The 461,373-nt window shown below is 64.2% G+C and carries 309 protein-coding genes, 1 tRNA gene and 8 pseudogenes (2 of these 318 cut by a window edge); 140 read left to right on the top strand and 178 right to left on the bottom strand.

What is annotated here, in order from left to right; genetic code table 11:
- Nucleotides 1-59: pseudogene (locus BUS42_RS46515) on the bottom strand (GxxExxY protein); its annotated part reaches 292 nt to the left of the window's first position; the annotation flags it as partial.
- Nucleotides 60-353: 294 nt separating this feature from the next.
- Between BUS42_RS46515 and BUS42_RS16975 the strand changes: the two are divergent.
- The 5 genes from BUS42_RS16975 (at nt 354) to BUS42_RS16955 (ending at nt 5,943) form a co-directional block, all read left to right on the top strand.
- Entirely contained in the window at nt 354-2,048 is a 1,695-nt protein-coding gene (locus BUS42_RS16975; RefSeq protein ID WP_074308147.1) for a sialate O-acetylesterase, read from the top strand.
- Nucleotides 2,049-2,104: 56 nt separating this feature from the next.
- Nucleotides 2,105-2,899: a ThuA domain-containing protein gene (locus BUS42_RS16970; protein WP_159452241.1), complete on the top strand. Its 795-nt coding sequence runs from the start codon at nt 2,105-2,107 to the stop codon at nt 2,897-2,899.
- Nucleotides 2,900-2,961: 62 nt separating this feature from the next.
- Nucleotides 2,962-3,312 carry a hypothetical protein gene (locus tag BUS42_RS16965; protein ID WP_254053564.1) on the top strand — a complete coding sequence of 117 codons (351 nt, stop codon included), beginning with the start codon at nt 2,962-2,964 and terminating at the stop codon, nt 3,310-3,312.
- 264 nt (nt 3,313-3,576) lie between these two features.
- Nucleotides 3,577-5,400, top strand: a complete 1,824-nt coding sequence (locus BUS42_RS16960; RefSeq protein ID WP_074308145.1) for a DUF8034 domain-containing protein — start codon at nt 3,577-3,579, stop codon at nt 5,398-5,400.
- Nucleotides 5,401-5,637: 237 nt separating this feature from the next.
- Nucleotides 5,638-5,943: a hypothetical protein gene (locus tag BUS42_RS16955; RefSeq protein ID WP_074308143.1), complete on the top strand. Its 306-nt coding sequence runs from the start codon at nt 5,638-5,640 to the stop codon at nt 5,941-5,943.
- A 184-nt stretch (nt 5,944-6,127) separates the two neighbouring features.
- On the opposite strand, the gene BUS42_RS16950 is transcribed toward BUS42_RS16955, so the two are convergent.
- Nucleotides 6,128-7,186 carry an isocitrate/isopropylmalate family dehydrogenase gene (locus BUS42_RS16950; RefSeq protein ID WP_074308141.1) on the bottom strand — a complete coding sequence of 353 codons (1,059 nt, stop codon included), beginning with the start codon at nt 7,184-7,186 and terminating at the stop codon, nt 6,128-6,130.
- A 374-nt stretch (nt 7,187-7,560) separates the two neighbouring features.
- Here BUS42_RS16950 and BUS42_RS16945 point away from each other — a divergent pair, with 374 nt between their 5' ends.
- The 4 genes from BUS42_RS16945 to BUS42_RS16930 all read left to right on the top strand — a co-directional run bounded on the left by BUS42_RS16945 (nt 7,561) and on the right by BUS42_RS16930 (nt 12,388).
- Entirely contained in the window at nt 7,561-8,139 is a 579-nt protein-coding gene (locus tag BUS42_RS16945; protein ID WP_074308139.1) for a hypothetical protein, read from the top strand.
- A gap of 182 nt (nt 8,140-8,321) precedes the next feature.
- Nucleotides 8,322-9,344 carry a diacylglycerol/lipid kinase family protein gene (locus BUS42_RS16940; RefSeq protein WP_074308137.1) on the top strand — a complete coding sequence of 341 codons (1,023 nt, stop codon included), beginning with the start codon at nt 8,322-8,324 and terminating at the stop codon, nt 9,342-9,344.
- A 139-nt stretch (nt 9,345-9,483) separates the two neighbouring features.
- Nucleotides 9,484-10,338 (top strand): 3-deoxy-8-phosphooctulonate synthase, encoded by an 855-nt coding sequence (gene kdsA / locus BUS42_RS16935; protein WP_074308135.1) that lies wholly within the window; start codon nt 9,484-9,486, stop codon nt 10,336-10,338.
- A 337-nt stretch (nt 10,339-10,675) separates the two neighbouring features.
- Complete coding sequence (locus BUS42_RS16930; protein ID WP_074308133.1) at nt 10,676-12,388, top strand: hypothetical protein; 1,713 nt, start codon at nt 10,676-10,678, stop codon at nt 12,386-12,388.
- Between the two features lie 71 nt (nt 12,389-12,459).
- Here BUS42_RS16930 and BUS42_RS16925 read toward each other — a convergent pair whose 3' ends face one another.
- From BUS42_RS16925 to BUS42_RS16875, 11 genes and pseudogenes are all read right to left on the bottom strand, one after another.
- The gene (locus BUS42_RS16925; RefSeq protein ID WP_074311156.1) at nt 12,460-13,779 is read right to left on the bottom strand and encodes a DUF3386 family protein; all 1,320 of its coding nucleotides are present in this window, start codon (nt 13,777-13,779) and stop codon (nt 12,460-12,462) included.
- Between the two features lie 100 nt (nt 13,780-13,879).
- Complete coding sequence (locus BUS42_RS16920; RefSeq protein WP_074308131.1) at nt 13,880-15,625, bottom strand: sensor histidine kinase; 1,746 nt, start codon at nt 15,623-15,625, stop codon at nt 13,880-13,882.
- On the bottom strand, nt 15,622-16,329 hold the full coding sequence (locus BUS42_RS16915) for a response regulator transcription factor (protein ID WP_074308130.1): 708 nt from the start codon (nt 16,327-16,329) through the stop codon (nt 15,622-15,624). Before BUS42_RS16915 ends, BUS42_RS16920 begins: the two co-directional genes overlap by 4 nt.
- A 3-nt stretch (nt 16,330-16,332) precedes the next feature.
- Complete coding sequence (locus BUS42_RS16910; RefSeq protein ID WP_074308127.1) at nt 16,333-17,454, bottom strand: vWA domain-containing protein; 1,122 nt, start codon at nt 17,452-17,454, stop codon at nt 16,333-16,335.
- Nucleotides 17,455-17,528: 74 nt separating this feature from the next.
- Nucleotides 17,529-18,986, bottom strand: coding sequence for a HEAT repeat domain-containing protein (locus BUS42_RS16905; protein WP_254053563.1), 1,458 nt, complete (start codon nt 18,984-18,986; stop codon nt 17,529-17,531).
- Nucleotides 18,875-19,639 carry a hypothetical protein gene (locus tag BUS42_RS45150; RefSeq protein WP_254053562.1) on the bottom strand — a complete coding sequence of 255 codons (765 nt, stop codon included), beginning with the start codon at nt 19,637-19,639 and terminating at the stop codon, nt 18,875-18,877. Before BUS42_RS45150 ends, BUS42_RS16905 begins: the two co-directional genes overlap by 112 nt.
- Nucleotides 19,640-19,677: 38 nt before the next feature.
- Nucleotides 19,678-20,175: pseudogene (locus BUS42_RS46510) on the bottom strand (GxxExxY protein); the annotation flags it as partial.
- Nucleotides 20,176-20,252: 77 nt separating this feature from the next.
- Nucleotides 20,253-22,004 carry an IS1634 family transposase gene (locus BUS42_RS16895; protein WP_083670021.1) on the bottom strand — a complete coding sequence of 584 codons (1,752 nt, stop codon included), beginning with the start codon at nt 22,002-22,004 and terminating at the stop codon, nt 20,253-20,255.
- Nucleotides 22,005-22,438: 434 nt separating this feature from the next.
- On the bottom strand, nt 22,439-22,582 hold the full coding sequence (locus BUS42_RS46505; RefSeq protein WP_083670259.1) for a GxxExxY protein: 144 nt from the start codon (nt 22,580-22,582) through the stop codon (nt 22,439-22,441).
- A 219-nt stretch (nt 22,583-22,801) separates the two neighbouring features.
- Entirely contained in the window at nt 22,802-24,196 is a 1,395-nt protein-coding gene (locus BUS42_RS16885) for a sialidase/neuraminidase family protein (protein ID WP_074308123.1), read from the bottom strand.
- A gap of 425 nt (nt 24,197-24,621) precedes the next feature.
- The gene (locus tag BUS42_RS16875; protein WP_083670257.1) at nt 24,622-25,479 is read right to left on the bottom strand and encodes a cation diffusion facilitator family transporter; all 858 of its coding nucleotides are present in this window, start codon (nt 25,477-25,479) and stop codon (nt 24,622-24,624) included.
- A 585-nt stretch (nt 25,480-26,064) separates the two neighbouring features.
- On the opposite strand from BUS42_RS16875, the gene BUS42_RS16870 reads away from it, so the two are divergent.
- Entirely contained in the window at nt 26,065-30,864 is a 4,800-nt protein-coding gene (locus tag BUS42_RS16870) for a DUF4082 domain-containing protein (RefSeq protein ID WP_143206354.1), read from the top strand.
- 167 nt (nt 30,865-31,031) lie between these two features.
- Complete coding sequence (locus tag BUS42_RS43675) at nt 31,032-31,196, top strand: hypothetical protein (protein WP_159452240.1); 165 nt, start codon at nt 31,032-31,034, stop codon at nt 31,194-31,196.
- Nucleotides 31,197-31,350: 154 nt separating this feature from the next.
- Here the strand turns inward: BUS42_RS43675 and BUS42_RS16865 are convergent, their stop codons facing one another.
- The 4 genes from BUS42_RS16865 to BUS42_RS16850 form a co-directional block, all read right to left on the bottom strand.
- On the bottom strand, nt 31,351-32,310 hold the full coding sequence (locus BUS42_RS16865) for a DUF1559 domain-containing protein (RefSeq protein WP_074308115.1): 960 nt from the start codon (nt 32,308-32,310) through the stop codon (nt 31,351-31,353).
- Between the two features lie 178 nt (nt 32,311-32,488).
- Nucleotides 32,489-32,929, bottom strand: a complete 441-nt coding sequence (locus tag BUS42_RS16860) for a hypothetical protein (protein ID WP_074308113.1) — start codon at nt 32,927-32,929, stop codon at nt 32,489-32,491.
- 645 nt (nt 32,930-33,574) lie between these two features.
- On the bottom strand, nt 33,575-36,529 hold the full coding sequence (locus tag BUS42_RS16855) for a hypothetical protein (protein WP_074308111.1): 2,955 nt from the start codon (nt 36,527-36,529) through the stop codon (nt 33,575-33,577).
- A 78-nt stretch (nt 36,530-36,607) separates the two neighbouring features.
- A complete protein-coding gene (locus tag BUS42_RS16850) occupies nt 36,608-37,210 on the bottom strand; it encodes a popeye domain-containing protein (protein WP_254053561.1) in 603 nt (200 codons plus the stop codon).
- A gap of 1,049 nt (nt 37,211-38,259) precedes the next feature.
- Between BUS42_RS16850 and BUS42_RS16840 the strand changes: the two genes are divergently transcribed.
- A complete protein-coding gene (locus BUS42_RS16840) occupies nt 38,260-39,663 on the top strand; it encodes a monooxygenase (protein WP_074308107.1) in 1,404 nt (467 codons plus the stop codon).
- 405 nt (nt 39,664-40,068) lie between these two features.
- Here the strand turns inward: BUS42_RS16840 and BUS42_RS16835 are convergent, their stop codons facing one another.
- The 4 genes from BUS42_RS16835 to BUS42_RS16820 all read right to left on the bottom strand — a co-directional run bounded on the left by BUS42_RS16835 (nt 40,069) and on the right by BUS42_RS16820 (nt 48,782).
- Nucleotides 40,069-41,271, bottom strand: coding sequence for a DUF1501 domain-containing protein (locus BUS42_RS16835; protein ID WP_074311152.1), 1,203 nt, complete (start codon nt 41,269-41,271; stop codon nt 40,069-40,071).
- A 64-nt stretch (nt 41,272-41,335) separates the two neighbouring features.
- A complete protein-coding gene (locus BUS42_RS16830) occupies nt 41,336-42,742 on the bottom strand; it encodes a DUF1800 domain-containing protein (protein WP_074308105.1) in 1,407 nt (468 codons plus the stop codon).
- Between the two features lie 12 nt (nt 42,743-42,754).
- Nucleotides 42,755-45,667, bottom strand: coding sequence for a sigma-70 family RNA polymerase sigma factor (locus tag BUS42_RS16825; RefSeq protein WP_074308103.1), 2,913 nt, complete (start codon nt 45,665-45,667; stop codon nt 42,755-42,757).
- Between the two features lie 214 nt (nt 45,668-45,881).
- The gene (locus BUS42_RS16820) at nt 45,882-48,782 is read right to left on the bottom strand and encodes a sigma-70 family RNA polymerase sigma factor (RefSeq protein ID WP_074308101.1); all 2,901 of its coding nucleotides are present in this window, start codon (nt 48,780-48,782) and stop codon (nt 45,882-45,884) included.
- A 357-nt stretch (nt 48,783-49,139) separates the two neighbouring features.
- Between BUS42_RS16820 and BUS42_RS16810 the strand changes: the two genes are divergently transcribed.
- Nucleotides 49,140-49,799: a zinc ribbon domain-containing protein gene (locus tag BUS42_RS16810; protein ID WP_074308097.1), complete on the top strand. Its 660-nt coding sequence runs from the start codon at nt 49,140-49,142 to the stop codon at nt 49,797-49,799.
- A gap of 64 nt (nt 49,800-49,863) precedes the next feature.
- Here the strand turns inward: BUS42_RS16810 and BUS42_RS16805 are convergent, their stop codons facing one another.
- The gene (locus tag BUS42_RS16805; protein ID WP_074308095.1) at nt 49,864-51,000 is read right to left on the bottom strand and encodes a TlpA family protein disulfide reductase; all 1,137 of its coding nucleotides are present in this window, start codon (nt 50,998-51,000) and stop codon (nt 49,864-49,866) included.
- 175 nt (nt 51,001-51,175) lie between these two features.
- Between BUS42_RS16805 and BUS42_RS16800 the strand changes: the two genes are divergently transcribed.
- Together BUS42_RS16800 and BUS42_RS16795 are read left to right on the top strand one after the other, a co-directional pair.
- Nucleotides 51,176-51,433 carry a hypothetical protein gene (locus tag BUS42_RS16800; RefSeq protein WP_074308093.1) on the top strand — a complete coding sequence of 86 codons (258 nt, stop codon included), beginning with the start codon at nt 51,176-51,178 and terminating at the stop codon, nt 51,431-51,433.
- Between the two features lie 3 nt (nt 51,434-51,436).
- Complete coding sequence (locus tag BUS42_RS16795; RefSeq protein ID WP_074308091.1) at nt 51,437-53,056, top strand: hypothetical protein; 1,620 nt, start codon at nt 51,437-51,439, stop codon at nt 53,054-53,056.
- Between the two features lie 321 nt (nt 53,057-53,377).
- Here BUS42_RS16795 and BUS42_RS16790 read toward each other — a convergent pair whose 3' ends face one another.
- Nucleotides 53,378-54,010: a TetR/AcrR family transcriptional regulator gene (locus tag BUS42_RS16790; protein ID WP_074308089.1), complete on the bottom strand. Its 633-nt coding sequence runs from the start codon at nt 54,008-54,010 to the stop codon at nt 53,378-53,380.
- Between the two features lie 213 nt (nt 54,011-54,223).
- Here BUS42_RS16790 and BUS42_RS16785 point away from each other — a divergent pair, with 213 nt between their 5' ends.
- Nucleotides 54,224-55,555 carry an efflux RND transporter periplasmic adaptor subunit gene (locus BUS42_RS16785; protein ID WP_074308087.1) on the top strand — a complete coding sequence of 444 codons (1,332 nt, stop codon included), beginning with the start codon at nt 54,224-54,226 and terminating at the stop codon, nt 55,553-55,555.
- A 16-nt stretch (nt 55,556-55,571) separates the two neighbouring features.
- A complete protein-coding gene (locus tag BUS42_RS16780; RefSeq protein WP_074308085.1) occupies nt 55,572-58,868 on the top strand; it encodes an efflux RND transporter permease subunit in 3,297 nt (1,098 codons plus the stop codon).
- A 377-nt stretch (nt 58,869-59,245) separates the two neighbouring features.
- Here the strand turns inward: BUS42_RS16780 and BUS42_RS16775 are convergent, their stop codons facing one another.
- On the bottom strand, nt 59,246-60,175 hold the full coding sequence (locus BUS42_RS16775; RefSeq protein ID WP_074308083.1) for a bifunctional helix-turn-helix transcriptional regulator/GNAT family N-acetyltransferase: 930 nt from the start codon (nt 60,173-60,175) through the stop codon (nt 59,246-59,248).
- A gap of 432 nt (nt 60,176-60,607) precedes the next feature.
- On the opposite strand from BUS42_RS16775, the gene BUS42_RS43670 reads away from it, so the two are divergent.
- From BUS42_RS43670 to BUS42_RS16740, 10 genes and pseudogenes are all read left to right on the top strand, one after another.
- Nucleotides 60,608-60,763: a hypothetical protein gene (locus BUS42_RS43670; protein WP_159452239.1), complete on the top strand. Its 156-nt coding sequence runs from the start codon at nt 60,608-60,610 to the stop codon at nt 60,761-60,763.
- Between the two features lie 154 nt (nt 60,764-60,917).
- On the top strand, nt 60,918-61,247 hold the full coding sequence (locus BUS42_RS16770) for a type II toxin-antitoxin system RelB/DinJ family antitoxin (RefSeq protein ID WP_216821043.1): 330 nt from the start codon (nt 60,918-60,920) through the stop codon (nt 61,245-61,247).
- 1 nt (nt 61,248) lies between these two features.
- Nucleotides 61,249-61,512, top strand: coding sequence for a type II toxin-antitoxin system RelE/ParE family toxin (locus BUS42_RS46500; RefSeq protein ID WP_216821042.1), 264 nt, complete (start codon nt 61,249-61,251; stop codon nt 61,510-61,512).
- Nucleotides 61,467-61,580 carry a type II toxin-antitoxin system YafQ family toxin gene (locus BUS42_RS46495; protein ID WP_410001686.1) on the top strand — a complete coding sequence of 38 codons (114 nt, stop codon included), beginning with the start codon at nt 61,467-61,469 and terminating at the stop codon, nt 61,578-61,580. The genes BUS42_RS46500 and BUS42_RS46495 overlap by 46 nt, the downstream gene beginning before the upstream one ends.
- Before the next feature lie 25 nt (nt 61,581-61,605).
- Nucleotides 61,606-62,028 (top strand): annotated as a pseudogene (locus BUS42_RS16760) (transposase); the annotation flags it as partial.
- A 319-nt stretch (nt 62,029-62,347) separates the two neighbouring features.
- Nucleotides 62,348-62,503, top strand: coding sequence for a hypothetical protein (locus BUS42_RS43665; protein ID WP_159452238.1), 156 nt, complete (start codon nt 62,348-62,350; stop codon nt 62,501-62,503).
- Between the two features lie 153 nt (nt 62,504-62,656).
- Nucleotides 62,657-62,986, top strand: coding sequence for a type II toxin-antitoxin system RelB/DinJ family antitoxin (locus BUS42_RS16755; RefSeq protein WP_216821040.1), 330 nt, complete (start codon nt 62,657-62,659; stop codon nt 62,984-62,986).
- A gap of 1 nt (nt 62,987) precedes the next feature.
- On the top strand, nt 62,988-63,320 hold the full coding sequence (locus BUS42_RS16750) for a type II toxin-antitoxin system YafQ family toxin (protein WP_216821039.1): 333 nt from the start codon (nt 62,988-62,990) through the stop codon (nt 63,318-63,320).
- 31 nt (nt 63,321-63,351) lie between these two features.
- Nucleotides 63,352-63,921: pseudogene (locus tag BUS42_RS16745) on the top strand (transposase); the annotation flags it as partial.
- A 989-nt stretch (nt 63,922-64,910) separates the two neighbouring features.
- Complete coding sequence (locus BUS42_RS16740) at nt 64,911-66,197, top strand: patatin-like phospholipase family protein (protein WP_074308081.1); 1,287 nt, start codon at nt 64,911-64,913, stop codon at nt 66,195-66,197.
- Nucleotides 66,198-66,532: 335 nt separating this feature from the next.
- Here the strand turns inward: BUS42_RS16740 and BUS42_RS16735 are convergent, their stop codons facing one another.
- Nucleotides 66,533-67,996: a BNR repeat-containing protein gene (locus tag BUS42_RS16735; protein ID WP_159452237.1), complete on the bottom strand. Its 1,464-nt coding sequence runs from the start codon at nt 67,994-67,996 to the stop codon at nt 66,533-66,535.
- Nucleotides 67,997-68,198: 202 nt separating this feature from the next.
- Here BUS42_RS16735 and BUS42_RS16730 point away from each other — a divergent pair, with 202 nt between their 5' ends.
- Nucleotides 68,199-68,399, top strand: coding sequence for a hypothetical protein (locus BUS42_RS16730; protein WP_074308077.1), 201 nt, complete (start codon nt 68,199-68,201; stop codon nt 68,397-68,399).
- Nucleotides 68,400-68,678: 279 nt separating this feature from the next.
- Here the strand turns inward: BUS42_RS16730 and BUS42_RS16725 are convergent, their stop codons facing one another.
- The gene (locus BUS42_RS16725) at nt 68,679-69,707 is read right to left on the bottom strand and encodes a transposase (protein WP_074308075.1); all 1,029 of its coding nucleotides are present in this window, start codon (nt 69,705-69,707) and stop codon (nt 68,679-68,681) included.
- A gap of 208 nt (nt 69,708-69,915) precedes the next feature.
- Entirely contained in the window at nt 69,916-70,848 is a 933-nt protein-coding gene (locus BUS42_RS16720; RefSeq protein WP_074308073.1) for a ferredoxin--NADP reductase, read from the bottom strand.
- A 1,038-nt stretch (nt 70,849-71,886) separates the two neighbouring features.
- Here BUS42_RS16720 and BUS42_RS16710 point away from each other — a divergent pair.
- The 6 genes from BUS42_RS16710 (at nt 71,887) to BUS42_RS16685 (ending at nt 80,301) form a co-directional block, all read left to right on the top strand.
- Nucleotides 71,887-72,627, top strand: a complete 741-nt coding sequence (locus BUS42_RS16710; protein WP_216821037.1) for an RNA polymerase sigma factor — start codon at nt 71,887-71,889, stop codon at nt 72,625-72,627.
- Between the two features lie 152 nt (nt 72,628-72,779).
- Nucleotides 72,780-75,308, top strand: a complete 2,529-nt coding sequence (locus tag BUS42_RS16705) for a protein kinase domain-containing protein (protein ID WP_074308071.1) — start codon at nt 72,780-72,782, stop codon at nt 75,306-75,308.
- A gap of 467 nt (nt 75,309-75,775) precedes the next feature.
- Nucleotides 75,776-76,795 carry a DUF1559 domain-containing protein gene (locus BUS42_RS16700; RefSeq protein ID WP_074308069.1) on the top strand — a complete coding sequence of 340 codons (1,020 nt, stop codon included), beginning with the start codon at nt 75,776-75,778 and terminating at the stop codon, nt 76,793-76,795.
- 135 nt (nt 76,796-76,930) lie between these two features.
- Nucleotides 76,931-77,410: a hypothetical protein gene (locus BUS42_RS16695; RefSeq protein WP_074311142.1), complete on the top strand. Its 480-nt coding sequence runs from the start codon at nt 76,931-76,933 to the stop codon at nt 77,408-77,410.
- 247 nt (nt 77,411-77,657) lie between these two features.
- Entirely contained in the window at nt 77,658-79,058 is a 1,401-nt protein-coding gene (locus BUS42_RS16690; RefSeq protein WP_074308067.1) for a cystathionine beta-synthase, read from the top strand.
- A gap of 85 nt (nt 79,059-79,143) precedes the next feature.
- Nucleotides 79,144-80,301: a cystathionine gamma-synthase gene (locus BUS42_RS16685; protein WP_074308065.1), complete on the top strand. Its 1,158-nt coding sequence runs from the start codon at nt 79,144-79,146 to the stop codon at nt 80,299-80,301.
- Nucleotides 80,302-80,337: 36 nt separating this feature from the next.
- Here BUS42_RS16685 and BUS42_RS16680 read toward each other — a convergent pair whose 3' ends face one another.
- A complete protein-coding gene (locus BUS42_RS16680; RefSeq protein ID WP_074308063.1) occupies nt 80,338-81,684 on the bottom strand; it encodes a tetratricopeptide repeat protein in 1,347 nt (448 codons plus the stop codon).
- Between the two features lie 579 nt (nt 81,685-82,263).
- On the opposite strand from BUS42_RS16680, the gene BUS42_RS16675 reads away from it, so the two are divergent.
- Nucleotides 82,264-82,674 (top strand): RrF2 family transcriptional regulator, encoded by a 411-nt coding sequence (locus BUS42_RS16675; protein ID WP_074308061.1) that lies wholly within the window; start codon nt 82,264-82,266, stop codon nt 82,672-82,674.
- A 74-nt stretch (nt 82,675-82,748) separates the two neighbouring features.
- On the opposite strand, the gene BUS42_RS16670 is transcribed toward BUS42_RS16675, so the two are convergent.
- Entirely contained in the window at nt 82,749-85,493 is a 2,745-nt protein-coding gene (locus tag BUS42_RS16670; protein WP_074308059.1) for a response regulator, read from the bottom strand.
- Nucleotides 85,494-85,873: 380 nt separating this feature from the next.
- Between BUS42_RS16670 and BUS42_RS16665 the strand changes: the two genes are divergently transcribed.
- The 3 genes from BUS42_RS16665 (at nt 85,874) to BUS42_RS16660 (ending at nt 89,189) form a co-directional block, all read left to right on the top strand.
- Nucleotides 85,874-87,310 carry a sigma-54-dependent transcriptional regulator gene (locus BUS42_RS16665; protein ID WP_074308057.1) on the top strand — a complete coding sequence of 479 codons (1,437 nt, stop codon included), beginning with the start codon at nt 85,874-85,876 and terminating at the stop codon, nt 87,308-87,310.
- 245 nt (nt 87,311-87,555) lie between these two features.
- A complete protein-coding gene (locus BUS42_RS43660) occupies nt 87,556-87,711 on the top strand; it encodes a hypothetical protein (protein WP_159452236.1) in 156 nt (51 codons plus the stop codon).
- Nucleotides 87,712-88,166: 455 nt separating this feature from the next.
- Nucleotides 88,167-89,189 carry a sigma-70 family RNA polymerase sigma factor gene (locus BUS42_RS16660; protein ID WP_074308055.1) on the top strand — a complete coding sequence of 341 codons (1,023 nt, stop codon included), beginning with the start codon at nt 88,167-88,169 and terminating at the stop codon, nt 89,187-89,189.
- An 82-nt stretch (nt 89,190-89,271) separates the two neighbouring features.
- On the opposite strand, the gene BUS42_RS16655 is transcribed toward BUS42_RS16660, so the two are convergent.
- Nucleotides 89,272-90,639 carry a transposase gene (locus BUS42_RS16655; protein ID WP_074304734.1) on the bottom strand — a complete coding sequence of 456 codons (1,368 nt, stop codon included), beginning with the start codon at nt 90,637-90,639 and terminating at the stop codon, nt 89,272-89,274.
- Between the two features lie 538 nt (nt 90,640-91,177).
- Between BUS42_RS16655 and BUS42_RS16650 the strand changes: the two genes are divergently transcribed.
- Nucleotides 91,178-91,429 carry a hypothetical protein gene (locus tag BUS42_RS16650; RefSeq protein ID WP_074308053.1) on the top strand — a complete coding sequence of 84 codons (252 nt, stop codon included), beginning with the start codon at nt 91,178-91,180 and terminating at the stop codon, nt 91,427-91,429.
- 149 nt (nt 91,430-91,578) lie between these two features.
- Here the strand turns inward: BUS42_RS16650 and BUS42_RS16645 are convergent, their stop codons facing one another.
- The 7 genes from BUS42_RS16645 to BUS42_RS16615 form a co-directional block, all read right to left on the bottom strand.
- Nucleotides 91,579-92,052, bottom strand: a complete 474-nt coding sequence (locus BUS42_RS16645) for a hypothetical protein (RefSeq protein WP_074308051.1) — start codon at nt 92,050-92,052, stop codon at nt 91,579-91,581.
- A 338-nt stretch (nt 92,053-92,390) separates the two neighbouring features.
- Complete coding sequence (locus BUS42_RS16640; RefSeq protein ID WP_074308049.1) at nt 92,391-93,800, bottom strand: DUF1501 domain-containing protein; 1,410 nt, start codon at nt 93,798-93,800, stop codon at nt 92,391-92,393.
- Between the two features lie 91 nt (nt 93,801-93,891).
- Nucleotides 93,892-96,573, bottom strand: coding sequence for a PSD1 and planctomycete cytochrome C domain-containing protein (locus BUS42_RS16635; RefSeq protein ID WP_074308047.1), 2,682 nt, complete (start codon nt 96,571-96,573; stop codon nt 93,892-93,894).
- 188 nt (nt 96,574-96,761) lie between these two features.
- Nucleotides 96,762-97,973: a DUF1559 domain-containing protein gene (locus tag BUS42_RS16630; protein WP_083670251.1), complete on the bottom strand. Its 1,212-nt coding sequence runs from the start codon at nt 97,971-97,973 to the stop codon at nt 96,762-96,764.
- A gap of 128 nt (nt 97,974-98,101) precedes the next feature.
- Nucleotides 98,102-98,287, bottom strand: a complete 186-nt coding sequence (locus tag BUS42_RS16625; protein ID WP_074308045.1) for a YezD family protein — start codon at nt 98,285-98,287, stop codon at nt 98,102-98,104.
- A gap of 297 nt (nt 98,288-98,584) precedes the next feature.
- A complete protein-coding gene (locus BUS42_RS16620) occupies nt 98,585-99,379 on the bottom strand; it encodes an SDR family NAD(P)-dependent oxidoreductase (RefSeq protein WP_074308043.1) in 795 nt (264 codons plus the stop codon).
- A 146-nt stretch (nt 99,380-99,525) separates the two neighbouring features.
- Nucleotides 99,526-100,140, bottom strand: coding sequence for an FMN-binding negative transcriptional regulator (locus BUS42_RS16615; RefSeq protein WP_074308041.1), 615 nt, complete (start codon nt 100,138-100,140; stop codon nt 99,526-99,528).
- Between the two features lie 178 nt (nt 100,141-100,318).
- On the opposite strand from BUS42_RS16615, the gene BUS42_RS16610 reads away from it, so the two are divergent.
- The 5 genes from BUS42_RS16610 to tnpA (BUS42_RS16585) all read left to right on the top strand — a co-directional run bounded on the left by BUS42_RS16610 (nt 100,319) and on the right by tnpA (BUS42_RS16585) (nt 102,795).
- Nucleotides 100,319-100,840, top strand: coding sequence for an HD domain-containing protein (locus tag BUS42_RS16610; protein WP_074308039.1), 522 nt, complete (start codon nt 100,319-100,321; stop codon nt 100,838-100,840).
- A gap of 579 nt (nt 100,841-101,419) precedes the next feature.
- Nucleotides 101,420-101,824 carry a hypothetical protein gene (locus tag BUS42_RS16600; RefSeq protein ID WP_074308036.1) on the top strand — a complete coding sequence of 135 codons (405 nt, stop codon included), beginning with the start codon at nt 101,420-101,422 and terminating at the stop codon, nt 101,822-101,824.
- Between the two features lie 226 nt (nt 101,825-102,050).
- Nucleotides 102,051-102,123 (top strand) — tRNA-Thr (locus BUS42_RS16595).
- 121 nt (nt 102,124-102,244) lie between these two features.
- Nucleotides 102,245-102,526: a hypothetical protein gene (locus tag BUS42_RS44355; RefSeq protein WP_074308034.1), complete on the top strand. Its 282-nt coding sequence runs from the start codon at nt 102,245-102,247 to the stop codon at nt 102,524-102,526.
- Nucleotides 102,484-102,795 carry an IS66 family insertion sequence element accessory protein TnpA gene (gene tnpA, locus BUS42_RS16585; RefSeq protein ID WP_074308032.1) on the top strand — a complete coding sequence of 104 codons (312 nt, stop codon included), beginning with the start codon at nt 102,484-102,486 and terminating at the stop codon, nt 102,793-102,795. The genes BUS42_RS44355 and tnpA (BUS42_RS16585) overlap by 43 nt, the downstream gene beginning before the upstream one ends.
- On the opposite strand, the gene BUS42_RS16580 is transcribed toward tnpA (BUS42_RS16585), so the two are convergent.
- From BUS42_RS16580 to BUS42_RS16515, 14 genes and pseudogenes are all read right to left on the bottom strand, one after another.
- Entirely contained in the window at nt 102,796-103,182 is a 387-nt protein-coding gene (locus tag BUS42_RS16580; protein WP_216821036.1) for a nuclear transport factor 2 family protein, read from the bottom strand. It lies immediately after the preceding gene.
- 109 nt (nt 103,183-103,291) lie between these two features.
- Complete coding sequence (locus tag BUS42_RS16575) at nt 103,292-104,113, bottom strand: isocitrate lyase/PEP mutase family protein (RefSeq protein WP_074308029.1); 822 nt, start codon at nt 104,111-104,113, stop codon at nt 103,292-103,294.
- A 66-nt stretch (nt 104,114-104,179) separates the two neighbouring features.
- The gene (locus BUS42_RS16570) at nt 104,180-104,569 is read right to left on the bottom strand and encodes a RidA family protein (protein ID WP_256386202.1); all 390 of its coding nucleotides are present in this window, start codon (nt 104,567-104,569) and stop codon (nt 104,180-104,182) included.
- A complete protein-coding gene (locus BUS42_RS46490) occupies nt 104,544-104,945 on the bottom strand; it encodes a RidA family protein (RefSeq protein ID WP_083670548.1) in 402 nt (133 codons plus the stop codon). Before BUS42_RS46490 ends, BUS42_RS16570 begins: the two co-directional genes overlap by 26 nt.
- Nucleotides 104,946-105,556: 611 nt before the next feature.
- The gene (locus BUS42_RS16560; RefSeq protein ID WP_074308025.1) at nt 105,557-106,069 is read right to left on the bottom strand and encodes an ECF-type sigma factor; all 513 of its coding nucleotides are present in this window, start codon (nt 106,067-106,069) and stop codon (nt 105,557-105,559) included.
- Between the two features lie 17 nt (nt 106,070-106,086).
- Nucleotides 106,087-107,982 carry a serine/threonine protein kinase gene (locus BUS42_RS16555; protein ID WP_074308024.1) on the bottom strand — a complete coding sequence of 632 codons (1,896 nt, stop codon included), beginning with the start codon at nt 107,980-107,982 and terminating at the stop codon, nt 106,087-106,089.
- A 24-nt stretch (nt 107,983-108,006) separates the two neighbouring features.
- Nucleotides 108,007-108,645: a recombinase family protein gene (locus BUS42_RS16550; protein WP_074308023.1), complete on the bottom strand. Its 639-nt coding sequence runs from the start codon at nt 108,643-108,645 to the stop codon at nt 108,007-108,009.
- 98 nt (nt 108,646-108,743) lie between these two features.
- A complete protein-coding gene (locus BUS42_RS41945) occupies nt 108,744-109,139 on the bottom strand; it encodes an IS66 family transposase (protein WP_254053756.1) in 396 nt (131 codons plus the stop codon).
- Nucleotides 109,140-109,176: 37 nt separating this feature from the next.
- Nucleotides 109,177-109,911 (bottom strand): annotated as a pseudogene (gene tnpC, locus BUS42_RS41940) (IS66 family transposase); the annotation flags it as partial.
- Between the two features lie 15 nt (nt 109,912-109,926).
- Nucleotides 109,927-110,316, bottom strand: coding sequence for an IS66 family transposase (locus tag BUS42_RS16535; RefSeq protein WP_143206351.1), 390 nt, complete (start codon nt 110,314-110,316; stop codon nt 109,927-109,929).
- Nucleotides 110,317-110,373: 57 nt separating this feature from the next.
- A complete protein-coding gene (gene tnpB, locus BUS42_RS16530) occupies nt 110,374-110,733 on the bottom strand; it encodes an IS66 family insertion sequence element accessory protein TnpB (RefSeq protein ID WP_074308020.1) in 360 nt (119 codons plus the stop codon).
- A pseudogene (tnpA, locus tag BUS42_RS16525) lies at nt 110,727-111,083 on the bottom strand (IS66 family insertion sequence element accessory protein TnpA); the annotation flags it as partial. The gene tnpB and the pseudogene tnpA (BUS42_RS16525), both read right to left, overlap by 7 nt.
- A 605-nt stretch (nt 111,084-111,688) precedes the next feature.
- The gene (locus tag BUS42_RS16520) at nt 111,689-115,879 is read right to left on the bottom strand and encodes a non-ribosomal peptide synthetase (RefSeq protein WP_074308014.1); all 4,191 of its coding nucleotides are present in this window, start codon (nt 115,877-115,879) and stop codon (nt 111,689-111,691) included.
- 15 nt (nt 115,880-115,894) lie between these two features.
- Nucleotides 115,895-122,566 carry a type I polyketide synthase gene (locus BUS42_RS16515; protein ID WP_074308013.1) on the bottom strand — a complete coding sequence of 2,224 codons (6,672 nt, stop codon included), beginning with the start codon at nt 122,564-122,566 and terminating at the stop codon, nt 115,895-115,897.
- A 487-nt stretch (nt 122,567-123,053) separates the two neighbouring features.
- Here BUS42_RS16515 and BUS42_RS16510 point away from each other — a divergent pair, with 487 nt between their 5' ends.
- Genes BUS42_RS16510 through BUS42_RS16500 form a run of 3 tightly spaced genes read left to right on the top strand, consistent with a single transcriptional unit; the run spans nt 123,054 to nt 125,992 of the window.
- The gene (locus BUS42_RS16510; RefSeq protein WP_074311136.1) at nt 123,054-124,178 is read left to right on the top strand and encodes an ABC transporter permease; all 1,125 of its coding nucleotides are present in this window, start codon (nt 123,054-123,056) and stop codon (nt 124,176-124,178) included.
- A 9-nt stretch (nt 124,179-124,187) separates the two neighbouring features.
- Nucleotides 124,188-124,925 (top strand): ABC transporter ATP-binding protein, encoded by a 738-nt coding sequence (locus BUS42_RS16505; protein ID WP_074308012.1) that lies wholly within the window; start codon nt 124,188-124,190, stop codon nt 124,923-124,925.
- Nucleotides 124,922-125,992 (top strand): HlyD family secretion protein, encoded by a 1,071-nt coding sequence (locus BUS42_RS16500; protein WP_074308010.1) that lies wholly within the window; start codon nt 124,922-124,924, stop codon nt 125,990-125,992. Before BUS42_RS16505 ends, BUS42_RS16500 begins: the two co-directional genes overlap by 4 nt.
- Nucleotides 125,993-126,352: 360 nt before the next feature.
- On the opposite strand, the gene BUS42_RS16495 is transcribed toward BUS42_RS16500, so the two are convergent.
- The gene (locus BUS42_RS16495; protein ID WP_159452235.1) at nt 126,353-126,868 is read right to left on the bottom strand and encodes a hypothetical protein; all 516 of its coding nucleotides are present in this window, start codon (nt 126,866-126,868) and stop codon (nt 126,353-126,355) included.
- Nucleotides 126,865-128,061: a hypothetical protein gene (locus tag BUS42_RS43655; RefSeq protein WP_074308007.1), complete on the bottom strand. Its 1,197-nt coding sequence runs from the start codon at nt 128,059-128,061 to the stop codon at nt 126,865-126,867. Before BUS42_RS43655 ends, BUS42_RS16495 begins: the two co-directional genes overlap by 4 nt.
- Nucleotides 128,062-128,246: 185 nt before the next feature.
- Here BUS42_RS43655 and BUS42_RS16485 point away from each other — a divergent pair, with 185 nt between their 5' ends.
- Nucleotides 128,247-128,582, top strand: a complete 336-nt coding sequence (locus BUS42_RS16485; protein ID WP_254053557.1) for a transporter — start codon at nt 128,247-128,249, stop codon at nt 128,580-128,582.
- Between the two features lie 88 nt (nt 128,583-128,670).
- Here the strand turns inward: BUS42_RS16485 and BUS42_RS16480 are convergent, their stop codons facing one another.
- Nucleotides 128,671-129,207, bottom strand: coding sequence for a glycine cleavage system transcriptional repressor (locus tag BUS42_RS16480; RefSeq protein ID WP_074308005.1), 537 nt, complete (start codon nt 129,205-129,207; stop codon nt 128,671-128,673).
- A gap of 366 nt (nt 129,208-129,573) precedes the next feature.
- On the opposite strand from BUS42_RS16480, the gene BUS42_RS16475 reads away from it, so the two are divergent.
- A complete protein-coding gene (locus BUS42_RS16475) occupies nt 129,574-130,017 on the top strand; it encodes a hypothetical protein (protein ID WP_074308003.1) in 444 nt (147 codons plus the stop codon).
- Between the two features lie 379 nt (nt 130,018-130,396).
- Nucleotides 130,397-131,242: an alpha/beta hydrolase family protein gene (locus BUS42_RS16470; protein WP_074308002.1), complete on the top strand. Its 846-nt coding sequence runs from the start codon at nt 130,397-130,399 to the stop codon at nt 131,240-131,242.
- 31 nt (nt 131,243-131,273) lie between these two features.
- Here BUS42_RS16470 and BUS42_RS16465 read toward each other — a convergent pair whose 3' ends face one another.
- The 4 genes from BUS42_RS16465 to BUS42_RS16450 form a co-directional block, all read right to left on the bottom strand.
- The gene (locus tag BUS42_RS16465) at nt 131,274-132,221 is read right to left on the bottom strand and encodes an extracellular catalytic domain type 1 short-chain-length polyhydroxyalkanoate depolymerase (RefSeq protein WP_074308000.1); all 948 of its coding nucleotides are present in this window, start codon (nt 132,219-132,221) and stop codon (nt 131,274-131,276) included.
- A gap of 92 nt (nt 132,222-132,313) precedes the next feature.
- Entirely contained in the window at nt 132,314-132,679 is a 366-nt protein-coding gene (locus BUS42_RS16460) for a DoxX family protein (RefSeq protein WP_074307999.1), read from the bottom strand.
- A gap of 33 nt (nt 132,680-132,712) precedes the next feature.
- Nucleotides 132,713-133,861 carry a glycosyltransferase family 4 protein gene (locus tag BUS42_RS16455; RefSeq protein ID WP_074307997.1) on the bottom strand — a complete coding sequence of 383 codons (1,149 nt, stop codon included), beginning with the start codon at nt 133,859-133,861 and terminating at the stop codon, nt 132,713-132,715.
- A 206-nt stretch (nt 133,862-134,067) separates the two neighbouring features.
- Nucleotides 134,068-134,841 carry a hypothetical protein gene (locus tag BUS42_RS16450; protein WP_074307996.1) on the bottom strand — a complete coding sequence of 258 codons (774 nt, stop codon included), beginning with the start codon at nt 134,839-134,841 and terminating at the stop codon, nt 134,068-134,070.
- 764 nt (nt 134,842-135,605) lie between these two features.
- On the opposite strand from BUS42_RS16450, the gene BUS42_RS16445 reads away from it, so the two are divergent.
- Nucleotides 135,606-135,821, top strand: a complete 216-nt coding sequence (locus BUS42_RS16445; RefSeq protein ID WP_074307994.1) for a hypothetical protein — start codon at nt 135,606-135,608, stop codon at nt 135,819-135,821.
- A 1,574-nt stretch (nt 135,822-137,395) separates the two neighbouring features.
- On the opposite strand, the gene BUS42_RS16435 is transcribed toward BUS42_RS16445, so the two are convergent.
- From BUS42_RS16435 to BUS42_RS16385, 11 genes are all read right to left on the bottom strand, one after another.
- Complete coding sequence (locus BUS42_RS16435; protein WP_074304409.1) at nt 137,396-138,787, bottom strand: IS701 family transposase; 1,392 nt, start codon at nt 138,785-138,787, stop codon at nt 137,396-137,398.
- A gap of 54 nt (nt 138,788-138,841) precedes the next feature.
- Nucleotides 138,842-140,278: a leucine-rich repeat domain-containing protein gene (locus tag BUS42_RS16430; protein ID WP_254053556.1), complete on the bottom strand. Its 1,437-nt coding sequence runs from the start codon at nt 140,276-140,278 to the stop codon at nt 138,842-138,844.
- 279 nt (nt 140,279-140,557) lie between these two features.
- Complete coding sequence (locus BUS42_RS16425; RefSeq protein WP_074307991.1) at nt 140,558-140,935, bottom strand: hypothetical protein; 378 nt, start codon at nt 140,933-140,935, stop codon at nt 140,558-140,560.
- Between the two features lie 358 nt (nt 140,936-141,293).
- The gene (locus tag BUS42_RS16420; protein ID WP_074307990.1) at nt 141,294-141,782 is read right to left on the bottom strand and encodes a hypothetical protein; all 489 of its coding nucleotides are present in this window, start codon (nt 141,780-141,782) and stop codon (nt 141,294-141,296) included.
- A 520-nt stretch (nt 141,783-142,302) separates the two neighbouring features.
- Nucleotides 142,303-142,611 (bottom strand): hypothetical protein, encoded by a 309-nt coding sequence (locus BUS42_RS16415; protein WP_143206348.1) that lies wholly within the window; start codon nt 142,609-142,611, stop codon nt 142,303-142,305.
- Between the two features lie 115 nt (nt 142,612-142,726).
- A complete protein-coding gene (locus tag BUS42_RS16410; RefSeq protein ID WP_074307987.1) occupies nt 142,727-143,182 on the bottom strand; it encodes a DUF6398 domain-containing protein in 456 nt (151 codons plus the stop codon).
- A gap of 17 nt (nt 143,183-143,199) precedes the next feature.
- A complete protein-coding gene (locus tag BUS42_RS16405; RefSeq protein WP_074307985.1) occupies nt 143,200-143,772 on the bottom strand; it encodes a hypothetical protein in 573 nt (190 codons plus the stop codon).
- A 286-nt stretch (nt 143,773-144,058) separates the two neighbouring features.
- Nucleotides 144,059-146,155 carry a squalene--hopene cyclase gene (gene shc / locus BUS42_RS16400; RefSeq protein ID WP_074307984.1) on the bottom strand — a complete coding sequence of 699 codons (2,097 nt, stop codon included), beginning with the start codon at nt 146,153-146,155 and terminating at the stop codon, nt 144,059-144,061.
- A gap of 66 nt (nt 146,156-146,221) precedes the next feature.
- Nucleotides 146,222-146,824 (bottom strand): TetR/AcrR family transcriptional regulator, encoded by a 603-nt coding sequence (locus BUS42_RS16395; RefSeq protein WP_074307982.1) that lies wholly within the window; start codon nt 146,822-146,824, stop codon nt 146,222-146,224.
- Between the two features lie 65 nt (nt 146,825-146,889).
- Nucleotides 146,890-150,132, bottom strand: a complete 3,243-nt coding sequence (locus BUS42_RS16390; RefSeq protein ID WP_074307980.1) for an efflux RND transporter permease subunit — start codon at nt 150,130-150,132, stop codon at nt 146,890-146,892.
- Nucleotides 150,133-150,197: 65 nt separating this feature from the next.
- A complete protein-coding gene (locus BUS42_RS16385; protein ID WP_074307979.1) occupies nt 150,198-151,577 on the bottom strand; it encodes an efflux RND transporter periplasmic adaptor subunit in 1,380 nt (459 codons plus the stop codon).
- A gap of 254 nt (nt 151,578-151,831) precedes the next feature.
- On the opposite strand from BUS42_RS16385, the gene BUS42_RS16380 reads away from it, so the two are divergent.
- The 9 genes from BUS42_RS16380 (at nt 151,832) to BUS42_RS16340 (ending at nt 159,722) form a co-directional block, all read left to right on the top strand.
- Nucleotides 151,832-152,413 (top strand): TetR/AcrR family transcriptional regulator, encoded by a 582-nt coding sequence (locus tag BUS42_RS16380; protein WP_074307977.1) that lies wholly within the window; start codon nt 151,832-151,834, stop codon nt 152,411-152,413.
- A gap of 308 nt (nt 152,414-152,721) precedes the next feature.
- Nucleotides 152,722-153,558, top strand: a complete 837-nt coding sequence (locus BUS42_RS16375) for a 3-keto-disaccharide hydrolase (protein WP_074307975.1) — start codon at nt 152,722-152,724, stop codon at nt 153,556-153,558.
- A gap of 26 nt (nt 153,559-153,584) precedes the next feature.
- Nucleotides 153,585-154,940, top strand: coding sequence for a hypothetical protein (locus BUS42_RS16370; RefSeq protein WP_074307974.1), 1,356 nt, complete (start codon nt 153,585-153,587; stop codon nt 154,938-154,940).
- Nucleotides 154,941-155,254: 314 nt separating this feature from the next.
- Entirely contained in the window at nt 155,255-155,734 is a 480-nt protein-coding gene (locus tag BUS42_RS16365) for a ferritin (RefSeq protein ID WP_074311134.1), read from the top strand.
- 355 nt (nt 155,735-156,089) lie between these two features.
- Nucleotides 156,090-156,446 (top strand): hypothetical protein, encoded by a 357-nt coding sequence (locus BUS42_RS16360; RefSeq protein ID WP_074307972.1) that lies wholly within the window; start codon nt 156,090-156,092, stop codon nt 156,444-156,446.
- A gap of 20 nt (nt 156,447-156,466) precedes the next feature.
- Nucleotides 156,467-157,198 (top strand): CDP-alcohol phosphatidyltransferase family protein, encoded by a 732-nt coding sequence (locus BUS42_RS16355; protein WP_074307971.1) that lies wholly within the window; start codon nt 156,467-156,469, stop codon nt 157,196-157,198.
- Nucleotides 157,195-158,202 carry a phosphatidate cytidylyltransferase gene (locus tag BUS42_RS16350; RefSeq protein WP_074307969.1) on the top strand — a complete coding sequence of 336 codons (1,008 nt, stop codon included), beginning with the start codon at nt 157,195-157,197 and terminating at the stop codon, nt 158,200-158,202. The genes BUS42_RS16355 and BUS42_RS16350 overlap by 4 nt, the downstream gene beginning before the upstream one ends.
- 4 nt (nt 158,203-158,206) lie before the next feature.
- Complete coding sequence (locus BUS42_RS16345) at nt 158,207-158,929, top strand: lysophospholipid acyltransferase family protein (RefSeq protein ID WP_074307967.1); 723 nt, start codon at nt 158,207-158,209, stop codon at nt 158,927-158,929.
- Between the two features lie 79 nt (nt 158,930-159,008).
- Entirely contained in the window at nt 159,009-159,722 is a 714-nt protein-coding gene (locus tag BUS42_RS16340; protein ID WP_074307965.1) for an MgtC/SapB family protein, read from the top strand.
- A gap of 1,132 nt (nt 159,723-160,854) precedes the next feature.
- Here the strand turns inward: BUS42_RS16340 and BUS42_RS16335 are convergent.
- Nucleotides 160,855-161,616: a Shedu immune nuclease family protein gene (locus BUS42_RS16335; protein WP_143206347.1), complete on the bottom strand. Its 762-nt coding sequence runs from the start codon at nt 161,614-161,616 to the stop codon at nt 160,855-160,857.
- A 181-nt stretch (nt 161,617-161,797) separates the two neighbouring features.
- Between BUS42_RS16335 and BUS42_RS44345 the strand changes: the two genes are divergently transcribed.
- Nucleotides 161,798-162,043 carry a hypothetical protein gene (locus BUS42_RS44345; protein ID WP_074306014.1) on the top strand — a complete coding sequence of 82 codons (246 nt, stop codon included), beginning with the start codon at nt 161,798-161,800 and terminating at the stop codon, nt 162,041-162,043.
- Entirely contained in the window at nt 162,040-163,005 is a 966-nt protein-coding gene (locus BUS42_RS16325; protein WP_074307961.1) for an ISAzo13 family transposase, read from the top strand. The genes BUS42_RS44345 and BUS42_RS16325 overlap by 4 nt, the downstream gene beginning before the upstream one ends.
- 21 nt (nt 163,006-163,026) lie before the next feature.
- Here the strand turns inward: BUS42_RS16325 and BUS42_RS16320 are convergent, their stop codons facing one another.
- Nucleotides 163,027-163,383, bottom strand: a complete 357-nt coding sequence (locus tag BUS42_RS16320; protein WP_074307959.1) for a hypothetical protein — start codon at nt 163,381-163,383, stop codon at nt 163,027-163,029.
- 297 nt (nt 163,384-163,680) lie between these two features.
- Here BUS42_RS16320 and BUS42_RS41935 point away from each other — a divergent pair, with 297 nt between their 5' ends.
- Both BUS42_RS41935 and BUS42_RS16310 read left to right on the top strand, forming a co-directional pair.
- Complete coding sequence (locus BUS42_RS41935; RefSeq protein ID WP_083670173.1) at nt 163,681-164,343, top strand: ISAzo13-like element transposase-related protein; 663 nt, start codon at nt 163,681-163,683, stop codon at nt 164,341-164,343.
- Nucleotides 164,285-164,908 (top strand): ISAzo13-like element transposase-related protein, encoded by a 624-nt coding sequence (locus tag BUS42_RS16310; protein WP_159452217.1) that lies wholly within the window; start codon nt 164,285-164,287, stop codon nt 164,906-164,908. The genes BUS42_RS41935 and BUS42_RS16310 overlap by 59 nt, the downstream gene beginning before the upstream one ends.
- A gap of 604 nt (nt 164,909-165,512) precedes the next feature.
- On the opposite strand, the gene iolE is transcribed toward BUS42_RS16310, so the two are convergent.
- From iolE to BUS42_RS16280, 6 genes are all read right to left on the bottom strand, one after another.
- Nucleotides 165,513-166,421 carry a myo-inosose-2 dehydratase gene (iolE, locus tag BUS42_RS16305; protein WP_159452234.1) on the bottom strand — a complete coding sequence of 303 codons (909 nt, stop codon included), beginning with the start codon at nt 166,419-166,421 and terminating at the stop codon, nt 165,513-165,515.
- A 129-nt stretch (nt 166,422-166,550) separates the two neighbouring features.
- Complete coding sequence (locus BUS42_RS16300; protein WP_074307955.1) at nt 166,551-168,260, bottom strand: GMC oxidoreductase; 1,710 nt, start codon at nt 168,258-168,260, stop codon at nt 166,551-166,553.
- Nucleotides 168,261-168,317: 57 nt separating this feature from the next.
- On the bottom strand, nt 168,318-169,178 hold the full coding sequence (locus BUS42_RS16295) for a sugar phosphate isomerase/epimerase family protein (protein WP_074307953.1): 861 nt from the start codon (nt 169,176-169,178) through the stop codon (nt 168,318-168,320).
- A 29-nt stretch (nt 169,179-169,207) separates the two neighbouring features.
- The gene (gene budA / locus BUS42_RS16290; RefSeq protein WP_074307952.1) at nt 169,208-169,876 is read right to left on the bottom strand and encodes an acetolactate decarboxylase; all 669 of its coding nucleotides are present in this window, start codon (nt 169,874-169,876) and stop codon (nt 169,208-169,210) included.
- Between the two features lie 109 nt (nt 169,877-169,985).
- Nucleotides 169,986-172,076: a galactose oxidase early set domain-containing protein gene (locus BUS42_RS16285; RefSeq protein WP_143206346.1), complete on the bottom strand. Its 2,091-nt coding sequence runs from the start codon at nt 172,074-172,076 to the stop codon at nt 169,986-169,988.
- A gap of 2 nt (nt 172,077-172,078) precedes the next feature.
- Nucleotides 172,079-174,754, bottom strand: a complete 2,676-nt coding sequence (locus BUS42_RS16280) for a glycoside hydrolase family 15 protein (protein ID WP_074307950.1) — start codon at nt 174,752-174,754, stop codon at nt 172,079-172,081.
- 1,025 nt (nt 174,755-175,779) lie between these two features.
- Here BUS42_RS16280 and BUS42_RS16275 point away from each other — a divergent pair.
- Together BUS42_RS16275 and BUS42_RS16270 are read left to right on the top strand one after the other, a co-directional pair.
- Entirely contained in the window at nt 175,780-176,355 is a 576-nt protein-coding gene (locus BUS42_RS16275) for a hypothetical protein (protein ID WP_074307948.1), read from the top strand.
- Between the two features lie 128 nt (nt 176,356-176,483).
- The gene (locus tag BUS42_RS16270) at nt 176,484-177,395 is read left to right on the top strand and encodes an SIMPL domain-containing protein (protein WP_074307946.1); all 912 of its coding nucleotides are present in this window, start codon (nt 176,484-176,486) and stop codon (nt 177,393-177,395) included.
- 252 nt (nt 177,396-177,647) lie between these two features.
- Here the strand turns inward: BUS42_RS16270 and BUS42_RS16265 are convergent, their stop codons facing one another.
- Nucleotides 177,648-183,443 (bottom strand): S8 family serine peptidase, encoded by a 5,796-nt coding sequence (locus tag BUS42_RS16265; RefSeq protein ID WP_074307944.1) that lies wholly within the window; start codon nt 183,441-183,443, stop codon nt 177,648-177,650.
- A gap of 852 nt (nt 183,444-184,295) precedes the next feature.
- On the opposite strand from BUS42_RS16265, the gene BUS42_RS16260 reads away from it, so the two are divergent.
- Nucleotides 184,296-186,929, top strand: coding sequence for an FG-GAP repeat domain-containing protein (locus tag BUS42_RS16260; RefSeq protein WP_074307942.1), 2,634 nt, complete (start codon nt 184,296-184,298; stop codon nt 186,927-186,929).
- A gap of 170 nt (nt 186,930-187,099) precedes the next feature.
- On the opposite strand, the gene BUS42_RS16255 is transcribed toward BUS42_RS16260, so the two are convergent.
- Entirely contained in the window at nt 187,100-187,369 is a 270-nt protein-coding gene (locus tag BUS42_RS16255; protein ID WP_074307940.1) for a hypothetical protein, read from the bottom strand.
- Between the two features lie 355 nt (nt 187,370-187,724).
- Between BUS42_RS16255 and BUS42_RS16250 the strand changes: the two genes are divergently transcribed.
- From BUS42_RS16250 to BUS42_RS16235, 4 genes are all read left to right on the top strand, one after another.
- Nucleotides 187,725-188,207, top strand: coding sequence for an Hcp family type VI secretion system effector (locus tag BUS42_RS16250; protein WP_074307938.1), 483 nt, complete (start codon nt 187,725-187,727; stop codon nt 188,205-188,207).
- Between the two features lie 366 nt (nt 188,208-188,573).
- Nucleotides 188,574-188,795, top strand: coding sequence for a hypothetical protein (locus BUS42_RS16245; protein ID WP_074307937.1), 222 nt, complete (start codon nt 188,574-188,576; stop codon nt 188,793-188,795).
- A gap of 419 nt (nt 188,796-189,214) precedes the next feature.
- Nucleotides 189,215-190,180: an amidohydrolase family protein gene (locus BUS42_RS16240; protein WP_074307935.1), complete on the top strand. Its 966-nt coding sequence runs from the start codon at nt 189,215-189,217 to the stop codon at nt 190,178-190,180.
- A 626-nt stretch (nt 190,181-190,806) separates the two neighbouring features.
- On the top strand, nt 190,807-194,271 hold the full coding sequence (locus BUS42_RS16235) for an MFS transporter (RefSeq protein WP_074307933.1): 3,465 nt from the start codon (nt 190,807-190,809) through the stop codon (nt 194,269-194,271).
- Between the two features lie 106 nt (nt 194,272-194,377).
- Here the strand turns inward: BUS42_RS16235 and BUS42_RS16230 are convergent, their stop codons facing one another.
- Nucleotides 194,378-194,836 carry a YaiI/YqxD family protein gene (locus BUS42_RS16230; protein ID WP_074307931.1) on the bottom strand — a complete coding sequence of 153 codons (459 nt, stop codon included), beginning with the start codon at nt 194,834-194,836 and terminating at the stop codon, nt 194,378-194,380.
- Nucleotides 194,837-195,545: 709 nt separating this feature from the next.
- On the opposite strand from BUS42_RS16230, the gene BUS42_RS16225 reads away from it, so the two are divergent.
- The 10 genes from BUS42_RS16225 to BUS42_RS16180 all read left to right on the top strand — a co-directional run bounded on the left by BUS42_RS16225 (nt 195,546) and on the right by BUS42_RS16180 (nt 209,589).
- Entirely contained in the window at nt 195,546-196,631 is a 1,086-nt protein-coding gene (locus BUS42_RS16225) for a DUF1559 domain-containing protein (protein WP_074311132.1), read from the top strand.
- Nucleotides 196,632-197,654: 1,023 nt separating this feature from the next.
- Nucleotides 197,655-198,737, top strand: coding sequence for a DUF1559 domain-containing protein (locus BUS42_RS16220; RefSeq protein WP_074307929.1), 1,083 nt, complete (start codon nt 197,655-197,657; stop codon nt 198,735-198,737).
- Nucleotides 198,738-198,780: 43 nt separating this feature from the next.
- Nucleotides 198,781-199,014, top strand: coding sequence for a hypothetical protein (locus BUS42_RS16215; protein ID WP_074307927.1), 234 nt, complete (start codon nt 198,781-198,783; stop codon nt 199,012-199,014).
- Between the two features lie 323 nt (nt 199,015-199,337).
- Nucleotides 199,338-201,008 (top strand): Kelch repeat-containing protein, encoded by a 1,671-nt coding sequence (locus BUS42_RS16210; RefSeq protein ID WP_074307925.1) that lies wholly within the window; start codon nt 199,338-199,340, stop codon nt 201,006-201,008.
- Between the two features lie 236 nt (nt 201,009-201,244).
- Nucleotides 201,245-201,478, top strand: coding sequence for a hypothetical protein (locus BUS42_RS16205; protein ID WP_074307923.1), 234 nt, complete (start codon nt 201,245-201,247; stop codon nt 201,476-201,478).
- Nucleotides 201,479-201,595: 117 nt separating this feature from the next.
- Complete coding sequence (locus BUS42_RS16200; RefSeq protein WP_074307922.1) at nt 201,596-203,260, top strand: FBX42 beta-propeller domain-containing protein; 1,665 nt, start codon at nt 201,596-201,598, stop codon at nt 203,258-203,260.
- 184 nt (nt 203,261-203,444) lie between these two features.
- Nucleotides 203,445-204,821, top strand: coding sequence for a DUF1501 domain-containing protein (locus BUS42_RS16195; RefSeq protein ID WP_074307920.1), 1,377 nt, complete (start codon nt 203,445-203,447; stop codon nt 204,819-204,821).
- Nucleotides 204,822-204,844: 23 nt separating this feature from the next.
- Nucleotides 204,845-205,768, top strand: a complete 924-nt coding sequence (locus BUS42_RS16190; RefSeq protein WP_074307918.1) for a TolB family protein — start codon at nt 204,845-204,847, stop codon at nt 205,766-205,768.
- Between the two features lie 147 nt (nt 205,769-205,915).
- Nucleotides 205,916-207,082, top strand: a complete 1,167-nt coding sequence (locus BUS42_RS16185; protein ID WP_074307916.1) for an alkaline phosphatase family protein — start codon at nt 205,916-205,918, stop codon at nt 207,080-207,082.
- A gap of 545 nt (nt 207,083-207,627) precedes the next feature.
- The gene (locus BUS42_RS16180) at nt 207,628-209,589 is read left to right on the top strand and encodes an acyltransferase family protein (protein WP_074307914.1); all 1,962 of its coding nucleotides are present in this window, start codon (nt 207,628-207,630) and stop codon (nt 209,587-209,589) included.
- A gap of 10 nt (nt 209,590-209,599) precedes the next feature.
- On the opposite strand, the gene BUS42_RS16175 is transcribed toward BUS42_RS16180, so the two are convergent.
- From BUS42_RS16175 to BUS42_RS16165, 3 genes are all read right to left on the bottom strand, one after another.
- The gene (locus BUS42_RS16175) at nt 209,600-210,544 is read right to left on the bottom strand and encodes a serine hydrolase (RefSeq protein WP_074307912.1); all 945 of its coding nucleotides are present in this window, start codon (nt 210,542-210,544) and stop codon (nt 209,600-209,602) included.
- Between the two features lie 206 nt (nt 210,545-210,750).
- Nucleotides 210,751-211,617, bottom strand: coding sequence for a dienelactone hydrolase family protein (locus tag BUS42_RS16170; protein WP_074307910.1), 867 nt, complete (start codon nt 211,615-211,617; stop codon nt 210,751-210,753).
- A 245-nt stretch (nt 211,618-211,862) separates the two neighbouring features.
- Complete coding sequence (locus BUS42_RS16165) at nt 211,863-214,139, bottom strand: CHASE3 domain-containing protein (RefSeq protein WP_074307908.1); 2,277 nt, start codon at nt 214,137-214,139, stop codon at nt 211,863-211,865.
- Nucleotides 214,140-214,722: 583 nt separating this feature from the next.
- Here BUS42_RS16165 and BUS42_RS16160 point away from each other — a divergent pair.
- From BUS42_RS16160 to BUS42_RS16145, 4 genes are all read left to right on the top strand, one after another.
- Nucleotides 214,723-215,673 carry an SMP-30/gluconolactonase/LRE family protein gene (locus BUS42_RS16160; RefSeq protein ID WP_254053555.1) on the top strand — a complete coding sequence of 317 codons (951 nt, stop codon included), beginning with the start codon at nt 214,723-214,725 and terminating at the stop codon, nt 215,671-215,673.
- 352 nt (nt 215,674-216,025) lie between these two features.
- A complete protein-coding gene (locus BUS42_RS16155; protein WP_074307904.1) occupies nt 216,026-218,686 on the top strand; it encodes an amidohydrolase family protein in 2,661 nt (886 codons plus the stop codon).
- A 49-nt stretch (nt 218,687-218,735) separates the two neighbouring features.
- Nucleotides 218,736-220,286: a sulfatase family protein gene (locus tag BUS42_RS16150; protein ID WP_074311130.1), complete on the top strand. Its 1,551-nt coding sequence runs from the start codon at nt 218,736-218,738 to the stop codon at nt 220,284-220,286.
- A gap of 200 nt (nt 220,287-220,486) precedes the next feature.
- Complete coding sequence (locus BUS42_RS16145) at nt 220,487-221,071, top strand: hypothetical protein (RefSeq protein WP_083670235.1); 585 nt, start codon at nt 220,487-220,489, stop codon at nt 221,069-221,071.
- Between the two features lie 151 nt (nt 221,072-221,222).
- On the opposite strand, the gene BUS42_RS16140 is transcribed toward BUS42_RS16145, so the two are convergent.
- The 5 genes and pseudogenes from BUS42_RS16140 to BUS42_RS16125 form a co-directional block, all read right to left on the bottom strand.
- Nucleotides 221,223-222,143, bottom strand: coding sequence for a reverse transcriptase domain-containing protein (locus BUS42_RS16140; RefSeq protein WP_254053554.1), 921 nt, complete (start codon nt 222,141-222,143; stop codon nt 221,223-221,225).
- Nucleotides 222,144-223,149: 1,006 nt separating this feature from the next.
- Nucleotides 223,150-224,559, bottom strand: coding sequence for a sulfatase family protein (locus BUS42_RS16135; RefSeq protein WP_074311126.1), 1,410 nt, complete (start codon nt 224,557-224,559; stop codon nt 223,150-223,152).
- 362 nt (nt 224,560-224,921) lie between these two features.
- Nucleotides 224,922-225,362 carry a WD40 repeat domain-containing protein gene (locus BUS42_RS16130; RefSeq protein ID WP_074307902.1) on the bottom strand — a complete coding sequence of 147 codons (441 nt, stop codon included), beginning with the start codon at nt 225,360-225,362 and terminating at the stop codon, nt 224,922-224,924.
- A gap of 6 nt (nt 225,363-225,368) precedes the next feature.
- Nucleotides 225,369-225,473: pseudogene (locus BUS42_RS46485) on the bottom strand (hypothetical protein); the annotation flags it as partial.
- A complete protein-coding gene (locus tag BUS42_RS16125; protein ID WP_074307900.1) occupies nt 225,470-225,994 on the bottom strand; it encodes a WD40 repeat domain-containing protein in 525 nt (174 codons plus the stop codon). The pseudogene BUS42_RS46485 and the gene BUS42_RS16125, both read right to left, overlap by 4 nt.
- A gap of 473 nt (nt 225,995-226,467) precedes the next feature.
- Here BUS42_RS16125 and BUS42_RS16120 point away from each other — a divergent pair, with 473 nt between their 5' ends.
- A complete protein-coding gene (locus tag BUS42_RS16120) occupies nt 226,468-227,661 on the top strand; it encodes a hypothetical protein (RefSeq protein ID WP_254053553.1) in 1,194 nt (397 codons plus the stop codon).
- Nucleotides 227,662-227,706: 45 nt separating this feature from the next.
- Here BUS42_RS16120 and BUS42_RS16115 read toward each other — a convergent pair whose 3' ends face one another.
- From BUS42_RS16115 to BUS42_RS16105, 3 genes are all read right to left on the bottom strand, one after another.
- The gene (locus BUS42_RS16115; RefSeq protein WP_074307896.1) at nt 227,707-229,155 is read right to left on the bottom strand and encodes a DUF1501 domain-containing protein; all 1,449 of its coding nucleotides are present in this window, start codon (nt 229,153-229,155) and stop codon (nt 227,707-227,709) included.
- A gap of 42 nt (nt 229,156-229,197) precedes the next feature.
- Nucleotides 229,198-232,419, bottom strand: a complete 3,222-nt coding sequence (locus tag BUS42_RS16110) for a DUF1553 domain-containing protein (protein WP_074307894.1) — start codon at nt 232,417-232,419, stop codon at nt 229,198-229,200.
- Between the two features lie 120 nt (nt 232,420-232,539).
- Complete coding sequence (locus BUS42_RS16105) at nt 232,540-233,502, bottom strand: hypothetical protein (protein WP_074307892.1); 963 nt, start codon at nt 233,500-233,502, stop codon at nt 232,540-232,542.
- A gap of 1,544 nt (nt 233,503-235,046) precedes the next feature.
- Here BUS42_RS16105 and BUS42_RS16090 point away from each other — a divergent pair.
- Entirely contained in the window at nt 235,047-236,579 is a 1,533-nt protein-coding gene (locus tag BUS42_RS16090) for an efflux RND transporter periplasmic adaptor subunit (RefSeq protein ID WP_254053552.1), read from the top strand.
- Nucleotides 236,509-239,744, top strand: a pseudogene (locus BUS42_RS16085) (efflux RND transporter permease subunit). The gene BUS42_RS16090 and the pseudogene BUS42_RS16085 overlap by 71 nt, the downstream one beginning before the upstream one ends.
- Before the next feature lie 83 nt (nt 239,745-239,827).
- On the opposite strand, the gene BUS42_RS16080 reads toward BUS42_RS16085, so the two are convergent.
- From BUS42_RS16080 to BUS42_RS16065, 4 genes are all read right to left on the bottom strand, one after another.
- Nucleotides 239,828-240,751 carry a ThuA domain-containing protein gene (locus BUS42_RS16080; RefSeq protein ID WP_074307886.1) on the bottom strand — a complete coding sequence of 308 codons (924 nt, stop codon included), beginning with the start codon at nt 240,749-240,751 and terminating at the stop codon, nt 239,828-239,830.
- 149 nt (nt 240,752-240,900) lie between these two features.
- Nucleotides 240,901-241,626 (bottom strand): hypothetical protein, encoded by a 726-nt coding sequence (locus BUS42_RS16075; RefSeq protein WP_074307884.1) that lies wholly within the window; start codon nt 241,624-241,626, stop codon nt 240,901-240,903.
- Between the two features lie 670 nt (nt 241,627-242,296).
- Nucleotides 242,297-243,337 carry a DUF1559 domain-containing protein gene (locus tag BUS42_RS16070; protein ID WP_074311122.1) on the bottom strand — a complete coding sequence of 347 codons (1,041 nt, stop codon included), beginning with the start codon at nt 243,335-243,337 and terminating at the stop codon, nt 242,297-242,299.
- A 763-nt stretch (nt 243,338-244,100) separates the two neighbouring features.
- On the bottom strand, nt 244,101-245,231 hold the full coding sequence (locus BUS42_RS16065; RefSeq protein ID WP_074307882.1) for a prenyltransferase/squalene oxidase repeat-containing protein: 1,131 nt from the start codon (nt 245,229-245,231) through the stop codon (nt 244,101-244,103).
- Nucleotides 245,232-245,409: 178 nt separating this feature from the next.
- Between BUS42_RS16065 and BUS42_RS16060 the strand changes: the two genes are divergently transcribed.
- Nucleotides 245,410-247,005: a sensor histidine kinase gene (locus BUS42_RS16060; protein WP_254053551.1), complete on the top strand. Its 1,596-nt coding sequence runs from the start codon at nt 245,410-245,412 to the stop codon at nt 247,003-247,005.
- Nucleotides 246,990-248,399 (top strand): sigma-54-dependent transcriptional regulator, encoded by a 1,410-nt coding sequence (locus BUS42_RS16055; RefSeq protein WP_074307881.1) that lies wholly within the window; start codon nt 246,990-246,992, stop codon nt 248,397-248,399. Before BUS42_RS16060 ends, BUS42_RS16055 begins: the two co-directional genes overlap by 16 nt.
- Before the next feature lie 467 nt (nt 248,400-248,866).
- Here the strand turns inward: BUS42_RS16055 and BUS42_RS16050 are convergent, their stop codons facing one another.
- The gene (locus BUS42_RS16050) at nt 248,867-249,796 is read right to left on the bottom strand and encodes a DNA adenine methylase (protein ID WP_074307879.1); all 930 of its coding nucleotides are present in this window, start codon (nt 249,794-249,796) and stop codon (nt 248,867-248,869) included.
- A gap of 1,496 nt (nt 249,797-251,292) precedes the next feature.
- Between BUS42_RS16050 and BUS42_RS16040 the strand changes: the two genes are divergently transcribed.
- Both BUS42_RS16040 and BUS42_RS16030 read left to right on the top strand, forming a co-directional pair.
- Nucleotides 251,293-252,483: a hypothetical protein gene (locus BUS42_RS16040; protein ID WP_074307875.1), complete on the top strand. Its 1,191-nt coding sequence runs from the start codon at nt 251,293-251,295 to the stop codon at nt 252,481-252,483.
- Between the two features lie 438 nt (nt 252,484-252,921).
- Nucleotides 252,922-253,362, top strand: coding sequence for a hypothetical protein (locus tag BUS42_RS16030; protein ID WP_074307871.1), 441 nt, complete (start codon nt 252,922-252,924; stop codon nt 253,360-253,362).
- 278 nt (nt 253,363-253,640) lie between these two features.
- Here BUS42_RS16030 and BUS42_RS16025 read toward each other — a convergent pair whose 3' ends face one another.
- The 8 genes from BUS42_RS16025 to BUS42_RS15990 all read right to left on the bottom strand — a co-directional run bounded on the left by BUS42_RS16025 (nt 253,641) and on the right by BUS42_RS15990 (nt 265,650).
- Nucleotides 253,641-256,661, bottom strand: a complete 3,021-nt coding sequence (locus BUS42_RS16025; RefSeq protein ID WP_074307869.1) for a hypothetical protein — start codon at nt 256,659-256,661, stop codon at nt 253,641-253,643.
- Between the two features lie 54 nt (nt 256,662-256,715).
- Nucleotides 256,716-257,279: a hypothetical protein gene (locus BUS42_RS16020; protein ID WP_074307867.1), complete on the bottom strand. Its 564-nt coding sequence runs from the start codon at nt 257,277-257,279 to the stop codon at nt 256,716-256,718.
- A gap of 40 nt (nt 257,280-257,319) precedes the next feature.
- The gene (hflK, locus tag BUS42_RS16015) at nt 257,320-258,279 is read right to left on the bottom strand and encodes an FtsH protease activity modulator HflK (RefSeq protein WP_074307865.1); all 960 of its coding nucleotides are present in this window, start codon (nt 258,277-258,279) and stop codon (nt 257,320-257,322) included.
- Nucleotides 258,276-259,280: a protease modulator HflC gene (hflC, locus tag BUS42_RS16010; protein WP_074307862.1), complete on the bottom strand. Its 1,005-nt coding sequence runs from the start codon at nt 259,278-259,280 to the stop codon at nt 258,276-258,278. The genes hflK and hflC overlap by 4 nt, the downstream gene beginning before the upstream one ends.
- Before the next feature lie 54 nt (nt 259,281-259,334).
- Nucleotides 259,335-259,886 (bottom strand): hypothetical protein, encoded by a 552-nt coding sequence (locus BUS42_RS16005; RefSeq protein ID WP_074307860.1) that lies wholly within the window; start codon nt 259,884-259,886, stop codon nt 259,335-259,337.
- 40 nt (nt 259,887-259,926) lie between these two features.
- Nucleotides 259,927-263,010, bottom strand: coding sequence for a cation-translocating P-type ATPase family protein (locus BUS42_RS16000; protein ID WP_143206344.1), 3,084 nt, complete (start codon nt 263,008-263,010; stop codon nt 259,927-259,929).
- A gap of 456 nt (nt 263,011-263,466) precedes the next feature.
- On the bottom strand, nt 263,467-263,973 hold the full coding sequence (locus BUS42_RS42770; RefSeq protein ID WP_074307856.1) for an ATP-binding protein: 507 nt from the start codon (nt 263,971-263,973) through the stop codon (nt 263,467-263,469).
- A 480-nt stretch (nt 263,974-264,453) separates the two neighbouring features.
- A complete protein-coding gene (locus BUS42_RS15990) occupies nt 264,454-265,650 on the bottom strand; it encodes an HNH endonuclease (RefSeq protein ID WP_074307854.1) in 1,197 nt (398 codons plus the stop codon).
- Between the two features lie 975 nt (nt 265,651-266,625).
- Here BUS42_RS15990 and BUS42_RS15980 point away from each other — a divergent pair.
- Nucleotides 266,626-268,413 (top strand): FAD-dependent oxidoreductase, encoded by a 1,788-nt coding sequence (locus BUS42_RS15980; RefSeq protein WP_074307851.1) that lies wholly within the window; start codon nt 266,626-266,628, stop codon nt 268,411-268,413.
- A 189-nt stretch (nt 268,414-268,602) separates the two neighbouring features.
- On the opposite strand, the gene BUS42_RS43650 is transcribed toward BUS42_RS15980, so the two are convergent.
- Nucleotides 268,603-268,779, bottom strand: a complete 177-nt coding sequence (locus BUS42_RS43650) for a hypothetical protein (RefSeq protein ID WP_159452233.1) — start codon at nt 268,777-268,779, stop codon at nt 268,603-268,605.
- Nucleotides 268,780-268,836: 57 nt separating this feature from the next.
- Nucleotides 268,837-269,850 (bottom strand): DUF1559 family PulG-like putative transporter, encoded by a 1,014-nt coding sequence (locus BUS42_RS15975; protein ID WP_074307849.1) that lies wholly within the window; start codon nt 269,848-269,850, stop codon nt 268,837-268,839.
- Between the two features lie 923 nt (nt 269,851-270,773).
- On the opposite strand from BUS42_RS15975, the gene BUS42_RS15970 reads away from it, so the two are divergent.
- The 7 genes from BUS42_RS15970 (at nt 270,774) to BUS42_RS15935 (ending at nt 276,215) form a co-directional block, all read left to right on the top strand.
- Nucleotides 270,774-271,604, top strand: coding sequence for a hypothetical protein (locus BUS42_RS15970; RefSeq protein ID WP_074307847.1), 831 nt, complete (start codon nt 270,774-270,776; stop codon nt 271,602-271,604).
- 203 nt (nt 271,605-271,807) lie between these two features.
- Nucleotides 271,808-272,164 carry an ArsR/SmtB family transcription factor gene (locus BUS42_RS15965; protein WP_074307845.1) on the top strand — a complete coding sequence of 119 codons (357 nt, stop codon included), beginning with the start codon at nt 271,808-271,810 and terminating at the stop codon, nt 272,162-272,164.
- Nucleotides 272,165-272,169: 5 nt separating this feature from the next.
- A complete protein-coding gene (locus tag BUS42_RS15960; RefSeq protein WP_254053550.1) occupies nt 272,170-272,607 on the top strand; it encodes an SRPBCC family protein in 438 nt (145 codons plus the stop codon).
- Nucleotides 272,608-272,731: 124 nt separating this feature from the next.
- Entirely contained in the window at nt 272,732-273,007 is a 276-nt protein-coding gene (locus BUS42_RS15955; RefSeq protein ID WP_143206343.1) for a hypothetical protein, read from the top strand.
- A 247-nt stretch (nt 273,008-273,254) separates the two neighbouring features.
- Entirely contained in the window at nt 273,255-274,229 is a 975-nt protein-coding gene (speB, locus tag BUS42_RS15950; protein WP_074307841.1) for an agmatinase, read from the top strand.
- Between the two features lie 154 nt (nt 274,230-274,383).
- On the top strand, nt 274,384-275,142 hold the full coding sequence (locus BUS42_RS15945; protein WP_074307839.1) for a hypothetical protein: 759 nt from the start codon (nt 274,384-274,386) through the stop codon (nt 275,140-275,142).
- Nucleotides 275,143-275,456: 314 nt separating this feature from the next.
- Nucleotides 275,457-276,215 (top strand): YIP1 family protein, encoded by a 759-nt coding sequence (locus BUS42_RS15935; protein WP_143206342.1) that lies wholly within the window; start codon nt 275,457-275,459, stop codon nt 276,213-276,215.
- A gap of 44 nt (nt 276,216-276,259) precedes the next feature.
- Here BUS42_RS15935 and BUS42_RS15930 read toward each other — a convergent pair whose 3' ends face one another.
- The 8 genes from BUS42_RS15930 to BUS42_RS15895 all read right to left on the bottom strand — a co-directional run bounded on the left by BUS42_RS15930 (nt 276,260) and on the right by BUS42_RS15895 (nt 284,238).
- Nucleotides 276,260-277,468: an NAD(P)/FAD-dependent oxidoreductase gene (locus tag BUS42_RS15930; RefSeq protein WP_074307834.1), complete on the bottom strand. Its 1,209-nt coding sequence runs from the start codon at nt 277,466-277,468 to the stop codon at nt 276,260-276,262.
- Nucleotides 277,469-277,525: 57 nt separating this feature from the next.
- Nucleotides 277,526-278,254: a methyltransferase domain-containing protein gene (locus tag BUS42_RS15925; RefSeq protein ID WP_074307832.1), complete on the bottom strand. Its 729-nt coding sequence runs from the start codon at nt 278,252-278,254 to the stop codon at nt 277,526-277,528.
- A gap of 328 nt (nt 278,255-278,582) precedes the next feature.
- Entirely contained in the window at nt 278,583-279,011 is a 429-nt protein-coding gene (locus tag BUS42_RS15920) for a Minf_1886 family protein (protein ID WP_254053549.1), read from the bottom strand.
- A gap of 36 nt (nt 279,012-279,047) precedes the next feature.
- Complete coding sequence (locus tag BUS42_RS15915) at nt 279,048-279,902, bottom strand: PSP1 domain-containing protein (protein WP_074307828.1); 855 nt, start codon at nt 279,900-279,902, stop codon at nt 279,048-279,050.
- A gap of 126 nt (nt 279,903-280,028) precedes the next feature.
- Nucleotides 280,029-281,045 (bottom strand): L-histidine N(alpha)-methyltransferase, encoded by a 1,017-nt coding sequence (gene egtD / locus BUS42_RS15910; protein WP_074307826.1) that lies wholly within the window; start codon nt 281,043-281,045, stop codon nt 280,029-280,031.
- 206 nt (nt 281,046-281,251) lie between these two features.
- Entirely contained in the window at nt 281,252-282,631 is a 1,380-nt protein-coding gene (locus tag BUS42_RS15905) for a 6-phosphofructokinase (protein ID WP_074311116.1), read from the bottom strand.
- Nucleotides 282,632-283,004: 373 nt separating this feature from the next.
- Complete coding sequence (locus BUS42_RS15900; RefSeq protein WP_074307824.1) at nt 283,005-283,244, bottom strand: RNA-binding S4 domain-containing protein; 240 nt, start codon at nt 283,242-283,244, stop codon at nt 283,005-283,007.
- Nucleotides 283,219-284,238: a CvpA family protein gene (locus BUS42_RS15895; RefSeq protein ID WP_074307822.1), complete on the bottom strand. Its 1,020-nt coding sequence runs from the start codon at nt 284,236-284,238 to the stop codon at nt 283,219-283,221. The genes BUS42_RS15900 and BUS42_RS15895 overlap by 26 nt, the downstream gene beginning before the upstream one ends.
- A gap of 311 nt (nt 284,239-284,549) precedes the next feature.
- Between BUS42_RS15895 and BUS42_RS15890 the strand changes: the two genes are divergently transcribed.
- Both BUS42_RS15890 and BUS42_RS15885 read left to right on the top strand, forming a co-directional pair.
- Nucleotides 284,550-285,476 (top strand): serine hydrolase, encoded by a 927-nt coding sequence (locus BUS42_RS15890; protein WP_074307820.1) that lies wholly within the window; start codon nt 284,550-284,552, stop codon nt 285,474-285,476.
- A 108-nt stretch (nt 285,477-285,584) separates the two neighbouring features.
- The gene (locus BUS42_RS15885) at nt 285,585-286,040 is read left to right on the top strand and encodes a hypothetical protein (RefSeq protein ID WP_074307818.1); all 456 of its coding nucleotides are present in this window, start codon (nt 285,585-285,587) and stop codon (nt 286,038-286,040) included.
- Here the strand turns inward: BUS42_RS15885 and BUS42_RS15880 are convergent.
- From BUS42_RS15880 to BUS42_RS15855, 5 genes are all read right to left on the bottom strand, one after another.
- Nucleotides 286,008-286,445, bottom strand: a complete 438-nt coding sequence (locus BUS42_RS15880; RefSeq protein WP_074307816.1) for an acyl-CoA thioesterase — start codon at nt 286,443-286,445, stop codon at nt 286,008-286,010. The genes BUS42_RS15885 and BUS42_RS15880 overlap by 33 nt on opposite strands.
- Before the next feature lie 95 nt (nt 286,446-286,540).
- Entirely contained in the window at nt 286,541-287,170 is a 630-nt protein-coding gene (locus tag BUS42_RS15875; protein WP_254053548.1) for a tyrosine-protein phosphatase, read from the bottom strand.
- Nucleotides 287,100-287,852, bottom strand: coding sequence for a fused DSP-PTPase phosphatase/NAD kinase-like protein (locus tag BUS42_RS45145; protein WP_143206341.1), 753 nt, complete (start codon nt 287,850-287,852; stop codon nt 287,100-287,102). The genes BUS42_RS15875 and BUS42_RS45145 overlap by 71 nt, the downstream gene beginning before the upstream one ends.
- A 160-nt stretch (nt 287,853-288,012) precedes the next feature.
- Nucleotides 288,013-288,675, bottom strand: a complete 663-nt coding sequence (locus BUS42_RS15865; RefSeq protein WP_254053547.1) for a hypothetical protein — start codon at nt 288,673-288,675, stop codon at nt 288,013-288,015.
- A 658-nt stretch (nt 288,676-289,333) separates the two neighbouring features.
- Nucleotides 289,334-289,687, bottom strand: coding sequence for a VOC family protein (locus tag BUS42_RS15855; protein ID WP_074307811.1), 354 nt, complete (start codon nt 289,685-289,687; stop codon nt 289,334-289,336).
- A gap of 1,103 nt (nt 289,688-290,790) precedes the next feature.
- Here BUS42_RS15855 and BUS42_RS15850 point away from each other — a divergent pair.
- Entirely contained in the window at nt 290,791-292,191 is a 1,401-nt protein-coding gene (locus BUS42_RS15850; RefSeq protein ID WP_254053546.1) for a coiled-coil domain-containing protein, read from the top strand.
- A gap of 20 nt (nt 292,192-292,211) precedes the next feature.
- On the opposite strand, the gene BUS42_RS15845 is transcribed toward BUS42_RS15850, so the two are convergent.
- Nucleotides 292,212-292,439, bottom strand: a complete 228-nt coding sequence (locus BUS42_RS15845; protein ID WP_074307806.1) for a Trm112 family protein — start codon at nt 292,437-292,439, stop codon at nt 292,212-292,214.
- Nucleotides 292,440-292,644: 205 nt separating this feature from the next.
- On the opposite strand from BUS42_RS15845, the gene BUS42_RS15840 reads away from it, so the two are divergent.
- A complete protein-coding gene (locus tag BUS42_RS15840) occupies nt 292,645-293,904 on the top strand; it encodes a beta-ketoacyl-[acyl-carrier-protein] synthase family protein (protein WP_254053755.1) in 1,260 nt (419 codons plus the stop codon).
- A 116-nt stretch (nt 293,905-294,020) separates the two neighbouring features.
- Here BUS42_RS15840 and BUS42_RS15835 read toward each other — a convergent pair whose 3' ends face one another.
- From BUS42_RS15835 to BUS42_RS15810, 6 genes are all read right to left on the bottom strand, one after another.
- Nucleotides 294,021-296,189 carry an ABC transporter permease gene (locus tag BUS42_RS15835; protein WP_074307802.1) on the bottom strand — a complete coding sequence of 723 codons (2,169 nt, stop codon included), beginning with the start codon at nt 296,187-296,189 and terminating at the stop codon, nt 294,021-294,023.
- A gap of 65 nt (nt 296,190-296,254) precedes the next feature.
- Nucleotides 296,255-297,550 carry an efflux RND transporter periplasmic adaptor subunit gene (locus BUS42_RS15830; protein ID WP_074307800.1) on the bottom strand — a complete coding sequence of 432 codons (1,296 nt, stop codon included), beginning with the start codon at nt 297,548-297,550 and terminating at the stop codon, nt 296,255-296,257.
- A gap of 122 nt (nt 297,551-297,672) precedes the next feature.
- Nucleotides 297,673-299,328 (bottom strand): cyclic peptide export ABC transporter, encoded by a 1,656-nt coding sequence (locus BUS42_RS15825; protein ID WP_074307798.1) that lies wholly within the window; start codon nt 299,326-299,328, stop codon nt 297,673-297,675.
- A gap of 178 nt (nt 299,329-299,506) precedes the next feature.
- A complete protein-coding gene (locus tag BUS42_RS15820) occupies nt 299,507-305,389 on the bottom strand; it encodes an amino acid adenylation domain-containing protein (RefSeq protein WP_083670233.1) in 5,883 nt (1,960 codons plus the stop codon).
- Nucleotides 305,390-305,752: 363 nt separating this feature from the next.
- Nucleotides 305,753-320,323, bottom strand: coding sequence for a hybrid non-ribosomal peptide synthetase/type I polyketide synthase (locus BUS42_RS15815; protein ID WP_074307796.1), 14,571 nt, complete (start codon nt 320,321-320,323; stop codon nt 305,753-305,755).
- Between the two features lie 107 nt (nt 320,324-320,430).
- Complete coding sequence (locus BUS42_RS15810) at nt 320,431-320,646, bottom strand: MbtH family protein (protein WP_074311111.1); 216 nt, start codon at nt 320,644-320,646, stop codon at nt 320,431-320,433.
- Nucleotides 320,647-321,812: 1,166 nt separating this feature from the next.
- Between BUS42_RS15810 and BUS42_RS42765 the strand changes: the two genes are divergently transcribed.
- Together BUS42_RS42765 and BUS42_RS15805 are read left to right on the top strand one after the other, a co-directional pair.
- A complete protein-coding gene (locus BUS42_RS42765) occupies nt 321,813-322,097 on the top strand; it encodes a hypothetical protein (RefSeq protein ID WP_143206340.1) in 285 nt (94 codons plus the stop codon).
- A gap of 157 nt (nt 322,098-322,254) precedes the next feature.
- Nucleotides 322,255-323,061, top strand: coding sequence for an FkbM family methyltransferase (locus tag BUS42_RS15805; RefSeq protein WP_254053544.1), 807 nt, complete (start codon nt 322,255-322,257; stop codon nt 323,059-323,061).
- Nucleotides 323,062-323,266: 205 nt separating this feature from the next.
- Here BUS42_RS15805 and BUS42_RS15800 read toward each other — a convergent pair whose 3' ends face one another.
- Complete coding sequence (locus BUS42_RS15800) at nt 323,267-324,763, bottom strand: hypothetical protein (RefSeq protein ID WP_074307792.1); 1,497 nt, start codon at nt 324,761-324,763, stop codon at nt 323,267-323,269.
- A 148-nt stretch (nt 324,764-324,911) separates the two neighbouring features.
- Complete coding sequence (locus tag BUS42_RS15795) at nt 324,912-328,301, bottom strand: serine/threonine-protein kinase (RefSeq protein ID WP_074307790.1); 3,390 nt, start codon at nt 328,299-328,301, stop codon at nt 324,912-324,914.
- Between the two features lie 351 nt (nt 328,302-328,652).
- On the opposite strand from BUS42_RS15795, the gene BUS42_RS15790 reads away from it, so the two are divergent.
- The 3 genes from BUS42_RS15790 (at nt 328,653) to BUS42_RS15780 (ending at nt 332,375) form a co-directional block, all read left to right on the top strand.
- The gene (locus tag BUS42_RS15790; RefSeq protein ID WP_074311110.1) at nt 328,653-329,258 is read left to right on the top strand and encodes an RNA polymerase sigma factor; all 606 of its coding nucleotides are present in this window, start codon (nt 328,653-328,655) and stop codon (nt 329,256-329,258) included.
- 346 nt (nt 329,259-329,604) lie between these two features.
- Nucleotides 329,605-331,179: an alpha-amylase family glycosyl hydrolase gene (locus BUS42_RS15785; protein WP_083670227.1), complete on the top strand. Its 1,575-nt coding sequence runs from the start codon at nt 329,605-329,607 to the stop codon at nt 331,177-331,179.
- Between the two features lie 161 nt (nt 331,180-331,340).
- A complete protein-coding gene (locus BUS42_RS15780; protein ID WP_074307788.1) occupies nt 331,341-332,375 on the top strand; it encodes a ThuA domain-containing protein in 1,035 nt (344 codons plus the stop codon).
- Nucleotides 332,376-332,493: 118 nt separating this feature from the next.
- Here BUS42_RS15780 and BUS42_RS15775 read toward each other — a convergent pair whose 3' ends face one another.
- Together BUS42_RS15775 and BUS42_RS15770 are read right to left on the bottom strand one after the other, a co-directional pair.
- Nucleotides 332,494-332,883: an ArsR/SmtB family transcription factor gene (locus tag BUS42_RS15775; RefSeq protein ID WP_074311108.1), complete on the bottom strand. Its 390-nt coding sequence runs from the start codon at nt 332,881-332,883 to the stop codon at nt 332,494-332,496.
- 331 nt (nt 332,884-333,214) lie between these two features.
- Nucleotides 333,215-333,625 (bottom strand): Dabb family protein, encoded by a 411-nt coding sequence (locus BUS42_RS15770; RefSeq protein ID WP_074307786.1) that lies wholly within the window; start codon nt 333,623-333,625, stop codon nt 333,215-333,217.
- A 352-nt stretch (nt 333,626-333,977) separates the two neighbouring features.
- Between BUS42_RS15770 and BUS42_RS15765 the strand changes: the two genes are divergently transcribed.
- From BUS42_RS15765 to BUS42_RS15750, 4 genes are all read left to right on the top strand, one after another.
- A complete protein-coding gene (locus tag BUS42_RS15765; RefSeq protein ID WP_254053542.1) occupies nt 333,978-334,322 on the top strand; it encodes a hypothetical protein in 345 nt (114 codons plus the stop codon).
- Between the two features lie 112 nt (nt 334,323-334,434).
- Nucleotides 334,435-335,607 (top strand): lactonase family protein, encoded by a 1,173-nt coding sequence (locus BUS42_RS15760; protein WP_074307782.1) that lies wholly within the window; start codon nt 334,435-334,437, stop codon nt 335,605-335,607.
- A gap of 152 nt (nt 335,608-335,759) precedes the next feature.
- On the top strand, nt 335,760-338,888 hold the full coding sequence (locus BUS42_RS15755) for a PVC-type heme-binding CxxCH protein (protein ID WP_074307780.1): 3,129 nt from the start codon (nt 335,760-335,762) through the stop codon (nt 338,886-338,888).
- A 205-nt stretch (nt 338,889-339,093) separates the two neighbouring features.
- Nucleotides 339,094-340,398 carry a sulfotransferase family protein gene (locus BUS42_RS15750; protein ID WP_074307778.1) on the top strand — a complete coding sequence of 435 codons (1,305 nt, stop codon included), beginning with the start codon at nt 339,094-339,096 and terminating at the stop codon, nt 340,396-340,398.
- 35 nt (nt 340,399-340,433) lie between these two features.
- On the opposite strand, the gene BUS42_RS15745 is transcribed toward BUS42_RS15750, so the two are convergent.
- From BUS42_RS15745 to BUS42_RS15735, 3 genes are read right to left on the bottom strand one after another with little or no spacing between them, the layout of a single operon-like run.
- Entirely contained in the window at nt 340,434-341,438 is a 1,005-nt protein-coding gene (locus BUS42_RS15745) for a WD40 repeat domain-containing protein (RefSeq protein WP_074307776.1), read from the bottom strand.
- A 43-nt stretch (nt 341,439-341,481) separates the two neighbouring features.
- Entirely contained in the window at nt 341,482-342,795 is a 1,314-nt protein-coding gene (locus BUS42_RS15740; RefSeq protein WP_074307774.1) for a DUF1501 domain-containing protein, read from the bottom strand.
- A gap of 57 nt (nt 342,796-342,852) precedes the next feature.
- Nucleotides 342,853-344,475: a DUF1549 domain-containing protein gene (locus BUS42_RS15735; RefSeq protein ID WP_074307773.1), complete on the bottom strand. Its 1,623-nt coding sequence runs from the start codon at nt 344,473-344,475 to the stop codon at nt 342,853-342,855.
- A 303-nt stretch (nt 344,476-344,778) separates the two neighbouring features.
- Here BUS42_RS15735 and BUS42_RS15730 point away from each other — a divergent pair, with 303 nt between their 5' ends.
- Both BUS42_RS15730 and BUS42_RS15725 read left to right on the top strand, forming a co-directional pair.
- The gene (locus BUS42_RS15730) at nt 344,779-346,092 is read left to right on the top strand and encodes a glucuronyl esterase domain-containing protein (protein ID WP_074307771.1); all 1,314 of its coding nucleotides are present in this window, start codon (nt 344,779-344,781) and stop codon (nt 346,090-346,092) included.
- 178 nt (nt 346,093-346,270) lie between these two features.
- On the top strand, nt 346,271-347,395 hold the full coding sequence (locus tag BUS42_RS15725; protein ID WP_074311107.1) for an acyltransferase family protein: 1,125 nt from the start codon (nt 346,271-346,273) through the stop codon (nt 347,393-347,395).
- 256 nt (nt 347,396-347,651) lie between these two features.
- Here BUS42_RS15725 and BUS42_RS15720 read toward each other — a convergent pair whose 3' ends face one another.
- The 9 genes from BUS42_RS15720 to BUS42_RS15680 form a co-directional block, all read right to left on the bottom strand.
- Nucleotides 347,652-349,265, bottom strand: coding sequence for a sulfite reductase subunit alpha (locus BUS42_RS15720; RefSeq protein ID WP_074307769.1), 1,614 nt, complete (start codon nt 349,263-349,265; stop codon nt 347,652-347,654).
- 15 nt (nt 349,266-349,280) lie between these two features.
- Nucleotides 349,281-351,149 (bottom strand): NirA family protein, encoded by a 1,869-nt coding sequence (locus BUS42_RS15715; RefSeq protein WP_074307766.1) that lies wholly within the window; start codon nt 351,147-351,149, stop codon nt 349,281-349,283.
- A gap of 105 nt (nt 351,150-351,254) precedes the next feature.
- On the bottom strand, nt 351,255-352,622 hold the full coding sequence (locus BUS42_RS15710) for a transposase (protein ID WP_074304734.1): 1,368 nt from the start codon (nt 352,620-352,622) through the stop codon (nt 351,255-351,257).
- A 280-nt stretch (nt 352,623-352,902) separates the two neighbouring features.
- The gene (locus BUS42_RS15705) at nt 352,903-354,276 is read right to left on the bottom strand and encodes a transposase (protein ID WP_074307590.1); all 1,374 of its coding nucleotides are present in this window, start codon (nt 354,274-354,276) and stop codon (nt 352,903-352,905) included.
- A 302-nt stretch (nt 354,277-354,578) separates the two neighbouring features.
- On the bottom strand, nt 354,579-355,952 hold the full coding sequence (locus tag BUS42_RS15700; RefSeq protein WP_074307764.1) for an MFS transporter: 1,374 nt from the start codon (nt 355,950-355,952) through the stop codon (nt 354,579-354,581).
- Nucleotides 355,953-356,019: 67 nt separating this feature from the next.
- A complete protein-coding gene (locus BUS42_RS15695) occupies nt 356,020-358,311 on the bottom strand; it encodes a molybdopterin oxidoreductase family protein (protein WP_074307762.1) in 2,292 nt (763 codons plus the stop codon).
- Nucleotides 358,308-359,894 (bottom strand): DmsC/YnfH family molybdoenzyme membrane anchor subunit, encoded by a 1,587-nt coding sequence (locus tag BUS42_RS15690; protein WP_074307761.1) that lies wholly within the window; start codon nt 359,892-359,894, stop codon nt 358,308-358,310. The genes BUS42_RS15695 and BUS42_RS15690 overlap by 4 nt, the downstream gene beginning before the upstream one ends.
- Nucleotides 359,895-360,404: 510 nt before the next feature.
- The gene (locus tag BUS42_RS15685) at nt 360,405-361,055 is read right to left on the bottom strand and encodes a response regulator transcription factor (RefSeq protein ID WP_074307759.1); all 651 of its coding nucleotides are present in this window, start codon (nt 361,053-361,055) and stop codon (nt 360,405-360,407) included.
- Nucleotides 361,027-362,556, bottom strand: a complete 1,530-nt coding sequence (locus BUS42_RS15680) for an ATP-binding protein (protein ID WP_074307758.1) — start codon at nt 362,554-362,556, stop codon at nt 361,027-361,029. The genes BUS42_RS15685 and BUS42_RS15680 overlap by 29 nt, the downstream gene beginning before the upstream one ends.
- Before the next feature lie 589 nt (nt 362,557-363,145).
- On the opposite strand from BUS42_RS15680, the gene ltrA reads away from it, so the two are divergent.
- Complete coding sequence (gene ltrA, locus BUS42_RS15675; protein ID WP_074307756.1) at nt 363,146-364,477, top strand: group II intron reverse transcriptase/maturase; 1,332 nt, start codon at nt 363,146-363,148, stop codon at nt 364,475-364,477.
- Nucleotides 364,478-364,913: 436 nt separating this feature from the next.
- Here the strand turns inward: ltrA and BUS42_RS15670 are convergent, their stop codons facing one another.
- Nucleotides 364,914-366,236, bottom strand: a complete 1,323-nt coding sequence (locus BUS42_RS15670; protein WP_074307754.1) for a Gfo/Idh/MocA family protein — start codon at nt 366,234-366,236, stop codon at nt 364,914-364,916.
- Between the two features lie 220 nt (nt 366,237-366,456).
- Here BUS42_RS15670 and BUS42_RS15665 point away from each other — a divergent pair, with 220 nt between their 5' ends.
- The gene (locus tag BUS42_RS15665; RefSeq protein WP_074307753.1) at nt 366,457-367,461 is read left to right on the top strand and encodes an alpha/beta hydrolase; all 1,005 of its coding nucleotides are present in this window, start codon (nt 366,457-366,459) and stop codon (nt 367,459-367,461) included.
- Nucleotides 367,462-367,521: 60 nt separating this feature from the next.
- Here the strand turns inward: BUS42_RS15665 and BUS42_RS15660 are convergent, their stop codons facing one another.
- The 3 genes from BUS42_RS15660 to BUS42_RS15650 all read right to left on the bottom strand — a co-directional run bounded on the left by BUS42_RS15660 (nt 367,522) and on the right by BUS42_RS15650 (nt 378,386).
- Entirely contained in the window at nt 367,522-371,448 is a 3,927-nt protein-coding gene (locus tag BUS42_RS15660; protein WP_074307751.1) for a HEAT repeat domain-containing protein, read from the bottom strand.
- A 631-nt stretch (nt 371,449-372,079) separates the two neighbouring features.
- Nucleotides 372,080-374,191: a HEAT repeat domain-containing protein gene (locus BUS42_RS15655; protein WP_074307749.1), complete on the bottom strand. Its 2,112-nt coding sequence runs from the start codon at nt 374,189-374,191 to the stop codon at nt 372,080-372,082.
- 361 nt (nt 374,192-374,552) lie between these two features.
- On the bottom strand, nt 374,553-378,386 hold the full coding sequence (locus BUS42_RS15650) for a beta strand repeat-containing protein (RefSeq protein ID WP_074307747.1): 3,834 nt from the start codon (nt 378,384-378,386) through the stop codon (nt 374,553-374,555).
- Between the two features lie 1,392 nt (nt 378,387-379,778).
- Between BUS42_RS15650 and BUS42_RS15640 the strand changes: the two genes are divergently transcribed.
- Nucleotides 379,779-380,168: a hypothetical protein gene (locus tag BUS42_RS15640; RefSeq protein ID WP_254053541.1), complete on the top strand. Its 390-nt coding sequence runs from the start codon at nt 379,779-379,781 to the stop codon at nt 380,166-380,168.
- Between the two features lie 326 nt (nt 380,169-380,494).
- Nucleotides 380,495-380,854: an STAS domain-containing protein gene (locus BUS42_RS15635; RefSeq protein ID WP_074307745.1), complete on the top strand. Its 360-nt coding sequence runs from the start codon at nt 380,495-380,497 to the stop codon at nt 380,852-380,854.
- Nucleotides 380,855-380,896: 42 nt separating this feature from the next.
- On the opposite strand, the gene BUS42_RS15630 is transcribed toward BUS42_RS15635, so the two are convergent.
- On the bottom strand, nt 380,897-382,513 hold the full coding sequence (locus tag BUS42_RS15630) for a tetratricopeptide repeat protein (protein ID WP_159452232.1): 1,617 nt from the start codon (nt 382,511-382,513) through the stop codon (nt 380,897-380,899).
- Nucleotides 382,510-382,791, bottom strand: coding sequence for a hypothetical protein (locus BUS42_RS15625; protein ID WP_074307743.1), 282 nt, complete (start codon nt 382,789-382,791; stop codon nt 382,510-382,512). The genes BUS42_RS15630 and BUS42_RS15625 overlap by 4 nt, the downstream gene beginning before the upstream one ends.
- A 125-nt stretch (nt 382,792-382,916) precedes the next feature.
- Here BUS42_RS15625 and BUS42_RS15620 point away from each other — a divergent pair, with 125 nt between their 5' ends.
- Nucleotides 382,917-384,008, top strand: coding sequence for a potassium channel family protein (locus BUS42_RS15620; RefSeq protein WP_074311103.1), 1,092 nt, complete (start codon nt 382,917-382,919; stop codon nt 384,006-384,008).
- Here the strand turns inward: BUS42_RS15620 and BUS42_RS15615 are convergent.
- Nucleotides 384,002-384,574, bottom strand: coding sequence for a thioredoxin family protein (locus BUS42_RS15615; protein WP_074307741.1), 573 nt, complete (start codon nt 384,572-384,574; stop codon nt 384,002-384,004). The genes BUS42_RS15620 and BUS42_RS15615 overlap by 7 nt on opposite strands.
- A gap of 453 nt (nt 384,575-385,027) precedes the next feature.
- Between BUS42_RS15615 and BUS42_RS15610 the strand changes: the two genes are divergently transcribed.
- Nucleotides 385,028-386,164: a hypothetical protein gene (locus BUS42_RS15610; protein WP_074307739.1), complete on the top strand. Its 1,137-nt coding sequence runs from the start codon at nt 385,028-385,030 to the stop codon at nt 386,162-386,164.
- Nucleotides 386,165-386,359: 195 nt separating this feature from the next.
- On the opposite strand, the gene BUS42_RS15605 is transcribed toward BUS42_RS15610, so the two are convergent.
- Entirely contained in the window at nt 386,360-387,805 is a 1,446-nt protein-coding gene (locus BUS42_RS15605; RefSeq protein ID WP_074307737.1) for a hypothetical protein, read from the bottom strand.
- A gap of 1,285 nt (nt 387,806-389,090) precedes the next feature.
- Nucleotides 389,091-389,684 (bottom strand): RNA polymerase sigma factor, encoded by a 594-nt coding sequence (locus BUS42_RS15595; protein WP_074307735.1) that lies wholly within the window; start codon nt 389,682-389,684, stop codon nt 389,091-389,093.
- A 569-nt stretch (nt 389,685-390,253) separates the two neighbouring features.
- On the opposite strand from BUS42_RS15595, the gene BUS42_RS15590 reads away from it, so the two are divergent.
- Nucleotides 390,254-391,675 (top strand): matrixin family metalloprotease, encoded by a 1,422-nt coding sequence (locus BUS42_RS15590; protein WP_254053540.1) that lies wholly within the window; start codon nt 390,254-390,256, stop codon nt 391,673-391,675.
- A gap of 109 nt (nt 391,676-391,784) precedes the next feature.
- Here the strand turns inward: BUS42_RS15590 and BUS42_RS15585 are convergent, their stop codons facing one another.
- The 8 genes from BUS42_RS15585 to BUS42_RS15550 all read right to left on the bottom strand — a co-directional run bounded on the left by BUS42_RS15585 (nt 391,785) and on the right by BUS42_RS15550 (nt 402,980).
- Nucleotides 391,785-393,731 carry a S9 family peptidase gene (locus BUS42_RS15585; protein ID WP_254053539.1) on the bottom strand — a complete coding sequence of 649 codons (1,947 nt, stop codon included), beginning with the start codon at nt 393,729-393,731 and terminating at the stop codon, nt 391,785-391,787.
- A gap of 380 nt (nt 393,732-394,111) precedes the next feature.
- Nucleotides 394,112-395,374 carry a hypothetical protein gene (locus tag BUS42_RS15580; protein ID WP_074307734.1) on the bottom strand — a complete coding sequence of 421 codons (1,263 nt, stop codon included), beginning with the start codon at nt 395,372-395,374 and terminating at the stop codon, nt 394,112-394,114.
- Nucleotides 395,375-395,568: 194 nt separating this feature from the next.
- The gene (locus BUS42_RS15575) at nt 395,569-396,903 is read right to left on the bottom strand and encodes a reverse transcriptase family protein (RefSeq protein WP_074307732.1); all 1,335 of its coding nucleotides are present in this window, start codon (nt 396,901-396,903) and stop codon (nt 395,569-395,571) included.
- 9 nt (nt 396,904-396,912) lie between these two features.
- A complete protein-coding gene (locus BUS42_RS15570) occupies nt 396,913-398,109 on the bottom strand; it encodes an RNA-guided endonuclease InsQ/TnpB family protein (protein WP_074307731.1) in 1,197 nt (398 codons plus the stop codon).
- Nucleotides 398,110-398,506: 397 nt separating this feature from the next.
- Nucleotides 398,507-399,316 (bottom strand): methyltransferase domain-containing protein, encoded by an 810-nt coding sequence (locus BUS42_RS15565; protein ID WP_074307728.1) that lies wholly within the window; start codon nt 399,314-399,316, stop codon nt 398,507-398,509.
- Between the two features lie 187 nt (nt 399,317-399,503).
- On the bottom strand, nt 399,504-400,394 hold the full coding sequence (locus BUS42_RS15560; protein WP_074307726.1) for a phosphotransferase: 891 nt from the start codon (nt 400,392-400,394) through the stop codon (nt 399,504-399,506).
- A 70-nt stretch (nt 400,395-400,464) separates the two neighbouring features.
- The gene (locus BUS42_RS15555) at nt 400,465-401,169 is read right to left on the bottom strand and encodes a 3-keto-disaccharide hydrolase (RefSeq protein ID WP_074307723.1); all 705 of its coding nucleotides are present in this window, start codon (nt 401,167-401,169) and stop codon (nt 400,465-400,467) included.
- A 479-nt stretch (nt 401,170-401,648) separates the two neighbouring features.
- Complete coding sequence (locus BUS42_RS15550; protein ID WP_074311098.1) at nt 401,649-402,980, bottom strand: Gfo/Idh/MocA family protein; 1,332 nt, start codon at nt 402,978-402,980, stop codon at nt 401,649-401,651.
- A gap of 368 nt (nt 402,981-403,348) precedes the next feature.
- On the opposite strand from BUS42_RS15550, the gene BUS42_RS15545 reads away from it, so the two are divergent.
- Entirely contained in the window at nt 403,349-408,346 is a 4,998-nt protein-coding gene (locus tag BUS42_RS15545) for a PVC-type heme-binding CxxCH protein (protein ID WP_074307721.1), read from the top strand.
- A gap of 139 nt (nt 408,347-408,485) precedes the next feature.
- Here BUS42_RS15545 and BUS42_RS15540 read toward each other — a convergent pair whose 3' ends face one another.
- Nucleotides 408,486-409,280, bottom strand: coding sequence for a lipase family protein (locus BUS42_RS15540; protein ID WP_074307719.1), 795 nt, complete (start codon nt 409,278-409,280; stop codon nt 408,486-408,488).
- Nucleotides 409,281-409,704: 424 nt separating this feature from the next.
- On the opposite strand from BUS42_RS15540, the gene BUS42_RS15535 reads away from it, so the two are divergent.
- Nucleotides 409,705-412,851 carry a PSD1 and planctomycete cytochrome C domain-containing protein gene (locus BUS42_RS15535; RefSeq protein ID WP_074307717.1) on the top strand — a complete coding sequence of 1,049 codons (3,147 nt, stop codon included), beginning with the start codon at nt 409,705-409,707 and terminating at the stop codon, nt 412,849-412,851.
- A 13-nt stretch (nt 412,852-412,864) separates the two neighbouring features.
- Nucleotides 412,865-414,313, top strand: a complete 1,449-nt coding sequence (locus tag BUS42_RS15530) for a DUF1501 domain-containing protein (protein ID WP_074307715.1) — start codon at nt 412,865-412,867, stop codon at nt 414,311-414,313.
- Nucleotides 414,314-414,400: 87 nt separating this feature from the next.
- On the opposite strand, the gene mscL is transcribed toward BUS42_RS15530, so the two are convergent.
- The 5 genes from mscL to BUS42_RS15505 all read right to left on the bottom strand — a co-directional run bounded on the left by mscL (nt 414,401) and on the right by BUS42_RS15505 (nt 417,556).
- Nucleotides 414,401-414,832 carry a large conductance mechanosensitive channel protein MscL gene (mscL, locus tag BUS42_RS15525; protein ID WP_074311096.1) on the bottom strand — a complete coding sequence of 144 codons (432 nt, stop codon included), beginning with the start codon at nt 414,830-414,832 and terminating at the stop codon, nt 414,401-414,403.
- A gap of 88 nt (nt 414,833-414,920) precedes the next feature.
- Nucleotides 414,921-415,808, bottom strand: coding sequence for a polyphosphate kinase 2 family protein (locus tag BUS42_RS15520; protein ID WP_074307713.1), 888 nt, complete (start codon nt 415,806-415,808; stop codon nt 414,921-414,923).
- A gap of 130 nt (nt 415,809-415,938) precedes the next feature.
- The gene (locus tag BUS42_RS15515) at nt 415,939-416,256 is read right to left on the bottom strand and encodes a thioredoxin family protein (protein WP_074307711.1); all 318 of its coding nucleotides are present in this window, start codon (nt 416,254-416,256) and stop codon (nt 415,939-415,941) included.
- A 145-nt stretch (nt 416,257-416,401) separates the two neighbouring features.
- Nucleotides 416,402-416,674: a transposase gene (locus BUS42_RS46480; RefSeq protein WP_410001713.1), complete on the bottom strand. Its 273-nt coding sequence runs from the start codon at nt 416,672-416,674 to the stop codon at nt 416,402-416,404.
- A 483-nt stretch (nt 416,675-417,157) separates the two neighbouring features.
- The gene (locus BUS42_RS15505) at nt 417,158-417,556 is read right to left on the bottom strand and encodes a polysaccharide biosynthesis C-terminal domain-containing protein (RefSeq protein WP_074307709.1); all 399 of its coding nucleotides are present in this window, start codon (nt 417,554-417,556) and stop codon (nt 417,158-417,160) included.
- A 153-nt stretch (nt 417,557-417,709) separates the two neighbouring features.
- Between BUS42_RS15505 and BUS42_RS15500 the strand changes: the two genes are divergently transcribed.
- The 3 genes from BUS42_RS15500 to BUS42_RS44340 all read left to right on the top strand — a co-directional run bounded on the left by BUS42_RS15500 (nt 417,710) and on the right by BUS42_RS44340 (nt 424,197).
- Nucleotides 417,710-418,018, top strand: a complete 309-nt coding sequence (locus tag BUS42_RS15500; RefSeq protein WP_074307708.1) for a putative quinol monooxygenase — start codon at nt 417,710-417,712, stop codon at nt 418,016-418,018.
- A 273-nt stretch (nt 418,019-418,291) separates the two neighbouring features.
- Nucleotides 418,292-419,656, top strand: a complete 1,365-nt coding sequence (locus BUS42_RS15495) for a Gfo/Idh/MocA family protein (RefSeq protein WP_074307706.1) — start codon at nt 418,292-418,294, stop codon at nt 419,654-419,656.
- A gap of 458 nt (nt 419,657-420,114) precedes the next feature.
- Nucleotides 420,115-424,197 carry a DUF885 family protein gene (locus tag BUS42_RS44340; protein WP_083670213.1) on the top strand — a complete coding sequence of 1,361 codons (4,083 nt, stop codon included), beginning with the start codon at nt 420,115-420,117 and terminating at the stop codon, nt 424,195-424,197.
- 228 nt (nt 424,198-424,425) lie between these two features.
- Here BUS42_RS44340 and BUS42_RS15480 read toward each other — a convergent pair whose 3' ends face one another.
- A complete protein-coding gene (locus BUS42_RS15480) occupies nt 424,426-426,003 on the bottom strand; it encodes a sialate O-acetylesterase (protein ID WP_074307703.1) in 1,578 nt (525 codons plus the stop codon).
- Between the two features lie 244 nt (nt 426,004-426,247).
- Here BUS42_RS15480 and BUS42_RS15475 point away from each other — a divergent pair, with 244 nt between their 5' ends.
- Nucleotides 426,248-427,018: an SDR family NAD(P)-dependent oxidoreductase gene (locus BUS42_RS15475; RefSeq protein WP_173878241.1), complete on the top strand. Its 771-nt coding sequence runs from the start codon at nt 426,248-426,250 to the stop codon at nt 427,016-427,018.
- 120 nt (nt 427,019-427,138) lie between these two features.
- Here BUS42_RS15475 and BUS42_RS15470 read toward each other — a convergent pair whose 3' ends face one another.
- From BUS42_RS15470 to BUS42_RS15460, 3 genes are all read right to left on the bottom strand, one after another.
- Nucleotides 427,139-429,265 (bottom strand): substrate-binding domain-containing protein, encoded by a 2,127-nt coding sequence (locus tag BUS42_RS15470; RefSeq protein WP_074307702.1) that lies wholly within the window; start codon nt 429,263-429,265, stop codon nt 427,139-427,141.
- Between the two features lie 367 nt (nt 429,266-429,632).
- Entirely contained in the window at nt 429,633-430,580 is a 948-nt protein-coding gene (locus BUS42_RS15465; protein ID WP_254053538.1) for an ABC transporter permease, read from the bottom strand.
- Nucleotides 430,577-432,130, bottom strand: a complete 1,554-nt coding sequence (locus BUS42_RS15460) for a sugar ABC transporter ATP-binding protein (protein WP_074307699.1) — start codon at nt 432,128-432,130, stop codon at nt 430,577-430,579. Before BUS42_RS15460 ends, BUS42_RS15465 begins: the two co-directional genes overlap by 4 nt.
- Nucleotides 432,131-432,635: 505 nt before the next feature.
- Between BUS42_RS15460 and BUS42_RS15455 the strand changes: the two genes are divergently transcribed.
- From BUS42_RS15455 to BUS42_RS15445, 3 genes are all read left to right on the top strand, one after another.
- A complete protein-coding gene (locus BUS42_RS15455; RefSeq protein WP_083670211.1) occupies nt 432,636-433,058 on the top strand; it encodes a TadE family protein in 423 nt (140 codons plus the stop codon).
- Between the two features lie 257 nt (nt 433,059-433,315).
- Nucleotides 433,316-434,506, top strand: coding sequence for a TadG family pilus assembly protein (locus tag BUS42_RS15450; protein ID WP_074307696.1), 1,191 nt, complete (start codon nt 433,316-433,318; stop codon nt 434,504-434,506).
- Nucleotides 434,507-434,544: 38 nt separating this feature from the next.
- On the top strand, nt 434,545-435,180 hold the full coding sequence (locus tag BUS42_RS15445; RefSeq protein ID WP_074307694.1) for a hypothetical protein: 636 nt from the start codon (nt 434,545-434,547) through the stop codon (nt 435,178-435,180).
- Between the two features lie 89 nt (nt 435,181-435,269).
- On the opposite strand, the gene BUS42_RS15440 is transcribed toward BUS42_RS15445, so the two are convergent.
- Nucleotides 435,270-436,541, bottom strand: a complete 1,272-nt coding sequence (locus BUS42_RS15440) for an L-rhamnose isomerase (RefSeq protein WP_074307692.1) — start codon at nt 436,539-436,541, stop codon at nt 435,270-435,272.
- 368 nt (nt 436,542-436,909) lie between these two features.
- Here BUS42_RS15440 and BUS42_RS15435 point away from each other — a divergent pair, with 368 nt between their 5' ends.
- The 7 genes from BUS42_RS15435 (at nt 436,910) to BUS42_RS15410 (ending at nt 448,628) form a co-directional block, all read left to right on the top strand.
- Nucleotides 436,910-438,226: a DUF559 domain-containing protein gene (locus BUS42_RS15435; protein ID WP_074307690.1), complete on the top strand. Its 1,317-nt coding sequence runs from the start codon at nt 436,910-436,912 to the stop codon at nt 438,224-438,226.
- Nucleotides 438,223-439,299, top strand: a complete 1,077-nt coding sequence (locus BUS42_RS15430; protein WP_074307687.1) for a hypothetical protein — start codon at nt 438,223-438,225, stop codon at nt 439,297-439,299. The genes BUS42_RS15435 and BUS42_RS15430 overlap by 4 nt, the downstream gene beginning before the upstream one ends.
- Before the next feature lie 21 nt (nt 439,300-439,320).
- Nucleotides 439,321-441,714, top strand: a complete 2,394-nt coding sequence (locus BUS42_RS15425; RefSeq protein ID WP_254053536.1) for an ATP-binding protein — start codon at nt 439,321-439,323, stop codon at nt 441,712-441,714.
- Nucleotides 441,618-442,571: an ATP-binding protein gene (locus tag BUS42_RS45140; RefSeq protein ID WP_254053535.1), complete on the top strand. Its 954-nt coding sequence runs from the start codon at nt 441,618-441,620 to the stop codon at nt 442,569-442,571. The genes BUS42_RS15425 and BUS42_RS45140 overlap by 97 nt, the downstream gene beginning before the upstream one ends.
- A 472-nt stretch (nt 442,572-443,043) precedes the next feature.
- A complete protein-coding gene (locus BUS42_RS15420; RefSeq protein ID WP_074307685.1) occupies nt 443,044-444,000 on the top strand; it encodes an IS110 family RNA-guided transposase in 957 nt (318 codons plus the stop codon).
- Nucleotides 444,001-444,145: 145 nt separating this feature from the next.
- Nucleotides 444,146-446,008 carry an ATP-binding protein gene (locus tag BUS42_RS15415; RefSeq protein WP_074307683.1) on the top strand — a complete coding sequence of 621 codons (1,863 nt, stop codon included), beginning with the start codon at nt 444,146-444,148 and terminating at the stop codon, nt 446,006-446,008.
- 40 nt (nt 446,009-446,048) lie between these two features.
- On the top strand, nt 446,049-448,628 hold the full coding sequence (locus tag BUS42_RS15410; RefSeq protein ID WP_074307681.1) for a tetratricopeptide repeat protein: 2,580 nt from the start codon (nt 446,049-446,051) through the stop codon (nt 448,626-448,628).
- A 24-nt stretch (nt 448,629-448,652) separates the two neighbouring features.
- Here BUS42_RS15410 and BUS42_RS42755 read toward each other — a convergent pair whose 3' ends face one another.
- On the bottom strand, nt 448,653-448,817 hold the full coding sequence (locus BUS42_RS42755; RefSeq protein ID WP_254053534.1) for a hypothetical protein: 165 nt from the start codon (nt 448,815-448,817) through the stop codon (nt 448,653-448,655).
- Nucleotides 448,818-449,495: 678 nt separating this feature from the next.
- Between BUS42_RS42755 and BUS42_RS15400 the strand changes: the two genes are divergently transcribed.
- The gene (locus BUS42_RS15400) at nt 449,496-451,190 is read left to right on the top strand and encodes a M36 family metallopeptidase (protein ID WP_074307676.1); all 1,695 of its coding nucleotides are present in this window, start codon (nt 449,496-449,498) and stop codon (nt 451,188-451,190) included.
- 855 nt (nt 451,191-452,045) lie between these two features.
- Here the strand turns inward: BUS42_RS15400 and BUS42_RS15395 are convergent.
- The 7 genes from BUS42_RS15395 to BUS42_RS15365 all read right to left on the bottom strand — a co-directional run.
- Complete coding sequence (locus BUS42_RS15395; RefSeq protein ID WP_074307674.1) at nt 452,046-453,356, bottom strand: class II aldolase/adducin family protein; 1,311 nt, start codon at nt 453,354-453,356, stop codon at nt 452,046-452,048.
- 150 nt (nt 453,357-453,506) lie between these two features.
- Nucleotides 453,507-454,853 carry a 3-keto-disaccharide hydrolase gene (locus BUS42_RS15390; protein WP_074307672.1) on the bottom strand — a complete coding sequence of 449 codons (1,347 nt, stop codon included), beginning with the start codon at nt 454,851-454,853 and terminating at the stop codon, nt 453,507-453,509.
- Between the two features lie 369 nt (nt 454,854-455,222).
- Nucleotides 455,223-456,227, bottom strand: a complete 1,005-nt coding sequence (locus BUS42_RS15385) for a DUF1559 domain-containing protein (RefSeq protein ID WP_074307671.1) — start codon at nt 456,225-456,227, stop codon at nt 455,223-455,225.
- A 352-nt stretch (nt 456,228-456,579) separates the two neighbouring features.
- Nucleotides 456,580-457,401 carry a DUF4198 domain-containing protein gene (locus tag BUS42_RS15380; RefSeq protein ID WP_074307670.1) on the bottom strand — a complete coding sequence of 274 codons (822 nt, stop codon included), beginning with the start codon at nt 457,399-457,401 and terminating at the stop codon, nt 456,580-456,582.
- A 253-nt stretch (nt 457,402-457,654) separates the two neighbouring features.
- Entirely contained in the window at nt 457,655-458,800 is a 1,146-nt protein-coding gene (locus tag BUS42_RS15375) for a tetratricopeptide repeat protein (protein WP_074307669.1), read from the bottom strand.
- A gap of 28 nt (nt 458,801-458,828) precedes the next feature.
- On the bottom strand, nt 458,829-460,220 hold the full coding sequence (locus BUS42_RS15370) for an ABC transporter permease (protein WP_216821034.1): 1,392 nt from the start codon (nt 460,218-460,220) through the stop codon (nt 458,829-458,831).
- 43 nt (nt 460,221-460,263) lie between these two features.
- On the bottom strand, nt 460,264-461,373 hold the 3' portion of the coding sequence (locus BUS42_RS15365; protein WP_074307665.1) for an ABC transporter permease. It continues 306 nt past the right edge of the window; 1,110 of the gene's 1,416 nt are visible here — the last part of the coding sequence; the start codon falls outside the window, past its right edge — the gene reads right to left on this strand; its stop codon occupies nt 460,264-460,266.

Genomic DNA, 461,373 nt, shown 5'->3' with positions numbered 1-461,373 from the left:
ACTCGATGAACCTCGATTGCCGATCCGATCACTCGACCCGTTAAATCTTGAACATTCAAGACTCTTCCCTCTCCTCTGTGCCTCCGTGTCTCCGTGGTTCATCCCATTTTCTTCGGCAACAGGAACATCCGGGCCCGGACACTACGCCCTGAGCCGAACCACACCCACAGATTCTGCTGAGGAGCCTTGGAATCAGGTACGGACCCTGGGCGCCACGGGCATCGTTGCGAATCCAGACTCTTTCCCCTCGTCGAATCCCGTCTTAGTATGGGGGCGCACGGCCGTTGCGCTATGCGCCTTCGCCCTTGACTCGGTTCGCGCAAACGGGATTCCGTTCAGGAGATCCGACCTTGATGACCTGCTCCGACTCTCCCCGCCCTCGACGCACCTCGCGTGCGCTGGCTTTGTTGCCAGTCCTCGGCCTCGCGCTGGTGTTGCCCTGGCCCGTCGCGTCCCTGGCGCAAGCCCAGGCGGTCGAGGGCAAGCCCGCGGAAACCTCCAAGGGCGAACCCGCCGCGAAGACTGCCCCTAGCGAGAACCTGAATCGAGACTCGGGGGCATTGGAATTCAAGCCGGACCTCGTCGTCAAGGGGCCGGTCGATTGGCAGGTCTACCAGCGCGGCGAGGATGGCTTCGCGGACATTCCGATCGTCCTGAGCGAAGACGTCTCCGCCGACTCGAATGTCAGCGTCACTCTCCACGGAATCAACCGGCCCTCCCAGGCCGTGGCCTACCGCGACGGCAAGCTCGTGAACGTCCCGGTCGGGGGGCCGTACCAGATCAATGTCACGGTCCAAGCGATGACCAGGCGGGAGTCCGACATAAAGCGAGGAATGACGACCGCTAAAGGGTTTACGATCAGCCGGGTCTATGTCGGCGACCTCTGGGTTTTGGCCGGTCAGTCGAACATGCAAGGGGTTGGCAACCTGACCGACGTGACCCCACCTTTGGACCGAGTCATGGCTCTGGGCATGGACGGCAAGTGGGTCAGGGCCGAGGAACCGCTCCATTGGCTGGTCGACTCCCCTGACCCGGTCCATTCAGGCAACCCGGATGACCGCGCAGCCCGTTCCAAGGCCGAGCACCAAAATCGGCCCAAGGGGGCCGGCCTCGGGCTGCCCTTCGGCGTCGCGCTGAGCGCCGCGACCAACGTGCCGGTCGGCCTGGTCGTTTGCGCCCATGGGGGCACGAGCATGGAGCAGTGGGACCCGGCCAAGAAGGACGAAGGAGGGAACAGCCTCTACGGCTCGATGCTCCGCCAGATCCAGCTTGCCGGCGGAAAGGTCCGGGGGATCCTCTGGTATCAGGGCGAGAGCGACGCCATGCAGCCGGCCGCCGCCAAGTTCGCCGACCGCTTCACCAAGTTCATCGGGGCCGTCCGCGCGGATCTCGGCCAGCCCGATCTGCCGTTCTATTACGTCCAGATCGGTCGGTTCGTCATCTCGATCGATCCCCAAGGGTGGAACATCGTGCGGGACGCCCAGCGCCTGATCCCCGACCAGGTCCCCGGCACCGCGGTCGTCACCGCAATCGACCTGGAACTCGACGACCTGATCCACGTCGGTACACCCGGACTGAAGCGGCTCGGCGCTCGGCTCGCCCGGATTGCCCAACGCGAGCTTTTCGGGCAAGTGGGCGGAACCACCCCGACCCTCGATCATGTGAGCAAGCGAGCCGGCAACACCCTCGTGCTCAAGTTCAAGGGAGTCAACCGGCCGGTTGTCAACCCCCGGACCATGGTGTTTCCAATCGCCGACGGCCGCCCCATGCCTCCTTCTTCGGTCACGGCACCGATCGAAGGTCTCCGGCCCGCGCGGCATATCGGTGGGTTCTCGATTCGCAAGGACGATGGGACCGAGATCCCCTTGATCTTCGATGCAGCCGTCGGTCCCTTGAAAGACACCGTGGTCCTCAAGCTCGAGGGCGCGATCCCCGCGGGAGCCCAACTCTGGTACGGCTACGGGCTCAATCCCTACTGCAACCTGGTCGACGCCCTCGACATGGCCGTGCCCGCGTTCGGCCCGATCGCGCTCGATGAAGTGAAGTGATCTCGATCCTGATGGGAATTCCGGTCCGGCCACGTTGCCCCAAAGGAACTCGCACCATGCCTCGCTTTTTGATCGCGCTCGCGGCCCTGGTGGCCGCCTCCGCGTCCTCGTCCTCCTCGGCCACTTTTGCCGCCGAGCCCGTCAAGGTCTTGATCATCACCGGCGATAACATCAAAAACCACGACTGGACCGGCACGACGGAGGCGCTCAAGGACTTGTTGTCGGAGGGGGGGCGATTCAAGGTCGACGTGACGCCGGCCCCGAGCAAGGATCTCACCGACGCGAACCTCGCCAAGTACGACGTGCTCGTGCTCAACTACAAGGAAACGCCGCAGGGGAGCGAGGAATCGCGCTGGTCGGACGCCAACAAGGCCGCATTCCTCAAGGCCGTCAAAGAGGGGGGCAAGGGCCTGGTTGTCCATCACTTCGCCTCGGCGGCGTTCACCAACCCAAACTGGAAAGAGTATGAACAGGCGATCGCGGGCGGTTGGCGCACCCAAGGGTATCACGGCCCCGCGCACGAGTTTTCCGTCAAGAAGACCGAGGTCAAGCACCCGGTCAGCGACGGCGCTCCGGCGAAGTTCGACCATGCCATCGACGAGTTGTACTCGGCCTCGCTGCGGACTCGCGGTAGCCTCGTCCTGGCCACGGCGTATTGCGACCCGACCAAGCCGCAAGGCACTGGGATTGATGAGCCCGTGATCTGGGTGAACCAGTACGGCAAGGGCCGCGTCTTCAATAACGTGCTTGGGCACGACACCAAAGCGATGTCGGACAAGAATTATCAGGAGTGGATGCGGAGAGGGATTGAGTGGGCGGCCACCGGTCAGGTGGACACCGCCTCGAAGTGAACTGAACTGAACTGAAGTCAGGTGCGGAAACCCCGCTCCACGCTCGTCGTTCCGCAGGGATAATGATGCTCCCCTCGGGCCAGCGCGATTACAGTGCGATCCGTCTGACCCGGCACGCCCTCGAACGGTTCCAGGAACGGTTCGGGGGCGATCCTGTCGATACCGAGTCGGCGCTGCGCGCGGCACTCGGCCGGACGCGCCGGCTCGGTCGGAACGCCGACAACGGGGCCGTCGCGGTGCTGGCGGTCTACCGCGGGCGTGCCTTGGTCGCCATCCTCCAGGACGCCTCTTGCCTGACCGTCCTGACCTGGCCCCAGTTCGTCCCCCGCCTGCAAGAATTCGGTCGCACCCGCGTCCCTCGCAAGTGGGGCCGCCTGCTCCGGCGCCTGGTCGATCCCGACCTGGGACCTTGAGCCTTGAGTCGACCTGCCGTTTCATCTCGCTTCCCGTGGCTTTTTTCCCTCGCCCGTAAACCGAGCCGCGCACGCAGCGGAGCGGAGTAAGCGATGGGGTTGCACGCGGCATCGCGGAACGTCAATCTGTGAACGCTGACTCCGCTCCGCTGCGTGCGCGGCTCGGTTCAAGCGAGGATCTTCGCCGAAGTCAATCACGAAAGCGGTTCGGCCATTCAGGCTGAGTCTGATGTGGAAAGTATGATAATAAGAAGTGAGGATGCGATGAGGGGTCGATTGGGCCGCGTGGTTTGGGGGCTGGCGGTTTGCCTTCTGCTTGCTTTGCCGCTTCGTGGGGCCGGCGGGGTCACGATCCGCGTTGCGTCGCCGATGACGCCTCCGGAATGGGCGCTTCTGGAACGAGAACTGTTCCGGGCCAACACGGCGGCCTGCGAGGAATTCTTCGCGAAATATTTTGATGACAATGGATACCTTGAATGCGTCGCACGCTGGGGGGGCGACGACGGTCCGGACGACGCGATCGAGAACTGCAACGACTGGCCGCATCTCCACGCCTTGGGAGCCCCTGATAAGGTGCTTCAAATGTACAAGAAGGCCTGGGAGGGGCACTTGCGGCAGTTCACCGAGGCCAGGACGAAGCAGGTTCCGCTCGCGGTCGACGGCATGTACTACAAAGAATTCCCGGTGATGTTCGACTGGCAGCATAATGCGGAAGGACTCTCCGTCTTCAATTTGCAGGGGCTCTCCGACCCTGGCGACGTGAAGTACGGGCATCGCGTGCGGCGGTTCGCCGGGTTCTACATGAACGAAGACCCCGGAGCGCCCAACTACGACCCGGAACAGAAGATCATCCGTAGCCTATTTAACGGGAGCCGCGGTCCTTTGCTCCGCAAGGCGACGGCCAGGGACTGGGCGGGTGACCCGATCGAGGTCGAGAGCCGGTTCAAGCTCGGCCATGGCGAGCGAAGTTATGACGAGATGCTCGCTCATTTTCAGGAGTACACCGACATTGTCGGCGACCACCCGCTCAACCTCCTGGCGACGAGCCTGGCGTTGAATGCCTATATGCTCACGCACGAGGAGAAGTACCAGCGGTGGTTGCTCGAGTATGTCGACGCCTGGGCCGGGCGAATGGAAGCCAACGGCGGCGTGATCCCGAGCAACATCGGCCTCGACGGCAGGATCGGCGGGGCGAGCGACGGCAAGTGGTACGGCGGAACCTATGGCTGGGCATTCACCGTCCGGGTTCCGCAAACCGGCCTGATGGATCACCGCAACCGGGTCCACTGGTCGTTTGTTGGATTCATGAATGCCTATTTGTTGACTGGTAATGACCGCTACCTCGACCTCTGGCGCAAGCAGGCCGACGTCATCAACGCCATGGGCAAGACGGTGGAGGGCAAGCTGTTGACCCCCCGGATGTACGGCGACGACGGCTGGTACGCCTTCGAGCCCGGTCCCTATCGGTTCAATGCTCTGGAGATCTACTACCTGTCGATGAAGCCTGCCGATCGGGCCGCCACGGCCGGCGACCCCTGGCTCAAATACCTCGACGGCGGAGACTCCGGCTACCCGGTCCGCGCCTTGCGTGGCGACCTGGCGCGGATCCGCCAGCGCGTCGAGGGAATGCGTCTCGACTCCACCTCGCCCGATACCCGGCTTGCCGACGACCCGATGGAGTACAACCCGGCGAGCGTGACCGCCTTGATCCAACTGATGCAAGGGGGACTGCACATCACCCGACGTGGCTCGGCCTTGCATTGCCGCCTACGTTATTTCGATCCGATCGCCCGACGCGCCGGGGTTCCCGAAGACGTCGCCGCTCTGGTCGAAGCCATGACGGGCGACAGCGTGACGCTCACACTCGTCAACACCAGCCAGGTCGCGGCGCGGACACTCGTCGTCCAGGCCGGGGCCTATGCCGAACACCAGTTCTTGTCCGTCTCGGAGCCAGGCGACACCGAGACCCCGATCAAGGACAGCCAATTTACCGTCCGACTTGCGCCTGGGGGCGGGACTCGACTCAAGATTGCGATGAACCGGTTCGTCAATCGGCCGACGTTGCTCGCCCCCTGGGATCGGCCCTAAAGTCTGTCAGGAAGGAGAGGGCCGAGGCGTCGCCGCATTTTACTTGTCGCCCCCAAAGGCGTTTACTGGAAAGGCTTTACTGACAGATGTACGGAGCGTGGAGGGCAAAGACCCCCGAAACGCTACATTTTTTGCTTGCGGCACCGAAAGCATGACCTAGAGTAACAGGTACGGCGCGATATGTCTCGGAGGATAATACCTGGGCAGGAGGTCCCCAGTCGGAAGGAGCGGTTCACAATGCGTAACCCATGGGCCCGGCGAGTTTCCGTCAGCTTGATCCTCGCCTTCCCGCTCCTGCTGAGTCTGGTTGCTACGCCGAGTCCGGTTTCCTTCGTCCGCGGAGTCGAGGGGGTCTTGCCGATTGTTGCGGTTGAGACCGTGCTGGTGGGGGGCCTGCTGGTGGCCCGCCGCGAACGGCGCCGGCTGTTGGTTGAACTCGAGGCCGCGCGGAACCTGCCGCGGCACATCTCCCGTCCCGCGGGAGCCTTGGTCAAGGCGAAGGCCGCCGCGTGGCGTTCCGTCTCCAGTTCGCCGGGCGTCTGACGGAGCGACTCTTCGGAGCGTTCACTCGCGGACCGGCCGTTGCCCGAATCGGGTCATACAACGCCATGCAAGCCAAGTGAGGCTGAGGCTACGGCACCACGATGAATTCAACCCTGAGCGGGCGGCCTTAACTCTTTTGAGTCGGCCGCCCGCTCAGGGTTCGTTGATTGGGGTTTGGCGTCGCTCAGGGCAGGGGGGTGGCGGGCAGTTCCTTCGCCTCGGCGAGCCGGCGTGTGACTTCGGCGGCGACGGCCGCTGTGAACGAGTCGGTCGATTCCTCGCCGCCCAGGTCACGGGTCCGAACTCCCTGGCGAAGGAGGTCGAGGGTGGTCGTTTTGACCGTGTGGCCGAGGTCGGTTTCGCCAAGCTGGTAGAGCAGCATCGAGAGGGCGAGGAAGATGGCCGTCGGGTTGGCCAGGTTCTTGCCGGCGATGTCGGGGGCGGTGCCGTGGGCGGCGTCGAACAGGGCGACCCGGACGACCGCGGCGGCGTCGAACGCGAGGTTGGCGCTGGCGCCGATGCCTAGTGAGCCGGCGAGTCCGCACGCCATGTCGGAGAGGAAGTCGCCATACTCGTTGAGAACGAGCACGATTTGAAACCGCTCGGGGGTCATGATGACCTTGCCGAGGAGGGCGTCGAAGAGCTCGCTATTGTGCGGGACCTCGGGAAACTGGGCGGCCACTTCCTTGGCGATGCTCTCGAACAGGCCGTCGGTCGCCTTCTGAATCGTATATTTCGAGGCGCTCGTGACGCGCTTGTTGCCGGTCCGTCGCGCCAGGGTGAACGCATAGCGGGCGGCTTCGCGGACCGGTCGCCGCTCGACAATCCGGAGGCTGACCGCGCCGTCGTCACCAATCATCCGGCCGGGGTCGTCGTAAGTGCCGCCGGTGGCGATCCGGACGATGTCGATGTCGAGCTCGCGACGGAAGTTGGTCGGCACGCCGGGGATGGTGTAAACCGGACGATGGATGACCGAAAGGTCGAGCCGCCGTCGGAGGATGGCGTTGGGGCTTTCCTCGGCCGTCACCGTGGGGTACTTCAAGGCCACTCGACTCGCCGTGACGGCCTCGACGGCTTTGTCGTAAATCTTGAGCCCCTGGGCTCTTCGGTTCTCCAAGGTCAGGTCGACCGGGACGAATTCAAGGCGGATCGGCAGCGCCTCAGCCAGCGTGTGAACGGCGCGTGACAGCTCCGGGCCGATCCCATCGCCCAGAAGTTCGGTGACCTGATACGTCGGACGCATGGTCGGCAAGGCCCTCTGAATAAAGATTCGATCCGGGTTTGGTACCACGGACCGGTTTGCCGCGTCTCTCCCTTGGGCTGTAAGGTTCTGATTGTAGGGAGTTGGCCTGAAGTGCGTCAAACGCGATGCAATCATTGAGGGTGGCAAAACAGTCGCAGACCTTGAGTTCGACGTGGTCGGCGGATGGATTGGATCTGAGAGACTTGGCAACTTGGAAAGACGGGGGGTATATTGGGGTATGTCGCGTCGATCGACTCGCGGCGCAACGGCTTCGATGCGTCACTTCCAAGTTTTTTGAAGACGGCCCCTGAGCCATCCGCGCGGCGTGAAACCATTTCGAGATTTCGACTCCGCGAAAAGGCAGGAGAGGTCCGATGTCCACAGCGGGGAAAGTCCTAGTCGTCCTGGTCTTACTGCTCCTGCCCGTCTGGATCATCCTGGTCTCGACGGTTGCCACTCTGAATATGGAGTGGACTCAGGCGCTGGCCAAGCAAACCACGCAGATCGCGACTCTCGAGGGCGATGTGGCCAAAAACACCCAGGCCATTGCGGATCTCCAAGCGAAGATCTCCCTGGAGCAGTTGACTTCGGAGGCCGAACAGACCGTCCTCCGCGCCAGGGTCGCGGACGTCGAGCGGGCCAAGGCCGAGGCGATCGAGATCCAGACGAGCGTCAAGGTTCAGCTCGCGACGCTCCAAAACGCGGTCGCCAAAGCTCAGGTCGCTCGCAAGGACCGCGACCAGGAGCAGCAGAACGAGACCGCGGGGCTGGCCGCGGCCCGAATGAGCGTCGACGAGCTCAAGGCCGCAAACACCGAGCTCTTGAACGAGCTCACGCAACTGCGCGATGAATTCAAGTCGCTGCTCGAGTCGAACAAGACCGTGGTCGAACGGATGCTCAAGAGCACCACGCGACGGACCGGACGACCTGCCTCGTTGGTCCGACCTCTTTGAACCGGCCTTGATTCAGAATCGCGGCCCGAACTTCCTTGGGTTTTGTGGGATGGCTTATACCGCCGCTCGCTTCGCTTCAAGGAAGTGGCCCGAGTTGACGCCGAGGGGGACCTGTGGCTAGCCTACAAGGTCCCTCATGGGCGTGATTTGTTTCAGCGAAGTCTGTTCGGGAAGGCGGCGGGATGACCGAGGGCGGCACGCCCGGACCTGAGAGCGAGCGCAATGGCAACGCTCGATCAGGTACGGTCCAGTTTCGTAGCGAGGCACCGGAATCGGCCCAACCCTGGGTCGGGATCGCGGCCAATCCCGGATCGGGGCGTGGCCGTGGTCGTCGCCAGGTCGAGCGGCTCCAGGCCGAGCTCGAGCGGCTGGGACTCAGCACCCGAGTGGCCTGGTCGCTGGAAGAGCGATCGACTTTGGTGGCGGAGTCGGCGGCTGACCCGGCGGGTTGCCGTTGCCTGGTTGCGGCGGGCGGCGACGGCACGGTGGCGGCCCTGGTCAACGAACATCCGACCGTGCCGATTACCGTCCTGCCCGCGGGGACGGAAAACCTGTTCGCCCGCCACTTTCGGCTCGATCGCAACCCCGCCCGGCTCGCCTCGATCATCGCGGCCGGATCGGTCGCCCAGCTCGACCTCGGGCTCACGACGACGCGGCGGTTTACCTTGATGGCGGGCATCGGTTTCGACGCCGATGTCGTCGCCCGGCACCACTCGACCCGAGTCGGGCGCGCGGGAGTGGCCCGGCCGACCCACCGTGCCGCCTACGTTGAGTCGGTGCTGCGGTCGAGCCTGGAGTATCGCTTCCCGCCGCTCACGTTGTCGATCACCGACCCGGGAGCGGAGGAGACCTTGGTCGGCGCGACCGCCTTCATCTTCAACCTCCCGCGCTACGCGCTCGGCCTTCCGTTCGCCCCCGCCGCCCGCGGCGATGATGGCTGGCTGGACCTGATCGTCTTTCGTAATGCCGGTCCACTCCAGTCGTTACGCTACTTGTGGATGGTCCTGCGCGGGATCCATCTTGACCGCGACGGGGTCGAACACCGTCGGGTCCGCCGCGTGGTCGTCACTTCAGCCGAGACGGTTCCGGTCCAGCTCGACGGCGACCCGGGGGGCTGCGTCTCGCCGGATGGCCATCCCGATGGCGACTGGACGGTCGAAGTGCTTCCCAACGCGATCGAGGTGCTCGTGCCCGACGGTGGTTGAGCCGAAGGGGAAAGGGGACCCGGTTCGGGTCGTCATCGGGGCTGGTGCGCGATAAGATCGGCCCGGACGCCGGTCGATTTGCGCCGCGCGTCGGAGGGACGATCGCCGTCCCTTCGCCCTAGCCCAGGGAGGGAGTGCCGTGGCCTCATTGAACCCCGTGTCGGTTGGTCAGGTCGAGATTGGTCGGGGCCGTCCCTTGGCCCTGATCTGTGGTCCCTGCGTGATGGAGCCGAACGACCTGACGCTGGTGATCGCGCGGCGGTTGGTCGAGGTCTGCGGCGCGTTGGGGGTCCCCTTGATCTTCAAGGCGTCGTTCGATAAGGCGAACCGGACCTCGAAGTCGAGCTACCGAGGCCCCGGAATCGACGAGGGGCTGAAGGTCTTCGAGCGGGTCAAGGCCGAGACGGGCCTGCCGGTGACGACTGACGTCCACGAGTCTCAACAGGCCGGGCCGATCGCCAAGGTGGTCGACCTGCTCCAGATTCCCGCCTTCCTGGCGCGGCAGACCGACCTGCTCGAGGCGGCGGCGGCGACCGGCCGGCCGATCAACGTCAAGAAGGGGCAGTTCATGGCCCCTTGGGACATGTCCAACGTCGTCGCCAAGATCACCTCCTTGAGCGATGCGGGCGTGCTCTTGACCGAACGCGGGACGACCTTTGGATATGGCCGGCTGGTCAACGACTTCCGGGCGATCCCGCAGATGCAAGCCACCGGCGCCCCGGTGGTCTTCGACGCCACTCACTCGGTGCAGTTGCCGAGCGCCGGGGGGGGCGGAACCGTGACTGCGGGCGAGCGCGCGATGGTGCCCTATCTGGCCAAGGCCGCCGTGGCCGCCGGGTGTGATGCCCTTTTCCTCGAGGTTCACCCCCGCCCCGACGAGGCGCTCTCGGACGGCCCGAACGCGCTGCGACTCGATGACCTGGCCGGTCTCCTGCGGACCTGCCTGCGAATTCGCGAGGCGATCGCGGACGACGAGTCCGTCGGGCTCGCCTGAAGGCCTGTTGACCCGACCGATGAGGCGGGGCGTTGCGCCTGGCCTCTTTTTTTCTCGCCGCCGTGGCCGAACCGTGGTCTGCTGGGCCACGTAGTCAGGGAAAATGGCCGGCGCGACCGGTATCGGTCTCGCCGCGCCCGCCGCTCATCCGCAACAATGGAGCGATGGGACAGTCTTGAGCGGGTTTCGGATCCTCGTCCTCTCCCTGATTGTCCGAGTTCCTTAGTTTTATACCGGATCAGTCGGTCGGTCGGTCACCAGGCCGGGCCGGGCTGTCGACTTCCGTCGAGCGACCGCCCCACGATCGAGTCTTGTCGACGGATCAGGAGTCATCCCCTTGAAGTGGCGTCTCAGTCTCCTGGCTGTCCTCATTTGCCTGGCCTCGATGTGGGCCGGATGCGACTACTCCAGCTCCGATTTACCGCCCGCCGCGACCAGTGCCATCAACACCGAGGGTGAGCAGGACGGCACGGCTTCGTCCGCGACTGCGGGCGATGCCGGCTTCAATGACATGAAGCCGACGATTCTTGAAAGCGTGATCAGCCTGATTCAGTCGGCGGCCCTGAAGCCCGGTGGCGATAATTTCAAGCTGGCCGTCCTCAAGTTGAACACCTATTTCGAGGACATTCCCCGGTCCCAATTTGCCTTGACGCCCGAGGTTCGCGGCTACCTGAAAGCGTCGAAGTTGCCCGAGCAGGTCATGGCGGGGTTTGAGCGAACCACGTTCGAGATGCCCGACTCGCGGCACCTTGAAGACTGCATGCTCTACCACGGGATCGCCACCCGGATCGGTGGCAATGGCGACGACTTGACCCGGGTGCGCCGCGTGTTCGATTGGATGATCCGCCAGGTCCAGCTCGCGCCGGCCGGTACGCTCGCCGCCCCGGGGCTCCCCCAGGCGCAGGTCCGCCCCTACGACATGCTGTTGCGCGGGATGGCGACCGAGGCGGACGGCGGCTGGTCCGAGCGGGGATGGCTGTTCATGTCTCTCTGCCGGCAGCTCGGGGTAGACGTCGCCGTCTTGACCTACCAGCCGAAAGACGCGAAGGAGCCGATCTCCTGGATCACCGCGGCCCTGATCGAAGGCAAGCTCTACCTCTTCGATCCCCGGCTCGGTATCGAGATCACTGGCCCCGACGGCAAAGGGGTGGCCACGCTCGATCAAGCCCTGGCCGACCCGGAGGTGCTCGGTCGGCTGAACGCTCCGGGCGCTCCGCCCTATCGCCCCACTCACGAGTTACTGGCGGCCGACACGACCAAGATCGGCGCCTTGATCGACTCGAGCCCGGGCTACTACGCACCGCGGATGCTCCTGTTGGAGAAGAGCCTGCCGGGCAAGTACCAGACGGTCCTCTACCGCGATCCGGTCGCTCAGAGCCAGGAATTCACCAAGGCTATCGGCACGCACGCGGGGGACGTTGCTCCTTGGCCCCTGCCGCTGATGGTCGAGACCATGCTGTTCACCAGCGGAGAATTCGTTCAGGCGACCCAGCACGCCCTCTTCCTGTTCCGGCCGGAGTTCCCCTTGCTCTACGCCCGGATCAAGCAACTCCGGGGTGAGCTGCCCGAGGCCGTGAGCGACTACATGACCTTCCGGTTTGCCGAGAAGCCGGTCCTGATGGATAAGAAAACGCCGATGCCTCAGGAGATTCAGGATGCGCTGAATATGTACTCCACTTATTTCCTGGGTCTGGCAAAACTGGAGCAAGAGGACCTCGGTCGGGATCAGAAGCACCTCGATCGGGCGGAACTGTTCTTCAAAGCCACCCTCAAGGTTCTCCCCGCCCCCGGTCCTCGGCAGCCTTATTACTACATGTTCCGATGGGGAGCGCAGAGCAACCTGGGGCGTTTGAACGAGGCCCAGGGCGATTTGGCGTCGGCTGTGGCCTATTACTCCGAGGCCGATGCGACCGCCCAACACCAAGGCAATCTGCTTCGGGCTCGCGACCTGGTCCTGAACGATCCGTTCGCTCCGCTACCAGACCCCTTGCCTTCGGCTCCGTCATCCACGCCGAATGCGCCGCCCGAATTTCTTAAGCGAACTGAGTGACGTCGACCACTGGGATGCCTTTCCCTGGGACCGCGGGCGGGGCCCTCGCGGTCCCAGGGAAATCGAATTCTTTAGTTTGCCTTCAGCAGCTCGTGCTCGGAAAGCGTGACGTGGCGGACCGAGAACCCGCCCCCTGACGCGAGGCTTGTTGTGTGCGAGACCGGTAAATCCCACGAGCCGATGCGCTGCCAGCGCTCCTGGACGGTTTCGACCCTTTCGAGGTTGCCGGTCGAGGCGTCCCAATGGTGGACGACGTAGCTGTGCGGCAGGAACTTGCCCTCGGCGTTCCGGTCGTTGTCGAGCACGGTGATGGTCATGTTTTTCGGCCCGATGCGCCGGTTGACCACCCGGATTTGCTGATCCTTGATGCGATAGCTTGACGCGAACCGGCCGCCGTCGAAGGTCAGGAGTCGGCCAAGCGGATGGTCTTCTCGATCGTCGGCGAAGCGGAGGACCGGCTTGTCCTCGGGGTCGGCCGCCTCGGCGCGGCGGTGCATGGCGAGCGATTCGAACTGCTCCTTGAGCCAAGGGCGGGCGACCGGGTCGTCGACTTTCAACTCGACCTTGCCATCAGCCAGGAACCGGACTGAGCCCGAATAAGGGCGTCCATTGGATTCGCCAGCCAGGTTGGCGGAGAAGCCGGGGAACTCGTTCCACTGCGCCCGCGCGGCCAGGGCCTGTTCGAAGAGGGAGACCGCCTCGGGGTCGGCCTGCCGGGAGCCGAGCGGCCAGGCAAACGCGAGCGTGGCGAACTCGCGGATCTCCTCATAGGACTTGCCTCCCGCCTCTCCCGAGCGCTGGATCGTGTCCCGCGCATAGATCGAATACGGGCCCGGGGCGGGGGGCGTCCAGACCGCTGTTCCGTCGGGGCCTGCTTTGGCTTCCGACTCGGTCAGGTCGGCATCCACCGCGTGGAAGACCACCCCCGGTACGGGCTTGCCCTGTTTGAGGAGGACCAGGTGAATCTTGTCCCCTTCGATTTGGCCCATGATTTCAAGGGGGATCATCTCCCCGCGTGCCGTCAACTGGTTGAGCGCCTCGGGGTCGCCCGCGATCGCCTTGGGGTAGTGGCGGAGCAAGAACGGAACTTCCTTGGGGCGGGCGAGCACCCCGTATTCGCACGACCCTACGACCGACAGCGTCTCCGCGTCGGGCAGGGGAGCGCGGAGCCGGTCGACCCCTTCGCGCACCTCGAGCGGCTTGAACGAACCGGGGGCCGTTTGCACCCACAGCTTCGTGCCGGCGATCTTGCTGACAAACGACGGGTCGCCCGCCTCCGCCTGCTCACTGAAGTAGACCTCAGCCGATCGCCCGGCCTCGGCCGCCGGGCCAATCCGGATGAACAGGAAGTGGGCACAAACCGTCATCACTAAAGGCGATAAGGTGAGCATTTGAATGACGTCCTCACTCTGCGAAACTGTCGCGGTCATCCCAAAGGGGCAAGTCTTCGTCAGCCTACCCGTCGGGACCGCGGCGGGCAACCGGCCGTCGTCAAGCCTCGATCGGGAGCGTGAGCACGAAGCTCACCCCGTCCGGGCCGTTGGCACCGAGCCGCAAGTCGCCCCCCAGGGCTCGCGCCAGGCGGCGGCTGAGGGCCAGTCCCAGGCCAACGCCAGGCGCGGAATGGGCGGCGTCGTGGGCCGATTTCGAGAACGGGCGGAAGAGGCGGCGGATCGCTCGGTCGGGCAGGCCCGGACCGTGGTCCCGGACTGAGACGGCGAGCCTCGCAGGCGCGACCGCGAATTCCAGCTCGATGCGCCGATCGTCCGCGCGATTGGCATACTTCGCGGTGTTGTCGACGAGGTTCGCCAGGATCTGCTCGACGAGCGAGACGTCGGTGCGGATCCGGACGTCGGGGAGTTCGTGACTCACCACGAACTCCATTCCGCCCCGATCGGCCTGGGCCGCCAGCGCCGGTTGAACGCGCGCGATCAGGTCCGCAACCTCGAGGAGATCGCGGCGGTCGATCGACCGTCCCCGCTCGATGCAGGCGAACGACAGGACGTTCTCCACGAGGTGGCCCAGCCGCTCGGACTCGTTGCGGAGGGTCTGCAGGTAGGACGCCTGCGTCTCGGGGTCACGAACCATCCCCTCCGCGAGCATCTCGGTGTAGAGCCGGAAGGTTGTCAGCGGCGTCCGCAGCTCGTGGGTCACGGCCGAGACGAAGGTTCCGCGCCGCTCGCTTAAAGAAAGGGCTCCACCGAGCAAAAGCGCGACGGCCCCCGCGGTGAGAATCAGGCAGGCCCAGGTGATCCCGAGCGAGAGGCGAACCGGTGACCACGAGGTCCGGACTTCCGCCTCAGCGGGTGGCATCACCAGCCGGGCGGGGAGCGCGGCGAGTCGGCGGGTTGGCGCTTGATCGTCGGCTTGCACCGGTTCGAGAGTCGCGTTTGGCACCAGATCGACGACGCTTGCCAGCAACTCGGCGCGGATCGCCTCCCAATCCAGCCAGCAGCCTTGAAGGAACGTCTTGGGGCCGACCCGGACCCGACGCCCTAAAATCAAGGACTCGCCGATCCAGGCGGCCTCCATCGGGGCTTGTGAGACCGGCTCACTGGTCGCGAGTAACCGCTCGGGAGCGACCGCTTGAGCCCTTGTTTTGTTTCGATAACGCATCATGTATTCGATCGATCCGCGCGACTGCTGGCCTGGGTCGGTCGCGGCCTGATCCGGAAACATGCCGAGGATATCCGTCGATTTGCGGGAGGGGGTTGCCTGCGGTTCGCAGCAGAGGTCCATCGCCGGCTCGCTCACCAAGCCTCGCAAGCGAGCGAACCGGTGGGCCGCGGCGTCCAGTTGACCGGGGGGGAGCAGCCGCGACTCGGCGAGGGCCCGCATGTTCCCTTCGGGGACTTGCGGGGAATTCAGGCGGCCATCGGGACCGAACTGGAAGTGCAGGCGGATCCGCGGTGAGGTGTAGGTCAGTAACGGGGAAGCGACCAGCACGTCCCCTTTATTCACGGCCTCGAGCATGTGCGTATAAGCACGTTCGGCGGGATAGAACGAGGTGTAGGTGAAATAGGGGCGCATCCCCTCTTCGGCGATGAGCGGCGCCAGCGCCGAATCCATCCGCCACAATGCGAGCTGCAAGTTCTCGTCGCGGGCCGCCTGGCGCCGGATCCGCGACTCGGCGCGTTCCAACTCGAGGGCCACCGCACTCACTCGGGTCATCGCCACGGCAGCCAGGGTGACGCAGAGGCCGAACGCGAGCCAGATCCAGCCGGGATGCTTCCTCATGGGGTTACGTCCCCGGCGCGGAGCATGTAGCCGAGTCCGCGCACCGTCAGGATAATCCGCGGCCGTTCGGAGTCGTCCCGCAGCTTCTCGCGGAGTCGGGCCACATGCATGTCGATCGTCCGGGTCGTGATTCCGGCCGGGTCGAGCCCCCAGACATTCGCGAGGATCTCCTCGCGAGAGATCACCCGTTCCGTGTGGCTGGCGAGGTAGAGGAGCAACTCGCTCTCTCGTTCGGAAAGGTCGCTGCGCCCGCCATCGTCGAACCGGACCTCACGCCGCTCGAGATCGGCCAGGCCCCCGAGGAACTCGACGTGGCGGACGCCTGGCGGCCGACCGGGCGATCGCCTCAGGACGGCCTCGACCCGCGCCAGCAACTCGCGAATGCTGAATGGCTTGGTAATATAATCATCGGACCCTGAAGACAGTCCTCGCACGCGGTCGTCTTCCGAAGCCCGGGCCGTCAGGACGATCACGGGCAGGTTCGGCCGGGCGAGCCGGACCTCGCGAAGGATATCGAGCCCATCGCGGCCGGGCAGGACGAGGTCGAGCAGGAGGAGATCGCAATCGGCAGCGAGCGCCGCGCGACAGCCCGCGAGACCGTCGCTCGCCTCCAGAGTGGCATATCCGGCGAACGCCAGGGCGTCGATCAGGCCCCGGCGGATCGCCGGATCATCCTCGATGACCAGGACTGTCTTGCCGTTCATGGTCTACTCGAACCGGATGTTGGCGCGGGCTGCTTGTTCGCGGACCGCCTTGAGGATCACCGTGTCGAGCGTCTCCTCACTCCCGGCCGCCTGTTTCTTTCGCTCGGCGGCCAGGAATGTCTCACGCTCCCGGTGCAGGGTGAGGATGCGTTTTTGGACCGTCTCGCGTTGGGCGGACTTGTCGTTGAGGCAGGCCAGACGTTCGGCCTTGCTGAGCTTGCGGAGGTCCGCCGGCAGGTCGTCGTCCTTCAGGTCATCGAGTTTGCATTTGCCGGTCTTGATCGCATCGATCAGGTCCCATGTATCGTTGCAGTAGACGTTCAAGGAACTCTTCGAGACCGCGCGCGAGGCGAGGACGCTGGGGGACACCGTGCTCGCGTTGGCGTCCTGAGCGGCCTGCCGCGCCTGGCCCTCGAAGCCCATCCTACCATAAGGGACATACGTCTTGTTCAAGTCGAGGCCCAGTCGCCTGATCTCGTCGTCCTGCGGGCAGGGGATCGCCACGACTTTGTGATTGTGGTCGATGCTCATATACCGGCCGTCGGCCAGCACGGCCCCGGCGCTCCAACCGGTCTGTTCGCCCTCCGAATTCGGGCCGCAGAAGATCGTGTTGACGATGATCCCTTTCTTGATCGCTCCGCGGCAGGCTCCATGGTAGTCAACGGACCCTTGGGTGAACGGCTCGTTGCCCGCGATGAAGATCGCCTTGTAGACTCCACTCGCCCGACTCCAGGTGAGCTGGCTGGTGGCATCGCGAATGACCTGCCCGCAGAACTCGCTGCCCCCTCGGGTCTTCAGGGCGAACAGCTTCTCCGAGACCGTGTCCAGGTCGTCGGTCAGGGGCACGACCATGCGGACGAAGCCTTCCTCGGCCGGCAGGTTATCGTTGCCGTACTCGTAAAGCGCGACTTCGATCGAAGCGGGCCGGCCATCGCGCTTTGCGTGAATGAACTCATTGACCACACTCCAGAGTTGACTCTTCGCCTGGTCGATCAGGCCGTCCATGCTGTTGCTCGTATCGAGCAGGAGGGCGATCTGGATCGCCGGCCCCTTCGCCTCCGCGGCGCCGAGCAGGCCGAGCCAGCCGGATACCGCAAATGCCGCGATCGTCAGGATGCGCTTCATGGGTCGTCACTCCTTGGGATTGAGTCATTATTTGTGGATGTGCAGACACGGTCCATTGAAAATGAAATGGGTCGTCATTTTGGGGTCAGCTTGACCTTGTGGGCTGCCAACAGTTCCTCGAGTCGAGGCATCAGCACGCTGCCTTCGAGGGCACCGTCCCGGGCCGCGACGGCGAGCGCCGATTCGAGCCGCGAGTCGTTCAGCGCGACCAGCGATTCCAGGGCCGCTCCCCGCACCGGTTGCGAGGCGTCAGGGTCGGCCACGAGCGCGGCGAGTCGGTCGCGGATCTCGTCGGACTTGGCGGCGGGGCCGGCCAGGAGTTTGCCGGCGGCGCGGGCGGCCGCGATGACAACCTCGTCGTTCCGGGACCCGAGGCTGTCGAGGACGAGCGGCAGCGCCTTGCCGATTTGCAGGTCGCCCAGCGCGATCAGGGCAGGGGCCACCAGCGGATTCCTCCGGTCGCCGGCCAGTTCCAGCAGCCGAGGTGCGATGTCGGCCTGGCCGAGCCGGCCCAGTGCCCGGATCGCGGCGGCGTTCCAGGCGAGGTCGTGGCTGCTCTCCCAGATCTTTCTGAGCTCGGGGACAGCCTTCGGCTCCTGGATCGCGGCCAGCGCCTCGACGGCCGCATCCTGGAGTTCCGGGGCCGACATATGCTCGATCGCGTACGGATAGCCACCGCGGAAGCCGTGGCGGCCGAGGAACTCGGCCATCACCAGCTTGCGGTGCAGGTCGGCCTCCTCCCCCAGGTGGGGCGAGAGGAGGCTTGCCGCATCGTTCGTGTCGATCCGTCGGAGCGCTTCGCTCGCTTGCCAGCGGACGTTTCCAAACCGCGGGTCGAGCAGGCCGCCCAGCGCGGGGCCGAGGCGGGGGTCGGCCACCTTGACGCAAGCGGTGGCGAAGGCGAGCCGTTCGCCTTGGTTCTCGATCCGAGCCGAGGCTTCGACGAGCGCTGGGGCGGCCACGTCGCGCGGCAGTTCACCGAGGAGGGTGAGCTCACTGCTCATTCCAAGTCCTGCGTCCGACTGACTGATGAGTCGCTTCAGAAGTCGACGCGCGGCCTCTTGGGGAGCGAGTACGCCAAGTGCCTGGCCCGCGGCCGCCTGGATCTCGGCGGGAGCGTCGAGCGGCAGTTGATCGAGGAACGTTCCCATGGCGTCACGCTGGTCGGCCCGGCCGCTCCGGCCGATGGCTCGCAGCCGCGCCCCGAGTTCGGCGAAGGTGGCCGCGGGGCGGTCGGCCCGGAGCCACTCCAAAGCTGGCTCGACGCGACGGGCCGATTCGCCCGCCGCGCCCAGCGCATGGAACAGGGCGACTCGCACGCTCAGGTCAGGCCCGGCGGTATCCAGCGCGGCGACGATGGACTTTACCGCCTGTTCACGCAACCCGCCTTGGTGGAGATAGTCGGCGTCGAGCAGCGCGGCTAGGGTCGTGGCCGTGACCTCGCGGACCTCGGGGGCGGGATCGCCCAGGAATCGCGAGACGATCCGAGTGGCGTCGGGGATCTGAGCCCCGAGCAGGGCCCGACGGCGCAACGAGAGGAGCAGGGGGTGGCGTCCCGGTCCTTGGCCTTGCCGAGGGCGCTGAGCAGGGTCGCCACCTTGACGGTGCGGTCGCGAGTCTGGGTCACCGCGAGGAGTGCCTCGACAGCGGGCAAGAGCGGGTCGGTCTGATCACGGAGGCGAGGGATCGACTGCTCGAGCGAACCGGCCGTGTTGCAGTTGAAGTATCCCGGCCCCTGGCGTCCCAGCAGGAGGAGCAGCAGCTGCCCGGGTTCGAGCCGACCGGCCCCCCCGGCAAACTGCTGGGTTCCCAGGTCCTGGCCGGTGAGCAACAGCGAGTCGCGAGCGAAGATTCCCTTGATCGTGCGAACCGGTTCGAACCGGAATTGCTGGGTGACGACCTCAGTCTTGCCGCCGTACACGACCTTGGACTCGGTCACCCCCACCAACCTCACGACCAGGATCAACTCGGCCCGCGCGATCGGATCCTCAAGGTCGAGGATCCCTTGCTTGACGGGCCGGCGGGCCGGCGCGGCGATCGCGGACTTGGGTTGCTCCTTGGCAGCGGCGGCCTCCTGAATCGCGAATCCGCGGTGCGATGCCGACGTGATGAGGAGCACGATGGTCGAGACCAAGGCCCCAAGTGTGGCAACCCCGGGGCCTCTTGAATGAGTCTTGGCCAACATCCCGATCTCCTTTGTATTGGGATTTGAGAATGGGTGCGTCAGCCCGTTCGGCCGCGCCACGGCCTCACGTGCTTCACGCGGTCCGCGCCTTCGTGGCGGGGATTGCGTCTCTGTAGATATCCTACGGGCGATTGGCCGATTCGAGTGTCACAGCTCTGTAACATCACCCTGTGACGAGCCACTCGACCAATTCGGCTTTGCGTTCGCAAACTTGAGTTTTTGGGCTCTTCCGCGGAATCAGTGGGTGGAGTGTATGGGAGGATGAACCACGGAGACACGGAGGCACAGGGAAGAGAAGAGAGGGGGGGGAGGAAAGCGTTGATCCAGAGGATCGTTCGTTTGATTCCCTCCTTCAAGACGGGGACGTTGAAGTTCAGGAGGAGGCCGAGGCGAATCTTGCTGAGTTTCAGGTACGTCAAGAGTTGCGCCTCGTGGATCGGGACCAGTCTTTCGACGGTTTTCAGCTCGATGACGAGGCATTTCGGGATGACGATATCCATGATGTAACCACAATCAAGCGGGACGTCCTTGTAATCGACAGGGAGCTTCTGCTACCTCCTACGTTCCGCACATCTCTGGTTCATTATCTCCGAATTTCCGGCGGCCTGCAATTTCAGCGATCGTAGGCCGTCGCCATGCCAAGCAGGTTCAGAATCTGGCGTTGCAACTTGGAGAGCTCGGTCGTGAATTCCACTGGCGCTTGCCCCTCCACGATCAGCTGATGACGCTGCACCTCCTCGAACAAATCAATCACCCGACGTGCCGTCGGGCGATGGCACGCTCGACCTTCCGGGTACAGAGGCACACTCTTCACACCATCGCGTTTCATCGCCGCACGCAGTTCCCGCTCCAGCAGCGCCTCGGTCAACAGGGCCAAGAAATAGACGCAAAGCAGCGACTGGATCCGCCCCACGTTCTGCAGGTACACGGGAGCCACTTCGAAGTCTGTCTTGAGTTGCGAAAACCGCTTCTCGATTACCGGCTGACGCTTGTATGCTAATAGCAATTCTTCCTCAGTAAGCAATAACTCGTTGGTGATTAGGGGAAAGACACCGTCGACGCACATTTCCGCCGCGAGAGCAACATGGTCGATGCGGTAAGTCAATGCGATGCGAACGGTCTCCTCTTTCACGTAGCGCGTCTTGTCGTTGGGACGGCCACGCCCCTCCTGACGGTAAGTTTCCTCCCGTTTTTCCACGACTTCGACTGTGATCCACCGGGCCAAGTCCCGCGGCTCCAGGATGGCCGCGACCGCCTCCTTGACCTTTCCGAGTTGGCGATAGCGGCTACGCGGCGAGCTGAGTTTTAACCGCAGTTCCGACAACGCCAGCAACGCACGCTCCACTTGCTGATGACGTGATGATGCGTCGACTTCCGCTTTCCGTGTGCTGTGACACCAGATCAGACGGTAGCCCTCGGCACTGAGGGTCGCCTGGTCGGCCACGCTGTAGCGTTCCAGGAGAACTCCCTTCTCATCCCGCTTCTCATGGATCGGCTTCCAGGTCACCTGGTCCTGGTACAACAACGCGCGGAATTCGCCATCTTCGGAGCGGGTACGAGGCAGGATGCTCAGGAATCGGCCGCCGTGCTGGTGCAGGTAAGCCATGTTCTCGGCGGTGGCGAGCTTGCAGTCGGCCACATAGAGAAAGTCCCGTCGCCCGGTCAACTGGCACAGCAGGTCCCAGGTGGCACGATGAGTGCGGTCGTCGGTGGTATTCCCGCTTTCGACGCGGAAGTGAACCGGTACGCCGCCATCGCGAGTGACGGTCAGGACGTAGAGCAGTTGTTTGAGGTCAGGGCGATGATCCTTGTTGTGCCCCCAGGTAATGGCCTGGGTCTTCTGGCCCCGCATCAGGTCCTCTTGGGCCGCCTCGCGATAGTCGCCGTGGAAGGTGATTGTGGTCGAGTCGTTATGGAGTTCGTCCAATGCGACGTTGAACTCCGCCACGGCATGGGTGGCGACGGCCAGGGTGAACGAGGGGACATTGGCGTCGAAGAGTCGGTCGAGACAACGTCCGACGCGGTCGTCGTTCCAGTGGGGCAGTTGGGCCGGGGTCAGAGCGAACCACTCGGCGGGGTGGCGACTCGCCCATTGGCCGACGCCATACATGGGTTCACGGGAGACGAGAAGGTTCTTGAGCAAGAGAAGGAGGCCGGTGGAGGTGGCGATCTTTTGGCGGGCATCCTCGGGGGGAAGGTATTGGCGGAGGAAGTCATCCAGTCGAAGTCGGCGGATGATCCGATCGAGGATGGGAAGGGCGCCGAGCCGGAAGGACTTGAGGGACTGACCGCCGGTGTGGGCCGCCTCGCCGGGACTGAGATCGGGAGCGGGATTCGACTGGCGCGGTCGTTTTTGTTCTGGCATGGACCATGGCCTCGAGAGGGATCAAATCGTCCTCGACATGCCCGCGATTGGCGACAGGCGTCGGGTTGTGATTCCCGTCGGCATGATTGTCCGAGAGTCGAGCGGGTCAAGGTGGAAAATTTTGTTGACTTGCAGAAATAATTACGCCTTGACGTAAGTCTAGGCCCGCAAGACTTACGTCAAAAGCGAATCCTCAAGTTTGACTCCGAAAGGAGGCAGGGAACGGTTGGGACATTGCCTTGCATGGGAAACAAGCGAAGAATCGATGGGGAACGATCACGATGGGTTGGCGGGACGAGGAGGCGTGATGTGAGCAAGTCAGTGGCGGAGATCATGGAAGGAGCGGGTCGCGGGAGCCAATACATCAGCGTATGCCAGAAATAGCAGGAGGTGAAAATTCCGAGAAATTGCAGGCGAGATGTGCGGAACGTATGCTACCTCTGGAACAAGATGTTGTTTTGCCGCAATTCATAACACGAAAATTCTTCGTACGCCGACTCCAGCAATCCCGGCGCGAGCACTCGATGAACCTCGATTGCCGATCCGATCACCCGACCCGTTAAATCCTGAACATTCAGGACTCTTCCCTCTCCTCTGTGCCTCCGTGTCTCCGTGGTTCATCCCATTTTCATCGGCAACAGGAACATCCGGGCCCGGACACTACGCCCTGAGCCGAACCACACCCACCGATTTTGCTGAGGAGCCAGTTTTGGGGGGCGGCTTAGCAGACGCTGCCATGGCGCGAAACCTGGTGGACCATGCCCACCCTACAAATTCAATTTGCTTAGAAATGTGATTTAATGCGAATTATGCTGTGGTGTCTTCCATTCGATCGTGGCGTGCCAGACTCTTCCGGGGATTTCCACGGGATGGGGGCTGAGGACGCTCCAGACGGCGTGGGCGGTGCCGGTTCCATCGTCGGTGATACAGGACTGATCATCGTCCGAGACCCGATCGAAGCCCGCGGGATTGATCAGCTCCGTGCCGACGTGGGGCACGCTTAACAGGAGCGGCTCCGACCAATGTCGACCATAATCCTTGGAACCGCGATAGTAGTTCCGCCAACGGTCGTTTTGACGTTCCATCCAGGTCAAATGAACCATCGGCCCCCAGGCGGCGATCGCGGGCATCCGGACCGCTTCGGGGTCGCGGGTCGAGAGCATGCTCGGATCGTCCCAGCGTGACCAGTTCATGCCGCGGCGGACGAGAAGCTCCTTCCCCAAGGCGGCGACGAATGCCACGTGGAGGTTCGCGTTCCCATCGACCGCGAGAACGGGAAAGCGCTCGCCGTTGAATGGATGATCGCGATCGGGCTGGAGGTTTCCCACGAGTTCCAATTCGGTCCATGTCTTGCCACGATCGGCCGTGGTGGAGACGACGCTCCGCGAGCCCTGTCCCTCCGCCACGCCACTGACCGCGAGTCTCCCCGCGTCGTCGGTCACGACCGCGAATGGAATGGTGTGGGGCAAACCGCCTGGTTCCGGGAGCCGCGACCAGTGACGTCCTCGGTCCTCGGAGTGGTAGATCCCGAGAGCATGGCGAAAGGCCGCCTTGAGCTTCTGTTTGAGGAGCGGGTCGTCACTATTGAGTGGCCTTTTTGGGTATTCGGCCGTTCGTTCGGAGATTGAGGCTGCGATCACCAGTCGCTTTCCGTTCGGGCTGATGCCCAGCACCGGGCGGTCGGCGCCTTCCGCCACCGTGATCGGCTGATGCCACGATTGGCCGGAGTCGACCGAACCGCGGAGGATCAGGGATCCGTCGGGGACGGTCGTGTGGACCAGAAAGAGGCGGCCGCGGCGATCGGTCTGGAGCCACGGATCGGCCATGAAGGCGGAATCCGCGGGCCAGTTCTCCAAAATCACCGGTTGTTGCCATGAGCGGCCACGGTCGTTCGAACACCATTGGATGAGACGGTGATTCATCGTCAGATCCAATGACTCGTGATCGATGACCACGACCCGGTGCTTGTGATCGGCGATCACGACCGGTTTGGCCGGAGTCTTCTGGGTGGCAGGCAATGGTCCCGAATCCATCAGGACCGGTCGCGCCTGCTCGGCGAATACCGGCGGTACGGGGAGAAGTTCCTGGTCACCCGGCGTTGAATCATCAACAGGCTTGTGATATGCGTTTAACAAGGTGCCAAAAAGGAAGATGATGCCGAGGATCCACGAGGTGCTACGAGATGTCGGCATGACGACCTCTTCACCGAGAGAATCAGGGTGGAGACGCGCTGGGCTTCGGTTGTGCGACAAGTGTAGCAGGAGGCGGCCTGCATGAGAAGTGGCCTGGAGGCCGGTCCGGGTTGGTCGCTTGGAGACGGATCGTTTCGGCACTTCTCTCGTGGCATCAAATGCTGTCTGGTGCGCGATTCAAGGCGGGAGCGGCACCGTCGCGGACGAAACGGTCGACCAAGGGCGGCGACGAAGGACTGGTCACGTCGGCCGCTGGAACTCCGCTCAGCAACCCCAGCCGGCACCTTGGAGTTGATGTGGACCGATGGATTCACGATCGCCCCGGTGATCTCAACGAGCTCCATCGTGTTCTCCCTTCCTCCGCGTGCGTCCGTCTCCCGGCCAAATAATCAAGAGATGTAAATTTCGTTGTGATCATGGCGAAGTCATTTTAGGGGTTCGTACGGCTCCATGTGTACGAGGACTCCGACGACATCGGGAAATGCGGAGCGGATGGCCCCTTTGACTTTACCGCTCAGGATATGGGCATCCCGGAGCGGGAGCGTCGGCTCGGCCTGCACATGGAGGTCGACGAAGTACTCGGTCCCGAGTCGTCGGACTCGGAGCTTCTCGATGGCTTGAACGCCGATGACACTTCGAGCCGCCGCGGCGATTTTTTCGGTGGGGAGTTCCTCCGGCATGCGGTCCATGAGGTCGCGGATTGCCGGTCGGAGGAGGAGCACGCCGTTGAAGGCGATGATGGCCGCCGCCACGAGGGCCGCCCAATCGTCGGCCGACTCCCAGCCGGGGCCGCCCCAGACGGCCACCGCGATGCCGATGAAGGCGGCGGCCGAGGTGAGCGCGTCGCTCCGATGGTGCCAGGCGTCGGCCTTGACGGCGGTACTCCCCGTCTCCTGGCCGATTTTGAACACCTTGCGGGAGAGGATCTCTTTGACGACGACCACCACGGCGATGACGGCCAAGGTGAATGGAGCGGGGGTATGATGCGGCGTGACAATCTCGCCGACCGCCGCGATCGCGATCCCGAGCGCCGCTCCGATCAACATGAGCGAGACCACCGCGGCGGCGAGGGTCTCGGCCTTGCCGTACCCATAGGGATAGTCCTCGTCGGGAGGTCGGGTGGTGATCCGGATCCCTCCCCAGACGATGAGCGAGGAGAAAATGTCCGCGGATGACTCGATAGCGTCGGCGACCAGGGCATAGGTGTGGCCGAGGATGCCGGCCGTGAGCTTGACGACGACCAAGGCCGCGTTGACCCCAAGACCCGTCAATGCCGCGTGCATTCCCCGCTCCGCTTGGCTCGGCGCTGGCTGGACCGGTGGTGTCGCTGGTTCGGTGGGTAATTTCATGCCCCCATTGCAACGCGGCGCGGGTCCTTTGGCCAGACCGACCCGAATTCTCGGAAGCCGGCCGCGTGCCGGCTTCCGCCGAAGAGTCGGCTGTGACTGAGATCTGCCAAGGGGTTACGCAGGCGGCCGGCTCATGGGGCGGTGCCAGGCCGACAGTACGTCTCCACGCCCTAGTTGAATCTGTCACGGAATAAAATGCGCAAACTCAATGAAAATTAAATTCATAAAAATTGCGTGTAATATGAGGTTTGAAGGCCAGGCATAAAACAGATGTGTGGAAAATTGGATTCAACTGAATTGGTCCTCTTGAAAACGGCGAGCGATCGCGACATATTGAATGACGTGCCGCCGGGACGATGAAGTCCGGCGTCATTCCACGTGGAAAGGCGGGGGACGGATCGACGAGGGATGGTTGAGGCCGATGGCAGGCCCGACGCGAACGGGGTTGAACCCGACATCTCTCGCAATGAGGCTCAGGCTCGACGTCGTTCATTTTTCGGAATCATCAGGAGATTGGCGATGATTTTCCGTGAGATGCCGCGCGCCCTTCGTTCGATCACGCGAGCCTCCCACAGGGCTCGCGGCGGCAGGGCTCGCTTGAAGTTGGAGGTCCTGGAAGATCGGACCTTGCTGGCCAGCAACCCGATCGTTGCTGAGAACATGCTGCCAGGCAGCCCCGCCAGTGAGTGGGACATCAGCGGCGCCGGCGATACGAGCCTCCAAGGGTTCGCCACGGATATTAGCGTGGATCAAGGGCAAACCGTCTCCTTCAAAATCGATGATACATCGCAGGCGTCCTATCATGTTGATATTTATCGGATGGGCTACTATGGGGGGCTCGGTGCCCGTAAGGTCGCCACGATTTCCTCGGCGTCGACTCAGAGACAGAACCAACCGTCTGGCCTGAGCGATCCCACAACCGGGTTGTTGGACTGCGGCAATTGGTCGGTGTCCGCGACCTGGGCGGTTCCGGCCAGCGCCACCTCGGGGATCTACTTCGCCAAGCTCATTCGCGACGACACTGGCGGGGCCAGCCACATCCCGTTCATCGTGAGGGACGATAGCGGTCACTCCGACGTGCTCTACCAGACCTCCGACACCACCTGGGAGGCGTACAATAACTACGGGGGGAACAGCCTCTATGAGGGTTCCTCAGACTTCGCCTCGCACGCCGTCAAGGTGAGCTACAATCGGCCGTGGAATACCCGGGCCGCCACCGGCGGCCTTGGCCAGACCAATTGGTTCTTCTGGGCCGAGTACCCGATGGTGCGCTGGATGGAGGAGAACGGCTACAACGTCAGTTACTTCACCGACGTGGACAGCGACCGACTGGGGTCCGATATCCTCCAGCACAAGGTCTTCATGTCGAGCGGCCACGACGAATACTGGTCCGGCGGGCAGCGGACCAACGTCGAGGCCGCGCGGGACGCGGGGGTGAACCTGGCCTTCTTCAGCGGCAACGAGGTGTTCTGGAAGACCCGCTGGGAGACGAGCATCGACGGCTCGGGCACCCCTTATCGCACCCTCGTTTGTTATAAAGAAACGCAGGCCAACGCCAAGATCGACCCGCTGGCGACCGTCTGGACGGGGACCTGGCGCGACCCGCGGTTCAGCCCGCCGGCGGACGGCGGGCGGCCGGAGAACAGCCTGACCGGCACCATCTTTACCGTCAACCGGGGGGCGGGGGGCGATTTTGGCACCGCCATCCAGGTTCCCGGGGCCGATAGCCAACTGCGGTTCTGGCGCAACACCAGCATCGCCACCCTCCAGCCCGGGCAGACCGCCACCCTGGCCAACGGCACGCTCGGCTACGAGTGGAATGAGGATCTCGACAACGGGTCGCGGCCGGCCGGGCTCATCGATCTCTCCTCCACCACCGAGGACGTCTCGCAGCGGATCGAGGATTACGGCAACACCTACGGGCCGGCGACCGCGACCCACAGCCTGACGCTCTACCGGGCGGCCAGCGGCGCCTTGGTCTTCGCGACCGGCACCGTGCAATGGTCGTTCGGCCTGGACGGCAACCACGACGGACCGTCCACCGTGCCCGATGTCCGGATGCAACAAGCCACCGTCAACCTGTTCGCCGACATGGGCGTCCAACCCGGCACGCTTCAGTCGGGGCTGGTGCCGGCCACCGCCTCGACCGATACGGCCCGCCCGACGTCGGTCATTACGAGCCTGGTCGCCGGCGCGATCCTCCAGGGCGGCACCCCGATCACGATCAGCGGCACAGCCACGGACGCGGGGGGCGGCATCGTCGCCGCCGTCGAGATCTCCACCGACGGCGGCCTCACCTGGCACCGGGCCACCGGCCGCAACTCCTGGACCTACACCTGGACACCGACCGCCAGCGGAGCCACCAGCATCCGGTCGCGGGCGGTCGATGACAGCGCCAACCAGGAGATCCCGACAGCGGGGGTCCCGGTCACTGTCACCGCGTCGGTCACGAGCTCACTCTGGAACGCCGCCGTAACGCCCACGGTTGCCTCCGACAGCGACAGGAGTGCCGTCGAACTCGGACTGAAGTTTACCAGCGATGTCGCCGGCTCGATCACCGGGGTTCGCTTCTACAAAGGACCGAGCAACAGCGGTACCCACGTCGCGCATCTCTGGACCGCCACCGGGACCCTGCTGGCGACGGCGACGTTCAGCAATGAGTCGGCCACGGGATGGCAGCAAGTCTCGTTCTCCAGTCCGGTCGCCATCACGGCCAATACCACCTATGTCGTTTCCTACTTTGCGCCCGTGGGCGGTTATGCCTCGGATAGTAATTACTTCTCGAATTCCGGATTCGACAACGCTCCCCTCCATTCGCCCTCGAGTGCGGCCGGCGGTGGCAACGGCGTCTACCACTACGGAAGCAGTGGCGGGTTCCCCACGAGCACGTTCAATGGGACCAATTACTGGGTGGATCCCCTCTTTACCGCCTCCGGAGCGGACACGACGCCGCCGACTGTCACCACCCAATCGCCGGCTGCCAACGCGTCCGGTGTGTCCACGGCCGCGACGATCACCGCAACCTTCAGCGAAGCGCTCCAGGCGGGGACGGTGGTGATGACTCTGACGGGCCCCGGGGGAGCCGTTTCGGGTTCGCTCGTCTACAACAGTGCGACGAACACGGCCACGTTCACGCCCGCGGCCGCGCTCGCGGCCCAAACGATCTACGTCGTCAACGTCAGTGGCGCCAAGGACATGGCGGGCAACGTGATGACGAGCGTCTCCTGGTCGTTCACCACCGCCGCCACTGTCACTGGCTCCACGATCTCGCTTTGGAACGCTGCCGTAACGCCCACGGTTGCCTCCGACAGCGATCGGAATGCCGTCGAGCTCGGACTGAAGTTTACCAGCGATGTCGCCGGCTCGATCACCGGGGTTCGCTTCTATAAAGGACCGAGCAACACTGGTATCCACGTCGCGCATCTCTGGACCGCCGCCGGGACCCTGCTGGCGACGGCGACGTTCAGCAATGAGTCGGCCACGGGATGGCAGCAAGTCTCGTTCTCCAGTCCGGTCACCATCACGGCCAATACCACCTATGTCGTTTCCTATTTCGCCCCCGTGGGTGGTTATGCCTCGGATAGTAATTACTTCTCGAATTCCGGATTCGACAACGCTCCCCTCCATTCGCCCTCGAGTGCGGCCGGCGGTGGCAACGGCGTCTACCACTACGGAAGCAGTGGCGGGTTCCCCACGAACACGTACAATGGGACCAATTACTGGGTGGATCCCCTCTTTACCGCCTCGGGAGCGGACACGACGCCGCCGACCGTCACCGCCCAGTCGCCGGCTGCCAACGCGTCCGGTGTGTCCACGGCCGCGACGATCACCGCAACCTTCAGCGAAGCGCTCCAGGCGGGGACGGTGGTGATGACTCTGACGGGGCCCGGGGGAGCCGTCTCGGGTTCACTCGTCTACAACAGTGCAACGAACACGGCCACGTTCACGCCCGCGGCCGCGCTGGCGGCCCAAACGATCTACGTCGTCAACGTCAGTGGCGCCAAGGACATGGCGGGCAACGTGATGACGAGCGTCTCCTGGTCGTTCACCACCGCTGCCGCGGGCACGACGTCCGGTCTCGTCGCCGCCTATAGCTTTAACGAGGGGACCGGCACGACCACCGCGGACATTTCCGGTCATGGCCTGACCGGCGTGCTCTCGAACGCGACCTGGACCACCGCCGGACGCTTCGGCGACGCGCTCTCATTCAACGGCACCAACGCGATGGTGACCGTGAATGATAATAATTTGCTGGATTTGACCAATGGAATGACCCTGGAGGCCTGGGTGAAGCCGGCGGCCCTGAACGGCTGGACCACCGCGATTCTCAAGGAACGGCCCGGCGGGCTGGCCTACTCCCTCTACGCTTCGGACAACACCGGTCGGCCGCCGGCCGGCTACATCGACAAGTCGGGGACAGACTACAGCGCGGTGGGGGCGTCGGCCCTGGCACTGAATACATGGACGTATCTGACCGCGACTTACGATGGCGCGGCGATGCGGTTTTACGTCAACGGGACATTGGTCCGGACCCGCGCGCTCACCGGGAACATCGTCACGTCGAACAACGCGTTGCGGATCGGCGGCAACGCGATCTGGGGCGAATACTTCAATGGCCTGATCGACGAGGTCCGGGTGTACAACCGGGCCCTGGCCTCGTCCGAGATCCAGACTGATATGAATACCCCGATTGGCGGTGGTACTGGCGCGCTGAGTGCGGTGGGAGCACCCACGGTCGCTTCGCCGGCTTCCACCCCGTTGACCCTTGCGGCGATGGCTCCCCTCGTGGTCGAGGCTGCGGCCCGCTGGCGGGCTTCATTGCCCGCCGGGACCAATTTGAGCGTGTTGGCGACCACCCCGATCGTGATCGCCGACCTTCCGGGGTCGCAATTGGGGTGGACGGGGGATGGGAAGATCTGGATCGACCAGGATGCGGCGGGGTATGGCTGGTTCGTGGACTCGACCCCGGGGGATGACAGCGAATTCCGCCTGGCCGGCGATCAGGGCGAGCAAGGGCGGATCGACCTGCTGACCGTTCTGGCGCACGAGATGGGACATCTTCTCGGATACGAGCATGAGGATGGAGGCGTCATGGCCGATTCCTTGGGCCCTGGGGTGCGGAGGCTTCCCGGGGCCCCACTCACCCATGATGATGCTCTGGCCTCTCTGACTCGGGTGGATCAGGAGCCTGACGTTCGGATCCCCGTGGACGATTCCACGCTCACTGAGGTTGCCTCGGAATGGATCCAGGCCCGCGTCAACCGCCCACGACTGGTTTCCTACCAGATTGCCCCGCTTCCTGCCCTCCGCCTTACCTAGCGGCTGGGCCGTGCTGGACCCGAATGGCCGCTTCCACACCCAGGGGTGGGCGTGAGCCCCCCCACCCTTGGGTGCTCGGGCAAAATGCACGTAATTTTGGGAAATTGGCGAATCGACTGTGGATCAGAAAAGGAATTCGGCGGACCTTTCTCTGTCTCAACCTCGGCATGGCATTCCTGGCGTTCTCCAGCTACGGCATCAGCGCCTGGATCCCCACGTTTCTGATCCGCAACCCTCACTGGTCCCTGGCGCAAGCCGGATTCACAATCAATCTGATCCACATGGTTTGCGGAACGTCGGGGATTGTGTGCGGCCGGCGGGGACGGTTCTGATCGCTGGGCGAACCGATGCGCGGGACCGTGGTGATCCGGCCGCAACCGGCCTTCGAATGGCAATGGGGTCGGGAGCTGACGCGATCGTCGGCTCCCGGCCCCATTTTTTCTGTGCCCAAATCGCCAGGGAAAGAATGGCGATTCAAGACTCCGTTCAGTATGCGTCGGCGCTGACGACTTCACCCCCCTGGGTGGAGCCGAGGGCTCGCCAGGTGGGAAGGCTGATCGTGTTCTTGATGAACTTCACGGTGCCGTCGCCCATCGCGGCGTTGACCCCGCCCGGATGGCGACTTCGGGACCCGAACATGTTCGGGCAGGCGGACGTCGACTGAATGCAGGGAGGGTTGTTCCCGGAAGGATACTTGCAGTAACCAATCGTGTAGATGCAGTCGGGGAGGGTACTGTTCGGTGCCAGGTAGGTCTCGAATCCCGAGGCATCGCCCCAGTGGGTGAACCCGCGCAGGTCGCTGCCCTGCGCCTGAAGCACCTCGGCGGCGATGATCGTATTGCTCGTGCCGTCGGTGAGGTCGCGAAGCCCGCGGGTGCCCCAGGCCGCCGTCGTCGACCCATTGTAAGGAGCGCCCGGAGGGTAAAGGTCACTGAACGGAGCGCCTGTGAACGCGAGGCCGTTCAGGGTCGTCGGCTGCGCGTTGCCGGTGTTACCGTAATTGAACGCATAGTTATGCGACTGAATGCCGCTGAACGGGGACTGGGGCGAGTCGCTCGGGCAGGTATACGCGTTGATTCGGTTCCGGGTCACGGTGAGGTTGCCCGCGCCACCATAACGGAACATGCCGGCTCCCACGTCGTTATCCGGGCCGGCGATGAAGTTCCATGAATTGTACATCGCGTTCTGTTCGAGGAACGGCAACACGAACACGGTCCAGGTCCCGAAGCAACACCCCTTTTTGCCGGGGGGTAGCGACATGTTCACGCTTTCGTAGTTCATGACGCCGAGGCCGAGTTGCTTGAGATTGTTGATGCACTGGGATCGGCGGGCCGCCTCGCGCGCCGCCTGGACGGCAGGGAGCAAAAGCGCGATCAAGACCGCGATGATCGCGATCACGACCAAGAGTTCGATCAGGGTGAATCCACGGCGATAGCGAGCTCTCATCAAATCACCTCGCAGATTAAGGGATCGGAAGAAAACGTGGCATTGCCTGAAATGGCGATTCCAGCTAAAACATGTTTACGTGATGATAGAATCGTCTGCCATTGGCAGACTCAGGTGCGTGGAGCCGATCCGAGTTGTCGAATGACCTTGGCGGGGGGGGCGATGACTAAGGAGAGCACTATTTCGACTTCAAAGAGAAGTCGAGCGGGGTCGCGTTGCTGGCTTCGATCTTGGCGGTCAAGGTGCTTGCCGAGTTGTACTTCGCAGGGATTGGGTCGGATTTGGGCGGCGTCGGCGCCCCAGGCGGGGGGAGCGGTTCGGCCGCGGCCGCCTCCGGTGCCGAGGAACTCGAGATGAGCACCTTGTAGTCGCCGGGAGTCGGACCCTGGAGCCGGTCAATCGCGTACTTGCCGTCGGCCACAGTGCCGCCCGTGGCGACTCCGGCAGCCCCCACCGGTTGAAATTGGATGAACCCATGAGGCAGAGGGCGGTCATCGAGCGTGACGGTCCCCGAGATCGCCTGACGCGGCAGGTCGTCGCTGCCCCCTCCGCCGCAGCCCCCGAGCAACGCAAGCAGGGCGCCCCCGGAAATCCTGGACAGTCTTCGGCTTATTCTCATGAATGATTTCCTTAGGAGAACCTGGCAATGATACCAGCCATGGAAGAATGGGCGCATAGCCGAATCGTTCGCAGAGAGTGACCCCGGCCGGGATATTTCTCGATGCGACACGATTCGCGAATTGACCTTGCTGTCTCTGAGTTATTCGGAGTTTAGAACGGACAAGTCCAACTTGCAAGTTGGTTTTAGCAATTGTTATGCCGTAAATGATGGAAATTATAATGTGTGATTTTGGACATGATTTCGGTTGAAGGGGCATGCGCCCGCGGATTGGGGGCACTCATGCCTTTCGCGGTCCAATGGCAGGGATCGGAGCCTTGGAACGAGGCCCGATCGGCATTATTTTGAGAAGCGGGTGCGCGAAGCCAAGCCCAACCATGGAGGGAGGCATGGCTCGCTGCGTTGGCCGTCGCGGTGCAGCGATCCATCACCCATCCATTCGTGTTGGCCCGCGGGCCAACACGAATGGATGGGTTTGGAGGTGAAGGCTTTCGTCTTAATGACTTGAGAGCGGACGGCTGGCTGATGCCTGACCCGCAATCATCAAGTCGATGGTCCTACTCAACTTCTCGGAACGAAGCGGAGCCGTCATTTGACGGTTGCGGGTGGGTTCGTGCCTTGCCAGCAAGCCCGTCCGCGTTGGGATCAAGGCTGTGGCTTGACCGTGCATCGGGCCGAGGTGATCGGCAGCTTCCAGTCTTCGATGGCCGTCCCTTTGAGGTTCAGTTGGCTGGTGAGGTGGTGCAGGCGGCGGGTCGCCGGGCCGTCGGGGGCGGTCTCGAACAGGTTGCGCAGGAAGTAGGGGGGGATGGCCTGATAGTAGAGCGTCGCCCGGACCTGGAGCCGGGACAGATCGATGGCACTCGGCAGTTCGATGCGGTAGGTCACCTCGTCGGAGCCGCTGCCGTCCTGGTAGCGTGGATCTTCCGAGGCGCCCGGGCCGGGGTGGGTGGCTTGCAGGTAACGGCCGGTCAGGGCAGGGCCCGGCCCCTCGCGTCGCCAACCGCGCGGCAGGAGGCGGTTGTCTTTGACGGTCTCACAGCTTCGGACAAAGCTGGTCGTGAACCCGCCCTTGGCGTCGCGGAGCAGGGTCTCATAGACCTGCACCTGATTGGGTGAAGTGATGATCTCGTGGTGCTGCTGAAACTGTTGGCGGCCAGTGCCTGGGTCGCGGGCAAAGAACTCGGTCGCCAGCGGCTGGCCATCCGCGCCGAGGAGCACGCCTTGGTCGTTGGTCTGGCCCGAGGCCCAGACGATCCGCTCGGGCCCGCGCGGCGGTTCCGCCGGTGCGACGATCGCGAGTTCCAGGAACGCGCGACGGAACCCGACGCCGCTCGGGAACCGATGGCCCACCTTGTTTGCGACGACGACCCGGGCCGTCAGTCGGTTCGGCCCTTGCCAGTCGGCGGTCACGGCAAGGGAGGCGACGTCGTCGCGGGCCGTCCGGGCGATGTGGTCGACCGCGTGGTCGATCCCTTGCTTCGAGCCCGTCATGTAGTCGGTCTTGGGGACCCCCAGGACGTCGTCGAACTGATTGAACATCTCGAGCAGGAACGCGTTCAAGCCCGAGAAATTGTGGCGGCGGAACCCGGTCTCGCGGGTGCGGACTTGCAGGCGGTCGCTCGCGACGAGGTTCTCGGCTTCGGGATAGGTGGTGTCCTGGATCACCGCGATCTTGGACCGGAGTTGTGCGAGGTCGATCCCGTGCGTTTCATCCTTCAAGCCGCGCGACATATGACAATCCTGGCACGACTTGGCCCGCGGGTTTTGCAGGTCGATCTCATTCTCGTATTCGCTGTTGAGCCACTCCAGATAGGTTGCCTGCTCGACGTGGTGGTGGAATTTCCGGAACTCGGGGACGACTTCGCCGCGGGTGAGTTCATCGCCCTGGTGACTCAGATCGGTGTGGTCGAGCGGTCGATCGACGTTCGGCAGGACGACCGTATGGCACGAGGCGCAGAGCTGCGACGACTTCAAAAAGGCGCTCTGCTTTGGCTTCAGGCCGGTCGCGTGCTCCATGGCGTAGGACGCGATCTCGTTGTCCTGGAACGGGCCGTAGATCTCCCCTTTTTTGCCGAGGTGATAATTGCCCGTGTTCGCCGTCTCGAGAAAGTATTGCAGGTAGGGGCGGTGGTCGGAGCTGGGCTGCGCGGGGGGCTGCATCCGGTGGCAGACCACGCAGCTCACGCCGTCGCGGGCCAGGGCGCCGTATTTCGCGTCGCCGTGGCCGGGGTGCCCGGCCGGGTCGGCGATCTCGTGAATGTGGTCGACCGAGAAGTTTGACGCGTCCGGGTGGTCGATGGCGAACTGCCGCTTACCCATTGACCCATGACAGCGCATGCAAGTGTCAGCCAACGTGGCGCAGAGTTTGCCCGCGCGGCTCGGGTCCGATTCGAATTGCTTGCAGAGCGCCTGGACCTCGCTCTCGATCTGGGCGAACACGATGGGGTCGCGGCCCGCCAGGCCCATCGGCGTCCAGCGCCACTCGCCATAGGGGGAGACGTCCCAGCCCTCGGCCCCGTACTCGACGTTGGTTCCGGTCGGGACGAACATCGTGGGCCCGAACGGGGCCAGGAGGCCCGCGTGGCAGCTCATGCATTGGTTCGCGGTGAGAAACTCCTGGCTCCGATCGCGGTTGGTGACCACCCAGTCGTGGGTGACCGGCGGCAAGACCGCGAGTTGCGCCCGTTCGACTGGCTTGATCGCGTCGAAGAAGCTCGGAAAGCCGGCCCCCGATTGGGGGTGGCCGAGTGCGCTCCGCGGGTCCGGGCCGAGGTTGGCGTCGGCCGTCGCCGCGGTTTTGACGACGGCCTCGGTCTTCGCTTCGTTGGCGCCTCGACGCCAGGAATCATCGGACTTGAAGGTGAGGGGCGTGCCCGGGAAGCCCTCGATATTCCGCAAGGCCGCGAAGGTGAACTCGTTCGCGGGGTGGGCGGGCTCGGCGCCTGGGGATTGGGTTGCGGCATGACAGCGGATGCAGGCCAGTCCGAACCCCGAGATCGGATCGGCGAACGGGTAGACGTGGTTGTCGACCACGCGCTGACCCTTGGCCGGATTGCTCCAGAACCAGCCGTCGTGAGAGCCGGCCGCGTCCTTGACCATCACGGTCCAGGACTCCAGGGAATACGGCAAGTCGCCCTCGAGCGTCGCCCGGTGGCGGATCGCGGGGGCGGGGTACTGCTCCTTGATGATCATCTCGCCGTCGGGGATCGTGCCCGCGCGACCGTTGAGCAGCCAGCGGATCACGCCCGGTGAGTAGTAGACCCGGACCGCCGGGTGCGTGCCGAACGAGCGGCCCTCGAGGTAAGGCCCGGTGTCACGCACGCTCTTATCCCGGCGCCAGCCCAGGGCCACGTATTGACGTTCGTTCAAGAACGTGAAGAGTTTTTCCTCGAACTGGGCGACGGAGACGCGGCTCGGGAGCGGCAAGTCGCTCGGTCGGCCGAGTTCGAGCGTCTGAGGATCAGGATTGCTCGGGACGAGAGCTCCCCCCGAGCGCGCGGTCATCCTGGGCAGAAATCCCCCACAGATAAGCAGCATGGCCAAGAACCCGATCGCGGTCGCTTGCCACCATCGTCTTCGCCAAAGGGGGACGTCCATGATCGCGCGCTCCTCTTGGTCTTCATGACCGTTCTTGGTGCCCGATGGCCGCCGCCTGTTCGGCGTCCGAGGCCGGCTTCATCCCGTCGCCGAACCTGACATGACTTCCCGCGCGGAGTCGGCCGAATTGCGTCCCCGATGGGCCTGGCGTCGCCGACCCCACCGGGCCGGTTTCCCCCTCCGAAGGGAATTCCACATTCTCCGCGTCAGCAGGTTCAGAAGTTCGCCGCGCGACAGGCCGGCGAAGGCCAGATCCCGCAGCACGCGTTCATCCTGGGTCAACTGTTGATGGCAGATTTGCTGGATATTTGCGAGCTTGCCCGGAGTCTCGTAGCTGACGTGAGTCAGCAAAGTGAGGAGCTCATCCCGCGAGAGGTCGTGAAACGCGGCCTCGCCGAGCCGCTCCTGCTCCTTGGTGAGCATCTGCTGACGCCGCTGGTGCATGAGGTTACGGATCTGATACCCGTTGATCGCCAGGAAGACCACGTGCCAGACCGAGGGGCCGTAGAGCGGCGTCGGCTGACAGGTAAAGAAGAGCAAGCCCAGCACCAACCCGCCGCAGGTCAGGGCACGTAGCCACAACATATCTCGACCCAGGTAGGAGAAGAGATACAGGATGTTCGCCAGGTGAATGCACGACTCGACCAAGTTGTTACCCTCGAAGTTGCAGTCACGGATCAAGGGCGGAGGAGCGTTCGACCGAAGCCGATGAGATCGACATGCGGGTGGACGAACACCCGCCGCTGCGCGCAGCCAATCCATCGCCCAGATAAACCATCGACCCGGCCGGCGGGCGGGTTCAACTTTCGAGCCCAGAGATCGACTCGCTCGTGTCACGAGGGTCGCAAATTCGGATTGATCGGCATGATCGCGTCGTTGCGGCTGGTCTTGTCCTAAGCCGTTAGGTGTGTTTTTTCCTCGATGTGGCGGCTCTCGGGTGGCCTGGGTGGCGCGTCAGTCCGTTGGGACCGCGGCCGCCTCGTCCGCGGTCCCAACGGGGGAGCGGTGCGTGGGGCGGTTCAGGCTTTCGCCGGAGAATGAGACTGAATGAGAATGTGACGGAATTGTAAATATTGTGAAGAATGGGATTCTGTGTGGCAGGTTGCGTGCAGCCGGGCGTGGAAGTGATCGGGCCGTGCCTGCTCAGATGGCTTTGCGGACCGTGCGGTCGATCGCCCTGAAAGTACTTGCAGGCGGAAAAGCGGCTTGCTATGATCCGCCTGAAGTGGAAGGCTCAGTCTTGCGTACAGGTTGATATGGAGCAGAGATTTTTGCCTGAAGTCCCGATCACCCGTGACGGCATGCTCCCATTTCCCCACAGCCTGACCGGATGCTTGCGGATTCAACCCGAGGGGGAAGCCTTGGGACGCGCATTGGAGCCGTTCGACGGTTCGTCGATGCCGGCGTCAACCCACTCCTAAGCCAATCGTTTCGACTCCATCGCTTTGCCTGCACGCGCCCTTTTTGTCATCAATCCAATGAATCCATCTCCTTGAATGGGAATTCGCTGGACTGAGGCTTGAGGATTGCGGACACTGTAGCCGACACTACCGGAGTATGACTGGCGGCTTTGGTTCGGACGTCGCGTCACCGAGAACCCAAACTCGGATTGCGGTGCCGATTCTTGGCATCTCGCTTGCTCATCATCTCGTCGATCAAGTCTTACGAATCTGGTTCCAACGCTAAGATCTCCGAGCGGCTCGCCGCCAGGAGGATCGCAGGTGGCAATTATGTTCGACTCCAGGGATGGCAGGGCGATCTGGCGGTTCCGCTGGCCGCGACGACTGGTCTTCATGATCTGGATGGCTTTGATTGGCACGTCTGTAGCCATCGGTGGGGGGCCGTTGCCGGCATCGGCGGCGGCCAAGAAGCTACCGACCTACAGCAGGGATGTGGCGCCGATCATCCAGAAGAAATGTCAGAATTGTCATCGCCGCCATCAGGTGGGGCCGTTCGCGCTGGAGACCTACGAGCAGGCTCGGAAGCGCGCCTCGGATATCGCGAGCGTGGTTTCGGATCGGCTGATGCCGCCCTGGAAGCCGGCCCCCGGGGTCGGCCCGAAGCTCAAGCACGACCAATCCCTCTCGCACGAGGAGATTGCCGTCCTCGAGGCGTGGGCCGTGGCGGGGGCTCCGGAGGGAGACCCGAAGCATCTGCCGCCGCCGGCCCAATTCACCGAGGGTTGGAAGCTCGGGCCGCCCGACCTCATCCTCGAGCCGACCGAGGACTTCAAGATTCGCCCCTCGTGCCCGGACACCTACCGCTGTTTCGTGCTCCCCACGAATCTGGCGAAGGACACCTACATCTCCGCGATCGACTTTCGGCCGGGGAATACGAAGGTTGTGCATCATATCAACGCCTTCCTCGACTCGAGCGGTGAAGCGCGGTTGAAGGACAAGGCCGAGCCGCGTGAAGGGTACACCTCGTTCGCGGGGCCGGGGATCGCGGTCTACGAGGATCTGAGCTTCTGGGCCGGTGGCCATGAGCCCAGTCATTTCCCCCCGGGCGTCGGCCAGCTTCTGCCTCGCCAGTCCGACGTGATCCTTCAGGTCCATTACCACGCCACGGGAAAATCGGAGGTCGATCGCACCCGCGTCGGCGTCTATTTCTCGCGTGAGCCGGTCAAGCAGGCGCTGCACTGGACGACGGTGTCGAACTCGAAATTCCAGGTCCCGGCGGGGGCTCCCAACTTCGAGGTCAAGGCGAACTGGTACGTCCCGACCGAACTCGAGGTCCTGGCTGTTTCGCCCCACATGCACTTGCTCGGTCGTGACATGCGGATGACGGCGACCTACCCGAACGGAACCAAGCAAGACCTGATTCACATCCCCGTCTGGGACCCTTCCTGGCAGAGCGCCTACTTTTTCCAGAAGCCGATCACGCTCCCGGGGGGCTCGCTCATCAACGTGACCGCTCACTTCGACAACTCCGGCCATTCGCGCAACCCCAATCAGCCCCCCAAGCGCGTGACCTGGGGCTACGGTGCGAATGAGGAGATGTGCGAAGGCTTCATCGCGGTCGTCAAGAAGGGGCAAGACCTGACCCTCCCCTGGGCCAAGGACGACCTCGCCGAGATCTTGAGCAGGCAACGCCTCAAAAATATGCTCAAGCAGGCGGCCAGGCAGGTGCGGTAAGGATTGATTTTCAACGAACCGCCATAAAGCGAGGAATCATCCTCGTTCCCACGGTCCTCCGTGGACTGCCGTTCCCGACGCTCCGCGTCGTCTGGCCCTCGCAAACCGAGGACGCAAGAGCGTCCCAGACGGCATTCCCACGGGGGACCGTGGGAACGAGTCGCGAGCGGCTTGCTGGCCCCGGATCGGGGCGTTGTTGATTTTCCGCGTTGGCGCGTGGGATTGGCTGCCCTCTGGCTTCGCTTGAGCGGCAGAAATTCATCCGCTTCGCGATTTGCTGATGCGTTGCGTATCCTGTCGCCGGTTTTATTGCAAGTCATAACAGTCATGCACGCATTTTGTCGCAGTCATTCAGGACTGCATATGTTTGTGTTTTAAAGATATCAACGTGGTTTGTCGCCGCTCTCAACCTTGAAGCAGCGGCAAGGGCGCGACGTTGTCCCCGAGCGCGGGATCGGCGGGAAGGCCGAGCCAGCCGGTTTGCACGGTGGCGTACACCCGGCGGAAGTCGACGGACATCTTGAGGTCGCCGGCCTCGAGGTCGAGCAAGCTTGGGTAGGGACCGGCCAGGCCGGGCCGGACCCCCGCGCCGGCGAGCAGGACCGGGCCGGCGGTGCCGTGGTCGGTGCCCGCCGACCCATTTTCCGCGACTCGGCGCCCGAACTCGCTGAACCCGAGGACCAGCACACGCTCGGCCAGGCCGGCCGCCGCCAGGTCGTCCAGGAACGCCTTCAGGGCGTCCGCCAGTGTATTAAGCAGGTCGGCATGCGAGAATAACTGGCTGGCATGAGTGTCGTAGCCCCCTTGCGTGGTGTAAAAGACGCGGGCCGCGTATCCCCCTTTGAGGAGCCGGGCGACGGTGCGGAGCCGCTCGGCTAGCGCAGTGGCCGGGTAGCTCGCCTCGGTTCCACGGTTGCGGATGAGTTCGTCCATTCGGTCGGCGGAGGCGTAGGCGTCGAGCGTGCTCCGGCGGACGAACGCGGTCAGGTCGTCCCCCGGTTCGGCAGCCAGGTCGGGCCGTTGGGCATCCATCGGAGCGTCCAGGGCGAGATCCTCGATTCGTTCGAGCGAGAGGGCGACCGCCCGGCGGCCCCGGAGGGCGGCCGGCGGAGTGCCCGAGCCGACGAACAGCGACTCCGCGCGGCGGCCCCCCCCGGCCGTGTCGAACCCGCGGCCGATCCAGCCCGGCCCGCCGTGCTCCTCGGGGTCGAGCCGGCCCGTCTGCCAGACCGCCATGCTCTGGAAATGCGACCGGCTCGGGTTCGGATACCCCACGCCCGGCACGATCGCCAGTCGACCCGTCTCGAGGAGTTTTCCCGCCTGCCGCAGCGCCGGGTGCAGGCCGAGATGATCGTTGATCTTGATCAGTTGATCCTTGGGCAACCGCAGCGCCTCGCGGTGCCGAGCGTAGCCATCATCGGCGAATGGGACAACCGTGTTGATCCCGTCGTTGCCGCCGTCGAGCTGGATCACGACGAGCACGCGGCCGTCGCGATCGGCCGTGGCGGCCCGCGCGGTCCGTGCGAGGAAACCGGGGACCGTGGGGGCCAGGGCGATCAATGACGAGCCGCGCAAGCCGGCCTTGAGGAAGTCGCGTCGCGAAGGCATGGGATCTCCTTTGATTCTTTGTTTCGTCGTTTCGAACGGGATGGTCCGCACGTCAATCGATCGATCAGCCGAGTTGGGCCTCGGGGCAGGACAGGATCAGGGCGACCGCGCGTCGCGCCGATTCCGGTCCCCAGGCGCTCGGGGGCCCGAGGCCCGCGGCGATCTGGTCGTGCCATTTCGCGCTGGGCTCGGCTCCAAACAGTCGTTTGGCGACGTGTGCGATCAAGGCGTCGCGCCCTTGTCCACGCCCGTCTCGTTCGGCCAGCGCCAGCACGTCGAGCGGCTGGGGGCGGCCGATCCCTCGGCCTTCGACCAGGGCCGAGGCGTAATTGGCCCGGCCGATCAGCGACCGCGACGTCAGCCAGGCCCGGCCCCCCGGCCAGCCGCCGACGTTGGGGGGATAGAAGAGGTCCTGGCCGAGCCGGGCTGCCCAGTCGGCCAGGACCAGGGTGCTCGGCGGCGGTTCGAGCAACTCCAAGGCACGGGTCGGCCCGACGACGAACTCGACCGGTCCCACGACGCGCGACCGCAAGTTCGCGGCGGCGAAGAAGAGGTCCGAACGCACGATCAAGGCGACGGCCCTGCCGATGTCGAGGTCGTGCTGGCGGAGGGCCGCGGCCAACTCTGAGATCGCCTCGTCGCCGATCGCATGCTCGCCGAAGAAGAGGCTGCAGAGCCGTCGCGCCAGGCGTGCGGACGTGGCCGGATGCGCGCGGAGCAGGCCGATCAGGTCATCCCCCGACCACCGCCCCGCGCGGCCGAGGATCGTCTTTTCCCCCTCGTCGTGCCGGCTTGCGACCTCGCGAAACTGGCCCTCGTTGACGGTCCATCCGGTCAAGGCGCGGGCGGCCTCTTGAACGTCGGGCTCGCCAAAGTGGCCGATGCCAAGCGTGAACAATTCCATGAGTTCGCGTGCGAGGTTTTCATTGGGGTGCCCCTTGCGGTTGGCCGACGCATCGAGCCAGGTCAGGAGTGCCGGGTCCTGGACAGCGGCGGTCAGCAACTCGCCGAACGGGGCGCGGGCGAGCCGGCGGAAGGTCTCGTTCTGGCGCCTCATGGACTCGAGGTTGTCGACCTTGAGATTGCTGGTGGCGAAATGGTCATGCCAGAGCAGCGTGAGCCGCTCGCCCAACGGGTCGGGGCCGAAGATCATTCGGAAGACCCACCACGCCTTGAGCCGCGCCGGGTCGTTGGAGGCGGCCGCGGCATCGGCGAGCAAGCGGGAGGTCGCCTCGAAGTCCTCGGGGCTGTCGCCATTGCGTGCCTGACCTGCGAGCACGCGATTGATGCTCGTCTCGGGGCCTTCCTTCATGTCGCGTTGGAGTACGTCCCAGGACGCCGCGAACCCAGCGCGGCGATGGAGGTGCGCGACCCGAGTGAGATCCCAGGGCTGGTCGGCGTCCGGGACGTAGGGAGTCCAGGCTGAGCCCCCTCCCGGGGGCGTGGCGAGCACGTCATTTGTAATGAGCATGTCGTTTCTCGGTTATTTTTCCCGGTCTTGAAACGTGATCGTCATGACTCCCAGGTCGTGGACTTCGCCTGGGGTGGTTGCCGCGACCTCGATCCTTTCCTTCGCCCGCTGATTTGGCGGGGCCTGGGCAATCGCTCGGTAGGTCAGGCCCGGGGCGAGTCCCTCGATCCGGAACCGACCATCGGCGTCGGTCCGGATCCTTCGGGGGAGGTGCTCGATCGTGCCGTCACCGATCCGCGCCTTGCCGACGACCTCGATTCTCAGCGTGAGATCAACGCGTGGGTTCCCGTCGGCATCGACGACTCGTCCGATGGTGGTGGCCGAGGGTGCCAACCGGATGCGGAGCGGCCCGGCCTCGTTGCCTCGCACGTCGATCCAGCCGGCCAGCTTGCGTCCTTCGTGGAGGAAGACGAGAGTTCGGGGGGACCAGATGATCTTATCGCCATCACCGGAACGGATCTGGCCAGTTTGTCCCTTCTCATCCCAGCTCTTGAGGCCCCTCACAAGGACCGTTGCGTCCTTCTGGGGTTGATAAGACCATCCGCCTAGGTATTCCAGGCCGTACGCCAAAACGCCCTTCAGCGGTTTGCCATCCGGATCGAGGAGGTCTGCCGCGAGCGTCAGTCCAGGTTCGAGCGGGATGTCGTAACGCTTCCGAGGGCCAGGACTCGAGACGTCGATCTCGACGACCGCCCCATAAAACCCCATGAGCTCGGGAATGTACTTTCCTTCGAGCGGTTTTTTGATCTCGGGATCCATTTGGGGAAAACCATTATCGATTGGTTCGACTGAGAGCAAGCCGCGTCCGGGAAGGGCGGCGATCTGGAAGTTCCCATCGGTGCCGGTTAAGGCTACGAAGTCATATCCGTCATTGGGGAGATGACGGAGACCGGGGGCCGCGCCGAGGTTCGGATTGTCGGTCGCAACGTGGTATCGAATCGCGGCCCGCACGGGAGCACCGGTCTTGATGTTGGTGATCCGGCCTTCGAGCAGGGTGCCCCGGACGAGCTCGATGTCGTGTTTGATGGTTCCCAGGCCGGGAGGGTCGTCGAGGGTGGAGCGGGTGGGCAGGTACGGCTCTATGCTGAGGGAGCGGGTGATCAACTCGTTGCCCGACCCGCGAGGCATGCCGTGGATCCGATAACGTCCTTGAGCGTCACTGGTCGAGTTCAGGATGGTGTGGTTGCCTTGCTTGGTGTCGGCAAAGGTGTAGCTACTGACCTTGGCTCCCGCGATCGGCTTACCGGTCTGCTTGTCGCGGACGACTCCTTCAATGGGCCGACTCGGGGAGGCGACGAGCCGAGGCGAAGCACCGTGGTAAGTGATTAAGCGGGAATCGACGAATCTTGGGTCAGTCAGCGTCTGGACTGGGTCGCAGCGGCGGGTTAGCACCTCGACTTCCATGATCCGGATGGTCGGCGCCTCGATCCGGAGTTCCGCAAGCCGCTCACGGCCGATCCCGGTCAACCGAAACCGACCCTGGGAGTCGGTCGTGGTCGAGGGGATCGCCCCGACCGCCCTGTCCGCTAGCGGGAACCGGATGTTGAGGTACTTGTATTGGGCTGCATAAAGCTCGGACTCCTTCGCTTTGATTGCGGCCAGCCAGGGGTCGAGGTTCTCCTTGAGCGATGACCAGAGCGATGTGGTCCGCACCGAAGCACCGGCCACCGGCCGCCCTTCCGTGTCGACCACCTGCCCTTCGATCGGCAGGTCCGCAGCCAGCCGGATCGTGAGGTCGCGGCCGGCGTCTGGCGTTTCGGAATCGGTCATTCCGATCCCAAAGCCCTGGGCCGCGGCCGTCACGCGGGCGTGGCGAGCGTAGATCGGGTCGTCGAACTGCGAGAGATCGACCGCGAACTCGAAGCGGCCGTCCGGTCCCGCGATCGCCTTTGGAGGAGAAGGCGCACGCTCGGTGACCATGTAGAGTTTCGCTCCGGGGAAGGGGTGGCCGTCCGGGGTGACGACTCGTCCCCGGTAATTCAGGACTTCGTCGTCAGGGGCTCGAACCGGGGTTGCGGCCGCTGGAATACGAGCAGGTGGGGTCGTCGCAATCGCCTGGCTCTGTTCGGGCGGTGGATTGTCGGCTTGGCCCAGTCCGGCCGCCAGCGTGGCACTCGCGACGCAGGCCGTCACTCCGACGGTCATTACGAGACTTGCAATCACCTTGATCCGAGCGAGCCGCATGCCCTTCAGCATTCCCGCGGCCAGGGCCGAGATCGTGCCGGTCGCGCCACCGTTCATGGCCAGTTCAGTCGCCGCCCTGATCGCGGCGAGGGGCATGGCCCCCTTGGCCGCACTCGAACCCAGCAAGATTCCGAGCGTGGCACCCGCCTCGGTCAGGCCGCGTCGGGTCAGTCGACCTCGGAGCTGCTCCCTTGCCTTGGCGAGCCGGCAGCGGAGCGTGGGCACCGTCCACTGGAGTTGCTGGGCCGCCTGTTCATAAGTCAATTCCTGGAGGTCGCAGAGCACGATCGGGGCGCGATGCCTGTCCGGCATCCGGTCGATCTCTTCGTGGAGCATGGGGATCCAGTCGCTCCAAGTCTCGTCGCGCTCGGGGCGAACGACGGCCGCCTCTTTCTCGCGACGGACCCGGGTGTCGGCGTTGGCGCGGAGGGCGATCCGATAGGCGACGCGATGGAGCCAGCCCCCCAGGGAGTCGTGGGCCCAGAGCGAGCCGGCCTTGCGGGCAAAGACGAGGAAGGTGGCCTGGAAGGCATCCTCGGCGGCATGTTCGTCCTTGAGGATGGCATGGCAGAGGGCCAGGACCATGGGGCCGTGTCGGGCGACGAGTGCCTCGAACGCCGCCTCATCGCGAGCGGTGACGAACCGGGCGAGGAGCTGGTCGTCGGGCAAGGCGGCGACGGCCCCTTCGTGGAACAGCCGGTGAATTTGCTGCAAGGCGGCGCCCAGTGCCATGCTCGCCATTGGTGATTGCCTCCGGATCGATTGCGTTCATCCACCAGAGATAAGGACCGGGGCCGGCCGATCGTCTCGACTTTCTCAAAAAAAAGGTGAGATTCCGAAGCGTCTCGTTTGCGGCTTGTCTCGATCTACTGGTCTGTCGTGATCGTTCGCTTGCACTTTTCCTGAAATCAGCGATTCCGAGGCGCTTCCGCGATCCCTGGACCCGAGCTTTGGGTTATTCAGGCTCCTCCAGCGATGACGGGACGGCTCGGACGTCGCCCAGGTCGCGGTTTTCGCCCGGTTTGATGATGAGGTCGCGGACGGCCCAGCCTATTCGCTTGGCTCGTTTTCCTTCGACTTCCAGGCTGTAAAGCAGGCCGGGGGCCAGTCCCTCGATCAGGAACCGGCCGTTGCCGTCTGGGACGATCCGCCCTGATGTGCCCGAGCCATTGCCCTGGAGTCGGCCGTGAGGGAGGTCTTTCTTGTGATTCCACGAGAAGACGAGTCGGAGGTCGGTACGGGGCAGGCCGTCGTCGTCGACGAGTCGTCCAGTGACCACGCCCCAGGGGGCCAGCCTGACAACGGGAGGGGGCGTCTCGTCCTCGCGGACCATGAGCCAGCCGGCCAGCTTCTTTTCGGCGTGGATGAACTGAAGGAATCGCGGCTTGCCGGGCCGCAGGCTGGACATTGTGAACTGGTCGGTCTTCAGAGGCGTGTGTTCCCAGTATTGCGCTTCATGGAGTCCGCTGATGAGGGCTCCCGGGAGAGGTTTGCCATCGGGATCGAGAACTGTGCCGCTCAGGTTTCGGCCACGGTCGAACACGAGGTCAACGGCCGCCGACTCGGCCCCCGGCGCTGGGGCGATCAGGGTGATTGCGTTGAAATTCGACGGTATGGCGTTGTAAGGGTGGGTGTCAAGGATGCCGTTGCCATCGTTGTCGGTTCCCAGGTCCAGCAGGTACTCATCCTCCAGAGCCTGTGCGGCGATCGCGCCCGATCCGGGCAGGGCGATGATCCGGAAGGTGCCGTCATCGTCGTTCAGGCTGCCCCCTAGATCGTGGGACCAGCGAAAGCCGGGCGCCTCGTCCAGATGGGGGTTGTCAGCGAAGACGAAGTACTCGACGCGTGCCTTGACCGGGCGGCCCGTCCGCTTGTCGGTGATCCGGCCGGTCACGCGAACTCCTCGCGTCAGCTCGATGTCGAGTTGCGCCGACTCGGCCCCGGCTTGTCCGCCAATGGTCTCAAGCGAGCGGAGGAAGGGCTGGCCGGAGCCAGGCAGGACGAGGACCTTCCCCTCCCGGCCCTTGGGCAGCCCTGTCAGGCGGTAGCGGCCCTGTTCGTCGGTTGTCGTTCGGACGTGATCGATCGGGTTGCTGCTGCCGTCGAGTTCCTCCTCGGCTTGAATGGTGACGCCGACCAGCGGTCGTCCGGTCCCCTTGTCGCGAACGGTTCCCTCGACCGGACGAGAGGGGCCGGCGACATGCTCGAACCGGTTCCCAACGTAGGTGACGTCCGCGGTGGCTCCCGGGCTGCGATAGCTCGGGACGCGGATTGTTTCCGCGCCCTTGGTCATGGCGTTGATGACAAATGACTCGATGGTTGGCCCTTCGATGACAAGGGTGGCGAGGCGCTCGCGGCCGATGCCGGTGATCCGAAATCGGCCGTCACTGTCGCTCACGACCGGTGCCACGATCGGCGACTCTTCCGGACGATACCAGTACCCGGGGAGGAAGTCTCGCTCCACGTCGAAGCCGGACTTCCGGGTCTTGAGGGCGTCAAGCCAGGGAGATAGGTCATCACTTGCCGGTGTTTTCACGGCGAGCACCCGAACCGAGGCGCCGGCAACCGGCCGCCCTTGCAGGTCGATGAGCCGCCCCGCGATGGGAACGTCGTCCGTGACCAGGCGAAGAGTCAGCGCTTCGTCCCCGGTGGGGCCGTGTCCAAGGGCGAGCCCAAGTCCGTCGGCCACGGCGATGACTGAGACATCACTCCAGGGTTCAGCATCGAAGTAGGAATTGAACTCCGCCCTGGGAACCTCGAATCGGAACCGGCCCGCCGCGTCGCTCGCTGCGCGGACGCTCGGGCTTGGGCGAGGGCTGGTCTCCCTCCCTTTCTGGAAGAGATAGAGCCGGGCGCCTTCGCGAGGGCGGCCGTCAGGGTCGAGTACGCGACCGTGGAAGACGATCGAGCCGGTCTGATCGGGCCGAGGCGTCGCCGGGGGCACTTCCGCCAATGGGACCGACGCTGGCGAACGGACGTTCTTTTCGTTTTTCTGGACGCTGCTTTCGTCCCTGTTGTCGCGAATAGCTATTGCGCCGTAGGCGGCGAGTGCCGTGATTGTCAGGGCTGTCGCCGCGACCATTTTGAGCTTTGTCAGGGACATGGCTTTGAGCACGGCCGCCACGAGCGTGGCCGCCGAGGTTGTGCCGAGGCCGTTGGTCGCGGCAGTCGACGCGGCCTGAGTCGTCGCAGTGACCCACGTTTCCGGTACGGCCCCTCGCGCCGATCCGCCGAACAGGACCGTGGCGGGTGCCAGGCCGCGCCGGGTCAATCGGGATCGCAGAAGCCGTCGGGCTTTGGCCAGGCGCGAACGGACCATGCCCTCGGTCCAGCGCAGTTGGCTGGCCGCCTCGTCTCGGGTCAGCCCTTGCAAGTCGCAGAGGACGATGGGCATCCGGTACTTCTCGGGCAGCCGATCGACCTCGGTATGGAGCGCCGGGCGAAGGTCGTCCCAGGCTGCGGCCGGGCTCGCCGTTGCGGCCGCGATGGCGCCGGCTTTTCGCTCCTTGGTCCGCCTCCTGGCGGCCTCGGCGTTGGCCTCGATCGCGACCCGGCGGGCGACCCGATGGAGCCAACCGCCCAGCGAGTCGCCTGCTCGGATCGACCCGGCCTTGCGGACCAAGATCAGGAAGGCCGCCTGGAACGCGTCTTCGGCGTCGTGCCGGTCTTTCAAGACGGCCTGGCACGTGTCCAGAACCATCGGCCCGTGCCGTTCCACCAGGGTCGCGAAGGCCGACTCGTCGCGGTGGTCGAGGAACCGCTCGAGAAGTTGGCCGTCGGCCAGTCCCGTGGAGGTGCCTTCGCCGAAGAGTCGGTGGATCTGTCGCAGGGCGTCGCCGAGTTGTGCGCTGGCCATGTCACGATGTCCTTATTGGGTTGGCATCATCACCCCTATTGAGGGACGATCGCGACCGAGCGGCACCGATTTCTGGGAGAATCGCCGGTCGTTCCTGACTGAGCCGCCAGCGAACCCGGGAGCCAGGCGCCGGGGTTCATTGGAGCTTCGCGGCCGGAACTTGGCAATCCTCCCGGGGAAGGCGATGGCTCGGAATTCTCGAAGCCGGGCCTTGACGTGAGCGGTCGCCCGGAATCGACTCATGGGAGCGGAATCTTCGCGATCGTCCCAAAGAACGTCCCTGCCGGTGCGAAGAACCTGGAACTGTCGCTTGAACGTGTCCGCCCCTGAACTCAAGACCCTGGCCGGCCATCAATCATGAAGATCCCCTTGACCTGCCCAGCCTGTGGCGCGACGAGTACTGTCGATGCCGCCTTCTCCGGCAGGCAAGGCCGTTGCAAGCAGTGTAACCACCGGTTCATGATCCCGAAGTCAGGCGAGTCGCACCCTGAGACCTACACCCTGGACGAGCCGGCCGAGGCGCCGGTCGATGCGGCTGAGATCGGTCTGGAACCCACCTCGACCTTCATTCGGGCGCGGGGCGACGAGCCGTCGGCGTTCACCACGCGCCGCAAGCGGCGGCCGATCGAGCCCGCGGCAAGTCCGAGGCCCCGCCGTGATCGTGAGCGCGAGCCCGGTTTTGCCTGGGGAAAGTGGCTGAGTCGGGTAGGGGGGAGCACCGTGCTCGTCCTCGCCGCGATCGCCTTGCTTGCGCCGCGCGGGCCGATCCTCGTCGGATTTGTGCTGTTAGCGCTCGGCTCGCTCATGATCGTGCTCGGTTTCGGGGCCGGGGCCTATGGCGCGTTCCGCGAAGATATGCTCTACGGCATGCTCTACCTCGCCATCCCGCTCTACACCGCTTATTACATCGTCACTCGCTGGGACGACCTCTGGATCTGGTTCGCCTGCTCGACGGCGGGGGTTGGCCTGATCATGCTCGGAACCGAGCTGCTCCGGTGGAATGGCGTGATCCCGTGATCAGGATGCAACCTCGGGCTCGTGAGGGGCAGGAAAATTTGGCCTGGCTTCGGCGGCCATTCCTTCACTTGGTGATTTCTGAAATCAATACGTCGACCGCCGTTCTTAAATCGGGTCCCCGGGTGTCGGGGTATCGGATCACGCCTTGGGCGTCGAGAACATAGATTGTGGGAAATCGCTGGACGTTCCAGACATTGCAAATCGGGCCGCCGGTCCCTCCATCCCACCAACAGCGCCAGGTGATTTCCCTGGACTGGATCGACGCCCGGAGCGTTTCGACGTGTGCATCGGTACTGACACTTAACATGGTGAATGCTTCGCCGTCCATGCGCTCGACCAGTTCACGCTCCTCCGGATACATGACCTTGCAGGGCCCGCACCAAATCCCCGCGAAAGTCAATAGGACGACTCGGCCCTTGAAGTCACTCAGCTTGAATCGTTTCCCGTCCGCGTCACGCCCTTCTGTCTCTGGCGCCGTCACGCCGATGCCATGGGTGTGAATATCCGCGAGTATCTCCCTCGCCGTGTCGGCTATCAGCCTGCCGTCTTGCTGGACGTCGCCGTACTCAGCAATCGCGCGATTCAGGAACATTTCGGCTTCCGTTTGCATGGCGATCGCTCGCTTCGAACCGGATTCTTTTGCGGTTCGCGACGGCCTGTTGCCGACAAACAGAAGGTGTTGGCTCAATCCGATGCATGCGGCCGCCCTGACTTGACGGTGGGGGTTTCGCTCGAGAATGCGCCGGAGCAACACCCCGTTCTCCTGGGTGGTCGAGAACCCGATGGCTTGGCAAAGCGGACCGATGGCATCGCTCGTGACATGATGGCTGGCGATGATCTCAACAGCCTTCGGATCGGGATCAAACGGAGTGTGAGTCAAGATCCAATTCGCCGCCTTGGCCGCGATTGGACTCGCTGGGTCCCGCTCAGCGATCGCGAGGAAACCGGCGATGAATCGTTTCTCGTCGGGTCGCTTCTCGGCAATCGCCCGAGCGGACTCCGCTTCGGTTTTCGCCTTTCGAAACGCGGCGACGTATTCACGACGCCCGTTCTCAAATGCTTGAACTAAGGCCTGATACTCCTCCTCATCAACGCGGTCGTCCGCGCCATCGGTTGCGGAACTAAGATTCAACAGCCCCGCGTAGAGAATTGCATGAAAAATGATCAATGATTTGCCTCGCAAATGCGTCGGTGGCATCATCGAGCCTGAACCTATCGTATGACAGTTGTCGTATGAAGTCCACAGTCATTCGCGTCTGGAGTCGAGATCGGCTCGCCCCGCTTGAGACCGCCGGATTGACTCGCGACTGCGGGGCGCGGCAGACTGAGCATGCATTTCTGTGTGGATTCCCCACATTTCCTTGAGGGGGGTTGCGATGCGCTTGGCACTCGCCCTGATCATGCTCGCCGGATTCGTGGCTCCTGCCGCCGCCTGCCTCAACGACCGCGAGCTCCCGCAGCACGAACGCGAGTTTCGGTCGAATTATGGTGAACCGACCAGTCCGACACCGGCGCCGCCGAAAAGTCTCGATCTCGCGGGTTTTCCCGCCCATCCGATGCTCCTTGGAACCGGCGCGGCACTTCTGACCGGGGCCTTTTTTGTCACGATGGGCAACAGACGTGCGAGGACATGATTGATGAGAGCCTGGCTCTGGCGGCTCATTCGGACGGGGATCGTCGCTCTGGTCGGTTACGCCATCGGCTGGGTTGGCGGGGTGATGGGATCCCTCAGGCCGAACCCAGAGGCCTTTGCGTTTCTGGCCGAACGCACGCCGCTTCCGCACCATGTCCCGGAACATCCCGGCGGATTGTCGTTCCGATTCGCCATGGCGCACGATGTCATCCATGAGCGTTTCGCCAAGCATGGACTGGCGCACTACCGCGAACGTGACCGGCTGGATCGCCTGAAACTGGCCTCGCTGCCGCTTGAGGATCCCGCGCGGTTTGCGCTGGCCGACGACATCGGAGTCGGTCTGGAACGCCTGGGACGGTCCACGGAGGCGGTCTCGATCTTGCGTGACAAGCTTGAAGACCAGCAGAAACGGGGGGTCACCGGCCGTGCACTTTACACATCGTATGCGAACCTCGGCACCTTTCTGATTCATGGCAGTTTCAAGTCCGCTCTTGCCGGAGATCCCGCCGCCAAGGACCAGTTCCGCGAGGGGGTCGCGTTCGTTCGCAAGTCGGTGGAAGTGAACCCGGAAGCCCATTTCGGTCGGGAACGTTGGCAGGCGGCCATCGCCGAATACCTGCTCGCGGTGATGGCCGACCCCGGTTTGCTCAAGACCCACGACTGTCTCGGCAACCGGCTCGACCTGGGGATCGAGGCGATCCTCGACCGGGAGGCGAACTGGGTGAACATCGGCTACGGCCGTCCGACCGACCCGGCGTTCGGCCAGGGGAAGGCGGAGCGCGAAGTCCCGGAGTTCTTCCGGCCCGGTCTCCCGCTCGACGACCCGCAGCGGTGGGCGAAGCTCAGCCCGATCCGACGCCATATCACCAAGGTGGGGGCCGAGGAGGGATGGGACGCCGTGCCCGTTCCCTCGCACCGCGCTCCCGTGGCGTTCGACGAACCGGTCCTCGGGATCATCGGGATGTGGCGTCAAGGGGGGGGAGCGAGCCCCTATTTCGCCCTCGCCCTGGGCGAGACGATGCTGAGGGTCGGGCAGCGGTCCATCGCCTGGGCCGCTTACGAACGGGCATCGCGGTTGTCGAGTCGGTTCTGGCCCGACCCTGCGCTCCAGCAGTTCCTCCGTGACCACTGCCGCAAGCGACAGGCTCAGATCGAGCAGACGCTGTCGTACAAGCCTTCCACTTCCCCATCAACGTCTTCCGTCCGGTCGACGGCCTGGCAGCAGGTCAGTCCCCCGCATGCCGGTGACACCGCCGCGGACTTGCGGGCCCGTTTCGACGCGGAGTTGAACTTCGGCGAGGCCTATCAGCGGCGATACCAGCAATACGAGGAGTCGAAGATCGCGGCGGGAGTCTCGATCCTCGATGAACACTTCTTTGATGACTTCCCGCCGGGTCGTGTTCCGATCGCCTCGCCGGTGGGACCGGAAGAGTGGTACGTGGGGGTGCCGACGGCGCGGATCGAGGCCTACGGTCGCCAGCGGGGCCAGGTCTGGGGCCTGCTCGGCGCTGGTCTCGCGGCGATGGGGACAGCGCTCATTTTGCGGCGTCAGTCGGGCTCGCGAGCGGACTTCTTGAACCGAGCCGCGCAGCGCAGGAAGCGGTCCCAGATTGACGTTCAATGATGCCTTCTTGAACCGAGCCGCGCGGCGCAGAAAAAAAAAGCCGGGGGCGCGAACCTTTACGTCGTTGGTCTGTCTTCGGAGTTCGTTCGGGCGATCGTTAAACCCGTTTTTTTCAACGACCCGCCATGGAGCGAGGAATTACCCTCGTTCCCACGGTCCCCCGTGGGAATGCCGTCCCCGACGCTCCGCGTCGTCTGGTCTTCGAACGCCGAGGACGCAGATCGTCCCAGACTTCATTCCCACGGGGGACCGACCGTGGGAACGTGTCACGAGCGGCTTTCTCGCCCTTGGATCGGGTCGTTGTTATATTTCGGCTTGCGGTCAGGCGTCGGCGGTGGGTTCGGAGTTCTTGGCGCAGGGCTTCACACCGAGCTCGACCAGGGCGATGGCTTGGCGGAGGAAGGACTCATCGTCGATCGTTCCCTGGAACCGCTCGGCGAAGTGACCGCGATTTTCGACCCAGAAGTAGATCAGGCCGAGGATCATCAGGCTGAGGGCGGCCGGGTCGAGATCGGTCCGGATCAGATGCCGACGCTGGGCGGCCTTGATCCGGCTGCGGAGGGTGTCGAACAAGTCGGGTTCGCCGGGCCAGACCTTGATGTCGCCTTCGAGGCGGGCCCAGGCGCAGAGCCGGAACATGACCTCGTTCTCGCTGAGGTAGGTCATGAGCCGGCGCATCTCGGCCCGTACGCTCAAGGGCCGGTTCGTGGCGCGGGCGGCGACCGGGAACCGCCGGGCGTAGCCTTCGACCATGTGGCGCTTGACCGCCACGTAGAGGTCGTCCTTGCTGCCGAAATGATGATGGATCAAGGGATGCGAAATCCCGGAGGCCGCCGAGATGTCACGCATCGACGTGGCGGCGAATCCGCGCTCGGCGAAAAGCCGGCTCGCGGCGTCGATCACGGTGGCCCGTGTACTCTCCGCATCGCGGCCACGATGGCCCTCATCCGTCATCGTTTGGTGTCCCCTTGTTGACCGTTTGGTCAAGCGTATCCCGGGCCGCGGGTCCCGTCAATCGGACGCGGACAAACCGAGGTTATTCGGTTTGACTGGAATTATGGGGGGCCTGGTAACCCCCTTGACGATTTTGTCGATCAACCTAGAATATTGACCATTCGGTCAATACTATTGACCGCTTGGTCAAAAGGGTCGTCGGGAGTCAGATTGATGGTATCGAGGCCTGCATCAGCATCGGGGACGACACCCGCGACCCGCTCTTGGGGGGCGGCCGGGCTGCTCATCGGCCTGATCACAATAGGCTGTGAGCAGAAGAATACGTACGTCGAGCCGCCGCCGCCGGAAGTGACGGTCGCCACACCGGTGACGCAGGACGTGATGAATTACTTCGAGGCGACGGGCACGGCCCAGCCGGTGATGTCGGTCGACATCCGCGCCCGGGTCAAAGGCTTTCTCAAGGAGCGGCACTTCAAGGAAGGGGCGATCGTCAAGGAGGGGGAACTCCTCATGGTGATCGATGAGGAACCGTTCCGCCTCGCTTTGGATCAGGCCAAGACCCGGCTGGCCGAAGCCGAAGCCAACTTCACCAAGGCCAAGCAGTCGCGGGCCCGTGAAGTCGCCAAGGCGCAACTGGCGCTCGACGAGTCGCAACTTCAACTGGCACGCGTCGCCGAAACTCGCCAGCGGAACCTCTCGGGACGTGGGGCAGGGTCGCGTGAGGAGATGGACCAGGCCGAGGCGAACCGCAAGAAGAACGAGGCGCAGGTCGAGTCGGACCGCGCCAGCTTCGATCAGGCGGAAGCGGACTACGAAACCAATCTCCTCGTCTCGGAAGCCAACGTCGGCGCGGCCAAGACCGCGGTCCGCACGGCCGAGATCGAGCTGAGCTACTGCCGGATGACCTCGCCGGTCGATGGCCGGATCAGCCGGGTCAACTATCACGTGGGCAACCTGGTGGGGGACGGCCAGGCGTCGCTCCTGGCCACGATCGTCAAGATCGACCCGATCTATGCTTATGTCAATGTGAACGAGCTCGACCTGCTCCGGTCGAAGAACCGCATGGGCGCGCAGGCCGATAGCCAGGAGCCGATCGAGCTCGGGTTGGCCAACGAGAAGGGCTACCCGCATCGGGGCAAGATTGACTACCAGGATCCCGGAGTCGACCCGGGCACGGGGACGATCCGGGTGCGCGGCGTTTTTGCCAATCCGGACGGGGACATTCTGCCGGGCCTGTTCGTGCGGGTCCGGGTGCCGACCGACCAGCAGAAGGAGGCCTTGCTCGTCCCCGAACGGGCGCTGGGGACCGACCAGTCGGGGCAGTACCTGCTGGTGGTGGGCGCGGATGACGTGGTCGAGTATCGCGCGGTCAAGGCCGGTGCCCAGGTTGACGACCTCCGCGTGGTCGAGGGGAAAATCAATCCCAAGGACCGCGTGATCGTTGATGGTTTGCTTCGGGCTCGCCCCAAGGCGAAAGTGAAGCCGATGTCCGCGCCGGAAGCCGGCAAGTCAGTCGCCGTTGCCGAGGATGCCCCCCGCTCCTGAGGATTCTTAAGTTATCATGTCCCGCTTTTTTATTGATCGCCCGATCTTCGCCAACGTGATCGCCATCCTGACGATGCTCGTCGGCATCGTTACGCTCTACGGGCTGCCGATCGAGCAGTATCCCGAAATCACGCCGCCGACGGTCATGGTCGCGACGGTCTATCCGGGCGCCGACGCCAGGGTGCTGGCCGACACGGTGGCGTCTCCTGTCGAGCAGGAGGTCAACGGGGTGCAGGGCATGCTCTACATGTCCTCCACCTGCTCCAGCGACGGCTCGTACCAGTTGACGGTGACCTTCGAGGTCGGCACCGACCTCGACGAGGCGCAGGTGCTCGTGCAGAACCGGTTGGCCGTGGCGCTGCCAAGGTTGCCGCAGGAGGTCCAGAGGCAGGGGGTCACCGCCAAGAAGCAGTCGACGAACATCATCATGGCGGTCTCCTTGATCTCCCCCAACGACCGCTATAACGAACTCTACCTGAGCAATTACGCCTCGCTCCGGATCAAGGATGAACTGAGCCGGATCTACGGGGTCGGCGAGGTCATGGTCATCGGCAGCAGCAACTACGGGATGCGAATCTGGCTCGACCCCGAGAAGCTCAAGGCCCGCAACCTGACGACCGAGGACGTCTTGCTGGCGATCCGCGAGCAGAACGTCCAGGTGGCGGCCGGCCAGGTCGGCCAATATCCCTCGGCCAAAAACCAGGGGTTCCAGTACAACGTCACGACCCTGGGCCGCTTGAGCGATCCCGAGCAGTTCGCCGACATCATCGTCAAGGCGGACGACAGTAGCTTCGCCAACGTCGACGATAGCAGCGGCGGCTCTGCCCGGCTAACCCGAGTGAAGGACGTGGCCCGGGTCGAGCTCGGCTCGCAGGTCTACAACCAGTGGTGCGAGATCAGCGGCAAGCCGGCGGGAACCCTGCTCGTCTTCCAGCTTCCAGGCGCCAATGCCCTCGACGTCGCCAAGAAGGTCGAGGTCGCCATGAAAGGGCTCAGGCCGTCGTTCCCCGACGGCTTGGATTATATCATTCCGTTCAATACGACCATCTTCGTTAATGAGTCGATCTCTGAGGTTTACAAGACCCTTTTCGAGGCGGGCGTGCTCGTCTTGATCGTCATCCTGGTGTTCCTCCAGGACTGGCGGGCGGTCCTGATCCCCGCGACGACCGTGCCGGTCACGATCATCGGCGCGTTCGCGGCCATGGGGATGCTCGGGTTCTCGGTCAACATGCTGACCCTCTTCGGCCTGGTCTTGGCCATCGGCATCGTCGTCGACGACGCGATCGTGATCGTCGAGAACGCCGTCCACCACATCGATCGCGGCGGGCTCCCCCCCAGGGAAGCGACGATCAAGGCGATGGACGAGGTGATCGGGCCGGTCATCGGGATCACGCTCGTGTTGATGGCCGTGTTCTTGCCGACCGCCTTCCTCGGCGGGATCACCGGCCAGCTCTATCGCCAGTTCGCCCTGACCATCGCCGCCACCGCGGTCATCAGCGCCATCAACGCCGTGACCCTCAAGCCGGCGCAGTGCGCGGTCTATCTCCGGCCGACCAGGGAGAAGAAGAACTTCTTCTACCGCGGCTTCAACGCGATTTATGACCGTTGCGAGGCGATCTATACCGCGATCATTCGCCGGCTCGTCCGGCACGTCGCGCCGATGATGCTGCTCTTCGTCATTCTCGTCGGGTTCACCGGCTGGTGGTTCACCAAGTTGCCGACCGGGTTCCTCCCGACTGAAGACCAAGGGTATGCGATCGTCGGGGTTCAGTTGCCCGACGCCTCCTCCCAGATTCGGACGCGGACGGTGGTGGACAAGGTGAGCGCCATCCTCCGGAAGACCCCTGGGATCCAGGGCTGGTTCCTGATCGGCGGGCAGTCGATCCTCGACGGGGCGATCGCGTCCAACGCCGCGGCGATTTACATCACGTATACGCCCTGGGAAGAGCGTGAGGGGAAGCCCGGTCAGAGCCAGGATGAGATCCTCGGCAACTTCATGGGCCAGGTCCAGCAAGTTCGTGAGGCGATGGTTTTCGCCTTCCCGCCGCCCGCCATTCAAGGGCTCGGCGTCTCGGGCGGATTCCAGATGCAGGTCGAAGACCGCGCGGGGGTTGGCCTCTCCGAGCTCCAGCAGGTGCTCGACGAGATGCTCGCCAGCGGGAACGGGCAGACTGGCCTGGCCGGCTTGCGGAGCACGTTCCGCTCGGGCGTCCCGATGATCTATGCCGACGTCGACCGGGTGAAGGCGAAGAGCCTCGGCGTTCCGCTCGAGACGATCTTCGGCACACTTCAAACGGCGCTTGGATCGGCCTATGTCAACGACTTCAATCGATTCGGCCGCACGTATCAGGTCCGGGTTCAGGCCGACCAGCGGTTCCGGGTCGAGGCGGAGGACATCCGCCGGCTCGAGGTTCGCGATAAGCAAGGGCAGATGGTTCCGCTCGGCACGCTCGTCAAGGTGGAGAAACGGCTCGGCCCGCAAATCATCCCGCGGTACAACCTCTACCCCTCAGCCTCGATCTCAGGAGCGGCGGCCCCTGGTTACAGCTCGGGTCAGGCCATGAAGCTCATGGAGGAGATGGCAGCTCGCAAGCTCCCCGCCTCGATGGGATACGACTGGACCGCGATGTCGTACCAGGAGAAGAAAGTCGGCTCGCAGTCGATCTACGTCTTCGCCCTGGCCGTCTTGATGGTCTATCTCGTCCTGGCCGCCCAATACGAAAGTTGGCTGATGCCCGCGGCGGTCATCCTCGTGGTGCCGCTGGCGCTCCTGGGCACGGTGATCGCCGTGGCGGTTCGGGGGATGGATAACAATATCTACACCCAGATCGGCATTGTCTTGATCATCGCCCTGGCGAGCAAGAACGCGATCCTCATCGTGGAGTTCGCTCGCGAGTTGCGATCTCACGGCCGATCGATCATCGACGCGGCGATCGAGGCCTCTCGGCTCCGGTTCCGGCCGATTTTGATGACCTCGTTCGCGTTCATCCTGGGGATTTATCCCTTGGTCAACGCGACGGGCGCCGGGGCGGCCAGCCGGCGGTCGCTGGGCACGGCCGTCTTCGGCGGCATGATCGCGGCCACGGTTTTGGCCGTCTTCTTCGTCCCCGTCTTCTACGTCCTCATGCAGGGCCTCAGCGAGTGGCGTCGCCCGCTGAAAACGGCGCCGACTCCCGACGGGTCGGAGCAAGCCCCGGGCCATTCTCATGGGGACCACCCGACGACCGCCGTCAATGGCAACGGCAACGGGGAGAATGGCGACTCCGGCTCGTTGAGCGGTGGAGACCACGCCTTGCCCGACGCGACTCATTGATCGATCGAAGAGAGTCGCACCGACAGTAGCACGGCCGGTCCGGCCGTTGGGGATTCACCCCGGCGGCCGGGCCGGCCGTATGTCGTTGGGATTCACGCTACGCAGTTGGTCGCATTTATCGCTGATTTTCTGGGTGGCCGCGGTTGCTTGCAATTATCCCTTTCGGCTTTGTCTAAGGGTATTCCAGGCAGGGCTTTAAGGCGATCTCACAAAAGTAATCCAGTGACTCGCAGCATACGGCTCGAACGAAACGAGCCCGGCCTGCTCGCGGGGCTCGAGTACGCCGTTTGGCTTCGGGATCTCCCGAGTCATGAACGTCCTCCCACCACGCCTCGGAGGCATTCGGCACGTCAACAATCTGGAAACACCCCCAGAGGTTACAGCTTCAATTCCCAGGTCTCGTCCACGAAGTCGCCGCCGAAGGTGCGGTGCGGCTCTTCGCGGACCAGGCGGAAGCCGGCCCTCTGGTAGAGGTGGCGTGCGGCGTGCTGCGCGTTGATCGTCCAGAGCGTGACCTTCTGGTAGCCGGCCGACTGGGCGAACCGGATGCACTCGTCGACCAGGCGGGCGCCGATCCCCAGCCCGCGCGCCTCCGGTTCGACCAGGAGCAGGCGGAGCTGGGCCGTCTTCGCCGACTGCCGGACGAGGAACACCGAGCCCGCGACCTCGCCGTCGAGCTCCGCCATCCAGCAGCGCTCCCGCTCCGGGTCGTGCCCCCGGGCGAACTCGGCCACGATCCCCGCGACCATCGCCTCGAACCGCTCGCCCCAGCCGCACTCTTCCGCGTAGAACGACCCGTGGCGGGAGACGACCCAACCCATGTCGCCGGGACGGGGAGGGCGAAGGACGTAGGACCGTCCGGTGATTGATCGGGGGTTGAGCAGGCCCTCGATAGTCCGCATCGCCTGGACCAGCCGTCCCTGACCGTCCGGGGACAGGCCGCCCACCATCGCCTCGATCTCCTCGCGCGCCGCCGTGTCGAGCACGGCGAACGCTCCACGCCCGCGATCGGTCAACCCGAGGAGGGTCCGCCTGCGGTCGGTTTCCGAGGGCCGCTTGTCGACGAGGCCCCGCCTCTGGAGGCCGCCCAACATCCGGCTGAGGTGGCCCGGGTCCATCTCCAGGTCCCGGCACAGTTCGGCCGCCGTGGTCGTTGTGCGACGGGCGAGTTCGTAGATCACCCGTGCCTCGGCCAGCGAGAACGGGCTGTCCAGCAGGCCCTTCCTCAGCACGCCGATCCGCTGGGTGTAGAAGCGGTTGAAGTGCCGCATGGCACCGATGCGATCGCCCAGGTCGTTCCCCGTCATGGTTGTCACCTCGTGTCCCGGTCCCGTGATTGATTGCCAGAATCAACGAAATCGTTGATTCTGTCAACCATCAAGCCCGGTCGAACCGGCCTTCGTCGACCCACCGGTTGTGAGGCGGCGCGGCCATGCCCGATCGACGGAGCGTCAAGCTCTGGGAAGCCGCCCCCCGTTGAGCATGCGGGCTCCCACGCGATTTGCGCGGCGTTGCTCCTCCGTCGGGGACATCCCCAAAGTCCGGGGCATACCAGGGATGGATTAGTAGCCAGGCACCGAAAGAGGATGAAACGGGGAGCCTGGGCAATCCGTCAAGCCGAGCGATTGGGCACCCATCTTTAGCCGAATCCCCCAGACCTCCCAATTGAGGTGCATGGCCGGGGACCCTGTGAGTTTGCCGAGCTTGAATTTTCTCCGAATCTTATCGGAGACTTCACGATGAAACGGCTCAAAGAGCTGGCCGGATCGATCTCCAGCCGGCGGGGACCGGTGCAGCTCTGGCGGCTCGAGGTGCGCAAGGTCGAGCTCGAGGGCGTGTGGATCTGCCGCTGCCGGGAGTTCGTCCGGCTGGGGGACGCGGCCGAGGAAGTGTGAGTACGAAGCCGCCGTGTTGCCCCCTCCGCAGGCGTTGCCGGGGGGTTGCATTGAATGCGCACCCCGGGCGAGATCGCGCTCGCCCTTGTCGGTGTATCCCAATTGGGATACAATTGGGGCACGCACGGGTTGGGCCCGACGGAGGCTGACGACGATGGCAAGGACGAAGACGAAGCTCGCGGCGAACCCCATCGCGGCGAAACCGGCCCCGCGGGACGTACCCGGGGCACGCCGCACCGGCATGATCCGGGCCCGGGTCGAGCCCGATTTGAAGGCGCGGGTTGAGCAGGTGCTGGACCGCATCGGGCTGAATCCGAGCGAGGCGATCCGCCTGTTCTACACCCAGATCGACCTGGCCCACGGGCTCCCGTTCCCGGTGGTGATCCCCAACGCCACGACCCGGGAGGCGATGCGGGCCGCGGAGGCCGGGCAGGTGACCCGCCACGCCGACCCGACCGCGTTGTTCGAAGAGTTGGGCTTCTGACGTGGCCAAGGCAAAGCGTCCGCCCAAGGCCAAGGCCCCGGAACCAGAACCCGCCCCCCGGCCGCCACTGACGCCGTCGACCACGAAGCAATTCGAGCGGGAGGTGGCTCGGATGCGGAAGCGAGGCCAGGACATGGACCGGCTCCGGACCGCGATCGTGCTGCTTTGCTCCCGACTGCCCTTGCCCCGCCAACTCGCCGACCACCCGCTGCAAGGCGAGTGGAAGTCATTTCGCGATTGCCACTCGCCCCGGACTGGGTCCTGATCTACCAGACGACCGAGACGGAACTGATCCTCGCCCGGACCGGCTCGCACTCGGACCTTTTCGGCTAGTTCCGTAAGGAACGAAGGCGACTCCGCCGCGTTCGAGCGCGTGCTGGAGGAGGCCCGGGATGAGATTCCGATGCGGGTGCTCTGTTTCTGCGTCATGCCCCATCATTGGCATCTGGTGCTCTGGCCGGAGCACGACGGCGACCTCTCCGAGTATTTGCGGTGGCTCACCGTGACGCACACGCCGCGCTGGCACGCCGCGCATCACACGTCGGGGACCGGTCCGCTCTACCAGGGACGATTCCAGTCGTTTCCGGTGCAAGACGACGAGCACTTGCTCACCGTGTGCCGGTACGTGGAGCGGAACGCCTTGCGGGCGAACCCGACATCCCGGGCTGAGGACTGGCGGTGGGGAGGTCCCTGGCAGCGCCGGCAGCAAGTCCCATCAGTGACTCTGGCAGACGCCTGGCCGGTCCCGCGTCCTCGGCAGTGGACCGCGTTCGTGAACTAGCCGGAGACCGAAGCGGAGCTGCAGGCCCTCCACCGCTCGGTGGTCCGTGGAACGCCCTTCGGCGAGGCCCGCTGGCAGCAGGACACCGCGAAAACGCTGAGCCTGGGATCGACCCTGCGTGGCCGGGGCCGTCTGAGGCAGGATTAGTAGCCAGGCACCTAAAGAGGATAAAATGGGGAGCCTGGGCAATCCGTCAAGCCGAGCGAGTGGGCACCCATCTTTTCTGAATCTCTCAGGCCTCCCAATTGAGGTGCATGGCCGGGGACTCTGTGAGTTTGCCGAGCTTGAATCTTCTCCGAATCTTATCGGAGACATCACGATGAAACGGCTCAAAGAGCTGGCCGGATCGATCTCCAGCTGGCGGGGACCGGTGCAGCTCTGGCGGCTCGAGGTGCGCAAGGTCGAGCTCGAGGGCGTGTGGATCTGCCGCTGCCGGGAGTTCGTCCGGCTGGGGGACGCGGCCGAGGAAGTGTGAGTACGAAGCCGCCGTGTTGCCCCTCCGCAGGCGTTGCCGGGGGGTTGCATTTAATGCGCACCCCGGGCGGGATCGCGCTCGCCCTTGTCGGTGTATCCCAATTGGGATACACTGGGGACACACACGGGTTGGACCCGACGGAGGCTGACGACGATGGCCAGGACGAAGACGAAGCCCGCGGCGAACCCCATCGCGGCGAAGCCGGCCCCGCGGGACGTACCCGGGGCACGCCGCACCGGCATGATCCGGGCCCGGGTCGAGCCCGATTTGAAGGCGCGGGTTGAGCAGGTACTGGACCGCATCGGGCTGAATCCGAGCGAGGCGATCCGCCTGTTCTACACCCAGATCGACCTGGCCCACGGGCTCCCGTTCCCGGTGGTGATCCCCAACGCCACGACCCGGGAGGCGATGCGGGCTGCGGAGGCCGGGCAGGTGACCCGCCACGCCGACCCGACCGCGTTGTTCGAAGAACTGGGCTTCTGACGTGGCCAAGGCCAAGCGTCCGCCCAAGGCCAAGGCCCCGGAACCAGAACCCGCCCCCCGGCCGCCACTGACGCCGTCGACCACGAAGCAATTCGAGCGGGACGTGGCTCGGATGCGGAAGCGAGGCCAAGACACGGACCGGCTCCGGACCGCGATCGTTCTGCTTTGCTCCCGACTGCCCTTGCCCCGCCAACTCGCCGACCACCCGCTGCAAGGCGAGTGGAAGTCATTTCGCGATTGCCACCTCGCCACGGACTGGGTCCTGATCTACCAGACGACCGAGACGGAACTGATCCTCGCCCGGACCGGCTCGCACTCGGACCTCTTCGGCTAGTTCCGTAAGGAACTACGGCGACTCCGCCGCGTTCGAGCGCGTGCTGGAAGAGGCCCGGGACCAGATTCCGATGCGGGTGCACTGTTTTTGCGTCATGCCCGATCATTGGCATCTGGTGCTCTGGCCGGAGCACGACGGCGACCTCTCCGAGTATTTGCGGTGGCTCACCGTGACGCACACGCCGCGCTGGCACGCCGCGCATCACACATCGGGAACTGGTCCGCTCTACCAGGGACGATTCAAGTCGTTTCCGGTGCCAGACGATGAGCACTTGCTCACCGTGAGCCGGTACGTGGAGCGGAACGCCTTGCGGGCGAACCTGACATCCCGGGCTGAGGACTGGCGGTGGGGAAGTCTCTGGCAGCGCCGGCAGCAAGTCCCCTCGGTGACTCTGGCAGACACCTGGCCGGTCCCCCGTCCTCGGCAGTGGACCGCGTTCGTGAACCAGCCGGGAACCGAAGCGGAGCTGCAGGCCCTCCGCCGCTCGGTGGTCCGCGGAACGCCCTTCGGCGAGGCCCGCTGGCAGCAGGACACCGCGAAAACGCTGAGCCTGGGATCGACCCTGCGTGGCCGGGGCCGTCCGAGGAAATCCCCAGGGTAAACGGGAATTCAAACGACGCGACGCCAGAAACGACTCCCGACCCCTTTTTTCGACCGGCTTGCCTCTCGGGGGATCGGGGGTTGGATGGCATGGGTGGACTCCAGTCCCATTGGCGGGTTTTCCTCGGAAGTCACCGATTTCACTCTTGTGTACAAAAATTCCACCAACTTTCAAGATGTCCACTGCATGTGCGGTCGATGCAAGGATTTTTCTTGACTCAAGGGCGCTTGCCCACGTTAAGATATCAATGGGAATAAGTAGAAGGCGCAAAAGTCGGCGTTTGCGAACGTAGGGTGTCGTCGTGCCACACAACCGCTGTCGAGATTCCAGCGACCCGACGGCCGGAATCAGCACGAAGGGCAGTAAGCGACCCCATCCTTGAAAGGAGGGGCTTTCCAGATCGGTGTTGGCCCGCTGGCCCGACCACTTCCTTGGGGCCCACCGTCCAGTTCAGGCCGGCTTACTGCGATCCCTCTACGGCCTGTACCCGGTCTTGCGACCGGATGGCTTGGAGGTTCGTAGCCGGTGCTCCGGAGAGGAGTGCCTAATGAACCTTCTTGCCTTGTCCTTCAGGCTGGCTTTTTACGGAGGGCCTCTCCCTCCAACCCGGCGTCCACCTTGCCGAAGCCAGTTCCCACCAACCCATGGTACGAATCGGTGTCCGTGCGTCAACTGGGTTGTCCGAATCCCACAAATCCGGAGGTGGGCTTACCTCCCCATGCCTGAAGGCAGGGGCTTCACGCCCGCAAATTGGTGAAGGCAAGAGGTTGTCTCCCGCCCGCGTGGCCGCGCAAGGTGCGGCGGGCCGGGTTCGGCTTTTAAACGCAACGAGGATCGTCCCGATCAGCGTTCCGTCGAGACAGCCACGCCACCGGGTTCCGATCTTGTGTTCGGGAGGCAGGTCCCGCCGCGTTCCGGCAGCCCCCGACCGGTTTCCCAGGCCGATTCGCAATGACGCTCGAACAACGATTGGAGAGAGGATCATCTCGATGACGCGACGCGACGCGATGAAGATTTCCGCGGCCCAGCTCTCCCTGGCGTGCGCCCTGCCGGCGGCCTCCCGGGCGTTCGGCGCACCGAGGAGTGGCGGCGTGCTCGACGTGGTCTTCGAGGGGGGCGGGATCAAGGGCGCCGCGCTGGCCGGGGCGGCGAGGGTGCTGAGCGATAACGGGTTCTCCTACCGTCGGATGATCGGCAGCTCGGCGGGCGCGATCAGCGCGACACTGCTGGCGGCCGGCTACCAGCCAAAGCGCCTCCTGGAGATCCTCACCGAGCGCACCCCCCAGGGACAGCACCGCTTCAACCAGTTCCTCGCCCCGCCCGAAGAGATTGCCCCCCCGCCCTTCACAAGGACGACCGGGACCCTGTCCGCTGGCGACAAATTCTTCGCGATGATGCTCCCCGGGGCGTGGTCGCTCTTCACGGCGTCGATCATGAAGGCCTGCAAGTTGCTCGAGCCGGTCGGCAAGTTTAACCCCAAGTTCTCGGAAGAGAACATGAAACTGTACGTAGGTCACGGCCTGTCGCTCCTCTCCAACGGCGCGGTCGCGACCGACAAGGCCTTCACTGACTGGATGGGGGAGCGGCTCGAGGAACTGAAGCTGTCGAAGAACATCACGCTGGGCGAGTTCCACAGGGTCTCGTTGGCGCGGGGCATCCAGCTCTCGGTGGTGGCGACCGACGTCACGGCGAAGAAGTCGCTGGTTCTCAACCACCACACGGCGCCCGGGGTGCCGCTGGTTTCGGCGGTGCGGATGTCGATGGGCATCCCGCTCGTCTGGCCGGAGGTCGAGTGGTCGCCCTCGTGGGGCCCGTACCGGGGCAAGCCGATGTGGGACGAGAACAATGCGGGCCACCGCGTTGTCGACGGCGGCGTTCTTTCGAACTTCCCGTTGAAGTACCTGCTGGACGACCGGCAGCGGGCTGCCACGGGCGTTCTCGGCCCGTTCCGCGACGACACGAGCACCCGCACGCTCGGCCTGCTCCTCGACGAGACGCTCGACATCCCGGGCGTCCCGCAGCAGGAGGAGAAGGAGAAGATGGCGGACAAGATGCCGGCCTATCAGAGCATGTCGCGGCTCATGGCCACCATGCAGGGCGCGTGGGACCAGGAGGCGATCGACGAGTCGCCGGCCGGCACCATCCTCTGCCGGATCCCCGTGAAGGGTTACGACACGCTCGACTTCGACATGTCGGAGGGCCGGATGAAGGTCCTCGTCGCGAGCGGCACCGAGGCGATGGCAAACGCCCTGAAAGCCGCCGGCCTGGCGACCTGAGCCGGCGGGCGACGGGCAGAAAAGGGGTCGACTGGCCCGCTCTACCAGGGACGATTCCAGTCGTTTCCGGTGCAAGACGACGAGCACTTGCTCACCGTGTGCCGGTACGTGGAGCGGAACGCCTTGCGGGCGAACCCGACATCCCGGGGGGATTAGTAGCCAGGCACCTAAAGAGGATAAGACGGGGAGCCTGGGCACCCATCTTTGCCGAATCTCACGGACCTCCCAATTGAGGATTGAGGTGCATGGCCGGGAGGACTCCGACCCCGAAACGACTCCCGACCCCTTTTTTCGCCTCTCGTTTCGACATCGCGGGACCCGCCTCCGAGCGCCGCTCAGGGTTCTTCGCTGAAGCGGTAATCGATGATGCGCAACGGTGATGGCGTGCCTGGTGACTTTGGCTTGTCCTGCACGAGCACCGACATGATTTTGTCTGCCTTCCAGCGCGTGGGGTCTGCGAGCATCTCATTGATGAAGGGGCCTTTTTCCTCCTTCACGATGGACCAATCCTGCCATCGATTGCGAGCACTCGCGGTGGCAATCACCAGGTCGCTCGGCGCATAGTAGCCCCCTACCAGGGCCGCACCGGTATGCAACCGGCCATAGATGAGGAACAGGTTATCATGAGTGTCAATGTACATCCGCGGCCGAGAGCCGGCCACCCATGGAATCACGTCATCATGCCAGATGCCTGGAGCTTCACGCCAAAAGTGGTGAAACCGTCGGTCGGCCGGCGGCCCCAGAAGCTCTCCGCCTTTTGCCGTTAGACTGGTCGTGGTGGAAGAGAACCACATCACCACGTGAATGCGATTTTTGGAATCGATAGCCTGTGCCTGGTTGTTCATCAGCCCCTGGCGCAGGGTGATGTGCTCTACTGCCAGAAAGGGAGTGTCGATGCGTGCCGGCCCCTGGATCCGCTGCCCGAGATCGTTGAACCAGGTGTTTCCGCGATCGTCGGAATAGCCATAACAGAGGTCGTGATTCACTCCAACGGCGCTCTCACGCCAGACCCAGGTGGCCTGGAGTCTCCCCGCCGAATCGTAATCGTAGCCGTTCGGATATGCGTTGCGATGGGGGCTCGATCCCATCTCATCGCGGTATTCTCCGGCACGGGAATCGATCTGCCGGGTGTTCGACCATTTGCCGTTCTCGGCCTGGTAGTCAACGAGCATGTTGTCCCCGTTGCCCGAATTGCCGCGGCGATAGTGGAACTGCAGTCCGCCATCGGGCGTAGACCAGAAGCGGGGATAGGTGATGACGATCGGCTTGCCCTCTTCCAGGTCGGAGCGGACCGGGCCAAAGAGAGAAGCGGACCAGGTGACTTCATCGGGATGCGTCGCCACGCCTGCTTTCGAAACCCGATAATGCAATGGGCTGACGTGATGATCGAACGCCAGATGGATGGTGCCGTCCCTGGCGCAGATCCCGAGGGAAATCACGTTGTGCCCGTCGTTGCTCTTGAAGTGGTAATCGAGAAGGCGGATCACCTGCCAGGAGCCGCCGGGCAAGTGACGCCTGGCGATGCAGGCATGGCGCTCCCCGTCGTAATACACCACGTATTGCCAGTCAGCGAACGTGTGAACTGCGTCCTGCTGGAAGGTCGCGCCGTTCACGTTCGGCGGGTCTGCCCGAAATGTCAATGCGGAGGCATCGACTACGCCGTCGCCGATCTTGATAAGCGTCACATGGGCGCGAGTCGTGGAAACGCACGCGACACAAAGAGCCGCCAACGCAATGAGGGCTGGAAGAGATTTGCCGATGGAAGCAAAAATCGCTGGAATACCGAAACGCTTGATCAATGGTTTTCTCCACCTGTGTGGCGGGCGATCCAGGCCGGACGGCCTCTCGAGCTTGAATTGGAATATCAGGGAGGAAAAAGGGGCATAGCGGAATGGCGTGAAGCTAACGGTAAGTCGAAGCAGTTGTGGGAGTTGAGAAAAGAAAGGCCTCCTGGCACGATGGAGTTGCTTAACGACACTATCATGCACAAGAGGCCCTCTGATGCATCACCGGATTGATACCATCATCAAGCAGCTCCGGCAAGACATCGCCCTCCACCTCGACCCCGAATCCATCCAAGCCGCCTGTCGCTCGGCGGGTCATACCTGGCGTCGATGTGGGCTCAATCCCGTCGCGATTCTCCACTGGTTCGTCATCCAGGTCATCAACGGCAACACCGCCCTGCAGAAAGGGAGTTATTAGCCAGGCACTTCAGTGGGGAAAGGGAGTTATTAATTAGCCAGGCACTTCAGTGGGGAGGCCTGGGAGATTCAGTGAAGCTGGATTTGCAGCTGCAAAGGCTGTGCTGAACGTCCTCGAAGTCCTCATCCGACGTCGGTGGGACGGAGCCCGGCTGGGTTGGGCCTGCGGTGTGGGAGCAGGGGTGCCGAAATCCAGGGGGCAGGGCGGTGGTTCCCAAGAGGCGGTCGGCCCACGTAGCCTGGCGTGCGGAGGTCGTTGGGGTGGGATGGTCGCCGGGGATCAGCGCGCAGCGGCAAGGACCGCCGGGCGTGGCAGGGGTGATGAGCGGGGCGAGAGGAATCGGCGCGATGGTGTGGAATGGCTACGAAGGCGGCCCAGACGGGAGGCGGGCCGGGGTCGGTGAAGTTCTTCGAAGGCCTCGCGCCAGCACGAACTGTCCAGACCGATCCGGACGAAGATCGACGTGGCCTCGGCCGGAAGGCTCGCCTTGCCGTCGCGTGAGAGGCGGCTGGCGGCGTCGACGAGTCGTAGGTAGCACGAAAGCGTGAAGCCGGACACCAGGCCCACGCGGCCGGGCTCAGATTCGCGCCGGTCGTTCAGCGGGGCCAGCCAAAGTCCCTCCTCTTGGCCGGGGTCGTCGGTCCGGGTCGACAGGTCGTCGCTGAGCGTCGCCGACGCGTCCTGACTTCGGGCGTGGTCGAGTCGCTCGCGGAGTGAGGTGTGTTCGGAATGCTCGGGCGTCTCGGCGAGACCGGCGGCGACGGGATTCAGATCGATGTAGGCGGCGACAGCCAACAACGCCTCGTCGTCGAGCACGGCGATGCTCCGAAACCGGCCCTCCCAGAACGCGCCAGTGCAGCCGTCCTCGCGGTTGGCCAGTCGGGCCAGCGGCTCTTTCAGGCACTTCATGAACCAGCCCAGGTCCCCCAGCCTGGCGCGGGCCTGGGCGACGCAGGAGGGGTCGGCGGCGAACCGACGGACGCGTTCCTCGTCGACCGGTAACGCCTGTCCCGCGACGTCGCGGAGCGGGAACAGGGCCAGCCACCGCCGCGCGACTTCCTGGTCCGACCACGCTCGGACCCGCGCCGAGTCGAGCCGCAAGAGCAGGTGGAGATGGTTGTCCATGACAGCGAAGCCGCCACAGTGGATTGCAAAGATCTCGACCAACTCGCGCAGCCGTTCGACGATCCAGGCCTTGCGATGCGCATAGTCACCGCCGCAGAGGCTCGCCCGTCGGACGCACCGCGAGATACAGTGATACCAGGGGGTGACGGCTTCGTCGACGAGCTGCGAGCGCGGCGTGGGCATGGTTGTGGCCTCCTCATTTCATGCGAAGCTACGAGGCTAGTCGTCGTCTGTCCACTGCGTTGCCGAAGATCAACACCGGATGTTCCGATAGATATTCCAGGTCCCCCGCCTTACCCTCTTTAGGTGCCTGGCCGTCCTCTACTCCGGCGCCAGAAACGACTCCCGACCCCTCTCGACCCCTTTTTCCCCATGGAGGGGAGCGGGATCCTCACCAGTACTCTTCCATGTGGACGTTGCCTATTCTCTTGGCTTGCGGCTGGTCAAGCTGGAAGCCGCGCCCCTCAAGAATCTCGATGACGCCTGTAGGCTGCGGGTAAGCGCGCTGCCCCGTGTTGGGATCTTTGACCGGCGCACCGATCATCCTTGGGTTGCCGCAGAGATAGACGTGCGTTTGCGCGGGATCGAGCGGGTGGCCAAGGTGTTCCTCCAATTGACCACTGGTGATGAGGTCCTGGATGTAGACCTTACGTTTAACGGTGGCTGTTTCCCGCGTGGTGAGTGTCAGATAGGTGTAGCTGGAGTAGCGGCGCATCAACGCTTCTTGAATTTCCATGTAACCGAGGTCGCGGCGATAACACACGCAGCAAGCGGACAGAATCCTGCCCGAGTGGCCGCGGCGCAGCAGCTCCCACAAAAGGTAATTATGCGGCGCCTCGCCCGTGCCCGTGGCCAGAAAAACCACGTCGTCCCCCGGCCTCACCGGATCGAGCGTGAAGTGGCCCGTAATCTTTTCGCCGAGACAAAGGCGATCCCCCTCACGGAGGAGAAATAGGCGTGGCGTCAGGGCCGGCGCTTGTTTCTTGTCCGATTCGCGGACCAGCACGATATAGAACTCGAGCCAGTCGGTGCGTTCGATGTCGAGCAGTTCGTGATGGTCGTCGAGCACGGAGCAGCTGATGGAGTAAGCCCGCCGCGCCAGTTTGCGTTCGTCGCCCGGAGCAAGCTCCTCGGGCTGGACGCCGGGAATGCGCGGCTCCCAGAAGCCCATGCCGAGCGTGGAATACTGGCCGGGCTTGTGCACGGGCCTCGGGAAATCGGGACGCACGCGCATCACCATCAGGTCCGAATGCACCCTGCGCAGGGACACGACTGTCGCGTTGTAGCGGTTGTGTCGCAGTTGCGTGACTTCTTCCGGAGTCATCCGCGCCTCTCTCTCTTCTCCACCGCTTTGGAGATGATGAAGCCACCATCCGAAGCACGCCGCGTATCATACTCCAGCGTTAGATCGCCGGGGAGATCCCGGGCTGTTCGGATCGCGAGCGCGTGAGTGACGCCATCACGACGCGGTGCTTCAACGCGAGTGGATCGATTTTGATCGGCGAGAAGGGGGGATTGAGTAGCCAGGCACCTCAGTTGGGAGGCTTGGGAGATTCAGTGAAGATGGGCGAACTGTTGTCGGCTCGGTTAAATTCGCCTGGTTTCCCGTCTTGCCCTCTTTAGGAGCCTGGCCATGGCCACCGCCTGCGGTTAAATTCGCCTGGTTTCCCGTCTTGCCCTCTCTAGGAGCCTGGCCATGGCCACCGTTTCCTCTCTTTAGGAGCCTGGCCATGGCCACCGTTTCCTTCGTTCCCATCTTCATTACGTCCGAATGCAGAGCCTCAGCGAGTGGCGTCACCCCCGGAAGACGACGCCGACTCCCGACGGGTCGGAGCGAGCCCCGGGCCAATCTCATGGGGACCACGCGACGACCGTCGTCAATGGCAACGGCAACGGGGAGAATGGCGACTCCCGCTCGTTGAGCGGCGGAGCCCACGCCTTGCCTGAGGCGATTCCTTGAAGGCTGGTCGTACCGGTGGTCACGTGCCGGCCGGATTGTTCCCCGAGGTGCTTGACCCCGCCTGACCTTTTCCATGATATTAGATGAGATACCTCCCGTATTAAGGGGATTTGTTTGGATGAGTCGATGATCGCGGGCATGTCCGCTCTCTGCCTCGCTTGCCATCGGGGCCGCCGTATTGTCCCTTCGATGAGGGGACAGGGGGAAGTGGACTCCGGGCTGACGGACCCCACTCCGTGATCCCGTGTCATCCCCGGCCAGCCCGTAGAGGGCGAGCCGACTTACCCCCGTTGGGTGGGCCCGCCGCGTCCTCAGTCTGATGCTTCCGGGGATTGGCATTCGACAAAGAGCCGGGTGGAGCGGGCCGGGACCCGCGCCGGTCGGCCTCCAGAGGCGGTAATCGTGGCGTCGATCCCTCCCGGCCGGCAACCCCAGCGGAACTTTCCGACGACCCACTGGAGCCGCGTGGTCGCGGCCGTCGACCCGGAGGGGCCGCAGGCCCGGGAGCAACTCGCCGCCCTCTGCGACGCTTATTGGTATCCCCTCTATGCGTACGTCCGTCACCGCGGTCACGCCCCGGAGCAGGCGCAGGACCTGACCCAGGACTTCTTCGCCCACGTGCTGGAGAAAGGCCTGCTCGCGCGTGCCGATCCCGGCCGGGGGCGATTCCGCTCGTTCCTGCTGGCCGTCTACGCCCACTATCTCTCGAATCGACGCGACCACGAGCGCGCCCTCAAGCGCGGAGGCGGCCGGGCGGCCTTCTCCATCGACATCTCGGACGCCGAGGGCCGCTACGATCGGGAGCTCGTGCTCGAGCTGACCCCGGAGCGGGCCTTCGACCGGAGCTGGGCGCTGACCCTGCTGGGCCGGGTCCTCGACCAGCTCCGCCGGGAGTACGACGACGCCGGCCGGGCGGCGACCTTCGAGGCGTTGTACGGCAACCTGACCGAGGACGCGCAAGGCGTCGCGCATGCGACGGTCGCCGCCGGCCTCGGCATCAGCGAGGGGGCCGCCCGGGTCGCCGCCCACCGCCTCCGACGCCGCTACGGTCTCCTGCTCCGGCGCGAGATCGCCGCCACGGTTGACGACCCGGACGAGGTCGACGACGAGATCCGGGACCTCTTCGCCGCGCTCCGGGCCTGAGCCACGGAATCGCGCGCGGTCGCGGTAACGTTTCGCCCCGATTTGCTTAAGATCTCGAAGGGAGGACGAAGCGGCGGCCCCGTCCCGACCCCGCCCGTCCGGGGCCTCCCGGGGGAAGGGACGGGCGTTGACGCCCGATCGGGAGCCCGACCATGCCAGCCGAGAACACCTGTCGTCGTTGCGGCGCGAAGCAGCCGGCGGACGGCCCCGCCGGCCTCTGCCCGGGCTGCCTGCTCCGGCTCAGCCTCGACGCCGTCCCCCCGGCCCGCCCGCGAGTCGCGGCCGGGCGGCGGTCGGTCCGCCGTGCCGGCGTGCTCGTCGCGGAGCTCGAGGGCACGGCGGGCCGATCCCGGGCCTCGGGCATCCTGATCGACCTGGACCAGGTCATCGGCCCGGTCCCCCGCGTCCTGCTCCGCGACGGCCCGGTCGATGCCTCGAGGCTGGTCCGGCCTGGTTCCGAGGAGAGGCCCGCCCTCGCGGACGCCCCCGGCCGCTACCAGCTCTTCGGCGAGATCGCCCGCGGTGGCATGGGCGTCGTCCTGATGGGCCGCGACGTCGACCTCGGCCGCGACCTGGCCATCAAGGTCCTCCAGGAGGAGCACCTCGACGACCCCGAGGTCGTCCGCCGCTTCGTCGAGGAGGCGCAGATCGGCGGTCAGCTCCAGCACCCGGGGATCGTCCCGGTCCACGAGCTCGGCCGGCTCCCCGACCGTCGGCTCTACATCGCCATGAAGCTGGTCCGGGGCCGGACCCTGGCCGCGCTCCTGGAGGCCCGCCAGGGGCCGGCCGACGACCGGCCGCGGTTCCTGTCGATCTTCGAGCAGGTCTGTCAGGCGATGGGCTACGCGCACACCCGGGGCGTGATCCACCGCGACCTCAAGCCGTCGAACGTCATGGTGGGCAGCTTCGGCGAGGTGCAGGTGATGGACTGGGGCCTCGCCAAGGTCCTCGACCAGGGGGGCGTGGCCGACGAGGCCCGGTCGCTGAGGAGCCGGCTCGACCCGGAGGCCGTCCTGACGGTGCGGACCGGCTCGGAGGCCGGCGAGTCGCGTGACGGCTCGGTCCTGGGCACGCCGGCCTACATGGCCCCCGAGCAGGCCCGCGGGGCGCTCGACACGCTCGACGAGCGGGCCGACGTCTTTGGCCTCGGCTCGATCCTCTGCGAGATCCTCACCGGCCATCCGGCCTACACGGGCCGGACCGACGACGCGCTCTACGGCAAGGCGTCCCGCGCCGACCTGGCCGACGCCCGGACGCGGCTCGACGCCTGCGACGCCGACGGCGAACTGGTCGCGCTGGCCCGGTCGTGCCTGGCCGCGGCGCCGAAGGACCGGCCGCGGGACGCCGGGATGCTCCTGGCCGGCCTGACGGCCTACCTGGCGGGCGTCCAGCGGCGGCTCCGCGAGGCCGAGCTGGCCCAGGCGCAGGCCGAGGCCCGCGCCGCTGAGGAGCAGGGGCGCCGCCTCCTGGCCGACGAGCTGGCCCGCGCGGCCCGCGACCGCGCCGCGGAGGAGCGCAAGCGACGCATCCTGACGGCGGCCCTGGCCGCGTCGGTGCTCGCCACCGCCCTGATCGTGGGGGGCGGCTGGGCTTGGCTGGCCCGCGATCGCGTGGCCAACGCCCTGAGGACGGCCGCCTCGGTCGACAAGGCCCTCGCCGAGGCGGGCCTGCGGCTCGACCAGGCCCGGTTGGCGCCGGCCTACGACCGGGCCAAGTGGGTCGAGGCGACCGAGGCGGCCCGGCGGGCCGAGTTGCTGCTGGCCCGGGGCGAGGGCGGGCCCGACCTGCGGCGCCATGTCCGGGACCTCCTGGCGGCCATCGCCGGCGAGCACGTCGAGGCGGAGGCGGCCGAGAAAGATCGGCGCATGGTCGATCGGCTCGCCAGGATCCACGCCGACATGACGTTCCACCTGGACCGGGCCCGGGAGGACGCCCAGTACGCCGCGGCGTTCCGCGACTACGGGATCGACGTCGACACGCTCTCCCCCGCCGTTGCGGGCGCCCGGATCGCCGCGCGACCGATCGCGATCGAGTTGGCGGGCGCCCTGGATCATTGGGCGTTCAGCCGGCGACGCACCAGCCCCCCGAGACTCGCCGCGGCCCGACACCTGGCCGACGTCGCCCGGGCGGCCGATCCCGACCCCTGGCGGGACCGGCTCCGCGACGCGATCGAGGTGAGGAAGACCGACCGGGAGCGGGGCCGCGCCGCCCTCAAGGGGCTGGCCGCCTCTGCCGACGTCGATGCCCTGACCGCCGCCAGCGTCGAACGGCTGGCCTGGGCCCTGGCCGACCTGGGCGACCGCGAGCCGGCCATCGCCCTCTACCGGGCCGCGCAGCGGGCCCATCCCGACGACTTCTGGATCAGCAGCAATCTGGCGCAGGAGCTGGTCCGGGCGGGTCGATTCGACGAGGCGGTCCGGTTCGCCTCGGCCGCGGTGGCCATCCGCCCCCGGAGCGGTCACGCCCTGGTCGCCCTCGGCAAGGCGCTGCACCTCGGCGGCCGGCTCGAGGACGCCGCTGCCACGCTCCGCAAGGCGGTCCGCCTTCGGCCCGACGATGCCAACGTCCAAGGGACCCTGGATGCCGTGCTGAGGGACCTGGGCCGCTCTGAGGGGGCAGGGGGCGGGGCCCTAGGGGCGGAGCGGCCCGACCCCCGGCGGCCGGCTACCCTGCAAGACTGACGCCAACCCGCCCAAACGCGGGCGAATCCCGGGCGCAGCGACCGGCGGGCTCGCTGAGGCCGTCCGCTTGCGAGGCCCTCGTCCACGACGGCCTCGGCCCCGGCCAGGGCGCACCGGCCGAGGGCCCACTCCGGGAAAATTTCGTCGGATTCGGTAACGTTTCGCCACCCGATGCTTAATCTCTAAACAGAGGGGTTGTCCTGGGGCACACCAAGGAGAGGGGGGGCCGATTTATTATGAGTGCGATCCCTCATGCCCTCGCCAACGCACCTCGCCGGACCCACGGGCCCGGAGTGGCGATCCCATCCATCGTCCCGGAAGTAACTCACTGAGATACCGTCATCTCCCCGGCGACCGGATGCCGGGGCTCCACGATCCGCCGGCCAGGCTGCGGACCGGGGTGCGCACTCACGTCGTCGTTGGCTTCTCGCCCTGTCACTCCATCTCTCATCATGATCGGGGAACCTATGCGGACTCGAAGGCATCCCGGCTTCACGCTGATTGAGCTTCTCGTGGTCATCGCGATCATCGCCGTGCTGATCGCCCTGCTCTTGCCCGCCGTCCAGTCAGCGCGGGAGGCGGCACGCCGGGCGCAGTGCGTCAACAACCTCAAGCAGCTCGGCCTGGCCGTGGCCAACTACGAGAGCAGCAACGTGTGCCTACCGCCGGCGCACGTGGGCTACAGCTGGAACGACTGGTCGGCGGTCTCCATGATGCTCCCCATGATGGAGCAGTCGGCCCTCTTCAACGCCGCCAACTTCACGACCGGCTTCGCCAGCCCGGCCACGGTCCAGAACACGACGGTCTTCAAGACGCAGATTTCCTCCCTGCTCTGCCCCTCCGACATCGATCGGATGACCAACGGGACCGGCCACACGAATTACTCGATGTGCGCGGGGTCGGAGGCGTACACCATGAAGTACGGCGACAACTTCCGCGGCGTCGGGATCGACCTCGGGCAGCAGGGCGGGAAGGGCGGCAAGATCGCCCTCCGGGACATCCTCGACGGCACGAGCAATACGGTCTGCTTCAGCGAACGCGTCAAGGGAGTCGACGCCGGGCTGGACGTGATGAAGCCGACCTCCAGCGTCTCGAACACGAGCACCTGGTACCCCAACGCCAGCCCGTTGGTCGACTACCTCTCCTGCATGACGCTCTACCCCAGCGCGTCGAATCTCGCCAACCTGGCCCTGTCGGGCAACCCGGCAAACACTGACAGCGGGATGGGGAGCTTCTGGCACCTCGGCCTCGGCCGCAACGGCGGTATCTATACCAATATCATGACACCAAACACCTGGAGCTGCGTCACCAACAATCAGGACATGAACGGCGCCCTTCTGACGGCCAGCAGCCGGCACTCCGGGGGCGTCAATACCCTCTTCTGCGACGGCTCGGTGAAGTTCGTCAAGAACTCCGTCAATTACATCACCTGGTGGGCCGTGGGCACGATCGCCAACAGCGAGGTCGTCTCGGCCGACGCCTACTGAATCTGATCGGCTCGTCGCGGGCCCGTTGCTCGCGAAGGGCGCCACGGTGCATACCGGTTCGGCCGAGAATCCCACCATGACGACCACGGCGAAGCGGAGCGCGCTTGGCCGCGGATCGGCGAGGAGTCGATGGAGATGAACACCGCTCGACGAGCGTTTTGGGTCTTTGCGGTTGCCGGCCTCCCTCTGGCCGTGGGGGGCTGCGGGTGGGAGCCGCATTACGAGCACGCTCGGGTGCACGGGAAGGTGACGTACAAGGGGAAGCCCGTGCCCTTGGGGTCGGTCCTGTTCGTCCCGGTCCAGCCCCCGCCGGACGGGTCAATGCAACCCGCCTCCGGCACGATTAACCCCGACGGGACCTACGAGTTGCAGTCGAAGGCGGACCCGGGGGCCATCCTCGGCGAGCACAAGGTGGTCGTCATGGCCATCGACGGCGGCCAGCCCGCCGCCGCCCCGGATCCGTCGAAGGCCCCCGAGGTCGGCCCCGCTCCCGCAAAGCCGGCGGCCCGGTTCAAATCCCTCGTTCCCGAGAAGTATTCCAATCCGGAGACCACCCCCCTGACCCGCAAGGTCGTGCCCGGTGAGAACGCCCTCGACATCGAACTCCTCGACTGACGACTCGCTTCAAAATGAATTCCAGGAAGCCGATCCCCTTGCCCAGGGGATCCGGCCGGGCTGGCCGTTTGACGACGAGAGACTTGATTGATCTTGATTGGATCGGTCAAGATAGGGGAGATTCTTCTTGAAGTCCGTGAAGCCAGCGGACCGATTGTGAGAGTGGTGAGGGAACGCCGGACGCACCTTTGCCAGATCTCGGGCCGCCGCGCCGCGGTCGCTTTTTCCCACGTGGGGGGAGCCTGAGATGGAAAAAGAGCAGGGGGGCAGGATGGCAACCGATCGCGAGGCGGGGGCGAGCCAGCGGAGCTTGCTCGATTATGTCGGCAAGACACCATTGGTCCGGCTCTTGCGCCTCGGCGAGGGGCTGCCGGCGCAGGTCTGGGCCAAGGTCGAGGGGAATAACCCGGGCGGGAGCATCAAGGACCGCGTCGGGATTGCGATGATCGACGAGGCCGAACGCGCCGGGCGGCTCGGGCCGGGTGGCACGATCATCGAGGCGACGGCCGGCAACACCGGGGTCGGGCTGGCGATGGCCGCGGCCATCAAAGGGTATCGCTGCATCTTCGTGCTGCCCGACAAGATGAGCGATGAAAAGGTCCGCCTGCTCAAGGCCTATGGCGCGGAGATCGTGATCACCCCCACCGGGGTTCCGCCCGACTCCCCCGAGAGCTACAACGGCGTCGCCGACCGCCTGGCCCGCGAAGTCCCGGGCGCCTGGCGCCCGAACCAGTTCGGCAACCTGGCGAACCCCGAGATCCATTACCGCACCACCGGCCCGGAGATCTGGGAACAGACCGAGGGGCGGATCACCGCGTTTGTCGCGGGGGTCGGCACCGGCGGGACGATCTCCGGCGTTGGCCGATACCTCAAGGAGCAAAACCCCGAGATTCGGATCATCGGGGCCGACCCCGAAGGCTCGGTCCTCTCGGGCGACTCGCCCCACCCCTGGAAGGTCGAGGGGATCGGTGAAGACTTCGTGCCCAAGACGCTCAACGGCCAGATGGTCGACGAGTGGGTCCGCGTTGGTGATGCCGAGTCATTTCACACTGCTCGGACGCTGGCGCGGCGGGAGGGGATCCTCGCCGGTGGCTCGAGCGGCACGGCCGTCGCCGCGGCCTTGCGGTTCGCCCGGCGGCTCGGCCCCAACGACCTGATCGTGGCGCTCTGCCCAGACACAGGGCGGAACTATATGAGCAAATTCTTCGACGACCGCTGGCTGGCCGAGCAGCAGCTCGGGTGGGACGTTCCGCCGCCGCACACGGTGGCCGACCTGCTCCGGACCCGCGGCTTGCGGGCCTTGGTCTCGGTCCGGCCGGAAGACACGGTCGCGTTGGCGGTCGAGCTCTTGCAGTCGGTCGGGATCTCGCAGTTGCCGGTGCTTCGCGACGGCCAACCGGTCGGGAGTATTCAAGAGATCACGCTCGCTCGTGCCTTGCACGACGGCGGCGACCCGAGCCAGGTGACTCTGGGCGCGATCATGGCGCGCCCTTTGCCGCAGCTCGACGTTTCGGTCCATCTCGACGAGGCCTATCGGCTCTTGCTGGCCGGTAACACCGGGGTCCTGGCCGTGTCGGACGGGATCGTTCTCGATATCATCACCCGGATCGACCTGGTCCAGTACTGGAACAAGGCGCCGGGGCGGTAAGCCGTTCACTTTTTCATCGAATCAAACGGCGGGCGGCACGGTCGGGAACGCGCGCCCTTGGAATTTTCCCAGCGAGACAAGACCCATGACCGACGAGTTGCGCCCCCTCGGATTTTCCACCCTCGCCATTCACGAAGGCCAAGCCGCCGATCCGGCCACGGGAGCGACCGTGGTGCCGATCTACGCCACCTCGACGTTCACTCAAGAGGCGCCCGGGGAGCACAAGGGCTACGAGTACTCGCGCAGTGGGAACCCGACCCGCGCGGCCTTGGAGAGCTGCCTTGCCGCCCTCGAAGAGGGAGAGCAAGGGCTGGCGTTCGCGTCAGGGTTGGCCGCCAGTACGGCGGTGCTCCTGACCTTGCGGCCTGGCGACGAGGTGGTCGCCGCGTCCGACCTCTACGGCGGGACCTATCGGCTGCTCGAGCGGGTCTTCAAGCAGTGGGGGCTGATTCCTCGCTACACCGACGACATCAGCCCCGAGGGGTTTGCTCGCGCCGTCACTCCCGCCACCAAGCTGATCTGGATCGAGACGCCGACCAATCCGCTGCTTCAAGTCCTCGACATCGCGGCGATCGCCGCGATTGCGCACGGGGCAGGGGCCTTGCTCGCGGTGGATAACACGTTTGCCTCTCCCTATTTGCAACAGCCGCTCCGCCTGGGCGCGGATCTCGTGGTGCATAGCACGACCAAGTATCTGGGCGGCCACTCCGACGTGGTCGGTGGGGCCGTGATTGGCTCGCGGGCCCTCCTCGAGCCGATCAAGTTCTATCAGAACGCGGCGGGCGGTGTCCCCGGCCCGTTCGACTCCTGGCTGGTGCTCCGAGGGGCGAAGACCCTCGCGGTCCGAATGGACAGGCACTGCGCCAACGCTGCGCAGCTCGCCCCCTGGCTGGCCGAGCAGCCGGGAGTCGACCGGGTCTACTACCCGGGCCTGCCCTCGCACCCGAACCATGACCTGGCCCGCCGGCAGATGCGCGACTTCGGCGGCATGATCAGCATCAGCCTCGCCGGCGGGGGCGAGGCGGCCAGGCGCCTGCTCACGCGGACCAAGCTCTTCAGCCTGGCCGAGAGCCTGGGCGGAGTCGAGTCCTTGATCAGCCACCCGGCCACCATGACCCACGCCAGCATCCCGGCCGAGATTCGCAAGGCCCGCGGCGTCGATGATGGCCTGGTACGTCTGAGCGTCGGCATCGAAGACGTCGCGGACCTCCAAGAGGATCTGCGGCAGGCCTTCGCTTCTTAAGAAAGGCGCCGGGGCGGTGAAGCGGGGGTTCGCTGATCAACCGAGGATCGTTCGAAGGCGTGATTGGGCGAGCCTGACGTAGTGGGTCTCGAGATTGGTGGCCATCGCCTCACGGTACGAGACGCGGGCGGCGGACTCGTCACCCAGGCCACGATGGGATTCACCAATGTAATAGTGTGCGGTGGGCACATCGACCGGATTGGGTTTTGTCTCGAGGTACTGCCGCCAATAATCGAGGGCCTGGCCGTACTCGCCGAGCGCCAAGGCGGCTCGGCCCAGATTGCCGAGCACGGTGGAAACCGTGTTCTTGTCCTGAGTCTGAGTGAACACCTCGAGTCGAGACTCAAATCGCCTCAGGTCGTCAAGCGTCAGGTCCTTGCGGCCCTGAATCGCGGCGAGCCGAAGCTCGGCGGCGTCGCGCCACAAGCTGAGCTTGGCGTCGCTGCGAACCCCGGTTCGGGCATCGTTGAGCCATTTCGGGACGTCGGCAAGCCGGCCTTGATCCATGAGGACCGCGGCGCGAATGAACGCGAAGAGGCCCTGCATCAATCGCTCGGCACCCGGACTTGGGATTGGGTCGAGCTGGGCGACGCGATCGAGTGTGGTGAGCGCCTCGTCGAACCGGCCCCAGGAGCGGAGGGTCTCAAACCGGACCACTTCAATCTGTCGGGCGGGCCGCGTCTCCGCGGTGGCCCGATCGCAGGCGGACAAGGCCTCGACCAGCCGGCCTCGTTTGCGCTGGAGATCGGCGAGTTCGGCGAGTGCGTTGGCAAGGTGCCCCGCGTCTCCCAGGGTTTCGGCCCAACCGACGGCACTCTGGCGATGAGCCTCGGCCTCGTCGAGCCGGCCGGCCTCCCCGTACGAGGCGCCGGCTTGACGATGGGCCATGAACTTATGTTCGGGGAGGTGAACGAGCTCGACCGCTTCCTCGGCGCGTTGAATCGAATCGAGTACGCGGCCAGCCATGAACAGGGAGCAGGAAAGGTGCAAGGTCAGGAGAGTCCGAGCCGTGTCCTGGCCCGGGGCCAGCGTGTTGAGGCCGGTTTCGTAGATCTGGGAGGCGCTGGCATAATCTCGTCGTGAATCAAGTTGTCGGCCTCGGTGGATGAACCAGGCCGGATCTTGCGGGGCTTCTTTGAGGACCGACTCGGCGAGCTGTCGCTGTTGCCTGGCTTCGTCGAGCCGGCCCAGTCCCTCGAGGGCCTCGGCGAGCCGGCCGCGAATCTCGGCCACCAGGCCGGACCCGGGAAGACGATGCCGGAGGATGGCGAACCCTTGGGTGGCCACCTGCTCGTAACGACCCTCGGAGAGCGCCAGACGCATGAGCTCGTGTCGGGCCGAGATCCGGAAGCCGTCGCCCAGGATCGAAGGGGTTGCAACCACCCACTCGAGATAACGCCGAAGACGTGGGTTGCGAATCGCATGCCGAGCGAGTAGAGGCGGTAGTATCAGAAAATAAAAAATATTGAGAAAAACAACAATGACGATTATTATTGAGATGATTCGAGGGGGTGTTGCAAAGAGGAACTGACTCATTAGTGGGTTCCACTGACACTCGTATGGTGTCGTGATGTTGTGATGCGAACGGGCTGAAGCCGACGGAGGCGATTTCTCATCGCCCTCGAGCCTATCATTCATTGCGATCTAAGACCAACACGTTTTGTAGAGACTGTCGCCACGTTACCGGATTTTCTGCCCGGATCCATCGACCCGGCGCCTTGGCTGCAGTGTCCCGTTCCCTCCTTCTCTTGAGCATGAACCGCATTAACTTGGTCGACATTGCGGGATTCAACTTGACTTGATCGGTCGGGATTGCAAAGATTAGGCTTTGACCGAGGTCCGCTTGGGCAGTGAAGCCGTTGGGGCCTGTCAGGGAAGAGGGTGGTCTGGACGCTTGAGGGTTCATACTCGTGGATTTTGGTTTCAGGCCCCACTGTACGCCTTGTCGGGAGGGATACCGCGATGAAGCTCTCGGCCAAGGTTGAATATGCGTGTTTGGCGATCATCGCGCTGGCGCGGCAGGATCAGGACGAGTCGCCGGTCCGTGCCCGTGTGATTGCCGAGGGGAACGGGATCCCGGAGAAATATCTGGTGCAGATCTTACTCCAGCTCAAGGCGGCCAACCTGGTTCGGAGCACCCGAGGGTCGCTGGGGGGGTATCGTCTGGCTCGGCCTGCTCAGACGATCTCCCTGCTCGAGGTGATTCACGCGATCGAAGGCCCCGATCAGTCGCCCCGCGAGGAGCAAAATCTGGCCTCGCGCGTCCTGGCCGCCGTCCTCGATCGGATTCGCTCCGCCGAGCGACGCGTGCTTGCGCAAACCTCCATGGCGCAGCTTGCTGATCTTTCGTCGCCTCATGATTGGGTGATCTGATCTGAGGAGCGGCGACGCGTCGAGCGGTGCGACGTCGGCTGGTCGGTCGTGCCTGCGTAGGGGAGTGGCTCCTTCTACGTCATGTCTTCCGTTTGACGCTGTAACTGCTCGATGGAGAGGTCGTGCAGCAACGGTCCGAGCCGTCGGACCATGTCTGTGAGGCCCGTGAGGATCGACGGGGCGGCGTCGAGTTGTCCGCTCGTTCCGATGGCCTCGAGTTCCAAGGCGGCCTGGGCGGCCGTCGTCGAGAAGGTCGAGAGCAGCCCTCGGAGATGGTGGGCCGCTTCTCGCAACCGCGCGGGATCCCCCTCCTGGATCGCCTCACGGACCCGCGCCAGGGAGTCGGGGGTTTTGGCCTGGAAGACCAGGCAGAGCTTTCCCAGCAGGGCCGCATCATCGTCGCAGGCCGCTCGCAAGGCAGCCGGGTCGAGGAGCATCGCGGGTTCCGGGAGCGGGGCCGCCTCGGGCCGGTTGGCGAGCACGCGGTCGATCACCGCGAACAGGTCCGGAGCGCGGATCGGCTTGGCGAGATAGTCGTCCATGCCCGCCTCCAGGCAACGCTCGCGGTCCCCCTTCATCGCCAGGGCGGTCATCGCGATCACGGGCAGGTGTTCGCCGGTGGACTGCTCGCGGTGTCGCAGAGCCTCAATGACCTGAAACCCATCGAACTCCGGCATGTGGACGTCGAGGAGCGAGAGGTCGAACTGATCCCGGTCCAAGGCGGTGAGGGCCTCGTGGCCGTCACCGACGACCACGACGTCATGTCCGCGGCGGCGCAGCAGGTGCTCGACGAGTTCCTGATTGAGGGGATTGTCCTCGGCCACCAGCACCCGGAGCCGCCGCCTCGATTCGAGTGAGGCGGGAGGAGCAGGGGGCGTCGCAGGCGCCGCCGTTGTGCTCCGGTCGGCGGGCGTGGGACGGGAGAGGACTCGGTGGATGATTTCCAGCAACTCTTCCTGCTGGACCGGCTTCATCGTGTAGGCCGCGATCCCTAACGCGCGGTAACGGGCGATGTCGCCATGAAGATCCTCCGAGGTCAACAAGATGATTCGGCTGGCGGCCAGCTCGGGGCTTTGGAGGATACTCGCGGCGAGGGCCAGACCGTCGGTGCCGGGCATCCTCGCGTCGAGCAAGACGAGCGAGAAGGGCCGCCCCAGGGCAACCCCTCGCCACAACGCGTCCAGGGCCTTGAGACCATCCCCCACCGACATCGGCTCGGTCTTCCAGCCACGCAACGATTCCTCGAGGATCTGGCGGTTGGTCGCATTGTCATCGACGATCAGAACGCGCAAGCCGTGGAGGTCGACGAGCGGCCGGTCGAACGGGGGGTCGGTCGGATGGGCCTGCTCGGCGAACTGGACGGTGAAGCGGAACGTACTGCCCCGGCCCGGGACGCTCTCAAGGGTGATCTGCCCGCCCATCAACGCCACCAACTGCGAGGCGATCGAGAGGCCGAGGCCGGTCCCCCCGTACTTGCGGGTCGTCGACGAGTCCTGTTGCTCGAAGGCCTGGAAGATCTTCTGTTGTTTGTCGAGCGGGATGCCGATGCCGGTGTCGCTGACCGAGAACCGTAACCCCCGTGAGGGGGGCGACTCAGGGCTCCGCGGAACCGAGTCCGTCGGGCCGGCCTCGACCCGGACCACAACCTCGCCCTGCTCGGTGAACTTGATGGCGTTGCCGATGAGGTTGAGCAGGACCTGCCGCAACCGGCCCGCGTCGCCGATCAAGGGGTCGGGCACGTCGGCCTGGATCTGACAGACCAGCTCCAGTCCTTTGCGGTGAGCCCGGAACGCCAAGGCCCGCAGGGTCTCCCCGAGCACCCGTCGGAGGGAGAAGTCGGCGAGGTCGAGTTCGAGCTTGCCCGCCTCGATCTTGGAGAAGTCGAGCAGGTCGTTGATCACGTTCAGCAGGGCGTCGGCCGAGGTTTTGACAATCAAGAGATATTTGCGCTGTTCATCACTCAGCGGCGTGTCGAGAGTCAGCTCGGTCATGCCGAGGATGGCATTCATGGGCGTGCGGATTTCGTGGCTGACGTTAGCCAGGAACCGATCCTTGGCGTGGTTCGCCGATTCCGCCGCTTCTTTGGCCTTCCTCAGTTCCTCCTCGACGTGCTTGGCCTGGGTGACGTCTCGCGCGATACCGTAGATCAATGCGGTCCGCGGCTCGGGGGAGGCGGACCAGACGAGGTGCTTGTAGGCGCCGCTGGTGTCGCGATAGCGGTTCTCGAAGGAGAAGGTCGGAACCCCGGTCGCCAGGGTCTGCATTTCACGGAGGGTGGCATCAACGTCATCGGGGTGGACGAACTGGATGAACGGCCGGGTCACCAGGTCCTCTGTCGTCCACCCCAGGACGTGCTGGAAGGCGGGGTTGACCCGCTTGAAGTAACCGTCGGTGCTGGCGATGCAGAGCAGGTCGAGGGACAAGTTGAAGAACTTTTCGAGGACCTCGTCGGCCCGGCGGCGCTCGTCGGCCACGATCCGTCGCCAGGCTCGGTGCAGGGCTTCGCTCAGGACGCTGATGACCGTGCCGATCAGAATAAAGAGCGGCAGAGCGCTCATGTCGGTGGCGCTTCCGACCCGGAACGAGTAAAGCGGTTCGGTGAAATAATAAGTCACGGCCAGCGCGCTGAGCGCGGTGGCCAGAAACCCGGGCCAGAAGCCACCGAGGTACGCGGCGACCAGGATCGCGGGGAGGAACGTCATGTAGAGGGCTCGGCCTCCCAGCACCGGCGCGAACCACCATTGGACCAGGATCGATACCACAATGTTCAGCAGTGCGACGCCGTAGGCAACTCGTCGGGCGCGGGGAGTATCGTACATGTGCCGACCTCAGCGGGTCATGCGGCCCTCGCTCAGGACCGAGCCGATCGCGATGGGATTGCTGCATTCGGAGTTTCCCTCATCTTACTCGACCACCGGAGGCCGCGACACAGGCCGAGGGCCCGGGACAAAATGCACGATGGCCGGGGGGTGGTGGGGCCGACCTTGAGCGCGGGCCGGCCGTCTCGTGATGCAGTTTGGGTTCAGGACGGGTAAGATCAGGTGAACGCTACCACTCGATGGGGAGGAGCGTTTGTGCGTGATTGTGCGGTGAGGGACGGTATCGAGCGGGGCCGTTTCATTTGGCGAGCCGTCTTCGGCTGACGAAGCGGTGGTTCAGCCGGCGTCTCGAGGTTGAGGCGTTCCCCTCAAGGTGCACCATGGCCAGCGTGTTGCTCGTCGACGACAACCCGGAACTGATTCAGGAGCAGTTGGCCCATCTCTTCTGCGAGGCCGGTCATGAGATCGGTGTGGCCCGGACCGGTCAGGACGGGATCCGTCAGGCTACGGAGCGAACGCCCGACGTGATCCTGCTCGATCTGCGGTTGCCCGACATGACCGGCCTGGATGTCTACCGGCGGCTCCGTCAGGTCGATGCTCGGATCCCGGTCATCTTCATCACCGACTCCACGGGCGCCGACTCCGCGATCGAGGCGATGAAACAGGGGGCCTATGATTATCTCTCCAAGCCCGTCGACCTCAGGCGGCTCCGCCTGGTGATCGGCCAGGCGCTGGAGTTGTCGCGACTGGCCCGCGAGCCGGCCGAGGTCGCGCAGACGCCCCCCGAAGAGGATCGCGGCGACTCGATCATCGGTCACTGCCCGGCGATGATCGAGGTCTACAAGGCGATCGGCCGGGTCGCCGGCCAGGATGTGACCGTACTGATCACCGGCGAGAGCGGCACGGGCAAGGAACTGGTGGCGCGGGCGATCTATCAGCACAGCGTGCGGGCCCTGGCGCCGTTCCTGGCCATCAACTGCGCCGCCATCCCCGAACTGCTCCAGGAGAGCGAGTTGTTCGGCCACGAGAAGGGGGCCTTCACCGGCGCCGACCGCAAACGGATCGGCAAGTTCGAACAGTGTAACGGCGGCACCCTCTTCCTGGATGAGGTGGGCGACCTGCCGCTGGCGACCCAGGCCAAGATGCTCCGGCTCCTGCAGGAGCAGACCTTCGAACGCGTCGGCGGCAACGAGACGGTTCACACGGACGTCCGGCTGATCGCGGCGACCAACCACGACCTGGAGTCGCTTGCTTCGGAAGGGAAGTACCGCCTCGACCTGATCTATCGGCTCAGTGGGTTCACGATCCAGTTGCCGCCGCTCCGGGAACGGGGCGATGACCAGCCGCTCCTGGTGCAGCACTACATGCGCCGGTTCAACCGGCAACTGGGGCGTGAACTGAGGGAGATCTCCCCGGCGGCGATGAGGAAGCTTCGCCAATATTCCTGGCCGGGGAACATTCGGGAGTTGCAGAGCGTCCTGAAGCAGGCCATGCTCCAGTCGACCGGCCCGGTCCTGGTCCCCGAATTTCTTCCCGAGTTCGGCTCTCCCAAGTCCGTCGCGGCGGCCGAGGTCGAACCGCGGCTCGAAGCCTGGATCGAGCAGCGGCTCCAGGCCGGAGGCGGCGACCTCTACCAGGAGGTGCATCAACATGTCGACCGCCATCTCCTGGCCCAAGTGCTCCGACTGACCGAAGGGAACCAGGTGCAAGCGGTCCGGATCTTGGGGATCGCGCCGCGGACCCTTCGGTTGAAGCTCCGTGAGCTCGGCCTCTCGATCACCAAATCTGTCGAGGAAGACAAGGATGAGTCGGTTTGAGGGCGGGCCCCTTTCTATCGCCGAGGTAGGACCATTTTAACCAGGCGAGTCACAAAATTCCCACCACGCCCCGGCCGTGGTCACCCCCGGTGACTCTCCCGCTTCGTGGATTTCATCGTCGAACATTCCGACGCCCGAGGGGAAACGTTTGCTTGGTTTAAAGCCTTTGTGGGCTGAAGTTTGGGTCGCCTGTTGCCCGAGCGGGACGCGTCGCGGAGCTCCCTGAGCGATCAGGAAATGCGACGATGATCGATGCTTTGGCACGCCCGATGCGAGACAACCTTATCGTTGTGCTCGGCCGCGAGGGGCAGGGGAAGACCGATGACGCGGAGAAACGACGTCTGAGCCGGAAGGGCTCGGGCCAGGCGGTCGGGGTGCGCCTCGGAGTTGTGGGCCGGTGAGTGCTCGACGTGGATCGGCTTTTGTGTATGTTCATTTTTTGGTTTTAGGCCCACATCGGGAATGCCGAGGGCTTTTCAGACGAGGGAGGAATGCTGTGGACGCGACGCGAACGAGACGAACCCGCGACCGGACTCGCCAGACTTGGTATGCACGCCACCGGCAGCGGCGGTTTGCCCGCTTCCTCGGATTTGACGAGAGAGGCCGGGACCCGGCTCCGCCTTCCGCGGACGGCGCCGGTCGCGCCTCGGCCGCATGAGCGAGGGATACCGATCCCGGCTCAAGGCGGACCGCAACTCTCCCCCCCCCCTTATGTGTGAACGCGTATTTTTTCAGCCCCAGAATATCGGGGTTGCAGCATGCGGATGTCACCGTTGGGACCGTCTGACGGGTTGGGGTTGAAGCTGGCCCCGCTCGGCCCTCCATGGCGGGAATTGACTCCCCAGGAGATTCGAATATGAGCGCACTCTCGGTGACGACGTGTGGCCCGTCGCCCTTCTGGCGGGCGTCCGGCCGAGGCCCTGGGCCGAGCCTTTCGGTCGAGACGAGCGACGTGACCCTCGACCGGTCCCCCACCGAGGGTGGCCTGTCCGCCGAAACGATCCGAGTCCGCCGGCTCCTCGGCGCCGATCTCTCGTGCGTCGTTCACCCCAGCTTCGACGACCCGTCTGCCCAGACCGCGATCCTCGCTCCGATGCCCGCGCCGGCCGTCGCTCAGCTTGTGCGTCGCGTCCCAGTTCCCGCGGGGCTCTCTCCTTACCTGGCCAGCCTCTACAGCAACGAGGCCCCACTCCTGACGCGCGAGCAGGAGGCCCACCTGTTTCGCAAGATGAATTACCTGAAGTATCGCGCCAGCCGGCTCCGCGCCTCGATCGATCCCGGCCGCGTTCGAGCCGTAGACCTTGATGCGTTCGAGCGCGACCTGGAGCAGGCGCTGGCCATCAGGGGCCAGATCGTGCGCGCCAACCTTCGTCTCGTGGTTTCGATCGCCAAGCGGAACTTGAGTCCCCAAGACGATCTGCACGAGCGGTTCAGTGACGGTAACCTCGTGCTGTTTCAGGCGGTTGAGACGTTCGACTACTCCCGCGGCTACAAGTTCTGTACCTATGCGACCTGGGCGATCCGCAATCAACTGATGCGAGCCTACCGCGACAAGAACCACCGCCGTTCTCATTTTCTCCTCGGCCAGGACGAAGTCCTCGCGGATACCGCCGATCCCCGATCCGAAGCCGTGGAACAGGCGGACCTCGAGCAGCGGAGGCTCGAGACCGTGACGCGGTTGCTCGCCCGGCTCGGTGACCGCGAGCGACGGATCATCGTCGGCCGCTACGGCATCGGAGGCGCGGGCGCGCAGACCCTTTCCCAATTGGGCCAGGAACTGGGGATCACGCGGGAACGCGTCCGCCAGATCGAGGCGCGGGCCCAGGCCAAGCTCCGCGCCCTCGCCCGTCCCCACGAGATCGACTCGTTGCTGGCCTGATCGATCGGATTCCGCCGTCGGAAAAGCGGCCCATGAAACTGCTGGCGGGAATGCCTGCCACCCAACGTCGATTACTGATGCCTCATCCTACTGCACTCATGTGCTTGTTTAGCAAGGCTTTCTGTTCCTGAGTCAGGGTGTGGAGCACAGGCGGTTTCGGCGGCTTATGCGGTTTGCGACGAGGCCACTTGCGTGTGGCTTTCGGGCTCTTCTGCTTCCGGCACCCGGCGCGGCAGCCCGCGAGTCGCTTGTGGTAACACTTGGCCTTGGGTTTCACGGCCGCGTCGATCTCCTTGCGGATCTCGATCAGAACTTTGCGGGGGCTGATCACTGGGCCATCGGTCGCCGACGCCGACGCCGGCCGAAGCGCCAGGTCGGCATGCGCCAGGAGGATCTGCGTGGCCAGCAGTGACAACTCGGCCTCGCGATGCACCAAGGCCACCGTGCGGCTAGCGAGTTTCAATTTATTGATTATACGCTTGTATGTGCGAAATAGTCCTTCATTACGCCATCTCCAGCGGTAGAATTTGGCGGCCGTCGCCGCCGACATCCGGGCTGGGTCGAGGACGTCGGTCAGGAGCCAGACGTCGCGTTTGACCGACCCCTTACCCTTGCCCTTGGCCGGGATCCGGATCAAGCGGCATTGGATCGGCGCTTCCCCTTTCTTCTGGACATAGTTCGGCCAGTACAAGACAGGGCCTTCGGTCCAATCCTCCAGGTTCGCCACTTCGAGGGTGTAGAGGTCGACCCGCGACGACATCCGGAACAGGAACGATCGCTTGACACCGAGGATCGCCCGGACCAGATCGAAGCCCATATAAGCGGCGTCGCAGACGATCAGGGCCTCGGGCGAGAGGGTGGCGAGCAAGTGCCTCAAATGCTCTTGCTCGGCCGCGGTGCCCGGGCCGAGTCGCCACGACCAAAGCAGTCCCGTGGGCAAGTGGACGAACGCCGTCAGCCAGACGTTGGGGGCCGCGTCGTTCTTGCCGGCCTGCCCGAGTCCCCGTTCCAACTCGGGGGTGCGGGGGCACTCGATCCGCGAGCCGTCGCAGCCCATCGGCTCGAAGCCGTCGACAATCCGCCGCGACCCCAGTCGGGCGTGGATCTGTTGCCGAACCCCCGCGGCCAACGCCCTGAGTTGTCGCATGGGGACGCGTCGCATCGCTTTCTGGAAGCCGACGAGGGTCTTTCCCGGGCGTCTTCGCGACTCATGGCAGGCGACGTAGTATCCCCGGGCCTTCTCAAACCTCTCGGACTCGGAGTCGCCGGTGGCCCAGGTCATGGCGAGCATGACCACGACCAGTGGCTGGAGATCCCACCGCGGCGCCGACCGCCTTTGAGGAACAACCCCTCGGGCTTGCTTCCAGACCGTCGGGGTGAGAAACTGTCGGACATAGCCGATCAACGACTGCGGTTGCTGCAAGCCTTGCAGCGTCCGAGCTGCCTTCATCGCCGTTCTTCCTCAATCCAGGTGAGTGCCGGTTGCTAGCCGCACCCATCATGACGAAGAACGGCGATTTTTTGCCCCCCCTTCTCTCGAACGAACCGCAGCCACGGAGCGGCAGTAATTCTCTGGTCCGGTGAGAGTTACATCCGTTGTTGACGACGCCGAGTTACTGACGTTGCCTGCCACCCCCTCGGAGAACCCGCCCGACTCTTGTAGATGGGTGGGCACGGCCCACCCGGTTTCGCCCCCGATCGCGAAGTCTGCCTGACTCCTGCCCTCCCAGCTCAAGGCCCATTTCTAAAATCGATCGTAAAAGTCGGGAATCCCCTTGAGGGCTTGGCTCCGAGGGAGGACTCGGCTTCTTTTTTTTGTCCCGAAAACCGCTCCCAACCGGCGGATTATGGTGATTTTGAGTCGTGGTGCCGAACCAATTTTGCAGAAAATGAAAAAAGGGATTTGCCTTAATGGCGATCAAGTCGATAATGTTGGTAGAGAATGAAGCCAAGCGGCGACCGACTTCGCCCTTCTGGAGTTTTGTCCCATGATTGCCCAGCGGTACTTTGGTGAAGGTGAGATTGGATCCATTCCTCGTTCCCGTGCGACGGGGACCGCGACGGCGATTTCGGTTCAGGGCTTCATGGCGTGTCCTCCTGCTTTGATGATGGGACGATTCGGCGAGGCGGACGTCTTCAGCATGGGTGTGCAGGAACTCTACCGCCTCGCCTACGAGCAGGCGAAGGCGTGCGTCGCACCTCCTTGGCATCTCCAGAGCCTGCTCTCTGGCACCAACTAACGAAACAAACGAACGAAGCAACGCGAGCCGGCCACCCCAAATGACAAAGGGGTGGCCGGCTCGCGTTGTGTGGTCGATCGGCTGAGAAGAAGATCTGCAGTGCCGTTGAGTTTACCCCAACGCGCTTCAGCTCACTTTCGCGGTTCCGCTCAGCAGCCGCAGCAGACGGGCGTGCCGTTCATCATGATGCAGCAGGTGCAGCCCGCCTTCATCATGGTGTCGCAGCAGTCGCAGCAGGCCTGAATCATGGCGCAGCAGTCCTTGTCGCCACTGGTACAGGTGATGCAGCAGCCGTCTTCGGTCATTTCGCACTTGCTCATGCCCATCATGAGGTTGCACGAGCAGACCATCATCCCGTTCATCATCATGCAGCACGAAACCATGCCGCCGGCGAGCATGGTGCAGAGGTTCTGCATCATGGAGCAGGCCATCTTGTCGTCGCAGCCGCAGGTGATCTTCATGCCGCCGGCGCACTTCTCCATTTTGATCGTGCAGCGCGGCACCATCATCATGTTCATGCCGGCCGGCATCGCCGAGGGACTGCTCATCATGCCGGTACCCATGCCCGGCATGCTCGTCGTCGGCGCCGTCATTCCCATTCGTTCCATCATGGCGGTCATCATGGTTTTTCGCATCCTTCCCGGTTCGGATCGCAGTCTCCGTGGCCCGACACCGGGCCGTCCTCTGCTCGGCAGTATAGAGAAAAAGGATCGGGAGATTCAATCGGAATTTAAAAAATATGGGAAAACCATTATGACTTACCTAGTCATGTTGGTGAAGATTGTCGGAGCGGAAAATCTCGATGTTTTAGGCGTGTTCGGTGTCGCGGCGTCAGTAAGTGATCGGGAATGGATCGCTCCCTGGCTCTGCTCAAGCGGAACGGGGATCGTTCCGCCCCTTTCGAGTGGACGGACCAATCCCCGTGTTCGCCTCACCATCATTTCGCGGTGGTCGATCGCGCTCAGGCGAGGATCTCGGTGGCGACGTTACCGGCGACGTCGGTCAGGCGGAAGTCGCGCCCGGCATAGCGGTAAGTGAGCTTCTCGTGATCCAGACCCATCAGGGCAAGGATGGTCGCGTGCAAGTCGTTCATGTGCATGCGTCCTTCGACGGCGTGCATGCCGTACTCGTCGGTTCCGCCGTGGGAGAAGCCCGGTTTGACGCCGGCTCCGGCCAGCCACATCGGGTAGCCGATGATGTTGTGGTCGCGGCCGTCGACACCTTGGGCGGTGGGCAAGCGGCCGAACTCGCTGCCGAACAGGACCAGGGTCTCATCCAGCAGCCCGCGCTGTTCCAGGTCGGTCAGGAGGGCGGCGGTTGACTGGTCGGTCATCGCCGAGTTGCGGATCAGGCCCTTGTGCAGGTTGGTGTGGTGATCCCAGCCCGGCTGGCAGATCTCGACGAACCGGACCCCCGCCTCGCTCAGCCGCCGGGCCATCAGGCACTGGCGGGCGAAGCTGCCGTCGGGGCCGGGCTTGACCCCGTACGCGTCGAGCACGTGTTGCGGCTCGCTGGAGATGTCCAGGAGCTCGGGCACCTTCCCCTGCATCTTGAACGCGAGTTCGTACGACTGGATCACGCCGTCGAGCTGATCGGGGGCGCCCGATCGGGCGGACAGGTCGCGGTTCATCGCCTGGATCAGGTCGATCTGCTTGCGCTGAAGCGGCGTGTCGAGCTGCGCCTTGAGGTTGGGCAAGACGCCCTGGTCGCTGATCCGGGTGCCTTGAAAATGCGCGGGGAGGAACGCACTGCCGTAGTTGGCGGTTCCACCGAAGTTGGGCGGCGGGTTGACGGTCACGTAGCCGGGGAGATCCTGGTTCTCCGACCCGAGCCCGTACATCAGCCAGGCGCCCATCGAAGGCCGGGTGAGCGACGCCAGGGCCGCCCCGGTGTGAAGCTGCATCACGGCTTCCGGGTGGGCCGGGGTGTCGGTATGCAGGCCGCGGATGAAGCAGAGCTTGTCGACGTGGTTGTTCGCCACGTGCGGATAGAGCTCCGAAACCCAGGTGCCGGTCTCGCCGTGCTGGCGGAACTTGAACCTCGAACCGGTCAAGGTGCCACCCCCCGGGCCGACCTTGCCGTCGTCTTTCTGAAGCTGCGGCTTGTACTCAAACGTGTCCATCGGCGACATCGCGCCGCTCATGAACAGGAAGATGATCCGCTTGGCTTTGACCGGAAAGTGGGGCGACTTGGGGGCCAGCGGGTTGGGTGCAATCGCCGGCCCGTTGTTGGCCGCGCGGGCCGGCTGCGCCCCGTTCTGGCCGAGCAGACCGGCCAGGGCCACGTAGCCGAACCCGGTCCCCGCGCTCTTGAGGACCTGCCGGCGGGTCAGCCCGTTCACGATCAGTTCTTCATGCCTTGCCTTCGACATTTCAAGACTCCTTCGATGAACCGTATGACTGTATTTATGGTTGTAAGATAAGCCTGGCGATCCCAGGCCAGAGAACCGCCGCGATCTCGATTCAGGGGACGTAGCGGAACTCGGCGGTTCCCAACAGCGCCTGGCAGAAGCTGGCCCACGCGGCGGTCTTGGCATCGACTTGCGGGAGTACCTCTTCCACGACCGGCTCGTCATCGGCCTCGACGTCATCCGGATTCAGCGGCGCCGGCTTCTTCTTGGGCTTGGCCGCGTCGGCGGTCGTCTGGGAACCGGCGTCCGACGTGTCCGTGGTCGACACGCTGGCCAAGGCGATCGGCTGGGCCTTGGGCGTGCTGGAGCTGGAGCTCGAGGCAAGCGCCACGCTCGCGGCCGACTCGTAGTCGGCGAGGAACCCGCGGATCCGCGCGATTTCCGCGGCTGTCGCCGGGCGGCTGACCGTCAGCCGGTAGGCCAGGTCCACGCGGTCCTTGTCGTCCAGGTCGGTCCGCTGGAGCAATCGCCCCGCCAGGCTCAGCGACTCACGCCGCACGAACGGGTCGTTGAGCAGGTAGAGGGCCTGGGTGGCGACCGTGGTCGTATCGCGGTGGCCGGTCACCATGCCTTGCTCGGCGAAGTCGAAGACCTCGAGTGAGGTGGGCGTCAGTTGCCGGAGCAGCGGCAGGTAGAGGCTGCGGTGGTGGCTCTCCCTCGCTGCTTTCGCGAGTTCCTTGGCCCTGGGCTCGTTATTGCGGAGCTCGGTGACCTTCATGTCCTTCGCGGGCGAGGCTTCGGGGGGCGTCAGGTTCAAGGTTCCGGCGGCGGCGAGGGTCGCGTCGCGGATCTCCTCGGCGTGGAGCCGGCGCGGGGTGTGCCGCCAGACGAGGCGGTTGCCCGGGTCGACCGCGTCGTTGGCCTCTGCGTTCTCCGAGCTGAGGCGGTACGCTCGGCTCAGCACGACTCGCTTCACCAGGGTCTTGACCGACCAGCCATCACGGACGAATTGGGTCGCCAGGTGATCGAGCAGCTCCGGGTGCGACGGTACGTCGCCGCTGATCCCGAAGTTGTCGACGCTCTTGACCAGGCCCTCGCCGAACAGGTTTTGCCAGACCCGGTTGGCCATCACCCGAGGGGTCAGCGGGTTCTTCTCGCTGGTCAGCCACTGCGCGAGTTCGAGCCGGCCGCTCTGGCTTGGGTTCACCTTGGGCTGGTCGGGGAACTGCAAGAGGGTCAAGAAGCCGCGGGGCACGGTGGGCCCGAGCTTCTCGGCTTCGCCCCGGATCCGGATCTGCGTGTCGCTGACGGTCTTGGCGTCGCGAACACCGAAGGCGAGCTTGGCGCCGTTGACCGCGGGGTCGGACAGCGCGATCAACTCCGCCTGGAGCCGGTTGAGCTTCTGGCGGGCGGCGGCCAGTTTCGGACGGCCGTCGGGGCCGGTTTTCTCCGAGTCCGCACTGTCACGAATCGCCACCAACTCGGCGCGGGCCTTCGCCACGGCCTTGGTCGCCGCCGCGATCTTCTCGTTGGGCTCGGCGGCCGCGGCCGATTTCGGCCCGAGGTGCAGGAGCAGCTGGGTGTCGTAGTAGTCGAGGCCGCCGCCCCCCATCTTGTTGCGGACCCCAGCGCACAGGTCGCTGCTCTGGAAGATGCCGGCCAGGGCGTAATAGTCGGCCGTCGGGATCGGGTCGAACTTGTGGTCGTGGCAGCGGGCGCAGCTCGCCGTCACTCCCAGCACCGAGCGGCTGACGGTGTCGATCTGCTCATCGACATTGTCCATGATGAACCGGACCTTGAACCGCTGATTGACATCCTTGACCCCCAAGGCGAGGAACCCGGTGGCAATCAGGTGCTCGTCCTTCTCCTCGGGGGAGCCGGCGGGCAACAGGTCGCCTGCAACCTGCTCTCGAATGAATTGGTCAAAAGGCTTGTCTTTGTTGATCGCGTTGATCACGTAGTCGCGATAACGCCAGGCGTGCGGGTAGGGAATATTTCGCGACGACCCGGTCGACTCTCCATAACGGGCGACGTCCAGCCAGTGGCGCCCCCACCGTTCCCCGAACGCGGGCGATGCCAGGAGGCGGTCGACCAGCTTGTCGAGCGCGTCGTGGGAGTCATCATTGACAAACGCAACGATCTCTTCAGGCGTCGGCGGCAGCCCGGTCAGGTCGAACGTCAGGCGGCGGAGGAGCGTTTGCGGGTCGGCGTCGCCCACCGGCTTCAGCCCTTCCTGCTCCAGCCTGGCCAGGATGAACCGGTCGAGGTCGTCGCGGACCCAGGAGGCGCCCTGGACGTTGGGGGCCGCGACCTTGGCGACCGGCTGCCACGCCCAGTGGGTCTCGCGCAGCTTGTCATACTTCGCGTTCGGCTTGCCCACGGCCGCCGCCAACTTGGCTTCGGGCCAGGCCGCACCGTCCTTGACCCATTGCGTCAGGTCGGCGACTTCTTCCGGAGAGAGCCGCTTCTTCGGCGGCATCTTGGGGGCATCCTCCGCGTGGTTCACGGCCTGGATCAAGAGGCTGTTTTCCGGGTCTCCCGGAACGACGGCCGGCCCGCTTCCTCCGCCTTGGATCAGGCCGTTGCGGTCATCGACCCGCAGCCCACCCTTCGAGTTGGTGTTCGCGGAGTGGCAGGTGTAACACTGGTTGACCAGGATCGGGCGCACCCTCTTCTCAAAGAATTCCAAGGCCTCCGCGGTCGGATGCGGAGCCGGTGGGCCGGCCGCCGCCACCGTTGTGGCGGCCAGATGGGAAAGCAGCAGCAGACTCGTAAGTCGGCACAAGGAATTCATGAGGATATCAGCCTTTATTCTGGTCCCGGGGTCGACGGGGAACGATCCTCGGTTTTGTTCTCAACTCAGAGCAATGGACGAGAAGGCCTGGCCGCCACGGGTTGTGTCCAACCGGTGACATCCGGAAGTCGGTGATTTTGGTCGGGTGGACGCGGGAGGACTCGAGCTCGAACTCGCGGTTGTTCCGTTCAGAACGCGTCCGCCGAGATGATCTCGCCCTGCTTGATCGAGCCGAGGGCCCAGACCGTCGGGCCGCTGACGCTGTCCTTGAGGAACCGGACCGAGCCGTCGAGCAGCAAGATATTGGCACCACCGGAGTGATAGCTGCTCAGGCCGAAGACGCCGGGGTTCTCGATGCCGCTGGCCGCGCTGTTGCAGTTGGGGTACTTTGCATTCGGGGCCTGGAGGACGTTGCCCTGGGTGTAGCCCGCCAACCCGAAGGCCCACGACTCGCCGAGGGTCGGGGACTTGGCCTGGCGGCCGCCACCCGATCTCCACAACTGTCCGCACTGCTCGAGCCAGGGTTGGAAGCTGGCGACGAGGGCGGGGTGGGGCATGTTGAGCGTCCCGTCGTTCCGCTTGGTGCCTGAGGGAAAGGAGCCGACGAAGATGACGTCCTGGATCGACTGCTGGCTGTTCACCCCGCTGCCGATTCGCCACTCACCGAAGCCGATCGTGTTACTCGTCCCGTCGGTGACCTCGGCAATCGTGGTCACATGTCCCTTTGTGCCGATGTAGGGGAAGGGGCCGTTGGGCGGGCCATTGGCCTGCTGCGCCGCGAACTCGATGCTCGACCCGAACGAGGCGAAATAGCTGTTTCCCGTGGCCTTGAGCCCGTTCAGACCGACGCCCGCTCCTTGGATCACCCAGCTTGCTCCCGGACTCGACGGGCAAAGAAAGGTGTTGATCGTCGAGGTGGAAACCGTCGTGTTCATCAAGTTGCCGATCGGTTCGTTGAAAATGGCAACCGAGAAGTTGAGCGAGTGATAGAGCGCCGCCTGTTCGATGTTCTGGAGGATCCGAGCGTGAACGCTGGGGCCTTGGTTATTGGCGAACTTTGTCGACGTGAGATCACCACCGGGATAGATGGGAAGAGAACCGGGCGGGAAGCAGTCATTGCTCGAAAGATAGTTATGAAGACCGAGCCCGATCTGCTTCAGGTTGTTGACGCACTGCATTCGCCGGGCCGCCTCGCGAGCGGCCTGCACGGCCGGCAGCAAGAGCGCGATCAGCACCGCGATGATGGCGATTACGACGAGGAGCTCGATCAGGGTGAATCCACCCCGCCGACGTGCGCCAGGGCCGTCGTTGGTGCCGTCGCTCCTGGTTCTCCACGATGAATGTAGACGGACGAAGATCGGGACCGGCGCGGGCCGGCCATTGGCTTGGACTGCGGGCATGCGAAACTCCGACAAGTCCGCACGCCTCTGGTAAGACCAGTCAGCAACTTGCGGGGCAGAAGTGCAACGCGCCTCTCGAGGACGAGTCGGCGACAGGAATCAAGCGAGCGAGCGAATCGGCCGACGACTCAGCGAAGCCGCTGCTTCTCGACGCGCTCAATCTGAACAATGACACCGTCCTGGATGATGACGCGGACCTCGCCGAATCGAATCCCCCCGACGGCCTGACGCACCTGCTCCAAGTCGAAGTCCGCCGCGAGGGTTCCCCGGCTGGCTCGGGCGTCATCCTGAACCGAGATCGCCTTGCTCGACATCGCTCACCTCGTCTTCTTCGCAGGACCAGGCCTGAATCTCGAGCCCGTCATCCCAATCCGCAATGGTCCCCAGACTGCGAATTCTCAGCCCCATTATTCCCAGCCCAACTCGACCGGTCAAGATTGTTATCGACATTCTTGATCGAATTGCTAGAGATTAATTCCTCCAGGGAACGTCCTTTTGATTTTGTGGGGGAATCGGCTCGACTTTGGGCGTTCTCGAACAAGCGAGCAGGACGGCACCAGGCCTGGTGCCGTCCTGCGGGGGGTATCAAGATTGTCCGGGAACGGGCCGGCTCAGACGATGGCGCGGATGACGCCGCCGTCGACACGGAGCGCGGCGCCGTTGGTGGCCGAGGCGAGCGGGCTGCTCACGAACACGATCATGTTCGCGACTTCCTCGACGGTGCCGAATCGTTGGATCAGCGAGGTGGGTCGGGCCGTCTTGAAGAACTCGGCCTCGACCACTTTGCGTTCCACGCCTTGCTGCTTTGCCAGGTCAGCTACGAAGGCGCCGACGCCTTCCGAATCGGTCGGCCCGGGCAGGACGGAGTTGACCGTCACACCGGTGCCGGCCGTGGTCTCGGCCAACCCCCGGGCGATCGCCAGTTGGGCGGTCTTGGTCATCCCGTAGTGAATCATCTCGGCGGGGATCTGGATGGCCGATTCGCTGGAGACGAACACGATCCGGCCCCAACCGAGCCGTTTCATTCCCGGCAGGTAGTGGCGGCTGAGCCGGACCCCGCTCATGACGTTGGTCTCGAAGAAGCGGAGCCAGTCGGCGTCGGGGATCTCCTCGAACGGCTTGGGCTCGAAAATCCCCATGTTGTTGATCAGGATGTCCACGTCGGGGACCAGACCCACAAGCTGAGCCACCCCCTCGGCCGTGGAGAGGTCGGCGGCGACCCCCGAGACCTGCCCGCTCCCGCCGAGCCCCTGGATGACCTGGACCGCCTCCTCAACCCGCTGGCGGGTGCGCCCGTTGATCACGACGGAGACTCCCTCGCGAACCAGGCCCGCCGCCGTGGCCAACCCGATCCCCGCGGTCGAGCCGGTCACGAGCGCCCGCTTTCCTTGGAGTTGCAAGTCCATGGGTTACTCTCCTTCGTGGGTCCAACTGATGAAGCGAAACATCTCGGACCACGATACCGTTGGAGCGCGTTCGTTGCCTTTGTCTTGTGGTTCCGATTGGCCGACCGAGTGTGAACGCGGAACGGGTGACCGCTTTCCCTTCCAAATCAAGGCAATTCCTCGGCCATGAGAGCGGCGATCGCCTGCGAATTCTCGTCGGGCTGTTCGGAGAGGGCCAGCACCACCCGTGCTCTCCGCTCCTCGGGGTGGTTCTGTGACAGCTTCCACTTTCCTTCAAGCTTACGGATCTCGATGCGGAAGCCCACGATGGCCTTGAGCATGGCGTCGATGTGCGCACCGGATTCGTCGAAAGTCCAGGGTGCCGCCCGCGAGCCCTCATAGGTTTGCACGCTCGCGCGGAGGATTTCCAGGAGGGCGTCGCGCTCCTGGATGATCTGGAACGTGCCGTAAGCGTGGACGGCCACGTAGTTCCAGGTTGGCACCATCCGTTCGGCCTCGTACCACGAGGGCGAAATATAAGCGTGCGGCCCGGAGAAGACGACGAGGGCCTCCCCCTCAACTTGCCGCCACTGGGGATTCGCCCGGGCCATGTGCCCGATCAAGTGACCATGCGGCCCGGCTTTGGGGTCGAACAGGAGGGGTAAATGGCTGGCCGTCAACGCCCCGTCCGCCCGAGTCGTCACCAGGGCGAAGCTGTTTCTTTGCATGAATTCATGGAGTTTGCGCGGGTCATTCTCGACATTGAACGGCGGGGCGTACATGCGTCCGGCTCCGAACTCGCTGGCGGTCCGCGAGGCGCACGGGGGGCGTCCCCGCTTGACTCACCGGACCTCTCGACACAATTCTGATTGAAACGGTTCGGCTGGATCCAGGGCAACTGTTGGGAATCACTTGCTCCCACCGTGAACCCCGAGCGTCGTTGTTCCGCGAAAGCCGGTGATGCCAGCGAACCTCCCCTTGATCCTCCAGGCGGTCCTCGTCGACTACGCGCTGCCCTGGAACGGCGACCACGGCATTGCCCATTGGGCCCGTGTCCTGGAAAACGGGAGCAAGCTGGCCGCCGAGACGGGGGCCGACCTCGAGGTGGTTTCGCTTTTCGCCCTGCTTCACGACTCGCGGCGGATCAACGAGCACACCGACCCCGACCACGGCCCCCGCGCCGCCGAGTTTGCCCGAACGCTCCGAGGCCGGCTCTTCGACCTCTCCGACCACCGGTTCAAGCTTTTGCACCGGGCCTGTTCCGGTCACACCCACGAACGAACCCACCCCGACGTCACCATCCAGACCTGCTGGGACTCCGACCGGTTGGACCTCGGACGCGTCGGCATCACCCCCCATCCCAGCCGCCTCTGCACCGAGGCCGCCAAGCGGGCCGAGACGATCGGCTGGGCCGATGCCCGCGGAAAAATGCACTTCATCCCCGAGCGAGTGAAAAGCGAGTGGGGCATCAACCTGCCTTGAACCCAGGCCTCCCCTTGGGACCGCGGGCGTCCATCCCGCTCTTGGATTTAATCGTGTGTGTTTTGCTGCTTTGTAGGGTGGGCACGGCCCACTATCTTTTTTTTGTCACAATAGATTGCTCGTTGATGGATGAATTCGGTTTTGGAGAAGCGGATTTCGTCGCTACCTGTTGCCGACGAGGAAGCGGACGTCGAAATGCCCACAGACTTCACGGATCAGGCCGAATGGGTTAGAGTCGAGAAATCGAGGCGTGTGGATCGGGCTTTGGGCAGGAGTCTTGGATTGACCCATGAGGGGTTGTCGGTATGTCTCAACCGGAATGCGACCAGGATGAATGGGAACGATCGTCGGAGGAACCGCTCAGGACGATTTCGAAGCCAGCTTTTATTGGCTTCGCCGTGTTGTTCGTCGTGGTGCTCACCATTCTGGAATTCCTTCTCCTCGCGGTGATTTTCCATGCCCTGGGTCTGCGGCGGAACCAGGCGGGCCTGTGGGTGTGTGGTCTGGGAGGGGCCAATAGCATTCTTTCAATCCGTGCGGTCGACGCCTTGCTGCAACGGATGGGGATGTCCCGGAGCGATGACGGTCCTGTTCGTCTTCATCCCTCATGACCGGATGAGCGGTTCCGACTGGGGTTACGGCCTGGGCCTGATCGCCCTGTTCGGTGTGATCGCCATCGGCCTCTGGTGTGAGAATCACACGCACCGAGTTCATGCCGATTGCGAGGGCATCTTCGCCTGTCCCACCGGCTTCTGCTTCCGTCGGAGATTCGTCCCCTGGTCGGAGATCGTCATCTGCGAGATTGAAACCCGCTACGACACGTTCGGAAGCCCTCTCATCATTCGGCCGGCCCTCAAAAATCAAGAGGGCCGGGTGCTGCTGACGCTTGACCTGCAATGTGTCCGGGTTGAGGATCAGGAGCGGCTGGTCAAATACATCCGAGCCAAACTTCCCAAGTCCAAGGCGGATCCTCTGGATTTCTGAAAGCCGCAAATAAACCGCGGGAGCTTCTTGAGACCGGTCTTGTCACGCTCATGAAATTTCAGTAATTTTATGTTCGAAGAGCGGAACGGCTTGAAGCGATCTGAGCCTCGAAACTCTAGCGGCGATTGGCCTTTTTTCGGAAAAATCACCGGATTGGCCATCGTTCCTCTTTGAGTTTCATGTGAATTCCGCTATACTGCCGACCGCAATCAGAAATGCGATCGACGCCACCTTAGCTCAGTTGGTAGAGCGCAGCTTTCGTAAAGCTGAAGTCCAGGGTTCGAGTCCCTGAGGTGGCTCTCTCATCATTCCCCTCGCCGAAAGCACTTCGCTTACCTGCCGACGCTCGGCAGCGCGGCCCGGAAGTCCGAAGTCGGTAGTACCTGGTACTCCCTAAATCTTTGGGACCCCAGGACCGCCATGCCGAAGACCACTGCCAGCCCACCCAAGTACCGGCATTTCAAGCCGAAGGATCTTGCCGTCGTCCGGATCGACGGCCGGGACGTCTATCTGGGCAAGTACGGCTCATCCGAGAGCTGGGAACGCTACGCCCGGGTCATCGCCGAATGGCGGTATCCGTCCGGTAAACCCCATCTTTTCTCCGGCCGGGTCTCCCCCGATGATGGAACGACGCGTGTCCCCATCGCGGAGGAAAGACCATGGCGAGGGTCCGGCGGCAGGCGGCGGAGTGGGCGGCGCTGATTGACCAATGGCGACAGAGCGGGCTCAGCCTGCCGGCCTTCTGCCAGCGGCACGGCCTCAGCCGGGGCACGATGCAGAACTGGGTCTACAAGCCCGTGCTCCGACGCGCCGTCGAGGAGGCGCGGCGCGAGGCTCGGGACACCGGGTCGCCTCAAGCGGGCCGGCCACTGCGCCCCGCCCCGGCGCCCGCGTTCCTGCCGGTCCGGGTCGTCGTGGTCGTCCGGCGTTTTGTACGGACCTTCCGGCCCGTGATCGCTGAGCCCCGATGATTAATCGAACCGACCGCTGCCCGTGACGTGCGCCGAAACGCATTCCCAGGTGCCGTCGCGGCGTGCCCAGTCGTCGGTGTAGCGTCCGACGTGCTGCTCCCCGTCGGCGCCGATATAGGTGATCCTCGCGTGGATGCTAGCGAAGTTGCTGCCGATGACGCGGACGCAGACGTCGTCTTCTTGCAGCCCCTTGACTGGCACTCCCTGCGCGAGGAGCTTGAGGAACGTCGCCTTGTCGATCAGAGATCCGTCGGGGTTCGAGCACATGAAGTCGTCGGCGAGGATTTCCTCGAAGCGTTTCACGTCGCCCTTCTGCATCGACGAGACGTAGTCGTGGTTCAGGGCGGTCAGCAGATCGATATCCCGGCTACTCTCGGTCTTCTCCACGGTCATCTCCTACTCAGGAATCTGGGGGCGCAGGACGAACCTCCCCGACAGTCGGGCTGTGATTGATTCGTATTCCTGCGTGGTAACAGGGCGTTCGCCGTCTTGCGGGCTAGGCGAAGCCTCCGAAGATGTCGTTCAGCCGACAGCCGGGTGTTCCCTCCATTAGGCCTTGGAAGGAACCCGCTGTGATCCGTTCGGCGGCCGCGATCATGGCGGTCCAGGCAATCCGTGCCAAGGCCCCGCCGATGCTGATCCGCCGCACGCCGAGGTCGGCGAGTTGGGCGACGCTCAATCCGGGTCCCATCGCCAGGACGTTGAGAGGTTTGGGGGCAACGGCCCGGACCATCGACGCGATGTCGGCCTTCTCGCGCACGCCGGGGGCGTACAGGCAGTCGGCACCCGCCTCGGCAAAGGCGACCAGCTTGTCGATGGCCGGGCTGACGGCGGCTGGGTCGCCGAGCAAGCCTTCCGTGCGGGCGACCAGGATCACGCCATCGCCCGAGCGGTCGATGGCCACGCGGGCGGCCCGTATACGCTCCACCGAGTAGTAAAGATCGAACAAATTGTTCGTCCCGTCGAGCTTGCGGTCCTCGATGGATAGCCCAGCAATCCCCGTCTCGACGGCCAGTGCGACACTGGCCGCCACCCCCTCGGGTTCGGCGGCGAAGCCGGATTCGAAATCGGCGTTCACGGGGAGGTCGACGGCGGCGCACAGGGACGCCAGGTAGCCGAGCACGTCCTCGCGCGTCACGGTGTAGTCGGGGCGGCCCGTCGTCCAGGCGTAGCCCGTGCTCGTCGACGCGAGCGCAGCGAAGCCGAGGTGTTGGAGCATCCGGGCGCTGCCCGCGTCCCAGGGATTGGGGAGCACGAAACATCCTTCCTGGTGGAGGGAGCGAAATTTCGCACGCTTCTCGGCGACGGTCGTTGCCATGGAAACCTCATCCGGGATTGGAGGAGGTTCGCCGCGGGGCGCGGCGAACCTCCGATGCGGTCGATGTCACTTCTCGCCGCGGATGGCGGTGCAATCCATCTCGACGGCGAACGGCCCCGGCCTGGTCGGGACAACGCAGAACATCCGGGCCGGGTAGTCCTTGGGGAAATACCGCTTGTAGACCTTGTTGACGTTCGCAAATTCCGCGGGCGTCGTGCAATACACCGTCAACTGAACCACATCTTCCATGGACGCCCCGGAAGTCTCCAGGCAGAGCTTCATCTGATCCAGGACGATCTCGGTCTGCCTTTCGATCGGCACCCTGCGAATTTCTCCGGTCTTGGGGTCGAACGGCGGGACCCCCGAGACGTAGATCATGTCGCCGTGGCGGACCTGCTGCCCGCCAGCGCGGCCCTCCCGGTCCCCGGTCTCAGCTCTTGGTGAGCGCGATACAATCGACCTCGATGTCGAACGGGCCGGTCCACTCCGGCACGCAGAAGAAAATCCGCGCCGGCGGATTGGTCGGGAAGAAACGCTTGTAGATCTCGTTGAAGGTCTTGAAGCGGTCCTTGGAGATGCACATCACGTTGCACTTCAGGACGTGGTCGAGGTCCGACCCGGCTGCCTCGAGCGCGGTCTTCATCTGCGTCAGGATCAGCTCGGCCTGGCGCTCAAACGGCGCATTGGCTGCGATCTCCCCGGTCTCCGGGTCGAACGGCGGCATGCCCGAGACGAACACCATGTTCCCCGCCCGGGTGCAGACGGAGACGGGCGCGCCCCATTTCTCGAAATTGGTGTCGAACGGTTCGACGCGAATAATCTCTCGTTCGATGGCTTCCCTCTTCATGCCTCCCCCCTTTTTGTTGGATTCACCCTGGCCTGCGCGGGTATCGGCCAGTAGATAGGACAAGCCGAAGACGGCGACCAAGGCCACGACACCCCCGAGCACGCCGAATCGGATCGATCGAAGACTGCCCATGCTGAGTTCCTTCCGGAGAATAGTGGGCCCGGCGCCGCAACGCACGGCAACACGCGTGCTGAAGAACTGCCTGACGACGGGAAACCTAACTCGACTGCCCTCCATAAGGGGCGTTTGGCGTCGGGGTAATACTGCGGCGACCCTCAGGTGATAGTCGAGGAGGACTTCTTCCCGGCCTTTCTCCTGGACCTCGTGATGCTTCGCTTGGGTGCGCCTGCGGACCAGTGCCTTCTCATCGTCCCAGTTCGAGAGGGAGAGGATCCATCCCTCCCGGGAGAGGCTCTTGTACCGGATGTTGTCGACGAAGCCCTTCACCCGCTCCAGCCGGAGCATCGTGGCGAATCCCAGGTAGGCGTCCCACTCCTCCTTCTTGGGATGAACTTCGAACAGGACCGAGAACATGATTCACCTCCTCTTTGGATAGGGACCGGCTTCGCGGGGCGAGTCTTCGTCATCTCAATCCGTCATCGTGCCGAGTCCAGGGCGGTGGCCAGCCATGATCGCGCAAAAGCCCACTCGCGAAACGCCGTGGCGCGGGATACGGCCATCGCCTCCGCGACCTCCTCGATCGTCAACCCAGCAAACAGGCGATACCGGGCAACCTCGGCCGAGGATGGGTCCACGGCAGCAAGTCGGGTCATGGCTTCGTCGACGTCTAGAAGAAAGTCGGGAGTGGCGTCAAGGCACCCGCTGACCTCCTCGAAAGCGACGGCACGGACGCCTCCGCCCCGCTTGTCAGACCGCTTCCGGCGTGCATGGTCCACGAGGATCCGTTGCATGGCGGCGGCTGATGCCCGGAAGAATCCGCTCCGATCGGCGAACGCTGCGTCTCCCAGGCGAAGGTAGGCCTCGTGGACCAAAGCCGTGGCGTCGAGCGAATGCCCTGCCGCCTCGCCCGCGAGCCGGGCGGAGGCTAGTCGCCTCAGCTCGTCGTAAACGAGCGGGAAGAAGCCGACATCGGACGGGGCGTTGCTCATTTCTTTCCCCCCTCCCTCTATTGCTCCGGTCCGTCGCCGTGCGACGACTTTGCGAGGCTCGCCTGGAGCCGGAGGATGTCGGGATAATTGGCCCCCAGCTTCTCGCGGCATTGGGGCTTCGACTCCTCGTATAACTTGAGCGCCCGGTCAGTCTGCCCGGCGTCTGCGTAGCCGATCGCGAGGTTGAGCAGGGATTTGAGCGTGTCGGGATGGTCGGGGCCGAGTTGTGATGAGTAACCGGCATGGGCCTTGGCGAGCAGGGTGAGCGACTTTTTCGGATACCCCAGATTGCGTTGAGCCTTGCCGAGCGTCAGTTCCATCCTCGCCAGGACGAGCGGGTCTCCCGTGGCCTCGCGCTCGACGTCCGCCGCCGCTCCGGCGACGCGCTCCTCCAGAACCGAAGTCAGTCGCCTGCCCTCTTTCTCGGCTCCCTGCGGGTCGATGTCCTCAAAGATCATGCAAAGGATCTGGTTCATCTTCGACACCTGGCCCAACCGCTTCTCGGCATGCTTGCGCTGCTCGGACTCGGCAATCCGGGCCTTATCCTTCTCGAAGGCTTCCGATACGGCGATGCCCTCCTGCCGCCTGGACTCGATGAGTCCCCAAGTCGTCCCCGCCGCGCCTCCTACCAGCGAGAGGAGGACCAGGGACGCGGCCAGCACCTGGACCCGATGCCGTCGAATGAACTTCCGGACCCGGTAGGCGGCCGTCGGAGGTCCGGCCGAGACCGGCTCATGGTTGGTGAATCGCTCGACGTCCTGCGCCAGGGCGATGGCGGACTCGTATCGCCGACTGCGCTCCTTCGCCAGCGCCTTCATCACGATCCAGTCGAGGTCCCCCTTGATCAACCGGCTCAGCCGCGACGGCTCGACATGCCGGTTTGCCGCCAGGCTCTGCAGAGCCTCGGAGGTGCTGACCCGGCTCGACGGCGTCGGTGGTTCTTCCTCGCGGATCACCCGGAACATCTCGTCCAGCGCTGCCCTTTGGAGCGTGTCGCGTCGGATAGGCGTGCTGCCGGTCAGGATCTCGTAAAGGACGACGCCGAGTGCGTAGATGTCGGCTCGGGTATCGACGTCGAGGGCGTTGAACGTCGCCTGCTCAGGGGCCATGTAGAGCGGGGTGCCCGTGATGCTGCCGAAGGCGGTGAACAGCGACTGTTCGGAGAGTTGCATCCCGGTAGTCGCCTTGGCGAGGCCGAAGTCGATCACCTTGGGGATGGGCTTCCCGTCATGACTCTCGACGAGGATGTTCGTCGGCTTGAGGTCGCGGTGGATGATCCCTTTCTGGTGGGCGTGATGCACCGCCGAGCAGATCTGGCGAAACAGGTCGAGCCGCTCGGAGAGGTCCAGTTGGTGGGCATCGCAGTAATCGGTAAGCGGGATGCCCTTGACCAGATCCATGACGAAGAATGGCCGACCCGCGTCGGTGACGCCCGCATCGAGGACCCTCGCGATGTTCGGGTGGTCCATCATCGCCAGCGCCTGGCGCTCCGACTCGAAGCGGGCCAGGACCGTCCGCGAGTCCATGCCCGGGTTGATGAGCTTCAACGCGACCTGCCTCCGGACCGGCTGCGTCTGCTCGGCGAGGTAGACGCTCCCCATCCCGCCCTTGCCGATCTCCTGGCGGACCTTGTACCGGCCCGCGATCACGGTGTCGATAACCCCCTTCTGTGGTTGTTCACATGCGGACCCGGGACTGGGTTGGTAGTCTCTGGTGACCATGGAGCCGGCATAGAGGGGGCGATCGAGCGCTGCCGGAGGGCGGTCATAGACGGCGAGCAGGTCGTCCAATCGGCCGCGCAGGTCGGTATTATCGCCGATTTCGCGGTCGAGGAACTCAAGGCGCTCGACGGGGTCTTCCCGGTCGATAGCCGCCTGGAACAAAGCTTTGATTCGACCGTGGTCGATTGTCATGAGAAAGCCCTCCCAGAACCGAAGCTATCCCTCATAGCGTAATCTAGCGGAAAACAGTCTCACGGGAGAACCAGATTCTAGAGAAGGTCCGTTGTCGGCACGGGTTACGGCCACGGCTTCCGAACAACGATCTGTCAAAACAACGTAGCTTCCGATGAAGGCCGAACTTGACGCCCGTGCGACCTCGGCGTAGGCCGGACCGGCCCCGTCCGTCCGCGGGCGGCCGTGGGCGCGGCCCTCACGCCTGGCCTGAGCGATCCCCGCCCGGACGCGCTCCCGCAAGATCTCACGCTCGAACTCCGCGAAGATCGCGAGCAACCCGGCCATGACCTGACCTGTCGGGGTGGCCAGGTCCAGGGCCTCGGTCAGGGACACGAAACCCACGCCCAGCTCGTTCAGTTCCCGGAGCGTCGTCATCAGATCGGCCACCGACCGCCCCCAGCGGTCCAGGCGCCAGACCACCACGACGTCGACCTCGTGGCGGCGGGCCGCCTTCAGCAACCCTTCGCGCCCGGGCCGCTCCTTCGCCCCCGGGCCGACGTCCTCGACCCACGTCAGGAGGTCCCAGCTACGGTCCTTGATATAAGCCCGCATCGCCTCGACCTGGAGGCCGAGCGTCTGCTGGTCGTGGGTCGAGACGCGGGCGTACCGCGCGGCGCGCATGGGGAGGCCCTCCCTGGCCAAAAACCCCCGCCGGTTCGCCGCGGTCGAATCCCTCGTTTCACCGCGGCCCGACGACCTCGGCGGGGGGTGGCCTCAATCTATCCTTTTCGGCCAGGGGGGTCAGTCGACTCCGCCGGTTTCCAGCGATCGGGCAACAATTCGTCGATCCGGCTGTTCGGGTGTGTACTCACCCGATCGAGCACGTCGCGGAGGTAGGCGAAGGGATCGATCCCGAGATCCTTGCAGGTCGTGCACAGGCTCATCAGTGTCGCCGCGGTTTTCCCTCCCTCGTCACTCCCGGCAAACAGCCAATTCCTTCGTCCCAGCGCGACCGGCTTCATCGCCCACTCGCTGGCGCCGTTGTCGATCTCCAGGAACCCCGCCTCCAGCGGTCGAATCAAGGCGATCCAATGGTTCAACGCGTAGTTGATCGCCTCGCCGACCGGGCTTTTGGGGAGCACCTTCGCCTGTTCTGCCAACAGCCAGGCATGGATCGCGTCGAGGATCGGCTTCGATCGTTCGAGCCTCAGATCATAGCGATATGTGTGCCAGGTTGCGTCGTCCCACTCGGGGTGTTTCTTCCGGGCTTCCTTCGCGTCGTCCTCGACCTTTGTAGAGGCCGGCGACCCATGCCAGCATCACGTGCGATCGCACCGGGTCGCTGGTCTTCGCCTCGTCAATCTTCCGCCGCGCGTGCATCCAGCATCCGACCTCGACGATCGTGCCGGCGACGAACAAGGTGTCGTAAGCGGAATACGCGTCGGCCTGGAGGTAGCCCTCGTAGTCCTTGAAGACACGTTGCGGCCCGTCACCGCTGTGGTCGGAGGTGTAATCATAAACGGTAAAACGATGGTTGTGGTCGCCGATGTGGACCCAGAGCCGGCCGGTCTTGATCCTCTTGCTGTCTTTGTCTTGAACATTGACCGGCGTGTCATCGGTCTGGATCACATAAGACATGAGCACTCGCTTTGGCATCGCCTTGGCAATCGGCGCCAGCAGGTCGGCGGTGGCGGCCATCCAGTCGCACATTGTCGAGCGGGACAGGTCGACGCCGAACCGCTTGAAGATCCCTTCCTGGCGGCAAAGCGGCAGGTGATCGGCATATTTGCTGACGGCCACGTGAGCGAGAAGTCCCGGGCCGGGGAGTCCCTTCTCGATCGGCTCGGGCAGTCGCTCGGCGATCACGATATGGGCTTGGCACGCATATTTGGGCCGGATGTGCTGAAGCACGATAAGCGAGGCCGGCACGTATTCGAGTTGCTCGCGGACTTCCTCGCCGAATCATACCCGCTCTGTACCGCAGTCGGGGCAGAGCCGCTGCTCGAGCGGGACGTCGTGCACGACTCGCTTGCGGGGCAGGCCCGCCGGCAAGGGCTTGCGACCGTGGCCTTTGGCCGGGGGTTTCTTCGACGCGGGCGTTGCCTCGGGCTCCACTCCGGTGGCTTCGAGGATCTCACGCGTGAAGAGCAAGAGCTGGTTGGGGTCGAGCTTTTCGGACTTGCGACCGTAGAGCCGGCGGAGGAGCTGTTCGAGCTGGTGCTGGAGTTTTTCGTTGAGGTGGGTCTGCTGGCGGAGGGTCTCGAGCAATTCGCGGATGATCCGGTGAGCGGCCTCGAGGTCGTCGGGCAGTGGGATCTCGCTCTCGATCGTCGTCATACCATCAATACGCACGACGACCGTCGATGTGGCTGAGAATCTTCAAGCAAACATGCGAAAGGTGTGATGCGATCATCCCGGTTGCGGCACAGGCAGGGCGAACCGCGGCAACCGCCGGGCGCACGACAGGTCGATGCCTTCGAGGACCGCGGCCATTTCCGCTGGCGTGACCTCGACCCTGCCCCCCTTGGCCTCGGGAAAGCGAAACGTCCCCTTCTCCAACCGCTTGTACCAGAGTGCAAACCCGTCGCGATCCCAGTAGAGAATCTTGACCCGGTCGCGCCTCCGATTCCGGAACACGTACAGGTGCCCCGAGAGCGGGTCCTCGGCGATCCGCTCGCGGACCAGCTGCGCCAAACCGTCGAATCCTTTTCTCATATCCGCCGGTTCGACGGCGAGGAAAATGTGCAGCGTCGACGGCAGGCTCAGCACATCCGGCCCTCCAGCACGGCAAGAACCCGTCGCAACGTCTCCGCATCGAACCCCGCCCCGATCACGACCCGCCGGCCTGCCCCAATCACGACCTCGACGCTCGAGCAGTCCGACGCCTTACCAGCCGCGGCGGCCTGGACGACCCTGACCGGCAAGAACGCGGGCGCCGCGGCGGATGCGGGAGGCTCGTCGACAGGCCCCTGGGCTTCGCGCCTGGCCGCTTCCACGGCCCGATTGAACTCGGGCTTGTAGACCCAGTTCTGCATCGAGCCCCTGCTGAGCCCATGCCGCTGACAGAACGCCGGCAGGCTGAGCCCGCTCTGCCGCCATTGGTCGATCAGCGCCGCCCACTCTGCGGCCTGACGCCGAACCCTTGCCGTAGTCGCTCCTCCGCGATGGAAATATGGATCGTTCCATCATCGGGGGGAACCCGGCCGCCGAAAAGATGCGGTCTACCGGACGGACACGAATGGCGAGCCAACCGCCTTGTGCCATCGTCCGCCTGCCCGCCCGCCGGGACGGCCGAGCACCGACCCGGCCGCGTCGCCGGGGTCCTCGATCAACTAACTCGTCCTGGCGTACCTGCGGCACGCAGAGGAATACTACCGCCGTCCCAACGGCACCCCGACCGGGGAGCAGGACCAGATCCGCTTCGCCCTGAGGCCGCTTAGCAAACCGCCTGGGATAGTGCGGCACGTGCGAAACATTCCGGATCACGGGCGGACCTGAGGGGCCGCCGTCCCGCCCCCGGATGGCGGTCCATGAGGCGAGACTTCTCAGGTCGACCTCCTCAACAACCGCAGTCATACAGCCAGGACTCGCCGTAAGTCCTTTGCTGCCGAGTGCCCCCCGGAGGACTCGAACCTAGAACCCGCTGATTAAGAGTCCGCTGCTCTGGTCGTAGGAAGGAACTCTGCCGGTCCTTGAAAGAGGCCCTTAACGGAATGAACTCTGTCTACCTGAGCAAGACGGTGTCCGATTCGTAGGTTTCCGCCCGTTGCAGGCAATCTGCGAAGACGCGGGCCAGGGCCTGGACGTGGGGTTCCTGGACCATGCTGTGGTGCTGGCCAGGGACGAAATGGACTTCGACGGTCGCGGCCAGGCTTCCCCAGCCTCGGTCGCGGGGGGTGGCGATCGCGATGGGGGCGTCGGAGGGGCGGAACAGGGTGATCCGGCTGGGGTAGGGGCGAGGGACGTATTGACTGGCGAGCAGCATGTGGTGATGGAAGAGGCGTTTCAGGGAGTCGACGACCTGCTGGGCGACCCCCATGGGGACGTCGGGACCTACCAGGCCCAGTTTCAGAGCGTGCTGCCAGAGGTAGGGGAGCTGGCGATCGGGGCCGAGGGTCGCTAATTGTTCCAGGGAGATGTCCAGGCCGTACTCGCGGCCGGCGCCGTCGTCCTGGGGTGGGGCGCCGGGGGGGCTCGGAGGGGTGGTGTCGAGCAGGGCGAGCAGGTTGATGCGCTCGCCGTCGGCGCGGAGCTGCTGGGCCATCTCCAGGGCCACGAGCCCACCCACGGACCAACCGCCGAGGTAATACGGCCCGCTCGGCTGAATGGCTCGGACGGCGGCCAGGTAATCGGCGGCCATCGTCTCCATGCGGCTCGGCAGCGGTTCCGATTCGTCGTGCAGGCCGCGCGCACGGATGGCGTGGAAGGGGCGAGCCCGGCCCAGTCGTTGCGCCAGAGCCTGGTAGCAGACGACGATCCCCCCCGGCGGGTGAACCATGAAACAAGGAGGACGAGACCCCTCCGGCTGCAAGGTCAGAATCAAGCCGCCCAGCGCTGGAGTGGGATCGGCCCCGACGGCTTGAGCGGGCCCGGCCGGCAGCGAGCTCGGACCGAAGAGGCGGCCGACGACGTCGGGATACGAGGCGCCGAGGTGGCGCGCCAGGTCGGCGATTGTCGGCGAGTCGAACAGCGCGATCACGTAGACCGGCTGATCGAGCGCCTTCTGGATCCGGTTGATCAGCATCGCTCCCTGGATCGAGGTTCCGCCCAGCTCGAAGAAATGGTCCTCGACGCCGATCTTGTCGAGGTGTAAGACGTCGCGCCAGAGTCCCGCCAGGAACTCCTCCAGCGGCGTGCGGGGGGCCACGTAGGGGCGGTCCAGGTCGGGGCGCTGCTGGGGGGGCATGGGGAGCGCGCGGCGATCGACCTTGCCGCCCGCCGTGCGGGGCAAGGCGGGCAACGGGACGAAGACGGAGGGGACCATGTGATCGGGTAAGCGATCCTTCAAGTAACGCCGCAGGGCCTCGGGGGCAGGGAGTTCGCTGTCGCCGGTCACATACGCGATCAGCCGCGAATCGCTGGCCGCGCCGGTCTGGGCGATGACGACGGCCTCACGCACGGCCGGGTGGCTCATCAAGGCGGCCTCGACCTCGCCCAGCTCGACGCGGAAGCCGCGCACCTTCACCTGGTGATCGAGCCGGCCCAGGAACTCCAGAGTGCCGTCCGACAGCCAGCGGGCGCGGTCGCCCGTGCGGTAGAGCCGCGCGCCGGGCCTGGCACTGAAAGGGTCGGGGAGGAACCGCTCGGCCGTTTGCGCCGGGTTTTTGAGGTAGCCACGGGCTAGCCCCGCCCCTCCGAGGTAGAGCTCGCCGGGGATTCCGGGAGGCACCGGCTGGAGGGCCGGGTCGAGGACGTAGGCCCGGGTGTTGGCGACGGGCCGGCCGATGGGGACCCTGGGGCGCGGGTCGTCGCGGCGGCAGGCCCACCAGGTGGAGTCGACGGACGCCTCGGTGGGACCATACAGGTTGTAGAGCGTGACATTGAGCCGGTCGAGGACCCGGGCCGGGAGGTCCGTCGGCATCGCTTCGCCGCCACAGTAGATCGAGCGCAGGTCGCGACAGGCGTCGAAGAGGGGGTCGTCGAGCATCAGCCGGAGCACGTTGGCGGGGGCTTCGAGGATCGTCACCCGCTCCCGGATCACGCGTTCCAGCAAGCGGCGGGGGTCGTGCTCCTCGCCGGGCGCAGCCAGAACCAAGGCTCCGCCGATCGCGAGCGTGGGGAAGATGATGCAGAGCGAGGGATCGAAGGTGTACGACAGGTTGTAAAGCACGCGGTCGGTGGCGAACAGAGTGAGATCTCGGCCACGCCAGTGGACGGTGTTGACGATGGCCCGGTGCTCGACCATCACCCCTTTGGGACGGCCCGTGGACCCCGAGGTGTAAATGACGTAGGCGAGGTCGCTGCTCCGGACGCCACTGTCGGGCGGGCGAGTCGCGTCGTCGTCATCCCCCTCGGGCGCGAGCGCCGGGGCATCCAGGCAGAGCAACGCGGCCGCGGTCTCGGTCTCGGGGAGTCGGCCCCGGAGTGAGTGTTGAGTGAGGACCACCGCGGGGGCGGTGTCGGCCAGGACCAGGCGGATCCGCTCGGCCGGTGTGCCCGGGTCGATCGGGACGTAGGCGCCGCCGGCCTTGATCGTGGCGAGGATCGCCACGATCTGCGCGGGCGAACGCTCCAGGAACAGGGGGACGAACGCGCCGGGGCCGACCCCCAGCCGTCGGAGGCGGTGCGCCAGGCGATTCGACCGGGCCCCCAACTCGGCGAACGTGAGGGACGCCTCGTCGCTCCGCAACGCCAACGCGTCGGGGGTCCGGGCGGCCTGGTGTTCAAAGAGATGATGGAGGCAGAGATCCCTGGGAAAATCGACCTCGGTCCGGTTCCAGTCGTCGAGCACGAGGCGACGTTCGGGCTCGGTCAGGCAGGGGAGCTGAGACAGACGCCGGTCCGGCCCGTCGGCGACACTCTGGAGCAGGGTGAGGAAGTGGCCGACCATCCGGCGGACCGTTGCCGCTTCGAATAGGTCGACGTTATATCGGAGCATGCCTTCAAGCGTGCCGTCCCCTTCCTCGAAGACCATCTCCAGGTCGGACTGGCAACTGTGCTGCTCGACGTAATACTGCTCCATCTGGAGGCCGCCGACGGTGAGCTTGGCCCCGGAGGGGGGCAGGAAGAAGCGCCAGGCCCCGAGTCGCTGGGCGCGTTGCGCCTTCTCCAGGGTGAACGTCACCTGGACCAAGGGGGGCCGGCTGAGGTCGCGTGCGACGTTCTCACGCTCGACGATGAGGGCGAAGGGGTAATCCTGGTGTCCGAGGGCGTCCAGCACCGTGGTCCCCGTGCGGCGGAGCAGGGCGAGAAAGGAGGGGTCGCCGGACAGGTTGGCTCGCAAGGGAAGCATGTTGATGAAATAGCCGATCACGCCTTCGAATCCGGCTCGGCTCCGGCCCGCGAACGGGGAGCCGACCAGGAAATCGTCCTGTCCCGTGTAGCGGCCGAGGAGCACCTGGAACGCGGTCAGCAAGGCGGTGTAGAGCGTGGTCCCTTCGGACGCCGCAAGGGCCTTGAGCCGGCGTGCCAGCCCCGGTCCGACCTGCCAGGGCTCGGCACCCCCTCGGTTCGAGAACAACGTCGGGCGGGGGCGGTCGGTGGGCACCTCGAGCACGGTCGGGGCCCCGGCCAACTGCCGATGCCAGTAATCCCAGAGCCACTCCCCGTCCGAGCTGGCCAGCAGGTCGTGCTGCCAGCGCACGAAGTCGTGGTATTGCTGACCAGGGGCCGGCAAGCACGCGGGCTGGCCCCGACACTCGGCGGGATAGAGCGACTGCATCTCCTCGATCACCAGGATCAACGACCAGAAATCCCCAATGATGTGGTGGACTCCCAGGAGCAGGACGTGATCGTCGGGCGCTCGTGTGAATAGGTGTATGCGCCACAGGGGGCCACGCTCGAGGTCGAAGGGGCGATGCGCTTCGTCTTCCAGACGGGTGCGGAGCGTCTCCTCGCTCCACGGGGAGGCGTCGATGACTTCGAAGGGGACCGGCAAGTTCTCATGGACGCGTTGGAGCATCTCGCCGTCGCGTTCCTCGAAGGTCGTGCGCAGGCTCGGGTGGCGCTGGACCAGCGTTTGGGCGGCCCGACGAAAGGCGTCGAGATCGATCGGCGAGCGAACCCGCGCCGGGTAGCAGACGTTGTAGGCCGGACTCCGCCGGTCCATCTGGTAGAGGAACCACAAGCCACGCTGGCCGTGCGACAGGGGGAAAACCGTCGTCCGGCTCGCCCGCTCTTCCTGGAGCAGCTGCGCCAGCAGCATGCGCTTCTCGGCCAGCGAAAGACCCGCCAACGATTCCGGCGACATGCTCATGTCTGCGATGTCCTGTTATCGGCGGGCGTTGTTGCCCCGGCCTTTCAACAAGGTGGTGAGCAGGGCGTCGACCTGCTCGCTGGACAGATCCTCGACCTGAGAGACGATGTCCTCGGAGGGGATGGAGACGCGGCCATTGGTGGTGGTCCCCGCCATCACTTCGCCGTTGCGAGCAGGGGCAGGAGAGGGCGTGCCATCCCACGCGCTGAGCCGCTCGGCCAGGAGGGTCGAGAGGCCCGAGACGCTGGGGCTGCGCAGTAGCTCCGCGATCGGCAGGTTCACACGGAGCTCGCCCTCGATCCAGTTGCGCAGCTCGACGGCCATCAGCGAGTCGATGCCGAGCTGGATCAGGGGGCGTGCGTCGTCGAGCCGGTCGGGCTTGGTGCCGAGGACGAGCGCGACCTTGTGACGCAGCAACGCGCGGACGAGGTCACCCCGTTCGCCCGGCGGGGCGGCCCGGACGGCGTCGAGGCCGGGCAAGGCGCCGGTGGTGGGGAGCGCGTCGCCGTCGTCGCGGCGACAGAGGTGAGCGAATCGCGGTGACACCCGGTTGGTGACTCCCAGGCCATGCCAGCGTGACCACTCCAGTCGCAGCACGCTCACCTGGACGTGCTCCCGTTGGATGGCTTTCTCCAGGAGCGCGAGGGCCTGCTGGACGGTGAAGCTCAGGACCCCTTGCCGTTCGAGCCGCTCGCCCAGCTCACCGCGACGGGCGAGATAGCCGACCTCGCCGAGGTAGCCCCAGTTGATCGTCAAGGCGGGCAGACCCCGGGCGCGTCGGTGCCAGGCGAGCGAGTCGAGGAAGGCGTTGGCCGCAGCGTAGTTGCCCTGGCCGGCGTGTCCGAAGACGCTCGACAGCGAGGAGAACAAGACGAAGAGGTCGAGGGGGCGGTCCGCCGTCTGGGCGTGCAGGTTCCACGCACCGCTGACCTTGGGGGCCAGCACCCGTTCCAGCAGGTCGCGGTCGAGGTTGAGGAGCAGGGCGTCTTTGAGGACCATCGCCGCGTGGATGACGCCTCGGAGCGGGGGGAGGTCGCGGTCGATCTCGGCCAGGACCCGCGCCACGTCCTCGGCCTGCGCCACGTCCGCCGCGCGGACGACGACGCGGGCGCCGAGCCGCTCGATCGCGGCGATCGCCTGGCGGGCGTCTTCGGTCGCCACGCCTCGACGACCCAGCAAGACGAGATGCCCCGCCCCCCGGCCGGCCATCCACCGGGCCACTTCCAGCCCGAAACCGCCCAGGCCCCCCGCGATCAGGTACGTGCCGTCGGCCCGGAAGGTCAGCGGCTCGTCCTCGGCGGGGACGGCCGCGACGCTCTGGCCTCGGGCCGACAGCACGAGCTTGCCGATATGCTTGCCGTGCTGCATGACGCGGAAAGCGTCGACCGCCTGGTCCAGGGGCCAGGCCCGGTAGGGCAGGGGGGTGAGAATGCCGTCGAGGACGCGCTGGACGACGGCCTGGAGCAGACCGCCGAGCAAGGCCGGCCGCTCGCGCAGGATGTGGTCGAGGTCGATGGCGAAGAAGGACAGGTTGTTGCGGAACGGCTGGAGATCGAGCCGCGCGTTCTGGTAGATGTCGCGTTTGCCGATCTCGAGGAAGCGGCCGAAGTCGGCGAGGGCGTCGAGGCCGCTGCCGATGGCGTCACCCGGGAGCGAGTTGAGGATGACGTCGACCCCCTTTCCGCCCGTCCGCCGTCGCACCTCGTCGGCGAAGTCGAGCGACCGGGAATCCATGACGGTCTCGATGCCGAGGGATCGCAGGTAGTCGCGTTTCTCCGGGCTCCCGGCGGTGGCGAAGATCTCGGCCCCGGCGTGTCGTGCGACCTGGATGGCGGCGTGGCCCACGCCGCCGGATGCGGCGTGGATCAAGACGGTTTCCCCCGGGCTGAGCCGGGCCAGGTGCTCCAGGGCGTAGACGGCCGTGAGGAACGCGATCGGGAGCGTCGCGGCCTCCTCGAAGCCGAGGCCGGGGGGCTTGGGGACGACGAGTTCGGCCCGCGCGAGGACGTGGCTGGCGAAGGCGAAGCCCGTGACCGCGACCACCTCGTCGCCGACCCGGAGCGTGGTGACGCCGTCGCCGACGGCCGAGATCCGCCCGGCGCACTCGGCGCCGAGCGGCACGGGGCCTTCGGGCAGGCCGGGGTAGAGGCCCAGTGTCTTCATCACATCGCTGAAATTGAGGCCGGCGGCCTCGACTTCGATCTCCACCTCGCCTTGTCCGGGCGGCTGACGACGCAACACCTGGGCCTTCAGGCCGTCGAGCGTCCCGGGCCGAGGGATCGCCAGGCGATACGGGACACCGACGCGAGGGCCGGTCACGGCGCCGGGGGCGGGCTGAAAACGGTGGGCGTAGCGGGTCGACTGGCGCCAGGCCACCTCGTCTTCGCCGTCGTCGGCCTGGACCTCATCGAAGAGGAAGATGTCAGAAGTGGGTTGTTGAGCACGTGTGGTGTTGGAAGGGGTTGTGGGCTCCGCTTCGTCTTCGTCTCGGGCGTTGGGGTCGAGGTCGACGAGTTTGCAGGCGAGTCGGGGATATTCGGCCGCGATCACCCGTCCCAGCCCGAGGACCGGGCACTGAGCCACGGCGACCGCCTCGGGCCGGTCGCCGACCGACTGCGCGCCGCGGGTTACGAGGACGAGCGGGGTCGACGGGGCCGACGCGACTTGATCCCACGTCTGCACGAGATGGACGAGGCTGAGGACGCCCGCCGTCTGCGCGTCGGCGAGCCGGGGCGCGGTGAGTCCGGCCGCTGGCGGTGCGTCGAGGTTCCACAGATGGACGACGCCTCGGCAAGGGAGCCGGCCGGGGGCTTGGACGACCTGAACCAGCCGGCGGAGGTCGTCGGGTTGCGCGGGATTGACCCGGTAGTGCGTGCCCTCCCCGGCAAATCCAGGGCCCACGGTGGTGAGCACGCACCCGTCGCCGCGCGCTCGCAGCCGTTCGGCGAGCCGCGCGCCGAGGCCCCCCTGGTCGGCGAAGATCAGCCAGGAACCGGGCGCCGCGGGGGGGCTGGCCAGGGGCAGGGGCAGAGGTTGGGGCTGCCACTGGTAGGCGAACAGCATGTCGTCGAGCGAGTCCTGTCGACCCCGCATGACGCGCCGGCTCTCCAGGCCCCGCACGCGGACCGCCAGCCGTCCGGCCTCGTCGTAGATGTCGACCTCGGCGAGGGACCGGCGCGGGGTTTTCTTCAGCAGCCGGGCGTGCGCCCAGACCTGTCGGCCCGGCCGGCGGAAGAGTTGGACCTGCTGGATGGACGAGGGCAAGTAGAGGCCGCCGTCCCGCTGGTTGAAGTCGCCGTCGGCCGGGATGACGACCTGAAGGCAGGCGTCGAGCAGGGCGGGATGGACCAGGTGCGTTGCTTCCTCGGGTTCGAGCGCCTTGGGGAGCCGCACCGCCCCCAGGGCTTCGCGATCGCCTTGAGACACCTGCTCGATGCCCTGGAACAGAGGGCCGTAGTCCAGGCCGATCAACCGCAGGTAGTCGTAGCATTGATCATGCGAGTACGTGCGCGGGCAGCGGCGTCGGAGCGCATCGAGGTCCAACGGCTGATCCTCCGGCTCGGACGGACGGGGGCGCACGATGGTGGTCAGATGGGTCGTCCATTCCCGGGCGTCCTGAGACTGGGCCGGCCGTGTGGCGGCGTCGAGGGTCGAGGTCGCGGTGTCGAACGCGCTCTGGATCCAGAGCGGCTCGTCGGGCGCGAGGAAACAGGGGTTGGCGAGCGTGACGTTCCGCAACTCGCAGCCCTCGGCGCCCCACATCGCTCGGGCGGCCCCGAAGGCCAGCTCCAGGTAGACCGTGGCCGGCACGATGACGGCGTGTCGCACCCGGTGGTCGGCGAGGTACGGCATGAGACGCAGGTCCAACCGAGCCTCCCACTCCGGCCGTGGCCCTTCCCGGCCGACCGCGAGCAGCGGGTGCGCCGGCGGCGTGAGCCGGGAGGCCCGCGACTCCACCGACTCGTACCAGCAACGCTCGCGCTGCCAGGGATAGAGGGGCAGTCTCACGAACCGTGGCGGGTTCGGGAACACCCCCGGCCAGTCGACCGGAACCCCTTGCACGTGCAGCGCACCGAGCGAACGCAGCAACGTCGCCCGCTCGCCCGCCTCGCGGCGCAGCGAGGGGAGGACGGTTGTCTTCCGTCCCTGGTGGGCAAAGCATTCCGTCACCGAGGAGGCCAGCACCGGGTGCGGGCTCAACTCGACCACGAGGTCGGTCTCCCGTTCGATGAGTCCGTTCACGCCGTCGGCGAAGCGGACGGTCTGGCGGACGTTCTGCCACCAGTAATCGGGGCCGAGCTCCGGCCCCTCGACGCGTCGGCCGTGGACGGTGGAGAACAGCGGCAAGTCCCCCTTCTTCGGCCGGATGCCCTCGAGCGCGGCGAGCAACTCGGCGCGGATCGGGTCCATCTGGGCGCAGTGGAAGGCGTATTGGACCTTCAGGAAGCGGTGGAACACCCCCTTCGCGTTGAGGCGTTCCGCACATTCTTCCAGCGGCCCGGCCTCGCCCGAGAGGGTGACCGATGCCGGGCTGTTCATGGCGGCCAGGGCGACGCGGTCGCCGTACTCGGCGATCAAGCGGCGCGCCTCGTCGGGAGTGAGGGCCGTGGCGAGCATCCGGCCGCGCGCGGGCGCCTGCTCCATGCATCGGCCTCGGTGGTAGATGATCCGCGCCGCGTCTTCCAGGCTGAACACGCCGGCCAGGTACGCCGCCGCTACCTCGCCGACACTGTGCCCGACCAGGGCCTCGGGTCGCACGCCCCAGGAGTCCCAGAGCGCCGCCAGGCCCACCTGGATCGCGAAGAGACAGGGCTGCGCAATGGCGGTGACGTCCATCCGCGAGGCGGACTCGTCGGCCGTCAACTCGTCAAGCAGCGTCCACGAGCCGAGCGGTCGCATGAGAGCGTCACAGCGCGCGACCGCCTCGCGAAACACCGGTTCGGTGCGCAGCAACTCCCGTCCCATGCCCCACCATTGCGGCCCCTGTCCCGAGCACACGAAGGCGATTCGGGGCGGCCGGCCCCCCGTCGCCCGCCCTTCGAGGACCCCCTTGGCCATCGGGCCGGAGGCGAACTCAGTGAGGCTCTCCGCCAGTTCCTCCACGGTGTTCGCGACGACCGCCGCGCGGTCCTCGTGGTGCGTCCGGCGCAAGGCTGCATTCGCGGCGATCTCCTCCAGGGAGACGGCGGTGGCGCGTGGCGTCACAAACTCCGCCAGTTCCTTCGCCGCCGCGCGCAGGGCCTCGGGACCTCGGGCCGACAGAGGAACCAGGCAGGCGCGCGGAGTTGCCTCGTCAGGTTCAGGCTCCCGGGCCTTTTTCGCCCTCGGGATCGGGACCGGGGCCTCCTGGAGCACGACGTGGGCGTTCGTGCCGCCAAATCCGAAGGCGTTGATCCCCGCCGTGGCCGCCCCTGGGCCTGCGGGCCAGGGTTCGCTCCGGGTGGGCACCCGCAGCCGGAGGCCGTTGAAGTCGATGTCGGGGTTGGGCCGGTCGAAGTGCAGGTTGCCGGGGATCCGGCGGTGGTGGAGCGCGAGGGCCACCTTGATCAACCCGGCGATGCCGGCCCCGGCCTCCAGGTGTCCGATGTTCGTCTTCACGGAGCCGACCAGACAGGGCCGCCCTTCCCCCCGCCCGTTGGCCAGCGCCCGGCCCAGGGCGCGGGCTTCGATGGGGTCGCCCACCGGTGTCCCGGTGCCGTGGGCCTCGACATACTGGACCTGGCCTGGCGTGACGCCGGCCCTGCGGCACGCCTCAAGAATCAAGGCGGTCTGTGCATCCTCATTGGGCACCGTCATCCCCGGTGTGCGGCCATCCTGATTGACCGCGGCGCCCCGGATCACCGCGTACACCCGGTCGCCATCAGCGAGGGCCTGCGCCAGCGGTTTCAGCACGACGACGCCGGCCCCCTCGCTCCGCACGAAGCCGCTGGCGCCCGCGTCAAACGCCCGGCAACGTCCTTCTGGGGACAACATCCCCATGCGACAGAAGCCGACGTACCAGTCGGGCAAGAGGAGGGCGTTGACCCCGCCCGCCAGGGCGAGGGTGCAGCCGTCGCGCCAGAGGCTCTCGCAGGCCAGATGCACCGCCACCAGCGCCGACGAGCACGCGGTGTCCACCGCCAGGCTCGGCCCTCGCAGGTTGAAGCAATAGGAGAGGCGGTTCGCCGCGATGCTGAGCGAGCCCCCCGTATTGGAGTAGACGTCGATGCCGCTCCGGTCGCGGAAGCTGGTCTCCAGCACCGAATAGTCGAAGCTGGAGATGCCGACGAAGACCGCCGTGTTGCTCGCCGAGAGCCGCTCGAGGGCCAATCCCCCATCCTCCAGGCTCTCCCAGGCCACTTCGAGCAGCAACCGCTGCTGAGGGTCCATCCGCGCCGCCTCGCGCGGCGAGATGCCGAAGGCGTGCGGATCGAAGCGGTCAATCCCCTCGACGAAGCCCCCCCAGCGGGAGTAGGTCTTTCCCGGCCGGGACGGGTCGGCGTCGTAGAACGCTTGCCGGTTCCAGCGCTCGGCGGGGACTTCCGTGATGGCGTCCGTACCGCTCTCGAGGAGGTTCCAGAACGCCTCGGGATCGTTCGCTCGACCGGGGAAGCGGCAGCCGATGCCGACAATGGCGATCGGTTCACGAGTCCCGGACCCGGATCCAGTTCGGGGACGAACCGGGCCGTTGAGGCGACGGTTTGCCATGACTCAACCTGCTCTATCCGAGCCCTTGAATCGCGATTCGCGCGGCCTGGGACGATCCGTTTGTTTCGTCCCGCAGATCGAGGTGGAATGGTTCCGCGTGAGAGGGAGGAACCGGGGCTCGCAGATGCGGTCAAAGATATTTTGGTCTGCAAGCATGGAGTTGCCGCCTTCTGGCAAATCCCGAAAGGGTGAACAGGGGGTTACGGTGTCGCCCTTCCGTCGGTCCTGGACTTCGGGCCGGCGCTCGGTGCGATTGCGACGGCGCCCGATCTTCCACCTTCTGTCATCATAGCGCCGTCAAACCCTTCGAGCAATGAGTTCCCGCTGATCCGATGGTGAGGCGAATCCCCGCCAGATCACCGTCGCGTCTGTGGAGTTTCGTCCCTTTGCTTTCCATGGAGGGGATGCCCCGTCCCGTCTCTTGGTAGAATTGCGATGATCGGGCTTGCTCTCAGGGATCGATTGCGGGATCGAACGGTCGCGGCCCATGCCTTATTCGCTGATCATCCTCTGGCGCGAGCGCCGGCGGTTTTTGCCGGCGATCCTGGCGGTTGCTTTCAGCGACCTGCTGATCACCGTCCAGGTGGGCCTGCTGCTCGGCGCCTTGGCGGTGCTGACCTTACCGATCGACCACAGCCGCGCCGAGGTTTGGGCCGCCTCGCGCGGAGTGCTCAGCCTGGAACTCGGCTACCCCATTCCCGAGTCCTGGCGGGCGCGACTGGCCAGCATGAGCGAGGTGACGGAGACCGAACCCTACCTGTACGGGTTCAGCTACTGGCGGAAGCCCCGGGGCGGGTCGGAGGTCTGCTGTGTCATCGGGTCGCGGCTGCACGATGGCGCACTCGGTGCGGTGAGCGATCTGACACCCCGGATGCGCATGTTGCTGACGGAGCCGGGAGCCGTCGTGATCGACGAGTCAGAACGGGAGCGGCTGGGCGTGCGGGGCGTGGGGGGAACGGCCGAGGTGGCGGGGAGCCGGGTCCGAGTCGTCGGCCTGGTGCGCGGGCTCAAGAGCGTCGGGCCGCCCTTTGTCTTCTGCTCGTTGCGGACGGCCTACCTCCTCCAGCCGTTGTTCCGCGACTATCCCCGGCATACGATGTACCTGCTGGCCCGCTGCCGTGACCCTCAAGACGCCGGTGCCGTGGCCCGCCGACTGGGCCAGCGATCGGACCTTTCCGCCTTCACCCGTGAGGAGTTCTCGGATCGGACGCGCCAGTACTGGGCCACCAGCACCAAGGCTGGGATCGGCATGGGCTTTACCGCTCTTTTGAGCCTGCTCGTGGGCCTGGCGATCACGAGCCAGACCTTGTACGCCGCCACGGCGGCGTCGCTGCGCGAGTATGCCGTCCTGCACGCCCTGGGCATCCCCCGGCTCAAGATGGCGGGCCTGGTCATGGCGCAGTCGCTCTGGGTGGGCCTGGGAGGGATCGGCCTGGCCTTGCCGATGATCTACGCGCTGGCGGCCAGTGGTGAGCGAAGGGGGGCCGTCGTGCTCCTCCCTCTCTGGCTGCTCGGCCTGGGCACGGGCTTGACTCTGGCCATGGCCCTCCTCTCCGGCCTGGCGGCCCTACGCTCGCTGCGCCTGGTCGAGCCGATCACCCTGTTACGCTGAGGTTGATTCATGTCCCGCGACGCGCCGGCCCTGGTCGCCCAGAACCTACACCGCTCGTTCGGCTCGGGCGATGAAGTCGTGCACGTGCTCTGCGACGTCTCCCTCGAACTGGACGAGGGTCAGGTGCTCTTGATCATGGGGCCCTCCGGCAGCGGCAAGTCCACGTTGCTGGCGGTGCTCTCGGGTCTGTTGCGGCCCGACCAGGGGCAAGTGCGGATCCTGGGCGAGGACCTCTGGCGGATGCGCGAAACGGACCGCGAGCGGTTCCGGCTGCGCCATTTTGGCTTCGTCTTTCAAGGCTTCAACCTGTTCCCGTCGCTGACGGCCGGCGAGCAGTTGGAGATGGTCGTCCGTTGGGGCGAGGGGGCGTCCCGTCGTGACGCCCGGCGCCGGGTGGGGGAGATCCTCGAACGACTCGGACTGAGTCGGCGAGCCCACCTCCGCGCCGATCGGCTCTCCGGCGGTGAGAAGCAGCGCGTGGCCGTCGGACGCGCCTTGCTCAAAAGCCCTCGGTTCTGCTTCGCCGACGAGCCGACGGGCTCGCTCGACTGGGTCCACGGCGAACTGGTCATCGAGCTCTTGCAGTCGGCCGCTCGAGAGCGCGGCGCTGCCTTATTCGTGGTTGGCCACGACCCCCGCCTGGTGCCTTACGCCGACCGTGTCTTGCACCTCGCCGACGGGCGCCTGACCGACGAGATCCCACCCACAGCAACACAGGCACCGACCCCTGGCGAGGTCCCCTCGTGAGATGCTTCTCCCTCGCTCTCGCTCGCGGTCCGCTTTGGCTCGTCGTGCTCGTCACCGTGGGCATCGCCCTGATGGCCGGGAATCTCCTCGGACGACGTCCGGCCCCGGCCCTTGCTGTTGCTCCGGCCGACTCCACCTCCGCGACGGAAGCGGTCGTTTGTTTCGGCTCCGTGGACCTGGAGCACGGCGTGACGTCGCTACTGCCGCTCCAGCCGGGCCGGGTCGCCGAGATTCTGGTCCGCGAGAACCAGGCGGTGCCGGCCGGAACGGAGCTGCTCCGCCTGGAGGATCGGGCGGCCCGGAGCCGGCTGCTCGAAGCGGAGGCGGCCTTGAAGTTGAGTCGGCTTCAACTCGACCAGGCGCGGAAAGGGCCTGAGCAAAAGCGCGATCGGGTTGCCCAACAGCAGTCCCTCGTTGACGCGGCGGGCGCCCGGCTGGCTGCGGCCCGTCAGGTCCTGGCCCAGAGACAGAAGGTGGGGCAGATCCCGGTGATCCATGCGATCGATGTGGCCGCGAGTGAGGTTCACATCCGCGAACTGGAGGCCCTGGCACGGTCGGAAACGCTGCGCCTGGCGGAACTGAAGGCCCGGGATGTCGACGCCGAGATCCGGCACGCGGAGTACGACCTGGCCGTGGCCGAGGCGCGACATGAGCAAGCCCGGCTGGCCCTGGAGGAGTGCTCTGTGAGAGCCTCTCAGCCTGGCACCGTGCTGCGAATTCTCGTTGGCCCGGGCGACGTGCTGGGGGCCGAACGCGGCCAGCCCGCGTTGCTTTTCGCCGCCGACGGTCCGCAAGTGATTCGCACCACCGTGGAGCAGGAGTTCGCCCCTCGCGTGCAGGAAGGGAAGGCCGTCCTGGTTCAGGATGAGGCCGACCCCGCCGTCTCATACCGTGGCCATGTGGCGCAAGTCGCGTTGTGGTACAGCCAGCGCCGTCCGGTGCTCCACGATCCGTCCCAGATGAGCGACGTCCGCACCCTGGAATGCGTCATCGTCCTGGAGCCGGGGCCGCCGCGCCTGCGACTCGGCCAGGCGGTCCGAGTGACCATCGGAACCGTGCCGCCCTGAGCGGGCCCGGAATCAATGTCAATGCGTCTGGCGCCAACCCGTCGAGGTCAGCCTCCGCCAACGTGCAGGCCGTCTCGGATCGTGGCGACGGACCTGGGCTCGCTCGAATGATGGGCCAGGCGAACGAAAACCGCCGCGACGTTTGCGGCCAGGGAAAATCCACGAAAAAGTCCCGGCTGAAGAAGAGGCGGGCCTTGGTGGAACGAAAGTGCCCCCCGTAGGACTCGAACCTACAACCCGCCGATTTCGTAAAGCTGAAGTCCAGGGTTCGAGTCCCTGAGGTGGCTTTTTTGTAATTCAACAAGAATTTTCAAGGGGCTTCGGCTCCTTTTTTTACAACGGTCCGCGAAATAGCTAAAATTACGGTATTTCCTGATAATATCGCTCCAACTCGGCCAGGAGTAACGGCCGTTGCTTCTGGGAGCGTGCCTTCCTCATGATCGTGCGCCGGTTCCACGCCTCGGTTTGGCACCGCGGCTCCCGGGCGTCCCGATAGGGCAGCAGGTCGTCCGAGCTGAACGGATCGGGATGCGCCGCGTGAGCGTCCAACGCATGCACCAACGTCGGTCCCTCCAGAACCAGCCGAATCCCCGCGTGGCGATGGCCGTGAATCCGCCGCTCGTGACCTTTGAGCAAGCGAAACCAACGCTCCAAATCGAGATTATCCCGAATCGCTTCATACTCCGCCTCGCCGACGAACAGGCCGGCCAAGAAGCTGAGCATCACCGTCGCCATGCCATGGCGGATCGGATCCTCGGTCGCCTCGAATCGATCGATCAGGGCCTCGAACTTCTCCTCCCGATCCGTGACATCCTCAGTCCCCGGCTCCAGCGTCGCAGCCACCTCATTAATCACTTCTACGTATTCTCGAATCACCGCTTGCTGCTCTTTGACTTCGTCCAGGCCCGCCTGGATGCATCCCGACAATCGCCCAAGTTGTTCCTCTGCGAACCCCCTTTTTTCGCGTCCAAGTTTCGTTGGATCGACGCCTGGACCTCGCCCAATGCCTCGGCCATCCGCAAGCCGGGCGGGTGCTGTGGTCCCCCTTGATCGTCATTGAGAATCCCACGCACCGCCGCGCAATAGTTGAGCACCACGGAGCCGGCCGAATCGACCACGGCGGGAGCAAGGTTCGCCGCCGTCGTGGACGCCATGCTGTTGTTGGTGGCATGCGGAGCCTCGGTCTCGGCCTTGGTCTCGGTCTCGGTCTCGGCCTTGGTCTCGGCCTTGGACCGTTGGAGCACGGCCTGCTCAATCTTCCGCAGGCCACGCACCTTCTTCCGCATCTGAACCTTGGTATGGCTGTCGGCTTCCAGGACGGGCTTGGCCACGTCGCGGAGGAAGTGGTTGTCGCAGTAGCGGTGGGGCACGCCGGGGAATTCCGCCGCGATCCCCTTGACGAACGCATCCTGCTTGTCCGACATCCAAAGCGCCACGGGCGTGCTCAAGGATTCGGCCCACTCCTTGGCCTTGGTGATCAGACGACGGACCTCGGGCTCGGCTCCCGAGAGCAACGGCTCGGCGAACCACACGCGTTTCTGGGTCAACTCGCGCACAACATAGAGGGTCTCGTGCCCCTTCTCGGGCTGGAGGCCGTCGATGCTGAGAATCAGTTCCGGCACCGCTTCGTATTGGAGGTGAAGTGCCCCAGCATCTTGCTGACGCGCGGCAAGCATGACCTGATACCGGTGGATGTACTGGTCGATTGCATCGTCGGAGAGCTTGATCCCGTAGTCGTCCCGGAGTTCGGCTTGGATCGAGGAAATCGGCATGTGGTGTGAACAGCGTCGATGACCGATCCAGCAGAGGACGTCCCAACCGATGGCCATCAGAGGCAGAGCGAGGGTGAGTTCAAGTTCGGGACTCTTGGTTTTGGCGTGTCCTGGACAAGCACGATCGGGACAGTGATTGAGCCTGCAGATGAGTTGCACTGGGCCGTCCAAGGTATGGAAACGGCGATAGCGATGATCGCAGATGTGCATCATCCGTCCGCAAACCGGACAGTTCCGGTCCAGGACATCGAGCTCCCAGAAGGCGAAATCCGTGTCCGCAGGCCAATGGTAAGACATCGTGCCGAGCTCCGTAACTAGAAACCAGCCATCGACATCCGAGTCCCAACTCTCACGTTACATCAAGAATCCACGGGTTTCTAGCTGCTTGCCGGACCATTGTTTTTTTATGCGTCTGAGTAGGATCGAGTCGAAGAGGGGCATGCGCCGCTCTCGGCATGTCGGCTCCCATCGTGGAGTTTGCCTTGAAACACTATCTGCCCGTCGTGATCACAATTGGGTTTAGCGTTGTCGGGGTGCTTGGCGACTACCTGCTCAAACTCGCCAGCGACCAGAAGCAACCGTTGCGCTCCGGTTGGTTTTACGTGGGCTTCGCCGTCTACGCCTCCACGGCCTTCGGCTGGGTGTACGTCATGCGGCACCTGAAGCTGGCGACCATCGGCGTCGTCTATTCCGTCTCGATGATCCTCCTGCTCACCGCGCTCGGCAGTCTCGTCTTCCGGGAACCGCTCAAAGGGCAAGAGATTGTGGGGCTCGTCATGGCGATTGCCTCGCTCGTTCTGCTGATGCGATTCGCCTGAGCCCCATCGTCGCTCTCTCACTTCCCCCCCCCCTCTGTTGGGGAATCCGAGCCGCGCTGTCGAAAAAAAACGTTCACGTGATGCTGAGTCACGTGTTTTCTTTTGCGAACACGTCGATCTCGACATTCAGACGAACGCCGATCTTCTCGAGGCCGGCCTCCCAGTCGGGGACGGAGAGGCTCGGGGGGATGACGACGTGGGCGGTCATGGCGAACAGCGGTGAGCCGGTGGTGGGCGCCGGGGTCGTTTCGGAGTCGATCGACTCGATGTTGACGCCGTTCTGCGAGAGGTATTGGGAGACCTCATGGATGATCCCCTCGTGGTCGGCCCCTTGGACTTCGATCCGATAGGGGAGCCAGCCGGGAGGGACCTCGGCGTGTGGGTGCTCGGCCACCGTCGTCGTAATCTTGTAGCCCTGGGCCGTCAGGCTGGCCAGGTCGACCTCGAGCCCGTCGAAGGGCTCCGACGGGAGGGAGACGAGCATCAGGACCGCGAATTCGCCGCCGAGGCGGACCATCCGGCTGGTGGTCACGTTGCCGCCGCGGGCGAGCAACAGCCCGGTCACCTCGTGGACGATCCCGATCCGGTCGGGTCCGGTCAGTGTCAGGACGTAATTCCGCTGCATAGAGAGCGACCTCACCCGGTTTGGCCCGCGAAACGATCTGCACCTCAACGACCCGGCGCAGCAGCCTGACCGCACGATCGCCGTCAGGCCCGATCCCGTTTTCAACCTTGGCATCTTACCCCGGCGAGCGTCCTGAATCCACGCCCGAGCCCCTCCCGCCACCCCTCCCCTTTGAGCTTACGCGACGGAACCGAAAGCAGTGAATGTACTAATCGGCATGTTTTTGATTATTTGTAGAACGAGAAATGAGTAGGACGGCGGATTTTGTCATCGTATCATACGGTCAAATCCGCCGAAGTGATGACGTTGAAATCCAGATGATACACGTGAAAAATTGGTCTGATCCTGGGATTAAGGAGCCTCCGAATGGGTTTCTCGCTCTACTATCGCTCGACGCGTCCGGTGAGCCCGGCCGAGGCTCAGGCTGTTGAACGAGACGCCGAAGCCGCCAGCGAAGGCCGCACCTGGCTGAGCTGTGAGCCTGCCATCTTCGGCAGTGTCGACATGGACGGGCACCTGCTGAGTGACAGCAAGCCCAACTTCGAACCCCACCCGGACGACGTTGCGGACGCTGAGTTGTCGGGACTTCCCGACGGCACCATCATGGACCTGATCGACGTACTCTGCCAACTCTCGCGTGACCACGGCATCGACTGGCAAATCAGCCATGATGCCGACCCGGAACCGATCGGGTATATCAGGGACGGGATCTGCGATGACATTGTTCGGACCCAGGCCGAACTGTTCGCGGAATTGGGGGGCCTCATCGCAGGCGATCTGGAGGATTTCGCCGACGACGATCGCGACTAACGATGTTGTACGGCTGTCCCGGCCGCGCCCCAAGAGGTTTCTCCCTGCCGGATTGGCTTCGCTTCATTTCACTCCCCGGCGACCTGTAAGGACTTCACTTGCGCGGGGCCGTACAGCCCTCGGCCCAGAATCAGACGGGCCTTTGGGGAGGGCGTCGGCGGAGGGCCGTTCGCTGGGTGTGCCTCGGCTCGCTTCGCCCCCGAGTCTTCCGGCTTGAAGCACGCGGATTGTCTTGAGCCCGATTCTGGGTCCGTCGGCCCCTTGTCTCTTTGCCCAGAGGCCGAGAGCGGCCGGACCGGTTAGGATTCAGGCCTTCGTCGCGAGGGGACGAGTGCGGCCCCTTCTGGCTTCCACCTTGTTGTGTCCAAGGACCATGACCATGAAAATCTTACCTGGCGTCGGACTGCTCGTCGTATTGGCCGCGACGGCCCAAGGGGCCGAACCCAAGCCGTTCCCTGGTAAGGCGAACCAATGGGAGGGCTTTGTCCGTCACGACTTCCAGGTCGATGGGGCCAAGGTCATCGTGGTGGAACCGAAAGCGCCGAAGCCCGGCCGCCCTTGGGCCTGGCGCGGTGAGTTCTTCGGGGCCTTCCCCAATGCCGATATCGAACTGCTGAACCAGGGCTGGCACCTGGTCTCCATGGCGGTCCCCAACCTGTTCGGTGCCCCCAAGGCCGTCGCCCATTGGGAAAAGTTCTACGACGTGCTGGTGAACGACCATCAATTGCACCCGAAACCCGCCTTGATCGGCCTGAGCCGAGGCGCTCTCTACTGCATGGCCTGGGCGGTGGCCCACCCCGAGCAGACGCTGCTCGTCTACCTCGATAACGGCGTCTGCGACTTCAAGAGCTGGCCCGGAGGTAAGCCGAAAGGCCTCGGCCAAGGCGACGGCTCGGCTCCCGAGTGGGCGAATTTGCTCAGGGCCTATGACTTCAAGGACGACCGCGAGGCGATCGCCTCAACCCTCAACCCGGTCGACCGTCTGGCCCCGCTCGCTAAGGCCAAGGTCCCGATCTTGCTGGTCTACGCCGACAGTGATCCGGTCGTTCCCCACCGCGAAAACGGGGAGCGGCTCTACGACCGCTACCTGGCCCTCGGCGGTCCGGTGGAACGGATCATCAAGCCGGGCCTGGGACACCACCCGCACGGCCTGACCGACCCGCGTCCGATCGTGGAATTCTTCAACCGGACGTGGCAAGTCGCGAGATCCACCTCGACTCGCTAAGGAATCATTTTATGTGAAGTTGCCCCGGCGATTACTTTTGGCTGGGGGGATCGAGACGCAGGGACTCGTCGAGCGTGCGCTTCGGATGTCTCTGGAAGAAATCCCAGATCAGGTCGGAGGCCGAGATGTCTTTCGTGCTCTTGCCGAGCCCGGGCAAGAGCAGGGTGGGCGAACGCCCGGGCCAGGTGTGGCCGCCCCCCTCGATGACGTAGAGGATGACCTCCGATCCCTCTTTGCCCGGTCCGTAGGTCGTCATGGAAACGGAGGTGCCGTCGTCGGCCAGGTCGGGCAATTTGGCGATCAGCGGGAGGGTCGGGCAGCCGTTGGCAAGGGCCCAGGCCTGGATCGAGGCGTCGACCGACTTGAAGAAGAGATCCTTGGGCGTGCGGTCGTCGGGCCCGCCGAAGAGCACGAGCGGGTCGCGCGTCCCGTGGAAGTGCATCACGGGGACGGGGCGGAGTGGCCGGCAGGTCTCGGTCGCCATCGTGCCCGCCACCGGGGCGATGGCGGCGATTCGGTTGGAGAGTTCCGATGCCAGCCGATAACACATCATCGCCCCGTTCGACATGCCGGTGGCATAGACCCGATTGGGGTCCACGTTGACCACCGTGGCGAGGTCGTCGAGCAGCGTCGCCACGAAGCCGACGTCATCCGAAGGTTGGGCCCGCACGCCTCCCGCATCCCAGAACAAGAGCAGGTTGGAGCGTCCGGTCCCGTTCGGATAGACGGCCACGAAACCGGCTTGGTCCGCTTTCTCGCTCAGGCCCGAGTACCGGGCCATGAGCGGCCCGTTCATCACCGCCGAGTGGAAGGCGAGGACCACCGGGGCAAGCTTTTTCGGGTCATGCGCGGGGGGAATGTGGACCAGGTAAGACCGCGTCTGTTCGCCGATCGTGAGCGCTCGCAGGTGATCGCCAGGCGCGAGCGGTGGCAAAGCGAGTGTGGGCAATGCGACCAGGAGGAGTACGCTGAAGTTCATGGAAAACCCGCGTGCATGGGCTCTTCGAGAGAAAAGGATAAGTCTGCTTCTCTATTATAGGCAAGGAACAAAATGGTTGCGCGGACGAGGGCTTAACGCGGCCTGGTATAAGCATAGGCCCAGAGGATGAGCAACCCTTGCAACGGCAAGCGGAGCAGGTGAACGAGCGGCGGCAGGGGGAACGACTCCTGATGCTGGTAGATGTAAATGTTCGCCGGGAAAACGGCGATCAGCAAGGCGATGAGCCCCCAGGCGGCGAACTTCGTTGACTTCGGGATCAGGAGCATGACCCCCAGAGCGATCTCGGCAACGCCGCTCAAAAGAACGAGCGGGCGGTGGAGCGGGAGGTAGGGAGGCATCATCTTGACGTAGACGTTGGTCGCGACGAAATGGCCGACGCCCCCGGCGACAAAAAGGGCGGCGAAGAGGACTTTGCCGGCGAGCGTCCAGGCCTTCATCGTATCACCTTGAGATCCCTTGGGTTGGGCCGCTCAGCGCGGGCCTTTGGCCAACGCGTCCTTGTAGACATCAATGTAACGATCGATGTTTCGATCCATGCCGAAGTATTCCTCGGCGACGGGCCGCGTGGCCGCGCTCAGGCGGGACGCCAGGGCCGGGTCGGTGAGCACCTTGAGGATTCCGTCGGCCAACGGTTCGGGGGCGACGGCGGTCAGGTGGCCGGCGCCGGTGGCGCCGAGGATGGTTGTGTAGTCGCCGAAGTCGGTCGCCACGATCGGGCGGCCCGAAGCAAGGTAGACGGCGATCTTGCTCTGCACCGAAAAGTTCTCGCGGCAGGCGAGGCGGGGGTGGACCAAGACGTCGGCCCGGCGGGTCAGGGCAACGACTTGCTCGGGGGTCTGGCCGGTCAGGACGATCAGCTTGTCGCCGTGGTGGCCGAGCTGGGCCTTGTATTCGTCGCCGGCGGAGGCCGGGCCCCCGACCAGGACGCAGCGGGCTTCGGGAAGCGCATCGAAGACGTGCGGGAGCGAGTCGATCAGGACCGGCACCCCTTGATTGGGGTGAACGATGCTGCCGACATACATGACCACCTTGTGCTCGGGACCCACGCCCGGGATGACGGCGGGCGCGCTCGGCCGCTCGTATTCACCGAGGTCGATTCCTGGATAGATCACGGACACCCGATCGGCGGGGACCCCTTTTTCCTCAATGACCACTTTCTTGACCGGCTCGCCCAAAGCGATGACCGCCGCCGCGTGCTCACAGACCCGCCGTTCGATGGCCACGTAGAACCGGAACGCGAGTCCCCGCCCCAGACGCTGACGTTCGAACTCGTCACCGAGCAGCGAGTGGATCTCATAGACCAGGGGCCAGCCGTACCGCCGGCAGGCGAAGTAGGCGCGGGTGGCTCCGCCGTAGTGTTGGGCGTGGACCAGGTCGAACGGATGCTCGCGCGCGATCCGCCGCAGTCCGCTGACCCAGGTGCGCGGGGGCAGCGTGTAGGAGGGCGTCCCCTCGAATTCCCCGCGAGTCATCTTTCCGAACGGCGGGCGTGCTTTCAGGTGGGCCAGGACGACGTCCACGCCTCGGGTCTTCAAGGCCCGGAGGATTTTGATCGGAAGCATCGCCGTGCCGTCGTATTCACCGGGGACCGGGAACGACGTGGCCATCAAGATTCGCATCGAAGAAGGCTCCGTCCGTGTTCGAAATTATCCAAAAATGTACAAAAGGTGCCGGATGTCGTTGGCGTTGCTGTTTGAGGAGCTCGAAAACGAGAGCACGGCCACCCGCGTGGTGTCGGACCCGACTTTCGGCGGAGCGAAAGGGACGGGTCAAGCGGCCTGAGCCTGACCGGCGATGTTCTGCCGTTCTCGCCGGGTTGCTCGGCCTATTTCTGCTGGGGGTAGACCACGCGGACCGGCTCTTTGCGGTGGCGCTGGTTGCGGGTCAGCGCACCGGCGAGGCGGCGGTCGAGGCTCTCGATGGCGGCGTCGAGGACGCTCCGAGCGGTGTCGAGGTGCCGCGGTCGGAGCGCGTACGGATCGCGTGGCAGGCCGGTTTTGGGATAGAGCAGGCTGTCCGGGGAGATGGACAGGCCTGACGGTGTCTGGTGCGGCTCGAGCGGCTCGTAGGCGGCGTCACTGCGGGGCGAGCGGTAGTAGGCTTTCCGCTGGGCCGCGGGACCGGGGTAGAGCCACGACGATCGCAACGCGAGCATCTCGGCGAACTGGGGCCAAGGGGGGAGCTCGGGGTCAAACGCGCCGGCCGGCCCGTCGGCCACGATCGCCGGCAGCAGGCGCCAGGCGTCGGCCAAGGAGGTCGGCCGTCCCGGGTTGGCGATCAGGGCGGTCAGCTCGGGTCGTCCGAGCTCGACCGCGGCCTGGTGGACCAGAGCCTCCGCGCTGGCGATGTAGAGGAGCAAGGCGCCACGCGCCAGCCGGCTCGCTTCGCTCTCCGACCGGACGAGCCGAAGATGGCTCTGGGTGTGGAAGTGCAGGGCGTCTTGGTAGAGGCAATGAAACGGGCTGATCACCGTCTCGATCACCCAGCCCGACGCTTCGGGATGCGCTCGCGATCCGTTTGACGGGCCTTCGCGCTCGGCCACGGCCCGGTCGGGGCCGGAGCGGCGAGGTGGCTCAGACCCGGGATTTTCATCCCGCATGGCGATTCCCGTTTCCTCTGACTCAGTTCCAGATCAAATTGGTTGCGCTCGTTCCCAACGCCGGTCGCCCAAGCACTGCCTCAGTTGTCGTCGTGGGGTGGGCCCACGCGGTCTTGTGCGTATGGAGACCTCGTCATCCGGAGGACACGCCTCGGATCAAGACTTCGAGACCGTGCGTGGTTCCCCATTGGGGTTGTCTCGAACCCTGCTCGAGACCTTGTCCCCAGAGCGTACCACAATCGCCTCCCGCCGTACAATCGCCGTAAGTCGTCCGTGTTGCCCCATTTTCAGGGTTTTGCAACAGTTGCGAGCGGGCGCGGCCAGGCGAGGTTACGTGCGTTTTTAGGGGCGGGTCGAATGACCTCAGCACGATGCTGGGAGTTTTTCCGCCCCCGTTGAGGGCAACGGTCCTTGCGTTCGAGTCCGCCCCCCCCCAAGATTTGCCTCGGGCCGTCGTCTGGTTGAAGGACGATTTCCCTGGGACCGCGGGGCGTCTCGCCCGCAATTCCACTCGTTTTGATTCCAGTCCCATTAAAGAGCGGGCGGGGGAAACTCGCCTTTCGATAAAGACGCGTCGGACGCATCATGTGACGCAGCGATACCAACGTGTGACGACGGGGTCAACGAGATGAGCACGCGCGATCGTCATGGTTCGGGGCTCCTGGGTGAGTCTGAGAAATCTGCCAGATTCTGATGCCAGGATCCAGAGTGCAATGCCTGTCCTTGTTGCCTCAATCAATATTGTCTTTTAGATAAGTGATCGTATGCGAAAAATTTTGCTGGTTCTCGCTGGCGAGGCATCCTTCCTCTATGCCGACAAGGGCTATCGGATCACCGACTCCAATTATGGCCCCTCGTTCGGTGGGGGCGGTGACGTCACGTTGTCGGGGGAGGTTCTCGACCTGCGTTTCTGGCTGGATCGCGACCGGCTATTTCTGGACTTTAGCGAGAGGAGAGACAAGAAGTCCATCGGGGAGTAGTTCTCGACGGGCATTATCCGCCAGAAACCGACAGGGGAGATCGACAAGGATCTCATTGATTTTGAAAATTTGAATTTTGTTCGATCGCATTTCAATGCGATCGAAGATTTATTCAGGTCCGAAGACTTGTCTCTCATCACCAAGGAACTATCTTCACTGGAGAAACAGAGGTGCAAGAGAATGTTTGGCCGCTGATCTGCCGCGAGCAGGGCCAAAAGGAAAGCAAGGAGATGAACGCCAGGCCGTTCGGGGCGACGGTGCGTGTTTACTGGGGAATTGAGAACAGCCGCCCAGGCGGCACCTCAAGTAGCCAACAGGAAGAATCGGAGGCCAGGCAGTTAGAAAAGGCAAGGCAAGAAGCCTGGGCAATCCGTCCGGACTCGCGACTGGGCGCCCATTTTTGCCAAGTCTCTCAAATATCCCAATTGAAGTGCCTGGCCGCTAGGCTGCTTTTTCTCGAAGACCTCGAGCCGGTTCAACCCCCTGGACCATCTGGAGGCAATCCATGACAGCTGACATAAAATATTGCTGTCCTCAAATGGACATCGGCCTTAACGCATCAAGGCAAGGGCGGGGTTTCGCCGTCGCCGTTACCACTGCCCCGGCGTTCCACTCCGGTCTATTGTTCGTATTTGAGGCCCGATCCGTAGATGCGGCCGATGAGTCTCGACTCGATGGCCAGCACGACATCCCTATTGCACTCGTCTACAGGGTCTGCATCCAATACTGCCCGTGGTGCGGCACTCGCCTGAAGGCTCACTATGCACGATACATTCATGAACTTGAAATTGTTGAAAATTTAATGAATTTGTCGTCCATGCCACTACCGGAGGCGTAATCACGACGAGCCGGGGATCTCGCTGGATCACCTCGAGTCGTACCGACGATGGCCCGCTTTGACAACCGAGTGCACGCCGACGGTCGTTCGGGCATGGGTGAAATCAAAGGGCCGTTGCTGATTGCCGCAAAGATAGACTTAGAATGTTTTAATGCAACAAACGATGATATCCATTGCGATGCCAGAATCGCAATGCATATCCTTGCTTTCTGTTGCTCGCCGAGCGGTTGAGTCCTCAAGAGTCGTTCTGAGGCTTGGTGATCGCGGTTGCGTCGGGGAGAAAGGCTAGGACATGCATTGCGATTCCACGAGGGAAGAGGACAGAGAGAAGAGGACATGCATTGCAATCTCAAGGTTACAATGTATGTCCTTGGCGTCGCTCCCGCGACGAGGATACCCATCCAAGATTCCGATTGACTCTTCATCGTGACGAGTCCAATCGCGACGGTGAAGATGGCGAGAGAGAAGAGGACATACATTGTAATCTCAAAATCGCAATGCATGTCCTCTTCTCTTGTCTCTGGGACGGCTGATGTATGAGCGGTGATCACCAGATCGTCAGTCGATTACTCGGGCATGCTGGACGACGAGATCCGAACTTTAGGGAGGACCTGCTTCAGTCGCTCGATACCCGCCGGGCTGATCCCCGACCGGTCGAGGTTGAGGCTCTTTAGTACTACAGCGCTAAGTCGTATCCCATTTGCATCGGGGCAACTCTGTGAGTTTGATGCCCAACTCATGCAGCCTTCGCCTTGTCCGCTTGGTGTGGCACCGCTGTGCCACGGCGTTTCGACGTTGCGCCCGCTCGATCTCTTCGGAGGTTCGCTCCAGTAGCTTCCGCGGAGCACTCAGCCCCAACCACCAGAATGGGATCAACGCCGCTACTGCGGTGTGTACCTGGCACTCCGTCAGGCCCAGGTTTTTCCCCCCCGAACTCCTGTCGCATCCGCGACAGGAACAGGTAGCTCAGGCAACTCAGGATCAGGTGGCGTTTGAGCCCCTGGTAGCGTCGGCCCTCGTACTGATCCAGCCCGATCTCGGACTTCTGGTCTTCGAAGCAGCGCTCGACTCGCCACCGCGAAAATGCGACGAGCAACAGCACCTGCACCGACGTCTCCTCGGGGGCGTCGCCGACGAAGAACTTCAACTCCGCCGGGTTCAAGACGTCGCGGGCGGCGACCAGGTGCAGCGGCTCGCCCGGCAACCCGTCCGCGCCCACGGGGGAAAACCGCAAGTGCTTGACTTCCCAGACCATCGGCCCCTTGTGCCCGTCCTTGACCCGCCACCGGACCCAGGGCTGGTTGCGAAACCCGTCCTGATCGAGCATCGCCTCGACCCGCCGGGCCGGCGCGCTGCCGCTCGCCAGGCGAGGCGTCTTGCGGCCGCGGCCCCGCCCGTGCTTGCGATACTTCCTGGTGACGACACGCGGTGCCTTGATCCAGCCCATGAAGCTCCGCGGCACCTCGCCGACGTACTTCTGGCTGCGGCCCCTCAACCCCCGCAGGAACTCGGGCTTACTGCCGTAGCCCTCGTCGAAGGTCACCCAGTCGAAGTGCAGACCGTTGGTGATGGCGCGGTCGTAGAGTTCCAGGGCGATCGTCCACTTGGGCCGGTAAACCATAGCGTCGGGGATGCCAGTCTCCCGGCAGCGGTCGCGGTCAGAGGACCAGGACTCCGGCAGATACAGTTCGCCGTCGAGCAGGCAGTGAAAACCGTCGCGGGCGTAGGCGAGGTGGACCGTGACGATGCAGTTCTCCTTCTTGCCGACGGAGCCGCACCACTGCCGCTGCACGCCGGGGGTCTTGTTCCCCTTCTTGACGTCGCTGGTCTCGTCGAAGACGCCGATCGCGTTGGGGCCGGCGTGCTCGTCGCGGACGATGTGCTGGAGCCGGTCGCGCGCCCGGTCCTGGTCCCAGCAGTGCTGGCTGAGGAACTCCTGCAGGGTCCTGACGGGGACGCCGGCATTGATGGCGATCGGCTCGACACTCTTTTCGGGGATGTCCGAGAGTTGCCCGGAGACGTACACCGGCAAATGGGACCGCGTGTCCTTGCGCGGGAAGCAGTCATCGAACCGCTTGAGGAACTTGTTCAGCGCGGGTTTGAGCTTGCGGATCTGTGGGATATCCATACTCGTCCCTCCATAAACCATGAAGGCGAGCATACTTTCGCAATGGCTGGCGGATCAAGACGGTACAACTTGGCGCTGTAGTATTAGGGAATGAAATCCCGCCAACGTCTCGACCGAGGAATCCGTCAGTTCGGTCTCGGTCAACGACAAGGTCTCCAGTGTGTTAAGAGACTTCAGGCGGGCGAGCCCCGCGTCGGTCATCGCGAACCGACCGAGCCGTAACCTGCAGACGGTAGTCAGGGGGGCGACGTGCACAAGTCCCGCGTCGGTAATCCTCGAACCCGTGATGGTCAAATCACCGATCTTGATCGCGCCCGACAAGGGCTCGAGGCCGGCGTCGGTGAGAACGGAATTCTCCATATATAGGCCCCACAGCGCGGGCAGGCGCGTGGATAGAGGCCGCAAGTCGGAGACCGACGTGTCGGTGAGCCGAAGGCCGGTCAGGCTCTTGGATTCGGAAAGCCGGGCCAGACCCACTTCTGTGATTCTTCTCCCCCCGATCGTCAGGTAGGAGAGCTTGGGAAGCCCGGCGATGACCGCCAACTCCCGATCCTCGATCTGCGTGGCTCCCAGGGTGAGCTGCGTGAGTTTCGTCAGTCGCAGGAGTGGCCCCAGGCTCGAAGGGCCGTTGGGGCTTGGGACGGACCGCGAGGAAGCGGCTCTGGCCGGGGCGAGGGAGAGGACATCGAGTTGCGAGAGGTCGGCGACCGGAGCGAGATCCTTGATGCCGACCCCCGGCATGTCCAGTAGGCTCAACTCCTTCAGATTCGCCACGTGGGCGAAGCCCCGGTCGGTGACGTTGTGGCCGTCCAGCTGCAGGACTTCCAGGTCTGCAAGGCCGCCGACGATCGCCATCTCGTCGTCCGTAACGGCGGCGTTCGGCAACCAGAGGCGGCGAAGTCCGGCATTCCCTGTCAATCCTGCGACGAAGCCGTGGGAGTCCGTGAACCCACGCACGCTCAACCCTTTCAAGTGAGAGAGGGTGCGGAGTTGAGCCATACCGGCCGCCGTCAAGTCGGGGGCGGCGTGACCCTGAATCGAGACAAACTCGACACCGTGGAGCTTCCCGACATTTTCCAGGAGTTCGTCGTCGACGTTGTCGCCTTCGATATTGACATTGACTACTGTGTCGAACACGTCGGGGCCAAGGGCGTCGCGCAGCCATCTCGGCCCTCGCGGCTTGGCGTTTACGTCGAACATGCCCAGGGCCTCGCTCATCCATTTCGGGCCGCTCGGCTTGGCGTTCTGGCCGGCCACATACTGCCAGTCGTAATAGAGGGTGGCTCGCGTGTTCCGGCGGAGTTTCGTGATCGCCGCGACAGCGTCGCGCTGGACATGGGCTCGGTTAGCGACCCAGCCGAGACCGCCCCCGATCCCGAGGACGCCGATCATCATCGCGCCCAGGCTCAAGTGCAGCCGCTTGGGGAGCAATTCGAGCGTCCTCGAGGGCTTGCCGCTCTCCGTCGCACGGTTTTCGGATGGGGTCGGCATGATCGCGACGTCTCCAAGCGAATCAAGATCCGCAGCCAGACTTTCAGGCCATCTTAACCAGTGCGCGAGATCCGAGAAACGACAATTGTCAGAAAGAAGAAGGGAGGACAACCGTCCTGTGCCCCTTCAGCGATCATCTCCTGGTCGATTGGTCATGGCTTGCAGGTGACAGGCTTACCGTCCTTATCCACCAGGACGGCTGCTCCGGTCGGAAACTGAACGTAGGTCACGCCGGTTTCCTGAGACCGCGAGAAGAGGACATGCATTGCAATCTCAAGGTCACAATGCATGTCCTTGTCGTCTGTGCCCGGCGGGGCTAAATTCCTCCTCGACCGAGTCGCTCCAGAGATAAGAGCGCCGGATCGTCCAGTAAGCCGTCGGGGAACGATCCGGGTTATGAAAGCACCGGATGCTCTTCGTCCGCTCATCCTCGACCCACCCATCGGCCTCGCGGCGACGGACCAATTCCTCGAACAGAACGCACGCTTCCTCCAGGGTTCTCGAACGATCCTCGCCTTCGAGTTGGGCCTGTTCGAACGGAGTTTTCCCGGTAGGACTTACGCCAGAACTCGAGCAGCCAATGCTCACCGGTTCAAGACTCAACTCGACGACCCAGTTGCACTCGCCCTGCTTGAATTCTCGTTGCACAAGCTGCATCCTCAGGCACTCCAAGGAAGATCGAACTTGAACCAGGATATCCCGACTGAGCCACGGCGCCTTGCAGAATCATCTCGGCCAATGGATTCCAGTGCCCAATCTGCTCAACTTCGTTTGTATGAGTCGAGATATAATTTCTTGGCCGTCACGAATTTTTGGGGGGGCAGTTCCTAAATCCGCTTGAAACAAGGCTTCCGAGCTGGCTCCGGCCGTGTCCGTGGGATGTCACATTCCTCGGGCGACCCAACTGAACATTAGTTCGCTGACGAATTTTCGGCGCACTCAAGTCGCTGAACCATAAAGAAAGCAAGGACATGCATTGCAATTCTGGGATCACAATGCATGTCCTAATTTTCTGTTATGACACGGTCTCGGGAGGAGTGGCGGGGCGAGCGGTCCTGCGGCCTACCGAAGGCGACGACTTCCACACGAGCAAACGCCCGAGAGCGGCACCAAGGAAGCCGAAGCCGACGGCCATTAGCGAATGAGCCGTTCGGAAGAACTCGTATCGCTCCTCATCAAACCCCAGGCCGACGACCAAGCCTTTGGGGTAGAGGAGATTGAGCAGAGACTCCATCGTTCTTTGCGTTGGTCCGATGTGTCCTAAAGGCGACTCCAACTCACTCGCCAGGTAAGCCCAACCGAACACCGCGAACCCTGCCCAGGAAGCTCTTCTTCTTGGCGGCAGTACCACCGCGCACAATGCGGCGGCTGCTAAGGCGAGTCGGACGAGACCATAGGTCAACGCACTCCAGAATTGTGATCCGTCCTTCAGGCCCCTACAGCCCACGGCCGCGATTGCCACGAGGATCATCATCGCCGCGATCGAGAGTCGAAACGGCTTCATTTTCGCACCTCTCATTTCGACGAGACCGACAGATTATCAGAGTAGAGGACATGCATTGCGATCTCAAGATCGCAATGCATGTCCTCTACTCTTGGCACGAGCGATCGTCATTATTCTGTCTCCTGGGGGAATCTGAAGAAGTCTAACAGATGCAGATGCCAGGATCCAGAGCGCAATGTATGTCCTTGCTGTTCCGCCCTAACGATGAAGCCCCCGGGCCGTCAATGATGACCCAGGGCCTTGCTCGTTGTCGGGATTGCCGTCCCGTGCGTGAGTTGCGGTTTACTCGAAGCGGAGAGAAGAGGACATGCATTGCAATCTCAGGGTCACAATGCATGTCCTTGCCGTCCGTGTCTGCCGTCCGGGCAGGTCGAATCGAGATCTTCGACGTTCGACGTGATCCGTGGGTATCGAAAACAAGGACCTAAACGGAGAGAAGAGCGGAGAGAAGAGGACATGCATTGCAATCTCAAGGTCGCAATGCATGTCCTTGCCGTCCGTGTCCTCTTCTCTTCGGGGCTCACCTTCCTCTTCGGCTGATCCGGCGTGGTCCCAGCAGGTAGCTCCGCATGAGGCGGACGTTATCCGTCGTGGTGAAACTGGGATCGGCTTCCTGGCAGGCCCGATCGTATCGGGAATACGCGAACCCCCAAAGCTCCTCGACGACCTCCGCGTCGATCACCACCGTCTCGAAGGCTGTCAGCACGGACTCGACGAGGGGGATAAACTCGGAGTCGTCGATCATCGGCCCCTTGTCCTGCCGCTCGAACATCGCATCGACCTGTGCCTTGCCCAGCCTCAGAACGAATTCGCCGCACGGGTCATTCATGGCCTTCGCCCCCGGATGTCCCTGGTACGCCGTTCCCGGTTGCCTCATACGAGGGGCCTCGGCGATTCTCTTTTTCCGGGATGATTGGGATCAATCTCTTCTGCAAGACTTCTTCCTAGAACTCTCGCTTCAGGAGCCGGGTGTCCACGACGAAGCCATTGATCTCGAGCATCCAGGCCATCGGGGTCGTGCCCATCCGACTGGGCAATGTCCATTGCGTGTCGAAGGTGCGGATTTTGAGCAGGTCCCGGATCGCCTTCGACTTGCCCCGGCCGGTACACTCGGCGATCCCGAACGCCTTGTCGATGGCTTTCAGCTTCATGTGCGGCTTCTGGCTCCTGTCGTCGAGGAAGTTGCCCCGGCCGATCTTGTGGACGATTCCGCAAGCCCAGGTTGTCGGTCTGTCGCCGAGCAGGGTCGATGGGCGTTTACGAGCCATTGCCCCGGCGAGCTTGCGGCAGTGGACTTCATACTTCCTGTCCAGAATGAAATTGATGGAAGTTATTGAATTGAATGAATTTGAATGGATTGGCTTGCTGTTAGTGCGTTGCGGTCCCTGGATAACATGCATGTCCTTGCTTTTAAGCCTCAGCTCTCGCCGTTTCTCGTCGTAAACGCAAGGCTTAAGAGACCTCCAATGGCAGCAAACAGGAGCGACCCGATCGAATGCGATATCTGCTTGTATGGGGAAACGTCGAATTTTAAATCGGTGTATGTGAGAAATGTATTTCTAGGAGGGGCGATAGCGACATTGACCTCGTACTCGTTCGGGCTTACCGAGAGTTGGGAACTATTCTGGGGCAGGATGACGGCCGCAACTGTCCAGTCTTTCGCAACGAGATATCCGTCACTTTTGAGCTTGTTCAGGAGGACCGTCACAAGCAAGGGAGGCGGGCGAAGTCCTTCGTTGTTAATCCGTGGACAGGCCCCGAAGCAGAGGGCGAGATAGGCCCCGCCGAAGAGGGCACTGCCCAGCCAGGTCATGCGGGATCTTCCACGGCAAGCGGCCGCACCGAGGATCGACGTCAGAAAGACGACCAAGGCCAAGGTGAAGATTGCACTGGCCCAAAGCTCCGTTGGTTTCTTGAGGGCCGCGAAGCCGATCGCGATCACCACCACGATGCTCATGGGCGAGAGAATTGAGAGCCGTCCTCGAGCCATTGCGCGATCCTTCCGTATGGCGAGCCACGGCCGATGCTCTCAGTTGGGACTCGGCCGGTGTCTGAGGCCGTTACGCCCTGTACGCGAACCTATCCGAAGCTAACTCAAGTCTGAGACTCGTGCAAGCCAACCGAATAAGCGATTGCTGGCAAGTCAGGCTCGAGAAAGCAAGGACATGCGGGCGGGACGCCCGCGGACCAAGGGGGGGGAATGCATCTGAAGAGCGGGAGGGGGAGGTGGGCCTCCCGCTCTTCAGATGCATTCCCTGCCGTGGCTCCACGCGGCATTATGTCCTGGATACTTGGCTCGAGAGTGCTTTTAACTCGGCGGTTGGCCCCTCATAGCGTGAGTGGCCGGAATGCTTGCGCATGGATGTAAAGTGGCTCTTGGCCCGGCCAAGGGCCATGAGCGGGAAGTAGTGTCGGTAGAGGTTATAGTTGATCATGAATCCGCGTTGTAGGGCCGTGTCTTGCTCGAGCCCTTCGGCCACGTGTTGGAGGTCGACGCGATGGCCGACGCCGTAGCCGGGGAACCCGGTGCCGGTGTACTCCGGTTCGTTCCAGGTCCCGGCCACCTGGTGGTCGAGTAGGAAGGAGGTTCCGCGGCGGATGATCTTGTCGAAGCCTCGGGTGTCGATGGCCAACAGACCCATCAGGGCCCAGCCGGTCTGGGACGCCGTGCTGGTGCCGACGCCTCGGAGCGAGGCGTCCATGTACGACGCGCACGTCTCGCCCCAGCCGCCGTCCTGGTTCTGCCGCGAGGCGAGCCACTCGGCTCCTTGGCGGACCCAGGGCTCACGCGTGTCGATGCCGACCGCCTGAAGCGCCGGGAGAACGGCGGCCGTGCCGTAGATATGATTCACTCCCCAACGCCCGAACCAGCTCCCATCGTCCTCCTGCTCGGCCCGGAGGTAGCTCACGGCCCGGGCGACGGCCGGGTCGTCGAGCTTGCGCCCTCCGGCGGCCAGGGCTTCGAGGACGTGCGCGGTGACGTCGGAGCTTGGCGGATCGATCAACTCGCCGAAATCACTGAATGGGATCTTCGTCAACCAGGCATGGGTGTTGTCGCGGTCGTAGGCTGCCCAGCCGCCGTTGGAGCATTGCATGCCCAGGAGCCAATGGGTCGCCTTCTCGATCGCGTCGTCGAACCGCGTGGTGGGCGCGTCGGCGGACTGGTCGCGGAGGCGATGGAGGACGAGCAGGGCCACCGCCGTATCGTCAATGTCGGGGTAGTGGCGGTTGGTGCGCTGGAAGGCCCATCCGCCACCGGCCAGTTTGGGCGACTGGACTTTCCAGTCTCCCGGGAAGGTAATCTGGTGATCGAGCAGCCACTGGGTGGCCGCCTCCATTGAGGGGTTGTCCTTGAGGAGGCAGCCGCAGTCGAGCATTGCCTGGAGCGTGAGCACGGTGTCCCAGACCGGTGACTCGCTGGCCTGGAGGTACGTTCCGCCCTCGCGCTCATACGACCAGTACGAATTGAACCCGTCGAGCCCGGCCCGGACCACCGGATGGTCGAGCGAGTAGCCCTCCTGGTTCAAGGCCATCAAGGCATAGATCCAAGGGGGCTGAATACCGGCCCACGAACCGTCCGACTCCTGGTGCTTGATGATCCACTCCAGGCAGAGTCGGATTGCCGTTTCACGCCCTGGCTGAATGGGCGATTTGGAGTACCATCGCAACAGGCGGTCGGCCAGATAAAAGGGACCTTCCCAGGAAATCCAGCGATGTCGTCGCCGGAGGCGAAGACTCGGATGATTCCGGCCCTCGGGGAAGAGTTCGTCCAGTCTCCGGTCCGGGGGCAGGGGGCGGGTCGCTTTGCGGGCCGAGAGGATCGTCAGGGGGAGGATCGTGCCGCGGGCCCAGGTGGCGAACTGGTAGATGTTGAACGGCATCCAGGCGGGCAGGTAGATCAGTTCCGGGGGGAGCGTCGGCGTCTCATGCCAGGGCCACTCCCCGATCAGGGCCAGCCAGTATTTCGTGAAGTTGCGGAGCCGGCTCATTCCGCTGTGCTGGTGAATCCAGGCGCGCGCCTCGCGCAACGGCCGGGACTGCGGATCTTCGCCGGCGGCGCGGAGGGCGGCATAGCACTCGACGGTCGTGTTGATGTCCCCGCCTTCGGCCCCTTGGTAGACCTCCCAGGCCCCGTCCTCGCGTTGCTGGTTGAGGATCGCCTGAACGACTCCCGGAAGCTTGGGATCGTCGTGCACGCCGAGGACGTGCATCGCCAGGATCCACTCCGCCTCCATGCAGGAGTTCGATTCGACAGCGCCGACCCAAAAGCCTTCGGCCTTCTGATCCGCCTGGAGCCAGGCAAGTGACTCCGCGATCCCGCGGCCGAGCACGTCCGACGAGTCTCGAGGGGGAACGGTGGGGGCGAGCGTCATCCTTAACGTCTCCGGGAATGCGGCTCGAATCCTTTCGAGCGAGCGGACCAAACCAAATGCTTGGGGTCAAGGTCGAGGGGCCTGTCCCTCGATCGTCAGCGCGATGAGTTGCCGAATATACTCCGAACCGCGTTCGCCGTCGCTGGCGATTCTCGAACGAATCTGGGACCCGAACGAGACGAGACCGAGAAGCATGATGCTCAAAGTCTCGAGGTCGATGTTTAACCGGATCGTCTCCTGTTGCTTCTGTGCCTGTTCGATCCGTTGTCGCAGCCCCAGCACGAGTTCGATCACTTCCGGCCAGAATCCGGAATCGCCCTCGAGGTAGGCCCAGGCATTGATCCGGAGCAGCAATTCGTGCTCGCGGATGAGCCCGAGGATCTGGCGCGCCTCGAGCGGCGGGTCGTTCGGGAAATTGCCGGCCCGGGCGGCCGTCGGGGAGTGCAGGCGGGGGAGCGCCTCGATGAGACTCTGTTTGACCGTGGCGTACAGGCTCCCCTTGCTACCGAAATGGTGGTAGATCAACGGCTTTTTGACGCCCGCTTCGTCCGAGATCTCCTGGATCGTGGCGCCGGCGAACCCGCGTCTGGCAAAGACGCGCGTCGCCGCTTCAAGGATGGCCGATCGTGATGCCTCAGGGTCTCTGATGCGGGCCACTCGTTTCACCATTTAGGTCCACTCCTCGTTCCGATTCCGCGGTTGGGCACTGCGCGGGCTGCTTTGGCCTTGGCCGCTCAATGGTTCGGCCCTGACGGGACGGAAGACGCCAAGCTCAGCTTGGCGAGGTCGCCGTTCACCTGACCGCCTGGTCCTTCGTGACCGGGGTGGCCGCTCTCGTCGTCCATCGGCTCATCGTCGCTGGGACGGAGGCGGGCGAAGAAGTCGATGATCCGCTCACCGAGGACGTAGTAGATCGGGATGATGAATCGTCCGAGCACGGTGCTCACGGCAATGCCGAAGGCGACGACGATGCCCAGCGAGTTTCGGCTGTACGCCCCTGCGCCCGTGGCTCGGGCCATCGGCAAGACGCCCATGACGAACGCGAACGAAGTCATCAGGATCGGCCGCAACCGTTCACGTGAGGCGGCCTTGGCGGAGTCGATGATGCTCATCCCGTGCTTCTGACGCATCTCGACGCCGAACTCGACCACCAGGATCGCGTTCTTCGTCTCCAGGCCGATGAGCATGACCAGGCCGATCTGACCGAAAACGTCGAGCGGCATGTCGTAGATCCAGAGCCCGACGATGGCGCCGAACATGGCGAGCGGGACGGTGAGAATGATGACCGTCGGCCGGACCCAGCTCTCGTAGAGGGCCGCCATGAACAGGAAGACGCAGATGACCGAGAGGCCGAAGATATAGGTGGAGAGGTTGCCGGTCTGCTGTTCCTGGAACGTGGTCCCGGTCCACTCGAAGCCGAACCCTTCGGGCAAGACCTTGGCCGCCACTTCTTCCATGGCGGCGAGCCCTTGCCCCGAGCTGAACCCGGGGGCCGGCCCGCCGTTGATCTTGGCGGCGGCATAGAGGTTGTAGTGGGGGACGTCGATCGGACCGAGCTTGTACTTGACCTCACCCAGCGAGCTGAGCGGGACTTTTTTCCCCTGACGGTTCAGGACGAAGAGTTTCAGGATGTCCTCGGGCTTACTGCGCACCTCGCCCTCGGCCTGCATCAGCACTTTCCAGACCTTGCCGTAGAGGTTGAAGTCATTGACATAGAAGGCGCCGAGGTTGGTTTGCAGGATCGCGAAGACGTCGGAGACGGGGACGTCGAGGCGGCGCGCCTTGGTCCGGTCGAGCTCGAACTTGAGCTGGGGCACCCGGGCCGAGAAGCTGGAGAAGACCCCCACCAGCTCGGGCCGTTTGCGGGCCTCCGCCTGGAACTGGTCGACCACCTGCTGGAGCGCCTCGACCCCCTTGCCACCACGGTCCTCGATCATCAGCTCGAAGCCCCCGGTCTGGCTCAAGCCACGGATCGGCGGTGGCTGAAGCACCATGACGATGGCGTCGCGAATCTGCGAGGAAAGTCGAATTTGCAGGGTTTGCGCCAGGCCCGAAGCGCGGAGCTCGGGCGTCTTTCGCTCGTGCCATTCCTTGAGCGGCAGGAAGATGATTCCGGCGTTGCTCTGGTTGGTGCTGCTCATGATGTTCAGGCCGTCGAGCGTGACCACGTGCTCGACCCCCTCCAGCTTCATGGCGATCGCTTCCACCCGTTTGATGACCCGCGAGGTCACCTCCCGGCTGGTTCCGTCGGGCGCCTGGACCGCGACGATCAGGTAGCCCTGGTCCTCGGTCGGGATGAACGACTTGGGCCGGGCCATGATCATTCCGGCGGTCAGGGCGAGCAGGCCGATCGACGGCACGACGATCATCCACCAGTGATGGGCGGTGAATTCGAGGAACGAGTCGTACGAGTTCTCCAGCCACCGCATCCCGGCGTTGAACCAGCGGAAGAAAAAGAACTTCGTCTCGCCATGCTTGGGCTTGAGGAAGAGCCGGGACATGGCCGGGCTGAACGTCAGTGAGTTGAACGCCGATAAGACGAACGAGAACACGATCGTCATCGCGAACTGGTTATAGAGCCGCCCGGTCATCCCCGGGATGAACGCCACCGGGACGAAGACGGCGGCCAGCACCAGGGTGATCGTCACGATCGGCGTCGTAATCTCGGCCATCGCGGCGCGAGTTGCCGCCAGCGGCCTCATCCCCCGGTGCAGGAACTTTTCGACGTTCTCGACGACGATGATCGCGTCGTCGACGACCAGGCCGATGGCCAGAACGAGCCCGCAGAGCGTCAAGGAGTTGAGCGAGAACCCGAAGACGGCCATCAACGCGAACGTGGCGACCAGCGAGATCGGGATCGCCAGCATCGGGATGATCGTGGCACGCCAGCCCTGGAGGAAGACGAACACGACGATCATCACCAGGACGAATGCCTCAATGAGCGTGTGCTTGACTTCGTCAATGTTTTCCTCGACATACTTGGTCGTGTCGTAGGCGATCCGGTACTCCATGCCCGGGGGGAAGCTCTTGGAGAGCCGGTCCATCTCGCTCCGGATCTTGGCGACGATCGAGAGGGCGTTGGCGTCGGCGTACTGGTAGACCACGATCGAGCCGGCGGCCTTGCCGTCGAGGAAGCCGGCGGTCTCGTAGTTCTCCGAAGACAGCTCGACGCGGGCCACGTCACTGAGCCGGACGATCGAGCCGTCGTCTTTGCGCCGGACGATGATTTCCTCGAACTCCGCCGCCTTGGACAGACGGCCCTTCACGGTGATCGGGAACTCGAACGCTTGTCCCTTGGGGACGGGCGTGGCGCCGATTTTTCCGGCGGCGGCCTGCACGTTCTCCTGCTGGACGGCCAGGATCACCTCGGTCGGCGAGATCCGCATCTCGGTTAGCCGGTTCGGGTTGAGCCAGATCCGCATCGCGTACTTGCGGCCGAACGCGTTGACGTCGCTAATCCCTTTGATTCGTTTTAGCGAGTCGGCCACGTAGATCTGGCCGTAGTTGTCGAGGTAATTCGCGTCGTACCGGCCGTCTTTCGAGTTGTCGATCAGGTTGACCACGCAGACGATGTCGGTCGATGTCTTCTTGATCGAGACGCCGTACTGCTTGACCTCGGGGGGGAGCTGGGGGGTGGCCGTCTGCACCTTGTTCTGGATGTCGACGGCGGCGATGTCCTGGTCGTAGCCGACGTCAAAGGTCGCCACGATGTTCGCGACGCCGTTGCTGGTGCTGTCCGACGTGAAGTAGATCATCCCCTTGGTGCCGTTGATCTGCTGCTCGATCGGGGTCGTCGCGGTCTCGGCCACGGTCTGGGCATCGGCCCCGGTGTAGGTCGTGGTGATCTGGACCTGGGGCGGAGCGATTTGCGGGTATTGCGCGATCGGCAGGAGGAAGGCGCAAATCCCTCCGACCAAGAGCATCAGCACGGCGATGACGGTGGCGAAGATCGGCCGACCGATAAAGAAGTTGACCATGAGGGCGTCGGGCTCGCTGGGGTTGTTCTCGGGCTCCGGGGCAGGGGGCGACTCAATTCCTTAGCTCAGTGGGCGGGCTTGGCTTCGGCTTCAGTTTTGGCCTTGGCTTGCGGAGCCGAGGGATCGGCTGCTCCCGCTTCGATCGGCCGGGCGAGGACAGCCGGCTCGGTCTTGACCGGGATGCCGGGGCGGACGAGCTGCAACCCTTGGAGGATGACCGGCACGCCGGCGTCGAGTCCTTGGGTGAGGATCCGCATTCCTTCGTATGACTGGGCCGCCTTGACGCGCTGAATCGCCACCTTGCCTTCGTGATCGACGACGTAGACGACCGGTCCGGCCTCGGTCTCCATCACGGCCGCCTCGGGGACAACTACGGCATCTTTGATGCGATCGACGACCATCTGGAGCTTGGCGTATTCGCCGGGCAAGAGGGTTCCCTCGGGGTTGGGGACCCGGGCCTTGATCAGGAACGTGGAGGTTGTCTCATCGATCGCGTTGTCAATGAAGAAGCATGTTCCTTCGTAGGGGTGTTTGTCGTCCCCCTCGAACCCGGAGTGAAAGATCCGGACGGCCAGCCCCTCGTTGATCAACTGGGTCGCGCGTTTGAGGTAGCGGGAGCTGGTCCGGATCTCGATGCCCATCGGATCGAGCTGATGGATGGTGGCCAGGTCGGAGTAGCTGCCGCCGGTCGCATCGGGACCGACGAGGTTGCCGACCTTGACCTTCGCCTCGCCGATCCGGCCGTCGATCGTGGCATACATCCGGCAGTAGCCGAGGCTGATCTCCGCGTCGCGCACCGAGGCCCTGGCCGCCTCGACCTGGGCTTTGGCGGTGAGGATCCCCACCTCGTAATCGGCCCCCGCCTGCTCCAGATGGGCGCGATCGGCCTGGACCTGTGCGTCGAATTTCTTGCGGTCGGCTTGCGCCTTGTCCACATCCTCGGCCGAGCCGGCACTCCGTGAGTGCAGGGCCCGGGACCGTCGTTCTTCGATCAGGCTGAGGGCGAGCTGGGCCTCGTCAAGGGCGAGCTGCGCGGCGGCGACCTCGCGAGTCTTGGATGAGACCGCCTTCTTGAGTACAGCCTCCGCCTCGTCCAGCTTCGCCTTGCTCATCAAGAGGGCGATCTTATAACTCTGCTCGTCGATCACGAGCAGGAGCTGCCCCTTCTTGACGTGGGAACCCTCGTCGAAGTGGCGCTCGGTGAGGAACCCGCGGACGCGGGCTCGGACGACGACCTCTTCAAGGGCCCGCGTCGTCCCATTCGGCGTGGCCAGGATCGGCACGGTCATCCGCGCGGACTTGATGATCCCGACCAACGGCGGCGGGGGAGCGGCCTGGGCCTCCGGCTTCTTGCACCCGGCGACGCTCAGCGCGGCCGCGAACACGACGAGGCTCCCGACCATTCGCAGGATCGGGCGGGCAGGCAAGCGGTGGTCCATTTTCATGCTGTTCGGCATCCCAAAAGCGGGGCCGGCCCGGCCAAGGGCGGCTGATTCTCAGAGGGCTCGCGCCGTCGAGGAGTACCCTCAACCGAGCGCGGGAAGGGCAATCGACGAGCCCGTGGCCCGCCGTGACACCGAAGGAAACGGCCCCTTCGGTTTCCACCCAAGTAAACGGCCGTTGACAGAACGATATCCCCATTGTACTGCTGAGTCAACCCGTGTTTACTTAGTGGATCATTCAACAATGGAGCGGGGTGATGACTGAGCGATCCGCCGCGACCGGGCCGAGACGTCGAGGGTCTGCCGCGACTCGAGAGGCGATTCTCGAGGCGGCCACCAATCGCTTTGCATCGCACGGCTACGGGGGTTCCGGAGCGCGCGAGATCGCGGCCGACGCCGGAGTGACCGCGGCGCTGGTGAACCGTTATTTCGGCTCGAAGGAGGGGCTGTTCGCCGAGGTGATCGAGCGTGCGTTTGACTCCGGCGACTTGCTGGGGGGGGCTCGGGCCGACCTGGCCGCTCGTCTGGCGCGGCGGATGGTGTTTGGCCGGGAGGACACCAAGGACATCAGTCGGACGCCGATGCTGCTCCTGCTCCGTTCGGCCACGGAGCCAAGGGCGGCCGAGTTGCTCCGGGCGAACCTCGACCGCACGTTCATGCGGCCTCTGGCCAAGCTCCTCGGCGGCCCTGACGCCGAGGTCCGCGCCGGGTTCGTCGCCGCCCAACTCACCGGGTTCGCGACCCTCGATCAGATGATCCAGAGCGAGGCGTTCACCGGTATCGAACGCGAGGATCTGGTCGCCCACCTCACCGTGGTCTTGGATTACCTGCTCGGGTGAGTCTCGCTCGCCCTAAAGGCGAGCGGGGAGCTGATCGCTCCCTGTCTGGGGATTTGCGCCAGGCACTCGACCCTCAGACAGTGAGCTGACGCTCCCCGCCTGGAATCTCTCGCTCGCCTTTGCTGAGAGCGATGCCCAGAAAAGGGAATCTCTGAGTGAGCTGGGCCATGACCATCGCCCGGCGGGATGCGGGCTGCCTCGTTGACTCGGAGCAGCGGCCGGGTTAAGACAGTCCAGATCAAACACTCGTTAAACCGGGCGATCCAGCCGGGCCGAAGCCATTCCCACCGACGGAAGGTATCCAGGTAATGATGACCACACTTGCTCTCGTGACGAGCCTGGTTCTGTTAGGACCGGGGCCGGAGACCGGTACCGAGGTCGAAAAAAAGGGGGGAGCGTGGACCCCCTTGTTCAACGGTCGCGACCTGACCGGCTGGTACACCTTCCTCCAGAAGCACGGCAAGAACAGCGACCCCGACCGCGTCATCACGATTGAGGACGGGGCGATTCATTTGTACAAACACCCCGCCGACGCTTCGACGGTGGTCATGGGCTACATCGGTACCGAGAAGGAGTATGGCAACTATCACCTCCGGTTCAAGTATCGCTGGGGCGAGAAGAAGTTCGAGCCCCGCTACAAGCTGAAGCGCGACGCCGGGTTATATTATCACATCCTCGGGCCGGATGCGATCTGGCCGCAATCGCTTCAGTTTCAGGTCGAGCAGACCAACGTGGGCGACCTGATCGCCCTCCTTGGTTTCCAACTGGATAGCTGGGTGGACCCCAAAACACGCGACGAGGTGATGCCGACCTTCTTGCCCGCCGAAGCCGGGGGTGAGGCCCGGGTCCTCGGTGGCAAGGGCATCGCCTATCAGAAGCACCTCGCGGGCGAGCATGAGGTCGATGGCTGGAACCTTGCCGAGATCATCGCCAAGGGGGATACGGTCACGCATCTCCTGAACGGACTGATGATCAACAAGGGAAAGAATGTTCGCCTGGTCGACCCTGAGCGGAACGGCGAGGCGCGGCCGATCACGAAGGGCCGGATCGCCCTCGAGATCGAGGCGGCGGAGATCTACTTCCGCGACGTCGAGATTCGCTTGCTGGACGAAACGCCCGCCGCGGGATCGGGGCAGGGCAAATGAACAGTCGCCGGCTGGGGAGACGAAGCATGGGGCAGGCCAAGTGTTGGGTTCTGTTCGCGTTGGCGGCTTGGTTCGCGTCGGGCCAGGCCCGCGCGGGGGAGTTGAAGGCGGGGGCGGCCCGAGCGGTCTTGGAAGCCACCGACGCGATGGTCATCGGCGGTGGGATTGGCCCGGGGCATCTCAATGGGCAGGAGGGGGAGCTCCGGGCTTCGGCCGTGGTCATCGAAGGCCCCGACGGCGGCAAGGCGTGCCTCGTCGCGTGTGACGTGCTCATGATTGAACGCGACGTTCTCGACGCCGCCGCGCGGCAGATCGCCGAGAAGATTGGGGTCCCGTTCGACGCCGTCCTGATCAACGCCACTCACACCCATCACGCTCCGACGACCTGTACGATTCACGGTTACGAGCGTGAAGAAGCGTTCACTCGTCAAGTCGGGGAAAAGGCCGTCGAGGCGGCCGTTGCGGCGAACGCTCGGCTCGCGCCGGTGACGTTCAAGTTCCGGCTTGGCGAGGAGTCGTCGGTGGGGCGGAACAGCCGGCTCTTGCTGGCCGACGGCACGATCTACTGGGTGGGGGCACTGGCCGACGCGGTGCGCCCGACCGGCCCGTTCGACCCCGAGCTGCCGGTGCTCGAGTTTCTCCGTAAGGACGGCAAGCCCGAGGCCGTCCTGTTCAACCACTCGACCCACACGATCGGCACCGTCAACGGGGCGGTCCGCTCGCCCGGTTTTTACGGCCTGGCCGCGCAGGAGTTGGAGAAAGAGCGGGGGGGCACCTTCCTCTTCTTCGAGGGGGCGTCGGGCTCGACCCATAACCTCGAGCTGAAGGCCGCCGAGGCCCTGACCCGGATCAAGACGGCCGTGGCCGACACGCTCGACCAGGCCACCGAACGCCCCGTGGCTCGCGTGTCGGCAAAGCGCAAGGAGATCACGCTCCACGTCCGGACGTTTGACGAGGCCAAGGACGATGCCGCGGTCGTCGCCTATTGCACCAAGCGACAGCCCGCGCCCTTTCACGAGAAGACGATCAACATCTTCCGCGAGATGCGCAAGCGGCTCGCTCCCCAGCAAGGGCAAGAGCGGAAGACCTGGGTGCAAGCGGTCGTGGTCGGCGACGTGGCGATGGTCGGCGTGCCGGGCGAATTCTTCACTCACCTGGGGCGTGAGATCAAGCTTCGCTCACCGTATCGCGATACGTTTGTCTTTGAGCTGGCCAACGACTACGTCGGCTACATCCCCGACGCCCGCGCGTTTGACCGGGGCGGCTATCAGGTCTGGACCGGCCTGCACAGCTTCCTTGAAAAAGGCTCGGGAGAGAAGATCGTCGAGACGGCGGTCGAGCTCCTCGACGAGCTCCACGGGACGCCGAGCCCCACACGCTGAGCCCTGATTGTTAGGTTTGAGGGAGCGATCCTCTCTCCCCGCTCGCCTCGGAACGTCTTGAGGCGAGTCGGTCTGGGCTGATTGTGAGGCTGAAGCCGGGCCCGCGGCGTGCCGATACGAGAGGGGAGACAGCGTCGCGCGGGACGGCAGGAGGCCGGCTCGGCGACCTGAACCTGGCCGGACATCGACGTTCGACTACCGAGAAATGCCCCGACGCGGCTATCATGAGGGAGTGTAACTCCTTGAAGCCGAGAGCGATCGGGGACCGGGAACCGATCCGACGGCCCGTCACCGAGACAGATTGTGAGGACGCGATGTTGATCAGCGAAACCATTCATGCGGCGATTACCGAGCAGATCGTCAACGAGCTGGGTAACTCGAACCAGTACGTTTCCATTGCCGCCTACTTCGAGGGAGAGTGCCTGTTCGGCCTGGCCAAGATTTACTTCAAGCAGGCCGAAGAAGAACGCGACCATGCCATGAAGTTCGTCAAGTTCCTCCTCGACGCCGGGGCCAAGGTGGCGATCAAGGAAGTTCCCGCCGCCCGCAACGAGTTCCGTTCGGCCGAAGACGCCGCGCAGCTCGCGCTCGACTCGGAGAAGCGGACGACCGAGCAGATCTACAACCTCGTTTCCCTCGCGACCGCGGAGAAGAACTACATCACGTTGAACTTCCTCCAGTGGTTCGTCAGCGAGCAGCTCGAAGAGGTTTCGAGCGCCGAGACCCGGCTGTCGGTGATCAGACGGGCCGGTCCGAGCGTCCTGATGGTCGAGGCTTACCTGGCGCACCAGTGAGGCGTATTCGCCTTTTCAGGCGAACGAATGATTGTCTGCAGACGAGCGGGGAGCGTGAGCTCCCCGTCTTCTCGCCCACGCCGTAGCGAGCGAATGATTGTCGGCAGGCGAGCGAATTTCTCGCTTCTGGCAGGTGGAGAAGTGGTTGGCCTGCGAGGACTTACTGGCTCGGTTCTCCCGCCCGGACGGCAAAGATCACTTGCGTCCCCCATTCATTCGGCGCACCCTAGGCCCCCTCTGGCTTTTTTCAACTCGTCTGACGGGGTGGCATACTCTGCCCTGGTTTGGCCAGAGACTTTCAGGGAGCCGATGATGGCTCCTTCCGGTTCGGTCCGGTCCGAGTGGGGGATCCGCCGTGAGAGCACCTGGAGTTTCCATCCTCTTGTTTCTCGTCGCCTCATTTTTGGGGGCGGCTGGGCAGTTCCTCTACAAGGCGGGCACCGATCGGGCCGTGGCCGCGGGGGGGCGGTTGGTCGACTTCGTCGGGAACGGCCAGATTCTGGCGGGGGTCGTCTGCTACGCGCTGGTGATGGCCTGTTTCGTGGCCGGTTTCCGCGTGGGTGGCTCTCCGTCGGCCCTCTACCCGGTCTATGCCACCACGTTTATCTGGGCCGCCTTGATCGGCCGGGCGATGCACGGGGTGGCGATTGCCCCACTCCACGTTGCCGGTATGGTGCTGATTATCGCCGGGGTTTCGTTGATGGGTCGCTAACCAAAAGGCGAGGTGGCAAAGTGGCTCCCGAGGTCTATCGACCGTCCGAAACCGACCGTCGTCCGCTCAAGAGCCGCTCCTGGAAGGCGTCCGGGGTGGTCTCACGCTGGCTCGCGCGGCAAGGCGCCAGCGCCAATGCGATTTCGGTGGCCGGCATGGTGGCTGGCATCTTAGGGGGTGTGGCGTTCGCGCTCACCCCGCATCTCTCCATACCCGCCCTGGCCTGGCTGGCGGGTGCGATTTTGGTCCAGGCGCGGCTGGCGGCGAACTTACTCGACGGCATGGTTGCGATCGAGTCGGGGCGGGCGTCCCGGCTGGGTGAGTTGTACAACGAGGTGCCCGACCGGGTCTCTGACGCGGCGACGCTGATCGGCCTTGGTTATGCGGCCGGGGGGATTCCCTGGCTGGGATACCTGGCCGCGGTGATGGCCCTGTTCGTCGCTTACGTCCGTTCCGCCGCCCGCAACGCCGGAGCGCCTCAAGATTATTCGGGGCCGATGGCCAAGCCGCATCGGATGTTCGCCGTGACGGTCACGGCCATTCTGTGTGCGGTCGTCTCGCCCTGGCAGTCCCTCGCGCTCTTAGGTCATGGGCACGCCCAAGCCCAAGGGGCGGGCTTGCCGGCCCTGATGCTCGGCCTGATCGTCGTTGGCTCGGTGGTCACCGCGATCCGGCGCCTCGGGCATGCGGCCTCGTTCCTGACGGCGCAACCGGCCGGACCAAGCGATAGTGAAAGGGAGTCGACGTCGTGAGCGGAACCGCCTGGGAACGTCTGTTCGGCTGGCGTCACGTTTTCGACGACCGGGCCGTCGTCCTGATCGTGGCCGTACTGGCCGGGGCGCTGGCGCTCGCCCCCTTGATCATCCTGGCCCTCGACCGTGCGGGACGGCTCAGCCCGGCGCTCAAGGCCGACCTCCGCAGTCGCTACCTCTCGTGGCTGATCATGGTTCCGGTGATCGTCCTGCCGGTGCTCCTGGGAGCGGCCCCGACGATCCTCGCGGTCGCCTTGCTCAGTCTCCTTTGCTATCGCGAGTTTGCCCGCGCCACGGGCCTCTTCCGTGAGAAAGTCATGAGCGTGGCCGTGGTGTTCGGGATCGTCGCCGTGACGTTCGCGGTCGCCGATCACTGGTACGCCTTCTTCGTCGCGCTGACGCCGATCACCTTGGCCGTGCTCACGGCGGTGGCCACGTCGCTCGATCGCCCGGCCGGGTACATTCAGCGCGTGGCCTTGGCGGTCTTCGGCTTCCTCCTGTTCGGGGTCTGTCTCGGGCACCTCGGATTCATGGCCAACGACGCTCGATACCGCTCCTTGATCCTCCTCTTGCTCTTCAGCGTCCAGCTCAACGACATCTTCGCCTACATTGTGGGCAAGTCGCTGGGGGGGCCGAAACTCGCGCCGCACACCAGCCCCAACAAGACGATTTCGGGCTCGCTGGGGGCGGTCGTGCTGACCACCCTGTTCGTGTTCATGCTGAGCGGCCTCATCTTCACCGAAGGACCGCTGAGCGGCACGGTTCAACGCCTGGTCCTGGGCCTGCTCATCAGCATCAGCGGCCAGTTCGGCGACCTGAGTGTCTCATCGATCAAACGTGACGTCGGCGTGAAAGATACAGGTTCTTTGATCCCTGGGCACGGCGGCGTGCTCGACCGCGCCAACAGTCTCTTGCTCTCCGCCCCGACGGTCTTCCATTACATCAACTATCTCGACAGCATCGGCGGCGACCAGGCGACCCGGATTCTTTCGGGAGGAGGGTGAGCCTTTGGACCCGTGGAACTACAAGCCGGCGGCGGGGCTGGAACTCCCCCCCGTCGAACTGGCGCGGAGCTTGCAACGCGAGTCGGGTCTGGCTTCGGACTTTTGGCACCACGTCTGCCACCGCCTGTCACGCGTCTACTTTCGCCTCTACCACCGGATGCACGTCGAAGGCGCGGAGCACCTGCCCAAGGAGCCGCCGTTCATCCTGATCGCCAACCATTCGAGCCATCTCGATGCGTTAGCCCTGGCCTCGGCCCTGCCGCGCCGACTTTGCGGCCGCGTCTTCCCGGTCGCCGCGGGAGACGTCTTCTTCGAGACCCCGGTCACCTCGATCGCGTCCGCCCTGATCCTCAACGCCTTACCGATGTGGCGCAAACGGTGTGGGCCACACGCCCTGGCTGAGCTCCGAGCCCGCCTGATCGGCGAACCGTGCGGGTTCATCCTCTTCCCGGAAGGGACCCGAAGCCGAGACGGCCAGATGCAGGCGTTCAAGGCGGGCCTGGGCATGCTCATCGCGGGCACGGCCGTCCCGATCGTCCCTTGCCACCTCACCAAGACCTTCGAGGCGTTTCCGCCCGGCGCCCGCCTCCCTCGTCCGCGTAAGATCCAACTCAAAATCGGCCCCCCACTCCACTTCGACGCCGTCCCGAACGCCCGCGAGGGGTGGCAGCAAGTCGTCTCAGAAGCCGAGGCCGCCGTGCGCCGGCTGGCCGCCGAGCCGCTTTGATTTGAATGGGGTTCTCTCGCACAATGGGCCAGTCCGGACCACTGATTCCAGTCGACCTCGCTAGACGGGAGAGAATTCCATGCCGCTGACCCTGGGATGGGAAGAGATCGCCCTCCGCCTCGTTCTGACCGTCATCGCGGGGGCCCTGGTCGGCATCAACCGGAGTGAGGGGGGCCATGCCGCCGGGCTTCGGACCACGCTGCTCGTCTGCCTGGCCGCCTCGGTGGCCATGATCCAGATGAACCTTCTCCTGCCGATGGGGGGCAAGCGGCCCGACTCCTTCGCCGCTCTCGACTTGATGCGGCTCCCCCTTGGCATCCTCACGGGGATGGGATTCATCGGCGGCGGTGCGATCCTCCGCCGGGGCGACATCGTCCACGGGGTTACCACCGCCGCGACGCTCTGGCTGGTCACCATCATTGGTCTTTGTCTCGGCGGTGGCCAACTCGGCCTTGGGATCGCGGCGCTGGTGCTTGCGATCTTGATTCTCTGGAGTTTCAAGTGGCTCGAGTTGCACCTGCCGCAAGTCCGCAACGCCAGTCTCGGTGTCGTCGTTGAGAACGGCGGCCCTTCCGACGATGACCTCCGCGCGATGCTCCTACGGGCGGGGTTCGAGATCATTTCCGAGCGATTGACGACCAAGCGGCGAGCCGAAGGGTTTCTCCGCACTTTCCGCTACGAAATTCGGTGGCGATGGCGGGAGCGGGGCCGGCCCGGTGACCTGCGAACCCCCGCATTTGTCGACCAGATGGCCCGGCTCCCCGGGGTGAAGGCGTTGCGGTGGGAAGCTTAACGGCAGCCATTGATTCTCGCCGCGGACTGGCTTCGACCACAGTCGGGTGCGATGATGTCTCGGCCGAGTGCATGCCTCATCAACGTGCGGCCCGTTTCGTCGTCTTCTCGCGAGCGAATTGAGATGAATCACCGCAAGAGCCGGCAGGCATACTTAGGCTTCACGGGATCGTCTTCAATCCCGCACTCAACGATGGACAGAACGGGAAACTCAGATGCGAAGCGAACCAGTGGATCACTGATAAGCACGGCAACGTGACCGACATCAAGCACCGTCTCGAAGCCGGAGACATTGCCTCGACGCTTCACCAGCTCTGCGAGGGGGCCAGGCTGATTTTGCAGATCCACGCGGTCTAACCGAACGGGAGGCGGGCGATCTTGCTCTTAGAGTCTGTCCCAGGAGGCGAATCCCACCGAAGCTTTTGGATCTTCTCCGGGGGCCGTGCGGTTCCATACTCGGAACCCATGCGGGAATGCCTTGGCCTGGGGGGGCACGCGTTCCGAGTACGGAACCGCGTGGCACCCAAACATCCCTGATTTCCCGGTTCAGACTGACCTTCCGAGACGGACTCTTAGCCACTCACACCGTCTCGGCGACTTTTGCTAGAGTAGAACGTTGATCGAGTGCGTGGGGCCCGCTCACCTCTGTCGTTCGAGGGGCATCAATGGCGGAATTCGATAGCGGAACTGGCGGTCGCTGGGTCGGTCCTTTCCGGCTTCGCGACTACCTGGAGCGCGCCATCGACCCGACGCACGAGCGTCCGCCAGAGGCTGCCGGGGTGTACATCGTCAGTCTCTACCCGTGGGCCAACGAGCCGACTGCCGAGGGATGCATCCTGTACGTCGGGGGAAACCCGAAGGCTCCGATCCAACTTCGTAACCGGATCGGTTTCTGGTCGAGGACATGCTTGGGTTCTGGGGTGAAAAAACCGGCAGCCACAGCGGCGGCCAGTCGCTTTGGACGTGGTGCCTGCAGAACTAAGGCAACCGTTCACGGCCTTGCGCGATCGTCCAAGACATGGTAGTGTCTTTTTCATGACGATGCCGCCACCACTCCCTGAGGAACTCTTTGCCTGGCTGTCGTGCCAGAAAATCACGCTAACGAGTACTCGTTGCACGCCGGCGGCAATAGGTCAGAAATCCAGCTCCTCGTCGTCGAAGTCAACTTCGCTAGTTCCGATGGGATCGGAAACAGGTCTCAGGCTGCGTTCTTCGTTGAGCAGGAGGTGTTTTGACCGGGCGAGAAGTTCGTCGAAGGTGATGACGTCAGGATTCTGAACATTCCTCCTGAAAAGCTCGAACGTGGTTCGTTTCGCGTAATTGTCCAACTCTTGCAGATTCCCAATAATGAGAATTCCTTTTGGCTGGATTGTGTAGCTAGGGGCTTCTCCCGATTCGAGCTGCTCACGATTCTCGGGCAATTGTGACCCCTGCATCTCCCAAGTTCTGCAATTGGATTGCACCTGTGTAACGCCGCCGATCAAGTCTCTGCTCAGCACGTGGACCTTATTCCGATATAGCTGTGTTTCAAGCAGACGGCTACCAGGCTTCTTGATCTCCACTACAACGGTGAAGCGTAGATCTGCCTCCGATGCCGTCAGAAAATCGCCGCGTTGCCCTCCCTGACCAGTGACCGTTGTGCCGCCGTAGTTCGGCTGGGCTACAACCGTCGAAAGGAATTGATACCGGAGCCCGTAGCCGAAAATCCAGGTATTGTCTTCGAAGAATGTCTGCCAATCCCCTTCATTCCAATCTCCGGAAATTAGCTGATTTTCGAAGGTCTTGACCGCATTTTCGCGGATCTCGTGAAGCTTCGTGAGCGCGACGGCACGAAAGAGATTGGGCTGGATTTGCTCGATGGCATCCCAGAATTCTTCGGACGCCTGATCGGTCATTGCCTGGATTAGTTCGGCCGCGCGGCCTTTCACGACGGCTGCTGCGGTGGAGTCGACGAGGGTGAACTCGCGCTCACCGTCCGGAATCCCCTTTTTAGGAATAGGCAGGGAATAACTTCCGTGGTTGGCATCGGTTAGGATGTCAGACCAGATGTTTGGAGGGAGTATACGGGAGGGTCACATGGAAGCCTACACACCGACAGTCCAACGGATGATGAAACGGCTCTTCGGCTCGTTGAAAGAGAACGACCGGCGGCGGTATGCGGCGATCGAGGCCGCGAAGTTGGGGCACGGCGGGGTCGAGTACATCGCGGGTGTCCTGGAGTGTGATCCGAAGACGATCCGGTTGGGCCTCGGGGAGTTGGAAGGCGAGGACGACCTGGACACGGGCCGCACTCGCAAAAAAGGGGCGGCCGGAAACGGTTGATCGAGGTCGACCTGGCCGTCGAAGTGAAGTTTCACAAGGTCCTTGAGGATCACACCGCGGGCGACCCGATGCGACTCGAAGTGAAATGGACCAACTTGTCGCGGCGCCAGATCGCCAAGCGGATGGAGGAATTGGGGACACGCGTCAGTCGCGACATCGTCTCGAAGTTGCTCCGGAAGCATGGTTACCGCAGGCGGAAGGCGGTGAAGAAGAAGACGATGGGGCCGCGCCACCCGGATCGCAATGCCCAGTTCGAGAATATCTCCCGTCTCAAGAAGAGGTACTTGAAGGCCGGCTTGCCGGTAATCAGCATCGACACGAAGAAGAAGGAATTGCTGGGCGATTTCCAACGCGACGGGGTGATCGATACTCAAGAAACGATCGTGGTCAACGACCATGACTTCGGGAGCATGGGCTCGGGTACTGTGATCCCGCACGGGATCTACGACGTGGGGCGGAACCTTGGATTCGTCCACCTCAACACCAGCCACGACACCAGCGAACTGGCCTGTGACAGCATCGCGGCTTGGTGGGAATCTGACGGTCGGTCGGCCTATCCCGGGGCAAAGAAACTTCTGGTGCTGTGCGACGGCGGAGGTAGCAATAGTGCGTCGAGATATGTATTCAAGGAGCAACTTCAGAAGTTGGCGAATCGGCTGGGCATCGAGATCCGAATCGCCCATTACCCGCCGTACTGCTCGAAGTACAACCCGATCGAGCACCGCCTCTTCCCGCACGTGACGCGGGCCTGCCGCGGGGTGATCTTTCGAACGTTGGGGACGGTCCAGTACTACATCTCCAAGACCGAGACTGCCACGGGCTTGAAGGTGGCAGTGCGAATCCTTGAGAAGGTGTATCAGACCGGCATGAAGTGCGCCGAGGGATTCAAGAAGGGCATGAAAATTGTCTTCGACAAATTCCTGCCCAAATGGAACTACCGGGCTCTCCCCAAACCAGCATGAAAACGGGAAGTTATTCCCGGCCTATTCCTTAGTTATCTCGTGCAGGTGTGCCAGAGTGTCAAAAAGAAAAAGAGTTTCGTCAGCATTCAGCGCAAGCTTCATCTCCTGACCCGCTTTAAGGGTCGCGAGATTGAAAGCATCGACGTCTTCCCAAGGGTCCTTGGCGCTATGACGCCGCTGGTGGGCAATACAAAGCTTTACTCGCGCTCGCGTGCTGTGAATGTTGTCTACAAGCTCAGATCGAATAATCCGGCGTGTACGTACAAGATCGCGGTTCGGCGGAGGATCGATCCATATGTCATCGACGGTTCCGCTCGCGTTCGACGTACTTTTAGTCCTGTAGATGATCGAGAGTGCCTCGGCCTCGTCGACCTGCATGCTATGTTCGGTAAAATGCTTGATATATGTGAGTGGAGGGATTGTGGCTTCAATCGCTTTTCTTATCGAAGATGTTATCTTGTTTCGCCCGTCTGTTAGAATTTCATAAGCCGTGCGGGCGCCCACCACTTCTATATGAAGGGCTTCATGGACCTCATCGCCAACGAACCAGGTATCACCTGAGGGGTAAGGCGACCGGTATCTGGAAATCTACCCGTGTTCGGAGTTATGCTTGCAAAAGCACGGTAGGGGAACACATCCAGGACTGTCAACTCTCCAGCACGGAGGTTCTTCAACATGGAAGGCTCCGCCGACCACATTGATGCACTGCTTCGCTCGGGGGCCCGACGACTCACCGGACATCAGCGCCGGCTCTTCCAGGCCGAGGTGACTACCAAACTTTGCCATGGCAGTGCCCGACTGGCCGAACGACGTTTCGGCTGGGGACGCGATACGATCGAGAAGGGACTGCACGAGTCCCAGCAGGGCGTTCGCTGCCTGGAGAACTTCGCCGCACGCGGTCGAAGGCGAAGCGAGGAGAAGGATCCGCGCCTGGCGGCCCTGATCCGCGCCGTCGTGGAACCCCACACCTACGCCGACCCAGGACTCCAGTCGTCACGTCGGTACACGAATTTGTCGGCCGCCGAGGTGCGCCAGGCTTTGATCGATCAGGGTTACCCCAAGGCGGAGTTGCCCAGCGAGCGCACGATGCGTGACATCCTCAATCGCATGAACTACCGCCTCAAGCGGATCCAGAAGGGCAAGCCACTAAAGAAGACCGAGGAGACCGACGCGATCTTCGCCCACGTGCAGGAGGTGCGTGACGAGGTCCGTGGCGATCCCGAAGTGCTGGAGATCTCCATGGATACCAAAGCGAAGGTGAGCCTGGGCGATTACGTCCGTGGGGGGAAAAACCCGGACCGACGCGCAGGGCGTGGTGGCCAAGGGCTGGGATCATGACCCCCCGGCGAAGGAGAAATTGGTCCCCGTCGGCATCCTGAGCGTTGCGACCGGAGCATTGATGCTCATCTTCGGATGGCACGAGACCAGCGATGCCTGGGTGGATGCCTTGCAGATGTGGTGGCGTCAGGTCAAGCGGGCCCACCGATCGATCAAACGCCTGGTGATCTACCTGGACAACGGGCCGAAGAACTCCGGGCGGCGGACCCAATTCTTGAAACGGATGGTGCAGTTCGCCGACTGGTCAGGGTTGGAGGTGCGTTTGGTGTACTATCCTCCCTACCACAGCAAATACAATCCGATCGAACGTTGTTGGTCGGCGCTGGAGAAGAAGTGGAACGGAGTCTTGCTGAACAGCTTGGAGGTCGTTCTCCAATGCGCCAGGCGGATGACCTGGAGAGGGCGGCACCCGACAGTGAAATGCCTTGATGGCCATTATCCAAACGGTATTCGAGTTCCCGCCAAACAAATGAAAGCGTACGAGGCTCGCCTGCAACGCTCAACGGCACTGCCCAAGTACGACATTATCATCAAGCCAAAAACAGCAGATATACAGGTAAAGTAATTCCTGCCGGACGCCTAAGCGTTTACACGGCATTCCCGCAGCAGGTCTGCGGCTTCCTGCTCGTCGCCGTCCTCGAGAAACTTGATCGCACTGGCGTGCAGTACTGACGAGGAGATTTCCATTTCGAATGGTTCCTGGCTTTACCTGAAGACTGCAGATCCCGCTTCTGTGAGCCCGCAACACATCTCCCATCCATGGTATCGCCATCCGGGATTCAGGCAATGCTCCGGTTTCCGGTTTCCGCTTTTTCCGGTAACACCCTTCGGCACTACCCAGCGGCTCCAGAGCCTGTCCTTCCACCTGTGTACGGTCTGAACGTGAACCGGAGACCTTTCCAGTCAGTCACAGGGTGCTGCGTTCCCGTACCGACTCTGTGCCCGCGCCGGAACTCAAGTCGCCAGTAAACCCCGTCGGCCACGCTCTCGACCGTCATCTCGGAGGACACGGCATTAACGGCGGCGATGCTCGCACTCCCCGTGGAAAGACGCATCCGAGGCTTACAGACTCGAGGGACGCGTGGCAGAGAGGGTCTCCGGGGACGGCCCGGTCGTTGCGGCGGCCGCTTCTTAGATCGCCTCTCGCGACCGTCCCGCGGCTAGAGACCTCAGTAGCCGAAATTCTCGCGAATGTAACGGCGGGCTATATGTGCGTATCGTAAAGGTTCGGCCATTGCGGGGTCTTGCTCGGCTTCCACCACCATCCAGCCCTGGTAGTTCCGCCGGCGCAGCGCGTCGAAGATGGGCCTGAAGTCAATCCCCCCTTCCGGATCGCCGGGCACCGTAAATATACCCTCCCTGATCGCCCTGTAGAAGCTGTATCGGCCCGGGACGGCCTTTTCGAGCACGCGGGGGCGTACGTCCTTCAGGTGGACGTGAGTGATCCGCTCCGCGTAGTCGAGCGCCAGCCTGATCGGGTCGACGTGCGCGAACTTCGCGTGCGCCGTGTCGAGGCACAAGCCGACGAGATCCGCGTCGGTCTCGTCAAACAACCGGTCGATCTCCTGCCGGTTCTGCACTCCGGTTCCGACGTGGGGATGAAAACTCAGTTGCATGCCCTCCTCTCGCGCCAGCCGGCCGGCCTCGTTGAGCCCGATGGTCAGCAGATACCACTGCGGTTCATTGAAGATCGGACGGTCTTCCAGCACCGATTTGACGCGCACCTGATTGACGGCGGCGCCGAGTTCCGCCACGACGATGTCGTTGGCACCGACGGCCTTGAGGAAGGCGATCTGTGCCCTGACGAATTCCAGGGTCGCATCGAAGCGACCGGGTACGGTGAACTCCGTACCGACCCAGGTGCTGGTGATGCCCAAGCGTCGCGACTGGAGCGTGTGAACCAGCGAGGGGACGTGAGTCGGATAGTTGTGGCCCGTGCTGCCCCCCTCGTAGCCGGCCTCTGCGGTCTGGTCGAGGATGAATTGGTATGGGTATTGATTGCCGATCTCCGGGAAGTCGTCGTTCGTCCAGCACGTGGGCTGGATGCCGATTCGTACCCCGTGCGAACGCCTTGGCATTGTACTCATGGCTCGCCCTTGAATCTGGCCAACGGTCTCACCTTGGGTCGTTTCGAGTGTCGAGACGCCGCCGCCGACTCCACCCTTGAGGTGTGTCAGAGAGTCGCCGGTCCCACGGCTGGCGCGCAGTCAGCTATCGTGCAGCATGTGCCGGGCCGAGCGCAGGGCCAGGGCCACGTTGGTGAGCGTCGGGTTGGAGGCGTTGCCCGTGGGGATGACGCCGTTGCCCCCGACAAACAGGTTGTCCACGCCGTGGACGCGCAGGTGCTCGTCCACCACTGAGGTCGCCGGATCGGTCCCCATGCGCGTCGTGCCCTGGATGTGGAGCGCCAGGCCCTTGGGCATGAATCTCGGTTCGGTGCCGGGGAGGAACGCGCCGAGCGAGCTCGCGGCGCCCAACATGTCGTCCATCATGTCGTGCATCCGCTGCCGTTCCGTGTTACTCAGCTCGAATTCGAATGTGGGCTGTGCGGTGCCGAACGCGGTGAAGTTGTCCCTCTCGAACCGGACGCGGTTCTCCGCCCGGGGTTCGAGCAGGGCGAACCAGCGAAGGTCGACGATCAAGCGGTCGTCGATCCCGGGCGGGAGCGCCCCGTAATGGAAGGCGTCCTTGTGGATCTGGCAGTGCCATGGCCGATCGTCCGAGACGGGGATCCAGATGTTCGGCGGGGGGTCGTCCATGGGGATCGGCAGCGGGTCGATGGGGGCGTCGGCCGGCCCGGCCGCTGCCGTTCCCCCAGCGCCGGACGCCTCGCAGGCGCGGCGGTCGCGCTCCCCCTGCTGCTCCACTTTCGGTCGGAACTCCGGGTTCTCCCTGATGGAGTCGATGATCTCCTGGCGGAGGACGATCTGACAGAAGGCGATGGGATGCTCGATGATGTAACGGCCGAGGGCAGGGAGCTTGATGCCCGAGTTCCATAGGACGTAGGCGCTCATCACGGCGCCGCAGGCGACGACGAATTGCCGGGCTCGTATTTCATACCGCTCGCCGGCCATCAGGTCCTCGACCTCGGCACCGTCGACGCGACCTCCCTTGAGCCGGAGCTTCTTTACGCGGTGCTCCGGCAAGATCTCGAGGTTGTTACTGAGGGCGCTGTCGTCGAGCACCTCGGCCAGGATGTGGTCGGTGCCCGTGTAGATCGTGAACTCGCTATTCTTCGAGTCGTCGGAGCGCCGGACCGCCATCGGAAGGTTCTGGACGCCATAGTTCTTGGGAAAGTGCGCGCCTCGCTGGCGATAGTGCGCCTCGAGCGCGTCGCGGACGATGGTGTTGCGGATCGAGTATTCGAACGTCTTGGAGTTCGTGCCGAGGAGCCGCTCCGCCTCGTCGTACATCGCGTTCCAGCGTTGATCCTGTTCATGATCGGCCTTGATGTCGCCGAAGCGATACCGCTCGAGCCGCGGGTGGTGGCGGGGGGTCGCCGCGGTCCAATGCATCATCATTCCGCCCACGCCGAACGCCACCGACTCGCCGTCCAGGTTGCGGTCGGGGTTTTGACGCGTGTTGATGGGCCCGCGCGTCGAGAACCGGTTCGGGTCGTAGACCTCGCCGGGCGGGCGCCACGCGATTGGGTCGATCTCCCTCCGCTCGCCGCCGCCCGGGGGTACCGACAAGGGGTGGAGCAGCCCCTGGATCATGTAAGTGAATTGGTTGAGATCTCTTTGGTATTTAAACATATTTTTCAGAACGCGGCCGGGCCGGTCTGAGAACTGGGCGCCGGCGTCGAGCATCAGGACCTTCTGCCCGGCCTGGGCCAGCACACGCGCGAACGTGCTGCCGGCGGGACCGGCGCCGATGATCAGCACGTCGGGACTCTGGATTTTCCTGGACCGACTCATCGTAACCCCCAAGGATTGACCTCCGAAGGACTGGCACACGACGCAGCCTCGCGTGTGTCAGCCGTCGTAGCCCCAAAGTTGTTTAATGAAAGAGATGGAATGTTCCGTGAATCCCGAGGGGGACTCGAAGCAGTTGCGCCAGACGTGGGCGGCGGCTGCCAGTCCCGGGACGTCCTTATTGAACGCCTCGGCCATGATCCAGCGATCTGTCGCGTCGTAGCCGATCTGCCTGAGGGCCTCCACCGTCTCCCGCCAGGCGACCAGCCCCGAGCCGAGGGTGCCGCGCTGGTTCTCGCTGAAATGGACATGGGTGATCGTTGGGCCTCCATCCTTGACGATTGCCGACCTGACGTCGTTCTCCTCGTGATGGGCGTGGTGCGTATCGTAGAGGATCCCGATGTTCGACTGGCCAACCGAGTCGACGAATGCCCTGGTCTGGGCCGTCGTATTGAGCAGGTAGATCTCGAAACGATTGAGCCACTCGATGCTGAGCGTGAGCCGCGCCTGCTGCGCGTGGATCGCGACCTCGCGCATCACGTCGGCCGACCACTTGAGCTCGTCGCTCGTCGGACCCGTCCCCGTGAACACGCCGAAGGCGGCGAAATAGGGGCCGACGAGGTTATCGCTCTCCAGGACGTAGCTCATGTCGACGGCCCTCCGGAGTCGGTCGAGTCCCCTCGCCCGCACCTTGGCGTCGGGGCTGGCGGGGTTGGCGTCGGCGCCCACGTTGGTGATGGACGTGCACTGGAGGCCGGCGTCCGTTAGCCGGCTACTGATGTCGCGGTAGGCTCGCTCGTCCTGGGTTCCCACGGGGACCTCGATCCCGTCGTATCCCAGCCGCTTTACCTCGGGGAGGACATGATAGAAGTCCCGCGTGAGCTCGGTCGTCCACACATAAAGGTTGAGACCTATTTTCATGAAAATCCTCTGGGCCGTCGAGGCCCGCGTCAGAGTTCCAGGTCGGCGTGAAGGAAGTCCTCGTCCTGGGAGATCACCAGCGAAAACCGGTCGATAGGCTGCAGCGACACCCGCCCGCTCCGGAGCTCGAAGGAGGTGACGTGCCCGCCGCCGGTCCGCTGATCGTTCAGGAAGTGGAGGTGGTAACCAGGGACGCCGACGTCTCTCATGTAGGTGGGGGAGAAAAATCCGACGAGCTTGCCCGTCTCGAGCTTGAACCTGAATTTCACCGCCTGAGCGTTCGCCTCGGCCAGGGGCGGATAGGGCTTTTGCTGCGGCGGGAACACCGTGGTCGTCACGGTTTCGAAGTCCCCTTCGATGGTGATCAGGTAGAACGTATTCCGCGTACGCTGACTGGCGGCGAACGAGGTCGCGACATTCTGGAGCGTCAGCCCATCGGGCGCCGCGAATTCTTCAGCCGCCCCGAGGGTAGCGACCTGTGCGAAACAGAGCGGGTCGTCGTCGACGGCGGTTTGGATTGTCCCGTCCGAACGGGCCCGGTAAAATTCGCCGTCGACGACGATGAGTTCGCCGTCGAGCGCGGCGTATTCGCCGAGGCCGTGATCCCCGCGCTTCTTCAGCTCGCGGATCGTCACCACGCCGTCGTAATGCCCGCGGCGGAAGGCGGTCGAGATCATGTACTGCCAAAGGGTACTCATCGGTGCGGCTCCTGAGGGGCACGATTCGAAGCTACTTCTACACGATCACGCGTCGTCTGCGAGCCCCGCGTCGCGCGGACGCGGAGCATGGCGGACCCCCCTCGCGCGATCAGTCCGATGGGTTGCCCGCGAGTTGCACCATCCTGGCGACCGAAGGCTTGCCGGCGCCGCTGACGCAGAACAGCATGTAGTATCCCGGCGGATAAAGGTGACGGTTGGTCGGGGCTTGGACCGTCACCAGGCCCGTTGCCTCGTTGATGTGGAACGGCATATTGAATAGCCGCTGCCCGAAGTCGAAGGCATGGGTCGCCGCGCCGAGTTTGATCAGCACGATCGACCGGCTGTCGCCCGCCGCCCCGGCGGCGAAGTCGGCGACCTGCAAGTTCGCCGAGGCGCCGTATTTGATCGACGTCGGCGCCCGCTCGATCCTCGGGCGCGGGCCGTCGATGAAGAGGTAGGGCGGGTAGAAGATCTCGAATTGATAGATCTCGGCCACGGTGTGGAACTTGCCCCGCTCGACGAACGTGAACGAGTTGTCGTGCGGAGCGCGCACCGTGTTGAGGTGGACGGGCTTGCCTTCCGTGGGTTGCCCGTCCTCGCCGATCTCGATGGCCGCCCGGACGGCGTTCCCGCCCCCGACGAACACGCGTCCATCCGGCAGGAGGAGGGCCGTGCTGTGATAGAGGCGGGGCTGGGTTCCCGGGTTCAAACGCTTCCCGCGATAACCGCCCGGGGCGGTCGGGTCCGCGGTGAACAGCTGCGGCTCGAACACGGGCCTCTGGAATGGGAAATTGCCTCCCCCCACGACCAGGAACTGGCGGGTCGGCAGGATCGTCGCCAGGTGCATCACCCGCGCGTCCGTCGGTCGGTCGCCCAGGAAACGGGGGACAAGATCCCAACCGCCCAGGGGAGCCGCCGCCGTCGGCGCACGGAACCGTTCCAGGCCAGAGGTCACGGCCTCGGCCTTGGTGACCGGGGCAAAGTCCGTCCCGATCGTCGTCCGCTCCGTGCCGAGCATCCCCCCGATCGCGAGGAAGTCGCCATTGGGGCTATTCGGGTCCATCAGCCCCGAGCTGTACATCCGACGGTGTGAAGGACGGTCTGCCCCAAGTTCGAACGAGATCTCCGGTGCCTGGTTCGGCCGCGCCGGGGGGCCGATTTTCATGAAATAGGTCCGCCGGCTATTCGGGTTGCCGTGGCCCGACCCGTCGCCCGTGATGAGGAATCGACCGTCGGCGAGAGGGACCATGCGCGGATAGTGGTCGAGCCGGTCGCGCTCGTCCTCCTGCAGCCCGATCAGCGTGTTGAACGGGCTGTTGGGTAGCTGTGCGATGTCGCGCGACGTCCAACGCCTGGTGCGGTAGTCGAAGAACTCGACGACCGAGCTGTTGAGGTTCTTGACGGCCTTGCTGTATTTCAAGCCCGAGACGGTCATCATGCGACCATCGCCTAGCCCGACGACCGTCGGATACCAGTGGCCGTCGGCCAGCAGCTGCGGATCGCGCCAGGTGTCGGTCTTCCAGTCGTAGATATTGGAGAATTTGGTGCCGGTGAACTGCATCCCAGGGTAGTTCATCCGATTACCGCTCACGAACAGCACGTTGCCGTCCGGCATCTGGAGGTGGCCGGCGCAGAACAGGTCGTTCGCCCACCGGCTCTCGTCCGCGTCCTCGGGCTCGCCCGGATCCCCGCCGACGGTCTTCTCGAGCGCGGCTCTGCCCGTGGCCGGGGAGGCGATGCGGCGGAAGGCCGCCTTGTTGCCCTTGGGCAAGAGGAGGTTGTCCTCCAGGTCGGCTAGGGGCTCGTATAGGGCGGTCTCGTTCACCACGTCGTAGTTGGTCCCGTCGACGCCTTCCTTGAACATCCCGCACTCCTTGCAGTAGTTCAATCGAAAGCCGCTCCCGTTCACGATGAGGAGCTTACCGCTGGGCAGGAGAGTGACGTGCACCGCCTGCATGCGGTCCGGCGGGTCGGGCAACGGTGGGACATACCAGGCGCCGAATTCCTTCCGATCGCCCCACACGTCCAACAGGGCGGACCGCGGCTCGCTGGCATTCCGCGAGGTGTCGCGAGCCGGGTCGTCATCCGCGAGGGCGACGCCCGTCGCGAGCCACAACGCCGTGGCGGCGGTACACCACGGCGGGAAGTGGTCCCGGAGCAGCCGTCGCGTCATCGTAGGACTTTGCAGAGAAGTGCTCATGTTCATTCCGGGGTGGATTTCAGCTTCTTCTTGGGCTTCTTAGCCTTGTAAGCATCCTTGAACTCACGCAGGGCATTCTCGATGTCGGAGATGCGCTTCCGCAGGTCGGTGTCCTCGGCGGGTCTCTCAGAGGCCGAGCGGGCGTTCGGGCGTTCCAGGGAGGCGTCGAGTCGCGTTGCTGGGACTCCGCCGCGGTTGAGCGGCCTGGCAAAGTCCGGGATCCCCTCGGGGACTGGACCGATTGCCTCGAACGGGGATGGAGCGAATGACGGCGGGGACGTCAATGGCTGCGCGGCGCTGGCTTGCCCCGACCGCACCGCCGCCGCCGTCAGGATGCTCGCGTAGCTCCAGGTCAAGTCCCGCGCACTCCTGGCGAATCCGTCCTCGCGATAGACCTGCTCCGCGAGGGAGCCATCGCCACCAGCATGGAATTTGACGCGACGCAATTGCGCGTCCCCCGCCTCGCGGAGGGCACGCAGCACGACGCCGAATCTCGCGTCGGATCGCGCGAGCGTTTCGCCCGACCGCAAGACCGTCACCGGCGTCGGCCGCAGCGCGGCCAGGAATGCGCTGTTTTCGCCGGTGATCGCCAGCGAACCATTACTCTCCCATTCGTTGGCGACAGAATAGTAGAGCTCCCCCAGGGCCGCGGTGCACAGATACCAGGGGTTTCCCCCCCCGACCTGGTCGGGCCCGCTACCGCTATATCGGTCCTCGGGATAGCGGCCGATGGCGACCCCGAGCCTGCCGCCGGAGGAATCTGTCGTCGTCCGGTTGATCCGGTACATCGAGTCGAACTCGTCGGCGAGCTTCCGTGCCGTCGACAGCACATGGTCGTTCGTCGGCGAGAGGAACCCGTCATTCGGGCTCCTTGTGTGCAACACGCCCAACACGATGGAGACGTCGAGGTTGCTCGTCTTGTAGTCCTTCCCCTGCTGGTCGAACGTCGCGATGAGGTAGCCGCGGTCGCTCTGCCAGTGGTCCTGGAGCGCTCGCTCCAGTTCCGCCGCCTTGGCGCTGTACCACTCGGCGGCAGCCTGATCGCCCAGGCGACTTGCGAGCTTGGCCCCCTCCCTAAGGCCTCTCCGCTGGGCGATGCGAGTGTAGAAGTGGTGGCCATACACCTCTTCCCACAAGTCGACGCTGGGCCGTTGCCAATTATGGGAGACGTACTCCAGGTCCCGTTTGATGACCGAGTTCGACGGCAACCGGCCGTCGTAGAGCTTGGTTTTGACGAAGTTTGTCAGGTCGTCGTCGCCGCGATCGAGCAGCATGTGGGCGAGGCGGCACAGGCTAGCGGCCCGCAGGGCGGGGCCGTCGTCCTGGGGTCGGCCCCAGTTGTCGTTGTAGGCCGACCCGTCGGTGTGGAACTTGGGCTCGCCCACTCCGCGGCTCAGCGCGGTGCTGAGATTGTTCGTCACCTGGAGCCCGAGCGACAGGTTGACATACCTGGTCAACAGCTCGAGATAATGGCGCCGGGTCGACGCATCGGACGCGTCGGCGTAGAGCGACACGACGACGTCCATCGTCAGCGCGGCGTCGCGGACCCAATGATAATAGTAGTTCGGGTTGGATCGCGACGGCGACGCGATCACGGCGCCATTGCTGAGGATGTTCGCGAGTATCTTGTCCCTCGCGATCGTCCGCTCCGCCTGCAGCCAGCCGCCCAAGTCCATCGGGAGAGCATTAGTCACTGACGCGACCGGGGGGGCGAGCGTCTCGACGGCCGGAGGCGTCGCGGCCAGCGGCGTGCCGGGGTTCCCGTAGAGGACTCGAGCTGCGTAGATGTCGTCGGCGCTGAGCCTTCCGTTGTTGTTCCAGGTCTCGTTACAATAGTTCATTATTGAACTAGGATCGTATAGCGTTATATAGAAATCGCCGTCTGATCCCTGCTTCTCTTTCTGGCACGACATCGGGCGATCGTCCCGGTTGTGCTCGTGTGCGAAGCCCAGGGCGTGGCCGAACTCGTGGGCGGCGATTATTTTGATGGATTTCTTCCTGTCGACGCCACACTCCTGGCACCAATTTGCATAATTGAAATTAAGAACCATTCCATTTTTGAGGCCGTCGAGGTACTTTCCCAGCCTCTCGCAGTGGGGTTGCTCGTCGCTCACGCGGATGCGGATGCCCGTCGTGTCCGACCCAGCTGCGTCCCAACCGACGAAGCGGATGCCGCACTCCTTCTGCCAGGTCTCCTCGACGGCCTCCTTGACCCACCGCCGCTCCTGCTCGGTCTGGGGGGACGGGTTCTCCCAGGAGACGTGGATCTCATTCGTCTGCCAGATGGCATCCCGCAGGACCTGCGCCCCGTCGGGCATCCCCGACTTCAGGGCCGCGAACCGCTCCAGTTGCAATTGCTGGAGCGAATGCTTCAGTTGCTGGTTCGCGATCCCGAGTCTCTCAAGGGCTTCGGGGAGGTTGGAAGTCGGGGACGTGGTGGACTCCGCGTCGATGGCACGATCAGCGGTCAAGGCCAAGAAAGGCCGGCGCTCGCGCAGGACAGGCGGGACGGCCGAGGAAGGCCGGCGCTCGAGCAGGACGGGCGGGTAGGACCGAGCGGGAACGCCGCTAGGAGACTCCTGGCCGATCGCGTTCGGCCCGGCGGAGACAATGAGGGCGGCCGAGATCGAGACGAGGCGGGAAAGGTAGAGGTTCATGCGAATCATCACCTTGTTCATGCGAACTTTTCGAGCATTCTTACGGGATCGATCGAGGTTCCGGGAGCGGCCACGTCGACTCTCGCTACGCTGCCCCGCTCCACTCGTCCGAGAGGCCCTACTGGTATCGACACGTGAAGGGTTCCGATGTTGCCTTGGCCCTTCATTCGACGGACGTAGGCGTCCAGGTGTAGAGCCAGAGTGCAAACCAATCGACTTTATTGAAACGTGATAACTAAGTGAAGTCAATCAAATACGGTGATCAGGGAGTCTGCGGATAGGCATTTCGAAAGCAGGTGGGAAATCGCGTACAACGGAGTCTTCTGATGGATCCCCTGGGAGTTTGTGGTCATCCGTTCACTGAGGGTTCTCGTGACCTGGTCTCACCACGTGGCGAGCCGATCTTTGTGCCGTTGCGTCCATTCGACGGACGTAGGCGTCCAGGTGCAGAGCCAGAGTGCAAACCGATCGCTTTAATTAAAACGTGACAACTAAGTAAAGTCAATCAAATACGGTGATCATGGGATCTTTCACATAGCTCAGCAATGGTGCGCAACCTCGACCTGTTCGTATGTCTCTCGGGGAGATCGCAACTTGGGGGCCCTCCCATGAAATAGACGATCCGGCTGGGGTCGTGCAATGGTGACAGGCGAAGAGGCAGAAATGGGGAGGTATTGTCGAAAGTCGACGGGCCGGCAAAAAGTCCGAAATCAGAGAGTGCACCTGCTGGATTTCTCGGGGGTTTCTTCCATTGAGCGGTGCGAAGATGGCCTTTTTGCCGGCCCGTCGAAGATTGACAATACCTCGGGAGGGGTTGAGACGTGGCAGTCTTGCAGAAAAACAGGAACGGCCTCGTCCGGACCTCCGCCGCCGTGAGGAGGTAGGCCCCCATAGGCTGGGCTATTCGAGCGCCGCGATCGAATGTCCGTGACCTGAATATTGGTGTCGCCAAGCGATGGACAGGGGGCGTGGTTTGCTCTGTCAGTACGCACCAATCTGGTCACTCTCGACTGAATTCCCGAGAATGAAGTTTGGAGGAAGTAAAGATGGAAGACTCCACGCTTCGACGGCACTTTCCGAACCTCTGCCGAGCGGCCCTGGCGAGTTGTCGAGGGCTGCATCGTCTCAAGCAAAGCGTCACGTGGACGCGGGTCAAGGTGGCGATTGCGCTTGGACTGACCTTGATGTGGATTGGTCTTTGGAAATCGTCCTACAATTGGCACCAGGTCGCCGGTGAGGAGGTCGTTCCCGGCTTTCTGGGAGCGGGCGTTCTCGGTCAGGTGTTGTCAGACAGCGGCACACTCCATTTTATGATCATGCGGGCTGAGGGGCGGAGGCCGGCGATCATCACGTTCATGCGACAGCCTTATCTCGGCAACGGCGGCTATCATGATCGCCACAGCTTTGTCTTGGGCTTCCTCGGATTCGTCTTCGCGCTGCTGCCCTTTCCGTATCACGACGGAGACTACGTGCAAAGCCCCTACATCGCGCTGGTGATACCGTACTGGTTCCTCACCGTGGCCACGGCGTTGCTGGGACTGAAGGCACTCGGTTGGGGGCCCAAGCTTTACCCTCGGGCGGTCCACCCGGGGCCGGTCGGAAACCCCGGTCCGACCGACTGAATCAGGGGGGAACTGGGGAATTCCATGGGGCCGTCTCGTGGGAGTCGTCGCTCCGCCTGCTTCTCTCCTTCGGGCTGTTCCGCGATGATGGTCGGTCTCGATCCCACTTCTACGCGGAGGACCTCGCCATGCGGTTTGCGATGACAACGCTCTTGATCCTCACCCTCACCGCCCGCGCCGGAGTGGGGCAAGTCGGCGGCAACGTCGGCTACGGTCAGGCGGCCGGCCGGGCGCGGGCGGACCAGAACGAGCGGGCGAAGCGGCAGTTGACTCGCGAGGAGATGCCGCCGACGGACACGGCGATGTTCGTCGACGCGAGCGTCCTGATGAACGTCAGGGCCGATGAGTTTGTCGCCACCTTCGGTGTCGCCGAGGAGGCCGAGACCGTTGAGGCCTGTCAGACGCGGATGGACGCGACCATCGCCGCGTTCACCGAGGCGCTCAAGCCGCTCGGCATCGGCCTCGACGCCCTCTTCGTCGACTTCACCGCTCAGACGAAGGTCTACGGCTACAAGGTCGAGGGGAACCTCGCCCGCGAGCAACTCGTCGGTTTCGAGTTGAAGAAGACCGTTGCCATTCGCTACCGCGACAAGACGCTCATCGACCGGCTCGTCGTCGCCGCGAGCCGGGCGAAGGTCTACGACCTGATCAAGGTCGACTATGTCGTCACCGACCTCGCTCCGATCCAGGAACGGCTGGCCGAGGTGGCGGCGGCCGTCGTCAAGGCCAAGGCCGCCCGCCACGAACGCCTCCTCGGCATCAAGCTCCGCGCTGTGCCTCAGGTCTACGCCGAGCGGTCGTCCACCTACTTCCCGTCCGAGATGTACGACTCCTACACCGCCGGCGAGTCCGAGGCCGTCTCGGGCGGCCCGGACCGCGCGCGGATGACCGTTCAATCCCTCCGTAAGAGCCGGACGTTTTACTTCAACCCACTCAACGCCGACGGCTTCGACCGTGTTATCGACCCCGTCGTGCTGGAGCCCGTCGTCCAGTTCACACTCTATCTCAAGCTCAGGTACGAGATCGAGACGAGGCGTTGATCGGCCCCGGGGCGAGCCCCGCGAGCACGCCCCGAAGGTCATCGCCGCCTGGATTCGTTTCCTGACTCACAAGAGTTGCTTCGGAGAGGCACCTCTAATCGCGTGGACATGGTCTTTCTTTGTATTGAATTATGTGCAAACCCTGGGTGCCACGGGTTGTACCCAACCCGTGAGCCAAAAACCCAGGCGATCGTTCACGGGTTGGGTACAATCCGTGGCACCCAACGGCGATTGCATCACCGCGTTCGCCCATCAGAAAATCGAAGAAAACCGAGACCAACGGCTTAGGCTGAGCTGCGCAGGTCGGGTACGCTGTCGTCCGCGGCGCGAGGCGAGCAGGCTCCCGGCCAGTTCGCTCAGCGCGTCTCCATCAACGAGGTACGATGCGTAAGCGGTCCCGGCCGGTGACTCTGAACGCGCTTCGGTTCCTGGCTGGAGCGGCGAGGCCACGAGGTCGGTGGTCTCCAAGTCGCGGCCGAGCCAGTGGTTCAGTTCTTGCAAGGCGACGCTCAACAGGTCAGTCCGCCCTTCCGCCTTCGTCCCCCGGCGCGTCGCGTCTGCGGTGATGACTTGCCCTGCCGCTGCCCCCGCGACCGTCGGAGCCGGCTCGTGGGTCGCCGCAACCGTTGCGCTCTGGGCTGCCGCCGCGTAACGCACGATCAGCGACCAGTTCAAGAGTGTGCCCGCGCTGCCACCGGCGTCATCGGTGACTTCGAGGGTCCAGGTCCCGGCGAGGCTTTTGCCCTCGAGCAGCGTGAGGTTCCCTTCGGGCCGGAACGTGCCCGTGAACGGGGCGGAACCTGCCGTGATCGAGGTTGTGGCCTCGTCGCTGAGGATTGTGTTCGTGAAATGGTCGCCACTTCCCCCGACGTCGGTGAAGAGCTCGACGCGGGTGTTGTCGGGAGCGATCAGGAAGACGTCGAGGTCCGTGTCATTGGTATGACTGAAGTTGACCTTCACATCAAGGTCCAGGATCGTGCCGGCGGCCGAGACGGTCAGGACCGAGGTCCGCTTGGCCAGGTTCGGGATGGCCAGGTTGGCCGTTTTGGTGAATGTGGCCGTGACGAAGTCGTTATCGGTGTTGGTGACCGTGACGTCGGCCGGATTGATTCCGTCGAAATCAGGGTCGGCACTGACGGCCGGGCCGAGCACGATCGTATAACCGACGTTCCCATCGGCAATCGCGTCGTCGACGCCCGTGACCGTGACGGTCTGGGCGACGTTCCAGTTGGCGGGTGTGAAGGTCAGGACCGAGGTCGAGGTTCGGCCCTCGGTCGCATCACTCGTGGCGACGGGAATGGTGACGTTCGAGCGCGGCGCATTGTCGAGCCGGACCGTGAAGCTAGCCTTGCCGCCGGCTTCGGTCGTGACCAGCCCCGAGGTCGGGGTGACGACGGCCTGGGGGCGCAAGGCCGCGGACGTGGATCGGGCCGTGATCGACCAATCAAGCAGCTCTCCTGTGAAGAAGTACTCATCATCATTGACCTCGAGCTTCCAGGTCCCGGCGAGATTTTTGCCCTCGAGTGCCGTCAGGTTTCCTTCGGGCCGGTACGTGCCCGTGAACGGAGCGATGCCTGAAGTGATCGGCGTCGCGGACTCGTCATCGAGCACGGTGTTGGTGAAATTGCTCCCATCAAGGCCGACGTCGGTGAACAGCTCGACCCGCGTGCCGTCCGGGGCGATCAAAGTGACGTCGAGATCTTCATCCCAGGAATGATTGATGTTCACCCGAACGTCGAGGTCGAGGATCCGGCCGGTCGCCGCAACGTTCAGGCTCGAGGTGAGGGTGCCTTGGTCCGGGATGTTCTGATTCTCAACCTTGGTGAAGGTCGTCGTGACCAGGTCGTTGTCGAGATTGATGACGGACACGTTCACCGGGGCGAGCCCGTTGTAGGCGGCATCTTGGCTTGACCCCGCGCCCAGCAGAATGAGGTAGGCGAGATCGCCGTCGCTGAACGTGTCGTTCACCCCCGTGACCGTGACCGACTGCGGTTGATTCCAGTTGGTGGGAGTGAACGTCAACGACGAAACGCTGACGACGCCCTCGCTCGCGTCGCTGGTGCTCACGGCGATCGTGACGTTGGCGGTCGGCTTTGTGGTGAGAACCAGGCTGAACCGGGCCGTGCCACCGGCCTCGGTGGTGACCAGGCCGGAAGGGGGGAGCACGCGGATCCCGGGTGCCGTCGGCTTGCCGAAGACGACGTAAACCTGGCCGGGGGCGATCAGGCCGTTGGCGTCGACGTAGGGCGACGAGACACGCAGGTCGGCGAAGCCGTCGTGGTTGAGATCGCCGATCCCGGAGGCCGCGTATGCTTGCCCTCCCACCGCGAACCCATTGAGCGCGAACCCGTTCGAGCCGTCGCCACCGCTGGCGGCGAGCAGGCCGGCAAGCTCGAAACGCGCCCCGAAGCCCCGGCCGCCATAAACCAGAGAAGCTTGACCGGCGCTCTTGATGTTGTGGGGATCGGCGTAGATCGCACCAATCAAAATGTCCTTGTAACCATCGCCGTTGACGTCTCCGGCTCCACTGACGGAGTAGCCGCCGTAATCGTTGGCCGCGGCCCCCTGAAACAATACGCCGGTGGAGCCATTGAACGTGGTGACCTCAATAATGGCCGGGAAGCCGCCGGCCGTCGCCGTCCGCTTGCCGAAGAGGAGATAGGCTGCGCCGGCATTGGGCTTCCCGGGAGCGTCGACGCCGTGAGCCCCGATCAGGACGTCGTCGACACCGTCGCCGTTGACGTCACCGACCCCGGCCACCGAGATTCCGAGGTTGTCGGCCGCGGCGTTTCCGTTGATCGTGAAGCCGTTGCCGCCGTTGAGCGTGGCGAGGTTGACGATGGCGGGGAAGCTCGAGCGGCCGAAGAGCACGTAGGCCTGGCCGGCATCGGTGCGGCCGGCCGGGTCCGCGGTGGAGCCGCCCAGGATGAGGTCGGCGATGCCGTCTCCATTGACGTCGCCGGCACCGCTCAGGGCGATGCCCAGCGTGTCGCTCGTGCCCGAGGCGGCGATCGTGAACCCGTTGGAGCCGTTCAGCGTGGCCAACTCCAGAGTGGCCGGGAAGGACGCGCCGAGGGGGGTGTTCCGGCCGAAGACCACGTAAGCGGCGCCGGAGCTCCCGACCCCGAGGGCGCCGATCACCAGGTCGTCGAAACCGTCGTGGTTGAGGTCACCCGCGCCCGTGACACTTCCCGCCTGATGGTACGCGGCGATTCCGTTGATCGCGAAGCCGTGGGTGCCGTCAAGTTTTGCAAGTTGGATCTGGCCGTCCTGGATCCCGTCGGCGCGGTCGAGCGCGTCCAGGTTCGCCAGGCCACCGAAGAGCACATAGGACTGGCCGGCGTTGGTGCGGTCGCTGGAAGGCGATGCCCCGCTCGCGCCGATGACGAGGTCGGGGATGCCGTCGTGATTGATGTCGCCGGCGCCACCGCCGGAGATGCCCGTGCGGTCCCCCAGTGCGATCCCGTTGATTCGGTAGCCGCTCCGGCCGTCGAGTGCTTCCAGGCTCAACTCCGCGGGATATCCGCCCGGCCGGCCGAAGATCAGAAAGACTGCGCCGGCCGTCATACTCGTCGGGCCGGTGTCTCCGGGAGCACCGAGCAGCATGTCGTCATAGCCGTCCCCATTGATGTCGCCGAGCGGCCGGTACAGCGAGGGGCCTCTGAGCTCCGAATCGTCGCCTGTCCCGGTGACGACGAAGCCGTCCGCCCCCGCGGCGTTATTTGCCAGAAGCCCACTGAGCTCGAACTCCGCGGGAGAGTTAGCGTCCAGGGTCATCTCGACGCGGTAGTCACCCCGGCTGCCGGGGGTGCCGCCGCCGGCGCTGTTGGCGTTGTAGGCCGTGTTTCCGGCCCCGGAGACTCCGAGGTAATACGTGGCCGCGGTGCTGAAGCGATACGAGAGTCGTGAGTTCCATGTGGAGGGGCTATCGCTGAGGGCCAGCGGATTGCCGGCCCCGTCGAACAGTCGCAGGACGATGTCCATCGCGGCGCCGCCGGACGGCTGAGATGACACGGCCGTGAAGGTGGTCCCGGCGGCCGCGGTGAACTGGTAGACGTCCACGTCCGCGGCGCCGAAGGGGCCGTCGCCGATCGCGCCGTTGGGCTGAACGTAGTGGCCGCCGGTCCCGAGCCCGGTGGTCATTGCGGTTTGCCGCGTGTCGCCGATGTCCAGGCTGAGGTCGAGGCCGTAAGTGCCCGAGCTGGCGGGCGTGGCGAAGCTGCCGCTGGTCGGGAGATAGTTCGCGTTTCCGAAGGCGGAGACGCCGACGTAGTAGGTGCCGGCCGCCGTGAAGGTATAGTCAAGCCGGGAGTAGTAGCCGGCGAAGTCGTCGTTCATGGCCAGCGGAGTGCCCGAGGCGTCGAAGAGTCGCAGGACGGTGTCCATCGCGACGCCTCCGGTCGGCAGGCTGGTCACGGCCGTCAGCGTGCTGCCGGCCGATGCGTTCAACTGGTAGAGGTCCACGTCGAGGCTGGCAAAGGGCCCGTCGCCGATGGTGCTGGTCGGGATGGCGAAGCGGTCGCCGGGGGCTACGATCTTGGTCCCTCGGGCCGCGCTGAGGGTATCGCCCACATCGCCGAGGATGACGTTGAGCGTGTTCCAAGCGTTGAGCCGGCCCCCGGTCGCCGTGACGCCGTGGAGTCCGGGCACCGGGTCCACGCCGGCGAACAGCGCGTCACGAACCTTCTGATAGGTTGCGTTGGTGTCGAGGCTCCAGGCCAGGGCGGCGACCCCGCTCACGAGCGGCGCGGCCATCGAGGTGCCACTGAGGACGCTGTACGTGTTGTTGGGAGTGGTGCTCAGGATTCCCACGCCCGGGGCAGCCAGGTCGACCGTCGTCGCCCCGTAGTTCGAGAACGAGGCGAGCGCGTCGCTCTGGTCGGTGGCGGCGACCACGATGATGTTGGGGAGGTTGTAGCTCGCCGGATAGGTCGTCGAGTAATCACTGTTGGCGGAATTATTGCCGGCCGCGACGACGAACAGCATGCCCGCGTTGCCGCTGGCCGCGATTGCGTCGCTCATTGCCTGCGAGAACGCGCCCCCGCCCCAGCTATTGTTGGTCAGCCGGATGTTCACGCCGTAGGAGTTCCGCATCATCGTGGCATAATTGAGGGCCGAGATGGCGGCCGAGATCGGCCCGGTCCCATCTGCGCCCAGGAACTTCAGCGCCATGATCCGCGACTGCCAGTTGACACCCGTCACGCCCACCCCGTTGTTGCCGACCGCGCCGAGGGTCCCGGCGACGTGCGTGCCGTGGCCGTAATCGTCCATCGGGTCGCCGTCGCCATTGATGAAGTCGTAGCCGTAGACGTCGTCCTTGTAGCCGTTGCCGTCGTTGTCGATCCCATCACCGGGGATCTCCCCCGGGTTCCTCCACATGTTGGCGGCCAGGTCGGGGTGATTGTAGTCGACGCCGCTGTCGATCACGCCGACGACGACGCGACTGCTGCCGGTGGTCAGGTCCCACGCCTCCGGGGCATCGATATCGGCGTCCTGCACGCCGCCGGCCTGCGCGGTGTTGTCGAGCCCGTAAAGGGTGGAGAAGTTGGGGTCGTTGGGCGTGGTCGAATTGACGCTGACGATGAAGTCGGGCTCGACGTAGCGAAAACCGGGGAGTCCCGCCAGCGAGGCTTTCACGGCGTCGTAGGTCACTCCGGGCGCCGTTTCGGCGAGCATCGACCCGCGTCCGCCCAGGCCGCGCACCGCCGTCATGGCCGGGCCGAAGCTGCGCTGCTTGAGCAGTCGGTCTCCGGTGGCCAACTGGGTCGCGGCGGTGCCTCGCAGACTGTCCATGGCGACGATCCACCGGCCGGGGACGACGGGCCGCTGTTCGCCCTGCCAGAGAATCGTCGCGGGGTCAGCGGGGATGCCGTCGCCCGCGCCTAGGCCAGGATTGTTAGCTGACAGCAGGCCGACCGGGCCGATCTCGGCCACGGAGAGGAGCGTGCGTTCTTCCAGGGATTCCAGGCGGGTCAGAAGGGCTCGCTGGGAATGGGCGGTCCGCCGCTGCCTGAAGCGGGACCGGACGGGGGGGGCCGAAGCATGCATGGCAGTTCTCCATGGGGAGGGGGCCGAGGTCGATCGATTCATCCATCCTCGGGGCGGGCGCGCAGTCGTAGCGCGTCACCCCATCAAGGGCGACAACCGCGAATCACGGTCGCAGACCGGCTAAGCTCTACCGCTTCGTAGAGGTGGACGATGCTCCGCTCAGGGTGTTCACCTCTCTTGAAAAATGGGATGTGTCGAGCCCGACCGCCGCCTTCATGGGCGGCATCGCCGATCCCGCGGTCGCGACTCAAATCCTCGACAAAATGCGAGAAACCGCTGTTTGCCGTGCGCCGGTTTTTGGCCAGTACGGCAAGCCGTCTCGAAGAGTACACCAGTTCAAGGTAAGGTACAAGAGTTAAAGATAATGAACCATCAGAAGATTGTGTATGCAGAGTCTCTGTTCATTTATTCCGTGACGAATGCTTGGGCTTGCGGCGGGCGCTTGCGGTGGCGTCTTGAAAACAAGAAATTTGGATTTGTATATTTTGTGGCTTTGGCCACTCAGAACATCGAGCCGGAAAGTCGACCGAACAACTTCGGGGGGCAACCGGCCCGCTGAGAAATTTGGGCTGGTCGAGCCACACCTTGGACTTTCGGGCCAACCCTTGACGGCAACCCTATGGCCCGGATAAACCACATCGGGAACGCCGTTGATCTCAATATGGCGATTGTGGAGCGGGCTTCGGGCTCGATTGACTTGACGGCAGCCCCGCCTGGGTAAGACTCAACCGAGTCTCCACGCAAATGGCGGAACGACTGGCTCGGGTGATCCACTGGGTTGCCTCGCATCGATCCGGCAGGTTCGCCGTATCGTTGGGGATAAAGACACAGGTTCCAACGGGAGTGTTGCGCATGACGGTTCTGTCGAGAGCGGTCGCGATGAAACACCGGTCCGCGGCACCGATGGGTGATCGCCCGGCGCAACGAAATGGCCGGCGCCCTCGGCCGCGGACTCCGGGCCTGGAGATCCTGGAAGCGCGGAATCTGCTCTCCGGACTGCTCGTGGGCGGGGCAGGCGCGGGGGGAGCGCCGATCGTTCAGGTTTTCGACGCGGACACGGGTACGGAGCGGTTTCAATTTTCCGCGTACAACGCCAAGATGACGGCCGGTGTGCGGGTGGCCGTCGGCGATATCGACGGTAACGGCGAGCTTGACATCGTGACGGCGCCCGGGCCGGGTGGGCCATCGCTCGTCAAGGTCTTTCGCGCCAGCGATGGGACCCAGATCGGTCAGTTCGCGACTCCGCGGACCTGGTCGCGCGGAGGCACCTGGGTCGCGGTCGGTGACGTCAACGGCGACGGCCGATCCGAGATCATTGTGGCGCCTGGGCTGGGCACGCCCTTGATTCGGGTCTACCAAGGGCTCGACGGCCAGCTCCTGGATGCGTTCCGAGCGAACGCCGGAGGCTCGCGCCGAGGCTGGGGACAAGGGGCCAAGCTGGCGGTCGGCGACCTCAACCAGGACGGTCGCGCGGATATCGTCGCCCTGTCGGCGTTCGGCCCCTCCAAGGTTCGGGTGCTCGACGGCCAATCGGGCCAACTGTTGGCGGACTACACGGCTTTCGAAGGCCCCTCGCGCGGTAAGACGTCGATTGCCGTCGGGAAAATCGGGAGCGATCGCCATCCTGATTTGATCGTTGCGTCTTCCCCACCGCGATCCAACCAGACTCGAGTCAGGGTCTATCAAGGGATCGCGGACGCGAACCCCGCGGAATTCGTCGTGCCGGACAGTTCGAACGGGGGAGGCGTTGAGATTGCCGCGGTGAACATCGGCGGGCCAGGCCGAGACGAACTCGCCCTGGCGCCGACCCGAGGGGGCGGCCTTGGGGCGCCGATCCTGAGCCGGACGCCCTTGCTCTCCCTGACCTCACCCCAGGGCGCGGCGAACTTGACGATCGCCTACCGTTTGCCGCCGACGGCCTCCGGCCAGTTCTTGGCCGGGGATAATACGAACGCGTTGTCGACGCCCGCGGTCGCCGTCAACGCGATCGAACCCCCGTTGTCGCAGGCACTCCCCGTCATTCAACGCCTCGCCTACTTCGACCCGACCCTGCAGCAGTTTGTCCCCGTGAAGCCCGACGACCCCCGCCTGGTCGGCAAGGACATCACGGTGATCTCGCACGGCTGGGCACCAGGCTACCAGGGGTGGGTGAACTACGAAGCTAATACAAAAAATCATGTTCTGAAATGGTGGGAGACCGACCCCACCCAGCCCGGTTACGACCCAAGCTGGACCGCCAAACACCCACAAGTGCCCGATTCCGCCTGGCTCCTGCACGGTGAAACGGTGAGCACCCTCTTTGGAACCACCGAAGTTTCGGCCGTCGGGATGGCCCAGTCGATCCTCGCGCGCACCAACCCGGCGGTTCCGGGGAGTCCGACGGACCCGAACGCCGCGGTCTTGGCTTATAGCTGGATCGATGATTCGGCGACACCGACCTGGAACGTTCTGGATACCAAGATTCCCGTCGGTGCGTATAAGTCCGAAGCGTTGACGACGCTCAACGGCGAACGGCTCGCCTCGGCACTCGAGTCGGTCCTGGGTGGTTCGTTCACCGGCAAGCTCCAGCTCGTCGGCCATAGCCACGGCTCGAAGGTGGTCTCGGTCGCGGCCACCGCCTTGCAGCAGGCGAAGATGCGCGTCGACCAGGTCACCCTGCTCGACTCCCCTGAAGACGACGTCACGGTCGCGGGCGATGCCGCGAACTTCAACTGGTACTTTCTCCAGAATCTCAGCAACATCGATCGCTCGAGCCTGACGAGCACGTTTGTGGAAAACTATATTTCCGAATTCGACGTGCCCTACAGCGGTATCCAGCTCTCGAACGGTCAAGGTCAGAACCTGAACCAGATCGTCGACGTCGGTCTGATACCCGACATCTACTATTCCTATGATCTGGGCGGAAGGCACGGCTACGCGGCGTCGTGGTACACCGGTTCGGCTGACCCGAATCTGACCTATCAGCAGACGGTCGGCCAGTATTGGTCCCCGTTGCTCCCGGCCAACTCAGGCCCGGCGAACCCGGTGAAAAACCTCTCGCCCTATTACGAGCAGAACTGGGACGAAGTCTTCCAGCCGACCGACCAGCAGTTCGTGCTCGATCCGGAGTCGGCCGCTCCGACCGAGACGATCACGTTCCAGTCGTACAACGCCTCGGCGGTGAGCTTGACCCAAAATGGGGTCATCATCCAGACGCTGCCCGTGTCGCTCCGCGCTCCGCTCCGGGGCCAGAGCGGGATCGCCTTCGACTACCAGTTTCCCACCTATCAGGCGGGAGACCGGTTGATCATCCTCGCCGACGGTGACGTCGCCTTCGTCATGGATGCGGCCTTGGTCGGTTCGAGCGTCGCCCACGCGACCCTCAGCCTCAGCGGGTATCCGTTGGAGTTGCACAACCTGCAGTTCATCCTGACCAGCGCCACAAGCAACCAGACGTCCCAGGTCGTCGTTTCCAACTTCCAGACGTTCTATCAACCCCTGCTCTAATCCTATCAACGACCCGCCAGAGAGCGAGAAATCGCCCTCGTTCCCACGGGGGACCGTGGGAACGAGTCGCGAGCGGCTTCCTGGCCCTGGATCGGGTCGTTGTGATTTTTCTGACTTGCAATCGGGGCACAGCAAGGGTTGACGCCGTAGAGTGCTACGGTTCGGATCGGTCAATGATGCCCTGATTCCTGCTCCATGAAATCGATACCCGCGTTGACCGCCTCCTGTTCGGTGGCGAAGACTCGGGGCGGTCCGCCACTGCCGGTGCGGATCGGGCCGAGGCATTCGAACGTGGCGAGGGAGCCCGCTCGCGGGTCTTCGTCGACGTCGAAGAACACGAAGCAGACGAAGCCGTTGGTGTTGACGAGCTCTTTGGTCTTGGCGTTGTAGGTGGAAAACTTGTCGACCTGGAACCAGGCCTTCTTATGATGGACGAGCATTCGGCTGGGCCTCAATGTGCGATGGAGAACGTCCTCGCCGCGCCTCGACCGTGACACAGCGACAATGCCGCGAACCTGATGAGAGAGGAATCGCCTTTTTCTTTAGGATGGCGATGACCAGGAAGCTACCGCACGCCGCCGTCGGTGACAAGTGACCGGCTTTCGTGGGCAGGCACGAGGCGACCTGATCGCGAATTGTCGCAGTGCTCGCTCCGTCGCGTGCCTCGGAAAATAATAAATGGCGAGAGTCATGTCACTGCGCCGTCGGGATGACGTAATCAGAGTAAGTCCGGCAGGGAGGGCCGGCCGGACAAAGCCAAGCTAAGTCAATCCAAGGTATGAGGAGCTGATTTTAATGTCCGTTGACATGTTCCTGAAGATCACGGATGTCAAGGGTGAATCCAAAGACAAGACGCACCCCGGCGAGATCGAGATCGAGTCCTTCAGTTGGGGGGCGACTCAGCTTGGCGCCTCGTCGCACGGGACCGGTGCCGGTGCCGGCAAGGTCTCGATGAACGACTTCCACTTCGTGATGCGGAATAACTCGGCCTCACCGACCTTGTTCCTCTTCTGCGCCAATGGCAAGCACTTGAAGGAAGCCAAATTAACCTGTCGCAAGGCGGGCGGCTCCCAGCAGAACTTCATGGTGGTCACGCTCTCCGACGTTTTGGTCTCGAGCTATCAGACCGGCGGGTCGCAGGGGGGCGAAGTCCCCATGGACCAGATCAGCCTGAACTACTCGAAGGTCGAGATCGACTACCTGGCCCAGGACGAGAAGGGCATCACGAAGTCGGCCGGCAAGAAGCACTGGGATATGAAGACCAACACGGGCGGCTGAGCTACGCTCGGGCTCGTCGTCCCCAGGCGGTCCCCCGTCCTGCCGGATCGTCGAAACCAAACGTACGAAAACGCAACCAGGAGGCCACTTCGGTCTCCTGGTTGCGTTTTCGGTTTCCGTCCAGGGAGGGCCGCCGATTCCCATTCCCGCGCTCCCTTGGGGACGTTCTGGCTCCATCCCGTGAATTGTGGATCCATTCCTCCTGCTGAAAAAATTCGGAAAGTTGTGAAACCGACACTGGACGGCCGGGGTAAAGTTATTAGAAGATTAATAAGGCGTTCCTCGCGATGTTGCGGAGGATCCCTTTGGACGTCGGGCAGGCGAGGTGGCCTGTCGCGTGCCTTTTTGCATGAAGGAGCTAGATTGATGGCCTCCTGGGCGCTCTCATCTTCGTCCGCCAACTCGCCTTCTCCGTCTCCCACTGACGCTGGTGCTGCCGAGTACGAGTTTATGCAGGCGATTCAGGCCTATCGAAACCAGAGCGGGCGGATGTTCCCGACCTGGAGCGAGATCCTCGAAGTGGCCCAGAGCCTGGGCTACACGAAGGCGAAGGACGCGATCCGGGGACAAGCAACGCCGCGGTCGTGACGCAACCAACCCGGCGCCGCTTCGGATTCGGCTCGTGGTCAGAACCCGTGCGACCGGAGCGGGCTCAGGCGAATTTTGTTGCATATTTAAGAAAAGCATGTCCGGTTTTGGCCGCCGATTCCAACCACTCATGTTGAGGGGCGAGCGAAGTTCAATCGTGGAACGGGGCCGATCGCTCCCTCCTTTGGGGGCGCTCTTGTTTCGAGTCGGATCATCGCCGAAGTCGATCCAGCCCTCCGTTCTCAGGCCGAGCCTCGCTCATTTCTTGGGGCTCGTCGCGGTCTGCGGAGTCGCGGTTTGTCCGAGACTTTGGGCCGCCGTGACGTTATCCTCGATCGTATCGGCAAACGACCGCGGTGCCGTGGCGGGAGAATTTCCGCGCGGGACGACGCTTGCGCCTGCCTGAGGGATCATCCACGATGAATCTGCAATCGACCAGCCGTCGGCGCTTTCTGCGCCAGACTTTCGCCGCGACCGTGGCCGCCGCCGCGCTCGACCCGGTCACCACGGCGTTCGGCCGCACGTCGAGAGCCGCGGTCGGAGGTCCTTACGTCGACGTCCATACCCACCTGGGACGAACCTGGAACGGCGATCCGCCCCTTACGGTCAAGGGGTTGCTCGAGTGGATGGATACGCACAATGTGGCCAAGGCGGTCGTCCTCCCGTTGGTCTCGCCCGAGTCATCAAGCTATCTCAACCTGACGGAAGTGGCCCTGGCGGCCGCCAAGGCGCATCCTGATCGGCTCGTTCCGTTCTGCTGTATTGATCCCCGCACCAGCTATCGCGGAGGACGGGCGGGGCTCCGCGCCTTGCTCAAGGAATACGTCGACCAGGGGGCGAAGGGATTTGGCGAGCACAAAGTCGGCTTGCCGATCGACGAGCCGAGGATGATGGCGGCCTACGAGGTCTGCGACGACTTGAAGCTTCCCGTCCTGTTCCATTCCGACGATCTTCGTGGCACCGACGAGTCGGGTTTGCCCGGCCTCGCCCGCGTGCTCAAGGCCTTTCCCCACTTGCCCTTCATCGGCCACGGCCCTGGGTTCTGGGCGTCGATCTCGGGGAACCTCCCGAAGGCGGACCTCGGTGGTTATCCCAAGGGAAAGGTGTTCCCCGGGGGCGCTCTCGATCAGCTTTTCGATGCCCATCCGAACCTCTGGGGCGACCTCTCGGCCGGCTCCGGCTCCAACGCGTTGACGCGTGATAAGGAGTTCGGCCAGCGCTTCCTCCTTCGCCGCGCCGACCGTCTTCTCTTCGGCACCGACTACCTGAAGCCCGGGCAGGATGTCCCCCAGTTCGAGCTCATGGCAAGCTTCGACCTCCCCGCCGACGTTCGTGCCAAGATCGAACGCGGCAACGCCACCACGCTTCTGAAACTCTCGGAATGAGCCGCGGTTTTCGCGCGCATTCCAGACATATCAAAGAAATCAACGACCCGCCAAAGAGCGAGGAATCCCCCTCGTTCCCACGGTCCTCCGTGGGAATGCCGTCCCCGACGCTCCGCGTCGTCTGGCCGTCGCAAGCCGAGGACGCAGAGAGCGTCCCAGACTGCATTCCCACGGGGGACCGCTATGCCTTACCCACAAGTGGGGGGCTGGCCCGGTGTCCAGCGAGGGTGATCGGCGCAAGCGCTTGAGAGTCCTCCAGTTGTGGCATCCAGCTCGAGCCACAGCCCCCTTCCGTAACCTCCGAATTGCTAACGACTTACGACTTGTGGGTAAGGCATAGCGGGGGACCGAGGGAACGAGTCGCGAGTGGCTTCCTCGCCTTGGATCGGGTCGTTGGAAAAAAAAGGGGAGTTCAGGGGTGTATTTGTCCATTATGGCCGGCTCATGACCGACCGAACGACGTTGCACTCCCGATCGAGCGGGGCTACTCTGGCCGCTTCTTCCCGTGCCGTTGGCACGTGTTGCCGGGGTCTGGGCAGATTCTTTGAGGGAGGGGGCGGCCGCGGCTGAACTTCCTTCCTTTTGATCGATAAAGTGAGCTTGAGTCTCTCAAGGGAGTATCTATCGTGGCCAAGGAGGAACCGATCTCCGAGGTTGGAGCAGCCCGGTCGAGCGGGCATCCGTTGCGTGGGCTGCTGATCACGCAGTTCCTCGGCGCGTTCAACGATAACGCCTGGAAGCAGATTGTCACTCTGCTGGCGATCAGCGCGGCGGTCAGTGCCGAAGCGGGGCAGCGGGAAGCGGCCCTCGCCCAGATGGCGTTGCTCCTGCCCTCAATGCTGTTCTCGCTCCCGGCCGGAGCCCTCTCCGACCGGGTGAGCAAGCGATCGGTGATCCTCGCCATGAAGGCGTTCGAGCTGACGCTGATGGTCGTCGGCACCCTGATCCTTTATCGCGATCCGACCTCCGCCCGCCTCGGGATGGTCGTTTTGATGTTCCTGGGGCTGCAGGCCGCGCTCTTCAGTCCCGCGAAGTACGGCATTCTCCCGGAGCTCCTGCCTCACGAAAAGCTTTCGAGGGGGAATGGTTTCCTCGAACTTTGGAGCAACGTCGCGATCATCGCGGGGATTGTCGGCGGCGGGGGCCTCCTCGGCCTCTTCAGTGGCCACCCCTGGCTCGCGGGCGTGGTGTTGTCGGCTCTGTCGGCCCTGGGATTGGTCATGGCCCTCTCGATCCCGCGGGTCCCGGCCGCGCGGGCCGAGGGAGGGATCGTGGCGACCATCCGCCTTGGCTGGTCCGCGATCCGGGCGGATCGGATTCTCCGGCTGGCGATCTCCGGCCAGTTCCTCGTCTGGTCGCTCGCCTGCCTGATTCCCGCCCCGATCATGACCTACTCGAAGAAAATCCTCGCGCTGGATGACTCGATCGCGGGCCTGCCGATGGCGATGGTCGGGATCGGGATCGGGATCGGCTCGGTCTTGGCGGGCAAAATCTCGGCGGCGAAGGTCGAGTACGGCTTATTGCCGCTTGGGGCGTTGGGGCTGACCGCGACTACGCTGGCCTTCGGGACGATCATGCCGGGGCTGGCGGGGACCCTGGTCTTGATGACGCTGAACGGCCTCTTCTGCGGGCTACTTTTCGTGCCGCTCAACGCGTTGCTCCAGTGGCGTGCGCCGGCGGACGGGCGAGGCGCGGTGATCTCGCTGGCAAACGTCCTGGTCTATGGAGGAATGATCCTCGGTACAGGTCTGGCCTACCTCCTGGCCGATCTCGGGATCACGGCGCATGGGACGTTCCTCGGGGCGTCGGTCGCCTTGGCCATCGGCTCGCTCTGGGCGCTCTGGCTCATGCCCGACGCCTTCCTCCGGTTCCTGCTCCTGATCCTGGCGGCGACGCTCTACCGCGTGAAGGTCATCGGCCGCGAGCACGTGCCGCTGAAGGGGGGGGCGCTCTTGACTCCCAATCACGTTTCATTCGCCGATGGTCTGTTCATTATTGCAAGCATCGACCGGCCGGTCCGTTTCGTCGTCTACGCCGAATACTTCCGCCACCCGATCGCCGGCTTCATCCTCCGGGCGATGCGCGCGATCCCGATCTCGGGGGCAGGGGGGCCCAAGCAGATTCTCCAGGCGTTTCGCGAGGCGGGCCGTTGTCTCGACGAGGGGCAGCTCGTCTGCGTCTTTCCCGAAGGGCAGATCACGCGCACGGGGCTGCTCCAGCCGTTTCAGCGCGGGATGCAACGGATCCTCAAGGGGCGGACCACCCCGATCATTCCGGTCCATCTCGACCGCGCCACGGCGAGCCTGTTGAGCCCGGTTCACTCGCATACCTTGCCCGAGCGAATCCACCTGCCCGTGACCGTCTCGTTCGGCACGCCGCTGCCGGCCGACACCCCACTCCCCACGCTCCGGCGGAAGATCCACGACCTCGATCAGGAGGCGTGGGCCTACCGCAAGGTCGACCGCCGGCCGTTGCATCACGCGTTCGTCCGCCGAGCGCGGCGGCACCCCGGCCGGCTCGCCTTCGCCGACGCGCTGAGGCCGCGCGTCTCCGGAATCGGTGCCTTGGCCGGAGCGATCGCCCTGGCGCGTGCGTTGCGGCCGAGGTGGTACGGGCAGCCGCACGTCGGCATCCTCCTCCCCGCGAGCGTCGCGGCAGCCCTGGTCAACCTGGCGGTGTCGCTCGCCGGGCGGGTCTCCGTGAACCTCAACTTCACCGCCGGGAAGGCCGGGATGGAGTCGGTGGTGAGGCAGGCCGGGCTGCGGACCATCGTGACCAGCCGGTCGTTCCTCGAGAAGGCCAAGCTCGAGCTGCCCGCCGGGGTCGAGCCGATCTGGCTCGAAGAGATCGGCGCGGCGATGACGGTCAAGGAGCGGTTGAAATCGCTCGCCTTGGCCTGGGTTGCGCCCGTGCCTGTTCTGGAGCGGATCGCGGGGGCGGTGACGCCTCCGACGGTGGACGACCCCGCCACGATCATCTTCAGCAGCGGGAGCACGGGAGAACCGAAAGGGGTGGTGCTCTCTCACTTCAACATCGACTCCAATGTGGAGGCGATTACCCAGATCTTCCGGGTCCAGCCGGCGGACCGGGTGCTGGGGATCTTGCCCCTGTTCCATTCGTTCGGGTACACGGCGCTCTGGCTCGCCGGCAACTACGGCATGGGGACCGTCTTTCACCCCAACCCGCTCGATGCCGCGACGATCTCCGCACTGGTGGAACGCTATCGAGCGACGATCTTGCTCGCGACCCCGACCTTCCTTCAGCTTTACATCAGGCGCTGCGCTCCGGCCCAGTTCGGCTCACTCCGGCTCGTGATCGCAGGCGCGGAGAAATTGCCCGAAGGGCTCGCCACGGCGTTCGAGGACACGTTCGGGATCAGGCCGCTCGAAGGCTACGGCATGACCGAGTGCTCGCCCGTCGTCGCCATCAGCACGCTCGACTACCGGGCTCCTGGGTTCTTCCAGCCCGGCTCGCGCCGGGGGTTCGCGGGGCATCCGCTGCCGGGAGTTTCGGTCCGGGTCGTCGACCTCGCGACCGGCGAGCCGGTCGAGCCGGGGCAGGAGGGGATGCTGCTCGTCAATGGCCCGAACGTCATGCAGGGCTACCTCGGTCGCCCCGACCTGACGGCGGCCGTGATGCGCGACGGCTGGTACGTCACCGGCGACCTCGGCCTGGTGGACGAGGACGGCTTCCTCAAGGTGACCGGCCGGCTGTCCCGGTTCTCGAAGATCGGCGGCGAGATGGTCCCCCACGGACGCGTCGAGGAGGCCTTGCATCAAGCCATCGGGGCCGACTCCCAGGTCTTTGCCGTGACGGCCGTCGGCGACGAAAAGAAAGGGGAGGCGCTCGCCGTGCTGCACACGCTCGACGACCGAAAAATCCAGGAAGCCCTCGAGGGGGTCGCGGCCGCGGGCCTGCCCAACCTGTTCATCCCTCGCCGCGATCGCTTCATCAAGGTGGATGCGTTGCCCATCCTCGGCACCGGCAAGCTCGACCTCCGCGCCATCAAGCGGGTCGCCGAGGAAGCGTTCTCAGGCGCTCGGCCCGAGCGAGGGCAAGACGCTCCTCAGCCGATTGCGGCCGACGCCTGACCGGCACTCGCTTCTGAGAGGTGGGCACGGACCATGATCCCCGCTTGCGGGAGAGCCTTGGTCGGCCGTGCCCACCGTACAATCGCGGAGCCGATTGCGCCGAGGCTCAGGTCCGTTTCCGGCGGCGGACGGCAATGATGAGCTCATCGAGCTTCGAAAGAAAGCGCGAACGATCGACCTTGCCGAACGGGGCCGGGCCGCCGCCGAACTCTCCTCCCTGGCGGAGCATCTCCAGGAGGGCGCGGGTCGACAAGGCATCGCCGATCGTGTCCTCGGTAAACTCACGCCCTTTCGGCCCCAGGACTTTCGCCTCCTTGCGGAGGCAGCGGTCGGCCAGGGGGATGTCGGTCGTAATCACGATATCGTGGGGTTCGACGCGTTCGACGATCCAATCGTCGGCGACGTCGAACCCCCCGCGCACCTCGACGGCTTCGATTCGCTCGTCTTTCGGCACCCGCAATGGCGAGTTCGACACGACGAAGACCTTGATCTCATAGCGCTTGGCGACCCGATACACTTCGTCCTTGACCGGGCAAGCGTCCGCGTCGATATAAATGGTCGTCAAAACTACGGCTCCGCTCGATCGGGATCGCCGGCCCAGAGCCGATTTCAGTAGGCCAAAAGATCGGCCCGGCGAGGGCCCAAGATCCCTTGGCCCCAATTGTCGAGATCGCACATTCCTTCTGTCAAATCCGGGCGCTCGTTTTGAGCGGCCGGAATCGGCAGGCGTCAGGCCTTCCCCGGTCGGATCGACCTCGCCCCCTCGATTTTCGGCCGCATCCGTTCCCGCCATCGGCGACTTGCCAAACACAGATGAATTCTCAACGACCCACTTGACGTTGCCCACCCGCAATCAGTAGATTGATTTTCGCTGAGACTGAATCTCAGTTTCAGAAAAACCACATCGGCCTGCCGACGCTGGTCCTGTCGGCTTGGTCCTCGGATTCCAGTCAGGATCTTCCATGATACCGGGTCATGTAGCCGTGGAGTCTCGCGGCGGATCCCGATTCCTCCTCACCTCGTCTCGCCTGTGTCGGTGGGGCTGAGCCGCTCCGGGACTGAGCCAACCCACGTGCCGATTGCGACGGTCACCTTCTCACGGGTGGTCACGCCGCGGATGTCAGCCCGAACGGACTGGGGGGACAGCATGTCCCCGTAAGCTTGGCAGCAGAATCGCTTGGCCCTCGAGGCCGGCCGTTGGATTGAACCTTGCGGATGACCCGGCTCTGGTCCAGTCCGGTCATCGAACTTTGCTGATGGAAGAAGCGCCTTTCATGACTCCTCAACCCAGTCGACGTGGACGTGGTGGTTTTACGCTGATCGAACTGCTGGTTGTGATCGCGATCATCGCCGTCCTGATTGCCTTGTTGTTGCCCGCGGTGCAGGCGGCTCGCGAAGCGGCCCGCCGCATGCAGTGCACGAACAACCTCAAGCAGCTCGGCCTGGCGCTGCACAATTATCTGGACTCGCACAACGTCCTCCCACCGGCGGCGCAGGGTGGATATGGCTATGTGTATATGAACTACACGGGCTATAGTTTCCTCCTGCCTCACATTGAGCAAACCGCGGCGTTCAACATCTTCAACTTCAGTCTGACATCGGGAGGCTCGATTCCCATTCAGGGCTGGTCGCAGTGGGGCAACAGCACCGGTTTCGGCCTTCAGTTCGGCGTTTTTCTCTGCCCGTCGAATCGGGCGACAGGTGAGGTTGGGGCTACGAGCAGTGACGGCTGGTCGGTCCCGAAAGCGGCGGTCACCGACTACCTCTTCAACGGCGGCGCCGGCCGCTACGTGATAAAGGGCTACGGCGAATCCGATCGAATGGGCCCCTTCGGCTTCGACACGGCGACCAGACTGGCCGAGTTTCGCGACGGTACCAGCAACACCTTTCTTATGGGTGAGGCGATTGGCGGCAACGGTCGCAACAAATACTATGCCTCGGGCGCGGGGGCCAGCCGCGTCTGCCTTCCGTTGGCCTCTTACAATGCGGCGGTTCCCGTTTACTATGATAATTTGATGTTTATGGCCTATGGGCGTTCCCGGACCTGGACCCAGGGCACGGCAACCGCTCGCATCATCGGTGGGTTGGTGGCGCGCACCGTGGACTTGGTCGGAGCTCCGTACAAGCTCAACGACTGCGGCGCCGAATCGGGGACCGACGTGTTTGATGCCCCCCCCGGCTCCGCGTACCCGACGAGCGCGCAGAAGTTGCCCAATTTCCGATCGGCACACCCTGGCACGACGAATTTCCTGTTCGGGGATGGAGGCGTTCGCGCGATCAAGGACGCAATCGCACCCAGCGTCTACCAGGGATTGTCCACCACGGGGGGGAGCGAGGTGATCTCCGCCGATAGCTATTGAGCCGCGCCTCGAATCGCTTCGACTCCCGCCACACATCGGACCGAATCGATCCGTTGAGCTCAGCTCAGCCAAATGGGCGATGCCTGGGCGTTGGGGGACGCCTCGCCTCGACTCGGCTTCGAATTCCCCACCGTGTCCTTCCAGGGCCGGGACGCACCCTCCTGGCTGTCGGCGGAAACGCCAAGGAACACCCCACTCCCGTCACCGAAGCCCTCCCCCTGCCAGAAACCACCGCCGTCGCCGTTGCCGGCGCGTGAAATTTCCGGTCACTTCACCCAACGATTTGTGCAAAAAGGGGGGCCTGAGCCGCAGCTCAGGCCCCCTTTCTACTTTGCGTTGGGCCTTGAGCGGAGTCGAGCCGCGACGCCTTGACCCCTGTCACGAATCGGCGGGCATTGTCCCTGCCAGGACAGGAATCCGTGCCCACAACGAGCGGGCCGTCCACACCTCGATTGGGATCGATCAGAACGCCGGGGCAGAGCCGGTTCAGCCGTCTCAAACCGTGCGACCTGCGCGTTCGCCAACGGCGTCCGGATTTCGAGTCCGGTGTCGATTCGACACGACCCCGTTGACGTCGGCCCCGTCGATCAGTAGATTGATTTCCGGCGAGACTGAATCTCAGTTGCAGCCAAGCTGGACAATATTGGACTTCCGATGCTGGTCCCATCGGATGAGTCCTTGTTCTCATCCAAGGTCTTTCATGACGACGGGTTTTCCAGCCGTGTCTAAGTGCGGCTCCCCCCGATCCCTCAACGTCGTGACGCCCATTCGGTTCTCTTGAGTTCGCAAGGGATCGAGTCCGCCTACCAGCCGTTGCATTCGTCAGGTCCTGCAAGTGGCCACGCCGTGGGTGGTCGTGCCGATCTGAACTGCAGACAGCGGTTTCCCGCCGCAAAAAAAATCATCATCGCATGGCCTTCGAGATCCTCTCAAGGTCGGCGGCCAAATTGAGAGCGATTTGCAGGTGACCCGGCTCTGGTCCAGCCTGGTCATTGACCTCTGCTGATGGAAGAAACGCCCTTCATGAATACCTATCCTACTCAACGTCATCGACGTGAACGTGGCGGCTTTACGCTGATCGAACTGCTGGTTGTGATCGCGATCATCGCCGTCCTGATTGCCTTGTTGTTGCCGGCGGTGCAGGCGGCACGCGAGGCGGCCCGCCGCATGCAGTGCACGAACAACCTCAAGCAGGTCGGCCTGGCGCTCCACAATTATTTGGGAACGCATAACGTTCTGCCGCCGGCCGCGCAAGGGGGGCAGATGTCTGTGTATATGAATTACACGGGGTACAGCTTCTTGCTTCCGTATATCGAGCAGACCTCGGCGTACAACACGTTCAATTTCAGCCTGGTTTCGTCGGCCGGGATTCAGGGCTGGTCGCAGTGGGGCAATAGTACTGGTTTCGCCCTCCAGTTCGGCGTTTTCCTCTGCCCGTCGAATCGAGCGACGGGTGAGGTCGGGGCCACGACCAGCGACGGTTGGACGGTCTCGAAGGCGGCGGTCACCGACTACCTCTTCAACGGGGGCGCCAACCGCTACGTTGTCAAGGGCTATGGCGAGACCAGTCGGAGCGGTCCCTTCGGTTTCGACACGGCGACGACCCTGGCCGAGATTACCGACGGCACCAGCAATACGTTTTTGATGGGTGAGTCGGCCGGTGGCAACCCGCGCAACAAGTACTACGCCTCGGGCGTCGGGTCCAGCCGCGTCTGCGTACCGTTGGCCTCTTACAATCCCGCGGGGCCGGTGCAGTATGATAACTTGATGTTTATGGCTTATGGACGGTCCCGAACCTGGGTCCAGGGGACCGCGACGACGCGGATCATCGGTGGGCTGGTTGGCCGTACGGTCGACTCGGTCGGCTCTCCCTACAAGCTGAACGATTGTGGCGCGGATTCGTATACCGACTTCACGCCACCGGGCGCCGCAATGCCCGCCGAAGGCCAGCGGCTGACCAACTTCCGCTCGTCGCACCCTGGCACCACCAATTTCCTGTTCGGCGACGGCGGGATTCGTGCGATCAAGGACTCGATCGCGATCAGCGTCTATCAAGGCCTGTCGTCCATGGGCGGCGGAGAAGTGCTCTCCTCCGACAGTTACTGATCCGGGTCACGAAACCGGCCGCAAAGGAGCGGAGTCTCTCACAATGCAACGCAGCATTCTGACCAAACTTGTTCCGTTGCTCTTGGTGGTCCTCGCCGCCGGGATCCTCCCTGGCTGCGGTTCCGGGAATATTGCCGAACCGGCCAGCCCCATCGCCAACGCCGAATCCGAGGCGGCGAAGAAGGCTCGTGAGCAGGACGAGCAACTGCGGTTGCTCCGCAGCAAGGAAGAAGCGAAGGCCCGCAAGCGCATTAAGGGCTTGCCGGAAGAGGGCTAAGTAGGTGGACCTGGTTTTCCTTGATATTGAATGATGTGCAAGCCATTGGGTGCCACGGGTTGTACTCAACCCGTGAGCCAAAAACCTGGGCGATCGCTCACGGGTTGAGTACAACCCGTGGCACCCAGCGGCCATTGCGTCCCTCCGGTCACCCATCAGAAGATCAAAGAAAACCGAGGCCAATGGCTTAGAGACGGGCGCGTTGCCCATCGCGATCGCCACTTGTCGCCCCTGGATCGAGATCTGTGGGCGAATCGAGGCCCAATTCAGTTCGATTTATTGATTTGATGCTGAGATTACGAATCAGCCAAAGGAGCTCCCCCTTGATTCCGCGTCGCTTTTTGAAGTCATTCGCGGTCGCGCTGGCCACGGCGTCGATCCTTCCCCAACTCGCCTGGGCGCATTTCATTTGGCTCAAGGCCGAACCGGCCAAGCAGCCTGGTGGGACCGCGACGATCCGGGCCTTCTTCAACGAACAGCCCGAGCCCGACGCCGATTTCGTCAAATACACCAAGAACCTCCAACTGAAGGTGGATGGCCAAGTCGTCCCGTCGACGCAGGGCGAGGAGTCGCGGAACGCCGACTGGGCGGGCAAGCTCCCCGCGACGGTCGATACCGAGCACGACCTCGGGGTGATGACCAAGGGGAAGAAGCCGTTCCGGCTTCAGTACACGGCCCGCGCCCAGTCCGGGCCGCTTGCTCCCACCGCCAAGGAAGGGGCCGACAAGCTCCGCGTTCGCCTGATCGAGGACGGCGGCAAGCCGTTGGTTGAAGTCCTCTTCGACGGCAAGCCGGTGGCCAAGGCCAAGATCAAGGTCTATCCCGCGTCCGGCGAGCCGACCGAAGCCGCGGCCGACGACCAGGGACGTGCGACCATCGCCGGGATCGCCGAAGGGACGTCCGCTCTCTGGGCCAACTGGGTCGATGAGACTCCCGGGGCGAAGGATGGCAAGGATTACGCCGAAACCCGTTACTACGCGACGTTCACCTACAACCCTCCGGAGAAGGCTCAGACCAACGCTACGGCGGGCCAAGACACCCCGTCAACCAGTTTCGCCACGATGCCCGAGCCGGCCGTGAACAGCTTCGGTGGTGCGGTGCTCGGGAAGTGGCTCTACGTCTACAGCGGTCACATCGGCCGGACCCACCGCTACAGCGAGGAGACGACCGACAAGCATTTTCGCCGGCTGAACCTGGAAGATCGGAAGACCTGGGAAGACCTGCCGCTGGAGAAGGATCTCCAGGGCGTGGCCCTGGTCGCCGACGACAAGGCCCTCTACCGGATCGGCGGAATGGCCGCCAAGAACAAGGCGGGCGAAGACCAGGACCTCTACTCGGTCGCCGACTTCTCCCGGTTTGATCCCGAGACCAAGACCTGGACCAAGCTCGCCGACATGCCCGAAGCCCGGTCGACGCACGACGCCGTGGTCATCGGCCGCACGATCTACGTCGCGGGGGGCTGGACGATGGGCGGCGAGACGGGTGAAACGAACGAGTCGCCCTATCCCAAGAGCACGCTCGCGTTCGACCTCGACCATCCCGAAGCCGGCTGGAAGGTGATCCCGCAGCCGTTCCAGCGCCGGGCGCTTTCGGTGGCGGAGCAGGGGGGCAAGCTCGTCGTCCTCGGCGGCCTCGTCGGAGGCGGCATGAAGGTTGAGCGACGTGTTGATGTTTACGACCCCAAGACGGAGACGTGGGCGAAGGGCCCCGAGCTTCCCGGCGGCGGCCGCACCGAAGGGTTCGGAACGTCGGCCTTCACCGTGAACAACCAGCTTTACTACAGCGGTGCCTCGGGTCGGATCTATCGGCTCAGCCAGGCCGGCGACGCCTGGGAGTCGATCGGCGCCTGGTCGCTGCCTCGAATTACCCACCGCGTCCTCCCGGGGCCGGGACGTACCCTCCTGGCCGTCGGCGGCAACGCCAAGGGACGCCAAACTCCCGTCATCGAAGCCATCCCCCTGCCTGAGGCGCCCGCACCCTCTGCGGGCGAATAAGCTTCGGGTCATTTCCACCATGGACTCCGTCCAAGGGAGGGGCTTGAGTCGCGGCTCGAGCCCCTCCTTTTCTACGATTTTGACCGTTGTGAGAGGCCGAATCATTACGACTCAGACTGCTTTTCACTTGTTTTAAAGTCGCTTTCGTCGACCAGGGGCGTGGGAAAATGTGCTCTTCTCCGATCGCGACTGATCCGGGACTCGATACCTGCCGCAAAGGAGCGGAGTCTCTTGCAATGCGACGCAGCATCCTGGGTAAGCATGGATCGTTGCTCCTGGTTTTCGTCGCCGCGGGGATGCTCGCCGGCTGCGGTCCCGGGGAAATTGTCGAACCGGCCAGCCCGGTCGTTAGCGCCGATTCCGTGGCGGGTAAGAAGGCCCGTGAGCAGGACGAGCAGTTTCGGGCCCTTCGCCGCCAGCAAGAAGCCCAAGCACACCGCCGCATGAAAGAGTTGCCGGAAGGAGAATGACGGGTCCCAACACCACCTCGGTGGGGCGCCGCCTGCTCGAAACTTATGCTTAGACGACTGTTAGTGCGTGAATAGTTAGGGTGTGCGGAAACGCTTGTTTTATCAAAGGAGCTACCATTGATTCGGCCTCGCTTTTTGAAGTCTTTCTTGGTCGCATTGGGCACGGCGTTGATCCTCCCCCAGATCGCCTTGGCGCACTTCATCTGGCTCAAGGTCGAACCGGCCAAGCAGCCCGGCGGCGCGGCGACGATCCGGGCGTTCTTCAACGAGCAGCCTGAACCCGATGCCGCGTTCGTGAAGTACACCAAGAACCTTGAGCTGAAGGTGGACGGCCAGACCCTGCCGTCGACTCAGGGCGAAGCGTCGCGGAACGCCGACTGGGCCGGCAAGCCCCCCACGACGGTCGACACCGAGCATGACCTCGGTGTGAAGACGAAAGGGGGAAAGACCTATCGCCTTCAGTACATGGCGCGGAGCCAGTCCGGCCTGATCGCTCCCACCGTCAAGGAGGGAAGCGACAAGCTTCGCGTGCGCCTGATCAACCTTGAGGGCAAGCCGGTCGTCGAAGTCCTGTTCGAAGGCAAGTCGGTTGCCAAGGCTCGGATCAAGGTCTATCCGGCGACCGGTGAGCCCACCGATGCGACCGCCGACGAGCAGGGACATGCCACCATCGCCGGGATCGCCGAGGGGACGTCCGCCCTCTGGGCCAACTGGGTCGATCCCACCGCAGGTTCGAAGGATGGCAAGGACTACGCGGAAACCCGTTACTACGCGACGTTCACCTACAACCCGTCGGAGCAAGATTCCGCCACCGCCTCGGCCGTTGACGCGGTTCCTGCCACAAGCTTTGCCACGATGTCCGCCCCGGCCGTCAACAGCTTCGGCGGCGCGGTGCTGGGGAAGTGGCTCTATGTCTATAGCGGTCACGTCGGCCAGACCCATCGCTACGGCACCGAGACGACCACGAAGCGCTTCCGCCGTCTGAATCTCGAGGACCGCAAGACCTGGGAAGAGCTGCCGGTGGAGCAGGACCTTCAAGGGGGGGCCTTGGTCGCTGACGACCAGTACCTCTACCGGGTCGGCGGGATGTTCGCCAAGAACAAGCTCGGCGAACCCCATGACCTCTACTCGGTCGCCGACTTCTCCCGGTTCGATCCCGAAACCAAGACCTGGACCAAGCTCGCCGACATGCCCGAAGCCCGGTCGACCCACGACGCTGTGGTGGTCGGCCGGACGGTCTACGTGACCGGGGGCTGGACGATGGCGGGCGACTCGAAGTTGGCGCCTTATCCTGAGACCGCGCTCTCCTTCGACCTCGACCACCCCGACGCCGGCTGGAAGGTCATTCCCCAGCCGTTCCAGCGCCGGGCCCACTCGGTGGGCGCGCAGGGGGGCAAGCTCTATGTTCTCGGCGGACTGGTCGCCGGTAGCATGAAGGTGATTAATCGTGTGGATGTTTACGACCCCAAGACGGGGACGTGGGCGCTCGGCCCCGAGCTTCCGGCCGGCCTGCCCAACGAGGGGTTCGGCACGGCCTCGTTCGCCGTCGACAACCGGCTCTACTACAGCGGCGCCACGGGTCGAATCTACCGGCTCAACCCGGCCGGCGATGCCTGGGAATCGGTCGGTGCCTGGGCTCTGCCCCGAACCGGCCACCGCCTCCTGCCCGGCCCTGGCCGCACCCTCCTGGCCGTTGGCGGCAACAACAAGGGCAAGCAAACCCCTCTGATCGAAGCCGTCTCCCTGCCTGAGACCACCGCCGCCGCCGCTGCCGGCGAGTGAATCTCGGGTCACTTCCCCAACGGATTCGTGCAAGGGGGCCTGAGCCGCAGCTCAGGCCCCCTTTCTTTGGTGGATCGTTCGGAATCTGGCGCTGAGTGCCTGACGGGTCGCGACCCCTCTGGTATTCTGAAACCGCAGAGGGTGCCGAGAGGGGTGATCGTCACGACCGATCGTGGTTGATTTAATGCTCAATTTTGGAATCACCTATGGAAAGACCTGCGGCGGATCGTCGCGGCGCGCCTTTCTGCGGGTGGGCACGCTCGGGGCGCTTGGCTTGACGCTGGGCGACTACCTGGCGCTGCGGGCGGCCGCCGGCGCTGGCTCGCCCCCGGCTCGGGCGGTGATCGTGCTCTGGCTTTGGGGTGGTCCGAGCCACCTCGATACGTTTGATATGAAGCCGGATGCGCCGGTCGAGTATCGAGGACCGTTTGATTCGATCGCCACGCCGGTGCCCGGATTGCGGGTCTGCGAACTGTTGCCTGGATTGGCGCGGCGTGCCGATCGGTTTGCCTTGCTCCGGGGGATGCATCATGAGTCGAACGATCATGGGGTAGCCGGGACGATCGCGCTGACGGGGACGATTGCTGGGGCGGTCGGGCTCGGAGGCGCAGAGAATAGCCGGGCGATGCGTCCGAGCACCGGCGCGATCGTGGGGCGATTGAAGCGGGGCAAGCCTGGGTCGCTTCCGCCTTACATCATCCTGGGCAGTCCACTGCACCAGGGGCTCAAGCGAGTCGTCGGTGAGGGGGGCGGATCGCTCGGCAGTACCTATGACCCGTTCCGGCTGGACTACGAACCGGGGGTGGGGCTGAAACTGCCCGAGGTGACGCTGCCCGATGGGGTCAACGCCGCCCGACTTGGTGCGCGGTGGGACCTGCTTCAGGGGCTCGAATCGTCCGTGCCGAACCCGCCGGCGGCGCCGCTCCCGTCCGAACGGCTGAAGCGGCACTACGAACTGGCACGCACCTTGATTGCATCGCGCCAGAGCCTGGCGGCTCTTGACGTCGCGCGTGAACCGCGGCCCCTGCGTGAGGCGTACGGTCCCCACCGGTTCGGGCAATGCTGCCTGATTGCGCGCCGGCTCGTCGAGTCGGGAATTCCCTTTGTTCAGGTCAACTGGAGCACGCACGTCGAAGGGCCCGAAGATGCCGGGGACGGCGGCTGGGACATGCACGACCGCTACTTCCAAATCATGCAGGACCGACACGGCTGGATGTTCGACCGGGCCCTCTCCGCGCTCCTCGACGACCTCCACGACCGCGGCCTGCTCGACTCGACCCTGGTGGTTGCCGTGGGCGAGTTCGGCCGTACCCCGAGGATCAACGACCGTGCCGGCCGCGATCACTGGAACAATTGCTACAGCGCCCTGGTCGCGGGGGGCGGCGTTCAAGGGGGCCGGGTCATCGGCTCATCCGACCGCCGTGGCGAGCATCCCAAGGACCGTCCCGTCACTCCGGCCGACCTCGGGACCACGATCCTCGCCCGGCTCGGCATTGATACGACGGCGCTCACCGGGGTTGGACTTGCCCCGATGGGTGACGTGATTGAGGATCTGTTCTGATCGCTGTATTTAGGTGTTTGTCGATGACCAGAACGATCCTCTTGGCTTTGTTGGTCACGCTCGCAATCTCGATTGGCTCGGGGAGTGAGGATCGGCCTTCAGTTCAACCAGGCGGGCAACTTGTCCGCCTGACCCACGACGGGCTCGACAAGCAGCGGCCGAGTTGGGCGCCGGACGGGCATCGGCTCTTGTTTGCGCGTCACGAGTTGGGTGGTTCGCGGATCTGGGAATATGTGCTCGATGTCCGATCGTCATCCGCTCCCGCGCGGCGGCTCACCGATCGCAAGACTCCGGAGTACAACGGGGCCTTTTCTCCCGATGGGTCGCGGGTCGTCTTCACGGCGATCAGCTTGTCCGGGACCCAGGGGAACCTTGATCTCGCTCTGATCGATGCCGACGGCACCGGTATGAAAACCGTGGTCGCCGACCAAGGCCCGCTCGCCCATCAGGATTGGCCCTCGTGGTCGCCCGACGGCCAGAGGTTCGCCTTCAGCTCGACCCACGACGGGAACCAGGAGATCTACACCGCCAAGGCCGATGGCTCCGACCTCATCCGGCTGACCCAGAGTCCTGGCCTCGACGCCCACCCTTGCTGGTCGCCCTATGGCAAGTGGATCGCGTTTGCCACCGACCGGTGGGAGGGCCTGGAGCTTGCTGCGGTTCGGCCCGATGGGACCGGCGTGCAGCGCCTGACCCGCAGCCCCGGCCTCGACGACTATCCCGCCTATTCCCCCGACGGGGCTCGGCTCGCCTTCGTCTCGAATCGCGACGGTCAGTTCGAAGTTTACCTCGCCGGGGCTGACGGCTCTGACCCCTGGAACTTCTCGCAACACCCGCTCCGTGACACCTTTCCGACCTGGACCCCCGACGGCCGGGGGATCACCTATGTCTCGAACCGCGATGGTGGATTCGACGTCTATACCCAGACGCTGGTGCCGGTGAAGTGATCCCTCCTGGTCCCAGGGCGGGCCCCGGGGCCTGACCGGGTGTGAGAATTGACCGAGGTGGTTAGAATGTCCCGTTCTGCCCAAGGACCAAAAGCGCACCGGTCGCCAGGTCTCTCTCCCACGCCCAAGCCGGACAGGATGCTCCTCATGATGACAGTCCCTCGATTCGCTCTTGCTCTCGCACTCGCGGTTTTCCAGATTGGCGTCACGGTCTCGCGGGGGGCCGAACCTGGGGCTCGACCACCCCTTGCGACTCGTAACGTGGTGCTGGTGACGACGGACGGCCTGCGGTGGCAGGAAGTGTTCCGAGGCGCTGAGGAGTCGTTGATCAACAAGAAGGACGGCGGGGTCGCTAACGTGGACGCCCTGCGTCGCGACTACTGGCGCGACGGGGTCGAGGCGCGGCGCGAGGCCCTCATGCCGTTCCTCTGGAAGACCGTCGCCCGCGAGGGGCAACTCTACGGCAATGCCGACAAGGGAAGCCCGGCGCGAGTGACCAACGGCAAGAATTTCTCCTATCCCGGATATAACGAGCTCCTGACCGGGGCGGCCGATGCGCGGATCAATAGCAACGACAAGGTGCCCAACTCGAACGTAAGCGTGCTGGAGTGGCTCAACCACAAGCCGGGGTATCAAGGCAAGGTCGAGACAGTCGGTTCGTGGGACCTCTTTCCCTACATCCTGAACGTCAAGCGAAGCGGCCTGTCCGTCAACGCGGGGTGGGAGGCGTTGGCACTGGCCGGCAAGTCCCTCAATGAAAGCCAGGTCTTGCTCAATCAGGTCATGATGCAGTCGCCCCGTCTCTGGGAGGGTTGCCGGCATGACGCGTTCACGTTCCCGGTGGCCATGGAGACACTCAAGCATCAGACGCCTCGGGTGCTCTACCTCAGCCTGGGCGATACCGACGAGTTTTCCCACGGCGGCCGGTACGACCATTACCTTCGAGCCGCGCATGACGTTGACGCCAACCTCAAGCAGCTCTGGGACACACTGCAATCGCGGCCGGAGTATCGTGACACGACCACGATGATCGTGACGACCGATCACGGCCGGGGCGACCCGCCTCGGGGCTGGCGCGACCATGGCGAGAATACGAAAGGCTCGGACGCTATCTGGGTCGCCGTCCTCGGTCCCGACACACCCGCGCTCGGCGAGCGCAAGGACACCGCCGTGGTGACCCAGTCCCAGGTGGCCGCGACGCTCGCCGCTTTCCTCGGTGAAGACTACTGCGCCGCCGTCCCAGCCGCGGCGCCGCCGATCGCCGAGGCGATTGGCCGCGCGAGCCAGGCCGCGGCCGTCTCGGCGCAGCCCTAATTTCCTGGTAAGAGATTTCGGGCCGATCCTGGGTCGAGCTTCGCCGAACCCGTTTTTTCCCGGCTTCGGCGCGGTCGGCCTTGGAATCCTCAGTGGGGCTCACGATTCCCGTAGGGTGGGCACGGCCCACCATCTTAACCTCCCTTTTGGCAAGGAGATCGGGATGGTGAGCCGTGCCCACCCTACGGAACTCAGACGTTGGGGACCCGACGATCAGCCGCCCGTTGAACCGGTCGCACATGCCGCAAAATGGGCGCAATCGGAACCGGGGGATTGCCTTCTTGCTTATCATGTCAAGAGTGGTCGTTCCTCGAGACGAATGGTACGACGAGGGGCCGAGAGTTCGACCCTTGCGCGGAAACGGACCGAATCGAATCGAAGCGAACCGATTGAGATTACGGGGCTTTCCGCTACGATGACGACTCTTCCCCCAAGGCTCAGAAGTCGCACGACCGGCAGTTGCGTTTGAGCGTCCCGCGGGGAGCGATTCTCCCGATACGGAACCATCGGGCCGCCGAGGTATCGCGAAGGAACGTGGTATTGTCATGGATGAGACCAAGGCCAGGCCAGCGCGCCCCGCGCGTGCGAGCGGAGGAGCGGGAGGCGCTTCGCCCGCAAAAGGTGGCGATCCCGCCCAGTTGGGGCATGCCCTCGAGTCGTTGCGGGTTGTGACCACCTTCCTCGTGGTCCTCTATCACGCGGCCTTGACCTATGTGGCGACGCCGCTCCGGTTGACGATGTGGGTGGCTTACGACGCCTCGGGGTTCACGGGCTTTGACGCGTTCATCTATTGGGTGAACGGGCTGGCGATGCCCGTCTTCTTTCTGGCCGCGGGAGTCTCCGCGCCCGCGGCCTGCGAGTCGCGCGGTCCGCGCGTTTTCCTGAACCATCGGGCGCACCGACTGTTGCGTCCCCTGCTGTTCGGTTGCTTGACCGTCCTGCCTGCGTTCTATCTGATCTGGGGCTACGGGCTCATGGCCACCGGACGCTGCGACTTGGGCCACATCCTGAGCTGGCGGTTCCCCCCCACGGTTCGCCACAACCTCTACGGTTTTGGGCACCTCTGGTTTCTCGAATACCTGTTCCTGGTCTGCGTCCTCTGGTGCGGTGCCTGGACTCTGCACCGCAAGTTGAAGTGGGGCCGACGATCGGAACTCCAGGATCGGGATCAGGAAGCGTTGCCGACGCGGTTGCTCGGCTCCGCGTGGCGCCCGCTTCTGTTCGCGATCCCGACGACCCTGATCTTCCTCGTCGATTCGGACACGATGCTCCGGGTTGACAACGTGATTGTGCCGAACCTGTTTCGATTGCTCCACTACGCCTTCTTCTTCGCCGTGGGAGGGTGGATCTCCAAGGTCCGCGAGCCGAAGCAGCGGCTCATGCCCTATGGCGGGCTCTACCTGGCCCTCTCCCTGGTTCTGTTCGCGGGGATGTTGCCGCTGTTGCTCCAACACGCGGCCTCACCGCTTCAGGGCGGGCTCCGGATCGTCTTCTGTGTGTGCGCGGCCCTCTTCTCCTGGTTGACCGTCTTCGGCGGGCTGGGCGTGCTGCTTCGGTTGGTCCAGGGGCGGGGGCCGACCATGAGGTTCCTGAGCGAGGCGTCGTTCTGGATCTACATCATCCACGTGCCGATCGTCGTGCTGATGCAGGTGCTGCTCCTGCCTCTCGCCTGGCCCGGTCCGCTCAAGTTCTTGCTCGTTTCGGCGGTGTCGATCGTCCTCAGCATCCTGAGCTATGAAACGATCGTGCGGCGGAGCCTGGTCGGTGAAATCATCAACGGCGCCCGGAAGCGGACGACGAAGCCCGGGCGGTTCGGTCCGGAGTTCGGCTGGAGGCTTTCGCTCGGTGTGGCGACCCTTCTCCTGGTCGGCTTCGTCTGGTCGTCGCGCGGGTTCCTGGGGGGCAACAATCTCCACGAGGAGATCCCGGGCCGTCTCTACCGCAGTGCCCGCCTCAATCCGAGCGACCTCGACGCCCTGATCCGGCGCGAGGGTTTGCGAACCGTCGTGGCATTCACCGGCGACCCGCAACGGCATACCTGGTTCGCGAAATACCAGAAGGTCTGCCAGTCGCACAAGGTCGAGCTCTATACGATCAACCTGCGTGACGAATTGGTGCCGTCAAGGCATTTGATGATTCAGTTGGTGAACATTCTTGAGAGTTGTCCGCGTCCGGTGGTCGTGCAGGGCTATCGCGGGATCGATCACAGTAGCTTTGCGGCCGCGGTCGCCAAACTGCTCGATGGGGCGGCTCCGCGGGAGGCGCTCAAGCAGTTCGGCTTGAGGTACGGCCAGTTCGGGGGGCTGGAACATTCTCCGTTGGGGCAGACCCTGCTGAGCTATCAGGATTGGTTGAATGCCCACCACTGGCCGCACACCGCCGAACGGTTCCGGGGCTGGGTCCGCGAGGAATACCTGATCAACTCGTTCCCTGCCTGGCCCGAGGACGCGAACCCACGGGCCAAGCTGTTGGCGCGAAAAACCCAGTCGGCGGCCGTCACCCGATGAACGGACAGCCTCAGCGGGTTTCCACGGCGAGGGCGGAGTGGACCAGGGTGTCGGTCAGCCGCTTGGCCGTCTCGGTGAGGTGGCGATGGGCCTCGTCGCGGGTTTGGCCGCCCGCGTCCGGTTGCGCGACCATCACGGTGTAGACGATCGGGTGGTCCCCCGCCTCGTACCAGCCGCTCTCGACGTGGGTGATGGGATCGGTGGCGAGGTCGCCGTCCTTCCAGTAGTGCCGGCCCAGGTTCGGTTCGTCCTTGGTGAGTACCGAGCGGCGGACCGCGTCAACCGTGGCCGCGTCGAGTCCGGGGACCTTCCGCGTGGCCAGGCGTTGCAGGACCGCGGCCAGGGCCGCGGGGGTGGCCTCGTTGTCTCCCTTGACGCGGCGGTCGGCCAGCATGTAGCGGCGGACCATGATCGGGGCGAAGGCAGGGTCGCGGTCATGGATCGCCTGGGTCAATTCCTCCGGGCCGCCGAGGAGCGCCGTGGTGACGTTGGCGGCGGCGTTGTACACGATGTTCGAGGCGGGGACCGAACCCATCATGACCCCGCCGATCCGGCGGACCGACGCCCCTTTGAGCCCTTCGCGAATCTCGTCCCGCTGCGCCGGGGTGAAATGGGCCACGGCCGGGTGCTCGTCCTTCAAGATCGTCGCGAGGCCCGATGGGCTGTCATCGAGTGCGCCGGCGTGCCGCGCGAAGAGCTCGATCAGGAACGCCGTCTTGATCGCGCTGGCGGTGGGCAGGTTTACGCCGGGATCGGACGCATAAAGCGCCTCCCCCGCGGGCCCGCCGATCCAGAGGCCGGCCCGGATCGGTCCGCCATGGTCGGCGACGATTTTTCGGACGTCCCGATCGAGAGTCTCGCGATCGAGCCGGTACGTCAGGACGTCGGCGAGCCCAAAGGTCGACGCCAGGACAAGCGAGACGGCAAACGCCGCCAATGATTTTGGGAACGTCATGGCAAACAAGACCCTTGGATTGTAAGCCGTGAAAATTTGATGATATGCGGTGGAATTTGTTTTGTTGAGGAGGCCACGGAAATGAGACCTCCTCTGGAGAGCGGCTTACCGTGGATTGCCCCAGCCATCCCGATCGCTCGGCCTGGGATTCAACCGAGCGAGGATGGTGCGCTGGGTGACTCCGTTGGGGAATCAAATGCGGCCGATCAGGCGACGCCGTGTTGTTTGAACCAGGCGAGCATTCGCTTCCAGCCGTCTTCGGCCTTGTCCTTGCGATAGGTCGGCCGGTAGTCGGCGTTGAAGCCGTGGGGGGTGTCGGGATAGACGATGATCTCGGCGGTCTTGTTGGCTTCCTTGAGCGCGGCGCGCATCCGATCGATGGTCTCGACCGGGATGCCTTGATCGGCGCCGCCGTAGAGGCCGAGCACGGGGGCCTTGAGCGCGCCGGCCAGGTCGATCGGGTTTTTGGGATGGAGTTCATCCGGCGGGCTGACGATTCGGCCGTACCAGGCCACCCCAGCCTTCAGGTGCGGGTTGTGCGCGGCGTAGAGCCAAACGATTCGCCCGCCCCAGCAGAAGCCGGTGACGCCGAGCTTGGTCGTATCCCCCTTGCCCGACGCCTTGACCCAGGCGACGGTGGCGTCGAGATCGGAGAGCACCTGGGCGTCGGGGACTTTGGAGACGACCTTGGCGATGATCTCGGGGATCTCTTTGATGGTCGACACGTCCCCCTGGCGCGCGTACAGCGCGGGGGCAATGGCCAGGTAGCCGGCCTTGGCGAGGCGGCGGCAGAGGTCTTTGATATGTTCGTGGACGCCGAAGATTTCCTGGACGACCAGGATGACCGGGAACGGCCCTGGTTTCGCCGGTGCGGCCCGGTAGGCCGGAATCTCGCCGTCGGACGTCGGGATCTTGACCTCCCCCGCCTCCAAGCCTTCGGTGTCGGTCGTGATGGTGGTCTGGGCCGAGACCGGCTGCACCGCCAGGGCGAAGCCGGCGGCGAGCGTCGTGACCGCGAACGTTCTTCGGGTGAAATCGCCGTTCGCAGGCGCGGATTGCGTGTCGTCGTGCATCGAGCCGGTTCTCCTCGAAAAGTTGGTGTATCGCCCGCTTGGGGGGGACGACCCAAAGGGGGCTCTCGGGATCGGCATGAATGCGGGGTTGGCGATGCCTCTCAACGGGCATGAACCGCGATTCATTAGGTATGGTCTTAATGGAGCCAAGCCCCGGACGCAAGCCCGCAACGATCTCCGCGTTGCAAGTCCGCCGGTTTTCATGTCACAAGCTTGAAAACGTGGAAATTTCTAGGCTTGCTGGGTCAGCCGGAGTCCGCCGGCCGGCTCACGACCTGGCGGATCGTGGTCACGAGCCTGGCGAAGTCGATGGGCTTGGTCAGGTGCGCCCGGAACCCCGCCTCACGGCTCTGGCGAATATCCTCTTGCATCCCGAAGCCGGTCAGCGCGATCGCGGGTAACACGCGGTTCACCGAGAGCTGGCGAAAGAGGTCCAGGCCGCTGCCGTCCGGAAGCCCGATGTCGCTGATCACCACGTCGAAATCGAGCCCGTTGGCGATCGTGAGTGCCTCCTGGACGGAGCTTGCGGTCGTCACTTCGTGGCCGATCCGGCGCAAGAGCCTGGCCATGACGATCAGGGTCATCGGCTCGTCCTCAACCAGGAAGATCCGCAGGCTTGCCGGAGGAGGGTCCAGAGCCGTTGTCGTACTCGAACTCGGAGTCATACTCGTCGCCGTCGAACCTGGCAGCGGAAGCGTCTTGGCGTGAAGGACCGGTTGCTGTTCCACTTTCAACTGCACCCGGAAGGTCGCTCCTTGGTTCTTACCGAGGCTCTCGGCGGTCAGGACCCCACCGTGCGCTTCGATCACCCCCAGGCTGATCGCCAGGCCGAGGCCCATGCCGCCGAATCTTCGGGTGATCGATGCTTCACCCTGATGGAACGGGTCGAAGATCCAGGGCAGGACGTTGGGCTCGATGCCGATTCCCGTGTCGACGAATTCGATGATGAGCATGTCGCGACCGAGTGCGGTGGGGTCGGGCTCATTCCAGGTGCGAATCGCGATCGTTCCCCCGGTCGGGGTGAACTTGACCGCGTTTTTGATCAGGTTCCAAAAAACCTGTTCGAGTCGAGTCGCATCCGCGCTCACGTGATGGTCGCGGGCCGAGAGGTTGACCGCCACGCCCAGTTGCTTGTCCTGGACGTCGCTCTGGCAGATCTGCACGGCGTGGCGGATCAGGCTGTGGCAATCGAGGACCGTCGGATGCAGGGTCAACTTTCCTCGCGCGATCCGCATCACGTCCAGCAGGTCGTCGATGAGCCTGGCTTCCAGAACGACGTTCTCGCGGATCATCTCCAGCGCGGGGCCAATCTCCTCGGGCGCAACCGGCCGCGCGAGCATCGAGGTGACCGCGAGCATGATGGGGTTGAGCGGAGTCCGCAGCTCGTGGCTGAGGATCGCGAGGAACTGGTCCTTCGCCCGGTTGGCGTTCTCCGCGTCGGCGAGTGCCGAGCGCTCGGCGGTCAGCAATCGCTCGCGTTCGGACTCGTCGCGTCGCCGCGCGGTGATGTCGCGGAAAACGATGATCACGCCGAGGATCTGGCCGCTGGCGTCGCGGATCGGGGCGGCGCTATCGTCGATCGGGATCCTGGTGCCGTCGCGAGCGATCAGCAGCGTGTGATTCGCCAGGCCCGAAATCACCCCTTCGCGGAGCACGCGCGTCACCGGGTTCTCGGCCGGTTGTCGCGTTCGCTCGTTCATGAGTTGGAGGACCATCGCGATCGGCCTTCCGACTGCATCGGCGAGCGGATATCCGGTCAGCGCTTCGGCGACCGGGTTCATGAGTTGGACGCAACCGGTCTCGTCGGTTGAGATGACGGCGTCGCCGATACTCAGAAAGGTGGTGGCGAGCCGGGCCTCGCTCTGACGAACCGCCAGGGCACGCCGTTCGCGCTCGGCCAATTCCCGCCGACGCAAGACCAGGGCCAATCCGAGGAGCCCCATCGCCAGGAACGTCGCGATCACGACCACGAGCGCGGTTCTCTGGAACGCGCGCCGTGAGATCCACCGGTCCCGGGCCAGCACGCTCTGCTCGTGCTCCCGCATGGCCGAGGCCACCCGGCGGGTCCGGTCCATCAGCCGAATTCCCCGGCCGTTCTTCACGGTCTTGAGGGCGGCGTTCTTGTGTCCGCTGCGAAACAGGGCCACGGAGTGTTCGAGTTCTTCACGCTTCTGATCGATCAGATCACTCAGATGGTTGACCCGCCTTGTCTGGTTCGGGTTGTTCGCCGTGAGCGTTTTCAGGCGATCGAGTCGGCCCGGCAGAAGGCCAAGGGCCTCAACGTACGGTTCGAGATAGGAGTCGGATCCCGTCAGGAGGTAACCCCGCTGGCTACTCTCGGCCTCCCTGAGCGCGGCGATGATTTGCTCGACCTCGTTCAGAGTGTCCCGTGAGCGGCCGGATTGGCGGGCCATCGTGGTGAGTGTACGCAAGCTCGCGAACGCGACGATGATGTTGAGCGACAGCATCGCCAATGCCAGCGGAAAGGCCAGGCTCAGTATTGTCCTCCGGCTCAGACTCATTCCCTGACCCCGATGGCTGCGAGCGAGCGCTCGCTCGAGTCGAATGAACGGAACCACGATCCTAAACGGATCGCGAGCCGACTGATCCTGGGCATCGCGTCGCGATGCGATGATACGACGAAAGTTTCATGGATCAAACCACCTTTCACGTCAGAATTCCGCAGCGTTGAGGAACGACGGCCGAGGGCGGTTGTTAGGGGGATTCGGCTACGTGCCCAGGGTTTCAAACGGTTTGCGGCCGATCGCGGCGGAGCCGCCGGGCGAGACTCCCGGATCAGGAAATGGCGCGATCACGAACGGAGTGGCTATTCGAAAAGGTAGCATGTCCGGCAACCCCCGGACAAGGGCTTCGACGAAGGGATTCGGCGTTGCCGCCAAGAACCGAATCGACCAGGCTCCGATTCCAGGAATAAGGTCCTGTTTGGCTTACAGGAATGTTCTTGCGAATCTCACTTTGTCGTATCACTCGAGCAATCTGACGGTAAAATCAGGCTTGCCGTCAAGAAAATCCCCTGGGGCCACCGCGATGATTGCTCGCTGTCACGTTCGACATTACCTGTTCTTCGCCATACTGGGAATGTTGATGTTCACGCCCGTCTTTGCGCAGCAAGACCCAGGCGTGCTCGCTCGGGACGCGAAGCCGGAATTGGTTCGGGAGCAGGGGGCCGGCGAGGGCCCGTTATGGCACCCGAAGCTCGGACTGCTCACCAGTGGGGACGGGCACATCAATCGACGGACGCGTGAGGGAGTGGTCTCGATCTACCGCCGTGATGCCGGGTCGAACGGGCTCCTGCTCGATCCGCAGGGTCGGCTGGTCATCTGCGAGTTCCAGAACCGACGCGTGACCCGGCTCGAGGACGATGGCCGGCTCACCGTTCTGGCCGAACGGTACGAGGGGAAGCGGTTCAATCAGCCGAATGACCTGACCATCGATTCCAGGGGCCGAATCTACTTTTCCGACCCGTGCTATGGCGATCGAACCGCGATGGAGTTGGTCGACTCGCAAGGGCGTGAGGTTGAGGGAGTCTACCGGATCGATCCCGATGGGTCGGTGACGCGGATTCTCACCCACGAGGTCGATCGCCCCAACGGACTGGTCGTCACATCTGATGACCGGCATCTCTTCGTGGCCGATAATAACAATAATCATGCCGGCGGAGCCCGGAAGTTGTGGCGCTTCGACCTGCGGGCCGACGGCACCGTCGATCCCGCCAGCCGCAAACTGATCCATGACTGGGGCACGACCCGAGGGCCTGACGGCATCAAGCTCGACGCCGAAGGACGCCTCTTCGTCGCGGCGGGCCTGAACCAGCCGAACCCACCGCACGAACTTCAGAACCAGCCGACCGCGGGTGTCTACGTCTTTTCACCCGAAGGCCGACTCCTCACTTGGATCCCGATCCCGCGCGACGAGTGCACCAACTGCGCCTTCGGTGGCGACGACCTGAAAACCTTGTACGTCACCGCGGGCGGCTCGCTCTGGAGCATCCCCGTCCGGGTGCCTGGCCAGCCGGCACGAACGTACTTGAAATGAGCGCCGAGGATTCAGGGGCGGAAAAGTCAAGCATGCCGGGGCATCCCGTCAGGACACGAGCTCATTTTTGCATTCCCTGGGACCGCGGGCGACCCGCCCGCTCTTGGGTTGAAATTGAAATTGAAAAAAGCGGTCGGGGCGCCGACGGTCCCAGGGAAGAGAAGCCAAATGGGGTCGGGGCGCCCGCGGTCTCAGAGAATTGCGATTCGGAGTGAGGAACCTCGAAGCCGCTCGCTCAGCCTCGAACGATGAGAGTCCCCGTTGCGGGCCCCACGCGGGCCAGGTATCGTCGAGGACTTCGAGGACGCCCCCGTTGAGGGTTCTCGCCAGTCCCCGTTGACCTGGGATCCTGATGCGAACGATCCATTGCCGGTTGTCTTGCTTACTCGTCCTTCTCACTCTGCCCCACGGAGATGCACGCGGTGAGGATGAGCCGGCGGTCCAGGTCTTCCGCGGGGCCACGGTGCTGACGGCGACCGGTGGTGAGATTGCCGACGCCGACCTGGTGGTGCGCGACGGTCGGATCGCTGCGATCGGTAAGCGTGGGGAAGTCGCGGTTCCCGAGGGGGCCCAGGTCCAGGACGTCGCCGGCAAGGTCATCATTCCCGGGCTGGTCGATACGCATTCGCATATTGGGATTTACCCCAAGCCGGATATCGAGGCGCACTCCGACGGCAACGAAATGACCGGGCCCGTGCAGAGCGGCATCCGGGCGCTCGACGCCATCTGGCCCGACGACCCGGGGATCCGGATGGCCTTGGCCGGAGGTGTCACCACGGCCAACATCATGCCCGGCAGCGGCAACGTGATCGGCGGCCAGACCCTCTATGTCAAACTCCGAGGCGGGCCGATCACCGCGATGATGGTGACCCCCGGCACCCCCGAGGGGGGGCTCAAAATGGCCAACGGCGAGAATCCGAAACGCGCCTACGGCTCGAAAAATCAGGCGCCCGGCACCCGGATGCGCGTCGCCGCCCTCCAGCGCGAGCAACTCCTCAAAGCCGAGGACTATCGCCGCAAGTGGCAGAACTATCGCAAGACCAAGGCGGAGGGGGGCGAGAAGGCCAAGACGGCCACGGAACCCGAACGCGACCTGGCGATGGAGTCGCTCGTCGAGGTGCTCGACCGCAAGCGGACCGTTCACTTCCACACTCACCGGGCCGACGACATCATGACCGTCGTGCGGCTGGCTGAGGAGTTCGGCTTCGAGGTCGTCGTCCAGCACGGCACCGAGGCCTACAAAATCGCCGATGAACTGGCCAAGCGGAAGGTTGGCGTTTCGCTGACGATCCTCGACAGCCCCGGCGGCAAGCCCGAAGTCGACGGCCTCATTGAGGGGAACGCGGCCATCCTGGAGAAAGCCGGGGTCGCGATCGCCGTGAACACCGACGACTTCGTCACCGAGTCCAGGTTCCTGTTGCGGACCGCGAGCCTGGCCGTCCGTGGTGGATTGTCCGAAGCCTCCGCGCTTCGGGCCTTGACGATCACACCGGCCACGATGCTTCACCTCGAGCGTAAGATCGGTTCGATCGAGCCGGGCAAGGATGCCGACTTCCTCATCCTTTCGGGCCGGCCGTTCCGCGTTTACACGCAGGTCTTGCAGACCTATATCGAGGGAAAGAAGCGGTACGACCGCCTCGACCCCGCTCAGGCCGCCTACGCCATCGGCGGCTTCGCACTTCCTGATTCCAAGGACCGACCCGCGCCGGCGGTTCCGATCCAAGCTCCGGCCGACGCCATGCTCCCGACCGTGAAGAACGGGGCGGAGATCAAGCCCGAGACGAGCCGGATCGCGATTCGCGCGGGGCGGCTTCACACGGTCGGCGGTCCCGCGATCGCGGATGGCCTGGTCCTCGTCGAGGCCGGCAAGATCAAGTATGCCGGCAAGTCTGAAGGCGTGGATATCCCCGAAGGAACTCCCGTGCTTTCGGCCGCTGTGGTGACTCCGGGGCTAATCGACGCGCATACGGTCGTGGGGGTCTCGGGGCGGCTTAACATTGCGGCCGACCAGGATCAGGATGAGAAGAGCGACCCGAACCAGTCCGACGTGCGGATCCTCGATAGCTTCAACCCGGCCGAGCCGTTGCTCGAGTTTGCCCTCCGACATGGCGTGACCCTGATCCAGGCGATGCCCGGCCCGGTCGACGTGATCGGCGGCCAGGCCGGAATCTTCCGGACCCACGGAGTGACGGCCGAAGCCATGAAGGTTCGGTTCCCGTCGGCGATCGTGTTCAACCTGGGCGAGGTCCCCAAGTCGTCTTACCCAGGCAAGGCGCCTGGCACCCGGATGGGCACGGCCGCCTTGATCCGCAATGCCCTGACCGCCGCGGCCAACGACCGCAAGAAGCGACTCGCGGCCAAGGAGGGATCCGAACCCGACCACAACCTCAAGCACGAGGCGCTCGGTCTCTTGCTCGAGAAGAAGGTTCCGGCGGTGTTCGCCGCCCACCGCGCTGACGACCTGGCCACCGCGCTTCGGTTGGCCGACGAGTTCTCCCTGGATCTCGTCCTCAGCCAGGCGACCGAAGGCTATCGGCTCGCCGACGCGATCGCACGGGCCAAAGTTCCGGTGCTCGTTCATCCGACGATGCAGCGGCCCGGCTCCCCCGAGACCTTCAATTCCACCTTGAACAACGCCGCGCTCCTGGCCGACAAGGGCATCCCGGTGGCGATCACGTCAGCCTACGAGGGTTATGTTCCCAAGACCCGGATCCCGCTTTACGAGGCCGCCATCGCGATGACCAACGGCCTCGGCTACGACCGGGCTCTGAAGGCGATCACGCTCGACGCGGCCAGGATCCTCAAGGTCGACGCCGATTACGGTAGCCTGGAGCCGGGCAAAGTGGCCGACGTGGTGCTCTACGACGGCGACCCGTTCGAGTACGCCTCCCACGTGTCGCACGTCCTACTCGGCGGCAAACTCGTCTACGACCGCGCGGTCGAGGCCAAGCGACCACTCCGAGGCATGAGCTCCGACGTCTTCATCGAACCGGCCTGCTGCCTGACCCATTGATCGGATCGCGCGGCGGATTGATTTTATACTAATGATGGAACTCATCTCGATGCCTTCACGATTTTCGACCGCTACAGCCTTGCTTCTCACGCTCTGGGGAACGACCGTGAGTGAAGCCGACGAAGCTTCACCCAATATTGTTTTGATCTATGCTGATGACCTGGGCTATGGCGACCTCGGGTGCTACGGCGCGACCCAGGTCAAGACGCCGAACCTTGATCGTCTGGCCGCGCGTGGACTCCGTTTCACCGACGCTCATTCGTCCGCGGCCACGTGCACACCGTCGCGTTATTCGCTCTTGACCGGAGAGTATGCCTGGCGGCAGCAGGGGACGAACATCCTCCCGGGTGACGCTTCGCTGATCATCAAGCCGGGCCGGCTGACCGTGCCTGCATTGTTGAAGCAGGCGGGGTACACGACCGGGGCCGTCGGCAAGTGGCACCTGGGGCTCGGCGAGGGTCCGATCGATTGGAACCGAGAGATACACCCGGGGCCGCTCGAGGTGGGGTTCGACTCCTGCTTCATCCTGCCGGCGACGGGGGACCGGGTGCCTTGCGTCTACGTGAAGGACCACCGCGTGGTTGGCCTCGACCCGAACGACCCGATCAAGGTGGATTACTTGCAACCCGTCGGTGACGACCCGACCGGGCGTTCGAACCCCGATCAACTCAAGATCAAGCTGAGCCAAGGGCACGATAACACGATTGTCAACGGGATCAGCCGGATCGGCTACATGACGGGTGGCAAGGCGGCCCGCTGGGTCGACGAAGAGATGGCCGATGTCCTGACCCGCGAGGCCACGGCGTTCATCGATCGGAACCAGGCGAACCCCTTCTTTCTCTACTTCGCTACGCACGACGTCCACGTCCCGCGCGTGCCGCACCCCCGCTTCGCCGGCAAGAGCGGCTGCGGCGTTCGCGGCGATGTGATCGAAGAGCTCGACTGGTGCGTCGGCGAAGTGCTCGCGACCCTCGACCGTCTGAAGTTGACCGACAACACCCTGGTCATCTTCTCGAGCGACAACGGCCCAGTCGTTGACGATGGCTACGCCGATGAGGCCGAGCAAACCCTCAACGGGCATCGTCCCTCCGGCCCGCTTCGCGGTGGCAAGTACTCCCCCTATGAAGGGGGGACCCGCGTCCCCTTGATCGCATCCTGGCCGGCAAAAATCAAGCCGGGAGTTTCTGATGCGTTGATCTGCCAGATCGACCTGCTGGCGACATTCGCCGCCCTGACCAAACGCGACCTCCCGCAGGACGCGGGCCTGGACAGTCTCGACGTCCTGCCCGCGCTGCTGGGTATCTCGCCCAAGGGCCGCGACCATCTCGTCGAGCAGGGGGGCGGCCTCTCGCTCCGCCAGGGGAACTGGAAACTGATCGCGCGACAGGCCGGCGGCCAGGGGGGAGCCGCGGCGAAGAAAAAGGCCGCGGTCGCGAAAAAGAAGACCAATGGGCTTGCCCCTGCCCGCGAACTCTATGACCTCGCCGCCGATCCGAGCGAGACCAACAACCTCGCCTCGAGCCGTCCGGAAGACGTCAAGCGGTTGAGCGACCTGCTCGAGCGAATCCGCCAGGACGGTCGCAGCCGGCCCTTGCATTGAGCCACGTGAAGCATGGACGTACCCGTTCATGACCCGAGGGCGACAATAGAGCGGTTCCCGACCGGCTGGCTCACGGAAAAAGAGGACAGGCCCCCGGCCTCCAAGGCGTTCGGCGCGATTCAAGGGCTCAGGGGCCGGGAGCCAGTCCCCTTTTTCCTCCGCTGTGCGCAATGCAAAAGTGATCGCCCAAGGACAGTCGCATGCTCTGGCCGCTCGCCCTCCCCTTCAAAATCACGATCGCGTTGCTCATGGCGTTGGTTGCTTTGTTGACGGCACTCGCGCCGATCGTGAAATGGAAACGCGGCAAGATGTTTAAAATTTCTCTGGCATGCGGGTGCCTTGCCTTGATTCCCTCCTGCATGGGAATCATGGCGATTATCGACTCGCAGCGTTTCGGGACATTCCAATACAATTCCGGCTCGGAAGTGAATGACTTTCGTGTCGAACGCTATCTCCCAGCAAAAGCCAGAAACATCACTCTGAAGAAGATTTCGGCCGGCCATTGGGCGAAATATTCGATCTCGAAAGCGGATCTGCTGTCGTATCTCGATGCGATTTGGGACAGATATGGTGAGTACTCGGTGACATCGCGCGATCAACTTCACGACGGCGAGCCGGTTTCTGTCGATTCTATTGACTATGACCGCATGTTTGCTGACTTAAAGTGGCCAGCACTCAAGAATCCAATCGAGTTCCACAGCCCGATCGGGAAAGATGGGGATGGAGCGATCTATTACTTCGATGCAACCACCGAAACCGTCTACCACCGTGCCGGTTACTGGTGAAACGATACGACCCGCCATGGAGCGAGGAATCCCCCTCGTTCCCACGGTCCTCCGTGGGAATGCCGATAGGGGTAGGGAGAGCGGATTACGCTCCCCCTCCCTCCAAACCGTACGGGCGGATCTCCCGCATACGGCTTTCCCGTTGGTGGTTTTACCTCAAAGAGGATTGACTGGCTAACTCATGGGCTCGTTCCAAGCTGAAAAGTCCATGGTCGGCAAAGAAGGCGTTGGGCCAACGTTGATGGTCGGTGCCACGACCGCGGCCTCGTTTCTTCATCCGTTTACGGAGCAGACTCCGCAGACGCATGCGGATCCAGCCGTCGAGTCGTTCAAACGTCCACTTGTGGCTGTGCTTGAAGTATTCAAACCAGCCACGAAGCGTTGGGTTGAGGCTAGCGATGATCGCGGAGAGGCTGCCCCCGGTCGTACGCGTGGTCTTCGTCCGGACCGTCTCCTTGAACTTGTCCAGGCTCTTCGGTCGCGGGCGGCGTGTGCCGTCCTCAAACCTGTAGCCCAGGAAGTCGAAGCTTTCGGTCCTGACGGCGATGATCCGCGTCTTGGTGGGATGCAGGGTCAGGCCGGCCGAGGCCGTCCACTCCTGCACCACCGCCATCGCTTGGGCCGCTTCCTCCGAGCTTCGACACAGGATCACGACGTCGTCCGCGTAGCGCACCATCTCGAAACCCGATTCGGCCATCAGGTGGTCGAGCGGATCAAGGTAGATGTTGCTCAACAGCGGGCTGATCACCGCACCCTGCGGCGTCCCCTGTTCGGGCGTCGATACCTCCAGGTCGTCGAGGACGCCCTGGTGCAGGAACGCGTCGATCAAGTTCAGCACCTTCCCGTCCGCTACCTTCTTGGCGACCAGCGCCAGCAGGCGGTCGTGGGGGATCGTGTCGAAATCGCTCTTCAAGTCGGCATCTACCACATGGGTGAATCCGCCTTTAAGCAGCTCGTCCACCCGCCGCAGCGCGTCCTTGCATCCCCTGCCGGGGCGAAAGCCGTAGCTGTGCGCGGCGAAGTCACGCTCGAAGATCGGTTCCAACACCTGCCGGAGTGCCGTCTGGACCACCCGGTCGCGGACGGTGGGAATCCCGAGCGGACGCTTCTCCTGGTTTCCTGGTTTCCTGGTTTGGGAATCCAGTGTCGGCGGATCGCTTGCGGACGGTAGGTTCCCGTACGCAGGGCGTCGCTGAGATCCTTCAGGTTCTCTTCCAGGCGGTCCTCGAACATCGTCACGGTCACGTGGTCCACGCCCGCGGCACCCTCGTTGGCGGCGACTCGAGAGTATGCCGTATACAGGGCGCGTTGCGGGTGGACCTTGTCCATCAGGCTATACCAGACTCCACCTTTGACCCCCTCGATGAGGGCCGTCAACATCCGCTCCGTCCAGACCGTCGGTTCGACCCAGACCCATGGGATCGGGATCTCTCTGGCGCGCCTAGCCCTCGCGGGCACTGCCTCCAGTGGGAATTCCTTCGCATCGGACATCGCGTCTCCACCTCCCTGCACCCCTTCGCTCCACCGGAGTTACCCGGCTTCTGCGCTACTATGGGTGCTCTGACTCCTGGACCCCCGGCTCTTCGTATCCTTATCAGGGACAATGAACACCGGCTTTGGCGAGGTCCAGGTCTCCCTGTGTTTCGTCATCGAACCTTCCGATCATTCCGTCTCCAACAACCTACTGTCGTCCCGACGCCATTCTGGGGTTTTGTGCGTCGGTCTTACCGGACCACATCACTGTGGACGCCCTTTCTGAGGGGCCATGCGTCAATTGGGCTTCGCCATCGAGGAGCAGGCTCGCCACGACAGTCGGCCGAATCGAGTTTACTTGCGTTACGGACTGATCGTTCACCTACGGTTGCTTCCCACCCCGCCTCGCGGCGACGCAGTTACCCTCGGTTACGAAGTGCCAGAACACTTCGGCAGGAACTCACACCCTGCGGATTCAATGCAATTACAGGCGCACTCCCCGACGCTCCGCGTCGTCGGGCCCGCGCCAGCCGAGGACGGAGAGCGTCCCCGACTGCATTCGGCCGACGAAGCAAGACAATGCGGATCTGGGGATTCGCGAAGTTTCAGCGTGCTTGCGGATCGCCGATCGAGGTCATCCACTGTTTGAGTTGTTGCGCCAGTCCGGCTTTGCGCTCGCGATGAGCGGGGTCGGCGGCCAGGTTATGGGTTTCCCCCGGGTCGTCGGCGAGGTGGAAGAGTTCGTCGTCCACGCCCGGTTCGAAGTGGCGGATGAGCTTCCAATCGGGGGTGCGGATCAGTCGCATGTTCGCGACCAGGCCATTGTGCATGTCGTACTGACCGAAGAGGGTGTCGTCCCAGGGGGCCGGGTTGTTCTTCGGTGCGCGGAGCAGGGGGACGAAGCTTCGGCCGCCGATCCGCAAGTTGTCGGGCACGCCGCCGCCGGTCATCTCGACGATGCTGGGGAAGAGGTCGAGGTTGGAAACGACCCGGTCGATCGTGGTTCCCGGGGCGACGACGCCCGGCCAGCGCACGATCAGGGGGACTCGGATCGAGTCATCGAACAGATTCGGCCGCCGCCCTTCCTTGCCTTCAATGAGCCACGAACCGTTTCCCTTGTGCCAGAGGCCGTGGTGGCCGATCATGTAGCCGTGATCGCTTGTGAAGATCACGATCGTCTTGCCGGTCAACCCCAACGATTCGAGCCGATCGAGCAGGACGCCGACGTTGCGGTCGACCGAGCTGACGCTCGCGTAATAGCGTCGGGTGAGCGTTTTGACCCGTTGGCGAGGCAGGCCGGGGACATCCGGGATCGTCGGGTCGAGCGTGTCGTAGTGCGCTGAGTCTTGTGCGGGCACGGGTGCATAGGGCACATGGGGCGCCCGGAAGTGGATCGAGAGCAGGAAGGGGCGATCGCGGTTGGCCTCGACGAAGCGGATCCCCTCTCCGACCAGGAGGTCGGGGAGCGAGCCTTGGACCCGCCGGACCGTTCCTTCGACTTCGAGTTCCGGGTTGATCGGCTGATTCCCACCGCCGAGGAACCCGAAGAATCGATCGAACCCCTGGCGGGTGGGATGGAACTCGCTCCGCGTTCCCAGATGCCACTTGCCCATGAGCGCCGTGGCGTACCCTTGGGCCTTGAGCAACTCGGGCCAGAGGATCGCCGAAGGGGCCAGGCCGAGGTCGGGTTCAATCTTGGGGTCGATCCAGTCGGCAATGCCGAACTGTGTGGGATAGCGGCTGGTCAACATGCTGGCTCGCGACGGCGAGCAGACCGGAGTGGCGGTGAAAGCGTTCCGGAACAGGGCCCCGGTTTGGGCGAGTCGGTCCAGGTTCGGCGTGTGGATTTCCTTGTTCCCGTAGGCTCCCAGGGCCCACTGAGCCTGGTCGTCGGTGTAGAGAAAGACGATATTCGGCCGTTCCACCGGTCCCTCCGCGCACGCGGCGGAGGGTGAGGCCAACGTCGGGCTCAGTAGCACGGCAATCCACAAACCCGTATTCCCGAGACGTCTCATCGCGGTTTTGCTCCCCATGCCTCGTGGCTGATCCCAGCTTGCGATCGACTTGGCTTTCCAAGTTTTGGCTTGGATCCGTCGGTTCTGCAACTTCATTCATCCGGATTGCCAAGGATTGGGCTTACACGCGCGGAGGCAGTGGCCGATCTGGCGATCGGCTTTTGCAACTGCGGAAATCTCGACAATTTTAGTGTCTAGAGAATGCGATGTGAAATTATGATCGGTATCGAAAAGTCGTGATGAACAATCTTGGATGGTCGCGACGGCGAAGGATTCACCAACGGGCCGAGGAACGCGAGGAACCGGCTCCGCCAAGTCACCACGGACCTGGCGGAGCATGTCGACATCGGGGGATGGGATGCTCATTTCCTCTCGGGCACGTCCCACAGGCGGATGCTGCCGTCGCAGCAGGCCGAGGCTAAGGTCTTGCCGTCGGGGTTGAAGGCGACGCTGAAGATCCGATCGGGATGCCCCTTGAAGATCGCGTAAGGGCGGCGATCGGCGAGGTTCCAGAGGATCACCTCGCCGGGCCCGGGCGTGTAATTGTAGTCTCCCCATCGGCCGCTGCTCGACGCGAGTGTTTTGCCGTCGGGGCTGAACGCCAGACCCAGCGCCTGGACGGTATGCCCTTTGAGAGTGGTGAGTTCTTTGCCGGTCGCGGCGTCCCAGAGTTTCACCGTCTTATCCCAGCTCGCTGAGGCCAGCGTCGAGCTATCGGGGCTGAAAGCAACCGACTCGACCTGATCGACGTGGCCCTTGAGGACGGCCAATTCCCGGCCTTCGGCCACGTCCCAAGGTCTCACCGTTTGGTCGCCGCTGCCCGAAGCCAGTTTCTTGCCGTCGCGGCTGAACGCGACCGACCAGACGCCTTGCGAGTGGCCTCGTAGAGTGGCCTTGGCCCGGTTGGTTTTCAGGTCCCACAGGGTGATCGTGTTGTCCCAGTGTGCCAGGGCGAGGAGGCCGCCGTCGGGGCTGTAATGCCATTGACCTCCGACGCGAACGGGAGGGAGAGACGCGTCGAGCCGGTCTCGGGATCGCGCAACCTCACGGTCTTGTCCATCCCACCGGTGGCCAGGGTCGTACCGTCGGGGCTATACGCGAGTCCTTTGACCTCGCGGTCCTCCTTCTCGATCGCCCGCTCGCGCTTCTTGTCGAGGTCCCAGAGCTTCAATCGGCCCGGGTTGTCCCCGAGTAGCCCGCAGGCCGACGCGAGCGTCTTACCGTCGGGACTGTAGGCCACCGTCCAGACCGGCGACCAGTCGTGGCCACGGAGCGTGGCTTGAGGAGCATCTTGCGTGATGGCTTGCCCCGCCCTCGCTGGGTCCTCCTGGGCCGTGCCAGTGCGCGCGAGGACAAGACCTGCTGGGACCGCGAGCGCAATCCCGACGAGCATCGAGGTGGCCTTCGCGCGGCGTTCGAGATGATGGTGAACCACGGTTCTGCTCTCCCTTTGCTTGGACTCTGTTCGGCCCAGTCGGAGCCTCTACGACTCTTGTAACAGATCTGGCCGGCAGGAGGCAAACTTTCTCGTGTCCAGCGAGGAGCCGAGGAGTCAAGCCTGGACACTCGGTCGGCGAAATCAAGGAGACAATGCTTTAAGTGATGTTGATAGTGAGATGTTAGTGTTCGTGTGAGAATTTGGTTTTTTGGTTGGGTGCGGCGTGCGATCGATTGCCGGTCGGTTCTCGAGTGGGTACTGTCAACGGAGCCCGACGGAAGGTACGCCGAGGTTTTGGGCGGGAGTCCGGCGAGCGGGCGTTGACTTGGTCTCGGGATGGGCGTCTTGGACGGATCGCAAGGTCCCGCCGAGCGAGGGGTGACGATGTGACGGACGGCGATCGATCGCGAGCGAGTGGGTTTCAGACGCTGATGCGACATGAGTTTCGCGTCGATAGGATCGCCTCTTGGGTGGCGGAACGGAAGATTGGGACGATCCTTTTTCTGGGAGTGCTCGCGCGCGTCGCCCAGTTTCTGGCCAATCGGAGGAATTGGCTGGACGAGGACTCGCTGGCGCAGAACATTGTCACGAAGCATTTCCTGGAGCTGTTCGGTCCGCTCTCGGGGGCCCAACTCGCTCCCCCCGGCTTTCTCGGCGTGGAATGGGGGCTGTTCCGACTCTTGGGCGATCGCTCGATCGTCCTCAAGATATTCCCCATGCTCTGCGGCGTTGCCTCGCTCTTTCTCTTCGTCCGGGTGGCTCAGCGCAGTTTGCGGCCGAATGCCGTGGCGATTGCCTTGGGCCTATTCGCGGTTTCCGACGACCTGATCTACTTCGCGTCCGAGTTGAAGCAGTACTCGACCGATGTGGCGATGGTGCTACTGTGTGACCTACTCGCGCTTGAGCTGATCGCAAGCCCTGCGACGAGGCTTCGCCTCGCGCGTTTCACCGTGGTGGGAGCGGTCGTCGTCTGGTTTTCGCATCCCGTGGCGTTCGTTCTGGCGGGGCTGGGACTCGTCCTGATCGGCGCTGCGCTCAGAGCCGGGGAATGGAAGCGGAGTCTCATTCTCGCGGCTATGAGCCTGGTCTGGGCCCTCAGTTTTGCGGGCGTCTACGTCATCTCGAACGAGCAACTGGGGCATCGTGGGACGATGTGGGAATTCTGGGCGTTTGCATTCCCGCCCCGGCCGTTGACCGCCTCCGGGGGCGCGGAGTGGTTGATTCGGAGCGTCCTGTACCTGTTCGCCAATCCGATCGAGATCCCGACGCCGCTGGGGCGGACGCTGTCGGCGCTGCTCTGGTTCGGCTGCTTCCTGGCCGGTATCGCCTCGTTCCTGAGACGAGGGGCGAATCAAGCGCTCGGGATGCTCGTGGCTCCCGGCCTCATCACCCTGATTGCCTCATGCCTTCATCTCTATCCGTTTCATGGCCGACTCCTTCTCTTCCTCGTCCCCGCGCTACTGCTCTTGATCGCCGAGGGAGTGGCCTGGGTGGTCGAGCTGGCGGGGTCGCGAGCGTTCCGGGTGGTGTTGCTCGGAGGGATCTTCCTGTTTCCAACTCTTCAAGCGACTTATCACTTGTTCGAACCTCGCGAGCGTACGGACTTCAACCCGCGCGGCGATCGCCGCCCCGCGAATCTGGAGCCCTCACACTTCCCGTTCTGAGACAGCGGCGGCCGCGGGATTCCTTCCTCTTGCTTGTCAGTCGGGTCAGGCCAGCATCGGCTTCATGACCTGGCCGTGGACGTCGGTCAGCCGGTAGTAGCGTCCTTGGAACTTATAAGTCAGCTTCTCGTGGTCGATGCCCAGCAAGTGGAGGATTGTGGCTTGGAGGTCGTGGACGTGGACCGGGTCTTCGGCCACGTTGTAGCCGAAGTCGTCGGTGGCGCCGAGGGTGGTGCCGGGTTTGATGCCTCCGCCGGCGAGCCACATCGTGAAGCAGCGCGGGTGATGGTCGCGACCGTAATTGGTGGCGGTGAGCTTGCCTTGCGAGTAGTTGGTGCGCCCGAATTCACCGCCCCAGACCACGAGCGTTTCGTCGAGCAAGCCGCGCTGCTTGAGGTCAGTGATCAGGCCGTGGCAGGCCCGGTCGACATCCCGGCACTGGCGGCGGATCCCGCCCGGGAGGCCGCCGTGGTGGTCCCAGCCAGGGTGGTAGAGCTGAATGAACCGCACGTCGCGTTCGGCCATCCGCCGCGCGAGCAGGCAGTTCGCCGCGAACGTGCCGGGTTGCTTCGCCTCGGGACCGTACAGGTCGAGAACACGGTCGGGTTCGCTGGCGACGTCCATCACCTCGGGAACGCTGGTTTGCATCCGGTAGGCCATCTCATACTGCGCGACACGTGCGTTGATCTCAGGGTCGCCCAGGTCTTCATATTGGATGGCGTGGAGCTCGGCGAGGCGGTCGAGCATCTTCCGCCGCCCCGCGCTGCTGATGCCGGCCGGGTTGTCGAGGTAGAGCACCGGGGCCTTGCCGCTCCGGAACTGCACTCCTTGATGAATGCTCGCGAGAAACCCGTTCCCCCAGAGCCGCGCGTAGAGGGGCTGATCGATCCGGTCCTTCGAGATCAGGATGACGAACGCGGGGAGGTTCTCGTTGGCGGCTCCGAGCCCGTAGCTGAGCCAGGAGCCCATGCTGGGCCGGCCGGCGAGTTGCGAACCGGTCTGGAAGAACGTGATCGCCGGGTCGTGGTTGATCGCCTCGGTATGAACCGACTTCACGAAACAGAGCTCGTCGGCGACCTTCGCCGTCCAGGGGAGCAACTCGCTGACCGTGGAACCGGCCTGGCCGTGCTTGGCGAATGAAAAGATCGAGCCTGCCAGGGGGAGGCTCGCCTGGTTCCCTGACATCCCGGTCAGCCTTTGACCGTTGCGGACGCTGTCCGGAAGGTCCTGGCCGTTCATCCGGTTGAGCAGGGGTTTGTGGTCGAACAGGTCGAGCTGTGACGGTCCGCCGCTCATGAACAGGAAGATGATCCGCTTCGCCCGAGGCGCGTGGTGAGGGGCGGACAGGATTCCTCGAAACGGACTGGGTGCGGCAGCGGCGGCGGTCGCGTCCCGCTCCAGCAAGGACCCGAGCGCGGCCCCACCGAGGCCCAGGGCGAACCGGCCAAAGAAGTCGCGGCGGCTCATTCCGAAATCGATGTTGTGGCAGTTCACGAGGCCTTCCCCTTTCCGCTCGCCTTATTGTGGTTGCTGCTGTCAGCGGCGGAGCACCGCCTCGTCGTGGTTCAGGATCGCCTCGGCCAGCACGGTGGCCGCGGCCAGTTCCACCGGGTCGATCGCCGGGTCGCTTTTCGTCTCGCCGACGGCCAGCAGCGCTTGAGCCGCTTTGGGCTCCGAGCCGAAAAGCGCACGTTGTTCGCCGAGGAGCTGCTCGAGAACGGCGACTTCGCGCGCGACGGGCCGGCGTCCGGTGATGAGCCGGAACAGCCAGGCGACGCGTTCGCCGTCGCTTGTGCCCCCTTCCTTGAGCATTCGCTGCCCGAGGTGCCGCGCGGCCTCGACGATCTGCTCGTCGTTCAGGAGCGTCAGGGCTTGTAAGGGGGTGCTCGTGCTCTGCCGGCGCACGACGCAGACGTTGCGCTCGGCCGCGTCAAAGGCGATCATCGCGGGGTGCGGGACGGTTCGCTTCCAGAACGTATAGAGACTGCGGCGATAGAGATCAGGACCTTTCGATTGGTCGTAGCGGTTGTTGCCCATGGCGACTTCCCAGAGTCCGTCGGGCTGATACGGTTTGACGCTCGGCCCTCCGCGCCACTCGGTCAGCAGGCCGCTCGAGGCCAGGGCCTGGTCACGCAGCATCTCGGCGGTCAAGCGGCGGGCAGGGCCGCGCGCCAGCAGGTGGTTCTCTGGGTCGCGTGCCAGCAAGTCACGACTCGTCTTCGACGATTGCCGATAGGTGGAGGACGTGGCCATCAGCCGAAGCAATTGCTTGACGTCCCACCCCGAATCGACGAATTCAAGCGCCAACCAATCGAGCAGCTCGGGATGGCTTGGCTGGGCTCCCTGGCTGCCGAAGTTATCGCTTGTCTCCACGATTCCGGTGCCGAACATCAACTGCCAGAGCCGATTGACCGTGACCCGAGCCGTAAGCGGGTGATCGGGCCTCAAGAGCCAGTGCGCCAGGCCGAGCCGGTTGCGCGGTTCGTCGCTCGGGAACGAGGGGAGCGCGGCCGGTGTGCCCGCCGCGACGGGATCGCCGGGGGCGTCGTACGCCCCGCGCTTGAGGACGAACGCGGGCTTCGGCCTGGGCAGCTCATTCATGACCATCGCTTCGGGGATCGGGTTGACGAGCCGGCTCTGCTCGAGTCGAAGCGCGTGCAGCTCGGCCACCTGCTTTTGGGCCTCCGGATCGACGCTGGCGAGGTAGAGGTCCAGCAGACCCACGCGCTGGCCGGCCGTGAGCTGAGCGCTCGGGGTCGACCAGGCCGCCGTCAGGTCGTTGCGCCCGGCCAGGTGGGCGACTTCGAGCGGACTGAGCGCGCGCGGGTAGATCTGCAAGTCATCGACGCGCCCTCCCTTGAACCCGTTGTCGCGGAACCGGAACCCGAGCGCCAGGTCGGGCTCGCCCCCTTCATAGGTAATGTCCTTGACCAGGCCGTCCCGGATGACCTCAAGCGGGGCGGCCACCCCATCCACATCAATGCGGATCCCGTTGGCCCGGCTCGAGCCGTCGTAGGTCACGGCCAGGTGGACCCAAGGGCCGGTTGGGATCGGCTCCCTGGTCACGACCTTGAGCGCGTTGCCCGGCCACATATGATGAAGGCCGACGGCCACACGTCCTTCCTCAAGCAAGATCTCATAGCCACGGCTGCCGGCATCGATCGGCGCCCTGCTGTGGTGGAGCACAACGAATCGAGGGGCGCGGGCCGGCGCCTGGAGGTTCAGGACAATCGAAAACGAATCGACGCGTGAAAAATGGCCGACCCCTGGAAACGTGAATCCGTTTTCGCCGTTGAGCTCAACCGCTTGCCCCGTCTTGCCGGCGACCAGCGCCGGCTCCTCCGAGGCGTTCGCCGGCTTGCTCGGATCGGCCGTGTTGGCCAGCTTACCTCCTTGGATTGCGTCGAAGGCGAACGAGGCAACCGGCGTTGGCCGAGGCGGTTCCTGGGATTTTTTGGCCGTCAACCATGCCTGGAAATCGCTGCGGGCCGGGTCGCGGAGCGAGCGCAGTTCCACCTCCTGGACGGCGATCCGTCGGTCCAGATCGGCGATTTTTTGGTCGGTGGCGTCATCCGACAGGAGCAGGGTGGGGACGGGCATTGCCGGGGTGAAGAACGAGGTCTGCCCCGACTCGTCGATGTTCTGGAAGAACGCGTAGAGTGAATAGAAGTCGCGCTGGGTGATCGGGTCGTATTTGTGGTCGTGGCAGCGTGCGCATTCGAACGTGAGCCCGAGGAACGCGGTTGCCATCGTGTTGACGCGGTCGACGACGTAGGCCACGCGGAACTCTTCCTCGACCACGCCCCCCTCTTCATTCTGCATGTGGAGGCGGTTGAAGGCGGTGGCGAGCCGTTGCTCCTTGGTGGCCTGGGGCAAGAGGTCCCCCGCGAGCTGCCAGGTCAGGAACGCGTCGAACGGTTGGTTGCCGTTGAACGCGCGGACCACCCAGTCGCGCCAGGGCCACATCGCGCGGTAGCGGTCCGACTGGTATCCGTGCGTGTCCGCATAGCGAGCCAGGTCGAGCCAGTGGGTCGCCATCCGTTCGCCGTAGCGGGGCGAGTTGAGGAGTCGATCCACGACGCGTTCGTAGGCATCGGGCGCGGGGTCGGCCAGAAAGGCGTCGATCTCCGTGGGGGTGGGGGGCAGGCCGGTGAGGTCGAGCGTGACCCGACGGATCAGCGCTTCCCGGGTCGCCTCCGGGGCGGGGGTGACGTTTTCCTGCTCGAGCCGGGCGAGGACGTGGAGGTCGATTCCATTCCGCGCTTGATCGTGATGCTTGGTCTGGGGGACCGCCTGGCGCCGAGGCGCGACAAACGCCCAGTGCTTGCCCCACTCCGCCCCTTGCTCGACCCAGCGCTCGAGAATGGCGACTTCGCGAGCATTCAAACTGAGGTTCGACTTCGGCGGAGGCATCGTCTCCTCAGCGTCGTCGCTCTTGATCCGCACGATCAACTCGCTCGCTTCGCTCTGCCCCGGCACGATCACCGGATCCTTTTTCCGGAGCGCATCTTCCGCGCGGTCGAGGCGCAGGTCCGCCTTCCGGGTCCCCGGGTCGGGGCCGTGGCAGCGGAAGCATTTGTCCGAGAGGATTGGCAAGACGTCGCGGCTGAAGTCGACCGACGCCGGAGGAGGGGCGGCCGTTCCGGTAGTGGTGACGACGCTCAGGACGACCGACAGGGCGAGGGCCAATGTGGAACCCCGCCGTCGAACCGAGGTGTCGAGCCAATGACGAACGGCTGGAGTCTGTTGAGCTCTCATGCGAGATCGGGGCTCGGTGAGGGCGGGAGGTTGGGTGGAAGGACCGTCACCTCAAATTATCATGTCCCCAGGGGATCAGGCACAAGGGGGGCGATTGTTGCGGTTCGACGCCCCGTCGGCTCAGAGGCCGATCGGCTCGACGAGCGGCGAGAGCCTCCGGCATGGCCCCGGCCTTCCGCCTCGTGGCAAGGCGGCGAACCCAGGGCGAGGGTTGGTCCTGGTGAAGGGGGCACCGAGCGAGACCGTGCGCGTCCGCGCCTTCCCCCTGAGCCGAACGACCCGAACTCGATTCGTCGCCCTGAGGTTCGGCCGCGGGGACAGCCCTGCCACGACGAGCAGGGTGAGGGTGGCCAAGGCGTATCCGCAGAGGGTTCCCCACCCCAGCCCGAACGTCGGACAGCCGAATCGAAAGGCACCGATGAAGGCCACCATTCCGAGGTTGGCCGAGGGAAGCGACTTCGCCATCCGGCCCGCCTCGGCCGGGCTCGACTCGAGGTAGGTGACGACCAGGACCGCCAGAGTCATGCCGGGGAAGGTGCTGAAGAGCCCCGCCCAGCGAATTCCGGTGTGTTCGCGAAGTCCCGTGACGGCCACCAGGCAGGCGGCCGGAACCACTGTGCGAAGCAGCAGGCAGTGGACTGGCGACGGCCCGTTCGTCGTTCGCTCGCCTTCGGAGACCGCGATCCACCTGGCGCAACGGCAGGCCGCCAAGACGGCGATCGTGGCGATCGCGAGCCGTCCGGCGGGCCCGGAGTCGGGGACGAGCACCGAGCCCCAGGCCACCGCGAGGTACACGAAAACGGCGGCCAAGACCGACCAGGCGAGCCGACGGCCCAGCGCGATCGACTGCGCGAACGCCAAGGGAAGCGCCACGGCCGCAACCAAGCCGGAGAGGCTCGCCTCGGCCATTTCCGACGCGCCGCCGATCCCACTGGCCTGGCCGCAAGCGATGAGTGCGACGGCCGTCGTGCTCGGAAGCCCGAGCAAAAGGCTACCTCGTTGCGGGCCCGCGATCCGGCCCAGGGCACGAATGCCATGAGTCAGCGCAGCAAGCAGCGCGATCTTCAAGAGGAGCTCGGTCATCGTTGGGTCGATCCTGCCGACGCCGCAAGTCGGTCCAAGGCGGGCACTTCAAGCGGCGTTTCGGCCAGCGAAATCAGGGTGTCGTACTCAGGCTGCTACGGCCGGCGAACATTTCGGCAGGCAACGCGGTGGGATTCGTCCGCGTCGACGGTCCTCAAAAGGCGGCTGGACTTGACCCCGGCGAGTCGAATCGCCGGGCATCGGGCCACGCTCTAACCAGGCTTGTCGTTGGTCTCTATCGTCTGAGCGGTTTGGGTGACTTGAGGGTTTTTGGGGAAATAATCCGGCGGCTTGATTCGGGCTTGGGCGAGCGGGAACGGTGGGAGTCACTCGGCACATTCGCTTGAGAACGGGAGTCTGCCCCGATGCTTTCCCTTTGGGGCCGTTGCGAGGGGGAGGCGATTGGGGAAGGCATCGGCGGGTTGACCCAAGATTGACTCGACTCGTATTATGTCTATTGGCGAAGTGACTTCGAGTGTCCGGGCGTCCGGCGAGTGAAAGTTGGCGATGTCGGCTTTGATTTCCCGACTCGTGTTGTTCTTGCTGATCGCTCGGGCGATTACCGCTCCCGTTGCGCTTCGGCCACTTCGGTCGGATCGGCCGGCTTGCCCTGGATTTGTGTTTGGCGTTTTTCAGAGCCAAGCCCTGGTTGCTCCGGTTTCGACCCGGCCTCAATGGGTGGAGCGTGCCGCGCCGGGTTCGCTGATTTTTCGCGTTTGCAATTGGCCACACCACAAGAGCCGGCCGGTTTCCACCCACTTGGTTCAGAGCCGAGGTAAGCCGCGGACGATTGTGCGGCTCCTGCTCTCGCTTGCTCTTCCAGCCGATTCGATCCTCCGTCCCTTCCTCTCGAGTGGCTCTCCCACCTGCTCGATTGACCGCTACCTCTATCAATCGCTCGGTCAACTCCGCTGTTGATCGCCACTCCCGGCGCGCGTCTTTGCGCCTTGACCTCGGTTCCCCCTGACGTCGCTTGATGCGTTGGGGGAGCCACCCGTTGATTGGCCGCGGTTGTGGCTCGGATGATATGAGCGCTCGTTGGGGCTCTCCCGAGCTTCAAGAGCCGTTCAAGGCGGCCTCGTAAGAGGTCCGCAACCGACGCGTTTCGTCGCGGCCCGCCCACACATAAACCGTGAATCCAAGGTCGATCAAGCGACGTTCGCCTGATCGATTGATCCGCGCGATGGTGCGATCGGCTTTCCTTTGGCCGTGAGCGCGATTGCGGTGCCTCTGCACGATTGAGGTAGAACCGGGCGACCGTCCTGGCTCCTCGTCTTGGGTCGACATGAATTTCGGGTAATCGGGATGAGATGGCATGATAGATGCCTTTGAATTCTGAATTGACCGGTGTTTATCCGAGATCCGCCGTGGGGCGCCGGTTCGATTTTCCAGATTTGGGTGAAATTCTCATGACGTTCTCCCCCATGAAGTGGGTTCGTTACCCTGCTGCCGTTCTGATCTTGGTTTTTGGAGTGCTCGTTATCGGAGCAATTGTGTTTGTTTTTCGGCCGCCCGCACGGGCCCGAACGGCAGAACAGGCACCGTTGCGAGTCCAGGTTGATTCCAAGCCGGCGGAGTCGGAGGTCCATGGCAAGGGGGCGCGGAACTCGGAAATTCTGTTTAGCGAAGAGCAGCAGAAGGTCGTCGGGCTTCGGACGGCGAAGGTCATGGCGGGCACCGTCCCCCATGTTTTGTCCGCGCCCGGACAGGTGGCTCCCAATGAGTCTCAGTACGCCTACATCACGCCCCGCGCCGCGGGGGTGGTTCGCACGGTCAACGCGTACGTCGGACAGTTCGTACACGCGGGAGACCTGCTGGCGACGATTGACAGCCCGGTCGTTGGTGAGGCCCGGCTCGAACTCTATACAAGACTGCAAGAGTTGGAAATTGCCAGGGCTCAGGCCGACTGGGAGGAGATGGTTTACCGCAACACCAATGAGCTGATCGGTCTCTTGCGCAAGGGCGAAAGCCCGGAAGTGATTCAGAGTCGGTTCACGGATCGAGCCGTGGGAGACGACCGGGAGCGATTGATGACGGCGTACGCCCAGTATCGTCTGGCCATCGCCACCGTCGAGCGGAACCGCGAGCTGAACGCTCAGAAGCTGATCACTCCCAAGCAGTTCCAGGAGGTGACCGCCGGCTACGAGGTGGCCCATGCGACCTACCAGAGCCTCATGGATCAGACCGGCTTTGAAGCGAAGCTGGCGAATACCCGGGCACGCCAGGCCAAACGTCAGGCCGAGACGGCGGTCCGCACGGCCGAGGAGCGACTGAGGATCTTCGGAGTCAAGCCCGATGGCACCGAACCCGAGGGAGAGGGCGCCAAAGTCGTCGATACGGCCGACGGCACCTTGCCGGCCCCGGAAGACTCCAAGGTCGACGAGTCGCCGGTCGTGACGGATACCAAGGTAGAGAATCAGGTCGCGGTCAAGTCGGTCGGCGTTTCGCATGAAGCTGGAAAGAACAGCCGGGAAGCCCCCGTCAGTACCTATTCCATCCGGGCGCCGTTCGATGGCACCATTCTCGATCGCGAGATGATTGTCCCGGGGGTCGCCGTTGATATCACGCACCGGATTTTCACGATGGCCAACCTGTCCTCGGTCTGGATCGAGGCGAGCGTCCACGAAGGGGACTTCGACTTGCTGGCCAGCAGCCACGAGGGAAGCGAGATTCGCTTCCGCTCGCCCGCCTACCGCGATCGTGAGTTCGAGGGGACGGTGATCTACTCGGGCGACCTGGTTGACGAGAAGAGCCGATCGATCAAGCTCTTGGCGAAGGCGATGAACCCCGACCGTCTGCTCAAGCCGGGCATGTTCGTCGAGGTCGAGATCCTGAGCCCACGCAAGAAGGCCGCCGTTCAGATCCCTGCCTCCGCGCTCCTGGACGAGGGGAACCGCACGTTCGTGTTCGTGAAGACGAGTGCCGACCGGTTCGTTCGCCGTGAGGTCGACGCCGAGCCCCCGCGTGGCGATCTGGTCACGATTCGCCGTGGCCTGGCAATGGGGGATGAGGTCGTCATCGCAGGGGAGTACAAACTCAAAGCTCTCTCCGTCCAGTTGGCGAGCGCCGGGCACTAATCGTCACGTATTCGGGAGAGTCTTTGTGTTCGACAAGCTGATCCAATCGTCGCTGAAGAATCGGGGGTTCGTCCTCCTGATCCTCCTGGGCCTGGCCTGCTCGGGAGTGTACTCGTTGATGAGTCTTCCGATCGACGCCGTGCCCGATATCACCAACGTGCAGGTCATCGCCCTGACGGACGCGCCCGCGCTGGGCCCCGAGGAGGTTGAACAGTTCATCACCGTTCCCGTGGAGAACGCGATGAACGGCATCCCTCGGATCAAGGAAGTCCGCTCGATCACCCAGTTCGGGTTCTCCTCGGTGACGATCGTCTTCGAGGAAGGGACCGACGTCTACTGGGCCCGCCAACTGGTCAACGAACGGCTGATGCAGGTCCGTGAAGAGATTCCCGAAGGCTTTGGCTCGCCCGGGATGGGGCCGATCGCCACGGGTTTGGGCGAGATCTATCTGTTCGAGGTCAAGAACGCTCCGGACGCGAAGCCGCCGCGATCGTTGATGGACCTGCGGACCATCCTCGATTGGGAGGTGGCCCGGCCGCTCCTGAGCGTGCCGGGAGTGATCGAGGTCAATACGTTTGGTGGCGAGTTGAAGACGTACCAGGTCCAGCTCGACCCCAAGCGGCTGCTCGCGCGCGGGATCTCGGTGACCGAGGTCTTCGAGGCGTTGCAACGGAACAACAGCAACTCCGGCGGCGGCTACATCGAGCGCAACGGGCAGGTCCGGGTCATCCGCGCCCAAGGACTCGTCAGCTCGCTGAAGGACATCGAGGAGATCGTGTTGCACACGACCTCGAGCGGAACCCCGATCTACGTCAGAGACGTCGGCGAGGTCAAGTTCGCGCCGATGATCCGTCAGGGGGTCGTCACGCGCGACGGCCGCGGTGAGGTCGTCACGGCCACCGTGCTCTTGCTGGCCGGCGAGAACGGCCGGGTGGTCGTCGAGCGGGTGAAAAGCAAGCTGGACGAGATCCGCAAGAGCCTGCCTGAAGGCGTTGTCATCGACTCATACTATGACCGAGCCACGTTGATCAACAAGGCGATTGGGACGGTGGCGCGGAACCTGGCCGAGGGGGGATCCTCGTCATCGTCGTGCTCTTGGTGTTGCTGGGCAACCTGAGGGCGGGCCTGATCGTGGCCCTGGCGATCCCGTTGTCGATGCTCTTCGCCGGCAACCTGATGCTCTATTTCGGCATCGCCGGCAGCCTGATGAGCCTGGGCGCGATCGACTTCGGCCTCATCGTCGATAGCGCCGTGATCGTCATCGAGAATTGCGTGAGCCACCTGGCCCATGCCCGGCCCGACCAACGCGGTGTCGACGTGGTGCGCCGGGCGACGCTCGAAGTCCGTCGGCCGGTCGTCTACGGGGTCGGCATCATCACCCTGGTCCACCTACCGCTCCTGGCGCTCGAGGGGGTCGAAGGGAAGATGTTCCGGCCGATGGCCGCGACCCTCATCTTCGCCTTGACCGGCTCGCTGCTCCTGTCGCTGACGGCGACGCCCGTGTTGGCCTCCTACTTCCTGAAACCAGGGTTGTCGGAACGTGACACCTGGGTGGTTCGCATTGCCAAGTGGATCTATAAGCCGATGCTGGGATGGGCCCAGACTCGCCCCTTGCTGGTGACGCTCGGGGTCCTGCTGATGCTCGGTGCGACGGTCCCGGTGGCGATGAACCTGGGGGGCGAGTTCATCCCCAAGCTCGACGAAGGGGACCTGGTACTCGATCTGACCCGCCCCCCCGACGCGTCGCTCACCGAGGCGGCCATTGATACGACCCGGCTCGAAAAGGAGTTGAAGGCGGCCTTTCCGAAAGAGATTCGCACCATCATTAGCGCCTCGGGACGGCCCGAGATCGGCCTCGACCCCGCGGCGGTGAACACGACGGAGAGCTACGTCTATCTGGCCGAGCCCGAGGAGTGGACGAAGGCCACGTCGAAGGAAGAGCTGATCGAACAGATCGATCGCTTGACCCACAAGGTGCTGCCGGGGACCACCGTCGTTTTTAGTCAGCCGATCGAGCTCCGGTTCAGCGACATGTTGGCCGGCGTGAAGGGGGATGTGGGCATCGGCCTGTACGGCGATGACCTCAAAATCCTCCAGGAGAAGGCGGAAGAAATGGCCCGGGTCCTGAACGGGGTGCCCGGGGCGGCCGACGTCAAGGCCCTGGAAGTCCTCGGACTGCCGGCGATGCAGATCGCGATCGACCGCAAGCGGATCGCCCGGTACGGGATCAACGCGGCCGACGTACTCGACGTGATCCAGGCGGTCGGCGGCAAGAACGTCGGGCAGGTCGTCGAAGGCCAGCGCCGGTTCACGATGCAGGTTCGGTTCACCGCCGAGTACCGCGATAACGTCGAGGCGATCCGCCGGCTGATGATCACCGACCCGCAAGGGCGAATGATTCCGCTCGAGGATCTGGCGGAGATCAAGCTTGAGGAGGGGGTTTATGAGATCTGGCGGAAGAACCGGCAGCGGCGAGTGATGATCACCGTCAATGTCCGGGGCCGTGACCTGGCCGGCTTTGTGGCCGAAGCGCAGAAGAAGGTCAGCGAGAAGGTTTCACTCCCCTCGGGCTATGTTTTGGAGTGGGGCGGCACGTTCGAGAATCTCCAGTCGGCCACGCGCCGGCTGATGATCGTCGTGCCGATCGCGCTGGCCCTGATCTTCCTGCTCCTGTTCGCCACCTTCGGCTCGATCAAGCTGGGCCTCTTGATCTTCATCTCGGTGCCGCTGGGGGCGATCGGCGGTGTCATGTCGCTCTGGCTGCGCGGGATGAACTTCAGCATCTCGGCGGGCGTCGGCTTCATCGCCCTTTCGGGGGTGGCGGTGCTCGACGGCCTGGTGCTGGTCGCGGCCATCCGCCAACTGATCGAAGCGGGCCGGCCGGTCAGTGACGCCGTCCGCGAAGCATCGATGTCGCGGCTCCGGCCGATCCTGATGACCGGCCTGGTCGCCAGCCTCGGCTTCGTGCCGATGGCGTTCTCGCACGGCGCCGGGGCCGAAGTCCAGCGGCCGCTGGCCACGGTCGTCATCGGCGGCCTGATCACCAGCATGTTCCTGAAGCTCATCGTCTTGCCCGTCATCTACCCCTGGTTCGACCCGGGCCTGACCGTTCCCGAACCCGACCCCTTCGATGAGGAGGATGGAGCCGCCGACGCGGAAGAATAGCCACCAATGCGGGCGGCAAGTGTGATGCCCAAAATCCCACGTACGGGTTGAGCTTAACCTGTACGTGGGATTATCGACTTGTATTATTGGGTTTTTGCCGGCTCTTTGACCACGCTCTCTTGCGTTGCGGTGGGGAAGTTCGCCGGGATCGGGAGGGTGACCTTACCGGTCGCCGCCCACTCCGCGCCTCGGGCGAGGACGGTCTGGAAGCCGATACAACGCACGGCGACGGTTTCGTCGTTTGAGGTGTGTCCCATGACTGTAGTGAACACGCGTCCCTTGCCGTACGGGATCACCCAGATCATGGGCTCGTTGGTTCCGCTTCCGTCGTATTCCTTAGAGGCGAAGGCGGTTGCGAGGATCTCCATGTTTTCCGCCGGTCCGCGCTGACCCTGGTAGAGCTCGTCCTTGGCATGGAGCCATTCGGCCGGGATACCCTGGGTGACCGGGTGCGACGACTCGCGAGTCGTGACCTTGTAGCGGTGCTGGGGGCCGTGCCCGGCCCCCGGGCCTTCTCCCTTGGGGGTCCGGACGACCTTGCCGCTGTCGTCGATCGTGACCCGGTCGCCAAACTTATTGTCGCGCCAGCCCAGGCCGATCATCTTGTTGAATTCGGGCCAGCCCTCGAAGGCGTTGTTCGCCGCGTGGACGTTGACCAGGCCGCCGCCCGCCGCAACATACGTTTCGAACGCTTTCTCGACCCGGGAGGGCCAGCGCTCACCGTTGTAGTTGCTCATCACCACGTCATATTTGGAAAAAAGAGGGGAAAACTGATCCCACTGAGCGGCCTCGGACCCCTTGGGGGGTGAGGTTGCGACGTCGACGGAAAAGCGCCCGGTCTTTTCCAACGCTTCCCGCAAGATCGGCGTCATGGACACCCAGTTGTGGTTGTTCTGGCCGTCGATAATCAGGATCCGGAGCGGGTCCTTGTCCGCGCCAAGGGCTGGTAGGCCCACCGTCAGAGTCGCCAGGAACCCGAAGAGCAGGCCCCGCCTTGGAAGCGTCATTTGCGTCGTCTCCCGTTCGCTCCGCCCTGCCGACTGCCCCGATTGAGGCGGTCCGTTCGCAGGGCGTTTCCGCTTCCAAGATACTCGGCTGAGTCCGTTCCACAACGGTGGACCTGATCTTTCGACCTGGATTCACCAGGGGCCCCGGCTTACTCCGCCGGTTTCGTCGGAGTGCCCCAGACCTGGATCGAGTCGAACTGACCGGTGTCGTCGAACGAGCCGACACCGATACGGCCGTGACCGAATGTCTTGTCCTGCGCCGTCATTGCCGGGGTCGTCATGTCTTCGAAAAAGACATGAATCAGGCCGGTCGCGACCTTGCGGACCACCCGGACGTGATGCCAGCCGTCGGTCCAAGGGGTGCCCTTGGTCCGCGTCTTGGCGATCGAGACCCGTGGTTTGCCGTCGACGAGAAAAATGCTGTTGGCGTGAGGATCTGCTTCCTTGCCGAGGTGAACGTAGTAGAAGTGGCTCGGGTCTTGCCAGCCGAACACGAAGCAGAGGTCTCGGTGGCCGTAGTCGCGGCCGGTGGAGTGAACTTCCAGGTCGAGGACGAGGTCCTCCACATCCACCTTCTTCGCCAGCGCGATATTGAACGGCGAGCGGACCGGCGGCTCATACTTGCTCGCGCGATGCTGATCGAGAACCCGGTTGGTGCCCTGGCGGGTGATCTGCCAGGCCTTGGGATCGGTCGGCTCCCAATCCTCGCCAAGCTCGTCCCGCTCGAAATCGTCTTTCAAGACAAGCGGGTAATCCTCCGCCACCTTGGGCTTGGGTGAAAAGGGCAAGGGGGGCGCCGCCATGGTAAACGCCGAACCCAACAGCAGGGCGAGTAAGGGTTTGAGGGAACGGGACAAAGACCGCGGTTTTGACACGAGAGTTCTCCGGGGCGGATCGTCGTGGGGTCATGCGGGGTCGCGCGAGACCGAGGCCGGGAGCCTCCTCATCTTCGCGACCGGCGTCATTTCTTGGCAAAAAGGCCTCGCACACCCGACGATAAGCCAACAGGATTCCCGATTCCACTGCAAGTCCGGGGAAAGCGGCCCACCCGATAAGATTCCCGAGGTCGCGCTCCCGTGAGGATTGACACCGATTTCGTTGGGAAAATGGAAACTGTCGCCACCTTAACCGGGGGCTCTTGGTCCGTCGGAAGGCGGGGAGCGTGAGCTCTCTGACTTTGGGCCTTCGCGTGGGGTGGTTCGTTTGACGCTGTGGCAGCGCTACCGGGTTGATGGATCCGGGCGAAAACCCGGTAGCGCGACGACAGTGTCAGCTTGATCGCCACTTTCGGAGTGGACCGGCAGATTGTGTTGCAACGTATCTTGAAATGCGAAAAACTGTTGTGTAGGTGATTGTGTTAAATGCCTCGCTCACTCTGTGGGGAAAAGAGACGAACGTGAGAGTCTGTCGCAAGGAAAGTGGGCCGTCTGTCTGTCCCGGAGGCCGAAATTCGCGGGGGAAACTCGTTCCCACGCAGAGCGTGGGAACGAGATCCCGATATTCTTGCTACAGTCTCGAATGTGAGGATTTTATTGCAGATTGATGTCAGAATGAATCGGCCGAGACGACCTCGCCGCCGCCGATCGACCCCAGCGCTCTCCAGGTTGGCCAGGCGATTGTGCTTTTGATGGAGCGCACGCTGCCGTCGCCGAACAGGACGTTGACTCCGCCTGCGTGGTAGCTTCGCGAAGTGACGGCGGAATAGGTGGGGCCGCCATCGTCCTCGTCTTCCGAGACCAGGTCGGAGTCTTGCGGGGTCGGCGTGCCTACGAGGACCTTGGTGTTTGGCGGGAGCGCCGTGGTGAACCCGTCATAGAAGGTATTGCCATTGCACCAACGGGTGTGCCCCGCGGCGGGAGCCTTGCACTGGGACGGGGCGGAGGCCACGGCGGCGATCACGTCGGTCGGGGTGGGAACCGCCGAGGGGGAGGCCAGGCCTGCGGGGATCGTGCCGGGGCAGTCGTGGTAGGCCTGGACGTAGGCTTTCACCTCGGCGCCGAGCACCGACTGGCTTAGACCGTCGGTGAAGGACGCGAACGTGCGGCTCTGGTTCGGACCGAAGGCCGATCGGTTCGCCGGGGCGCCGGCCCCGCCGAAGACGTACCAATCTCCCTCGCACCACCCGTAGTTCGAGATTCCGAAGGTTGTCGTCACGCCGGCAGTGCTCGTGCTCTGGAACGGCTGAGCGTTCACCTCGCTCGGACAGATCAAGGTCTTCAAGGAGGTGGAGACGGCGGTCGAGTTCGGAGGATCGGTGACCTTCAGCGTGAAGTTGATCGAGTTGTAAAGCGCCCCTTGCTCGAGAAACGGCACGATTCGCGAGGTGACCCCCCAGATCGACTTCCAGCCCACGGTCGTGCCCGTGAACGAGAGAACCTGCTGGGGAGGCAACACTCCATTGGTGGATTCATAATTGTGGATTGCCAACCCGAGCTGCTTGAAGTTGTTGACGCATTGCATCCGGCGAGCGGCTTCGCGAGCGGCCTGCACCGCCGGCAGCAAGAGGGCGATCAACACCGCAATGATGGCAATGACCACCAAGAGCTCAATGAGTGTGAAGCCGCGACGTATTTGAGAATGGGTCATGAGCGTGCCTCTTGAATCAACGGAGATGGCATAAGCAAGGGATCGATTCGCCAGGTGTTGTCGTCGCGAGGACCATCGGGAGACGCTCGGCCCGGGGGGTCGATCGAGATCGGCCATCCGGGTGGTGGTGACGGAGCCGGACCGTTCCCGGGGATCGAGACTCAAAGTCTCTTCCGGAACGCGGGGCGGCTTGCCACGGTCAGATTTCGAACGAGCACCTGCGACGGTTCGAGACGCCGAGAGTTGGTGGTTTCACCAAGAATGAACTCTCGGTTCTCCGCAGGGGGGGAGGAAGTCCGGCGGCATGCTCGTGGCGCCGAGCGGACTCTGGCGGAGGGATGGACGCGGGGCGGTCAGTCGTCCTGAGAACCCAACGGGGAGCAGACTCTCGTCGGATTCTCGGAAACAGATGCCCGGACTCTTATTGGGGTGGGGGGGGCAAGCACGCTGACAAATCCTGCCCTATCGCTGGACGGTCACCCGGACTGGCGGGACCAAGGCCACTCCGAATCAAACAAGCCATTGGTATTGAGATTCATTCTCGATGGAGGATCATAGCCAGGGAATCGCAGGCTCAGCAAGAGGCTCTGTGAAAAAAAATTTATGGAAGAGCGGATTGTTGCGACGGGCGGGTCAGGGGCGAACTCTGATCTTCGTTCGCGGCGTGGACATGAATTGGCGGAAAGACAGGAGGCGATCGAGGATTCGCTCGATCGCCTCGCTCAGGAACGAACTGGTTCGTTTCCAGGCCAAAGGTCGACGATCAGGCCTTCGGCTGGGCGTAGGCGAGGGCGAGCAGGGCATAGGCGGTGACGAGGTTCGGGTCCCCTTCCATGAAGCTGTCGGCCGGGTTGGTCCAGCTTCCATTGGCTTCCTGGCGCTTCGCCAGCGCGGCGGTCAGCTCGGCACGCCAGTCGTGGCTCTTGCCCGAGGCGTCGACGACGGTCGGCTTGCCGAGCAGGGCCATCGTCTTGGCGAACGTCTGGTAGTAGTAGAAGAGGCCCTTCTGGCCGAGTCCCGGGTTTTCGTCCAGGCTGTAGTGCTTGGTGATGTAGGCGTTGGCTGCCTTGACGCGCGGGTCATCGGCGGCCAGGCCGGCGTAGATCATGCTCTTGAGGCCGGCGTAGGTCATCGCCGCATACGAGCGTAGGCCGCCGTTCTCGGTGTTGCCGGCGAAGGTTGACCCGCCGTTGGCGGCCGTGTAGATGAATCCGCCGTCGTTGACCTTCTCGGCCCACGGCTGGTCATTGAACTCGCTCTTGAGGTTCTGGCAGCGCGACACGAAAACGAGGGCCCTCTGGAGCGCGGGGTCATCGGCGGGAAGGCCGGTGTCGTGGAGCGCTTCCATCATGAAGGCGGTGTTCGAGAGGTCGGGGCGGTTATTCTTGCCGCCGTAGCCCGCTCCGCCGTAGAAGGCGTCGCCCGGCCCTTTGCCTTCTGACGTGTCCCACTGCATCGTCTTGAGGAACTCTTGGCCTCCCTTGATGATCGAGTCGTACCGCCCCCCTTTGTTCGCCTCCTGGAAGGCCATGATCGCGATCGAGGTCGAGTAGTTCGAATGGGCTTCGGAGAGCCCTCCGGTGGGCGTGAGGAACCCTTCCAGAAACGCGAGGGCCTTGGTCACGATGGGCTCGGCCGGGGTCACGCGTTTGGAACGGAGCAGGGCGGTGACGACCAAGGCCGTGATCCCAGGCTCCTTGCGATTGCCCGACCAACTGCCGTCTTCCGCCTGACGCGAACGGAGGAAGTCGACCCCTTTGGCCATCAGGTCGGCCGCGGTCGTTCCTTCGGCCCCCCGGCTCACGATCGGTCGGGACGCCAGGGCCATAAGCCCGAACGCCTGGACGCCATGAACGAGGCACTCTCGGCGGGACAAGTGACGGGACAAGGGCATCGCGAACAGTCCTTTCTGATCTGATCCAGGTACGTGACCCAAGGAAAAAGCGAGCCGGGTGCGAAGGGTGGCGAACCTGGCCAGGCGGTCGTTACCCTCTCGGCAACTTGTGTAAGGCAAATGCCGTTCCACGATCCGCGCATGATCGCATCTCTTTTTTACCGAACCGATTGCGGCGATGCAACGGACGCCGGCCGGGATCCGCCTTGGCGATTTTTTCACCGCCTGCGGTGAGAATTTCATCGCCGGGCCGCTTAAGTGTATGCTCCCTTGCGGTTTCGACCTTCACCACGTTCTGATGGAGTCAGTGATTCTTGCTCGATTTCCGAGGCGAGTGAAACTGCTGGGGCGAGCCACGTCGTTGATGATGCGATGGTCGTTGCGTAATCAGATTTTGATTCCCCTGGTCGCGATCCAGGGGATTGCCGTGGCCGCGATCACGCTTTCCACGGCGCGGCTTGCCACGAGCCGGGTGGAACGCCAGGTCATCGATCGCCTGAACGGTGTGATCGACACGCTCGGGCATGCGAACTTCCCTTATACGGCGGGGGTGCTCGCCAAGATGCGCGGACTCTCCGGAGCCCACTTCGTGGCCTACGACGCGGAGGGCCGGGTGGCCGAGACCAGCTTTTCGACCCCGGTCGGCCTTTCCACCCGGTTGGACACGGTCCTGACGGTGGCGCATCTCGACTCCCTGGGAGAGTCGCCCACGGTCGCGCTCGGTGGCACCCGCTATTTCGCGACCCGGATCCGTCCGTCGAGCCGTCCACACGGGCGCTCGCTGCTGGTGCTCTATCCCGAGACGGTCTGGCGGCAGGCGCGGTGGGACGCCGCCTGGCCGCCGCTCATGCTCGGGGTCGGCTCTCTCGGCCTGTTGGCCACCGTCACGAGCTGGATCGCCCACCGGATCAGCGGCCGGATCCGCCGCCTGGAGCAACAGGTTGCCTTCATCGCGGGGGGAGACTTTCGCGAAGTCGACCTCGGACGCGGCCGGGACGAGGTCCAGGACCTGTCACGTTCCATCAATCGCATGTGTGTTCAATTGAGAGAAATGCGGCGGACGATCGAGCAATCGGAGCGGACCCGGATCCTCGCCCAGCTTGCGGCCGGCTTGGCCCACCAGCTTCGGAATTCGCTCACCGGAGCCCGGATGAGTATTCAGCTCCATGCGCGACGCTATCCCGCGCCTGAAGGCGACCGGAGCCTCGACGTCGCCTTGCGGCAACTGACGATGACCGAGGAGCACGTCAAGGGGCTGCTCTCGCTCGGCCGGGTGGAGCGGCGCCCCCCGGCCGATTTCGAGGTGGATCGGCTGCTCGACGACGTGGCCTTGCTGGTTCAGCCGTCGTGTCAGCACGCCAAGGTCGTGTTCGAACGGAAGCGAGGGCAGGTGCCGATCGAGCTCTGCGCGGACGAGTCGGGGGTCCGGGGCGCGGTGCTGAACCTGGTCCTGAACGCCATCGAGGCCGCCGGGCCGGGGGGCCGCGTGAGCCTTGAAGCGATGACGGAGCGTGACGGTGAGGGGGATCGCGTGGCCATCGTGGTCAGCGACTCGGGTGAGGGGCCTCCCGCGGAGTTGGCCGAACACCTGTGCGAGGCGTTCATCACGAGCAAGCCCGAAGGGGTCGGTCTAGGACTCGCGCTGGCAAACCAGGTGGCCCTCGAGCATAGTGGGCGGCTATCCTGGAAGTGCGAGGACGGAGTCACCCGTTTCTCGCTGGCAATCCCCCGAACCGTCCGATCCGTCGAGGGCGCCTCATGGGCCGCATCCTGATCGTCGATGACGAGGCGAGCATCTGCTGGGCGTTCCGCGAGTTCCTCACCGACGAGGGGCACGAGGTCGAGATCGCCGCGTCGGCCGAGGAAGGATTGGGGCTGGCCGCGGGTGGTGGCCTCGATGCGGTCGTGCTCGACGTCCGGCTGCCCGGCATGGACGGTCTGACCGCCATGGCCCGGTTTCGCGAGCGCATCGGCGCCACGCCCATCATCGTGATTACGGCGTTCGGCAACCTCGATACCGCTGTCCGCGCGATCGAAGGGGGGGCCTACGACTATCTGGTCAAGCCGTTCGACCTCGACCAGGCCGGGGCCGTGATCAAGCGCGCCCTCGAGAAGGGGACCCCCTCGAAACGCCGCCGGACCGACCCTGACCCCGAGCCGCAGCCCGGGCCGGAGACGCTCATCGGCGCCTCGCCCGCCATGCAGGATCTCTTCAAGAGCATCGCCCTGGTGGCGCCGACGGACGTGCCGGTGCTGATCACGGGGGAGAGCGGCACCGGCAAGGAGCTGGTGGCCCGGGCGATCCATCGCCACAGCAGCCGGCATGCCGGCCCCTTCCTCCCCGTCTGCCTGGCCGCGCTCAGCCCGAACCTGGTGGAACGCGAGCTCTTCGGCCACGTCCGGGGGTCGTTCACCGGGGCGGTCCAGGATCAAAAAGGGTTGCTCGAACTGGCCCACGGCGGCACGGTGCTCCTGGATGAGGTTGGCGATATTCCGACCCTGCTCCAGGTCAAGCTGCTGCGAGCAATCGAGCACCGGGAGGTGACGCCGGTCGGCGACGCGAAGCCCAGGGCGACCAACATTCGGGTCGTCGCCGCTACCAACCGGCCGCTCGCCGAGCTGATGGCGACCGGCCAGTTCCGGGACGACCTCTTCTTCCGTTTGAGCGTGTTCCCGATCCACCTGCCGCCGCTCCGCGATCGACCCGACGACATTCCGGTGTTGGCCGAGCACTTCTTGAAGCAGTCGCGGCTGCCGGATGGGGCCGACGTCCATCTCTCGAAAGAAGTCCTCGCGGAACTCCGTTCCCGCCCCTGGCCCGGCAACGTTCGCGAGCTGAGGAACGCCATCGAGCACGCCGCCATCGTGGCACGCGGCCGCTCGATCCGGGTCGAACATCTCCCGACCACCCATCCGGGGGCAACGACCGCCCGACCGCCGATCGGTCGCGAGATCCAGGAGCAGGCCACGCTCTGGGCCCACCAGGAGGCCCAATCCAACACTGGCGACGAGACGCCGCTCTACGAACGGTTCCTCACCCTGGTCGAACCTCCGCTGCTGCGCGTCGTTCTCGACCGCTGCCAGGGGAACCGGGCGGCGGCCGCCCAGATGCTCGGGATGCACCGCGCCACACTCCGCCAAAGACTGCGGAAGTACGGCGTCGAATAAGATCGCCGTTGAAAGCCGAGCCAAGGCCGCGGCGTGCCCGTGTCGCCGCGGTTCAAAACAACACGCCGCCGGGGAGTGGTCCCACAACCGACCTGACACAGGACGGTGTGTCTCCCCGGCGGACGTGTTGACTTCACGCTAAACGGGGTCATCGGGTCGGAAAAACGAGGGAACCCGCTCCTCGGTCGCGGCGGAAGCCGAATCGACCGTCGCGAGCCACACGGACGTGACTCTTCGCAAGCAGCCGTAGCGCCAGGGACGGCAGGTCACCACGTGCGATGTTCCTTTCCACGTTTCCGAACGCCGACTGCCAAAGCCAAGACCGGTGGACCAAACCGGCTGACTTTGTGATTGTGCCTGGTATTGAGACTCAGTCTCAATTGTGCGGTTAGTATGAGCGGACGCCGTGGGGAAGTCAAGAGAGTCTTTGGGAAAATCTCTCGAGAACTTTACCGTGGAATGGGGTTTCAGTAGTTCATCCAGAGCGACTCTTGCCCTGGTTTCTTGTTGGAGTGGCAATGTTTTTCGGGGGCATCGAAGCGGCGCCAGCCCTGGAAGATCAGGTCCATGAGGGGGCAGCGGTAGCCGGAGACGGCGGCTTTGCCGCGGCAGCCGCGGAGTGCGTTGGCGAGCTCGCGGTGCTCGGATTCATTCATCTCGAACCCGTAAGTGTGGCAGTCGCCCCGCGTCTGGTGGAGGTAGGGGGGATCGCAGTAAAAGAGGGTCGTCGGGCCGTCGTAGATCCGGAGCAAGTCCACGGCGGGGCGATTTTCGATCTGGACCCGGAGCAGCCGCTCCGCGACGTCGCCCAGCGCCTCGACGCCACCGAGCCAGCGTGAGATCGTGCCCGACATCCCTCCGCGACTGGTCTCCTTGCAGTTCGCCCAGCGCCCAAGGGTGGCCGTCTGGGCCAGGCCCGTGCGGGCTTGCCGGGCTCGCACGTAGAACCGGCGGGCGCGCTCGAGCGCGGCGCACCTCGTCGAATCGCCGTGGATGGCGTCGTAAAACTCCTCGCGGGAGAACGGGGTCAAGGCGATCGCGCGGATCAAGTCTTCGGGGTGGTCGCGGAGGACCCGGAAGAAGGTCACGACGTCGCCGTCGATATCGTTGTAAGTTTCGATGGGACAGGGGGCTCGGTTGAGCAAGACCGCTCCCGACCCGGCGTAGGGCTCACAGTAGTGGTGCGCATCAGGGAGCAGCGGGAGCAGCCAGTCGAGGTGGTTGAACTTGCCGCCGTACCAGCCGAAGACGATCCGCCGATGCCGGGAGGGGCGGCGGCGGACTTTCTTTTTGCCAAGGGGATCGGCTTGGTCCAGGTAGATCGGGGAGAGCGCCCGCCCGCGGCCGGGTCGTTTGGTTGGGTTGATCTCCTTCGCCCCATCAGGTGCGCTGGGCATCAAAACCTCCCCTCGTTGTAGGATCAACGATGACTATAACCTGCGAAGCCTCCCACGGCATTAGGTGCACCGGTTTCTCCCGGTGGCCCGTCCCTGATCGATCGAGGCGTGGTACGATGCCGCCAGGCCGCCTCGCGGTGAACGTCGAGCATCGGTTGAGCGATCATCGGGTCGGAACGGGGGAATGCGGGGTGGTGGGAAGCGTGACACTTTTGCAGTTCTGATGAGGACAGTCGTTTTTGCCGCGGTTAGCCTTGCGGCGTTTCGCTCGGGCTCGTTGTTCACGCTCCGTTCGTTCTACACGCTCACGATTCTGATTCTGCTGCTGACGACCCTCGGGGCGAGGCTTTGTCGCGAAGAAAGGCGGGCCTTCTGGTTCGGATTCGCGACGTTCGGTTGGGTCTTTTCTATTTTGCCCTAGTCCGACGTCAGGTACGGAAAAGTGCCGCGGATTCAGCCGCAGTGGTCAGCGGGGCGATTCTGGCCTTGGGGATGTTGTTGTGCCTAATGTTCACCGAGGTCGTCCTATTGATTGTTGAACGGTTGTTTTTCTGTTTAATCAGTGGGTCGACCTGTCGAAGTCGGCACCCGAGACGCAAGGCTTCGTCTTCGGAGGGTTGCTCGGAGTTCTCATGTCCGGCTTGCCAATCTGCCTTGCGCTGATTTTCGGATTTCTCCACAGCCGGTTCAGGCTCGAAATTACGCGGCGACATACGGTCGATAGATAGCTATGGTGATATAATATGTTAATCGGCGGGTGCCAGGCCTCTGTTTGCGATAGGGATTGAAGCCGGTAGGCCGAGACGATCTTCGAGGCTCGGTTCCCGAGAGCCCGGGCCGGAGGGATCGCCCTCGCTTGGTCTGGAAGCAATCTTGATAACCCGTGGCCCGCTCAAGGTCTCGCTGTACAGCGGCTTCGTGAACGCCATGCGTTGCACGCAAAACACGGGATCTGCGTAACTCTCATGTGAGTAAGCGGTTGCGAAAAATAGGGCTGGAAGACACGATAAGTTGGGCGCCTAGTGTACGGGTGGCGCTTTTCTGGTAGGATGTCAAGAGGATCTCGGTTCGAGGTAGAACCGCCTTGCCTCTTTCCCGGGGAATTGGTATTGGATCGCACGCATGAACTTCTCGAAGGGTTGGCCTTCTGGGTGTCCATCCTCCGATACGCCCGATGCTGCAGGTGAAGTGTTCCGGATCACAAAGGAGAATCCAGCTACGGCATCGTGTATGGAAAGTCATCATGAATCAGGAAAGCTGCCCAGAGCCGATCCTTGCTTGCGATGTGGGCTTTCTGTATTTCGAGAGGTGGAAGATGCCATCAATCAACGGAATCTTTTGCCAAAACTCGGCAACATGATAGCAAAGGGTAAATTGCTCGCTGAACACGGCAAGGCGTGTTTCACGAAAGGTCAGCAGCCTACTCATACGACATGGTGGCCATACGAGGGAGTTGATCGAGCTTCACTGTTCGTCGTCATTCGGGATTTGTCATAATGTGGGAAATCAAGGGCAAAGTGGTGGACACGGGACGGTTTATGCCGTTCGAGCCACTTCACGTCCTGAACTATTATGATGGACCTCGGATTTTCACCTTCCTCGACGCAGACGACGCTTTATGCCTCGCCTGCTGGAGCGATGAAGACGACGAGAACTCTCGCTTCCTGGTGGTTGCAACTACTGAAGCGATCATCAATGGCCTCGAAAAGGGGCTCTTGTCGGTGAGTGAGGCATTAGCTCAGCCTCGTCTGTGGGTTGTGAATTGGGGACAAGATGGTGTCCTCAGCGGAGCGTGGCTTGTATCGCTGAAGGACGTTCCGAAGGATTGTCAGCCCAATGCCCGCACCATGCTGCATCGATCGTTAGATCCCATCCTTAGCTTGCGTGCGACCGGCCCGGCGATCCGTTCCGGCGAGATCCCAGGCAGCGTCGTTAAGAGCACGGTCGAAGGGGCGCAACGCGCGATCAAGTGCCTCGCCGAATACGAAATGGAATTGCCAGCTCAAAGAGGGCGTCCCTCGCGTGCTCTCCAAAAGCTGTATGACCTGCCAGTTCAGAGGACTCTTGCCGCAAGTTTCGAGGTGCAATTTCGCTCGCCGCTCAACGAACCTGATCTGTTCGCAGGTCTGGGCGAGAATGAAATTAACGAGGAGCATGAAGTACTGAAGCGTGTGGCCGATCATCTTGAGGCTGGACTAAACTGGTTGACATCGCCTCCTGCCGATGCATCCGCCTTACCAGTACCCGAAGACCCCGTTTTGAGCAGGGCGATCATCAAAGCCCTTAAGTTTCTCACTCCTTCTCCTCGCAGTTCGATACGCGATATGGAGATCCGGGGTACATTGGCAACTCGATCGACTCAGCCGATCAAACTCACACGGAGCTATCGCAGCATTCTGAACGGAGCTCTTTCCCGGATACCTGCTATGAAGGAGCGCCGGGTCGAATTAAAAGGAAGAATTCGAGAGGTCAATGAACGCTTAATGCGATTCGAGCTGCATGATGTGTCGACTCCGAATTTATTTCGTATTTGTGTATTCGAACCTGAGCTATGGGATGATGTTTACGAGATGCTGGGCGTCGAGGATGAGGTGGATATCTTCGGAATTGAGACCAGCCTCACTAGCACAGTTCGCGTGATCGACTTGATTCGGCCAGACGTTGTCGATCCGGTGGCTGAAGGCTAGGCTACCGCTCCCTGATCCGGCAATGCACGATTCCTGCCCGCTCCAACCAAGGCCTTTCTCCGGTCGGCTCGACGACTCCGGCGGCGGTCAGGGCTTTGGCTACCCCTTGGTTTTCAGAATAGTCCTTGATGAAGCATTCCCCCGGCTTCAATTTCTCATCGGGCAGGTTGACGGTCGCGGCGGCGATGGGCGAGAACGAGAGGGAGAGAGCGAACGAGGGCGAGCCGAGGCACTGTCGTCGGATGCTCCAGGCCTCAAGCGGCGTCGTGGGCGCATTCTGGTCGCGGGAGGAGTGGTCGTACTTGTCTCGTTGCTGGGTTACCGACTTTTTTTCGGCAGCACCTCTGGATCTTATTTCCCCCGACTTTGTGATCACAACATGGCCGGAAAAGCATAATGTTTTGTCCCGTTGGTACGGCAAGCACCTGGAGGCGATGCGTGAGCCTTCTTTTATGGAAGCTTGCCGAGTCCGGGGACGACGACCTGATTCATCGCATGAGCCGGATGTCTTTTTACAGCCGTCCGTTCTCGATTCGCGTGGTGAAGTCGGGTGAGTCGATCACCCTGAAAGCGGTCGAACTCGCCGGCAATGTTGGGGACGAGCTCGGAGCGATCTCGATCAACCGAACCCGGAAACTTGCACCCCATCACTGGGACGAATTGATCCAACGATTGGAGAAGGCCGGTTACTGGGAACTGCCGACCCGCGCTGGCGATGAAGGATCCGACGAGAGGCCCGGGCTCGTATTTGAGGGAGTTTCACCGGGCAGGTATCACGTCGTGATTCGCTACGAATCGGATAAAAACATGTTTGTGGGCGTCTGTCATTATCTCGTCGGTTTGGCCGGGATCGAAGTGGCCGGTCTTGAGCCCAAGTGAGGATTCGTATCGCTTAGCCGAACCCGTTTCCCCGTTCTTCGACGTGATCGGCCGTGGCGTCATCGTCGGTCCAACGACTCCCGTTGGGTGGGTACGGCCCGCTATCGTATCTTCAGCTTTGGCAAGGAGATAGGAATGGTGGGCTGTGCCCACCCTGCGGGACGAATCCGATCTTGGTCGCTGATTAATGGCGAAATGTTAATGGGTTTGTGGCGGGTTCGGCGAAGCTTTACGATCGGCGAGAAGTCTCGAAAAAGACCCCTCGCCCGATCGCTCGTTCAACGGCTCGCCCCGGTGTCGCCGAGGTGGACCCAGAACGGGCTGCCCCAGGCGAGCTCGCCGTTGGTCTGGAGGACTCGGACGTAGTACCAGCTCAAGCCGGCGGGGCGTTTCTCCTCGTCCTGCCACTCGAATTCGACCTGGGGCCGGTTGGGCTCGGTGGAGTAGGCGTATCGGAAATCCTTGATGATATCGACCCGGGCGATCGGGGCGGTTCCTTGAACCTTGATCTTGAGGCGGACCGGCCCGTCGGCGGTGAACTCGTCGCCCATGATGTGCTCGCCGCTGCGGACATCGAGGAGGATGTTGTCGGTCGCCCCGTAGCAATGCCGGCGCTTGAATGCGTCGAAAATGGCCTCGCGGGTCGAGTCTTCCGCAATCGCGATGGCGTAGCTGATGTGGGTTGAGATGTGGTCGCTCGACGCCTGGAACCCGAGCTTGTACTGCAAGGCCAGAGCATTCCAGACCATGCCGAGCGGTTTCCAGCCGCCGATCGCCTCGCCGGGCCGCCGGGCCACGCGCGGGGCGCCGAGGTACTCATAAGAGTTTCGGTGCCCCTGGAAAATCTCCACCATCGGCTCGAACTCCGGGTTGACGTCGCGCCAGTCCGTTCCCATCCCGGTCCCCGAGGTGTGCGAGGCGCAGAGGCCGTTGTGCTCCTTCAGATAGTCGTAGAGCATCGGGGTGTCTTCATCAACGACCCCGGTTTCGTCCACCAGCCGCGGTAGCGTTCGGATCCCGCGCTGGGCGAACATCACGTTGCGGTGGCCGTGAGGATAAGCATTGCTCCGTTCGTAGGTGAACATGCTCGTAAATTTTTCGCCGTTGTACAGGTCGGTGGTCTTCTGGACGAGCCACCAGGTGTACTCCTTGCCGCCGCCGTTGTCGTGGTCGGCGTTGCCCATCCAGTCGAACGAGGCGGCGTCGAGCGCGTACCGCCACATGTCTTCCAACGAGCCGTCGGAACCGCCGTCCATCGAGATCTCGGTGTGGCGGTGGAAGTCGCCGCGAATCAGCCGATAGGTTTTGCCGCCCGCCTGAATGCGATGGTCACGCATCCGGGAGACATCCGCGGACTCGTCGGGGTGAACGTCCGGCGTCTCGTCCTCCGCCGCGACGCGGTCGGTCGGAGTCGGGTCGACGGAGCCCCCTTTGGACAGCGGCGTGAGTGCGGCCACTTGCAGGTCTTCGTTGAACGCGGAGTCCGCTCCGCTCGGAGTCCCTTGGTGCGTCCAGAACTTTCGGTTCAGCTCGGGGTTGAACTCGACCTCGCGGCGGAGTCGGCCGTCGCTGCTATAGAACGCCAGGAGTGGGCCATCGCTTGGCGCGACCAGGGCGGGCCGATGATCGAGCAGGCCATCGCTCCGAGACAAAGGGAGCGGGGGCTCCCAGGCCTTGCCCGCCAGCGCGGTGACGTGCTCGACCCACAAGGCGCCGACGACCATGACGGCCGGTCCCCCCCAGATCGATTCTTGGCGGTGGCGGAACGCGAGCCAGATCCGGCCGTCGCGATCGAGGCTGATCCGAGGATAGCTGTTCATGGGTCGAAGCTCATCCGCCGCGTTGGCCAGCGGGTCGGGGGCGTCGAGCACCCGGTCGCCATCGACGCAACGGACCCGGACGGCCGCCGAGCGGTAGAGGGTCGATCCTTTGCCGTCGACGAGGTTCTCGGCGTCCTTGCCCCAGTTGGGATCGCGCTCTTCGTAGGCGACCCAGGCTCGGCCCCTCGGGTCGACGGTCAGGGTCGGCCTGGCCTCGTATTTCGCCGAGCCGGCCACGGAGACCAAACGCCCGCCGTCCGCCGTGCCCGACCAGAGGAGGACGTCATAGTTGCCGGCCCGGTAGCTGTCGAATGCGACGAAGATCCGGCCGTTCTTGTCGAATGAGAGCGACGGCGACCAGTCGTTTCTGGGATGGTTGCTGATATTCAGCGGTTTACTGTTGCTGTCGCCGTCAACCTCGGCGACCAGGATGTCGGCCTGTCCCTTGATCCAGGATTGCCAGGCCATCCAGACCTTGCCGTCGGGCGCTCGGGCGAGCACGACGTCGGTGTCCGTGCCGGGATTCGTCGTCAGCCGCTTGGTCTCGGACCACGACTTCTTCTCGGGGTCGTAGACCCGGCGGTAGAGGTCCCAGTTTCCCGCTTCGTTTTCGGACCAGACGACGATCACCTTGCCGGTGCGATCGACGGCCACCGCGGGCCGCCAGACGTCGAGCCCGGATTGGGTCACGTCGAGGGGTTCGTCCGCTTTCCCGTCGGCGAAGCGGAAGAGGCGGACCTGGTCGCCGCCCCCCTTGGGGGCATACTCGGCGAAGGTTTTGGGCCGCGAGGCGAAGGACTCGAGATCGCTGGGGCCACGGGCTTGGTGGACGACGAAAGCGACCCAGGCGGCTCCGTTGGCGTCGGCCGCGGCGGCGGGGAAGTCTTCTTGGTCGACGCTGTCGAGCAGCGTGACTCCGTCGGGAACCCGCTGGGCATTGGCCCTGCCGTCGAGGTAGGGGTGGGCCAAGCCGTCGGCCAGGTCGGCGAGCCTGACCTTGAAGACGCCGTGCTCGGTTTCGACGGAGAGCGTCGCGGTTGGGGGCGCCTTGAGGGAAACGATCACGCCGTTGGGTGTGATGTTCGGGCCGGGCGTTCCTGGACCCGTCTGCTTCTTGGCGGCCACCTGCTGCTGCTTCTTCTTGGCCGCGCCTTGCCCTGCCTTTTTGGCGGCCACCTTGCGAACGAGCAGGCTCTTCGCCTGCCACGAGTCGTTGCCGGTGACCTTGTCCCCCTTGCGGAAGCGATAGCCCTCCACCCCGAGAATTTCCCCTTGATCGACCTTGGCCTGGCCGCTCCAGGTTTGCCGCTGGCGGTCGCCGACGCCGAGCAAGAGCCGGACCGAGACCGTGTCGGGATCGAGCCGTCGAGCCGGGGCCTTCGGACGGGAACCGGCCTCCTCCTTCTGGGCCCAGACGGCCGTGACGCCGAGCATTCCGAGCAAGGTCAGACCGACGGGGAGCCATCGCCGGATTAACATGAAAAAGTCCTTGAGAAATTGGAGAGTGGGCCGGGCCCACCGTACAAGGTCAAATCAGGGCTCGGGAGCGGGCTCCTCGCCCGTCTCTTCCGAAGCACTCGGCGTCGTCTGAACGGGGACCCCTTCGGGGGCCTGGTAGTCGGCCTGATCGCCGAACCGCGCCTTGGGCTGGTGGCCGCGGATCGTTTCGACCTCGGTGACGAGCCAGCCCCTTGGTTTTCGGTCGATGCGGTACGTCTGTCGCTCGTTCCGGTCGGGATAGACGGTCTCGACGACGACCCTCGCGGTGTCGTCGCCGTCCGGCTCGGCGGCGAAGACGGCGTGGCTCTTGCGGGTTCGGGCCGCTTCGCGAAGGTCGGCGGCGAAGGCGTTTCGCCCGCGCTCGTCCACTTCACGTTCGAGCCGGCTCTTGATCGACCCATCGAACGACTCGAGGTAGTCGGCCACGTCCCCCTTCCCGGCACTCGCGAGCAGGGCATGCACTCGCGCTTCGGCCGGATTGGGCGATTCCGCCGCGAACTCGGCCGGCCCCTGGGCGGCGGGAGGGCGCTGGAGGCCCGACCAGGCCAGGAGGCCCATCAAGCCGACCGTAAGAATCGCCGCCATGAAACGTTTCATCGGCCCACTCCACCAGGTCGTACCGGGCGTCTGGTTGGGGTCATGGTCGGTTCGTGGCCGGATCGGGCTCGGCCTCGGCCCGGTTGTCATCGGCAATCAGGCTGATGTCGATCTCTTGGCCGGGAGCGACGATCATCTTGCGGTGGAATCGGGGGAGCAGTGTGGCCAACGTTTCGAGGTAGAGCCGTCGGCGCGTCGCCTCCAGAGACTTGCGGGATTCGACCAGGACCTTGGTGAAGCGGTCGGCCTCCCCCTTGGCGACCTGGACGAGGCGGTCGAACCGGGCGGCGGCGCGGTCGCTGATCTCGCGGGCCTGCCCCTCGGCGTCGGCCCGGGCGCGCTCGGCGTATTCCTCCGCGCGGGTGACGGCCTGGCGCAGGTCGCTACGCGCCCGCGCGGCGTCGGCGAACGCCGGCGCCACCGGGACCGGAGGCGCCACGCGGCCGAGGCGAACCGCCCGGATCGAGACGCCGAGTCCTTCGTCGTCGGCCTGCCCCTGGATCGAGCGGAGCATCCGGTCGGCCACCTCGGCGCGGCCGGTCGTCAGGACATCGTCGATCGAGCGGTCGGCCAGGGCGCGGGTCAGGGCCGATTGAGCGGCGGCCGCCAACGCCTCGTCCACCGAGCGGGCGGCGAACAGGTAGTCCACGGGCTTGAGCACGCGATACTGCACGATCGCCTGGGCCGAGACCAGGTTCAGGTCGCCGGTCAGGACGTCCTCCGCATCGGCGCTGGGGGCTTGGGCCAGAGGAGCGCCTTGCGACCCTCGCGTGCCGACGGCCAGGGTTCGCGTCTGGCCGGGCTTGAGGCGGTCGAGTCGGTCGAGGCCCGCGGGCAAGCCCCAGTGCAGGCCCGGTTCCCACGGTTCGGGGAGCACGGCCCCAAACCTTCGGACGACCCCGACCTCGTCCTGCTGGATCACGGTGAGGCCGGTCAGCAGGTAGCCGGCGAGGCCGAGAGTGAGACCGAGAGCGGCGGCGATGCGGATCGAACGCTTCATGGCTTCGTCTCCGAGGCCGGTGCTGGCTCGGTCTCCGGCTTTGGGGCGGTCTGCGCTGTCCGTGCGACGGACGGCGTCGGAACCGGAGCCGGGTTGGCCACGCCTCGGGTCAGGAGCCTGAGGAAGTCGCTGTCGGCGGCGAGCACGAGCGTCGTCTTTTGATCGAGCGCGGCGCGGTAGGTTTCGAGGGTCTTGAGAAACTGATAAAACGCGGGGTCGGCGGCGTGGGCCGCATTGGCGATCCGGGTCGACTCGGCCTCCCCCTCGCCCACCACCCGCGCGGCCTCGGCTTCGGCTTCGGCGACCGTCTTCGCCCGCTCGAGGTCGGCTGCGCTCCGGATCGTGCGGGCCTTGCTCTCCCCCTCGGCCCTTGTCTTCGCCGCCACCTTCTTCCGCTCGCTCCGGATCTGCTCGAAGACCGCCGACCGGACCTCCTCCGGGTAGTTGAGCCGGCGGAGCCGGACGTCGACGACTTGCAGGCCGTACTCTTTCCCCGCTTGGTCGGCGACTCGAGCGGTCACGTCAGCCATCATTGCGTCGAGCGCCGAGCTGCGATCGACCCGGACCAGGCCGGCGAGGTCGTGGCCGCCGAGCTCGGCTGCCAGGACCGACGCCGCCATGTCCTCAACCCGCGCCGAGGCGTCGGGCAAGGTGCGAACCGAACGGAGGAACTTCTCGACATCGGTGATGCGCCAACTTACGTACCAGGCGATCTCGAGGTTCTTCTTATCCTTCGTGAGCATCTCACGCGGGGGGGGAGAATCGAGCTGGAGCCGCTTGTCGAAGCCACGCCGGCTCTGATAGGGCCACTTCCAGTGCAAGCCCGGTGTGTCGATCAGCCGCACCGACCGGCCGAACTCGGTCACGTAGACCGCCTCGGTCTGGTCGACGATGAGGACCGACCGGGCGAACGCCACGAGGACGATAAGGCCGAGAAATAAGGCAAGAATCATGGGCCAGCGCGGCAAGCTGACCGGTCTCGATTCGATGGGCTGATGCATGGCGCCGATCCTCTCCACTCAGACACGAACCTCTGATTCCGCCTCGGTGGCACGTTATTGCCAGATACTCAGGACATACAAAACAAGGAGCTGAAAAACTGCAACAATTAAAACGATTATGAAATTAATGTATGCAAAAATAATATTGTTGATATTTGATGCGATTCTCCGAGTCCTGGGGGTCGGTTTCTTTTTGTCGACGATGATCGTCCTGACGAAGAGAGGCAGGACGACGCCGACTGCGAAGCTAAGCTGGAGCCAGTATCTCATGAGCCGAGTGAGCTTCGACTCCCAGATCCAGGCAGCCGTCAGGACCATGAGGCAACAGATGGCAATCTGTATGAAAGTTTGTTCGAGGGTAAGCCTGCCCCAACACCCGATGGCGACGGCGTTCAGGCAGATTCCGAGGATGACGATCGTGGGGACATCGACGTGTACATTAGACGTCGATGACGCCTTGAGGAGCCGCCAGAGTTCCGAGAAGAGGGCGCTGGCCATGGCCGCCGTGAGGACGGCGATCATCATCGTCCTCATCGTCAGTCGGAATCGGCCAGGGAGGACGTTGGGCTCGAGTTCCATAGGAGGGTCGTCCATGGTGTCGCTCATTGCATTTCCAAACGAGCTTGCGCCCGTCCCATCCTCGAAATCAATCTTCGGGTTCCTGGTCGGTCCTATCCACGGGCGCTGGTGCCAGGGCACGTCCCAGTCCGAGGCGTTCGGGGTCGGCCATCCAGACCTGACGGCGGCCGCCGGCTCGGGGGTCGAGGATCAGCTTGGAGCGGCCGGCGAAGGTGAGGGCCAGGGTGTCCCACAAGAGCCGGAACTCGGTCAGGTCGGGCCGGTCCGCGTGTGCGGACTGGCGTGCGAGGAAGGCGTGACGGTCCCCCTCGGCGCGGCTCTGGAGCCGGCGGGAGTCGATGGCCGCCGTATCGCGCAAGGCTTGCGCTTCGGCCAGGGCACCCCAGTGCTGCTCCGAAGCAAACCCCTCGGCATCATTGCGGAACCGTGCGGCGTCGGAGACGGCCGCCGAGACGTCGCGGTAGGCCGGCACCACCTCACGAGGCGGGTGCGCGTCCATTACCCGGACCCGGTCGATCGCGACCTTCAAGCCAGCCGCGGCCAGCCGGTGCTGAAGCAGTCCGGCCGTCTGCGACTCGAAGTCGCGGCGCCCTCCGACCAGGATCGCCTCCAACTCCGACCGCCCGACCACCTCACGAAAGACCCCCTCGGCCGCCGCGGTCACGCTCGCCTCGATCGCGGCGACGTTGAACAAGAGGTCGGCCACCCCGTCCTCGGTGTAGCGATACTCGACGACCCCCGCGAGCTCGACGAGGTTCTCGTCGCCGGTGAAGAACAAGGCCGACTCGTCGCGTCTCGCCCCGTGCGAGGCGTTCCAGGCGACCGGTCCGCCTGTATTCGAGGCCGGGCCAATCCGGGCCACACGCACCAGGTCGGGCTCGACCTTGATCACCGTCTCGCAAGGCGCGGGGAGCCCGAAGTGCAGGCCGGGGCGGAGCAGGGGACCCTGGAACCGGCCGAACCGCTGGCGCACCCCCACCTGATCGGGGCCGATGACCGTGATCCCGGAGCCGAGGTAGGCCACGACCAGCCCCGCTCCGATCGCGCTGGTGACCGTGCGACGGTGGGCCCAAACCCAGCCCGAGACAGCCGATGGCCGACAGCGTCGGCAGACCGCCCGGATCCGGCCGGCCCCGCGGACGATGCGAAGCTCCCCCCAGCGATCGAAGCCCAGCAGCCGGAGCGCATTCAGCAGGACGAGGAGCGAACCCACCTGGTGAAAGATCGCCGCGCCGACCGGCCCCAGCAGGCGGAGGCCGGCCAAGGCAACCGCGACGCCATTGACACCAAAGGCAAAGATCAGGATGTTCTGACGGATGATCCGCACTGTCTGGCGCGCGAGCCGGATCGTTTCGGGGAGCGGCTCCAGCGGGTCTCCCATCAGGATCACCGAGCCCGCCTCGGCGGCGATGTCGGTGCCGACCCCGCCGAGTGCGAGTCCGACGTCCGCCAGGGCCAGCGCGGGGGCGTCGTTGATCCCGTCGCCGATCATGGCGACGACCCGTCCTTCGTGCTGGCGGCGGCGGACCCACTCGGCCTTGTCCGCGGGCGTGAGCTCGGCCTCGAACTGCTTGATATGAACCTTCTTGGCCACGGCGAGGGCAGGGGCCGGGCGGTCGCCGGTCAGGATCGTCAGGTCGCGAAGCCCGAGATGCTTCAACTCGTGGATGACGTCGTGCGCCTCTCGCCTGACGCGGTCGCGCGCTCCGATCGCCCCGATCAGATCGCCGTCGACCGCGACGAGCAAGGCGGTCTGGCCCGAGCGATCGAGCAAGTCGATCGCCTGTTCAGCCTCGGCCGAGAGGGGCACCCCGCGCTCGCGGAAGAGCCGCAAGTTGCCGACCAGGACCTCGCGCTCGCGGCCGTCGGACACGACCCGGGCTGCGACCCCCGCCCCCGGCTGCGCCTGGAACTCCTCGAGTTCGAGGGGGTCGAGGTCGAGCTTGTCCGCCTCGGCCACGACCAGGCGGGCCAGCGGATGCTCGCTCGGCCGTTCGGCCGCGGCGGCCAACCAGAGCAACTCGTCGGCGTCGAACAAGGGGTGGAGCACAACCCGGTCGCCGAGCTCGGGCCGTCCCTCGGTCAGCGTGCCGGTCTTGTCGAACGCGAGCGTATCGACCCGAGCCAGCCGTTCGAGCGCGGCCCCTCCCTTGACCAGGACCCCGCGCCGCGCGAGCCGGGCCGTCGCCGCGAGCACGGCCGCCGGGGTGGCCAAAACGAGGGCGCACGGGCAAGTCACAACCAGCACGGCCAGGGCCGGCATCAGGTCGAGGCTTGGTCGTTCGCCGAGCTTTCCCCAGCGCCAGAGCGGACCGAGGTTTGTGAACAGAAAAACAACCGTCGCCGCAGTCAGGACGGCGGGCAAGAAGCGGCGGGCATAACGGTCGGCGGTCCGTTCAAACGGGGATCGTTTCGCTTGGGCTTCGCCCATCAGGCGAATCACCTGCCCCAGAGTCGTTTCGGCCCCCACCTTGTCCACGCGAACCTCGAGCCGGCCGAACTGGTTGACTGTGCCGGTGTAGACCGAGTCGCCTTCCCCCTTATCGACCGGGAGCCCCTCACCGGTCAGCACCGCCTGATCGACGGCCGAGCGCCCGGCCCTGACCGTCCCGTCCGCGGCGATCCGCTCGCCCGGCCGGACCACCAGCAAGTCCCCGACCCCGAGCGAATCGGCCGCCACCTCAACCTCTCGGCCGTCGCGGATCACCCGCGCCGTGCGGGGCCGATACTCCAAGAGCTTCTGGATCGCCTGCTGCGCCCGTTCGAACGTGAACGCTTCCAGGCACTCACCGACCAGAGCGATGAACACCACCTCGGCCGCCACAAAGTATTCGCCCAGCAGCCCCGCCGCCACGCACGCGACCGCCAGCGCAATATCCGCGCCGATGCGTCCCTCGAAGAGCGCGGCCAGGGCGAGGTAGACCACCCGCCCGCCCCCGACGATCGCCGCCCAAAGCGACAACGAGACCCCGAACGGCCGGCGAGATTCACTGCCCCAGACCCCCATGACGAGGTCTGCCCCGAGCAAGAGCCCGACGAGCACCGTCGTCGCCACCAGCCAGCGCAGCTCGGCGCCGTGGTCATGGTGATCATGCTCGGCCGGATGCGTATGGCCGAACGCCATCTGTGCGGGCTGATATTCTCGATGCAACGCGTTTCCTCACCGCCGCCTAACTATCTGCAATGCCGATCGTTACGACACGATACATGGTTGGCGGCCTGGTGCCAACACTTGTCCTGATTGCGTCGCCTGGTTGGTCGGCTCCGAATATCGTCGGCGGGCCGGCGGAAGTATGCAACCCTCTGGGGCAGGCTCCTTGAGGATGTGTCGGCTTGTAGAGCGTTGAATTGTTGCTGTGTGAGTTTGTCGAATGCGATCCTGCGGTGTCGAGTTGCGAACCTGCCGGCTCCGAGTCGGAAGGATTGCTCCGGCTGGCTTACTGTGGCTGCTCCAGGCACTTGGGTGTGGCACATGACCATCACATGATCGCCGACCACGCTGGAATGTCGCAAGTGACCTTCTGGAAAGTACTTCTGTTTGATTTTGCTCAGGCATGTTCCCCGTGTTGTCGGGCTTCCGTCACATGGCCGTCACATGAGGCCCCTCTCAGGCCCAGAACGGCACGTATGTCATGAACCGCTTGCTCGTCTTCGGATCGAACGCCTTTACCAGACCTCCGGCCACCGTGTCTCGGATGATCCGAGAGACTGCGGCGTAGTTTTGCGGTTCGACGCCCAGTCGCTCTCGCAACGAGGCGTTCGTCATCCTCTTCCCGGAAACGTAGCAGAGGCAGGCGTGCTGATAGTAGGCTCGGATACGGTCCTTCGAGTCCATGTCCGTCACTTTGCGATAGGCATAGAGGGTTGCCTTAGTGGACCCTGGCTGCATCGTCGAGATCGCAGTGAAGTCGGGTGCCGGGAGTTGGAAGGCTTCGATCGCCGCCACCACCTTGTCGATGCCGGTCCCACCCTCCTCGCAGATGTTCATCCTCCTCATGAGAGCTGCCAAGTCCTCGTTGCGGGACCGAGGAGGCGTGTCGATGAAGCGGAGCGTGTCCACGAGGGGCTCGCCCGGGTTGGAGATCTCCAACCTGTCGGCGAAGATCTCCACCATTGGCCCAGTCCCGTGACCGTGAAGTCCTGGTGGATGAGGGCGTTGGCGACCAGTTCCCGGATCGCCTTTTCCGGGTACATGCGAACCTCGGTGCGGAACGCCTGGCCGATTGGCTCGTTCTGAGGTAACTGAGAATTGATGAAGGCCACCGCTGCCTCGAAGGCGACGGCATAGCCCCGTTGGGAAGGCGGGTCACGCCACTCCCGCTCCGTCTCGGTGCGGCCCGAGCCCTTGTACTTGATGATTCTGATCGCCTTGCGGCCGATCCGATCGAATTTGCCGAGTCCCTTGGCGAAGAGAACCGCACCCACGTTGGATAGCGGATTCGCCAGAAGATCAACATGCCGATCCCCAATCGATTCCGAACTTCCCGGTGACGACGGCATTGGCAGATGGATTATTGCAATGCATGTTATTCAGTTAATGTGGATTTGTTTGTGTTCTGTGTTGCGGGTCTGGGGCAAAACTTGCTATGTCGTTTCAGGATCGAGGCACGGCAAGCAGACCTTCCAGCGGTCGCACCTGATTCCCGATGTGAACCATGATATGACAGTTGGCACAGAGCACGGCGAGATCGGACAGTTTTGTTAGGCTCGGGCGAGTGCGGTCTCCCAGTGGCTTGAGGTGGTGAACTTGGGCGTAAGCACGGCCGATGTCACCATAGACTTTGAAGAAGTCGAATGTGCAGACATGGCAGGGGAGTCGTCCGTCGTTAGCTTGCTTGACCTCGGCTATCTTGCTGTCCCGAAGCCACCGCTCCCTTGCCCGGTGCCTGCTCATAGCCACCCGCAACTCACCCTCAATCGCCCCGTCTTGGCCAACATCGCTGAGATCGGATTGATAGAAACGCATGTGGTCTGCCCAGAGTCGCTCTAGTTCCTCGCACCCTCGCTTAATCTGTATGCCGGATGCCGGAGTCATCCAGTTGACCGAGGCGAGGGCACCCACTTGGAGTTTCACCAGCGGAAGGATCTCGTCCGACTCCGGATTCAGAATCCGCTCGAAGCGGACATCGACGAGGAGGGCGGTGGCGCCCTGGCTCTTGCGGCCCTGGTCCCAATGAGGACCTTCGTAGGACGTCGAAGTCGCCCAGCCTGCCGCCACGATTCCTTTTGGCTCGACTCCTTGTCTCAAGAGGAAGAGACGGTCGCCAACCCGGATTCGCTTTGTGCTCCCGCAACTCCATCGATGATCGACCGGACGACCTTCGGCCGTCGTGCCAACCTCGTTCTCCAGACTGGCCCAGGACCAGGTGTTGGGGTTCCAGGTGAGCAAATACGTAGCGAAGGACGACGCGGCCGGTTCCAAGATCAGAGCCATGACCACGTCATCTCGTCCCGCTTTCCGTTGTTTCTCGTCCAGGAACTTGCGATCTCGGGTCGTCTCCTTGACTTGAAAGTAGCCCTTGAAGATCCAATCATTCGATGCCTGCTTGAGGAAGACCGGGATTGGTTCCTCCTGCTTTTCCAGGATCCTTGCTTTCTTCTCAACCGGATGCACTACGCCATTTTCGTCCCCACCGACCAAGATCACCTCAGGCGCATCAGGGTTCGATTCCCACGAGAAGCAGCCGCAGACGATCTTGCCGTCCTTCTGAGGGAGGTACGAGACTTTTTCCCCGCCGAGTTGCTCATGAATGTGGTCCCGTGTGTATGATTCGTCAACGATGAATGGCATGGGATTCAGTCCAACCTCGAGTTGAAAAAATCGCCCGGTCTCTCGGCGGCCCAGGAAAGGGCGCGGTGAACTCCGTCAGTCCTGGTCCATGGTCCATATCTGTTGGTGAAAGTTACTGGGCTCACCAATTCTAGCTTGGCGACGGGATGAGTGTAGTTGATTTTTGAACCCGCTGATTGAGTAGCTCTGCCTTGAAATCTACCCCATGGCGGCCAGAAAATACATAGTGACATGATTTGTTTATGTGGTAGTTTGTAGTGTGGGTAGAAGGCGGGGGTGTCCCGGACAACTTGCTTGTTCGTGGTCGCGAAGCGACAAAAGATGATCCAAAGCCTCTGTGGATTCCCTCGTGCGGCTGCGCCGCCCGGACAAGCAAGTTGTCCGGGGCCTACCCCGCGTGCCCAGTCGATCTCGGCGTGCGGAAATGCCAGCGAGACTCGGCGGGCGTTCTCTCGAGCATGGATGAAGCGGTCCTCATCCTTGTGCGGACCGAGATCGCCTGCAGGAGGAACGGGTTGTTCATGTGAATCTCCGAAGTCGGATGGGCTTCCCGGTCGATCAACGGCGCACGGCCGACATCAGTGAGAGACCCAACCAAATGGCGGCCGGTCTCCCGATGCTCAGGAGGAGCACCCAGGTGATCACCAGCGTTCGAGTGGCGATCCGGGTGAGTTGCTCCAGCAACTCCGTGTCGTTCGTCTCGCTTTTCGCGATCAGTGCCTAAGTCGGGACTTTCATCGGTTCATCGTTCACCATCGTCGGTGTCCTTTTCGTGTTGACTCGCTTACGCTGGTGGCGGGTCGCCTCATGACATTCGATGGATCTGCTCCGAGATTCTGAAGTCACGCGGAACTTGCCCTGACGTCCACAAGCCGGGGGCTCGACCTCGTCCTCACTCGGGTGGTATCGTTAACTTTCCGGCAATTGGCCGCGCCCGCGGAGAGGTGGCGGCCCGCCGGCGGGGGCACGGATGGTATGCGGCGACGAGAGTTTCTGGGGACGTGTGCGACGGTCGCGGGGCTGGGGCTTGGGCTTGGCCCGGCGGCCAAGGGGTTTCTCGACGAGCAGGTTGACAAGAATAACAACAACCATGACTTTGACGTTGTGATCGCCGGTGGCAGTACCGCGGCGTTCGCGGCGGCCGTCGCGGCGGCGGAGGCCGGGGCGCGAACTTGCCTGATCGAGCCAACAGATTGGGTCGGCGGTCAACTCACGTCGAGCGGCGTTCCGGCCATTGATGAGGCCTGGCATAAGATCACCGACAAGGCCACGGGCGCTGTCTTGCTCGATGTCGCCACGATTGCTCGAAGTCGCGAGAACATGACTCCGAATTTTCGTGCGATGCTTGACGCCACGGGCAATCCCGGGCGCGGTTGGGTCTCCAATTATTGCTTCGAACCCAAGAGTTTTCTCGAGCACCATTTGCACCCGCTCGAGGCGGCGCTCCGCAAAAAAGGGACGCTCACCGTCTACCGCGACGCCGTTGTCAAGCGTGTCGAAACGGACGCCGAAAAGGGGCTGGTCACGGCCGTCGAGGTGGTTCAGCGGACGCCGAAGCCGGGCGTCGCGTCGGGCGGTTACGATCGACATCTGTCGGAAGACCTCGCCGATTGGTACAGCCCCGAGCCCTCCGCGCGGTTCGATAAACGGGTGATTCGGTTCGCTTCGGACCAGGACAAGGGGAAGGACCGGTCGGTCGTCTTCGTCGACGCGACCGAGTGGGGCGAGCTGCTGGTTCTGTCAGGTGCTCCGTACTTGCAGGGGGTCGAGGCGACAGACGGTGGCCGCGAGGGGGACGACCGTTGCGGCCAGTCGACTGTGTTTGACCTGGTCGAGCGGCTCAACCCCGCGCCGGTGGACGAGCCGCCGGGCCCGGCGGATGTCGACGGATTCGGGTTCGATGACCAGACCGGCCGGCCCGACGCCTGGGCGCAAGTCTGGACCTACCGGCGGATCAAGAGCGCGAAGGGGGGCGGGCCGCCGGCCGTGGGCGACCTCTGCCTTCAGAACTGGGGCTACTCGGCCCGCCGCAAGCAAGGGGGGAACGACTACCCGTTCGGTTATCTGTTCCGCTCTCGCGCTGAGACCGACGCCGAGCGGGCCGACTGGCGCGGGGGTGTTGACCTCGCCGTGATCGCCGCCGCGGAGCGCAGGGCCTTGGGCTGGCACGCCTGGTTCAAGAACCATCCCCCCGAGGGCATTGCCCCCGGCCAGGTCAGTCTCGAACGCGAGGCCCTGGGCACCGGCCATGGCTTGGCCAAGGTCCCCTACGTGCGCGACACCCGCCGCTCGGTCGGCCTCGACGGCTTCCTCCTCAAAGGGAGCGATCTCAGCGGACCACCGCAGCGCAAGACCGGCCGGCGGTTTTACGACCATATCGCGCTGGGGGCCTATGCGTCCGACGTCCACCCGATCGCCTCGTGCGCGATGCCGGCCTACGTCGTCGGCGCGCACGAGACGCTGCCGTTTCTGATCCCGTTCCGGGCCCTGACCAACGAGCGGTTCAGCAACTTGCTCGTCGCCGGCAAGACGATGGCCCAGAGCTTCCTGGCCAACGCCGCGACCCGGCTGCACCCGATCGAGTGGTCGAGCGGGACCGCGGCGGGGGTCGCCGCCGCCGACATGGCCTTCAATGGCCGGACAAGTCGTCAGGAACTCGATCGGATCGAAGCGCTTCAGGAGCTCGTGAGTCGCAAGACCCCGATCGTCTGGACGATCGATGGTCAGACCTACCCAGGCACCGGGGCGGGCGTCGAACGCTGAGGCACCAGCATCGGTTCATCGCGTTTTAGCGAGACGAGTCGAAGGAAAAAGAGGGCCGCCGACCTCGTCCTTGGGACGGGGGTCAGCGGCCCTTTTTGGGGGCGTCGGACTCGCGAGAAGTTGCGACCGAACGACTCGACCATCGCTAGGAAAAAAATGGACGCGGGCGCCGAGGCGCCCGCGCGGCGATCAACGTTTGGGTTGCTTTTTCGCAACATCGATCCCGGCGTCGGCTGCGCCGGGCAGTGCGGGGCTCCCCGGGGCGGCGACTCCGCCTTCCGGCGCCTTGCTGTCTTCCCCGCCGCACCCACTGAGCACAAACGTCAACCCGGTCAGCATCAGGCCAAAAGCCCAGAGTCGGAGCATCGGAAACTTCCTCGAGGGGTGTGTTTGAAAAACGGTTCGTGCCGCGCGCGGGGCCGATTACATGGCGTCGGCGCTGATGATCTCACCGCCGCGCGACGTGCCCAGGGCCCGCCAGGCGTTGAGGTTGATCGTGTTCTTGGTGAAGTGGACGCTGCCGTCGGCGAAGACCGAGTTCACCCCGCCCGAGTGGCGGCTTCGCGCGGCGTAGGTGTCGGCGTTGATCCCCGGGGTGGTGTCACCTGGGTAGGCGGGAGGAGACTGGGTCCGGAACTTGCAAGGCGGGTTGTTCATGCCTGGGTAGACGCAATAGATCGCCTGGTTCAGCAGGTCCGGCTGGGGTGAGTTGGGGGCCAGGTAGGTGGCGAAGCCGCTCGATGAGCCATACTGGACGAACCCGCGGAGGTCGAGCTTGGTGCCTTGGTCCTGGCCCTGGATCACCTCCGACACCAGCAAGGTGTTGCTTGTCCCGTCGACGATCGAGGCGATGCTCGAGCAGGTGGCGGAGGGGCGTGAGAGGTTGCCCGGCCCGCCGACGGCGATCCAGGCGAACGGCGCTCCGGCAAAGACGACGCCGTTGTAGTCCGTGGGCGTGGTGCTCCCGTCGATCTGGAAGTAACCGGTGCCCGTGTTGCCGTAGTTACAGGCGTAGTTCGCCGAGGTCACGTTCCCGGTCGGGGCCTCTGCCTGGTCGCTGGGGCACTGGAAGACGCTGACCCGCATCGTGCTCGTCGTCGTGTTGGCGGGGTCGTTGTAGGTGAGGGTATTGCTGCCGAACGTCGACCCTTGGAAGTTGAAGGAGTTGGCGAGCGCGGATTGCTCGAGGAAGGGCATCGTGAAGTGATACCAGGTTCCCCAACTGACCGACCGTGCGCCGGGGGGGAACGTCCCGATCACGTCATGGTAGTTCTGCATGGCGAGGCCCAGTTGCTTCAGGTTGTTGATGCACTGGGACCGCCGGGCCGCCTCGCGGGCCGCTTGTACGGCCGGCAGCAGCAGTGCGATCAGCACGGCGATGATGGCGATGACGACAAGCAACTCGATCAGCGTGAAGGCTCTGCGTACACGGACCATGGAATTCACTTCTCCAGGGGCGCAAGGACCCAACATAAAAGAAAGCGGAGAATTGACCCAGGCTGGGTGGGGCCGGGCCGGTCGATGAATGGGAGCGTTGTAAGACGAAGGTGGGATGAACCCAATCAGGCCGTCGGCCGACCGCCACGGATGACTCCGGAGCGATCATGACGAGGCAAAATGCGGGACGACGTTTAGCTCCGCCGACGCTTCTCAGTCAGACGACCTATTGAGGATAACAGGGTCCGAATCGCGGTTTCTACCTCAGTTTTTTGAATCCGATCGCCCCGGACGAGCCCGCGAACTTGTGGCGGCTGTTGGGTTAACGGGTGTTTTGAATCATCATGAATGGAATTTCACTGTCGTGCAGGCGTGGACCGGATCAGGTTTGCCTAATATCGATTCAAAAAGTTAATATGAAAAGAAATTAGCAATAAATTGATTGTATTTTTGGCTTCGGAGCCCTGATGGCAACGACGACGATCCCGGACCACGTGGTCGCTTTCCGGTCACCAGTCCGGCGGCCACCGAACGAGGAATCGGGGCGGGATTCGGATCACCTGCTCCGAGTGATTGAAGGATGTTGCGCTTTTTCTGGCGACTTTGTCCGGCCGAACGGTCGCGGCCGCGCGCGGTGTGCATGCGGTGTGCATGCGGTGGGGCTATCTCATTGCTATGCGCTGTTATCATTGCGTGGTAGGATGCCACGCGAATCCGGCTTTCCCCGGCGCCCATTTGTTGACTCAGGGGCTCCGCACCGAGCTTGAGGCCGACGACCCGAGGCGAGGCGAGGCAAGCCACGCCGAGACGTCGCGCGGCGCGAGATCTGGCCCGGCTCGCACTGCAAGTCCAAGACCTCTCAATCCGCGTTTTGGGGTGGGGCTCGGAACGACGAGATCGCCCTCCGTTCGAGAAGGATCACGATGTCGACCACAACGACGAATCCCGCGCCGACACCACTTCATGAAGTCGTCTTGATCAGCCACTCGCCGATCTTTTTCTGGTGGCCGGTTTGGCTGGTTGGGTTCCTGCTCGCCGCTTTGACGTACCTCGACAACCAGCTCATGGCCGTGGTTCCCGTTGGCACCATGGCCGAGAGGCAACGCACCGTCGAGGGGCACGACGAGCCGCGCGACGTCCTGGTGCTTCCTCAAGGGAAGCCATTCCCGGTGGACAAGGCCACGGGAGCGATCGCCCATCCGCGCCTCCGGATGGCCGCGAGCAACAGCCCGGGGATGATCTTCGCGGTCACCCTCTGCCTGGTCATCGTCATTACGAACGTTCACATGCGAGGGCTCTGGTCGGTGATCGTCGTGCTGGCGATCGCCCTCACCACCGTTCTCTTCGCCATTTTCGGCTGGTGGGATCCGATCCTCAAGGGCTTCGGCCTGATCGATATCCACATCAATGCGCTCGGTTATCTCTCGATCTCGTTCTTTCTTTTCGCGATCTGGCTGCTGACCTATTTGGTCTATGACCGCCGCAATCGGATGATCTTCAGCCGAGGCCAACTTCGGGTCCGCGCGGCGATCGGGTCGGGAGAGCGGGTCTTCGACACGTTCGGGATGGCGGTCGAGAAGCACCGGGACGACGTGTTCCGCCACTGGCTGCTTGGTTTCGGCTCCGGCGACCTGACCGTCCGGGCCGCCGGAACCAACTCCGAGCAGTTCGAGGTCCCCAACGTCCTGAGCGTCAACCGTAAGCTCGAAATGATTCAGCGGATGCTCCAGGAACGCCAGGTGGTTGGCGGCTAGCGCATCAGATCGACGAGATACGTTCCGTTTGAGCATGCGGGCACCCCGCCCGCATGCTGGTTTCGGCGGCCAAGCCGGGCCCTGCCCCCGGTTCATGCCGACACGCCGGTCTGGCTGCCTCGACAGCGCCTCCGCTGACCTGCCCCCCTCGACTGGACTTTCCAGCCCCGCCCGCTAAAATCATTCAACCGAAAGGTTGAACGATGACGATCCAAGAGACAGCATCCGACCTGGACCAGATTCTGATCGCGCTGGCCGACCCGACGCGGCGGGCGATTCTCCTTCGTCTTGCGGAGGGGGAGGCCCGCGTCACCGAGTTGGCCCAGCCGTTTGCGATGTCGCTGAACGCCGTGTCGAAGCATATTCGGATGCTTGAGCGCGCCCGGTTCGTCACCCGGCGCAAGGCGGGGCGGGACCATTATCTGTCGATTAACCCGAAGCCGCTCGACGAGGCGGCGGCCTGGATCGAGATGCAGCGGGCCGCATGGACGGCTCGGCTCGGGGCCCTCGACGCCTTGCTCAAGGCTGAAGACGCGGCCAACCCCGAATCGAAAGGATGAGACCGATGTCGATGTCGAGCGAAACTCCGGTGAACTTGCAGGTGACCCAGCGGTTCGCCGCCTCGGCCGAGCGGGTGTTCGACGCCTGGCTCGACCCAGAGAAGGCGGCTCGTTGGCTGTTCGCGACCGAGACGGGCCAGATGGTGCGGACCGAGATCGATGCGCGGGTCGGCGGCGCCTTCAACTTCACGGAGCGTCGCGGTGGTGAGGACGTCGCGCACGTCGGCGAATACCTCGAGATCGAGCGGCCGCGACGACTTGTGTTCACGTTCGGCATCCCGATGTATTCGCCGCTCAGCACCCGTGTCACGGTCGACATTCTCCCGCTCGAGAGCGGGTGCCAGCTCACCCTGACCCACGAGGGGGTGCTGCCGGAATACGTCAGCCGGACCGAAGCCGGCTGGGGGATGCTCCTCGCCGGCCTGGCCAAGACGCTCGAATGAGGCCGGTCGGGCCGCTGTCGGTGCTGCCCCCTGGTTTTGTTGAAATCGTTGAGATTGTCAGCCCGTCGGGCCCCTCATATCAGGGGCAAGTCCGCCGATCCAATGTTCGACGTTCTTAATGGTCATGCCCGTCGCCAAACTCGGGCGACACATCAGCGACTCCCTCGGTACGACCACCAAAGGAGCTTCACTCGGCCGGGCTCCTCCTCCTCGCCGAGGGCTGAAGAGCCGGCTGGGCCTTGGGGAACCCGAGCGTGCGCGGTCTGAAGAGCGTATCACGGGTGCTTCTGCGCAGGCTGGCGGGTTGGAACGCACTGCGGGCGTCGGCATCGGCGTCGAAGAAGATAAAGGCCTGGGTGGCCTCCCCGTGGCCGAGACGCTCGGAATCGGCGATAGTTGAGGCCCCGGAACCCTTTCTGTCGTCTGTGACGTCTTTTTGGCCGGCGAAATCGACGTTTTCTGTCGCTCCGCCTGGCTAATGTCCCGATCTGATGCCAGCGGTTGGTTATGGATTGAGGGCCGCCGCGTAAGCAGTGTTTTGTCGGTGACGTCAAGGCTGCCGAGCCGGCTCCTCCGCAGTTTCCCTTACTGATTGACGCATCAATCGCGGCAGTCGTCCATGATTTTCAATCAAGTCTGGAATTCCCATGACCGAACCGGATCTCTCGCAACTTTTCGAACGGATCGCTGGGTATGGGCGGCACATGCTCGACATGCCGTTCTCGGGGCCGACGTCGTTCTTCCGGACGGACGTGGTCGACTCCCTGGAGGGCGTCGATATCGCATTGATCGGGGTGCCCACCGATGCCGGCCTGAGCCATCGGCCGGGCGCGAGATATGGTCCGCAAGCGGTTCGGGCTCAGTCGGGCCTGATCCGTTACATCAATCCTTACACGGGCGTGATCCCGTATGAGCACGGTCGCGTGGTGGATGCCGGCGATGTCCCGTTTCAGAATACGCTCGTGCTCGACGACATCGTCCGGGAGATTTTCAGCTACTACATGCGGGTGGTCGTCGCGGGGGTTGTGCCGATCTCGGTGGGCGGCGATCACTCGATCACCTATCCGATTCTGAAAGCCGTCGCGAAGGATGGTCCTGTTGGTCTCATTCATTTCGACTCGCACCACGACACCGCTCCTCCCATGAAAGGCTCGCGATTTCATCACGGGGCGCCGTTTCGGAACGCCGTTGAAGACGGGCTGATCGATCCGCACCGGACCGTCCAGATCGCGATTCGGGATCCGTACCGTCAAGCCGCGCTTCCTTACGCGGAGGCGCATGGTTTTACCGTGCTCGATATGCCTCTGATCCTCCGCGAAGGCCTTGATGCCGTGGTCGCGACCACCCGCAAGACGATCGGAGACGGCCCGGTTTATCTCACGTTCGACGTCGACGCGCTCGACCCTGCGTTTGCCCCGGGGACCGGTACGCCCGTTGTTGGCGGGCTCAGTTCGCGTGAGGCCATGATTCTGCTCCAAGGGTTGCGTGGGCTCAACATCGTCGGCGCGGACGTCGTCGAGGTCTCTCCCCCGTACGACCCGACCGGCATGACGGCGCTGGCCGGAGCCCAGATTCTTATGGAACTTCTCTGCCTCGCTTCCGAGTCGCTCGCAAAGAAATGAGGCCGACCGAAGAATCGGGTGAGGAAAATCTGTCGGATTTCCCGGTGGGATCGACACGAATCAATGGCAATTGGATATAAGGGGAGGATATGCGACTTCGGCACGGCTGTTGAACAAGAGCGTCAATCATCCTTCACCGAGAGGACGTGCACCCATGGTCGACTTCACCAATCCCGAGACCCCGCGCTCATCGGGATCGATTCCCGGGGAGTCGTCGTCATCGGTCACCACCATCGCGACGGGTATCGCCGCGCCCGATTCCGGGCGCGGCGATCCCCGCGCCCGCTATGAGCCCACCACTTACGAGATCGCCGGTGGGGCGTTCTCGCTCGTGCTCTGGACGTTTGTTTTCGCCGTGGGAATCGTCTTTCCGTCCGAGCCGTATCGCAACGCACTCAACGGTCAAGGCGCAACCCTCTCGAACGCGATGGTCCTGCCGTACCTCTGCCTTTTCTTGCTGACCTACACTCCCTCAAACGTGGCGATCCTCTGCTGTATCTCAGCCTGGCTTGGCGAGTTGGGACTCCGCACTAGGATCGATGGCTCCACTTCAGTCGGCCTGTTTCAAAGAGGCGACTATATCGCCGCCATCATGCGCGGGTTTCTGGCCTACCTCGCAATCCTGACGGGCTTCGTCGTGATCGGGTCGGGAGTGAATGTCTTTGTGGCACCCACCCCTGAAGGATACGTGCGACTGGCTGCGATTGTCTCGCTCGTCGGCTTCCTCAGCGGGTTCAACCCGGCGCTGTTCCGCTCGTTCGCGTCCACGATCAGCGGCCGTGTGATCACCCAACGAAGCCCCAACGGCGCCGCAACGCAGATCGTGGAAGGGGCCAGCCCGCTCCCACCCCTGGTTATCAAATCCGAAGCCACGACGCCAACTTCCTCGAGAATCAATCAGGTAACGCTTTGATTGTGTTGCCTGATCGATGGGATTCGGGGCCGGTACGAGGACGCCCGCCATCAGGCCCGTTGTGTCGACGTTCAAACCGATGAAGGTCGGTTGAATGTAACGGGGGATAGGCGTTCGCAGAAATCACGGAAAATGACTTATCATGTTGCGAACCCACCTGCCAAGCGGGAACAATGTGGTCCACCTCAATCCCTCTGAGGTGCCGATCGCGGCCGGCTCAAACGGCGAGAGGATCGGACTGACGGTGGAACATCGTTTTAAGAGATTATGCGGAATCGTCCAGGCCGGACTCACCTTCTCGGAGATCGTGACACGTGGGACTTCGCGAGCGACTTGAGGTGATCCGGGAGAACAATCGCGATGGGGAAGGTCGGCTCGATCTCGAGTTCAACCGTCCGGAAATCGGGGCCTTAGACCGGGTCGATCCGCTCCGCGGGCGGCCCTGGCTGTCGATCTGGCTCCGACCCCGGGACACGATCCGCCGCGTCGTCTTGTTCGAGAGCGAGTGGTCGGTCCTGGGACTGGGAGCCGCGACGGGGACCGCGCGTGCCTTGAGTCGGGCGGCGACCCGGGACTTCGGCGACCGTCTCCCTCTCGAAGTGATTGTCGCCGCCAGCCTGATCTTGGGGCCGACCTTGCAGTTCGTCACGATCTACCTGGGGGGGTGGATCCTGCGGTTTTGCGGAGCCCTGTTCGGGGGCAAGGCCAGTTTCGCCGAGGTCCGCGCCGCCTTGGCGTGGGGGGCTTTCCCTCAAGCCGCGATGCTCCTTCTCTGGGGCCTGGCCTTGATCCTGTTCCAGCAACAGATGTTCTTGAGTACCAAGCCGATTCTTTCGACTTACCCCTCCACGTGGCTCTTCTTTTTCCTCTTCCATGCCTTCGATTTGATCCTGATCATCTGGAGCCTGATCCTGACGCTGAACACCCTGGCCGCGGTTTTCCGGATGCGTGTAATATTTGTTGTATTGGCATGTCTTGTTTCGGGTTGTGTCATTGTCGGGGCGGCCGTGCTGGGATCTGTCCTTTGGTCGGACCCCACGTTCTCCTCCTTCAGACTCGGTCGGTTTTCATGATTTTATGTCTTCGGTTCGCATCCCTCGACGATCGTGTGCGGGGGTCAGGGCCGTCCCGATCGATGCGCGGGCCGATCGCGGGTTTGCTCGAAGCCGGCGGCGAGGAGTTGGGGGGCAAGCGTCTTGAAGGCTGAGGCGAGATCAATCACCCAGGGATTGATCAAAAGATGATGGAAGAGGCGGCAGAGCCGGATCCGGCGGTCGAATCGCTGGTGCCAGGCTGTACGATAGGCTTGCTGAAGCGAAAGAAAGGAAGCCTCGGCGACCAGGGCGGCGGTGACGAACGGGGCCAAGGTTTCGCCGCCGAGCAGGGCCATCGTCATCCCTTGGCCGCCCAGAGGGTCGATCGTCCCTTGGCAGTCGCCTGCGTAGAAGATGCCGGGCAGGCGCGGGACCGAGGCCTCGACGCGGACTCCGGCGACGGTTTTCCAAGGGGCGGCGGGATGGCAGGTCGCCCAGAGGTGGGCCAGGGCGGGGTTAGCCGCGAACACGGTGTCGGCCAGGCGGTCGAGCTGGCCGCGATGAGTGCGGAGGGCCGACTCGGGGAGCAAAGCGCAGAGGTTGGTCAGTCCGCCTTCGATCCGGCAGGTACCGCCGTATCCGCCGGGAACGAGATGGAGCCCGACCGTGCCGCCGGGCTCGGCCGCCGGGTCGGGGACGTTGAGGTGGCGCTTCATGCCGAAGAGGCGGGGGCGGAATCGGCTGCGGGCGCGGGTGGTCCCGGTCTGGCGGACGAGGGTCGAATGCCGGCCTTCCGCGGCGACCGTCACGGTGGCGCGGAGCTCGAGAGGGGCGCCTCCTCCCCCTGACCCCCGCGCCACGACTCCCACGACGCACCCGTCGTGGACGATCGGGCCGGACACCCTGGCTTCCTCAATGACTTCGGCGCCCGCCGCGCGGGCGTGTTGGATGAGCAAATGATCGAGCATCGACCGGCCCAGGCCGATTCCGGGGAGGCCGTCGGGGCTGGTGAACTCGGCCTCGAGCACGCGGGCGCGCGGTGTCGTGAGTCGAACGCGATGGATAGGTTCATAGCCCGATCGCTCGACAGCTTGAGCCAGGCCGAGGCGGTCGAGCACTCCCCAGGCTTCGGGGCTGAGGAACTCGCCGCAAAGCTTCTCGCGAGGGAACCGCGCGGGGTCGAGCAGGGCCACCCGGGCCCCCGATCGAGCTAGCCGGAGTGCGAGCGAGCCCCCGGCCAGGCCCGCGCCTGCGATGACCACGTCAAACGGCTGGGAGACGTCGAAGGGCATAGAGTCTCGGGGCGGATGCAAAAATGATTCCGCGACGGTGATTCTGAAGATTTCAGGTCAGCGCGAGGTGATCCGACGGCCGACAAGGGCGAGCTGGAAGCCAGCATACGTCCGGACTGTCCACGTGAAGGCGGGGAACTGGTTGCCCAGGTCGGTGAGTTCGCCGGCGGTGAAGCCGCGGAGGACGGAGAGGGGGCCGTCATAGCGGACCAGGCGATTGCGGGTCAGGAGCCGGCTCCAGGCGATGAAGCCCCAGTAGGCGAGCCAGTGGCGCTGAATGTCGAGCACGATGACCCGGCGGCCGGCGACGCGGGCCATCTCCGCGATCAGGCGAGTCAGGCCCTCAGCATGGAAGTGATGTGCGAATTTGACCGCCGTGACCAGGTCGATCGAGCCGTCGGCGAACGGCAGCCGGAGGGCATCCCCCTGGATGATCTCAAGCGATTCTGATGGCGAGGGATTGTGGGCCAGCGCGACTGCCGTGGGGTCGCGGTCGAGCCCGAGCACGTGGTTCGGAATCCCTTGCCGCACCAATCGGGCCCGCAAGGCTTGTGGCAGGTCGCCCGAGCCCGAGCCGACGTCGAGGATCGTGACGGTTTCTTGGCCGCCGCGCGGCTCCTCGTCGAGGAAGCGTTGAAGTTCGCGGCCTAGAGAATGCAGGTTCCCGAGCTGCCGGTTGACGCGCCGGAGAACTCGGTAAGCCTGGGCCACCTCAGCCTCGGGGAGGCCGGGGGCGTCCATCAATTCGGGTTCCACCGAGCGAACCGGGGTCCACGACCAAGGCATGAACGAGGACGCTCCTACTCTTGGTTGGGTCGTTGCGTCCGGGGTGGACGAACGGAATGATTGACGCGAAGCGGAAAATGTCAGCGGGGGACGACGGGCGGGGCAGGGCGGGGCATTGGCCGGCGTCCCGACTTAGCCGCCAGAATGGTCAGGCCTCCAATCCAGATCAGGAAAACCAAGAGGGCCGCCATGAATCGTAGACGGCGAGCTTCCATCGCGTTGAGTCTCGTTTGAGTTTTGAGCGGAGTGAGGAGGAGAGATGAGCCGGCCGTGCCCGCCCGACGACGCGGGCTCCGTCTGCTCTGAGTCTTATGGCTGAGGCTGAGACTTAGGCCACTTCATCGAGCGCCATGACGTAATCACGTCTCAGGGCTTCCTCGAATGCGAATACGTTGTCGAAGTCTTCGCGCGAGTCGGCCGGTGTCTTTTCGAGGTCGCCCGAGGCGATCAAGTTATAAACGATCTCGCCGATGTCGGAGGTCGATCGGATGCCCCAGAGCGCGAGGACGGAGATGGCCATGAGCCCGTAATGGTCGAGCGCGAGCCGACGGGCCCCATCGCAGAGTTCGCGTCCGGTGACGTGACGTGACGCGGCGGGCGTCTTCTTTGTGGCTTTACCACGCGGTCGGACCCGTGCCTGCGCCTTCTTCTTGTCGATCTTGGTGGATTCCAACGCCTCGAGAACGAAGGCATATGCCTGGATGGGATACCGAGGGTCACGGGAAAGGACCTCGGCCAGATCATCGCGAAGGCTCATGAGAATGCCCCTCATGGCTCTGGTCGCAACGAACGCTTAAGGTTCAATGCGATCGTCGTCCTCATCCTTGAGGGGCCGCGCCTTCGACTTCTCGACACCGAGGATCTCGTCGGCACTGACGACGATCCGGCGACGGTCTTCGAACTCGACAACCACTTTCTGGGCAAGAACTTCCAGAGCCAAAACCCGGCCCTGACCACGCTGGGTAACAACCTTCGAGCCGACGGCCGGCAATTCACGCTCGAGGGCTTGGTAAGTGTCAAACTCGTACCGCAAACAGCACTTAAGCCTACCACAGCGTCCCGAAATCTTCGAGGGGTCTAGCGTGGTTTTTTGGATCTTCGCCATCCGCATCGAGACCGGAGGCATGCGTGAGAGGTGGGTATTGCAGCAGACCGGCTTGCCGCAGTCGCCGTAGTCGGCCAGGAGCTTGGCCTCGTCACGGACGCCGATCTGGCGCATTTCGATTCGGGTTTGCAACGTCCGGGCCAGGTCCTTGACCAGGTCGCGGAAGTCCACCCGTTTCTCGGACAGGTAGTAGAACACGATTCGTTCGCGGCCGAAGATCATCTCGACGTCGATCAGGTCCATCTGGAGCCGTCGTTTGGCGATGAACTCGCGGCAGGCGGCAAATCCGGCTTCACGCGACTCGGGAAGCCGCGATTCCGCGTCGAGGTCCTCGGGTGAGGCGGTCCGGATGATCTCGCCGCGATACGGGTTCTCGAGAAACGAGGCGGTTCGGTCGGTCGTGGGGCCGAGCACTTCGCCGATCTCGGTGCCGCGATCGCTCCGGAGCACCACGCGCTGACCGCGAGGATGCTCCAGGTCGGCCATTCCCGTGAACTCGCCGAGGAAACGCATCTGGCCGTAGCGAACGACGTAACTGCTCATGTCGCAAGGCTCTTGGTGGTGCGAGAAAGAGTTTCTCAGTATAGCTCGACCGCCGGTCGGGAATCGACCTCAATCGCTCTTGAATCGCGACGATTCTCGTGGCTGAAGCGGGGGGGATCGGTCGGATCAGTCGCGGAGCCGCCAGCGTTGAACCCGGAAGAGCCCCTGGCGGTCGGTCCAGGTCGCTTCTTCGGCGAACCCCGCGCCATGAGCCAGCTCGGCGAGGCCGTCGAGCGAATACTTGTGGGAATTCTCGGTGTGGATCAGTTCCCCTGCCGCGAGCTCGACCGTGAGCGAGGCCCCCGGGATTCGGACAATTTGATCGACTCGGCTGACGAGATGCATCTCGACCCGGCCGAGTTCGGGCCGATAGACTGCGCGGTGGGTGAAGCGGTCGAGGTCAAAGTCGGCCCCGAGCTCGCGGTTGATCCGCGTTAAGAGGTTCAGGTTGAACCGCGCGGTGACGCCCGCGGCGTCGTCGTAGGCCGCTTCGAGGGTCGCCGCGTCCTTGGCCAGGTCGGTGCCGAGCAGCAGGCGGTCGTCCTCCCCCATCGCGGCGGCCACCTGGGTGAGCAGCTCACAGGCTTCGTCGGCCGCGTAGTTGCCCAGGCTCGAGCCCAGGAAGACCCAGAGCCTGGGCCCGGGAATCCGCTCGGGAAGGGTCGCCAGCGCATCGCGGTAGTTGGCCACGTAGCCGGTCACGCGGACCGCGGAGAAGTGGCGGACCAGCGCCTGGGCCGACTCGATCAGGGGGGCCGGCGAGACGTCGATGGGGACGTAATGCAGGTTGCCGTATTGACTTATGGCTGCCGCGATCAACCACTTCGTTTTCGAGGAGCTGCCGCTGCCGAGCTCGATCATCGCGGGTTCCCGCGACCAGCCGGCCACCATCGCGTGGGCGTGCTCGCGGAGGATCGCGTCTTCCGTTCGCGTCAGGTAATACTCCGGCAAGGCGCAGATCGCTTCGAAAAGCTGCGAGCCGACCTCGTCGTAGAAGTAGGTCCAGGGGAGCGTCCTTGGTCGAGCCTCGAGTCCCAGGCGAACCGCTTCGGCCAGCGTTTCGGTCTCGGTTTCCCGCGGTGCTGAGGCCGTCTCGATCGTCAGCCGTTTCGGTCTGACCCCCGGTGCGATTTCAAATGACAAGAGACACCTCAAAGCGCAATGTGACCCGGTCCCGTTCAGGAAAACGAACGTCGCCCTCCGAGAACGCAAGAGTCGCGCCAACTCTGGCAAAAGAACCACGAACTGGCAAGATGGTAGGATTCTGGCAGGAGATTGCGCTTCTACCAAGGGACCTGGTTCCCGCTCGCCTTTGCAGGCGAGCGAGAAGTTCTTGTCAAATTTTCAGTTCAGGTGGGTTCGACGCGGAGAATTCGCTTGGTGATATCGATGTTGACCGAGTCGTAGGGGTGGATCAGGTTGCCGGTGTCGAAGATCGTCCGCATGGACTCGATGTCGTCGACGCCGAGGGCGTGGTTGAAGATGGCGCGGAGGTACTCGATGCCCTTGGCGGAGGGTTGGAATCGCGTGGGGTCGTAGAAGCTTGGAGAGAGAGGACGGGCGTGGATGTTGCCCCAGCGGTCCCGCAGCTTGTTGGCGTCGATGCTGTCGAGCACGAACCCGCCGTTGCGGTATTGCAGGGTGGCCACGCAGTTGTGAAGGCCGTCGAGGAGGAGTTCGACGGCCTTGCCGCCGAGTTGCGACGCGTAGAACCGGTCGAACAGGATCGGGCGGCCGCCGCGTTGGGTGTGGCCGATCTTGCGGACGAAGATTGCGGCGTTGGCGCTTTCATTCCGGCGCTGGCGGGTGAAGAAGGCGTCGCCGATCTGGTCGACGAGGAGGCGTTTGACCGCCTGGGCGGCTCCGGTGTACTGGATGTTGCCGGCCGGGTCCTGGCTGGCGCTCATGGCGCCGAGGATTTGCCCCTGGGTGTCGACGATTCCCTCGGAGACGCAGATGACGGCGTGTTTCTGGACGTCGAGGACGGCGTGGACGCGATCGACCAGCGGGCCAGGCTCGACGGGGGACTCGGGGATCAGGATGATATCGGGCTGCCCGTAAGCGGTGGCCAGCGAGATCATGCCGCAGTCGCGGCCCATCACCTCGATGATGGCGATCCGCCGGTGGCTTTCGGCCGTGGTCCGGATCCGCTGGACGCTGAGCGACGAGACGAACACGGCGGTGGCGAACCCCGGCGTGACGTAGTTGATCATGTCGTCGAGCCCGAACGCGCGTTCGGGGCGTTTCTTGGTGTCGTAGCCCTTGGGGTGGCTCTCGTTCGGCTCGCGATACCAATCGCTCGCTTCGTCGGAGTAGTTGAGCCCGAGGTCGTTGTCGATCGTCTTGGGGGCGAGGACGACCGGCAGGTGATTGCTGAGCGGCTGCATGCCGTTGAGCGTGCCGTCACCGCCGACGCAAATCAAGCCATCCACCTTGAGCCGCTTGAGCCGCTCGGCCACCCGGCCGATCGTCTCGGTGTCGGCGGAGTCCACGTAGTCGCGTGACGCCCCCAGGATCGTCCCCCCCCGGGTCGGGTCGAGCTCGGGGATCGACTGGAAGAGGGGGTTGAGGTGGACGTGGGGAACTTGCGGATTGAGCAGGCCGCTGAACCCTTTGATGATCCCGAACACTTCCACGCGTGCCTGGTTCGCCCGTTGGACCGCACCGGCAATGGTCGCGTTAAGCGCAGGGGTATCACCCCCCGCCGTGAGGATACCGATTCGCTTCATGATTTTCCTCTCATCGAGACGCCGATCACGAAAGACTTGCACGTCGGGATCCGCGGCGCGGAGGGGAGAGGAATCGCCGTCCGATCGCCACCACAACGAGCCCTGGTTGGACCCCGTTGCGTCACAAGCAAATCTATCGTAGCGAAAAAAATCGGCCTTGGGCAGTGGGGCGAGCCGTGGGGACTTGGGGGCGGCCCCGGTCTCGCTTCCCGGTTGCTCGGAGCCGAACGCGCTCACGCCTTCGCTAAGCATGACTTAATCGGAGGCGCGAGCGTGGAGGGCTCGGAACGGAACCACTCCATCCGCTTCGCGGAGGAGGTCGCGGTCGCCGGAGCTGGCATGCCCCCGCGACCGCCAAAAAAAAGAAGAGGACTCAAGGAGAGGTGGGAGGGCTCGCGTTGTTCACAAGGATCAGCGATCGGCCATCTTCCATCTCGACCCGGTCACCCAGGGCCATCTTCCTACGTTTGCGGAGCTCAACCTCGCCGTTGACGCGGACCATGCCTTCGGAGATCAAGGCTTTGGCCTCGCCACCGTGCATGACCCAGTTGGCGAGCTTGAGGACTTGCGTCAGGTTGATCGCGCGATCACCGACGTTGAGCGGGTCGACCATTAGCGTTACTCGTTCCCACTTGCTGGAGCTCTTTTTCAATCTTGTCGGCGATCGCACGGCCGATTTTCTCTTCGCCCTTGTCGAAGAGCTCGCCGAGCGACGGCGTCGCATCATCGGCCGTCTTCAACTGGGAGCGGGCCGTGTCGCGCACTCCCTTGACCTCGTCGACGATCGCGCGGGTGTACTTGGCCTTTTTCTTCTCGATCAGATCGCCGATCACCGACTTCGAGCGATCGACCTCGTTCAACTGGGAGCGGGCCGCTTCTCGCGCCTGACCGCGCACCCCTTCGACCTCATCGGAGATCGCGCTGGTGAGCTTCGCTTTCTCCCCCGCGATCAAGTCGCCGATCGGCGGCGTCGAGCGATCGACGGTCTCCGACTGGGCGGACCGGGCGGAGTCACGACCTCTCAACAACCCTCGGCCGACCGACTTCGGTTCCGGGGTCGGTTCCGGCAGGGGAGCGCTCTCGGTCTCATCAGCCAGCTTCTCGGCGTCGGGAGCGACGTCATGCCAGAACGGGGCGAGCACTCTGCGCGCCTCCCCAGGCAAAACCGGGCCGAGCGTCTCCATGACATTCCCCACCAGCTTGCCGGTCGGGCTCGCGAAGATCGGGCCTCGCGTCTGCGGAGCAAGGCTGACGACGAACAGAGTCACGATCAGCCCGAGCAATGCCCCTTCGACCGCGCCCAGCATCATACCGAGGTGGCGGTCGTAGGCCTCGAACTGCATCTTCCTCAAGGTCGTCCGCACCACCCAGGCCACCAGGAATACCCCCCCCGACACGGCGGCGTAGATGACAATCATGGACAATGCCCGCGCGACCACCGGCTCGCCCGGGAAGTGCGGGGCCAGTTGCGCTGAGAGGGTCCGCGAAGCCGAATAGCCGAGCACCAGCGAGGCAATGCTCGCCACTTGCCAGGTGATTCCTCTCCAGAACCCCCAGACTACCCCCGCGATCACCGCGCCAATCATCGCCACGTCGTAGATCGTCATCCCTGACCTCCTAGGTCGTCGGCTCCATGTGTAGGGACCGATCTCCATCGGTCCGACCGTATCGTAGCCGACCCTCCCCAAGCCGGAAAGAGACGTTTCTCGGAGTCGTCGCGGTGATATGCCTAATGTCTCTATCTTTTGTAACGTCCCACGCACAAGGGGCCTTGGCCGGCGACGGTTGGATGGTCCAACCCCTTGGATTGAGCCCGCCGACCTGAGACAATTCTCCGAAAGAAGGTGGGAGAACGACCGACGCCAGCCAGCTTGCTTTTTTTTCTTTCGTGAAGCCTTCACCCGCGAGACCGACCATCATGGCCTTTGCACGCATTGACTTGCCCGGATCCCTTGGCGCGATCGCTTTCCTGGCGTTCCTTGCTTCGTTTGCGGCGGCGGACGAACCGACGCTTGAGTCCCGGCTGATGCCTTTGATCCAGGCCCACAAGGGGAAGGTCAGCGTCGCGATCAAGAACCTCAAAACGGGGGAAACCTTCCTCTATCATGAGGATGTTCCGATGCCGACCGCCAGCCTGATCAAGCTGCCGATTATGGTGGAGACCTACCGCCAGGCGGAGGAGAAGAAGGTCGACCTGGGGGAGATGATCACGCTCAAGCAGTCGGACAAAGTTCCGGGGTCGGGGATCTTGACCGACCACTTCTCGGCCGGGGCGAAATTCCCGCTGCTCGACGCCATTCACCTGATGATCGTCTATTCCGACAACACGGCCACGAACCTGGTGCTCGACAAGATCGGGATCGGCTCGACGGCCGAAACGATGGAGAAGCTGGGTTACCCGCACACCAAGGCCCACTCCAAGGTCTTCCGCCGCGACACCTCGGTCTTCCCCGAACGCAGCAAGCAGTTCGGCCTGGGAAGCACGACCGCTTCCGAGATGATCCGCCTCTGCGAGTCGCTTCAGAAAGGGGAGCTGATCAGCAAGGAAGCGAGCGAGGCGATGCTCAAACACTTGCGGGCCTGCGATGATAAAGACAAGTTTCCCCGATTCTTGCCCCCAGGCACGAAGGTCGCCTTCAAGACGGGAAGTGTCGACGCCTCGAAGACCGCGGCAGGTCTCATCGAATGCGGCCAGGGGCCGGTCGCGGTCTGCGTCATGACGGATGAAAACGAAGACAAGCGTTGGGTGACCGACAATGCGGGGAACCGGCTCTGCGCGGAGGTGGCCCGAGTCGTCTTCGAGCATTTCAAGAATGACAAGGCCGATGCCCCCGCGCCAAAATGATCGGGGAGGTGCCATGGGTTTCGGGCCCGGAACCCATGGCACACCAGCCGATCTGTTCGCTCCCAGGTTCCACTTGCCGATTGCGTGAGCTTCCCAAAGGGAGGATCGATGGGATTTCTCGACACGCTACGACGCACTCTGGGCGCCGATTCCTCCACAACGAGTGGGGCTGCGGTCCCCCTCGCGGTGGTTGCGCCGGAAGGGCTGACCGAGGACGCGGGGCCGACGGTTCCGGCGGGTCAATACGACCGTGCCCAGTGGCACAAGAAGCTCAAGCGGATCCTCGACGAGCTGCCCGGCTCGAGGCTTGAGTGGGATGCCTTGATCTACGAGGCCCGGGCCCTTGAGCTTGACCCCGAGTGGGTGGCTCAGGCGCAGCGCGAGGAGTTCTTGCTTTTGGTCCGCCGGATCGTGGCGGATCGGGTCGTCACCGAGTCGGAGCACCGCAAGCTCGACCTCGCTCGTGAGCTGCTCGGGGTGCCCGAGGCCGAGGCGGAAGCCACGCTCCACGCGATCGTGGCCGAGGCGGAGTCATTCTTTGGCAAGCCGGTTCGCGACGCTTGAATCGTTCGCGTCGGCTCGGATCACGTCGGGCAGGGCCTGCGGCTTGCCGTCCCGGTCGACACACGCCAGGGTCGAATGCCCCTCGGCCAGGAGCATGCCGTCGCGGAAAACCTGGTACTGGTGAACGACCTTGACGTGAGTGACGCGCGACACGGTCGTCCGGATCGTTAACAGGTCATCGTAATAGGCGGGCTTCTTGAATTTGCAGCCGACCTCGACGACGACAAGCAAGTGCCCTGAGTCTTCGAGGTCGCGGTACGCAACGCCTCGTTCGCGAAGCAGCTCGGTCCGGCCCATCTCGAAGTAGACGATGTAATTGGCGTGGTGCAACAGCCCCATCCGGTCGGTCTCGGCGTAGCGGACTCGGACCTGGGTCTCGTGGCTTTGGCTCTGACTCTCCGACATGCTTTGACAACCTTTTCTTTGGTGCGTTTGCGGGGAGGACGAGTCCTCCGAGGGCACCCCGCCGGCTCTGAGCTTTTTTGGCGCCGGAGGGATCGTCATTGGCGACTTACGGAGTCCTCGGCGGCGAGCTGAGCGGTGGGGGACGCCGCGGGGCTGGGCCGGGTAATGATGACCGGGGGATAGGGATCGTAGGGCCATTCTTCGCGGCTGGGGCTTTCCGGGCGGAACTCCTGAGTGATCCAGTGCCGGAATTGTTTGGGCGAGTGGGCGAGCGTGCCGGCCTTGAGCCAGTGCTCGTAGCGGTCGAGGTGCCGCTCCATCACGGCTCCGTCCCCTGCCTTGACGTAGAGGTAAACGAGCGAAAACTGGCGTCTCGCGTCGGCCAGCGACCCGCCCGGGCGGAGCAGTTCGGTGATCGCCGAGACCAGGCCGGTTCGTTCCGATCCCCACTGACAGTGAATCAGGATGGGATAAGTGCACGTGTCGAGAACTTTGAGGACCGTCCGCGCCTGGTTCCGCGACAGCCACATGTCCGAGGCCATGGAAAGGTCGATTTGAGTCGCCCCCGCGGCGAGCGTCGTCGCGCGTTCGGCGGGATACCAGGACTGGTCGGGATTCGCCCCGCGCAGGTTCAAGACGGTTTTGATCCGATGGTCACGCACGGCCCGGGCGAGGTTGGCCGCCGGCATTTGACCCGAGCGGTAGACCCGATCGCTCTGGACCACGGCGAGGTTGTTCGTCCAGATGCGGACCCCCACGAACGTCGACGCGAGCAGGGCCACCGCCAGGATTGGCCGGATGACCCACTTCAAAGCTTGGCGCGTTCGCATGATCGACGTCTCTCCGTGATAGAGTCCCCGCGCTTTGGGCCGCGGCAAACGCCTCGATTAACTGGCGGTCTTCGCGGTCGCGGCTGGGCCGGGCCCAGGGTAAACTCGCCACCTCGTCCCAGGCACGGGAGGCCGACCAGCCTTCGTGGCGGATCCGGTAGGCGGCATGCACGAGGCTGGTGCGGTGGTGGCCGGCCACGCAGTGGAAGAAGGCCGGCTGGCGCTTGGTGTCGGCCAGCAAGTCGGCCGCCTCGGCCATCTGGTCGAGCGTGGCCCGCGACCCGCGCATCGGCACGATGATCCATTCGACCCCGGTCTCGCGCACGACCTTCGCCTGGGCGACGTATTTCGGGTCGTCGCGATTGATGGCGGTCAGGCTGACGATGGTCCGGATCCGTTCCCGCTCGATGATCCGCCGGAGCGGACCCGGACGCTGCCAGGCGCCACGGACCAATCGCCCCGGTTCGAGCACCGCAACCCGCTTCTCCAGCAAGTCGTCGCGGAAGAGCGCCGAGCCGAGCCCGAGCGCGGTGGGCAAGCCGAGGAGCGTCAGGACAATCGCGCGTCGGCGCTTCACTCGCAAAGGCTCCTTCCCGGGCGCGAACGGCGGAATCCTGTTTCAGAAAGGCGCCGTCAACGAGGACGGCGGAATTGTAGCCCGGCCGCCTTTCGTGGCAACCCCAACCCATCCCACCCCCGGCCCGTGACCGAGCCGTCATCCCGAGGGACCGGCTCGCTCAGGGGTGCTTGGTTTTGCAGTAGGGACACTCGTTGTCCTTCGCCGGCTCGCTGCCGGCGGCGGCGGCCTTGGTGACCACCGCCTCGGTCGAGGCCTTGACGACGTTCGTCTCGACGCCCTTCTCGCCGGCGGGAAGTTGCTTCGCCTCGGCGAGGAGCTTGAGGGCTTTGCACCGGGTCATGTCGTTGGGGTCGATGTAGAACTGCGGCGTGGCCGACGCCAGGGCGGCGAATCCGTTGGCTCCCTGCGGCCCCTCGGCCGTCTTTCGCTTGTAGATGATCCGGCTCTCGAGGATCGGGATTGAGTCTTTCTGCTCGACCGACCGGGTCTCGGCCAACCTCCCGAGCTTGATCATCTGATCAAGCGCCTTGAAGCTCGGCTCGGTGGCGATCTCGGTCTTCCGGCCCGAGTCGAGCGACCGCTGTCCCTCGACCACCTCTTCGGAGCGAACGATCTCGTAGCCGTCGGGGAAGTGCTGGCTCATCAGCTCTTGAGCCTGCGCCTGGAAGTTCTTGCGCCCGAACTTCGTGTTCTGGGGAATGCCGATCACACCGAACTGGCCGTCCTGATAGACGTAGCGGGCGTCGGGCTGCATCATGCAGCCGGGCGCCAGGCCGAGCAAGCCAATCAGAGCCATCGTGAGTCGGATCGACCGTCGCATGCCCGTTGACCTCATTCCCATCGCTCGATAAGAGTCGATGAGCCCATGCCCCGTGGAGCTGTCGACGCTCCCCACGATCCGATCGCCGGGCGGGATGAAGATCAAAAAGGGGGGAAATCACGGCGACTCGGGCGTTCACCACCCGAGATTGGAACTGATCGCGCACCTTGTAGAAAATTCGGCCCCCACCGTCAAGCACAACTTTCCAGGGCGAAATTTCAGCGTGTTCGCCATGTGAACAAAACAAGAAAATATTGGAAACAGTCGGACCAGGGTACAAAGGGACTGGATTTCACTCCAGACGGTCACGGGCTGATCGGGTTAGCCCGGCGTGACAACGCCTCGGTGCGAGCCAAGGGGGTGTCCTGCGTGGAGGATCCTTGTGATTCTTTGATGGGGACAGATCGGAAAGGACACCTGTCGTTACGCGACCGGGTTTTCCGCCCGGCCCCGGGCCACCCAGATCCATCAACCCGGTGTCCTTACTCCTGTGTCCAGGCGGACAGTGATGCCGACCTCGTCACATTTCTTGTCGCGGTCAAGTCCCGGAGTGGGAAGCCACCGCTTTGAAAGCGGTTTCCGCCTCCCCCCCTGGGACCGCGGGCGGGACGCCCGCTCTCTTGGTTTCGTCGAGAAGGCTGGATCCCTCACTTGATTTTTAGGAGAGGACCTCGATCACGAAGCCGCCGGGGGCCAGGAAGTAGAAGGTCCAGGATCCATGAAGTTTTTGAGGAGGATCCACCTCGTATCCATCGGCTTTCAGACGTTGGTTGATCTCGTCCACCCGCTCCGGGCTTTCCTGGATGAAGCCGATATGGAACGTGTCGGGATACTTGACCTCGGCGCCCCGATTGAAGTTGGTCAGGGTCAGCACGATGCCGTTCTCGTCCCGCAAGAAGGCAATCTTGTCGTTCCCCGTCTTCCCCTCCGAATCGAGCCCAAAATACTTCTCGAGAAATTGCTTCGCCTGCTGGACGTCCGAGACGGCAAGATTGAGGTGGTTCAGAATCATGGGGAGTGCTCCACGGAATCGAATCGAATCGTGGTCGTCGGGAGAGGGGCCGCCTCCGTTGACCGACGGGTTACGGTCGTTCAGGGGTGAGGACGGCGCAAGGGATATTGGCCATCCATACTACCTTCTTCGATAAGGGCCCGTGAATAAATAATCGTTAAAAATCAAGTACGCTAATGTGCATAACATTGGCGAGTGGCGGCCTATTTTTTGGCGACTCGGATTGCATCAATGCTGCCGCAAATCTGTATAGTGTAACGATTATTTTTTTACGGGCCCTAACCCTATCCGGGCTTCTCTCTCACCCGCTCTGCCGACAACGCGTCGGCTCTTCTTCGATTCATTAATAAGTCCAAGCATTCGCTGTCGATATCGAACTTCGGATGATAAGCATTCGGTTGTGAGCATGACCGACCCATCATGGGGTACTCGTCGGCCGGGGGTGCATTCCCAAAAAGTGGTCAATGCAACATCGTTTATCTGGAATAGGTTGAGAGAAAACACCGAGAAAGCCGTTCGTCAGATCAGCCAAACAATGACCTGCCTGCCCCAACAAACATTGGATTAGTTCTGAAATCAACGAAAAACTCTCCTGACGGCCAATATATCTCCTTGCAAACAAAGAGTTTGGGGACGGTGGCGAATCAACACTTTTTGGGAATAGGCCCATCAGGAGTACGTAGAACATTGACACCAAAAAATTGAGGTACGCCATCTAACGTTCCTTATTTGCGACGTAGGGCCGGCGCGATGTCGTTGGGGTGTTGCCTGACAACTACGATTGACCGGGGCCGATTCCGCCCCCAAGAATCGGGGCGGTGCGATTCCTGGGGACAACGCCCGGTTGGAAGCCTGCCGCTTCGCGTGTTTTGGACTGCCTGGCCTCGATTTTGGACCTACAGTTGGGTGGTCGCGAAAGCGCCTTTTTCGGAGGAATGTTCGAGCGTTGGCACGCGTGAGGAGCGGTTCCTTTTATGTCGGTGTCCATCCGGTATCCGTGTCCGAACTGTTCGCAGCATTTGAGCTTGCGTCTCGAATACGTCAATCGCCGGGTGATTTGCAAATACTGCGATCATCCCTTTCTGTGCCGGACGAGGATTCGCGTGCCGGCGTCGGCGACTCCCGAATTGGTTGCGATCATTGATGCGGCGAATCGGGCCCAGGGGTACAACACAGGCGACTCGCCGCGCGCCGACACGTCGGCGGCTCCGCCGCTGACGGAAATCGGCGAGTTGGGGGAGGATCCCCAACTCGACCTGTCAGCGAGGGGAGCAATGCCCGGTCTGGATCGATCCCGGGAGGCCGAGTTCGAGCGCTCTCTCGCCGATGCCGAGGCACGCCACAGGTGCCAGTTCGAGGAAGCGCAATCGCTCTGGAAGCGAGAGCGTCAGGCTCTGGAAGCGGAGATGGAGCGGCTCGCCGCCGAGTACCGCCAGCATCTCGAAGCGGTTCAGGCCGAGCGTGCGGAGATCGAGCGAGTTGCCACCGATCGTGGCCGGCAACTCGAGGCAGTTCAGGGCGAGCGTGACGCTGCGTTTCGGCGTGCCGAGGGCATGGTTCGCGAGCATACGGAGCTGGCCGAACGAGTCAAGGAAGTCGGAGCCGAACGAGACGGACTCCGGGGGGATCGGCTGGCCGCGATCGCCGAGTTCGACCGCCTTGCCGCCCGGGTGAGCGAGTTGGAGCAGGCGCTTGGAGAAGCCCGAGCCCGGCATGCCGAGGAGTTGAGTGCCCGTCGCGAGGAGGAACGTCGCGGCTTGGTCCAGGCTTCGGAGCGGCTCGCTCGCGAGCGGGACAATTCCTCGGAGCAGTTGCGCGACCTTTTGGCCCAACTCGAGGAGGCACTGGCCCAGTTGGAAATCAGCCGCCGCCAGGGCGCGGAGGAAAGAGAGACCATGCGTGGTGAGATCGAGGCGGCGCGAGACGCGTTGGCTCGATCGCTCGACCGGGACGGAGCGCTGCCGTCTCGGCAGGAGTGGGACCACTACCAGGCCGAGGTGGAGCGGCTGGCCGGTGAGTTCAAGCGGGTGCAGGATGAAAAGGATGCCGAATCCAGGCGATGCGGCGAACTTGCCGATCGACTCAATCAACGCGATGACGAGCTCGAGCAGGCACGCCGCGCGCTCGTCGCGGAGACCGAGGCGCATCAGCGTGCTCTGGAAGAACTCCAGTTACGGCTCCAATGCCTCCAACGCTCCGACCCCCAGGCCGTGGAAGACCTTGGAACGGCCGACGTGCCCGTACTCGTGGGTGCGGACCCAGCGGTGGATCTCCCTAACCTCGAAGAATCCGTCGCGGTCGAGCGGCTCCCGGTCGAGGAGAATCCCCCGGCCGTCGTTCCGGTCGTTCCCGTGGTGCCAGGGCCGAATCCGCCCAACTCTCCGGACGAACGAATTGCGGCCCTGAGAACCTACTTGCGCAAGGTTCAGGAGGCGGACAAGGAACGTTTGAACCAGCGGCTCCTCCGGCGGCTGATCCGGGCCTGGCGTCACGAGGAACCGTAGTCGATCGACTCAGGCACGATTCAGGGGACGTCCACCCGGGCATCGCCGGACCGAACACATTCGAGGTCGGTCAGCGCGGGGCATCCCGGGGGAAGCTCGGCCTCCTCGATCAGCATGTTCGGGATGTCGTCCTTGATGGCGAACCGCGGGCCGCACCGGGTGCAGACCAACGCATCACCCTCGCGGCGCAGCGCGGACTTCTGGTCCATGGGGCAAACCAGTAAAGCAAGAAGATCTTCACTGACCATTGTGCTGATATCCTTTAGTAAGGATTTAAAGCTCGTAAGCTCCGAGTCCGGCTATTGTCCGGACCGCCTTGTCGAGTATTATGGGTTGCCCGCCCCTTCACGTGAAGGCGAATCCTCGACTTGACCCTTCCCGCGATGGGTCAGTTGGCGATGTTCGCGCGGAGTTGTCCCCGCTCGGTCCGATCGGGAGTCGTCATTGCCGCACGTGGAACTTCGTCGGGTGGTCGTCACGGGGCTGGGGGCGGTGAGCCCCAATGGCCACAATCGCGAAGCCTATCGCCGCGCCCTGCGCAACGGAGTGAGCGGGGTTCATCTCATTGACGAGTTTGACACGTCGCGGCTCCGGAGCCGGGTGGCCGGCACGATTCAGGGGCTCGACCTCACCCGCGCCATGGAAGCCAGGCAGCTCCGTCGCGTCAGCCGGATGGTCCCCCTCGCGGTGCTCGCGGCCCGCGAGGCGCTCGAGGATGCCGGTCTGCCCGCCGAACAGCTCGATCTGGCGACCCGCCAGCAGATTGGCGTCTTACTGGGAACCGGCGGTGGTGGCGCAGAGTTCATCGAGGCGATGTACGGCCTCTATTTTTCCGGGCGGGCCGAACGCGCGACTGCGTTTGCGCTCCCGTCGGGCACGCACGGCAATAGTTCCTCCGAGATCTCGATCCAGCTCGGTCTCCGCGGGCCGTCGCACGTCTTTTCCACCGGATGCACCTCGAGCACCGACGCCCTCGGCTATGCGTTTCGGCGGATTCGCTATGGGGAGTCGCCGTTGGTGCTGACCGGCGGGGCCGATGCGCCGATCGCGCCTGGGATCATGACCGGGTTCGACCTGATGAAGATCACGGCTTCGGGTTGGGACGACGAGCCGGATCGGGCGAGCCGGCCGTTCAACCTCGATCGCAACGGGTTCGTCCTGGGCGAGGGGGCCTGGATGCTGGTTCTGGAAGAGCGGGAACACGCGCTGGCCCGGGGCATGCGGATCTATGGCGAGGTGCTCGGCTATGCCAGCACCTGCGACGCCTGGCATCGCGTGGCGCTTTCGGTCGACCTGGACGAGCCGGTGCGTGCCATCGAGCTCGCCCTCAAAGATGCGGGGTTGCGGCCCGAACAGCTCGACTATGTCAACCTGCACGGCACCGGGACCGAGTTGAACGATCGGGTCGAGACGGCCGCGATGAAGCGGGCCCTCGGTGCCGCGGCGCTGACGATCCCGATGTCGTCCACCAAGAGCATGATCGGGCATCCGCAAGGGGCCTGTGGCGCGGCCGGGCTGGTCGCGACCTTGTTGGCGCTCGACTCGGGGTTCTTGCCCCCGACCATCAATTACGAGACGCCCGACCCGGCCTGCGACCTGGATTATATCCCCAACGAAGCCCGCGAAATCCAGGCGGAATACGCGCTGTGCAACTGCATGGGATTCGGCTCGAAGAACTCGGCGCTTGTCATCAGCCGTGGTTCGGATTTTTGAGGCGAGCGCAAAGATTCCAGGGGCGATTCCCCGTCGCATTCCCAAAGCCAGGGAGCGATCCGCTCCCCGCTCGCCGTTTGGGGCGAGCGGGGAGATCCGAGGCGAGCGAACGGATGTTACTCGTAGCGGAGGGCCTCGATCGGGTTGAGCCGCGAGGCTTTCCAGGCCGGATAGTAGCCGAAGATAATGCCGACCGTGACCGAGACGGAGACGGAGCCGATCACGGCCAGGAGTGACGGCTCGGTGGGCCACTGGGCCAGGACCCGGATCAGGAATGAGCCGGTGCGGCCGGCCAGGATGCCGACGGTTCCGCCCAGGACGCAGAGGACGACGGCCTCGACCAGGAACTGCCGCAGAATGTCCCGGGGGGCGGCGCCGACCGCCATTCGCAGGCCGATCTCCTTGAACCGCTCGGTCACCGACACGAGCATGATGTTCATGATGCCCACCCCGCCGACGGCTAGCGAGGTCAGGGCCGCGCAGACGAGCAGGCCGGCGACCAGGTTCACCGTCGCCTGCACGGCGCGGATGACTTCGGTGAAGTCGCGGACGTCGAAGTCGTCCTCCATGCCGGGCCCGATCTGGTGTCGCTCGCGGATCAACTCGGTGATCTGCGCCATCGCGGCGGGGATCTCCTCGGTCGATTGGGCGCGGACGAGGATCGAGTCGACGTTGGCGAACCGTTCGAGCTTGGGTGTGGCCGCCTTCTGGCTCTCCGACTGCGCCGGGTAGAGACTGGCCTGGGAACGGGGATAACGGCGAGTCAGGAGGCTGAACTGGTTGACGAGATCGCTCCCCCCCGGTGCGCTTGCCTGGGGCATGACGTTGGGCGAGGACGCCGCGCTGACCCGGTATTTAATCGTCGTCCAGGGGGCGAGCAGAATGTCGTCCTGATCGACTCCAATGATGTTCGTTCCTTTACGACTCAATACGCCGATCACGCGGAGTGGGACGTCGTTGACGAACACTTCTTTGCCCAAGGGAGTCTCGCTGCCGAACAGCTCGTCGACGATCGTTTGGCCGAGCACGCAGACCATTGAGACGTTCCGGACATCCTCGGTGGTAAACGTCTCGCCCTCGGCGAGTCGCTCCCACTCGCGGACCCGGAGAAATCCGGGGGTGGTTCCATAGATGTAGATCGGGACCCAGTTCCGGTTGCCGTTGACCACTTGCCGCCGGGCGACGACGATCGGGGCGAGGCTGTCGACGGCCGGGCATTCGTTGGTGATCGCCTCGGCATCCTCGGGGGTGAGCGTCTTGATGGTGCCGCTTCCCAGGCTGACTCCGTTATTCGACGCCGCCCCCGCCTGGACCAGCAGGCTATTGGCGCCCGTCGTCACAAGCACCTGCTTGATCGCCGTCGACGACCCCTTGCCGATCTCGGCGATCGAGATCAAGGACCCAACGCCGATGATGATGCCGAGCGTCGTCAGCACCGACCGCATCACGTTGCGGCGGAGCGAGCGCAAGGCCATCTCGGTGGTCCGGCGAAAGAAGCGGATTTCACTCAGGACCCCTGGTTTCTTTTGCCGAGGGGCCCTTGCACCGCCCGGGTGGGGGGAAGGGGCGGAGTCCGCGGCCGATCCGGAGTCGAATGCCGGCCTGGGGTCGTCTACGATGTTGCCGTCGCGCATGTGGATGATTCGGTCGGCGTGTTCGGCGACTCCGGGGTCGTGCGTGACCAGGACGATCGTCAGTCCGTCCTCCTGATTGAGCTCGCGGAAGATGTCGAGGATTTCCTGGCCGGTCTTGGAGTCGAGGTTGCCCGTCGGCTCGTCGGCGATGAGGATCGAGCAGCGGTTGACCAGGGAGCGCGCGATCGCCACGCGCTGTTGCTCGCCGCCTGAGAGCTGCGACGGCTCGTGGTCGAGTCGGTTTTCCAGGCCGACTCGTTTCAAGAGCGCGGTGGCCCGCTCGCGGCATTCGCGGTCGGAGAGCCCGCTCGCCGAGTAGGCCAGCGGCATCATCACGTTCTCGAGTGCCGTGAGCCGCGGGAGCAGGTTGAAGTTCTGGAACACGAAGCCGATCTTCTCGTTCCGGAGCTGGGCCCGCTCTTTTTCCGAGAGACTCGAGACTTCGATGCCGTCGAGCCAGTACCGGCCCGAGGTGGGCTGGTCGAGCGAGCCCAGGAGGTTGACGAGGGTCGTCTTGCCCGAGCCCGAAGAGCCCATCAGGGCGACCATGTCGCCGCGTTCGATCGTCAGCGACAGTCCTTTGAGGACCGGGACGCTGACCTTGCCACGGCTGTATGTCTTGCGGATATTCTCGAGCTTCAGCGACGTCACGTCAGGCACCTCAAGGGTCGACGACGGCAGGCTTGGACCTGCCGATCATCCCTTTTTTTATGAATTTATTTCTTGGCCTTGTTGTTTTTGAGCTGCGGCAAGAAGGGGGTGGCCCCATCTTGCGGGTCATTCTGCTGGTTCTGGCCGATGACGATCTCGGCCCCCTCTTCGAGGTCGCCGCCCTTGATCTCGGTCTGGATGCCGTCGGTCAGGCCGATCTCGACCGAGACCGGGCGGACGAACTCGTTGTGCTTCACCCAGAGCGTGCCGCGTTCGGGGGTTGCGGACTCCCCTTTGGGGGCGTGCCCGCTCCCCTTCGGGGCGATGGCGCTCTGGCGGAGCAGGGTGGCGAACAGCTCACGCGACTCGGGGACGACGTTCTGCACCTTGGGCTGCCAGCGCAACGAGGCGTTGGGCACGAGCATGACGTGCTTCCGCTCCTCGACCTCGAACTGGACGCGGGCCGTCAGGTAGGGGAGGAGCTTGCCGCTCGTGTTGTCGACGTCGACCACCACGGTATACGTCACCACGCTTTGCGACATGCTCGCGTTCAGCCTGATCTGCGAGACCTTGCCCCGGAACGAATCACGCGGGAAGGCGCCGACGGTGAAGCGGACGCCTTGGCCGACGTGGATGGCGCCCACGTCGGTCTCGTTGACCGAGGCCCAGATTTCCATCTGGCTCAGGTCCTTGGCGATCAGGAAGAGGCTGGGCGCGTTCAGGCTGGCGATGACGGTCTGGCCGATGTTGACCCGGCGGTCGAGGATCACCCCTTTGACCGGCGAGACGATCGTCGTGTAGCCGAGATTCACATTGGCTTCTTCGAGGTTGGCTTCGGAGATTTCGATCGAGCTTTTGGTCAGCGAGACGTTGGCCTTGGCGGCCTCGTATTCCGTAAGGGCCGTGTCAAACTCCTGATTCGAGATGCTCTTCCTGGCGTGCAAGTTCTTGACCCGTTCGAGGTCGCGCTCGGCCTGTCTCAGCTTGACTCCCGCCTGCTCCAGATCGGCCTTCGAGCGATCGAGGCTGGCACGCGCCTGGTTGGTCCGGGCCTTGAGCAGCGAGTCATTGAGGCGGGCGAGGACCGTCCCTTGCTCGACCGGTGTTCCATAGCTGATCGACTTCGCGGAATCACGCGGGTCCGGGCCGAAGCTCTGGATTTCGCCAGCGATCTGGGCGCCGACGTCCACCACTTCTTGAGGTTCCAGCGTTCCGGTCGCGTTGATCGTGGCGAGCAGGTCGCCGCGGCGCACCGGGATGGTTCGGAACGTGACGTGCTGCGCGTTCAGCTCGGTCCAGTACCAGAGGCCGGCCGCGCCGCCGCCCCAGATCAAGATGAGGATCAAGAGGAGTTTTTTCATAGGAAGCTCGTTGAAGAGTCGGTATCCATGAAGGCTAAGCGTCCTTGCTCGATTCCCGTGATGGTAAAGGGCTTGGATTCCTTGATCCAAGGGAAATTCTGTCGTCTCTCATGAGGGGCCGGTCAACGCATCGTTCGGCCCGGAGCCACGTCGAGCTCGCCCGCCGTGATCCGTCCCGAGTCGAGGTAGATCAGGCGGTCCGCCACGTGGAAGTAATCTTCGTCGTGGCTGATGACGATGAGGGTCTTCCCGCGGGCGCGCCACTCGGGAAGGATCTCGAGATAGAACGTTTTCTTGAAATGAGGGTCCTGGTGCGACGCCCATTCGTCGAGGATGCAAATCGGCCGATTCTCGAGGAGGGCCCCCAGGAGCGCCAGCCGCTTCCGCTGCCCTTGCGAGAGGTCGGTGGTCGAGAAGGCCCCGCGCTCGACGCGAACGTGCTCGTCCATTTCGAGCCGCGCCAGCTCCCGGGTGGCGCGTTCGTCGAGGCCGTCCGACTCGAAGCCGAGGAGCGTCTTGAACAGGTGGCCGTCGGCGAAGACGGCCGAGAAGAGCTGGCGGTAGTCCTCCTGGTCGTCGGCGGTGACGGTTCGGCCATCGACCTGAATCGTCCCTTCCTCACTCGCATAGAGGCCCGAGATCAGCTTGACCAGGGTCGTCTTGCCGCTACCGTTGCCGCCGACCAGGAACACGATCTCCTCGGGACGAAGCGTCAGATCGATCGGACCCAGGGAGAAACCTTCGGGATCGTTCGCGTGCCGGTAGACGTATTTGACCCCTGAGAGCGTGATGGCCGACTGGAATTCAACCCGTCTGGACTGAGTTGCATTGTCGGCGGCATCCGGGGTGTCGCATGTCTGGATCGAAGGGTCGAGGGCCTGGATCCTCCGTAGCGAGATCCCGGCCCGTCCGAGGATCGGCACCCAGGCGAGCACGACGTCGAGCGGCGACATGATGAAGAGGACGACCAGCGTCGCCCCGGCGAGCGCTTGGCGGCCGACGTCGACCACGCTCGGGAGCACGAAGAGGACGAACCCGATGAACCCGAAGAACGCCAACTGGCCCCAGCTCGCCGCCAACGCATAGAACGTGAGGCCGGCTGAGTTGCGATCCCGGACCGTCGCCGTCGAGGCACGAAGGCAGTCCTCAAGGAACGCCTCCCGCCGCGCCCGGTGCAACTTCAACTCGCGGAACCCATCGATCAACGAGCGGAAGTGGCCGACCAGGACGTCTTGCTCGGCCCGAGCCCGCGTGAGTTGCCGCACGCCGTTGCTCATCAAATAGGTGTTCATGGCGATCGCGGGGACCGTGAACAGGAGCCCGCAAACGAGAACCGGAGGGGAGAGCCAGCCGACATAGACGAGGCAGGCGAGCACGATCGGCAGGTTGATGCCGAGCAGTGGAACCCCCGCCAGGCCATTGGCGACGGTGAGCACGTCCTCGGTCAGGACCGCCACTAATGCTCCGGAGTCGAGCTCCTCGAAGCGGCGCAAGGGAGCGGAGAGGATTTTTCGACAGATGTGCAGGCAGAGCTTGAAGACCGTTTCCTGCCCGATCCGGACCATCGAAGCTTGGGCGATCACTCGCGCCAGGGCCGCCACCAGACAGAGCGCGGCGAAGGCCAGGCCCAGCCGCGACGACGAGGCCGGGGTCTGGCCGAGCTCCGCATGGATCAAGGCGATCAGGCCGACCCCACTCAAGCCGCTGACGAGGCCCGCGGCCAGCGAGAGTGCGATGACGCCTTTGGACGCACGCAGCAAAAATAAGAGAAGGTTCATGACAGGACGCTTTCTTCAGTCTCGCCGATCAGGGGGGCTGTCTCGTTTCCGGCTCAGTCGCGTTTCCCTGGGACCGCGGGCGACCCGCCCGCATTCTTCTTTTTTTGTCTTTTCCTAGTTGCGGGCGAAACCTGGTGGATCGTGTCCACCCAACGAAAAACCGACTCTCTAATATGCCTTAGGGTTTTGCTGTGAGCTCCGCTTCGACGATCTTGGCCAGAGCTTCGACGGTCGGAGTTTTCAGCAACGAATAGTGATTGCCGGGAAGGACGTGGGTGGTGACTCCTTCGGTCGCCAGCGCACTCCATCCCATGGTGGAATCGAACAGACCTTCACCCATGGGCCCGGGGGCGCGGATCAGGACTGGCCGGCCCGCGAACGGTTCGGGGGTGTAGCCTGAGAGGGCGAGGAAGTTTGCCTTGAACACGGCTTGGAGCCGCTCCAACCGCTCGCGACCGAACTCGGCGGCGAGTTGCTCGGCGATCTGAGCGCCCTGGGTGACCAGGTCGCCCCAATCCTCGCCCGAGCCGGACCCCGCGGAGACGCCCGAGGAGGCTCGGGTCAGGTCCATGAGGAAGGCGGCATCGATCTGGTCGTCGGAGATCGGACCGACGTTGCCCAAGGCGCCGGCCATCGTCTGGCTGTCGATCAGGACCAGCGTGGCGACTTGTTGGCCGGCGGCTTGTAGTTGCCGGGCCATCTCGAACGCGATGACGCCCCCCAGCGACCACCCGCCGAGGTGGTACGGCCCTTCGGGCTGGACGTCTCGAATCGCCCCGAGATAGCGGGCGGCCATCAGGTCCAGGCGGGTCTCGGCGGGTTGATCCCCCTCGAGCCCGGCCGCTTGCAACCCGTAGACGGGGCGATCGGCCCCGAGGTGGCGGGCTAGCTCGTGGTAGCAGAGCACGTTGCCGCCGATCGGATGAACGCAGAAGAACGGCCGACCGGTTCCGGAGGGGCGAATCGGCACCAAGGGCGACCATACGCTCGCTTGTGCATGATTTCCGCCTCGTAAGGTGGCGGCGAGATCCTCGATCGTCGCTCCCAGGAAGAGGGTCGAGAGCGAGAGCTTGCGGCCGAATCGCTCCTCGATCCGGGCGGTCAGACGGACGGCGAGCAGGGAGTGGCCCCCCAGGTCGAAGAAGTCGTCGGTGACGCCCACCGGGTGAACATTTAAGAGCTCTTCCCAGATCCGGACGAGATCCTGCTCGACCTCGTCGCGGGGGGCAACGACCGCTCCGGCCCGCGCGGTGCCTGTCCCTTCGATCGGCGGCAGGGCGTTGCGGTCCACCTTGCCCGAGCTGGTCTGCGGAAGCGCGTCGAGCACGATGAACGTGGAGGGGATCATCGGCCGGGGTAACACGTCGAGAAGTCCGCGACGGAGCGTCTCAGGCGCGATCGTGTGCCCGGGGCGGGGCACGACGTAGGCGACGAGCGACTTGTCCCGGGCGACGGCCGCCACCGCCTCGCGGACGTCGGGGTGCTGGACCAGGGCCGCCTCGACCTCCGCCAGCTCGATCCGGAATCCGCGGACCTTGACCTGATGGTCGATCCGACCCACCAACTCGAGGTTGCCGCTGGGAAGCCAGCGGGCGAGGTCCCCCGTCTTGTAGAGCCGTTCGCCCGGGCTTTCGGCGAACGGGTTCGGGACGAATGCCGCGGCCGTCAGCGCGGGGCGACGGTGATAGCCACGCGCCAGCCCGAGGCCCCCGACGTGCAGCTCCCCCGGTACGCCCACGGGAACCGGCTGCAAGTTGCGGTCAAGAACATACACGCGACTGTTGTTCAAAGGCCGGCCGATCGGCACGGGCCGGTTTACTGGCCGGTCGGCCAGGGACCCTTCAAAGAAGGTGCTGTCGATGGTCGCTTCGGTCAGGCCGTACGAGTTGACGATCCGGGTCGTCGGCCCCGCCAGGCGACGGAGCCGTTCATATTCGCCGGCGTGCCAGAGGTCGGAGCCGACCACGAGGAGCTCCAAGAAGTCGAGCGACTTGCCGGACTCCTCCAGGTATGGCAGCAGGTTCTCGATCACTGTCGGGACGAACTCAGCGCAGGTCACGCGCTCGCGGACCATCAACGCGTGGAGCGCTGGCGGGTCGAGCAAGGTCTCGCGCGGACAGAAGACCAGCGTTCCCCCCGAGCCGAGGGCACGGACCCAGTCGCCCGTGAACACGTCGAAGGCGAAGTTGGCCATCTGGAGGTGGCGGGTGCCGGCCTGCTCCAGGCCATACGCCTCGTTCCAGGCGTCAAACGTGGCCGCCAGGCTGGCATGACTGACCGCGACCCCCTTGGGCTGGCCCAGGCTCCCCGAGGTTGAGATCACGTAGGCGAGGTTCGCGGGCTTCGCGGTCGCCGGCAGCCGATCGTCGGACTGGCTGGCGATGATCTGTTGATCGGTATCGAGGTCGACGATCAGGGCGTGGGAGGATGGCAGGCCAGCCCGGAGCGTGGCGTCGGTCAGGAGGATCTGAGCTTGCGCATCGTCCAGGATCGCCGCGAGCCGCGGTTTCGGCAGGGTCGGATCGAGCGGGAGATAGGCACCCCCGGCCTTGAGGACGGCAAGTAGGCCGACGATTTTTGCGAACGGATCGGCGACGGCGATGGCGACCGGGCGCTCGGGCGTGACCCCCAGGGTTTGGAGATGGCGGGCAAGCTGGTTCGCTTTGCTGTCGAGTGCGCCGTAGCGGAGCTGGGCATCGCCTGAGACCAGGGCGACGGCCTCGGGCGTGTGTTCGGCTTGCTCCTCGAAACGGTGGTGGATACAGGCTGCCGCCTTGCTGGCTGCCTGCTCGACCGTGGCCCGGCTCGCCGCGCCGACCAGGTGCAGGCGCTCGGGCTCGGTGAGAATCGGCAGGCGGGAGAGTCGTTGTTCGGGGTCGGCGGCGATCGCTTCCAGCAAGGTCAGGAAGTGGTCGAGCATCCGCGCGATCGTGGCTTCGTCGAAGAGCTCGGTGTTGTACTCGACACCTCCGGCCAGGCCGTGCCCACTCTCCTCGAGGGCGAGCGTGAGATCGAACTTCGCCGTCCCGTTCCCCGCGCCCACGAACAAGGGCTCGAGCGTCAGGTCGCCCCCCGCGATGTCGGGCATCGGGGCGTTTTGAAGCACGAACATCACCTGGAACAAGGGGGTGCGGCTCAGGTCGCGGGGCGGCTGGATGATTTCGATCAGTTTGTCGAGCGAGAGGTCCTGGTGCTCGTAGGCTTCGAGGGCCACCTGGCGGACCCGGCCCAGGAGTTCGCGGAAGCTGGGGTCGCCCGAGAGGTCGGCGCGAAGCGCCAACATATTTACGAAGTAGCCGATCAGCCCTTCGATTTCCGCACGGTTGCGGTTGGCGATTGGCGTGCCGACGGCGAAGTCGTCCTGCCCCGAGTACCGGTGCAAGAGCGTCTGGAAGGCCGCGAGCAAGACCATGAAGGTGGTCGCCCCTTCGCGGCGTCCCAGGGCCTCGAGTCTGGCGGTCAGGTCGGGCCCGATCGCGAACAGACGGTTCGCCCCCCGCGCGGCCCGAACCGCCGGCCGAGGCCGGTCGGTGGGGAGCTCCAGGGGGGAGACCCCCGCGAGCTGCTTCGTCCAGTAGCCGATCAAACCCTCGAGGACGTCCCCTTGCAGCCAGTTCCGCTGCCAGGTGGCGAAGTCGGCGTACTGGATCGGCAACTCGGGCAACGGGGACGGCAGGCCGGCCCGACGGGATTCATACAAGGCCGCCAGCTCACGCACCGCAACGCCGAACGACCATCCGTCTGTGACGATATGATGCATCGTCAACAAGAGCACATGATCGAACTCGCCCAGGCGGAGCAGGGCGGCGCGCACGAGCGGCCCTCGAGCGAGGTCGAACGGGCGCCTGGCCTCTTCGTGGGCGAGCCGCTCGGCCTCGGCCTCACGACGCGGTTCGGGCCAGTGGCGAAGATCCTCCACCGCAAGAAAAAGCTCGCGAGCGGGGGCGATCACCTGGATCGGGCTGCCATCGCTCATGGCGAACGTGGTCCGCAACGCGTCGTGGCGGCGAACGATTTCGTTGAAGGCGTGCTCGAGTGCCTTGATGTCGAACGGCCCTTTGAGTCGCGCGGCACCGTTGATATTGAACGTCGGCTGCCCCGGCGCGAGCCGGTCGAGAAACCAGAGCGACTGCTGCGCCAGCGACGCCGGCGCCGATCCGCCCCGCGGCCCCGCCACGATCGGCGGCGCGATCGTTTTTGGGGTTGCTTGGCGAAGGCTGTCGAGGCGTTCCGCCAGCGAGGCGACGGTGGTCGCTTCGAAGAGAGTCCGGAGCGGGATGTCGGTCTTGAAGGTCTCGCGGAGTCGCGAGACCACCTGGGTGGCGAGGAGCGAGTGGCCGCCGAGCTCGAAGAAGTTATCGTGGATCCCGACACGTTCCCGCTTGAGCACGAGTTCCCAGGTCTGGGCGACGAGCGCCTCGGACGGGGTGCGAGGCGCCTCGTACGGTTCGCCCGAGGTGAGGCTATTGGCCTCGGGATCGGGGAGCGCCTTGCGGTCGACCTTGCCGTTGGGGGTGAGCGGCAAGGCGTCCAGGAGCACGAACGCGGAGGGGATCATCGGCTCGGGGAGCCTGGGCTTGAGCCAGCGGCGGAGCTCAGTGGCGGTGGTTTGCGCGTCGTCGGTCGTGACGAGGTAGGCAACCAATTGAGCATTGCCTTGCGCGTCGGGTCGTGCCACGGCGACGGCGGCCTGGACGCTCGGATGGTCGTGAAGCGCGTCCTCGACTTCGCCGAGCTCGATGCGGTGTCCGCGGATCTTGACCTGATGGTCGAGCCGGCCGAGGCATTCGAGGGTGCCGTCGGCCCGCCAGCGGGCGAGGTCACCGGTCTGGTAGAGCCGCGCGCCCGGTTTTCCGAACGGGTCGGGGTGGAACCGTTCGGCGGTGAGCGCGGGGCGGTCGAGATAGCCCCGCACCACCCCCTCGCCGCCGATGTAGAGTTCGCCGGCGACACCGACCGGAACCGGCTGCATCCTGGCGTCGAGGATGTAGACCTGAGTATTGGCGATCGGCCGGCCGATGGAGACGGTGCCGGTGCCGGTTTCCACCGGGGCGGCGGTGGACCAGACGGTGGTCTCGGTCGGCCCGTAGAGGTTCCAGAGCGCGTCGGCTTTGGGGAGCAATCGCTCGGCGAGTTCGCGGGGCATGGCCTCGCCGCCGCAGAGGATGGAGAGTCCGGGTTGTCCGTCCCAGCCGGAGTCGAGGAGGAGCCTCCAGGTGGCGGGGGTGGCCTGGAGGAACCGGGCGTCGCCGTCGCGGAGTCGTTTGGCGAGTCGTGGACCGTCACTGGCCTCGTCGCGGCTGGCGAGCTCGATCCGAGCGCCGACGACGAGTGGCAAGAAGAGCTCGAGGACGGCGATGTCGAAGGAGAGCGTGGTGACGGCGAGGAGCGAGTCGGCGGCTTCGAGTCCGAGGAGGGCTCGCATGGCGAGAATAAAGTTGGTGAGGGCGTGATGAGGGATCATGACGCCCTTGGGCTTGCCGGTAGAGCCCGAGGTGTAGATGACGTAGGCGAGGCTCGCGGGGTGGGGAGACACATCGGGGGGCCGGGTCCCGTCATGCCGTTCGAGCTCGGCGCGGTCGTTGTCAAGGAGGATCGTGGGGGCGCCCGTGTCCGGGAGCAGGTTCTGGATGTTTCGATGCGTCAGCAGGATCGCGGCCCGTGAGTCGCGAAGCATGAACTCGAGGCGGTCGCGGGGGTACTCGGGGTCGAGGGGGAGGTAGGCGGCGCCTGCTTTGAGGACAGCGAGGAGTGCGACGAGCATGTCGGGCGATCGCTCGGTGCAGAGGGCCACGAGCGTATCGGGTCCGGCGCCCAGGGTTCGGAGCTGGTGCGCGAGCTGGTTGGCGGCGTTGTCGAGCTGGGCGTAGGTGAGCGATCGGCCGTCGGCGTCGATCACGGCCGTGGCGTCGGGCGTACGTCCGGCTTGCGCCTCGAACAAGCGATGGGCGATCGTTTCTTCCCGGATCGCTCCGCCGGCCTTCTCACGAAGCAGGCGTGTCAGCAAGGCACGCTTCTGCTCGGGCGTCAGGTTGGCGGTCGTTTTGAGAATGTGGCTCATTTTGCAGCCCCGGTGGGACGGCCGTGAATCGCCCTGGTCTTGCCCGAACAGTCGCCCCTTCGGGGCTGCCAAGCATAAATATGTCGAATGCTTGCCAGGGACTGGTTCGGAATTCGTCGAGTCTGTCGGAAGGAAACCGGGCCGTCTGTCTGCCTCTTAGGCCGAAATTTGCGGGAGAAACGCGTTCCCACGCTCTGCGGCCCCACCCGCTGGGGGAGCCGACGCGGAGCGTCGCAGACAGCATTCCCACGCAGAGCGTGGGAACGAGATCCCGGTATTCTTGCGACAGTCTCGATGAATAGAGGATTCATATTGATGGAAATATTAGGGATATTTCGGCGAAAACGATCGCTCGGTGTCTCGTCAGCTTTCCTCATCGACCAGCAGACTCTGGAGCAAGGATTCCACCTCCTCGTCGGAGAGGCCGTCGAGGTCGTGCGCGTGATCGAGTATGCCGTTCTGGTGGTGGACCGGCTTTGGTCGTTCGGGAGCGGTCGGAGATGACGGCAACGGGGCGTTTTCACGGTCGGTGTTCCAGTCGACGAGGACCCGTTGGCGTTCGTCGTCGGTCAATAGCGGCAGGTCGGCCAGGGAGGTCTCGGGGTTGGCGACGATGCCTTCCAGCAAGGTTCGGAACCAGCCGAGCATCCGGTCGACGGTGTCGCTCTCGAACAGGTCGGTGGCGTACTCCAGGGCCGCGTTGAGGCCCTGTTCGGTTTCGGTCAGCTTGAGCGTGAGGTCAAACTTCGCGGTGCCGGCCGCGGGTTCGAGGACGCTCATCGTCAGGCCGGCGGTCGCCAACGGGGGCAGAGGCGCGTTCTGGAGGATGAGCATCGCCTGGAACAAGGGGGAGCGGCTGGGGTCACGGTCCGCGGCCACCGCCTCGACGATTTGCTCGAACGGCAGATCCTGATGTGCGAAGGCGTCGAGGACGATCGGCTTGGTCCGTTGGAGGAGCTGCCGGAAGCTCAGTTCGCCGGAGAGTTCGTCGCGGAGCACCAGCGTGTTGACGAAGAGGCCGATGAGTCCCTCGGTTTCGGAGCGAGTCCGTCCCGCGACGGGCGACCCGACGGCGATGTCGTTTTGACCCGAAACGCGATGCAAGAGCGTTTGGAAGGCGGCGATCAAGGTCATGAAGAGGGTGGCCCCTTCCTGTCTCGCGAGGTTGCGGAGCTCGTCGAGCAGGGGGAGCGCGAGGACCGTGGCGCGTTCGCCCCCTTGATGAGTCAAGGCGGGGGGACGAGGCCGGTCGGTCGGGATCTCGAGCGGGGTCACGCCGGCAAGTTGTTTGGTCCAGTAGGCGAGCTGATTGTCGAGGTTCTCGCCTTGCAGCCACTGGCGCTGCCAGAGGGCGTAGTCGGCGTATTGGATCGGCAATGCGGGCAGCGGCGAAGGCCGGCCTTGGGCGAAGGCGTCGTAGAGCGCTCCGGCCTCGCGGACGAGCACGCCGAGCGACCAGCCGTCGGCGATGACGTGGTGCAAGGTCAGCAGGAGGATGTGCTGGCGGCTTTCGAGACAGAGCAAGGCCGCATGAATCAAGGGGCCGTGCGCGAGGTCGAACGGGCGCTGGGCCTCGTCTTCCATCCGGTTGGCGACCTCGGCCCGGCGCCGATCGGGGGGCCAGGTGGAGAGGTCGGTCGTGGGCAAGGCGACGGTCAGTTCGGGAGCGAAGACCGGGATTGGCCGTCCGTCCTCGGCGCGGAAGTGGGTCCGGAGCGATTCGTGGCGGCGGACCACCTCGTCGAGGGCGCGTTGGAGGGCGATCGTGTTGAGCGGTCCGTCGATTTTGATCGCGAGCGGGATGTTGTAGAGCGGGCTCCCCGGCTCGAGCTGGTCGAGGAACCAGAGCCGCTGCTGGGCGAACGAAGCGGGGAGCGGGTCTCGATCCCGAGGCGCGGGCCGCAACGGCGGTGCGTTCGTCCCTCGACTGGCCTGCTGGAGCGTTTCGAGCCGTTCCGCCAGCGCGGCGACGGTGGTCGCCTCGAAGAGAGTCCGGAGCGGGATGTCGGTGTCGAAGGCGTCACGGAGTCGCGAGACCACCTGGGTGGCGAGGAGCGAGTGGCCGCCGAGCTCGAAGAAGTTATCGTGGATTCCCACACGTTCCCGCTTGAGGATTTGCTCCCATGTCTGCGCGACGAGACTCTCGGCCTTGGTCCGAGGCGCCTCGTACGGTTCTCCCGAAGCGATGACCTGCGTGACGGGATCGGGGAGCGCCTTGCGGTCGACCTTGCCGTTGGGGGTGAGCGGCAAGGCGTCCAGGAGCACGAACGCGGAGGGGATCATCGGCTCGGGGAGCCTGGGCTTGAGCCAGTGGCGGAGTTCGGCGGCGGTGGTTCGCGTGGCGTCGGTCGTGACGAGGTAGGCAACCAGTTGAGCATTGCCTTGCGCGTCGGGTCGTGCCACGGCGACGGCGGCCTGGACGCTCGGATGGTCGTGAAGCGCGTCCTCGACTTCGCCGAGCTCGATGCGATGTCCGCGGATCTTGACTTGATGGTCGAGGCGGCCGAGGCATTCGAGGGTGCCGTCGGCCCGCCAGCGGGCGAGGTCACCGGTCTGGTAGAGCCGCGCGCCCGGTTTTCCGAACGGGTCGGGGTGGAACCGTTCGGCGGTGAGTGCGGGGCGGTCGAGATAGCCCCGCACCACCCCTTCGCCGCCGATGTAGAGTTCGCCGGCCACGCCGATCGGGACCAGTTGGAGCTGGGCATCAAGGATGTAGATCTGGGTATTGGCGATCGGCCGGCCGATGGAGACATTGCCGGTGCCGGTTTCCACCGGGGCGGCGGTGGACCAGACGGTGGTCTCGGTCGGCCCGTAGAGGTTCCAGAGTGCGTCGGCTTTGGGGAGCAATCGCTCGGCAAGTTCGCGGGGCATGGCCTCGCCGCCGCAGAGGATGGAGAGTCCGGGTTGTCCATCCCAGCCGGAGTCGAGGAGGAGCCTCCAGGTGGCGGGGGTGGCCTGGAGGAACCGGGCGTCGCCGTCGCGGAGTCGTTTGGCGAGTCGTGGACCGTCACTGGCCTCGTCGCGGCTGGCGAGCTCGATCCGAGCGCCGACGACGAGTGGCAAGAAGAGCTCGAGGACGGCGATGTCGAAGGAGAGCGTGGTGACGGCGAGGAGCGAGTCGGCGGCTTCGAGTCCGAGGAGGGCTCGCATGGCGAGAATAAAGTTGGTGAGGGCGTGATGAGGGATCATGACGCCCTTGGGCTTGCCGGTGGAGCCCGAGGTGTAGATGACGTAGGCGAGGCTCGCCGCGTCGTGACGGACGTCGGGGGGAGCGCCGCCGTCGTGGCGCTCGAGCTCGGCGCGGTCGTCGTCAAGGAGGATCGTGGGGGCGCCCGTGTCCGGGAGCAAGTTCTGGATCTTTCGATGCGTCAGCAGGATCGCGGCCCGTGAGTCGCGAAGCATGAACTCGAGGCGGTCGCGGGGATACTCGGGGTCGAGGGGGAGGTAGGCGGCGCCTGCCTTGAGGACACCGAGGAGTGCGACGAGCATGTCGGGTGATCGCTCGGTGCAGAGGGCAACGAGCGTGTCGGGTCCGGCGCCCAGGGCTCGGAGCTGGTGCGCGAGCTGGTTGGCGGCATGGTCGAGCTGAGCGTAGGTGAGCGATCGGCCGTCGGCGTCGATCACGGCCGTGGCGTCGGGCGTGCGGCCGACTTGCGCTTCGAACAAGCGAGGGACCGACGACCCGTCAGGCACTTTGATCCCGGTGTCGTTGCACGCGACGACGAGTTGGTCGCGTTCGCCCGCGCTCAGGAGCGGCAGGTTGGCCAGCGGCGTCTCCGGGGCGGCGACGATCCCTTGCAGCAAGGTTTCGAACCAGCCGAGCATCCGGTCGACCGTGCTGGCGTCGAACAGGTCGGTGCTGTATTCGAGGGCCGCGTTGAGGCCCTGATCGGTTTCGGTCAGCTTGAGTGTGAGGTCGAACTTGGCGGTCTCGACGGGAGGCTCGAGGACGCTCAATGTCAGGCCGGCGGTGGCCAAGGGGGGCAGAGGCGCGTTCTGAAGGATGAGCATCGCCTGAAACAAGGGGGACCGACTGGCGTCGCGCTGACCGGCCACGGCCTCGACGATTTGCTCGAACGGCAGGTCCTGATGGGCGAAGGCGTCGAGGACGATCGGCTTGGTGCGCCGAAGCAGGTCCCGGAAGCTCAAGTCCCCGGAGAGCTCGGCGCGGAGCACGAGCGTATTGAGGAAGAAGCCGATGAGTCCCTCGGTCTCGGGCCGGGTCCGTCCCGCGACGGGCGACCCGACGGCGATGTCGTTCTGCCCCGAGACCCGATGCAGGAGCGTCTGGAAGGCGGCGATCAGGATCATGAAGAGGGTGGCCTCTTCCTGTCGCGCGACCTTGCGGAGCTCGTCGAGCAGGGGGAGCGCGAGGACCATGGAACGCTCGCCGCCTCGATAGGAGAGGGCAGGGGGACGAGGGCGATCGGTCGGGATCTCGAGCGGGGTCACGCCGGCAAGCTGCTGGGTCCAGTAGGCGAGCTGGGGATTGAGGGTTTGGCCTTGGAGCTCTTGGTGCTGCCAGCGGGCGTAGTCGGCGTACTGGATCGGCAACTCGGGGAGCGGGGAAGGCCGGCCGTGAGCGAACGCGTCGTAGAGTGCGCCTGCTTCTCGGATCAGAACACCGAGCGACCAGCCATCGGAGATGATGTGGTGCATGGTCAGGAGCAGGACGTGCCGCGTGGGCTCGAGGCGGAGCAGGTCCGCGTGGATGAGCGGTCCGTCGGTCAGGTTGAACGGGCGTTTGGCCTCGTTGTTGATCCGTTTCGCCACCTCGGTTTGGCGATCGTCGAGGGGCCAGGAGGAGAGGTCGATCCGGGTCAACGGGAGTGCGACCACCGGTTCAAAGACCTGGATCGGTCGTCCCTCCAGGGCCTGGAACGTGGTCCGGAGCGATTGGTGGCGGCGGACCACCTCGTCGAGCGCCTGGTGGAGCGCGTTCGAGTCGAGCGGCCCGTCGATCTGAATGGCGAGCGGGATGTTGTAGAGCGGGCTCCCCGGCTCGAGCTGGTCGAGGAACCAGAGCCGTTGCTGTGCGAACGAGGTCGGGACGGGCCCTTCCGACGGTCCGGCGACGATCGAGGGGGCGTGAGTGAACGCTACTCCCCTTGTGTCTTGCTGGAGCGTTTCGAGGCGTTGCGCCAGTGCGGTGACGGTGGTCGCCTCGAAGAGGGTCCGGAGCGGGATGGCGGTATTGAAGGCATCGCGGAGTCGCGAGACCACCTGGGTGGCGAGGAGCGAGTGGCCGCCGAGCTCGAAGAAGTCGTCGTGGATCCCCACACGTTCACGCTTGAGCACAAGTTCCCAGGTCTGGGCGACGAGGGTCTCGGCCGGGTTGCGAGGCGCCTCGTACGGTTCGCCCGAGCTGAGGCTGTTGGCCTCGGGATCGGGAAGTGCCTTGCGGTCGACCTTGCCGTTGGGGGTGAGCGGCAAGGCGTTCAGGAGCACGAACGCGGAGGGGATCATCGGCTCGGGGAGCCTGGGCTTGAGCCAGCGGCGGAGTTCGGCGGCGGTGGTTTGCGCGTCGTTGGTCGTGACGAGGTAGGCGACCAGTTGAGCATGGCCTTGCGCATCGGGTCGCGCCAGGGCGACGGCGGCCAGGACGCTCGGATGGTCGTGAAGCGCGTCCTCGACTTCACCGAGCTCGATACGATGTCCGCGGATCTTGACTTGATGGTCGAGCCGGCCGAGGCATTCGAGGGTGCCGTCGGCCCGCCAGCGGGCGAGGTCCCCGGTCTGGTAGAGCCGCGCGCCCGGTTTTCCGAACGGGTCGGGGAGGAACCGTTCGGCGGTGAGCGCGGGGCGGTCGAGATAGCCGCGCGCCACGCCTTCGCCGCCGATATAGAGTTCGCCGGCCACGCCGATCGGGACGGGCCGCATCCCGGGGTCGAGGACGTAGATCTGGGTATTGGCGATCGGCCGGCCGATCGGGACGATCCCCGTTTCTTGATGGTCACAGAGATGAACAGTACACCAGACGGTCGCCTCGGTGGGGCCGTACTCGTTGAACAGGTCGGTCGCGGGGAGCAGGGTCCGGAGCCGGTCGGGCAGGTCGCGGGGGCAGAAGTCGCCCGCGACGATGACGGTCGTCAGGCTGGCCAAGCTTGCATGGGGGGCCTCGTCGAGGACCAGGTTCAAGAGCGAGGGGACGCAGAGCAGGTGGGACACCTGTTGGCGTTGCACGAGGTCGGCGATTGCGGCCGGGTCGGCTTGGGACCCCCGCGCGGGGAGCACGAGCGTTCCCCCTTGGCTGAGGGTCCAGAAGATCCCGGCCACCGAGCTGTCGAAGGCGAACGATGAGAGCAGCAAGAAACCGCGGACCGGCTGGCGGTAGCGGAGGAACCGCACCTCGGTCGAGTGGACCAGGTTCCGATGCGCGACCGGCACCCCCTTGGGCTTGCCCGTGGAGCCCGACGTGTAGATCACATAGGCCAGGTTGTCGGGGTGCAAGTCGACGAGCGGCGGGCGTCCTGGGTCCTGTCCGGCGATTTCCTCGGCGTGATCGAGCAGGATGACCCGGCCCTTGAAGTCGTCCGGCAAGACGCTGAGCAGCCGCTCCACGGTCAAGATCAGGGAGACCCGCGCATCGTCGAGCATCGTGGCCAGGCGGTCGCGCGGGTAGTCCGGGTCGAGCGGGAGGTAGGCAGCCCCTGCCTTGAGGATGGCGAGGATGCCGACGATCATCTCGGGTGAGCCGTCGACGCAGAGTCCGACCCGTGAGTCGGGGCTGACCCGTTGCGCGACGAGGTGATGGGCCAGCCGGTTCGCCTTGACGTCGAGCTCGGCGTAGGAGAGCGACCGACCGTGGGCATCGATGACGGCGATGGCGTCGGGGGCGTTCTTGGCTTGCCCCTCGAACAGGCGATGGATGAACGACTCCGTGGGCGGTTCGACCGCGGTGTCGTTCCAATCGACGAGGACGCGTTGCCGCTCGGCGTCGCTGAGCAGCGGCAGGTCGGCGAGGTGGGTGTCGGGGGCGTCGGCGATCCCTTCCAGGAGGATCCGGAACCGCTCGAGCATGCGGTCGATGGTCTCGCGGTCGAACAGGTCGGTGCTGTACTCGAGCGAAGCCGCCAGGCCCGCGTCGGTCTCGGCCGTGGTCAACGCCAGGTCGAACTGGGCCGCGTGCTGTTCGAGGGCCACCGACTCCAGGGGGAAGCCGCCCAGGTCGAGTCGCGGGCCGTGCTCGCGGAGCGCGAACGGAGTCAGCCCTTCCTTATCGAGCCGCTGCGCTTTCTGGAAGGTGAACAAGACCTGAAAGAGGGGCGAGCGGCTGAGGTCGCGGGCCGGCTGGAGCCGTTCCACCAGCAGCGGGAACGGGTAATCCTGATGCTCCAGGCCGTCGTGGACGGTGCGGCGGGCGCGGCCGAGGAGTTCGGTGAAGGTCGGGTTCCCCGAAAGGTCGGCCCGGAGCGGCAACGGGTTGACGAAGTGACCGACTACCTGGCTCTGGCCTTGGTGGTCCCGGCCCGCGACGGGGGAGCCGACGATCAGGTCGTTCTGGCCGCTCTGCCGCGCCAGCAAGGCTTCGAACGCGGCGAGCAAGGTGACGTAAAGGCTTGTACCGTGCTCTCCTCCGAGCCGGGTCAAGCGCTGGATCAGCGCCTTGTCGAGATGGATCGTCCGCGCCGCTCCGTTCTGCGACTGGACCGCGGGGCGGGGCCGATCGGTCGGCAAGGCGAGCGTGGGAAGTGGGCCGGCCAGTTGGTCGCGCCAGTAGGCCCAGAGTCGCTCTCCGTCGGCTCCCGCCAGCATCTCGGCCTGCCAACGCACGTAGTCGGCGTACTCGATCGGCAGCGGGACGAGCGGGACCGGAATCCCGGCGCGCTCGGCCGGCACGATCAGGCCGAGCTCGTGGAGCAAGACGGCGACCGCCCAGAAGTCGCTGACGATATGATGAACCGCCAGGAGGAGGTAATGCTCCCGGGGCGAGCGCGAAAAGAGGGCGGTGCGGAAGAGCGGGCCAGTTTCGAGGTTGAACGGGCGGTCGGCCTCCTCGATCAGACGCTGATGGACGGCGGCCTCGTCCCAGGCGGAGACATCCTCGACCAGGAACGAGACCGGTGACGCCTCGTGGATCCGCTGGACGGGGCGACCATCGACCTCGGCGAAGGTGGTCCGGAGCGTGGCGTGGCGATCGACGAGGCGCTGAAGGCTGCGGCGGAGCACTTCGACGTCGACTTCGGCCGGCACGCGGGCTGCCCCCGCGATGTTGTAGGCGGTGCTCGAGGGATCGAGGCGATGCAGGTGCCAGAGCGATTGCTGGCCGAACGAGAGCGCGTGCTCGGTGACGGCCTGGCGGGCGGTTGGGCGCGCAGTCCGAGCCGTGGGAGCGTGGGCCTCGCCCAGTGCGATCGCCTGGTCGGCGAGCTCGGCGATGGTCGGCCCTGTCATCAGGCTCGTGAGCGGGAGGATCGTGCCGAGGTCGGCCTCGACGCCCCCCTTGAGCTCGATGGCCATCAGCGAGTCGAGTCCGAGCGTATTCAAAGGGCGGGCGGGGTCGAGCCGGTCGGGCTCGAGCCGGAGCACCCCCGCCACGCGCTCGCGGAAGTAGCGGACGAGCGTTTCGCGGCGCTGGTCGAGAGGGGCGGTCCGCCAGTTGGCCAGGTCTCCTTGACCGGAGTGTCGCTGTTCGCGTCGGGGGCGGCGGGGCTCCTCGAGCTTCTCGAGGAGATGCCGGTGCCCCCCCTCCGCATGCAGGAGTTTCAGGCCGGTCCAGTCGACGTCGGCTACGAAGGCTTGGGGCCTGCCTTCGTGGATCAGGCCTTCCAGGACGCGAAACGCGCGAGCGGGATCGAGGGCCTTGAAGCCGAGGAGCTGGAACGCCTTGATCCGGTCGGCCGAGGCCGCCATGCCGACCCCGGCCCAAGGGCCCCAGTTGACGCTCAGGACGGGTCGGCCATGGGCCGTTGCGGCGAGCGCGAAGGCGTCAAGAAACGCATTGGCGGCGGCGTAGTGTGCTTCCTTGGCCCCCAGGATCGATGCGACCGACGAGAACAAGGCAAAGAAGTCGAGCGGGAGGTCGCGGCTCAGCTCGTCCAGGATCCGGGTGCCGAGGACCTTGGGCCGGAGGACCGCGGAAACGGTTTTCCGGTCGAGGTCACGCGTGGTCGCGTTGGTGATGAGCCCCGCCGTATGGAGGATTCCCACGATCGGGGGAAGCGTCTCCCGGAGCCGCTCGAACAGCGCCGCCATGGCTTCGGGGTCGGCCACGTCGACGTGGCCGACCACCACCGTCGCACCCAGTCGCTCGAGATCCTCGATCGCCGCGACGGCTTTGCGGGCGCTGGCGCCGGCGGGGAGCTTGCCCCAGGTCGCTCGCGGAGGAAGGTTCCGCCGACTGACCAGCACGAGCCGGCGTGCTCCGCGTTCCGCCAGCCAACGAGCCGCTTGGAGCCCGAGCTCGCCGAGTCCTCCCGTGATCAGGTACGTCCCCTCGGGCCGCACGAGCGGCGTCCCGTGATGCGGGGCCGGCGCCTTGCGGCGGACCAGCCGTGGCACGTAACGCTCCTGGCCTCGCAAGGCGACCTGGTCCTCGCCGTCCCCGTCGAGGAGCTCGGCCGCCAGCGCGGCGGCTCCGCCGTCGCGGTCTTCGGGGGCAAGGTCGATCAGACCGCCCCAAAGCTCCGCGTACTCGAGTGCGATCGATCGGCCCATCCCCCAGAGAGGTGCTTGCGCCAGGCCTTGATTGTTCGTCGGCTTCGGCTTGTGAACCCCGTTTCCATTCAGGTAAACGGGCTTCGGCTCAGGACCCGGTTGGGCGCCTCGGGTCACCACCCAGAGCCTTGGCTTGGGCTGGCTCCCTTGGGTTTCGAGGTTCCCGAGGGCCTGGATCAAGGGGAGCACGCTGCCGACGCCCTTTTGCTCCGCGTCGTCGAGTTCGCCGCCACTGGGGCGAGGTGACGTTTCGGCGTCCAGGCTTCCCAGGTGAACGATGCCGCTATGTTTTTCGGTTTGAATCTGATGCGTGAGCCAGGCGAGGTCGAGGTCGGCACAGGCGACGAGCACGCACGAGACGCCCCGCGCTTCCAGGTGGGTTCGGAGCCCCTGGCCGACGCCGCGGGCGTCCGCGAGGATGAGCCAAGAACCGTTGCGACTTTCGGTGACCGCTCGATCCTTCGCGATCCAGTCCAGCTCGTAGAGCCAATCGGCAACGTCGGGGTCGAGCGGCTTGCCGTTCTTGGGGCCCGAATGACCGTTCCGCGCGGGGAGCTTGGCCGCGGGCTCGAGCCAGAACCGCTCGCGCTGCCAGGGATAGACAGGGAGTGGGACGCAATTCCCGGTGGGGGCGACGGCTGGCCAGTGGACGTCGGACCCGGCGGTATAGAGTGTGCCCAGCGAACGGAGCATGACCGTTCGATCGTCCTCGCCACGCCTGAGGGAGGGCAGGCTGATTCCCGGCCGGCCTTGCTGGCGGAGGATCCGGGTGATCGACGCCCCGAGCACCGGGTGGGCGCCGAGCTCCAGGAATAGGGTCGGGCGATCCTCGGCCAGTACGGTTTCGATCGCGGGGGCGAACCGGACGGTCTGCCGCAGGTTGCGGCCCCAGTAAGCGGCGTCGAGCGCTTCGCCAGCGATTGGTTTTCCGGTGACCGTCGAGACGAGAGGGATCGAGGTGGCTCGAGGCGCGAGTCTGGCCAGGGACTCGGCGAGCTCGCCGATCAGCGGGTCCATCTGCGGGCTATGGAAGGCGCAGTCGACGTCGAGGATGCGGGCAAAAATGTTTTGATGTTTAAGGTGGTCGACGAGCTCACGGACGGCGGTGGGATCACCCGAGACCGTGGTGAACTCCGGACCGTTGAGGGCGGCGATCGCGAGCCGGCCGGCCGAGGCATCGACGTGACCTTGGGCGTCGTCGGGTGCAAGCCCGAGGGCGGCCGTGAGCCCGAACCCGGCGACCCGCCGCATCAGGCGGCCGCGATGATAGGCGATCCGGAACGCGTCCTCGAGAGCCAAGGCGCCGGCGAGGTGGGCCGCGGCGATCTCGCCGAGGCTGTGGCCGACGATCGCGTCGGGCACGATCCCCCACGACCGCCAGAGCGCGGCGAGGGCGACTTGCAGGGCCAAGGTCACCGGCTGAGCGACCTCGGTCTCGGCGCTCGGCTCAGTCGGCTCGTCGGCCAGGAACTGGGCCATCAGCGACCAGCCGGCCAGCGGCTTGAAGCAGGCGTCGCACTGCTCGATGACGGCCCGGAAGACGGGTTCGCGGTCCAGGAGCAGGCGTCCGACCCCGCGCCACTTCGCTCCTTGGCCGGAGCAGACCAGGACGAGCTTCGACGGTTGTCCCGCGCCGACTTGTTCTTCAGAGGCCTCCGAAGCGAGCTGCGCGGCGGCCTCACCGAACGATCGGACGACTACGGCCCGGCGATGCTCGTGATGATTGCGGCGGACGCTCGCGGTATGGGTGATGTCTTGCAGTGAGATGCCGTTAAGTGAGGATGTCAGCATATTGCGATAAGATGTCGCGAGTTCGCGCAGCGCCTCGGGGCTGCGGGCGGAGAGCGGCAGCAGCACGGCCTCGTCGTCGCTCGAATCGTCGGCGTGGGCTCGAGCCGGGCTCGGGGCGGACTCGAGAACGACGTGCGCGTTGGTGCCGCCAAATCCGAAGGCGCTGACTCCGGCGCGGGCCGGCCCGTCGGTCGTTGGCCACGCCCGGAGCGTGCCTTGGACTTCGATCGCGAGCTTGGCAAACGGGATGTGTGGACTCGGGTTCTCAAAGTGGAGGCTGGGCGGGATCGTCCGGTGCTGGAGCGCGAGCACCGTTTTGATCAGGCCGGCGATCCCGGCGGCCGCTTCGAGGTGGCCGATGTTGGACTTGACCGTGCCGATCAGGCACGGTCGGTCCGCGGCCCGGCCCGCTCCCAGCACGTTGCCCAGGGCCCGCGCCTCGATCGGGTCGCCGAGCGCCGTGCCGGTGCCGTGGGCCTCGACGTACTGGACTTGATCGGGTGTGACCCCCGCCGCGCGATAGGCGTCGCGGAGGACCCCTTCCTGGGCCTGGCGGCTCGGTGCGGTCAGGCCGTTGGAGCGGCCGTCCTGGTTGACCGCCTCGCCTCGGATCAAGGCACGGATCGGGTCGCCGTCGGCTAGGGCTCGCGAGAGCGGCTTGAGCACGACGAACCCGGCCCCCTCGGCGCGGACATAGCCGTCGGCGCGGGAGTCGAACGCCTTGCAGCGGCCGTCGGGGGCGAGGAAACCAGCCTCGGCGAAGTTGGCGCCGATCTCGCGGGAGAGCAGGACGTTCACTCCACCGGCCAGGGCGAGCGTCGTCTCGCCGCTCCGGAGGCTCTGACAGGCGAGGTGGACCGCCACCAGCGACGACGAGCAGGCGGTATCAATCGCCAGGCTCGGGCCGCGGAAGTCGAGCAGGTACGACAGGCGATTCGCCGCGATGCTCGCGGCGTTGCCCGTCACGATATAAGGGTCAACCGAGTCCGCTCGATCCCATTGGAGCCGGCCGTAGTCGTTGGTCGAGATCCCGACGTAGACGCCGGTCCGTGTCCCCGCCAGCCGCCCGACCGCCTGGCCGGCATCTTCGAGCGCCTCCCAGGCGAGTTCCAGGAGCAGCCGCTGCTGGGGGTCGGTCCGGACCGCCTCGCGCGGCGAGATTCCGAAGAAGTCGGCGTCGAACCGATCGACCTGATCGAGAAAGCCCCCCCAAGGAGGAACTCCCTTGCTCGACCCGTTGCCCGTGGCGGTCTCCCAGCGATCGGCGGGCACCGCGCTAATCGCATCGACCCCGTCGCTCAGGAGCTTCCAGAACGCTTCCGGGCCATCGGCCCCCGGGAACCGGCAGCCGACCCCGATGATGGCGATCGGCTCGGCCGTGGCGCGACGGTCGCCTTCCTCGTCGTCCGCCCGGTCGTGTGCGACGCCGGCCAGGTGGCCGGCGAGTTCGTCGATCGTCGGGTACTCATAAACAAGCGTGGGCGAGAGTGGTTGCCCGAGCCAGTCTTGGAGCTCGCCCGCCAACCCGACCGCCTGGAGTGAGCTGAGCCCGTAACCGGCGAAAGGTGTTTTTGTGTCAATTTGTTCCGGCGGAAGCCCCAGAGTGCCGGCCAGCCGGGCGATCAACCAGGCCGCCACGTCGGCCCCCCGGGGGCGTTCGCCAGCCGCCTTGGGGTCGGCCGGGATCGAGACGAGGGGCGTTGGGGGCGACTCGCCGGTTCCCGATTCCTTGACCTGGGAGCCGACGACGTCGAGCGTCCCCGCGAGATAGAGCGCGCGGCTGGCCTGGCGCTGGACCTTGCCGCTGGAAGTCTTGGGGAGGCTCATCGCCTTGATCAGGCAGATGGCCTGAACGTCGAGCTCGTGCTGCTCGGCGACGGCGCGGCGGATCGCCAGGAGGATGGCACCGACGTCGCTGCCTTTGACCTGCCGCTCAACCTCGTGGACGACGACGAGCTGCTCGTCGCCGTCCACCTCCACCGAGAACGCCGCGCCCCCCTCGGGCCGGAGTGCGGGGTGGCTCTGTTCGACGGTCCACTCGACGTCTTGCGGGTAGACGTTGCGGCCCCGGACGATGATCAAGTCCTTGAGGCGGCCGGTGACGATCAGCTCGCCATCGGTGACGAACCCGAGGTCGCCGGTTCGAAGGAACGGCCCCTCGCCCGTGTCGGCCAGGGTCGCGTGAAAGCTGACTTCGGTGATCTCGGGTCGATTCCAGTAGCCCAAGGCGACGCTCGGGCTTGAGACCCAGATTTCACCGACCCGGTCGGCCGCGCAGCGGAGACGCGTCTCGGGATCGACGATGGCGACGACCTGCCCGGTCGGGATCCGCCCCGAGCTCACCAGGGAGCGAACGCCCGCCTCGTCGGCGCGGGCCGGGACGATCTGGTTTTGCTCGAGCGGGGCCGTCGCCAGCGAGACGACGACCGGCCGGGCCTCGGCGGGCCCCCCCGCGACGAGCAGGGTGGATTCGGCGAGGCCATAGCAGGGGAGGAAGGCCTCGCGACGGAATCCGCAAGGGGCGAACGCTTCGGCGAAGCGGTCGAGCGTTTCCGCTCGGACCGGCTCTGCGCCGTTGAAGGCGACCGCCCAGCGGCTCAGGTCGAGGCTCGCCCGCTGCTCGGCGGTCACCTTGCGGACGCAGAGGTCGTAGGCGAAGTTCGGGCCGCCGCTGATGGTCGCCCGCGTCTGCGAAATCGCTTGGAGCCAGCGGAACGGGCGTTGGAGGAAGGCGACCGGCGACATGAGCGTGCTGGTGCCACCGCAGTGGAGCGTTTGCAAGACGCCACCGATCAGTCCCATGTCGTGATGGAGCGGTAGCCAGAAGACCCCTCGGCTCGCTTCGGTCGAGGCGAAGCAACCGCCGATCAACTCCGAGTTCCGGACCAGGTTGCCGTGGCTGACCATGACTCCCTTGGCCGCCGCCGTCGAGCCGGAGGTGTACTGCAGGAAGGCCAGGGTCGCGGGGCTGGCGCCTGGGTTCTGCCAGGCATCGGCCAGGCGGTCGTCGAGACCGCCCCCAAGCCCGAGGTCGGTGGCGAGCCATTGGGGCTGTTCCAACTCGGGCACATGGGCGAACCAGCGGGGGGCCTCACCGCGCACGCTCTCGGTCGTCAGGACGGCCGCGGGGGTACAGTCGGCCACGATCGCCTTGAGCCGGGGCATCGGCCGGTTGGGCCGTGGCGGGTAAACCGGCACCGCGACCACGCCGGCATAGAGACAGCCGAAGAAGGCCGCGAGAAACTCCAAGCCGGGCGGATAGACCAGCAGCGCACGTTCACCGCGACGGAGCCGGTCCTGGAGGAGTCCACCGAGGATTCGCGCTCGCCGGTCGAGTTCCCCATACGTCAGGTGAAGATCCGCCTCGTCGCCGTCCTCGCGGAACACGAAGGCAGGCCGGTCAGGCTGTTGCAGGGCTCTCCAGCGGAGGACGTCGAGGAAGCTGGCGGGATCGTCGATGAATTCTGTGGGGTGTTGTGTCTTCATAGCGCTGCTGGGGATCCAGGACATCCGCTCAAGGCGGGGGAGAATCCGGCCTGAGTCTCGGCCGGATCCGCGCGCATTTCGGGCTCGAAGCACTCGCCGATCCATCTTCAGCGAACGTCATCCATCGCCCGGCGCAGGCTGAGGGGGCGCATGTCGGTCCACACCGTTTCGATGTGGGCCAAACATTCTTCCCGGGTCCCCGCCTTGCCAGCATCACTCCAGCCGTCGGGAATATCCCGATCGGCCAGCCAGAGCGAATACTGCTCCTCGTGGTTCACCACAACTCGGAATTTCACGTCTTTGGCCGTCTGTCCAGGGACCATGACCAGGGAATCTCCAAGGGGGCACGTCCGGGGCAATCCTCCTTCGCCCCTGGATCCGTCCACCGAACGCAGGAAATCCCTTTCGCCGAAGACCGCTTTTTGACTTCTCGAACCGGAGGACTCGTCGCCTCCGCAATCCGATCGATTCACTCGCTGCAAGTAAGCCAAGCCCAGCCAAAACCATGGAGCCCCATGCCGACCTCGATGGCATCCACCGCCATTGACCGCGAACTGAGTTTCGTTCCCTTCGACACCGCCATCAACCGCGAAGAGGACGCGGTTCCATCCGTCGTTGCTGGTCGGCATTGACCCGTTGTGCGTTTCGACTCGCTTTGGAATCGCTTCGGCTGTGCAGCTTGCTCACGGAGTGACACCCTTGGGAAGGAACTCCGCCCATGAAGTGTCCGGGTGGGGACGCCTGCCTTCCAAAGGCAGTACCGAGCGAATGACACGCAAAACACAAGCCGGTCGGCAAAGTCGTGTTAGAATGCCTAGCTTCTCTGACCGGAAGCGTTTAGGTAAAATATCCTGTATACAGAAGCTATGTCAAGAACTTCCGATGTGAAATCCCCGGGTGCAATTGGCAAAGTCGTCCTAATCGGAACAAACCAACTGGGTTCGGCGGCTGGATCGGAGCATTCTTGGGTTTTAGAAGGCGGGGTCGCGGTGCGGTGCCAGGCGGTCGCGTGGCCTTGGCTCATGCTCGGCCAGCGGCCGTCGCCGAACCGGGCGCGGGCCTACGAAGCGGTCCGGGACGACCGCCCAGGACTTGCCGATTGAGGTCAGGGTTGGGGCGCGAGGGCCGCGGGCGAAGGTCTGAACCCTGAAGGGGGCGCGGCCTCGCGGGTTATTACCGTTGTTCAAGCTTGGCGCGCGGGCGTCTCATCTCTCATAATGCCGATGATGCCCACGGCTCAAGCAAGGCCGGTCGTCATCCTCATTCCGAGGGATGATGTTTTGGGCGCGGCCGGATCACGGAAGACAAGCGGCACGACCTCATGATGGCACTCGGAATTCTTCCCAACGATCACGGAGGTGGACAGCCGGGGGACGGACGTCGAATCGATCCATCCAAGGACGCACTTCATGCATCCGGATCGATCCAAGGCGACCATTCTCGGGTCGGGATGGGCCGCCGCGACTCATGATGAGGATCATCAGCGGGGTTGACGTCGACGTCGATGAGCTTCGCTTCAGGAGATCAACGTGGACGGGACGTCCTCGGGATCGCGGTCGCACTGTTGTTACTGTTTTTGATTCCTTGGGATATCCCAACTTTTGGGTTGTTTGTGATTTTGTATGCATTATTAGTTTTTGATTTCATGATTTCTGTCGTGAGTTCAGGGGCAAGGGGTGGGCTGGTCATCGGCCTCGCCTGGTCAGGGTTTCCGAAAACGCGCTTCGTTAAAGAGGGCGTCGCTGTTCGTTGCACTGGTTCCGGAGCGCCGTAACCGGTGAGATTCACGGCGGTCGTCGTCCAGTGTTTCTGTTCCGTCAGTTCCACGGTTGCAAAGGTGATGCATCATGTCCCTCAACCCCACCAAAAGCCGACGACATCCGTCTTTGATCTCTCGCGCCGTCAAGGGGATCGCTAGGCGATCCAGGACGTTGCGGAACACGATTGAGTGGCGGGTCGTTCATGCCTTGCGGCATGAGGCTCCCTGGTCGCGGAACCGCTGGGGGCAGCGTTATCAGGCCGTGAGCCTCTCGGAGTATCACTACCTCCGCGATGGCAATCCCGAGACTCATGAAAGTGCGCTGATCGAGCGGACCATTCGGCCGGGGATGACCGTAATCGACGTCGGGGCAAATCACGGGATGTTCAGCTTCGAGGCCGCTCACTTCATCAACGGCGAAGGGGTGATTCACGCCTTCGAGCCCACGCCGAGCACGCGGAACCTGCTGCTGAGCAACCTCGCGATCAACAACTTGACCACCGTGAAGGTCTTTCCCGCGGCCGTCGGCGAAGCCCCTGGTACTGCGAAGCTTCGCGTGCACCGTGAGATGAGCGGCCTGAACACGCTGGCGACCCAAGAGATCACCTGGAACCGGAAGCCGCTCTCGGCTGACGAGATCATCGAGGTCCCCATCCTCACGCTCGACGCCCATGCCGAGGCGGAAGGGCTCGATCAGATTGATTTCCTGAAGATCGACGTCGAGGGCTTCGAGCTCGGCGTGATTCGCGGGGCCCGTGGCTTACTCCGGGCCAAGCGGGTGGCCCGGATCATGCTCGAAATCGGTGATGTTACCTGTGCCAATGCCGGGGTCACTCCGATGGAGATCCTCGATGAGCTTCAGTCGCTCGGCTACCGGTTGCACGCAATTAGTTCGGAAGGGGAAATCGCCGACCGGATTCAGTCCTTCCCCACGACGACCTTCAGCGCCAACTTTTTCGCGGTTCCCGCGAACGGCTGATGCGCCGTCGGGGTGAATTGTCGCGATCGGCCCTGGCGTCATCATGGGGCCAACGATTCCCGTGGGGTGGCCACGGCCCACCATCCCGATCTCCTTGCTAAATTGGAGGTTAGGATGGTGGGCCGTGCGATTCTGACTGCTGATTAATTGTGGGATGTTTATGGATTGATGGCGAGTTCGGTGAAGCGATACACCCGGACCCGCCTCAATCCTTGGCTCGATCGCCCGGGGCCAGTCGCTCTCGGCGGCGGCGGGGTAGCTGACGGAGTCGTTCCGCCCAGAGGGCCGGGACGATGGCGAGGCTCAGGGATGCGCGGGCCGCCGCGGCCAAGCGAATTTCCCGCTCGGTCGAGTCCCGCTCGATTTCCCCGGGAAGGGGCAGGAAGAGGGCGTCGACGGCATCCCGGGGTGGAGGCGCTTGGTCCAGGTCTTGGATGGCCCTGTCCGCGGCCGACTGCTCGATGGTTCGGGCTGCCTCGTTAGCCTCGTCGCGTGGCCCCGCTTTCGCTTGTGGGTCGGGGCCGGAAGGCCACCGACGGGTCGCCAGCCGGTTTGCCTCGAACGCTTCGTCCAGGCCGATGACGAAACCGGCCCAGGAGGGAGGGACGGGGAGAGAGGCTTCGGTCAGGAGGTTCTCGGTGGAACCTGGTCCGGCCGTCGTGGACGGGGGCTGGGGGGCGCTGGAGACGGTCAGGAGCGTGGCCGTTAAGGCGAGTGAGGATTCGTCGAGCGGGTCGAGCTTGGTGATTTGCTGCAACTGGCCGGTGAGGGGGAGCGAGATTTCGGCCGTGTCATCGAGCCATTCATTGAGGAGCGAGGTGAGGAGTGCGCTCAACTCAGGAAGGTCGTCCTGGGGGAACAGAGCGCCTGGTTCGAAGTCGCCTCGGCTGAGCAGGATCGAGGAAATCGAGGGATCGCTGGACCAGGCGTCGACGCCCACCCAGATCATGACGTTGCCAATGGACGATCCGGGCGAGAGGGCGGCGGAGTTCGAGGAGGCCTGGGCCTGGCCGTGCGCCTCGGCTTCGTTGGACGTTGGCTCCGTGTGGGGCGACGAGGCGCTTCGGGCTTCGCTCGACGATCCGGTTCCGGCAAACGCGAATAATTCCTCCGACGATTTGCCGATGATCCCGTTCTCCCAGTAAGACTCGGGAGAGATGACGAGAAGCGAGAGCCGGGAGCCGCCGAATCGAGCGGGGCCTCCCTCAATGTCGTCGCGGGATCGGCCAAAGTTTGAGGAGGTGACGCCGAACGGGCCTCGGCCCGGGGGGACTCCCGGAAGACCTCGGATCGCAACCCCGAAGAAAGGGGGGGCCGCCCCCTCCATCTCGCCGGGGATCCGGACCGGTTTTGTGATCTGGATCACGTTATAAACATCGCTGGTTCCGAATTCGATCGCAGGCGACTCGAACGAAAGGTTCCCCCGGCTAAAGAAGAAGGCTGACCGCGCCTGCAGCATGTCTTTCGTGCGGAGGGAGAGGGTCAAGCCGTTGGGGTTCGTTGTGCCCATGGCGAATTGGCCACGGTCGGCAGCCGAGGTCGCGTCGATCCAGGGAGCCCGCCAGAGGCTCGGTGAGAAAGAAGTCGAGGCAACGTCGAGATTGGCGGGCGCGGGGCCGTACACGGTGGTTAGCAGGGCCCGGTCCTCGAGCTGCTCCACGTGCCACGCTCGTGACGGCTTGGAACGGCGGGGCAGGGTCATTGGAGATCGTCCTTGAAGGGGCGAGCGTGGGGAACGATGGCCATCGTCGGCGTTCCTCTCGGGGGTTTCGTTGCGAGACGCTCGGGCCGGTTGTGGGATGCGGGGGCGATCGGGTGACGAATGCGACCTCGGTCAATTCAAGGCCCGGTCATGGATCCGTCGGCGCGAACCGTGCGGAGAGTTCGCTGAATCGCGGACGGCGGCGGATCGCCCGCAGCGCCTCGTCGGCGTGAATCACCTCGCGCCAGAACGTGTCGCGCTGGCCGTCGGGAATACGCCCCAACGCGTCGCCCAGAAGCTCAAGGGAGCGGTCTTGGTAGCGAAAAGAAACGTCCAGCGTTTCGCGGCCGCGTACACCGACGTGTGCGGCGGCGACAGTGGAGGCTTGGGCATAGGTCCTCGCGGCGTTGTAGTACATCCGGGGGGTTGGCTCACCGTGCCGGAGTGCTTCCTCGGCGTCGGCGACGGCCGACCGGTGCTGGCCGAGCAGGACCAGGGCCGATCCCCGGCCGGAGAAGGCGTCGCCGCTCCCGGGGTCGAGCCGCACCGCCTCCTCGAAGTCGAGCAGGGCGAGCTTGGGCGCTTCGGAGATGAGGTGGGCCCAGCCGCGATGGGTATATAAGGTCGCCCGGTCGGGCTTGAGGGCGAGGGCCCGCGTATAGTCGGCGATTGACCCGGCGTAGTCTTTGCGGTGGGCCTTGGCCAGGCCGCGGATCTCGAGGAGTTCGGGCGCGGCCTTGCCGTTGGCGAGGTAGCCGTCGCACGAGTGGAGCACGTCGTCGTACCGTTTCAACTCGAGCAGCGCGGCGACTCTCCAGCGGTGGGCTTCGGCCTCCTCGGGATCGATCTCGAGCGCGGCGTCGCAGGCGTTGAGCGCTTCCTGGTAGCGCCCGGCCGCGCAGAGCAAGTGCCCTCTCAGGGCGTGGTCGCCGGCCGCTTCGGGGCTGCGCGGCGGTTGCCGCCGGAGCGCCTCGTCGAGATCAAGGAGGGCGGCGTCCCGATCCTTGCTCTCGAGTTTCCAGAGGGCCCGGGTCCGGTAGAGCGGGGCGAGGTCCGGTTTCAGCTCGATCGCGCGGTCGAGCAGGGCGGCGGCTTCTTCGGGCTGCCCTTGTTCGCGGTCGAGGTGGGCCAAGGTGACGTAGGCGTTGAATCGCGCTGGGTCGAGGGCGATCGCCTCGCGGAGGTCGGCCGCCGCTTCGCCCGGCCGATCGCGTTTGAACCGGATCAGGCCGCGGTTGACCCGCAAGGCGTAGCGCAGTTCTTGGCCGGCCCCGAGCTCGAGCGCCTTGCGGAAGTCGGCCTCGGCATCCTCGAACGACTGTTCCGCCAGGGCCTGGTTCGGCTCCGCCGTGGCGATCTGGCCGGAGGCGAACCCGCGGAGCAGGTAGAGCCAGGCGAAGTCGGGGTGTCGTGCCAGGCAGTCGCGAAGCGCCGCCTTGGCCACCTCGGGATGGGGCGGGCTGGCGTTCAGTTCGCAGATCGCCGAAAGGCAGAGGGCCCAGAAGTGATCGGGCTGGAGCCGGAGCGCGGCGTCGAAGTGACGCTTTGCCCGCACCAGTGACCCCCGCTTGGACCACTCGCGCCCGAGCAAGAAGTGATCGAACGCATTCGCCGGTTCGAGCCGCTCGGCTTCGACGCGCTGACGCGACGCCCCCGGCTCATCCCCCGCGCGGGTCAGACAGGCCGCGCGCCGGAGGTGATAGGCCGGCGAAGGGAGCGGGAGGACCTGGGCCGCCACATCAAGGATCCGGAGCGCCTCTCGGGCCTGCCCGACCGGATCTTCCCCGGCCGCCGGACGCGAGACCGACTCGGCCAGCACGAGCAACAGTTCGTGGGTGCCGCGGACCACGTCGTCGCGTTCCTGGGCTGTCAAGGCGTCGGGCAGGGAGCCAACGAGCCCGGAGCCGGCCTGCCCCTGGGGCTCGAACACGGCCAGAGCCGCGCGGACGGCCAGGCGGGTGACCTTGGGGTCATCGGGCAGGTCCAGGCCGGTGAAATGGACGTCGCGGATGATCGCCTCGTCCCGGAGCCGAAGGAACCGGTCGAACCGTGTCGAGGCGGCTTCCCGGGCCTCGCGCCCGGCGAGCCCGCGGCGGATCCGGTCGAGCAGGCCGGCGGCCTGGGCGTCCAGGTCCGCCAGGCTCGGGATTTTCTCGATTCGCGTCGAGAGCTCCACGAGCGTGTCTCTGGCCCCGTTCAGATCACCGCGCGCGGCCGCCTTTTTGGCGTCGTTCAGGGCGTAGGCGCCGGCCAGACGGGCCGAGGCCATGTCGCGCTCGTAGCGCAGTCCCGAGACGCCCAGGCCGACGCCGCTCGCCACGCCAAGGGCCACGAGGATGGCGGCCGTCGGCCGGCGTCGGGTCCATTTCAGGGCACGCTCCCAGAGAGGCGTGGGGCGGGCCCGAATCGGCTCCTCCGCGAGGTAGCGCCCGAGGTCGTCGGCCAGGTCACTTGCGCTGGGGTAGCGGCGGCGCGGCTCCTTGTCCAGGCACTTCAGGCAGATCGTCTCCAGGTCGCGCGGCACCTTCGAGAGGAGCCGCGAGGGCGGGACCGGTTCCTCGTGGATGACCTGCATGACGGTCTCCACCGGCGTCGTGCCGCGGAACGGGGGCCGTCCGGTCAACATTTGATAGAGGATGGCGCCCAGGCTATAGACGTCGGCGGTTGGTCCCACCTCGCGATTTCGTCCCCGCGCCTGCTCGGGCGAGATGTAGCTGGGCGAGCCCATCACCTGGCCGCTCTCGGTATGGCCGTCGTCTTCCTCAAGCCGCTTGGCCAGGCCGAAGTCGGTGATCTTGGGGATCCCGTCGCAGGTGAACAGGACGTTCGATGGCTTGAGGTCGCGGTGGATGATCCCCGCCTGGTGCGCGGCGTGGATCGCTCGGGCGAGGATGCCAAGGGTCTCGGCGGCGCGCGGACCGGGCTGAGGCGTGCCGGCCAGGCGAACTTCGAGGCTGCCCCCTTCGAGCAACTCGAGGGCCACGAACGGGAGCCCGGCCTCATCGCCGATCTCGTAGATCTGGAGGATGTTCGCGTGCCGGAGCCGCGCCACCGCCTTGGCCTCGATCCGGAACCGGGCCAGGTCCCTCGGTCGGGCGCGGCCGCCGTCACGGATCATCTTCAAGGCCACCAGTCGGTTCAACGACCGCTGCCTGGCCTTGTAGACGACCCCCATCCCCCCTCGGCCCAACTCTTCCAGAATCTCGAAGTCGGGGACCGAGGGCCACGGGGATCCCGCGGATCTCGAGAACCCGTGGAGGGGCGACCGTCTCGCCCCGGCCGGGAGCGACGGCCAATCCGGGCGACGTCGTCCGAGGGCTGGCGGACCGTCACCTCCCGCGTTCGCGGCGAAGGGTTCCCTCCGCGATTCCTGTTTCTCGGTCTCGAACGGCGTGAAGCCCCCCGCGGTCAGCGCTTCCAGGTAATCTTGGCAATGTGGACAAGTTTCGACGTGGCCCACGATGAAGGCTTGTTCGGCGGAATCCAGCCGCTCTTGCAAAAGCAGCACGAATCGTTCGCCCTCCGGGCAGCCTTTCATCGCGGCCTCCTGATGCCTTCCCATGAGATGGGGACCATTGGTTTTTGGTCTCCTCCATTGAGAATACGGCGCGATCGTCCCCAACCTAACGTGACATCCTGATTGCGCGGCCGCCACCGGCCACCCGTCCGTTCGTTCGCCGCGAACTCGTTTCGCATGACAACATGCTAGCCAGATTCGCAAGGCGAGGAAAAGAGATGATTGAAACTTCTCGGCGCTCTTTCATGCGGTCAAGCGCGTTCGTTAAGCTGGGTCGAACCTTAATGGCGCGTGGACCGGGTCCGGCGTGGTCGGCTGCCCGGCCGATCGGTTGGTCGATCCGTCCTGATGATCCCTTCCCCGGGGGAGGCGATGTCCGAAGCCGCTGATACCCAGACTTCCGTCAGCCTGCTGGGAACCTTCCAGAACGACCCCTCCAATGCGGAGGCCTGGGACGAGTTCGTCCGGCGCTACCGCCCCAAGATCTATGGTTGGTGCTGCGCTCGCGGTCTCCAGGGGGCCGATGCCGACGACGTGGCCCAGATCGTGCTCGCCAAGCTGACCGAAAAAATGCGTGACTTTCAATACGATCCGGCCCGGAGTTTTCGGGCCTGGCTGAAGACGGTCACCCAGCGCACCTTGCTCGACTTTGTCGGGAGCCGGCAACATCGCATCGGCCAGGGGGACGATCAAGCCTGGGAAACCTTGAATTCGCTCGAAGCCCGCGCCGATCTGGAGCGGCAGATCGAGGAGGCGTTCGACCGCGAGCTGCTCGACGTGGCCATGCTCCATGTCCGGCAACGGGTCTCGGCCCAGTCGTGGGACGCCTTTCGCCTCACCGCGCTGGAGGGCCTTTCCGGGGCCGATGCCTCGCGACGCCTCGGCATGCCGGTCGCTAATGTCTTCATGGCCAAGCATCGGGTGCAGAAGACGCTCCAGGAAGAAGTCCGCAAGTTGGACGGGGCGGACGGGCCTTGAGGTTTGCAAATGCCAGCTTCCAGCCCGCCGTTTTTTTTCTCGGACCGGCTTGGATTGACGTTTGGGATACCTGTTCGTGACATCCTCCGTCGCCTGAAGGCGACGGCTTCCAACCTGGAGCTTTCGAGATTGCGGTTACCAGCCATGTGGCGCCAGAAAACTCCGACCCAGCATGTTTTCCCCGCTTCGACCGTCTCACGACGGCCAGGGCGGCGTCACACCGCCCACGACGACCGAGCCTGCCCGATCGCCAGCGGTTCGTTCATTCCTTCCACGTTTTACCCCGTCGAGGTGTTTCCGACGGGAACCCCGAACGTCGAGTTTTCAAAGAACCGAGTGTCGCGCGATGAGGCCGGAACATCCGGCGGCGACGCAACGATTGTACAGGTCAGATATCTTGATTTCAAGGGAGGCGGCGATTCCCTTGCTTTATGAAATCGCCACGCGCGACTGGCTCGGGGGGCTCGCACGCACCCTGGGGCGGCCGGTAACGTTCGACGATGTCCCCGATCAGGCGCTCGACCAGATCGCCGCGCGGGGGTTTGACTGGGTCTGGCTGCTCGGCGTCTGGCAGACCGGAGCGGTCGGGCGTGAGGTCTCGCGGAGTCGCCCTGAGTGGGCGCGGTGGTATCGCGCCCATCTCCCCGACTTCACGGATCAAGACGTGTGCGGATCGCCGTATGCCATCCAGGGGTATACGGTGCACCGCGATTTCGGGGGGGACGAGGCGCTGGCCCGGCTGCGTGGCCGGCTCCGGGTCCGGGGCGTGCGGCTGATGCTCGACTTCGTGCCCAACCACACGGCCAGGGATCACCCTTGGGTCGAGCAGCACCCGGAGTTCTACATCGCGGGGACGGAGCGAGACCTCGGTCGCGAGCCGGGGAACTATGCCCGAGTCGAGACGGTGGCCGGTTCACGAGTGCTGGCGTTCGGGCGCGACCCGTACTTTCCGGGGTGGCCCGATACCTTCCAACTCAACTACCGCCACCCCGCGCTGCGGGCGGCGATGAGTGATCTCCTGGCGAAGGTCGCCACCCAGTGCGATGGCCTGCGCTGTGACATGGCGATGCTGGTCCTGCCCGAGATCTTTGCCCGGACCTGGAAGGAGGCGTCGAGCCCGAGCGATGGCAGTCCCTCGGACGATGCCCCGTTCTGGCCCGCCGCGATCGCTCGGGTTCGCACCCAGGCGTCAGACTTCCTCTTTTTGGCCGAGGCCTACTGGGATCTGGAGTGGACACTCCAGCATCAAGGGTTCGACGTCACCTACGACAAACGGCTCTACGATCGGCTCCATGCCCAGGACGCCACCGCCGTCCGCGACCATCTCCGCGCTGACGTCGACTTTCAGCGCAGGTCCGCTCGGTTCCTGGAGAATCACGACGAGCCCCGCGCAGCGTCCGCCTTTGTCCCCTGGGAGGTCCACCGGGCGGCCGCCACGGTCACGTTCCTGGTCCCGGGGCTCCGCTTGTTCCACCAAGGGCAACTCGAAGGGGCGACGATTCAGCCTTCGGTCCACCTGGCCCGCCGCGCGATCGAGCCGGTCAACCCTCCCTTGGCGGAATTTTACGCCCGTTTGCTCGAAATCTTGAAGCGTCCTGAGTTGAGTCGGGGCCGCTGGACCTTGCGTGACTGTCGCCGGGCCTGGAACGAGAATACGACCTCCGAGCAGTTTCTCACCTTTATGTGGGAAGGTCCGGCCGGCGAGACACTGCTGATCGCCGTGAACTATGCTCCCGATCAGGGGCAGTGCTACGTCGTTCTGCCGCCTGAGACTTTTGCGGGTAAGGCATGGAAATTTCGGGACTTGACCGGCCCGTTCGAGTATTTACGGAGCAGTGACGACCTGGTCCCGCACGGTCTCTATCTCGATCTGCCCCCTTGGGGGACGCACGTTTTTGAAGTCAGCCCGGCCGGTCCTTGAACCCGAACGCCCCCCCTCGTCTGCTTGTGAGCGAGAAAAAACGATCAAAGGTGGTGGGTCGTGCCCACCCAACAAGCGGGAAAATGCTGATTTGAATGACTGATGCTCTGTGGCCGTCGACTGATCGACGCTCCTTTTTTTTTCGAATGCGAGGCTGAACCGTGGCCAAGATAAGAATCGCGGAGCGATATCGCCTTTTCTGGGCGTTCGCCTTGATCGCTGTTTGCGGCGGCCGCGCCCAGGCTGATGACTCCTGGGTCGTATACCGAGGAGGCGACGGTCCGGGCAAGGGCACGCGCGTCGTCCTGGTCAGCGGCGACGAGGAGTACCGCTCGGAGGAGGCGCTGCCCCAACTGGCCAAGATCCTGGCCACGCGGCATGGATTTACCTGCACCGTCCTGTTCGCGATCGGTGACGACGGGACGATCGACCCCAAACGGCTCGACAACATCCCCGGCCTGGAAGCGCTCGACACGGCCGACCTGCTGATCATCGCCACCCGGTTTCGGGACTTGCCGGACGATCAGATGAAGCACGTGGTCGACTACCTCGAGTCGGGCCGGCCGATCATCGGCCTCCGAACTGCCACGCATGCGTTCGACTTCAAGAAGAACAAGACCTATGCCAAGTACACCTGGAACGGCAAGGTCCCCGGCTTCGAGGGGGGCTTCGGCCGGCTCATTTTCGGTGAGACCTGGCACAGCCACCACGGCGCCCATGGTTCGCAGAGCACGCGCGGAATCCTCGCTCCCGGGGAGCAGAACCACCCGATCCTCAAAGGGATCAAAGATGGCCAGATCTGGGGGCCAACCGATGTTTATGGCGTGCGGTTGCCCTTGCCCGGCGACAGTAAGCCCTTGGTCTTCGGGCAGATTCTCTCAGGGATGAAGCCTGACGATTCCCCGATCACGGGGTCGAAGAACGATCCGATGATGCCTGTCGCCTGGACCAAGTCCTACTCCGGCGCGCATGGCAAGACCGGTCGCGTCTTCGCGACCACGATGGGCGCTTCGCAAGACCTTGAGAACGAAGGGGTGCGCAGGCTGTTGGTCAATGCAACCTACTGGGCGACCGGCCTCGAGAGCAAGCTCTCCGCCGATGCCGACGTCTCGATCGTCGGCGAGTACCACCCGCTTCCGTTTGGATTCGGGAAATTCAAGACGGGGGTCAAGCCGAGCAGTCTTGAGCTCAAATAGCCATTCCACGTGCGAGCATGGATTCATGCGAACGAAATGACGCGAGCCATCCGCGGGACAGAGGTCCCGCGGATGGCTCGCGTCATATTTTTTGGGGGGCACGGCTCATGAGAGCCGCTCAGACCATGATCGACTTGACCACTTTGGCCAGTTCCTCGCCCGTCTCGGTCAGGCCGTAGAAGTTATTCTTCCCTTGACGGCGGGGTGAAATGATCCCGCCGTGCCGGAGCAAGGCGAGGTGGTGGCTGACGGCGGGCTGGCTCTGGCTCAGCTCCTCGCTCAGAGCGCCGACGTGTCGCTCTCCCTCGGAAAGCATCAAGATCACTTGAAGGCGGGTTGCGTCGCTGACCTGCTTCAGCAGGTTGGCGGCACGCTGCGCCTGCTTGAGACGCTGGCCGCTCTCCTTGGCCTTGGACGCAGTGGCCGTCTTCGTTGCCGCGGCTGTCTTCGTCGCCGCCGCCGTTGCCGTCTTCGCAACCTTCTTCACACCCGAAGTCGCACTCGCCATCGAAGCATTCTCCAACATTCATGCGTTCGCCCGAACGGCGCGTTCGAACCCCTCTGAGAGTCAATAGGGGATTTGCTGAGAACGGCTGAGGAAAAACCTGAGTCCGAACGTCCGCTCGCCGCTTGAGCATCTTTTATAATCGACAGTATGGGGAAAGCGAAGTCCCATAGTCTGCAAATATATCATGAGATTGCTGAGTGACAACATCCTACTGCTTTTAAAATTCAAAAATAGCGACCGTTGAATCCGTCGATCCGCGCGGCAAACCCGGGCCGTGACAGACGTCAAACGTGGGGCGTTGCCCCCGGTTTGACGTCTGTCGGTCCGCGGTTCAGGGCGCGGCGAGGTAGGAGTCGAAGACGCGGACCTTCGCCCAGGACGCCTTGTTTTCCTCGACGAACTGCTTGTGACGCGGGTGGGCCTGGTACGCCGCGTTGGCCGCCTTATCCCGGAATACCAGGTGGACCGCAACGTCGAAATCCCGGTCGCTGACCGGTTCGGTCACATCCTCGGCGATGATCCCAGCCGAGAACGAGATCAGCCCATCATGGCCTCTCAGGTATGTCTTACAAGCGTCGAGCATCTTCATCCTCGACTCTTTGGAGTGATCCTTCAGTGTGAAGAAAACCACATGAGCCAAACGCTCCTCTTTTTCATCGGCGGCCCGAGCGCCACCACCACCGACCGCCAGCAGACTGACCGCAAACGAACAAAGAGCGAGCCGAGCGAGAAAACGGTTCATGAGGATCTCCTTGTGGGTGCACGCGTGTCCAATCAACGAAACGGTTTGCCATCATGATCGACCGAGGTTAGGGTCGCAAGTCGTTGCAGATCTCACCGACCAATCCCGTCGCGGATTCTCGGCGGGCACTCAGGTTGATAGAATTCTCGGAATTCTATAGAGAGTGTGTGGATCTGTTTTGTCTTGTAAACTGGGCGTTTTGCCGGTCACGAACCTCGTGGGGGCGGCAGGCGGAAGCCTCGTCCCAAGGGAAGCCGACTCAAGGGGTCGGTGGAGTTCTGCCTCTCGTTGAAAGCCGCGACCGCACCGAGGCATTATTGAGACGCGCCGGTCCGAACCGAAAGTCATCCACGTGACCAAGCCAACAAAACTCCAAGAGAAGGCGTGCGAGCGGCTGGCCGACGCACTCCTGACGATCACCGAGGCGGCCCGGCTCGATGGCAAGGGGACGTTCACCGCGTCCGACCTGGACGAGGTGGCGTTGCGCCTGGCGAGGGCCTCCTCGGCCTTCGACCTCGATGCGATCGTCGCCAAGGCCCTTGAGACGCGCGGCCGCGCCCTCGGCCGGCGTGCCGGCACGGCCGAGCTGCTGATGCTCCTCGAGGGAGACATTAAACCTTTGTCCATGCTTCTCTTGTCCGACGACGCCTTCCACGAACGCATGAATGCGCTCGATGCCGAGTTGGGCGAGATCTAATCCTGAGGTAAAGGATTTCGGCCACCCGCCGATGGAGTTAGTCTAAGACGGACTTTCGGCGACCCTCGCGAGAATTTCAAAAACTCTCCAGTCAAGAACGGGAACCTCTTCTATGTGGCAGATCGGCTTGCTCCTCGGCTGTCTCTCGGTGGCCTTCGCCGAAACCAAGGCGGCTTCCGTCGTCGATCCTTCGACGCTCTCGAAGATTCGCGTTTATGTTGGCACCTATACGAACGGGAAAGACCAAGGGATCGTCTTGCTCGATCTCGACCCGGAGTCGGGGACGCTCACGTCACGGGGGCTGGTCGCCGAGTCGCTCAGCCCGTCGTTCCTGGCGATCGACCCGACCCACCGGAATCTCTACGCCGTGAATGAGGTTGCCGAGCGCGGTGGACGGCCGAGCGGCGGCGTGAGCGCGTTCGCGATCGACCCCAAGGACGGGAGCCTGAAACACCTGAACACGGAATCATCGGAAGGCGCGGGGCCGTGCCAACTGGTGGTCGACCGCGCCGGTAAGAACGTCCTGGTGGCGAACTACGGGGGAGGCACCGTGGCCTCGCTGCCGATCCTGGCCGACGGCCGGCTCGGCGCCGCGACCGCGTCGATCGTGCACACCGGGACCGTTGCCGACCCCAAGCGCCAGGGGAAACCGCACGCCCACTCGATCAACGTCGACGCCGCCAATCGGTTCGCGATCGCGGCCGACCTCGGGCTCGACAAGCTCTTCGTCTACAAGTTCGACGCGGCGAAGGGAACGCTCACCCCCAACGACCCTCCGTTCGCGCCAACGGCACGCCGGTCCGGACCGCGCCATTTCACGTTCCACCCCGACGGCCGTCACGCCTACGTGATCAACGAGATCAACTGCACCGTGACCGCATTCGACTACGACGCGGACCATGGCGTGCTGAACGAGCTCCAGACCTTGCCGACGCTGCCCGCCGGCGTTGAGGTCAAGCCGAGCGACTCGACGGCCGAGGTGCAGGTCCACCCCTCGGGCAAGTTCCTCTACGGCTCGAACCGCGGCAACGACAGCATCGCGATCTTCGCCATCGACGCCGCGACCGGCCGGCTCACATCGGTGGGCCACCAGCCGACCGCCGGCAAGACCCCGCGCAACTTCGCCATCGACCCGACCGGCCGGTTCCTCCTGGCCGCCAACCAAGACTCCGGCACGATCGTTGTTTTCCGGATCGATCCGGCAACCGGCAAACTCGAGCCGACCGGCCAGTCGCTCGAGGTCAAGTCGCCCGTCTGCCTGAAGTTCATCCCGATCGCGAAGTGATCGGGGGTTGAAGGAAAAAAAAGGGGACGAGGCCACGGAGGAGGATCTCCGGAACCTCGTCCCCCTCAAGCCTCCGAATTGGTTTCGGCGCCTACGAAAGGCCCTGATCGTTGCACTCCTTGACGCGTTCATCCCTCCTGGAATCCCCACCGATGTGTCGACCTCGACTTGTGAATGCCACGTTCGCGCTCGCTGCCCTGGTCCTTTTCACCGGGCTCTCCGCCGCGACGGCGGGCGAGTTCAAGCTGAACGGCCGCACGTTCACTCTGGCCGACGGTTTCGAGATGGAGCTCATCGCGGGCCCGCCCCTGGTCGATCGGCCGATCACCGCCGACTTCGATGAGCAAGGCCGGCTCTACGTCTCCGACTCGTCCGGATCCAACGACCCGGTCGCCAAGCAGGTTGTCGACAGGACCCACCGCATCTTGCGGCTCGAGGACAGCGACGGCGACGGCCGGTACGACAAACGCACCGTGTTCGCCGATCGGATGATGTTCCCCGAAGGGACGATGTGGCACGACGGCTCCCTCTACGTCGCGGCCCCCCCGAGCCTCTGGAAACTGACCGACACCGATGGCGACGGTGTCGCCGATCAACGCACCGAGTGGTTCCAGGGGAAAACCCTCACCGGTTGCGCCAACGACCTGCACGGCCCTTACCTCGGCCTCGACGGCTGGATCTACTGGTGCAAGGGGGCGTTCGCCGAGCAGACGTATGAGCGGCCGGGCCGGTCTCCCTTTGTCACCAAAGCCGCACATATTTTTCGACGTCGTCCCGAGGGGTCGCGGATCGAGTCGGTGATGACCGGCGGCATGGATAACCCGGTCGACGTCGTCTTCACCCCGGGGGGCGAGCGGATCTTCACGACGACCTTCCTGCAGAACCCAGGGGGCGGGCGCCGCGACGGCCTGATCCATGCGATCTACGGCGGTGTCTACGGCAAGGTTCATGATGCGGTGCTGGACCCGCACCCCAAGACGGGCCCCGACCTGATGCCGCCGCTCACCCACCTCGGCGCGGCGGCTCCGTCCGGACTCACCCGCTACGACTCCGACGCGTTCGGCCCCGGCTATCGCGACAACCTGTTCGCAGCGCTCTTCAACATGCAGAAGGTCACGAGGCACGTCCTCGAGCCGAGCGGAGCGACCTTCACCACGCGCGACGAAGACTTCCTGGTCTCTCCCGAGGCCGACCACGACTTCCACCCCACCGACGTCCTGGACGATGCCGACGGCAGCCTGGTCGTGCTCGACACCGGCGGCTGGTACAAGCTCTGCTGCCCGACCTCGCAGATCGGCAAGCCGAATGTGCTGGGGGCGATCTACCGGGTGCGCCGCAAGGGGGCGGCTCGGATCGACGACCCGCGTGGGTTGAAGCTCGAGTGGGCCAAGTCGACGCCTGACGAGCTCGTCAAGCGGCTGGACGACCCCCGCTCCGCGGTGCGCGCTCGGGCGATCCACTTGCTGGGCAAGCAAGGCGAACCGGCCGTCTCGGTGGTTGCCGAAGCGATTCGAGGCGGTCGCTCGGCCGAGTTGCGGCGAAACGCCGTGTGGGCCGCGACGCGCGTCGATCGCCCCGAGGCCCGCGCCGCGGTTCGGGTGGCCCTGGCCGATACTGACGAAACGGTCCGACTGGCGGCCATTCACTCCGCGAGCGTCTGGCGGGACCGCGACGCCTTGGCGCCCTTGCTCGTGGTGCTCAAGGAAAAGGTGGCGGCCAACCGCCGCGCCGCGGCCGAGGCGCTCGGGCGGATCGGCGGCCAGGGGGTGGTGTCGGCCCTGCTCGAGGCGGCCGGGGAGCCGTCGGATCGGGTTCTTGAGCATTCTCTGACCTACGCACTCATCGAGATCGCCGACCCGAGCGGAACGGCGGCCGGGCTTCAGAGCCAGAACGTGAGGACCCGTCGCGCCGCCCTGGTCGCGCTCGACCAGATGGAGGGGGGCGGCCTCAAGGCCGAGGACATTGCCTCTGGGCTCGCCTCGACCGACCCGCTCGTCCGGGAGACCGCATCCTGGATCGCCGGCCGGCATCCCGAGTGGGCCGGCGCGCTCGTCGGCTCGTTTCGCCAGCGGCTGAACGAGCAAGGGAAAATGCCGGCAGGGGACGACGAGCTCAGCGCTCAGCTCGCTCGATTGGCCCGCTCCGCACCGATCCAAGAATTGCTGGGTGAGCCGTTGCCTGACGCGGCCGCCTCGCGCGGGACCAAGCTGACTGCGTTGCACGCGATGGCCGGATCGGGGCTCCGTGATGCGTTCAGCGCCTGGGAACCGGGCTTGATCGCCGTCATCTCAGGCAACGACCTCGCATTGACCCGCCAGGCGATCGCGACGACTCGGACTCTGCAGACTCCCAAGACCCGCTCGCGTCCGCTCGCCTCGGCCTTGCTCCAGGTGGCGAGCCGGGAGACGACGCCGGCCGACGTCCGGCTCGAGGCGCTCGCGGCCGTGCCGGGCGGCTTGCCCGAAGTCGATGCGGTCCTCCTGACCTTTCTCCAGGGGGAACTGGCCCCCGACCGCTCCGTCGCGATCCGAAGCGCGGCCGCCGACGTGCTGGCCAACGCCAGGTTGACGGTCGAACAGCTCGCCGCCTTGACGGACACGGTCCAGGGTGCGGGACCGCTCGAGATCGATCGCTTGCTCTCGGGCTTCGAGCAGAGCCATGACGAGGAGGTTGGCCTGAAACTGGTCAAGGCCCTGGAGCAGTCCCCGGCCCGGACCACGCTTCGGGTCGAGACGATCAAGCCCCGCCTGGCGAAGTACAGCGCAAAGGTCCAGGCGTCGGCGGAAGGACTGTACGCGGGGCTGAACGCGGACGCGGCGAGTCAGAAGGCGCGGCTCGAGGGGTTCCTGGCCAAACTCGACGGTGGTGACGTCAGGCGCGGGCAGGCGGTATTCAATAGCACCCGAGCGGCCTGCGTTTCCTGTCACGCCATCGGCTACCTGGGGGGCAAGGTCGGCCCCGACCTCACCCACATCGGTAAGATCCGCACCGAGCGCGACCTGCTCGAGGCGATCCTCTTCCCGAGCGCAAGCTTCGTGCGGAGCTTCGAGCCCTTGAGCATCGCGACCAAGGACGGCAAGATCTTCAACGGTCTGCCCCGCAAGGAGACCCCCGACGAGATCGTGCTTGCCACCGGTCCCGACCAGGAAGCCCGCATCGCCAGGGACGAGATCGAAGAGATTCGCCCCGGCTCAGTCTCGGTCATGCCGGCCGGACTCGATCAGCAACTCTCCGCGAAAGAGCTGGCGGACCTGATCGCCTTCCTCAAGGCCTGCCAGTAATTTGTCGTTCGCTCGCCCCCCAAAGGCGAGCGGGGAGCGGGTCGCTCCCTGTCTTTGGTTCTTCGCGTTGGCGTTGGTCAAAAGACAGGGAGCTGACACTCCTTCCTTTCTCCCCTCTGCTCGCCTCAATCGAGAAATTCAAAATTCGAGGCTTTTTCATTTCCCAATGATCTGACTCCTTCAACACTCAGGAGAGTCGAGCATCATGGCGAGTGAGATCGAGAATGCCGGCCCCGGATCATCGTTATTGTCGGCATCGACGGGAGAGCCGATCTGGGATCGTCCTCACCGGCCGGCCTGGATGCGAGCGCTCAATGGGGTAGGGGGAGGACTCAGGCGACTCGGGTTGCTCTGGCCCCGGCTCGACCCCGAGTTGCTGTTGGCCGCGGCTCAGCGCAGGGCGGGAGCGGGCCTTTCGGACTGGGGCGATGACGGGTTTCGAGCCGGTCTCAGGGCCTTGGTTGATGCGTTCGAGGCCCAGGGCAACGCCCACACTTTCGGCCGGCTCTTCTTTCGCGAATACTGCGTCGCCGCGTTGACGAACCGCCTGCGGATTCAGGACGACCTGAACCGGCACCCCGAGATCCTCGACACGCCGATCCACCGTCCCTTGTTCATCACCGGACTCCCTCGAAGCGGAACCACATTCCTGCATCGCCTGATGTGTGAGGATCCTGGCGGCCGTCCCTTACTCTTCTGGGAGACGCTTGAGCCTTCACCTTCACCCCGCTTCGAGACCCGACTGACCGACCCCCGGATTGCCCGGGCCCGGAGGCAGGTCGCCTTGTTCAATTCGCTGGCTCCTCGGGTCCGTGCCGCCCACCTGTTCGATGCCGAGAGCCCCGAGGAGTGCAATCAACTGTTTGTGCATGGATTTATTGCCGGCGTCAACGGATTCCTGTTCGACGTGCCTCAGTATGTGGAATGGATGAGAGATCAAAGTTTGCTCGAGCCCTATCGTTACCTACGCCGGCAACTCCAACTCCTCTCCTGGCGGTGGCCGGGAGACCCCTGGCTTCTCAAGGCGCCCGCCCACATTTACGGCCTCGACTCGCTCCTCGCCGTCTTCCCCGACGCCTGCATCGTGCAGATCCACCGTGACCCGCTTCAGGTCCTTCCCTCGCTCTGTAGCCTGGCCGCCGCCGTTCGGGGGATCACATCCGACTGTGTTGATCTGAAACGCCTGGGAGCGGAGTTCACCGAGGCGATGGCCCGAGGGACCGAACGCGCGATCGATGCCCGCGCCTCGGCCGACCCGGCTCGGTTCTTCGACGTGACCTATTCGTCGCTCCTGGCCGATCCAGTCGCGACCGTCCGCGCGGTCCGACATCATTTCGGATACGCGTATGACGACGAGTTCGCGGCCAGGATGCGCCGTTGGCTGGCCGAGAACCCGCAGCACAAGCACGGAGTCCATCGCTATAGCCTCGAGCAGTTCGGCCTCGATGCCGAGGTGGTGAATCGCCGATTCGCCCGCTACCGCGAGTGGACCTCCCAGTGGGGAAGTTGACTAAAGTTTATATTCGCACTTGAATGTGTCTCGGCTCAGCCCGTTATTTCGAAGAGGGCGATCTTGTTGTGTCCCGCGGCCACGAGTGTGCCCGACGACGCGTCGAACGAGGTGTCGTGGACGTGCATCGGGGCCTTCTCCTGGGTGAGGACGGCCTTGGTCTTGAGGTCGAGGAACATCAGGAAGCCGGCGTTGTCGCCGCCGGCGGCGATCAGCCAGTCGCCCGCGGGGTGGAACTCGAGCCGCTCGACCAGGCCCTTGACCTTGTCGTCGACGAATTCATGGGTCCGCTCGCCGTTGCGCCAGTCGAAGACTTCGACGCGCGCCTTGCCGTCGAGATGGTCGATGTTGCTGATCTTGCCGATGCCGCCGACCGCCAGCCGGGTGCCGTCGGGCGAGAACGCGAGCGAGCGGATGCCGCCGATCGAATGCCGGCGCTGGACCGGGTCCCAGGTGTACATCCCAGGGGCTTCCAGCGTGGTCGTCGACTGGCCCGACTCGACGTCCCAGACGACCACGCGGCCCACCTTGTCGCCGGTCGCCACCTGTCGGCCGTCGGGCGAGAAGGCGCAAGCGAAGAGCATTGATGGGAAATGGTGCGGGGTGGTTTCATCATGGCCGCGGAGCTCGTGGATTTTTGAGCCCGTCTCGGCATCCCAGATCCGGCAGACCATGTCGTCGGCGACACTGGCGACCCGCTTGCCGTCGCGCGTGGCGGCCACGCCGCGGATCCACTTGGTGTGGGCGTCGACCGAGCGAACCTTCGCCCGAGCGTCGAGGTCCCACCAGATCAAGCGGCCGTCATAGCCGCCCGAGACGGCCGTGACGCCCGCCAACGCAATCCCGGTGACGTAACTCTCGTGGCTCCCAAGCTCGCGGGCTTCCGGTTTGTCGGCGGCCAGGTCGATGTCATGGACCTTGAAGTCCGACCCACCGAACACCAGCCGGCGCGTGTCGGGGACACGTTCGACTGCGAAGACAACTTCCCGACGTGAGAATTCTTTGACGACCTTGAGCGTCTCGGGATTCGTGGTGGCCATGGGACGAAGACCTCGATTAGTCGAACTCGCCGCGGGAACTTCCTCAGGCCAACACGTCGGCAATCGCCTCGGTGTCCGGCTCGGTGAGCGGCACCGGTCGGGAATTTACGTAGTAATTCTTTTGCGGGTCGATGCCGAGCGCCTGGTAGATCGTGGCGAACAGTTCGGCGGCTCCGACCTCGCCGTCGGCGACCGCGTTGCCGGTCGCGTCGGTCTTGCCGAATACCGACCCCCCTTTGATGCCGCAGCCGGAGAGCGTGGCGCTCCAGGCGGAGGCGAAGTGGTCGCGTCCCAGGCTGGGGTTGATCGACGGCGTGCGGCCGAACTCGGCGAGGGTGATCACCAGGGTGTCGTCGAGCAGCCCGCGTTGCTCCAGGTCATCGAGGAGCGTGGCCATGACGTGATCGAGCTCGGGGACGAGCTCCTGGTGGGTTTCGAAGTTCTGGCCGTGGCTGTCCCACCAGGCGCGACCGACCCGGACGAACGGTACGCCCGCCTCGATCAAGCGGCGGGCGACCAGGGCCTGTTCGCCGAACTGGGTGGGGCCGTAGAGGTCGCGGACCCGTTGCGTCTCTTTCGAGATGTCGAAAAGCGTCTCGCTGGCCATCAGGCCGCGGACCCGCTGGTAGGCTTCGTTGTGGCTGCCCAGGGCGTTCGACGTCCGGCCTCGCTCGAACCGTTTGCTGAGCAGCTCGCGCAGTTCGCCGCGCTGACGGTGGTCGAGGTCGGAAAGTTCGGCCGCGCGACGGATGTTCTCCGGGATCAGGCTCGTGGTCAGTTCCATCGGTGCATAGCGCGAACCGAGGAATCCGCTCGATCCCGGGGCGAAGTCACGACCCTCGGTCGCGGAGTAGAACGAGACGTAGTCGGGCACCTGGCTCTCGGACCGGCCGAGCTCGCGGGCCAGCACGGCGCCCAGGTCGGGGTAGCGGAGGCTCGGGTCGTCCATCCGACCGCGCATCATCAAGCGGGCGCCGCTGCCGTGATCGCCGTTCTTCGTGTTCAACGAGCGGATGATGCAGGTGTTCTCCATCCGCTTGGCCATCTTGGGCATGAGCTCGGAGATCTGGATGCCGGGGACCGACGTCGCGATCGCCCGGAACGGACCGCCCGTCGCCGTGCCCGGCTTGGGGTCCCAGGTCTCGAGCTGGCTCGCTCCACCGGCCAGCCAGAGCAGGATGACCCGCTTCCCCTGCGATTTGATCGCGCGGGCGAGCGCCGGCTCCTTGAACACGTCGAGCAACGTCATGTCGGCCGCGAACGCCGCCGCTCCGGCGGCCGCCGTGCCGAGGAACCGGCGCCGATCGATCGCGTGCGCGGGTGAGCCACAAAAATTGATGCGTCGATCACTGGCCATCGAGGGGCCCCCGATTCGTGGTCGTCGATCGTGACAAAAAAAATAAAATGATGTTTTTCAGTGGTTGAACCGGAACTCCGCACTCGTCAGGAGCACCCAGACGAGCTGGCGGATAGCTTCGACTTGCCGATCGCTGCGCTGGGCGAGGTATTCGCCCAGGAGCGACACCTCCTCGTCGGCCGGCGGCCGCGAAAGAATGTTGCGGACCGCCACGGCCACGCGCTCGTCTCCGTCGTCGATCTGGGCGAGTCGCCCCACGAGCCGTTCCTTCTGGTCGGTTAGGAGGGCTTGAACGCGGTCGCCATTGCTCAACAAGAGCGCTTCGGAGACGCCGATCTGGTAGTCCTCTCCGGGCTTGGCGAGTGCGTTGGCGAGCTCGCGGGCACGGCCATCCAGATCCGCTTCGAGCTTTCCCGGGGGCACGACACCGGCCGGGAGCGTCGAGGGATCGGTGGTGGCGACCCACATCGAAGTCGTCAACTGCACGGGAGTCAGCGGCCGGACCGCGGCGACGGCGAACAGGCGGGGGTCGGGCGGTTCGCCCTCCTGCCAGATGCTTGTGCGTGCATAAGCTTGGCTCAACACCAGCCCGCGGATCAGGCGGCGGAGGTCGTAGCGGTGCTCGACCAGGTCGCGGGCCAGCCAGGCGAGCAGTTCGGGATGGCTCGGCGGGTTCGCCGAGTGCATCTGATCCAACGGGATCACCAGCCCCGACCCGAAGAACCGATGCCAGAGCCGATTGACGATCGCGTTCGCGAAGAAGTCGCGCTCACCGGGTTGAAGCGCGACGTCCACCAGTTGTGCCCGGGCGCTGAACTTGGGGGCGGGCGGGGGTTCCTTCTTCTTCTTGGCCTCGGCGATCCGCCGCTTTTCCTCTTTCTGCTCCTCCTTGGACGGCTCCTTCGCCGCCGGGACGTCAACGATCCGGCCGGTCAAGAACATGAGCCGGGCTTGCCGTTCTTCACCGCCGGTCGTCTGGAACTTGACGTTTCCGTAGTCGTTCTCGCCGAGGAACGTGCCGGCTTCATACGTGCGGGCGAAGAAGGACTTCATCCCGTAGTAATGGTCCTGCTTCCAGTCGACGACGCGCGGGTGGTCGTGGCACTTTGCACAGCTCACATCCACACCAAAGAAAATTGAGCTGACGTCGCTGGTCAGGCGGTCCAGGTCCTTGGCTCTCGGCTTGAGGTAGTTGCCCACCCCTTTGAGCCCGGGCTGACTCTCGTCGGCCAGGATGAGCTCGCGGAAGATCTGATCCCAGGGGCGGTCTTCCTCAATGGCCCGGCTGAGATAATCGCGGAGGCTGCCCCGGGTTCCGGCCATCATCATCGCGTCGAGCTCGTTGGCCATGTGACGCGCGTAGGCTGGCGACGCCATCAGCCGATCGACAAGCTCAACCTGCTTCTCCGGCTGGGTCGACTCGACGTAAGCACGCATCTCGGCCGCGGTTGGGATCCGCCCGATCAGGTCGAGGGTCAGGCGACGTACCAGACCGGCGTCGTCGGTCGCGGCGGCGGGCTTGATCCCCTCCTGGCTGAGCTTGGCATCGAGATAGAAGTCGACGACTTCGGGGATCGGCCGATCGGCCGGCTGGAGGTCGACGGCCCGCGCACTCGATCCGGCCGCGATCAGCACGGTGATGGCGAGCGTGGACAGAGGCAGGCGCAAGATTCTCCTCATGGCATCCCTCGGTGAGCGACCAGTTTCAACCAGGGTCGAACGGGCGAGTCGGATCCTTGACGAGAGCCGATTCGCCGAACCTCATCAGGATGAGCATCGGGGCGTACCGCTGCCCTTGGGAGATCTCAAGGACCTTTAAGGAATGTTAAACTATACCCTGCGTCGGATCGCCGCCACTCAAATCTTTCGAAAACCGCTCTCGTCTGGTGTTCTGCGAACCTCCCTGTAACATGGCGGTTGCATGAAACCCGCGGCCGGCTCGGCCGATCTCCCCAAACGACGCCAATCCGGAGCCCTCCATCAATGGCCGCCACGCCAATTATGGAAGCAAGAACGGGAGCAAGGCTGCTAGTCCTCGCCCTCCTCACCCTCCTCGTCGGGGACCCCGCAGCGATCGCCGGTTTTCCCGAGGCCTCACAACTGCCTGCGCAGGCCGGCTTGCCCGACCCGCTCGTGATGCTCGACGGCCATCGCGTCGCGAGTCAAGAGGAATGGGTCGCCAAACGAAGGCCGGAGTTGAAGGCCCTGTTCCAGCACTACATGTACGGCGTGATGCCCTCCGCGCCCGAGAAGATCGCCACGACCGTGGCGCGGGTGGACCGGGACTACTTTGGCGGCAAGGCGACTAAGAAGGAGGTGGCGATTACCTTCGGGCCGTCGGCCACTCCGGAAATCTACTTGTTGCTGGTCGTGCCGAACCGGCGGGAAGGCCCCGCACCGGTGTTCCTCGGGATCAACTTTTGTGGCAACCACACGGTGGTCAATGACCCGAAGGTGGCCTTGCCGTCGTCCTGGATGCCGAAGAGCTGCCCGGGATGCGTCGATAACCGGGCGACCGACGCGGGCCGAGGCTCGCAGGTCAATGTGTGGTCGATTGAGGACGTGATCGACCGAGGCTACGCCGTGGCGACCTTCTATAGCGGCGACGTCGCTCCCGACCATCCCGACTTCACCGATGGGGTCATTCCGCATTACTACAAGCCGGGGCAGTCGAAGCCCGGCCCGCACGACTGGGCGACGGTGGCCGCCTGGGCCTGGGGCCTGCACCGGGCGGTCGACTATTTAATCACGAATCAGGATATCGACAAATCGAAAATTTCTGTCATCGGTCATTCTCGCATGGGCAAGGCGGCGATCGTGGCCGCCGCGTTCGACGAGCGGATCGCGTTGGCCATTCCCCACCAGGCGGGTTGCGGCGGCACGGCGCCCAGTCGCGGCACGGTGGGGGAGTCGGTCAAGCGGATCAATACCAGTTTCCCGCACTGGTTTGATGCCGAGTTCAAGGCGTTCAACGACCAGCCCGACCGGTTGCCGTTCGATCAGAACGGTCTGGTGGCGCTGGTGGCCCCTCGTCCGGTGCTCTTCACCAACGCGGTCGACGATACCTGGGCCAATCCCGAAGGCCAGTTTGAGGTTCTCAAAGGGGCCGACCCGGTTTATCGTTTCCTCGGGGTCGAGGGTCTCGAGGCCGATCAGATGCCGGAAACCGGTAAGCTGATCGATAGCCGGCTCGGCTACCACATTCGACCGGGGAAGCATTCGATGGGGAAGGACGACTGGAAGGTCTTCCTCGACTATGCCGACAGGCAACTCGGAAAGCCTGGCGTCTCCAAGTGACTTTGAGAATGGAATGATGTCCCCGAATTCACCGTCTCCCGCCGCTGGCGATCGTCCCGTCATCGTGCCGAAACCTCCTGACAGCCCTGGGGCCAGTTCCGGATCTGGCTCCGGTGCCGGTTCCGGGGCCGCACCGTCGCGCCGACTGGCCTCGATCGACGCGTTTCGTGGCTTCGTGATGTTTTTGCTCCTGGCGGAGTGGCTCAAGCTCTCGCACGTTGCGAAGTCGTTCCCGAAGAGCGAGATCTGGGCGCTTTTGAGTCGTCATCAGCAGCATGTCGAGTGGGTTGGCTGCTCGTTGCACGACCTGATCCAGCCCGCGTTCTCGTTCCTGGTCGGCGTGGCCTTACCGTACTCGATCGCCAGTCGGTTGGCGCGCGGCCAGTCCACGACCCGGATGGCGGGGCACGCGTTCTGGCGGGCGCTGGTGCTGGTCTTGCTCGGAATCTTTTTGCGTTCGATGGGCAAGGACCGAACGAACTTCACGTTCGAGGACACGCTGACCCAGATCGGTCTCGGCTATGGGTTCCTGTTCCTGCTCGGCCTTCGACCGGTGCGTGACCAGTGGATTGCCTTGGTGGTCATCCTGGTCGGCTACTGGGGCGCGTTCGCGCTCTACCCCGCCCCGGGACCCGACTTTGATTATACAAGTGTCGATGTCCCGAAGGACTGGCCGCAAAACCTCAGCGGGTTCGCCGCGCACTGGAACAAGAACAGCAACCTCGCCTGGGCGTTCGACACCTGGTTCCTGAACCTGTTCCCGCGCAAAACCCCGTTCCTCGACAACCGCGGCGGCTATGCGACCTTGAGTTTCATCCCGACGCTCGCCACCATGATCTTCGGCCTGATCGCGGGGGGCGTGCTCAAAACCGATCGCAAGGTCTGGCTCAAGCTCGGCTGGCTGACCGCGGCGGGCATTCTCGGCCTCTTCCTGGGTGCGGCGCTGGGGGAACTCGATTTTTGCCCGGTGGTGAAGCGGATCTGGACCCCGAGCTGGGCGATCTTCAGCGCCGGGTGGTGTTTCCTGCTGCTTGCGCTCTTCTACGCCGTGGTCGATATCGCGGGCCTGTGGTGGGTCGCCTCGCCGCTCATCGTGATCGGCACGAACTCGATCGCCGCCTACTGCCTCCACTGGCTGGTCGAAGACTTCATCACAGCCAACCTCAAGACCCACTTCGGCCAGGAGATTTTTGCCGCGTTCGGGCCCGAGTACGAGCCGCTCGTCCAAGGGGCGGCCGCGCTGGCGGTGGTCTGGCTGATCCTCTTCTGGATGTATCGTCGGAAGCTGTTTATCAAGATCTGATAAGGAATCCGCGCCGTCTGTTTGCCACGGAGCTCGTAATTCGCGGGAGAAACTCGTTCCCACGCTCCGCGTGGGAATGCAGTCTTGGCCGCTCTGCGGCCCCACCCGCCGGGGAAGACAAGTCGACGCAGAGCGTCGCGGACGGCATTCCCACGCGGAGCATGGGAACGAGTTTCCGGTATCCTTGCTATAGTCTTTATTTCTTGCTGTGATTCGCCAATCCCCGCCGCCGTGGCGGGGGATTGATCGTCGATCGTCAGTAGACATCCTTCCGGTATCGCTGCTCCGACGCCAGACGGGCGACGTAAGCCTTGGAGGCGTCGGCGTCGAGGTGGCCGTGGACTTGGACGACCGCACGGAGGGCGCGGTCGACGTCGGCGGCCATTCGTTTGGCATCGCCGCAGACATAGATGTACGCACCTTCGTTGATCCAGCGATAGAGTTCCTCGCCGTGCTCCACGATGCGGTCCTGGACGTAGACCTTGCGCCCTTGGTCGCGGCTGAACGCGGTTTCGAGCCGGGTGAGTAGTCCGCGGCTGAGTAAGCCGGAGAGTTCCTCTTTGTAGAGGAAGTCGAACTCGCTCCGCTGGTCGCCGAAGAACAGCCAGTTCTTGCCGGATGCGCCGGTGGCGTCGCGCTCGTGGAGGAAGGCTCGAAAGGGGGCGATGCCGGTACCGGGCCCGATCATGATCATCGCCGCGGACGGGTTGGCCGGTAGCGAGAACCCGTGCGACGGCTGAACGAACACACGGACCGCCGACCCCGGAGCGACGCGGTCGGCGAGCATCGTCGAGGCGACCCCCTTCCGGCCACGGCCGTTGTGCTCGTAGGCGACCCGGCGGACCGTCAGGTGGACCTGGCCGCTGTGCCGTCTGGGGGAGCTGGAGATTGAGTAGAGCCTCGGCTTGATCCGCGCGAGCGCGGCGACGAATGGGGAAGGGGCGAGCCGGGCGGAGGGGAACGCTCTCAGGACGTCGAGCACGTCGGAGCCGGCGATCGGCTCGTCATCCTCGACCAACTCGCGGAGCCGGGTCGACTCCTCGATGTCGGTTGCGGTATCGGCGAGGAGAAGCAGGAAGTCTTCGGTCACTTCGCTGAGGCAACAGTGCTTCCGGAGCGCGGTCGCGAGCGGAACAACGGCTCCATCGCCCACCTCGACCGGTTCATCGCCGGTTGCGCCCAGGACGGCGACTAGTTCCTCGGCCAAGGCGTCGCAGTTTTCCGGGTAAACGCCCAGCGAGTCACCGACGGAATAGGTGGGGCCTTCGCCGCCGAGTTCAATCTCGACGTGGCGCGTTTCCTTCTCCGAACCGGGCTGGTTCAAGGGCGTAGTCGATACAATCTGAGCCGTGTAGGGGTTTTCACGTGACCATGATCCCGTTTCAGGACGGGACACCCCGTGGACGTGGGCAGCGGTGGCGGGCGGGGTCATCGTGAGGACCGCGGGTTGCTCCTTGAGCAAGCGTTTGAGGGCTTTCGAGGTTTCCGAGCCGCCCGGCGAGCAGAGGGTCAGGCGTTTCTCGGCGCCGTCGGCGATCGCCTCGGCGTAGGTTCGGCACTGGTATCCGCAGGCTCCGCAGTCGAGCTGGGCCATCGCGGACATCAGGCGATGGGGGAGGGCCTCGCCGTCGGAAAGCTTCAGCCGCTCATCAATCGAGAGCGAGGGGTCGTGCCACGGTTCGGGGGCGGGTTCGGGTTCGGCAACGGGGGAGGGGATGAGCGTTGCGGCTGCGGCTGCGGCTGCGGCGAGCGCCGGGGCGGTGCTGGCACCCTCACCGTTGATCCCGAGCCAGCCGGCGAGAAAGCCGTTAAGCCAGGCGCGTTGCTCGGAGTTGAATGGGGCGGTCTCGGGCAGGATCGCGATGGTCATGGGTTCGTCCATCCGTCAGGCGGTTTGAAGGGTGAGTTCCGACGTGACCGATCCGTTGAGAGTCGTTGCGGTGGGCGCGCCGATTGCGCGAAGGGCCTCGATCGGCTGGCGGCGGGAGAACGACGAGAACGACTCGTCGGGCCGGCGGTGGGCCAGATACGCTTTGAGAAGGCGCTCGACAGCGGGCGGGATCGCGTCGAAGGGCATCGCGTCGATCAGCCGGCGGCCGACCCCTTGCTCGGCCCCGTAGCCGCCGCCGACGCAGAGGTGATAGCCTTCGACCAGGTCGTCGCCGACTTCCACCTTCGTCGCTTCCAGGCCGATCTCGCCGATATAGTGCTGGGCGCAGGAGTGGTGGCAGCCGGTCAGGTGAATGTTGATCGGTTGGTCGAGTTCGACCCGCCCTTCGAGGTAGCGGGCCAGAATCATCGCGTGGCTCTTGGTGTCCGACGCCGCAAACTTGCAGCCGCCGTTGCCCGTGCAGGCGACCAGGCCGCTCCGCACGCTCGACGCGTCCCAGCCGAGGCCGAGTTGCTCGACCGCGGCTTTCAGGGCGTTGAGGTCCCCCTCCTTGACGTCGGAGATCAGGAGATTCTGCCAGACGGTGAGCCGGATCGTGCCGCGACCGAACCGTTCGGCAATTTCGGCGAGGCCATCCATCTGGTCGGCGGTCATCCGGCCAACCGGGAGCACGACGCCGACATAGAATCGCCCGTGCTGCTTCTGGGGATGGACGCCGACGTGGCCCCAGCGGTCGTCGCGCTTCGGTACGTCCCAGCGGTCGTGGGCGACTCTTCGCAACGGCTTGCCCAGCTCCGTCTCGACCTCGGCGAGGAACTTGTCGAAGCCCCAGTCGTCGAGCACATATTTCAGCCGCGCCTTCTTGCGGTCGGTCCGGTCGCCCGCCCGGACAAAGACGCGGACGATCGCGGCCGCGACCGGAACGCATTCCTCGGGACGGAGCAAAACGCCGGTGTCGCGAGCGAAGTCCTTGTGGCCCGTGATCCCGCCGAGGGTCAGCCGGAAATAGACCCCGGGCGAGACCTCGTCCGCGGCCGAATCTTCGCGGACGTTCACGGCCTTGAAGCCAATGTCGTTGGTGTCGTCCAGGCTCGAAATCAGGCCGCCGCCGTCAAACGCGATGTTGAACTTCCTCGGCAGGCCGTACATCTCGCGGTGGTTGAGGATGTAGTGGTGCATCTCCTTGGCGAGCGGGAGCGTCTCGATCAACTCTTGGGGGTCGATGCCGCTGGTCGGGCTGCATGTCACGTTCCGGATGTTGTCCGCCCCCGAACCTCGGGCGACGATCCCCAGTTCGGTCAGCTCGGTCAGCACGGCCGGGGCGTCGTGCGGGCCGATTTCGCGAATCTGGAGGTTCGCCCGGGTGGTCACGTCGGCATATCCGCCACCCAGCTCGCGTGCGATCGCCGCCACGCCCCGAAACTGCCAGGACTTGATCACCCCTCCCGGCAGGCGGAGCCGGCACATGAATGCGTTTTGCGCCGGAGCCACGAAGAAGAGTCCCGAGTATTTGTACAGGAAAACATCTGTATCCTTGGGAAAGACTCCCGCTCGGGCGTTCGCTCGAATCTCGTCGTACATCGTCAACGGATCTTTGGCCCGTTTGGCGGCCTCTTCCCTGCTGAGCGACTTCCCCCCGGCCACGGCCCGGTCCTGCGCCTCGATCTGCAACCGCTCAGGTGCGTGCGGACCTCCGCCGGCTCCCTTCGGGCCGAGGGTGACGACAGCCCCGGGCGCCGCGCCGCTCCCCGAGAGGATCGGCAGGCCGCGCACCGCCCGGGCGACGTCGGTCCCCATCGCAAAGCCCTGAAGGAAGGTCTTCTGCGCTTCGGTCAGGCCGTTGTTGTTATTGGTTTCCGACATCGACGGTACCCCCCTTTCTCCCGGTTGGTCGTGATTGCGAGGTGAATTGATGGGCAAATATCGCTATTCGTTTCCGGGTGCCACGCAACGTCGATTACTGATGCCTCATCCTACTGCACTCATGTGCTTGTTTAGCAAGGCTTTCTGTTCCTGAGTCAGGGTGTGGAGCACAGGCGGTTTCGGCGGCTTATGCGGTTTGCGACGAGGCCACTTGCGTGTGGCTTTCGGGCTCTTCTGCTTCCGGCACCCGGCGCGGCAGCCCGCGAGTCGCTTGTGGTAACACTTGGCCTTGGGTTTCACGGCCGCGTCGATCTCCTTGCGGATCTCGATCAGAACTTTGCGGGGGCTGATCACTGGGCCATCGGTCGCCGACGCCGACGCCGGCCGAAGCGCCAGGTCGGCATGCGCCAGGAGGATCTGCGTGGCCAGCAGTGACAACTCGGCCTCGCGATGCACCAAGGCCACCGTGCGGCTAGCGAGTTTCAATTTATTGATTATACGCTTGTATGTGCGAAATAGTCCTTCATTACGCCATCTCCAGCGGTAGAATTTGGCGGCCGTCGCCGCCGACATCCGGGCTGGGTCGAGGACGTCGGTCAGGAGCCAGACGTCGCGTTTGACCGACCCCTTACCCTTGCCCTTGGCCGGGATCCGGATCAAGCGGCATTGGATCGGCGCTTCCCCTTTCTTCTGGACATAGTTCGGCCAGTACAAGACAGGGCCTTCGGTCCAATCCTCCAGGTTCGCCACTTCGAGGGTGTAGAGGTCGACCCGCGACGACATCCGGAACAGGAACGATCGCTTGACACCGAGGATCGCCCGGACCAGATCGAAGCCCATATAAGCGGCGTCGCAGACGATCAGGGCCTCGGGCGAGAGGGTGGCGAGCAAGTGCCTCAAATGCTCTTGCTCGGCCGCGGTGCCCGGGCCGAGTCGCCACGACCAAAGCAGTCCCGTGGGCAAGTGGACGAACGCCGTCAGCCAGACGTTGGGGGCCGCGTCGTTCTTGCCGGCCTGCCCGAGTCCCCGTTCCAACTCGGGGGTGCGGGGGCACTCGATCCGCGAGCCGTCGCAGCCCATCGGCTCGAAGCCGTCGACAATCCGCCGCGACCCCAGTCGGGCGTGGATCTGTTGCCGAACCCCCGCGGCCAACGCCCTGAGTTGTCGCATGGGGACGCGTCGCATCGCTTTCTGGAAGCCGACGAGGGTCTTTCCCGGGCGTCTTCGCGACTCATGGCAGGCGACGTAGTATCCCCGGGCCTTCTCAAACCTCTCGGACTCGGAGTCGCCGGTGGCCCAGGTCATGGCGAGCATGACCACGACCAGTGGCTGGAGATCCCACCGCGGCGCCGACCGCCTTTGAGGAACAACCCCTCGGGCTTGCTTCCAGACCGTCGGGGTGAGAAACTGTCGGACATAGCCGATCAACGACTGCGGTTGCTGCAAGCCTTGCAGCGTCCGAGCTGCCTTCATCGCCGTTCTTCCTCAATCCAGGTGAGTGCCGGTTGCTAGCCGCACCCATCATGACGAAGAACGGCGATTTTTTGCCCCCCCTTCTCTCGAACGAACCGCAGCCACGGAGCGGCAGTAATTCTCTGGTCCGGTGAGAGTTACATCCGTTGTTGACGACGCCGAGTTACTGACGTTGGGTGCCACGGGTTCCGTACTCGGAACCCGTGAACCACAGGCCGAGGCTCTCGCACACGGGTTCCGAGTACGGAACCCGTGGCACCCAACGTCGATTACTGATGCCTCATCCTACTGCACTCATGTGCTTGTTTAGCAAGGCTTTCTGTTCCTGAGTCAGGGTGTGGAGCACAGGCGGTTTCGGCGGCTTATGCGGTTTGCGACGAGGCCACTTGCGTGTGGCTTTCGGGCTCTTCTGCTTCCGGCACCCGGCGCGGCAGCCCGCGAGTCGCTTGTGGTAACACTTGGCCTTGGGTTTCACGGCCGCGTCGATCTCCTTGCGGATCTCGATCAGAACTTTGCGGGGGCTGATCACTGGGCCATCGGTCGCCGACGCCGACGCCGACGCCGGCCGAAGCGCCAGGTCGGCATGCGCCAGGAGGATCTGCGTGGCCAGCAGTGACAACTCGGCCTCGCGATGCACCAAGGCCACCGTGCGGCTAGCGAGTTTCAATTTATTGATTATACGCTTGTATGTGCGAAATAGTCCTTCATTACGCCATCTCCAGCGGTAGAATTTGGCGGCCGTCGCCGCCGACATCCGGGCTGGGTCGAGGACGTCGGTCAGGAGCCAGACGTCGCGTTTGACCGACCCCTTACCCTTGCCCTTGGCCGGGATCCGGATCAAGCGGCATTGGATCGGCGCTTCCCCTTTCTTCTGGACATAGTTCGGCCAGTACAAGACAGGGCCTTCGGTCCAATCCTCCAGGTTCGCCACTTCGAGGGTGTAGAGGTCGACCCGCGACGACATCCGGAACAGGAACGATCGCTTGACACCGAGGATCGCCCGGACCAGATCGAAGCCCATATAAGCGGCGTCGCAGACGATCAGGGCCTCGGGCGAGAGGGTGGCGAGCAAGTGCCTCAAATGCTCTTGCTCGGCCGCGGTGCCCGGGCCGAGTCGCCACGACCAAAGCAGTCCCGTGGGCAAGTGGACGAACGCCGTCAGCCAGACGTTGGGGGCCGCGTCGTTCTTGCCGGCCTGCCCGAGTCCCCGTTCCAACTCGGGGGTGCGGGGGCACTCGATCCGCGAGCCGTCGCAGCCCATCGGCTCGAAGCCGTCGACAATCCGCCGCGACCCCAGTCGGGCGTGGATCTGTTGCCGAACCCCCGCGGCCAACGCCCTGAGTTGTCGCATGGGGACGCGTCGCATCGCTTTCTGGAAGCCGACGAGGGTCTTTCCCGGGCGTCTTCGCGACTCATGGCAGGCGACGTAGTATCCCCGGGCCTTCTCAAACCTCTCGGACTCGGAGTCGCCGGTGGCCCAGGTCATGGCGAGCATGACCACGACCAGTGGCTGGAGATCCCACCGCGGCGCCGACCGCCTTTGAGGAACAACCCCTCGGGCTTGCTTCCAGACCGTCGGGGTGAGAAACTGTCGGACATAGCCGATCAACGACTGCGGTTGCTGCAAGCCTTGCAGCGTCCGAGCTGCCTTCATCGCCGTTCTTCCTCAATCCAGGTGAGTGCCGGTTGCTAGCCGCACCCATCATGACGAAGAACGGCGATTTTTTGCCCCCCCTTCTCTCGAACGAACCGCAGCCACGGAGCGGCAGTAATTCTCTGGTCCGGTGAGAGTTACATCCGTTGTTGACGACGCCGAGTTACTGACGTTGCGTGGCACCCCGCCACCTCCGACACTCGGAACTCCGTGAAGCTTCAGTCGTCTCGCGGTGGAGTCCGGCGCGGTGTGTCGGCACCTCAAACTGTGGAGACCGGTTCCTTTCGCTTCCCATTGCCGCCTCAAGCCACGGCTCCGGCGAGCGAGGGCTCGGGTTCGAGTTCCGCGTCCGACAGGCGCTGACGCTGGTCCTCGGCTTCGGCACGCTCGTGTGCGGCCTCGACCTCGGTCTCGGTGGAGAACCGGACGGCGAAGGCCAGGAACGACGCGACCGAAACCAAGCCGCCCAGGATGAACAGGGCGGTCGGCCATGCAATCGCCCCCTTGAACATGAAGCCGGCGGCGACGGCCCCGACGTTGCCTCCCGCCCCGACGATTCCCGACACCGAGCCCAGCGCTTTTTTGTTGACGAAGGGAACAACCGCATAGGTCGCGCCTTCGGACATCTTCATGAAAAGGCCGAAGCCGATCATCGCCGGGATCGCCAGCGAGACCGTTTGCATCTGGGAGAAGAGCATCAGGCCGAGGCCCTCGAGCAAGAGGGCGACGAAGAGCCAGTGGACTCGCCCCTTCAAGCCCCAGCGCCCGCCCAGGCGGTCGCTGATAAAACCACCGAGCGTGCGTGCGAAGAGATGCAACATACCGAGCGAGCCGGCGGCGAAGCCGGCCGCTTTGGCGCTCAGGCCGAAGTGGTCGTGGTAATAGAGGTGGGCGACCCCGTCCATGGTCAGCTCGACGCCGAAGCAGGCGGCGTACAAGCAGAAGAGCACCCAGACTCGCGGGTCGCGAGCGGTCCGCAAGAACGCCCCCTTCGATACCCCAGCCGGAGCCATCCTCCCCGCGGCCCGCAACTCGGCGAAGTTGCCGTGGGGGGTGTCCTGAGTCAGGAAGTAGTAGGCGACTCCAGTCAACATGCAGACCGCGCCCGCAACGAGCATCGAGGCCCGCCAGCCCCAATAGTCTCCCAGGCCGAGCGTCGCGGCGAAGAAGGCGGCTAGGAGCGGCATCGCGAACTGGGTCACGCCACCCCCCATGTTGCCCCAGCCGGCCGTCGTCGCGTTGGCCGTGCCGATGCAGTTGGGAGCGAACATGACGGATGTATGATATTGCGTAATTACGAATCCGGCCCCGATGGCGCCGATGGCCACCCGGAATGCCAGGAACGTCGGGAAGTCGTGCGCCAGGCCGATCCCCATCACCGGTAGGCTCCCGAGGATCAAGAGCCAGGTGTACGTGAGCCGCGGGCCGAACCGGTCGCAGAGCTGTCCGCAAACGATCCGCGCGACCACCGTGATCGCCACCGAGCCGATGATCAGCCAGCCGATCTGGTCCTTCGTGAGCCCCATCTCGGAGCGGATGGTCGCCATTTGCGGGGCGATGCCGAACCAGGCGAAGAAGCAGAGGAAGAATGCGATCCACGACATGTGGAACGCCCGCATCGATGGCGTCGTCACATCGAACAGGTTGATCCGCGTCGCCTTGCCGTCCTGTCGCATACCTGACTCCGGTTCAACATGCTAGCAAATCAAGTCACGATGAATTACGAAAGATTCTCGGGCCGTTTCAAGTCCTGGATCGCTCGACGTCGACGTTCAGGGCCCGCGCCGGTTTGCTCGGGCGCACCTCCTCGGGGGCGTCGTCGGGGCCTTCGGGCCTGATCCGTACCGCGCACCCTTTGTAAGCGGGCTGACGGGAGTTCGGGTCGAAATCGGGATAGGTCAGCGCGTTGGTCGCGGGGTCGTGCATCGGCAGGAAGACCTGCCCTTGCGGCACGGTCGGCGTGACGAATGCCTTGGCATGCACCCGACCCCGGCGCGACTCGACGACCATGGCCTGACCGGGCCCGATCCCGAGCCAACGGGCATCCGCCGGGTGGATCTCGGCGTGGAGCCCCGCCGGGTAGAGTTTCCGGAGCACCCCGGACTTCGCCGTGCGCGTCTGGGTGTGCCACTGCGAGGCGCTGCCGCGGCCAGTCAGGAGCAGGAACGGGTATTCGTCGTCGGGCGACTCGCCCATCGGACGCGGGTTCTCGAAGACGAACCGGGCCCGACCGTCGGGGTGGTAGAACCGGCCATCGGTGAACAGCCTGCGCTGCGAGGGCAAGTGGGTCGAACCGTCGGGGTACGGCCACTGGATCCCCCGCGCCTCGTCGAGGGCCCGGTAATCGCGGACTCCCGTGATGTCGCAAGGCTGGCCGGCCGAGAGCGCCTTGAGGATCTGGAAGACCGATTCAGGCGACTCCCAACGCTCGAACATCGCGCCGCAGCCGTAATAGTGAGCCGCAAGCTTGAAGATGTGAAAGTCGGAGAGTGCCTTGCCCGGTGCTCGCCGCACTTTTTTGATCAGGCCGACCCGGCGTTCGGAGTTGATGAACGTGCCTTCCTTCTCTCCCCAGCCGGCGGCGGGAAGCAGGAGGTCGGCGGAGAGGGCCGTCTCGGTCGAGTCGTACATGTCCTGGACGACCAGGAAGTCGAGCCGCCCGAGCAATTCGCGGAAGTCTCCCTGGTGGATCCACGAATGCGCCGGGTTCGTGGCGATCACCCAGAGCCCTCGAATCTTTCCTTCGCGGATGCCTTCGACGATCCGGTCGTACGACCAACCGGCCTGGCTCTGGATCTTGGCTTCGGGGATCTCCAGCACGTCGGCGACCTTGGACCGGTGCGCGGGGTTGGCGAAGTCGTGGCCGCCGAGCAAGCCCGTCGTATTGGAGAAGAGCCGCGAGCCCATCGCGTTGCATTGGCCCGTGATCGAGTTCGCTCCGGTCCCCGGCCGGCCGATGTTGCCGGTCAGGAGTGCGAGGTTGATGATCGCCTGCGCGGTGCGAACTCCCTCATGGCTCTGGTTGACCCCCATCGTCCACCAGAACGAGACCCGCTTCTTGCGGCGGATCAGGTCGGCGAGCTGTTCGATCTGGCGGGCCTCGATGCCCGTCTCGTAAGCGACCGAGAGCAAGCCGAACCGGCGGACGAACCGGGCGTAGTCGTCGAACCCCGAGGTGTGGGCCTCGACGAACGAGCGGTCGACCCAGCCCTTCTCGATCATGAGGTTGGCCAGGCCGTAGAACAGGACGAGGTCGGTCTTCGGCCGCACCGGCAAGTGCAGGGTGGCGCTCACGGCGGTCTCGGTACGGCGCGGGTCGACGACGATGATCTCGGGGGCGTGCCGGTTCTTCATCACGCGTTCCCACATGATCGGGTGCGCGATGCAGAGGTTCGAGCCGACGAGGACGATGCAGTCGGACTCTTCGAAGTCTTGATAGGTGTAGGGCGGGGCGTCGAACCCGAACGCCTGCTTGTAGGCGACGACGGCCGTGGCCATGCACTGGCGGGTGTTGCCGTCGCCGTGCTTCATCCCCATCCCGAACTTGGCGACCGCGCCCAACAGCGCCATTTCCTCGGTGGCGATCTGGCCCGTGCTGAGGAAGGCGACCGAGTCGTCCCCGTGTGCGGCCTGGATCGCCTTGAACCGGTTGGCGAACGTCTCCATCGCGGTGTGCCAGTCGACCGGCCGTCGGACACCGTCGTCGTCGCGGAGTAGGGGGGTGGTCGCGCGGTCGTCGGCCTCGAGGACGGTGAGGGCCTCCCACCCCTTGGGGCAGGCCATGCCGAGGTTCACCGGGTAGTCGGCCGAAGGGCTCAGGTTCACGGCCTCCCCCTCCCGCAGGTGGATGGTGAGGCCGCACCCGGTCGAGCAGTAGCCGCAGACCACTCCCGTCGTCGCGTCGGGGGCCTTGAGGGCCGGAACCTGGCCGAGGCCGAATTTGCCGGGAGTGCGGAGCAACTCCTGGGTCAGGATCCCGTCTCGGGCCCGGACGAGCGAACGGAGCTTGTGGAGAATCGTCTTGGTCGCGGTCATGAGGCCAACCCTCCCGGCATCTTGGGTCGGACCACCGCCGCGAAGAAGAGGTAACGCTCCGCCAACTCACCGCCGAGAACCGCCGCCAGCGCGACCCAGGCCGCGGCCGCCGGAACCGCGCCGGTCGCGAGGGCCAAGGGCAGGACGACCCCACCCGTCAGCCCGAGCCCCAGCCTCAGCGCGACGGCCTTCGCGAGCGGCCCGCGGAGGAGCAGGGCGGTCCGGCGCAGGGGAGTCATCTGCGGGTCACGCAGGTGCATCAGGATCGACGTCTCGAAGGCCAGCTTTGCCAGCGAGGCCGCCGCGAGCCCGACGGCCAGTCGCTGCGCTCCGCCCGAGGTGGCGAGCGCTCCGGCGAGGCCGACGACGATCGAAGTGCCGAAGAACTTCAGCCCGCACCGCCCCCCGCGCCAGAATGGCCGGTGGACGACGTGGTAGACCATCACCGAGCAGAAGACCGCGACCAGCCCCGTCGCCGCGGCCGCGGCCGCCGACAGACCGAGCCAGTCGGGCCGGAACCACAAGGCCGCTCCATGGGCGAGCGCGACATTGGCAAAGAGCCCGAACGCCGCCACCTCGCGGCTCAGCCACGAGTGACGAAGGCCGATGAGTGCCCGGTAGGCGTAGAGCGGTCGGCCCAGGTGGAGCAGGCTCGCGTTGATCCCGACGAGGCCGACCACCAGGCTTAGCCAGGGGAGGATCGTCGGCACGTTGCCGCCCGTCGCTCGGGCCACGGCTTCGACGAGGTATCCGCCGGCCGAAGCCTGGGTCAGCACGAGCATTACCACGAGCGGAACGTGCGCGTGCTCGGGCTCGTTGCGGAAGTGGTCGCCCGCCCGCACCGGCCCCTGCGCGGGGCGGCTCGAGAGGTAGCGGGTCGTCGGCATCGTGTAATTGGCGGCCGGGGCGGTCGCGAGGAAGGAGTTTGACTCGGCCACCGCCACCGCCTCCGCGCGGTCGATCACACGGATTTTGATGGCTTCATGCGGGCAGGCCTGGGCGCAGGCCGGTGCCTCGCCGGCCCCAAGCCGGTCGGAGCACATGTCGCACTTCCGGACGATCCCCTTCTTGGCGTGGAACTTGGGGACGTCGTACGGGCAGGCCAAGGTGCAGTACTGGCAGCCGAAGCACTGGTCGTCGAGATGCTTGACGATCCCCGTGACCGGGTCTTTCTCGTAGGCGTCGACCGGACAAGCGGACAGACAGGCGGGGTCGAGGCAGTGGTGGCAGGCCGAGGTGACATGCTGTAAGACCGGCAGTCCCGCGACGGCCCCGACGATCAAGCCGACCTCGCGCCAGGCCTCGAATTCGTCGAGCCCGTTCATCGAGTGGCAGGCCGCCACGCACGCCTTGCACCCCGAGCAACGGTCGAGATCGACCTCGAACGCATACTGCTGCCCCGGCCCCGGCGTGCGGGCCGGCAGGAGCGATGAGTAGACCCCGCCTTGGAGTGGCGCCTGCTCGCCCTCGTGGAACTGGGTGAACCGCTCGACGGCCGTCAAGTCGCCCTGCTCGTCAAGCATCGCGTCGATCAGAGTCAAGTCGCCACGCATATTTGGCGAGGGCGTTACCACCGTACTCATCGCAGGGCTCTCCCGTGCCGCGTCGCCATCGTTCGGAAGTGCGGCCAGATCGCACCGAGCAGGACCAGGACCATCCCTCAGGCCCATCGCCTCCGAGGACGATCGCCGGGGGAGAGACCGGCGGTCTTGTCGTCGTGGGCGAGACCTCCTAAAGCAGGCTCCGTACCACGACGGAGAGCATTTTTTGGCGATTGGCCGGTTTTCCGCGGAAATGGCACCTTTGGCTTCGGTACGGCACCCGCCCGACTTCGGGAAACCGAAGGGGGCTCGAGGTTGGTCACGTGAGCGACGAGAGGGGGTCTGTTTGTTTGTTGTGCGGGTATGCCGCTAAAGTGGGCTGAATTCTTGCGGGCCGGCGTGAGTCGTTCACGCGAGCCGGCTGGGGCTTTTTGGGGTGAGGGGCTGGCCGACGAGACCTGGAGATCGGTCGAGCTCAATGAGGGCAGGAAAGTCATGCCGGCATTTTGCAGTCCCGGAGGGGCTGCGAAATGTGTGCATTGCTTTGCTGGTTCACGCGTCAACCGCCGCTTCGGCCTCGATCGAGAGCCGGAGCAGTTCGGCGAAGTTGCGGGCTTCCAGCTTCTTCATGAGGCCGGCCCGGCGCATCTCGACGGCTCGAGGTGTGATCCCGAGGGTGGCCGAGATCGCCTTGTTCGGCTGGCCATCCTTGATCAGGGCGAGGACCTCGCGTTCCTTGTCCGTCAAGAGGCGGAACCGGCGCTGGGCGGCTTCGCGGTCGGCTTTCAGGTGGAGCCGTTCGACCTCGTTCTTGATCGCGCGCTGGACCCGGTCGAGAAGGGCCTGGCGGTTGAACGGCTTTTCGACGAACTCGATCGCCCCCGACTTCATCGCGCGGATCGCCATCGGCACGTCGGCGAAGGCCGTCATGAAGATGACCGGCATCCCTTCGCCTCGCGCGACGAGTTCTTCATAGAGGTCGAGGCCGCTCGTCCCCGGCATTCGAACGTCGAACACGAGGCACCCGGCGCCCCCCGGCTTGAAGGCTTCAAGAAAGGCTGACGCCGACGGATAGACTTCAACCTGAAGGCCCACGGTTCGCATCAGCCATTGGAGCGAATCACGCATGTCGAGGTCATCGTCCACGACGTAGACCGTCGGCTCATGCTCGTGCTCACTCGCTCGCTCCTTGTTCTTGGTCATCCGTGGCGTCCGAGGCGGGCAAGGTGAACCGGAAGGTGGTGCGAACGCCGGGTTCGGATTCGACGCGGATTCGGCCATGGTGCGCCTCGACGATCGTGCGGCTGATGGCCAAGCCCATGCCCATGCCTTCGGCACGTGTGCTGAAATATGCGTCAAAAACCTGGCCGAGCCGATCCTCGGGGATCCCCTCTCCGTTGTCCGTCACGTCAAACTCGACGCCCCCGTTCGCATCCGGCCTGGTGGCGATAACCACTGTAGGGTCATGGCGTTGCGAAGCGGCGAGGGCGTCGATCGCGTTGCGGAGCAGGTTGACCAGGACCTGCTGGATCTGCACCGAGTCACCCCATGAACTTGGCAAGTCGCGTGCCAGGTCGAGCGTGAGGGTCATCCCGCGGCGTCGGACCTCGTCGCGGAAGAATTCCTCGACCTCGAGGACGAGCCGGTTGGGATCAACGGGTTCACGGATCGATTCGTGACGCGTGACGAACCGCCGGATCCGTTGGACGATCGCGCCGGCCCGAAGGGTGGTGGCGAGGATTTTTTCGAGCACGCCTCGGACCTCGGCGAGCGCGGGGGCGGGTGAGGCGAGGGCCACGAGGCATCCCTCGGCGTAGTTGGCGATCGCGCCGAGGGGCTGGTTTAGCTCGTGGGCCAGGCCGCTGGCCATCTCGCCGACCGCCGTGGTGCGGGCGACGTGGCTGAACTGCTCGACTGCGGCGCGTTGTCGCGACTCGGCTTGAATGCGTTCGGCAACTTCGCGTGCCAGGTCGTGGTTGAGTCGCTGGAGCTCGTTGGTCCGCAGCCGGACCCGCTCTTCCATCTCGTCGCGCGACGTGCGGAGTTCGGCGACCTGGCGCCCGATTAGGTCGGTCGCGGGCTTGAGCACAAACCGGCCGATCCCGACCAGCGCGAACAAGGTCAGGGCAGTCACTCCCCACCCGACTCGGCTCAACCGGTTGACGTGGGCCTGAGCCTCGCGCTCGTACACCCCGACGATCCGGTCCATCCTCGAGAGGTACTCGGTCTCGGCCGTCAGTAGCTCGGATAACCCCGCACGGTCGTCGTTGGCCAGCAGGCTTGTGGCCGCGGCGCGCATCCGGTCGTAGAACGGCTGGAGTTGCTCGAAGGCCGTACGAAGCTCCGCGCCCTGGAGGTCGGTCGACGCCGACGGCTCTCCGCGACGGAGCCGGTCGTGGGACTCCGTCCAGACCGCGAGCATCTTGACCAGTTCGTCGCGCCGGCTCGCCCGTTCGTTCGCGTTGTCCGCCCCTTTCATCGCCAAGCCCGCCTTGACGATCCGCTGGCTGAGCATCCGCTGTCGCCCCGCGACGTTGATCGTCGGGGCGTCAGTCAATAGCCGCAAGGTTGGCGGTTGGACCACCACCTGGCTGAAGATCAACAACAGAGCCACAATCGCCAGCGCAGCCCAGTAGCGGCGGCTGAGCCGGACTGCGGCGTCCTCGAGCCCGTCCTTCGCCCTGTCGTCGTCCCGCTGCCCCATGGGTTGGCGACTCCGTTTTAAGAACAACGACCCAAAACAGAGCGAGGAAGCCTCTCGCGACTCGTTTGCGTCCTCGGCTTGCGCGGGCCAGACGACGCGGAGCGTCGGGGAGTGCGCCTGTAATTGCATTGAATCCGCAGGGTGTGAGTTCCTGCCGAAGTGTTCTGGCACTTCGTAACCGAGGGTAACTGCGTCGCCGCGAGGCGGGGTGGGAAGCAACCGTAGGTGAACGATCAGTCCGTAACGCAAGTAAACTCGATTCGGCCGACTGTCGTGGCGAGCCTGCTCCTCGATGGCGAAGCCCAATTGACGCATGGCCCCTCAGAAAGGGCGTCCACAGTGATGTGGTCCGGTAAGACCGACGCACAAAACCCCAGAATGGCGTCGGGACGACAGTAGGTTGTTGGAGACGGAATGATCGGAAGGTTCGATGACGAAACACAGGGAGACCTGGACCTCGCCAAAGCCGGTGTTCATTGTCCCTGATAAGGATACGAAGAGCCGGGGGTCCAGGAGTCAGAGCACCCATAGTAGCGCAGAAGCCGGGTAACTCCGGTGGAGCGAAGGGGTGCAGGGAGGTGGAGACGCGATGTCCGATGCGAAGGAATTCCAACTGGAGGCAGTGCCCGCGAGGGCTAAGCGCGCCAGAGAGATCCCGATCCCATGGGTCTGGGTCGAACCGACGGTCTGGACGGAGCGGATGTTGACGGCCCTCATCGAGGGGGTCAAAGGTGGAGTCTGGTATAGCCTGATGGACAAGGTCCACCCGCAACGTGCCCTGTATACGGCCTACTCTCGAGTCGCCGCCAACGAGGGTGCCGCGGGAGTGGACCACGTGACCGTGACGATGTTCGAGGACCGCCTGGAAGAGAACCTGAAGGATCTCAGCGACGCCCTGCGTACGGGAACCTACCGTCCGCAAGCGATCCGCCGACACTGGATTCCCAAACCAGGAAACCAGGAGAAGCGTCCGCTCGGGATTCCCACCGTCCGCGACCGGGTGGTCCAGACGGCACTCCGGCAGGTGTTGGAACCGATCTTCGAGCGTGACTTCGCCGCGCACAGCTACGGCTTTCGCCCCGGCAGGGGATGCAAGGACGCGCTGCGGCGGGTGGAGGAGCTGCTTAAAGGCGGATTCACCCATGTGGTAGACGCCGACTTGAAGAGCTATTTCGACACGATCCCTCACGACCGCCTGCTGGCGCTGGTCGCCAAGAAGGTAGCGGACGGGAAGGTGCTGAACCTGATCGACGCGTTCCTGCACCAGGGCGTCCTCGACGACCTGGAGGTATCGACGCCCGAACAGGGGACGCCGCAGGGTGCGGTGATCAGCCCGCTGTTGAGCAACATCTACCTTGATCCGCTCGACCACCTGATGGCCGAATCGGGTTTCGAGATGGTGCGCTACGCGGACGACGTCGTGATCCTGTGTCGAAGCTCGGAGGAAGCGGCCCAAGCGATGGCGGTGGTGCAGGAGTGGACGGCCTCGGCCGGCCTGACCCTGCATCCCACCAAGACGCGGATCATCGCCGTCAGGACCGAAAGCTTCGACTTCCTGGGCTACAGGTTTGAGGACGGCACACGCCGCCCGCGACCGAAGAGCCTGGACAAGTTCAAGGAGACGGTCCGGACGAAGACCACGCGTACGACCGGGGGCAGCCTCTCCGCGATCATCGCTAGCCTCAACCCAACGCTTCGTGGCTGGTTTGAATACTTCAAGCACAGCCACAAGTGGACGTTTGAACGACTCGACGGCTGGATCCGCATGCGTCTGCGGAGTCTGCTCCGTAAACGGATGAAGAAACGAGGCCGCGGTCGTGGCACCGACCATCAACGTTGGCCCAACGCCTTCTTTGCCGACCATGGACTTTTCAGCTTGGAACGAGCCCATGAGTTAGCCAGTCAATCCTCTTTGAGGTAAAACCACCAACGGGAAAGCCGTATGCGGGAGATCCGCCCGTACGGTTTGGAGGGAGGGGGAGCGTAATCCGCTCTCCCTACCCCTATCGGCATTCCCACGGAGGACCGTGGGAACGATGATGGTATGCAGACGTGTGCACGTTGTGCTGTGTGATATTAGATGTCATGCAAACCCTGGGTGCCACGGGTTGTACTCAACCCGTGAGCCAAAAACCTGGGCAATCACTCACGGGTTGAGTACAACCCGTGGCACCCAGTGGGCTTTGAAATCCCGCGGTCACCCATCAAAAAATCAAAAAATCAAAGAAAACCGAGACTAACGACTTAGCTCGATGGCGGGTCGTTGTGGTAAGAAACGGCCGAAGCGGCGTTCCCTCGGGTCAGGCTCCTGACCCGGTCTTGCGAGTCGGGAGCGCACGCCATCGGGTTGCCGGCGATCAAGCCAGGTCGATCCGCCACTGCGGGCGCGTTGGGCGGGAGAGCATGGCATTGGCACGTTCGTTGTCGAGGAAGCGTTCGGTCTTGGGGTCCCAGCGGAGCGATTCGCCGGTGCGGATGGCGATGTTGCCGAGGTGGCAGACGGTGGCGGAGCGGTGGCCGATGGTGGGGGGGCAGACCGTTTTTTCGCGGGTGCGGACGGCGTCGATGAAGTTGAGGATGTGGTCGCTCGAGGAGTGGAGCCGCGTGGCGGTGGAGGGGAGGGGGTCGGAGAGGAGTCGGGGGTCGCTGGCCTCGATTTTGGCGCGGTCGACAAAGATCCAGCCGAGTTCGCCGACGAAGAGGACGCCGTTCTTGCCCTTGGCCGAGCAGATCAGATTCGCGCCTGTGACATAAGTGTAGGTGACGTTGAAGTCGACGGGGCAGGCGAAGCTGTCGGGCGAGGTGCCGACTTCGGAGTTGGTCGCCTCGACGGCGATCGGGCCGGTGCCGTCGGCGTCGAGGCCCCATTGGGCGATGTCGTTGTGGTGGGCGCCCCAGTCGGTGAGCTTGCCGCCGGAGTATTCGTACCACCAGCGGAAGTCGTAGTGACAACGTTCCTTGATATAAGGGACCGCTGGCGCCTGGCCGAGCCAGAAGTTCCAGTCGAGGCCGTCGGGCGGGGTGGAGGGCGAGAGCGGCTTGTGCTTCGGGTTCGAGCCGACGCGCGTCTCGACGCGGCGGATCGGACCGATCCGGCCGTTGCGGACGAGCTCGCACGCGAGCCGGAACCTCGGGTCGGAGCGCTGTTGGGTCCCCACCTGCACGAGCCGGTCGGTCGACGACGCGGCCTTGACCAGGGCCTTTCCCTCGTCGATCGTGAGGGTCATCGGCTTCTCGCAGTAGACGTCCTTCCCGGCACGCAGGGCGGCGATCGTGATCGGGGCGTGCCAGTGGTCGGGGGTGACGACCGTCACGGCGTCGATGTCGGTGCGCGCGAGCAAGGCGCGGAAGTCGCCGTATTCGGCGACCCCTTTGAGCTTCGACTTGGCGATCGCCGCCCGCCTCCGGTTCGCGTCGACGTCGCACGCCGCGACCAACTCGACGCCCGGGCGTTTCTTCACGGCCTCGGTCATCACGAGGTAGCCCTGGCCGCCCGTGCCGATCGCCCCTAACCGGATCCGGTCATTGGGCGCGACGGGCTTGCTTTCCTTCGCCGTGCGCTCCTCCTCGTCCGAGATGACCTCACGCGCGAACCATGCCGGCAGTCCCGCCCCGAGTGTCAAGGCCGCCATCGACGCGCCCACGAATCCCCGGCGCGAAAGCGTCCATTTGCGGATCATCGCGACATCCTCCTTGAACTCCCGACAACCCCCCCTTAACGAACGCGCGGGTATGATAGCAGCCCTCCGCCCTCACGCAAGCCGAGCTTGACGATGCGGCGTTTGCCGATGGGGCAGATCCTTGCCCGCCGCTCGGGCTTGGGTGATACTCCTCGGGATCCGCGGGTGCGCCGCCCGGTCCTATTTGGTTCGAGAATCTGTCCTTCCGGGGAGTTGTCGGATGAGAAAAGCGATCACCTACGCCGTCGGTCTCGGATGCGTCGCGGTCATGTCCCTCACGCAGGCGATGGGGCAATCGACCTCCACGCCCCCGAAGCCCGATTCCCAGTACCGGCTGGGGCCCGACTCCCTGCCCCAGGAGGGCGTCCCGAAGGGGGAAATCCGCGGGCCGTACACGCTCCCCAGCCAGGTCTACCCCGGCACCCAGCACACGTACTGGGTCTACGTCCCGGCCCAGTACGACCCAGCCGTTCCGGCCGCCCTGATGGTCTACCAGGACGGGCAGGCGTTCAAAGACGAGAAGGGGGATATGCGAGCCCAGAACGTGATGGACAACCTGATCTATCGGCGCGAGATCCCGGTCATGCTCGGCGTGTTCATCAACCCCGGCCGGCGGCCGGACCAGCCCGAGCCCACCCCGCGGAACTGGGGAGACCGGGACACCAACCGGCCGACCGAGTACAACTCGCTCGACGACAAGTACGCGCGGGTGATCACCGAGGAGTTGATGCCGGCCCTGCAAAAAGATTTTAATATCTCGAAGGATCCGGAGATGCGCGGGATCGGCGGCTCGAGCTCGGGGGCGATCGCGGCGTTCACGGTCGCGTGGGAGCGGCCGGACGACTTCCGGAAGGTCTTGAGCAACGTCGGCAGCTTCGTGAACCTGCGAGGCGGGCATGTCTACCCCGAGAAGGTGTTGGCGAGCGCGAAGAAACCGATCCGGGTATTCTTATGTGACGGCCGGAACGATAACCGTGGCCTCCGCGAAGACAAATACGACGAGTCGCGGGACTGGTTCCACCAGAACGTGCGGCTGATGAAGGCGCTCACGCAGAAGGGGTACGACGTGAACTACTCGTGGGGGATGAACGGGCACGGACAGAAGTTCGGCGGGGCGATCCTGCCGGAGATGATGCGCTGGCTGTGGCGAGACGGTCCGGTGTCCACCGATCCGAAGGACGTCGTCGAGCGGGGATTCCGCCAGCCGGCTTCGGGGAAGAACTAATCCGGTGGACCTTGTCTTTCTTTTATGTTGAATCATGTGCAAGCCGTTGGGTGCCACGGGTCAGTCGCGGTCGAGCAGCCGCCGGGTCTGCTCGGCGACCTGCGGATTGGCGTCATCCGCCCATCGCGGGAGCACGGCTGCGAAGGGCTGGGGGAGGTCCGGCAACTTCCAGAGGAGCTGGAGCACCACCTGACGTTCTTCGGGCGCGGTGGTCTCGGTTTTGGAGAGGACGAACTCGGCGAGAAGCTCCTTCGACGCCCGCCCGAAAACCGCCTCGGCTTCGTGCTGCCGATCCGCTCGGGCACTCTGCCATTCTCGCCGTGGCTGCTCCTCCGCGGGGGGCTCGGCGGGATGCTGTAAGTCGATGAGGACCTTGTAGGCATCGGCGAGCCCGCGGCTGTCGCCTCGGGACGCCAACACCTGGCAGAGTCTCAGCCAGGGGCGAGGCTCGTTGCGCAACAGTCCGCGGTCGTACACCTCGCGGAGTCCGTCGAGCGCCTCCGGAGTGTCGACGTTCTGGAGATAGCCGATCCCCGAGTCCGTGGCGCTGGCGGTGAGGTCATTGCGGCGGAGCATCGTGCGGATGGCTTTGAGGACGTCGGCATCGCCGTCGTTTTTGACGGCGCGAATCCATTCGCCGGGCTCGGAACCGGTTTCGAGCTCGGCGATGATGCGATCCTTCGTCTGCTCAGGGAAGTGGGCGAGCGCCTGCATCAGCTCGCTCCGGCCGAAGTGCTTGGCCAGGTCCGGTCGTCGGCCGATGAGGTCGGTGGCCGAGATCAGCCAGCGGACCGCGTGAGGGTTCTCCGTACGGCCGAGGAGTTTGCAGAGGGTGTGGACCCGGTAGGTTCGGCCCACAAGGCTCTGTCCCTTCTCGTCCGTTACCGGTCGCAGGGCTTCGAGGCTCGCCAGGAGCGTCTCGCCGAGCAGGTCGACGGCGGCGTCGGAACGTTGGCGTCCCAGGGCGACGAGACTGTCCTCCTCAACGCGCTGGAACGCGCTAAATTCGGCGCTCACGTTGCCTGGGGCCGCCACATTTGCGGGGGCTTTGCGATCGAGAATCGATCGCAGCAGGGCGAGATGATCGGGCCGCCCCAGGAACGTCAGGCCGATTGCGGCGGCCTCACGGACTTGTAGAGCGGTGTCCGCGGCCAGCGGTTCGAGCACGCCGGCCGCTCGTTCCGATTCCGAGTAGGCGAGGAGTCGCGCGGCGTTGGCCTTCACATCGGCCGCGTCACTCGTTCCGACAATTTCGACAAGCGACTCGACGTGGGACTCCAGCAACGTGAGGCGCGAGTTCGGCCGTTTGCCGACCTCGTACCCCTCAAAGAACTCATATTGGAAATTCCGCCTTATGAACGCATCGTTCGTGAGTTCGGCGAGACCGATCCGTCGACAGCTTTCGTCGGGGGCGGCGAGCAGTGCGGAAATTTCAAAGGGAAAGACGGCTCGCATAGACATTCCCCAGAACGAGCCCATCTGCGCAGAGAGGATTTCGCCGGGTGCGATGCCGATCGCCATCGATTTCGGCTCGGTCCCGCCGCGGAACTTGCCCAGGTTGACCTCGAAACGCGGTTCCACCGGATCGGAGACGACCCTGAGGCTGGTCGCGAGCTGCCCGCCCGAAATGAGCTCGCCGGATTCACCCAGGAGGATCACGGCGAGGTCGAGATTGAACTCCCGTGGGCCGTCGATGCTCACGAGATCCATGGTCAGTTTGGCCGTTCCCTCCTCGGTCCGATCGAGCCGGCCTTGCCAGGCTCGGGTCAGAGCCGCACGTGGCGACTTGCTTCCATAACTTGGGTTTTCGCCCTCCTTGGCGTCGGGGATGTTGACGGTGAACGTCTCGCCCCAGCGGATCGGGACCACGCTCAAGGGCCGCCGTACCGCGTCCGCAGCTCCGACCGGCACCGCGATCGATCGGACCGACCGCCAGGGCTGCGAACTGCGGAGCGATACGGAGCCTCGCCTTGCCCCGTTCTGGTCCGCAAGCGTGACCGTGGCCGCGAACAGTAACCTTTGTTTCTCGTCAAGGAATCCGAGCGGTACGGCGTCGGGTGCGGTCGGTTCGTTCGTGGTTGCGGAGACGACGACGGTTTGCCTGTCGCCGGCGGTCACCTTGATCTCATAGGGCCCATTGCGAATCGCGCGACCGATGGAGAAGGGGACGGTTGCGATGTCGACCCGCCGGTCCGACTCACCTGCGCCGCCGAACAGAGCCCGCGTCGCCTCGACCTGCCGGAGCGACTCGTCGAGCCGTTCCAGGCCGTCGATTCGGACGTCTTCTACAACACCGCGGCTCTTGTCCTCGGGCTTGAACCAGGAGATGACGTCAGCAAGCATCCAATGCGTGCCGGCGACGAGTTGAAAGCGATACTCGCAGGTGAATCCGTCGTTCGCCTCGATTCGGATCGACCGAGGTGCCCATTGGCCGGGCTCAACCTCGACGTAGTCGCGAAAATCGATCTCGAACGTTTTCTTGTCCCACGAGCTCACGAGCGTCTCGTGGATCGGTACGTTCCGGACCGGGTCGATTTCGATGACCTCCTTGATCGGAATCATGTCATGCAGATAGGACCATGACGTGAAGGCGAGCATCGTCCCGCACCCGAGCTTGGCTCCGTGGAGATTCGAGACGGTCGCGACCCGGCAGGGGCGGCCGGCTCGGGTGCCGTCCTCGATCGCGACCGTGGCGAATTCGAGTTGATCGCGGTAGCGGAACAGCGGAAGGTCGAACTGGCAGCCGATCCGGGCGTAACGCTTGAGGGCGAGGTCGTAAGGTTGTCCTCGATCCTGCTCCGACCGGTCGAAGATCCGCGCGAACCGGGCACCTCGTTTGGACACCGCGCTCTCCTGCGTCTTCAAGGCGATCCTCCGGTCGCCGAGCCTGCCTTTCATCTTCCCGAGGCCGTCGTGGGAGACCTCGAAGGCCGTCTCGCCCTCGCGGTTGAGCATGCAAGCCTCGCGAACGTCCTCCCGCACCGTGTGGAAGGTGTACGAGAGCGACTGGAATGGCGGCCGCCAACCGGCGCCCGTCGGGCCGTCGTCGAGCCAGGGGCGGTTATGGTCGAGCATCGCGAGGAGCTCGCGCGCGGCCTGTCGCGAACGTTGTTCCTCCTCCGTCGGAGGGACCACGATTTCTCGGCCGTTGACCTTGAAGTTCCGGGTGCGGGTCCGCGCGGTGGTTCCCTTGGGGCCGATCGATTCGGAGAGCCGTAACAACCAGACGGCATCGCCGAGCCAGGCGAAGTGCATTCGGTAGTGAGTGGCGTCCTTGATGACGTCGATCCGCCGAGGGATCCACTTGTCGGCGCCGATCTCTTGCCAGTCGTTGTAGCGAATCGTCGTCGAACCGAGCCGTTCTTCGAGCGGCACGAGCCGCTTGGCATCGACGACGATCGTGGCTTCGCGGACGGAATGGGAGAAGAAACCACTCCAGGAATTTTCGACGCCGTTACCGATCTGGACGGCGATGAACCCGTTTTCGTCCTTCAGCTTCGCTAGCAGCGTGAGCCTCTCCGCGCCCGCCTTCCTCTTGAGGTCGATCTGGAACTTATCCGGCGTTCGCATCAACTCGCGAAAACCGGTCTCGAGCGTCGCCCCCATCCAGACGCTCTCGCGTCGGCGTTCTCCCCGTGTGGCCTTGATGGTCGTGATCGTCGGGTTAAAGATGAGGTCGTATTCAAGTGTCTTGAGTGCAGCCGATGGCATGATCCAGCTCGAGGATCGGGCCGCAAGCTGGCGCACGATCTCGTCCGCGTCGAGAACCTCAGTCGGAGTCCGATTCGAGTCTGCCTGGCCCGGCTTGTCGGCCGTTGGTTTTTCGGGTGGCTCCTGGGAGCCGACGCCTACCGACGCACCCATCAGAACCAGAGCAAGTGCCGCCAGCATGGGCCGGTGCGCCGCCCCGAATCGGATGAAGTGCATGCTGGCGGACGACATGAGTACGGCCGCCTGGTTGACAAAGAGCCTGGGTGTCAAACGCATAGTCGCTCCTTCAGTTGCTTGATCATCCGGTGGGGAGCCAGCCGCTTCAGGTTGTCGGCGTCTCAGTTGTAGTCAGGTGCTTTGTATTCAATGTCGTTTGAAACGTGGAATCATCGTTTTTGAGACTATAGCAAGGATACCGGGATCTCGTTCCTACGCTCTGCGCTATGCCTTACCCACAAGTCGTAAGTCGTTAGCAATCCGGAGGTTACGGAAGGGGGCCGCGGTCCGAACTGGATGCCACAACTGGAGGACTCTCAAGCACTTGCGCCGATGACCCTCGCTGGACACCGGGCCAGACCCCCCACTTGTGGGTCATGCATAGCGCTCTGCGTGGGAATGCCGTCCGCGACGCTCCGCGTCGTCTTCCCCCGGCTTCCCGCGAATTTCGGCCTCCGGAGCAGGCAGACGGCCCGGTTGCCTTGCGACAGACTCCAGTGTTACCTGATTTTCAACACAGTCGCTTCGGGGCTGCCATGCCAGGGATGATCTCCCTGTCAAAATACTCCCCGCAGGCGCATTGGCAATGCGATGATGAAACCGATGTGTATGTAATCCATCGGTGAACCGCGGTAGACCAACGTCTCGGCTGTGAATCTAGTGATTGTCGATTGTGCATGTCTCGTGTGGTCTAAGGCGGAGGCGAGGTCAGGGGCGTCTTGGCAGACGGTTCGATCTGTGCGAGGGTTTCGGCCGCCCACTGGCGGATCCACGAATTTCGATGCTTTTGAAGTTCGCGGAGCCGGGGGATCGCGGGTTGGGCACCGACACCGAGGCTCCCGAGGCGCTCAAAGTACCCCTCGACATAGAGAAGCTCATCACCTTCGCGTTCTCCTTGGGCGAGGACGCCGTTGAGGGACTCCAGCCACATTCGCGCGATGAGCTCTCCCTCGACGCTGGCCGTACCGACGGCCCCGAGTACGAACGCTCGTCGCTCGGGCGAGTTCAACCGATCGGCCCAGGACTTGGCGACCTGTTCGCCGTCCGGGGCCAGGTAAAAGAGGGCGACCGCCGCCGCATCCCCGACTTGGGGGTACATGCCAACCACCAGGTCAGGTGACGGCCGCGGGGGATGCTCCTCCAAAACTTTCCGGAGCGCAGGGACGGCCGCCTTGGCTTCCGGTCCGATCCGGCCCAGGGTGAGGGCCGCCTCACGGCGAAGCACCCAGTTCTCATCATCCTTTTCCTGGGATTGGAGGACCTCGATCAAGACGGGAACCGCCGCTTTCGCCGCCGGCTCAAAAGCGCCGAGAACACGAGCAGCGGCGGTGGCGTGTTCGAAATTGATTTCCTCTTCATCTTCCAAGAGCCCTCCGAACACAGGGACGAGGCGGCGAAATTTCACGGCCTCGATCAGGGCGGGAATCGCCGTTTGCGCCGCGGGGCCGATCCGGCCGAGGGCCTTCGCGGCCTCAACGAGCGGATCTCCCTCGCCGTCGAACGGGCGCTTTAGCTTGCGGGTCAACGTCGTTGCGAGTGTCGGAATGGCCGCTTTCGCTCGGGGGCCGAGCAATCCGAGGGCTTTGGCGGCAATGCCGACGATTTCGGGGTCATCCTGTTTCAAGGCCGTGATCAGGGCCGGAACACAGACTTTGCCCTCCGGATCGATTTGAACCAGCGCCTCAATGGCTTCGTTCCAGGCAGACTCCTGCGTGATCTGGCTGAGGAGCACAGGTAACGCCGCCTTGGCCGCGGGGCCGAGCCGGGCGAGCGGCTCGGCGATCCGATCGGCTTCCTCGGTATGATGCTCCAACGTGTCGATCAGAATCGCGATTGCGTCCGGCGCTGGGGGGTCGATGGCGACCAGCGCGAGGGCCGCCTCCATGCGAACTTCGAGTCGCCGGTCGTTGAGCGCCTTGCGGAGCGTGGGGACGGCCGCCCGGGCCCTCGGCCCGAGTCGGGCGAGGTCTCCACCCCACTCTGCGCCATCCTCTTTCACGAATGCGTCAATCAGTTTGATGACCGGAGGTTCGCCGATCTGGTCCAGGGCCTCCACAATCGGCCATTCGTCAAATGAGATTGTGCTGATGTTTTTGAGATCATGATCGAGCAATATATTCAGGGACGGCACTGCCTCCTCGGCGCCGGCACCGATCCGGCCGAGGGCCACGATGGCCCAGCGCCGCAGAGCACTCGATTCCGGATCGTCGCGAACCGCCTTCTCCACCTGGAGCGCACGGATGAGCGACGGGACAGCGGCCTTCGCCGCGGGACCGATGTCGGCCAGGGTTGACGCCGCGCAGGGCCGCATCTCCGTGTTCGGCCCATTCAGGATCTCGATCAGTGCCGGTACCGCCGGGGCGCCGATCCCGACCAGGGCGTCCCCGGGCGCCCCCCCATTTCCTTCGAGAAAAGTACCCGACTTGGCGAGGTTACACCCTTCCGTCAGGTAACCTGGGATCAGGAGGGGGACCGCTGGCGCGGCGGCCGGCCCGATTCGCCCGAGGGCGAAGACGGCCCCGGGTTCGTGCCGGACGTCGCGGTCCCGCAGGTAGTCGATCAAGTCCGGGACCGCTTTCTTGGCTTCCGGCCCGAAATACCGCAAGGCCTGGGTGGCCGCCGTACGCTTGCGGGTCGATCCGTGGCGTAGGACCTCGATCCATCCGTCGACCGTCTTGCCGCAGAACGCGCGTGGCTCGTCGGCTTGTGCCGGCTCAAGCCATACGACGAGGATGATGATGCCGACGGCCCCGACGACCATCGGCACCACCCCGCGACGCATCATCGTCCGTGGCAATCGCATGGCGTATCTCGCAACGGGCTTGATCGGATCTTAGGTAGTTGGCCTATTGGGTGTTGGTCTATTTTGAATAGCTAATTGTTAATGTATATGATTGCGGCCGGTTTTGGGCCGCATCAAGGGAGGATCTCCAGGTGTCTGCGTCCTTGCGCATTGTGGATGAAGACCAGGCCCAGGGGGAACGGTGAGAGCCCAAAGGGGACAGTGCGATTCTCGCACGTCCATGCGCCACTTTGAAGAGGGGGGGGCGGCCGGGCGGACCCGTGACGCTTATCGGGGCAGGGGGAGGAAACGACCCGGGGGCGGTGACGATCCGTTGATCGTCACCGCCCCCGGGGTTGGTTTGTCGGACGAGTCCGAAGGGTCAGGAGTTAGAGAACTGATTATAGAAGTCGTTGGAGGAGAGCAGGTCGGTGACCACCTGGTTGACGAAACCGCCTCGGTTGAGGATTCCCACCGAGCGTGCCCGCTGCTGGGTGGTGGGGGTGGTGGCGAAGAACTGCTGGTAGAGGAAGGTGACGAAGGCGGATTTGCCCGGTTGGCTGAGCACCACGGAGCTGGCGACCGAGGCTCTCGAAACGCCTTGCCGCAGTTCTCGGCTCAGCCGGGCTTGGGCCGAGCTCGGGATCGCAGTTCCCAGCACGTCGGCGTAGAGGGCGGTCAGGAAGCCATCGATCGTTCCGCCGCCTTGCGTCTGATAGTACTCGTGCGAGCCGAGGACATCGATCTCGGCGCCGAAGCCTTGGGACTTCTTCTGGCTCTGGAGGCCGCGGAGCACCTCGCGGAAGGTCGGCTCGCGGCGGAGGAAGGTGCGATAGACGGTGGTCACCGCGTGGGCCTGGCCGTTCGGGCTGTTCACGATTCGGGCGACGACCTTATGCCGCGGCACGCCGATCGCCAGTTGGGTGCGGTAGAAGTCGAGCTCATCCAGGGTTGCCGGCCGGCCGTTCGAGTTGATGTAGACCTGGTTGAGGAACCGTTCGGTCTGGGTGCCGGAGACGACCGTGAGGGCCGGCGACGAGGAGCTGGTGAAGTTCGAGTCGCCTTGGTAGACCGCGGTGATGGTGTCGACACCCACCGACAGAGCCGTCGTGACGAGGGTTGCCACGCCGTTGGTCAGGGTGCCCGAGCCGATCAAGACGCCGTTGGAGAAGAACCGGACCGTGCCGGTGGGGGCAATCGTGCCGCCATTCGAGGCGGCGACCCGCGCCGTCAGCGTGATCGCTTCGCGTGCGCTCGGATTGAGGTCCGACGAGCTCAAGTCGACCGTTGAGTTCGACTGAGTCACCGACGCCGTTGTCGCCGCGTCCCGGGTCAGGAAGTTGGCGTCACCCGAGTAGCGGGCGGTGATCGTGCTGGCTCCCTGCGGCGTTGCCGAGGTCAAGAGGGTGGCGACGCCGTTGACCACATTGACGACGCTACCGATCGCGATCCCGTTGCTGTAGAACTGTACGGTGCCCGTGGGGGTTCCCGAACCAGGGCTGGCCGCGACGATGTTGGCCGTCAGCGTCCATTGCTGGCCGAACCCGGCGGGATTGGGTTTCACCGCGACCGCGATGGTCGTGTCGGCCTTGGTCACCGTCACGGTGCGGGCCGTCGAGGTGCTGGTGCCGAACGTGGGGTCCCCGCTGTAGACGGCCGTGATCGCGCTGTTGACTCCGGTCGGGAGCGCGGTGGTCGTCAACGTGGCCACGCCGTTGTTCAGGGTGGCGGTGCCCAGCGAGGTGGTGCCGCTGAAGAACTCGACCGTCCCCGTGGGTGTCCCCGCAGCGGTGCTCGTGATGGTGCTCGTCAGGACCACCGCTTGCCCGAAGACGGACGCGTTGGGATTGACGGACAGCGTTGTCGTGGTGAGCTGGCCGACATTCTGGGTGACCGCCGGCGAGATGCTGGAGTTGAAGTTGCCGTCCCCCTCGTACTGAGCCGTGATCGAGTGCGATCCGAGCGTCAGGGAGGAGGAGGTCAGCGTCGCGATGCCATTGCTATCCACGGTGGCCGTGCCAAGCAAGACGGCACCGTCGAGGAACCGGACGGTGCCGGACGGTTTCACTGTGCTGGTGCTGGTCGAGGTGATCGTGGCGGTCAGCGTGACCGGATTACCCAGGCCCGAGTTGAGGGGAGAGACCTTGAGCGTCGAGGTCGTGTTCACCTTAGCCACAGTGACGTTGACGGCCGTCGAGGTGCTGCCGCCGAAGTTGGTATCGCCCTGGTACTGGGCCGTGATCGCGTTGCTGCCTCCGGGGATGGTGTTGGTCTTCAGGGTCGCGACCCCGCCGATCACCGCGGCTGTTCCCAGCGGAGTTGTGCCGCTCATGAAGATGACGTTGCCGGTGAGGGTTCCCGTGCCACTCACCGGCGCCACCGTGGCCGTCAGGGTGACGGTGGCCCCGAAGGCGACCGAAGTCGGGTTGGCGTTCAGCGTTGTCGTGGTCGCCGGGCTGACGGTCTGGCTCTTGGCCGCGGAGGTGCTCGCGATGTAGTTGGCGTCCCCCAGGTAGCGAGCCGTGAGCGTACTGGTGCCGAGCGGGAGGACGCTGGTGCTCAGCGTGGCCACGCCGTTGCTTAGGGTGCCGGTCCCCAATGAGGTGGTGCCGTTGAAGAACTCGACCGTCCCGGTCGGAAGCCCTGTTCCGGGGCTGACCGCCGCGATCGTCGCCGTCAGGAGCGTCGGCTGGCCCACGCTTGAGGGGTTGGGCGCCGTTGTGAGCGTGGTGATTGTACTCGCCTGGCTGACCGTGGCGATCACGGGCGCCGAGGTGTTCGCCGCGTAGTCGGTCGATCCCAGGTATTTGGCCGTGATCGAGTCATTGCCCAGCGGTAGGTTCGTGGTCGAGAAGGTGGCCACGCCGTTGTTCAGGGTGGCGGTGCCCAGCGAGGTGGTGCCGCTGAAGAACTCGACCGTCCCCGTGGGTGTTCCGGAGCCGGGGCTGGCCGCGGCGACCGTCGACGTCAGCGTCACCGACTGGCCGATCACTGCCGTGGTGGGCGTGACGGAGAGCGACGTGACCGTGCTCGCTTGGGCGACCGTCACCGTGAAGCCCGGTGAGGTGCTCGGCCCGAAGTCCGCGTCCCCTTTGTATTTTGCGGTGACCGTGTCGGTCCCCGTGGGCAGGGCGAACGTGGACAGGATGGCGGTCCCCGCGTTCAGGGTGGCGGTGCCCAGCGAGGTGGTGCCGCTGAAGAACTCGACCGTCCCCGTGGGGGAGTTGGGTTGGCCGGGAGCCGAGGCGGCGACGGTCGCCGTCAAGAGGACTGTCTGGCCGAAGACGGTCGAGTTGGGGGCGGCCGTCACGGTCGTCGTACTGCCGAGCAGGTGGGTCAGAACGACGTCGTTGCCGTCGCCGCCGGTATAGCTGATCTGGAACGCCTCGTTGGCGACCACGACCGTGGCCCCCTGGGGAAGTCCCGCGAACGTGCCATTGATCGCCGCGGCGCCCGTATTATTGAGGATGAGGAGCTGGTCGTGGCCGGCCGGCGTGTACCCAAGCGTCGTTTGAAGCGTGGCGTTTCCAAGCGAGATCTGGCCGTTGACCCCCAACTGGCTATAATCTGTCCCCGCGGTCGTGCCGTTCAGGGCCACGGCATACGTCGATGCGGCATCGAGCGTCAGGTTGCCATGGCTCGTCAGGATCGCGGGGCCTGCGTTCCCGGGACGCACCGTTCCTGACACCGCTGTGATGGCACCCACCGTTCCCGAACCGCGGAGCGACGCCCCGGCATTCACGACAACAGGGCTGCCGCCCTGCGGGCCGTCGACCACCAGCACGCCACCCGCGACGGTGGTATTTCCGGTGTACGGATTGGCGGCGGTCAGGTTGAGTTCCCCCGCGCCCGTCTTGTTCAGGCCCTCCGTAGTGAGGACCCCGCCCAAAACCAGGACGGCACCCGCCTGATCGACCTCGACCGTCGTCGACCCCGTGAAATTGATCGGGAGATTGATCGTGTCGGTTCCCGACGTGTGCGAGGCGTCGAGGAGCCCGGCCAGGTTGATCGCAGCTCCACCGATCGCATAGCCACCGCCGGAGACCGTGAACGAAGCGAAGGAGGTTCCCACCGCCAGGTCGTTGGTGTTGGCAAGATGCCCGGCACCGTTGGGGAAGACCAGGTCGCTGCCGGCCGTCGGCGGAGTGTCCCAATTGCCGGCCGTGGACCAGAGTCCATCGACGGCACCGTTCCATATGCTCGTGGCGGGGGCCAAACGGCTCTCCAAGGCTTCGAGCCCAAGCCCATATTGGCTCAGGCGGTGCGTTCGCCTCTTTTGACCCGACGAACGCCCCACACCCCAAAGTTTCCGGCGCGGACTGAAAAGCGACATGGTTACAAGTCCCTGGATCCACCTTGGATGAAGCGAAGCAAAAACGGAATAGGCCGCACAAACCTCGAAATCGCTCGGCCAAGAGGCTCAACAAGACGGGCCCTGACCCCCGTAAGAGCCCGTCTCACCGATCTTTTGAGAACCTGGGTTGACCTTTCAATGCTATCACCCATGCAGTCATAGTCAACGGGTCGCTCGGACGAGCGCCGGTTGCCGGGAGCACAAGGGGATCAACCAGAGTGGTCAATCAAGTGCGATCGAGTGATCGTGCGGACCGGCTTCCGGTATGCTTTGGATTACGCATGGTCCTCTTGGAATCTGTCGGTTGCGACGATTCCAACGAGGGGGCGCAGCGGCAACCGGACGTCGACGCCATGAGGTAGGACAAGGTGTGCTTCTTCAGCGATCGCGACCACCGATGCACCATTATGCAGCACGCTGGCGCGGCCATCGCGAGAACGGGGCACTTTAGTGGGAATTCTTTCGGGCAGGGGGGCGAGTGGGGGAGAAATGGGCCATTTCCACCCGTTTTCCTGGTGTGCTTTCGGGAAAAGCGCTGGCGGAAGTGATCTCAGGGGGCGTGCCCGGGGATCGCTTTTGGCTTGACGAGTTCGATAGAATGAATATTGTGAAAACCACTCGCAAAGGATTGCGAGGCGAAGGTGGTGGGCCTGCCGATGAAAAGCGTCGGAATCCTTCTCTTCTGGTCACTCTTGCTCCCTGTGCTGGGAGTGCGGGATCAGGGTTCCGATTCGGCGAACTCACCTCAGACCGTGGTTTCGACGCTGTCGCACTCGACGCGGCTGCGACGGTCCGACGGCCGGCTTCCGAATGGAGCTCTCGATCAAGCGGGTCTTGGTCTCTGCCTCTGGGATGGGGAAGATGACGATGACTCGGCTGGTCACTTGGTTGCCTTTCGCCCCCCGCTGACTTCGTCACATGTTGTCGGCAATGCGCCTTGGTCGTCGTTCACCGTTTCGCAGACCAAGGCGGTTTGGACCCCCTGCCACCGAATTCCTCTCCGCTGTTGAGTTCAGCCCCCCCTCGTCGTGATCGGCGGGCCCGTTCGGTGATCGTCAAGGACTGACCTGGTCGGTGGGGCGGCGATGCGTCGTCGCCACGGACAGCGTCCTTGGTTTCCCGACCGTCATGCCCCGGCCCGGCTCCCGCTCTCCCGGGACGATAACCGCTGATCCCCCCTTCCCCCACTGTTCTGGGCTGATTCCCCAGCGCTCCTTTCCCATCCTGATCAGAAAAAAAAGGAGAACAAGTCCCATGTATTACACGCACTATTTCGCCAATAATGAGTCGTTGCTCCGCGCTCGAAATTGGCTGAGCCGGCTCGGTTTCGGGCCCGAGAGCATGGAAACCCACACCCACGGGATCCCTCGACTCTCGGTCGCGGTGGATTGGGGCCGTTGGTCGGTGGTCGAGAAGTTGATCAACGCCGTCGAACGCAGTGACCCTCGGGGCTGGCCGGGCCTCTGGGAGGTGACGCACCAGGCCCACGTTTATCCCGCACCGCCGAAGAGTGAGGGCATGGCTGTACCGTCGCGAACCAACACGACGGCGATCGGCTGGCATCCCAATGACCGTCTTGACTCAAGCGATGAGGATTCCGGTACGACGGATTATGTAACCGGTCTCAATCGTCGATGGAGTTGACTGAGTCCGTACACTAATTACGGATGTCGCACGACGCGGCGATGTCCCGACTGTCAAGAAGACGATCGAATCGATCGCGAGATACCCGGTGGCCGCGTGCGAGTGGTCGAGTTGTGGTGTCGCGTTTGAACAACAGAGGCCGGGTAATGCCCTTTCGCCGAGGGCCTGAATGCCCGGCCGATGTTTCACGCCAAAAGAGGGGACGCCCGATGCCGGAGGATTCCGATCGGGTCACTCCTTCCCCCTCGTTGTTCAATCCGCGCGAGCGAGCCGAGCGCAGGAAGAACAGGCGGAACCAAGTTTCTCATTTATTTGGAATTGGAACGATGACGAGAACTGCTTATCCCCGCGTCCTTGTGGAGACAATTCACGGGGTGACCATCGCGAATTTTGCGGATGCCGAAATCCTCAACGAAGAGGTTATCGGTGAAGTGGACGAACAACTGCAAGAATTGATCGGAGGACTTGGGCAGGCGGATGTGCTGCTCAACTTCCGCGAGGTTCGCCTGATGTCGAGCACCATGCTCGCCGTCCTCCTCAAGTTCGCACGCCGAGTGACGGCCGCCGAGGGCCGGCTCAAGCTCTGCTGTATTGCCCCCGACCTGGCGCAAGTTTTCAAGATCACTCGGTTCGACCGGATCTTCGAGATTTACGACGAAGAATCAAAGGCTCTCGACTCGTTCTAACGAAACCGAGCGGCTTGTTGCGGGCCGAGGGCCCTGCCGCTCTTACAAACCGGCTGGCTGTTCCGGAGGTGCTTCACGACCGTCCGGGACCAGGCTGGAAGCACCTTGCGGATTTGGTTTTTTGGGTTTCGAGAGGGGGCGGACCCGGTCGCCTCGACCTTGGGCCCAGAGCCGTAGGTTCCCAAGCTGCTTCTGTCCCTTGAGGAAGTAGAACTCGTCGAGCGAGTCGGTTTGCTCTTGGTAACGCCGGTCGCGCTCGGCCTCCCAGCCGGGTGCGGGGCGGAGGAAGCGCTCCCGGGCCATCTCGTTCACCAGCACGCTCGCGACGAGTTGGTGGCCTTGGATCGAAGGATGCACATGGTCGACGAGCCAATCGTCGCCGAGAATGCCTCCCCGGCTTCGCGCCGAGAAGATCGTGACGAGGTCGATCACGGGAGTTCCCGTGGCGCGGCCGACGTCGAACATCGCCTGTCTCATCGGCTCGAGCATCCGTAACGGGCAGACGTCCGTCTCCTTGGCGTCGATGAACGACTGGCGCGCTTCCTCGGTTTGGTCCCACTGCTGATAGCATTTCGCGAGCGCGTAGTGGATTCCCGCGTGCTGGTTGTCGATCGCGATCGCCTCGCGGAGCCGCTCGATCGCGTTGGGCAGGCTCTTGCCATACGCCTGGCGGGCCTCGTCCCAGTGCGCCTCGAACTGCCGCCGATCCTCGTTCGACAGACCCGGCCGATGTTCCGACTTGAAGGGCGGGGTATCGAGGTTATACACGGGGTTGATGAGGATCACGGGCACCCGCGCCTCCTGAGCCATCCGGACCATCCGCCGGAGGTTGAACTCGAAGTGGTCGATCACGTCGCGCCGCCAGTCTGCGTCGTGATGGTAGGTCTCAAGCCCGCCGAAATAATCGAGCTTGGCCTCGACCGCGGGGCCGAGAATCGCTTTCTCCGGAACAGGTGGCCGTCCCCCCAGCGCGGTCGCGACCGAGCGGACCAGGCCGAAGATTCGGAGGCCGGACACCCATTCGAGAGGACGTCTGACGGAATCTGACACATGTTTGATGTGCTGGTATGTCCTGTCTTCAAGGAACTCGTTGTGGCTCATATCAATGAGAAACAGGTCGGGCTGGTAGCTCCCTAGCTCGCGCAACACCTCGGCGAGTCGATAGCTGGCGTAGGAGGTGCCGCCGCAGTTGATCACCCTCCAGGGGTGCGACGGGTCGGCGGCCCGGAGGCTGAGTTCGAGCCAGGTGGTGTACGAGGTCTCCTTCGCGAACGGCCGACCTTGCACGGTCGACCCCCCTAAACAGAAAATCCGAAACTCACCGCGAGGCTTGACCGCATCGAACGACTCGGGGCAGAAGAACCGGTCGTGCGCGGGGGGAATTTCGTAGCGCGTCCGGTCACGATTGAGGACGAACAGTGGGTAGACGGAGCTGAAACCCACGAACGGATCGTCGTGCAGGGCAGGACGCTGCCAGTCGAAGACGCGCAGGACCGCTTCGCTCGCGGCGAACGGCGCAAGGCCGATCAACACCGCCAGAGTACGGATCAGCACCCCGCGCCAGCCACGGGGTGACTTGCCGGTTCGCGACGCGGGGCTGGTTCCGCCCGCCATTGCAGGGTCTGCTTCGCGGCCCGGTTGAGGAGAGAGTGCGGTCATCGCTCGTGATCGCTCGGCGGTTGCGTTGCGTTTTTTGCCAACGTCGCGGGGGGATCGCGCCCTTCGACGATCCCCAATCGCTCGAATGGGGTCAAGCTCTCGTAGGCGGGAGTCTTGCCATTTTTCCTGCCGGGCCCCTGGGGTTCGGCTGATCCCAACGAGTTGATGTCGATCAAGGTCGTCGTCGCTTGTTCCGTTCGTCGGGGAGTGCCCAGTGGCGATGGGGCGATCGTCCGATTACGCTCGAACGGCTTCGGACGTTCGCTTCCAACCGGCATGATCCGCCACTCCAATCTTCGGCCAGGTTCCTCCCCATGTGCTTCCCTTGCCCGTTGACTTCGCGATGGACGCGATCGGATCGGATTGTCGCCGCCTTTCGCCAGGCGCGATGGTGGGTGACTCGATGAAGTGGCTCACGAACGTCAGGTCCGGCCCGGGACGGATGCGGGCCCCGATTCGTCTGGCGATTTACGCCCGCTATTTGCGCTACTTGCTCTGGGAGTTCCGCTGGTCGTTGGGGATCTTCTGGTCACTCGTCCTGGTCGGCGGCCTGGTGCTCCGTCAGTGCTATCACCATCGGCCCCTGACCTATGTGGAGGGGTGTTATAGTGTTTTCCTGCTCATCTTTCTCGAGCCCTACCTCGACTTTCCCGATGAGTGGTATTTGCAGCCCCTGTTCTTCCTGTTGCCGATCGTGGGCCTGGGGGCGGTGGTCGACTCGCTCATTCGACTGGGCTACCTCGCGTTCACCAAGAAAAGCCAGCTACCGGAGTGGCAGCGCATGATGGCCTCGTTGTACCGCAACCATATGATCGTTGTCGGGCTGGGTAAGGTCGGGTTCCAGATCACCCAAGGAATCCTGGCGCTCCGCGAGCCGGTGGTCGTGATCGAGCGGATTGGGAGCGACTCGGCTCTGATCGATGAGATCATCGACCTGGGAGTGCCCGTGATCCGGGGCGACGGCCGGAACGCGAAGACGCTCGAGTTGGCCGGGATTGGCCATGCGCGGGCGGTCATCCTCTCGACCAGCGACGACCTGACCAACCTCGATGCCGGCCTGACGGCCAAGGATTTGAATCCCGGGGCCAAGATCGTTTTACGCTTGTTCGATGAATCGCTGGCGGCAAAGATCGCCGGTGCCTTTTCCCTGCCGGCGATCTCGACCGCCCAGGTCTCGGCCACGGCGTTTATCGCCGCGGCCACCGGACGCAAGGTCTATCAGCGGTTCCAACTCGCCGACCAGCCGCTCCACCTGATCGACCTGACGATCTGTCCAACCGGCAACCTGGTCGGCCGGACGGTCGGTGACGTCCAGGCCGATTCCAAGGTCAACGTCGTCATGCATCACGGAACGGCCGGCGCGAACGTGAACCCAGGGCACGAGATCGTGTTCGAACCGGGGGACATGGTCCTCGTGATCGCGCCGATCGAGCGGCTGATCGAGATGGAATCCACCAACCGGCCCGGCCAACGGCCCGAGGCCGGTGCTCAGTAGCTCGGCTCGTTTCCGGGTTTCCACTTGATGTTGCAGCCGAGGCTCGGCTTCTGGGCTTGCGCAACCGGTTGGCCCGCGAGCACGGCGTCGAGCGCTGCTCGGAGATCCTTGCCGGTCACGGGAACGCCATTGCCTGGCCGACTCTCGTCCAATTGACCGCGATAGACCAGCGACTGATCGCGGTCGAAGACGAAGAAGTCCGGGGTGCAGGCCGCCTGGTAGGCCAGGGCCACAGCCTGGCTCTCGTCGTAGAGGTAGGGAAAGGTGTAGCCCGCCTCTTCCTTCTCTCGCGCCATCATCTCGGGCCCGTCGTCCGGGTGGGAGACCACATCATTCGCACTGATCCCGATCACCGCGACCCCTTTGGCCTGGTATTCCCGCCCCAGATCCGCCAGTTCCTGGCGGACATGCTTGACATAAGGGCAATGGTTGCACATGAAGATGATCAGGGTCGCTTTTGCGTCTCGGGTATCCGCCAGGGCGACGGTCGTTCCCGCGGTATCGGGGAGGCGGAAGTCGGGGGCTTTCGACCCGAGAGGTAGCATGGTGGACGGCGTCAGCGCCATGGAGAGGGCTCCAGTCAAAAGGGCAATGGGAATGAAGTCGTCGTGAGGAGAACGACCTGGTCCGTATTATAGGCCCCAGGCTACCTCCGTGCTTCCTGACGGCTGGACCTTTGGAGCGGGCCCAACCTTTTCGGATGGACGTGACCACGTCAGTTCTCCGTTCCGGAATCCGGTCGATTCTGACCTCCGCTCGGCGATTCTGGAGCAGCCCGAGCCGGCAGCCTCGCCTTGCGCCGGGCAGGGGCGGCCCGAATCGGAAAGAGGCCGATCGACCGTTGTCATTGCCCGTCCCTGGGGTTAGGATTGCACCCATGACCGGGTGACGGGCGTCTGGTCGAAACGGTTGGCTGGTAGCGAAACGTGAGTTGACTCTCACGTGAAATTGCGTTTGCGACGCTCGCCCTCGGGCTCGAGTTAAGACGGTTCTCGTCGTACGCGAAGGGAGAGATTTTGATGCTCTGGGTCCGTCGTCTAATCGTCATGTTGGCTGTTGTTGCCGTGCACGGGACTTCGGCCAACGCGCAATTCAACTATCCCGGTGGCTACGGTGGTTGGGGCTGGGGCGGCTGGGGCGGCGGAGTCGGGACCGTCCAGGGGGATGTCGCCCGAGGACTCGGGGCGTTCGCCGAGGGGGCTGGCGTCTACAACCAGCAGACGGCCGTGGCCAATTCGATCAATGCCGATACCGCGATGCGCTGGAACCAGTACGTCTGGGAGTCGCAGCAAGAGGCCAATCGCCGCTATCACGAACGGCTCGCCCGCCAGCGTCAAGGGATTAACCAGGCCCGCGAAGCGGTGGCCCGCCGACTGAGGGACAACCCCGAGCCACGCGACATCCAGCGAGGCGACGCGTTGAACGTGGCGCTGGACGAGGTGTTGGACCCGCGCGTCTACTTCCGAAGCCTGAAGGCCACGAGCGTCAAGGTGCCCGGCACGCTGATTCGGGACATTCCGTTTCAGTATGCGTCGGCGGCGATCACGGTCAGCGTCGATCAGTTGACCAAGGGGGGCCTGCCCGAGTCGCTGAAAACCGAGCCGTTCGCGACCGATCGCGCGAATCTGAAGGAACTGGCCGCGGAACTGCGCGCGCAGAATGAGGAGAAGGGCCAGTTCGATCCCGCGACGCTTGAGAAAGCACAAGGGGTGATCCATGCGATGCGCGACAAGGTCGAGAAGACGCTCCCCCGGGGGACTCGCCCGCGCACCGAAGCCGAGCGCTATCTCAAGGCCCTCTTCGGGCTGACCCGAATGCTGCAGACTCCGGCGATCAACGTCCTTCTGGCCGGGGTCGAGTCGCGTCCCGAGGTCACGCTGTCCGAGCTCTTGACGTTCATGAGTGCGAACAACCTGCGGTTCGGAGTTGCCAACGGCCCCCGCCAGCAAGAGGTCAACACCACGCTGTATCCCCTGCTGGTGAAGGCCCGTGACGAGGCGGCGGCGTCTCTTGAGGGCACCGTGGCCAAGGTCGACACGAATGGCGACTCCCGCGCCTCGGACTTCTTCGCGGAGATGCCCCTGGAGGTTCTCGACCGCAAGCCGAGCACGAAGCCAGCGCCCCCCGCCCCCGCCCCCGCGCCTGCCCCGAAGTGATCCGAGCTTACGCTCACCTCGTCGTACTTCTCGCTCGCCCCCAAGGGTGAGCGAGAAGCCTATCGTTGGTTCAACGATTTCCGTAGGGTGGGCACGGCCCACCATCTTAACCTCCCTTTTGGCAAGGAGATCGGGATGGTGGGCTGTGCCCACCCTTACGGGAAAAATCCGATCGTGCACCCCTCATATACCGTGTCATCCACTGCCTGACACGGCCTTGAGGTCGGCCCGCTGGGTCTCGTAGGTTTCGCGATAGGCGAGCACCTGGGGATCGGCGGCAATGCCCCAGGTTGCGCACGCCTGTTGGTAGATCTCGGGCCACCAGTTTTCGTGCCGGGTCAGCCCCTGGTCGTAGACCGTGGTCCAGTTGCTGAGGATCTTCGACCAGCACTGGTCGCCGTAGTCGATCGCCTGCTTTCGGTCGCCGAACTCGGGGATGTACCATTCCCGGCCGAGCGACGCGTGGAGGACCTCGTCAGCCCAGTCGAAGTCCTGGATCGTCGCGATGAGCGGGTCGCCTGACTGAACCCCCACCTCCCACTCGTAGCGCTTGCCGGTCTTGGCCATCAGACCTTGCTCGATGAAGTAGAGCACCGCGTGCCGCTCGATCGGCGTGCATTCGGTATTGAGGCGAAGTGACCAGTTGTGCGTGATTCGCGCGACCTTCCAGTCGATCCCGAGAGCGGCGAAGCCCACCTCGCCCATCATGGCGTGTCGCGCTTCGTCCCAGAGTTGGCGACTCATGTCGCGGTAGTAATTCCAGGGTTTCCCCTTGGTTTCGTGGATAATGCTCGCCATCATTTCCGGCACGTCGATCTCGCGGAGCCGCTTGAAGAGCATCATCAGCGTCTTGGACCGCGGGTCGAACGCCGGGTCGTAGAGGAACGCCTCGGGGTTGACTCCCTGGTTGTAGAGGTCCTGAAACCGCTCGTCGCGGCGGGGGACCGGGTCGTAGACATAGGGGGTCGCCGAGTGAAGTGGCGCGATCGCTTGGCCCGCAGGCCGCGCGGGCGCGGATCCGTCGACCCCTCCGCTGACGGCCAGACAATCGTCGAGCAATCGCGACCAGGGCTCCATGGCCCGTCGTGCCTCGTCGTCGACGAGGCAGGCGAGGCTCCGCACGCCGAAATCGATCATGTCCGCCAACTCGAGCCGGGCGAAGCGGCAGACGCGCACCGAGGGAGCATCGGTGAGCGGGTTCGTGTCAGCCATGTGCCGCGCCAGGGCCGCGTCGAGCGCGGGCAGGGCCTTTTCGTAGAGCCCCACCAGCCGTTCCCCAGTCGTGGGAGCGGCGAAAATTTCATTGAAAAGCAGCTCTAAGGCCGGATCAGGCACGACTTCCAGGCCCAGCGGGGGCTCACGCATTTCGCCCACCCGGGTGCGGAGAGCCAAAACATGCTCGGAGCAGAGATACGCGTGGAGCGAGAACGCCGTCTTGATCTCGTAAATTGGTTCGGCGGTGATCCAGGCGGTGAAAATCTCGTGGAGCCGCCGGAACGCATAGTGAAACCGCTTGAGACGGGTGACGCAGGCCTCGATCCCAAGTCCGGGGCGAGTCGCCTCGGTCATGGTCGCCAGGCCCGCCAGACTCGGCACGCCCCGATACGACTGATAGCTCGCGATCTTGCTCGACGCCGTCATCGGGCCGTCTCCCTCTCATTTTGCCAAGCCGGAATCAACACCAATGCATGGAGATCGAGCCTCGATTATACTCCGATCCGGCTCTCCATTCCGCGAGCAAAACCTGATTCTTCGCGGAACGATCGCCGGCCGCGAGGTCCGACTGGACAAAACAGGGAAACCGTTCTAAATTTCGTTGATCTGCCGCCGAAATGTGTTAACAAGAAATCGGTTTATGGCGATAATGAACATAGACCGATCGGCGATCACGCTTAAGTCTTATAAAATCCGCGATCCTTTGCTGTCGTGACGTCAATCGTCAACGACTGTTGACGGCACAACGGCGTGCCTTATCGGGAAGCTAAACCACGATGATAATCCCCAGTAATCTCCCCCCTCAACGTAAGCAGAGCCGTCCCGCTAAATCGTCGACTACGCCCGTCTACTGCATCGTGGGCGACACCCTCTGCGAAGTTCGGATCTGGTCCGACGCCGAATGGGAACGGCTGGATTCGGCCGCCAAGCCCTCCCAAGTCAGCCATGTTCCCGGACTCGGATGGGTCGGTGCCGTTCTCGGCCCCACGGAATTGAGATAGCCCTCCATCTTCCATCCACGCATTCAGTTCGCCTCCCTCGGCGGTTTCCCTGGATGATTTACGCAAGAAATTGGGGAATCCGGTTGCCGTAAGTTGTCTATCTTGCCCATAATGCCAACCGGGTGGACCATTTGCTTGGTTCTTCGGGGAAGAGCCCCCGTTCTTCGGAACGGGCTGGGGGAACTCGCACCGCAGGGTGCAGCGTCAAGGGGGGTGCATGATGTCCGGACTTCAATCGAGTCGCCGCCAAGCCTTGCCCTTGGCTTCGGGTGAGCGGAAAAATGGCCAGGAGGGGACGTCTTCCGCAACCGATCGCCGTGTTGGCTCCCGCGACCTGCCGAGTCGGTTAGCATCGGCCCGAGCGCAGGCAAGTGGGCGTCGTCCGGGTTCGGCCGAGTCATCCGGGAGCGCCGAGCAAGAATTCCGGGAGGCGATTGAGGACTATCAGCAAAAGAGTGGGCGAATGTTCCCAACCTGGAGTGAAGTGCTTGAGGTGTTACAGGGTTTGGGATATCGCAAGCTCAACGAGGAGCAGGTCCCTCTCAGATCCTCTTGATTGAAGGCTCGATCGGCCGCGTTTCCGGCCCAAACCGTGCGATGACCTGCTTGCGTGACGCGCCTCGACCCTCTCCGGGGCCACTCCGCGAACCGAGGTGCGGGCAGATCCGTCGAGTCTCCCGGCTTGCCTGGCAACGAACCCCTTTGTGCAATCATGGGTCCTTGCGAGCATCCATGCGTCGACGGATCGTTTCGATGACCCGGCGCACGGTGCGTTCATGCAACCCGGTTTGCGCGGCGATTTCCTCGAACGTCAGGCCCTGACGCCGAAGCTCGATGACCTCCGCCTCGCGGGGGCTTCGCCCTTCGAGGAGTTGGTCGAGCCGCTCCCTGGCTTGGGCATCCTGGCTGGGCGTGGGGTCTGAGGCAATGAGTTCCCGCGGGATGTCGCGATTTCCCCGACGGATGTAGAGCGGTTCCTCGCGCTCCACGTCGTACTTCTGGGTCAGCGAGCGTCGCCGGTATTCTTCAACGACCTTGTTTCGTGCCACTCCCGCGAGATAACCGCGGAGGTCGCGGACCTGCGCGAACCGCTCCGGATCGTGATTGAAAATTCGGAAAAAGCTATGCCAGACATCCTGGACAAAATCCATCGAATCAAACTGGGACCGGAGCGGCCGGGGCAATCGGACACGAACCATCATCCGGATGTCGTTTTCAAAGCGTTGCAGGCTCTGGATCGCGTCCTGGTCGCCCGCTTTGGCCTGGTCGATCAAGTGGCCGAGGTTCTCGTTGGTCACGTCCATCGCCTTGCCCCTCAGACTTGAAGAGGTTGCACCGGCTTGACAGTGCGCAGGCTAGGGGTCTGATTCATCGGGGGTCCTTAGTCGCGTCCCGATAGTTGTCACTATCACCCGACGACGACGCATCTTACAAGGACCCTCCGAGGGCCAGATACCCTGATGACCGATTGCCTCGTCCGAAAAGTTTACTAAGTAGAAGTCGGCGGAATGTTTGGGCGTGGTGAGCAAACACTGAGCTTTTCCTGACACACCGTTCGTTTTTTCATGCGAGCTGAGGGAAAAGGCAGAGAATTCCTGCCCGGTTGACGAGGGAAATTGCAACTGAGTTTAGGGAGTGATCTCGAAGTCGACCGATTCATGATGACCGGCTGGTGGCGATCGAGGCTCCCCGATCGGATCGCGGACGTTCCGCGGCGATCGGAATAGGTAATACTCTTCTTGTGGCGGAAGAGTGGTTCCGACACGTAGGGAAGATTTCGGTGAGCGCCTCAAGGATCGGTCGTCAAAGGCCGAACATGGACTGAATTCAGTCCGAGGCCTCGGACCTCAAGGTTCGACGCACCAAGGAGTTTATGATGAATCGCATCACCGCCCGATGCCGCGACGCTGTACGTCGGATTCGAGACCGAGACCGAGACCGTGCCCGTGCTCGGACACTCTGCCCCGCTGTTGAAGGCCTCGAAGATCGGAAACTGCTCTCCACCGCCAACGGCGGACACTGGTACTACCCCATTCGGATCACCTACAGCTTCATGCCCGACGGCACAAGCATCGGTGGGGTGCCCAGTAACCTGTTCCAGTCGCTCAACGCCATCGCTCCCACCACCACGTGGCAGGACCAGTTTCGCAAAGCGGCCGCCATCTGGCAGCAGGTCGCAGGCTTCAACATCGTCGAAGTCCCCGACTCGGGCGATCCGGTCGGTGGAGTGGGCAATCAGCAAAATGATCCCCGCTACGGCGACATCCGGATCGGCGGCACTCCGATGAGCATGGGCTACCTGGGCTATGCTCTGCTGCCGCCCCCGATCAATGGTGGTCCCGATGCCGGCGACATCGTGATGAACACCTCCCAGTTGTGGAAGATCAACAATGACTACGACCTCTTGTCGGTCGCCATTCACGAAATCGGCCACTCGCTGGGCATGGGCCACTCGGCGATCGCCACTGCCGACATGTACTCTTATTATAACGGGATGAAGCAAACCCTGCAGTCGGATGACACCTCGGGAATTCAATACCTCTACGGACCGGTGCCGGCCGACGCGACTCCCAACAACGTGGGGCTTTCCTCCGCCATCGACCTGTCCTCGCTGATCGATCCGCAAGGCCGGGTGTCCTATGCCTTTGGGTACGTGACGAAACTTGCCAACCCTGAGTATTACAAGGTGACCGTGCCCAGCACGACGACCGGGACGATGACGGTGACGATGCAGTCGTCGCTCCTCAGCTCGCTCACGCCCCGGCTGAGCGTCGTCAACAGTGCGCAGCAGACCCTCGGCACGGTTACTGGCACTGGCCTCTACGGGGCGACCATCTCCTTCACGGTGAACAACGTTGTCCCGGGCGAGACCTACTACCTGGTCGCCAAGGCGGCGAAGTCCGGCCCCGGTGAGAATGGCGCCTTCGGATTGCTGATCAACTTTGGCAACAGTTACCTCCCTCCGATCACCCCCTACGATACCACGGTGGCGCAGCAGCCCGACCAGGGGGTCAATGGATGGTCTCCTGAAATGACGCCGAAGGACATGCGTCGGCCTCTGCGTTTCCTTCGGAATCAGATGGGCCCGAATCAGGGGGATGACACCCCCGATTCTCAGGTGATCGCCATCAAGCTGGGCGATGGTCAAGGTGTTTCTTATGCTGATGCCTTGCTGGCAACCCCGCGGCGGCAGTCGTCGCGGTTCCGCCAGCCGCTGCATCCCCGCCAGTCATCGCATCTGCGGCAGCCGTTACACGCCACGCACCCGCGCCCTTCGCGGTTCCGCCACGCTTGAGCGCATCGCCACATCACGGGATCAGACGCTCGGGTTCGGTCGAGATCTCCGACCGGTCCTGAACGCCTGACCGTGCCCTTCGTTTCGTGGCGATCGCGGATTTTCCGTACTACGGACGATCTCCCAGGAGGTGGGTCTTCAGGAAGAGGACTTCGACCTCCTGGAGATAGTCCTGATTCTTCTTTTTGGCGAAGCCGTGCCCCTCGTCGTTCGCGACGATCGACCACACGGGCTGGCCCGCGCGACGCACCTTCGCCACGATCTGCGCCGATTCCGACGCCGGCACCCGCGGGTCGTTCTTCCCTTGCGCCACCAGCAGGGGAACCTTGATCTTGTCTGCGTTCATCAGCGGTGAGATCGTCTCGAAGATCGCCTTCATCGCCGGGTCGCGCTCGTCGCCATACTCCGCCCGGCGGAGGTCGCGGCGATACCCTTGCGTGTTCTTCAGGAACGAGATGAAGTTTGAGATTCCAACGATGTCGATGCCTCCCTTGAGACGGTCGCTGTAGTGGGTCAACGTCGCCAACGCCATGTAGCCGCCGTACGAGACCCCGATCACCCCCACTCGCGATCCGTCCAGCCCGGGCTGGTTGGCGATCCAGTCGAGCAAGGCGCCGATGTCCTTGACGGCATCCTCACGCTTCGGACCGTTGTCGAGCTTCAGGTACGACTTGCCGTACCCGGCCGATCCGCGCACGTTGGGGAAGACGAGCGTGATTCCCAACTCCTCGATCAGGTAGTTGGCGCGGCCGAGGAACCCGGGACGATATTGCCCCTCGGGACCGCCGTGGATGTCGATCAGGACCGGACGCGGGCCGGGGAACCGGGTCGAGTCCGGGCGGTAGACAAACGCAGGGATCGACAGGCCGTCAAAACTGGGGTAATGAATCAGCTCGGGCTCGGCGAACGTGGCGGGGTTGAGGCCCCCCGTCTCGCTGCTCGTCCAGCGCGACAGGATTCCGTCGTCCAGGTCATACGAATAGACGTCGGTCGTTGCCCGCGCTGAGGTCAGGCTGAACGCGAACTCGCGTGAGTGCCGACGAAACTGGATGCCCCCGACCTGGCCGGCGGGGAGCGCCGGCCCTGGCCGCTCTCCGCCGCTCGCGACGTCGAGGATGTGGATCCGCGAGATCCCGTTCTCGTTCGCGGTCAGCACGATCGTCGTGCCGTCATCCGAAAGGTCGAAACCGTCTACATTCCAGGGAATCCCAGCCGTCAAAGCGGTCGCCGTCCGGGTGGCCAGGTCGTACCGCGTCAATCGGCGGAATTCGGAATCCCAATCCGAAGTCCAGTAGATTGCCCGCCCGTCCTTCGACCAGCGCACTTCCGCATACGAGACCGCCGGCGCTTCGGCCGAAGCCTTCGGGGTGATCGCCTCGGTTTGCCCAGTCTTGACGTCGATTAAGTGGACATAGCTCTCGTTGATTGAACGATATTCGACCGCCGCGACGCGCTGATCGTCGGGGGCCCAGTCGGCGATCATCCAGTCGCCGTTGACCTCCTTGAGTCCGCGGGCGGACTGTGGGCTAGCGGGGTCGACGATGAAGAGATCCATGTCTTTGCCATTGCGCGCATTGCTGCTCCAGGCAAGCTGGTTCCCGGAGTTCGACCACCGCGCCGCGACGTGCCGCGAGTGGCCGTCGGTGAGCCGCTTGAGCGAGCCTGCCTTGGGGTCGTTGAGAAAGAGTTGATAGTTCTCCGCCCCGCCTTGGTCGGCTTCGACGAGGAACTGCTCGTGCCCTGGACGTGAGCTCGCGCCGAGGACGCGGTCGGCGAGGAAGGTCTGCTGAGTCCGCGCTCCGCCCGGGGAGGTGACGAGGTGGACCTGGTTGGTGTCGGCGAACCGGGTTGTGATCAGGACCGCGCGGCGATCGGCGAACCAGCCCTGGAAGTTCGCCACGCGCTGGTTCTGATAACGCGACAACGATTCGATAAGCGTCTGGGGTATCTCGGGCACGCCTTCGGCGATGATCGAATCGGGCACGGATTGGCTCAAGCCAACCGCCGCGGTCAACGCAATCAAGACGGGGCAGGCAATGATCATGAATAAGCGCACTTGGACCTCACTCTGAGAGTTCTGAAGTGGCCGGTCGTCGTTCTTGACCTCGCCTCCACCCGGAGCACGGCCGGTCCTGGTTGGGGCTCGGCTCTAAGCCGTTGGTCTCGGTTTACTTTGATTTTCTGATGGGTGATTGCGGGGATGCATAGCCCACTGGGTGCCTCGGGTTGTACTCAACCCGTGAGCGATTGCCCAGGTTTTTGGCTCACGGGTTGAGTACAACCCGTGGCACCCAGGGCTTGCACATCATTCAATATTAAGGAAGACCATGTCCATCTGCTTCGCAGCGATGTCAACGAACGCGCCGGAGGCACTCAGCGGCCATTCCACCCATCCGGTCGTCCCTCAGAAATTATGAAAGAACCGAGAGTAGTGGCTTAGTTGAACCAGAGCGCGAACCCGAAGAATTCGCCTCGGAAGACGCGGAGGAGCCGACTCCAAAACTCGGGCTGGGTGACGGGTCCCACCTCGAGATAAGGGGCGGCGGCCGTTCCCTGGATCCAGAAGATCAGGTCCAGCTCACGCGGGTCGGTGAAGACTTTACGCAGGTTCACCGCTTGGTTGTCGGCGTCGCGCCAGAAGGGGACGAGCTTCTTACCGGCGAAGATCGCCTCGGCCTCGTCGAGGAAGCCGAGCCAGCCCTTGAGCATCTCGCCGGTCACCTTACCGTTGGGCAAAACGCTGTTCTGCTTCGGGTTCGGGATCCATTCATGGTCGTCATCGGTCTCCGCGAGGTAAGCCCGCCACGACTCTCGGCTGAGGGTGATCATCGTCTCCAGGTGCTTGAGCGCCGACTCCATTCTTGCGGGCTCCTTCACCGGGAAGTGGATCAGGTGGACGAATGCCAGGAGGTCACCGATCAGGCCGACTTTGGGGCCGTTCGCTCCCATCGGGTTGAGCCCTTGGGGATCGTTTTTCAGGAACGGGAACGGCGTTTTCGGTTTGGCGAAGAACAGGTGGGCCGTGTGGTCGAAGAGCTGCTTGGCGTCATGCGCCAGGTAGACGTCGGAGAGGCTCATCAAGAGGTGGCAATAACCGCGCAACCAGGCGACGTCGCCACGGTCGAAGCTGATCGGGAATGCCTCGGCCCCTGCGTCATTGGGCTGAGCCTGTCTGTCTTGACCGTTGAGCCGGGCGTAGATCTTCCAGAGCGTCTCGTCCTCGGTTGCCTTGCCGTCGCCGTCGAAATCGAGCCGGATCAGGCCGAAGCGGATGGGGAGCTTCACCGCGTCGTCCTGGACCCGTCCGAGTGTTTTTTCTGCCTTGGCGAGGTCGCCGATGAATTCCTCAAGGAGCTTGCGAAGGTCTTCGTAGGCGATCGGCGCGGGGTTTGGGTTCGCCGGTACCGGTAACCGTGCGAATGGGATCAGGCCGCCGGAGAGATCGGGTTGCAGCCCATGCTGATAAAACCCCTGGACCAGGTGCTCGACCGCGCGGACAAACTGGATCGTGCCGAGTCCGAACCGGGCCTGGGCGTTCCCCGGCTGGGCCTCGAGGATCGCGTCGAGCGCTTTCTGGCCCCCCGCGAGGTCGCCCGAGATCAAGTACCTCTCGGCGACGGGGCGTTCCTCGACGGCGTTGGTTCGAGCCACGGTGAGCGTGGAGACCAAAATGAACGAGAGGGCGAGGGCGAGGCGCATGATGGCGGTCTCTCGAGGGAAGGGGGGAATGGGGACTCCAACCGTTGGCGATCCCCTGCGGGACGCGTCACAACGACCGGATCGATCGCTTGGGGACGGCGCGACCCGGGAAGCCGATCAATGAGAACGGCAATCGCCGGTTTCACCGATTCGACGCGACTCGGCTCGGTTCTGAAGAATAACCGTGGGGCCGTTTACCACGCAATGCGATCGAACATTCCGCGGAGCCGCTGACCGCGTTCGGGGTTGAGCGCCGCCACGTAGGCGATTCGCCCGCGCAGGTGCGCTGGGAAGTCGGCGTGCTGATCCCGGTTCTGGGAGTGCGGACCGAACTTGATGCAGTTGTTCAGTGTGGCCTTCAACCGGTCAAACTCCGGCCTGGGGAGGTTCGGCCGCACGTTCAGGACGACGCCGGCCACGCGCTGGCGAACCGCTTGACGCATCGCTCGCGTTTTCCGGGGCTGAACCGCGAATCCTTCTTCCAGCGCGATCGCGCCGACCTGAATCTGGAACCGTTCGACCGCGCGCGCGAAGCGGTGGTCTCCCGAGAAGGCCAGGTCGTCGGCATATCGAGTGTACCGGGCCTCGGTCGCGGCGGCGAGGGCCTGCAACCTGCAGTCGAACCGGTAGGCGCAGAGATTGGCCAGCGCGGGGGAGGTTGGAGCGCCTTGGGGCAGGTGGGCTTGGCGGTGGAGCCGCCTCAATCTCCAATGCTCGGGGCCCTGGATCGGACACCTGGGATCGGCCCAGACCTCGGGGGGGACGCTGTTGGTGCAGAGGCCCGAGAGCCGTCGGGCCACTGGCTCAGGATACCCGGCCGTCAAGAAAAGGGCGGTGATCCAGGCGGATGAGATCGAAGGAAAGAAGTCGCGGAGGTCCATTTTGAGGACGAGGGGCCGGCCGATGTGGGGCTCGATATAGGTCCGTACCGATCGGCCGACCCGGAAGCCGTGGGCGGCGTCGTGCGCGGGGACCTTCGCGATGATTTCGTCGAGCAACCGCCGCTGAATGGCCTTCAGGCGTGGTTTCGGCGCCTCGATCAAGCGGGCCGAACCGGAGCGCTTCGCCTGCCAGCGATAGTGGTAATGCCGGAGTTTTTCCGCGGTATTTCGACCTTCGCGGGCCTGAGGATCGGCGAACCAGTCGAGTTCGGAACGCGTCAAGCCAAGTCGTGCGGCAAGGTCTTCCGGGGTTACGATGGCCGGGACCGGCCAGGACCCCGGCGCTCCCGGTCCGGGGCTCATCACGGGAGGGGGCCGGCGGCTCCACTCCATCGTGAACTCATACCGTTCGCGGACGCGGCTGAAGCCGCGATCGCGGTGGATAAACCGGGTGATTTGTCCGGCCCGTGGGCGCGGTCCCGCGTTGAAGGCGGCCAGCAGCCGCCGCGCCAGGTGGCGGAGCCAACGCGGCCTTCGTCCGAGCGTCTGTTCACCTCGGGCGACGAGGCCATCGAGGTCCCAGACGCCTTCGACGAACGACTCGGCGAGTTCCCGGACGATGATGTCGGTATTCTGGGTGGTTGACACTCCCCATTCCTAAAGGCGGGGGATTCTCGGTTCGACACCAACAGCCTCGAAATGAGGTCTTACACTGGTTCTCCGAGCGTTTTGACTCTCCGCCTGCCCGGCGGCGAGCATCCTCAACCCTTCGTCCCTGATGTTACAAGCGGCAAGGAGGTCTCGCTTGTGATGGGCCCCGCAGTCGCAGTCCCACTCCCGATCCGAGAGTGTGAGCCGAACGTTAAGGGCACTGCATGCGTTGCACATTTTGGACGAAGGGAACCAGCGGTCGATGACCACCAGATGTTTGCGGTTCCACAGGCACTTGTATTCGAGCTGACGGCGGAATTCCCCCCACGCGGCATCGTTCACGCTCTTGGCCAGCTTGGTTTTCGCAAGGCCCTTCACGCTCAGATCCTCGATGCAGAGACCGTCATGCTTGCCGATGAGTTCCGTGGACAACTTATGCAGGAAGTCGTTCCTTTGGTTGGCGGTCTTCCGGTGGATGCGAGCCACCTGGATTCGGGCCTTGGTCTTCCGCTTGCTCCCCGGCTTGCGGCGGGAAACGGTTCGTTGCGCCTTGCGAAGTTTCTTCTGAGCCTTGCGGAAGAACTTCGGGGCCGGGATCGGCTCCGATCCATCGGAGAGCGTGGCGAAATCGATCAAACCCAGATCGATGCCGACCGTCCGTTCCGGACAAGGCGGCACCAGAGGTAGGTCCGGCATCTCGAATTCGGCCGTGAGGCTGACGTACCACTTGCCATCGGCGGAACGGCGGAACGTGGCGCTCTTGGTCGGCTCATCGACGGGCTGGCTCTGATAGATGCGGACGGGGCCGATCTTGGGGATGACGACCTTGCCGTCGACAACCTTGACCCGCTGGGGGATCCGGAATCGCGCCCGGTCCCGCTTCCGGTTCTTGAACGTGGGGAAACGGGACCGCCTGTCGAAGAAGTTGACGAAAGACCGATCGAGGTCCTTAAGGGTCTGTTGCATGGCTTGCGAATCTGCTTCCTTGAGCCATGCCGTTTCCGGTTTGGTCTTAAGGACAGTCAATTCGGCAGCCAAGGCGTGATAGGCGAGTGTCTTGCCAAACTCTTTGTAGTGTTCCCGTTTCCTCGCCAGCCCCCAGTTCCAGACCCAGCGTCGGGCACCGGCCATGCGGTTCAACGCATGAGCTTGCGCCTTGGTCGGCTTCATCCGGAAGCGGTAGACTTTGCGAAACTTGGACATGATTTTATTGTATGTGTGCTGTGTTCAGGAGTCAATCGTGTTCACGCCTTATGATAACAGCGGTGGTCGCCCCAACCAGTCTCGTCGGGCGTGACGTTTATTACGCGGAGCGTAACGTCCGTCACGCGCTGCGATCTCCTTGGAATCTGCTCCCCCGGGGTAACCCCGGAGAGGTGAGATCAACGATTCGATGACCGTTGGTTCACCCGCTTGGGGCGCCGCCGCCGGGTCACAACCTATCGGGCTGATGTACTTCTGTCAAGATGTGGTGAGACGGGGAGCGAAGCGGGTTGGCCGGAGTCAATCGGGAGACCCCGGGCCAACCCGCCGATCGGAAGTTGCGACGATTCGGACCTGACCTGACCGGGCGGATTCTCAGGCTGCGATTCGCGGCGGCTTAGCGGCTCTTGGTGGCCTGGAAGATGCCCCACTTCATGTCGCCCGCTTTGCAGAAGCCGTCCTTCATGGCCCAGCGATCACGCAGGTAGTTCAGGTCTTGTTCGCTGAACTCCTTGACGAACGCCTCGGGGTTGGCGGCGAGCCGGTCGGACTCGCGCTTCATGATGTCGAGGAACTTGTCGGTCGCGTCTTCGACGACCACGTCGACGAACCCGGCCGCTTCGAGGAGCTTGCCGTAGCTTGCCGGGTCGAGCAGGTTGTAGCCGGTCGAGGCGACATAGGCCTGGAATTCGGGCGAGCCCGCCCCGATTCCCTTGGCGTAGTCGGTGATCACGAGCTTGCCGCCCGGCGCGAGCAGGTCGTACAGCCGGGAGAAGAGGCCGGTCTTGTCGGCGACGTGCATCAGGGCGTCGCGGCTCCAGACGATGTCGAACGTCTCGTTGGCCGGGATCTCCATGATGTCGCCGAGGAGGAACGTGGCGTTGGTGCCGTCTTTGAGTTCGGCGGCCCGTTCCTGGGCGATCGTGATCATCATGGGCGCGAGGTCAATGCCCGTGACCTTCGAGCCGTGATCCTTGGCCAGGTAGAACATCGCGCCACCGATGCCGCAACCGACGTCGAGCACCCGCGCTCCGGGGAGCAGCCGGCCTTCGAGCTTGGAGCACAGGTAGAGGGTGGTCTCGTGACCTCCGGTGCTGATGTAGCCTTCGCCGAAGATCCTTTCGTATCGCAAGATCCCTTTACGGGTGTATTGACCGTTGTTGTCGTAGATCTGGGACGAGGAATCCGTGGTCTGCTCGGGCGTCATGGCGTGCCTTCGATTCGAGGATGACCGTTCTGGCAGGGACGGGATCGTCCTGTTGCCGACCCCTGCCGGCCAATCCTCTTTAAGAACGAGGAGGCCCCCGTCCGGGGGCGCGAAAGAAAGATTGTAGTTAGGAGATGGCGGTTTCTCCAAGCCCTTGTTCCTGGGATGAACCGCCTCCCCTCGATTCTCAAGGGGCGATCGCGGGGCTCTTGAGCTGTCTCCTGGCTTCGCGGTACGCCTCGAAATTCTCGTTGGCGTAGCGCACATAGTCGAAATCAATGTCGGACGCCACCGTCTGGATCACGGCCCAGAGCGCCTCGCGCAGGGACGACATGGTTTTGAGGATCCGGAGGTCGCGCAGGTCCGACGCGTGGATCGAGCCGCGGTACGCCTCGAGCAACGCGAGTTCCTGGGATTCGGAGAAGGCGTTGTTGGCGCAGACGCCCGCCAGGTCGAACAAGGGATGGCCGATCCCGGCGTATTCCCAGTCGACCAGCCAGATCCGCTCGTCGTCGTCGATGAGATTGCCGGCCAGCAGGTCGTTATGGCAGAGCACCGGTACGAACAGGCCGAGTTGCCGGGAAAGGTGGCCCGCGTCTTCGAGCAAGTGGTCGATATCGCTCGGCAACCGCGCGTTCAGCGAACCAGCCGTCTTCGCGTAGGTCCGAGCCGTCTGGAACGGGGAGAAGTAGAGAATCTCCCCGGTGAGCTCATCCCAGGATTCGTGCAGCGTCTGCAAGGCGGCGACCAGCCGGGGGATGAACGCGAGGTCGCGCACATCCTCGGGCGCGAGGGTCCGGCCCGCGACATGCTGGGTGACGAGCACACCGTCTTCCTGGTGGACGAGTTCGGGGGCGATCCCGCAGGCGTGCGCCGCCTTGTGGCAGACCACCTCGTTGCGGCGGTCGATTCCGAGCAACGTCTTGTCCACGCAGAGTCGCGCCACGTACAACTGCCCGGCGTCGCTGACCAGGTAGTTGTGGTTGGTGATGCCCCCCGGCAGCGGCTCGATCGTGACCGGCCGCGTCCAGTAGGAAAGGGTCTGAATGCGCTGGGTGTGGATTCGGTCCGTATTCATGGAGAAGTTTCGAGCGGAAGCGTCGTGATCGGGCGAGCAAGCCAGCGACATCAAACACCTGTACATGGGGTCAACGAAGGGTCGAGAGCTTGCCTTGTTGGTGGTCGTCCGACCCCTTGATCGCGCGGATCCGAACGTTGCGGAACTCGATCGTTCCGCCGTGGTTCTGGAGGCAGACGTACCCCTTGAGCGGCTTCTGCTTGAGCGCTTCGAGGGTGCTTTGATCGACGTCGATGATCTCCTGGCCGTTGAGTGTGGCCTTGATCTGGGAGCCGACGCATTCCACGACGATCCGATTCCACTCCGAGGCCGGCTTCATGGCGCTGACCTTGGGAGCGACATAGCGATAGAGCGATCCACTGCTATGCTTCGACGCCGGCAGGCCCGCGTCGTCGGTCAACTGGATCTCATAGCTATAGATCGACGGCCGAGTGGCCTTCGAGCTCTTGGGATCGAAGACCCGCGTGCGGATTCCCAGACCACTGTTGCACTTGGGGGCCATCCGGAACTCGACCTGGAGGACGAAATCCGCAAACTCCTCGCGGTCGTACCGCAGGAAGCCGAATCCCTTCCCGGTGCAAACGATCTCCCCATTTTGGACACTCCAGACCGGCCGGCTTTCGCCGTCCTTGTCGAAGTCCTTGACTCCCTCGGCCACCCACCCATCCAGATTCTTGCCGTTGAACAGATCCTGGAACTCCTCGGCCAATAAGGCCGCCGGGGCCCCGAGTAAGACGAGCAACGACGCCGTCACGACCCAACGAACGCGGAACATGGTCTCGATCTCCCGTTCGGCCGGATTCCAACCCCTCTATCAGACGGATCAGACGCCCCAATCCCTCTTCGACTTCGCGGGGGGCTCCAGGCATGCTTCGTTGCTGTGAAGGTATGCTCGGATCGAGACGAGGAGAGCGTCGGAGTCACGCGCTCCTGATTTTGTCCTTCGGAGCGCGGGACCCACGAAGCAACGGATCATAGCGTAGCGGTTCGCGAAAGGGAATCTCGCGAAGGTAGCGAGGTCAGGAAGTTTGAGATTGCCGGTGTTTTTGCCCCGAACCCGGTTGCCGTGGCGGTCCCAGGGGGGGGAGGGACAAGACAATCGCGCGGGCACGCGGTCCCTTTTTAAGCACCGGCCCGCCAGAGAGCGAGGAATCCTACTCGTTCCCACGGTCCCCCGTGGGAACGAGGAGCGAGAGGCTTCCTAACCCTGGATCGGGTCGTTGTTTTTAAGGAATGCAATCTTGAGTCGCACGCTCAGGCGTTGATCTCGTACCCTTTACGCTGTTCGCGACTCTGCCACTTGTTGGCTTCGGGGTCGCCGACGATTTGTTCGCTGACCGGGTCCCAGGTGAGCGTTCGCCCGAGCCGGAGCGCGATGTTGGCGAGGTGGCAAGTGGTGAGCATCCGGTGATGGGAAGCGACGTCGGAGACCGGCGTGGCTCGGTCGCGGACGCACTCGATGAAGTTGCCCATGTGGCTGTCGAGTCGCTTGCCCTTGCGAAGCGCGATCAAGGCCGACTCGGGGATCGGGTTCTTGGCCAGTTCGTCGACGGGCTCTCCCTCCAGCTTGCTCCGACTGACGAAGAAGGTTCCTTTTTCCCCCTCGAACGTGACGCCGTTCTCCGTGTCGTGACGGATCAGGAGCTCAACATCGTTGGGGAAGAGGCAGCGGACGAGGAAGGCGGTGGCCGTGTTATATCGGTCGTCCACGGTCGGCATCCCGTTTTTGAAGGGGACCGGGTGCTCGACCGAGAGCACTTCGACCGTCTTGGGGCCGGATTGATCCATGCCGATCGCCCATTGGGCAATGTCGACGTGGTGGGCGCCCCAGTCGGTCATCTTGCCTCCGGAATACTCGTACCACCAGCGGAAATTGTTGTGGCAACGCTCGGCGATATAGTCGACCTTGGGCGCTTGGCCGAGCCACATCTCCCAGTTGAGCGCCGCGGGCGGTTCGGTCTTGCGGAACGTCTTGCCTTCGTCGGGCGTGGCGCCGATGGCGCAGGTCACGCGCTTGACCTTGCCGATCCGGCCGTCGCGGACCATGGCGACGGCGGTCAAGAACATGTTCTTATCTTCGCTCCGCTGCTGGGTGCCGACCTGGAGGATTCGCTTCGTCTCCTCGACCACCTTGCGGAGTTGTTTGCCTTCGTCGATGGTCAAAGTGAGTGGCTTCTGGCAGTAAACATCCTTGCCCGCGCGGAGGGCGGCGATGGCGATTCGCGTGTGCCAGTGGTCGGGCGTGCTGATGGTGACGACGTCGATATCGTTGCGGTCGAGCAGCTTGCGGTAGTCCTCATAGGTGTCGGCCTTGCCGTTGCCGATGTTCTTGTCATTCTTCGCGGACTCGGCATGATCGCGGTCGACGTCGCAGACCGCCAGGATATCGCCGTAGCGCTTCACCGCCTTGGCGTCACCTCGCCCCATCCCGCCGAGCCCGATGCAGCCGACTCGGGGCCGCTCATTCGGCGCCTTGGTTTCGTCGGCCATGGTGCGCCCCCTGGAATCCGCGAACGGCAGGAGGATCCCACCGGTGCTCGCGGCGGCTGAGGCTCGTAAAAAGTCGCGTCTCGTCTGTCGGCTCATCGACCAAACCTCCAGGTGATGGGGCGAGCCGTGGCGTCGGCTCGTCCGGATGGGGGAGCGTCGGCAAAAGAGAATCGCGGGCACGTCGCGAATCTCCAGAGTCGGTCTTCGTCAAGGGGGGACGGCCGCCATTATAGCGAACGGTTGCGCCCGCGATGAGGGGGGCGTTTCCCCACGCGCCGAGGCATTCCGATTTGTCCTTGCCCGACGCTTCAACTGGCAAGGTTCTTGCCGACCTGGGCGTCGTCGAGTGTAATCCAACGGAGGGCCGTGGAACTCGTGCGCGTTCCACTCCCGACCTGCCTGACTTGTCAACCGATCCACATTTGGTACCGATCGACCGATAACGAACCCCGAGACCGATCACCATGGCCCGATTCCTCGAGATTCCACCACCACGCCCCCGACTTCCGTTCCCGTGGCTCGCGGTGATCCTCTCCGGGATCACTCTGCTTCAGGGTGCGTCCGTGCAGGCGGCCGGGCCGCTCGAGATCCGGCCCGGGGATCATGTCAGCCTGATCGGCAATACGCTCGCGGACCGGATGCAGCACGACGGCTGGCTCGAGACCTCTCTCTACAGCCGGTTCCCGGACCGTGACCTGGTCGTCCGCAACCTCGGCTTCTCGGGTGACGAGGTCGACCTCGCCCGGCGGATTCGCTCGAAGGATTTCGGCACGCCCGACCACTGGCTGAGCTTCACCAAGACCGACGTCCTCTTCGCCTTCTTCGGCTACAACGAGTCGTTCGCCGGGCGGGAGGGGCTCGACAAGTATAAGGAAGAGCTAACTCAATTCATCAAGCACTCGCTTGATCAAAAATACAACGGCAAAGCGGCGCCTCGGCTCGTCCTCTTCTCGCCCATTGCCCATGAGAACTTGCACCAGGCGAACCTTCCCGACGGCGCTGAGAATAATGCGCGACTGGAACTGTACACCGCCGCGATGCGCGAGGTCGCCAAGGCCAATGGCGTGATGTTCGTCGACCTGTTCACGCCCACCCGCGAGATTTATGCGAAGGCATCCCAGCCATTGACGATCAATGGGGTCCACCTCAATGAGCATGGCAACCGGCAGCTTGCCCGGGTGATCGACGAGGCCCTTTTCGCCGACGCTTCCGCGCCGAAGCGCGATCCGGCCGAGCTGGAGCGGCTCCGCAAGGCGGTCATGGACAAGGCGTTCATTTGGTTCAACCGCTACCGCACGGTCGATGGCTACTCGATCTTCGGCGGCCGCGCCGACTTGAAGTTCACCGACGGCCAGACCAACCGGGTGGTCGCCCAGCGCGAGATGGAAGTCCTCGACGTGATGACCGCCAACCGCGACCAGCGGATCTGGGCGGTCGCCAAGGGGGGCGACCTGAACGTCGACGATAGCAACACGCCTCCGTTCGTCCCCGTGATCACGAACAAGCCGGGCAAGGGCCCCAACGGCGAACACATCTTTCTGGATGGCGAGGAAGAGATCCGCACGATGACCGTCGCCAAGGGGCTGAAGGTCAACCTGTTCGCCTCCGAGAAAGAGTTCCCCCTGCTGGCCAAGCCGGTGCAGATGTCGTTCGACCCCAAGGGCCGCCTCTGGGTCGCGGTCTGGCCGACCTATCCGCACTGGAAGCCCAAGGAGGAGATGAATGATAAACTCTTGATCTTTGAAGACACCGACGGCGACGGCAAGGCCGATACCGTCAAAACGTTTGCCGATCACTTGCACTGCCCGACCGGATTCGAGTTCGCCAACGGCGGTGTCCTGGTCGCGCAGGCGCCCGATCTCGTCTTCCTCAAGGATACCGACGGCGACGACAAGGCCGATGTTCGCCAGCGCGTCCTCAGCGGGCTCGACTCGGCCGACACGCACCACACATCCAACAGCTTCCTGCTCGACCCAGGCGGTGCGCTCTACTTCCAGGAGGGGACGTTCCACCATACCCAGGTCGAAACCCCCTACGCTCCTTCCGAGCGCTGTATCAATGCGGGGGTCTTCCGCTACGAGCCGCGCACCCAGAAATTCGACGTCTACGTCAGCTACTCCTTTGCCAACCCCCACGGTCACGTCTTCGATCACTGGGGTCAAGACATCGTGACCGACGGCACCGGCGCTGTGCCGTACCACGGCACCCTCTTCTCCGGCCACCTCGACTTTCCCGAGAAGCATGGTCCCGCCCCCACCGTCTACAAGCAGCGCACCCGGCCGTGCCCGGGCCTCGAAACCCTCTCGAGCCGGCACTTCCCCGAGTCGATGCAAGGGAACCTGCTCGTTCCCAACGTCATCGGGTTTCAGGGGATCCTCCAGTACAAGATCGAGGACAACGACGCCAGCCTCTCCGGCACCGAGCTCGAGCCGATCCTCTCGTCGTCGGACGTGAATTTCCGCCCGTCGGACGTCGAGGTCGGGCCTGACGGAGCGATCTACTTTCTCGACTGGCAGAACCCGATCATCGGTCACATGCAGCATAACTTGCGCGACCCGAGCCGGGACCGGCTGCACGGCCGCGTCTATCGGATCAGCGCTGAGGGCCGTCCGCTCTTGAAGTCGCCCAAGATCGCCGGCGAGCCCGTCGAGAAGCTGCTCGACCTGCTCAAGGAACCCGAGGACCGCGTCCGCTATCGGGTCAAGACCGAGCTGGGGGCGCGGCCGACCGAAGAGGTGATCGCTCCGATCAGCAAGTGGGTGGCCGGACTCGACAAGACCGACCCCGCCTACGAGCACCACGTGCTCGAGGCGCTCTGGGTTCATCAATACCATAACGTAGTGAACATCGACCTTCTCAAACGCGTCCTTAGCTCGCCCGACTTCCGCGCCCGAGCGGCGGCGACCCGGGTGCTCTGCTACTGGCGTGACCGCGTGCCCGAGGCGCTCGAGCTCCTCAAGAAGCAGGCGGCCGACTCGTACCCGCGGGTCCGACTCGAAGCGATCCGCGCGGCCAGCTTCTTCCGGGTTCCCGAGGCGATTGAGATCCCTCTGATCGCGGCCGAGCATCCGAGCGACGAGTACCTCGAGTATACGAGCCGCGAGACGATGAAGGCGCTCGACCCGTACTGGCGGAACGCCATCGCCAAGGGGCAGCCGATCGCCTTCACGACTGCCGCAGGCGCCCGGTTCGTACTCAAGAACATCGGTACGGAGCAACTGCTCAAGTTGAAGCGGGACCGTGCGGTGGATCTCGAACTGCTCTTTCGGAGCGGGATCCGCGACGAGGTCCGTCGTGAGGCGCTTGTCGACCTGGCCAAGCGCGAGAACAAGCCGGAGCTTCGCGTTCTGATCGATGCCATCCGGAGCCAGGACGGCCAGAAGGGGGACCGGGAGGAGAGCGTCGTCTTCGATCTCGCCCGATTGCTCACGAGCCGATCCGCCACCGAGTTGGCCGGCGTCCGCGGCGACCTGGAAACGATGGCGACCAGTTCGGTCTTACCGGTCACGCGCCAACTTGGTTTCGTCGCCCTGATCGCCGCCGATGGAAACGTCGACAGGGCCTGGGCCCTTGGCGAGAAGTCGGTCCCCGCGCTCCGGGACCTGCTGGGGGCGATGCCCTTGATCCGCGACCCGAGCGCGCGAGCGAGCCTGTATCCGAAGGTCGAGCCGCTCTTGAACGGCTTGCCCAAGGCACTTGCATCGCCGGCATCCCAGGCGAAGGGGACCTACGGCCGTTATGTGCGGATTGAGCTGCCGGGGAGACAGCGGACCCTCACGTTGGCCGAGGTCGAGGTGATGAGCGACGGCCGCAATATCGCCCTCGCGGGCAAGGCGTCGCAGAAGAACACCTCCAACGGCGGCGAGGCGAAACGCGCCATCGACGGCAACAAGGTCGGCGCCTACGGCTCCAACGGCCAGACCCATTCGGAGGAGAACACGGCGAACCCGTGGTGGCAGGTCGACCTCGGCTCCGAGCAACCGATCGACGCGATCGTGATCTACAACCGCACCGAGGGCGACCTCGGGAAGCGGCTCAACAACTTTACGCTCACCCTCCTCGACGGCCGCGGAAACGTGGTCCACCAGAAAACGAGGCAGCAGGCCACGACCCCGCGGCTGACCTTCAGCCTGGACGGGGGAGGTCCCGAGGGGATCATCCGCCGAGCGGCGATGAACGCACTTACCTATGTTCGCGGTCAAGAAGTGCAAACTTTTAAGACATTGGCCCGATTCGTTGGTGAAGGGACCGATCGCCAGGCCGCGATCCAGGCCCTCCAGCGGATCCCGGCCGCCGACTGGCCCGAGGAGGAAGCTCGGCCTCTGCTCGACCGGCTCATCGCCCACGTCCGCACGATCCCGGCCGCCGACCGGACCACTCCGGCGGCGCTCGACGCCCTCCAACTGGCCGACGCCCTGGCCTCGAAACTTCCTCGGGATCAGGCGAAGCGGATCCGCAAGGAACTCGGCGAGCTCGGCGTACGCGTCATCCGGCTGGGGACCTTGCCCGAGCAGATGCTCTTCGACAAGGAACGCCTCGCCGTCAAGGCCGGCAAGCCGGTCGAGATTATCTTCGAGAACAACGACATGATGCCGCACAACGTCGTCGTGATCCAGCCCGGCACCCTCGAGGAAGTCGGCCTGCTCGGAGAATCGACGGCGACCGACCCCGGAGCACTCGCGCGGAGCTATGTTCCTTCGTCAAAGGGAGTGATCCTGGCGAGCCGCCTGCTCCAGCCTCGAGAGACGCAGACGCTCGACTTCACCGCTCCGAGTCAGCCGGGGGTCTATCCGTATGTCTGCACCTATCCGGGGCACTGGAGGCGGATGTACGGTGCGCTCTATGTCGTCGCCGACCTGGATGAGTACCTGGCCGACCCCGAGTCGTACCTCGCCAAGAATCCGCTGCCGATCAAGGACGACTTGCTCAAGTCCAACCGCCCGCGCAAGGAGTGGAAGTTCGACGACCTGGCGTCGGTCGTGGAACCGTTGGCCCCCGGCCGTTCCTTTGCCAACGGCAAGCAGATCTTCCAGGTGGCCAACTGCATCGCCTGCCACAAGGTGGACGGAGCCGGCCAGGAGTTCGGCCCCGACCTCACCAAGCTCGACCCCAAGCTGACGGCCGCCGACATCCTCCGCGAGATCCTCGAGCCATCGGCCAAGATCAATGAAAAGTTCCAGGCCTATACCTTTGCCACCGAGTCGGGCAAGGTCCTCACTGGCCTGATCCTTGAGGAAACCGCGAACCAGGTGAAGCTGATCGAGAACCCGCTCGCCAAGACCGCGCCGGTCGTGCTCAAGCCTTCGGAGATCGCTGAGCGGGCCAAGTCGCCGATTTCGATGATGCCGAAGGGTTTACTCGACAAGTTGACGCGTGAGGAAATCCTCGACCTCGTCGCCTACATCGCCTCGGGGGCCAACCCCAAGAGCGACCTCTATCACTCAGCGGGACATGCCCACTGAGCAGGAAGTGGCTTATGGTCTCCTCGCTCGCCCGTAAAAGGGCGAGCGAGGAGTGTAAGCTCCCTGTCTTGATGGCTTCGCGAGGGAGCCGATTCCATTCGCTCGCCTTTGAGGGCGAGCGAATGATTCAGGCGATCGTCTACCGCCCGCCGGAGGCGACGAGGAGGCTTCGGTTGAATCCGCCGGGAGATCGGGGATTAGCCACCGTGGTGAGATACCACTCCACGACGTGAAAGTGGTTCGAATGAACCGGTGAGAGTGCCCCGAAGTAAGGTGTTGGACCGTCCACTCGCGTGTTCCAGACGCCGGCGCGGGGCACCTTGTGGCCGTAGCCGCTCGGTCCCGGTGCCCAGTAATTCTCGACGAACCGGGCGGAGGAACCCGCGGCCAAGGCGTCGTAGATCAGGCCGTGGTAGGAGACGGCGGGGTCGAGCAGTGTCAATTGCGCCACTGGCTGACCGTGGCCACTCAACAAGGTCCGCGCTGCGGATGCGGCGACGATGCCCCCCGAGCTGTGCCCGATCAGGTGGGTGCGAGCCAGCGGCGCTCCGGACTGCAGCAAGGTGGCGGCCAGCAACCGGCCCTGTTCCACGGCTTTCGCGTCGTTGGTGCTCATCTTCACGCCGACAATCGTCGCCGCGTTCCAGTTCCATTCGAGCACGCTGAACGCGGGCCCGCCCCGGCGGGCGACCGCTTCGGCGAGCCGTTCGCCCATGGCGAAGTGAACCAGCTTGGGAGCGGCGTTGCAGCCGTGGATGAAGACCAAGGTCGGCCGCCCCGGATCGGGCGGGTCGAACGGGCGCTGGCCCGGGGTGAGGTTGACGAGGACACCCTGGGAAGGGTCCCCCCCAAAGCGGAGAAAGGCGGGGCGGTCACCGTCACCAATCCCCGCAATCGTTGTGATCGCGGCCAGAAGCGCGACACATGCCGCCATCGAGTCACTCCCAAGGTTGTCGGATCCACGGATGGAAGGCTCATGAGGGGGGGCACGCACCAACCAGAGCGCGGTTCTTCACTTTTTTATCGGGATTTCGCCGGCCTCAACTTCACCGCGACTGAGACTCCCCCTGGAATTGGGATTCGCTCTTGGTTAGTCCTGTCCTGTTCAGCCCACTCAATCCTTCCACGCGACCTGATCCTCCCTATCCTCGGGGTTCGCGGCCAGACCCTGGCTTCCGGTCCGCGTGGTCTGGTACGATCAGGGGCAATGCGACCACTCCCGGCTTTCAAGACTCCACCCGAGTCGGCTGGTCGCTCTCACCCTCCGATATCTTCCCACCCGACCGCTCCTTCGGCTTCGACCATGCCCTGCCTTGGTCTGGTCCTCTTGCCGGAGTGAGCCGACGGAGTCGACTCCCATGGAATGCTCCCCAGGCCGTCCGGAACGCCAGCGCCGAAGACCGCTGGCTCTCCTCCTGATCGCGATTGCCACGGGACCGGCGGTTGCCGCGGGACCGGGTCCGGGATCGAAGGTCGACTTCAATCGCGACATCCGCCCGATCTTGGCCGACAATTGCCTCGCCTGTCACGGCCCTGATGAGCCGAAGCGCAAAGCCAAGCTCAGGCTCGACACGCCCGAGGGAGCCCGCGCTCCGGCGGCCTCAGGGAGTCCAGCCATCGTTCCGGGCAAACCGAAGGAGAGCGAACTCTACCTGAGGATCACCTCCGACGACGGCGAAGAGCGGATGCCCCCGGTCAAGTCGGGCAAGACGCTGACCGCGGAGCAGACCGAACGACTCAAGGTCTGGATCGAGCAGGGGGCTCCCTTCGAGAAACACTGGGCGTTCATTCCGCCGAAGCGGCCGACCGTGCCGGAGGTCCGCAACCCCGTCTGGTGCCGGAACCCGATCGACGCGTTCGTGCTCGCGCGTCTCGAGAAGGAAGGGCTGGCCCCATCGCCCGAGGCCGACACGCTGACCCGGCTCCGCCGGCTTAGCCTCGACTTGATCGGCCTGCCGCCGACGATCGCGGAGGCCGACGCCGCGCTCGCCGAGTCGGGCCCGGACGGTGACGCGAATCGGGTTGCCCGGCTCCTTGATGCCCCGGCCTACGGCGAGCGCTGGGGCCGGATCTGGCTCGACGCCGCGCGCTACGCCGACTCCGACGGGTACGAAAAGGATAAGCTTCGGCAAGTCTGGTCCTATCGCGACTGGGTGATCCAGGCCCTGAACCGCGACCTCCCGTATGACCGATTCGTCATCGAGCAGATCGCAGGCGACCTCTTGCCGAACGCGACGCAAGATCAGGTCGTCGCGACCGGATTTCTCCGCAACTCGATGATCAACGAAGAAGGGGGAGTCGACCCCGAGCAGTTCCGCATGGAGGCCATGTTTGACCGCATGGAGGCGATCGGTAAAGGGGTCCTCGGCCTGACGATTCAATGTGCCCAGTGTCATACGCACAAGTTCGACCCGTTCACGCACGAAGACTACTACAAGATGTTCGCCTATGTGAACAACACTCACGAGGCGAACGTCGCTGTCTACTCCCCCGATGAACAAATGAAGCGGGCCGACCTGTTTCAGCGGATCCGCGAGATCGAGGGGGAACTCCAGCACCAGACATCCGACTGGGCCCAGCGGATGGCGGCCTGGGAAAAAGCGGTCAGCTCCGACCAGCCGGAGTGGACGGTCGTCGAGGCGGATGTGGACGACATCAGCACCGGGGGACAGAAGCATCAGAGGATGGATGACGGCTCGCTCCTGGCCGGCGGTTATGCGCCGACGAAGTTCCAGACCAAGTTCACGGTGAAGACGAACGTCCAGGGGATCACCGCGTTCCGGCTCGAGCTGCTCAACGATCCGAACCTCCCGCTCGGAGGGCCGGGTCGCTCGATCAAAGGGACCGGAGCGCTCACCGAGTTTCTCGTCGACGCCGCCCCCGCCGACGGTTCCGCCAAGCCCGAGCGGATCAAGCTCGTCAAGGCGACGGCCGACGTGAACCCGCCGGAGGCCCCGCTCGAGGCGATCTTCGACGACCGGAGCAAGACGCCGCGCGTGACCGGGCCGATCGAGTACGCGATCGACGGCAAGGCCCCGACCGCCTGGACCTTCGACCTTGGCCCCGGTCGGCGGAACCAGCCGCGCAAGGCCGTCTTCGTGGCCGAGAAGCCGATCGCACACGCCGGCGGCAGCCTGGTCACGTTCTACCTGAACCAGAGCCACGGCGGCTGGAACAGCGACGATAACCAGACCAACAACCTCGGCCGGTTCCGATTCTCGGTCACGACGGCCCCCGACGCGACGGCCGACCCGCTACCGAAGGGGGTTCGCGAGATCCTCGCGATCGCAGCCGAGCAACGGACCCCCGCGCAAGTCGCGACGGTCTTCAGCTACTGGCGGACGACCGTCCCCGAATGGAAAGCGGCGAACGACCGGATCGAAGCGCTCTGGCGTGAACATCCCGAAGGGGCGTCGCAACTCGTCTTCAAGGCGCGCGAGACGCCGCGGATGACTCATATGCTCATCCGCGGTGATTTTCTCAAGCCGGGCAAGACCGTGGCGCCCGGAGTGCCTGAGTTCCTCAACGCGCTGCCGCCGGACGCGCCCGCCGATCGCTTGACGTTCGCCCGCTGGCTGGCCGATCGCAATGCGCCGACGACCGCTCGGGCCATCGTCAACCGTGTCTGGCAGGCTTATTTCGGGATCGGCCTGGTGAGCACCAGCGAGGATCTCGGCACGCAGAGCGAGCCGCCGTCGCACCCCGAGCTGCTCGACTGGTTGGCGGTCGAGTTCATGGAGCAAGGCTGGAGCCTCAAGAACCTGCACCGCTTGATCGTCAGCTCGGCCACCTATCGGCAGTCGTCGAAGGCGACGCCCGAGCTGCTGGCCCGCGACCCCTACAATCGCTTGCTGACGCGTGGCCCTCGGTTCCGGGTCGACGCCGAGGTTGTCCGTGACGTGGCCCTGGCGGCCAGCGGCCTGCTCAATCCGAAGATCGGCGGTCCGAGCGTGTTTCCGCCGGCCCCCGAGTTCCTGTTCCAGCCCCCGACCAGCTACGGTCCCAAGGTCTGGCCGGTCGCCACCGGCCCGGACCGCTACCGTCGCGCCCTCTACACGTTCCGCTATCGGTCGGTGCCGTACCCGATGCTCCAGACGTTTGACTCGCCCAACGGCGACGTCTCGTGCGTCCGCCGCACACGGTCGAACACGCCGTTGCAGGCGCTCACGATTCTCAACGAGCCGACCTTCCTCGAGTGCGCCCGGGCCCTGGCGCTGCGTACCCTGCAAGAGGGGGGAGATACCGACTCCTCGCAGCTTACTTATGCCTTTCGACGCTGTCTGGCGCGGACGCCGACCGCTCGGGAGGCGACTGTGCTGCTCGACCTCCTGCGCCGCCAGGAAGAGCGGTTCGGCCGCGGCGGGGCCAAGCCCTGGGAGCTCGCGGCGACCGATCCGAACCAGCCGCCCACGCTCCCCGCGGGCGCGACGCCTGTCCGGCTCGCTGCCTGGACCGCGGTCTCCCGCGTGCTGTTGAACCTCGACGAAACGATCTCCAAGGAATAAAGAGGGGCGAGCCATGAACTGCCAGGACCACCTCTACCGCAACGCGAATCCGACGCAGGTCGCTCGCCGCTGGTTCCTCCAGCAGTGCGGAGTCGGCCTCGGTTCGCTGGCGCTCGGCCAGCTCCTGAACCAAGGAGGCTACGCCGCGCCTGCGTCCGCGACCTCGCTGGGGGGCAATCCGCTCGCCCCCAAGGCGCCTCACCACACGCCCAAGGCCAAGCGGGTCATTTTCCTGTTCATGGCAGGCGCTCCGAGCCACCTCGAACTCTTCGACAACAAGCCTCAGCTTGCGAAGTTCGACGGGACCTTGCCTCCTCCCGAGTTACTCAAAGGATATCGCGCGGCGTTTATCAACCCGAACTCCAAGCTGCTCGGGCCGAAGTTCAAGTTCGCTCGGCACGGGCAGAGTGGCGCGGAGCTTTCGGAGCTTCTGCCCGAGTTGGCGAAGGTCGTCGACGACGTCGCGATCGTGCGCTCGATGACGACCGACGCTTTCAACCACGCCCCTGGCCAGATCCTGATGAGCACCGGCTCGCAGATTTTCGGCCGGCCGAGCGTGGGCGCCTGGGCCACCTACGGGCTCGGTTGCGAGACCCAGGACCTGCCCGGCTTCATCGTCTTCAGCACCGGCAAGAAAGGCCCGAGCGGCGGCAACTCGAACTGGGGGAGCGGCTTCTTACCGACCGTCCATCAAGGTGTACAGTTCCGTGCCAGTGGCGATCCGGTGCTCTACCTGTCGAACCCCAACGGGGTCGACGCGGAGCTTCAGCGTGAGAGTCTCGACGCCGTCAGCTCCCTGAACCGGATGCGGCTCGACGAGGTGGGAGATCCCGAGATCGCCACCCGGATCAGCTCGTACGAGATGGCCTATCGGATGCAGTCGGTCGCCCCTGAGGTGATGGACATCGGGCACGAGCCCAAGCATGTTCTCGAGATGTATGGTGCCGAGCCGGGCAAGCCCTCGTTCGCCAACACCTGCCTCCTCGCGCGCCGGCTCGTCGAGAAGGGCGTCCGGTTCGTCGAGATCTTCCACGAGGCCTGGGACCAGCACGGCAACCTGGTCGGCGACCTCAAGCGGAACTGCCAGGAGACCGACCAGGCGTGTGCGGCCCTGATCATGGACCTCAAACAGCGCGGGATGCTTGAGGACACCCTGGTCGTCTGGGGCGGCGAGTTCGGCCGAACCCCGATGGTTCAAGGCGGGAACGACGGTCGCGACCACCATCCCAACGCCTTCACCATGTGGATGGCCGGCGGCGGCATCAAGCCGGGCGTCACCCTGGGCGAGAGTGACGAGCTTGGTTTCCAGGCCGTCAAGGACGTGGTCCACGTCCACGACCTGCACGCCACGATCCTCCACCTCCTCGGCTTCGACCACACCCGCCTGACCTATCGCTTCCAGGGCCGCGACTTCCGCCTGACCGACGTCGCGGGCCGGGTTGTCAATGAGCTGCTCGCCTGATCCTCAAGGAATACCTTGCAAGCCTATTCGCGCTCGCCTCTGGGCGAGCGAACACGGGAAACCAATCCACGGATTTGCATCCCCAGGCTATTGCGGCGTCTCGCTCGCCCCGATTGGTCTCGCCTGTTGCTTGAGGAGGTCGCGGATCTCGCTCAAGAGTTCCTGATCCTTGGTCAACGGCGGGGCCGCTTTCGCTTCCTCTTGCTTGCTTCTCATGATCCAGCCCAGGAACTTGACGATGAACAAGAAGAGCGCCGCGGCAACGATCAAGAAGTTGACGACATCGCCGAGGAACAAGCCGTAAGGAATCACCTTGCCCCGGATCGGCAGCGTCCAACCTTGATAGCCGGACTTGCCCGGGAGGAGGACGCCAATGAACGGCATGATGATGTGGTCGACGAGCGACGTGACAATTTTGCCGAACGCCGCTCCGATGATCACGCCGACGGCCAGGTCGATGACGCTCCCTTTGAAGGCGAAGTTTTTGAACTCGCCGAAGAGTGACGATGCCTGTTTCATGGGATCGAGATGTTTGATGTCCACGTTGTGACCCTCCTTTAAGGGCCGTGTTGGGCATTTCCTCCATGGAGAGCGACCGTGGCTACGGTTACGGTGGGCCGTGACCACTCGCTTGATCCTTGGTCTCCGTCTCCGTCTCCGTCTCCGAGTCAGACTCCGCCTCATGATATTCCTGGCGAATCTTGGCGAGATCCACCGTGGGGGGTGGGTACTTCAACTCGAGGCCGTCGAGGTATTCCACGACGATTCGGGCGACGGCGAGGTTGCGAAACCACTTCTTGTTCGCCGGGATAATGAACCAGGGGGCATGCTCGGTGCTGCACTTGGACAGGGCCTTTTCAAACGCCGTCATGTAGTCACCCCAGCGCTCGCGATCGGCGTAGTCACTCTCGCTGATCTTCCATTGCTTCGTCGGGTCTTCGAGCCTGGCCTTGAATCGTTTGAGCTGTTCCTCTTTACTGATGTGGAGAAAAAATTTGAGAACGTGAGTTTGATTATGAATCAGTAAATTTTCGAATGCATTGATTTGGTCATAGCGTGCCGCCAACGTCTTCTTGGGGACGAGTTCATCGACCTTCGCGACGATCACGTCCTCGTAGTGTGACCGGTTGAACACGGCGACCTCCCCCTTGCCCGGCACTTGTTGGTGGACCCGCCAGAGGAAGTCGTGGTCGAGCTCGATGCGGGTCGGTTCCTTGAAGGAAATCACCTTACAGCCCTGCGGGTTCATGGCCCCCAGGACGTGGCGGACCGTCCCGTCTTTGCCACCAGCATCGATGGCCTGCAAGCAGATCAAGAGCGACCGTCCGCGCTCGGCGTAAAGCCGTTCTTGGAGTTCCCTGAGCCGGCGGGTATCCGACTTGACCTCCTTGGCCGCGTCATCACGGCTCACGTGCGCGTCGGTGAAGTCCGGGTCGACTTCGTCGAGCTTGACCTTCTGACCTGGTTTGACGCGGAACTTGTCAAAATACTTCACGAGTCGTGGACCCCAGGCGCCTTGCGGTCTTGGAACGATCCCGAGGACCGTTCATGTCAGCAAAACTGTTTGTGAGCACAAGCTGGCAATCTTCCCGTTGACCCGTCGCTTCCTGGGGACAATGGATCGATCACTCGACCTTGACCTCGGTCACGGCCTTCAGGCCTTCCTGAATTTCTTCCCGATCCGGTCGGACCGCCGTTTGGACGATGTGGCCATCCCGGAGGAAGACCAGAGTCGGCCACAAAGTCACACCGAACGAACGCCCCAACCGCCTCCCCGACGCATCCTCCACCTTGATGTGTCTCACGTGCGGGTAAGTCGCCAGAACTTCCGCCAACTGCGGTGCGAGCGCCTGGCAATGGCCGCACCAAGTCGCTCCGAACTCAAGGAGCAACGGCCCCGACGTCCGGTCGATCTCCTCACGGGTCGGTTCGGTGGTCTCCATCGTTTATGTCCGTTCTGTTGGTTTTCCCTCGACATTCGCACACGGCGTGAGTCTGAAGCAAAATCGGTGCCCGACTCTCTGCTCCGCAGCTTCTTCTCTTTTCCCCTCTGGGACCGCGGGCGTCCCGCCCGCTCTTGATTCTTCTTCATCGTTGCCTCGCGGCACTTCCAAACATCCAATCCTCCGGTCGATGGCATAAACCCGCCTTCACCGGATTTTCCTCGATATACCGTTTCGCGATCCAAAAGTGTGTTTCATCTCGGATCCTCCGATCGAAATACTCTTCTTGCCAAAACCGGCCGGTCTGCCCCAGCAAACGATTCGCCACTTTCCCTGTGTACGACTTCCAGGAATGCAGCACTTGACTCAGAGTATTACCTTGAAATCGTGTCACTAGAACATGGACGTGTGTCGGCATCACGCACCAAGCGTGCATTTGATAGCGAAATCCATCAAAAAACAAGAGTGTATCTACGACGGCCCGGGCGTTTTCGGATATCCGGAGGTGGCACGCACCGTGGTTGGCGTCGAGCGCGGCATCGATCTTTTTGCGACGCTCGAGGTCGCGAGCCGATTGGGTGAGTCTCGCCAATTCTTCCTCCCATCGAGCGAGCAAGTCATGCGGTAAGCTGTCGGCCAGCCGGAAGGTGATGCTCTGAGGGTGTTCCCAGGCTTCCCAATGGGGAAGGTAGCCGCGGTTGTGGTCGGGAGGTCGTGGTGCTTCTGAAGATGGAATTGAAGAATGCGGGCGGAGCGCCCGCGGTCCCAGGGGGGGAGGAATTGAAGAATGCGGGCGGGGCGCCCGCGGTCCCAGGGAGGGAGGAATTGAAGAATGCGGGCGGAGCGCCCGCGGTCCCAGGGGGGGATCAGGAGAGTCCAGGAAGGAGTCTGTCATGACGACTTAGGCCTCGATGAGCACGTCACGCACCACATCCGGGTGATCGGGGTCATGGACCACCGTGTTGAAGGCGATGATCACCATGGGAGTCGGCCCTGGGTTCTGGAACGCATGGGAGACGCCGGGGGGAATTCGGAGCCGATAGGCTTGGCCTTGGGGGATATTGAGGTCGTGGATCGCGCCTTCCGGTTCTTCGCGGTAGCGGACCAGGGCGGGGCCGAGGACGACGGCGATCTCGTGGCCCTGCCTGTGGTAGTGGTTGCCGCGGATGTGGCCGGGGCCGGTCAGGGCGAGGTGGACGTTTTGCTGATGCGGGAGCGCATCGGGGCCGATCGGCTCCATGACAAGGCCGCGGTGATCGGTCGGGTAGGTCATCGGTTCGATCGCGATCCGATTGGCCATAAGAATAACTCCAGGAAAGGATGGGTGAATTGGAGGAGCCGGGGTGAAAGTCGACACGAGCGGGTCGCTTCCCTTGCCGTCAGCGTGCGATATGATACGTACTTCGAGTGAATTCCGCACCCGCATCCGGTCCCTGAGGTTTTAAGAGACGCCATGATTCACGTGATTGCCACGATCGAGCTACACGAAGGCCGGCGCGACGCGTTCCTCGACGAATTCCGCAAGATCGTCGCACCCGTCCTGGCGGAAGCCGGTTGCCTCGAGTACGGACCCACCGTTGACGCCGTGACCGACATCGGGGGCCAACCCTCCGCGCGACCGGACGTCGTGACGGTCGTCGAGAAGTGGGAGAGTGTCGAACACCTCAAGCAGCACCTGGTGGCCCCACATATGGAAGCCTACCGGCCCAAAGTCAAGGAGATGGTCGTCAAGACCACCCTCGTCATCTTGACCCCGGCGTGAGTGAGGACCCCATTGGGGGAGCCGGAGACCAGAGAATTCGGCGGCCGAGCGGCCAGGTCGAGCGATCGGCAAACCCTCGGCCTGGCCGCTCTGGTTCATTGCGACGTCTGGTGGGGCGCGCGATACTAGCCGGCGTTTGACGCTGCGCAAGGCGTGTTTCGCTACGGTGGCCGGGCCGGACGAGGACCGGGTCGCCACGCGAACGTGAAGACGAGGGGGTCGTCTCACGTGGGGCACGCAGGCCGAATCAACGACTCAGGGAGAACCCAGAAGATGAATCGCCGCTCAACACGTCGAGACTTCCTTCGGCAGACTGCGGTGGCGGGAGCGGCAGGCCCGCTTCTCGCCGGGCAGACCGTGGCGCATGCCCAGGAAGACAAGTCGAAGTCACCCAACGAGCGCGTTCAGTTCGCCTGCATCGGTGTGGGGGGCAAGGGCGATAGCGACACGCGCGACGCCGGGGCCTACGGCGATATCGTGGCGCTTTGCGACATCGACGAGAAGACGCTCGACAAGATGGCCGAGAAGTTCCCCAAGGCGAAGAAGTACACCGACTATCGCAAGATGCTCGAGGAGGTGGGGGACAAGATCGACGCGGTGACCGTCAGCACGCCCGACCACAGCCATGCGCCCGCGAGCGTCCGGGCCATGCGGTTGGGCAAGCATACGTTCTGCCAGAAGCCGCTCACCTGGTCGGTCGAAGAAGCCCGCTTGATGCGGACCCTGGCCGCCGAGAAGAAGCTGGTGACCCAGATGGGCAACCAGGGAACCTCGCACAACGGGTTCCGCTCGGGCGTGGAACTGATCCGCTCCGGCGTCCTCGGGCCGATCCGCGAGATTCACGTCTGGACCAACCGGCCGATCTGGCCGCAGGGCGTCAGCCGGCCCACCGACACCCCCGGTATCCCTGATAACGTGCATTGGTACGAATTCCTCGGCCCGGCGCACGACCGGCCGTACAGCCCCAAGTACCACCCGTTCAACTGGCGCGGTTGGCTCGACTTCGGCACCGGCGCCCTGGGCGACATGGCCTGCCACACCATCAACGTCGCCGCCATGGCGCTCAGTCTGTTCGACCCCGAGTCGGTCGAGGTCGTCGACACCTCGGGCATCGTCGACAAAGAGAGCTACCCGGTCTGGTCGATCATCAAGACCAACTTCGGCGAGCGCGAGGGCCGAGCCCCGTTGTCGTTGACCTGGTACGATGGCGGCAGCAAACTCCCCGAAGAAAAGCGCGCCTACAAGAAGCTGCTCGAGGGGCAGAATGTCGGCGGCAGCGGCCTGCTGCTGGTCGGCGAGAAGGGCTCGTTCTACTCGGTGAACGACTACGGCGCAGAGCACATCCTCTTGCCCAACGACAAGTTCGCCGACCTGAAAGCGCCCGAGCCAACCCTCCCCCGCACCAAGAACCACTTCGGGGAGTGGGTGGAAGGCATCAAGGAAAACGACCCCAAGAAGCCGATGTCGAACTTCGACTACGCCGGCCGGCTCACCGAGACGGTCCTCCTCGGCGTCGTCGCCCTCAGGTCGGGTGGCAAGATCGAGTGGGATCCGGCCGCGATGCGGGTCAAGAACAACTCCGACGCCGACCAGTACATCCGACGCGACTACCGCAAGGGCTTCTCGATCCACGAATGAACCTGATTTGACTTGATCTGATCAGATCGGGCCAATCGATTCCGCCTCGCCCTCCTTCCCCAGCCGGGGAAGTCAGGTCGAGGCGGGGTCATTTTCTCACTGCGGGGAATCCGGTCAGGGGGGCCTTGATCCGGTTGCGCTCGGGCTCATGGAACCTCAGCGCGTGTCCGCTGCGCTGCGTGCGCGGCTCGGTTCAAGCGAGCGGCCGGCCGATCGATCGAACAGGCATTGGGGAATCCCCGGGGAGTTGTCCCCCGCGGGTTGAGGCCTTATTTTAGAGCGGTTTACTTGTGGGTGACGCACGGAAATGATGAGGTCAGCTGTCGGCCAACTCAAGGAATCAGAGGGATTCTTGGGTGGTTACCCACTTTTCTCTTGCTTGTGTGCAATGCGAGCGAAAACCGCAAGTCTTCGAGGATGATCTGCCCGACACCTTCGATGAACAGGAGTGCAGAAGAATGAGCCAGTTCGTCCTCGGAAGAACGATACGGGCTGTCGTCGCGACGGTGGTGGTTGCCGCGTTGCCGGGACCGGCTTATGGCCAGGGAACCCAGGCCGACTACGCGCGTGCGGACGGCCTCCACGAGCGGACGCGTGACAAGGTGTTTAAGAGCCGTGTCGAACCAACCTGGTTCGACGCGGGGAATCGCTTCTGGTATCGCAACACGCTGGCGGAAGGGGCCCGTGAGTTCATCGTCGTCGACGCGGTCGAGGGCACCCGCCTTCCTGCGTTTGATCACACCAAGCTGGCCGATACGCTCACACGTGTGACCGGAACGCCGCGAAAGTCGACCCATCTCCCGTTCGATCGGATCACGTTTCCCCAACCGGGATCGATCGCGTTCGAGGTCGACGGCAAGGCCTGGCGCTATGATCTCGTTGCGGATCGGCTCGAGCCGACCGAGCCTCTCAGCCCTTCGCCCGAGCCCGATCGCAGGGCCAATCGGCGTCCAGGGGCAGGACCAGGGGAGGGCGGGGGGCGACGTGGGGCACGATCGCCGCGGGGCCAGGACTCGCCGGACGGCAAGTGGCGAGTCGAGTTAAAGGGGCATGACCTGCGGCTCAAGGATAAGGCCACGGGAGAAGAGTTCTCGCTGAGCGAGGGAGGAACCGACGAGACCAAATATGAAGAGGGCGTGTTCTGGTCGCCCGACTCCAAGCGGCTGGTTGCACTCCGGCGCTCGAAGGGAGACGAGCGAACCGTCCACCTCATCGAGTCGTCTCCCAAAGACCAGTTGCAGCCCAAGCTGCACGCATTCGATTACCTCAAGCCGGGAGACACCCCCTCGGTCTCGCGGCCTCACCTGTTCGACGTCGCCGCGCACAAAGAGATTCCGATCGGGGACGACCTGTTCAAGAACCCCTGGAGCCTGGGTGATTTTCACTGGTCTCGGGACTCGTCACGCTTCACGTTCCTCTACAACCAGCGCGGGCATCAGGTCCTCCGCCTGGTCTCCGTCGACCCTGAGACCGGCGTGGCCAGGGCGATTATCGATGAGCAGAATGAGACGTTCATCGACTATTCCCAGAAAATGTTCCTGCGCTATCTTGATGAGACGAATGAAGTTCTCTGGATGTCGGAGCGAGACGGTTGGAATCATCTCTATCTTTTTGATGCGCTGACAGGCCAGGTCAAGAACCAGGTCACCAAGGGAGAGTGGGTTGTTCTGGGGGTCGACCGGGTTGACGAGGAAGCGCGGGAGCTCTGGTTCCGCGCGGGGGGGATCCACGCCAAACAAGACCCCTATTTCGTCCACCACGCGCGAGTGAACCTTGATGGCAGTGGCCTGGTCAGGCTCACGGAAGGAGACGGCACGCATCAAGTCAATTTCTCGCCGGATCGCAAGTGGTTGGTCGACACCTGGTCGCGTGTGGATCTTCCCCCGGTGATCGAGCTTCGTTCCGCGAAGGACGGCAAGCTCGTCCTGGAGTTGGAGAAGGGGGATTGGTCGGCTTTGCTCGAAACCGGTTGGCGGATCCCCGAGCGGTTCGCCGCCAAAGGGCGTGACGGCAAGACCGAGATCCACGGCGTGATCTTCCGGCCCTCGAATTTCGACCCCAGACGCACTTATCCGGTCATCGAGCAGATCTATGCGGGGCCGCAAGGGGCGTTCGTCCCCAAGGAGTTCGCGCCTTTGCATCGGACGCAGTCGCTTGCGGAGCTCGGGTTCATCGTGGTCCAGGTTGACGGCATGGGCACGAATTGGCGATCGAAGGCGTTTCACGACGTCTGCTGGAAGAACCTGGGGGATGCCGGGTTCCCCGACCGGATCCTCTGGATGAAGGCGGCCGCCGCGAAGGATCCGGCGCTCGACCTGTCGCGGGTCGGGATCTACGGCGGATCGGCCGGCGGCCAGAACGCGATGGGAGCGCTCCTGTTCCATCCTGAGTTCTACAAGGTGGCGGTCGCCGATTGCGGCTGTCACGACAATCGAATGGATAAGATCTGGTGGAACGAAGCGTGGATGGGGTGGCCGATCGGCGCTCAGTACGCCGATCAGTCCAATGTGACCAACGCGCACAAGCTCCGGGGTAAGCTTCTCCTGTTTGTGGGCGAGCTCGACCGCAACGTCGATCCGGCCTCGACGATGCAGGTGGTCAATGCCCTGATCCAGGCCAAGAAGGACTTTGATTTCGTGGTCTTCCCGGGCGCGGGGCATGGCGCGGGGGGCAGTCCCTATGGCGAGCGTCGCAAACGGGATTTCTTCGTGCGGCACCTGCTCAAGGTGGAACCCCCCGACCGAAACAACGGGGGCGAGCCGGCGGACGACTCGACGCGGCCGCCGGCCGATCGCGCCGTCGCCACGGTCGCGCTCAAGCCCGTCGAGGAGTCGACCCCTCGCGTGTCAGTCGTCCCCCTCGCCACGGGAATGCGCGAGGCGATCGAGCAGTACGCGGCCGATCGCTCCAGCCTCAACCGTTCGTTTCCGCCGTCCAGCTCGCCCGCCCAGGTCGAGCGGGTCAGGCGGCTCACGAACGACTGGCTCGACACGCTTGGCTCATTCGACTTCGCCGGGCTCGACCAAGGCGGGCGGATTGATTACCTGCTCTTGAAGAATCACCTGGTTTATGAAGGGCGGCAGCTCGACGTCGCGGAGAAGGAGACGAAAGAGGTTGCTCCCTACGTGCCGTTCGCCGGAACGATCACCGCGCTCGAAGAAGCGCGAAGGCGCATGGAATGGGCCGAGCCGGAGCAGACCGCCAACCAGCTCGATCAGCTCCTCCGTCAGATCAAGGAAACGGGTAAGACGGTCGAGGCGAAGCTGACCTCGGAGAAGAAGTCGGACGAGAAGAGTCGTCATGCCACCAAGGTGCTCGCCAACCGGGCCGTTCGCGCCGTCCATGAGTTAAGCTCGACGTTGCGCGGCTGGTACGCGTTCCATGAGGGGTATGATCCGCTCTTCACCTGGTGGGTGGCCGAACCGTACAAGGCCGTCGAGAAAGCCCTCGGCGAGTACGCGGCGATGGTGCGTGAGAAAGGGGCGGGCCTCAAGCCGGGGGACGAGTCAACGATTGTCGGTGATCCAATCGGTCGTGAGGCCCTCCTGGTCGAGCTTGCCCATGCGATGGTCCCGTACAGTCCGGAAGAATTGGTGGCGCAGGCCGAGAAAGAATTCGCCTGGTGCGAAGCCGAGATGAAGCGGGCCGCGCGGGAGATGGGGTGCGGTGACGATTGGAAGCAGGCGCTCGAGCGGGTCAAGTCGCTGCATGTCGAGCCGGGAAAGCAGCCGACCTTGATCCGGGACCTTGCCCAGGAATCGATTCGCTTTCTCGACGACCACGACCTGGTGACGATCCCGCAACTGGCGCGCGAGTCGTGGCGGATCGAGATGATGTCACCTCGTCGCCAGCTCATGACCCCATTTTTCACCGGTGGGGAAATCGTCAGCGTCTCCTACCCGACCAGTGGGATGTCGCACGAGCAGAAGTTGATGAGCATGCGTGGCAACAACAAGCACTTCGCCCGCGCCACGGTTCACCACGAAGTCATTCCGGGCCACCACCTCCAGGGCTTCATGGCCGCGCGGCACCGGCCCTACCGCGAGCTGTTCCGGTCGCCCTTCTTGGTCGAGGGTTGGCCGCTCCACTGGGAGATCTTGCTCTGGGACATGAAGTTTGCCAAGTCACCCGAGGATCGCGTGGGCATGCTCTTCTGGCGGATGCACCGTTGCGCTCGGATTATCTTCTCGCTCGACTTTCACCTCGGCAAGAAGACGCCTCAAGAATGTATTGACCTGCTGGTCAATCGCGTGGGACACGAGGTCGATAACGCGACCGCCGAGGTGCGCCGGTCGTTCGGCGGCAGTTATGACCCGCTTTATCAAAGTGCCTACATGCTCGGCGGATTCCAGCTCCGCGCCCTCCATCGGGAACTCGTCGATTCCAAGAAGATGACCGAACGCGCCTTCCATGACGCGGTCCTCCGCGAGAATGCGATCCCGATCGAGATGATTCGCGCCAGCCTGACCGGGCAAGAGCTCAAGCGTGACGACGCGACGACCTGGCGATTCCTGGATGCCGCTGGTGAGAAAGCCGATTGACTCCTCACGTCGACTGATTTTGGGTGGCCCGGACAACTTGTTGTCCGTGGTCGCGCAGCGACAAGAGGCGTTCCGCACGCTCAGGCTGTTCGCTCGATGACTGGGTCTTCTCGAGGACCTCTTGTGGCTGCGCCACCCAGACAACAAGTTGTCCGGGCCACCCTGCCGCCTTGTCCCGGCCCCGATCGCTTGATCGGAGCCGGGCCGGGAACGGGAACAGTCGTTTGATTACTTGGCGTCGACCGTGAGGCCGGGCCAGTCATCGGTCCGGAATGGGGTGGCGGGCAGGCGCTCGTGACTGAAGAGGTTGCAGACGGGGTTGTCGGCCCAGGCGTAGCGAACCGCGACCGGTTCGGAGACTTCGTCGGCCCAGACTTCGACCTTGTCCTTGCCGACGATCTTCGCCTTGGCCCAGACGAACTTGTGGTCGCTACCGGCGATTGCGAAGCCGATCGGGTCGCGGACGTCGAACGCTTCGAGTCCGCTGCCGACGTGGTCGAAGGTCAAGGTGATTTTGTTGCCATCCTTCTCCATCGACTTATACGTGGGGCTCTGATAGGCGAGGTCGATCCCGTAGTCTTTCGCCAGGGCCCAGCGCGCGAGTCGCTTGGCGACGTCTTGCTTGTTGCGGGGGTGGATGTCCTTGTTTTCACCAATGTCGATGATCACGGCTTCGCCGGTGTTGGGCAGCTTGCTCATGGTCAAGGTCTGGGCTTCACGCAGCTCGGCCCAGTCGCTTTCGGCCGGTTCGGGCTTCTCCGCCCGGAAGTCGGCAAGCTGGACCCAGTAGAACGGGAAGTCGCCGATCTTCCATTCGTCGCGCCAGCTCTTGATCATCAGGGGGAAGAGGGCGCGGTACTGGTAGGCGCGGGGGGCGTTCGACTCCCCTTGATACCAGATGACGCCGCGGAGGCCGTAGCCGATCGTCGGCTTGAGCACGCCGTTGTAGATGTTGGCGGGGCGATGATTCCCGCGCAACGCCTCTTCGGGGCTCTGCGGCTGACGGGGGACCGGCTTGCCTTCTGCCTTTGCCTTCTCCGCCGCCTCTTTCCAGCTCGCCAGGGTCTTTTCGAATTTGACCATGGCTTCCGGTAGGCCCTTTTCCTGCTGCTCCCAGCGCTCGAGCAACGGCTTGTACGCCTCGTCGGCGGCGAGCAGGTCCTTGCGGACCCAGGCCTCGCAGGCCGAGCCGCCCCAGGAGTCGTCGATCAGGCCGATCGGCACGCCGAGCGTCTCCTGCAGCTGCCGGCCGAAGAAGTAGCCGACCGCCGAGAACGACTTGACGGTCTCGGGATTGCAGACCTCCCATTTGCCGTTGAAATCGGACTGGGGCTCCTGGGTGCCCACCTGGGGCACGGTGATGAGCCGGATCTTGGGGCGGTTCGCCGTTCGGGTCTCGAGCTCGGCGTCGTAGGTCGAGGCGACGTCCCACTGCATGTTCGACTGGCCCGAGCAGAGCCAGACCTCGCCGATCAGCACGTCGTCAAACGTGACGGCATTCTTCCCCTTGACGACCAATGTGTGCGGCCCGCCGACCATCATCGGGTCGAGCGTGACCAGCCACTTGCCATCCTGATCGGCCTTGGTGCTCTTCGACTGATTGGCGATGGTGACCGTCACGGCCTCGCCCGGGTCGGCCCAGCCCCAGACTCGGTCCTTCTGACCTTGCTGGAGGACCATGTGGCTGCCGAAGATGGCCGGCAGTTTGACATCGGCCCGCGCGGGCCGGCCGGCGCCTGCCAGCAGGGCGGCCGCCAGCCCCAAGCAGAGCAGGCCGGACTGTTTCAACGTGGAGACGCGGATCATGGAGAACTCCTCAAGCGATACGTCGCGGATCGACCCAAGCCTTGTAGGTTAGCGAACAAGTGACCCCGGTTCCACGGTGCGCCCGTACGGGAGGAACCGACTCGTCTTGTCGCGTGGGCCCGGCCCACCCGGTTTCCGCGAAGGCCCCAGGTTGCGAGCCACCTGGCCTCGCGATAGGCTGGGCCGAACACTGTTCAGTGACTTGAAGAGTCGGTCACCCAAGCGGCTGGGGCGGGAGCAAATCGTGGTGAATCCGTTTGATCTCACGGGAAAAGTGGCGATCGTGACCGGCGGCAACGGCGGGCTCGGCTTGGGGATCGCCCGAGGGCTGGCCCAGGCGGGCGCGAAGCTGGCGATCGTCGCCCGAAATCTTGAGAAAACCGAAGCGGCCGCGCGGGACCTGGCCGAGGCGACGGGAGTCGAAGTGTTGGCGCTCACGGCCGACGTCGCGCAGCCCGAGCCGGTGGCCTCGGCCGTCGCCGCGGTGGTCGCGCGGTTCGGTCGTATCGACATCCTGTTCAATAATGCCGGCACGACGATCCGCAAGCCTCCTCACTTGATGAGCCTCGACGAGTGGAACACCGTCATGAATGTCAATTTAACGAGTGCATTCCTGATGTCGAAGGAGGTTTATCCCTCGTTGAAGGAAGCGGGCGGCGGTAAGGTGGTCAACATCGGCAGCATGGCTTCGATTTTCGGAGCCAGCTACGCCCCCGCCTATGCGGCGAGCAAGGCGGGGATCGTTCAACTGACCAAGAGCTGTGCTTTGGCCTGGGCGCCTGACAATATCCAGGTCAACGCGATCCTCCCCGGCTGGTTCGTGACCGACATGACGGACAAGGCACGGGTCGAAGTGCCCGGCCTGAATGAACGCGTGCTGGCGCGGGTGCCGGCCGGGCGCTGGGCGGAGCCTCGAGACATCGCCGGCACCGCCGTCTGGCTCTCGAGCGCGGCCAGCGACTTCGTCACGGGAGCCGCGGTGCCCGTCGATGGCGGTTATTCCTCGATCATGTAGTCGACGGGTTGTGTTGGTCTGTGGGACGACCGTCAAGTGCCTTGAACTGGGCCGAACTTGACGGTCGTTTCTTTGGGCTGGCGTCGATCGTTTGCGTGGAATAATCTGGAAGTCATGTGATCAGAAGTCGAATTCGTCGATATTCTCTTTGGTGAACGTGAATGGCTTGCCTAGCAGGATGTTGTCTCCCTTGATTTCGATCGAGCCGAGTCGGCCGGATTTGACTGAGGTATCGCCTGCTTTCAGGGTGCCGGCGACGATGTCATGCGAGGCCTGGACGGCCAGGTAGCCCAGGTCCATCGAGTTCCAGAGCACGACGCAGTCGGTGATTCCCTCATGGACATACCGCTTGTTGTCGTTGGGCAGGCCGAGGCCGATCACCTTGACGTCCTTGCGGCCCGACTGCTTCACGGCCTCGGCTGCGCCTGGGACGGCCGGGGTGCAGATGGCCATGAACAACGAGACTTCGGGATTGGCGTTGAGGACGGCGGTGGTCTCGTCGAACGCCTTCTTTTGAAGGTCGTCGCAGGGGCGGAGCGCCGCCATCTTGATGTTCGGGTACTTGTCCGCGCGGCGGGCCTCGATGGTCTTCTGCCATTCGATCATGTTCGCGGCGGTGAGCGAGGCGGTGATGATCGCGAACTGTCCCTTGTTGCCGAGAATGCGCGCGGCGTTGTCCATCAGGGTCTGGCCGATCCCCTCGGGGGTGGCCTGATTCACGAAGAAGTCGCGGGCGTCGGGCTCGGCGTCGGCATCCCAGGTGATGACCTTGATTCCACGTTCGCGGGCCTTGCGAAGCACGGACGAGATTCCTTGTCGATTCTCGACGGCCACCGCGATGACGTCCACGCCCCGGGTGATCCAGGTGTCGATGACCTCATTCTGCTTGGCGGGGTCGGGGTCGGTCGGGCCGTCCCAGATCAGCTTGACGCCCAGCTCCTTGGCCGCGTCCTCGGCCCCCTTCCGGCAGGCGATGAAATAGGCGTTGCCCTTGCTCTTGGGCATCATCGCCACCACGATCTGCCGGGCCTCGGTGGGATGGGTTCCCGGTTTGGCAACGGCAACCACGCCGGCGCCGGGGGCCAGCGCGGCCGGGCCTCGGCTGGCGATGTCCTCTTTCAGCGAACGGACCAGATAGACATTGCTGGCCGCCACGATCACGGCCCCCGCGAGGATCACCGCGCAGATCAGGGCCACTTGCACATTCTTCACGTTGAGGACCTCATCATCGGGAGTGGGGGACGCCGACCGATCAAGTGCGGCGGCCGGGGTGCGCGTGGGGCGGCGATCGAGTCCGATCGCGACGAGGAGGAGCGCGCCCGTGAGGACGCCGGCCAGCTCGGCCGGCAAGTCCGCCAGCCTGAGCCCGTTCTGTAAGACGGAAATCGCGAACAGGCCGAGGAGCGTTCCGAGAATCGTCCCCCGGCCCCCGAAGATCGACGTGCCTCCCAGGACCACCGCCGTGATCGCGAGCAACTCGTAGCCGGTGCCGGCGTCGGCCTTCGCCTGGCCGAGGTGGGCGACGTAAATGATCGCCGCGAGACTCGAGACCAGGCCCGCGAGCAAGTAGACGAAACCGACGAGCCGATTGACCGGCAGGCCGGCGTAGCGCGCAGCGTCGGGAGCGAAGCCGACGGCGACCAGGCCCCGGCCGATCGTCGAGCGGTGGAGCAGGACCCAGAAGGCGAGGGCGACCAGGGCGAACAGGGGCAGCTGCGCCGGGACGACGCCGAAGAGATAACCTTGGCCCAGAAAGAGGAACCGCGACGGGAAGTTGGTGAAGTTGTCCACCCCGCCGGTCAGGCCCTCGGCAAGTCCTCGAAAGAGCGAGAACGAGCCGAGCGTCACGATCAAGGGAGGGATGCGCAAACGTGTGATGAAAAGGCCGTTGAGGCTCCCCGCGATCGCGCCGATGCCGAGCGTCAGAGCCGCGGCCAGGGCAATCGGCAGGCCCATGTCGCGCCAGAACGTCCCGAACAGGACGGCCGACAGGCCCATCAGCGAACCGACGGACAGGTCGATGCCGCCGCTGACGATCACCGGAGTCAAGGCGATCGACAGCAGGCCAATCTCGACGCTCAGGCGAAGGACCTCGAACGCGTTATCACGCGTGAGGAAGTTGGTGCCGATCGCGGAGAAGACGACGATCTCCAGCGCCAAGAGCGCGAGCAGGATCCGCTGCGAGGGCTCGAGCCAGCCGCGGCGTTTGCTCGACTCGGGTCGGGAGGATACGGCTGGGATCGACATAGACTGGGCCTCGATTTTCAACGCGCTTCGCCGATCTTCACCGAAAATCGTGGGGGTTAACTATGAATCACACGGATGAAACGAATAATAAAAACGAATAGATTATTGTGTGTGTAATGATTTGGTTTTTTGAGTATATCGCAAGGAAACTGGGCCGTCTGTCTGCCCCGGAGGCCGAAATTCGCGGGAGAAACTCGTTCCCACGCTCTGCGTGGGAATGCCGTTTTGGCCGCTCTGCGGCTCCACCCGCCGGGGAAGACGACGCAGAGCGTCGCGGACGGCATTCCCACGAAGCGCGTGGGAACGAGATCCCGGTATCCTGGCTACAGTCTCGCTTTATTGTTTTTATGATTCATGTCATTCGTGGTTAAGAATTTCCTTCTTTGTAGAGTGCGTCCGAGGCGACCGCAAGTAAGATGATCAGTCCCTGGATTGCCTTTTCCCACTGCGCTTCGGCGTTGAGGAAGACCAGGGCCGGGCCGATCGATCCGAGCAGGCAGACGCCGATCAGGGTGCCGATGAGGGTGCCGCGTCCACCCGAGACTGCTGCGCCACCGACGACCACGGCGGCGATCACTTGCAGTTCGAGCCCTGCGCCCGAGTTGGGGTCGACGTCGCCGAACCGGACCGCGTTCAAGAGGGCGGCGAGACCGGCCAGGGCTCCCATGACGACGAACACGCTGAAGACGACGCGTTGGGGGCGGATGCCGGCCAGTCGCGCGGCCTCGGCGTCCGAGCCCGTGGCATAGACCGCCCGGCCCGCCGCCACGTTCCGCAGGCTCCAGGCGAAGAGGGTCAGGAGCGTCAAGGCGATTCCGACGACCAGCCATTGGCCCTCGGCCTGCCCCGCGCCAAACCACTGGAACGCTTGCGGGAGGTTGCGGACGAATTCCCCTTCGCGGAGATAGCGCAACGACTCGCGGAGGATCACCATCGTGGCCAGGGTCACGACGATCGACGGCATCCCCAGTCCGGCCACGAGAGCGCCGTTGACCGCCCCCATCCCGGCCCCGGCCAGAAGCGTTCCCAAGCCGACGATCGGCATCGGCGCTCCGGTCTTGGCGAGCAGGCCGGCCACGACGCCACAGATGCTGAATTGAGAACCGACAGAGATGTCAATGTGACGGCAGACGATGATCAGGGTCATCCCGACGGCGGCGACGAGCACCGGTGCGCTTCGGACCACGAACGCGCGGAGCGGCTCGGACCCGAAGAATCGAGGGGCGGCGACCGCCAGCAGGAGCAGGAAGAGGGCGTAGGCCAGGGCCACCGAGAGTTCGCGGCGGTATCGGGTGATGAACCGTTTCATGTTCATGACGCCACCTCGCTTGCACTGGACGCGGGACGGTGCCCGAGCGCCAGTTCCATGATCGTTTCCTGGGTGGCGCCGTCGCGGTCGATCGTGCCGGTCACGGCCCCGCCGTGCATCACGACGATCCGGTCGCTCATGCCGAGAATTTCAGGCAGCTCGGACGAGATCAAGACGATCGCGAGCCCGCGCCCGGCGAGTTCGCCCATGAGCCGGTGGATTTCGGCCTTGGCCCCGACGTCGACCCCCTGGGTCGGCTCGTCGAGGATCAAGACTGACGGGTCGGCCGCCAGCCAACGCGCCAGGGCCACCTTCTGCTGATTGCCTCCGGAGAGGTTGCCGACCGGGTCGTCGATCGAGGGGGTCTTGACGCCGAGTCGCCGGACGAAATCGGCCGCCACCGTGCGTTCTCGACCCGAATCGATCAGGCCGAACGACGAAACTGCGCGGAGGGTGGCCAGGGTGGTGTTGGCCGCGACCGACATGTCGAGGATGACCCCATGGTGCCGGCGGTCCTCGGGAACGTAGGCGATCCCTTGCGCGACGGCCCGCGCGGGGCTCTCGATCGTGACCTCATTCCCTCGGAGCAGGATCACCCCCGCGTCGGCCGGGGTCAGGCCGAACAGGACCCGGGCCAGCTCGGTACGGCCTGCTCCCACCAACCCGGCGAGGCCGACGATCTCGCCGGCCCGAACCTTGAGGTCGACGTCACGGACGCCCGACGCTCGACAGCCCAGCCCGCGGACTTCGAGGACCACGTCGCCGATCGGGACGTCGGCCTTGGGAAAGACGGCGGCCAGCTCGCGGCCGACCATCATCCGGATCAATTCCGCCCGGTTCACTTCGCTCATTCGCCGGGTGCCGACCAGGGTGCCGTCCCGCAACGCCGTGACCCGGTCGGCCACTTGCGGCAGTTCTTCAAGACGGTGGGAAATGTAGATGATTCCAACCCCTTGTTCCTTCAGCTCGCGGATGACGCGGAACAGGTTGTCGGCGTCGTGGTCGCCGAGCGAAGCGGTGGGCTCATCCATGATCAGGATTCGGGCCTCGGCCCCGAGGGCGCGTGCGATCTCGACGAGCTGCTGCTCGGGCATCGTCAGGCCGCGGACCTCCGCCTCGGGATCGATCGCCGCGCCGACCCGCGCGAGGAGCCGACGGGCCCGTTCCCGCCGCTCGCCCCAGCGGATCCGTCGCCAGGCCCCGCCCGTCTCGAGGCCGATCGCGATGTTCTCGGCGACGGTCAGGTCGGGGAAGAGGGCGGGCTGCTGGTAGATCGCCGCGATCCCGAGTGCCCGGGCACGGACCGGGTCGTTGTCCTCGACGCCTTGCCCGTCGACCTCGATGGTCCCCTGATCGGGCGTGTGGGCGCCGGTGATGACCTTGATCAGGGTCGACTTCCCCGCCCCGTTCTCGCCGACGAGCGCGTGGACCTCCCCGGCGTTGAGGTCGAACGAGACCCCATTCAGCGCCTGGACGCCGGCGAACGCCTTGTGGATCGCCGTCAGCCTGAGTCTTGTCGGCACCACCCGCCCCTTGTCGAGATTCCGAGAAGTCATGCCCGGGCCGTGCCCAATCCCCGTAAGCTGTCGTCACGCTCCCGTAGGGTCGGCTTCCGCCTTGCCTCTTTCTCGAGGTGGTGGCAGGCGGAAGCCGACCCTGCAAGAGAAGAAGACGATGGTGGACCGTGCCCACCCTACAAGACAGAATATCGTCCGAGGAGCCCCCACGAGTCCTCGGGTCGTCGCACGATCGAACCCCTCGTGAGGGGGCTATTATAGTGTCTTCCCGCGGCGCTCGCACTACTGCGCTCACGACGATCCGATCCGACCGGAGAGAATCGCGGCGGGCGGTGCCGGAGCTTGCGGAAGGCTGAGGGTTGGAGAGCCTGGGCCTCAACGATATGGGGTGGCGGAGGCGGGGTGGTGTGATTTGGAAACTTCTCGGCGGGGAACGGCCAATTGGGCATGCAAGCCGGGAACTCACGACCTACAGTTATCTGGTGAAACCTCTTTTCTCCTCCTGGTGGGATTAAGCCCGTTTGATTTGCCTTGCTGGACTCCAATGATGAAACGACGAAGTCGAGCCAGAGCGAGACGAGGTGCCAGCGCCGTCGAGATGGCCATGATCGCCCCGGTTTTCATTACGCTGGTCCTGGGGCAGATCGAGACGTCTCGGTTGGGGATGGTCTCCCAGCTCTTGACCACGGCCGCGCGTGAAGGTTGTCGCGTCGCGGTGATTCCCGGCAAAGCTCAGAGCGACGTTCAGAACCGAGTGAATTCGGTATTGGCCGGTTCCGGGATCCCGATTGGAGCTGTGACCCCCACCTGTCCGTCGCCTGATGTCTGGGACAGTTCCTCAGCCGGAACTCCGATCACCGTCCGCCTGAGCGTTCCCTACAGTTCCGTGAGTTGGCTAGGGACGCCGTTCTTTCTCAAGGGCGCAACAATAACGGCCTCGGCAACCATGAGCAGTGAACGCCCTTGAGAATTCATTCCGTAGATCCGTGAGCGAACAACTCCCGATCTCGGCAAGAAGTCGCCCAGGGTTTCGCCTCGATCGAGACCTTTGATGCGTTGAGCGTTTTTCAGGAGACTTGCGTTCCAAGCCGATGAGGCTTTGGCTGGGGCTGACCTGTTGGAACACTGGCCAAACAACTTTCCGGAATCGGCCCTCCCTTTTCGGTAATCAGGACGTTGTTCTGTCGGCGGTCCACCGCGGTCCTCCGCGAGGTGCTTTCTATCATGTCGGAAACGATTCAGAGCTCGTCACGCGTGCGCATGAGGCGAGGAGTTGCCGCGCTGCTGTTCGCACTCCTCTTGCCGGTCATCATGGGAATGTTGGCCTTGTCGGTCGACTTGGCGTTAATCGCCGTGGCGCGTAACCAACTCAGTACCGCCGCGGATGCCGCGGCCCTTGCGGGTGCGATCAAGCTCGCGAGCGAGAATCGCACGCGTGGCGCGACGAATCTCTCGGTTGAGCTTGCCGCCGCCAATGGGCAGGCTCAGTCATTCGCCCAGACCAATTCCGTCTTGAATGTTGCCCCCGTTCTGGTTACCAATCCGAGCAATGCGGACGGCGTTGGTGACGTCAAAGTCGGCTATCTCGACCCCAACGACTCGACTTCCTCGCTCCGTTCCGATTCGGCCTACACGACTCAGTTTAACTCGGTGCAAGTCAACCTCTCCCGCAACGCAACCCATGTGGGGCCAGTGCCGACCTTCTTCGGCGGGATGATGGGCTTTAAAGGCAGCAATGTCACGGTCCAAAGCACGGCGACCGCCCAAAACTATTCCATCAAAGGGTTTTCCTCAACCAACAGCTCCGCCAACGTCAACCTCTTGCCGATCGTGCTCTATATCGATAACTGGCGTGCGATGATGGCTGGTTCCACGAACGATGATTATGCGTTTAATCCCGCAACCAAGACGGTTACCAGTGGTTCCGACAACATCCACGAATCGTTGATCTATCCCATCCAATCCGGCTCTCCGGGTAACTGGGGGACGATCAAGGTCGGAGTCTCCAACAACAGTACGTCGACCCTGGGGGACCAGATTCGCAATGGAATTACCCCGGCACAGATGGCGACATTCCCGTCCGGCAAGATTGCGCTCGACCCGTCCCTGAGTCCTCCGTCGTATACGTTTGACGGCAATCCAGGCATCAGCGCCGGGATTAAAGACGATCTGGCGAGCATTATTGGGAAACCTGTCATTATTCCGATCTATGACACGAATGGAGGCAACGGGAACAACGCCTGGTATCGCGTTGTCAATTTTCAGGCCGTCCGGGTCATGTCCGTGAACTTCCAGGGGAATCCTAAGTACGTGATTGTGCAGCCCTGCCTGGTCACCGAACCAGCGGCGATCCCAGGGGTTCCGCTTCCGGGATGGTCGGCGGGCGGTGTGATTCGAGTCCATCTCAGCCGCTGAAATGACCGTTTCACAGGATGCGTACAAGGAACCAAGAAATGCGAATTCCGCGAATCATCAAGGTTTTGGTATCCGGGAGCGTTTTCCTCTCGCTTGCGACTGCCATGGCCGACCCTGTGCCGGTCATCGACCAAGTCCAAGAGGACTGGTCGCTGGTTGTCGCCTCGCCCGACCTCGACGGTGTGGGGCCTCAGATTACGACCTGTATGAGTCCGGTGAGTGATAACTCCACGCCCTTCGTGGCGTTTGACATGAATTATCGCGAGTTTCCTTCGTTTAGCGCCGGGGGGCTTCAACTCCAGGTTTGGTCGAACGGCCGCGTCCCAACTACGTGCACCCAGGAGACGGCCCAACTCGCCACCGCGAATGAGACCATCACCTGGACGCAGCAGATCAGTCTCTCGAACAACAATTTGAATTACGACATCCTGGGGGGAAAATCGACGACCTGGGGCCGATTCGGTCAGGGTAACGGAAACCTCTCCATTAGCTTTGCGACAACGATTAACGATCTCAGCGCTTATAGCCCGGATTACTCACTGGCGAAATCGGGTGTCACCTGGGAATCGAACCATGTGAGCTCGATGACCTTGGTCCAGGTTCGCTACTATTCCGGCGGCCAACTCGTGTCGACCGACACCAAATCTCGCCCGGTCAACCTCGGGAACAATTGAGCCGAGAGGTTGCCCGGGCCTCCGTCAGTCACTCTGCCCGTCGGCAGCCCTCACCGAGCCGCTCCGGATTGCCGTTGGCTGGGAGATCGCTACGACCGGTGCGCGAGCACGTCGCGTTCGTAAGAGCGAACCTCGGCCAGCCAATCGAGCCCGACCGGTACGTTCTGGCTCAGGCAGTAGTAGTCCCAGACCGCACCGAAGGGGAGGGTCTTGAGCTCTTCCAGGAGAGCCAATCGGGCGGTGAAATTGTCCAAGGCCTCGTATTCCTGGAGCCTTCCGATCGGTTCGACCAGTGCGATCAGGAGTGCCCGGAGCATGTTCCTGGTGCCGATGACCCAGGCTGCGACTCGGTTGATGCTGGCGTCGAAGAAGTCGAGCCCGATGTGGACCCGATCAAGATAGTGGCCTCGGATGATCTCCTGGGCGATCGCCACCAACTCCTCCCCCAAGGTGACGACGTGGTCGCTATCCCAGCGCACGCCGCGGCTGACGTGCAAGAGGACCTCATCGAGGTAGGTCAAGACGGCCGAGAGTTTGTCGGAGATGACCTCGGTCGGGTGAAAGTGGCCGGCGTCGAGACAGAGGATCTTCTTCCGGGAGAGGGCGTAGCCAAGGTAGAACTCGTGCGAGCCGACGACGTAGGCTTCGGACCCGAGCCCGAAGAGCTTGCACTCGACCGCGTCGCGCTGAAACCGTGGGTCGAGCGGCTCGGCAAAGATCTTGTCGAGGGCGCGGGCCAGGCGCTCGCGGGGCCATCGACGATCGACGGGGGTATCCTTCGAGCCGTCGGGAATCCAGACATTGGTAAGGCAAGGGGTGCCAAGTGACTCGCCGATGGCGGCCCCGATCCGCCGGCAAGCGATACCGTGCTCGATCCAGAAGGTGCGGATTTGTTCGTCGGGGTGGGAGAGCGTCCGCCCGTCACTGGCCTTCGGGTGGGCGAAAAAGGTGGGGTTGAAGTCCATCCCCATCATTTTGTCGCGGGCCCAGTCGATCCAGCCCCGGAAGTGTTCCGGCTCGATCGCGTTGCGCTCGATGCGCTGGCCGTTGGTCTCGGCGTAACTGGCGTGGAGGTTGAGCCGGTGCGTCCCTGGGATCAGCTCGAGCGCCTTGTTCAGGTCGGAACGGAGCTCGTCCGGGTTCCGGGCCCGCCCCGGATAGTTCCCGGTGACCGCCAGCCCGCCGCCGATCGACTCCCCCGTATTCTCGAAACCGACGACGTCGTCGCCTTGCCAGCAGTGCAACGAGATCGGGATCTTCGCGAGTCGCTCCAAGGCGCGATTCACGTCGACCCCGAGCTCCTCGTATCGTTCCCTCGCGGCTTCGAACGCCGCCTCAACGGGCCGAGCTTTGATTGCCATAGTGGCCTTGCTCTCGTCTTTTTTTGATTAGCGTGGAGGAAGGAGGGATTGCGTCGAGTCTGCCTCGCGTGACGTCTTCACAATAACTTAAAGGATGCAGGCCTCCGACGCGAGATCCCCCCGGCGGTGGGCTTGTGCCATCCGTGTGAAAAATGAGGCCGTAGAATAATCGGTTTCGACGGGTCGTGGTGTTCGGAGGCCCGGCGCCGGTTCATCCAATTGGCGTCGACGGACTTGTATGCTAAACTCCTGTATCTCATGGACGGCACAACCGTTCATGGGTTGGCGTTTCGCCGTGGTGGCCCGAAAGCGGAACCTATCGCGTTTCGGGGAGTGCGGGGCCTTTATCTTTTTTTAAGAGGGGAGCCATGAACTTCCCTGGCCATACCGATTCACTCAATCGTCACCAGCAGCGACGCGAGGCCGGGGTGGCGACCGTCTCGGTCCTTTGCGGTACGGCCGGACTCGCGCTCGATGAGGGGCGGCGCTGGGCCGAGCAGGGGGGCCGGAGCGTCCTTCTGCTCGGTACGCCACAATTCGAGGGCATTCTTGAGGCCTGGGTGGATCACCTGTCCCCCGGGCGGGACCTCGGTCGCGACGCCATCGCGTGGTTGGCCCGGCACTCCGACCGATCCACCGTCGCCACCGCCTCGATCGAGGAGCTGGCTTCGCAATTACGACGGATGACTCCTTTCGAGCGGACAGCACTTTTTGATGCAACGCTTGCCGAGGCTTCCACGTCCTCCGCCGGGGCGGTCTGCTGCTGGCTGCTCGAGCGTTGGGCCCGCGGTGAGGCAATCGCCGGCCCCGGCCTGACGAGTCGACTCGGCGAGGCGTTCGCCAGGTTTGATGGCGCCGGGGGCTGCGAGCCGATTGTCGCGGCCTTGAGGGAACTGATTCCGCTGCCGCGCGATCCGGTCTTGCTGCTGGCTCGAGAGAATGAGGAAACGAGGTCCGCCGCCTGGGTCGAGGCGGCCGCGCAGAGCCTCTCGCGAATCGCATTGTGGCAGCCGACCGTGCCGACGCTCCTGGCGCTCGAGGCGGGTGAACTCGACGATTACGGCCGACGCGCACCCGAGTCGCGAGCGAAGGCTTTGATCCGGTCGGGGGTGATCGCGGTCCGTGGGGTCGGCGAAGCTGAGATCGTCCGCCGGCTCGATTCCGAAGCCGTTCCCGAGGCGACCGCACGCCTCAGCGGTTCGGTTCGGCGGCTTGTCGCCGACGGGGCTTCAAGCGGGCTCGTCAGCCTTTTTGTGGAAGCGGCCAGGGCCGCCAAGGCGGTCAGCGCTCACTCCAGCGAAGAGGGAAACGACCCGGCTCGCAGCGCCGCCGAGCGTTTCTTGTTCGAGCGGTTGAGTTCGTTGCCGGCGACGGCCGGCCTGTTTGAGCTCAACGTCGCGCTCGACTTTCGGTTCGGCCCGTCGCGGGCCATGGAAGTCGATCTGTTCGCTCGCAGTTTGGGACTCGCGGTCGAGATCGACGGTTACTACCACTTCCAGGATCTCGACGCTTACCGCCGCGACCGGCGGAAGGACTTCGAGCTTCAGAAGCGGGGCTACCTGGTCGTTCGTGTCCTGGCCGAGGACGTTGTGGCTCGGCTCGAAGACGTGTTGGGCATCATCCTGGAAGCGGTCGCGTCCCGTGGCGGACGCAACACCCATCGACAGAGAGGCGAGGCATCATGAGCGGAAGCGAACAGACCGCGTTCCCACCGGTCGGCCAACTGCTCCTGGCGCGGTTGCTCGTCGCGGGCGAGAAGGGGGCCACCGGCGCCGAGATCAAGAAGGCCCTCGAACCCCTCGTCGGGCACCGTTGGGCCGGCGCGGCGTTGACCGAGCAGCTTAGGCAGACGCTCGCCGATTTCGAGGCGGCCGGCCTGGCCGTCCTGGTCCGTAAGGGGAAGACCGAGCGTGGCACGCTGACGACCGAGGGACGCCGGCGGGCGCTCGAGGTCATCGGCCTCGACCAACTTCCTCCCAAGACGACCTGGGACAAGGTCAAGAAGACCTACCTGGCGGCCCGCGCCCTCGGACTCACCACGCCGCCGACGGGGCCGGCCGCCACCCGGTTCGGCGGCGAACCGGGCTTCAAGGCCGTGCTCCTCAAGACGCAGTTCGTCCTGCCGCTCGGCGATTACCCCGCCATTCAAGAGGCTCTCGACGCCCTCGCCTGGACGCTCCTCGGCCTCGAACCAGGGCCGAAATTCACGGTCAAGGCGGTGCAAGCGGCCCTGATCCTCCGTGAGCTGGGCCACCTCGGCAAGCTCGGCCCCAAGCCCGACCCCGGGAAAGAAGTCGCCAAGCTCCTGGCCCGAGAAGTCGGCGCCCGGCAATCGGGCAAGGATGAACTCCGTCTCGCCGCCATCCGCCGCTGGGTCGACGGCGACTTGGCGACCGCTCCCTTGGCCCCGCTCGAAGCTCCGGTGCCGCCGCCAAGCGTTCCTGAGAATGAGGAAGGGACGATCGCACTCGACTTGCCTGCGTTCGCGCGGCGGGTGGTCGAGGCAGCCCGCTCGAGCCCCACCGGTCGCTTCGGCGCTGATAAGGTCTTCGTCGGTCACGTCTGGTCGGGCCTGCGGGACCAACCCGCCTTCGCGGCGATGGGGCCGGATGAGTTCAAACGCCGACTTGCCGAGGCCAACAACGCCCGGTTGCTCGACCTGAGCCGGGCGGACATGGTCGAGGCGATGGACCCGGAAGACGTCCGACTCTCGGAAGTCCCTTACCTCGGCGCCACCTTCCACTTCATCAGAATTTGACAAAAAATAGGGACCTCCGCGATGCCCGAGACGGCGACCCCTTCCGATCCCCGAGCCCCCGAGACTGGCATGGGACCACCGATCGACGCCCGGATCAACGCGTTCTGCTCTCCCGAGCACTCGGAGGTCTTCCACGCGATCGCCTCTCGCAGCGACATCTGGAAGGACGACCCCTTCGACGTGGAGACGATCCACGAGGAAGCACGCACCACCTTTCAGCGGCTGGTCCACCGCGCCACGAGCGCTTCGGGACCGTCGTCCGGGCGGATTCTCTTGCTTCAAGGTGAGGCCGGGAGCGGCAAGACCCACTTGATGCGCGCCTTCCGCAACTGGGCGCACACGGGGGGACGGGGCTACTGCGGTTACATGCAGATGACCTCATCCACGAGCCATTACGGCCGGTATGTTCTGAACAACCTGATCGACTCGCTCGACCAGACCTACGACCAACGCGTCGGGGAGACCTCGGGCCTGATGCGGCTCTCGACCATGATCGCCGAGAGTCCGAAAGGGGTCTCTGTCGACCGGGTCGACCAGATTCGCAACGACGAGCTCGATCACGGCTGCCTGGCGAAGCTGGTCGACGCCCTGGCCGACCAGGTCGTGATGGACGACCGGTTCAATAACGTGGACATCGACCTTGTGCGCGCACTGCTCTTCTTGCAGGCGAACGACCCACGCGTCAAGAGCCGGGTCCTCAAGTACCTCCGTTGCGAAAAACTCTCGGATCACGACCGCTTCATCCTCGGCGGGATGGTCGCGCGTGACTACGACGATGCCCCCCAGTGGCTCATCCAGCGCCTGGGCGAGCTGATGGCCAACGTCGGCTCGGTCCCACTCATCCTCTGTGTCGATCAGCTTGAAGATATCTACAACCTTGATGAAGCCCCGGTGCGGTTTCGGCGGGCGATGGCCACGCTCTGCGACCTCGTGAGCCGGACCCCTTCGGCGATTGTGGTGATCTCCTGTCTTGAAGAATTCTACACGTTGCTCAAGGGGGGGCTCACCAAGTCGCTCGTCGACCGGATCGAGAAGGACCCCGCACCGATCCAACTGAAAGGGACCCGCGAAGAGGACGAGATCGTCGAGATCGTCTCCCACCGGCTGAGGTATCTCTTTGATTCGCTCGATGCCCCGTTCCAGGACGATACGCCGACCTTTCCATTTGCGCCGGCTTACCTTCAGAAGCTTGCCGGCATGCGGACCCGCGATGTCCTCGAACGTTGCCAGGAGTATCGCGAGCGGTGTATCGCCGCGGAAAAACTCGTCGACCTCGAGGGTGACGTCGACAACCTCCGGCCGGTTCCGCCCGATCGCGAGCGGGAACGAATCAGCACGACCCACCTGGAGCAATCCTGGAACGATTTCCGATCCGAGCTCACCGGGGACACCCCGACCGAAGACCCCGCGCTCGCGACACTCCTGGCCGAGGCGATAAAAGATTGCTCGAACGAGATTGAGACCGGCCACTGGTTCGAGACCGAGGCGGACAAGCGGTTCGTCGCCGTCGAAGCGCATGCCGCCGATAACAGCGTGACCCTTCTCGTCGTCGGCGTCTGCAACGGCACGGCTAAGGGGGGATACCTCGGCAGGCTGATCACCGAGGTGGTCGAGCGGGCCGGAGGGAACAAGCCGGTCATCGTGCGATCGACGGCTTTTCCGGCCAACCCGAACGCCGTCGTCTCCAAGCAGATCGGCGAACTGATCACGCGCGGGGGCCGCCGCGTCGTGGTCGAGGATTCCGACTGGCGGACGATGGCCGCCTTCCGGCAGTTCCGCAAGCACCATCACAAAGACCCGGCCTTCAGCGCCTGGCTCCGGGAAGAGAAACCGTTGAGCCGACTGAAGTCGCTCCGGGCGATCCTTGATCTGGATCATATCAATACAGCTCAGACTCCGAAGTCCGAGGTCAGACCCGTTCTCGGCAAGCCAACAAAGCCGGTCGAGCCGTCTTCAGCGAAATCGGTCGCCAGGCCCCGCGTGGAAGCGACTCCGCTGGGGCCGATCGCCGTCGGCCTGACCACCGACCGGGCCAAGGGGGCGGTGACCCTGGAGGCTACGGAGCTGACCCGTCACGCCGCCTTCCTCGGGGGACGGGGAGCGGCAAGACGACCGTGGCGCTTGGTCTCATCGAGCAACTCCTGCTGCGCGGGATCCCGGCGGTTTTGGTCGATCGCAAGGGGGACCTCTGCGGGTACGCGAGCGAAGCCGCCTGGTCCCGCCCGCTCGCCGACGCAGCCTTGGTCGAGCGGCGGCAGCGGCTCCGCGACCGGGTTGAGGTCGCGATCTATACGCCGGGGAATCCGAAAGGGCGCCCGTTGTCGATCGCGATCGCCCCGGCCGGGCTCGGGCAGTCCGGCTCGTTCGAGCGGAGCCAGATCGCCCGTTATGCCGCGTCCGCGCTGGCGGGGATGATGAACTACGGCACCCGAGGGACCGACCCGGCCCGTCAGGCGATTCTGGCGAACGCGATCGACCTGCTCGCCCAGTTGGAGCCGGGGGGCTCGATCTCGTTGCCGGGTCTGATCGAATACATCGCCGAGAAGGACGCCGGCCTAGTGAACGCGGTCGGCCGACTCGATATCAAGCTGTTCGAACGCCTGGTTCAGGACCTGGAGACGTTGCGTTTGACCCGGGGCGAGTTCCTGGCCGCGCGGGGCGAGCCGATCGAGGCGGAGGCGCTGCTCGGGCTTGGCCGGTACGCGGTCCCGGGCAAGACCCGGCTGAGCGTCATCAGCACCAAGTTCCTTGGCGCCACCCAGGACGTCCAGTTCTGGGTCTCGCAACTGCTGGTCGAGATGGGCCGCTGGTCGAGCCGGTCCCCCTCGGGCCAGTTGCAGGCGGTCCTCATGTTCGATGAGGCTGACCTCTATCTTCCCGCGACGCGCCAGCCCCCCACAAAAGAGCCGATGGAGGACCTCTTAAAGCGGGCCAGGTCCGCCGGCCTCGGCCTGTTTCTGGCCACCCAGAGCCCGGGCGATTTCGACTACAAATGCCGCGACAACATCCGCAACTGGTTCGTCGGCCGCGTCAAGGAGCCGACCGCCCTGGCCAAGATGAAGCCGATGCTGAGCGATTGCCGCGTCGACGTCACCGACCGTCTCGCCACCCAGGAACCGGGCGAATTCCACCTGCTCCGCGACGGAGCGGTCACCAGCCTTCGAGCCGACCTGGCCGCGGTACTCCCCGAGCAACTCCCGGAAGATGAGATCCTCCAGCTCGCCCATCACACCCTGGGGGGCGAGCCTCAGAAGAAATATCCTATGGGTTGAAATCTGATGTTGTGATTTCTTGTAGGGTGGGCACGGCCCACCATGGAATCGACGTGAGAAAGGGGACCGCGCGCGATCCGCTCCCCTTTTGGTGGAAACGCAACAACGACCCGCCAAAGAGCGAGGAATCCCCCTCGTTCCCACGGTCCCCCGTGGGAACGAGTCGCGAGAGGCTTCCTAGAGCGGTTCTCCTTTGCATTGCGCACGGCGGAGGAAAAAGGGGACTGGCTCCCGGCCCCTGAGCCCTTGAATCTCGCCAAACGCTTTGGAGGCCGGGTGCCTTGTATGTTTCACCAGGGGGCGACTCGCCGCGATAGACCGTCAGTGCCTTGGCCATCTTAGGCCGTGGGACAGCTTGGTCGTCGCGGTGAGCTCTCCCGGACTTGAGCCCGAACAGTCGCCCGGATCATTCCGGATCTGCAAGGCAGGGCCACGCCGGGATGTCGTCATCCGGACCTCAAGGAGATCTCTCATGTCAGCCACCCCCTGCTTCGTCGGGATCGACGTTTCCAAGGCCCACCTCGACGTCGCCTCGCGGCCCGATGGGCAGGAATTCCGCTTGGCCAACACGGCCGAAGGGATCGCCTCGCTCGTGGATCGACTCAAACTCCTCGGCCCCACCTTGATCCTGCTGGAGGCCACCGGCGGCCAGGAGTGGGCCGCGGCGGTGGCCTTGGCCGAGGCCAAGTTGCCGGTCCGGATCGTCGAGCCGGGCCGGGTCCGTCACTTCGCGCGATCGATCGGCCAGCACTCCAAGACCGACGCCCTTGATGCGCGGGTGCTGGCCCATTACGCCGACGCCGTCCGCCCCGAGGCGCGCGAACTTCCCGACCAGGAGACCCGCGACCTCCAGGCTTTGCTGGATCGGCGTCGTCAACTAGTGAACATGCGAGTCTCCGAGCAGAATCGGCTCCAGCAGGGGCCGACCGCCGCGGTCCAGGCCGACCTGAAGGCCCACATCGCCTACCTCTCCGGCCAGATCAAGGCGATGGACCAAGCCGTCGGCAAGGCGATCGAGGCCAAGGCCGATTGGAAGCTCCGCGACGAGGTGCTGCGGAGCATCCCGGGGGTCGGGCCGCAGACCTCGCGGAGCCTGTTGGGGCTGCTTCCCGAGCTGGGCAAGCTGACCGGCAAGCAGGTCTCGGCGTTGGCGGGGCTGGCCCCGCGTGCCCGCGACAGCGGGACGGTCAAGGGGGCCCGGACGATCTTCGGCGGCCGTGCCGAGGTCCGCACGGCGTTGTACATGGCCTCGGTCTCGGCGATGCGATTCAACCCCGACCTCAAGGCGTTTTACAAGCGGCTCCGCGAGAGCGGTAAGGCGGCCAAAGTCGCCCTGGTCGCGGTCTCTCGGAAGCTGCTGACCATCGCCAACGCGATGATCCGCGACATGACACCATGGACGCCTACAAAAACGTGCGCCCCGGTGTGATCTGCGACCACGCACCTTGACAACAAACACAGTCGCTGTCCCCTTTTTCCGTGCGCCAGCCGGTCGGGAACCGCTCTAGCCCTGGATTGGGTCGTTGAAACGAAATGCCGTCGGAGCTTCGTGCGGATTGGAATTGAGGACTGCGATGACGAGTTGGAAGCGAACAATCCCCTTTCGTGTTGATATCGTGGGTGTCATCGAGATCCTTGGCTCCGCCCTCTATAGCAGGCCCGAATCGGCGGTTCGCGAATTAATCCAAAATGCCCACGACGCGATCGTGCGTCGGCGGAGGTCGGACCTTGGCTATCAAGGTCGGATCGACATCGAGCAGGATCGGGCCGAGCACACCCTTCGGTTCCATGACGACGGCATCGGGCTCTCGGCCGAGGAGGCCGAGACCTACCTGAGCACCCTCGGAATCGGCATCACGGGTCTGATCCGGGGCCGTGGGGCCGCGGCGCCTGTCGAAGCGTCCCAGGGAACCGACGGCAACCTGATCGGCATGTTCGGCGTCGGTCTCTTCAGCGCCTTCATGCTGGCCGACCGGGTCGTCGTCGAGAGCCGCAAGGCCGAGGACGGCGAGAGCGTGCGCTGGGAGGCCGGACCGGGGAGTGAGATCGAGCTGTCGAACACCACGAGGGAACGACCCGGCACGACGGTGACGCTCTTCCTGAAGCCCGAGCACTCTCGGCTCGCCGAACAGCCCGAGTTCCTTGAGGCAATCATCAAGGAGTATGCCGACTTTCTTCAGATTCCGATCCACCTGAACGGCTCCAACGCCCGCGCGAACCAGATTAACTCGGGGTGGTTCGACCCGACGCCGGACAGCGACGCGATCGAACTGGAGTTGGAGGCTCACTTCGGCGAAACGCCCCTCGACGTGATCCCGATCCGCCGCGACCAACCCACGGCGATCGCCGGTGCGCTCTACGTGACGACGCGGCGGACGCCCGGTTTCGCGGGCGAATCGGTGGTCACGGCCACCGTGAGGCGGATGGTGATCTCCCGGAAAATCCAAGGGCTCCTGCCCGAGTGGGCTCCTTTCTTGCGAGGGGTCCTCGAAGTCAACCGATGCACCCCGACGCTCAGCCGCGAGGACCTTGTCCGCGATGACGCGTTCAGCCAGGTGCGGGCGACCCTTGAAGACCTGCTCTATGAGCATCTCGAGCGCCAGGCCCTTGAAGACAGGGCGCGGCTGGAATCGGTCCTGGCCTGGCACCGGTACACGCTCGCCGGCGCCGCGTTGACCGAGCGTCGGCTGCGCGACTTGCTCCGCCGGACCTATCGGTTTCCCACCTCGCAAGGCCTCCTCACGTTCGACCAGGTCATCGAGCGGAGTGAGGCCGACCCTCTCTTCGAGGCCGAGGCGCGCCAGGTCATCTGGTACAACACCGATCGCCGTCAGGAAGGGTGGGTCAATACTCTCTTTGCCGGATATCCTGTCCCCTGTGTTCATGCCTTGCGGAGCTTCGAGGAGTCGCTGCTGGCGACCATGACGGCCGACAACACGAGCGCGGGTGAGGCGGTCGACCTGCGTCTGGCCAGTCCTGGTTCCCCTGGATTCGCGATGGCCGTTCTCGGGGTGACCGAGCTCGAAGAGGTCTCGGCGGAGTGGCAAGATTTCCTCGGGGCCGACGCCAAGATCCTGTCCGCCTCGTTCCGCGAGGACCGGCCGGTGATGGCCTTTCTCAACGAACGCTCCGAGCTCCTGAAGACCCTCGACGACCTGAAGAAATCCGAGGCGATCCCCTCGGGGTTTCAGAGGATGATCGACGCCCATCTCGGGAATAGCCCGGTCGGACACAACGAGGTGCTCTTGAACCGCGACCACCGACTCGTCGCCCGCGCCTTGTCTCAACCCACGTCCGCGCCCCTGGCGAGCACGCTCCGGCTGCTGGTGAGCCATGCGCTGGCGTCCGCCGGCGCTTCCCCGACCCGGACCACCCTCCGGCGGCAAGCCGACGACCTCGACTGGATCGCCGACGCCTTGTGGGGACGTCAGCCCTGACCTGCCGACTTGTCCTGAACCGATCCGAGGATTTTCGCCGATGAACGCCGACGAACCGATTCACGATGATCCGGCCGACACACTCGCCGCCCTTGAGAGAGCCAAGCACGAGGCGATCGCACGCTGCCACGATCGCACGGCCACCCGGCTGGCCGCCGAGCTCAAGCGCGCGGCCAAGGCCGCACGCCGACTCGATCCGTACGTCTGGGCGCTGCACACGTTGATGAACCACGCCAAGGACCTGCTCGACCCCGAACCGGGCCGGGAAGCGGCCATCGAGTTGATCGCGATCCTGGAGAGCGAGGAGCTCGCGCGGCAGATTCAGCCGGACATTGACTCCGCCGAGTATGAGTCGCTGGTCTCCCAGGTCTCGTCCTGCGCCTACGACGGTCTTGGCCATGCCACGGCGTCCGCGCGCGGCTACAACTCCGAGGGAGTCCACGACACGATCGCCGAGGGCATCCAGGTCTGCCGCCGAACCGGCAAGCTGGAGTGCATCCACTGCTTCCGCGAATATGCCTCCGACGTCTTCCGGGCCTCCGACGACCTGGAGATGGCGCTCCATCACGCCCGACACGTGGCGGTCAACGGCAACCAACGCGAGGGCTTTGACCGCCGCTGGGCCGGTGCCTCCGAAGAGGCCGGCATCCTCATCATCGCGGGTCGGATCGACGCCGCCGAGGCGGCCGCGCTTCGGTCCTTGGACCTCGCCGAGAGCTACCACAATCCGATCAGTGCGCGTCTCTTAACCCATCAACTCCTCGAGACGATCCGCCTCTTGAACGGGCGGGACGAGCCGTCCCCGAGCGGGCAAGTGGCAGGCGACGAGACGACGACCGACTTCCCCCCCGCGGACGAATGGCCCAAACTCCACCTCCGTCAAACGATGATTTCGGCCCTTCGCTCCTGTCTCGTTGGCGAGCCGGCGGCGGCCATTTCGTTGCTGACGACCTGGGACCGGCGGCTGACTGACCGTCAATGTCGGGTCGAATGGTTCGAAGTCAGGCTCCGGCTCATCGCCGCGTACCTCCTCGCGGGGGATCAGGAACGAGTGGCGGGACTGGCGCGACAACTGGAGTCGAAGGCCCGCGAGTCACGCGACTGGTTGACGCTCCGCCGCCTCTCCAGGCTCCTCGACCCCAAGATCCCGGTATCGCCGATCGCCCCGGCCGGTCCGCTCACCATCGGGTCGGCCACCGACTTGGCTCCGGCAGTGATAGCGACCGACGAGCCAGCCGCCACGGCGGCTCCGGAGTCACCCACGCCGACGCCCACGCCACTTGGCGAGGCGCTCGACGCGCTCACGGCCGCTTTGGAGCAGGAGCAGGACGACCCTGATGTCCGAAGCAGGAGCCTCAACGCTCTTCTCGGCTTCGGACCGGACGTGGCCACGCATCCGGAGGACGTTGCCCGCATGCTCCACTTCGCTCGGTTTATCTGCGACGATCCCGCCGTTGCGTCGCGGGTTTGGGACTGGGCCGAGGCGATCGCGTCCCCGTTCCCCAGGGAGGCGGTGGTCCTCAACCTACTCGCCGCGCTTGGGCATTCGCTGAGAATCGACGACGATTCGTCCGTGGCCGACCGGATTGACGCGGAGCGAATCGAACAACTTTTTCGGCATTCCCTCGACCTGGACCCGAATCACACGCGCAACTATGGCCGGGCCGCGATCTATTACCGCCAGGCCGGTCAGCTGAGCGAAGCGGAGCGTTGTCTGGCACGCTGGCTTCGGCTCGACCGTAGTAATCCCCATGCCTCGCTCTGGCTGGCCGAGATCTACGAGCGTTCGGATCGATCGCGCGACGCCCTCGCGGTTCTCGACATGGCGTTGCGCGCGGGGACGGACGCCCCCGAAGTCGCCTGGCAAGCGGCGCTTCTCGCCCATTCGCTCGAGCAGAATGAAGTCCTCCTGACGTATCTCGACCAGTTCGAGAAGGTCGCGCCCGGTGGGACTTGGAGCCACTATTATCGAGCCAGCGGCCTCCTCCGGCTTGGTCGGGCCGTCGACGCGATAGCGGCGCTTGTCGAGGAGGAGCGGAGGATCGAAGGCGGAGTGCTTCACGTCCTGATCCTGCGAGCCTGCGCTTTGAGTCTGCTCGGCCGGTTGGAGGATTTCCGGAACCAGTTGACAGAGGTCATGGCGGTGCGGCTCGCGGGAGTCGACTACCTCACGCATTCCGGCCTGGTGAACCTCTTCAGCCGCCTCTGGGATGCCGCCAAGGTCTTGCCGGAAGAGGATTCGTTACGCGGAGTGCTCGTCAACCGGCTTCTGGCCACGGGGCTCGCGCCCAATGAACTGTTCGATGGACCTCGGCGCGCGAACCCAACCGCCGAAGGGCTGAACTTTTATGGAGTCGTGGTCGTTCAGCCCCTCGATGAACGTTGGCGCGACTTCGACGGTTGCCTGGCAGGTGAGGAAGAGTGGACCGGCTATCGCATTCCCTGGGGCGTTCTGGCGTCGGACGAAGCCGAGGCCAGCCGGATCGCGCTCCACTGGCAGGCACCTTGCTACCCCCTTGAGGCCAGTCTCGAGAGCGTCGAGCTCCGGGACGAGGGGTATACCGACCACCCCGGGATGGTCTGGCAAGGAATGCGATCGTCGTTGCCGGCGTCGGAGTAACCGTCGGACAAAAGTTCGCCCGTTTCAATCGAGTCCGAACGCCTGGTCCAGTTCGGAGATCACGGCGTCGGGCATCCGATGGATCGTCCCTTTGTTGAGGGCGAATCCGTTGATCATCGCCTCGGCGGTCGACTCGAGGACTTCGAGCCGGTCGAACGCAACTCCAACGGGGCGCTCCCACGATGGCAATCGATGGCCTCCACTTTTGCGGTTCTTCGGCGGGAAGGTAACACTGAAGATGAAGGGGATGTGCCAACGAGCCGTGGATCGTGGCCAGGATTGGCTCCCCCCTTTCGCCGCCGGTGAATTTTTGCGTGGAATTTTTCGTCGGACTGACACCGAGCCAAGCGTCATTGATTGGCCGTCCGTCGCAAATAAACTCGAAAGTTGACAGAGATTGGCTAAGCAAATGTGTCAGTACTAAAAAGGTGCTGGTGTTTGAAGCGGATTCTTGCAAACGATTGATTTCTAGAAAACAATTGGTTTGGGTTTTTGTTATGACGATTCCTGTGCCATGAGCTTAGTGTTTGGCGATTTCGGGCAATTCGTCACGTCAGATGACACGTGGAGATCCATTGCCAAAGAACAGTGGAGGTATGGACTCTGTCGTGATGTCGACGGTACCGGTGCCCGCCGCGATCTGGATGTGAGAGCCTTGGTGCTAGAAAACCATGGAGGGGTCGTTCTGCACTGCGAGGGGCCGGTAATTGTCATCAACTGACGTGGGTTGGGAGGCCGAGTTCGCATAAATCAGGGAAGTGGTCTGGGGTCAATCTCACACAAGCTCAGTCCCATTGCTCCTTCTGAGACAGGAATGTTCCTGTTTGCTGAAATTCGGTAGTTTTGTGAAACGAGGAGATTTGAGAAATGAGTAAATCAAGATCTTCAGCTGCTGAGCCTATCACCAACGAAGAGTTGGCGGAGGCTCTCCAAGTCATTGCGCAAGCGGCCCAGGCCCAGGCCGCGTCCACGGTGCAGATTATGCAGTTTATGCAGCAAATGAGTGAGATGATGCGGCAGGCTCAGGCCGGTGGGCAGGATGGCCTCGGCGGCGTAACCTTGGCGACGTCACGGATAACCATATGGGAGGATGACCCCTTTAGCGAGGAGTCCCCCACCAGGAATCCGACGCTCTCCCCGACGATCGCCGTCCAGGTCCCGGTCAACAATAACACCTTGCTCCAGACTCGGATCACGGAGCCGGCTGTAACTCCGGGCGAGTACTCCCCTGGAACCGCCAACTTCCGGTTCTGGGTTGCTGCCGAGGCTTTGGCCCGAGGGATCAACTTCTGGGCTGGACTGTTGCCCTCTGGAACGCAATGGACGACTGTCAACAAACCGATGGGGGTGGGGCTGGACTCCGGAGACGATCTCAACGCATTCTACAGCCGTACCGCGGGTCTGCGGTTCTTCCATAGGGTTGTTCGGAATGTTGCCATCTTCTCGGCGGAGAGTGCCGACGTGGTCTGTCACGAACTCGGACATGCCATCCTGGACGCTCTCCGGCCGCAGTTGTTTGACGCGGCCAGCCTGGAGGTCGCCGCATTTCACGAGTCTTTCGGAGATATGAGCGGAATCCTCTCTTCTCTCCAGCTCCCGACTCTTCGTCGGAAGGTGTTGGAGGAGACGAACGGGCGGCTAAACACCAACTCCCGGCTGTCCCGGCTGGCCGAACAGCTTGGGTGGGGGATCCGACAGCTTTCTTCCACAGCCGTGGATCAGGACTCGTTGCGGAACGCGGCCAACCGGTTTTCCTACCAGGACCCCCGGCTGCTCCCGGCACGTGCGCCGGCAAGTCAACTCTCATCGGAGTCGCATTCCTTCTCTCGCGTCTTCACCGGGGCGTTCCTTGATATCCTGGCCCGAATGTTGAGTGCCGTCGGACCGCCGAGCGAGCAATCGCTCCAAACGGTCAGCCGGGATATGGGCCAGCTCCTGGTGAACGGGATCCGGACGGCTCCGATCACTCCGGGATATTACAGCCAGGTGGCGGCCGCCATGATCCAGGCCGACCGGGTGCTGTTTGAAGGCCGCTACCGGACTGCGCTCGCTACCGGGTTCATCCGGCGCGGCATTTTGGCCGCGGACTCCCTGTCAATGTTGGAGGATGCCCCACTTCCTAAAATGGCAGCCACGGTCGCAGCAGGCAATGGACACAGTGTTCTGACGTACGGCGACGACGACGACGCGCACACCCGAGCGGCTGAAGACGCCCCGGCCTTGCCGACTCGGAGCGTGACGACCCTGTCCGGCCTCACGATCAAGGTTCATGCCCCAGCTGAACCCCCGCGGTTCACGGTCGCCTCTTCGGTGGCTGTTGATGACGGAAAGGATCGCACAGCGGTCGACGATGCGGCCGCTTTCGTCAATGAGCTGATGCAATTCGGTCGGATCGATGTTGCACCCATCCAGGGAGGTGCCGCTGCCGCGATGCACGATCTCCCCGTCGTGGACGACGGGTCACGGAAGAGCCATACGCTGGTCCGCGACGAGCATGGGGCGATCGTCCTCAAGCGGCTCTATTTCGACTGCGGCCTCCATGAGTGTGACCACGGGTGCTGAGACGCATCCGGGATTCGTGTTCCCGAGGTTGAAAATCCTGTGCGAGGATATGCTGTCGAGGTAGGATGAGAGCCGAGGCAGGGGCCGCTAAGCCGACTGCCTCGGCCAATACATCCCGAGAGGGAACCTACCATGGCTAAGAAATCACCTCGACCGTCGTCTCAGCCCGCCCCCCAACCGCGGGGCAAGTCCGCTCAACTCGACCTGTCTGACGCCATCCACGCATTGCGCGAGGCGACTCGAACGCTTGCCGCGTCAGCCGTCCCCCCCACCCCGGATTCACCACTACCGGCTTCGACTCCGTCGGCCGGTTCCTCGCTCCCTGACTTTATTGCCACGGTGGTCGGAGGGAATCAGCCAGGGAACACGCTGCCCCCTTCCACCGCGATTGAGGAGGATTCTGACGCCCGAACATTCTACGAGCATTTAGAACAAAACGGCCAATTGGCAGACGTAACCGACGATACCGATCTCTCGACACTTTCTCCTCGAGTCACACACGTCCGCAGACGCGATGGGACGATCGAGCGTATCGGTTTTTCTGGAGCCTGAGAGCCTTACAGCGGTTTACCTTGTGTTCGCTCACATCCGGGTGGCTGGAGTCTCGGATCCCGGGGCGCTCGCATGATTGTAGCTGGGGTCTCCGACCCCGGTGCGAAGGCCCAAAGACCGGGGTCGAAGCCCCCACCCACAGAGAGCGAACACGTTCAGAACCCGTCCGCCATCCGACGGTAAACTGCTGTAGCGAAACGCATTCGACCAATGCGGATCAGTGACTTGTCACTGGTCTCGCTCATGAAATATGAACTTGATTGTGAATCAGGGACTCGCGGTTGGGTCGCGGACGAAAAGAAATCAGTCCAGCCCGAACGCTTGGTTCAACTCGGAGATCACGGCGTCGGGCATCCGATGGATCGTCCCTTTGTTGAGGGCGAATCCGTTGATCATCGCCTCGGCGGTCGACTCGAGGACTTCGAGCCGGTCGAACGCGTCGAGGACGCTGGAGCCGCAAACCTGGACGCCGTCGTTCTCGAAGATCAGGACCGGGTCGCGCAGGGAGGTCAGACCGGCCAGTTCGCGGCCGTCGCCCTGCGGGATGCCGTAGGGGATTCGGCGGACGTCGCGGAGGAAGATATAGCTTTCAGGGATCGTACGCGGGTCGAGGGTGGTCGCCGTCGCGCTGAAGGCGGTGGCGTTCACCGGGTATGCGTTGACGATCGAGTGGATCTTGGGATGGCCTTGATAGATCGCCTCATGATTGCGGACCGCGGAGCTCGGCGTCTTGCCCGCTTCGGTGGCCCCTTTGTGAACCAGGACGATCGCGTCGGGGTCGAGGATGTTGCGGTCGACCCGGTGGGGGGTGATCAGGAACGAATCCTCGTCGAGGCGGGCCGAGAATGCGCCTTCGGTACTGATCATCAACCGTTGCTGATAACTGCGGCGGACAAACTCGCAGAGTTGCCGACGCAGCTCTTTCTCCCGGCTCGTGGCCGGCCCCGGCTGGAAGGATGGGGCAGGGGAGTCGGCCGAGGGCGAGGCCTCGGGCCGGCGTCCGGCCTGCTCGTCGTCAAGGTAACGGACTTCGCCGAGCAGGCTTGCCTTGATGATCGTCTTGGCGGTGAATTCGAGGGTCTCGAACCGTTCGAAGGCCTCCTGGAGATTCGAGCCGGCGGTCACGACGCCGTGGTTCTCGAGCACCACGCAGTCGGACCCCGCCGCGAACGTCTGGGCGATGTTGGCTCCGAGCGCCTTGCTGCCAGGGAGCGCGTAGGGGGCGAAGCCCGCCGCGCCGCAGATCTGGCGGGCCTGGGGGAGTAGGCGGGTGTCGGGCGTGCGCTGGCAGATGCTGAAGGCGACGAGCGCGACCGGATGCGCGTGGACGATCCCTCGGGCGTCGGGCCGCGCCTCATAGATGGCGCGGTGGAACGGGAGCTCGGACGAGGGGGGATGCGGACCGTCGACGGTTCCGTCCGCGCGAACGTGGACGATGTCCTCGCGGCGCAGGCTTCCTTTGTCGACCCGGGCGGGGGTGATCCAGAGGTCGCCCACTTCGTCCCGGATCGAGAGGTTCCCGCCGGACGTGGTCGTCATCCGATAGCGGTAGATCCGCTCCATCGCACGCATGATCTCGTCACGCGGGTGGACTAGGTCGCGCTGGCGGCTCATCGTGGGGGCCCTTAGCTTTGTTGGGAGTCGCGAATGGCTTTGGGGTGGCTGAGGCCGTTTTCGGACCTCAGCCACCCCAGACGTGAACGCTCCAACAGGAGAAGCTTTCTCGACGTGTAAGAGTCTTCTCCCGTTTTCAGCCGCGCTTCATCAATTCTTCAGGGGCTTGATGTCGATCTCGCGGAACTCGACCGGTTCGTTGTGGCCGGCGAAGCCGAAGTGGCCCGAGGTGCGGTCCTTGCCAGGGTGAGGGGAGTTGGCCATGTACTCGGTCACCTTGCTCACGTCGGCGTCCACGATCACGTTCCCGTTCAGCTCGACTTTGATGTGGGGGCCTTTGACGGTCACTTCCTGGAAGTTCCACTCGCCCACGGGGCGGAGGTAGCCACGCTTGGCCGCTACGATTCCGTAGACCGAGCCATGGTACTGCCGGGGATCGAGCTTGGCGTACTGGTCGGACGTATCGTCAAGCACTTGCAATTCGCACATGCCGGCATAGGCGGCGTTGTCCGACGGGTTGGTGCCCGGGTAGCGGATCGCCAGCCCGTTGTTGCCCCCCGCCGGGAGGCGGAACTGGACGCGAGCGACGAAGTCGGAGAGGGCATCCTTGTGGAAGAGAACGCCTCCCTTGTGCGGCTTGCAGCGAATGGCGCCGTCGACGACTTCGTAGTTGTTCGCTGCCCCGGCCCAGCCTTCGAGCGTCTTCCCGTCGAAGATCGCGGTGAAGCCTTTGTTGCCCTGCTCGGAGAGGATCTTATTGGCCTCGGCGGCCGGGATTTCGCGGAGGAAGATGTTCCGCCAGCGGATCTCGCCGCCGTGGGTCTGAAGCTGGATCGGGCCGCGGGCGAACAGGGGCAAGGCGCGGTCCCAGAAGTTTTCCATCTGGGCGTGGTCGACGACGAGCTTGTCGTTGAGGTAGACCGTGATCCGGGCTCCGACCAGGATGATCCGGAAGTGGTTCCACTCGCCGAACGGCTTGTCGGCCACCACGAGCGGGTCGCGGCCCGGCGCCTTGTCACTGTTGTTGAACAGGCCGCCCGATCCCTTGAGGCCGCCGATCTTGCTGCTCGGGCCTTCCGGGGTGTTGTCCCAGATCTGGACTTGGGGGGTGCCGCGGAGGTAGATCCCGCTGTCCGCCTTGGGGACGGTCTTGTAGTCGATCAGCAACTCGAAGTCGCCATAGTCTTTGTCGGTGGTCAGGTAAGCCCCATGGCCGTCATTGACGAGGTCGTCTCCCTGGACGCTCCAGTGTTTCTTGGCGTCTTCGGTCCACTCGGCGATCTGCTTTGTCCGTGCTTCCTCGCTCATGGCGGCGAGGGTGCGCGGGTCGAAGTGAGGCATTCCGTGCCAACCGCTCAGGTCTTTGCCGTTGAACAGGGCCGTGAACCCCTTGGGGGCCACGTTGAGGTCTTCCGCGGCCCGCGTTAGGCCAGGCGCGGTGAGAAGGGTGGCGACGCAGGCCGCCAGCGGGAGGAGAGCAGTGGGTCGGAACTTCATGGGAGAATCCAAAAGCCTCGTGTGGTGGGAATCGAGACTGGAGCCGACTGAGCGGGACCACGACTGTCAACGCGATCCGGAGGACTGACCGAGGCGTGATCGGTTCGGGGGAGTCGGAACCTGTTGTCTCCGGCGGTCTTAAGTCGAGGGCTCCGGCCACTTGGCTCCGGTTTCTGGGAATCAGGCCAGTTCGGGAGGGCGATTGTAACGCGCGCCGATCGCCGAGTCAGGAAGGTCCTGCCGACCGTTTCTGGGGCGCCCGAAAAAAAGGAAAGGCTGAGCCCGAGCGCCTGAACGAACCCTCCACGCCAAAGCGTGGAACGAGGCCAGGAACCGATCAGGGAATGGAACGAATCCGGGGGCGATGGATCAGTAGGCGTCGCTGCTGATGACTTCGCCGCCGGCACGGGTGGCCAGGGCGGCCCAGGTCGGCTGGTTGATGGAGTCCTTGATGAACCGCACCGAGCCGTCGCCGAAGAGGACGTTGACGCCGCCGGAGTGTCGGCTGCGGGCGGTTTTCCAGCCGTAGTCGCTACCCCGGAGGCAGTCGTAGGTCTTGCTGTTGGGGGTGAGGAAGTGGGTGTAGAGCATGTTGCGCATGTCACCCTGGATCCAACCGCGGTTCCGCCAGCCGGAGTAGCGCGTCGGGACCTGGCATTCGCTGAGGCTCAGCGGCAAGTAGTTCGTGATCGGCGTGAACGGAATCTCAGTCTGGACGTTGATCGGGGTGGGCGAGCCCGGCTTGGGAATATCGAAGCTGCCGGGGCCGAGCACGCTCTCGCTGATGAGGGCGGTCTGGCTCGACCCGTCGCTGACGTGGGCCAAACTCACCGACGAGTTGTAGAAGAAGGTGCCGTTGGGGTTGCCCCAGAGGGCCGATCCGCCATTGTTCTGACCGTCGCCGGCGCAGCCCATGTAGTTTCCCGGGGCGAAACCCGGTTGCACCGTCTGCCCCGTGTCGCTGGGACAGAGAAATAGCGCGACCTTCAGGGCGAAAACCGTGGTGTTGGGCAGGGTCGCGGCCCCCACCTCATCGAAGACGGGGAAGTCAAAGTTCAACGCGTGATAGACCTGCGTCTGCTCCAGGAACGGCGAGAGCATGGCCAGGACCGAGTAGCGGTAGTGTTCGCCACCGGCGCCGCGGAGGACCCAGTAGTTGTTCGAGGGTGCGACAATCGCGCCGAACGGGAACCGCCCCATCGTGTCGTGATAGTTGTGCAGCGCGATCCCCAACTGCTTGAGGTTGTTGACGCACTGGGAGCGGCGGGCTGCCTCGCGCGCCGCCTGGACGGCCGGCAATAGCAGGGCGATCAAGATCGCAATGATCGCGATCACGACCAGGAGCTCGATCAGTGTGAATCCTCGGCGTCGCATACGAATTTGATCCTTCACCAGAGGGGGCGGTGTGAAGATTTTTATAATCGTAATACCGCGCGATCGAGGGGTTGGCAAGGGGGCGAGGGAACTTTTTGCATTCGTTCAGGCGAATGGGGAGCTTGTTGTTCTGGTGTCAAGAAGATTGGATGTAAGCGAAGTGTTTGGTGTTTGTGCGTAAGCGAGCCTAAAGGCGAGCGAGAACATTCCCGCTCGCCTGGAAAGTTTCAACGACCCGCCAGAGAGCGAGGAATCCCCCTCGTTCCCACGGTCCTCCGTGGGAACGAGTAACGAGAGGCTTCCTCGCCCTGGATCGGGTCGTTGGAAAGTTTCAAGCGATGATGGCCTTGGGTCACTTCGCCTCGGCGACCGGGATGGCGAAGGTCGCCACGTAGGACTCGACGTCGAAGGCTTGGCGGTCCCCCGGCGCGGAGTCGAACTTGTACGTCACGTTGAGGACCCAGGTGCCGGGTTCGGGCAGCTCGAGCGCGACGCGACCTTCGGAGTCGGTCTCGGCCGCGGTCTCCGGGAGGCCGTCCGGGCTCAGCGTGGTGCTTGCCGCGTCGACCTTCACGCCGGCCAGCGGCTTTCCTTGGAACAGGACGCGGGCCTTGACCGGCTGGTCGGCCGAGAAACCCTGGTTACCGAGCGGGCTTTCGACGACGATCTCCAGCTTGTGCCCGAGCGGTGCAGGCGACTTCGCCGAGGATTCGCCGCAGAGGATCAACGCCTTCGAGTACTGGTGCCCTTTCGTGCCGAGGATCAGCTTTCCTCCCTCCGGCAGCTTGAGCTCGCTCTTGGGGACCCGGGCGAACGCCTGCTTTCCCGACGCGTCGGTATACGTGGAATAGACCAGGGGCTTGCGGGCGGTCGCCGCCTGGTAGAGGCCTGGCTCGTCGAACATGACCTCGTTGGCGTGAAGCGACTTGCCGGAGATCCGCAGCGGCTTGACCGACCCGGTCGGGGTGTGGAGCTGAAGCAGAGCCAGGGCCTCGGCGTCAATCAACTCGTCGACCGGCAGGAGGTGTCCGTAGCTCAGGAAGACCGTTCCCTTCTCGCCTTGCCCAATCACGGGGCGATTGACGAGCACGCGCAAGGTATGGGCCTGGGTGGCGAGGGCGGTTGCCAGGACCAGCCCCAGTGAGAGCAGCAGGGGGCGTTTGATCGAATTCATGAAAGTCCTCGGTTCTCGGGGGAGGGGGAAAGCGAGGGGCCGGGCGAGGCAACTCGCCCGGCCGATGGAAAAAAAACAACGATCCGCCAATGGGCTAAAAACCAGTAGGATTTGGGTGTTTCTGCAAAAGGTTTACCCGAAAAGAGTTGCGTCGCCGCGTCGGCTGCAAGACATGAAAGGATAACGACTTGTTGCGTCTGCTCTTTTCAGTTGGTTTTTAGCCCATTGGCGGATCGTTGAAAAAAAAGGGGAGTCAACGCAGTCGTTCGAGGGCCTGCCGCGCGGCCTGCGCCGCGACCGGATCGAAGGCGGGGTTGATCTTGAGGACCTGCGACAGGAGCCGCTTTGCATCCTCGCGGTGGCCGAGGGCCTGAGCGATCGACCCCGCGTGGTAGAGCACCAGCGGGTCGCGGATTCCCAGCTCAAGCGCGGGTCGGAGGATCTCCGAAGCGCGAGCATGTTCGCCGCGGCGGTGGAGGACCCAGGCAAGAGTGTCGCGGGCGTAGACGTCGGGGCCATCGTTGTAGGCGGCCTCGGCCAGCGTGAGGGCCTCGTCGGACGACTCGCCGCGGTCGATCAGGATCAGGACCCGCGCGCGGCGGTGGGCTGGCTTCTTCTCGGAGAGACGCAAGGCCCGGTCGAAGTGGCGGCGGGCCGTCTTCGGATCGTTTTTGGCGAGGAAGAAGGCGGCGAGGCTGGCGACGCTGGCCGGGTCGTCCGATCGCGCGGCGACCCCCCGCCAGGTGCGCTCGGCCCGGGCGTTGTCCCCCTTCGCCGCGTAGACCTGCGCCAGGCCGGCGGTGGCTCCGGCGGCGAACATTCGCGGGTCGGTTTCGTCGTGCGGGATTCCCAACTCATGGAGCTTCGCGTGGGCCTGGTTGACCAGCGACACCGCTTTGTGAAACTGCTCCTTCGCCGGGTCGAGCCGGCCGGCTCGGAAGGACAGCTCGCCGAGCCGCGTCCGGGATTCCGCCAGGGCGCTGGCACCTTCGACCGTCTCGGTCGAGGCGAGTGACTTGCCTTTCGCTTCGACGGCATCGGTCATGAGTTGGAGCGCCCGGTCGAGATCGCCTTGCGCCTCCGCGGAGCGAGCGAGAAGCTCGAGGGAGACCGGGTCGGCCTTGCTGACCTCTGGCTTGGCGAGAGTCGCCTCGGCCTCGCGGTAGCGGCCGTTGCCCAGATAGGCCTTTGCCAGCAGGGTGCGTGCCTCAAGGTCATTCGCGGCCGTCGGTGAAATTGGTTCGAGGAGGGCGAGCGCTTCGCGATATCGCCCCGCATCGAGCAACTTCGCCGCATCGCGTGCCGGCGAATTAGGCTCGACGGCCGGGCAGGGTGTACCAAACGCGATCATCGCCAGAATTGAAAAAAAGAGGCTTGTATGGTTTTGTTTGATGGTCATTGGGGTCTGCCTATCGTGAATATGAGTGTTAGCCGACCACTGGATAGCGGCGCATCGCGGCGAGGCCGAGCGAGCCGACGACCACAGTGGGGAGGACCAGCCCCGCAAGGCCGACCGAGGCGCGGGCGGCGACTGCGCCGAGCGGCTCTTCACGGAACGCAAAGGCCGGGATCCGAGCCAGGTCGTTGCGGCGGATCAACTCGCCCGCGAGGATCTTGGGGCGGAAATAGGCGCGCCAGCCACCGTGGAACTGATCGACCTGTGCGGCGAAGTGCGTGTACCGCGCTGAGCCCGTGCCCGCCACGTCCTGAAGTGCCTCCAGCGTGGCGATCGCGGGCGAGAGGAAGCGGAGCCGGTCGACGAGCCGTTGCTGATGTCCTAACTGGGTCTCGAAGCGGCTCAAGACTGCGGCGACCCCCGCTTCGGAGGCTTCCTGAACGGCCAGTGACTGGATGGCGAACTCGCTCGCCTCAGCCTTTCCGCGGGCCAGCTCGGGGTGGGCTTCGAGGAACTTGGCGTTGAGCTTGGGCCCGTCGGCCTTCGCCTGGTCGGAGGCCTCGCGCACGGCCTGGATCAACTCGATCCGTGACGGCACCGGGTAGGCGACTCGAACCAGCAACGACGCCATGGCCGGCACGACCGCGACGAGCAAGAACCAGGTCCCGGCCAGCGCCAACGCGTTGGTCGCCGAGCTTCGTCCCAGCGCATTGACCGCCACGGCCAGCGCAAACCAGAACGCCCCGTAAGCGGCGACCACGGCCAGCCAGAGGCCCAGTCGTGTCAGGCCGTCGCCCGTGGTCGGACCGCCGGCCAGGAGGTAACCCCCGATCGAGATCGCGACCGCGAGGCCGACCACGGCGAGCCCGCGCGCCAGCACCTTGCCCAGGACGAGCGTCCGCCGGCCCACGGGCTGCGAGAGTACCATCACCAGCGTCCCTTGCTCCTTCTCGCCCGACAGCAGGTTATAGCCGAGGGCGAGGATCACGAGCGGATAGAGCACGACCACCACAAACCCGAGGTCGAACCGCCCTGACATCAGGTGGGTCGGATTCTCGATCTCGTCATGAGCGAGGGCCGACTGGCGGTTCGCCGTCGTCACCAGCGCGTAGTACGGGTAGAGGTCGCTCTGGCCGATCACCAGCGACGCCAGCGGCCCCGGTGGCATGGCGGCGTAGCGGGTCCCGAGCGATAAGCCCACCTGATCGGCCGGAAGGCCCGGCCCGTAGCCGGGCGAGGCCAGGCGGGTTCGCAGGTCGTGATAACGCGCGGACTCTTCGCGAGCGGCCGCGTTCAGGGTCGCACGCTGGAAGGTCGCCCACGTGACGCCGTTGAAGACGCCGTAGCCGACGACGACCGCAAGGAGGATTCCAACGGCCAGGAGCGTCCGGTCCACCGCCAGCAGTCGGACCTCATGCCGCATGATTCTTCTGAGGAGCATTGCGGGGCCTTGATCGAAGAAGAATTCAGTCGACCCGCAGCGTTCGGGTCGATCGGCGAACCAAGCCGGTGGCCACGATCAGCCACAACAGCAACGACGACCAGGCGAGGCTTTGACGCGTGAGCGTTGAGCGCAAGCCCGGTGGTTGATAGCGGAATTCCGGCATGCTTTTCCAGAGCTCGGGGCCCGCCTGGTACATGAAGCCCAGGTCGGCCCCGTTGCGTTCGAGGTCGACGTTCAGGGCCCGGACCAGCTCGCGGCGATAGGCCTCGGCCGAGTCGGCGAAGTCGCGAGCCCGGGCGTTGTCGGTCCCGGCCAGGGCCATCGACAACTCGCGAATCGCGAGGGTGGGGAACACGAAGCCGAGGGCTTTCCGCAACGAGTCTTGCCCCTCGAATGCCTTCCAGAGGGCTCCGTAGTGGCGATCGAAGACGGAGTTGCCGTATTCCTCGCCCGCCTGGAGCGCGATCCCTTGAAAGTTGATCGGCAGGTCTTCCACGGTCTCGACGTTGTACTTTTTCAGTGTGTCTTGCTTGAGCCGTTCGATCCGCGCGTCTTCCGGGTCGTGGCCATCAACGCCTGCCTTGATGTCGCGGCGAATCGCGTCGGCGAACTGGAGCGCCGAGGGCGTCGGGACCGCGCGACGCGCCAGGTCGGTTACCAGACGAGGGGCGACCATCGCGTTCACGATCCAGAAGCTCAGGAGCACGATCAGGGCGACCCGCGAGGAACCGGCGAGTGCCGAGACGAGGAGCGAGACGGCGAGGAAGATCCCCAGGTAAATCGCGTAGCCGGCGAACAGGGTGAGCGAGTGCGGCCAGGTCCGCGCGGCCTCCGGTCCCCCCAGGACCACCACCGCCACGCCCAGGGCCACGGCCGGCGCGGCGATCAGCCCCAAGGCCACCGTGAGCCCCAGTGCCTTGCCGGCGACGAGCGTTCTTGGCCGGACGCCGAGGCTCATCAACTGCCGGAGCGTCCCCTGTTCTCGCTCGCCGGCGATGGCCGGAAACGCCAGGAAGATGATCAAGAGAGGCATGAGCATTTGAAGCACCGACGCGGCGGTGAGCTCGCCGAACCGCTGCAACGCGGTTGCGTCGCGGGCCGGCCGGTTGCCCACCTCGTTGCGGCGATGCGC

The organism is Singulisphaera sp. GP187 (assembly GCF_900129635.1).
GTDB lineage: Bacteria > Planctomycetota > Planctomycetia > Isosphaerales > Isosphaeraceae > Singulisphaera.
This window is presented reverse-complemented; position numbering and strand designations above follow the sequence as displayed.

Bases quoted from the DNA above. Each gene is read 5' to 3' on its own strand.
- BUS42_RS16365 (WP_074311134.1), top strand. From the start codon at position 155,255: ATGTTGATCAGCGAAACCATTCATGCGGCGATTACCGAGCAGATCGTC.
- BUS42_RS43665 (WP_159452238.1), top strand. From the start codon at position 62,348: ATGAAACGGCTCAAAGAGCTGGCCGGATCGATCTCCAGCTGGCGGGGA.
- mscL (WP_074311096.1), bottom strand. From the start codon at position 414,832: ATGAAACAGGCATCGTCACTCTTCGGCGAGTTCAAAAACTTCGCCTTC.
- BUS42_RS16555 (WP_074308024.1), bottom strand. From the start codon at position 107,982: ATGACAATCGACCACGGTCGAATCAAAGCTTTGTTCCAGGCGGCTATC.
- BUS42_RS15970 (WP_074307847.1), top strand. From the start codon at position 270,774: ATGTCGACCACAACGACGAATCCCGCGCCGACACCACTTCATGAAGTC.
- BUS42_RS15400 (WP_074307676.1), top strand. From the start codon at position 449,496: ATGAGTAAATCAAGATCTTCAGCTGCTGAGCCTATCACCAACGAAGAG.
- BUS42_RS16375 (WP_074307975.1), top strand. From the start codon at position 152,722: ATGATGACCACACTTGCTCTCGTGACGAGCCTGGTTCTGTTAGGACCG.
- BUS42_RS15685 (WP_074307759.1), bottom strand. From the start codon at position 361,055: ATGACCAAGAACAAGGAGCGAGCGAGTGAGCACGAGCATGAGCCGACG.
- BUS42_RS15535 (WP_074307717.1), top strand. From the start codon at position 409,705: ATGGAATGCTCCCCAGGCCGTCCGGAACGCCAGCGCCGAAGACCGCTG.
- BUS42_RS43660 (WP_159452236.1), top strand. From the start codon at position 87,556: ATGATCGATGCTTTGGCACGCCCGATGCGAGACAACCTTATCGTTGTG.
- BUS42_RS15415 (WP_074307683.1), top strand. From the start codon at position 444,146: ATGACGAGTTGGAAGCGAACAATCCCCTTTCGTGTTGATATCGTGGGT.
- BUS42_RS16180 (WP_074307914.1), top strand. From the start codon at position 207,628: ATGGATGAGACCAAGGCCAGGCCAGCGCGCCCCGCGCGTGCGAGCGGA.
- BUS42_RS16780 (WP_074308085.1), top strand. From the start codon at position 55,572: ATGTCCCGCTTTTTTATTGATCGCCCGATCTTCGCCAACGTGATCGCC.
- BUS42_RS16425 (WP_074307991.1), bottom strand. From the start codon at position 140,935: ATGCAGCTTGTGCAACGAGAATTCAAGCAGGGCGAGTGCAACTGGGTC.
- BUS42_RS15640 (WP_254053541.1), top strand. From the start codon at position 379,779: ATGTATTACACGCACTATTTCGCCAATAATGAGTCGTTGCTCCGCGCT.
- BUS42_RS15715 (WP_074307766.1), bottom strand. From the start codon at position 351,149: ATGTCGGAAACCAATAACAACAACGGCCTGACCGAAGCGCAGAAGACC.
- BUS42_RS15760 (WP_074307782.1), top strand. From the start codon at position 334,435: ATGTGGCAGATCGGCTTGCTCCTCGGCTGTCTCTCGGTGGCCTTCGCC.
- BUS42_RS16640 (WP_074308049.1), bottom strand. From the start codon at position 93,800: ATGTCGAAGGCAAGGCATGAAGAACTGATCGTGAACGGGCTGACCCGC.
- BUS42_RS16660 (WP_074308055.1), top strand. From the start codon at position 88,167: ATGAGCGCACTCTCGGTGACGACGTGTGGCCCGTCGCCCTTCTGGCGG.
- BUS42_RS15395 (WP_074307674.1), bottom strand. From the start codon at position 453,356: ATGAGCCGCCAGCGCGACCTAGTCCACCCGCGTGACGAGATCATGCGT.
- BUS42_RS16625 (WP_074308045.1), bottom strand. From the start codon at position 98,287: ATGTCGAGCAAGGCGATCTCGGTTCAGGATGACGCCCGAGCCAGCCGG.
- BUS42_RS16810 (WP_074308097.1), top strand. From the start codon at position 49,140: ATGAAGATCCCCTTGACCTGCCCAGCCTGTGGCGCGACGAGTACTGTC.
- BUS42_RS16455 (WP_074307997.1), bottom strand. From the start codon at position 133,861: ATGCGAATCTTGATGGCCACGTCGTTCCCGGTCCCCGGTGAATACGAC.
- BUS42_RS15635 (WP_074307745.1), top strand. From the start codon at position 380,495: ATGACGAGAACTGCTTATCCCCGCGTCCTTGTGGAGACAATTCACGGG.
- BUS42_RS16960 (WP_074308145.1), top strand. From the start codon at position 3,577: ATGAGGGGTCGATTGGGCCGCGTGGTTTGGGGGCTGGCGGTTTGCCTT.
- BUS42_RS16975 (WP_074308147.1), top strand. From the start codon at position 354: ATGACCTGCTCCGACTCTCCCCGCCCTCGACGCACCTCGCGTGCGCTG.
- BUS42_RS15555 (WP_074307723.1), bottom strand. From the start codon at position 401,169: ATGTTCCGCGTTCGTTGGGTCGTGACGGCGTCGTTGCTCGTCTTACTC.
- BUS42_RS15495 (WP_074307706.1), top strand. From the start codon at position 418,292: ATGAATCGCCGCTCAACACGTCGAGACTTCCTTCGGCAGACTGCGGTG.
- BUS42_RS16560 (WP_074308025.1), bottom strand. From the start codon at position 106,069: ATGAGCAACGCCCCGTCCGATGTCGGCTTCTTCCCGCTCGTTTACGAC.
- BUS42_RS15665 (WP_074307753.1), top strand. From the start codon at position 366,457: ATGAGAAAAGCGATCACCTACGCCGTCGGTCTCGGATGCGTCGCGGTC.
- BUS42_RS16855 (WP_074308111.1), bottom strand. From the start codon at position 36,529: ATGGACGTCCCCCTTTGGCGAAGACGATGGTGGCAAGCGACCGCGATC.
- BUS42_RS15865 (WP_254053547.1), bottom strand. From the start codon at position 288,675: ATGCGACGGTCGATCCGACTCACGATGGCTCTGATTGGCTTGCTCGGC.
- BUS42_RS15385 (WP_074307671.1), bottom strand. From the start codon at position 456,227: ATGCGACGCCGAGGATTCACACTGATCGAGCTCCTGGTCGTGATCGCG.
- BUS42_RS15590 (WP_254053540.1), top strand. From the start codon at position 390,254: ATGATGAATCGCATCACCGCCCGATGCCGCGACGCTGTACGTCGGATT.
- BUS42_RS15660 (WP_074307751.1), bottom strand. From the start codon at position 371,448: ATGCGTTTGACACCCAGGCTCTTTGTCAACCAGGCGGCCGTACTCATG.
- BUS42_RS15965 (WP_074307845.1), top strand. From the start codon at position 271,808: ATGACGATCCAAGAGACAGCATCCGACCTGGACCAGATTCTGATCGCG.
- BUS42_RS16730 (WP_074308077.1), top strand. From the start codon at position 68,199: ATGCATCACCGGATTGATACCATCATCAAGCAGCTCCGGCAAGACATC.
- BUS42_RS16895 (WP_083670021.1), bottom strand. From the start codon at position 22,004: ATGCCAGAACAAAAACGACCGCGCCAGTCGAATCCCGCTCCCGATCTC.
- iolE (WP_159452234.1), bottom strand. From the start codon at position 166,421: ATGCCAAGGCGTTCGCACGGGGTACGAATCGGCATCCAGCCCACGTGC.
- BUS42_RS15435 (WP_074307690.1), top strand. From the start codon at position 436,910: ATGAACTTCCCTGGCCATACCGATTCACTCAATCGTCACCAGCAGCGA.
- BUS42_RS15625 (WP_074307743.1), bottom strand. From the start codon at position 382,791: ATGCCGGTTGGAAGCGAACGTCCGAAGCCGTTCGAGCGTAATCGGACG.
- BUS42_RS16755 (WP_216821040.1), top strand. From the start codon at position 62,657: ATGGCCAGGACGAAGACGAAGCCCGCGGCGAACCCCATCGCGGCGAAG.
- BUS42_RS15445 (WP_074307694.1), top strand. From the start codon at position 434,545: ATGCGAATTCCGCGAATCATCAAGGTTTTGGTATCCGGGAGCGTTTTC.
- BUS42_RS15775 (WP_074311108.1), bottom strand. From the start codon at position 332,883: ATGGCGAGTGCGACTTCGGGTGTGAAGAAGGTTGCGAAGACGGCAACG.
- BUS42_RS16320 (WP_074307959.1), bottom strand. From the start codon at position 163,383: ATGCAGGTCGACGAGGCCGAGGCACTCTCGATCATCTACAGGACTAAA.
- BUS42_RS16620 (WP_074308043.1), bottom strand. From the start codon at position 99,379: ATGGACTTGCAACTCCAAGGAAAGCGGGCGCTCGTGACCGGCTCGACC.
- BUS42_RS16575 (WP_074308029.1), bottom strand. From the start codon at position 104,113: ATGGCAACGACCGTCGCCGAGAAGCGTGCGAAATTTCGCTCCCTCCAC.
- BUS42_RS15580 (WP_074307734.1), bottom strand. From the start codon at position 395,374: ATGCGCCTCGCCCTCGCCCTCTCGTTCATTTTGGTCTCCACGCTCACC.
- BUS42_RS16105 (WP_074307892.1), bottom strand. From the start codon at position 233,502: ATGACCGAGCTCCTCTTGAAGATCGCGCTGCTTGCTGCGCTGACTCAT.
- BUS42_RS16145 (WP_083670235.1), top strand. From the start codon at position 220,487: ATGCTCTGGCCGCTCGCCCTCCCCTTCAAAATCACGATCGCGTTGCTC.
- BUS42_RS15820 (WP_083670233.1), bottom strand. From the start codon at position 305,389: ATGAGCCACATTCTCAAAACGACCGCCAACCTGACGCCCGAGCAGAAG.
- BUS42_RS16450 (WP_074307996.1), bottom strand. From the start codon at position 134,841: ATGCGGGATGAAAATCCCGGGTCTGAGCCACCTCGCCGCTCCGGCCCC.
- BUS42_RS16215 (WP_074307927.1), top strand. From the start codon at position 198,781: ATGCAACGCAGCATTCTGACCAAACTTGTTCCGTTGCTCTTGGTGGTC.
- BUS42_RS16860 (WP_074308113.1), bottom strand. From the start codon at position 32,929: ATGAGAATAAGCCGAAGACTGTCCAGGATTTCCGGGGGCGCCCTGCTT.
- BUS42_RS16630 (WP_083670251.1), bottom strand. From the start codon at position 97,973: ATGCCCGCAGTCCAAGCCAATGGCCGGCCCGCGCCGGTCCCGATCTTC.
- BUS42_RS16420 (WP_074307990.1), bottom strand. From the start codon at position 141,782: ATGAAGCCGTTTCGACTCTCGATCGCGGCGATGATGATCCTCGTGGCA.
- BUS42_RS15945 (WP_074307839.1), top strand. From the start codon at position 274,384: ATGGTCGACTTCACCAATCCCGAGACCCCGCGCTCATCGGGATCGATT.
- BUS42_RS15745 (WP_074307776.1), bottom strand. From the start codon at position 341,438: ATGGCCACCACGAATCCCGAGACGCTCAAGGTCGTCAAAGAATTCTCA.
- BUS42_RS16470 (WP_074308002.1), top strand. From the start codon at position 130,397: ATGAAAATCTTACCTGGCGTCGGACTGCTCGTCGTATTGGCCGCGACG.
- BUS42_RS16835 (WP_074311152.1), bottom strand. From the start codon at position 41,271: ATGCCTTCGCGACGCGACTTCCTCAAGGCCGGCTTGCGCGGCTCGTCA.
- BUS42_RS15615 (WP_074307741.1), bottom strand. From the start codon at position 384,574: ATGGCGCTGACGCCGTCCACCATGCTACCTCTCGGGTCGAAAGCCCCC.
- BUS42_RS16050 (WP_074307879.1), bottom strand. From the start codon at position 249,796: ATGCCCAGCGCACCTGATGGGGCGAAGGAGATCAACCCAACCAAACGA.
- BUS42_RS16410 (WP_074307987.1), bottom strand. From the start codon at position 143,182: ATGCATGTTATCCAGGGACCGCAACGCACTAACAGCAAGCCAATCCAT.
- BUS42_RS16840 (WP_074308107.1), top strand. From the start codon at position 38,260: ATGTTCGACTCCAGGGATGGCAGGGCGATCTGGCGGTTCCGCTGGCCG.
- BUS42_RS15795 (WP_074307790.1), bottom strand. From the start codon at position 328,301: ATGAAAGGCTGCCCGGAGGGCGAACGATTCGTGCTGCTTTTGCAAGAG.
- BUS42_RS15465 (WP_254053538.1), bottom strand. From the start codon at position 430,580: ATGAACATGAAACGGTTCATCACCCGATACCGCCGCGAACTCTCGGTG.
- BUS42_RS15410 (WP_074307681.1), top strand. From the start codon at position 446,049: ATGAACGCCGACGAACCGATTCACGATGATCCGGCCGACACACTCGCC.
- BUS42_RS16055 (WP_074307881.1), top strand. From the start codon at position 246,990: ATGGGCCGCATCCTGATCGTCGATGACGAGGCGAGCATCTGCTGGGCG.
- BUS42_RS16300 (WP_074307955.1), bottom strand. From the start codon at position 168,260: ATGAGTCGGTCCAGGAAAATCCAGAGTCCCGACGTGCTGATCATCGGC.
- BUS42_RS15990 (WP_074307854.1), bottom strand. From the start codon at position 265,650: ATGCCATTCATCGTTGACGAATCATACACACGGGACCACATTCATGAG.
- BUS42_RS15905 (WP_074311116.1), bottom strand. From the start codon at position 282,631: ATGAAGCGAATCGGTATCCTCACGGCGGGGGGTGATACCCCTGCGCTT.
- BUS42_RS15460 (WP_074307699.1), bottom strand. From the start codon at position 432,130: ATGACTTCTCGGAATCTCGACAAGGGGCGGGTGGTGCCGACAAGACTC.
- BUS42_RS16510 (WP_074311136.1), top strand. From the start codon at position 123,054: ATGCCTTATTCGCTGATCATCCTCTGGCGCGAGCGCCGGCGGTTTTTG.
- BUS42_RS15890 (WP_074307820.1), top strand. From the start codon at position 284,550: ATGGCCTTTGCACGCATTGACTTGCCCGGATCCCTTGGCGCGATCGCT.
- BUS42_RS15725 (WP_074311107.1), top strand. From the start codon at position 346,271: ATGTTTTTGCTCCTGGCGGAGTGGCTCAAGCTCTCGCACGTTGCGAAG.
- BUS42_RS16135 (WP_074311126.1), bottom strand. From the start codon at position 224,559: ATGAGACGTCTCGGGAATACGGGTTTGTGGATTGCCGTGCTACTGAGC.
- BUS42_RS16280 (WP_074307950.1), bottom strand. From the start codon at position 174,754: ATGAACAAGGTGATGATTCGCATGAACCTCTACCTTTCCCGCCTCGTC.
- BUS42_RS15825 (WP_074307798.1), bottom strand. From the start codon at position 299,328: ATGAACCTTCTCTTATTTTTGCTGCGTGCGTCCAAAGGCGTCATCGCA.
- BUS42_RS15790 (WP_074311110.1), top strand. From the start codon at position 328,653: ATGTCCGAAGCCGCTGATACCCAGACTTCCGTCAGCCTGCTGGGAACC.
- BUS42_RS15420 (WP_074307685.1), top strand. From the start codon at position 443,044: ATGTCAGCCACCCCCTGCTTCGTCGGGATCGACGTTTCCAAGGCCCAC.
- BUS42_RS16650 (WP_074308053.1), top strand. From the start codon at position 91,178: ATGATTGCCCAGCGGTACTTTGGTGAAGGTGAGATTGGATCCATTCCT.
- BUS42_RS16785 (WP_074308087.1), top strand. From the start codon at position 54,224: ATGGTATCGAGGCCTGCATCAGCATCGGGGACGACACCCGCGACCCGC.
- BUS42_RS15830 (WP_074307800.1), bottom strand. From the start codon at position 297,550: ATGAAAAAACTCCTCTTGATCCTCATCTTGATCTGGGGCGGCGGCGCG.
- BUS42_RS16480 (WP_074308005.1), bottom strand. From the start codon at position 129,207: ATGCAGCGGAATTACGTCCTGACACTGACCGGACCCGACCGGATCGGG.
- BUS42_RS16385 (WP_074307979.1), bottom strand. From the start codon at position 151,577: ATGAAAATGGACCACCGCTTGCCTGCCCGCCCGATCCTGCGAATGGTC.
- BUS42_RS44345 (WP_074306014.1), top strand. From the start codon at position 161,798: ATGGAAGCCTACACACCGACAGTCCAACGGATGATGAAACGGCTCTTC.
- BUS42_RS15380 (WP_074307670.1), bottom strand. From the start codon at position 457,401: ATGAATTCGATCAAACGCCCCCTGCTGCTCTCACTGGGGCTGGTCCTG.
- BUS42_RS15750 (WP_074307778.1), top strand. From the start codon at position 339,094: ATGGCGAGTGAGATCGAGAATGCCGGCCCCGGATCATCGTTATTGTCG.
- BUS42_RS41935 (WP_083670173.1), top strand. From the start codon at position 163,681: ATGGAAGGCTCCGCCGACCACATTGATGCACTGCTTCGCTCGGGGGCC.
- BUS42_RS16005 (WP_074307860.1), bottom strand. From the start codon at position 259,886: ATGAGCGACACCATGGACGACCCTCCTATGGAACTCGAGCCCAACGTC.
- BUS42_RS15480 (WP_074307703.1), bottom strand. From the start codon at position 426,003: ATGATCCGCGTCTCCACGTTGAAACAGTCCGGCCTGCTCTGCTTGGGG.
- BUS42_RS15980 (WP_074307851.1), top strand. From the start codon at position 266,626: ATGCGGCGACGAGAGTTTCTGGGGACGTGTGCGACGGTCGCGGGGCTG.
- shc (WP_074307984.1), bottom strand. From the start codon at position 146,155: ATGACGCTCGCCCCCACCGTTCCCCCTCGAGACTCGTCGGACGTGCTC.
- BUS42_RS42770 (WP_074307856.1), bottom strand. From the start codon at position 263,973: ATGGTGGAGATCTTCGCCGACAGGTTGGAGATCTCCAACCCGGGCGAG.
- BUS42_RS16380 (WP_074307977.1), top strand. From the start codon at position 151,832: ATGACTGAGCGATCCGCCGCGACCGGGCCGAGACGTCGAGGGTCTGCC.
- BUS42_RS16920 (WP_074308131.1), bottom strand. From the start codon at position 15,625: ATGAGGAAGCATCCCGGCTGGATCTGGCTCGCGTTCGGCCTCTGCGTC.
- BUS42_RS15505 (WP_074307709.1), bottom strand. From the start codon at position 417,556: ATGGCCAATCGGATCGCGATCGAACCGATGACCTACCCGACCGATCAC.
- BUS42_RS15515 (WP_074307711.1), bottom strand. From the start codon at position 416,256: ATGGAGACCACCGAACCGACCCGTGAGGAGATCGACCGGACGTCGGGG.
- BUS42_RS16515 (WP_074308013.1), bottom strand. From the start codon at position 122,566: ATGGCAAACCGTCGCCTCAACGGCCCGGTTCGTCCCCGAACTGGATCC.
- BUS42_RS16395 (WP_074307982.1), bottom strand. From the start codon at position 146,824: ATGGTGAAACGAGTGGCCCGCATCAGAGACCCTGAGGCATCACGATCG.
- BUS42_RS16285 (WP_143206346.1), bottom strand. From the start codon at position 172,076: ATGAGCACTTCTCTGCAAAGTCCTACGATGACGCGACGGCTGCTCCGG.
- BUS42_RS16700 (WP_074308069.1), top strand. From the start codon at position 75,776: ATGCGGACTCGAAGGCATCCCGGCTTCACGCTGATTGAGCTTCTCGTG.
- BUS42_RS16175 (WP_074307912.1), bottom strand. From the start codon at position 210,544: ATGACGTTCCCAAAATCATTGGCGGCGTTTGCCGTCTCGCTTGTCCTG.
- BUS42_RS16655 (WP_074304734.1), bottom strand. From the start codon at position 90,639: ATGAAGGCAGCTCGGACGCTGCAAGGCTTGCAGCAACCGCAGTCGTTG.
- BUS42_RS15880 (WP_074307816.1), bottom strand. From the start codon at position 286,445: ATGTCGGAGAGTCAGAGCCAAAGCCACGAGACCCAGGTCCGAGTCCGC.
- BUS42_RS16665 (WP_074308057.1), top strand. From the start codon at position 85,874: ATGGCCAGCGTGTTGCTCGTCGACGACAACCCGGAACTGATTCAGGAG.
- hflK (WP_074307865.1), bottom strand. From the start codon at position 258,279: ATGAAGCGTTCGATCCGCATCGCCGCCGCTCTCGGTCTCACTCTCGGC.
- BUS42_RS16475 (WP_074308003.1), top strand. From the start codon at position 129,574: ATGGGTTTCTCGCTCTACTATCGCTCGACGCGTCCGGTGAGCCCGGCC.
- BUS42_RS16600 (WP_074308036.1), top strand. From the start codon at position 101,420: ATGACGGTCCTGTTCGTCTTCATCCCTCATGACCGGATGAGCGGTTCC.
- BUS42_RS15550 (WP_074311098.1), bottom strand. From the start codon at position 402,980: ATGAGCCGACAGACGAGACGCGACTTTTTACGAGCCTCAGCCGCCGCG.
- BUS42_RS15770 (WP_074307786.1), bottom strand. From the start codon at position 333,625: ATGAACCGTTTTCTCGCTCGGCTCGCTCTTTGTTCGTTTGCGGTCAGT.
- BUS42_RS15815 (WP_074307796.1), bottom strand. From the start codon at position 320,323: ATGAAGACACAACACCCCACAGAATTCATCGACGATCCCGCCAGCTTC.
- BUS42_RS16520 (WP_074308014.1), bottom strand. From the start codon at position 115,879: ATGAGCATGTCGCCGGAATCGTTGGCGGGTCTTTCGCTGGCCGAGAAG.
- BUS42_RS44355 (WP_074308034.1), top strand. From the start codon at position 102,245: ATGCCGAAGACCACTGCCAGCCCACCCAAGTACCGGCATTTCAAGCCG.
- BUS42_RS43655 (WP_074308007.1), bottom strand. From the start codon at position 128,061: ATGTCTTACCATTGGCCTGCGGACACGGATTTCGCCTTCTGGGAGCTC.
- BUS42_RS16970 (WP_159452241.1), top strand. From the start codon at position 2,105: ATGCCTCGCTTTTTGATCGCGCTCGCGGCCCTGGTGGCCGCCTCCGCG.
- BUS42_RS45150 (WP_254053562.1), bottom strand. From the start codon at position 19,639: ATGTTGGCCAAGACTCATTCAAGAGGCCCCGGGGTTGCCACACTTGGG.
- BUS42_RS16550 (WP_074308023.1), bottom strand. From the start codon at position 108,645: ATGCGCGCCGCGCGGTACGCCCGCGTCTCGACCCACGACCAGCAGACG.
- BUS42_RS15705 (WP_074307590.1), bottom strand. From the start codon at position 354,276: ATGAAGGCAGCTCGGACGCTGCAAGGCTTGCAGCAACCGCAGTCGTTG.
- BUS42_RS16295 (WP_074307953.1), bottom strand. From the start codon at position 169,178: ATGAAAATAGGTCTCAACCTTTATGTGTGGACGACCGAGCTCACGCGG.
- BUS42_RS16615 (WP_074308041.1), bottom strand. From the start codon at position 100,140: ATGTACGCCCCGCCGTTCAATGTCGAGAATGACCCGCGCAAACTCCAT.
- BUS42_RS16445 (WP_074307994.1), top strand. From the start codon at position 135,606: ATGCGAAAAATTTTGCTGGTTCTCGCTGGCGAGGCATCCTTCCTCTAT.
- BUS42_RS16965 (WP_254053564.1), top strand. From the start codon at position 2,962: ATGATGCTCCCCTCGGGCCAGCGCGATTACAGTGCGATCCGTCTGACC.
- BUS42_RS15530 (WP_074307715.1), top strand. From the start codon at position 412,865: ATGAACTGCCAGGACCACCTCTACCGCAACGCGAATCCGACGCAGGTC.
- BUS42_RS43650 (WP_159452233.1), bottom strand. From the start codon at position 268,779: ATGCTCCGACTCTGGGCTTTTGGCCTGATGCTGACCGGGTTGACGTTT.
- BUS42_RS16220 (WP_074307929.1), top strand. From the start codon at position 197,655: ATGAATACCTATCCTACTCAACGTCATCGACGTGAACGTGGCGGCTTT.
- BUS42_RS16955 (WP_074308143.1), top strand. From the start codon at position 5,638: ATGCGTAACCCATGGGCCCGGCGAGTTTCCGTCAGCTTGATCCTCGCC.
- BUS42_RS15855 (WP_074307811.1), bottom strand. From the start codon at position 289,687: ATGATTCTGAACCACCTCAATCTTGCCGTCTCGGACGTCCAGCAGGCG.
- BUS42_RS15920 (WP_254053549.1), bottom strand. From the start codon at position 279,011: ATGAGCCTTCGCGATGATCTGGCCGAGGTCCTTTCCCGTGACCCTCGG.
- BUS42_RS15845 (WP_074307806.1), bottom strand. From the start codon at position 292,439: ATGGTCAGTGAAGATCTTCTTGCTTTACTGGTTTGCCCCATGGACCAG.
- BUS42_RS43670 (WP_159452239.1), top strand. From the start codon at position 60,608: ATGAAACGGCTCAAAGAGCTGGCCGGATCGATCTCCAGCCGGCGGGGA.
- BUS42_RS16170 (WP_074307910.1), bottom strand. From the start codon at position 211,617: ATGCACGACGACACGCAATCCGCGCCTGCGAACGGCGATTTCACCCGA.
- BUS42_RS16110 (WP_074307894.1), bottom strand. From the start codon at position 232,419: ATGAGAGCTCAACAGACTCCAGCCGTTCGTCATTGGCTCGACACCTCG.
- BUS42_RS15630 (WP_159452232.1), bottom strand. From the start codon at position 382,513: ATGACCGCACTCTCTCCTCAACCGGGCCGCGAAGCAGACCCTGCAATG.
- BUS42_RS16775 (WP_074308083.1), bottom strand. From the start codon at position 60,175: ATGACGGGGAACGACCTGGGCGATCGCATCGGTGCCATGCGGCACTTC.
- BUS42_RS16940 (WP_074308137.1), top strand. From the start codon at position 8,322: ATGACCGAGGGCGGCACGCCCGGACCTGAGAGCGAGCGCAATGGCAAC.
- BUS42_RS15680 (WP_074307758.1), bottom strand. From the start codon at position 362,556: ATGGGGCAGCGGGACGACGACAGGGCGAAGGACGGGCTCGAGGACGCC.
- BUS42_RS16950 (WP_074308141.1), bottom strand. From the start codon at position 7,186: ATGCGTCCGACGTATCAGGTCACCGAACTTCTGGGCGATGGGATCGGC.
- BUS42_RS15895 (WP_074307822.1), bottom strand. From the start codon at position 284,238: ATGACGATCTACGACGTGGCGATGATTGGCGCGGTGATCGCGGGGGTA.
- BUS42_RS16725 (WP_074308075.1), bottom strand. From the start codon at position 69,707: ATGCCCACGCCGCGCTCGCAGCTCGTCGACGAAGCCGTCACCCCCTGG.
- BUS42_RS16150 (WP_074311130.1), top strand. From the start codon at position 218,736: ATGCCTTCACGATTTTCGACCGCTACAGCCTTGCTTCTCACGCTCTGG.
- BUS42_RS16165 (WP_074307908.1), bottom strand. From the start codon at position 214,139: ATGAGTCTGAGCCGGAGGACAATACTGAGCCTGGCCTTTCCGCTGGCA.
- BUS42_RS16610 (WP_074308039.1), top strand. From the start codon at position 100,319: ATGCCAGCGAACCTCCCCTTGATCCTCCAGGCGGTCCTCGTCGACTAC.
- BUS42_RS16910 (WP_074308127.1), bottom strand. From the start codon at position 17,454: ATGAAGCGCATCCTGACGATCGCGGCATTTGCGGTATCCGGCTGGCTC.
- BUS42_RS15695 (WP_074307762.1), bottom strand. From the start codon at position 358,311: ATGACCGCGACCAAGACGATTCTCCACAAGCTCCGTTCGCTCGTCCGG.
- BUS42_RS15595 (WP_074307735.1), bottom strand. From the start codon at position 389,684: ATGGACGTGACCAACGAGAACCTCGGCCACTTGATCGACCAGGCCAAA.
- BUS42_RS15500 (WP_074307708.1), top strand. From the start codon at position 417,710: ATGATTCACGTGATTGCCACGATCGAGCTACACGAAGGCCGGCGCGAC.
- tnpA (WP_074308032.1), top strand. From the start codon at position 102,484: ATGGCGAGGGTCCGGCGGCAGGCGGCGGAGTGGGCGGCGCTGATTGAC.
- BUS42_RS16435 (WP_074304409.1), bottom strand. From the start codon at position 138,787: ATGGATATCCCACAGATCCGCAAGCTCAAACCCGCGCTGAACAAGTTC.
- BUS42_RS15930 (WP_074307834.1), bottom strand. From the start codon at position 277,468: ATGCCCTTCGACGTCTCCCAGCCGTTTGACGTGGTCATCGCAGGCGCG.
- BUS42_RS16255 (WP_074307940.1), bottom strand. From the start codon at position 187,369: ATGCTCGTCCATCATAAGAAGGCCTGGTTCCAGGTCGACAAGTTTTCC.
- BUS42_RS16240 (WP_074307935.1), top strand. From the start codon at position 189,215: ATGAATCTGCAATCGACCAGCCGTCGGCGCTTTCTGCGCCAGACTTTC.
- BUS42_RS15370 (WP_216821034.1), bottom strand. From the start codon at position 460,220: ATGCGGCATGAGGTCCGACTGCTGGCGGTGGACCGGACGCTCCTGGCC.
- BUS42_RS16415 (WP_143206348.1), bottom strand. From the start codon at position 142,611: ATGAATGACCCGTGCGGCGAATTCGTTCTGAGGCTGGGCAAGGCACAG.
- BUS42_RS15450 (WP_074307696.1), top strand. From the start codon at position 433,316: ATGTCGGAAACGATTCAGAGCTCGTCACGCGTGCGCATGAGGCGAGGA.
- BUS42_RS15785 (WP_083670227.1), top strand. From the start codon at position 329,605: ATGAGGCCGGAACATCCGGCGGCGACGCAACGATTGTACAGGTCAGAT.
- hflC (WP_074307862.1), bottom strand. From the start codon at position 259,280: ATGCATCAGCCCATCGAATCGAGACCGGTCAGCTTGCCGCGCTGGCCC.
- BUS42_RS15430 (WP_074307687.1), top strand. From the start codon at position 438,223: ATGAGCGGAAGCGAACAGACCGCGTTCCCACCGGTCGGCCAACTGCTC.
- BUS42_RS15700 (WP_074307764.1), bottom strand. From the start codon at position 355,952: ATGCGACAGGACGGCAAGGCGACGCGGATCAACCTGTTCGATGTGACG.
- BUS42_RS15925 (WP_074307832.1), bottom strand. From the start codon at position 278,254: ATGCCTTGGTCGTGGACCCCGGTTCGCTCGGTGGAACCCGAATTGATG.
- BUS42_RS15545 (WP_074307721.1), top strand. From the start codon at position 403,349: ATGGCCCGATTCCTCGAGATTCCACCACCACGCCCCCGACTTCCGTTC.
- BUS42_RS16245 (WP_074307937.1), top strand. From the start codon at position 188,574: ATGGCCTCCTGGGCGCTCTCATCTTCGTCCGCCAACTCGCCTTCTCCG.
- BUS42_RS16790 (WP_074308089.1), bottom strand. From the start codon at position 54,010: ATGACGGATGAGGGCCATCGTGGCCGCGATGCGGAGAGTACACGGGCC.
- BUS42_RS15740 (WP_074307774.1), bottom strand. From the start codon at position 342,795: ATGGCCAGTGATCGACGCATCAATTTTTGTGGCTCACCCGCGCACGCG.
- BUS42_RS16685 (WP_074308065.1), top strand. From the start codon at position 79,144: ATGACCGACGAGTTGCGCCCCCTCGGATTTTCCACCCTCGCCATTCAC.
- BUS42_RS16865 (WP_074308115.1), bottom strand. From the start codon at position 32,310: ATGAGAGCTCGCTATCGCCGTGGATTCACCCTGATCGAACTCTTGGTC.
- BUS42_RS15570 (WP_074307731.1), bottom strand. From the start codon at position 398,109: ATGTCCAAGTTTCGCAAAGTCTACCGCTTCCGGATGAAGCCGACCAAG.
- BUS42_RS16185 (WP_074307916.1), top strand. From the start codon at position 205,916: ATGATGACAGTCCCTCGATTCGCTCTTGCTCTCGCACTCGCGGTTTTC.
- BUS42_RS15800 (WP_074307792.1), bottom strand. From the start codon at position 324,763: ATGACCCTGCCCCGCCGTTCCAAGCCGTCACGAGCGTGGCACGTGGAG.
- budA (WP_074307952.1), bottom strand. From the start codon at position 169,876: ATGAGTACCCTTTGGCAGTACATGATCTCGACCGCCTTCCGCCGCGGG.
- BUS42_RS16795 (WP_074308091.1), top strand. From the start codon at position 51,437: ATGAGAGCCTGGCTCTGGCGGCTCATTCGGACGGGGATCGTCGCTCTG.
- BUS42_RS15720 (WP_074307769.1), bottom strand. From the start codon at position 349,265: ATGACCATCGCGATCCTGCCCGAGACCGCCCCATTCAACTCCGAGCAA.
- BUS42_RS46480 (WP_410001713.1), bottom strand. From the start codon at position 416,674: ATGCCGACACACGTCCATGTTCTAGTGACACGATTTCAAGGTAATACT.
- BUS42_RS16695 (WP_074311142.1), top strand. From the start codon at position 76,931: ATGAACACCGCTCGACGAGCGTTTTGGGTCTTTGCGGTTGCCGGCCTC.
- BUS42_RS16770 (WP_216821043.1), top strand. From the start codon at position 60,918: ATGGCAAGGACGAAGACGAAGCTCGCGGCGAACCCCATCGCGGCGAAA.
- BUS42_RS16025 (WP_074307869.1), bottom strand. From the start codon at position 256,661: ATGTTAATCCGGCGATGGCTCCCCGTCGGTCTGACCTTGCTCGGAATG.
- BUS42_RS15975 (WP_074307849.1), bottom strand. From the start codon at position 269,850: ATGGTCCGTGTACGCAGAGCCTTCACGCTGATCGAGTTGCTTGTCGTC.
- BUS42_RS16800 (WP_074308093.1), top strand. From the start codon at position 51,176: ATGCGCTTGGCACTCGCCCTGATCATGCTCGCCGGATTCGTGGCTCCT.
- BUS42_RS16370 (WP_074307974.1), top strand. From the start codon at position 153,585: ATGGGGCAGGCCAAGTGTTGGGTTCTGTTCGCGTTGGCGGCTTGGTTC.
- BUS42_RS15960 (WP_254053550.1), top strand. From the start codon at position 272,170: ATGTCGATGTCGAGCGAAACTCCGGTGAACTTGCAGGTGACCCAGCGG.
- BUS42_RS15755 (WP_074307780.1), top strand. From the start codon at position 335,760: ATGTGTCGACCTCGACTTGTGAATGCCACGTTCGCGCTCGCTGCCCTG.
- BUS42_RS15565 (WP_074307728.1), bottom strand. From the start codon at position 399,316: ATGACGCCCGAGCAGACCACGGATTCCTCGTCCCAGATCTACGACAAC.
- BUS42_RS15540 (WP_074307719.1), bottom strand. From the start codon at position 409,280: ATGGCGGCATGTGTCGCGCTTCTGGCCGCGATCACAACGATTGCGGGG.
- BUS42_RS16505 (WP_074308012.1), top strand. From the start codon at position 124,188: ATGTCCCGCGACGCGCCGGCCCTGGTCGCCCAGAACCTACACCGCTCG.
- BUS42_RS16225 (WP_074311132.1), top strand. From the start codon at position 195,546: ATGACTCCTCAACCCAGTCGACGTGGACGTGGTGGTTTTACGCTGATC.
- BUS42_RS16340 (WP_074307965.1), top strand. From the start codon at position 159,009: ATGCCGCTGACCCTGGGATGGGAAGAGATCGCCCTCCGCCTCGTTCTG.
- BUS42_RS16155 (WP_074307904.1), top strand. From the start codon at position 216,026: ATGCGAACGATCCATTGCCGGTTGTCTTGCTTACTCGTCCTTCTCACT.
- BUS42_RS44340 (WP_083670213.1), top strand. From the start codon at position 420,115: ATGAGCCAGTTCGTCCTCGGAAGAACGATACGGGCTGTCGTCGCGACG.
- BUS42_RS15610 (WP_074307739.1), top strand. From the start codon at position 385,028: ATGCTCTGGGTCCGTCGTCTAATCGTCATGTTGGCTGTTGTTGCCGTG.
- BUS42_RS16265 (WP_074307944.1), bottom strand. From the start codon at position 183,443: ATGCATGCTTCGGCCCCCCCCGTCCGGTCCCGCTTCAGGCAGCGGCGG.
- BUS42_RS16875 (WP_083670257.1), bottom strand. From the start codon at position 25,479: ATGCACGCGGCATTGACGGGTCTTGGGGTCAACGCGGCCTTGGTCGTC.
- BUS42_RS43675 (WP_159452240.1), top strand. From the start codon at position 31,032: ATGGCATTCCTGGCGTTCTCCAGCTACGGCATCAGCGCCTGGATCCCC.
- BUS42_RS16885 (WP_074308123.1), bottom strand. From the start codon at position 24,196: ATGCCGACATCTCGTAGCACCTCGTGGATCCTCGGCATCATCTTCCTT.
- BUS42_RS15915 (WP_074307828.1), bottom strand. From the start codon at position 279,902: ATGAGCAGTTACGTCGTTCGCTACGGCCAGATGCGTTTCCTCGGCGAG.
- BUS42_RS16805 (WP_074308095.1), bottom strand. From the start codon at position 51,000: ATGATGCCACCGACGCATTTGCGAGGCAAATCATTGATCATTTTTCAT.
- BUS42_RS15885 (WP_074307818.1), top strand. From the start codon at position 285,585: ATGGGATTTCTCGACACGCTACGACGCACTCTGGGCGCCGATTCCTCC.
- BUS42_RS15605 (WP_074307737.1), bottom strand. From the start codon at position 387,805: ATGACGGCGTCGAGCAAGATCGCGAGCTATCAGTCGTATCGGGGCGTG.
- BUS42_RS16690 (WP_074308067.1), top strand. From the start codon at position 77,658: ATGGAAAAAGAGCAGGGGGGCAGGATGGCAACCGATCGCGAGGCGGGG.
- BUS42_RS15670 (WP_074307754.1), bottom strand. From the start codon at position 366,236: ATGATCCGCAAATGGACGCTTTCGCGCCGGGGATTCGTGGGCGCGTCG.
- BUS42_RS15620 (WP_074311103.1), top strand. From the start codon at position 382,917: ATGAAGTGGCTCACGAACGTCAGGTCCGGCCCGGGACGGATGCGGGCC.
- BUS42_RS15440 (WP_074307692.1), bottom strand. From the start codon at position 436,541: ATGGCAATCAAAGCTCGGCCCGTTGAGGCGGCGTTCGAAGCCGCGAGG.
- BUS42_RS16160 (WP_254053555.1), top strand. From the start codon at position 214,723: ATGTTCACGCCCGTCTTTGCGCAGCAAGACCCAGGCGTGCTCGCTCGG.
- BUS42_RS15730 (WP_074307771.1), top strand. From the start codon at position 344,779: ATGGCCGCCACGCCAATTATGGAAGCAAGAACGGGAGCAAGGCTGCTA.
- BUS42_RS15560 (WP_074307726.1), bottom strand. From the start codon at position 400,394: ATGAATACGGACCGAATCCACACCCAGCGCATTCAGACCCTTTCCTAC.
- BUS42_RS15655 (WP_074307749.1), bottom strand. From the start codon at position 374,191: ATGCGATTGCCACGGACGATGATGCGTCGCGGGGTGGTGCCGATGGTC.
- BUS42_RS16250 (WP_074307938.1), top strand. From the start codon at position 187,725: ATGTCCGTTGACATGTTCCTGAAGATCACGGATGTCAAGGGTGAATCC.
- BUS42_RS15455 (WP_083670211.1), top strand. From the start codon at position 432,636: ATGATGAAACGACGAAGTCGAGCCAGAGCGAGACGAGGTGCCAGCGCC.
- BUS42_RS16820 (WP_074308101.1), bottom strand. From the start codon at position 48,782: ATGGCCAGCGCACAACTCGGCGACGCCCTGCGACAGATCCACCGACTC.
- BUS42_RS16020 (WP_074307867.1), bottom strand. From the start codon at position 257,279: ATGAAACGTTTCATGGCGGCGATTCTTACGGTCGGCTTGATGGGCCTC.
- BUS42_RS16390 (WP_074307980.1), bottom strand. From the start codon at position 150,132: ATGGTCAACTTCTTTATCGGTCGGCCGATCTTCGCCACCGTCATCGCC.
- BUS42_RS16740 (WP_074308081.1), top strand. From the start codon at position 64,911: ATGACGCGACGCGACGCGATGAAGATTTCCGCGGCCCAGCTCTCCCTG.
- BUS42_RS15470 (WP_074307702.1), bottom strand. From the start codon at position 429,265: ATGTCGATCCCAGCCGTATCCTCCCGACCCGAGTCGAGCAAACGCCGC.
- BUS42_RS16430 (WP_254053556.1), bottom strand. From the start codon at position 140,278: ATGCCGACCCCATCCGAAAACCGTGCGACGGAGAGCGGCAAGCCCTCG.
- ltrA (WP_074307756.1), top strand. From the start codon at position 363,146: ATGTCCGATGCGAAGGAATTCCAACTGGAGGCAGTGCCCGCGAGGGCT.
- BUS42_RS15810 (WP_074311111.1), bottom strand. From the start codon at position 320,646: ATGGTCCCTGGACAGACGGCCAAAGACGTGAAATTCCGAGTTGTGGTG.
- BUS42_RS16065 (WP_074307882.1), bottom strand. From the start codon at position 245,231: ATGCCCTTGTCCCGTCACTTGTCCCGCCGAGAGTGCCTCGTTCATGGC.
- BUS42_RS16925 (WP_074311156.1), bottom strand. From the start codon at position 13,779: ATGCTCACCTTATCGCCTTTAGTGATGACGGTTTGTGCCCACTTCCTG.
- BUS42_RS16465 (WP_074308000.1), bottom strand. From the start codon at position 132,221: ATGAACTTCAGCGTACTCCTCCTGGTCGCATTGCCCACACTCGCTTTG.
- BUS42_RS16080 (WP_074307886.1), bottom strand. From the start codon at position 240,751: ATGACGCTTCCAAGGCGGGGCCTGCTCTTCGGGTTCCTGGCGACTCTG.
- BUS42_RS15900 (WP_074307824.1), bottom strand. From the start codon at position 283,244: ATGGTCGACCCGCTCAACGTCGGTGATCGCGCGATCAACCTGACGCAA.
- BUS42_RS15390 (WP_074307672.1), bottom strand. From the start codon at position 454,853: ATGAAGTTCCGACCCACTGCTCTCCTCCCGCTGGCGGCCTGCGTCGCC.
- BUS42_RS16040 (WP_074307875.1), top strand. From the start codon at position 251,293: ATGTGGGAAATCAAGGGCAAAGTGGTGGACACGGGACGGTTTATGCCG.
- BUS42_RS16195 (WP_074307920.1), top strand. From the start codon at position 203,445: ATGCTCAATTTTGGAATCACCTATGGAAAGACCTGCGGCGGATCGTCG.
- BUS42_RS16460 (WP_074307999.1), bottom strand. From the start codon at position 132,679: ATGAAGGCCTGGACGCTCGCCGGCAAAGTCCTCTTCGCCGCCCTTTTT.
- BUS42_RS15955 (WP_143206343.1), top strand. From the start codon at position 272,732: ATGCCCGTCGCCAAACTCGGGCGACACATCAGCGACTCCCTCGGTACG.
- BUS42_RS16915 (WP_074308130.1), bottom strand. From the start codon at position 16,329: ATGAACGGCAAGACAGTCCTGGTCATCGAGGATGATCCGGCGATCCGC.
- BUS42_RS16070 (WP_074311122.1), bottom strand. From the start codon at position 243,337: ATGACCCATTCTCAAATACGTCGCGGCTTCACACTCATTGAGCTCTTG.
- BUS42_RS16060 (WP_254053551.1), top strand. From the start codon at position 245,410: ATGCAACGGACGCCGGCCGGGATCCGCCTTGGCGATTTTTTCACCGCC.
- speB (WP_074307841.1), top strand. From the start codon at position 273,255: ATGACCGAACCGGATCTCTCGCAACTTTTCGAACGGATCGCTGGGTAT.
- BUS42_RS16705 (WP_074308071.1), top strand. From the start codon at position 72,780: ATGCCAGCCGAGAACACCTGTCGTCGTTGCGGCGCGAAGCAGCCGGCG.
- BUS42_RS16260 (WP_074307942.1), top strand. From the start codon at position 184,296: ATGACGGTTCTGTCGAGAGCGGTCGCGATGAAACACCGGTCCGCGGCA.
- BUS42_RS16645 (WP_074308051.1), bottom strand. From the start codon at position 92,052: ATGATGACCGCCATGATGGAACGAATGGGAATGACGGCGCCGACGACG.
- BUS42_RS15710 (WP_074304734.1), bottom strand. From the start codon at position 352,622: ATGAAGGCAGCTCGGACGCTGCAAGGCTTGCAGCAACCGCAGTCGTTG.
- BUS42_RS16275 (WP_074307948.1), top strand. From the start codon at position 175,780: ATGGAAGACTCCACGCTTCGACGGCACTTTCCGAACCTCTGCCGAGCG.
- BUS42_RS16825 (WP_074308103.1), bottom strand. From the start codon at position 45,667: ATGGCGAGCATGGCACTGGGCGCCGCCTTGCAGCAAATTCACCGGCTG.
- BUS42_RS16205 (WP_074307923.1), top strand. From the start codon at position 201,245: ATGCGACGCAGCATCCTGGGTAAGCATGGATCGTTGCTCCTGGTTTTC.
- BUS42_RS15375 (WP_074307669.1), bottom strand. From the start codon at position 458,800: ATGACCATCAAACAAAACCATACAAGCCTCTTTTTTTCAATTCTGGCG.
- BUS42_RS16190 (WP_074307918.1), top strand. From the start codon at position 204,845: ATGACCAGAACGATCCTCTTGGCTTTGTTGGTCACGCTCGCAATCTCG.
- BUS42_RS16870 (WP_143206354.1), top strand. From the start codon at position 26,065: ATGATTTTCCGTGAGATGCCGCGCGCCCTTCGTTCGATCACGCGAGCC.
- BUS42_RS16675 (WP_074308061.1), top strand. From the start codon at position 82,264: ATGAAGCTCTCGGCCAAGGTTGAATATGCGTGTTTGGCGATCATCGCG.
- BUS42_RS16335 (WP_143206347.1), bottom strand. From the start codon at position 161,616: ATGACCGATCAGGCGTCCGAAGAATTCTGGGATGCCATCGAGCAAATC.
- BUS42_RS16720 (WP_074308073.1), bottom strand. From the start codon at position 70,848: ATGACTCCGGAAGAAGTCACGCAACTGCGACACAACCGCTACAACGCG.
- BUS42_RS16405 (WP_074307985.1), bottom strand. From the start codon at position 143,772: ATGGCTCGAGGACGGCTCTCAATTCTCTCGCCCATGAGCATCGTGGTG.
- BUS42_RS16945 (WP_074308139.1), top strand. From the start codon at position 7,561: ATGTCCACAGCGGGGAAAGTCCTAGTCGTCCTGGTCTTACTGCTCCTG.
- BUS42_RS16830 (WP_074308105.1), bottom strand. From the start codon at position 42,742: ATGCTCATTACAAATGACGTGCTCGCCACGCCCCCGGGAGGGGGCTCA.
- BUS42_RS15735 (WP_074307773.1), bottom strand. From the start codon at position 344,475: ATGAGGAGAATCTTGCGCCTGCCTCTGTCCACGCTCGCCATCACCGTG.
- BUS42_RS16270 (WP_074307946.1), top strand. From the start codon at position 176,484: ATGCGGTTTGCGATGACAACGCTCTTGATCCTCACCCTCACCGCCCGC.
- BUS42_RS15690 (WP_074307761.1), bottom strand. From the start codon at position 359,894: ATGAGTACGGTGGTAACGCCCTCGCCAAATATGCGTGGCGACTTGACT.
- BUS42_RS16670 (WP_074308059.1), bottom strand. From the start codon at position 85,493: ATGTACGATACTCCCCGCGCCCGACGAGTTGCCTACGGCGTCGCACTG.
- BUS42_RS15425 (WP_254053536.1), top strand. From the start codon at position 439,321: ATGCCCGAGACGGCGACCCCTTCCGATCCCCGAGCCCCCGAGACTGGC.
- BUS42_RS16635 (WP_074308047.1), bottom strand. From the start codon at position 96,573: ATGAATTCCTTGTGCCGACTTACGAGTCTGCTGCTGCTTTCCCATCTG.